A 461,373-nucleotide genomic window follows, 5' to 3' on the forward strand; every position below is an offset into this window, starting at 1 on the left:
ATTCTCAGTCAAGCTAAGGTGGATTGGCTTGCCTACGGCTCGGTGTTAGACAGTCAAAAAATCATTCGAGCGCACATAGATAAACGCATTCATGCATACCGCAGTGATTTTATTCGCGATTACCACTCCATCAGTGACGATGAGCTTTCGGAAAAAGTATGTAACGCCTTAGATGATTTCTTTTCAAAAAACGATGCCAGCAATGCCATAAGGCAATATTCCGCCAATCATTTATTAACCAATGAAGGCACCGCCAATCAATTTTTGTGGTTTATCACTCAAGGGGAAGTGGCGCTGTATAAACAAGACGAGCACGGCACCCGTCGCGAAGTGGTACGCCACGGGAAAGGAGGCATTATTGGCGGTATGTCATTTGTCACAGGAGAGCCGTCATTTTCCACGGCTATCACTTTAAGTGCAACACATGTCATTAAACTGGATAAAGAAACCTTCACCGAGGTCATGCATTCCAACACTAGCCTATTACCACTATTTACTAACCTATTGCTGCGCCATTTTAACCGGCGATTGCAACGCAGTATCGACACCAAACTGCAATTGCAACATACCTTTGAATCATTAGAAGCGGCGCAAACTCAACTGGTAGAAAACGAAAGAATGGTGCTATTAGGCCAACTCGTCGCAGGTGTAGCGCATGAGTTAAACAATCCCATTTCGGCTATTTTGCGCAGTTCAGATACCCTCATTGAGCAAATGAGCCAAGACACTGAGCAGTTTCATTCCATTAGCAAACAATTAGGTAAAGAGGTGCTAGACAGAGCCTTGCGTTCCAATCCCATACCCACTCGTCTATTACGAGAAAAAAGTAAAGCCATTGTTTATAAACTGTCCAATAAGCAACAAGCTAAAAGCGTGGTACAAATGGGCCTTGACCGTCATATCGATATACTAAGCCAGCAACCAAACCCAACACTACTATTGCAAGAACTCAATCACTACTACACCGCAGGAACAACCCTACGCTCTATTAATGTCTGCTCACAAAGAATTGCTGACATGGTAAAAAGTCTAAAGAGCTATGCTCGTTCCGATCAAGAGTCTATTCAGTTGGTGGATATCCACGAAGGCATTGAAGATACGCTGGTCATTTTTGAAAATCGCTTAAAACACATTCATGTGGAACGGGATTACCACGATCTTCCCCCTACATACTGCCGCCCTATTGCTCTGCAGCAAGTTTGGACAAACCTCGTCAGTAACGCCTTGGACGCCATAGACTTATCCAGTAACACCGTTAACGGGCAACTGACCATTCATACTCAACTTCTCGCAGATAGCCACGGCTTAGAGATCCGCTTTAAAGATAACGGTTGTGGCATTGAACCTCAGCAACTAGAACGCATTTTTGAACTCAACTACACCACCAAAAAACAAGGGGACTTTGGTCTGGGCATAGGACTGTCTATATGTCGCCAAATCGTCCACCAGCATAATGGCACTATTCGCGCTGATTCCGTTATTAATGACGGAACGCAGATGATCGTTCATTTACCTTTTTACCCCCACAGTCCACCAACAGCTTAAAAAAGAGGAAGCCCATGGATAAACTTTTTATTTTATGTGTCGATGATGAAAGAGATGTATTGGACAGCGTCATACGCGATCTCAGTGTTTTTTCTGAATTTTGTGATATTGAAGCGGCGGAATCGATCGCTGAGGCGCGCGAGGTCATCGGTGAGTATCAAGCCGAGAACACCCCTCTGGCGTTGATTTTATGTGACCACATCATGCCCGATGAAACTGGGGTCGAATACCTGATTGAGTTACATAACGAAGAATTAACGCGCAACAGCAAGAAAATCCTGCTCACCGGACAAGCGGATCTCAATGACACCATTCATGCCATTAACCACCATTGTCTTGATTTCTATATTGCTAAACCGTGGCAGAAAGCCACCCTTATTGAGGTAATCAAAACCCACTTAACTGGCTACGTTATTGAGTGTGAATCTCAACCTATGCAGTGGGCAAAGTTTTTGGACACCAACGCCATTTTGCAAGCAGTATCAGACAAACGCATTCAATTCGGTGAATAAACGCACAAAATAAACAAATTTACTAAAATTGACAGAAATTTAGCCGTTATAAGCCTCTGTTTTAGTGGAGGTAACCCGAGCGTTCCATTAATATAAAATAAAACCAAAGGCGGATCATTTAACTATGATGGTGGGAGTTCCCATTTAAGCCAAGGATTCACATATATATCAAGTAGGTTATCAAGAACTATGCGTAAATTAGCCTGTGCTACCCTCCTAGTAGCAGCGACTTTTTCTGGCACTACCTTTGCTGAAAGCCCAGCGGTAATGAGCAACTTTAACTACGACTTTATTGATGCTCGTATCGGTATGGCCCCCCTAACCTTCGGCGCAGGTGTGAGCAAATCTATCCACCCTAATGCACACTTCCTAGCTACCATCGACTCTGAATTTGAAGATGATTATAACCTTCGTGCTGGTTTAGGTTTCCACGCTCCTGCAACAAACTGGGCTGATATTACCGGCGCTATGTTGCTGCGTGTCGTGGACAATCACAAATACAACCATAATGTGGGAATGGAAGTGAATCTCGGTTGGCGTCAATGGTTAGGTCCACAATTTGAAGTGGGCGGTAACGTGGGTTATGTGACTATAGATAGCAACGACGACTGGATTGGTAGTGCTTATGGCCGCTTTCACGCAACAGAGCTGTTTTCAATTGGCTTAGAGGGTAAGCTGAACGATTTTTACGGTGATCAACTGATGCTCACCACACGTTTTGTCTTTTAATCTCAGTGAGACATCAACAAAATGGCGACCTAGGTCGCCATTTTATACCAATCACACTAACGTCGTTATTCTACAATCAAAAATTGTAACGCAGTTATCGAGTATTTTAACAAACTAAAATGACCCGTTATTTAGTACGATTGCCGACGTTTGAGTGCAAATCGGCTAAAAGCCTCGCGATTTAAACTGATTGGTTAAAGGATCGTATTGATAGCCCACATGAGCCAATTTATCCGCCAAACGGCTCACATCAATCTCATACATACTCGACAACTCTTCAATACTTTCGCATTCTAGGCGCAACTTTTCATTGATGATGCCAAGCAAGATATTACTATCCCAATGGGTCAAGTTACTCAGATCCATAAGCTACCTCTTCGTTAATCGTCAACAAGCACTCATATAAGATTAGATGTAAACCGTCAATTTGACAGTCAGCAAGGGCATATCCGCTCACATTTCCACTTAAAATAGTGGCAATAATAGATAACTCCCCAGCAGTGCCAATATACCGGCAAGCGCTATTTGCCATAATTGCACTGTACCATCACAAAACAGATGCCAACTCCATATCACCACCGCTAAAATCAAAGTGGGAAATGCATACACTATCACCCCAACCACCCACTCACTATTTGCCGACCAAGCCCAATAGGTTTGTAGCAATACAGCAATCACCACCATCATTAAAGAGATGATGCCCGTAACAGGAAGCAGGCGATGAAAGGCTTGTAAACGACTGCGCGCTCTGATCAACAGTAATTGGGCCAACACAGCCCCTAAAAACAGCAATAACGCGACACAAACGCTGAGCGACCCTACAATAAAGGGCGGCTTACTGCTCACAATAGCGGCCAGCCAAAACAACGTGGCGGATAAAGCGCATAGATACAATAAAAAGAGGGGCCCCCGATGGCGGGTTTTGCCTGTTTGTGTCTGTACGGAGAAATAGACCAATAAGCCTGCTGGGATCAGAAACGCAGGCAAGGCTCCTGCACTAATAAAAAATAAGCCAGCAATAATAGGCAGTTGCTGATGTAATCGCCCCCTTTGACCTGGGCAGATGTCCCCCTTTAGCAAAGCCGTAATAAGAACCAGCAAAGCGCCAATGGCCATGGGTAACAACAGATATTGCGATAATTGAGCGTAATTGTGCATAACATCGAAAATTAAAATGATTTTAGGGTCACAGTGTAACCCTAGGTTAAGGGATTACAATCCTGTGCCTACATTAAAGTAAAAAGCGTTATCGTGTTCACTAAACGCAAAGTCCATCCCCATATGTACGCCATAACGGCGAGCAATCAAATAACGAAATCCACTGCCATAAGCCCACTTCATCTGCTCAAACATAGTCGAAACGCCTTCATTGGCCTCCCCTATACCGCTGTTGCCTCCCACCCCACCAAACACAGAAATACTCCAGCGCGGTGTCCACTGCCACATAACTTGCGTTTGATAAGAACTGGTATAGTTCCCTTGATAACGGTTTACGGGGATGCCACGTAAATTAATGTCAGGATAGGCTAAAGGAGGAAGGCGGGATTCATCTGTGGTAAGGGCGTTATATTCCACCGCAAAAGCTAAGGTCCAACGTGGGGCAATAGGAAAATAGGCCGTACTGGACGCTAATAGGGTTTCATAGTCGTTATCACTGCCAATACCAGAGCGATACCATAGGTATTCTGCTTTAAAATCCCATCCCTGTGTGGGATAGAAAAAGCTGTTTTTTGCATCGTATTCTAGGTTAACGCCAAGCCCCGAACTCTTAGTGTTACCAAAACGATAGGTGTGCTCGGTTCCTAGGATATTATTCACCGTGACTTCACTATCAGAGTAGAACTGCTGAACCCCCAAAAACAGTGGCGTATTGGATATACGAAACTGCAATTTTTGCATTCCCCCTAGCCCTTTGGTTTCAATTTCAAAGCCTCGCTCTTTCAATGGCCCTTGATTATTCGACCAAGGGTAAAAATCCATGATAGCACGGCCTACACCAATGCCTCCCAAGTAGCGAATACTGTCTTGTTGCCACACTCTTCTATGACCCAGCAAGGCAAACCAACTGCCATTTTCCGTGCCACCACCACCGGCCACTGTCACGGCCGGAGGGATCAGCATTGCCCCTCCATCCACAGACTGCAACGCCAGTTTTCGCCGCGCTTCTTTTTGCTGCTCGGTTTCATGTAAGAACATCCCCATCACCCCAAAGCCATAACCTACTGCAGGTTCGGTGATAATGATGGGCACGGGCAAAAAGCCGTAGGCGTTTTCTGCCAGGTACTCTCCCATATCAAAAGCGCCATCTAAAGGGTCAGTAAACTGGCTGGCTTGCGCCATATTGCATATGAACGCTGAGAGTGTCATAACAAGAGCAATATTGCCGATGGGCTTTTTCATATTCGACCACTATTATATATATGAAATTAAAGGAGTATTACTTGAGTATATATAAAGTTTGGGCTTCTGCTAGCTAACATTAACACGAATCGCTATAATGCACCGCTTGCTCAAAAGAGGTCAAAAAATGCACAACGCCATAACCCCAATCCACCAACATAAAAAATACTGGGCCGAATGCTTCGGAACCGCGCCATTTTTGCCAACCAGTCGCAAAGAGATGGACGCATTAGGATGGGACAGTTGTGACATTATCATTATTACCGGCGACGCATACGTAGACCATCCAAGTTTCGGTATGGCCATTATTGGTCGTCTACTTGAAGCGCAAGGTTTTCGCGTGGGTATCATCCCCCAACCGCGCTGGGGGGATAAAAAAGATTTCATGAAATTGGGTCAACCCAATCTCTTTTTTGGTATCACTGCTGGCAATATGGACTCCATGATCAACCGCTACACGGCAGACAGAAAGTTACGTCATGACGATGCTTATACGCCCAATAATGAAGGGGGCAAACGTCCTGATCGCGCCACTTTAGTCTATTCTCAACGTTGTCGTGAAGCGTACAAACAGGCGCCTATTGTTCTCGGTGGTATTGAAGCGAGCTTACGACGCATTGCCCACTACGATTATTGGTCTGATAAAGTTCGTCGCTCAGTATTATTTGATGCAAAAGCGGATTTATTACTGTTTGGTAATGCGGAACGTGCCCTCATTGAAGTCGCGCACCGTCTCGCTAACGGCGAAGAGATCAGTCAGCTTACTCATATTCGTGGTACGGCGGTTAATCTTGCTCAAGCCCCAGAGTCCTTCAAGATCATTGACTCGTCACGTATTGAAAAACCCAATAAAGCCTTTGTGCCCACCAACCCCTATGAGGTGGAAAGCAATTGCACTGACAAATCCTCAGAACAGTCCGAAACCAAAGCAGAGCCAATAGTGATTCGCCCGAGTCGCCACGATTCAGAAACCACGGCGATTCGCATTCCTGCTTTTGAAAAACTGCACAATGATAGAATTTTGTATGCCCACGCCAGTCGCATCATGCACCTAGAAACCAACCCCCATTCTGGGCGCGCTTTGATTCAACGCCATGGTGATCGTGAACTGTGGGTCAACCAACCACCTATTCCATTAACCACCGAAGAGATGGACTATGTGTTTGGCCTGCCTTTTGCACGCGTGCCACACCCTATGTATGGCAAAGCCAAAATACCCGCCTACGATATGATCAAAACCTCGGTAAACATCATGCGTGGCTGCTTTGGCGGCTGTTCTTTTTGTTCTATTACCGAGCATGAAGGGCGTATCATTCAAAATCGCTCTCAAGAATCCATCTTAAATGAGTTAGAAGAGATCCGAGATAAAGTGCCTGGGTTTACCGGAACCATCTCCGACTTAGGTGGCCCTACCGCGAATATGTACCGTTTAGGGTGTAGCATCCCAAAAGCGGAAGCCACTTGCCGTCGCCCTTCTTGTGTTTTTCCCGGTATTTGTAATAAATTAAATACCGATCATAAGCACACCATAGATTTATATCGCGCAGCCAGAAAAGTTCCAGGGGTGAAGAAAATCATGATCGCTTCAGGGGTGCGCTATGATCTCGCCATTGAGTCTCCTGAATACGTCAAAGAATTAGTCACGCACCATGTTGGCGGCTACTTAAAAATAGCGCCAGAACATACCGAAAAAGGCCCATTAGATAAAATGATGAAGCCAGGTATGGGCGCTTATGACCGTTTCAAAGAGATGTTTGAAAAATACAGTCAACAAGCGGGTAAGAAACAGTATCTTATTCCTTACTTCATCTCAGCCCACCCTGGCACCGAAGATGAAGATATGATCAACCTAGCGTTGTGGCTAAAAGCCAATAAATATGAGTGCGATCAGGTGCAAAACTTCTATCCATCTCCTATGTGTAACGCAACGGCCATGTATTACTCTGAGACCAATCCATTAAAACGCGTTAAATATAAAAAACGTGAAGATGTGCCAGTGGCAAAAGGCGAGCGTCAACGCCGCTTACATAAAGCCTTATTGCGTTATCATGATCCCGCAAACTGGCCATTAATTCGTGAAGCCCTAATAAGCCTTGGCAAAAAGCATCTTATTGGTGATAAACCAAGCTGTTTAGTGCCTGAAGAAGATATCGAGGCGCAAACCCCAGCCCAACGACGTAAGTCTGGACGTCATGGTGCGCACCGCTTTGCGACTAAGCATACCGATAAACAACCGGATATTCGTAAGCCTAATCATCGAGGTAATGCAAAATCTGGCCAAGGAAGACCGGGACAGCCAAAACAAGGCGGTACTCATCAAGGGCAAGGAAAGAGCAACAGCGGTAACGGCAATAACACCGGCAATAATACTGGCTCGGCTAAAGGTCGCGGACAAAACAAGGCTAATGGCCATCAAGCACAGGCTGGAAAAAATAAGACCCGCCGCCGCTAAATACGGCTCGATACCGCTAAAAGCACATTAAAAATAAGGCCGTGATAACACGGCCTTATTGCTATCTGGGGTTTACCTTACTACTAAAGTTCGAACTCTCTATTGGGTTCAAAGCGATGTAAAAACGCGGGTAAAATCAGCAAGCTGAAACATAAAATAGCGCTTAACGCTATGGTCAACAAAAAGCCAATGGAGTGCATTCCTTGATGATCGGCCAACATTAATGAGCCAAACGTGGCTATGGTGGTTAAGCAACTGATCAACGTGGCTTTAGGTGTAGATGAAGAGAAAAAGCGTGTAATGGTTTGTTCACGACGAAAACGCTTCACAATATGAATGCCGTTATCTACTCCTAAACCAAAGATCAAAGGTATCACAATAATATTGGCCATATTCAGTGACTGACCAAACCAATGGGCAATAGCTAACGTGGTGGTAGTAGTAAGAATTAACGGAATAAATATAAACAAGATATCCAGCTTATATCGGACACTGAACAACAAAATAGCGGTGATGCCAATAATAGAAATCACGATTGCCGTATAAAACGCCTTAATGATGATCTGCCCCACTTGCTGTTCCGCTACGGCTCGGCCTGTTGCCAATGGTGCTATGTGTTGCACCGCATCAATAAACGCACTCACCTGACTCACATCACGCATATCACCGGACGGCGTAATTGATAACAGCCATTGACCTTGCTCACTTATGTATTTTTGACGAATTTGTGTCGGTAGCATGTCCACACTTGGCTCTGACACTGTAGTTTGGGAGGACAACTGCTGTAATGATGCTGCCTCAGCAAGTAAGTGTTGCTTTATCGCCCCTTCTGATATGGCCGTTTGCGGTGCGCCCGAGACCATCAATAAAGATTTATATTTGGCAAAAAATGCCACCCAGCTCATTCGCTCTTTTGCTTGAGAGTGAACCTTCATGCTGTCATTCAATTGTGCAACACGCTGTGAATAGGACACAGGTAAAAAAGAGTTCGCACTTAATGTAGACGCTACTTCTGGCTGTTGATTAAGCTGTTCTTCCCACTGTAATGCTTGCTCTCTATCTTTGGCCACCGCTAACAGTTGATAACTTGAGCCCAACTTATTGTCTTGCAACCACTGCAGTGTCTCAACGGATTCTGAATTTTTGTTCTTCAATACCAATGTAGAGAAATCAAACTGAAATTGCTGGGCACCGTAACCTGTGATCACCGCACCAAGTAGAGTCAGCGCAATAATTTTCTTGTGATGATGAATAATCATCTCACTTAGTTTTAAAGCCAATTTTGAACGCTTGGCATTGCTACGCTTAACTTTAGGGTAACCGAAGAATTGGAAAAATAGTGGGATCACTAAAAAGGTCGCCAATAAACCAAGGATCATTCCAGCGGCTGAAATAATTCCCAGCTCCCCCAGTCCATTATACGCCGTAGGGTAAAAACTTAAAAAACCAACCGCGGAAGACAAGGCGCACAAACCTAAAGGCGAAATACTGTGTTGCACAGAAAAGCTCAAACTGTCGTTATTATCGTGACCTTTTAAGCGCTGATCATAAATGTGCAAACTCAAATGCACCGCAAAATCGACCCCTAGCCCGATAAAAATCACCATAAAGACGATGGATATGGTATTAAAGGCTCCCACAAGTAATAACCCTGCGGCAAAGGTCCACACTAAACCAACCAGCACGGCAAGGTAACTTGCCGCTATGATCCTCAAAGAGCGTATTCCTATGGCTAATATTAAGATCAAACTGACTAACGACACCGTACCCGCTAAGGTAACGCTGTCATTAGCATCTTGAATTTCATCAAAATCTAAAGCGGTTTGTCCCGTCACACGAACCATAACATCCGCAGGCATACCCACACTGGAAATCACTTCACGAACGGCATTCATTATAGCTTTGTTGGGTTCTGCTTCAGAAAAGTCAGGCACCGCATGTAAGCTGATCACATAACCATTAGGCACGGAAGCCTCGTCCATTAGTATCCCCTGCCAATGGACATTATTATCATTTGCGGCCTGCGCTATGGGGGTCAGTAACGTATTCACATCCTGGGCTGAAAGATCCTCTGACGACAGTTTTTTATCTAGGGCCCCCAAGTAGCCATGCAGATCATGATTACGACTCAAGGTCATCATTTGTGGAAGGAGTAACGTCACCTTATGATCTAAGGCATCAAAGTCTTGTTGATTAAGAAAGCCTAACCCATATTGTTCAAACCAAGGCAATGTTGAGGGTGCAAACACTTCTTGAAAGATTTTCTGCTTTTTAAAGGCTTGTGCTAATTTTGCCGTGGCTTTTTTTGCTTGTGCTCCATCATTTGATGAAACCGCAATCACCACGTTACCCCTATCAGGAAATACCGATTCAACTGCATCTAAATTGTCACGCCATGACCCTTTTTGCTCAACCAAATCGTTCAGATCCGCATTCATTGAAAAATGCGTGACTCCATAATACCCAGCGACCAAAGTGACACTGAGTACCAGTAGCATAAGTGATTTGGGAAAACGGATAATAGTGTCAGTAAAACGTTGCACAATAAGTGTCTCTGAATAAGGGTTTTCTAAAGTAGGCAAATTATCGAACATGGCGCTGTTATAAGCAATGAATACACGCTTTAAAAGCGCATTGTTGTTTCACTCGGTCATAATTTCGTCATTTTTCCCCGCCACAATAACCTTTTGCTTACAGACCATAGCGCATTGAAAAGATTAAAACGTTATCAGTATGAACGCTATGCGGTATTGTGCCGACTCGCCTATCCGCGCATTTTTAAACAAACCGCCTTTGGCTTTGATGCCAACGGGCAACGCATTATCCGCAACGCTCAAGGAAAGGTGATGATTCGTATCCTGTGGAGCAAATCACGCCAAGAAGTGGTCATAGTGCTCAAAGGTTCACACAGTATAAAAGATTGGCTCATCAACTTATTGTGCTGGCAACGAAGTGCAACTCTCTTTGGCTTAGATTACTCAATTCATGCAGGCTTCCACTACCTTTTGCGCCAAGAAAGCCCGCCTTCACACAAACTTGATACCCTTGGACTGAGCGTTTTCGAACGTGTCTTGCATATCGTCACACCGCTACTTAATAACGGTATGCGTCTGGTCATCACAGGGCACTCATCTGGCGGGGCTTTAGGGTGCATTATTGGCGACCATATTGAAAGGCGTCACCCTAAGGCCATTAAACGAATAGTGACATTTGGCCAACCTGCTGTTGGGGGATGGACCTTTAAACAGCGTTACACTCTGCCCCACAAAACCTACCGAGTGTGTTGTGACCTCGATGTGGTGACCTTTATGCCACCACTGCCACTCTTGTATTGGCATGTGGGTAAAATATTGTGGTTATATAATGGCCGAATTTATGAAAACACCCCAACGTTTATTCGTTTAGGGCGCTCGTTTATCAGTTGGCTAATTCGACCATTCTCATATCATTTAATGAGTAAATACATTCGCAATAAAGATTTCTTTGATGATCATTAGCCTACTGCGCCGACAAATAGTGACAGTGTCACCAAGCATAATCACTCTATTCCGCCATTCACTCACAAAAGTGGGTCATAAAAGCGAATACTCATGCCAATGTTGTTATTTAACAAAACTGACTCAGAGCAAAACATAACGAATATTTTCCATTTTTACGGCACATGTTACGATATTTGTTACAAATAAATCTAACATGTCAATGTTTGCGATATTGTGCTCTAAAAATTAAGCATTTTGTGCGATGATCCTCTAGACAATTACATTTATCCTCTTATGCTATTAGACGTTGATTCATATTATAACAATACACAATAGTTCAGCAGATAATCATCGCGTTTAAGCCAACGCCCAATATTTAAAACACAATTAGGGAGAGGCTTTTTCTCCCAAATATATGGATATATTATGCAAAACACATTCATCGCCCGCTTGGCCAAGGGAAACCTGGTCATGCAAATCTTAATCGGTATCGTTGCCGGTGCCATCCTTGCGGTTGCCTCTCCTTCTACTGCTACAAGTGTCGGCCTATTAGGTAGCCTTTTTGTTGGCGCTCTTAAGGCTGTTGCACCCATTTTGGTCTTTATTTTGGTGGCCGCTTCCATTGCAAACCAAAAGAAAAACAAACATAGCTACATGCGTCCGATCGTCATCTTATATTTAATTGGTACCTTTTTAGCCGCGATCACAGCCGTATTACTTAGTTTTGCTTTCCCTACAACACTGACGTTAGTAGACAGTGCAACGGGCGCAACCCCCCCACAAGGTATTGCCGAAGTACTGCATACATTACTATTTAAAATTGTTGATAACCCAGTACATGCACTCATGAATGCGAACTATATTGGTATTCTTGCTTGGGGTATTGGTCTGGGTCTTGCGTTGCACCATGCCTCTGATACAACAAAAGCGGTATTTGAAGATCTAAGCCAAGGGGTCTCACAAATTGTTCGCTTTATTATTCGTCTTGCTCCATTTGGTATTTTCGGTCTAGTAGCAGCGACGTTTGCTACCACAGGCTTTAGTGCCCTACTTGGTTACGCAAACCTGCTTTTCGTTCTATTAAGCTCAATGGCGGTGATCGCTCTAGTCGTCAACCCTATTATTGTTTGGGTTAAAACAAAGCAAAATCCATACCCATTGGTTCTACAATGTTTACGTGAAAGTGGTGTTACAGCCTTCTTCACCCGTTCAAGTGCCGCTAACATTCCAGTAAACATGGCATTATGTGAAAAACTTAAACTGGACGAAGACACATACTCTGTATCGATTCCTTTAGGTGCAACTATTAACATGGGTGGCGCGGCAATTACCATCACTGTGTTAACACTTGCAGCTGTACATACACTAGGGATTCAAGTGGATTTCCTATCTGCTGTACTCCTGAGTTTAATTGCTGCCATCTCGGCATGTGGTGCTTCTGGTGTAGCCGGTGGCTCTCTACTACTTATCCCACTGGCTTGTAGCTTATTTGGTATTCCAAACGAAGTGGCTATGCAAGTGGTTGGTGTTGGCTTTATTATTGGTGTTCTACAAGATTCTGCAGAAACTGCCCTTAACAGTTCAACTGACGTAGTATTTACCGCAGCCGTTTGTCGCTCAGAACAAGCTAAAGCTGAGCAATAATTCCTTAGCTGAACCCCTCATTGTATTAGATAAAACCTCAAGCCTTGCTTGAGGTTTTTTTATTGCAATAGCCAATAATGAAAACTGAGCACCCAACCAATTCCAGCTTAATGAAAAGTCCTTCTTTTATTCTACGAATACAATCACTTACATTCCAACAATGTGCATATCGGCTATTTTTTGACAGTTGTTACCTATAATGGCGTACGGTATACCTATTTCTGTTCATATTAAAATTATTATAGACAGACACATTTATGACTACTAAAAACACCCTCTTAGGCCACCCTCGTGGTCTTTTTCTTTTATTCAGCACAGAATTATGGGAACGTTTCTCATACTACGCAATGCGCGCCATTCTTGTTTTATACCTCACTGATACCACAATAAATGGCGGATTAGGTTGGAGCACTAAAGACGCTCTGGATCTGTATGGCATTTATACTGGATTGGTCTACATCACCCCGCTGATTGGGGGGTTCATTGCCGATAACTATTTAGGTCAACGCAAATCAGTACTAATTGGTGGTGTACTGATGGCTCTCGGGCAATTTTCCCTTGCCTTACCAATGGGTACATTCGGCCTTGATGGACAAACCTCATTTTATCTAGGCTTAACCTTACTGATCATTGGTAACGGTTTATTTAAGCCAAACATTTCCACTATGGTTGGTGACCTTTATGCAGAAGGGGATCATCGTCGTGATGGTGCATTCACAATTTTCTATATGGGAATTAACCTCGGTGCACTACTTGCGGGTATCATTGCTGGTAGTGCCGCTAACGCTTATGGTTGGAATACCGGATTTCTTGTGGCCGGCATTGGCATGATGTTCAGTGTGATGTTGCAATTAACGCTTAGCCACTCTTGGTTAGGCGATATCGGTGTTGTCCCCGCAGCTAAAAAAGCCAATGCTAGCAACTTACACAAAAAAGCACCTCTCACTAAGCAAGAAGTGGACCGATTAAAGGTCATCTTGGTATTAGGCTTGTTTGTCATCGTATTTTGGGCAGGCTTTGAACAAGCGGGTGGTCTAATGAATATCTACACCCAACAATATACCGATCGTCTGATCGGCACCTTTGAAGTACCTGCTGCGTGGTTCCAATCCTTAAACCCACTATTTATTATGCTACTGGCCCCACTATTGGCCGCTGTGTGGGTAAAAATGGGTAAAAAAGAACCCACTTCGCCGGTTAAATTTGCCTTTGCTTTGTTCTTTTTAGCGGTGGGCTTTGTGTTCATGGTCGGTGCTGCGCTACAACAAGGTGGCGATATCGGCGTAAAAACCTCTATGGGTTGGCTAATTGGCGCTTATTTCTTCCATACTCTTGGTGAGCTATGCATTTCACCTATCGGTTTATCTATGGTAACAAAACTTGCCCCACTTCGTTTAGCATCACTACTCATGGGCGCATGGTTTGGTTTTAATGCCATTGCCAACTATGTCGCGGGCCTGATTGGTTCACATGTCGGTGACTTTGGCGCAGTGGCTATCTTTGGTGGTATTGCTATTGCTGCTGTCATTTGCGGTATTGTGTTGCTCTTTATGTCCAATACGTTAGTACGCTGGATGCATGGCGCTGAAAGTACATCAAACCGAGCTGCCGATCCTGTTGCAAGTACGCAACAAGCTAGCGCTTAATCAGCGTGATCATTAGGGGTCACTACTGTGACCCTTTTATCACTTTACTCATCAATGCCGCTTCCCCTCTCCATAAGCATCACCTTTTTGCGGTCACTCATTTGTTTTGCCAACCCCTTTAATTCATCTCCATTTCAATGTGCAAACACACAATTACTGCATAAATTTTTCTTTTTATTTACATGTACGCACTATTAGCCGATTTTCATGCCATTCACTTATAAGCAGTTATTTTGTTGTGAGATATTCGTCTTGGTTAAACTGGAAAATAGCACTAACATAGCGCACCTTGTTGATTTGACTGACCCTGTCAGGAAGTTTTAATACAATTATGAAACTGGATTCTAGCCCGATCACCCAACACACCTTTGGTGAACACACTTTTTATCTAAAGCGTGACGATCAGTTACATCAACATTTTTCTGGCAATAAAGCTCGCAAATTTATGAGTTTATTGCACAACGAATACCCCAGTATCAATACCTTAATTGGTTATGGCTCTGTGCAAGCAAACTCGTTATATTCACTGGCAGCACTGTGCAAAATCAAGAAATGGTCATTAGAATTTTATGTTCAGCGTATTCCTCAGTGGCTAAAAGAGAACCCTAGAGGCAATTATCGCGGTGCGTTAGAAATGGGTGCCAAGATCATTGAAGTAGACAGTGACGTACACCCAGAGCAATATATACAACAAATCAGACAACCGGATAGCCATTGCTTAGTGATCCCTGAAGGGGGTCGCTGTGAAATGGCCGAACAAGGCATTGCTGGCTTAGCCAGTGAAATCGTCAACTGGGCCAGTTTTCGTTCCCATCAACAATTAGCCATTGCGCTACCTTCAGGTACAGGTACAACCTCCTACTATTTGCAAAAGCACCTACAACAGCATGACATTCAAGTATTAACTTGCCCTTGTGTTGGCGGGTCACAATACCTACACAAACAGTGGCAAGAACTGGGTGGTGTGGCGCAACCTAGCGTCCTTCCTTGCGATTATAAGCACCATTTTGGGCACTTATATCATAACGAGTTTCTACTGTGGCAAAAACTGCACAAAAACACCAATGTCGAGTTCGATCTTTTGTATGACCCTTATATGTGGCACGCATTATTACCTTGGATGGAACAACATCAAGACACCAGCGTTTTATACATTCATCAAGGTGGATTGCTAGGTAACGAAACCATGTTGCCTCGATATCAACGTAAGTTTGAGCGATAACCTGCAACACCTCATGTGAGATACGTCGCATATTGACAACAATATAGTGACAGTTGCATACACAAATACCCCACATCTTTCTCAATTTGTTACATTTGCCCTGTTTATTACTCTTACTGCGTGGAGCGTACAGTGGCAACATCAATCAAACCCATTTCATTGGCCATTTTAGGGGGCATGTTGGTTATGGCAGGCCCTGCTATGGCCAGCACCATCCAACTTCGCATTATTGAGACGGCTGATATTCATACCAATTTAATGGATTATGACTATTACAAAGATGCCCCGTCGAAAAAAATAGGGTTAACCCGTACCGCAACCTTAGTAAAACAAGCTCGCGCTGAGGTGCATAACAGTGTGTTAGTGGACAATGGTGACTTGATTCAAGGTAGTCCTATGGGGGATTACATGGCATCTAAAGGCATCAAAATGGGGGAAGTGCACCCCGCTTACAAAGCGATGAACCTATTAGATTATGATGTGGCTAACATAGGTAATCACGAGTTCAACTACGGCCTTGAATTCCTCTTTGATAGCATCAAAGGTGCCACTTTCCCCTACATTAGTGCCAACGTGTTTGATAAGAAAACCGGCCAACCACTGTTTAAACCCTACCTAATCAAAGCGCATACTTTTACCGATACCAATGGTCAAGCACATAAGATCAATGTGGGTTACATTGGTTTTGTACCGCCACAAATCATGGTATGGGATAAGAAGAATCTGGAAGGGCGTGTAACTGCCGCAGACATTAAAGCCACGGCCGAACAACTAGTGCCACAAATGAAAAGTGAAGGGGCTGATATTATTGTGGCCATTCCACACTCCGGCATTTCCTCTGATCCATACAAACTTGGCGCGGAAAACTCCACCTATTATCTTACGCAGGTAGACGGCATTGATGCCATCGCCTTTGGTCACTCGCACGCTGTATTCCCTGGTAAAGGCTTTGATAACATTCAAGGTATTGATAACGATAAAGGCACCATTAATGGTGTTACCGCTGTCATGCCGGGACGCTGGGGAAGCCACGTGGGTATCATGGATTTGACCTTACAACAAACACAAGGCAAATGGGTGGTAAGTGAAGGCCAATCTGAAGCACGCCCTATTTATAACAACGCAAACAAGACCGCTATTGTACAAGCTGACGCGGCTATGGTGGCCTCTCTGGCAGAGGATCACAAGGCTACACGTGAGTTTGTGAATCAACCCATTGGCAAAGCCAATGACGTCATGTACAGCTTCTTAGCTCTGGTTCAAGATGATCCTACCGTGCAAATTGTCAACTTGGCTCAAAAAGACTATGTGGAACGCTTTATTCAAGGAGACCCCAACTTAGATGGCATTCCTGTACTGTCGGCCGCGGCCCCTTTTAAAGCCGGTGGTCGTAAAAACGATCCGACCAACTATACCGAAGTAGAATCAGGACAGCTGACCTTTCGCAATGCTGCAGACCTGTATTTATACCCAAATACCTTAGTCGCACTCAAAGTGACCGGCCATGAAGTTAAAGAGTGGCTAGAGTGCAGTGCTGGGCAATTTAATCAAATAGATGTTAATAGTACTCAGCCACAAGGATTGATCGATTGGGACAACTTTAGAACCTATAACTTTGATGTCATCGACGGTGTTGACTACCAAATTGATGTCACTCAACCTGCCAAATATGACGCCCGCTGTCAGGTAATCAACCCACAATCACAGCGAATTATTGGCCTCTCCTACCAAGGTAAAGCTATCCATATGAAGCAAGAATTCATCATTGCTACCAATAACTACCGAGCCTACAGTAACGCCTTCCCTGGCACTGGCCCAGAGTTTATTGCTTTTGATGCGCCTGATGAAAACCGCACCATTCTAGCGAGCTATATTTCGCAAGTGAGCAAAGAAAAAGGCCAAGTAACCCCAAGCGCTGATAACAACTGGCGCTTTGCACCTATCTCTTCCACCACCAAACTCGATATACGCTTTGAAACGTCACCTAGTGACAAAGCGGCGCAGTTTATTAAAGATAAAGGCCAATACCCAATGAAACAGGTCGGCAAAGACGACAGTGGTTTTGCGCTATATCAGATAGACTTGAGTCAATAGCATAATAGGCCGCACTTAGTTAGTGCGGCCTTATTTAATAGAAACATGGCCTGAAGAAATATGGCCACCCATTGTAAAAGGTAAGATGGTAGTAGCAACAAAATACAGCAAGTGGTCAATGTTACCCTGCCAAAACACACTTAAGGTTTAAGAAAAAATCGGTGACATGCCATAACTTGGGATGACAATAAGCAATACGCCTAGAGTAATCAAGAACAGCCCTGCCAGACATTTCATCAATGTAGGCAATACTATAGTGATTCCGGAGCGTGTTGACTTGACGTAGTATTGAATAAATTTTCGTCCCGTCACCGTCAAAAACGCAATGGTCGAGGTTGTTATTGCTGTACCTATCGCCATTAAAAATGCACCAATGACCCCAAGCCAATATAAGTGAGTCAGATTAGCAAAAAACAGCACCAAGATCGCCCCTGAGCAAGGTCTTAATCCTATACTAAGAATAATCATCAAATACTCTCTTGGCTTAGAAAGCGTGTTTAACTCAGACGCATTTGCCGAATGTTTGTGCCCGCACCCACAGTTGTCACCATGTTGATGGTGATGAGTCTTACTCGAAGTATACAGATGCTTTATTGCACTATAGATAAGTTGCAAACCGAGTAAAGCCACTAATACGCCGCTATAGGTGGCAAACTCTGAGACGGTGGTATTGAGCTTACGCATGGTTTGATGAAACACAAACACAAAAGTACTGACCAACGCCACGGCCACTAAAGCTTGCACTACCGCCGAACACATAGTGATAAAAATACCGGATTTAAGCCGTGTTTCATTGGTTGCTAAATAGGTGCTGACCACAACTTTACCGTGACCGGGACCCAGTGAATGCAAAATACCATATAAAAAACACACCGCTAAGATAACAAGGTGGGCACTATTATCGCCACTATAGAATTGCTCGGTAAGATAGTCTAATGACTCTTTTTGCCAATGAATACTGGTTAGCAAAATCACAGGCCACAAAAACCATAATGCCACAACAACAAGTAACAGTACGACAGCAATAATAAGCATGGGTTTAGACATGCTGACTTTAGAAGGTTGTGGCGCCTCAAGAGGCACTATTTTATTGATCTTCATTTTGGTCACTTTTCATTTAGGCAACTAAAGTTCAAAGTTTGAGTAAACACTTTACCTAATTGAGTATCAGGAGTTGCATCAACAGGAATCGACATCGCTTTGTTCACTTGCGCAGCGCTTGGGTGTGGCTCTACTAAAGAATGGGAACAGTAAGGCTTGAGCGCACTGGAAAATTGAATCTCATCGGCTGAATGCCAAGACATATCCACATAATAAGAAGGATCGAATATACGTAACACCAACTTTTCACCATGAAATGAATACGGCTTATCTAACAGAAGCGTAAAACTTAAAATAGCCTTGCCCTTTACTGTTTTTAATTTCGCATCCGTAACATCTTGATATGTAAATGACTGACTGCCCTTATCTAAATAAGTGAAGTCATGTGAAGGTCGCATATTATCAATAACAGAGCCTGCAATGTCTTGTAAGGTTTTTTGTTGATGCTGAGGAGACATGTCCTCACCATCAAACAAATACGCCGTCGTCATCCTATCAAACGTCCATTCCATTTTAAAACCATCAATGGTTGTGCTATTGCCAAGTATTTTCGTCTTAGTGTCTATCCAAGAATGAGGATGAGCCATTACTGACTGGCAAAAAAACAGCAGCAACAGGCTAAGCAATGTTGCGCGAAATGTGGGTTTGATAGAATGCATTACAGGCCGCCTACTTCATACTATTGGCAATAACAGTCACGTTGTGTTTAAAGGCTTTGGCATAAGTATTTGCTTCGCTATTTAAAGACAGCGCTTCCGGATAGAGTTCCCCGCCCTCTTTTGCGCCACTTGCTGCCGCCACTTGCTTCACTAAACGAGGATCCGCTTGATCTTCCATAAAGTAAACGTTAACTCCTTCCGTTTTGATCTGATTGATAAGCTCAGCAATATGTTGAGCACTGGCTTCAGATTCGGTGGAGTAACCTTGTGGTGCTAAAAAATCCACATTGTATTGTGCGCCAAAGTAACCAAACGCATCATGGCTGGTCAGTACTTTACGTTTTTCTCTTGGAATGGCTTTAAACGTTGCCACTGCCCAGTCATTAAGTTCAGACAATTGTTTGATGTATTGCTCGCCGTGCTGCTTAAAGTAAGCCGCATCTTCTGGATCGGCTTTAATCAAAGCATTCATTACGTTAGTTGCATACGTTACGCCATTAGCCATGCTGTTCCATGCGTGAGGGTCGATAATTTTCTCGCCATCATCAATCATGCTACGTGTTTGAATACCGTTAGAAGCCGTGACGACTTCATGTTTATAACCGGATGCTTTGACTAAACGGTCCATCCAACCTTCTAGGCCCAACCCACTAACAAAAACAACATCTGCTTTATTTAAAGTGACACTATCTTGTGGCGCAGGAGAAAATGAGTGTGGATCGCTACCAGCACCAATTAACGTAGTCACAGCAACATGCTCACCACCCACCTGCTGCACGATATCACCCAACACAGAAAAGCTCGCAACGGCATTGACTGTTCCGGCCATAGCCGCACTGCTTGTTGCAAGTGCCAAAGTTACGCCTGCAAGTTTTAATAATTTCATAAAGTGTTCCTAGTAAGTAATAACGCCATTTACTGTCGTAACATTCCCTTTTTGCTGCCACAGAAAATAGACAAGATAAAAATAAACATCGCCACCAAAATAATGGCCGGTCCCGCAGGAATAGATTGATACCACGACCAGCTCAAACCAAATATTGAGCTGATCATGCCAAATGCAATGGCTATCATCAGCATTTTGGGTAATCGGTCTGTCCAGCACCTGGCTGAAATGGCAGGTAACATCATCAAACCCACCGACATCAAAGTACCTAACACCTGAAAGCCCGCAATGAGATTGAGTACCACTAACCCCATAAACAAGGCGTGTATAAAAATAGAGTAACGACTTGAGTAAATAGAGAAAAAGCTAGAGTTAAAAGACTCATAGACAATAGCTCTATAGCAAATGGCTAAAATTAATAGCGTGATACTCACTACCACGCCAATAAATACCAAAGCACCATTGTCCACCGCCAGTAGTGAACCAAACAATAGATGCAACAGGTCAATACTGTTTTTACGATAGGAGACTAAAATCACCCCTAGTGCTAAGGAGCCAAGATAGAGCCCTGCAAAGGTTGAATCTTCGCTTAACTTGGTACGTTTGCTGATCCAACTGGACGTCAACGCCACAAATAGCCCTGCAAAAAAACCACCTACTCCCATATAAAACAGTGACATACCAGCAAAAAGGTAGCCAATCGCCACGCCAGGTAATACAGCGTGAGAAAGAGCGTCTCCAACTAAACTCATGCGACGTAATAACAAAAATATACCCAACGGAGGTAAGCTAAATGAGAGTACTACACAAGCAATCAGTGAGCGTCGCATAAAACCAAACTGACAAAATGCATCGAAAATATGTATAGACATAGTGTTAGTGTGATACCTGATTTAAATTGTTATTTTGCTCAAACACCGCCTGTCCATTATTCAAGCGTATAATGTGCGTAAAATAGTTTTCGACCATTGATATATCATGCAATACCGCAACAATGGTTTTTCCCTTGCGATGTAAGTCAATGATAAGCTTTAAAATAAGCATTTGAGTATCTTCATCAATACCGGCAAAAGGCTCATCCATCAGCATGACGGGAGCATCTTGCACCAATAAGCGCGCAAATAGCATGCGCTGAAATTGACCACCAGATAAGCGGTTGATACTGGTTTTTTTAAGGTCGGTAATCTCAACTTGTTGCAATGCCCAATCCACTCGTTGGATATCTTTTTTCGACAAGCGACCAAACAGGCTTTTTCGCGGCCAGCAGCCCATAGAAACCACTTCAAATACATTGATAGGAAAGTCCTGATCAATATTCGACTTTTGAGGCAACCATGCGATGTCTTTTTTTGCAACATGTGTCAGGCTCGTTGTGCCTGATATAGCAGGAATTAACCCACATAACGTGTTAAGTAGCGTTGATTTACCCACCCCATTCGGCCCTACAATTGCAGACAAAGAACCGAGCTTTATCTGACCTGATATGGGATGGCAAACCGCTTTATTCTGATAGCCAATAACTAATTCTGTAATATTAATCATGCTAAGGAGATGGCCCATTTAATCGCCGACCATAAAACGCAAAGCCCAACCGTGCTCACTAGCACTCGACTCAGCGAAGACATAACCAGCAAATAACGTTCGTCATTGGTGTTTTCAGTTGATTTGACATTCATTAAATGTGACACACTGCAAATATTCAGGTCAGACGTTATAACATAGCATTGCTGTTTTTAATATTATCCATGCAATAGCACTAAAAATCAGCATCAAACACCACTACGTAAGCAACTGTTAAATAAGAAAAAAATAATTTATATTTCATTTTCTGTATTTAATTTTGCTAATTTGAGCGCATTGACAGCCTCATTCAATGCTCTGCCGACTCTCTTCATAAATAAAACTCTGCTATTTCTGATTTATCACAACGCCTTTTATTTTATATAGGGGGATACTAGACAGACGAAGCAATCATAAAGGAATAATAGAATGACCCAATTAGTGGAACGCTTTCTGCGCTATGTGAGCATTGACACACAATCAGATGAACAACAAGAGCAATGCCCGAGCACATTAGGACAGTACCTATTAGCGCAGCAGTTAACACAAGAGCTTATGCAGTTAGAACTGCATAATGTCACTTTAGATGACAACGGCTACGTCACTGCAAAACTGCCTTCAAACGTTCACTATCACGTGCCGCCTATTGGCTTTATTGCTCATATGGATACCGCTCCGGATGCTTTGGGGAAAAACGTTAAACCTCAAGTCATCAAAAACTATCAAGGGGGAGACATTGTACTGGGTAGTTCTAATGAGGTGCTGTCCCCTGTTCAATACCCCGATCTTAATGCCCTACACGGGCACGATCTGATTACTACTGATGGTACAACGTTACTAGGGGCTGACAATAAAGCCGGTATTGCTGAAATCATCACCGCTATCGCCTATTTAAAAGAGAACCCGCAAATTCCCCATGGAGACATTTGCATTGCCTTTACTCCTGATGAAGAAATTGGTAGAGGGGCCGATCTATTTGATGTGCCAAAGTTTGCTGCACAATGGGCCTATACCGTAGATGGAGGACCTGTCGGTGAGCTTGAATATGAAAACTTTAATGCGGCCACTGCCACCATTATTTGCCATGGGGTGAACGTTCATCCGGGAACGGCAAAAAACAAAATGATAAATTCCATGAATATCGCGGCCAAGTTTCAGCGATTAATGCCTGAGCAAGAAACCCCTGAATGTACCGATGGTTATGAAGGTTTCTATCATTTAACCGCTATGAAATCTTCGGTGGCACGCACAGAATTGTCTTATATTCTTCGTGATTTTTCCCAGCAAGGATTGCAACAGCGTAAAGCATTTATGCAACAAGCTACCGAGCAACTTAACCAACAACTGCAACAAGGTCATGTGGAGTTATTGGTTCAGGATAGTTATGCAAATATGCGAGAAATGGTGGAGCCTCATCCGCACATTATAGAGCTAGCAAAACACGCTATGCTCGATTGTGGGATCAGTCCAGATATAAAGCCAATTCGCGGTGGCACTGATGGTGCGAGACTCTCTTTTATGGGATTACCCTGCCCAAATATTTTTACTGGCGGTTATAATTTCCACGGAATTCATGAGTTCATTTCCATCAATGGAATGCAACAAGCAGTGGCTGTATTGGTCAAACTGGCTGAAAATACCGCGTTAAATGCTCAAGTAAAATAATAGATACACGGGTGTGCCAAGCGCCTCAAGCTAGGCACACCAATGCGTAAGACAACCTCGACAAGTTGACTCAACGTCCTCACCTTCTCACCTGACGCAAAAAAAACACTCTTAAAAAATTATCAGCGTAAAACAGATTTAAAGTTGCTTTACTGCACAAAAAACGAACTTTTATAATGATGTGGCGCATACTGGCAAACATTTGTTACAAGTCTCATATAGACTGCAAATCAAACACATGTTAATTATTTACAGTATCTATCAATTATAAGAGAGAATGTTTATGTTTTCCGTGACGTTAATGCCCAGTGATTACAACTCACCGCTTTGTCCAATTTTAAAAAGTACCTTGTCTGAAAATCTTTATGATTACTTCGATGCGTCTTCAGTTGAATTTTGGGAAACCAATGAAGAGCAAATAATCTTTATTGATAAAGCAAAACAAGAGACTCAATGGGGCATCACAATTAATGCTGATAATCGAGTTGTATTAGAAGAGTTCCTTGCCAATATGGAAAGTCCGGTACCACTAAATGTACTTAAACCATAACGCCTCAAACCTATTCACCTAGCCAATAGGTTATATATCTATTGGCTATTTATTTGAATTATGATGTAAAACTCTTCGTCTTTATATTGCGCACTTTCAAAACAACATCAACAAAAAAATTTGCTATCATGGCACCTTGTCACTAAGGAATGTCCATGAACAGCACCACTCAATACTATAACCAAAATGCTCAACAATTTTTTGATTCCACTGTTGATGTTGAAATGCAATCCTTATATCAAACATTTCTTCCTTTACTGCCCCATAACGCGCGTATTTTAGATGCTGGTTGTGGCTCAGGTCGCGATAGCCAAGCCTTTTTACAACGCGGTTATTCTGTGGATGCCTTTGATGCAAGCTCTAAGTTGGTGACCTTAGCTCGCCAATTGACAGGTTGCGCTGTTTCGCAATCGACCTTTATGGATTTTACCGCCCAACCGAATAGCTATGATGGGATCTGGGCTTGTGCCTCACTGCTACACGTACCGGAAAGTGAACTGAAAGCCACTTTTATACATTTGAGTCAATTTTTAAAATCATCCGGCCTATTTTACTGCTCATTTAAGCTCGGCGAACAAGAGGTGGAACGAAACGGTCGCTTCTTTTGTGATCTCACCGCCCGTAAACTGCATCAAATGGTAAGCAGTACCCAAGTATTAACCGTGGCATCACACTGGGAAACAAGGGATGTGAGAGCGGGACGTGAAAATGAGAAATGGCTCAATGCAATATTAAAGAAGCGTGTTTAAATGCCTAATCACTCTCTTACCCTAAAAAATAACGTTCTTACCACAGGCGGACAAGACCGCTTACTAGAACAGCTGTTATTTGCCATTAATCACGCCACTGAAATTGATATTGCGGTGTCGTTTATTCAAAACTCTGGGCTGCAATTACTGCTTCCCGCAATCGAAGAAGCCATAGAACGTGCTAATGACAGCGCAAACTCTCTACACATTAGACTGTTGACTTCCGACTATTTAGGAATCACTGACCCCATCGCCCTGCGCTCTTTAATGGCCATTGCATCACCCAACACACAAGTCAGAGTCTTTGCCACAAAAGAAACGGGCTTTCATATGAAATCCTTCATCTTTGTTCGCAGTGATAAAGAAAACACATTTTATAGTGGCAGTGCCTTTGTCGGCTCGAACAATATTAGCCGTGCCGCATTGACTCACGCCCACGAATGGTGCCTGCGCTTTGATCATAAAGAACCTAAGCACTCCTTTGAGGCGCAGCAATTTCAACTCATTAGGCAAGAGTTTCATAAAATATTTCATCATCAAAATGCCATCCCTCTCAGCGATAGCTGGATAGATCAATATATTGCCCAAAGACAACCGACTTTAGCGCTGAATCTAGTGAGTGATATGGGACTAGAAGCCGATGAGGTGTATGTCCCTAACAGCGTTCAAATTGAGGCATTACAAGCCCTTGCGACAACAAGAGAGCAAGGTAATAGCAGAGGACTGGTGGTATTAGGCACGGGTATGGGGAAAACATGGTTATCTGCCTTTGACGCCATGCAAATGAAGGCTAAAAAAGTGTTATTTGTGGCTCATAGAGAAGAGATATTAACTCAAGCCCTCAATACTTACACCAAACTGTGGCCCAATCGCTGTGCAGGATATTTTAATCGCACAGAAAAATCCGCTGATAAAGAATTACTCTTTGCTTCCGTACAAACATTAGGCAAGCAACGACATTTGCAGCAGTTTGATCAACAGCATTTCGACTATATTGTGATTGATGAGTTTCATCACGCCAGTGCCAGCACCTACCAAAACATTCTTAATTACTTTGCCCCTAAATTTTTATTAGGACTCACCGCGACACCGGAGCGTACCGACCAAGCCGACATTCTCTCTTTATGTAATAACAACCTCATTTTTGAACGTAATCTAGTGCATGGTATTAATGATGGCCTGCTGGTGCCCTTCCATTATTACGGTATTTGGGATGATACACTCGACTATCAAGCCATCCCTTGGCGCAATGGCAAGTTTGACCCTAGCTCCCTAGAAGCGAAATTTGCCACCACCAAACGTGCTCATCACATATTCAAGCACTGGCTTGAACATCAACAAAGTCGCACTCTGGCATTTTGTGTCTCCATTACTCATGCAGACTATATGGCACAACAGTTTAATCACTACTTCTCTAACCACGGCTTTAAAGCGGTCGCCGTTCACAGCCAATCTCACCTACGACGCAATGAAGCATTGGCACAATTAAACCGTGGCGCGATACAGGTACTGTTCTGTGTGGATCTCTTTAACGAAGGCACTGACTTACCGGCCATTGATACTATTTTGATGATAAGGCCCACTCAATCCAACATCATCTTCTTGCAACAACTAGGGCGTGGATTGCGAGTTTCGGCCGATAAATCTCACCTTGTCGTATTGGACTTTTTAGGTAACCACCACTCCTTTTTAAAACGCAGTGATCTTTTCCAACTGCCTAATGCTGCTGAACGCAATACACAACAAGTTCAGGACAACCCGGCCCAATACTCGGCACTGCCAACCCTTGGTAAAGGGTGCTACGTTAATATTGCCCCGCAAGCCCTAGACTTTTGGCAAGGGTTACAACAACGCTTTCAACATACCGCCATTGATGAATTTCAATTACTGGAAGCACGCCTTGGCCATAGACCCACGGCCAGTGAGTTTTACCATGGGGGATACCAACTGAATAAAGTCAATAAACAGCATGGCAGTTGGTTTGATTTAGTCGCGCACTTCTCCGATGATCCCTCACTAAATCAGTGCATCAAAACCTACCAAGGGTTTTTATTAAAACATGTACAAATGACGTCAATGTCAAAGTGCTTTAAACCTATCTTACTAGAAGCGTTTCTTGAGCTAGATGGCTTTCATCGCCCGCCAACACTCATGGCACTGGCAGAAAAAAGCTGGCACATATTAAAGACCTATCCGACGCTGTTTGCCAATGAACTGTCGGACAATTTTCAGAATATCTCGCCTTCAACGACAAAGTGGATTAGCTATTGGAAAGGCAATCCTATTAAGGCGTTTACTAATAAAACCAAACAGGACGCCATCAGTGCCTTTTCTATCAAAGATGACTGTTTTGTGGCCAATCTTGACATTGCCACACAAGATATCGCACTGCTGCATAGCTTGGTTAAAGAGCTTGTCGATTATCGACTGGCTAAATACATCAAATCCCATTATTCTGACCAACCATAACCGATTAAGAACTGTATGTTACACATCTCAAACAGCGTCACCCTAGCCGACTGGGAAATTGAAATGACCGCGATTCGCGCTCAAGGTGCGGGTGGGCAGAATGTGAATAAAACCTCGTCAGCCATTCATTTACGTTTTGATATTCAGCGTTCTTCATTGCCTGCGGTCTACAAAGAGCGTCTACTGGCACTATCAGATAGCCGAATTACCAGCGATGGGGTCATAGTGATCAAAGCACAGGCGCACCGTACTCAAGATTTGAATAGACAAGATGCCTTACATCGTCTGCAAGCGTTGATAAAAACCGTGACGGTTGTACAAAAAAGACGTCGAGCGACTAAGCCAACCAAAGGGTCTCAAAGGCGACGAGTGGAAGCGAAAAAGAGGAAAGGACAAACTAAATCATTGCGAGGCCGAGTTGTATAACTGCGCCCCGCTCTGTTTCACTTCTATTAACGACGAGAACGCGATGGTGAAGATCGGCGCTCTTGGGCTTTACGTGCTTTAAACGCAGACGCAGCTTTTGCTTGAGAAGCCAAAATAGAATCAACGGTTAATTCCATTGGCTGTTTAGGTTCAATGCCATTAGCAAAGGTACGCATTCTTGGCGGCATCTGCTTTTCTTCTTCGGTTGGGCGTGGCATACGCTTAAAGCGAGAAAGATAAAACGCCTCTAGCTTTTCTCTCGCCCATTCACTTTTGCGCAAGTATTTCACACTGCTGGCAACAGAGGGGTTGGTATGAAAGCAGTTAAAACGCATGGCAGTATCGAGAATATCCCAGCCGTAATGGTCAACTAACTCTTTTACCATATCTTCCAGTTTTAAGCCGTGCAGCGGGTTGTTTTGTAATTCTTCTCTGTTGATACTCATTTGCGTTCACTGTCTGTATTTAAGGAAATCTATTTGCAGGGAGTATAGCAATGAGTGCCTGCAATAGGTACGATAAATCTAACGTCACCGGGTAATTTAACTCTTTATATCTTTTCGTATCCTGCTTTTATTAACAATGGCTGTGCTGTCTAAGGGGTTAAATTTGATACTTCTCTTTGTTCCCTATGTCAAAATGTAAAGGCATTTGCCATTTTTTGACACTGAGAATAGTAAAGATCCCGCCACTGATCCCCAATAAAATAGCCAATAATGTCGGCTCTTTCATCCACAGCATTAATACCGACAAGATCAGCAATAAGGGGACCGCTGTAAGCGCTTTTAGCTTAAAACAATAGGACTCTTTAAAAGCGATCCCTGAAAAGGTCACAAACAAAAATCCACTATAGAGCCATTGCAACTCAGGAAAGAGGATCAATAACACTAATCCTATCCAACTGGACCATGAAATAATGGCACGCACATGTTTGTCATAAACATGTAGGGTTGCCGCACACAACGCAGCGGCAATCGCCATTAAGAAGCGACCTCGCTCCCCCCAAGTGTCCGTGATATCTATATTGAATAAACACAATATATACACCAAGGAAAGGAGCAATAAGGCGACAGAAAATACCGTGATACCGAGGCGATAGGCCAACACACTCACCTTATCTAAACAATCTAACCTTTCTTCATGCTCTGGGTTGGCCATCGATTCAATCTTCTATTATCGGTTGCTGACTAAAAAATATATCGCCGTTTAACGCATTCACTGTGGCAATAAACAGGTGCTGGGCTGCGGACTCACGTTTAAACTGAAATTGAAATTGATCTATTAGGGTGAACATCGCTAAATCATCACTCTCTATGAGCTCATATCCCCCATCTTGATACAGGTCACTGTTGACCACGATATCATGAGCCACGCTACGAGCTTTATTTCGATTAAACCTAGGCTGTGTGGAGGCATTAGCTGGATAGTTTTGTCCATCGAATTTAAGTAGCCTTAACGTACCATCACTCCATACGGCTATGTTTTTCCAACCGTTAGTGTCGGTATGAGAAAGTAATATAGGGCGTTTCACTACACTCATGGAGCTCATCAATTGTTGCGAAGAGTCAAATAAGAAGGCACTACAACCTCCTGAACCACAAAAGTAAGGATCTTGCATTAATATCAGTAATTCATCTTCTGTATCGCCATTTAAATCGGCATAGGCATACAAAAAACCATAAGAGCGTTTCGTTAAGCCCGCCGGAGACAGTACTTGTTCAAACAGCACGGTTTGGATGGGATCGGTGGGCTCATCTACAGTGATGGGCGCAGATTCCGATACGGATTGGCAGCCAAAGAGCAAGGGGGTAAGCAGTAAGAACATACCAACATAACCCACTGTAATTGCAGTAACCTTTTGCGTAAACATAGCGATCTCCTCCCTTCTTTTACAAGCTAGGGCATATCACTTAATTGTTCAACGAAGCAGGTTATATCATACGGGTTTTATATAGAAGTAAATGGCAAAAAAGTGACTTACCGCACCTGCCAGTACAAAACAGTGCCAAATTGCATGGTTAAATGGGATGCGCTTACCCACATAGAAAATAACCCCAAAAGAGTAAAACCCACCGCCTATAGCAAGAAAAGTTAACGCTCCCATGGGCAAATTCATCGCCATTTGATAGACAATAATTAACGACAACCACCCCATGACTATGTAACTTATTAGTGAGAAACGCTTAAAGCGATACACAAACACCAACTTCATCACAATACCTAGTATGGCAATGCACCAAATCACGACCATTAAGCCTATGGCGAGTGGCGTACGCAAACCCACCAGCAAAAAAGGCGTATAACTGCCCGCAATAAGCAAATAGATAGCACTGTGATCAAATGTTTTTAGTAATCGCTTGGCCTTCTGATAAGGGACGGCGTGATACAAGGTGGAAGCCAAGAACAGTATGATCATACTGCTACCATAAATGGCCATACTCACAATGGTTAATGTATCTGCATTATGAGCAAACGCCTGATTCAACAGCATCACCAAGGCGGCGATGGCGAAGATCATACCCAGACCATGGGATAATGAGTTGGCTAATTCTTCATTTTTGCTATAAGCGTTTTTATCGGCGTTAGACATATCATTGACTTAGTTAGATGGCTTGTAATAAGTATGTCACGTTTTAGCGTACAACTGTACGCTAATTATTATTAAATAGCCGCTAAGCTCATTACCCCGCCCCATATCCCATTAATCAGCCCAACAAGACCGCTCTCTCCACACACAAAAAGCAGCACTAGATCAATGATTTAGCACTGCTTAATTCAAGAAAATGGCAACAGAAAATCATAAAGGATTATATGCATTCAGTTCCGCAATCTTTGTTTTCACCTGCTTATTTAATGGACAGTCATCCAGCCTATTTCTCAATATATTGATGATGAAACGCTAACCGCCGAACAGTCTAAATTAAGGCGTGTCTCACTTTTGCTGACAGCCACTCAGAGACCACTACCGTGACTAAAATAGAGCAGAAAATAACCGTCACTTGAGGCCAAGCCAGCACCGCCATAGACTCTTGGAGTTTCAAACCTATGCCCCCTGCCCCAACTAAACCCAATACGGTGGACTCGCGAATGTTGATATCCCAGCGAAATAAACTGGTGCCAATAAAACTCGGCAGGACTTGAGGCAACACGCCGTAATCTAATACTTGCAAAGGGGATGCCCCCGTTGCGCGAATGGCCGCAACTTGCGTTTTATTCACCTCTTCGATGGCCTCGTACATCAGTTTTGAAATAAAGCCAATGGAGCGCAGCGCAATGGCAATAATACCGGCCAGCAAACCTGGACCAAGGACCGCCACTAACAATAATGCCCAAATCAAGGAGTTAATAGAGCGACTGGCCGCAATAATAAATAACGCTACCGGTCTCACAAACACCACACTAGGTGTTGTATTATTTGCAGCTAAAAACGCCACAGGAAAAGCCAATACAATACCTAATAATGTGCCTAATGTGGCAATATTTAGGGTATCCCACAACGGTTGCCATAACTGTTCTAAATAGCTCCAACGTGGTGGCCACATGCGTGAACCAATATCCGCTATTTGATTGGGTGAATCAGTGACAAAATACCAAATGGTATCTTCATTCATCAACTGCCACGCAAAGACCACCAGCGCAATAAACGCCAGCCATAAAACCCAATGAGCTAAGGTCTGTTTTTCATCGTATCTACGCCAAACAACAGGCAAAGAATCTAAGTTGTTCATGATATCGTTACCTTACTGCACTTGTTTTCGAATAATGGTCGAGGTGTATTCACACACCATGACAATGGCGATAATGATCAATAAAATGGCGGCCGCTGAGCTATATTCGTAGCGATCCATCGCTGTATTGAGCGTGCCACCAATCCCCCCAGCACCGACGATACCTATCACCGCAGATTCACGGAAATTAATGTCTAAACGATACATAGATAAACCAATAAAGCGTGGCATCACTTGTGCCTGTACCGCATAGTTTACTTGCTGTAGCCAACTGGCGCCGGTGGCCTTCATCGCGGTAAAGGGCGCAGGATCTATCCCCTCTATTTCATCGGCAAAAAGCTTAGCTAAAAAACCAATAGTAGCAAACGTGAGTGTCACAAAACCGGCAAAGGTACCAAAGCCAAACAAGGCGACACATAAAATAGCAATGATAATTTCCTGAAAACTTCTCGCCACTGCAATAAAACTACGACAAAACAGATAGATAGGTTTTGGTGCAAGGTTTTTTGCCGCACCCAAACCAAAGGGAATGGATAGCAATACCCCTGCCACTGTAGAGGTCAGAGTCATGGTCAGGCTTTCCAGTAGACCTTTTGAAATATTATCCCAACGCCCAGAAAAATCAGGGTTAAAGAAGGCAACAATAAATCGCCATCCTCGTTCACTTCCTTCGTAAATACGCGCCCAATTGATCTCTACCGACTGCGTTGCCAAATATAGGTAGGCTATGGCCACTAATGTTAAACCCCAACGTAACCATCGACTTGAGATAAAGGGAGGCTTGTGCCAGGTAGTTGAATACGGCTTATTCATGCGAGCGCCTCAGTCAAGTGAACCGTCTCTGTTTCATTTTCTGTTGTGTGTTCGGTAGGCAAGTTCCAATCTTCTTGACCATAAATGTCAGTCAGGGCATGTTCATTAAGCTGGCTTGGCTTGCCATCAAACACCACCTCTCCCGCTTTCAAACCCACAATGCGTTGTACAAATTTTTTCGCCAGTTCTACATCGTGAATATTAATGATGGCTGGTAGTTGGTGCTCTTCACAAATTTCGCTGATCAAACGCATGATTTGACGTGCGGTACGAGGATCAAGCGCTGCCGTAGGCTCATCAATCAACAGCAATTTTGGTTTTTGCGCTAAAGCACGAGCAATACCGACACGTTGACGCTGCCCACCAGAAAGGGCATCCGCTCTTTTATTGGCGTGCTCTAACAAGCCAACACGGTCAAGTAACGCATAAGCCGCTTGTACGTCTTTGGCTGGATAACGACGAGTAAAACTGCGCCAAAAACCCACATAACCTAAACGGCCTGACAATACGTTTTCCATAACGGTTAAACGCTCAATAAGGGCATATTCTTGGAAGATCATTCCTATCTCACGGCGAGCTTGACGCAGATTCGATTTTGACAGTTTGACCAGATCCTTATCAGAAAATAGCACTTGCCCTTGAGTGGGCTCTGTCAGGCGATTAATACAACGAATCAAGGTAGATTTACCCGCGCCCGACGGCCCGATCAAACCCACAACTTCACCGGGTTCAACGGTAAAGCTGACATCAGTAAGTGCTTTATCCGATGCCGAATAATGCTTAGTTAAGCCCTTTAGAATGAGAGTAGACATAATTTCCATTTGCAGATAGTAGCGGTTCGTTTGAACCTGAGAACAAAATTCGGGCTAAATGCGCTCAATGTGCGCCTATTTAACCCGACATTGACAACAACAATGTGACAGGCAGTCTAGCTACAGGTGTAAGAAACCTTGTTAGCCGTATCAATAGTGCGAATAACTTGCCAGTGCTCTTGATACGTAATAGGAATAAATTGTGCTTCACCGTTACGACCAAACTCTTGTTCAAGCTTGGTTCCCTTCCAGTCAAAGGTGAAAAACGCTTGTTGGATCTTCTGTTGTAGTTCTGGCGCTAAGTTATGCGCTGTACCGTAAGAGGTGGTTGGAAAGGTTTGTGATTTATAAATAGAGGTTATTTGCTCTGGTTTAACGACATCACGCGCATACATACGGTTAAGCACCGAGTTGGCAATGGCGGCAGCGTCATAATCTTGGTGCGCTACACCGAGTATTGAATTGTCGTGTGCACCAGAAAATGCCGGTTTGAAATCGGCTTCCGGTTTCATGCCATATTCCGCAGCCAAAATAGCCGATGGCGCTTTAAAACCTGAATTCGACGTTTGCGAGGTAAAGGCTAGGTTCTTGCCTTTAAGATCGGCCACCGATGTGATCCCAGATTTCGGATGAGTAATAATTTCCATCTCATAGCCAAAAGAACCGTCTTCCCCTGCCATCATAGTAAATGGGGCAAAACCTGCGCAATTTACCGCAAGTGGCGTGGAACCGGTATTAAAACCTGCAATATGCAAACGGCCCGACCGCATTGCTTCAATTTGCGCCGCATTATTTTGCACTGGGAAGAAACGGACTTTTTTGCCCGTTGTCGTTTCAAGGTGCGCCAGGAACTCACTCCAAACATCGGCATAAACGGCGGGATCTTCTACCGGAGTATAAGCAAAGATAAGTGTTGAAGGGTCCGCCCATTCAGCTTGATTTAAAGGAACATCAGCAACTAGGTTGCCACTGCGATCTTGATAACGAGAGTCCATTGCTGAAACGGCTGCAGAGAACATGAGTGCAGTAACTACTGCAGTCTTAACTAACTTCATTATTTTTCCTAAACAGTGATTGAGTTCGGAAAGTAAGTTAGTCCAATTTGATGACAGTTAAGTTTAAACTTTATTAAAAAATTATGTACAGGTTAAGCTCTCTCCCACCTTAGTACATCTAGTAAAAAGTACATCCAGAGCCCTAACCTTTGTTTTCATATAAGGTGACTAAAGTAGATTAGTCTATCCTTTAACTAGCTTTCATATAAATACGGAACACACCTACATGAAAAAACCGTTACTCATTGCTGTTGTCATCGTCCTGGCAGGAATTTTTATCTGGAATAACAATAGTGCCTTAGCACAAGTCTGTTCTTCAGTGAGTGCTGTACAACACCAATTTCCCGTTAAATGCAGTAAAGCCCGCGCTCTTAACGTATTCGAATAAATTAACTAACCGATGCTCTACAAACGCTATTGCATCGGTTACATTTTTACTCCTTAACGTATATAAAGTATATTTACTCCCGAATTCAACTCCGAAGTGCGACATTCTTAATATTCAAGTAGCCTCCATCATTTCTCTAAAAATGACAGCAGGTTGCTTGAACCCTAAACACTTTTTTGGACGATAATTAATTCGTTGTTGCGCCCTTTCAATATCATCATCACTAACCGTTCTTAGATCTGTTCCTTTCTTTACGTACTGTCTCAACAGGCCGTTAGCATTTTCATTCGCTCCTCGTTCACAAGAGCTGTAAGGGTGTGCGAAGTACACGTCGGTTTCTAATGCCCGTGCTATTTCTTCATGACCTGCAAACTCACGACCATTATCTGCGGTAATAGTATGAACGAACGCTTTATAAGGCATCAGCATTGCTATGGTTGCGTTAGTCACGTCTTTTGCTGACTTAGAGGGCACTTTCTGTGTCAGATAAAAACGCGTTTGACGCTCTAAGAGAGTGACAATTGCCCCCGTTCCATGCTTGCCTAAGACCGTATCAATTTCCCAGTCACCAAAGCGTTCACGACTATCAACAATGTCAGGCCTTTCATCTATTGAAACTGCGTTTTTGATTGCAGGTGCTTTCTCTGTCTTGCCCCGTCGATACCGCTTATGGCCTTGGCGCAAGTGCTTAAATAGCTTTCCACCTTGTCGCTTATTACGAGCGACGAATCGGTAAATCCACTCATGGCTCACTTTAGCCCCTGCGCGGGTTAAGACATTAGATATTTGCTCTGGACTCCAATCGATAGACAACAGAACCTCAATAAAATCTATACGCGATTGAGGTACTTGATACTTACGGGCTTGCCGTCGTTTTTCTATTGATTGATGATGTGCTTTGTCTGGCCGATATTGTTCTTTCTTGCTACATCGTTTCAGCTCTCGATAAACGGTTGAGCGATGGCATTTAACTGTCTTAGCAATTTCAGATATTGAAATTCCCCGTTCCAAAAGGGCAGAAATTTGATATCTTCTTCCCTCGGTCAACTGCTGATAATTCATAGTAGTTCTGCTTGTTTCTTTGGCGAGAAGAGCGTACCACTTTCGGCAGTTGGCTTCCTCTTCTATGCCTTTCCATGAATGTCGCAGTTATTATCTGAAATCGGGCTTAACTACTATCTAATATAGTTAATCCCCCATAATCATCGTTTCATACAACCACGGATAAATTAGTAATACTTATTCAACCACTTCACCATTCCAAACTTTTAATATTTACAGGCCAAAAAATTAAACCATATTAGTCTTACTTATATTAAATAATATTTTAGTCGGGTTTTGTTTTCATTTTTCCTTTACTAAAATATTAATATAGCGCTCATTACATTTACCGCACGTTAAAATCGCAACGCAAACCCTTAAATAACAGTAACTTACATCCACTCATCGTATAGTGAACTTAGTTTTGCTAATAGCTTTATCTCATCATCTTTAATATTTGAGATATGTATTATAGTTATTAATAATATTATTGTATATGCTACAAGTATCGTACTTGATTCAGATTGTTGTTGGGTTCTGCAATGAATATTATTTGTCAGTTTACACTTGGAAAAAAATACGACCATTATGAGCGAAGTATCGAACAGTTATGGGCTCTAGACCCTTTTTGGCTTGAATACGATCTAGACTATATTCAATGGTTATTTCCGATAGATAACCCTAAGCTTGAGATTATACGAGCACCTATTGTTTGCCAAACAACTCGAGATTACTTTCAAATCAGTGACGTATTGCGTAGGAGACAATTGCATTCATTAAAGGTTATGCTCAATTTTTTTGGTATGGAGATGACAAACAACACGATTAAGCCCCTCGCATCTTTAAATATAAACGATCACCTTTGGTTACAAGCACAAGGGTATAACCATCAACGTATTAGACAAATTATCCGTAGCCTTGCCCTTCTTGGACAGGTAGAGCTCAGTTCTCTCTTTCAAATGGCGATGATTGACACCGCACGCAAACATGGCTGTGTACCAGAGTCAATACTGCAGTATTGGCAAACAGCGAGCCTCATCGAGATGGATTACTCTATAGCATTACCTGAGAGCTAAGATTTATCACCAGAAATACGTTTTGTTTTGCTTCTACTGCCACACTCTTCTTTGCTTCAAGTCCCCCCTATTCTCTCTCTATACAAAGCCTATGCCTTATGCGCTTTGGTGATCTGCTCAAATGTTGCAAAAGTAAACAGTAACTTTGCGATTTTACATTTTGAGTAATGCCCTTAAAACCGTTAATTTTTACAACGAAATAACAAAAATATAATTAAGGGTAATCACATGTTTAAAAACTTCTTTGCTAGCCTATCCAAGGTGGGTAAGGCATTAATGCTACCTATAGCATCAATGCCAGCCGCAGGTATTTTATTAGGTATTGGCTCCGCTAATTTTGCTTTCATTCCACCAATAGTGTCACAACTAATGGCTGAAGCAGGGGGTGCTGTATTTGGTAATTTACCACTCATCTTTGCATTAGGTGTCGCCATATCTTTTACTGACAACGATGGTGTGGGAGCCGTTGCTGCAGGTATTGGGTACTACGTATTAATTGCCACCTTAAAAGTCATGGCTGGCGTACTGGGCGTTGACCATATTGATATGGGGGTACTCGGGGGGATTATTTCCGGTGCTGTCGGCGCTTATATGTTCAACCGCTTCTATACTATTAAAATGCCCGCTTACTTAGGCTTTTTTGCCGGTAAACGGTTTGTCCCTATCATTACTTCATTTGCCATGTTATTGCTCGGTATTGTTCTGGCATTCATTTGGCAACCTATTGGCCTTGGTATCGATGCCTTTGGTCATTGGGCGACAGAGCAAAATCCTGTTATGGCTTTCTGGGCCTACGGCACTGCAGAGCGTGCATTGATCCCATTTGGATTACACCACGTCATTAATGTCATTATTCAATTACAAGCTGGAGACTTTACTAACGCAGCAGGTCAAGTGTTCCACGGTGAAATCCCACGCTTTTTTGCCGGTGATCCTAATGCGGGAAACCTAGCGGGAGGCTACTTATTTAAAATGTTCGGGCTACCTGCAGCCGCCATTGCTATTGGTCGCGCCGCGAAACCCGAGAACCGAGTGAAAGTGATGGGGATCATGATTTCTGCGGCACTCACCTCTTTTCTTACCGGAATTACCGAGCCTATTGAATTTGCGTTCTTATTTATATCACCGGCTCTTTATGTCATTCACGCTATCATGGCGGGTCTGGCCTACCCACTGTGTATACTGTTAGGGGTAAAACATGGCTATAGCTTCAGTGCTGGACTCATTGATTATTTAACCTTTTACGGAATCTCCACTAAAGGTTGGATGATCATCCCTCTCGGTTTGGCTTATGCGGCGGTGTACTACGCTGTATTTACAGCATTTATCAAGGGGTTCAACTTGAAAACACCTGGGCGTGAAGAAACCAAACAACGGGCCACGACGAGACTACAAGGCGATGAATTTACCAAAGCGCTAATAGAAGCATTTGGCGGTAAAGAAAACATTGTCTCAGCAGATGCCTGCATCACTCGTTTAAGAATGCAAGTGAATGACCAACAACAAGTGGATGATGCCAAACTCAAACAGTTAGGCGCCGCTGGCGTGTTGCGAGTAGGCACTGGGATCCAAGCTATCTTTGGTGGCAATAGCGACGTCTATAAAACGCAAATGCTAAACTACATGAAAAACCATTAACCACACATAGGTTACTATCACGAAGTGCTCTGACTAAGAGCACTTCTTTTTACTGCTACTTTTCTTATTACTTCACCACTATCCATAGCTCGAATACAAAATTTCTTTAATCACATCAGTTTGTTACATTAACTTTGTGATCGCCACTGCGCCCATAACAATAATTTAACCTCATTAATGATGCGGTTAACGATTTTGCAATGTACCCGTTTCAAATCCCTCTTACGCATGTAACCATTTCTTCACTATAAATAGTACCCCTGCTATAGCTCTATTAAAAACGTAACCGTAATAGAGCCAAATATAAACGGTTTATGAGGAACATGACTATGCATCGAAATGACAACATGCCACTCCCCAGTAACACTCGTGAGTGGCTTATAAACAAAAACAGTCTCATTATTCTGGCTGATATCGTTCTCTTTTTTGCTCTATACAAAGTACTACCGTTTGAACCGCAAGTGGTTCTAGGCATCTGTATTTTAACCTTCATTGCCGTTCTGTGGTTAACCGAGGCGTTGCATGTCACCGTCACGGCTATCTTAGTGCCCATTCTTGCGGTGGTGTTTGATATTTTCAATACACAAACAGCGATGAACAATTTTTCTAACCCGATTATTTTCCTCTTTTTAGGAGGATTTGCATTAGCTGCCGCCATGCATGTGCAAGGGTTAGATAAGGTCATCGCCGATAAAGTACTCATTTTAGCCAAAGGAAAAATGAGCACCGCGGTCTTCATGCTATTTGGTGTGACGGCCGGTTTATCCATGTGGATCAGCAACACGGCCACTGCAGCAATGATGCTTCCTATGGTGTTAGGTGTATTAAGTAAAGTGGATGCAGGTAAAGAACGTAACACCTATGTCTTTGTGTTATTGGGCGTCGCTTATAGCGCCAGTATTGGCGGCATCGCTACCGTTGTTGGCTCCCCACCCAACGCCATTGCAGCAGCTGCGGTGGATCTCACCTTTGTTGAGTGGATGGCGTTTGGTTTACCGGCCTCCATTATTTTGCTACCGATTGCTATTGCCACTTTATACTTTGCCCTTAAACCCAATTTACAAGGCACCTTTGAGATCAACCACAAACCTGTCGCCTGGGATAAAGGGAAAGTGGTGACCCTAGCCATTTTTGCGTTAACCGTATTTTGCTGGATTTTTAGTAAGCCTATCAATGCTATGCTCGGTGGCATATCAAGGTTTGATACTATCATTGCTCTCAGTGCAATAGTGCTGGTAAGTTTTGCTCGTGTTGTTCACTGGAAAGATATTGAAAAAACCGCAGACTGGGGTGTATTGATCCTGTTTGGTGGCGGGATCTGTCTTAGCAACGTACTAAAGACAACAGGCACCAGTGTCTTTTTAGCTAACTCTCTAAGTAACTTAGTGGCCGATTTTGGCTTAATCTTTATTATTGCTTCTATTGCGCTATTTGTTGTTTTCCTGACGGAGTTTGCTAGTAATACAGCCAGCGCTGCGCTGTTAATCCCCATTTTTGCCAGTGTTGCACAGGCGTTAGGTGTGCCACCGGTGATTTTATCGGTACTGATTGCCGTAGCCGCTTCGTGCGCCTTTATGCTACCTGTGGCCACACCTCCAAATGCCATCGTATTTGGTTCAGGGCATATTAAACAACAAGAGATGATGCGAGTGGGTATTCTTCTCAATATCGCCTGTATTATCGCATTAACCTTAATTGCCATGTTACTCTGGTAAGCGCCTCCCCTAAAAAAGAGACAACACTACGCACTCATGTTGTCTCTTTTTTCTCCATTTAGTTCCCTAGTTTCCACTCATTGCACACTCTTTACTTTCTTAGGTTTGCCTAAGTGTTTTTTACTTGTATTATCTTGCACATAAACACATTTCATATTCGAGCAGGATGCTCAAAATACTCATGTATAAAGCTAATTTTATCGGCACTTTTTATCTCTTTATTGCCTGTTGTGCCATTATCTCTTTTTCCCTTTCTGCCGCGACCCCTGTGGGCATGAAATATACGATCACACGCGCAGAAAACGCCAACAACAGTAAAAACAGCATGGCACTTCCCTATCTCTTTTCCTCTGAAACTATGGGCTTAAATGTCGGTGTCGGTGGTGTAATACAAGGGGTGGGACAAGAGCAATTGGTTCTCGGGGCAACAACATGGGCAGGAGCCGAAAGCTACGGCGTATCCGCTGGGCTATGGAACTATCGCCCGTGGTTTGCCAACCGCGCTTTTGTCTCCATTGCCGGCATGTACGCTTACTTCCCTGATCAACGAGCGTATACTAATGGACAACTGCCTTGGCCCAGTGACACCCCTCGTCCTGGTAGCTCCGGCTCTAGCCCCGATGATTTCATTCAAGGTGAAGGCTTCTCCAATTGGCTTGATATTAAAGTGGAATATGTTTTGCCTATTGGCTCGGCAAAAGACGACCCTACCGCCCATTATCATTTACGCAATGGCTTACTGGTCAATGGCCCAAGTAAAACTTATTGGAACCCATTACAAACGGGATCCACTGTGATATTAGCCCGCCAATTTAACCGATATCAATCTTATAAAGCCGCCAACGGTAATGAAAAGGATGGCGATCTCAGCGCGGTTGAGTTAGGCATTCAGTACGATAATACTGACTTTGCCCCCAACCCATCTATGGGCAGTCGGCAATACATCGGCTACACCTTTGAAGGCACCATTATTTCACCAGAAAATAGTTGGGACTTTGTTGAGTTGGATTTAAGTCAGTATTTATCCATTGGCGATAGCCAATGGGCAAGGCAGCGTATATTCGCCTTCAATTTTTGGACAGGGTACTCTCCATCTTGGTCTATCGCCTTTGATGACAATCAAAGCAGCACCCTAAATGCTCCCCCTTATAACGAAGGCGCTACACTGGGTGGCTATAATCGCATGCGCGGATACGACGTCAACCGATTTCATGACAAGGCCAGTTTGTATGCGGCGGCAGAGTATCGCTATACCTTACGTTATAATCCAATAAAAGACGTCTCTTGGTTGCAGTTTCTCAATATTGATTGGTTTCAGCTAGTGGCGTTTGCCGAGGCCGGTCAAGTGGCTCCAAGCTATGATATAGCCGAACTCACTTCAGACATGAAATTTGATGGCGGCTTCGCCGTGCGTGCACTAGCGGCAGGCTTGGTAGTACGTTTTGACTATGCGCTGTCCGAAGAAGGTCAGTATATGTGGTTTATGATCAATCAGCCTTTCTAAACGCAGACCAAGTCACCAATAACATAGGTAATAAGTAGATGAGCGTGGATATCATATCAAGATAGGTGTGGTAGCCTTGGTGATGCATGAGTTGCATGTAGGCCAATAGCGAAATCACAGCGATCACTTGCCCAAGACGTGGACCTTTAAGCGTAATATGCACAACAAACACCAATGCAATGGCCGTATGAGTACTGTAGTCTGCAGAAAATGACGGCCAAATAGAAAGCCATTCATCCATCATCATCGAGCCATACACTAAAGCGATGCAGAAAAGCTGCGCCTTAACACAGCAAATACGCAACTGAGGCGAGGCACTTATCAGTAAAAACACACTAGAGATTATCAACACAGGGGTATACAGATCGGCAATTAAGGCCCACTGTTGATAGGTTAACTCAAACAAGCGTGTCTCTCATTATTGTACTAGCTCAAGCTTAATGATTTTACTACGATCAAAAGTGACACGGTAACGTGATGTTCTTTCTTTTATTCCGCTAGGCTCGGTTTTCTTTTCATGAATTTTAATCTCAATCCTACCGCGACGAGAAATGCTAACCTTACGCGATTTATTGGACGTTGAATACACATACATATCTCTATTTTCACTAGGAAAACAACGCATTATCTGCCCAAGATCGATGGTGGTATTGGTTTTAATCTTTTTAAATCCGTTATATTCAAAGTTTTTTAAGTTAACGATCTCTTTGAAAAAAAGCGAAATATTCTCTCGATTAGCAATGGCCACTTTAGAGTTCGGTTGCGAATTGAACCATGTTTCTCCACTACCTAAATCGGTCTTTTTATCCGGCATGCTAAAGGTGGATACGACCCGTGGTTTTTTACGAATGATCTTTTCAAACACCCAAGATTTAATGCTTTCTTTAAACACATCTCGCACCACATACAAAGCGGCAAAGGCCAACACAAATTGCAAATCCGTGTCCAAACCCATAAGACGAAACTGAAAAATTACCACACTAAAACCTAACATAATCAAGCCTGTAGCAATAGCGAGGGATAAATAGCGTTCTTTTTCCCCTACTCGCTGACTGCGGCTATGCACCCTAAGTGGCAGTTCCAATAGTTTTTTTTGTAAATCCGTTTGGTTAAAGACACGCGTCAGTTTTTCTTGATCCTCAGCCTCAATACTCTTCACAGAGTAAATGCCTTCATACATTTGAGTAACGCGGTATTCATCTTCAGCCATTGACAATTGTGACAAGTAATCTCTAGCCGCCGTCGCCCCTTTGATGTTTTGTACATAAGCCGTTTGTCGCAGCAGATATTGCTCAAACTCATAAGATAAGATGGCATCTACTTTACGAAAACGTTCAAATTTTTGGTCATCTTCTAGTGAAAAGCGACGAAATGACGTTAAAATATTCGAATGGCCTTTCGCCTTTTCAATGATCTCTTCTACTGCTTGATCTTCTTTTTGTTGGCTGGTTTTAAAGGAACGAATTTCGTTAATAAAAAGATACGCAAACAAGCTGATAGAGGTTTTATAGGAGTCATAAGGAAGCTGTTCTTTCTCTAAAATTTTGATATACAACAGCATCAAGCTAATGCTTTTTCCTTTATGAAAGCGCCGGGTTTGAGTAAAGGAACTATCGAAGAAATCGCCTGCAGAAAACGTATCCCCAAGATCGATACTGCTTGGAATAACAAACTCAACTTTTGTTTCTACTTGCGAAGCGGCAGAGAGTGTTTGTTGCAGTTCAATACTCTTTTTAGCCGTTATCTTCAGATCTAACATTTATCCAAACATCCTTGTAACACATCCAATATAACGACACATTGTAACATTGTTCTGCGCACAAAGCGTATGCCCATGTTCAAGTTCTACCCTTTTGAAAGCGTTAGAAAAAGTAACTTAAACGCCTCATTTAAGCCAAAACATCACGCCATAAAGGGCGTGATAAGCAAGCCAAAGGCATTAACTATTGGTGTTACTGTATTGTGTTCTTAGGGTAATAAGCATAAGCCGTTAGTATGACTAACTATTGAAAGACAAGGGGCATCTCTATGGGTTCTATTAGAGCTTAATTAACCATTGTTTAGGGAAAAAGGAGCAATACTCTTTTCATATTCCGCGTCCTACTTATATTATAGCTTCTCTTTGTAACTTCAATTCTTGCTTCAGTTTGTAGTAAGTCAAACCGACCATTATCAGTAAGTGAGTATCACGTGCGTATTTTGTTGTTAACCCTATTGGCCATGATTGCTTTTGCCGCCAATTCTCTTCTGTCTCGCTTAGCACTTGTGGATGGCGCTATTTCTGCCGAACTATTTACTGTCATTCGTCTGGTTTCTGGAGCGACGACATTAACGCTTATTTTGCTGCTCACCCAAGGCCGCCGTGTTTTTTATTCACAGTGGAAAAGCGCATGTTACTCAGGCGTAAGCTTATTTTTGTATGCCTTACTTTTTTCCATTGCTTATACTCGGTTAACCACAGGTGCCGGTGCGTTAATTTTATTTGGCGCGGTGCAATTTTCCCTGTTAGGTGCGCACTTAATTCAAGGGTATCGCTTTCGCACACTCGAGTGGGTGGGGATAGGGATTTCGTGTTGTGGCTTTATAAGTCTAGTGGGTCCTTCCTCTTCCTTTTTATCTATCTGGCCGGTGCTATGCATGTTAATTTCAGGGTTGAGTTGGGCAAGCTTTACTTTATTAGCCAAACAGTCGCAATCTGCGCTTCCTGCCACCACTAAAGGGTTTATCATGGCTTCGCTGTTGTCACTAACGCTGATACCTTGGTTATTTGATAGTGGCTCATTCAATACAAAAGCGATGATGTACGCCATTCTATCTGGTGCAATAACTTCTGGTCTTGGCTATGTACTTTGGTATGCCGTAGTGCCAAAAATCAGTTTACTGAGTGCTTCTTTATCACAACTTCTCGTTCCGGCTATCGCTATGCTAATGGGCTGTGTCTTTTTACAAGAGGCACTAGATTTACACAGTATCACTAGCATGTTGCTTATTCTTGGGGGCATAGCACTGACCTTATATCAGCAACACGCTTCCCAAAGCCTTAAGGATTAAGGGTTAATTAATTTTCCCCACCGCCAGAACTGAACAAACAACCATCAGTTGCACCAATTTGGACAGTATTATGCCCGAAAATGTACAAAAATATTGACATGTGTCACATCTGTAATGATTATGTCATATATTGACAAGATAAATATCACACATGGACGTGACAATGAACAAAGCGGTATCCCCTCAATCAATCCCCTCTCAATTACAATCTCTAAGTCGCTCTTTAGGGCCTGGGATCATGGCGGCTGCGGCTGCGGTAGGTGGCTCTCATTTAGTGGCATCCACTAAAGCGGGCGCAATTTATGGATGGCAACTGGCCCTTTTAATTTTGCTAGTTAATCTATTTAAATACCCATTTTTTCGAGCAGGGGTGCAGTACACCATTGGCACGAAAACAAGTTTGGTCGAAGGTTACTCAAAGCTTGGCAAGCCGTATCTTATCGCATTTGCTGTATTGAGCATTATTTCTGCCGTGGTGAATACTGCGGCTCTACTGATGTTTAGTGCCAGTTTGCTCGCGTATTTTATTCCTGTCGATCTCTCTATGACAACGCTCTGCATCATCATATTGATCACCTGTTTGAGCATTTTACTCATAGGTCATTACAAAGCACTGGATGCACTGTCTAAAATAATCATGGCCGTACTCACCGTCACCACTTTGATTGCGGTGGCCATAGCTTTTAGTAACCCAGTTCAACCACAACCAGACTTTGTTGCTCCCTCTCCTTGGACACTCGCGGCCATAGGCTTTATTGTTGTCACTATGGGGTGGATGCCAGCGCCTATAGAAATTTCGAGCTTAACCTCTATGTGGTTAAAATCTCAGTGCCGTGATCAAAATGTGACGGCTAAATCAGCCCTATTTGATTTTAATGTCGGCTATATCAGTACCGCCATTCTCGCATTGGTCTTTGTTTCATTAGGGGCACTATTGATGTATGGCTCTGGGGTAGAATTACAAACTTCAGGGGTGGGGTTTTCACACCAATTAATTGGTTTGTATGCATCAACCATAGGTGAATGGTCTCGTTATTTAGTGGCGGTGATCGCTTTCTTCTGTATTTTTGGTAGTACCATTACCGTTATTGATGGCTACTCTCGTGTCATTACCGAGTCTCAGCGCTTATTACGTAAGAACCAAACCATTCACCCTATCACCAATCAAATTTGGATGGTTTGCGTAAGCTCGGCTGCATTATGCATTGTGGTGTTTCTTGCCAAAGCCTTGTTGCCTATGCTCAACTTTGCCATGGTACTTGCGTTTATCACTACCCCATTCTTTGCCTTATTGAACTTTATTTTGGTGACTCGAACTCCACTACCTAAAGAATTGTCTGTGGGCCCTAAACTAAAGGCACTATCCATTGTTGGCTTGATCTACTTATTTGGATTTCTTGCTTTATTTATTTGGTGGAAATGGTTCATGTAAGCGAAACATCACTACTTTAATACGCACAAAGGCAGCCTATTTGGCTGCCTTTGTGCGTATTGATTTCATAAAAGTTGTGCCAATCGTAGTCATTAACTGATCATTCTAGCTTGTTAACACACATGATAACGGCGTTGCAATTTTTGAATGTAGAACAATATTTATCAAAAATAGCGCCTTGTTCTCAAGTGTTTTTCCTGCGCTATTTCTGAGCACTTAATTACTGTGATTGGTATTAAATTCCCTTATGGTATTGGTGATTACTGGTTGGCGAGACTTGATTATAAATGGCAGAAACAGTCTCTCCATCAGCCATTTGACTCTTAATTGCGGCCAAAAACAGATCCACTAATTGTCTGTGGCTGACCTGTAATTGGGTCTGTGTTTGAATATCTCGAAGATCAATACATACATCAGTAAACAGCTGTGGGTAATCTTCTAGCACTTTGAGATTTAACACATTGTGTTCACTATAAATGCTGTTGTGACTGCCTTTGTGTTTTTGCACCACATATGGGTTATCTTTGAGGTTAATAATGGATGTGTGTTTTTCACAGCGTTTTAAACACCCTTTATTGATTTTGATCTTCTTACAGCCTGCCGTTTGCTGAAACAGACATTGGCGACTGGTTAACAAGGTATTTGGGTGATACACGCTATAGAATGTTCTAAAGCCTTGCCCTCGTTTAATATGACGAATTTGCTTTTTACTCAATTCATTCGAGATAAACGCACCACTGGCGGCAAACTCTTGCTGCAAACAATGCATCGCAAATGAGTTCGTTATATTCATTTGTGGCCCTGCAATCCAACTCAAGCCTAACTGTTGCGCTTGATAACCAATACCGGAGTTATTAGTCACTAATTCACTAGGACGAATATGCTCGAGAAACTGCACTGCTGCTGTAAAGTCTTCACCGATTAAGATCGCTGGGAAAGACGGCTTTAGATTTGGGTACTGTTCAAATAATGTCAGTAACTGGGCAAGCTCCGCTTTCATCCCCATCGGCATTTGATAATAAGTATCAAATTGGGGATCTAACGCCAAAGACACATGATCACGGTTAGAAATTAACACCGACAAACGTGCAATACTGTTTTCAGGATTGTGGTGGGTTAGCGTCTGTATACGAAGAGGTTCAATGCCCCCTTTCAAACTTGAGGTGCTAGATGATGAAGTCTCAATATCAAAATGGGCCGTTTGCTGCGCAACATGTTCAATGATCTGTGTTTTATCATCGTACAGCTTACTTTTGATCGCCTTAACTTGTTCTGTAGAAGTACAGCGATACACATTCGAGAAATGCGTTACTGCATTATCTCTTGGGTTATCAATGTACATATTTTTTCCAACGTTACCTTGTAAAAATCCGTTGGAAAAATCACGGTTAAACACGGTATACAGTTGCGTGGTATCTGTAGATAAACGTTTACCGTCGCAATACCTGTCTATTTGTTTGCGCCAATTATCCACCACAGTAAACACATAGTGAGATTTTTTAATCCTGCCTTCCACTTTAAGGGAATAGACACCCGCATCCACTAGCGCTTCAAGATCACCAAAGGCCGAGTTATCTTTGAGGTTAAGAGGGTAATTGTTGCCTGTTGTCGTTGTTTGATACTGCTCACGACAAGGTTGACTGCATCGACCTCGGTTACCTGATGCACCATTGCGCGCCGAACTGATGTAACACAAGCCTGAAAAACCAATACAATAAGAACCATGAACAAACACTTCCATTAGTACATTATGCTGATGACCAAAGTGAGCTAACGGTTTAATTTCAGTAATCGTCAACTCTCGGGAAAGATTAACTCTACTGACACCCATCTGCTTCAGAAAACGTATTTGTCCCTCATTATGGGTATTGAGTTGTGTAGAAGCGTGTACATCCAAATCAGGGAAATAGACTTTTAATAAGTACGCAAGCCCCATATCTTGCACAATAACACCGTCAATATCTGTGGTATTTAACTGGCTAAGCAAGCGTACAATAGCGGGAATTTCGCTTTCTAAGATAAGAACATTCAGCGTAAGAAAAATTTTACACTGCTGCTGATGGGCTAACTTAAGTACGCCATTTAGATTATCTAAAGTAAGGTTTGCTGCGCGATTACGGGCATTAAACCTATCTAAACCACAATAGATGGCATCTGCGCCCGCAGCAATGGCCGCTTTGATGGATTCAAGATCGCCACCTGGGGCTAAAAGCTCAAACTGTTCTCTTTTCACAATATCTTCCCGAGAAAAATAGGCGCACATCTTACGTGATAATTCGCAAAAAGTAACCTAGAGCGATGAATATACAACCAGTTATCGCCTAAGTATTGTGCTTACTAGCGCATATTTTATTTTGCCAAAGCCATGACAAACATGGCATCATAGCGCAAAGGGTTCATTTGTAATACAAAACAACAAGAGTGAGCCACCTTATTCATCTTTATTTCATTGTGGACGGTTATGGGACTTATTGATCAACTGGCTTTTTCTATCTCTGTAACAGGGCCTATCTGCTTAATATTAATTATGGGCGTGGTTTTGAAAAAAACCTCTATTATTAATGACTCATTTATAGAAAGTGCCTCTAATTTGGTTTTTAAAGTGACCTTACCAACGATGCTCTTTCTTAGCCTAGTAGAGGCCGATCATGACTTTGCCACCAGTGCATCTTTAGTTGGCTTTAGTATCGGTAGTAACTTACTCTTTTTTGCATTTTGCAGTGCATTGATCGCCATCATATTGAAAGGAAATAAAGACAACGGAGTGATTGTTCAAGGGGCTTTTCGTGCCAATACCGGCATTATCGCTCTAGCCTATGTTGCCAACATGTATGGCAATGAAGGTTTAGCTACAGCCGCTATCTATGTCGCCGCAACCACACTTTTGTATAATGTTCTAGCGGTTATCTCTTTAACTCCTAAAGGGGCACAAACCGGCGCTAGCGCTATAAAAACCATATTAAAAAGCATTACCAGTAATCCGCTTATTATCTCTATTATGGCCGGATTGCTGTATTCCTTTATCGGTTTACCTGTCCCTAAAATTGCCTCCGATGCCGGCCATTACTTTGCCAGTATGACTCTCCCCCTAGCACTGTTATGTACCGGAGGTTCGTTAGATTTACACTCCCTTAAACATGAAACATTACCAACATGGATAGCCACCGTACTTAAATTAGTCATCGCTCCCATCGTTAGTTGTTTACTTGCTTATGCCCTTGGCTTTCATGGTCCAGCATTGGGCATTATCTTCTTTATGACGGCCTCACCTACCGCTGCGGCAAGTTATGTCATGGCCCGCTCTATGGGGGGCAATTCAACCTTGGCGGCCAATATCATCGCCCTCACAACGATTGCATCTATCGTCACCACTACGGCAGGATTGGTTATTTTAAACAGCTTGAACCTGCTTTATTAAGCGGTATCCACATAGCATAAAGCCCATAATATATGGGCTTTATAGGTACAATCTAAATAGTTATTAGTGTTGCTGTTATAAATCGCAACTATGAATTATCACAACCACAGTTACAACACACACTAGGACGGTTCATCAAACCGCGCCATAACCAGATAACGCCCCACAACCCACCGGTAAAGATGGTCATAATTAAATGAAGCCAATGCATTGGGTGTGTGGTTTCATGGGTTGTGCCTTCACCGCAAGCTGGACAAAATTTAGTTACTAGTGCCACTATGACTCTCCAAAAACATAAACAATTAACAATAAGTACTTCTATATACTACATATACACCAAGTTGACGGTCTGCTTGTATATGCAACTAACGTTTGCTGCCATTTGTTTTTCGAATCCGTGATCAAAGTTACTAAACTTGAATTAAGCCTAATCTATTCCAACAATTTTCAGCATCACCAATGCGCAATCCCATAAACACTGCATATTTATTCCATTAATCGTACTAAATAACTGATCATTCTAGCTTGTTAAAATACTCGATAACTGCGTTAGAATTTTTGATTGTAGAATAACTACTTATCGAAAAATTCTGCCTTGTTTTCGAGCATTTTTCCTGCGCTATTTCTGAACACTTACTTAGTGTGCTTGGTATTAATGGTCTCCTTGCACGCTAGCCTTCATCTTGCTTTTCAAGTTTTGCATAAACACTTTAAAATGAGGCATAAAATCTAGAAATAATGGATGTTTTCTTTTTTGCATCATGACAGGTCCTAGCAATCGCAACGCCAACCCTAATCGAGTCGCTTCATCTGCTGGCAATTCACTGCCCTTTTTCAACACCTCGACTAAATGAAACAGATCTTCCCTATCTTGAAATTCAATTTGTAATGTTTTGCTCTCCTTTTGAGAATCGAACTCCTCAACAGTAATACGGTAGTGATGACCTTTTTTAGTTATCGGATTCATAGCTCACCTCTTAGAAACTCATAGAATAAAAATATCTATGCACAACGACACTCTATGCACTCAATATTTAGTTGATAAAGTCTACATTAGACTTGTTGGTTGTCTTTGTCAACCAATATTGTGCATGAAACATACAATCTGAGTCATTTACTCCCTTAATATTTAAGTGATGCACATTGAAGCATCACGATGAATATGAACTAACATTACTCTTCATTCGATGGTCTGTGTTAAGGTGCTTCCTCACTTTATCTCTGTGACCAATCCAACTAGGAATTATTTTGACTAATAACGATATTTTACGCCGCATTCGCTATACCTTTGATCTTAAAGACGCTGATATGATTGATATTTTTGCTGCAGCGGAACAAACAGTAACTCGTGCTCAAGTAAGCAACTGGCTGAAGAAAGAAGAGGATGAGGCATTTTGTAAAATCATCGACCAAGAATTGGCTGTATTTCTTAATGGCTTTATCAACACGAAACGAGGTAAACGTGAAGGGGCGCAACCTGAAGCGGAGTCACGTTTAACTAACAATATGATTTTTATGAAACTTCGTATTGCCCTAAATATGAAAGCAGAAGACATTCTCGATACATTGCAAACCGCGGATTTTAGATTGAGTAAGCATGAGTTAAGCGCCTTTTTCCGCAAACCAGACAATAAACATTATCGCGAGTGTAAAGACCAAATTCTGCGTAATTTTTTGATGGGTGTTCAACTGCAATTACGCCCTAATGATACGCACCAAGACTAAACTAAACTAAGAAAATGAGTCTAAGTCAGTAACTGAGCACAGTTTACGCCGAGAAACATGCTCAGTTACTCATATTAATACTCTCCCACTGTCATCGAAAATAAGATACCACTATGCCGTATTCCAACCTTGCTCTGTGTCCTGAACTCAGCACCTTACTGTTGTCTCACTTCAAAGCACCTACAGAGGTTCAATCTCTTGCCATCCCTGCTATTTTACAACAGCTAGATGTGCTGACTATTGCCCAAACAGGCAGTGGTAAAACCTTGGCTTACGGACTCGCTCTCCTTGAAAAAACACGCCTCAATCCATGCTCTACTCAGGCGATTGTTCTGGTCCCTACCCGAGAGTTGGCCCAGCAAGTGAGCGAAGCCATACAGCCTTTTGCAAATGCGGTGGACGTCTCGGTGTTAGCTTTGTGTGGTGGTAGCGACAAACAAGTACAAAAACAGCAGCTATTATTAAGCCCTGAGATCTTGGTGGCCACCCCTGGGCGGTTATTGGATTTACTGATGGATCAGGCAATAGATCTTCATCATTTACACTGCCTGATCTTAGATGAAGCAGACCGATTATTAGATATGGGCTTTTGGCCTGACATTCAAAAGATCACCGCTTTATTACCAAAAAAACACCAAACACTGATGTTCTCTGCCACTTTCTCCGCCGAACTCGAGGCCCAAGCATCCCAAATGCTTTACCAGCCAAAACGTATTCAAACCGCAGTCACCAATAGTGTCGTCGATGGCATTCAAGAAAACCTGTATCTGGTCAATAAAGGCAGTAAAGCAAATGTGCTTATAGCACAAATTAAACAACAGCAATGGTCTCAAGTGTTGGTGTTTATTAGCGCTAAAGATAATGCTGATGCTTTATGCAAAAAATTGACCAAAGCGGGAATTACTTGTGCAGCATTACATGGCAATAAGACACAGCAACAACGGCAACAAACATTAGAACAGTTCAAACAACATAATGTCACTGTGCTTATTGCAACCGATCTACTTGCGCGTGGTATTGATGTTCAGCAACTGCCTGTGGTGATTAACTTTGACCTTCCTCACAGTGCTGAGGTGTATGTGCACCGTGTTGGTCGCACGGCAAGAGCCGGTCAGCAAGGCTTAGCCATTTCATTAGTGTGTCACGGTGAAATCGAATCCCTAAGTGCCATCCGACAGTTAACACAAAGAGAGTTACCCCTGTACGAATTAGAGGCCTTTCCTGTTACTGACAAACCCTCTTCAGGTCAAAGTAAGCGCGCGCCACGAGACAAAAAAGCCAATCGTCGCACTCAAAATAAGAAAAGTGTGAAGCAGTTTAAGAGTAAGCGCTATCATTAAATAAAAAAACACCAAGCTAAAGCGCTTGGTGTTTTTGTTTTCACTTTATAACATTGCCATATTAGGCGAATCCGTGACTTCCTACGAAAAATACAATGAGATTAGCCCCGCGAGAATTGGTGCAAAGATTTCTCCTGCAGCACTGGCTTGTTTTCTTGTAACAAACGCATGCCTCGGGTCATTCGAATAAACCAAAATATAATCGCAATCGCTGAAATCACCCCACCGATAACAGGAATAAAGTGTGCCACTTCCTCTAACAGATTATTGCGGATCCAATAATCGTTAATGCCAATTAAGACACCATTTGAGGTCGCTATTGTCACAATCAGCACCACAAAGAAGCTCAAAAACAAAAAGAAATTTCTGATCAAGCTGTAATAATGCGAAATGATAACGTCACTATCTTCGTCTTTATCTAAACGGTATCCTGCATAAATAATGGCAATAACGCCAGAAAGCAAACAAGTAAACGGCGTTAAGAAGCTGCCAATATAAGCAAACCAAATACCTCGGTGATGTTTAGTCATGACTCACCTCATCCTTGTTACTGTTCTTTTTCATTGGCGTATCTTCCAGTTGATCTTTCACTTCTTCGTACCACAGATCGTGATGCTCCTTGGCCCAAGTCTCATCAACCTTACCGGTGACCATACCTTCCAATGCCCCTTCCATGCCGACTAAGCCGATATATATATGGAACACAAAACCACAGATTAAGATCAACGCAGAAATCATGTGTACTAAGTTGGCAATTTCCATATCACGACGAGTCTGATCAAAAATTGGGAAATCTAAAATAACCCCACTGGTCGCCACAACCACACCAAATACAATCAATAACCAATAAATGGCCTTTTCCCCACCATTGGAAAATCCTGCCGATGGATGAGACCCTTTGTGCTTACCAACCATGCCACCCATTTTCATAAACCACTGTACATCCGTTTTGGTAAAAATGGATTTACGCCACCATTTCACAAAAATGAAAATCAGTAGGATATAGAAAATCGGGCCTATGTAGTTATGGTACTGTTTTGCCGTGTAGATGACTAAACCCCATAACTCCGATGGAATATAAGGCTTCAAGAAGTGCTTACCGTACACTAACATTAGGCCGCTAAATGCTAAGGTTAAAAAAGTAAACGCCATCGTCCAATGAAGAGCTCTATCCATTCGACTCCAACGATTAAGCTTTCGACCTGTACGAGGTTTACTTAGCATTAATGGGCCCACTAAGAAGTAGGCAAGTACCACCATCATGATGCTACCAAAGATGGCCACCGCAGCGGCCGGTGACATCCATTTTTCTTTTAAAATGAACCAGGTTTGTCCAGGTACACTAATTAACACTCCGTGCTCAGCAGATGCTGAGGTAGTCGTACCCTCAACACCGCCCTTCACATCTCGCCAATAGTCTGCCCCAGCCAATTGAACCATTTCTTTTTGCGCTGTGTTATCGGCTTTTTGTTCAGCGTAACTAGGTGTACTCACCACCATAAGTACACTAGCCAATACCATTAACAGCAACAAGGTCCACTGTTTCGCTAACTGCATTCGATTGCTCCCCTTAGTTAGCTTTTCGTCGCATCAAATGCCAAGTCTTCGCCATCGCTCCAACCTGCACCTTTGGCACCACGTTCAACAACACGTTGACGGAAAATGTCAGAAACGATTTCCGCATCACCGGCCAACAGCGCTTTAGTGGAACAAAGCTCAGCGCACATAGGTAACTTGCCTTCAGCAATACGGTTTGAACCGTATTTAGCACGTTCTTCTGCAGAGCCGGTTTCTGTCTCTAGGCCACCAGCACAGAAGGTACACTTGTCCATCTTGCCTCTCTCACCAAAGGCCGAGGTGTGTGGAAATTGTGGCGCGCCAAACGGACAAGCAAATAAGCAATATCCGCAACCGATACATAGGTCTTTGTTATGTAGCACAATGCCTTCTTTGGTGTACTCAAAGCAATCTGCTGGACATACGGCTTTACAAGGTGCATCTGTACAGTGCATACAAGCCACAGAGATAGAGCTTTCCCCCGGCTCTCCGTCGTTTAGTGTCACCACGCGGCGACGTTGGATGCCCCACTCAAGAGCATCATCATTTTCGTTTTTACATGCAGTGACACAGCCGTTACATTCGATACAACGCTTGGTATCACATAGAAATTTCATTCTAGCCATAATTTATTTTCCTTACGCTTTTCGAATATTACACAGAGTGACTTTAGTTTCTTGCATCTGCGTTACCGGGTCATAACCATAGGTGGTTGCGGTGTTGGCCGCTTCACCAATAACATAAGGAACGGTTCCTTCAGGATAACGTTCGGTGAGATCTTCCCCTTGGAACTTGCCACCAAAGTGGAAAGGCATAAATGCAAGACCGGCACCCACACGTCGTGTCACCATCGCCTTAACATGCACGCGGCCTTTTTCAGCGCCTTCAACCCAAACCATGTCACCATCACTGATGCCAAGGTCATTAGCGTCTTTCGGGTTGATTTCAACAAACATTTCTCGCTGAAGCTCAGCCAACCATGGGCTAGAGCGGGTTTCTTCCCCCCCGCCTTCATATTCAACCAATCGGCCAGTTGTCAGAACAATGGGGTATTCTTTGGATTTATCCACATCCTGAATGCTCTTATACAAAGTTGGCAGGCGATAGATAGATTCACTGTCATCCCATGTAGGGTAATCTTTCACCAAGTCACGTCGTGGTGTATACAGTGGCTCTCTGTGTAACGGTACGCGATCTGGGAAGGTCCAAACCACTGCACGCGCTTTAGCGTTACCGTAAGGAATACAACCGTGTTTAATGGCAACACGCTGGATACCACCAGATAAGTCTGTTTTCCAGTTTTTGCCTTCTGCAGCCGCTTTTTCTTCTGCGGTCAAATCATCCCACCAGCCTAAGCTTTTTAATAGCTTGTCGCTAAATTCAGGGAAGCCATCTTGGATTTCACAGCCTTTAGAATAACTGTCTTCTGCCAGAAGGTTTTCTCCTTCAAACTCAACCCCAAAGCGAGCACGGAAGTTGCCTCCCCCTTCAGCCACAGACTTAGAAGTATCATATAAAATATGGCTACCTGGGTGACCCATTTCAGGGGTTCCCCAACATGGCCAAGGCAGTCCGTAGGTTTCACCGTTTACCGGTCCGCCTTCGGCTTCCAATGTGGTTTTATGGAAGGTGTGCCAGTTCTGTTGATGGTTTTTCAATCGCTCAGGGCTTTGTCCGGTATAACCGATTGTCCACATGCCCTTGTTAAATTCGCGAGTGATATCTTCAATCACTGGTTGGTTATTTTTCACTGCTACGTTTTTAAATAATTGATCGGCAAAGCCCAGCTTTTTGGTTAGCAGGTACATGATTTCATGATCAGGTTTTGATTCAAACAAAGGCTCAACCACTTGATCGCGCCACTGCAAGGAACGGTTAGATGCCGTTACTGAACCGTGTGTTTCAAATTGGGTTGTCGCAGGGAGTAAATACACACCATCAGTACGATCATTCATCACACCTGCCACTGTTGGGTATGGGTCAACAATGACCATCATATCGAGCTTTTGCATCGCTTTGCGCATCTCGGTACCACGGGTTTGAGAGTTCACCGCGTGTCCCCAATAGAACATGGCTCGGATGTTATCGTTTTGTTCAATATTGTCTTTATTTTCTAGCACACCATCGATCCAACGAGATACAGGGATCCCCATGTTGTTCATCGGCAGTTTGCCTCGGTATTTTGTTTGGTCGAAACGGCTTTCAATCCAGCTATAGTCGACATCCCACACTTTAGCCCAGTGTTTCCATGCCCCTGGTGCTAGCCCGTAATAACCCGGTAAGGTATGAGATAACACACCTAAATCTGTAGCGCCTTGCACATTATCGTGGCCACGAAAAATATTGGCACCGCCACCAGATTTACCCATATTTCCTAGTGCAAGCTCCAATACACAATAGGCGCGCGTGTTGTTGTTACCTGTGGTGTGCTGGGTTCCTCCCATACACCAAACGATACAACCGGGGCGATTGTCAGATAACATCTTGGCCGTTTTGTACATTTCTTCTTTTGAGGCACCCGTTACACGTTCAACATTGTCAGGGGTCCACTTCGCCACTTCTGTTCTGATTTCATCCATACCAAATACACGTTGGCGAATAAACTCTTGGTCTTCCCATTTGTTTTCAAAAATGTGCCATAACAAACCCCACACAAATGCCACATCCGTACCGGGACGCAACGCAATGTAGTGATCAGATTTAGCTGCTGTGCGAGTACGTCTTGGGTCAGCCACCACAATCTTACAGCTGTTCTTTTCTTTGGCGATCAGGATATGTTGCATGGCCACCGGATGAGCTTCAGCTGGGTTTGAACCAATAAACAGCATCGACTTACAGTTATGCATGTCATTAAATGAGTTAGTCATCGCCCCATAACCCCAAGTATTGGCAACACCAGATACTGTGGTTGAGTGACAAATACGGGCTTGATGATCGACGTTATTAGTGCCCCAAAGGGAGGCCATTTTTCTGAATGTATAAGCTTGTTCGTTATTGTGCTTCGCACTGCCTAACCAATAAACGGAGTCTGGACCGGACTCTTCGCGAATTTTTAGGGCTTGGTCACCAATTTCATTAATGGCTTCTTCCCAGCTGAGCTTCTTCCACTTGCCCCCTTCCAATTTCATTGGATATTTAAGGCGTTTTTCTCCACGGCCGTGCTCACGTAACGCGGCACCTTTTGCACAGTGGCCACCTAAATTAAACGGGTGGTCAAAGGCTGGCTCTTGCCCTGTCCAAACACCGTTTTGTACTTCAGCGTAAATACCACAACCCACAGAGCAGTGAGAGCATATGGTTCTTTTAACCTCAGTATTCCCTTGCGCTGTTGTCGTGTTTGCTTGCGCTTTTTTCATCATACCAGGGGCTAGCATACCAGCACCTACAACAGCACCACCGGCTGCAATTGATGAATTACGCATAAAGGTACGACGGGAAATACCAAACTTTTTATTCGGGCTAGAGGTGCTTTCAGAGCGCTTAGTCAGTTTCATAGTGTTGGGTTCCTAAAGTGAATCATAGTAGTCGCGGATATGCTTGGTTTCGCGATAACCTTTGTCATCCACCGATTGCTCGGTGTCAACTTTAACCGGGCTTGCCTGTGCTGTTGTTGCCACAGTACTCAGCATCGCTCCAGCGACTACACCACCACCTAGAGCTTTCATTGCTCTGCGACGATGATTATCAATATCTTTATTATTTTTCATGAATTCATCCTCAACCTAATCCACATCACTAGAACGAACAGCGATATGCTGCTCACTAAGTGCGACCTCTTCTAGCTCCATGAAAGAAGCGAAAAGAGAAGCGACAGTGATATAAAACTGTGCCGCACTTGCACCTTGAATTTGTGTCACTAAATTTTTATACCAGCTCGCAATATGACGATTAAAAAATACGCCCTGCTGATAAGCGTTTTCCTCGACCAACATCGCCATCACCTCACATAATGCGGCAATATGGTCTTCCGGTTCTTTAACGGTTTCGTTGCGCTCAAAGCCCAACGAGGCCAAATCTTGGCGCAATTCAATTAATGGTTTCTCCATTAACGCGCCACTGCGATGCCAAGAAGCAAATGGCATGACTTCGCCACGACCAATACCAATAAAGAGATTTTGATACTCGTCTTGTATCTGTTCTAAATTGGCACCTTTTGCTTGTTCACTCAGTGCGCTCCAATCTGCGCTCATCGCACTCGATTTATCATCGGTGTCTAAATTTGCTAACCACTGCATGAGTTGCCCATTGGGGGCTTGCCTAAATAAGGTGGCAAACAGCAAATAAATCTCAGCTCGTGGTGACTGTTGTACATCTTGATTCATGCTTACCCTTAATATTTTAGCTGTTTTGTAGGATCTTTCGCCATTTCTTGATAAATGTCTGCTACTCGGCAGTCCTCACACATAGCAATACGGCGTATAGCGGCATCATCTGAGAAGTGACTGTTGTCCTTTAATTTCGTTTGAAGCATAGAAATCATAGACTTAGGTGCAAACGGTTTTTGACAGGTTAAACACAGAGCGGGTTCATCTTTATTTATGGTCGCCACTGTGGTTCGCGAAGATCGATCCCAGTTCATTCTAGGTGTCAGATTCAAGGCATCTTCAGGACAGGCACCCTCACACAATCCGCACTGCACGCAGTCTTGTTCTATGAAGTTAAGCATAGGTGACTGACCTTCATTGTGTAATGCTGCGGTAGGACACACCGCCACACAGGCCATGCATAAGGTACATTTGTCCGTATCACATTCTACACTGCCATATGGCGCACCTTGAGGAAGGGCAACCTGTTGTTGCAATGGCACAAACGTGGTAGCCAATGCATCTAATGCTTGAAATAAACGAGCACGCTTATCCCCTTCCACCTCTCCTACAACAACCTGTAGTGGCTGTTCAAACAGTGTTGGCTTACTGCTACGAAGATCTTCTAAATACAAAACATCAATACAACCGGCATTAATTCCAAGCTGACGTAATAACGTTTGTGCTACGCTCACTTCTTCGTTTAGCACGCGAATGATGGTTGCTGGCATTCTTCTACTGGCGGCAAATAGCACCTGAGTCGCGCCATTGGCGAGAGCGGCAAACCAAGTATCAATACCCACCGAGGGCAATTCATTCACCACTATGGGAATGACGTTATCCGGTAGGACACGCAAGGCCATTAGGTTATAGGTTTCATGCTCGGCACTACAAAACAGCACAATGGGGTTCTCCCCCCCTTGCAGATGATAGTTCTTTAACGTGCGTTCAATATAACCTTGGGTTTCATTTGGGAAAGGCAAAGCGTATTCAATGGCGCCCGTTGGACAAGATGTGGCACAGGTACCCACCCCTTGGCAAAGAAAGGGGTTAATTTCTATCTTATAGCCAATTTCATCGCGCCCTTCACTGGTTAAGGCTCCAGCTGGACAAGATAAGATGCATCGTTCACACCCTTTGACTCCCCTTGAGCTGTGGGCACATTTGTCAGTATCCAAACGGAAAAACTTTGGTTTATCAAAGGTTCCCACTAAAGCATTAATTTCTTCCACAGCATCATCTAGACTTGGGTAGCCTCGTCCGACAGGAAAATACCCCACTGGAGGCACTTCCGTATTTATGTATGACTGGGCGCTAAAGTCGAGCACCACATCAAAGTGTGGCTGAGCAATGGCCACCGGAGCTAAGTCAATTTTAGATAAAGTGTCTTGTTGTGAAACCGTGAAAATAAACTGACCAAGATAACCACTAAGTTGTGCCGATGTGAAGTAATAGGCATCAACACTGGTGTCTACTTTATGCTTTGCCTCTAATGCAAAAGTCACCGAAGCCATCTGGGCAAACTGTAACTGCAGTTGTGCTAAGTTCTGTTCCGTGGCAATCACTAACAGTGCGCCTTGGCTTTCATAACTCACTGTGGGAGGAATAAGATTAGAGAGTTCTAAGGTATGGGTAAACGCATAGTTTCTCGCTTGCCCATTTAATGTTACAGATTGGGCTAAAAAATCCTTAAGCATTCGAATCCTATGGGTTAATAAATAAGTTTTTACTTATTATGTGAATGGTTTACGTAAGGATTGCAGATTTTTTGTTGAAGCATGTTAAATCCATAGGAATTTTGAGGCATTACGCACAAAAAAATGTTAACCGTGTGATTTTATGGATATTTTATCTATTCAATTGTCTATTTATACATCATTCCTCTTTATAAAAGCGCATTTCGCTATGTTGTGTTGTTTTCATGTCATCAAGATCATTTACAACTGGATGATTATCATTATCATTTGTAACTTTTGTTAAATCTTGCGTTATTGGGCCTTGTTCCAATGCACTTTGCCCGTCGCGAGCTTCATCCTGCTCACTGTTTTCAGCTAATGAACCCGCGGGATCACTCGTTACCACTGCAGTTTGTGGTGATTGTCCCTCATCGAGTTCATTCAATTGCTCCACTTTGTCACAGGTCCATTGACGTAATGTGTTAGTCACATCCGCAGACAGCGACTTTATTTGGCTAAAATCTTGATGATAATCGTTCAATTCATCTACTTCGCTAAACTCACCACTGAAAAACAGATTACGCAAGGCGCGTTTTTTAAGGGCCGGCGCTGCATCAGAAGCCAATAATGCGGACATAGCACTCCCTTGTTGCGACTCCTCATCATTGTCTAATGATTCAAGGGGCTCATCTTGCTCCGCTATTTTTTCATGCAAAGGCTCTTTTTTCGTATCCACAGGGTCACTACACTGTGTATCAGTGCAGGCCTCTGTACTGCCCTCTTTGACTCCTTGTGGGACAGTGGCATAATCCCTCTGGACATCAGAAGGGTCTAACTCTTCATCTTGAACGGGAACGGCATGTTTATGTAATAACCGTTCAAATAATCCACGACGACTCATACGGCCACTCCTTTCTCTAATTTATTGACTGGCACGCCCTGCCCCTTTACGTTTTTTACGCTTATGTTCAATCAACTCTCCATGGCGAGCAAGGTACGCCTCCATCCATGCATGCACTGCCAAGGGTAGATCCACCGATAACACCAGATAATCACCATCTAAATAACTGCCCGCAACGCTTTGCGAAACGGTCACTGACACCAGACTCAATTGTTCAATATCGTTTTCCAGTACCACGAATAATTTCGGGTTATGCGAATTGAGATTAAAACGATAATCGGTACGTTCATCTCTAAACAGTTGGATCTCAGCGTCCATCCCCACATCCGAGCTTACTGGCTGTAAATTAATCTGCTCAATGTGCCAATTATAGGTTTTCCATTTAGAATTCTGTGTTTCATGTAGAATAATCTGACATCGGATAGGCCAATTGTCTTCCGTTTTCATTGTTACCTCGCTAAGCTAACCTATTATTATAAATGAATATTTTACTCGACTTATTTCGAGTACAAGAGAAATATGTTTCCCTCAACCTTTCTCAAATGACTGCTTCTAGTATAGAAAAGGATTTTTTGATGCCTCAAACTCCCCATTTTATTGTGGCTGGTACAGCGCCTAAACAAACTCAAACCGTATCCGTGTTTGATGAGTACGGTGAGCCGCTTTCTAAAGACATTGCTTGTGAATGTCCGCTCACGGTTTTACTGAATTGGCGTGAGATTGTCACTTTAATGACCTTAGGATCTCACCCTGGCGCCTTAGTGTTGGGTTATTTGAAGAATCAAAGTTTCTTATCAGACCCTACCCAACTTGAATCTGTGTTGATAGATTGGGAGACAAACAGTGTGGCAGTGGTCACCAAAGAAAATACAGATTTCCTCGAAAAAGCCTTACAAAAGAAAACCGTCACCTCCGGTTGCGGCCAAGGAACAATGTATGGCAACGTAATGAAAAGCCTAGAAAATTATAAAGTACCACAAACCAATATCAAACAAAGTGCATTATATTCAACCTTAATGGCTCTAACTCATTACAACGACACCTATAAAAAAGCTGGAGCGGTGCATGGTTGTGCCATTTGCAAACCCGGCGAAGTGGTTTCATTTGTAGAAGATGTGGGGCGTCACAATGCGGTTGACACTCTGGCCGGTGAAATGTGGCTCAAGCAAGAGTCAGGGGCCGATAAAATTTTCTATACCACTGGCCGACTCACCTCAGAAATGGTGATTAAAGTGGCTCAAATGGGCATTCCAACTTTATTATCTCGCTCGGGGGTCACGCAAATGGGCTTAGAATTAGCACAACGTTTTGGGATTACCATTATTGCTCGAGCAAAAGGACTTCGTTTTCAAATTTATCACGGCGTTGAAAAAATTGAATTCGACGGCAAAAATGCCACCGATACAAATCAAGACATCATCAAGTAAGGATTAATTAGCCATGTTTAGTAAGGCTCTATCTTCATCAATTAAATACACTAAAACAGCACTATTGACGCTAACTGCGGCACTGTTGTTCACTGTACCCGCTCATGCCGACTCACACTCTTTGCGTATGGCCACCACCACCAGCACGTATCACTCAGGATTACTGGATTACTTACTGCCTACTTTCACTAAAGATACGGGATACGAAGTCCAGTTATTGGTCACAGGCTCTGGTAAAGCATTAAAAATGGGTGAAATGGGCGATGTGGATATTGTTCTCACTCACTCCCCAAAAGCGGAAAAAGCCTTCCTAGATGCCGGTTATGGTGTTGATGCTAAATCTGTCATGTATAACGATTTTGTCATTGTAGGCCCAAAAAACAACCCCGCTAAACTGCTAGAGAGTGACAGCGCAGCGCAAGCATTAACTAAAGTTGCACAACATAAATCAATCTTTATTTCTCGCGGTGATGACTCCGGTACTCACAAAAAAGAGTTGTCGTTGTGGGCCAAAAATCACACGCCACACAGTTGGTCTAACTACCGCTCTATTGGTCAAGGCATGGGTCCAACGCTGAATATGAGCTCTGAATTGCAAGGTTATACCCTAACCGACAGAGGCACATGGCTTGCTTATCAAGAGAAATTAGATCTGGCCATTTGGACACAAGGTGACCCTGCCCTATTTAATCAATATCAAATTATTCGTATTAACCCAAAACGTTACCCTGATTTAAACATTGAAGGGGCGAAAGTGCTCAGTCAATGGATGGTGAGTGACAAAGCCCAACACCTCATTGACCAGTTTCAAGTAAAAGGACAAAAGCTGTTCACTGCTGATGCGAAACCGTCAAAATAATGAATATAGGTGATACCAGTATTGAAGCGGTCAAACTGCTTCTTAACTTTGATCCTGCACTATGGAAGGTGGTTTCCATCTCCTTTAGTGTGTCATTACTGGCCCTGAGTTTGTCGTTATTGCCGGCCATTGCCATTGCTTTGGTTTTGGCCTACGCCCCCTTTCCTGGACGAAATATACTCACGTCTATCATTAATACATTGCAAGCGGTCCCTACTGTGGTGATTGGCTTGCTTTTGTATATGACCTTATCTCGCTCCGGTCCATTGGGGGATTGGCAATGGCTCTTTACACAAAAGGCAATGATTCTTGGACAGGTTCTGATTGCATTGCCTATTCTTATTTCTATGCTTCAAGCAGGATATCAAAGCGTTGATATGCGAAATGTGGAAACCTCCATCACACTTGGAAAATCCTATTTTCAAGTATTTAAAGCTTTGATGTGGGAAACACGTTTTGCACTGATAGCGGCCATTGTTACCGCATTTTCACGCATCGTCACCGAAGTGGGATGTTCTATGATGGTGGGAGGCAATATTCTCGGACACACAAGAAATATCCCTACCGCCATTGCCTTAGAAAGCCAACGCGGTGCTTTTTCTCAGGGGGTGGCATTAGGTATTGTTCTGCTACTGCTGGCACTAATACTGAACTTTGTCTTAACCTCTTTGCGTGGGCAAAGTCATATACGAGTCTAGAGGCGACAACCAATGACCATACAATTAAGAGCCCAAGATTTGTCGAAACGCTACGACAAACGCGTGCTTTTCTATATTCCTCACCTGCAGATAGGCCCAAGTGATGCCATTTATTTGAAAGGACAAAATGGTGTTGGCAAAACAACGCTTCTCAAAATTCTTGCCGGGCTCACCACACCGAGTAGTGGCATGATTAATGATACTGAAATCTCCACCTTTCAGCGTCTATTTAAACGTAAGCTATTTCGTGATGTGGTTTATTTGCATCAATCCCCTTATACCTTTGATGCCACTCTGATTGATAATATTCGCTATGCGCAGTCAGCCTCGGGTAAACAACGAGCTCATAACCGCAGTCAGGCCATTAATGCTTTAAGACTGGTGGGCCTTGAATCTTTAGCCGATGAGCATTGCTCTGTACTCTCAGGAGGAGAAAAACAGCGTCTTGCTATGGCCCGTGCTTGGGTTGCTAACCCTTCTATCCTGCTGCTAGACGAGCCCAGTGCATCTCTGGATACGGAATCCATTCAATGTATCGTCACCTTGGCTAAAGATTTGTTAGAAAGAGGCGCTAGTATCGTGATCACCAGCCACCAACAAAATGGGTTAACTGAGCTATGCGATACCCAATGGACCATAGAAAACCAAGGGCTTTACGTCACCCCACACCTTAGAGTGATCGACGAGGCCTCTAATCACAGTAAATCCACCCATTCGCATAATAAGTTAGGAAGCTAATATGAACTCTATCAGTTGGGTTGTTCTCGCAGGGGGGCAAGCCACTCGTATGCAAGGACAAGACAAAGGGCTAGTTGAACTTAACCAAAGGCCCCTCATTGAATACGTGCTCGATGTACTAACAGCGCACAGCGATTCCATTTATATCAATGCCAACCGCTCGCAACAACGCTATCAAGAGTACGCTCCTGTTATTGCAGATCAGTACCAAGGGTTTGTTGGACCCATGGGAGGTATCCATGCAGCACTCACTCACATTGATAGTGAATGGGTAGGTTTTGTGCCTTGTGATTGCCCGCAAATTTCCCCAATTTTTATCCAGCGTATGCAACAGGAAATCGGTGATGACGATGAGATTTTAGTGGCCCATGATGGTCAATTTATCCAACCCGTGTTTACGGTATTTCGTCGCCGCGTATTGGAGCGTCTACAACAATTTCTTGATGATGGCGAACGCAAAATCATCCTCTTTTATGACCGCTGCAATACGCGACAAATTGATTTTAGTGATACCCAAGACAGCTTCGTTAATCTCAATTCACCTCATGAATTACAACAGTTTAAGAAGTAACCTATGAAGACCATTTGTAATACGCCAATTTTGGGTTTTGCCGCATTTAGTGGTACTGGCAAAACAACACTTCTTGAACAACTCATCCCTAAACTAACCCAAGCGGGTTTAACCCTTGGGGTGCTAAAGCATGCCCACCATAATTTTGACATAGACCAACAAGGCAAAGACAGTTATCGCCTGCGCAAAGCTGGGGCAAGCCAAATGTTAATTAGCTCGCGCTACCGTCACGCCATGATCACAGAAACAGCGCATCAAGAAGCCGCCTTTGATGATTTGTTATTGCAATTTGACCACCAGCAACTTGACTTGATTTTAATCGAAGGATTTAAAAGCCAATCATTTCCTAAAATTGAGTTACGAAGGAAGGCATTAGACAACCCTTGGATGCACCCAACAGACAGCAACATTATTGCCGTTGCCTCAGACATTGATTTTGATTGCCCTTTACCCTCTTTTGACATCAACGATCTAGAGGCTATTGCTCAGTTCATTATTGATACCATTACTGGGCAAACAGCGCCAACCCCAGAGAGTGCCGTAGCCAGTTGCGATACTCTCTCTCCCGCCTTTCTTTCGGTAGAGCAAGGTATTGAACGCATACTCAATGAGGTGTCACCCATATCAGGTGTGCAGCAACGAGCAATAGAAGAGTCATTTAACTATGTATTAGCCAGCGATATTGTTTGTAATATGAATGTGCCACAATACGCCAATTCGGCTATGGATGGTTACGCTATCCGTGATGAGGATGTTCACTTGCCACGCTTTACTCTTGTTGGTGAAGTCATGGCGGGACAACGTTATCCTCAACCATTACAAGCGGGTGAAACCGTTAAGATAATGACAGGAGCACCGGTTCCTAGTAATGGTACAACGGTTATCATGCGAGAGCAGGCCGACACGATAATGGACGGCAACATCCCCTTTATCACCTTCAATAAGGCATCGATTAAAGCAAAGCAGAATGTTCGCTTGGCGGGTGAAGATTTGGCGATTGGACAAAATGTCTTTAATCAAGGGCGTATTATTGGGGCGGCTGAAATGGGTATGCTTGCCTCTTTAGGTATTGTTGATTGTTCTGTTAAGCCTAAATTAAAAGTCGCCATTTTCTCTACTGGCGATGAAGTTCAGCATCCCAGTGAGCCATTATCAGAAAACTGTATTTATGACTCTAATCGCTATGCTCTTATGGGGTTATTAAAGCCACTTAACTGCGAAGTCATCGATTTAGGTATCTTAGCCGACGACCATCTCGCTATAGAAAAAGCGGTATCTCAAGCAGCAGAGCAAGCGGATTTGATTCTAACCACAGGAGGCGTGTCTGTAGGCGATGCCGATTACATCAAGGATGTGCTGGACAAAAATGGCAATATCGACTTCTGGCGCATTAACATGCGCCCCGGTAGACCTCTTGCTTTTGGCACAATCGGCGATACTCCCTTCTTTGGCCTACCGGGTAATCCCGTAGCCACCATGGTTTCATTCATCAACTTTGTGCAACCTGCCATTCGCAAGATGCAAGGTGTCAACAATTGGACACTCAACAAACTGCAAGCCATAGCCAGTGAGCCATTACGCTCTCGTCATGGGCGAACAGAGTTTACTCGTGGCATCTATCAGGTGAATGAACAAGGGCAACTCGTCGTCGCTTCAACAGGTACACAAGGTTCTGGGATCTTACGCTCCATGAGTGAAGCCAACTGCCTCATTCTAATTGACCCTTTGTACGCAAAAGTCAAAGCCGGTGAATCCGTCACCATCATCCCCCTCCCTTAACACCCAATGCATTTGGATATAAACAAGGGCGCTAATAATGCGCCCTTTTTCATTATTGCCATCCCCTAGCAAGACATTCATTTATTCAAAAATACGTCATTTATTCAGAAAATAAGCGTTGTTGTTCATTCATTAAAATAAATTAATCTCTATTTATTAAGAGACCACTTTAATATAATTAATAACTTATTATTTATAAATGGTTTTTAATATTTCACTTTTGATAATTAAGTTCAATAAAAACCTATTTTTACCAGTTATTAATGTATGAAGTTTCAAAAATTTTCATTATATATTTTATATATTGATTTATATCACAAACATAATTTGAACATATGTTGTATGCTATTAAAAATAGCGTGAGAGGGAACTATCTTGCATAGTTATGATTCAACTTTACGATAACTCTTATTTACATAGTTTATCGTTTGTTGGTTTATAACTATTTAAGTTATCGCTAGTTAGATTTAATGAGTTTGTTCACTTTATAGTTAGTAGGGATTACTGATTCTATAACTACTCATAATATTCAACTGCCCGTATATAAATCTGAAAAACTATCCATTGCATTAAGAGGTGTTATTCACCGTCATATAGTGCTGGTTGTTGGCCAATCCCTCTCAATATGCACACCTTTTCATTTTTATTGAGATATCAAATTGAACAGATTAAATTTAGTGGTAAAAAAAGGAGTTTTATTTGCCCTACTTTCGCTAACTGCGACAACAACTTTGGCAAATGAAACGACGATAACAAATGCTCAAGACGCAGGCGCTGATTCTAACCAGACCTTCAAACCCGCGTTTACTGGTTATGTGGCGGGCACCTACGCCGATGATTGGTTAGACGATTATAGAGACGATCGTAGCTTCTCTATTGACCTCAAATTAGGTTATCAGTTCACACAAAATTTCAGTGCAGGCGTGATTACTGGGACTTACTATCTAGATACCGCTTACTGTTCGACACACACCAAAGATTACTGGTGCATGTCATCCACTTATTTGTACGCCAAATACAATAATCTTTACAGCTTCTTTGATGATTTCACTACTATTGGTGTGCAAGGTCGTGTCATTTTACCAACGACACGATACTCCCAAGACACTAACCTGTACTTTGGTTTAAAAGGTTATGTGCCAATTTCGTTTGATGTAAACCGTTTTATTGATGGTTTATCGTTATCTCTAACACCTTCAGTAACCAAGTACTTTAATGAGTACAAAGTTGCGGGTAGCCACAACTTAACTGAATACACTTTAACTTTATCTCTTGATACGACCTATCAAATTTCTGAGCAGTTTTACTTTACGCTAAGCTTGGCTGACTACAACTACATTACCTACCAAGGTTACTCCACCTACCCAACGATCAGCCATACTGAAGAGTTAGGCTATCAAGCTACCGACAATATTTACGTGGGCTTAGGTTACACCAACAGCGCTCAGTACTACGATCCGGAACATGGCCCGAGCAAAGTATCCGATCTGTTCGATGATAAAGACCCCCATTTTTACCTAACGACCTACTATATGTTCTAGGCAGTCAATACAACGTAAGGATATTACAAGACAACATAAGGACATCAAATTGCTAGGTTATTTTATTAAAAGACTGTTACTGATTATTCCTACCTTTTTAGGAATAACAGTACTGATCTTTTGTTTGACTCGTTTCGTTCCAGGTGGACCTGTAGAACGAATGATCTCACAAATGCAAATGAACGGGGGGGCAAAAACCGCCTCTCAAACCCTTTCAGAAAGTGAAATCAACGAGTTAAAAGCACTGTATGGAATGGATAAACCTGTCTATCTCGCGTATTCACATTGGTTAACCGACTTGGTTCATCTCAAGCTTGGCGTATCAACTCGTTACTATGATCCTGTTTGGAACATGATTAAAGAGCGTATGCCTGTATCTTTGTTTTACGGTGTGATTGCTTTGATTCTGAGCTACGGCATCGCAATTCCCCTTGGGATATACAAAGCGATCCACCACGGAAGCAAAGGTGACAATATCAGTTCCGTCATCATATTCATTGGTTATTCGATGCCAAACTATGTGCTCGGGGTGCTATTACTTTCCTTACTCGCCTTCTATTTTGATGTGTTACCTCTTGGGGGATTCACCAGTAATAACTTCGAGGAACTGACCTTTCTTGGCAAAGTACAAGATTTATTCTCTCATGCCATCTTACCGGTGATTTGTTACACCATTGCTGATGTGGCGATCTTAACTATGACAATGAAGAATAACTTGCTTGAAAATTTATCTGCCGATTACATCAAAACAGCGGTAAGCAAAGGATTGACTTACAAAGATTCGGTTTACAAACATGCGTTAAGAAACAGTTTAATTCCTATTGCGAGCCACTTTGGCTCTGTAATTAGTGTATTTCTTGCCGGCTCATTCTTAATTGAAGTGGTATTCAATATCGACGGTATTGGACTACTTGGCTACGAAGCGATTATTCAACGAGATTACCCTGTTGTAATGGGTATTTTATCTCTCTCAGCACTGCTGCTTATGCTCGGTAATATCATTTCTGATCTGTGTGTGGCAGCCGTTGATCCACGGGTTAAGTTTGGTAAATAATGTTTAAGTTTGATGAATTAACTAAAAAGAAAATGGCTCGCTTTTATTCAATTAAACGAGGCTACTTTTCTCTTATATTTTTAGTATTGCTAGTGGTCCTTTCGCTATTTTCAGAGGCACTGATCAACAGCAAAGCTTTGGTAGTGTCTTATCAAGGCCACCTCTACTTTCCAACGTACTCAAAAATACGTACTGGTGAAGATTTTGGTGAGCAATATGGTTACGAAGCGAACTATCGCCAATTACAAGCTAAGTTCGAAAAAGCCAATAATGGCAACTGGGTCATCATGCCTATCGTACCTTGGAACCCGCTAGAGCAAGATTATTCTAATGGTTTCCCACCCAGCGCACCTAATGGACATGCCCAGCACTATTTGGGCACTGATAACTCAGGAAGAGATGTTCTGGCACGCTTGGTGTACGGGTTTCGTATTGCCATTTTCTATGCCTTCATCACGCTTGCTATTTGTTACTTTATTGGCGTCATTGTCGGTAGTGCTATGGGGTACTTAGGGGGTAAATTTGACCTCATCATGCAACGTATTATCGAAGTTTGGTCCATGTTACCCATGCTGTACGTGATCATGATATTAGTGTCGATAATGAAGCCGAACTTTGCCTTGTTTGTCTTTATTAACGTTCTGTTTGGTTGGATTCCGATCACTTGGTACATGCGCTCTATTTCTTACAAGGAACGAGCACGTGAATACGTACTGGCCGCCAGAGCACAAGGGGCGAGCACATGGCGTATCATCACCAAGCACATCCTACCGAACACGCTAGTAATGATTGTGACTTTGGCGCCATTTACCATTGTTGCCAACATTTCAACGCTGACCGCCCTCGATTATTTAGGTTTAGGTTTAACACCTCCCACCCCTAGTTGGGGTGACTTATTGCAACAAGGAAAATCCAACCTTGATGCATGGTGGATCATGAGTTCCGTCGTGTTCTCCATTGTGGGCATTCTCACCATGATTACTTTCATTGGTGAAGCGATTCGTGAAGCATTCGATCCTAAAAAACAAACTAAGTACAGCTAATATCATGACTCTACATACACGAAAACTCTCCACGTTATTGGTTACGCTATTAGGTACATCACTATTAGTGCCTGTGTTCGCCAATGCAGCGTCAACGGCATCAGTCACAGAGGCGCAAGTGGCGACTCAACAGGCAAAACAAGCGCCACAGTTGCCTAAAGAGTTAAAATGGATCTCAAATCCTGATCTGCCCTTATTTGCCAGTGACAAAGCAAAACGTGGCGGCACGCTGAACTTATATATTCCATCATACCCATTAACTATGCGTACTATTGGTCCTGACTCAAATACGTCATTTCGTTCATATTTAATGGATAGCCACCCTGGATTGCTGGGGATTCATCCAAACACGCTACAGCCCTACCCTGAACTTGCGACACAGTGGGCATTTGGTAATGATGGCAAAACCATGTATTTCCGTTTAGACCCAAAAGCCACTTGGTCTGACGGTGTTCCTATCACCGCTGAAGACTATGCATTCCTATTTGAATACGTAAAAAACAAAAACGTTCACGCGCCGTTTTACAATAATTACTACAGCGAAAAAGTGGTTAACTTAACCGTCTACGACAAATACACCATTTCGTTAACGTCGTCTGATGCGTTACCAAAAGCGTTATTAATTGATCGTATTAACCTGCAACCAAAGCCAAAACATTTCTTCAAAAATGGGATTGGTAAAAACTACATCCGTGAGTACAACTGGAAGGCAGAACCCACGACCGGCGCTTACTACGTATCGGCACTTAAAAAAGGTCGTACTATCGAGATGTCGCACGTTAAAAATTGGTGGGGTTATCATAACCGCTACCTAAAAAATCGTTTTAACGTAGATAAAATTCGTTTCTCTGTTATTCGTGATCCGGATTTGGCTTTCCGTTACTTTGAGAAAGGCGAGCTAGACGCATTCAACATCAATTCACAGAAACTATGGTTTGATAAAACCAACTCTGAGCCTTTCCAAAAAGGGTACATTGTGAAATCCATGCTGAGCAATGAAGTCTCAGTAGGCGCTTCAGGACTATGGCTTAACATGGCAAATCCACTGCTTAAAAACAGTGAAGTTCGCGAAGGTATCGCATATGCCATCAACTTTGAATCTGTAATTAAGCATGTTCGTCATGGTGAAGCGACACGACAAAATGGTTTTGGTACACCAGTAGGTGCTTATGCCACGCCAAAAGATGTGGGGGTTAAGCCCTTCTCTCCTGTTGAAGCGAAAAAACACTTTGCAAAAGCCGGTTACAACACCTTAGGTTCTGATGGATTGTTGTACAACAAACAAGGCAACTCACTACAGGTAACGTTGACTTACCTAAGCGCGCGCAGCACCGCCGACGTTATTATCTTAAAAGAACAAGCTAAAAAAGCAGGTTTAGATCTTGAGCTTAAACTGGTTGATGGCTCAACGGGATTTAAATCCCTATTAGAGAAGAAATTCCAAATGGCTTATTTGTCTATGTCATCAGGTTTATACCCTGTATACCGACAATATTTCCATTCCAGCAATATCGTCCCTCAAACTAACAACTTTTTCAGCTTTGCTGACCCAAAAATGGACGAATTAATTGCCAAATTTGATCAGGCTTCTTCGGTGGCAGAGCAAGTGAAACAGTCGAACAAAATCCAACGTTTGATCATGGCATACAACTGCTTTATACCGGGCACAGTGTCGCAGTTCACTCGTGCGGCGCATTGGCGTTACGTTCGTCTACCAGACAATGTGGGTACAGCTCAATCTCGATTCTTATTCGACGAAAGTGCTCTTGATCTGGGTCTCATGTGGATTGATAGCGATTTAAAACAAGCCGTTCTACAAGCAAAACGGGAAGGCAAAACCTTCCCTAGAATGACGCATTTAAGCACTCAAGTCATCGGTCATTAAGGTCTATGTATGTCAAATAAAACATTACTGTCACTGCACAACGTGACCACTAAATTCAATACCGATGAAGGTGATATTACCGCATTAAGCGGCGTGGCATTTGATGTTATCAAAGGTCGCACCCTAGGTATTGTTGGTGAGTCTGGTTGTGGTAAAAGTATCACCGCAGCGTCAATCATGAATCTACTACCTCAACCTTATGGTCGAGTGACCGACGGTGAGATTCTCTTTGAGGGGCGCGATATCACCAAGCTTGACGAAGCAGAGCGTTGCAAACTTCGTGGTCACGATATTTCGATGATTTTTCAAGATCCAATGACGGCTTTAAACCCTGTAAAACGTGTCGGCAAACAAGTGGAAGAAGTGTATGAACTGCATAGCACCAAATACACCACAGATGCGACCCGCCGTCAGGCCACCCTTGAAATGTTCAAAAAAGTCGGTATTTCCGAGCCAGAAAAGCGTTTAGATGTTTACCCACATGAGTTGTCTGGTGGTATGCGTCAGCGTGTCATGATTGCTATGGCGCTAGCCTGTGAGCCAAAAGTATTAATTGCCGATGAACCAACGACGGCATTGGATGTGACCATCCAAGCACAAATTCTTGAGCTAATGAAACGCATGCAAGACGAGTTAGGAATGGCCATTTTGTTCATTACCCATGACTTAGGCGTAGTGGCTGAAATTTGCGATGACGTGGCGGTGATGTATGCCGGTCATATTGTCGAACAAGGGGATGTTTATCAGATTTTTAGTAAACCAACGCATCCTTATACTCAAGGGCTGCTGGCCTCAATGCCAACCGTTTCTTCTGTACCAAAAACGCAACTCAAAACGATTGAGGGTAGCGTACCGCAATTAAAAGAGATGCCCACTGGTTGTCGCTTTGTCAACCGTTGTACTAAAGCATTGGATCATTGTCATAGCACTAGACCTGAACCGGCACTGATTGAACCAGGGCATCTTGTCTCTTGTCTGGCTGTTAAAGAGGTTATGTAATGACTCAAACTACTCCTTTATTCCAAATTAAAGATTTGAAACAGCACTTTTTAGTCTCCAACAAACTGTTTCAACCAAAAAAATATGTCTATGCCGTGGATGGTGTCTCTTTTGATCTCTATCCCGGCCAAACCATTGGTCTTGTGGGCGAATCTGGGTGCGGTAAAAGCACTGTCGGACGTACATTACTGAAATTGTACGAGCCAACTGCAGGAAGCATCTTCTTTGAAGGGCGTGATATCACGAACTTAAACGCCAAACAGATGATGCCACTTCGTAAAGAAATGCAGATCATATTACAAGACCCTCTTGAGAGCCTAAACCAACGCCATACAGTCGGGGACATCATCAAAGAACCCTTCGAAATTCATGGCATAGGTACAGCAAAAGAGCGAGACCAATGGGTTTCAGAATTGTTAGTCAAAGTAGGATTGCGACCTAGTGCCGCTTCACGTTTCCCACACGAATTTTCTGGTGGTCAACGTCAACGCATTGGTATCGCAAGAGCAATAGCGCTAAATCCCAAACTCATCGTGTGTGATGAATCAGTTTCGGCTTTAGACGTTTCTGTTCAGGCGCAAATCGTAAACCTACTTCTTGACCTACAAAAAGAAATGAACATCGCATTGATTTTTATTGCGCATGATCTTTCTGTAGTCCGACATGTTTCGGACGTAATTGCCGTAATGTACTTAGGAAAGTTTGTTGAAATAGGGAATGCTAAAGATGTTTTTAATACTCCTAAACACCCTTACACCGAAGCACTGATTTCTGCCATTCCGCAACCCGATCCACGGGCCAAGAAAGACAGAATAATCCTCAATGGTGATATTCCTTCTCCCATGAATCCACCACAAGGATGTGCGTTTTCAACAAGGTGCCGTCTTGTTGAAAAAGGATGTTTTGAACATTCCCCTACCCTAAGTTGCGACGAGCACAAAGTAGCATGTCATTTAGTATAATAATTACCAGGATATAATCATGAATAAGAGCTTATTAGGTTGCAGTATTCTTGCTGCAACCATAGGACTTGTAGGCTGTGGACCCAAGGATGTGGCGTATGACAAGGTTGACCGCTCCCCCTATGAGTTGAAAGTTTCAGACCTCAACTCACTATCAGCGAAGACCTTTCTATACCGTCGTATGTTAGGCGAAACGCCACGTTACCTAACTGCCGTACTTGGTAAAGTGCCTAATAATGTCAAGCTAGTAAAACTACGTATGACTGAAAATGGAATTCAGATTGTACAGCTCGACACCGACAATGTGGGTGATGGACACAGTGGTCGCTTTGATACAGACAATAACTATCGCCCAATCCTGACGATTGGCGGTAAATATGTAGACTACAAATGTGCTGAAGACAGCTACGATAAATGTACTAACAAAGAACAAGTGGATTCAAGTGAGTCATTAACTTGGGACCAAAAACATTACTTCGTGCCTGATTTCTCTAATGTCAGCATTGCCGAACAAGATTATAACGACTTATTCTCTCTAAGTTGTGCGGTACAGCCCGTCAAATCTGTATTGGCAAATGTACCTACCGAGCAGTGGAAAGGCTACCTTCTTGATCTGAAAAATGGCGTCATCAACTTTGAGTTGAAATCCACTTATTCCGTTCCTAGCATTAGCTGTATCCCTAAATTTTCCACTGACTGGGATGTGGATAAGCTAAGCTTTGATACTACTGAATACTTCTCACTGATTGAGCGTGACAAGATCGTATCTAAAGACTACAAAGCGATCCCATACCAAGAAGATGACAAGAGTACCTTCGGCTTCTTTACCACTTCACATTCATACCGTGATAACGAATACCGTTCAGGTCAAGCGGGGTACAAACGCACTTACCTAAACCGTTACGATCCAAATAAAAAAGAAGTCAATTACTACTTATCGAACAATTTCTGGGATGAAGATAACGCCGTCTTCCTTGCCGCGGCTAAAGAAGCGGAAGCGATCATCAACACTCAAAACAGCATGTACCACACAGGGTTGCCACACATCAACTTCCTACAAGCTGAAAACAAACGCTACGGTGATTTACGTTATAGCTTCCTAAGACTATTTGACCAACCTCTAGACAATGGTTTATTGGGTATAGCAAACAGCAGTGACGACCCACTAACGGGCGAAATCATAAGCGGTGGCTTTAACCAATTTAGTGGTAACTTCCTTGGTAATGCCGCGTTCTCTTACGATATTTTCGTACGTGACTATAACCTTGGCCGTTTAAATCCAACTTCGGTAAAAGAAGCAACGGGTAAAACTTACCCTGAACCGACGCTACAACATACTAAAGTAGACGGCGTTACAGATTACAACCACGATATCAATACTGAGGCAAATGCCACAACAAGTGCACCTCAAGCTCCTGCTGATATTGCCAATGCGATTGATACTGCGGCTAAGCCTCATAACCAAGATGATTGGATTAAAGAAGCCGATGCAAGATTGACTGCGGCACTACAAAGTGGTGCAAATGCACTGCCAATGATGAAAGACACTATGACTCAAGTTGCTCAACAGCCACTCAAGTTTAGTGACTTGCAAGACCTATCAGAGAAAGTCAATGGTGACATTAGTCATATTCAGTCAAATCAAGACGTTATCGAACACGCGAACAATGTCCTTAAATTGTATAACGATCGTATGAGTTATAACTCTGAGCACAATATATTAACTGCTGACGCAATGAACCTTGGCGGTAATTATGGCGTGCTACCTAAAGGGGTTAAAGGTTATGCCATTGATTGGAAACTACCAGAACTTTGGGTTGACGGTGTTGTAGGCGGCAAACTTAAGCAACTAAAACAATTGCCTAAAGAGCTTCGTCACGACATGGTAGTTAAAACTGCGGCCGTTGGTTTTGTCGGTACGATTATCCATGAATTTGGTCACAGTATTGGTCTTCGCCATAACTTCAGCGGATCAATGGATTACAAACACTTCTACACAGAAGCTGCGATTGCTAAGCAAAAAGCCGCGTTGGCTAAGCTAGGTTATCCAAACGTCACCCTTTCAACATCAACCAGTACTCAAATGGAGTACATGAACGATATGTTTGGTATGGGTTTTGGTCCATACGATTTAGCGGCAATCCGCTTTGGCTACAGCCGTGAAATCCAAGACAACCGTGCCATTACTATTGATGATTGGGATAAGGCAGACTACTGGCACTCACTGAAAGATCTCGACCAAAAACGTCGTGATGAATGGACGCATGACATCAACAATGGTGAAACTCGTACAGGTTCTGTGAACTTATTAAGTAAACAACTGGACGGTAACGTTAGCGAACAAAATGACAATAATGGTTACAGTAACTTCTTTGGTTGGAAATACTGTACCGATGGTCATGTTGATTTAAACAGCGACTGTAACCGATTTGATATTGGCTTTAACTATGACCAAATCGCTCAGTACTATATTGAACGTTACCTAAACCTCTATAAACTACGCAACACTCGTTCAGATCGTGCTAGTTACTTCAATACTAACTACATCGGCTACATCGGCGCACGAAAAAGTGGCTTTTCGAGAATGCACGAATTCATCGAAGATGTTGGTGGACTTGAAAAACGTTTCAACGTCTATGATGGCTCATTAGATACTTGGTGTGCTGGCGATAGCTCTCACTGGTATTGTGATCGCGTCAATGCGAAAAACCGCGTCGCTAAGTTCTTGTTACAAGTAGTCAGCCAACCTGACGCTGTTGTTTTGATTAACTTCAAAAAAGATGATGGCAGCTATGTTTGGTCTGAACCTGGTGTATACGATCTTAGTTACCTACTGAGCAAATACAGCGATCTTGATCTATCAAGTTTAGATGACGCAGATAAACTGCAACCAGGACAAGTAATTAGTCAATACTCTGATGCACCTAAACTGCTTGACCTTATGGCTGTTAAGGCGGGTATCAAGGCGGAATATCAAGAAAAATTCTACCAGTATACTCCTGAGATTAAGTTTGTCGGTCGTAGTCTAAACAGTTCAAAAGCTACCGTGTCCGATCCTGAACACCCATATTCAAACGAAGTGGATAAACTGGGTATCTGGCCTGATCGCTTAATTGCAATGCAACAACTTGTTACTCGTCACTCCGGCCGTGATACAAATTCATTGACTCACCAGGCTATGGTTGACTTTGCGCCAATCAACCGATTGTTCAAAGGTATGCTATGTCGTATGGCTACATCTGACAGTGTTGGTGACTACAATACAGTGATGTCTGTCTTCAAAAATGATACCCGTACGGACCCTGAAGAACACTGTAATGAATTAGCGATTCAACAAATCAAAGATTCACATCCACAACTTCCAGCTGACTTTGACCTGACTACTATGGAAGGCTCAAGCACTCATTGGAAATGGGAAGGTATCTCAAGTGTTGATGATTTCTACCCTGCCTATGATGATGTGGTTAATCAAAACATCGAAGCGCTAGACCCATATGTCACTCGCTCCGTGATTGGTTTTGGCTTTGACCGTAATAACGGCGTAACTAAAGGTGAAACAAATCTGTTCCACGCTTTGCTTAACCAAGTGGCACTATATTCAACTGATAGTGATACTGACGGCAAAGATAATGCACGTCTATTGCGCGAATTTGTAGGCATTCATCTAGCAGCTGATTACGTACAAGGTAAAGATTATCTAATCAATGGTAAACATTACACCATTACAGATGAAAATATCTTGGCTCTTAGCTTATTGAATGACATGGACATAATGAACGATAAAATAGCAGCTTTGACGTCTTCATCATTGACAGCAGAGCAAATTCAACCATTTACGTCAGCCGCGCAAATGCGTATTGATCGTGATATAAAAGCGTTGAAACAACTTCCTGTTATTGAATAAACCTCGCTTATGTTTATAACAAAGTCGCCCTCGGGCGACTTTTTTTTCAACCAGGTAAACTTGCCGTTAATGGCGCATAAAATAATCAACACTGTGTTAGGCGACGATTTTGCACTTTGTCCCCTAAAAATAATCGTCTATTTTGATTGAGCGTTGCACAAATAAGTAGTGGTCTGTCATCAAATATCGTTCTTCCATCGTCACACCTTTACATTTTTCCTACTCATAAAATATAATACCAATCGTACTAAATAACTGATCATTCTAGCTTGTTAAAACACTCGATAACTGCGTTAGAATTTTTGATTGTAGAATAACTACTTATCGAAAAATTCTGCCTTGTTTTCGAGCATTTTTCCTGCGCTATTTCTGATCACTTACTTAGTGTGATTGGTATAACGCCCCAATATGCTCTAATCATTGCATAAAGCCACTGTTGCTATTCTTTGGAAAATACCAGCCACAACCAGAGCATTCTCAGAAATAACCAAAAGATCGTTGAGAACAAGGCGAATATTTTTAATCAGTCGTTACTGTACAATCAAAAATTGCAACGCTGTATCCAGGATTTAACTCGTTAGACTAAGCTGAGATTGAAAACACGTCTCGTGTATTTACAACCCTATCCACTGAGGGTCTGCTTTTATAATCCATGTCTAATGAGATATTTAGTGGCAGCTAGCCATCAGATTCAATACAATTCATCTATTATGCATTTATTAGTAAAACGTCTAAGGTAAAGCCCTTCCATGAGCATTGATCCACTTTTCAAGCAACTCAAACCTGCCTTATCTCAACAAGAGAGCAATGTTTCCCTACCAGAACGGTTTACCTTTCCATTTTATTACGAACCTCATCCCTTAGCGGTTGTTGCTTCTCAGCAATTGCAACAAACATTACAAAACACCCCAACTTACGACTCACTGTCCGCAGGCAAAATGTTTGGCGTTTTAGTGGTCCACAACCCTCAAGGTGAACTGGGCTTTCTTTGTGCTTTTTCTGGAAAGCTTAATGATTCAAACCAACATCCAGGCTTTGTTCCTCCTGTTTATGACATGCTTGATGACAACGGTTTTTTTAGACAAGAACTGGAAAAGGTCAATCAGATTTCTTTGCAGATAAAAGAGCTTGAATCTCACTACAATATTGATGTTTTGCAGGCACAATTGGCACAAATCCGCCAAGATGCCACGCAACAGATAACTCATCTTCAGACTGAAATTGCGACGAGTCGACAAGCTCGTAAACAGCAAAGAATACAAGCACAAACCACCCTATCACACAGTGAATTTACCGCGTTACAGGCACAACTGGCCAAACAAAGTGTTGCACAGAAAAATCAATTAAAATGGTTAAAAAAAGAGTGGGCAGATAAGCAGAGTTTACTACAAGAGCACATTTTGCAATTTGAAGCTGACCGCAGTAAATTTCAAAAAAATAGAGCGGTTTTATCCAATCAACTGCAGCACAAAATTTTTGCTCACTATTGCTTTTTAAATGCGAATGGAGAGCAACAAGATCTTAATGACATCTTTGCAAAAACAGCCTACAAAGTCCCTCCTGCAGGAGCCGGTGAATGTGCAGCCCCTAAGCTGTTGCAATACGCATACCAAAACCAATACAAGCCCATTGCCATGGCCGAGTTTTGGTGGGGACCATCACCAAAATCAGAAATTCGTAAGCACAAACAGTTTTACCCGTCTTGCATGAGCAAGTGCCACCCTATTTTGTCACACATGCTTCAAGGTCTGGCGGTTGATCCTAATCCACTACTGGAAAATCCAGCCAAGGATAAACCCCTACCTATAGTGTATGAAGATGAACACATTGTGGTCGTCAATAAACCCGAAGGTTTTCTATCTGTTCCTGGTCGGCATATTCAAGACTCGGCTTTTCATCGTCTAATAGACATGTACCCAAAGGCAGAAGGGCCTTTTGTGTTGCACCGTTTAGATATGGCAACCTCAGGTTTACTGGTATTTGCCTTGAGCAAACGGGCTAATAAGCATCTACAAAAACAATTTATCGCTCGCGAAGTTAAAAAACGCTATGTCGCCTTACTGGAAGGGAATTTATCGCAACTAACAGGGGAAATTAATATACCTTTATGTGGTGACCCCACGGATAGACCGCGACAAATGGTGTGCTATGAACAAGGAAAACCCTCCCTTACTCGTTATACATTAATAGAAAATATCAACGGTCAATCAAAACTCTTTTTATACCCAGAGACAGGACGAACCCATCAACTACGAGTTCACTGTGCCCATAAAGATGGATTAAATATGCCCATGGTCGGCGACAGTTTATATGGCAATAAAAGTGCCCGCTTATACCTACACGCACAACAATTAAGTTTCACCCACCCCATCACACAGCAATGGGTAACCTTTGAAACAGAAATCCCTTTTTAACCCGGCCACCCATCCTTAATCGGCTTTTAACCCGGCCCACCTTTAACCTGGCCACCCAGCATTAATTACACTATTTGACACTTTCAACTAAACTAGTAGTAGTAATCAATGTTGGATTCATACTATGGCGACGCCTCGAAGAAATCAGATTAGTATCGAAGATACCCCTTATTACCACTGCTGTAGTCGTGTCGTTCGGCGCGCATTTTTGTGTGGCTATGACTCTTATTCAGGGAAGAACTATGACCATCGACGTGAGTGGGTTACATCATTACTCATGAAACTCGAAGGCGTCTTTGCCATTGATATAGCCGCATTTGCCATCATGTCTAACCACCTGCACGTTGTTCTAAAAATTGATATTGATACTGTTAATGCTTGGACAGACTGTCAAGTCCTTGAACAGTGGCATAAATTATTTAAGGGAAATGACTTAACCCATCGATTTGTGCAAGGTGAATTACTTGAACCCCATAAAGTGAATCAATTAAAACACTCTATCGCTATCTATCGAAGTCGCCTATGTGACATTAGTTGGTTTATGCGTTGTCTTAACGAACCTATTGCAAGAAAAGCAAATCTGGAAGATAACTGCTCAGGGCGTTTTTGGGAAGGGCGCTTTAAATCTCAAGCATTGCTGGATGAAACGGCTCTTCTTACCTGTATGGCCTATGTCGATTTAAACCCTATTCGAGCAAATATGGCCGAAACGCCAGAGCAATCAGATCATACGAGTGTTCAGCTTCGTATTCAGAGTACACTAAAGGGAGAACAACCTGAATCACTGTTACCTTTTATGGAAAGTGAAAGACAAAATCACTCAGCCCACATTCCATTTTCATTGAATGACTACTTAAACTTAGTCGATGAAACAGGGCGAATTATTCGTCACGACCAACACGGAGCTATTAGTAAAAAAAGTGAAACACTACTGACTATGATGAATATTTCTCATGATAACTGGTTGAATCTTATTACTAAATTTGGTCAGTTGTTTCGCGGGCCAGTAGGCACATTAGAAGAACTCACTTGCTATTGCGAACACCTACAAAAGAGACGACGACACTTTTCGTCATGTTGCCAGCATTTAAAATCTGGCTAAATTAAACCAGCAACTTCAGACTATTATCTAGTTTCAACCCAGTGATGGGTGAGTACTGTTGCCCAAAATTTCATATTTGGCATTATATACCCTCTTCGTAACCCCGTTCCCAATAGATTTTGTCTATTTGAGTTACCATTAGCAAAAACTCAAACACGATAAAAGATTTTATAATGAACTGCGCTTTGTTGTTATTTTAAATTGGGTGGCCATATTTTAGAGCAATATTTTAGCTCATTAATGTGGTTACTTGGTGTTGGTATGCAAAGTGACTGACTATGCAACGTAATGTACCGTAGTCATATTTACTGTCAAAATGCTCAAATAAGGGTTTAAGTTTGTGCTCTGTTAGGATATTGAGTTGTTTGATCGCTAATTCACATTGCTCTAATTCAGTAGGTTCAATGTCGATCACTTGTGAGAGTGAGCATGAGCCTATCTCTATAGCAGAAGCTAAGTGACTCATTACAGTGTTAAGGGCGATACTTCGTTGTGTAGCCACTTGTTGTAGATTTTGACACTGCAAAAATAACTCAAGAGAAGCGTGCTCGGTAACACTCAGTGTGGGTTTGGGCTTAGGTAGTTGGCTCATCAAAGCGACAATCGCGTCTCCATATTTTGCAACTTTAGTTTCACCAAAACCCGATATATCCAATAACGCAGCTAAGCTATCAGGGCGTTTTAAGGCAATATCTGCCAAGCTAGAATCATGACATATAATATAAGCGGGAACGTTTTGCTCCTTGGCTAAACTGGCTCGTAGCTCGCGCAGCTTTTCAAACAACTCTGAGTCTTGAGCCGATAAAGCAGAGCTCTTCTTGGGGCTACTGCTTTTTTTCTTGGTACTTTTCCTCAGCTCTCTAAATTCAATGCTTTTCTCACCACGCAATACGGCGCGGCACTGTTCTGTTAATTTTAAATTGTTATACATTCCTTCAACAGTGAGGTAATTCATGGCAATTAATTGACGAAATACCCCCTTCCACTGCTCAGCAGTAAGCTCGGTCCCTATGCCAAAAGTAGATAATTTATCATGACCAAAACGCTTAATCTTGTCATCGGATTTACCTAGTAGAACATTCACTAAATAGGTCACACCAAATCTTTGTTCAGAACGATATACCGTTGATAATGCTTTTTGAGCCGCTTGCGTGCCATCCCATGTTTTTGGCGGAGTTAAACAGTTGTCACAATTACCACAAGGCTCTGTTAATGTTTCACCAAAATAGGACAATAAGGTTTGGCGACGACAAGAACTCAGCTCACAATAACCGAGTAATGCATTTAATTTTCCTACTTGAATTTGTTTGTATTGCTGGTTGCCATCGGAGTTTTCTAGCATCTGTTTTTGCATTACTAAGTCTTGCAGTCCATATGCCATCCATACATTGACTGGTGTACCGTCTCGCCCTGCACGCCCTGTTTCTTGATAATAGGACTCAATGCTTTTCGGCAAACTTAAATGAGCGACAAAACGTACATCCGGTTTATCAATTCCCATGCCAAAGGCTATCGTAGCGACAATAATGACGCCGTCTTCACGTAAAAAGCGTTGTTGATTTTGATTTTTTTGCTCAACCGACATACCCGCATGATAAGGTAAAGCAAGTCGCCCTTTATCAGATAACCACGCGGCTGTTTCTTCTACTTTTTTACGCGACAAACAGTAAACGATACCCGCATCTTGAGGGTGGTTTTGTTCAATAAAGTGCCACATTTCATTTTTTGCATTGGCTTTTTCACTCACATGATAGCGAATATTTGGCCGGTCAAAGCTATGCACAAACACCTTAGCATTAGCCAACTGCAGTTGATTAATGATCTCTTGCCTAGTTCGTTCATCTGCGGTTGCAGTTAATGCAATTCGAGGAACATTGGCAAATCGCTGTGGCAATATCGACAACTTTTGATACTCAGGGCGAAAATCATGGCCCCATTGGCTCACACAGTGCGCTTCATCGATGGCAAAAAGAGCAACATTTGCCTGGTCTAGCAAACTCAGTGTTCGCTCCATTAATAAGCGTTCAGGGGATACATATAGCAGTTGTATCTCCCCTCGCATTACTGCATCTTCCACTTCCAATTGCTCATACTGATCTTGAGTAGAATTTAAAAAAGCGCATGCCACTCCGACTTGCCTGAGGGCATCTACCTGATCTTTCATCAGAGCGATTAGTGGTGAAACTACAACACCTACTCCACTACGCACAATCGCAGGTATTTGATAACAAATAGACTTACCACCACCCGTTGGCATCAAGGTCAATACATCGCTACCAGAAACAATACTGTCTACGATGGCTTTTTGTTGATGACGAAAGTTATCATAGCCAAAGACATTTTTTAATACATCGAGTGGCTGGGGTTTATTAGTGTGAGAAAATGCGCTCAAGGGAGTGTCCAATAACAAATAAAAAGTAAAAAGTGACTAAAAAAGACCAACAATTAGCCTAAGGTAAGTATAACTGTTTCCCACGTTATTCCGATCTTTTCTGTCTTAGTTCTTGCAATCCTCCCCCATTATGCACATGAATATAACCTTCAGTTAATAATAATTTCTGTGCCTTTGCTGAACGATTGCCACTTCGGCAATACACCACGACATTATCGCTTGCATCAATAAATGATAAGTCGGCCTGCGCTAGTTGTGATATGGGTATATTCATTGCTTGGGTTAAATGTCCCGCAGCAAACTCCTGCGGAGTGCGCACATCAATAACCACTGCCCCAGAATCAATCCATTGCCATGCTTGCTCAGCTCGTTCACTAGCCATAGTTAAACATGGAATAAGAACAACCAGTAACCCTAGCCATTTCATCATATGTACCCTTTTATTTTGATAATGACGCTTTACTCGTTATCTATTATGCCACCAACCACAACCATCGGCGTTAGCGAGACAATAACTTACGACACAACTCGCACTTTGCCACTATCACACTCACAACCACTCTCTTTAAACGGCCACCCAAAGTTAATCACTATATTACCGCATGCAATTTAACAAAATTTAACCAGACACCCATTGTTATTCGCATACCTAATTATTTAGTGATAAAAACGGAAAAGTTACAACGGTGAGCCTATATATTGGGTGTCCAGTTAAACCCGCTCCTGTTAAACCCGATAACTTGGGTGTCCAGTTAAACCTACTGTTAAACCTTCCAGTTAAACCTTCCAGTTAAACCTTCCAGTTAAACCTCAGTTAAACCTCATTTAGCGGTTACTACTGCTATTGTTCGATGTCAGTTGCGGATTATGCGGTACTTCTTACCAACGATGAAATCTTCGTTTGTTTATACAATTAATTTGCATATTTAAGCGATATTGGTAATATGCTCGATTGTGAGATTTAAGGCGACTTTGCACAATGAGTATTCAATTTAATCAGGTTAATAAGTTCTACGGGGATACCCAGGTCCTGCACGATGTAAGTTTTCAGTGCGAAAAAGGGGATACGCTGGTTTTGCTTGGCCCAAGTGGTGCGGGTAAAAGCTCTTTATTGCGTATTTTAAACCTATTAGAAAATGCCAATTCTGGCACTATGTCCGTTACTGATATGTCTTTTGATTTTGCTAAAGGCGTCACTGAAAAGCACGGCTTAGAGCTTCGTAAAAAAGTTGGCATGGTATTTCAACAATACAACTTATGGCCTCATATGACGGTCATGGAAAACCTTATTGAAGCGCCTGTTCGTGTTGCCGGATTATCTAAAATTGCAGCCAAGCAAGAAGCTAAAAAGATTCTCGACATGTTGCAACTGTCAGACAAAATGGACGCATGGCCATTGCAGTTATCTGGAGGTCAACAACAACGAGTGGCCATCGCGCGCGCTTTGATGATGAAACCTGAAGTATTACTTTTTGACGAGCCTACTGCAGCCTTAGACCCAGAAATAACCTCTCAAGTCGCTAAGGTTATTAATGATCTTAGCCAAACAGGCATTACTCAAATTGTTGTAACTCACGAAGTGGATTTCGCCCGAAAAGTCGCCAGCCATGTTTTATATTTAGAACAAGGCAAGGTCGTCGAATACGGCTCCAATGACGTGTTTACCAATCCAAGCACACGCAATTTTGCAGACTACCTCAACCACTAATTTTTAAACCGAGCACTTACAATAAGTGTTCGGTATTCCATTTTGGAGATATTACAGATGAAAAAAATCCTTTTAGCATCATTAGTTGCTTTAACCTCCGCTCACGCGATGGCAGCACAACAAGAAATCAAATTCGCTATGGAAGCAACCTATGCGCCATTTGAATTCGTTGATGCTAACAACCAAATCCAAGGTTTTGATGTTGATCTTGCTAATGCTTTATGTCAACAAATTAAAGCGAAATGTACTTTCCATAATCAATCTTTTGACAGCTTGATTCCAGCACTTAAATTCAATCGCTACGATGCAGCAATCTCTGGTATCGATATTACTGCTGAGCGTCAAAAACAAGTGAGCTTTACCAACCCTTATTACGATAACTCAGCAGCATTTGTTGCCATTAAAGGAAAAGTTGACTCTCAAGCGGCACTTAAAGGCAAACGCGTAGGTGTACAAAATGGCTCTACACACCAAGCATACCTACTTGAGAAAATGGACGGCGTCACTGCTGTACCATACGCAAGCTACCAAGATGCATTCATCGATATGCAAAATGGTCGTATTGACTCAGTATTTGGTGATACTGCAGTTGTTGCTGAATGGTTCAAAACTAACGACAAGCTAAGCTACGTTGGCAAGCAAGTAACAAACAAACAGTACTTCGGTAATGGTTTCGGTATCGCTGTCAATAAAGACAACCAAGCGCTTGTTGACCAACTGAATGCGGCATTAAAAACCGTTAAAGAAAACGGCGAATACAAAGCCATCTTTGAAAAGTACTTTGGTAAGTAAGATGGAGTTAACGGGTTACTCCGCCTCTCTTGCACAAGCAAGTTGGATTACGGTCCAACTTGCTTTTGTTAGTTTATGTGTCGGCTTAGCATTAGCGGTTCTGTTTGCTTGTGGCGAAATGTCTCGTCACAAGTGGATGTCATGGCCAACAATATTGTTTGTCACCGTTGTTCGAGGGTTACCTGAACTGCTGGTTGTTCTGTTTATCTTCTTTGGTTCCACCCAAGTGATCTTTATGATCACGGGAAATTTTGTTGACATTAGTCCCTTTATTTCTGGTGTGATTGCCCTAGGACTTATCTTTGCTTCCTATGCATCTCAAACCATTCGTGGCGCATTAAAAGCAGTACCTAGCGGCCATATTGAAGCGGCTAAAGCTTTAGGGCTGAGTAAAAGCCGTACCTTTGTAAAAATCGTATTACCACAAGCCGTACGTCACGCGATGCCTGGCTTAATGAACCAATGGCTGGTTCTATTAAAAGATACTGCCCTAGTTTCTTTAATTGGTGTGACCGATCTTATGAAACAAGCGCAATTAACCTCTGCCAGCACTCACCAAGCCTTTACTTGGTATGCCACCGCTGCGGTTATTTATCTTGTGATCACTATCATTACGCAGAAGTTAGTTAAAATCATTGAGCGTCGCTTCTCCCTTCAAGAAGCCTCAGCAGGTTCGGAGACGACAGCATGACATTGCAACATTTTTATCAAATGCTCGACGGCTTAATGACCAGCTTACACCTCACATTTGTCTCACTACTTGTCGGGTGTATTTTGGCGCTATGTATGACACTCACCCTGATCTTACGTACCCCAATTTTGCACTGGTTAAGCCGTGGATTGATCACTCTATTCACCGGTACACCATTATTGGTTCAAATTTTCCTAATCTATTATGGACCGGGACAGTTTGAATCGATCCACAGCAGTTTCTTATGGCCATGGCTAAGTCAGCCGTGGTTTTGTGCCATGCTAGCTCTGGCTTTAAATACCGCAGCCTACAGTACCCAACTGTTTAAAGGGGCCTTTAATGCCATTCCTTCAGGGCAATGGCAAGCATGTCGAGCATTAGGCATGAATAATATGGCAAGCCTACGCGTATTATTACCGTTCGCCATTCGCCGTGCTATTCCTGCCTATTCCAATGAGGTGATATTGGTCTTTAAAGGCACTTCTCTTGCTAGCACCATAACCATTATGGATGTGATGGGCTACGCACAACGTATCAATGCACAAACCTATGACACCTTAACCGTGTTTGGTGTAGCCGGCGCTTTTTATCTCACAGTGAATGGCCTATTGACCATTTTATTGCGCCGATTAGAGCGTAAAGCATTAGCATTTGAGAATGTCCGTTGAGTATCATGACAAGGGCCAGTATTACGCTGGCCCTTTTTCTATGTTGATTTTATGATAAAAACAGCCCCACACCCGTCGATTAAACCATCAAGTGGCCATTCCATCCTCCGAGATATGACCTAAGCCTCTCCATAAAAATGCAATTATCGGTTAAAATAACCGGTATGTAATAAGTCTGAGAATACTAATGAGCACAAACAATAAACCTTGGATCAATGCTTATCCGAGCGACGTACCTGAATTTATAAACACTCAACAATATAAAAATATTAATGAGATGTTTGCCAAGACGTTTGACAAGTTTGCAGACAAAACCGCCTTCATTAACATGGGTCATTCACTGACTTACCGTGAGCTCAATGAAAAAAGTTCTGCCTTTGCAGCGTATCTGCAAGGGGAGCTAAATGCGAAAAAAGGGGATCGCATTGCGTTAATGATGCCTAACTTGTTGCAATACCCTATTACTATTCTCGGGGCCTTAAAGGCCGGCCTAGTGGTAGTGAATGTGAACCCCTTATACACACCTAGAGAGTTAGAGCATCAATTACGTGACTCTGGGGCGACCATTATTGTCGCTGTAACCAACTTTGGAGACAGCTTACAACAGGTGATCAGCCGTACTAGCCTAAAACACGTCATTCTAACCAGTATTGGCGACGCGCTAGCCCCTCATAAACGCACTTTAGTTAATTTTGTGGTGAAGTACGTCAAAAAAATGGTGCCGAGCTTTCACCTGCCCGGAGCTATCTCACTTAGACGAGCCTTAACCGAGGGGAAAAAATTAGATTTTAACCCCCCAGTGATAAGCCACGATGATTTGGCTTATTTACAATATACCGGTGGCACCACAGGCTTAGCGAAAGGGGCGATGCTCACGCACAAAAACATCATTGCAAATGTACTGCAAGTCTTCGGCCACTTTGGGCCACGCACCGCAAAAGAGAATGAATACGCCGTTACCCCCCTTCCCCTTTATCATATCTTTGCCAACTCGGTAAGCATGATGCTGATGATGTATATGGGGGGCACCAACCTCTTAATCACCAATCCTAGAGATCTAAAAACCTTTGTTAATGATTTAAGTAAATACCCATTTACCATGATTTTTGGTCTCAACACCCTATTTGCTGCGTTAAATAATAACGCCAAATTCAGAGATCTGGATTTCTCCCATGCGGAGTTCACCATTGCAGGCGGTATGGCGACGCAAAAACACATCGCCGATGAATGGCAACGTATTACCAGCATGCCCATTATTGAAGGGTACGGCTTAACCGAATGCTCCCCTGTTGTCGCCGGTGGCGTACATACTCAGCAAGAATACGTTCCAGCCGTTGGTGTACCATTGCCAAGCACAGAGCTAAGAATTGTCGATGAAAACGGACTCCCCCTTGGTATAAACGAAGTAGGTGAGATTCAAATTCGCGGTGAACAGGTCATGAAAGGGTACTGGAAGCAGCAAGCAGAAACCGATGCTGTACTTTCCGCAGATGGCTGGCTCAATTCTGGGGATATCGGTCGCATGGATGCCGATGGCATTTTCTATATCGAAGATAGAAAAAAAGACATGATTTTAGTATCTGGCTTTAATGTCTTCCCAACCGAAGTGGAAGAAGTGGCGACCTTACACCCAAAAATTCTCGAAGCGGCCGCCGTTGGTGTCGCCGATGACATTGCCGGTGAGCGAGTGAAACTGGTGGTGGTTACCCGTGGTCCTGTGACGGTAGATGACATTAAAAAACACTGTCGCCAGCACCTAACCGGTTATAAGATCCCTAAAGTGATCGAATTTAGAGACGAGTTACCAAAAACCAATGTAGGTAAGATCCTACGTCGCGAATTGCGTGACTAATTAATCGTCCCTCTTGGGCCTAACCAAAAATGGCTAGGCCCAACTTTCCCCCATTAACCTATCCCATTCCCTCCATCAGGAACGCATAGTTTTTCACCCCACACTCTTATATACTGCTCCCTCTTTCAAAGGGAACCCTATTATGGAAATGCTCATTGTTTCATCGGAACAACAAAAACGACTCATCATGCTTTTTATTGCTAAAAAAGCATCAATGTCTGATAAAGCTTTGCTGAATAATCTTAATGCTTATGAAGTGAAATCCTCCGTTTATGCGGCATTCAAACAAGCCCCAGATCTTCGCGTAGAACGTATTCTATTACCTGCCTTTGATGATAAAAATGCCAAACTGCTTGGCGGCGATTTTCTATATCGTTATTTATCAAAAGGGTATATCTGTTTAGGGAACTATACTGGCAAGCCTAAGCCTGATTTAACACCATGGGGAGTGCGCTCAGTTCGTATGCTTCCTAAAGTTGGCTTTGGTTTATAGCCACTTTAAACACATTTCGCCCCACATTTTGCCACAGTACAGGACACATAATGAGTGAGTTAACACCTCAACAAGAGCAAGCCATTGCCACCTTTAAAACCAATATGCATTTCCCAGGCGATGGGTACCATGCTTTGATTATTGAACTGTGTAAAACCTATCAGCTCCCCTTTCAAAAAGTCCGTAAGGCTCTGATGAGTAACCAAAAAGCGATAGAGAAGAACATTCGTCAACAATATGACCAACTCACAGAAGATGACCTAACACAACAGGCTTGGCTTAACCTAGTGCACGGGGAGCTAAAAGGGATGGCCACCCATAACAGTAGCTTAATGGCAACCTTGCAAGCCAATGCAAACTACATTCACGCCCTTAAGCAAATTAACAGCGGTATAAACACCGAACCGATGCGCGAACAAGTGTTGGAAGCGTTATTTTTGGCTTATGAAAAGGTGATGTTTAAACCTTTAGCCGCCATGTTGCACACCACGGCGCTGTATTGGAAGTTAATGCGCGCAGAGGAGATCCATGTCATGACTCAAGAGTATCGCGCATGGTTTAGTGACTACCCACAACATATGGAGGTGGCTGCGCACCTATTCACATTGCAGCAGCAGGTTCAATCGCTAACGCTCTAAAAGCAGAAAGGATAACCTTCGTCACGCATCACAGGTTATCCTTACTTTGTTCCCTTGTTACCTTATCGGTTATACGTTCATTGTGAGGGGTATACGGTGATACTCACAGAGGAGCAAGTGCTGTCATTGCACGCTTTAATTTGATGCGTACCAGATAATGACGCTGCCACGATATGATCCCCCACCACATTGCCATCTAAATACCAACGTGACGACACACTAGACGATTTTAAGGTCAATACCTGCCCCGGGTAAGGATAAATATGACTGCCATCTTGCGGTTGAATAATATCAATGAAATGCGTGGATTGACTGTGCTCTTTTTTCCAAGACAATAAGGCTTGAGGCCACTGATTAGCCTTAGATAAACGCTTATCACGACGTAAGGTTCTCGGTGTCACGCCGTCTATCGTCCACGCGACTCTTTTTTCAATACAGTCTTTGTTGGCAACCATAGCCGTTGCTAACCCGCTAGGCCAACAAATAGCTTGCTGAACCACTTGCGGTGGCTTAGTCACTGATTGTTGATCTTTAGGCAATAAGTCAAACACATCAAACAAAAAAGGGGCCGCCATTGTTGCTCCCGTTTGCCCTACATAGGGGGAGCCATCGGGTCTGCCAATCCAAACACCAACGGTATAGTCATTACTGGTACCAATAGCCCAAGCATCACGATAACCATAACTGGTGCCCGTTTTCCAAGCGATTTTACGCCCATATTTGGCTTGCGGTCTATCTGGTGGGCTTATGCCTTGCAGTATATGGCGAGTAATCCAAGCGCTTTCTGGGCTCAACAAACGTCCTTGCAAAATAGGATCTATCTGGCTTAATCTTGGTTTTATGGCCATACCTTGCCGACTTAATGCCGTATAGTACATAACCAATTCACGCAGCGTAGAGCCGCCACCACCTAACACTACCGTTAAATTTATATCCGCTAAACGTAGCGATGCCCCTAAGATCTGCATCTGCTTAACGAAATTTTCTACGCCAATTTTATCAAGAAGATACACGGCGGATATATTTTTTGAACGTTGCAGCGCTTCGCTGGCTGACACTTTCCCTTGCACATGTTTATCAAAGTTTTGCGGTTTATAACCGCCAAACGCCATAGGGATGTCCAGCAGCAAACTTTGCGAGTGTATCAAGCCGTCATCTAACGCCCTGCCATAGACAAACGGTTTTAAGGTTGAACCTGGTGAACGCACCGCTCTGGTCATATCCACATGACCAAAACTGCGCTTACTGTCCATATCCAGCGATCCCTTATAGGCCTTCACTTTACCCGTTTTATTCTCCACCACCATTACAGCCACCGACAAGGCTTGTGACAGTTCGCTAAATCTCTGATGAACAATAGCATTCACATTGTTTTGTAACTCACTATCTATGAAGGTGGTGATTGTGGAAGCGCTCGGATCTTGCATATCTTCATTATGTTGTTGGCGATGCTTTAACTCACGCGCCAATAGCGGCACTTGCCGTTTAATGGGCATGCGCCCTGCCGCCACTTTTTCCTGCTTAAGTAATTGGTACTCTTGCTCGGTCAACATCCCTTCAGTAATTAAACGTCTGAGCACCTTGTTGCGCGCCTGCAAGGCGGTTTTCGGGTGTCTATCAGGACGATACACACTAGGCCTTTGCGGGATCACGGTTAATAACGCAGCTTCAGAAATATTTAAGTTTTGGGCTGACTTACCAAAATAACGCTCACTGGCTGCCGCCACCCCTTCAATGTTTCCTCCCATAGGCACATGAGTAAGATACATATTCAAAATGTGTTGCTTGCTGTAGTGATGTTCTAATTGTAAAGCGCGAAAGATCTGCTCAAGCTTCCCCCAATAAGAGCGATCTATGGGATATAAGATACGCGCTACTTGCATAGTTAAAGTTGACCCACCAGAAACGATTTTTCCATAACGAAGGCGCTGATACGCAGCGCGAAATAGCGCGCCTATATCCACGCCCTTGTGCGTGTAAAAATCGTGGTCTTCATAGGCCAGCAGTGACTGCAGGTAGATTGAAGACACTTGATCCACTGTAACGGGCGTACGGAACGTGCCATTAGCATCGGCAAATTGACGTAACACTTCTCCTTGTGACGATAGTACATTCACTGCGTTACTTTTATGTATCTGTTGCGGCAAGGGGTATGCCCAATTAAGCGCATACCAACCGCCCACAGTCACAGCAAAGGCGCATACCATCGCTGTGACTGCAGTGATTATCCCTGTTTTGATCATTTGATGGTCACAGTCTCAGTAGAGCCTGGCTCATAAACAAAACGTTCTGGCGCGTACATATCCTCAATATACACATTAGGCACCTCTGACACCCCTTTGGTTTCTGCGCGCATCACATAATAAAATGTGTATTTTTTTCCCGCAGACATATTCAATGCGGCAACATAGCGGTCATTACGAAACTCTTCCATCTCCACGTCACTGGAATAGAAGTCTAACGACTCAAGTAGCTCTTTCGAGTCAGTAAAGTCTGGATTTTCTAGTACCAATCCCGCTGGCAGATAATCCACCAGCATCCCTTTGTCCACATTCTCATTCAAGCGTACACTCACACGAGCAACAATCGTTTGCCCTACCTGCCATTGGCCGCTGTTAATGGGTAACCCATTCTCATTAAAGTAGTCACGATCCACCTCTTTAAAGGCAATGGAACTACTGAGCATATCTGGATCAGCGTAGCCATCAATGGACTCAGTGACATAGATAGGCTGCGCGGTGTCGTTATTAAATGTATCCCCTAACTTCATGGTAAATGGCTGAGTGGCTTGTACCGAATAGCCATTTTGCGCAATGGTCACAGGATGTTGATTTAATGCTTGCAACTCAAACCCTGCTTTGGCTAAGGCGTACTTCTCTTGGGTACTAAAATAGCGACGACGATTTAGCCTGTTAAAAATCTCCTTGGCAGCTTCAATTCGCATATTGGATAACTGCGGATTAATCGGACCTAGTTGCTCCAATTCACTGACGATAGACACCAGTTTGCTGTACGACGATATGGCAGAGTCATAATAACTACCCACCACAATGTAGGGACTGTCATCCACAGCGGCAAAATAACGCTTGCTGGTACGCATATCACCTAATCGGTAAAACGTCGCCCCTAGATAGGCATTACTTAGACTGCTGTCGACGTTCAAGTTTTTTAAGTAGCTTTTCGCATCTGAGAACGACAATAGCCCTTCTCGGCTTAGAACATAACCCGCATAGGCCAAGTCATTCACATCCTTAGAGTTGTAGAGGTAATAGTGCAAGCGCTGAACCAATTTATCCAGCATGTCTTGATTAACAAGGTTCGGATGAGCGGCTTTCACATCAAATAAGAAGCTCGCCACATACGCCGTTAACCACTTTTCTTCATAGGAGTTGCGGCCCCATAGACCAAAGCCACCTTGGGCATTTTGATAGTACGAGAGGCGCATGACCGCTCGTTGCAACATATCCGTGTCATTAACCGTTTGGTTATGCTTAGCCGAAACAGAACGGCTTTGTAATACCTTTTCCTTTAGTGGCAACAGCGAACTGTCATCCAGTAACCATGGGTAAGCCGTACTGGTGGTTTGCTCAACACAACCGTAAGGATAACGGAACAAGCCTTGTACAAAAGCGGTGGGTTCTATTTCTGGCACTCGGCTAAACGAGATAGCGCTAATACCTTGATCTACAGGTAAAATGCCATTCCATTGTCCTTTACTCACTCGCATCACATCTCCGGAGCGTAACACTCGAGTGGATTTTTTACTCACGTATGGCGATGGCGTACGCACCGGCACACGCCAATTACGCTGCACGGTATAGTCCGCACTATCCACTGACAATTGCAATGTCGACATGGCGGTCGTGTTACCCACCTCTATAGGCACAGCAAAATGCCCCTTTTCTCCTGGAGAGAGCATCAACACTTTTTGCGGATCACCTTGTAGGGTAATGCCATTCTCAGCACTAAGTGACAGTGTGACTCGTTGTCTCTTTTTAGTTTGGTTTGATGCTTCTACCATCACCTGGCTTTGGCTATCTGTAGCAAAGAAACGCGGCACTGAAAGCTCAGCAACAATAGGAGCGCTAACCGTTACGTCTTGTGTGTTCTGGCCAAATTTATTGCCATCAAACACGGTAGCCACCATTTGTACTTCACCGTTATAGTCAGGCACATGCAGTTGCACTTCGGCCTCACCATTACTGTTTAATTTAACCGGAGGTAATACGGTATTGAAGGTTTTACTCTCCACTAAGTTGTCCATAGGTTTGCTGCTATTGAGGTCTTCATCACCACCATAACGATGACGAATGAACGACGACGGGCGTGATTTAAACTGTCTTGAGTATAAATCTACGATATCGGCACCGAAGCGTTTCTGCCCATAGAACCAATCAAACAGGTTAGGCACTTTATAACGGGACATATTAATGATGCCTTTATCCGCAACCGTTAATACCACATAACCATTGTTTATTGCTTGGTGCCCTTTCACTTTGACCTTAACGGTTTGAGTGGTAAAAGGTTGCAGTTTTTCCGGTGTCACTAGGCTCACATCTAAGTGGCGATGGCCTCGGTATAGCTTAATGGGTGCAACGGCTAAAGAGCGATGCACAAACGAGTTCTGTGAGTTCACTAACGTCCCCACCAGATACAAGTCGTATCGTTGTAAATCTTGCGGTATTTTAAGTCGAACCTGAGTTTTGCCTTTTAGATCCACGGTCGCGTGCTGGTAGGTTTTATCCCCTACTAATTCTAAAGTCACCAGTCCATCAATAGGCGATGAAAGATCAACGGTAATGTACTCCCCTGCTAGATAATTTTCTTTATCCAACTTCATAGCAAGTTGATCAGGTTTCACTGGAATTTGCTTGTTTTCTTCATCCCAACCCGCCTCAAAGTTATACACGGTTTTTTGTCCACTAGGGGCTATAGCAGTAATTCGATAGTCACCCCATCTCACTGGTATAGAGACCACATTACCCTGTTGTTTTAGATTTTTAACCGAGGATTTCACCACACGCCATTTGTTGTCTTGACGCAAATCCCAACCTGAGCTTTCATTAAACACCCAATAATAGCCACCCGTATTTCGTTCAACCCTAATAGTAACTTTATCTGATAGGGTTTTATCACCGGTTTCATTAAGTAGCAAAAGGGAGAACTTGGCATCGGTGTAATAACCAATGGCATCACTTGCCGGCTTAATACCCACAATAGATTGACCATTTGCAATAAGCACTTTTTTTACTCGGGTTGTCGTCGCGCCGCCGGTTTCAAACAATTGGTTATTGATGGTTAACATGGCTGGACCCTCTAACGCTTCTTTTTCAATAGGCGTCAGTGTTACGGTTCCGTGTCCTTGTTTGTCTAGATTCATCTCTACGGTTTCAGGGGCCTTACTCGATGAAATATAATGTTCCGTACCCACAAAATAGTTTTGATACTTACCTGGGAAGTGAGTAATAGATTGCAGAGTTGATCTTATGGTTAACTTATTACCATCTGCAGGTTGACCGTACAGATAACGCCCGTTCACATCCCCTGTTATAGCCTCTCCTGCTTGTGCTGATGCGGGCAGTGATAGCGTAAGATCCATACGCTCAGGTACAAACTCCGCCACATTAAAGTTAAAGGTGCCAATGGCTTGTTTCGCGGTTTTATTGGCTAAGATAGTGGCGCTCCACTTACCTAACTTGGCCGATGCTGGAATAGTAAAGTCAAAATTAAAGAAGCCCGCAATGGATTGTTTTACGGTACGTGACAGAGCCACTTTACCATCCGGTGTCACCACCTTAACAAACACGCTGTTCAGGGAACTGATATCCCCAGACTCTTTACGAACCAGCACGTTTAGTTTCACTTTCTCTGAAGGTTTAAACAAGTTGCGATTGGAGAAAACAAAGCCGTTTATCTTTTTATCAGGCAAACCCGCCACTTTAAAATCCGACAAATCCAGAGGCACTTCCTTCATAGGTAGCACGGCTAACCCATGCTGACTTTCGATGACAAACACATCATCTTCAGAGCGGTTTGAGTAATTCATTTGCACAAATCCGTTACTCACATGCCCAGTACCATGAATGCCATTTTTGCCTACAATGGTCACTTTTCCTTTTGCCAGTGGACGATTACTGGCAAGATCCACCGCTTGTAGTGACACTTTGTTGGCAAACACTTTTCCTTGTACCCCAATATCGGACAGCAGTACGTGGAAGATTTTAGGTCTTTCAAATGAGTTAGTTGGCTTTATGGCAAGGATGTACCAACCGTTACTGAGGTTATCTGGAAGGGTTAAATTGGATTCAACGGTTTCATTCTCCTTAACCGGAGGAAACTTAAAACTTAAATCGGTTTGATGGGTAAAGTTTTTTCTCAAACGCTGGGCTGTCCAGTTGCTCAACTGCTCAGAATAAAAGTAAGAGGAAAACAATTTTGGCATATTATCAACGCGATAAATAGAGACTAATGCTCCGCTGGCATTGACACTTTCAATAGGTATCGCGCGATCACCGGTCGCATTGATAAACGGTCCCTGCCCAATGATACGCACGGATGGTTGGGCTTCATAAATAGTAATGTATTCCACCTGGTCTAATAGACCGCGCTCAATACCATTTAATGACACCGCATACTCACCTACGCCATCTCGACCAATAGGTAAATATTGATAAGTGCGATCCGGCGATAAAATCCACGGAGTGCTGAGGCGTTTTTTATCTTTCACCACCGCAATATCTAATGCCTGATGAACGACGCCATCTAAACTGACCACCACACTGGTTTTTCCGTTTATTTTACCCTCAGTGACATCCGTTACCGACACAGCAAAAGCGCGTCCGGCAAAACAGACAATGCAAAAGAGGGTAAACAGGCGAATCATTCGCTTTACCGATGTTTCCATACATAATCCTTAATTAATACACTTATTTTATATTCATATGATAAATGATTTATTTGTGATTTAGGTGAACAATATGTCAATTAGAGGTGAGAATTTTTCAGGCTAGCCAGCCATTTCACAGATTTTCTGACACAAAGAGCTTCATTAGTAAGCCTTTGAGGTAACAGCAGTTTGTTAACACAATATAATTTTTGCTGTGTAGTCTGTTTGTTGCTTAAAATGACATCAGTGGTCTAAGGGAGCAACACAAGGCTTGCTCTAGAAAATGACCCTCTAGAGCATTAGCCCAAATAATGACTACCGGTAAAATAATGACTACCGGTAATACCGCTCACCGTAATATCATTGTCAAAAATAACGCCACAACAACGCTTGTCTTAACTATTATTTACTAGCAACGGTATACGTATCCCCTTGTAAATTCAGTTTCCCCGCCTCTTGTTGCTGGTTTAGCACCGCTTCTACGCGGCGTTTCATCCCTTGACTGGTGCTGGAAAATCCCAGTATTTCGGTGACACATTTCACCAGTTCATCCTGTGCAATAGAAAACGTATCTCGCACGGTTTCTCTAGCTGCCATGGCAATTTCTGTATCGGAAACAAAGTCAAACTTACGCTCATTACTAGGCAGTGATTTACGATTGCGCACTGTGGTTTCTGTCTTAGGATAAATGACAAAATCCCCATCAACACTCACTTTGCCCTGCAGCTGTAACTGAGCAATAGCACTGGCAATAGCGCGGTTAATTCTCGCCCCTGATCGCGTTGCGCCAATAGCGGAAAGCAAACGAATCGCCAAATGTTTAGTGTGCATCGGAGATTCAATAGTTAACACTGTCTCAATGTCTGCTGCTAGCACAGCCACAGGCGTTTCGGGAATGGTTTGTTCGGGAGTTAATGATAACTGCGCTACATCCATCACCGTATAGTTGGCGGCACTATGCACTTCGGCCACCTCGGCCACTTCCACTCGCTCAATTTTTGCTTTAGGCGCAGGTTTTGCGGCAGGTTTGGCAACGGGTGCATTTTCATCATAATTGGCATAAAAAGCTTTGGCCGACTTAAGAGCCTCATCCAAACGTTGCGTCGCTTTTTGACGGTTTCTAAACCAGTCGGTACTCCAAATGCGATGGAAACGCCATCCCAACCCTTCTAAGACCCCTTGACGGATTCTATCTCTGTCCCTAGCACTTTTGGAGCTATGATAGGTCGCACCATCACACTCTACCGCTAACATATAACGGCCCGGTTTGGCAGGATCACGAACGGCAATATCAATATAGAAACCGGCGCAACCCACTTGAGGTTGTACTTGATAACCCAAACTGCGAATGGTGGAAATGACTTCTTCTTCAAACGGAGAATCCGGCTCTTTGCCCGTTTCCGCTGGACGAACTAACTCTTTAGTTTCCGCATAGTGAAGGAAGTTTTTCAACGCACGAACCCCAAATGGTGTTTCACCTGTAGTAGGCATTTCGTCGGCTTTAAAGTTACAAAATACCTGCATGCTCATACGCGCACGAGAAATTAATACATTTAAGCGACGTTCACCGCCATCTGAGTTCACCGGACCAAAGCTCATTGGCAAACGCCCTTCTTGGGTTTTACCATAGCCAATACTAATAAAGATGGTGTCTCTTTCATCACCCTGAACATTTTCAAGATTCTTAACAAAGAAATCTTCCCCTTGTGCATGTTCGGCAAAGAAGTGTTCAAGATGTGGATTTTCTTTACGCAAGCGGTCCACTTCCAACAAAATCGTATCACGCTGAGCGGTACTAAAGGCCACGATTCCTAATGTCTGTTCCGGTGAGTGTGTCGCATGCTCCATCACCGCCTTCGCCACTTCCGATGCTTCCCCTACATTGACCCTTGCTCCACCACGATCGTATGTGGTGTGAGGCAAGTAGTTAAAACTCAACCCCTTGGCATGAGGGTTAATGCCTGAAGATGGGAATATCATCAATTTGTTGTCATAAAACTCTTGGTTAGAGACGGCAATGAGCGATTCATGGCGGCTACGATAGTGCCAACGTAACATGCGCTCTGGGGAGCCTGCGGCTAAAAACATCCCCAAAATACTTTCAATATCGGCGGTCATGCTCTCTTCGGCTTCTTCGTCATCGAGTGAGTACTGACGACCAAAGAAACTGGTGGGTGGCATCTGCTTAGTATCCCCTACCACTATCACTTGTTTACCGCGTAAGATCGCCCCCAATCCATCAGCCACTTTGACCTGTGAGGCTTCATCAAAGACCACCAGATCAAATTCAATCGTTGCAGGATCCAGATAGGTGGCAATGGACATGGGGCTCATCATAAATACGGGTTTGATTTGCTGAATAGCGCGTCCAGCTCGATTTAACAGACGTCGAATAGGTAAATGACGGCGTTTTTTATTAAATTCACGACGTAGCGTTTCCACCTCACCACGAGCACTTGGGTTTGGTAAACGGGAGAATAAATCATCCACCAGCTTTTCTTGCGCAAAACTGAACAGCTGTTTATCAATACTTTTAAATTGTGCAATGCACTGCTCATGTGCCACGCGATCAAACTCTTTAATGGCTTGCTCTTGTTCATACACTTCATTGACCAATTGTGAGTAATAAGCATATTGAAAGCCAAGACGCATCAGATCAGGTTGCGATTGCCAAGTATAAGCCAGCACACTCCACGCGTGTAAGTGTTGTTGGTTCAATCTCTCGCTTATACGGTTAAAGCGAACCAGTTCATAAAAGTTATCTAAGTCATTAATAAAACCAGTGATTTGTTGCCCTTTCGCACTGGCTATTTGCTGCATAAAGGCTTCGCTGTCCAATTGCAGATCGTCACATAGCCCTTGAACCATGCTATCGCGCTGTTCTAGCAATTCATTGATGCTAGCCAGTTGATCGGTGGTGACGGGAACATCAGAGGTATCAAAGAAGCGCGCCACACTGCTATCGATACTCTCATCCTCTATGGCTTTAGTGGCGTTATATACCCATTGCATCGGTTCCAATAATGCTGCCCAGTCGGTGCGTTCTTTACGGTAATTATCACCAATCACTTGAATGGCGGCCTGCGCCGACTCAATAAACTGACGCTGATTGGACTTTACTTGTAACAATGCATCGATAGACACAAGCCATTCATCCACATTGCCTGTTAATCCATCTTTACGTAACCCGGCAAAATTCGCTTTTAATTTTCTAAAATCGCCAGATAAAAAACGCCACCACTTTTTACCGGTAGTGGAGAACACGCCGCGTGTTTGGGTCCAATCGTAATCAAAGGCCGACTCCACAAACTCGCCCTGCAATTGCTGCATACTTTGTTGCAACTCAAGACCATGTTGGGCAAATTGCAAGATGCTGTCGCCGTTGCTTGCCCACTGAGATGATTCGGTACTTACCCCTTGTAAATTCGGCTTAGCCGCAATCACAGATAATGACTGTAGCGCCTTCATGGCATCGGCAAAAGACTCCACCGTCATATGTAACTCGGCACGTTTTGCCAAATGGGTAATGACGTCAACAATCTCCCCTTGCACCTTGGCCAGTGTTTCACCGCACTGTTTAGCATTGGTCAGCATGCTCGGTGACGCTTCTTGTAAACGAGTTGAGCTAAAGCTGTTTTCACATGGCGCGCCATGCACCGCTAAGTAGTCCACCAATTCCTGAATATTACCCAGCACTTCCTTAAACTGAGTATGGGACCAATCACTCACCGTTGCCGCAACCTCAGGTAGCTCAGATAAGTCAATGCCTTGATCGGTTAATGTCTGCTGAGCGTGCATTGAATGGCCCAATGCCACTTGATAACTGACACCACTCTCTTTGATGGGCGCATTCACGGCGCGGCTGTAGTCATCCAGTTGAGCGCGCAACGCCACCAACTTTTGTATGTCATCACTGTGCTGTGGAGTGATGGGCGCTTTTTGCAATAAGGCTTCCTCTAAGGAGCCCAATACCGCTTTCTTATTGGCTTTATTTGAGTGCAATTCAAGTACGAAATCACCAATATTACAGTTATCTAAACGCCTTTTTACCACATCCAATGCCGCCATTTTCTCAGCCACAAACAGCACTTTTTTGTCATCGGCTAAGGCTTGAGAAATAATATTGGTGATGGTTTGTGATTTACCGGTCCCAGGAGGCCCTTGAATCACCAAGTTAGTGCCGGCACGGGCGGCTAATACTGCCTCTGTTTGGCTGGAGTCGGAGTCTAATACTAGCTGAATCGCTTCCGCTTTATTGACATCCATCGGGGTGGCGTTTAAATGGTTTCTATCGGATTCAAAACCACCACCGTATAAGCTTTGCATGACATTATGTTGTGACGGCTTTTTACCTTCCGGCCAAACTTCATCAGATAAGTCTTGGTACATTTGAAACTTACCAAAAGAGAAGAAGCTTAAGGCCATTTTGTCTGCGACGACTTGCCAACGACGCTCTTTAGCGATGGCCTCACTCACTTGAGTGAAATAGTGCTCTAACGTGAAATCGTCTTGCTCACTGTCAAATTTTGGCAGTTCAATGGCAAAATCCATGCGTAATTTGGCAGCCAATGTGAGGTTGGTACCCAAATCCGCATCTGTGTAGCTCACTTTGAACGCATCCCCTGCCTCAACACGTACCAATTTTACCGGAATTAAGACTAATGGGGCGTAACGGGGTTTGTCTGAGTTATCATCTTCATACCATTTCAAAAACCCGGTGGCCACATACAGAATGTCGACCCCTTGCTCTTGAACATAGGTCATGGATTCAGCGTGAATTTTCAGTAGCCTTGAATCTAAATTCTGCGCAAACAATTGTGTTTGCAAAGCGGCGTCTTCAAACCTTTTATCACCGACCTTACCGTGTAGGTGATCGGTTAAAGCACTGAGTTGTAACGGCGTGTTATCGTCTTTTAGGTTTTCCGGTGCAGCTAAAAACTTCATGGTTCGATTTTTATTTACTAAAATATCAAACACTTGCGAAGACTTTTCATCAACTATTTCTAACACCTTCGAGCCTTTACCTAAACTGAGCAAGGTATTGCCACGTAGCCCCATATCCAGTAATTCTTGACGACTTTTTTCAAACACACTTTTGATTTTCATACTCGTACTTATTTTTAAATTATCTCTTATATTCAAGTAGTAATCCGAGACTCAATGAGAAACATGCTCTGGAATCACTCCCTTGATAGTATGCAATATACCTCACATTGAATAATGAAAGGCCCTGGCATCTTTACTTTTCATTTATTATTTTCAGTGGCATCTAAATATTCACATTTAGCCTACAGTTTTACTTCACCATCAATCACGAACTGTTACCACAAAGAGTATATAAGCCAATTAATTACTCATTGTTCACACTAATAAGCAGTTAAACTTATCTACCCTTACAGTATATTCGTGACATTGCATTTATTAAAAATAAAATTGATGCGAATCATAAATTAAATTCATGAACTAAAATGGCTCTGATTAACAAACCGCAAATAGGCAGTAGTGAATTTGAAATATTACTTTTCATATTTACAGATTGCTAAGGTGTTTAATTTACATAGATGATTGATGCCTTATTTATAAGTGATAGATGTGTTGTTGCCGATCGTTTTTTACCTGAGTAGGTTGATCCAGATCACAACTCTGCACAAGTTATCTATTATAGATTTGTTAGCAACGCGTGGGAGGGAACACGCTCTTTTGTTGTGGAACATTTAACGATTCTCCTTTTCAAATTAATACTTTCGTTAATGTTTATTTCACAAAGAGTAGTCGCAAGTTAAGTTTAGTGAATCTGTTCGCTTAAACTAAGCAAGGATTGCTAGGTTTATTAATTACTCAAGTTATACAACTGCCCACATATACATCTGCAGAATGAATGAATACTGTCGATTGCATATAGAGTGGTTTTTAACCTATATATAGTGCTATTGATTGCCATAAATCCCTCTCAATAAGTACAGATTATTTGACTTTTATTGAGATACCCAATTGAACAGATCAAATCGACTAATAAACACAGGGATGTTACTCGCCATCTTGTCGTTTTCAGCAACTCCTGCTTTGGCCAGCGAAACGGACAACAACGCATCCACTACCACACCACAAACTGAAACTAAACACACATTCAGTCCTCACATTACCGCTTATGTCGCCGCTACCTATTCTGATGACTGGGCGAGTGACTACCGTGATGACCGCAATGTTGAGTTTGACTTTAAACTTGGCTATCAGTTCACTCCCAAAATCAGTGCCGGCGTCATTACTGGGGTGTATTACTTAGATAACTCCTATTGCTCCACACACACTAAAGACTATTGGTGTATGACGACCACATACCTGTATGGCAGTTACAGCAACCTATACAGCATCGGTGATTTTACTACTTTTGGCTTGAAAGGCCGTTTCATTTTACCTACCACTCAATACGCTCGAGATACAAAACTTCAATACGGCATTGCAGGTTATGTACCTATCTCCTTTGATGTAGACCGTTATATCAGTGGTTTCGGTTTGGTGCTGCAACCCTCGCTGACCAAATATTCAAATACATACAAAACATCTGGCGGTCAAAATCTAACGGAATACACGTTAGGTCTTGATCTCTATGCAAGTTATCAATTCACCGATAAGTTTTCTTTCACTCTCTCGGTCAATGACAGGCATTACATCACCTATCAAGGTAACGCCCATTACCCAAGCCTTAGCCATTCTGAAGAGTTCGGTTACCAACCCACAAGCAGTTGGTATTTCGGACTGGGCTATACCAACAGTGCACAGTATTACAACCCTGACAGAGGGCCAAACCCTATAACAGGTCTCTTTGACGATAAAGACCCGCATTTTTATCTAAGCTCAAGCTTTGCCTTCTAGGTAAGCAATACCAATAAAGGAAATTACTTTGCTAGGTTATTTTATAAAAAGACTCTTACTTATTATCCCAACTTTTTTAGGGATTACGGTATTGATCTTTTGTTTAACTCGATTTGTTCCAGGTGGACCTGTTGAACGAATGATTTCACAAATGCAAATGAGTGGTGGAGCTAAAACGGCCTCTCAGTCGCTTTCTGAAAGTGAAATCAATGAGTTAAAGGCATTATACGGAATGGACAAACCCGTCTATATTGCTTACGCAGATTGGCTTAATGATTTGGTTCACCTCAATCTTGGGGTGTCCACTCGCTATTACGATCCTGTATGGGACATGATCAAAGAACGTATGCCAGTGTCACTATTTTATGGGGGTATCGCCCTTATTCTCAGTTATGGCATCGCCATTCCATTGGGGATATACAAAGCGATACACCATGGCAGTAAGGGCGACAACATCAGTTCTGTGATTATTTTCGTTGGCTACTCCATGCCTAACTATGTGCTCGGTGTGTTATTACTTTCACTGCTGGCCTTTTATTTCGATGTCTTACCCCTTGGGGGGTTCACCAGTAACAACTTTGATGAACTGAGCTTATTTGGTCAAATCAAAGACTTGTGCGTGCATGCTGTGTTACCAGTTATCTGTTACACCATCGCCGATGTCGCCATTCTTACCATGACAATGAAGAACAACTTGTTAGAAAACTTGTCTTCAGACTATGTGAAAACCGCGGTCAGCAAAGGTCTCACCTATAAAGACTCTGTTTATAAACACGCGTTACGAAATAGTTTAATCCCTATAGCCAGCTATTTTGGTTCGGTTATCAGCGTATTTCTATCAGGCTCTTTTCTCATTGAAGTTGTGTTCAATATCGACGGTATTGGCCAACTGGGCTATGAAGCCATTATTCAAAGGGATTACCCTGTTGTAATGGGTATTTTGTCTCTTTCTGCACTGCTATTGATGTTCGGCAACATTATTTCTGACATCTGTGTAGCAGCCGTTGACCCTCGAGTTAAGTTTGGTAAATAGATGTTTAATTTTGATGATCTAACAAAAAAGAAGATTGCGCGCTTTCGTTCAATTAAACGCGGCTATTTTTCCTTAATATTTCTAGTGCTACTGGTGGTGCTCTCTTTATTCTCAGAGGCATTAGTGAACAGCAAAGCGCTAGTGGTGTCTTATCAAGGTCACCTCTACTTCCCTACCTACTCAAAAATGAGAACCGGTGAAGACTTTGGGGAGCAGTATGGCTATGAAGCGGACTACCGCACCTTACAACAAAAATTTGCCAAACAGGATAACGGTGACTGGGTAATTATGCCTATCGTACCGTGGAACCCATTAGAGCAAGATTACTCAAACGGGTTTCCACCGACAGCACCTAACGCTCATGCGCAGCACTACTTAGGCACTGATAACTCAGGTCGGGATGTATTAGCCCGTTTGATTTACGGCTTCCGTATTGCCATTTTCTACGCCTTCATCACCTTAGGTATTTGTTACTTTATTGGGGTAATTGTAGGCAGTGCTATGGGCTACTTAGGCGGTAAGTTTGACCTCATAATGCAACGTATTATCGAAGTGTGGTCCATGTTGCCCATGCTGTATGTCATTATGATCTTGGTTTCTATAGTGAAACCGAACTTCGCCTTATTTGTGTTCATTAACGTACTGTTTGGCTGGATACCCATTACTTGGTATATGCGGTCCATCTCTTATAAAGAGCGCGCTAGAGAGTATGTCCTTGCGGCAAGAGCCCAAGGAGCCAGTAGCTGGCGCATCATTACCAAACATATTTTGCCTAATACCTTGGTAATGATCGTGACTTTGGCACCGTTTACCATAGTGGCCAATATTTCAACCTTGACTGCGCTGGATTATCTAGGGCTTGGCCTAACGCCCCCTACCCCAAGTTGGGGTGACTTGCTACAACAAGGCAAATCCAACCTTGATGCATGGTGGATTATGAGCTCTGTTGTGTTCTCCATCGTTGGTATTTTGACCATGATTACCTTTATTGGTGAAGCCATTCGTGAAGCCTTCGATCCTAAGAAACAAACTAAGTACAGCTAATAGAATGAATATAAATACTCTAAAAACATCAACGTTATTGGTTGCACTGCTTGGCGTAATGGCCGTTACGCCAAGTTACGCCAATACCGCAGCAACAGTCAGTCAAGAACAAACAGCGCCACAACTACCGAGTGACTTAACCTGGATTTCTAATCCAGATCTGCCACTATTTGCCAGTCCTGACGCAAAACGTGGCGGCACTTTGAATCTTTATTTAGCGTCTTATCCGTTAACCTTGCGTACCATTGGACCGGATTCAAACACGGCGTTCCGTTCATACTTAATGGACGGCCATCCAAGTCTTGTGGGTATTCACCCCAACACCTTGCAGCCTTACCCGGCTCTCGCAACTTCTTGGGCGTTTAGTAAAGACAATAAAACCGTTTATTTTCGCTTAGATCCACAAGCTAAATGGTCAGATGGTGTGCCAATTACCGCTGATGATTACGAATTTTTCTTCGACTATGTGTTTAATAAAAATGTGCACGCGCCGTTTTATAAGAACTACTTTACCCATAAAGTAACGGGCATCACAGTGTACGATAAATACACCATTGCTCTGCATTCAGCCGATGCCCTGCCCCATGCGCAGTTACTTGATCGTGTGGCTATGCAACCTAAGCCAAAACACTTTTTTAAAGATGGCATAGATAAAAACTATCTACGTACATTCAACTGGAAGGCCGAGCCTACCACCGGTGCATACTATGTATCAGCACTGAAAAAAGGCCGCTCTATTGAGCTATCACATGTGAAAGATTGGTGGGGATATCACAATCGCTATCTAAAAAATCGTTTCAATGTAGATAAAATCCGCTTTTCTATCATTCGTGACCCAGACCTTGCGTTTAAGTATTTTGAAAAAGGTGAATTGGACGTCTTTAATGTCAACTCACAGAAATTGTGGTTTGATAAAACAGACTCTGCCCCTTTCCGCAAAGGTTACATTGTAAAATCTATGCTCAATAATGAAATGTCTACGGGCGCTTCTGGCATTTGGTTAAACATGGTCAATCCATTGCTTAAAAATGATGAAGTGCGCGAAGGTATTGCTTACTCAATCAACTTCGATTCTGTTATTAAGCACGTCCGTCATGGAGAAGCCACTCGACAAAATGGTTTTGGCACTTTAGTGGGTAAGTACAAAACACCTAAAGATGTAGGTGTGAAACCTTTCTCTCCTGTAGAAGCGAAAAAGCACTTTGCTAAAGCGGGTTACTCTACTTTAGGCTCTGATGGTCTTTTATATAACAAGCAAGATCAGCCACTGCAAATGACCCTGACGTATCTCAGTGCCAGAAGCACCGCTGATGTTATTATTTTAAAAGAGCAGGCCAAAAAAGCAGGTTTAGACATTGAGCTTAAATTAGTAGATGGCTCTACTGGATTTAAATCCCTACTTGAGAAAAAATTCCAGTCCGCTTACTTTTCCATGTCTGCTGGATTTTATCCGGCCTATCGTCAGTACTTCCATTCAAGTAATGCCGTGCCTCAAACCAATAACTTCTTTAGTTTCTCCAATCCTAAAATGGATGAACTGATCACTAAGTTTGATAAAGCACCGACCATTGAACAACAGGTTTTATACTCCAATAAAATCCAACGCATGATCATGGACGCTAACTGTTTTATCCCTGGTACTTCATCGCAATTTACCCGTTCCGCTCACTGGCGTTATGTTCGTTTGCCAAAAAATGTGGGTACGGCACAAACTCGCTATTTGTTTGATGAAAGCGGTTTAGACCTTGGACTAATGTGGATTGATTCCAAAATGAAGAAACAGGTTCTACAGGCGAAGAGTGACGGTGATACCTTCCCTCGCATCACCCATTTAAGCACTCAATCAATCGGTCAATAAGGTCTTTAGATATGTCAAACAATGTATTGCTGTCTCTGAATAAAGTGACGACTAAGTTCACTACCGATGAAGGGGATATTACCGCGTTAAATGGCGTCACTTTTGATGTTATCGCGGGTCGCACTATCGGTATTGTGGGTGAGTCTGGTTGTGGTAAAAGCATTACCGCAGCCTCCATCATGAATCTATTGCCACAACCTTATGGCAATGTCACTGACGGCGAAATTATCTTTGAAGGCAGAGATATTACTAAGCTAAGCCAAGCGGAGCGTTGCGCATTACGTGGTAAGGATATCTCTATGATATTCCAAGATCCGATGACAGCGCTTAACCCTGTGGTACGTGTAGGCAAGCAAGTAGAAGAAGTCTATGAGTTGCACAGTAAAACCCTCACCACTGCAGAAGCACGCCGTCAAGCGGTACTGGACATGTTTACCAAAGTAGGGATTTCTGAACCTGAGAAACGTTTGGATGTGTACCCACACGAACTGTCTGGGGGCATGCGTCAACGGGTAATGATTGCCATGGCATTGGCTTGCGAGCCAAAAGTGTTAATTGCAGACGAACCCACAACGGCTTTAGACGTAACCATTCAAGCGCAAATTTTAGAGCTGATGAAACGCATGCAGCAACAGCTTGGTATGGCCATTGTCTTTATTACCCACGACCTTGGTGTGGTCGCAGAGATGTGTGACGATGTTGCGGTAATGTATGCAGGTAATATTGTTGAGCAAGGGGATGTGTTCCAAATCTTTGGACGCCCTACTCACCCTTATACTCAAGGGTTACTGGCTTCCATGCCGACCGTTACCTCAAAACCAAAAACTCAGCTCACCACTATCGAAGGCAGTGTTCCACAATTGAAAGACATGCCTGTTGGTTGTCGCTTTGTCAACCGCTGCACTAAAGCAATGGAGCATTGCAATACCACTAAACCAAGCTCAACCACCGTTGAGGCTGGCCACTTTGTTTCTTGTCTTGCTGTTAAAGAGGTTATGTAATGACACAAGCAACGCCTTTACTGCAAATTAAAGATCTAAAGCAGCACTTTTTAGTTTCTAATAAACTGTTTCAACCTAAAAAATATGTCTATGCCGTTAACGGTGTCTCCTTTGACCTCTATCCAGGACAAACCATTGGTCTTGTTGGAGAGTCAGGCTGCGGTAAAAGCACCGTAGGGCGGACGTTACTAAAATTGTACGAACCGACAGCGGGTAGCATTTTCTTTGAAGGCAAAGACATCACTAACCTCAGCGAAAAAGAGATGATCTCTTTGCGCAAAGAGATGCAAGTGATCTTGCAAGACCCCCTAGAAAGCCTTAATCAGCGCCATACTATTGGTGATATTCTAAAAGAACCCTTTGAGATCCACGGGGTTGGAACGGCACAAGAACGAGATCAATGGGTCGCGGAGTTATTAGTCAAAGTGGGGCTTCGTCCTGATTCGGCGTCTCGTTTCCCCCATGAGTTTTCTGGTGGTCAAAGACAACGTATTGGTATCGCACGCGCCATTGCCTTAAAACCTAAATTAATCGTCTGCGATGAATCTGTTTCCGCATTAGATGTTTCGGTACAAGCGCAAATAGTCAACTTACTGCTTGATCTGCAAAAAGAGATGAATATCGCACTGATATTTATTGCTCATGATCTGTCGGTAGTAAGGCATGTCTCAGATGTTATTGCCGTGATGTATCTCGGAAAATTCGTTGAAATTGGCAATGCGCAAGAGGTGTTTAACACGCCTAAGCACCCTTACACCGAAGCATTAATTTCAGCCATTCCTCAGCCTGATCCGCGAGCGAAGAAAGAGCGCATTATCCTGCAAGGTGATATTCCATCACCAATGAATCCACCACCGGGTTGTGCGTTTTCCACACGTTGCCGTTACGCCGAAGCTTCATGCTCTGAGCGTGCGCCAAGCTTGGATGGACAACAACATAAAGTGGCGTGCCATTTAGCCGATAAATAGCCCATCTCCCTCGTTATCTTGCCACAGCAAGATAATGAGCAGGACATCAGTCAAACAACTTCACAGAGAGAGTTTTTGTCACACACTTTTGCCTTATATGGCCCAAAAGTGTGTTGATTCACTCTCCCTGTTTTTTGCTAAACAGCGTATTTAATAGTGGCTATTCCCCCTACTGAATCCGAACGAGACCAAAAGCCATTGCTTTAAATAAGGTGGCTCAGTCTTATACAAAGTCGCCTTAAGGCAACTAACTTTTTACCCCATATGAGAGTTATTCAAAATGGAAAAAAAAATCATCGAGCTGAAAAAGCTTACTGAACTTAACGCAGTACCCGGCAACGAAGGTGAATGTCGCCGTTATATGGCTAAGCGATTCGAAGGTCTTGCGGATGAAGTCGTATTAGATAACCTAGGTAGCATCATAGGTCATAAAGTCGGTGATGAGCATGGCCCTCGTATTATGCTCGCAGGCCATATGGATGAAGTGGGCTTTATGGTCACTGAAATTGAAAAATCGGGTTTCGTTAAATTCACTCCATTGGGTGGTTGGTGGAGCCAAGTCATGCTTGCTCAACAACTGACTATCACAACGGGTAGTGGTGAGCACATCCACGGTGTGATTGGTAGCAAGCCACCACACATACTAAAACCTGCAGAGCGCACTAAACCTGTAGAAATCGATACTATGTTTATTGATGTGGGCGTGGCTTCTAAAGAAGAAGCGGAAGCTTTAGGCATCAAACCTGGTGATATGATCACCCCTTACATTGAGTTTCGTGAAATGGCAAACAAAGACTACCTTATGGGTAAAGCCTTTGATAACCGTATCGGTTGTGCCATTGCATTAGATGTCATGGATAACCTAAAAGGCGTGGCTCACCCTAACCAATTGTTCTCTGTTGGCACAGTACAAGAAGAGGTGGGCCTACGCGGCGCACGTACTGCATCAAACTTAGTACAGCCTGATATTGCAATTGCTGTCGATGTAGGTATCGCCGATGATACCCCTGGATGTGATAATAAAGGCGTAATGGGTAATGGGCCTCAATTAACATTAAAAGATGCGTCTATGGTTGGTCATAAAGGTTTGCGTGAATTGTGCGTAAGCATTTGTGAAGAATTGGATATTCCATTCCAATACCAAGTATTAAATGGCGGTGGCACTGATGCGGGTGCAATGCATGTTTCAGGTCATGGGGCGCCATCGATTTCAATTGGCATTCCATCTCGTTACATCCACTCTCATACTTCAATGATTCATAAGCAAGACTACAACAACACCACTAAGTTGATCACTGAACTGGTTAAACGTTTAGATGTGACTACTGTTAATTCACTATTGATGGATTAATCGCTGTTCTCGGCACCGAATTATCACTCCCAATAAATCCGTGATAATTCGTTGCCGTTTTCCCACCTGCTTTTACCATGCTTTTCATTTCGGAACACATACCTCAATCACATAATGAATGTAGGTTCATTACAATTCCGCAATCTTATTTATTGATTTGATTTCATCCACCTGTATTGCGCTAACATGGCTAAGCACAGTTTTCTTGCAGTATGACTGATACCCGTCATCGTAAGTGAAAGATCACAAATAGCGAAATAAAAACAACTGACAACATCGTTGACATTTTTTATCTGTAGTTCCCCTACAGCCAAATATTGCAACACAGTTATCCCATATGTTAATCCGCTAGGCTGATCCCTTACTTGCTAGATCCAGGGTTCAGTTGAACATGTTTTTACACTCTACTGCAGCCAAACTGCGAATGTAAATTTGACTCTTGGGTTCGACTTCTTTTCAACACAGTCAAGCCTTGGGTCGATTTGTTTTTATCTTGGCCAATTTTTTTGCTGGATATTCAAAGATTTAATAAAAGTTTGGTGTACGCAATACCACATGCAGGTGATGTTTTCCTTAACGCGAAACCGTTTCGCATAAAGTAGCTACGTTTTCAAATACTGTATATGGACATTAAATAAGTGGCGTAACGCTTACGACAAGTTTTAAATAGGAACAAATTATGAGAAAAAGTTTGCTGCATTGCAGCATATTGCTTGCTTCCGCTAGCCTTTTTGGCTGTGGGCCAGGTGATGAGCCGTATGACACGGTAGCGAAAGATCCTAACATGATCTCGAGTTCGGATATTGAGCAAAATGTAAAAGCGGATGATGGAACCTCCCATGCTCGTCGTTACCTCTTTTTACGTACCATCCGCAAAGCACCTCGCTATTTCGCTTCTATTGGTAGTAATCAATGGTACAACGATACCAAACTGGTCACTTTAAAGCGTTCTGAAAACGGCATTGAAGTTTTACAAGAAGATAAAGCCGCCATTGGTGAAGGCCAAGAATACTCTCCATTTGATAATGCAGAAAACCTTCGACCATTATTAACTATCAACGGCAGCTATATTGATTATAAATGTGCCACAGATAGCTACGATAAATGTACAAACCAAGAGCAAGTTAATAACGACGCCGATGTTGAGTGGGATCAGAAAAAATATTTTGTCCCTGACTTAAACAACCTTACTGTTAAAGATATTGGCTTCAACGATGTGTCCATGAATAGCTGTTTATCTAAAGTAGGTGCCCCTCGCGTTGTACATCGCACCGAACAAACAGCCAATGGCAAAACCGTATCTTGGAATGGTCACGAAATTGACCTGAAAAATGGGGTGATTAACTTAGAAATTGCTCAAGATTATCAGGCGAGCATGTCTGCAAGCTGTGAAAGCTTCTCTCCACAAGATTCTATCGACAATTATTCACTTACCGTTACCAGTTTTGTCTCTATTGTGGCTCTCGACTCACCACAAGAAAGTGATGACAATCAACCTGCAACGCTGGTTTCTAAAAACTACAAACCAATCCCGTATGCGCACCAAGAAAGTATTAAATACGGTTTCTTCGCAACGGACATCGAACATTTAGATACCTTTAACCGAGGCAACCGAGACGGTCAATTCCGTCAATATTTGCAACGTTGGAATCCAAAGAAAACCAAATTACACTACTATCTATCCAATGATTTCTATGAAGCAAAAAATGCACCTTATTTAGCGGCAGCAACGCAAAGTATTGCATTAATCAACGCAGAAAACTCGGTATTTAAGACTGGCGTTCCTCAAATCGAACTGGCTCCTGCTGGTAACCGTCAATCGGGTGATTTACGTTACACTATTATCGAACTGGCTGATGAACCGCTAGCCAATGGCTTATTAGGTTATGCTCCATCTGCAACCAACCCACTTACTGGGGAAATTGTTTCAGGTGTCGTAAACCAATATAGTGGTAACGCAATTAATGTTGTGCCTACTTACTGGCAAGAAATCCGCCGTGCGTTTAACCATGGTAAAATTTCTAAGTCACAATTGGACAGTAAAGTTAACCATACTGCTTCATACCTATCATCCTCGCATGCTATCACCACAAACCAAGCAAAAAATATCGTTAATCCTGTTACCGGCAGCAACAGTATGTATGGTAATAAACTCGATCATTTTGCGAAAATTCTTAGTGGTGGCTTTGAAACATTATCACCGTCTCAGGTTACCGATCTCGCCGAGCATAAAACAGATAATGACATCTATGAGCAACGCGAAAATGGTGAGACTGTATCGCTAGAAACACTGGCTAAACAGCAGCAAGATGAAATGTATAACCTTAGTCGCAACAATATGTTAAGCACTAAGGCGTTAACCAATACTATTTATGGCAATGGTGACTACCGTACCCTACCTCAAGGTGTCCACGAGCTTCCAGGGCAAAAAGCCAATAAATATCGTATTGATTGGAGTAAAGACAGTTATTTCACCGACGCAACTCATAAACGAATGAAAAACTTCGGTGATTTGAGCGTTGCAGATCAACAAGATCTTAAAGTGAAACTATCTGCTGCTATCTTTGCCAGCACCTTAACTCATGAAATGGGACACAGCCTAGGGCTTCGTCACAACTTTATGGGCAGTGTGGATGCGGAGAACTACAACTTTGATAGTACTCAAATCGCTAAGTTGAAAACTAAGCTCTCTTCTATGGGTTACCCAAATATTGAGCCTAATTCAAACTCAAGTAGTCGCATGGAATATAGCCTTGATGCGTACACCAGTGGCTATGGTCCATATGATATCGCAGCTCTTCGATTCGGTTACGCTCGCCAAATTCAGCTAACCAAAGATGGTAAAGCGATACTAAGTAGTGGCAAAAACACTGACTTAAGTGATGTTAGCATCGTTGATAACAACTATGTTTCACTGAAAAAACGTGATGAAGAACGCCGTGCTGAAATCGCCGATCTTCAGGGACGTGGTGAAGGTCAAGGTAAATATTCTCGAGGTGTTGCGGATAAGACTGTGTTAGGTCTCACTAAGACATTCAAATTCTGTACAGACGAAGATACCTACCTCGGCAATACTTGTAACCGATTTGATGCCGGCTTTACGAGTGCACAAATTACGCACAATAAAGCCTTTGACATTGATGACCGCTTTATTGAAACCAATACACGTAATGACCGTGAAAACTTCGGTATGTCTTACCTGACCTACTACACTCTTTATCGTTTAAGACAATTCGATGCATTGCATGCGTTCATTGATGATTCACATGACTTCGTGATGGGGTCCGGTGAAGATGGTTTATTATTAGAAAACCAAAAACTGTTCAATCACATTATCAATGAATGTAAAACGCAAGATCCAGTTACTGGGGAATATGATGTAAAAGATATTCCATTTACATTAAGTCAATATAACAATAACCTTAAAGCTGTGGGTATCATTTGTGACTGGATTGCAGGCACAGAAAACTCTCGTGACTACTTGCTACATACTGCAATGGCTCCATTAGGACGGTACATAACGTATAATTATGTCGTTCCACCGAGTTCTCTATTCTCTCAGAATTTACCGCTCAAAGTCGTTAAAGAAGAATATGTATCGAAAAATGGCCCTCTAAACTTAGCTCAAGGAGAAGTCCTACTCGATTCAGATAGCCATCAGCAGTTATTAAGAGATATGGCTCAGAATGCCATTGATGTTTTATCTCCTGGCGCTAGCTTGCTCGATGAGAAACAGAAGGTTACATTAACTGACGGTAGCGTCATTACCGGTAAGGTAACGTTAACGGGTCACCCATTAAATAGCTTACAAGCGGATAATGCGGATCCTAACCATGGCTATACCAGTGACCGTGATGTATTAGGCTCTTGGCCTGATAAACTACTTGCAGTAAGAGAGTTACTATCTCGTAGCACATCAAGATTAACCGATTTAAGTACCACTGGTGCATTGGCTGATGATGCTTTTGCTGGGGAAATCTTGAAACTAGGTTTATGTCGCCAAGCCTTAGCCGGTACGTATTCAATAACACAAACTTCAGATGAAAACTTACTGAATTGTTTGCCAGTTCTTAATGGTGACTTATTCAGTAACGGTAAATTCGCTGATGCAGATGCACAAACAGCGTTTTTGACCAATTACACTGCACAAAACATTGTGTACAATGCATTCTCAGATTGGGCTGATACTGATATAGAAACGTTACCAACGTATACTTATGCTGTTGCACAGTACTTTAATTTACCAATGAAAGGTAAAGTGAATATTCTAAGAGCAATGCTTAACCAGTTTGTATTGGGTTCAAGTACCAACAATACTGGGGTTAATTTACAATCGGTGACTAAATCGTATCGTGAATATGCCAGTGTTTACACTGAAGAGGCAAGCTATGCTTACCAAAAACCAATTGTCTTTGATTTCAATAATATGAGTGATATCCCAGCAATGAAAGCAAACCTAGATTTCTTGCTGGCTCGCGATCCTAAAGGTCAAGATATGATCGTTCGTATGATTGGCGCTAAAGAAGACTTTGTGGTAAAAGAAGACAACCGCCTAGCATTAGTTTTGATCAAGGCTTATATCAAGTCATTAGTTGATGCTAGTAATGCATCTAGTAACCCAACGCTACAGGCATCTCTTGATAAAAAAGTAGAGCGATTGGCTAATATCATTAACACATTACCAAGAACAGATGAATACGCAGAGCTTGACCGCACAGCGTATCTAGCGGATCTGTAACCCACTGGTATGAATTGACATGATGTACTCACCAGGGTGAGTTGTCATCCCTCAATACGTTATCTAAAATTAATAGCGACACCTTAGGGTGTCGCTATTTTATTATTGGAGCGCATTAGAACTTAATTCAAAGGGCTTTACTGTAGGTCGTTTAATAACTGGTTTTTAGGGGGATGCTTACTTATTTTATGATGATTATAAGTTGCGTGATTCATAGAGATGGTTTCAATTTTCGTAACTGAAGAACAAACTTGTATTTCTGCTCTTAAAACCGCTCTCTCTTGCTCTCGTAGCGCTGAGATACATCTTCAGATAAAGGGGAATCACTGTTTCAGCAAATGTTGATTTGCTCAAAGTTCTCAATAAATTCGTCCGTGCTATATGCCTTCCACCCGACCCTCTCTAAAGCCATTTTTTCATAGCTATCTAATACAACGGCCAAATTATGTAACGGCCACGCTAACTCCGCTATTATCTTTGATTGGGGACCATTGATAGAAAAACCTACTTTAGGCTTAGATAATCGTTGTTTTTTACACAGGTGAAGAACACCATGTACAGCAGGATCTGAAAATTCAAACAAGTCATGCCAACTATTACTACTGTTTAGAATACCTTGCTGATTACGAAGTTGAATAATCATTTGACGCTGTTCGTGAGTCACAAACATATGTTCATGAAAAGCTTCTTTACTATGGCAATCTATACATAGTGCAATTAAATTAGAGTCTAGATTATTACTTTTCACTCCATCTTTATGATGAGTATGTAGTAAATAACTCGTCCTAACACCACTTAAGTTGACGTTACACTTCTCACAGCAATACCCTTTCGTGTATTTATAATTTGAACTTATTCTAGGCCAATCAGATGTATATATATCACGTATGTCATCGGCTCTTTTAGTTGGTAAATGCTTAAAATGGGAGCTAAATGTTGAAAAGAACTCATCCATTGTAAAACGATTAAATATCGTTCTCTTTTCACCTCCCACTTGATAGCCCTGATAATTCAAATGAGCAAGGCAAACTTTACACACCTTAAGCCCTGCTTCACCTTCAATGTACTGCCCAGAATACTTATTAGACCCTGTGACAATGAATTGTTCAGAAGTATCATTAGTCACAACATAGCGATCAAAACGCCCTCGCTCGCGCATAATCTTCAATACTTTACAATCTGCCACATGATACTTTCTTCCCGTACTGCCATCTTCGATAGCACCAAGCACTGAAGAACCATGATCGCGAATATAAAGAAGAACTTGGCGACCTTTATAACTAAGTAAGCCCGCCGATGATTCCACTTCCTCAAGAGAGACTACAAGTCCCTCTGCAAGGTTGATATCTATTGGCTCTCTTGGCGATATTAGGACTGAGCTTGATGAAAACTCTCCAGCTTTACTTGGATTCATCAATGTCACAGCTTTAGTGAGTCTAGAAAGGTTAAATGTTAATTTCATCTATTGGCTAATTATTATGTAGTTCTAATTGCTTAGTACAAAGTGATGTTACATCAGTAACGTGAGGGTTTTCCATTGCACTTTCCATACACGACTCTAAATTATAATGACTTGGGTTCTCACTGTTAGCATCATCAGACAATATTCGACGAATTTGTTCTTCTGCATTAGTAATCACTCGAAAAGATACGCGCCTAGACTTGGCCGCATTTTCAGTACCATTATCATTTAATATCAGTTTAGATGATGAATAACCAACCGCAGCAATATTAGACTTAACCCACTGCCTTTGAGGATTGTCTAAGCTTTTTAATTCCATTATGTAATTTAAAACGACTCTCGTTCTAGATTGAGACAGAGCCATATTACGGAAATAAGCTTCATTTACAGAGGAGTCTCTATTCCAACCACTAGATGTATGCCCTTCAATACGTATTTCTTGAATTGAAAAATGATACTTGCGTAATGTTCTCAAATATCTTGGAATAAAATCATCTAAGATTGAACGAAACTTCCTTGTTAAGGTTGCATGTCCATTAGCAAACAATACTTCAGGAGAGTTAAAATTTAAACTGAGTGTATTTCGATCAATTTCAGCACCCCATGACTTTAAATCTTTCTGAAATTCTTTAACTAAAGCTTGATATATTGCTTCTTGAGTTTGTTCGTATGCTTTGGCAACATCTTTGATTTTATCTCTTTCTGACAATGCATGTTGCATCAATGACACGGAGATAAATAAGAACACCATCATTAGTCCAGCCATCAGATCTGAAACTGACATCCAGTGTTCACCACCCTCACCTTTACGCTTAGCTGTTCCAAAAATCTTATTCATTATTAAACACCTTGTCGCGCATGACTAATTACTTTAGCCATCTCATTAGTTAAATGAGTATAATCACGAGTAAACTGCTGGGTTACAGTAGCTAATTCACGCCCCATTAGCTCAATCACTCGATTGATCTCCTGTTGCATTTCTTCATCTAAATATTTTACTTGGCTACCAACAGCTGAACCTGTTTTACTAACTGTGTCCTTTATGACATGTTCAACTGAATCAAAAGTGCGTTGGATTTCTCGAGCCTGCAGTGCAAACACTTCTTGCAAAGAGCCTTCTAGTTTATTTTGCAAATTAGTAATAGCACTTAATGTCTCATCACGTATGGTTTGAGTATCTAATACCAGTTGTTGATTAGCATTTCGCAAAGTGTCACTTGTTACTTTCGCGTCATCCTTAATACCCGTCACTAAGGATCTCATGATATTATTTAAATCTTCTAAGCCATCCTTGAGTTCATCTCGTATTTTTTCAGCAGCACTAGTTACTTCGTTATTCATATTTTTCATGTTTGAAGTCGCTTCCGAAGCATTACTCTCGAATGCTTGAGATGCCTCAGCTAATTTGCCCCCAATACTGATAACCGATTGGTTGAGTTCCTTAGAAATTTCTTGCGCACCGGAAAATAGTGAGGTTTTAATTTCATCTGCACTTTCTATACTTACTTTATTAAAATCTTCAACAGACTGTTTTGATTGCTCAAGCATATTAGAGTAATGCGTCGAAGCAGCGTCTACAGAACTAGAAACTTGCTTCATAACCAAATCTAATTGACTTTGGATCTGAGGCATCGCTGCAATGGCTTTATCTCTCAATTCATTGAATGCTTTTAAACGCTCTTCTAAATCTGTAATTTGCCCATGATTTAACGACATGACTTCCTGTAATTTTTCCATTGATTGAGGTATAGACTCAGCTTTATCACTGATATGAGCAACGGATTCCTCTGTTTGACTGATAGCTTCAACTCCTAAGCGGTATTTATCTGCCATATCCTGTAATTGAATTCGATAATTATCCTGCCACTCTACTAATTTCTTTACTGAGTCATCTAAGCGTTTGAAATTTTCGCCAAACTGTTCAGTAAGGTGCTTATTAAAATCAACAATCACCTCCTTTAAAGCATTAATTACTTGCTCAGTAGCTGATTTTGAAAGAAGGTCACCAAAGTGCTGTAATTCAGCCCAAAGTTTATCTTGGAACTGATGAAAAGATTCACTTTGTTTATTCATTGAATCTAAAATTCTTTGATTGTCATCTTTATTATCAATACGTAAACGCTTAATTTGAGAGGCTAGTGATGAGTCCTCCTCTCCTTTAATTGCACCTACCAACTCTTTGGTCACTGATATGTTTTCTTGGAATAAATCGGATTGCTTACTGATGACTTGATAGATTTGCTCTGGACCTACATCTACTATCTCTTCATCATCTTGGCTAATATATCCAAGCCACGTCTTTAAAATTATGGACGAAAGCATACCGCATAGACTTGTGATAAAAGCTGTTTTTAAGCCTTCTAATAACAACGAAATAGAGTTATCAATATTATTTGGATCAAAATCCATCAATCCCACAACAATACCACTAAAGGTACCAAGAATGCCTAATGATGTAAGTAAATTAGGCGCATAATCAATAAAATCCCTTTGAATGTTATGATAAGAAAAATATATACTTATGACTAAGACACAGATTATAACTAATAAAAAAGCATCTGAAATTGTAGCAGCTGTAAAACTACTAATGAAATGGGCAAGTAATTCGGACATCCGTTCTCTCTATTATTTTATTATACTTGCCTATGCTGTTTATACTGCATTTTTGCAAGGTTTATCCAGTTTTAAGTTTAATAAATGTTTAATTTAATGTAAATTAGACAGTCTAACTCTAGTTTCAAAATATAAACGACCAAAAAAGATATTAAGTCTATTAATTTACGTTAGTAGTTAAATCATTCGCCAGCGTAATTTCCGTATTATCAGGTATTGAATCTTCATTATGAACATCACTTAAGTAAATATCAGCATACTCCCTCTTTACAGACATCCCCTTAATAAAATACCCTGTTAAAGTATCAGACAGTATTAATTTATTATGATTTCTAAATTTTACATTTAAATACCAACCACCATACGATCTCACTTTTATATCAATTACGAGACCATCCCCCCATAATCGATGATTTAATGTCATCCCATGCTCAACTTCAAAAACGTTATGCAACTCATGAGAATATTGTTTTAAACACTCTTGAAGTGAGTACTCAAGATGACACATATAATCCTATTCCTGTACTAAATCTGGTACTTGTTCTAAATCTTTGTCTCCAAGGGTATTAGAACCATTAATTTTTACACCATCACAATCTATATAAATTTTGCCATTTCGCCGTATTTGAGTGCACTCATCAGGGATCACTTTTACCTTTTTCTCGACAACTTTTTCAACAGGAACTTCAACGGGAACTTCAACACGTTTTTCAACAGGTACCTCAACGACTTTTTCAACTTTTTTAATCAATGGCTCTTCAGTGACCCAGCGGTATGCTCTATATAGCCCTAATGAAATGATGCCTATTAAAAACAATAACAGTACTAATTTGATGAGTGTATGCAGGATAAACATAATCGAATCTCTTTTCTGTTCATTCCTGCTTTTTCTCAGATTATATACATCAGATTTAGCTTGTTCATGTACAACACGAACTCTGGCTTCTTCTTGGGCTATCTGTGTTTTAATTTGCTGCTGCTTTAATCTACCCGTATCACCTGCATCAAGTGCACCAGATATATCCTTACCCTGAGCCTTTTCATTTGCAATCTCTGCTTCAATTTTTGCGGCCTCAAGTTGCTCTTTTAATACTTCAGTTTTATGTTTTAATTCCTCAATCTCAGCTTGCTGCTCTCTCTTTCGTTGATTCTTCAACCACTTCTTCCGGTTTAACTCTTGTAGTTTTCTGAGATCTAGACTCCGCATCGAGTAATTCCTCTAATTCATTAGCTGTAATGTTTTCTGGGATAGGTACAATTCGTTCATGTATGATAATTTGTGGCTCTTTTATAACCATTGGTTCACTTACCTTGTGAATCCTCTCTACGTACACTGGTACTTCCATTTCAACTGGAACTTCGACTATTTTCTCAATTTCGACTTCAACAATCTTTTCCACTTCAACAATACGCTCAACCTCTTTCTCAATCTCAACTTCGACTATTTTCTCTACTTCAACTATTCGTTCTATTTCTTTTTCAATTTCTATAGGCACCTCTATCGTAGTGGTTACCTGTAAGGTTTTATTACGTCTATGAGCCCAAACTCGTAAATATTTCAATAATTTAGTTAATAAAATTTTTCTTATTTCTATATTATATTTTTTATGATCTAAACGCTTTATTCTACGTTCGATATGCTCTTTGGTATTTAGTGAACTAAGTAGATTTAAAATAAAGTACACTGGATATATCAAGGCTGATAGGAAACTCACAAATGCACCAAAAGGATCGTCAAACTTAACACCAAACCAAGAACTTACTTTATTAACAATTGCAACATACATGTCCTTCTTCTGACTGTATGCACTTTTAGTTTCAGCATGTGCATGATTAGTTTGCGCTACTTTATTACGTAACTCAGACATCTGCTCCCTAGCCTTTATATTACTGCTTTCTAAGGTTCTTATATTGTTACTATTAGATTCTTTATTTTTTTGTGAAGTCTCTATTGCTCTATTTAACGCATCCAATTGCTTTGTGAAATTCTTGACGGCTGCTGAACAATCTGGATTTAATGAACAATCTTTAGCTGTTTTTCTTCTCTCGCTATCTTGAATATTTATCTTTGATAGTTGAGTAGAATCTTTATGTATTTGATCATCAATTTGTAAGTTTCGTTCTCTTAGAGAATTTATTTCTATCTGATTATCAGCAATATCGCGTTTTAAATCTTCTATTTGCTTCTCACGAGTTGCATTATTATTTTCAGCTGTTTTAACAATTTTTACATCTCCTGTTGCTAAATCATTCAGGTAACTATTGATACCAACATAGCTAATAAACCAAAATGACGGTACAAGAATGAACATTGCAAACTTTAATACCCAACTAGTTGTATACCAACCTTCTATTACCTTTGATGTCCACATTAAAACAGCTGCTTCAGTTACAAATAGAAGTACTGAAAATGGATTAATGGAATAGGCGTGATTTGGAAATAATATTCCATAACCAAGAACATTGAAGCCAACGATAAGAAAACCTAACAGTATAGTCATGAGATTTATCCCATGATATGTATTGAATTTTTTATTTATTTTTGTCATTTTATTCTTTCAACTTTCATAAAGTTACTAATGTTATCTTCCGTTAAAATTAACATCTGATCTCGACCATAATTATTCATAAAATCGTTATATAGTTCTTCATTACCACCGATATAATTCCAATATGGTTTATATATATTATATATGTGTCTTTTAAATTTTTCCGTATCAGCTTTATTAGGGTCATAAGGACGATGAAAACCTATTTCTGCACCTGACTGTATTTGTTTAAATACACCTGATGCGTATATAATTCCACAAGCTGAATAGCACTTCATATATTTATCGCTTGCAGCACCCCACTGATGCTCTTGCATATATGTACCAATTTTTATAGCTTCATTCATTAACCCACCAGGACTATGCATCATGATCCTATTTAAATTAATCCCTTTCTTATTATAATAGTTAATATAACGGAGGAATTTATCATATGTACCTTTTACTATCATTCCCTCACCATAAAGATAATAACCCTGAGAGTCTTCACCTAGCATAAAAATGATTTTAGTACTATTAGCTAACGGGTGACCTATTCTCTTTGGTGCCGTTATTGGTGGCATGGGTTCAGGTAATGGTGGCGCTATATGGTGTACTTTATTTTTTATTTTCTTATCTTTATTATCTTTATTATCTTTATTATCCAAACCATTATTCATTTTTGTATTTTTAAGTATGGATTTATGTTTCTTATCTTTTCCCTCGTGCTTATTACTCTTAGTTATAACATGATTTGATTTATTTTCAGAATGGCTGTCATTTTTAATTTTAGAGCTTAAATATGATTTTTCTTTATCAATTGTGTGACTATCACTTTTTTTATTTAGATCATGTGGCACTGTATTACTACAACTACACAATATCAGCAGAGCACTTAACACAATGTCATTTTTACTAAACACTTTAATTCCTAACATTTATAAAAACAATACAAACTCACACTCACATGAGTTACAAAAATCTTTTTACTTCCTTAACACATCAACACCATGTGATTGACTTTTTTCCTTTATAAATTTTGCTGACACCCAAGCACCAACACTAGGAATAAATAATATTAATGCAATATGAATAAATCGGTATTTAATCACATTTGAAAATACATACTCTATATAGTTAGAGTCCTTAAAGTACACGCGAATAATAATAGCAAGGGATAATACAGACATAAATTTACTTTCTGAGTTAACTAAAAACCCATAGTCTTTACACTGATAATACAACCATGGAATCATACTCATTATGACCATAAGATAGAATATTCTATCAAAAATGTGCACACTATTAACACGCTCGATTTCATCCATTTTACTACACCTAATCATAAGACCTATTTAATTTCAGACATAGGTTTCAACTTTATTCGAGTTTGCGCATAACAACATGACGCATATTAAATCTGAATAAAATCTGTTTATTGTATCCTCACCCGTATAATTAAATAGGAATAAAATTTTATTTTTGTTCACCTTTAGTTTCATATGCGTCATTAGACCTCTGAGTTCTATCAGAATCTAATTAAGGTCTACAATTATTCATGTGAGACAAATACAAAAAAGACGCCCCATGGACGTCTTAAATCGGCGTGTAGCTGTGTTGACTCGTTTACTTCTTAGTGCCTGCGGTTCTATTTTTCACCATTTTACGTAATCGAGCGTATCTCTCAGCAGAACCCTGGCTGGCATCAGAAGGGTTGTTCATTCGAGTTTTACGGTCTTTGAACGCAGGTTTACTGTGCATTTTCTGTAATAGTGCATCACGGTTTTTTGGCTCGTACCCTGGCTGCTCTACACGTCGAATCGTATGACCAATCAATGACTCTACTTGTTGCAACGTCAGTTCTTCTTCACGGCTTACAAAAGACACAGCGTGCCCTTTTTGTCCAGCTCGGCCTGTTCGACCAATACGGTGCACATAATCTTCCGCCAAGAATGGCATATCGAAATTCACTACGTGCGGCAGGTCTTTAATATCTAATCCGCGAGCGGCCACATCGGTGGCAATCATCACACGCGCCTTACCTTCTTTAAATTCGCTAAGTGCTCTACGACGGGCGCTTTGTGCTTTATCACCGTGACATAGTACCGCTTTAATGCCATCCAGTTTAAGCTCTTTCAATAACATGTTGGCCGTTTCTTTGTAGTTCACAAAGACCAGTACTTGCTGCCAGTTCTTTCGACCAATAAGCTCAGATAACATTTCATATTTTCTTTCTTGGTCTACTGGGTAAACAACATGCGCGATAGTATTGGCCGTCGCGTTTTCTTGAGCTACAGATACTCTTTTCGGTTGATTCAACATATCAGCCGCGAGTTTGTTCATTTGCGCAGAGAAGGTCGCAGAGAACAACATTGTTTGTGGCTTTGTTGTAACACCAGACATAATCGTTTCAATTGATGAAATAAAGCCCATGTCCAACATACGGTCTGCTTCATCGAAAACCAAGAACTCAAGGTTCTGTAGAGAAACACTTTTCTCATCCAAATGCTCTATTAAACGACCAGGTGTTGCCACTAAAATATCCACACCCTTGTTTAGCTTTTGCACCTGAGATGACATTTTTACGCCACCATAAATGGCAGCAACACTCAATGATGTGTACTTGATATAATCTGCAATACTTTGTGCAATCTGTGCCGCCAATTCACGAGTAGGAGCAAGAACCAGTGCGCGTGTTTGAAAATGGTTATTCACTTTCTGCTTATCTAATAACTGCTGAATAATTGGCAGAGCGAAAGCGGCAGTTTTACCTGTCCCTGTCTGAGCATTGGCTAAGATATCGTGCCCTTTGCGAGCAAGAGGGATCGCTTTTTGCTGAACAGGAGTAAGTTTTTCGTAGCCACACTCTGACAGCGCTTTGACAATTTCTGAAGAAAAATTCTGAGATGAAAATGACATAGTAGTGTTCCTAAAATTAAACGGCTACGACCACGCGAAGCATAACCAAAAATACGGTGGCAAATTGTAGAACAAACTGTAACGAAACGGCAGACTTTTTACCAAATCGTCGCCATAAGCTCGAAAATACCGCCGTTTAATGGCAACAAGCCCTTTAGCGGACATTTTTTCAGGATAAAAGCGCTGTTTAATTGCTTCCAATGACCAACAGTGTAATGGAATACACCTATTTTAGTGGATGGTTACAATATCCGAAAATCTGTGGCCACTTATCAAGTTCGTTATCACGCAGTCTATCCCACCATCTGAATATCACTTTCAACAACCCATCTTTCTGCGGCACTCACTTAAAAGCTGAAAGAACACCGACTTTCAACCATTGCCAAACTATCCGAGCTAACTCTTATTTATGAGATTCTTCATTATGTAATCTGTAGCCACTTTTGCACAATCAAACCTAATACCTTCTTCATCAAGTAAGGTAAAGTAGCCATCGCCTTGTATAAATATCTTTTGTAACGTCTCGTCCTTGGCCGGATAGCGCCAAATACTCAGCTCAATCCCATCAGTGACATTCTCTTTTTTTATTGTGCACTGCCGACTATCTAAAAGTGAAATCAGTTGGTTGTAATCGTGTACCTGCGTATCGCAATAGCCCAGCCCTATTTTCCAAAACGTATCAATTTTGCAAGGTTGACTGCCGCTCATTTGAATCTCTTGCACTACAGTTGTAATAGATGACCCTAACTGTGCACACTCTGCTTTAGATTGATGACTTTTATAGACGGCACTATGAAATAGATAGAGATAAACGCCTAATTCACGGTGTTTGCTTGCTATAGCCAGTTTAGATACATCATTCAGCATTAAATCAAAAAGGGCTTGTCTGCCTGGGATAGTACGGCTTAATGCAGAAGGGTCAAATTCAATTAAAAGATGTTCAACTTGCCTGATAATTTCTTGATTAAGATTACTATCTTCAATGAGTAAGTTTATCGTTGGCAATGTTTGAAACAGTTGGTGATTTATATCGCGCTCCCAAGATTGTTGTGGATTGTAATGACGCACATAACTCGCGGAAGGATTGAACCCATAACCATAGTCCCCTGTTTCACCTTGAATTGAGTCAATAACATCGATATTAACGTCAATCCAATCAATCTCTGGGGCCTGCTCAATATCTGGATACCAAGCTTCAAAAGACTCAATCAATGCCAGTTGCAATTTACGTCCATCACTATCAGGAACAGAGCGATGACTAACTAGATGCTGATAAACATTAATATGAAACAACTCAGGGTCTATACGGCCGATAAAGCTAGGATACCTTTCGCTGTAACAGTCCCATAAATCATCACAAAATTGTTGAGCTATCTGCTTTATATCCACCGGTTCTAACATTGTATATTCCCGCTACTTATTGTGATAATTTAATGAGCCTTTTTCTGACAATTTTCTAGGGATAATCCATCCGCTTACGAAACTACCAACAAAGTGGCCCTTTCCTTTATGTCATCGTGCCAAGCTAGTTTTTCTAACCAAGATGAAGGAAGTTGACTATAGCCATAAAACGCTCCTGCCAGTTGTCCATATATTGCAGCGGTAGTATCGGCGTCCTCACCCAAATTTGCCGCTAATAACGCGCCTTCCTTAAAGGTATTGCTATTAGCAAATGACCATAATGCAGCTTCAAGTGATTTAACGACAAAACCACTTCCTTTGATTTCCTCCCTTGTCTTGGTCAAAAACGATCCCTGCACTACTTGATGTAAATCATCGTGAATCGTGGTTTTACCCCAATACTGTGCTAGCTGTGTGAACAACTCACTTTTGCTTAATACCCTGCCAATATCATCGAATATTCTGTACATTAGCCAAGCCATAATTTGACAAGACTCAATGGCTCTTTGCTCTGCATGTGTGGTGATGGAGCTTAATTTTGCAGCTTTAAGCACATCTTCCTCTGTAGCATTTCGGAAAGAAGAATAAAATATCGGGATGGGTGCCAAACGCATCAAACTGCCATTACCGGCGCTCCATTCATCACTAGATCCGGCAACGGCTACATTTGTCGTTTCATACACACACAAGGCATCAGCGACGGTATTACCAATATCAAAACATTGTCCAGTCACCGAGTTTTCACCCAGTTTCCACCATGCGGTATAACGCTTCATTTGATCTTGTGCATTATGCTGACCCACTGCCAACAAACTGTCCGTCAGGCACAACATCATTGAGGTATCGTCCGTCCATTGACCCGGTTGCAAGTTAAATGGCCCGCCGCCGATGATATCTTCTAGCGGCGTATAAGTGTCTTTTTGGCGAAATTCCAATGTAGTACCTAATGCATCACCGAGCGCTAAGCCAATCATTGCTCCTTGCGCTCTATCTAGCATCCACTTTTTGTTATCTTTATTATTCGTTGAATGATTCAAATGAAACTCTCTTACTGGTTAATTAATGTGCATTTAATCTAATGCGCTTAGCTGATATCAGTGTCCCATTGTTATACATCCCATTATTTAATGGACCTGTGTGATGCATTAATTACACATTTTCAGCCTTTGACAAACGGAGTAAATTAAATCCGTTAAACCATCAATTGTGTGACAATCATAGTAACTACCAAATTCGTTTTCCCCAGCGATGAATGTGGCATCAGCGGCGCTGTCAACGAGGTTAATTCCTATGAGTTTTGAAAACTCACCCAACGCAAACATCATCCCAAGCAACATACCCCGGTCTTCTAGCCCTCCAGTAACATTGCCATCATCATCTTGACTACACAATATTCTGCCGTAAGTGACATCTTCAAATGATACCCCTAACTCCTTTGCCCAAGCTAGACGCTCTATATGGTCAACTAAGCAGCTTTGTTCATTGAATTTTTCTTTTGGCACCTCAAAATAGTAAGCAAATAGATCGACGAGAAAATGGCTGATCTGCTGACGAGTTGTCGAACCACTAAGGTGTATTATTGGGCATTTTTCTAATAACTCTGTTTCCTGCTCAGGAGTTAATGCATCAACATTCATCAGTGGTAATAAAGGCGATGTTGGGGCTATTTTTATGTATAACGTATTCTCTTCACACTTTTCGGTCTGAGTCATCTTCAAAGATACCTATTTTTAATTCATTATTATTTTTCAAGTACATCATCTATTTGTTGTTCGATACTTTGTCGCTGCTCTAATAACTGGATAAGATGATTGTATTTATTATCTAAATAGTGACTCTTTACTTGGCTAAGATCTGGAAGTTCGAGCTTTCTGAGATCACTTGGAAAAATCCTATAATGCGCAAGGCCATTGACTGAAAAATGTTTAAGAGTAAATTCCAATAATGTTTTTCCAACTTGAGAGGCTAAAAATAAGAATAATCTTTTACCATCCCAGTTACTGCCTTCCTTTGCTCGTAAAACGCTAAAAATCCCTTGGCAATAAATTTCCTGTTGCGGATAATCGGCTGGATAATAAGCAACTTTAATGTTTTCTCTATCGCCTCCCTTATACAATAAAATATCGCCTGGATTAACTAAGATACAAGAGTTTTGGCTTCTAACTTTTCGTTTAGATAATTCTATTTTTTGGGGTTCCACAATACCGAATGGGTTAATAGATTTAGGCAACAGTAGTCGAACATCCATTTCACCCTCTTCATTAACTAATCCGCTGTCGATTAGAGCATCTCGCTCCGGTCGCACTAACTCAAAGTATTGATTGCAGGGTAGCCATTTTGTATTTGGCTGAGAATAAGCCTGTTTTATGTGAGCTTTTAGCGTTGCTAGGTTGTGTTCAAAACCAATTTGATGCATTTGACTACGAAAGTGACGCTTTATAAGTGCATGCCAAGGACTACAAATATGGCTAATAAGCTCCTCATTGGTCGCAATGTCAACATTGGTTGTCGATAGCGGTTGGTTTTCGATAATATTGACGCACTCAATGAAATTATTCCAAATATTCAAAAGTTGCGCCGAATCATCATTGCCCATTAAACGTTCCATTTTGGATTGAATCTGTTTAACTTGAAACCGTAAATGATGGCGATATTCACCACCACTCACAGTCAAAGTCACCGTTCGTTGGTTTCTCACCGCTATTGTTGCGACTACATCAGACTCTGCGAGTGGATTTTGCAGAGTAAAATCATCCCAATTTTCAAGTGATTGCTTTAATTTAATTAGATTGTCAGGAGTGATGAAAATCTGCTGGTTTTGCTCTATGAAAAAGAGCCCACCTAACACGGTTAGTTGCGTCAAATTCATGGAGGTTGTCGATAAATCACGTTGCGTTAAAATTCCTAAATCAAAGAAATAACGCGATGTCACTGAAAGCGCTTCTAAAGCCGAATCTAACGTTAAGTGGCCCAGTTCCGTTTGCGTTGCAATAAAGTGATCACGCTGATCAAACCATTCTTTTGTTAAGCTCATGAACTTATCCCTCTTCCTAAATCATTTGACTCATCGCAACGTTCCCATATTGCCTGCGCAATCTTTTTCGCGCCATATTTTGATGGTTCAATAGGTGATACCGGAGCGTAGTCTAGCTGTTGATTACAAATAAATCGCAAGTCTAAAACAGGCAGTTTTCTGTTGGCGGCTTCTCGTAAAATCACTTCATTAAATAGACATAAAGCCACGCGTTCTGAATCAGGTAAATTAGGGATGCTGTCATAAATTGTGCATACCGTCAGGCACTCAAATTTGCTCTGTAGCTCATCAAGCATTTTTGTATAGCCTTGACGAAAATATTCACGAGCTTGATCCATAGACTCTAACGCATCAGCAACCGTTTTTGCTTGCGCTAATAGCAGTCCCGATGCGGTGTAACCTAATAAGTCGTTACCACCGCATGAAACAAAAGCATATTGTTTAGCAAATTGATCTTTTGGCTGAACTTTTTCTAGCTGGCCTGGGATATGCGCCATCACATGACCATCAACCGCTAACAGATCCACTTGAGTGGTGCACGATGTGTTATGTGGTTTACCAATTAAAGTCTCAAGCTGCTCTGAAACTGACTCACCTGATTGAACGTACGGTGCATTGTCAAAAATAGAGTCACCTAATAGAACAATTTGATTCGGTTGATATTGCGCTGCTTTCTCGTTTATTGTGTGTTTCATGGTTATGTACCTTTCTCGTTGTTGTGGCTCTACTTTATGCAAAAAATAACAACTGCATAAGTATCGAAAAATGGTACATGTAGCATTTTGGTACAGGCTATTCTTTCAACAAACCACGACCGATTAGCACAGCTCTAATCTCTGCCATATTTTTTATACTGATTTGACGATAATTTGACGGGTTACTTTGCTGGCAAAGACTTAACCCTAGGGATTCAATCAGATAATTTATCTGTGACAAACGACTGGCAATAACGAGCTCTTGATTGCTCATACCGTAGTCCTTTTCGATTAAGGATCGTTGATGTGCGTTCAGTTTTGGATCAGCTTGCAAAATAAGGTCAATGTCTGTGTTCCAATCACTGTCATTTTCTTTTGGATTAGGCGACCTACCTATGAGTTCAGGCTCTCCCACAAAGCGACTCAATACAAAGTCTCTATACGCTCTATTTTTTTCACAATAAGCACGAACGTGCCAGCGCAATGGCGTTTCAACTAATGAGTGCGGCGCGATGATACGAGACTCAACGTCTTCTGAGTTCATCGACAAGTATTCCACCTCCACGCGATCACCATTACTAATCGCCCGAACAATCGTCCTCATGATAATGGGATCAATAGCTCTAACTGGTGGCATTATAGAAGTCACTTCTCTAAAGCCGAGAGCCGAATGATTATTTTTTGACATTAGACGGTCATTAACCGCTAATAAATTAAGATATTCATCGACATGCCCTTTGGTAAATAAAGGTTGGAACGTTTTAGATGCAGTGTAACCGGCAAGTGGTAAGTCATATTCTAAATTGGTTGTAGAGTGCTCATTAATGTAACTATTAATCTCTCTAGAAGCCTGCTGGCGACCAATATCAAAACACTCACAAAGATGTCTGGTGGTTACCCTACCTTCCCAGTAGGCAATGATTTCGATGACTTGAAATCGAAGTAATGTTTTTTTGTTTATTGGTCTATCGGATGATGAACTATAAATTGGCATAAGTTATTGAAAGTATGATTGAAATTTCGCAAAATTTTACCATGTAGAAAAATTTGGTACTGAAACATAGGTCTGATTTTAGTTAAATTTCGCTTATTAAAAGGCCCATAAATTTCTACTAATAGGCTTATGATGATGACTTCTATATTCTATTCTGTAGTGGATGAATTGATTTGGCCACCTAACTAGATGTTTCGCAGTACTTCAGGTAACCTATAAAAAGCTAGATTAGCAATATAACTCAGAAATACCCTATTAGAATTTAAGTTGCTTTTTTACCATACATTAAGACAGATTATATTATCTGCTTATTCTAATTAGAGTAACGTCTAGTTAAATAAAGTCGTACTATTCCATGAGTGTACTCTTATTATCTCAACCCAGGGCAACCGCATGAGTGCCTAGTTTTTAGTCAGCGATCTAAATCCAGCATTAAGTACTGCCTCTAACTGTAATGATCCCGTTGGCGAGAGGACGTTAGAGACATTCTAGCTGTTTCTTGTAGCAAAGTAGATGGCGTAATATGATAAGCATTATACTATTGAATGTCGTATATTGAATCATATTAACTTGCCTCGAGGCTCCGGCTTTGGGGCTCCTTTTTTTAAACTCTTCCTCTTTTGATGGTATTTTATGCACGATAAAGCTCAAAGATTGCGTCAAGCGGTACATGCCGTATTAGAAGGTGACACATTGCATTCGCATCAGGTTTCAGCTGCAAGCAAAACATTTGAAGCCTTTCACGGTAACGTTAGAGCAGTTGTTACAGCCGCAGAAATGCAAGCTGGTAAATCTGGTATCGCCTTAGCTTTATGTTGCCTACAGCGTTTGAGTTTATCTGATAAAAATATCTGTGACCGTAAGCAGCTGAAAGATACCCTTTATCTCGTCACAATGCCCGATACAGCCCTAAAGGAACAAGCCGAAGATGATCTAAAACTTGCCAAGAACGTTATTGTTAGCAACTTCATCAACTTCGAAAAAGCTTTAGAGAATGAATTTAAAGGTAATCCTCCAAAGCTGATCATTATCGACGAATGTCATTATGGTTCAAATGTTGCTGCTGTTCGGTATAGCAAGGTATTTGACTACCTAGAAAGAGAGAATGACACCTGTAAAGTTGTCTTTATCTCCGCGACCCCTTTCGGTGCTCTATATGGTGCTGAAACCGAGTATCAAACTGCTATTGAATATCAGGCCGCTGCAGAGCATAACAACAACCAGAAATTATTAAATCAAGCAAAAGAAGCTGCTGAAAACGCAATTCGTGACTCCATCTTACGCAGAGACTTCAACACTCGCCTGGTTTTCCATAAAACGAGTGACGAATATTATGGTGTTCGAGAGATGCTCAAAAGCGGACGGGTTCATGGGCTAGATAAAGACAATAAAAACTTCCTAAATCAATCCGATGAACGAGATTCATTTGTTGAGCATTTCAAAAAGCATGAAGGTATGGGTTGGTCACTAGTCCGCGTACCTGCTGGCTTTGCAATGGAAGCTAAAGATTTTTTCATCTCGAACGGCATAGATAAAGAATCCGTTTATATTCTAGGTAACTCTTTAACAGGTGTTCCAGAAGACGAGCACTGTAGCATAGAGCAGTTTAAAAAGATCTTCGATGACGCTCAGCTTTTTGAAGACAAACTAATAGCTATAACTGTTGCTGGAGCTCGTGCAGGTATTAATTTCGGTTCAATGATGAAAAATGACCTAATCTCGACATGGGATAGCACTATTGCGAGTGTAGCTGCTGTAGTTCAGGCCAATATTGGACGAGCGTGTGGCTACCATGGCAACAACTCATCTATCCACTTTACAAATCTTAACGCTGCTGAAGCTTATGGCGGTATATTAGACCATCTCGAAAAAACATGCTCCGAACATGCAGCATCAGACTTCGAAGGCCTACGAGAATTCTTCGACGATATCTGTCAGGAGTATCATGTGAATGGCCTCGATGTCGGTCTAACAATAAAATACAAACGTCGTCGCCCTATTGGTGATGTGGAAACTTACAGTACGCAAGGATATACCGTGGTCCCTGCCAAACTGTTGGAAAACGACTACGACTTTGAAAAGCATACTAAAGATAAAGATGTTCTTCGAGCAATCCAAACTATTCGCGACGAATTCACTGCAAAAGGTGCCCCTAGCGTTAAAGGCAACCGTGCTATGCGTGGTAAAAAGAAAAACTGGATTAAAGCTCACTGGATCAATGGTGACAGTTACGACAACCCTGAAAAAGCTCGTGCTGACGGTACTCAGAAAGAGAAAACTCTGATGTATACAAAAATGCTAGATGACAATGAATATCTTGAGTTTAACAGAGTTGTCGCCCCCGGTTCCGGTGAACTATCAGAAAATAAGCTGGTTACTGCCGCGATATTTAGCATCTACAACATATCAAGACGTGATGTAAGCAAAAAGATAATGACTCAAGAAGATGTTTGGGAAATGTGTGATCACTTTGGCGTCGAGCGAGACGACACGTTATTTGTCGTTTATAAACGCGGCGAATACAATATAGAACGCTCAATAGCAAAGAAAGAACACAACGAACTACCCGAGAAAACGGGAGAACTGAGCGATGAGTCTCACTTCTCAGATACCACAGAATCAACATATTAGAAGAGAATCAAAGAACTATGGAAAACGCTAATAAACATAGAGAGTTGGTACAAAATTCGATGCAAGAGCTCACCTTTGCACACCAAAGAATTGCTGCCGACAAAGCGTTTTCCAAATTTCAAAATGGCTCTAGAGCAGTAGTTATCGCAGCAGAAATGCAGTCAGGAAAATCAGGAATTTCATTGGCGCTGAGTGGCCTACAAAGACTTTCATTGCCCGATGATAAAATATGCTCTCGCAAGTACCTTAAAGATACACTCTATCTCGTTACTATGGCTGACATAGCTCTCCAAGAGCAAGCTAAACAAGACCTGGCTGGAAGTAAAAATGTCATAGTTAGCAATTTCACAAATTTTGAACATTGCCTACGCGCTAGTTTCAAGCATCAGCCTCCCAAGTTAATTATTATCGATGAGTGCCATTATGGTTCAAGTAATAATAGTGTCCGATACGACGGCATATTTAATTATCTAGAGAAAGAAAATACAGATTGTAAAGTTGCATTTATTTCCGCCACTCCCTTTAGTGCTTTATATGCTGCAGGGGCTGACTCTATACTTCGTCACAGCTTTAATACATCTTTAGTGTTTCACAAAACAAGCAGCGACTACCACGGCATTCGTCAAATGCATCGCAATAACCAAATTATTAAACTCGATGAAGATTTCAGAGACTTTTGCGAAGAGTCCCTACTTCGCAGTCGGTTTATCAGGCAAATTCGGGAGCATTCGGGTAGCGGTTGGTCTTTGATTCGTGTCCCCTCTAGCCAAGCTAGATTGGCAAAAGACATTCTAGTAGCACAAGGCTTTGAAGCAGAACAGATTCATATAATTGGCCAAAAGCTGGTTGGCGTAGAAGATTCTGAGCTCTCTTCTATTGAAGACTTTAAGCGTGATTTTGAGGTGGCCCAGCTATTTGACGATAAGTTGATCGCAATTACTGTCGCTGGTTTTAGAGCTGGAGTGAACTTCGGTCAAGATATGAAACAAAGCCTCATCAACACATGGGATAGTACGATTGCTAACATTGCTGCGGTTGTTCAGGCTAACATTGGTCGTTCATGTGGCTATCACAACAATTCTACGGCAAAACACTACACCAACTTAGACGCTATAGGTGCTTATAGTGAGCTATTGGAGCATTTAGAGTCTCGAGATGAAAGTCAAGAATTTGAGGGTCTTCAGGACTTATTTGAACAAGTATGTGATAAATATAATGTTAGAGGTTTTGATAGAGGAATTGAAGTTTCACCGTTTAGACAAGTTAAAGAAACGAAAAAACTCGACGACACTAAAACCTACCTAACCAAAGGCTTTATCGTTGTACCAGGTAAGTTAGCAGAGCTTGACTTTGACTATAGTGCTTACACCCAAGATCCTGAGCTTCTTGAAGCGATAACTCTCATTCGCCAAGAATATCTTCAAGATGATGGGCCATATAGGAAGAAAGGTCGTGCAATGCGGGGCAACCACCAGAACTGGGTTAAAGCGCAATGGGTAAATGGCGCTACGTACGATGACAACACCGCAAGCTGTGCTAAATCCAGATCGATATCACTCACCTCTAAAATAAATAACGGTGAAGAGATCGAGTTCAATCAAATTGTTAATCCTGGTGGTGGTGAAAAAACCGAAGATAAGCGTGTTATGGCAAGTGTGTTCAGTATTTATAACCTTTCCGGTCAGATGGATGCATACAAACGTGCAATGGATGACGACGACATGCGGGAGATCTGCCGTATTTTTAACGTCGAAGAAGACAACACCCTAATCCTTATCTATCAGCGTGGCAATTTTTCACAAAGTTTGTCAGATCATAAAGCTCTTGCTGAAGATAAAGGGCAATATGGTCGTATTCGCCACAAAAGTGTGTTCTAGATACAACAAAGCCGCGTTGTTCGCGGCTTTGTTTAAAATACGCTAGTAGCTAACTGACTTAACAGTGGCAATTGTGCTGCTTGGCTTTCGCTATCATTGTTTTTTGCTCTTCAATAGTTTCTTTAACTACCTTGTCGAAGAACTTACGCTTTTCACCAGATTTAGCGTTACGCACAAATTCAGAGAAAGGGGTCGATTTTACCTTTTCACGTTTTTCAGTAAACATCCTGTCCTCCATATATTTATTAATTTAAGCCAACGATGGTTTTCAGATACTCGCGATTGTACTTTTTACGCAGAAGAGCGTCAATATCCGTCACATTAAAATGAGGTCTTTCGTTATTGCCGTCAATATTTTTCTCAATGAAAATAATATCAATTTGATCCTCGAAAAGCTTTTTCAGTTCACTGACTACTCTTTGTGATTCCATAAACTGATTTACAAATACCTCTTCAGGAACCCGCCTTCCTTCTACTATCTCTCGCGCCTTAACTAAGCACCATGCTTGCTCAGGTTCTTGATACACAAAAATAATCAGTATATAGCGATTACGTTTTAAAGAGCGCTGGATATTATCTTTAGCTTTTTCGAGACTAGAGAGCGTAGAATCCAATATAAAACTAACATCTCTCTTCAAAGCCCTATCATGGATCGCTTCTACTAATAATGTAGCAGGCCTTTGGAACAAAGGTGAGTTTATGCCATCATAATCTTCAAACTCTTTACGTAACTCGTCATTTTCTATATGAACAAGATCTACACCAGATTCACTTTTGAAGGTTTTGATCATGTTTCGAGCCGTTTCTGTTTTACCTGCCCCTGGAGAGCCAGCCATAAAAACCGACACCGCAGACTCTTCCTGAGGTAAATGATCGACCATCTCTCGAGCCAACTTCTTTTTCAGTTTTTTAGCTTCTTTAATCGCTTTCTGAGTAATCAGCTCTTCTTGAGATGACATAATTAAGCCTTATTAATATTTAACACAGGCGTCAAACATTCCTGCAATGACAGACCACCGTGATTATAGTGATCACCTGATACATAACCTGAAATACCAGGAGCCATCGCTATAGAAACATTCGGATTCCAGAACCAAGGTACGACTAAACCATCGTATTGAACATTGCTCTTCAATATCGCACAGCGACGTTGACGATTTGTCCCCAATGACTTGTGAATTTCACCTTTTGGTAAGCCATCTGGCACCCATAACCAGCCATGGTCTGTGACGATTTTGATTCGCTTCCAACCCGCGTCCAATAGACCTCGAATTCGTGCGACAACATCATCTAATACCTGCTCAATGTACTGGGGCATCTTTAACTGTTGCTTGTGACCTAAGTTATCTAGGTCTCCTGTTTGCACCCAGGCATAACCATTCTGTTCACCTGTTTCAAGGCCATCTAAGTACTGCCAGCCTCGTTCGGCAAGTAACTTCTTAAGGTAGTGACTACTAAAAGATGCTTGTGTACTCGCTAATGCTGGAATGAAATCATTGTTATCTTCTAAACCCGTTAGCAAGTCAGCCAACGGTGTTACCGCGGCTTTGGCTGTTGCTGTCAATGACGGAAGCGCAGACCATTGAGAAGTGAGATCGGTGTTTACACCAATGGCTGAAAGTTTGCTCTCCAATTGCTTCGCGGTATCGAAACGCAACCCATCAACAAAGAAAATCACTTGGCTACCAACAGAGTAGTTTGCTGATGTTTCTTTTAACTGTTTATCGCCAGGGTAACCATTCAATCGGACTTGATCTTGAAAGTTAAGCGCCACCCTTTCCAACCATGGCGTATAGATCACAGCTAGTACATCCGCAACCAACTGCTGATGGTGAATATCTTTCGCTTTTGCCATCGCACTCAGCACTGCGGCATCAGCCTGCCAGAAACGACTGGTATACAACTCAGCCATGCCCTCTGGCGAACCTGATGTAAATGGGATCTCTGTATGCTCAAGAACAATCGTAACTTGCTCTAAAATGTCTAACCAAGGAGAAAAGCCTAGCTGAGACCATATCCAATCTTGGCGTGATTGTTGGCTATTCCACAGTGTAGTGAACGTCTGCTTCAGGTTCTCACGATTACTGCCCGCTATTTGCTTAAATGCCTCTTCAATAGCAGATTCATCACGCAAGTTTTCGGATAAGTAATTTTGAGCGTCAAAAGCAAGTCCCGATGGTATTACTGTTTTTAGGCGGTCAACCAATGCAGAAAGATTGCTTGCTGTCTCTTCAAATCGCTCCCATACGCCTTGCCATACACCTTGAGCATCACAGAGCAACTCTAGAGCAAGTGCTATATTCGCTTCGTTCGGTTCAAAACCGTATCTTGACAAGCAGGACTGACTGAAAATACCCCACTTACTGCCTTGCCATTGTTCGAACTTTTCCGTTGGGTTATTAAGCCAACCTAGGATGTCTTTGATCGGATCATCCAAAACGATAGAATAAAAATCTTCAGCCTCTAACCTCTTGCCCTTCAACTTAGTTTCAGGCGTTTCCAACAGATCTGGCAATACTTGGATGATAGCTTCTTGAGTCTTTTTATCTTTTGCAAGGTCGAGTTCTAGACCTACTTTAGGATTAGTTAGGAACGAACCAACTGACCAGTCACGCCCTGCCGTGTTATACGCCCACCAGCAACCACGGTATTGTAGTTCAGCCAATGGTTGCAAATTCTCAGGGCATTGCTCAATAGCTCGTAAATCTTTTCGCCCAACACCAGGAAGATAAATGATTGGCGTTTTATCTTCAGGTAGTTCGCACTCTTCTAGTTTTGCAGCAATAGCACACTTAACCCAAATCGCTGGGCCTGTACGCTCTTCTGGCTTGTATTCACCGAGTTCAATTAGTTCAGGCAACTGCTGCTTGATGTATGGCATTGCGGATTGCCATTGGCAATCAATGTCTGTCCACAAAATGGCAGCAGGTGCTACTTGAACTGACTTATTAAAAGTTGCTGAGTTTCGCAACTGCTCGATTAAATAATTAACGACTAACATTAAAGCCTTTCTTTGTTCGAAATTGGTAACGGGTACATCTGCAAAATCTGTTGTACAAGCTCTTGCGTTCGATTATCGATCTGCTCGACCGACCACGAATCAGCTTTAGCAAGCTCAGCATTGAGGTACAAACCATTATTGTATCCCACAGGGCTGCCTTTCTTGTCCTGTCTATCTCGCTTTTCAATAAAGCTTTTGTTTCCAAGCGTACTGTTGTAGCCAGAAATAGTCAGATTACCGAGTTTATGAGCGTGTGTTTCCAAATACTGCTTCGCCAAAGCCTCATCACCTTGTGCGATCATATCGACCCAGCACTGAGGAATATTTTCTCCTTGCGGGAAGATATGCTCAATAGTCCAGACAAACTGCTTACCTTTAACAACCCACAAATTGCGCTCTGTCTCTCGTGTCATCCGACTCTGCTCTAGCGCACACAACACGTAACGACACACCGACTTATTGTCTGCGTATAAGTTGCCTGACAAATCACGTTTAAACGTTTCGTCATCAGCACTAACTCGACTTAAGCTCGTCGCCACCGCATCAACAATTTCATCCCCTTGAAGAGTTGGTATTACCCCAGTCAAATCCATAAAGATTCGAGTAAGATCGCGAGTGGCAGGTTTGTCGGTTGTATTACGTCTAACAAAGAAAGCAATCAATAACTTGGTGATATTTTCTAGGTGATCAAATGACAACCTTAGCTTTTCTTGCTTAGCAAAAAGCAGCATCAGAAGCAGATAAGAAGGCACCCCTTGAACACGTTCTAAATCTTCAAGCAAATAAGAAAGCCTTGGTTGCTCAGGAACCTGGTTATGGCAAATGATCTGTGCATACAGCTCAGAATGCTTAATCATCTTGGCAAGAAATGTCTCTGCATCATGTGAGATAAGCTTCTCATAGACTTGCATCAGGTTCGACTTAGTCGCAACAGGAACACTAACTATGTCTTTCAACTTAGGCTTAAACGCATTGTAGTATTGCCTAAAAAAGCGCTCCTGAACGCCATAATCATCACCGAGGTAACCTAATACCTTCGTCCAATTATTGAAATGCTTGTCGATTTGGCCTTCATCATCACTTTCAAGCTTAGCAAGTAGCTTGTTTTTAATAAGATCAATCGCGGTAAGTGGCACACCTCTATTGTTCAATGATTCAAACAATGTGTACGCATCAGCATGACTTGCCACCTCAATCTTGACTAAGGTTGCAGTATTCACTTTTTCTATTAGCGATGTTAGCGCTGACACTCTATCGCTTGATTCTTGGAGATATTCCTCAATTCGAGAGCTGAAATGTCGGAAAGCTCGAACAATTCTCCGATTACCCGCATTTGATGGGTAGTCGGCTTCTTTGAGTACGCCTGCTTGATTTAATACCCAGAAATAATCCTGCTGATTGCTATTTTGAACTTGCGGCACAATACGAGTCTGATCTGCATTGCTTTTCAAAATCAACTTGTGCTTCAAGTTATGAAGTTCGAGTTGTTGTTCAAATTCAAGTTCTACGTCAAGGTTCTTGAAGCATGAGTATATGGCTGCTTTAAGCAATGACAGAGTAGTCATTCTCTGTTGACCATCAACCAGCTCCAATGATTGTACGGCTAGGGCGTCGGTACTTTGGTTGATACAGATAATAGAACCCAAAAAGTAGCTTGGATCATTATCGAGCAAATCTTCAAATAATGTATCCCACTGCCATTTACCCCAGGTGTATTCACGCTGATACCTAGGAATAGCGTAGATGACTTTCTCATCTACGCTAAACAAGGCAGAAACCGCGTAGTTTTCTACCGACTTAATCATTCGCTTGTTCCCTAGCTGCTTTCTTTTCAGCAAGCGTTAGATGATGATCGTTAATACGACTACCCTCTTTCTCACCATAGACTGGGCCAAGATCAAACCATGGAGCGGAAGCTACGTCTGTACCTCGGTCTTTTTTCCAGTGGATGTTTGGCTTGCCACGAAGTACACCAGCGCCTTTTTTACCCACGTCTTTTGCTAGCATAAATGGGCGGATGTTGAGACGTACCCCATCATTCAAGTCTGGGTTCCAACCAATAGGTTGCTCTGCTAATGGTTTCCAGCGCACGAAGATATCCAAGCCTTTTTCTCCAGACAAAATAGCTTCAAGTTGAGTCTTTAAAATTTCAGCATGATTTAGGCGAATATCTGCACCATCTTTGTCGTCAGCTAGGTCGCGTTTCTGGGTACTGATCCAGTCATCTAGGTAAGTATAAATCAGGCGTTCAAGTCCTTTGTAATCAAGCTTATGGTAGTTAACAAGAGCTGAGAAGCCGTCTTTTAAGCCGTCCCAAACTTGCCAAATAAATGGACGGTGTTGGAACAGTTTAGAGTGTTGGTCAAAGAACTTGTCTCGCAACCAGCTTTCAAGATCTTTCGCTTTTACTGCTTTAAGTAGATTTTGTTCAACTGAACTTGTCCACTCGTTTCCGTAGGCTTTATGTAAGATTGCTTCTAAACGCTTAGCCGCTGTTTTCTCGCCACGCACTGCTGGAATACAAACAATACCGTCATCGTCAATCAAGCCAGCAAAGTCTTCTTTCTTCTTCATCACTTCGCGCATTTCTGGCGCAAGCTCCATTTCAGGATCAAGTTCGGCAGGCCATTGATAGCCAAGTAAACGAGCGACAGTAACTTGTAGCACAGTGTCATCTTCGCGCAGTTTAGTTACAGCCGTCGTTTTAGATTCTTCATCCCAAATAACTGATGCGCATGGGTGGCCGTGAAACACCCATTGAGTAGGATCATCTGAATAAGGTAAAGGAAGACCTTTTGGAAACTGTTGATTTGATACACTCACCCAATGTTCAATGTCAACCTGAAATCTTTCAAAGTATCCATTGTCAACACTTAATGATTGATTCATCTGTCTAACTGAATTCACCATTTCTTCAGACGAAGCAAATGCCCAAATAGCCGAGAGATGTTTTTCATCTTTTGGTATCAACGTAGGCACAAGGCTATGAAAATAATCACCTTGATACAAAGAGGGGTAAAGTGAAGCCACTCGATCTATAGATATACCTTTCTTCTTCCAAGCATCCTTACCTCTCAATGCACCTAATTTTAATAGACCATTGGTTACTTGCTTACTAATTAAGTTATCTCTACCAGAAAAGACGCCCTTACCTTGACATGAGCCTTGCATAAACTCCCACTGCGCAACTCTGTTACGATAATCTAACTCCCATATTGCTCGCTTTAACCTCAAGTCGTCACCAGAACTGAGTCCTTGATATGAGTTTAGATAGTCCCTCATATAACCTAGTTTCGAGCTAGCCTCTAACTGAATCATAGAATCTGGATTTTTCATTTGACCTAGTTGATTTACTTCTTGAATATTTACCTTGGGAAGCGCTACTTGTTTATCTATAGCTGCTGATTCTTTAGATACATCAACCCCCACAAATGAGTAAGAATTATTTGGCAAAGAATTAGTTAAAGTTAATAGCTGCACATTAAAATCCCACATAGGAGTTTGAAACCCTTTTGCACCCAAGCGACAAAGAAAATTCCAGCTGCTAAATTTAAGAAGTTTGTCTCTGAACGTTTTATATGTCGTCAAAAACAACCAGTTTTGAGGAATTACAACACTAACCACTCCAGATTTACTGGTTTGCTGGAGGCTACGCTCCAAGAATACTGTCGCTAAATCATTACTTGCTTCAAGGTAATATTTTTCGCAAAACTCTCTTAAAGTCTTACTTTGTTTACTACGACTCAAATAAGGTACATTTGTTACAACCCACTGATAATTCCCCGATAAGATCTCAGCAACTTTGACCAACCCTTGCGTAAAAACTTTTGCTTCGCGACTAGCTTCGGATTTATTTGGAATTGCTTGTTGAAAATATCTCCACGGCGTTAACTGGCTGTCTTTTAAAGCTTTAACTGGATCAATCAAACTCCCTAACGTAGGAGCATCTTTAAAAGTATCCTGCATCCAAGTAATAGCATCTGTTAATGCTTCATCACCTTTCGCTAAATCTTTCCACTCTTTTTGTGCTTCAGCAATCGACATACCTGAACAGGCTAATTGCAGCTCAGGTAACACACGGTAACCACCCGCATTTGGGTAACGCCACGCTTCTAAAGCCAGCGCAAATGCCGCCAGCTCTACACAGCGTTGATCAAGCTCAAGGCCATGAATGTTATCGCGCAGTACCGCATCAACCGCTTGCTTCTCTGACAATCCTTCAAGTTGCATACGCATAGGGACAAGCATTAGGAAAACAGCCACTAGGAAGTGACCAGAGCCACAACAAGGATCGAGTGTTTTTAGCTCCGACAAGTGCTCAGGCCATTTTTCAAACCCACCCGCTGCTGGTTTCCATGATTCTGCTTTTTGTTCGCTGTCGGCACTCTCTTCCTTAGTAAAACGAAGATACTCTAGAGGAACCCCAGGAATAGCCGCTAACTCACGAAGTTCTTGCTCATTGTTTGCGCGGATTAAATCATCTTGAGAAAGGCGTTTATTGGCCCACCAAGCCCCAAGCGCATTGTCGAGTAAGAAGCTCACCATGTAAGGTTCTGTAAATAGCTGGGTAACAGGGCTTAGTTCCTGTGCACCAATTTTCACACCTGACTTATTAACCTGATCTTTCTTCTTGGTTTGCCAGAACTGGTAACACCAACCTAAGCTGTCTTGCGCTTGGTAGGTTTGAGGATCTAGCTGAACAATCAGACTTTCTAACTCTTCCACGCGGTTCATCGATAGCTTGATATCGAATACAGGTGAGTCCACACGGAAAATCTGTGGCAGCATTTTTTGAGCTAAGCGACCTGCAAGTTCCCAACCGTCTTTACAATCAGGCTCTTCTTCTGCCAGCTCAAAACATTCATCTAGCGAGACTGGCGTGTACTCGTCATACATCAATAGGTCGTTTTGTTCTAGGTAACGAGCAAACAGCATACGATGCCAGTGCTCATAGGCCATTTCGTTGATTAGTCGCTCAGTTTTTTGCTTGCCATCTTTTAGTTTGTCGCCGAGCTGACGAGCATGGGCACGCAACTTATTACGCAGCGTACGTTCTTCTTCGCTTAAATAGCTTGGAGCTTGAGTCTCTGCCACACCCAAACGTTGTAGCGCTTCAAATACGGCTTTTTCTACAATATCACGGGCTTTAACAACCGTATCTTCTAACTTTTTACGCAGTATTTTATCTAATGCTTGTCTCATGATTGCTCTCTTGCTGCTTTCTTTTCTGCGAGAGTTAAATAATGATCGTTAATACGACTACCCTCTTTCTCACCATAGACTAGGCCAAGATCAAACCATGGAGCGGAAGCTACGTCTGTACCTCGGTCTTTTTTCCAGTGGATGTTTGGCTTGCCACGAAGTACACCAGCGCCTTTTTTACCCACGTCTTTTGCTAGCATAAATGGGCGGATGTTGAGACGTACCCCATCATTCAAGTCTGGGTTCCAACCAATAGGTTGCTCTGCTAATGGTTTCCAGCGCACGAAGATATCCAAGCCTTTTTCTCCAGACAAAATAGCTTCAAGTTGAGTCTTTAAAATTTCAGCATGATTTAGGCGAATATCTGCACCATCTTTGTCGTCAGCTAGGTCGCGTTTCTGGGTACTGATCCAGTCATCTAGGTAAGTATAAATCAGGCGTTCAAGTCCTTTGTAATCAAGCTTATGGTAGTTAACAAGAGCTGAGAAGCCGTCTTTTAAGCCGTCCCAAACTTGCCAAATAAATGGACGGTGTTGGAACAGTTTAGAGTGTTGGTCAAAGAACTTGTCTCGCAACCAGCTTTCTAGATCTTTCGCTTTTACTGCTTTAAGTAGGTTTTGTTCGACCGAGGTTGTCCACTCGTCACCGTAGGCTTTGTGTAAGATAGCTTCTAAACGCTTAGCTGCGGTTTTCTCACCGCGCACTGCTGGAATACAAACAATCCCGTCATCATCAATCAAGCCAGCAAAGTCTGCGTTCTTCTTCATCACTTCGCGCATTTCTGGCGCAAGTTCCATTTCAGGATTAAGTTCCGCAGGCCATTGGTAACCGAGTAAACGAGCGACAGCGACTTGAAGTGCAGTGTCATCTTGGCGCAGATAAGCTACAGCAGTCGTTTTAGAATCTTTATCCCAAATAACTGATGCGCATGGGTGACCATGAAAGATCCATTGAGTCAAATCGTTGCTATATGGTTTCGGTAATCCATTAGGATATAAATATTTAGCTATGTGCTCCCACTTAGACAACTCAAACCCAACTTTTAGCATCGTAGAATTGGTAACTTTCAACGCTTGATCGATTTCTCTAATTTGACGGGATAGCTCACCTGACTCGGCATAACACCAAAGCGCAGGTAATGCCTTAGAGTCATTAATAACCATCTGTGCGACATTTGTATCTGATGCTTCTCCTGTTCCAAGGGTTACTGGTAAATCTCCCATAGCACTGATGGTTATACATTTTTTCCCCCAAGCTTCTGTACCACGAATATACGCTGTACCCTCTACTTCAGCTTTATATTTAACATCAGACAAATTTAGAACTAGCTCGCGACCACCGAAATGAAGCGTCTGCTTAACTGTGCTTTGCCAGTGAACCCATCCGTTAGCGTTAACTTCACTAAAATTACGACCAAACCGAGGGAAATCAGCAGGTGAAATACCTTGGTAGCAACCAGCAGATTCCTCTAATAATTCGCCATACTCTTGTTTAAAGTTAATTCTACTATCTGGATTTTTAAGTTGATTTACTTGGATTCCAAATTCAGGATCACCATACCTCAAAGAATTACTTTTTTGCTGAACATATTTAAAATCTGACACATCTATGCTTGCAATAACATTTGTTTCCAATGGATGGCTTTTCCTCATCTGAAGTAATACGACTTGTACAACCTCACCTGAGATAGTTTCAAATGCCCCGCTCCCGAGTCGACAAACACTAATCCATGTATAATTTTCGAGTAAATATTTACGAAGGTGCTTATAGCTAGTGAGAAACAGCCAGTTTTGTGGCAATACAATACTTGATACTCCACCTGTTTTACTAAGCTCAAAGCTTTTCTCTAAAAATACCGTAGCTAAATCACTTTTTGAAAGTGGATAGTTATCTTCAATCTCTTGTTTTAGTACATCTGTATGTTTACTCTTGGAAAGGTAAGGCACATTTGTAATCACCCATTGGTACTTATCAACCAACAAACTAGCTGCCTTTAATAAACCTTGTGCAACACTTTTTGATTCAAAGTCAACATCCATTTGATTCGCAAGTCTATGCTGAAGAACCTCCCAAGGTTTTGATTTATCGTCACTTAATACTTTTAGAGGGTTAATTAAACTACCCAAAGTCGATGCATCTTTAAAGGTATCCTGCATCCATGCAATCGCATCGGTCAATGCTTCATCACCTTTCGCTAAATCTTTCCACTCTTTTTGTGCTTCAGTAATCGACATACCAGAACAAGCTAATTGAAGCTCTGGTAACACACGGTAGCCGCCTGCATTTGGATAACGCCATGCTTCTAAAGCCAATGCAAATGCCGCCAGCTCTACACAGCGTTGATCAAGCTCAAGGCCGTGAATATTATCGCGTAGTACCGCGTCAACCGCTTGCTTCTCAGACAGTCCTTCAAGTTGCATACGCATAGGTACAAGCATTAGGAAAACTGCCACTAGAAAGTGACCAGAACCACAGCAAGGATCGAGTGTTTTAAGCTCCGATAGATGCTCTGGCCATTTTTCAAACCCACCTGCTGCTGGTTTCCATTGAGTCGCCTCCTCTTCCTTAGAGAAGCGAAGATATTCTAAAGGAACCCCAGGAATAGCCGCTAACTCACGAAGCTCTTGCTCATTGTTTGCGCGGATTAAATCATCTTGAGAAAGGCGTTTATTGGCCCACCAAGCCCCAAGCGCATTGTCGAGTAAGAAGCTCACCATGTAAGGTTCTGTAAATAGCTGGGTAACAGGGCTTAGTTCCTGTGCACCAATTTTCACACCTGACTTATTAACCTGATCTTTCTTCTTAGTTTGCCAAAACTGGTAACACCACCCTAAGCTGTCTTGCGCTTGATAGGTTTGAGGGTCTAGTTGTGCAATCAGACTTTCTAACTCTTCAACTCGGTTCATCGACAGCTTGATATCGAAAACAGGCGAGTCCACACGGAAGATTTGTGGCAGCATTTTTTGTGCTAAGCGACCTGCAAGTTCCCAACCGTCTTTACAATCAGGCTCTTGTTCTGCCAGCTCAACACATTCGTCCAATGTGACTGGCGTGTGCTCGTCATACATCAGTAGGTCATTTTGCTCTAGGTAACGAGCAAACAGCATGCGATGCCAATGCTCATACGCCATCTCATTAGCCAAGCGCTCTGTCCCTTGCTTACCGTCTAGCAGGCGATCACCCAACTGTCGTGCATGGGCGCGTAATTTATTTCTTAATTTGCGTTGCTCTTCAGTCAGATAACTTGGCGCCTGACTTTCTGCTACGCCTAGGCGCTCTAGGACTTCATTAACGGCAGCCTCTACAATGTCACGGGCTTTAATTACTGTATCTTCAAGTTTTTTACGAAGTGTTTTATCTAGTGCTGTTCTCATAGTTCTATCTCGTAAAATGAATGCCCGCCAATAAAGGCGGGCAGTTTACTTAATTGTTAGTTAGTTTGGCATTACAGGGCCATTTGCCAGTTGGGCACGAAGTTTTTGCTCAGTATCTGCTAGCCATTTCTGCAAGTCTTGCTCAGACTCAATAATAGTCCGATCCAACTTTTGGTAACGAACCTTGGGTTTAAGCTCTTGAATGACGTCTTTGAGCATCCTTGTGAAGATACTTTGTAATGCAGATGTTTTATCATTCCACTGATTAAAACTAATCTCATCTAAGCTGTTAAATACTCCATCCGCATCACCTATATTGAGCTTTGGAAGTTCTAACAAGTTGTACTTATTCAGATAGCTCTCTTGTTTGTCTTTAGAAATAGACTCCCAAGTTTGATCACTTTGTAACTCGATAAGACAACTGCGGTGCTCTTTCTCAAACTTATCGTAATGTGCCGTGATAGCAGTGCGAAGTTCATCTATTGCTCTTTTAAATAGAGGTTCAATAGGGTTAGGTTCTTCTAGCAAACTTCGGTTTGCAACAATCGCTTTCATTTGTTCAGTTAACTGCGTATGGATAGACAAGTCTTTACAATAGCCCAAGGCTTCGTTGATCTTATGCCATTGCTTCAATCGCATATCAGATTTGTGCGCAAGGTCTTTCCACTGTTGAAAATCACTAATAAGCTGGTCTTTGTATTCATATGCTTTAAGCAATTGATCGTTACCCGCATACATCTCAAGCTCTGCTAGCAGTTTGGTCGATGGCGCCATAGGCAAGGGGGCACTCCCTCCTGCACTATTAGCAACTTGCTTAGCATTCAAAATTGCTAGGGGTAGTTTTACCGCCTCTTCTCCTGCTCCGCATGCCTCTTCTAATAAAGTATTAACGACACTTTTGATTTTTATTAATTGCACTTTTGATAAAGTGACACTTTCAGGTCTGAACTTTGATTTGGTGACCGCACTTCGCTCTAAACTTTTTGCATCGAGCACTTTTTCGTTAGTGTCTGATGCGCGCAGAACATTACCTGTAAGCATGGCATAAAGCGCACCATCGATTGTGTCGTTGCTCCAGCCATATGGGGCTTGTTTAAAGTTATCTCGAATATCTTTACCTGTTTTCATTGCGCCAATGAAACGATGTATCTCAGCACAAACAGGATGCTTAACCACTTCACCTGTATAGTTAATTTGCTCAAGAGCGTTAGGATCTGAGTGTTGACTTGCACTGTTAAATACCCTCGCCCATCCGCGATCATCCGCAAGCTTGAATTTAGGGAATAAACGTTTGCACGATATCTCTCCCGCCGCTTGTATCTGCTCAGTTAGTGAATCACCTTCAATTTGCTGACCTCCCGCTAACCTGACTTGAATTTGAGAGTAAATTTCACTCAAAATCTGCTTCTTGGTTCGCTCAGCTTCAGTGCGGCGCGTCTCCATAGCTTGAAGTGCATCTTTGCCTGCTTCGGTATTCGCTCTACCTCGAATATCTAGCGTATTCTCTGCCGCCTTAAAAGCAACGATGGCTTTTTGCAACTCGCTTTGATGTGTAGCCGGAACGTAAATAAAGATAGTAGCGCTATCTGGATCTGAGCCACGCGAATAATCATTGAATTGCTTCTCGGTTAGCACTGGTGCCCAAGCATAGATTTGTTGATTAGCCTCAGTTGGCAACTCCGAATCAAAACTAATTAGGATCGGGCGTGGTTCCTTAATCTCACCTTGTGTAATACGGGTTTGTAGAACTTGTTTTCTTACATGGCTCTGAATTTCTGAGCTTCGATATTTTTCTAGTATCTGAGGGTTACTTACCAAGTCACTTTCTTGGCGACGGAACTCATCATACCAAGCCTGGCTTTCGACGGTCTGCAAGCTGTATTCACGGCCTTGGGTTGTCTCACGAGACATGATCAAGTGTTCGTCTTCGAGCGCTTGCAACATTTTTGGAACGCGGACTCGCAGTTCATGCTTATCGTTCACTAAATCTTCTAGAAGCAAATCCGACAAACTGTCTACCGTTGCATAAATGCCATACTTCATCTCAGCCGGGAGTTTGCTAATCAGGAGAATTAGAGAGAGCAAACGGCCTTGCAGCTTATTGTCCGCGTCACTATTCACTTTACGACTGATGGTTTCGTAAATGTCTTTTGAGATCACACCTGTTTGTAGCAGGTTTGTTGAGATTTGTTGGTAAAGGAAATCAGCTGGAACCACATAACCTAAATCTTGTTCAGCGTTGGATTTTAACGCTTCATGAACAACACGAAGTTGGTTACGCAACTGTGAACCTGTTCCAGTGCGATCAAGTGCGGGTAATACGCGCTCCCAGAAGCGACGGCGAACGGGTAGTAATGGATAATCAGGTACCATCCACTGTTCGTCATCTTTATTGTGCTCAATAGTACTGCCACGCAAATGCCTGGAGATTTCACCCAGGTTGCCATCAACTACTGCTTTCACCGCAGGTTTGGCGGATTCTTTTTTCTGCAGTATAACTTTACGAATAACCGCATCTACATCAGTATCTTCTAACTGAACGGGAACTTGGAAACGTCCCATCAATCGTTGCAGGTTAGCCATTCCTGACAGTGCACTTTGACCAGTAGCGACAAACAAAAGCTTTGTTTTTAGCGCACCTGCGCCACTACAAGTTTCGACAACCTCTTGTACATCGAATGCTTTTTGTACATTGTCACCGATGTACTGCTGGACCTCATCCAGAACAACCAATGTTAAAGGCAGTTCACCGTTTTCTGAAATAGCGTCGACAATAGCTGAGACCATTTCGTCATTACTGACGTCATCTACTATTTTGTATTGCGCTCGCAAAGTTTCGCGTACATCTTTAAGATCTGAGCCAATACCGGGAACGGATTGCATTACAGCATCATGCATAATAGGTGATACGTGTAAATTTTTAAGCTCTTTCTCCCACTGCTTCCCTTTTCCTTCAATGAAGGTTTTCACGGCTTCAAATACGCCTTCAGATTTCAGCCACATTACAAATCTTGCTAGGTGATATTGCTCTGGAAGTCCTGCTGATTTGAAAATAATCCCCAATAATGCCATTCGCACCTTGTCACCCGCACCAGCGCCAAGCGTTCCTGACGCTGCATGTAGGCCACCATGGACTTCAGCCAGTGAGGTTAATTCGTCCAACTGACAAGAAATCCCATCAGGAAGATCCGCTATCGAACGAGCTTTAGCTCCCCCGTTTAGGGTCTGGTTTGTCCATAGAGTTCTTAGCATTTTAGCCAAATGGGATTTACCTGAACCAAAGAAGCCGCTAATCCACACGCCTGGCTGCTCACCACGTGATTTGAGTGCAGATAGATAGTTGAACAGGATACTATCCATACCTTTTTCATAAGCGCCATCACAGACAAAGGTGCGCAGTTCGTACTCCAGAGTATCTAGCGCGCCCTCTGAGAGATCATCTTTAACTTGTGCAACACCATTGTTTGCAAGACGGCTGTTTACCGGATCGTTGACAAATATTTCACGATTGAGCATTTGAATTCCTTATGACGTGGCTGAAATGGCGGTTGCGTGATATCCCCAACCATCTTTCGCATCTAAAAGTTGATAATTATTGTTCTGGACTTCGCCAGGGAAGAAAACGACTAAACGACCCGTGATACGATCTGCTAGGGCTTCTACAAGACCAGAAACCGAAGCAAAGCCAAATAAAGTCCCGCACCCTAATAAAGCGACTACACCATCTGGTGATTGAGACTCTTCTACTCTCTCTATGAGTTTATCGACGAGCTCGTCTGCAAAATCTTCGTACAGCGCTTTCAAATACTCAGGATCTTCAAAGTACGTTTCCTTATATTCATTAGTTGACATCCATTCTTCGAAACTGAGGGTAAGATCGTGCAAGCTCCATGGATGATTGCTCGCAGTTGTTGCCAGTTCAAAGTCTTCAACCCGCGCTCTGAGTTTTAGCTCGTCTTCCTTGTGGTACACCAAGAATATGGTTCTTTCTGCAGCCGAGACGGTAGTGGGCCAAGGTGTTGATACATGTTTTTCGTAGCTTCTTAAAAGCTTGGATATTCTATCTTGCATCATTCATTACCCGGCATTTCTATAGTGGGAAACGTTACTTCAACCACTTCACTCGCTTGCTTAAATTTAAGTAGCCCTCTCATAGAGGCTCGGTGGGCTAAGTCGTATAACTCTTCTTTGTCGTCTGAAAGCAACTGACACCAAAAACTGTCAAATAAACGTTGCCCACTTAAACCGTGGCAATGAGCTAGAAAAAGAGCAAACGCTACATTGACATAACTTATTTGTGGAGCCTCCCGAGATTTCTTAGAGGAATTAGATAAGTAACCTGCCTGTGACCAACTACTACTTAAATTCCGGACTAAAGACTCTAGTGTATTCTTACTAAACTTTTCGGGGTATGCTGCTGCCATGTGCTCTTCGAGATCACTTTTCACAAATGCCGCTCCAGGCCTCAAAATACAGATCATTGACGCTGAATTGTACAGATAAGGATCACGAGCTATGGCTAGCTGGAAAGCAAGCAAGTCTTGTGCTGATTCATCAAGCTCCCACCAACTGCGGAACACTTGAAATAGAAATACATCAGGAGACAAAGCATATAGGGTACTCAATGGCTTGAATGTATATTTACGCGAGTTTTCAGTTGGTTTTTGCAGCAAGTTAAAATCTTCAACATCACTTCGGTAGTCTTCATGAGTTGCTGATTCTGGGCGGCTAAACAGCAATGTCTTTAGCTCTTCTAGCATAATTGTACGAGCAGTATGTGCCCCGCTAGTCGTTTTATAGCGAAACCCTATAGAGTCCAGGTTTGATCGACTTTGCGTACTATTATCTTCCAACAAGCTTTTTACCTTTTCAATTAATATTCTATTTACAGGCACAAATTGTAATTTAATTTTCTGCAAACTAATATGATGTCATTACTCGTATGTGGCTGAAATCTCATCAAACAATCGGATATTTCAATCATTCGAGTGAAAGTTTAAACTTCAAAGTTCGATATCTGTTTTTGACATCGACATGCGGTTCAGTTTTACTCAAGATCTAAGCGGTCAAAGGCTACCATGTAAGAATGTGTCGCATTTGTTATAAATGGACAAAGTGCGCCTTATATATCAAGGGCTTAGAAACGCAAAAAGGTGTCCGAATGGACACCTTTTTACTTGAATGTGGCGGTGAGTGAGAGATTCGAACTCTCGATACGTTGCCGTATACACGCTTTCCAGGCGTGCTCCTTCAGCCACTCGGACAACTCACCGAATTTGTAGTGTTGACTGTGTGTGTCAACGAGGCGCTAATTTAATGATTTGTTGGCGGTTGGTCAAGTCTATTTGTAGGGTTTTTACTATGTTTTTGTTTGTTTGCGCAATTATTGTCTAGTTGGTAAGAAATTAAAGCATTTACTGTGATTTATCACAGCTTTTAGCTTGCTAGGCTTGTACAATGTGCAAAACCTTTTTATGGATAAACATTTTGGATTTAGCTCAGATTATTGCTCAACCAGAGCTGGAAGATCGCCTTCTTCCTTATCATCAAACACTTGGGTTTATTACGGCTCTTGCGGCCGCGCCCAATACTCTGGATCCTTCACAATGGATTGCTTACTTATGGGGCGGTGAAGAACAGGCGCCTTTTAGTGATGGGGAGCAGTTAGAGTCTTATTTAGAGGCGGTCATTGGTTCGTGGAATGCCACTCGCCCTGCTCTGTTTGAAGGCACTTGGCAATGGCCTGTTGAGTGTGACTTAAATGATCAAGAGATTGTGACTGAAGCCACTAAACAGTTTTGTGAAGGCTTGCTACAAGGGTGGCAGTTAGCTCAGGATGATTGGCAAACGCTGATGCCTGAAGAGAGTCAAGACAATGCCTTGCTAGGTGGTGTATTGCTTTCTATTAGTATGCTGTACGATCCTGAGACGTCTCTTGCTACCCTTTCTGAAGAAGGGATGAACGGTCTGGACCAGTTTGTCGAAATCTTTAACGCTGTGCCTATGATGTTATGTGGTTTAACCCAGCGCGGCGCAACATTGGCTGCTGATCAATAAACTGGCCTGCACCCACAAAAAAAGCCCTCGCTATGAATACAATAGCGAGGGCTTTTCTCATTTTATGCACGATAAAAAGCAATGTATAAAATTACGCGTTGCCTTTTACTTTTATGTTTAATTGCTCAGCAAAATCTAACATGCGATTGAGTGGAATGAGTGACTTAACTCGTACACTTTCATCGACAAATATCTCGTGCTCGGCTCCGCCTTCGGCTAATGCTGATTCAATGGCTTTAAGGCCGTTCATGGCCATCCACGGGCAATGAGCACAGCTGCGACAAGTGGCACCTGCACCGGCTGTTGGGGCTTCGATAAGCTCTTTTTCTGGCACTAACTGCTGCATCTTAAAGAAGATGCCTTTATCCGTTGCCACTATCAGTTTACTTTGCTTGAGTGTTTTTGCCGCTTTGATAAGTTGGCTGGTTGAGCCTACCGCATCGGCCAGTTCGACTACGCTTGCGGGTGATTCTGGATGCACCAAAATCGCCGCGTCTGGGTAGACTGCTTTCATGTCGCGAAGCGCCTTGGCGGAGAACTCATCGTGTACGACACACTCACCGTTCCAAAGTAGCATGTCAGCGCCTGTTTGATTGGCGATGTAAGAACCTAAATGACGGTCTGGGCCCCAGATAATGGGTGTGCCTTCTGCGTCTAGGTGCTCAACAATTTCTAATGCGATACTGGATGTCACAACCCAATCGGCGCGCGCTTTTACTGCCGCTGATGTGTTGGCGTAGACCACAACAGTATGGTCCGGGTGTTCATCGCAAAATTGACTAAATTCTTGTTCTGGACAACCGAGGTCAAGAGAACATTCGGCGGCTAATGTCGGCATTAAAATGGTTTTTTCTGGTGTCAGAATTTTGGCTGACTCCCCCATAAAACGTACCCCTGCAATGATCAATGTTTTTGCAGGATGACGATTACCGAACTTGGCCATTTCTAGGGAATCACCGACAAAACCACCGGTCTCTTCAGCTAAGGCTTGGATCTCAGGATCGGTGTAGTAATGGGCAATCAAAACCGCATCTTTTTGTTGTAGAAGGGTTTTTATGCTCCCCTTGTAAGCCTGTTTCTGCTCATCGCTCAGTGGTACAGGTTTAGGTGGGAATGGGTAAATTGTTGGTGCTGTTTCTAATATTTGGCTCATTGCAATACTCGGCAACTTCCTTTAACTTCGGGCATTGTACACTGCTTTGAGTGCGCTTGCCAAAAGCAAAAAGCTCAACCATTAGCTGGCGAGCTTTTCCATTACTTATGGTGATTATTTCAGCTTCTGCAGTTTTTCTTTTGCTAAGCTTGCAGATGCGCTGTTTGGGTACTCATCTACCGCCTGCTGAAAATATTTTTTCGCGGCTGGATTACTGTTATTTCGCACAGCAATATCCCCTAACTTCACTAACGCATCGGCGCGTTTGTTCGAGTCTTTGTAAGAGACCACTGTGGCAAATGCTTTAGCAGCTTCTACATCTTTCTTCTGCGTAAAATAGATCTGTCCTAGCCAGTAATTCGCATTCGCAGAAAAAACTGAGTCGGGGAAATCTTTTTTGAATTGCTCAAGAGCCACTGTCGCTGCATCGAAATCTTTCTTTTTCAAGACCAGAGCAACAGCACTGTCATACGCCTGTTGTTCGTCTTGATTTGAGGAATAGTGACCCGTAGTAGCTAGTGCGGTGTCTTGGGCGGGTGTTTTTTTAATGTTTGCAAGTTCTGAACGAATACGATCTAGCTCGATAAACAAGTCTTTTTGTCGTTCAACAAGCTGGTCTCTTTCGTGATTGCTTCTTTCTAGCTGACCACGTAACTCACTAAGATCCATCGACAATTCATCGACTTGTTGCTGCAAATTTGCTTGTACTCGATTACTGTTTTTTAGCAGACGTTCCAGTTTAGCTGTGTGCGCTTCAGGGGTCACTGTTGTAGGTTTTGAAGCTACAGTGCTACTTGAATTGAGATCAGATACTGGAGCGGGTGCGGCGAATGTAAAACTCGCCGCACTTGCTAGTAACGTAAACGCAACTACTCGCTTGTAGTTACTGTTCATGTTTACTTCCTAGAATTAGTAAACTAAAACTGCACGACGGTTTTTCGCGTACGCTTCTTCAGTTTGACCAAGTTGTAGAGGTTTCTCTTCACCATAACTTACGATAGTGATTTGGTCAGCTTGAACACCTGACGCTTGTAGGTAGTTAGATACTGCGTTAGCACGACGTTCGCCTAGAGCGATGTTGTATTCAGGCGTACCGCGTTCATCAGCGTGACCTTCGATAGACACTTTAACGTCTGGGTTTTCACTTAGGAATTTAGCGTGAGCCGATAGCATTTCTTCGTACTCAGAGCTGATGTTTGAGTTGTCGTAAGCAAAGTAAAGCGTTGTGTTTTCACGTAGTGCTTTTTCTGCTACTTCACGCTCTTCAGCAAGTTTTTGCTCTTCAGTCATAGGTGATACAACTGTAGTTTCTGATGACGCATCAGTTGTTGTTGTGCCACTGTTAGGATCAATTGGCGCTGTTTGAGATTGCTGGTTTGTTTGAGCATCAATCGGATCAGTTGCATCATCCGTAGAGCTACAAGCTGTAACAGCAAGAATAGGAAGTGCGATTAGCAGCCCTTTAAGTACTTTATTAAGTTGCATTATTAAATTTTCCTTATTGTATAAAAAGTAACGTTTTTACAAAAACGGAGACCAAGCAGGAGCTCTTACGCGCCCATTAGTAGTTGGTAGTCTGGCTTTAAACCGTCCATCGATAGAAACCATCGATAATACATTGTTTTTATTATACATCGAGCTGTATATCACCATTCCTCCATTTGGAGCTATGCTTGGAGACTCGTCGAGCAGTGTTTTAGTTAACACTTGCACAGCACCTGTCTCCAAATCCTGTTTTGCCAAGTTAAATCCTGACGATGACTGATTCACCATAATCATGAAGCGTCCGTCTGGAGTAATTTGACCACCCAAATTTTGGTTTCCTTGCCAAGTTAATCTCTTTGTTGCTCCACTTGCTAAATTTACTTGATAAATCTGAGGCTTACCACCCCTATCAGAAGTGAATATTAGAGATTTTCCATCTGGATTCCAAAACGGTTCGGTATTGTTAGCTCGGCCATGAGTCACTTGTTTGAGCTTTCTCGTCGCCAAATCCATAGTGTACACCTGCAAACTGCCCGTTTTTGACAAGACTAATGCCAAAGACTTACCGTCGGGAGAGAAAATAGGCGCACCATTATGGCGAGGGAACGAGGTGAGCTTCTCTCTCTTACCGGTGTAAATGTTCATTAAGAAGATTTCAGCATGACCACTTTGGAAGCTCACATAAGCTAACTGGCGGCCATCCGGTGACCATGAAGGGGACATTAATGGCTGTTTAGAACGCAAGACTAAGCGCTCGTTGTATCCATCGTAATCTGCAATTCTAAGTTGATAAGGGTATTTGTCTTTATCGCTGACGACCACATACGCAATGCGGGTTAAAAAGGCGCCGCGCTCCCCCGTCAGTTGTTTATACACTAGATCAGAAATGCGATGTGCGTATTCACGCAGACGAGGCCCAGGAACCGTAGCTTGTTTATTAAATAGAATATGATCTTTTGACAGCACTAACTGGCCACCTTGCAAAGACTTAGACTGCCCTTTAGTCAAGGCGCCGCGCACAACATCAATTAATTGATACTGAACTTTGTATTTGCCATTGCCCGCATCGGTGATAGTCCCTGTAAGCAAGGAATCCACCCCCATCGCTGTCCACGCCGAGTAATTCACATCCTTATCTTGGTAAGGGGTTTGTGGCATTTGACTGATGGCCACAGGACTAAACTTGCCACTGCGTTGTAAATCGGAAGCAATAACGGCCGACACATCATGAGGGAGTTTCCCCGGTCCATCCCATTTAAAAGGGACTATGCCGATTGGGCGAGCCGAGTTCACCCCTTCTGTAATGACAAGCTCTAGTGATGCATGAGCAAAAGTTACGCTCAAACTGCACATTATAACTAAACTAGTAAGTAATCGTTTAATCACCAGGTATTCCTTATTCAGGTGCAAAAGTTAAGTTAATATTTTTCAATTTTTCAATCACAGCTTTGTCTTTCGGTAGTGGGAAACTCGCCACTTTAGATACCGCCAATTTTGCCGCACGACAAAGAGCGTTATCTCCAGAAAGGGTTTTTATGTCACTGACAATAAAACTGGAACCTGTGCTGAGCAAACGTAAATTAACTCTGCAGTTTTTCCCTTTATACGAGTCCTCTACCAGCAACTCTCGTTGAATCATTTGTTTGTACACTTCGCCCATTCGTGACACTTCATCAGTAATGGCGCGATTGCGTGCGCTAGAGTTACTTTCAGCCTCAGCGGAAAGCCCAGAGAAAATATCGTTTAATGCGGCTTCTTTCTCTTTACGCTCTCGCTCTAATTGCGCTAAGCGAGCTTTCTCTTTTTTGGCCTTTTCTGCCGCTTCGGCGGCGGCCTTTTGCTCCGCTAGCTTTTGTTGCTCGGCTTTACGGGCTTTTTCAGCAGCTGCTTTGGCGGCTTTTTCTTTGGCAACACGATCTGCTTCGGCTTTAGCTGCTTTTTGCTTTGCCAACTGCGCCGCTTTTGCTTTTGCAGCTCGCTGTGCTTCCGCCTTGGCCGCTTTCGCTTTAGCGACTTTGGCCTGTTGCTCTTTTTCCTTTCTTTGCTGCTCTGCAACTTTGGCCCGTTGCTCTTCTTCTTTACGCTGTTTTTCTTTTAGCTTTCGGTGTTGCTCCGCTTGGCGCGCTTTCTTTTCTGCTTGCGCTTTTTGTTCCGCTAAGCGTCGAATACGTTGCTCTTCAGCCTTGCGATTTTTTTCAAGTTGCTCACTTTGCTCACGCAACTTACGAACGCGTTCTTTTTCTGCGTTAGCGGATGCTTGACGTTGCTCTCTTATTTGTTTCGCTTGCTGTTGAATTACATTGGGGTCAATGATCACCGCCTCAACCATTTTTGGCTTAGGCTGAGGTTTTGACATATTAAATTTAGTGCCCCAAATCAAAGCAATAACCAACACTAAATGGATGGCAAGTGATATGGCTAGCGATTTAATGAACTTCTTATCTTGTTTCATTGGCTATTGGACTCTATTCCTTGATGTCCGTTAACAGGCCAACCTTGGCAATACCTGCTTGACTTAATTCATCCAAAACCAACACTACATCCGCGTATGAAGTCGCAGCATCACCACCAACAGCCACGGGTGAGTCAGGAGATATCGCTCGCTCAGCTTTCACACGCACTATGACGTCTTCTAGACTCATTCCTCGTTGCATATCTTCATCGTTGACACTTAAGCCCAGTTCACCTTTTGCATTAATTTCAATGATAATGAAACTTGCTTGGCTATCTCCGGCCATTTCTGAAGCGGGCGTAGCACTGTGTGTTTTTGGTAATTCAACATCCACACCTTGGGTGATAAATGGCGAGGTCACCATAAAGATAATCAATAACACCAACATGACATCAATGTAAGGTACCACATTAATTTCCGCGGTGAGTTTGCGTTTTTTTGGTTGATAACCCGCCATTATTTAGTTCCTTTCACTCATCGCTTGACGGTGAAGAATGGCATGAAACTCTTCTGAGAAGGTGGCGTAAGAGTGTTCTAACTTACCTACTCGGTTACTCAATCGGTTGTAAAACATCACCGCTGGAATCGCGGCAAATAAGCCCATTGCCGTAGCAATCAAGGCTTCGGCAATACCCGGCGCTACCATTGCTAATGTTGCTTGTTTCACTTGGCCTAATGCGATAAAGGCATGCATGATCCCCCACACGGTACCAAACAAACCAATATAAGGACTGATTGAGCCGACAGTGGCCAAAAATGGCAAGTTGGTCTCAAGGTTATCCACTTCTTTAGCTACCGAGACACGCATAGCACGGCCGGTGCCTTCCATAATAAAATCGGGAGAACTGGCATTGGTGCGACGAAGGCGCGCAAACTCAGTAAAACCTGAATAAAAAATTTCTTCAATGCCGGTTAAACTTTCTTTACGAGCTTTTACTTCTTGATAAAGTTTTCCCAGATCTTTGCCTGACCAAAACTTATCTTCAAAACGTTCCGTATGAGCATACGCCCCTGAAATAACTTTACTGCGGCTAATAATCATGGCCCAAGAGGCCACCGACATTCCGACCAAAGTAAGCATTACCAACTGCACTAATAAGCTGGCGTGTAAAATAAGATCAATAAAATTGATATCTGCGGACACTTTACGATAACTCCGTGATCATGAAACTGGGTATGGCCTGAGGCCTCATTTTTGCGGTATGAATACATGCTACCTTAACCATAGCTTTGCACAATACTCTGCCGTCTAGATTGACTATCTCTTGACAAAAATCGAGAGAAGCACGCTTTAATTGAGAGATATGTGTGAGAACTGTCAGCTGTTGGTCGAGTTTTGCACCTTGCAAAAAATCGATGTCCATATGCCGAACCACAAAACCTAACTGCTGTTGCAATAACATCTCTTGGGAGACGCCAATACTTCTTAACATTTCAGTGCGCGCACGCTCAAAATAGTTAAGGTAGTTTGAATGATAAACAATACCGCCAGCGTCCGTATCTTCGTAATAAATACGTATTGGCCAACGAAACTGTTTTGTTTGGTCTTGTGACATTACCTAACACCCTGATCTCTTTGCTTGTAATATACACAATGTATCCCTTTATTATTTCTGTAACACGTTTTTTTTGATGTAAGCACCACTTTCTTACTCTAAGTGACTAAAATTTGACTCACATCGCAACATTTATTAACAAATTCAGGGTTATGCATAGCTAACAATTGCTTAATTATCCAAGTATAGGTCGAAAAAAGGCCGCAGTAGGATTACCACTGCGGCCTTATTAGATAAACGCCAGACTTAGTCTTGCTTATCTTGATCCATCATTTCTGTATGCTCAAGCCATAGAGCATTGATGATGCCGAAAGCACAAGCTAGCAACACACCTAATATCCAAGCAAAATACCACATATCTTGTCCCTTATTAGTAAAGTGAATTCTTGTTTTCTTCAATGAATTTATCATCTAAACGGCCAAACATTTTATAGTAAGACCAACTGGTGTAAGCCAAGATGATAGGCACCATGACAAAGGCCACGCCTGTCATAATATTCAGTGTTAGTTCACTGGATGTTGAATCCCACATAGTTAAGCTATGCGCAGGATTTAAGCTAGAAGGCATAACGAATGGGAACATCGCCAAGCCTGCGGTAAAGATAATGCCAGCACTGCCTACACTTGAGCAGAAAAAGGCAAAGCCACCCTTTTCAAAGCGAGAGGCAATCAATGCCAATAATGGCATAGCAACACCTAATGCAGGCGCTATCCAAAATGCTGGGTATTGGGCAAAGTTCTTTAACCAAGCACCGGTTTCCACGATGACGTCTTTATTTAGCGGGTTCGATGCCGCTGCGTGATCAATTTGGCTAGTGATCACATAACCGTCTAAACCTTTTACCCAGAAGCCACCCATCACAAACAGTATTGCGGTGGTTAAACCTGTGATCTGAGCGACTAGGCGAGCACGAGCATGCACGTCTGATGTGGTCTTCATTTGTAACCAAGTTGACCCTTGCAACACAATCATTGACAGGCTTACAAAACCACACAGTAAGGCAAATGGATTAAGCAGAGCAAAGAAACTGCCATGGTAACTTGGCATCATGAACTCGTTGAGCTGAAACGGCAGTCCTTGCAGTAAGTTACCAAATGCCACACCAAAAATAATAGGTGGAACGAAACCACTGATAGAAATACAAATATCCCAAGCGTTACGCCATTTTGGCTCTTCAATTTTTGAACGATAATCCAAACCTAGAGGGCGCAACCATAAGGCGGCCAAAGTTAAAATCATCGCAAAATAGAAACCAGAAAACGACGTGGCATACACAAGAGGCCAAGCGGCAAAGAGTGCGCCACCTGCCGTAATCAACCAAACTTGGTTACCATCCCAGTGCGGTGCAATGGTGTTGATCATTACACGGCGCTCGTTATCGGTTTTACCGATGACAGGTACTAGCGCACCTACCCCCATATCAAACCCATCAGTGACTGCAAAGCCGACAAATAATACGCCGATCAGTAGCCACCATATAAATCTTAAAACTTCGTAATCAAACATAATTACACTCCCTATTACGCTTCAACTTGGCGACCGATTTTTGCTTTCGCTTCATCGTCGTTATCTTGTTCAAAGTGGTAGCGACCGGTTTTTAGGCTACTTGGTCCTTTACGAGCAAATTTCACCATCAGGTATACTTCTGCAATCAAGAATACGGTATACAGTGCTAAAATTGCGGCCAGCGATGCCCATAGTTGTCCAATGGTCAATGCTGAGGCGGCCACATGCACCGGTAAAATTTCACCTACCGCCCATGGTTGTCGTCCAAACTCGGCCACGAACCAACCGGCTTCGATGGCAATCCATGGCAATGGGATACTCAATAGTGCGGCTTTAAGTAACCAAGGTTTCTGCTCGATTTTTTGACGACAGGTTTGTAGGAATGCCATGCCAAATACGAATAGCATTACAAATCCACATGCGACCATTAGGCGGAAAGACCAAAACAGAGGCCATACCGTTGGAATGGAATCGTCAGCGGCTGCTTGAATTTGCGTTTCGGTGGCATCCACCACTTTATCTGTATAACGCTTCAGTAGCAGGCCGTAACCCAGATCGTGTTTCACTTCATCAAATGCGGCAACATTGGCATCAGAGCGATCCCCTGAGCGCAGTTTCTCTAGCAGTTCATAAGCAAACATACCGTTACGAATACGATCTACATGTTCTTCACGAAGATCACGTAGGCCCGTAACTTGTGTGTCTGTAGAACGCGTAGCAACAATACCCATCACGTATGGGATTTTGATGGCGTAATCCGTTTCCATTGTTTCTTGGTTAGGGATACCAAATGCGGTAAATGCGGCAGGTGCTGGCTCGGTATGCCATTCGGCTTCAATAGCGGCAAGCTTCACTTTCTGTACATCACCTAACTCATAACCGGATTCGTCACCCAGTACGATAACAGAAAGGATCGCGGCCATACCAAACGAAGCGGCTATAGCAAATGAACGACGTGCGAAGGCTACATCACGACCTTTTAATAGGTAGTATGAACTGATACCTAAGACAAACATCGCGCCTGTTGTATAGCCTGATGCTACCGTGTGCACAAATTTAACTTGAGCCACAGGGTTAAAGATCACTTCAGAGAAGCTGACCATTTCCATACGCATGGTTTCAAAGTTAAATTCTGCACCAACGGGATGTTGCATCCAACCGTTTGCAATAAGAATCCACAATGCGGAGAAGTTTGAACCAAGAGCCACTAACCAAGTTACCGCCAAATGCTGGCGCTTGGACAGTCTGTCCCAGCCAAAGAAGAATAGACCAACAAATGTTGATTCTAAGAAGAAGGCGACCAAGGCTTCAATTGCCAGTGGTGCACCAAAAATATCACCCACGTAGTGCGAGTAGTAAGCCCAGTTTGTTCCGAATTGGAACTCCATGGTAAGGCCTGTTGCTACACCTAGGGCAAAGTTAATGCCAAATAGCTTACCCCAGAACTTAGTCATATCTTTATAAATCTGTTTGCCTGTCATCACGTAAACGGATTCCATAATGGCAAGTAAGAAAGCAAGACCTAAAGTTAGTGGTACAAACAGGAAGTGGTACATTGCTGTCAACGCGAATTGCAATCGCGACAGATCAACGACGTCTATCATAAGAACTCCTTGGGTGTCTTCCTCGACACTGGTTCAACCTAAAAGCGCAAAGTTAAAAATAAGTACAGGATGTTAAAAGTTGGTGATTTTTATTAATCTCACGATGCGTCGCGGTTAATCACTCGTTAAGTATCCTCTAATATACTCGGCAGGTATCTTATCGGTTTAAGCGCTTAGTTTCAAAGGCTTTATTTGAGAAAGTTTCCTTGATTTGAATCAAGAATAATGAATTGATATCGTTCTTATATTGAGCGGAATAGAAGTGAAATGTGACCAAAGTTAACTATATTTGGGCTTTATTGTCGTACAAATAAAAGGGCCATTACAGCCCCTTAACAATTCTTTAATTTTTTAGATCGAAGCCAAAATGCAAATAAGCACGATCTGTAACAATTCGACCCCGCGGAGTTCTTTGCAAATATCCTTGCTGGATCAAATAAGGCTCTAGGACATCTTCAATGGTGTCTTTTTCTTCACCTATGGCCGCCGCCATATTATCTAAGCCCACCGGACCACCATTAAATTTTTCAATAATGGCCAATAATAATTTTCTGTCCATATAATCAAAGCCCAGACTGTCGACATCGAGCATATCCAATGCTTTATCAGCAATATCTGAATTAATATGCCCATCCCCTTTCACTTCGGCATAATCTCGTACGCGTCTTAAAAGGCGGTTAGCAATACGTGGCGTTCCGCGAGCACGTCTAGCCACTTCTAATGCCCCCGCTTGTTCCATAGATAAATTGAGACAATCGGCACTGCGTTGCACTATGTGTTGTAAGTCTTCAACTTTGTAATACTCTAAACGCTGCGTGATACCAAAGCGATCACGCAGTGGTGAGGTCAGTGAACCTGCGCGGGTGGTGGCGCCAATTAAGGTAAAAGGAGGTAAGTCTATTTTGATAGAGCGCGCCGCAGGCCCTTCACCTATCATAATGTCCAGTTGGTAATCTTCCATTGCCGGATACAAGACTTCTTCTACCATTGGGCTAAGACGATGGATCTCATCAATAAACAGAACGTCATTTTCTTCGAGGTTGGTTAACAGCGCCGCTAAATCCCCCGCTTTTTCAAGCACAGGGCCTGATGTGGTGCGAATATTGACGCCCATTTCATTGGCCACAATATTTGCTAAAGTGGTCTTACCTAGCCCTGGTGGCCCAAAAATAAGCAGGTGGTCTAAGGCTTCGTTGCGCATTTGCGCAGCCTTAATAAAGATTTCCATCTGTCCACGAACATGGTCCTGACCGCGATAGTCTGCCAGCTTTTTCGGCCTTATGGCTCTATCTATGGCTTCTTCATCCTTAAAAATAGGATTATCAGGAGCGATCAGTCGGTCTGCTTCAATCATCAATTACACCATAGCTCTTAAGGCTTCTTTTATTAGCGATTCACTGCTCATACCAGGCTTGGCAATTTGCGAAATGGCTTTAGAGGCCATTGCGGGTTTGTACCCTAGAGCAAGTAACGCACTGACGGCTTCATCTATGGCACTTTCATCACTAGAAAGCCCATTATTAAGCGGCGCGGCATCGGTGGCTGGGGTAAATAAATCCCCTGCGCCCCAACCTTTTAAGCGGTCTTTCATTTCAACAACAAGACGTTCGGCGGTTTTTTTACCTACCCCCGGTAGTTTCACCAGTGTTGAAATGTCTTCGTTTTCCACACAACTAACAAACTGAGACGCCGTCATGCCAGACAAGATACCTAAACCCAGTTTTGGACCTACCCCATTGGCTTTAATCACTTCTCGAAAAAGTGCTCGCTCACTGACACTATTAAAACCATACAGCAACTGCGCATCCTCGCGGACGACAAAATGAGTATAGATAATGGCTTCTTGGCCTGTCTCTGGTAATTCATAGAAACAGCTCATTGGCATTTGTACTTCATAGCCAACACCAGCCACTTCAATGAGTAATTCTGGTGGCTGTTTTTCGATAAGGGTTCCACGTAGGCGTCCGATCACGGTTTTTGTTCCAATAGCTGATTGCAATGTTAGTGATAATAATAAATAACTGGACGGATAGCCAGTATTTCACCAAGGACAAGCCGCTTAACGAGACAAAGCGGAGAAAATGTAATCATTGCACAATCACAGGCCAGTTTGAGTGCTCGCTGTTATTAACGGTAACGCCCTCTGCGCGCTGATGTAGCCTTTCCTGCCAAGGCAATCAATGTTTTGTTGGTGTTGGCATGGCATATAGCGACCCCCAGAGCATCCGCTGCATCCGCTTGAGGTTTTGCTGGGAGTTTTAGCATTTGTTGCACCATATGCTGAACTTGCGCTTTGTCCGCCCCACCTGTGCCTACCACCGCTTGTTTAATTAATCGAGCGGCGTATTCGTGCACGGGGAGATCCGCATTAACTGCGGCCACAATGGCACTGCCTCTGGCTTGGCCTAGCTTTAATGCTGAATCGGCATTTTTCGACATAAACACTTGTTCAATGGCAAAAACCTCCGGCTGAAACTGCGTAATGATTTCACTGACTCCGGCGTAGATCTGCTTTAATCTACCAGGAAGCTCTTTTTCAGACATGCGAATACAGCCACTACCTAAATAGTGTAGGTGCCTGCCATTTTGTCGAATGACCCCGTAGCCGGTAATTCTCGACCCCGGATCAATACCTAAAATAATCGTCATTAATCTTGCTACCCCTTAAACAAAAACTCCCGCCATAATAGCGGGAGTTGATATCAATCACGACGGATGTTATTCACTGTCTTTTTTAGCCAGTTTAACCGCAATAGATAATTCTTCTAGTGACGCTGGATTAGCAAGGCTAGGAGCATCGGTCAACAAACAAGAAGCATTAGTGGTTTTAGGGAAGGCGATCACGTCGCGAATGTTCTCTGTACCACAAAGCAACATCACCAAGCGATCTAAACCAAAGGCAAGACCGGCGTGAGGTGGTGTACCGTATTTTAGAGCTTCAAGTAAGAAACCAAATTTCAGTTGTTGCTCTTTGGCATCAATACCCAAAATATCAAACACTGCTGCTTGCATTTCAGCATTATGAATACGAACTGAACCACCGCCCACTTCATAGCCATTGATAACCATATCGTAAGCGTTTGAATTTACTTTGGCAGGGTTCTCTTTAAGCTGTTGCGCTGTCACATCTAAAGGTGAAGTGAATGGATGGTGCATGGCGTGTAAGTTGCCTTCGCCATCTTCTTCAAACATTGGGAAGTCCACAACCCACAGTGGTTTCCAAGCGGCCAGATCGGTCAATTCAAGATCGTCACCCACTTTCAGGCGTAGTGCACCTAATGCTTCTGCCACAACGTTTGCTTTGTCTGCGCCAAATAAAATAATATCGCCTGTTTGTGCGTTAGTACGCTCAAGAATACCATTTATGATGTCGGCACTTAGGAATTTAGCCACTGGAGATTGAACGCCTTCTGCACCCGCTGCGCGATCGTTCACTTTCATCCATGCCAAACCTTTCGCACCGTAGATACCAACAAATTCAGCATAACCATCAATTTGTTTACGGCTTAATTTAGCACCACCAGGAACACAAAGTACCGCTACACGGCCTTTTTCATCATTTGCAGGGCCTGAGAATACTTTAAACTCAACTTCTTTTACGATGTCTGCAACATCAACAAGCTCTAGCGGGTTACGTAGATCGGGTTTATCTGAACCAAAGCGGCGAATGGCTTCGCTAAATGGCATAACAGGGAACTCACCAAGATCTACATTAAGTAACTCTAACCACATGTCGTGAACCATTTTTTCAGTGGTTGCACGTACTTGGTCAGCACTCATAAATGAGGTTTCGATATCGATTTGTGTAAATTCTGGTTGGCGGTCAGCACGCAAATCTTCATCACGGAAACATTTCACGATTTGGTAGTAACGGTCAAAACCAGACATCATCAACAATTGTTTAAATAGCTGTGGTGATTGTGGTAATGCGTAAAAACTGCCTTTATGTACACGGCTCGGTACTAGGTAATCACGAGCACCTTCTGGGGTCGCTTTCGTCAATACTGGCGTTTCAATGTCTAAGAAACCGTTGTCATCAAGGAAACGACGGACAAAGCTTGATGCTTTAGCACGTAATTTAATACGGTCGCTCATTTCAGGACGACGCAAGTCCAAGTAACGGTATTTAAGACGTTGTTCTTCAGAGTTCTTTTGATTGAAGTCCAGTGGTAAAACATCAGCACGGTTGATAATTTCAAGACCGGTGGCAATCAGTTCTACTTCACCCGTTGCCATATCTTTATTCACTTGGCTATCTGGGCGAACACGCACTTCACCCGTCAACTTGATGCAAAACTCATTACGCAGTTGGTTTGCCACTTCATATGCTTCGGCCATATCTGGGTCAACAACGACTTGAACGATACCTTCACGATCTCGCATGTCGATAAAAATAAGACCACCTAAATCACGGCGACGGTTTACCCAACCGCAAAGTTCTACAGTTTGTCCTGCTAGGGACTTGTTCAGTTGACCACAATAATGGCTACGCATATTGAATTTCCCGACTATTTTCTAATTACTAATAAGGTTCTATCGAGCGAATAAGATCTCGACGCAATTAACCGATATTTATACGCGCAAATAGCTTTAAAATCGACACTCAATGCAACTTTTTATGCGCTTTACGGTGGCTTTGCTCTGTTTTTGAGCAAGGGAAGCAAAAAATGGCGGGTTGAAGTGGAATTGAGCTGGATTAATGACAGTTCGCACGCTTTTCTCTAAACTTAGTTAAGTCATTACCTACACAGCAAGATCCCAATGAGCACAGATAACATTTTTTCCGCCCCAATTGAAAAAATTGGTGACTTTACTTTTGATGAGCGCGTGGCCGAAGTATTTCCCGATATGATTCAACGTTCCGTTCCCGGATACAGCAATATTATATCGGCCATTGGTATGCTCGCTGAGCGTTTTGCCACTGATGGGTCAAATCTGTACGACCTTGGTTGCTCGCTTGGTGCGGCTACATTATCTATGCGCCGCAATATCACCGCGAATAACTGCAACATCATTGCCGTGGATAACTCGGCTGCCATGGTGGAGCGCTGTAAATTGCACATTAACGCGTATAAAGCCAATACACCGGTGGATATTCGTGAAGCGGATATTAGACACATTGATATTAACAATGCCTCTGTGGTTGTTCTGAACTTTACTTTGCAATTTTTATCACCGGATGACAGACAAACCTTACTTGAAAAAATTTATGCCGGATTACAGCCCGGTGGCATCCTTATTTTATCCGAAAAGTTTATTTTTGATGACGCGAGCGCCCATCAACTGCTGATAGATCTGCATCATGACTTCAAGCGAGCTAATGGTTACAGCGAACTGGAAATTAGCCAAAAGCGCAGTGCCATTGAAAATGTAATGCTGCCCGATACTATCGATATTCACAAACAGCGATTTGCTGACATTGGATTTAGTAGCAGTGAAGTGTGGTTCCAATGTTTTAACTTTGGCTCCATGTTTGCCATTAAATAACTCAGACTATGGTTCTTGCACACTGAACTCCCCTGATATTGGCTGTATCCAGAAAATTATAAAACGGCATGTGCGTGAATACGCTTAAGCAAAAATACAATCCGCATTGCATTATGCAATTGCAAATTGCATAATGGTTATTTCCTATAATTATAAACCTTATATAACAAAGGTTTTAAGGCGTGATTACAAAGTTGGCATAGATACTGCATTAACTTTAGTGATCCTTTTAAGCCAAGGATCACCTAGCCAACTGACGTTGTTAGTGAACGAAGTTTTGTTCACAAGAATATAAGCCGATCGCACATTTTAGTGGTCGGCTTTTTTTTTGTCTATTCATTGCCACTATGGTTATATCAACCACAGTAATTAAGTGGACAGAAATAGTGCAGGAAAAACACTTAACAACAAGGCTATTTGTGATAAGTCGTTGTTCTACATTTATAAATTACAAGGCCGTTATCAAGTGTTTTAACACGTTGAATGATCCGTTAATTACTACGGTTATGGCTTTACCTTACCTGCCCTTTGTTACAGTTCGGTATATCAGTTTCAATATAACTTCATTACATAAAAAAAAAAACCGCCAAACTTTTTGACGGTTTCCTAGATTAAGATTTACTCATCACAGTAAGCAATAGCCTGAAATCGCATAACGCAACAGACATGATGTTAAGAGACCTCTATCGGTCCACCAAAAGAGGTCACCGGTGGTACCTCCCCCTTAAACTTCTCAATATCCACTAAACAAGTATTCGCTGAGGTGGCCTGGGCCAATTCAGAAGAAGGGATATCTTGGGTAAGGGTATTAGGATCGCCATAGGTATCAATTGCGCCAACTTTCTCATTGAGCGGGCCATACCAAGCCCCCTCTTCAATTCGAATCACGCCCTGAGGGTAATGATCACTGATCACTGCCCCTGCAAGCAACTGCCCTCGTTGATTGAAGACGCGGATAAGATCCCCCTCTTTAATCCCTTTTGCTTTGGCATCTTTTGGATTCAAATAACAAGGCTCTCTCCCCTGCACCGCATAGGTGGCGCGGAACTCTTCTGACTCACACATTTGTGAGTGAAGGCGCTTGTCTGGGTGACAAGATTGTAACCAGAACGGATGTTTATCTGAGCCAGGACCCCCGTGAGAGCGTTCCGATTTTTCAAACCACATTGGGTGCTCTTGACAATGTTCATAGCCATAGCGACCAATGGTGCGACTGGTGATCTCAATAAAGCCCGATGGCGTGCCCAAGGCGCTGATCTCGGGATCTTCCCGAAAATCCGCATGACGCGTCCAAGGTTTGCCTTTGCCAAAGTCCAAAAAGCCTTTTTCCCAAAACTCTTCAAACTCGGGTAATTTAAAGGAAGCGTTGGCCGCTTTACAATCATTGTAAAGGTGCTTAACCCACTCCATTTCCGACATTCCACGAGTGTAGTCTTTATCTCTGCCCCAGCGAGCGGTCAACTCTGTCATGATGTCAAAATCGGTTTTCGACTGGAACAGTGGGTCAACCAACTTGTGCATTGCCACTAAGCCTCGACCAGAATAGGCACCGTAACCATCAATATCATTACGTTCAAACTGGGTACATGCCGGTAGCACAATGTCTGAGAAGCGACAGGTGGCATTCCACGCAAAATCTATAGTCACTAAGGTTTGCAGGTTTTTAAACGCCGCTTTCATATTGTTGCGATCTTGATGGTGATGCCAAGGATTATTACCGCTGACCACCATCATTTTAAAGGCTGGTAATGTCACCTCTTTACCGTTGGCTTGGATCTTTTTACCTGGCTCTTTTAGGCAGTCAATCCAGCGCGCCACGGGAATGACACTGCTGTACTCTTTAAAATCGGTATTGGTGTACTTAGGTGACTGACCGGTATCAATGTTAAGTGGGTAGGACCCCGGTGCGCCAAAGCCCGTTGAAGGAACCCCAATACCAGAATAATGGTGACCATAGGACACACCACCACCGGGCAAGCCTATTTGACCTATCATAGCGGCCAATACAGCCCCCATCCAATAGGGTTGCTCACCGTGTTGTTGGCGCTGAATACACCAACCAAACAGAATTTGCGTTCTGCCACTCACCAACATACGAGCAAACTCACGGATTTTATCCGCGGGTACCCCACAAATTTCAGCGGCCCATTCGGGTGTTTTTTCTACTTTATCTTTGGATTCACCCATTAAATAAGGGACAAACTCTTTATAGCCTAAGCAGTACAGATCCATGAACTTTTTGTCATACAGTTCTTCTTTATGCAGGGTATGCGCGATACCCAGCATAAACGCCACATCTGTTTGAGGGTTCACATATAGGTGTTCATTGCCTAAATATTGCTGAGTTTTATTTTTAACTGGGTCTACAGAAATAACATTGATTTTTTTGCTGGCGACTTTCGCTTTTAATTGCTCTAAATACTCAAAGGACTCATGGGTTTCACACGTCCAACCTACTTGAAGGTTTTTAACAGGATCATTGGCCCATATAATGATGTTGTCACTGTTTTCTAAGATGAGCTCCCAAGAAGTACCTTGCGCATACACCTCAGTTGAACCCAACACATAAGGTAAAATAGTTTGTCCCGCCCCCGTTGAGTAATCCCCAACTTTTTTCACCGAATGTCCATGCAAGCCAATTGCGCGCTGCATATGGTTATTACAACTGTGCATTTGCCCTGTTTGACGCCATCCCGTTTGACCTGCATGTAATGCCCAAGGGCCGTAATCTTTTTGTACTCGCTCTAATTCACGATAGAAAAGATCAAGAGCTTCATCCCAAGTTACACGCACAAAACGGTTGTTACCTCGAGTTTCTGTGGAGTATTTATGTTTCTTTAACCAATCTAATCGCACCATAGGGTAACGCACACGTGAGGGACTATAGATAATCCCTTTGATCCCATTGAGCATCTCTGTAGGGTGCTTATCTACCTCTAACGGTTTAATTTCTTGCACCTTTCCTGCCCAAATTCGAGCTCTAAATGCCCCCCAGTGTGAGCCTGATGTTTTCCAAACCCCTTCGGCTTGTGCTGTGGCATTAGCGGAAGTTGAGACCAACAAACTAGGACCGATAACCGAGGCGGCGGCACCGGATGCCCCTAAACCTTTGAGAAAGCTTCTTCTTGATAATGACATTATTTCTCTCCGTGCCGAATTAGTGAGATTGGTCTGCAAAATCAGACGAGTGTTTTTGTAGGTACTTTAAGACCAAGGCTTCACTGTCTCTATCGAGATTAACGAAGGCTGACATACCATTAAACATACCGGGCCACGCATTGGCGGTAAAATGAGCCGGTGCTGGTTGGGTATGACATGTGGAACAGTTAACGGTATAAGACTCACCGGCCTTCTTCCAAATTGCCTCGTAGCCTTCAACTAATGCTTCTGGTTTCATCCACACTTTTGCTACGACTCGGCTCCACGGTAATCCCGTGAGTTCATCTTCTTTTTCTTCAAAGCTTTGTACTATGGCATCATTTTGCGCAGACTCTTTAAGTAGCGAGCCTACAGGGATGTTCATACCAAAATCTTCTTGGATCACACGACCAAACCCTTTGTCCTTACGCCAGCCAGAAATTTCCACTTGCAGCGCCGTTTTGGTCACTTTAAGCACTTTAATTTCTGATGCTGGATTCAGAAGTCCTGCCTCTACGGTCAGTTTTTCATCTTCATAAACCGGTAAGTGACGGACAGAGACATAAGAGGCATCTTTAGCGTAAGAGGTGGAGTGGGCGATCTGCTCTAATTCACCTATCATGCCACCGGAGGAGTCCATATTTTTCGGTAAGTTATGAGCGATACCTTTATGACAATCAAGACAGCTTTGATCGCGCTCTGCTGCATGTTTCATTTGGATGCGCGCCGTTGGAGACATGGCTTCAAAGTCCATTGAATCGTATTGGTGACAGTTTTTACATTCTAAAGACTTGTTGGCAGAAAAGCGGTTCCATTCATGGCGGGCTAATTCAAAGCGACGGGCTTCAAACTTCTCTGGAGTGCCTAAATCGCCAAAAATTTGTGCATACACTTCTTTTGACGCCTGCATTTTCCTAGCTATTTTTGCAGTCCATTCATGGGGAACATGACAATCTGGACATGTGGCTCGAACCCCTGCATGGTTTTTCCAATGCACTGTGGTTTGCAACTCTTCATAGACGTTATCACGCATAGTGTGACAGCTAATACAAAACTCCTCTGTATTGGCCGCTTCTAATGCCGTATTAAATCCGCCCCAAAAGATCACCCCAGCGGTAAAACCGCCTAAGGTAAGCACCCCTAAGCTGATGTGTTTAGCAGGGCGACTCATGGTCGTCCATAGTTTAACAATTAGTGACTTCATATTGGTCTCGCTCATCCTATCCAAGATTTAATCCAAGTCTAACCATGACTTCCAGGGGGACCCCAAACGAACATTTGCAGCATCCAAACGGTAAAGCCATACCCGCCCACAAACATGACGCTCAAAATAGGAAAAAGTACCACGGCTATAAATAAAAACGCTTTCCACTCCAAGGAGCGCTTTTCCTCTTCATGGATAGTATTGATCTCACTCATACACTCTGCCTTGCTGAACATTGCCCATCACTACGTAAACGCAGCAAACCGATAATAATAATTTAGACCATATCCCTGATCTATCTAGGGAGAATGATAAAATGTTGCGCAAAGTACGCTTTTTTTGCTCAATATTTCGCCATTATCGCTCTCTAAAATGTTGCCTTTTTGAGCGATATGAGCGATTTTCATTTGCTGTTTGCATGGCAATGCCAGTTGGGAGGTTATCCACAATTATTGTGGATAAAAAGTGTAAACACACTGCTTGTATGGGATAGCGAAGAGTCAATGGTTTTTTTGGTTTTTTTCACTTAATAATGATATTTGTCATATTTAATAATTTTGCCCCTAGAGAATGGTGAACAATTGAACGCTCATCTGATAGAGGTAACGTTTTTAACAGCTATTTGTTGATTCACTTGCATTCAAGTTCTAATGTGATTGAAAACTATAAAAAGGAAGCAGCATGAAATTTGACCAACTCATCGTCGATGAACTTAACCTACTTTTACAATTCAATATGGACAGCACAGCCACTGGTATCAAAGTTCACAGTGACGCTGCACAAAGTACTCAACTTGCGGTTAAGGCTTTATTTGAAAAAGGGCTATGCACCCTTAGTGATGGCGGTTACCTAACCAATGAGGGTATCGCTATTGCCGAACGTGCCGATAAAATATTGAGAGCACTTAGCCACTAATATGGCCTCGATATTAATAGTAGGTGCCGGTTGGCTTGGTCGTCCTTTAGCCAAACAACTGAGCACCTTAGGCCATCAAGTTTCTGTCACCAACTCTCAGCAAAATAGCGTTTTACTCAGCCAGCAATATGGACTGCAATCTAGCCTAATTCAGTTACCTTTAACGCACTCCACCACTTTTTCAGCACTCATAAACTCATTAAATATCGACATCGTGATCGGTTGTATTACCCCAGGTTTTCGACGCCAACAAACACCTGACTGGGATAGCTATGCCAATAATTGGCAACAAATTTGTGATGGGGCGGCACGCGGTGGCGCTAAAAAAATAATTATGGTTAGCTCAACAGCGGTCTACCCTTCCATAGCAAAAGAGATGGTTGAACAAGATGCTCACTTTAATTTAGCGAGGGAGGATGTTCACTTTTCTCAGAAAAGTATCGCTCTGCTAAAAGCCGAACAAGTGGTGATGGATTGCGGGATCAATTTTGCGATCATTCGCTGTAGTGGTTTAGTGGATGACAAGCGCCACCCATCTCGATTTGTCTCTCGTCTCAAGTCCATAAGTACTCAGGCACCCGCGAACATGTTACACAAACGCGATGCTATTGGCTTTATTACCCTCGCTTTAGATGCAGTGAATCATCAGGTGGTGAATGTATCGACACCCAACACTTGCGATAAAGCGACGTTTTATACCGCCGCATTAAAAGAAAGTAAGGTCACACCTGCATCTAGCGTCGCTTTGCCTACAATTGTGCATACACCAGATAAAAAAATAGACAGTTCATTGTCCCAGCAACTAGGGTATCAATACCTGTACCAACACAGCCTAGACTTATTGTAATACCATCGCAGTAATTAATTAGAATTTTTGATTGTAGAATAACGACTTATCGAAAAATTCCCTCCTTGATTTCGAGCACTTTTCCTACGCTATTTCTGAACACTGACTTGGTGTGATTGATATAACTGATCATTCTAGCTTGTTAAAACAAAAAACCAGCCGTGAGCAAATTAATGCTATGACTGGTTTTTTAATATAACGTCACAGAAATAGGGTCATAGGAGTGTGCCCTTTCGAGCACAGATCACCATTTATATCACCTCAGCTTCATCCATCGCTTGGCTATCTAAAGTGTTTTGTGCAAAGCCTCTCAAGCCCACCACATGTACATGCTCGTGATCTTTAAACACTTTACGCACTAACTTATAGGTGGTGCCTTTTTCTGGGCTGATGTTCTCAGGTGCAGCAATAAGTAACTGCATATTTAAACGGTCACACAGTTCAAATAAGGTCGCAATAGACTTCGCATCCAAGCGCGCAGCTTCATCTAAGAACAATAAGCGACATGGCACAATATCTTTGCTGCGCAAACGGCGGGACTCTTCCTCCCAGCTCTGTACCACCATCAATAGAATTGACTGACCAGTACCGATAGCCTCACCCGTTGAAAGAGCGCCAGATTCTGCTTGTAACCACCCTTCTGAGCCACGGTTAACTTCTACGCCCATAGCAAGGTAGTTGCGGTAATCCAGTAATTCTTCGCCCAAAATTTGCGGTGAGCGTTGCCCCATATCAATATGTGGATTCACCCGTTGGAACAGCTTCGCTATCGCTTCTGAGAAGGTAAGACGAGAGTTGTCGAACAATTGCTGATGGGCTTTGTCTGGGTTGGCCAAACTGTCTAGCAAGATTTGATGACTTTCACGAATTTCAACGTTAAGACGCACCCCATTCACCTGACCGAAATGAATATTCGATAAACCTTGGTTAAGGATACGAATACGATTTTGCTCACGCTGAATGGTCTTCTTAATGATACTAGAAACCGACTCAGAGCTGATTGCCAAACGATTCTCACGTTGGTTTAGCTCTTCGGTTAAACGGCCTAGCTCCACTTCCATCTCTTCGATAGCCTCTACAGGATCATCGGTGCGGATAATATCCTGACGAATTCGTTCACGCAGATATTGATACACCGCAATATAGAACAGTACTTTACGTTCAGGGTATGCGGTATCTTCTGATGCGCGCAGTGAATCACGTAAGGAGTCATCATTAGCAACCGCTAAACGAAGCGCACCTAAAGATTTATCTGACATAGAGCGAAGCTCACCCTCAGACAAATACGCCAACTCACGTTTGTGTAGGCGGCGTTCGACATCATGCAATCGCGCCAATTTAAGTACCGAGCACCAACCCGCTTTTGCTGTCACAACAAACGCACGCAGTTCTTTGTACTCTTTTTGTTGTTTTTTCAGAGCTTTGGTTGCACTGCGCAACTCCATTTCGGTTGCGGTAACTGTTTTTTGCATCTGTGCTTGAGTGCTACGAGAGGTCTCGATACGTTGATGCAACGCCTCTTTACGGCTGTGTGCTCGCTGTAAAATCCCCTCATCTAATATCACTCCGGCGTCATTCAGTTCCTGACGAAACTCTTGAACTGTCTCAGATTTGGTTTGATGAGAGCTTTTCAGTGTGGCCAATAACTGATTGTATTGTTGGAACTGTTGCTGAGCCTGTTTAAAGCTCACTCTGGCACGTTCTTTTTCTTGCTCTGCTGTGGTCAGTTTTAATTTAAGCTGTTCGCTTAACTCACTGCTTTTATCCAGCAATTGCACAGAATCGGCGTAAGCAAAGTGCGCTTTACGTCCTAATACATTCGATAGGGCGAAGGTTTTTTGTTTATTTAATTGCAACGCTTTATCTAACGCTTCATATTCCGCTTGCAAGGCATCAAATTGTTCAGGATCGGTGTCTAAAGCGCTGGCAATAGGCTCTAGTTGCTGCAAGATTTTACCAAAGCGGTCTAAATAGCGTTTACTTTCATTAAGCTGTTGCAGTTTTGTGGCCACTTCTTCGACCCGCTCAGCTAAGGTCTCATCGTCTACAAGATGCAGATATGGCGAGATCTTATCTAATGCGGCCAGGGCTTTCTTACCTTTAGCAAGTGCCTGTTTATGCTCGGTTTCTGCGGTTTGCAACTTAGAAAGCTGCTCTAAAAGCGTGTTACGTTGACTGCGAAGTGAGTGGATACTTTGCTCAGGATCGTCTTCAAAAGCAACTTGTGCATGATGGGCAACAAAATCATTAAAGGCTTGGTATAAACGCTGCGCTTTTTGCGCATCAAATGACGCTTTGGCGTAATCTTCAACGATCTGATCACGCTGTTCACGTAAGATCTCTAAACGAGATTCACGGGCGGCGCGACCAAATAATGGCACTTTAGGGAAACGAGAAAAACGCAGTTGCTGCTCGCTCACTTGAACGCACACCGCCCCTGCAAACTCTTCCACTTCAAACTGGCTGTCATCAAAGGCGTCCACATCCCCTTCAAGGATGTACACATCGTCTGGGCAGTCATCAAACTCCACCAAGCGCTCTTTGATTCCGCTCATATCAGACACCACAATGGCGTGACGGGCAGGACCATACATAGCACTGAAATACGGAGCATCTTCTAATGTGATGTCATCGTAAATCTCCGAAAGCAGAACGCCACCGACACTGTCAGCCAAAGCTTTAAGGCGAGCGTCATTCGCCCCCCCTGGGGCTGCAAGAGCTTCAATTTCTTTTTCAATGTCTGTGCGACGCAGTGCTAAAGCATCTTTATTGGAAAGTAACGACTTTTCTGTTTCCAGCACTTGTTGCATGGTGGCCATGACCGATTGCGCATCGGTTAGGGAGACCTCTGTTTGCTCACTGATCTGAGTTAACGCATCATTAGCTTTAATCCATTTTGGCGCAATGGACTCGAAACGTTGAATATCACTAACGATTTGCTTTTCATTGCGGCGCATTTCCATCAAGCTTTCACGGCCAGATTCTATACTTTGCTCTGCCGTTTCAATCACTTGTGATTGACGTTCGTACTCAACTTCTAAATCCGCTTCGTCCATGATCTGACTGGCAAATTGTTGCTGATACTCCGCCAGTTGTCCTTGCACGCTTTTTTGCTTGGTTAACGCTTTGCTCATCTCTTGTTGCTGAGACTGCCAGTGACTTAACTGTTGAACATCGTTATTGGCCGCCACCGCTTTAGCCAAGGCGCTCTTAGCAAAACGGGCTGCCTCACTGCGAGAGCAATCCGCATCTAATTGTTTCACCAAATCAAAGGCGCGATTAAACTGCTGAGCACTGGCCGAGTTAAGATCTAGCTTGTGTTTCAGTGACAATATATGCGCAGTTTGCGATTGCTGTTCTGTACCAAGTTGCGTAATCAGTGCAGGAATAGCATCCACACTGTCAATGTCTAAACCACATAGCTCACGTGTCTCTTGTAGCGCTTTTATGGCTTGTTGATATTGCAGAGCTCGAGTTTGCTGAACATCTAGCGCTTGTTGATAATCGGCAAGTTGCGATTTCAGACTATCCACTTCTTGTTCGGTTAATTCACTTTGCTCTTCGGCAGCCATTAACCGCTCTTGGGCTTCTTCCACCACCATGACTTGCTCTTCAAGGCGCTCACTCAGCTCAATCAAATCCTCTTCATAGCGAGCAATTTTTTGTTGCTGTTGCAAAGCACTTTGCACTAATTGCAAGTAATCGGATGCCGATTGATGATCTTGCTCTAGAGCCGAATATTCATCGACAATGGCGTTTAGCTGCTGCTGGGTGGTATTGAGTAGCGTATTGTTGTCTAAAATTTGCTGGCGATTATTAAATAGCTCCGCGCGCAATCCCAATGTCGCCTCTAACTTAGTGCGGCGTTGATTGGCGTGGCGCATGTAATCGGCAGCCACATAACTGGTGGACTCGGTAAGCAAGTGCTTAAACAAGTCTCTATCTGCTTGGGTATTTTTGATCGCTTCAAGGGTGATGCGGTTCTCGCGAAGCGCCGATTCCATATCTTGGAACGCTTTTTTCACGCCACCATTTTGTGGCAGTAAGTAGTCACGCAGTGAACGGGTAATGGTGCTGGAAATGCCCCCGTACAGCGACGCTTCAATCAGGCGATAGAACTTAGAGCGATCACTTGAGTTACGCAATTTTTTTGGCACCACGCCAAAATCAAACATTTGTGCATGGTAATCAGTAATCGAGTTAAACGCTTTAAATTGCGCTCCTTCAATTTGGGCAACGCGCTCTTTCACATCATTTAACTGACAAACTTTGGCTTGTGTTTCATTGATGGTTTCAATGAACAACTGCGCCGCTTTCATCGAGCTTGGCAGTCCTTGAATTAAGAAAGGTTTAATGTCCACTTTCTTATCGCGACCCGCGATTTGTTGTAATTTAACCGCAAACACTAAGCGTTGATTTCGTGAGTTAACCACTTCTAGTGCGGCATAACACACTCCAGGCTGTAGCTTGCCGTACAAGCCTTTATCGCGCGAGGCTTGTGAGCTACCCGCCTCAGTGGTGTTGCGAAAGTGCAATAAGCTTTGGTCTGGGATCAAGGTAGTAATAAATGCCGCCATTGTGGTGGATTTACCCGCACCGTTACCGCCCGATAACGTGGTGACAAGACCATCGATGTCAAAAGTACGTGCGAAAAAGCCGTTCCAGTTAACCATCGTCAGTGATTGATATTTACCTCTTTCAATCATGCTTGTTCCTCATTTTTGGATTCTTCCAGCAAGCTGCCTTGTTGCATATCTTCTGCCGGTACGGCTTCACCGTCTCTAATTAGGCGCATTTGCGCTTGTTGTACGTCATCGCCAACGCGAACATCCGCGCCAAAGCGAAATACTGCTTCACTGATACGAAACTTATCCCCTTCGCCAATGGGTAATAACATGCCCAGTCGTTTTAAACGGCGTAAAGAAGTACGCACTTTTTCATACAGTTTTTCTTTATCTAAATCCGTACCTGTGGCTTTATGGGTGACAAACTTCATCAGTGTGCTGTGATCCGCAATCGCCACCAGTTCGTCAAACATTTCTTGGTTGCTAAAAATACCTTCTTGGGCCAAACGTTCTGGGCTTAGGTATAAGAAACACAACACTTTACCCACCAGCATATCCAACTCAGAAAGAACACTGCGGCTGATTAATGTGGTGGAGCGAGGACGTAAGTAAAAGAAGCCTTCGGGGGCTTTCACTAACTCAGTGTTATATCGTTGATAAAACAGCATTAAGTCGGTTTCAAAATCGCACAACAGTGCATGGTTATCCATATCATCTTGTGTGATATGACGACCTGAGCGAAGCAAGCTATCTAACGCTGGAAACAGCGGATTGGCTATCGCTCGAACCAGATTATCTGGCATATACGTATCAGAATTTATTGATGACATTCGCTTGTACCTTTGCGCCATAGTCGTTAATTGATTGCCAGTCTGGCTGTATCGCTGCGTAGTCTTGCTCGGAGTAACCCAGTTTCACCGCTTGATCGACCACTAGTCGAGCCAAATCAAAATGGCTGCCTTTGGCGTGCTTAGCCAGATACTCTCTTAGCACGGCACCAAGATCGATTTTTGCCCCATGCTGTTTATGGCTTTGTAACATGGCTTTGACTTGTTCAGCCAACTCGTTGGTCACCTGTTGCATCTCTTGATATTCCACCTCAGGAGGTAGGACACCGAGCGCTTCATCGTTACTCAACACCATAGATTCATCTCTGAGATCGCGCAGGCGTTCCGCATCGGCAAAGGTTAATAACCAGCCATGAGAACCAAAATCTTTGATGGATTGACGCAGCCTTTGACTGAACGCTCTATTCTTATCCATATCGATTGCGGTACGGATGAACTTATGCACATGGCGGTCATAACCGATCCACAAATCAATGGACTGCTGTCCCCAGCTAATGATGCGATCCAGTTTAATTTGCAAACTAAACAGTACCGCATCGATATAATCCAGTTCGTCGTTGCCGTACACCAGTTGTTGTAAGGTCAATAGCTGAGATTGCAGTTCATCTCCCGCGGCCTGTAATGAGGATTGCAACTCAGTCAGTGTATTGGAGGTGGCCGACAGCAAGGTTTCACAGTGGTGAATCGCTTCGCGCCAATCTTGGTTTAGCAGCTCCGCAATTTCCGCCTTAACTTGATGTTGCTCTTCATCCATCACTCTTTGGTTGAGATCAATTTGATCAAAGATTTCAGCCACTGAGTATTTTAAGGAGCCGTAAACGTCTTTACGCCATCCTTCTATAGAAGGGGCTTTTTCAGCCGTTTCCACTACAGATGCCAGTTCCTTGCCCACTAAAATCAATTGAATGGACAGCTTCAGTTTAGAAAACTGACGGTGACGTAAATAATAATCGGTGATCCCTACCGCTAAAGGGGACAGACGATAAATACTATTCCCCTCTTGCCCTTCACTGGTAAAGCGGCTTAGCAGTCTTTGTGCGACTAAGCTATTGATGGCGTTGTTGGCTTTAAACGCATTTTGCGCGCCCGGTGTAACACCATTAAATTCTCGTTGTACAATGGCGAATGCGTCATGCAATTCGCCCTCGGCCAACTCCTCATCAAAGCGCTCTTGGCTTAACAAGGCTATCGCTACCAAAAAGCTTAAATGTTCGCTGTTTAAATTGAGGGAGAAATCGTGCTGTTTAACCCAGCCCACCAGCTCATCGACCGTGACCTGCTCGTTTTGTTGCCCTTCTTGGGAGACTTGATTCATTCAGTTCTCTACTGTTTCTTTTGAACCCAAACATGGATATACCTTCCTAATGAAAGGTAAGGTTCTGTTCTGCATAATTGCCGTTCAAGCTGCATGACATCTTGTTGGCTATAGTCACCCACATATTGGGTAAATCCGATATAGTCATTAAAGGCGCGTATTCCTGATTTTCCGCATATGGATAATCCTACGTCCTCTAGCCATTGATAGACATCATAAGGTAGCAAACCTTTTTGCGGCTGCAACTTAAAGCGTTTACGATACGGCATTCCTTGTAACACGTGCGGTATATTGCCACATATAACATTTTTCATCACCAATCCATGGTGGTTATAAAACATAATAGATGCCATGCCGCCTTGTGCCATATGGCTCATTAATGTTTGTAGCGCTTCTTTTGGAGAGGCTAACCATTCCATCACAGCATGAAATAATATCAAATCTACTGGCTGCTCAAGATGCTGATGAAGCTCTTGAATTGGTGCATGAATAAATTGATACTGAGCTAACAAGCCTTTACGGGCAATCTCTTGCTGAGCCAATAACAGCATTTCTTTTGACACATCACACAATATTATTTTGTGTCCAAGCTCGGCCAACTTTTGTGACATTTGAGCTAAACCTCCTCCTGCATCTAGTACAGTAAGAGGCTTTGTGTGACCATTTAGTTGGTAAAGAATTTGCTGTAAATCCTCCCAAACGATAGTCTGACGTATACTTCCCTTATCTGAGCCATAAATATTTTCGGCAAATTTGTGGGCAATATCGTCGAAATTACGATCTTGTATCACTTTTATTTAGGGTATGATGTTATTTAAGTGTGTTTCGTATTGTGTCACAAGGGCGTCAATAATAAAGGATAACGATCAATTTGCTTTATTGATTGACTAAAAAACAGTCCAAATTCATGCCTTTTTTCTCGTGACCCAATTTACACCCCACCTAACTTAGGAAATAGTTTACTCCAACATGTTTGCACTCAAAAAAATTGTTTCAGCCTTTCTTATGCCACTCCCTGCTATGCTACTTATTGGCTTTTTGGGCTTGGCATTAATTATGTTTACCCGAAAACATAAATCGGGTTGTATCTTTATTTTTATTTCTCTAGCTTCCATTTTTGCGATCTCTTTTCAGCCAATTTCTAGTGGATTATTAAAACCACTAGAAAGAAAATACAGTGCTTTTCTACCACCAACACAGAGCTTAGATTATGTTATGGTGCTCGGTAGTGGACATGTGGTTGACCCGCAAATTCCCCCCACCTCAGAATTGAGCCGTACAGCCATGATGCGTCTCAGTGAGGGGATTCGTGTGCTACGTATGTACCCGGGTGCGAAATTGATTTTATCCGGCTACTCGGGTGGCACAGAGATCAGTCAAGCAAGAATGATGGCGACGGTAGCGCTCGCTTTAGGGGTGGCGAAATCCGATATCATCTTACTCGAAACGGCGCAGGATACATGGCAAGAAGCCAGACAAGCAGCGAAATTTGTTGGTCAAAAAAGCATGGCATTAGTTACCTCTGCCAGCCATATGGAACGTGCATTACATGAATTTCATTCTGCAGGTTTACAGCCTCTGCCCGCTCCCACTAACTATTTAGCTCAATCCCACATTGTGCAGCCTTGGCAAAAATACACACCGCAAGCCCGTTACCTAGAACAAACCGAACGTTACTGGCACGAAACGATGGGGCAATGGTGGCAACGTTTGAGAAATTTAGCCAATGGTGAGTAATGCACTCACCTTTTGCTTCATTGCGCACATTTTAATTAATATTCATCTCACTCACATAGTAAAGATGACCTAAGCTACTATTCTTTATAGTAATTAAAATGAAATTGTGGTGCGTTTATGCAAGAAGTTAAGCAGTTCAACGAGCAACGAGCAGAGATCTACTGGTGGTTTTCCAGCCTTTTTTCTAAGGAACTAACAGAGCAAGATTTGCAGGCTTATCAATCTTCTGCTGTGCGTGGCTTTCTTGCCGGTTTAGGTGAGAATCCACAACTTAGTGAGGCGGTGGAGGCTTTAGTGGATGCCTTTGACCGACTACAACAGCGTGAAGATGCGCAATTAGAATTGTCCGCCGACTTTTGTAATCTGTTTCTCACCTCAGATAAATACGCCGCCTTACCTTATGCCTCTCTCTATCTTGAAGAAAACAAGCTACTTAACGGCAAGCCTGCACAAGACATGACGCAATTAATGTTAAATAAAGGCATTAAGGTAGATGGTCACTTCAATGAACCCGCTGATCATTTAGCCATTGAGTTGGATTTTCTAGGCAATCTTATTATTCGTTGTAATGCCCTAGAAAAAGAGTCGCATATGGAAGCGGCCCTGGCAGAGCAAAAAGCCTTAATTGAGCAACACCTCTTAACCTGGATACCCCAGTTTTCTGCTGACTGTAAACGCTATGATGAATTTGGTTTTTATGCGGCCGTATCCGTATTACTAGTGAATTTTTGCAAAATTGACTGCCACTATCTTGCTAATGAGACATAGATTCCAAATATATTCATAAATCCATTGTCAGTGGCCATATTTATGGCTAGACTCCCCCTCCGCGCAATCGTTTGCTGAGTGAAGGATCGCACAGTTTAATTTATGTTTATTGCATCCATCTTTTATTAACAAGGTAACGCATGGCAACCATCAAAGACGTCGCTAAACTTGCAGGGGTTTCTACCACCACAGTTTCTCACGTTATTAATAAAACACGCTTTGTGGCCGAAGCAACTCAGCAACGAGTGATGGAAGCCGTAAAAAACCTAAATTACGCCCCAAGTGCCGTTGCTCGTAGTCTAAAATGCAATAGCACACGAACTATTGGCATGTTAGTGACTCAATCCACTAACCCTTTCTTTGCCGAAGTGGTCGACGGCGTTGAAAGTTACTGTTACCGCCAAGGTTACACTCTTATTTTGTGTAATACCGGTGGGCTATACGAAAAGCAACGTGATTATATTCGTATGTTAGCGGAGAAGCGCGTCGACGGTATTTTAGTGATGTGTTCTGACTTAACCGAAGAGTTGCGTCAAATGCTCGACTCTCACCCTAACATCCCAAAAGTGGTTATGGACTGGGGACCGGAGTCTTCCTCGGCAGATAAAATCATTGATAACTCTGAAGAAGGGGGGTATTTAGCCACTAAATACTTAGTTAACAATGGTCACCATAAAATTGCCTGCCTGACTGGACAAGCTGAGAAACTGGCCTGTATTGAGCGCATTTCTGGCTACAAAAGAGCGTTAGCTGAAGCCAATATCCCATTTAATGAAAAACTCATTTTTGAAGGTAACTTTGAATGTGATACGGCTGTAGAAGCGGCCGATAAACTGGTAGCAATGTCTAAAGAAGAGCGTCCCACCTCTATTTTTTGCTTCAATGATATTATGGCGTTAGGCTTGATCAGTCGTCTAAGACAACACAATATCGACATTCCCGAAGATATTTCGGTCATTGGCTACGATAACATCGATCTTGCGGCTTACTTCTCACCACCATTAACCACCATACATCAGCCCAAACGCCGTGTGGGTAAAACCGCCTTTGAGATCCTGTTAGAGCGCATTAAAAATAAAGAGCATGAGCGTCGCATCTTTGAAATGCACCCAGAGCTAATTGAAAGAGCCAGTGTCAAAAACCTCAATAACGACTAGGCCAGCAAGGTAGCAAACCTCTTACGATCGGCAACCTCTTGGTTGTCGATTTTTTTTATTACTAAAAAGCGCTATAGGCCCACTTTTTTCCATCACAGTGAAAGTTTTAGTTTCGTCAACGTGTCTCTATACTTATTGCATAACAATAAGAGCTCACACATGAATAAGAAATTGATAATAGGACTAATTTTAGTCTGTGCCATCGTACTTTTGGCCGTCAACTTTGGCCAACACTTCACTTTAGAAAACGCTAAAGCGCAACAACTCGCCCTAAATAGCCACATAGCTGAACACTTCTTGTTATCCGCCACACTGTACTTTATCGGCTATGTGTTTATCACCGCTTTTTCCATCCCTGGAGCGGCCGTTGTCACTCTGCTTGGCGCGGCCTTATTTGGCTTTTGGAGTAGCTTATTGTTAGTGTCGTTTGCCAGCACAATTGGCGCAACTTTGGCGTTTTTAAGCAGTCGTTATTTGCTTCGAGACTGGGTGCAAGCGAAGTTTGGGTCAAAACTTGCGACCATCAATAACGGGGTAGAGAAAGATGGGGCCTTTTACCTCTTTTCTTTACGTCTTATCCCAGTATTTCCTTTTTTCTTAATCAATCTATTGATGGGGTTAACACCTATTTCTGTTGCCAAGTTCTATGTGGTCAGCCAATTAGGAATGTTAGCGGGTACTATGGTTTACCTCAACGCCGGTACGCAACTAGCCGAAATTGACAGCCTTTCCGGTATCGTATCCCCTACTGTGTTAGCCTCATTTGCGTTATTGGGTTTATTCCCGCTAATTGCGAAATGGGTCATGGCAAAACTGCGCCCACACAATAGTTCAACCACCGTATAATCCCCATCACCGTAATTCATAGATGATGCGGGCAATGACTTACGGTGAGCACAATGCCACCGTAGTCAATCATACCAAGTAAGTTGTCAGAAATAGCGTAGGAAAAATGCTCGAAAACAAAGCGGAATATTTCGATAAGTCGTTATTCTACTATCAAAAATTCTAACGCAGTTCTCGAGTATGTTAACAATCTAGAATGACCATTTATTGAGTACGATTGGTACCACTAGGATAGAAATAAAAATATTTATTGCGCAAAACCCACCGCAAGCTCATATCATGCGTGAGCTATTACTGAGTTATAATATTGAAACTGAGGTACGTGGCGAAGGAATGTTTGGTTTACAAGGAGAACTGCCTATGGACGATTCTACCTTGCCTTATCTATGGTTGCTTACGCCGCATCAGCACACACAAGCTAAAACCATTATTGCCGAGTTTGAACAACTGCATCAGCAAATCGCTTCGCAAAAATGGCGCTGTATCGAATGTGATGAGATTAATGAAGGTCAGTTTGCTCTTTGCTGGCAATGTGGCAGCAATAGACCAGAAGATTAAGCCAAAGCCTGAATAAATGAGATTGAACGCTGATTAAACTCTTGTGGTCTTTCCACATTGCACACATGGCCACAATCTGCAATTTCCACCAATTGGCTGTTTTTGTGCGCCAACACCATCTCTTTCACTGGTTTAATGAACATATAGTCTTTGTCGCCCATCAAATAAAGAGTGGGGATATTAAGCTCTTTATCTTTAAAATATTTCATTAACGGGTTCACGTCTGCCGCCAATTTAAACCAACGCTTAAATTCTTTCTGGCACAGCTTTCGAGCTTCGCGCACAAACATCAGTCGAGACTCTAATTGGCCTTTTTGTGGCATCACTATCCATGCAAATAAACGATAGAGCCACATATAAGGGATGATATTCTTACACAAATTGCCCAATTTCATTAAGATTTGTGAACGGGTATTAAACCGCGTCACCGCGCCACCTAACACCATGGAGTCCACGCGATCCGATGCCATTTCTGCCAATGTACGCACAATAATTGTCCCTAAAGACATGCCAACAAAGTGCGCTGACTTAATGCTTAAATGATCAAGCACATGCAAAATATCATTGGTCACTGATTCAAATGTGTAACGTTTACTAATAATATCCTTAAACAAGGTATTTGACTTGCCGTGCCCACGTAAATCAATGAGCAAAATATTGAAATGCTCTTTATACGCTTTTATCTGTTTAAACCAGATAGACGAACTGCCACCCGCCCCATGCACAAATACCACCCACTGTTTAGAGTCACTATGGCGGTAGGTTTTATGAAATAAAATTGGGTTGGATTGAGCCGTTGCAGTCATTAATAATACGTATCATAAATATATGTATGCAGATGATAACACAAATGCACGGAACTCAAATTGGACTCTACTCTCATTTTGTAACAAACGTTGATTTAGGGCTGTGAATGCTTTTGAAAGAACAAGGTTAAGCGGCCAAACTCAATCCCTAGCTTGCGAATGGAAGTGACATTAAATACATGCTCATTGTCTTGTCGATATAACCAGTCATCAAAATGCACCATCACGCTAGAATCCCCTCTTGGCAGAGCAAAATCATAACGCCAATGCAAGGCATTGCCCACTTCCCTTCCCTGTGCCACGCCCACTACATCGTCTGCGCGACCTTCATAAGAGCCATCCGCTAAGCGAGTAATGCGCCAAATACGCGTTGTATTTTCGCCATCGGCAAATACAAAATCTTCATGGAGGGTTAAGGTGTCTCCCTCTACCTGCCCATGTAACGCCACTTCAAAGCGTCGCGTTTGTTTTCCGCTGCGGTCTTGCACCATGCCCCATGCCGTTACATGACCTGAGAAGTAGCCGAACAAATCAAACTGTGGCGTCTGCTTTTGATACTCATTTAAATGGGCACCGCAGCCCACCAGCGTCACTATCGCCAGCAGGGCAAATAAAAAACCGCGCACTTTCCTGCCTAGTCTGTTCATTATTGCGCCATCCCTATTAATTGCTTTCTCTGTTTTGGATATTCTGTATTCGGTGACAGCCAAATAGCCAAAAACGCATCGTTTAGCGCTTCATCATCAATGTGACCACGCATTTCTGTGACGCCATCATTACGAATATAAATAAATGCTCCCCCCTGACCGTCGCTGATATACACCAACTGTTCGCCATTGGCCACATCTGGATAAATGCCCCCTAAACGTCGAGCCCACGGTTGCCATTGATCTTGCCCATAACCTAAGTGTTGCCATTGTTTTTTGGTTTCTTTTAATAAATGTTGTTTTGAAATGTCTCGCTCATAGGTAATGGATAACGCCAGTGGATGAGGGGTAATATCCACACCCACTTGATAGCGACCTTGTGGCGCACGCAACTCTGAAGTGTAAATATCAAAAAACAGCACGTTTAAATCGGCCTTACCTACGGTAGGCCATTGAGCCCACTGTTGCGTCTGTTGACCGATGGTGTTTGGCTGAGCCATAGAAGAAGTAGAGGTGAAAAAAGTACTGAGCATAACAACAGCGCTTCCAATAACAACATTAATCTGAATTTTGCTCATGATCCAATCCCTTACCTTGCTTTTGTAACACGTTTAGGGAGTAAATCATCGCAGTCAGTAAGCAAAACCATTCAACAAACACTATCACCAAGGTAATAACTGTTGAGTAGGGCCAATGTACCGCTGCAAACTTCAGTCCAGCATAATAACTGCCGGCGGCTCCCAACGCTCCTACTATACATACGATAAACTTAGGGAAATGGGTCAAAATGGTGCGCATTTGATAGGCATACCAAACAAAAATACCCCATAACAACAGCAACCACAGCGGCAACCATGGGGTTGGAAAAATAAATAACCCTGTGTATTGATTAAAGGAATCCAACACTATGCCACATAGCACAAAGCCCACCAGCCACCTAAGGTGAATGTCACGCTGCCAATAAGAAAACACCACGCTAGCTACAACCGCGATAACTAACCAAACTTGAGTGCTCTCTTGACCCAGCACAGCTAAAAACCACAACAGCTGAAACCACACTGATTTCACCAACAAGGGCTTATTCATCATCGGCCTATTGTGGGTTTCTAAATGTAAGGTGCACCGTGCTAATACGTTGGGCTAAAAAGCCGCCTTCACAATAACAAAGGTAATAGCGCCACATGCGCATAAATCGCTCATCATAGCCTAAAGTGGCAAGCTCTTTTTCTGCCTGATTAAAGCGATGTAACCACTCCCTTAGGGTGCGAGCGTAGTCCATGCCTATATCATGCAGATCGTGTAATACTAATTGGCTGTGCTGGGTGGTTTGTTGTAACAGATGAGTCACGGAAGGGAGAAATCCGCCAGGGAAAATGTACTTTTGGATAAAGTCGACACTGTTGCAGTAAGCGTCGAAACGCTGATCGGCAATAGTGATGGCCTGAATGGCCATAATAGCCCCTGGCTTCAATAGTCGTTGGCAGGTGGTGATGTATGAGGGCAGATACGCCTTCCCTACTGCCTCTATCATTTCAATAGAAACTAGCTTGTCGTATTGCCTTTCTAAGTCTCGATAGTCTTTCTTTAATAAGGTAATACGCTGCGAAAGCCCCGCCTGTTCTACTTTTTGTTTCGCATAGCTAAACTGTTCTTCGGAAATGGTGGTGGTGGTCACGCGGCAACCGTATGTTTGCGCCATATAGATGGCCATAGCGCCCCATCCAGTACCGATTTCTATTACATGATCTTCAGCCTTTAGCTGTAATTGTTGACACAATCGGTCCATTTTATTTATTTGTGCTTGCTCTAGTGTGTCGTCGTCTTGGTGATAGAGCGCGGCGGAATAAAGCATGTTACTGTCCAAAAAACGCGTGTATAACTGATTGCCTAAATCATAATGGGCACCAATATTTTTTTTCGAATTGGCGTGCGTGTTGCGGTTTAACCAATGCCCAGCTTTATACGCCCAGCGTTTAAGCACACTTTGCTTGCTACTCATGCCATCCAAAGTATTCAGATTACGGGCCATAAACTCCATCACCGCCGTCAAGTCACAACTTTCCCACATTCCGTCAATATAGGCTTCCCCTGCGGCGATACTTCCACCACTGAGCAGTCGCGTATAAAAATCTGGGTGCAGTATTTCAATACTGGCATGAAACGGGTGACGGCTAAGGCCAAACTCTTGTAACGAAACCTGACTATCAAATCGCTCTATGAGGGTAAGTGAGCCATAACTCACATTGTGCAGATAATTAAAAATTAAAGCACGAGCGGAGCGTTGCCAAGGTGAGAGCATCTTTTCAATGGCGGGATTGTTGTGCAGAACGCCCTGCTTTGCGATCAATAAGGACTTAGTGTTGTGCATAATGAAAAGCCTCCTGCTTTACCTATTATTTATGTTTCGCTGGGTGCGCGTATAGCGGCACTTTCTTTAACCATAACTTCAGCGCATGCCAGTAAATGCCTACTATCATTTTTACTGCCATTATTGGCGTAGAGATCAATTGTTTAATTAAATTTTTACTGGTAAATGGATAACCTTTCATCATCAATGTGGCATCAAACTCCTTTGTCTGCCGATGACACTCTAGATGAACCAGTAAACGGCGCGATAGTGGCTTGAGCTTCCAAACATACTGTTGCTGTAACGGGTTAAACGGTGACACATGAAATTGCTTCTCATGCTGCCAATTTTCACTGTTGATTCCCGGTTGCGCACTAATGGCATAGTAGTGACGTTCATTCCAAGGCGTGTTACTCACCTCCGCTAATAATGTGCGCCATTGCCCTTTGTCATCATAAACATAGTAGAAATTCACTGGACTAAAATAGAGACCTAAATACCTAAGGTGCACCACAGCCAAAACCTTGCCGCTATAACTCTCCCCTGTCAGTTGCAACACTTTGCGTTGCACCGCACTTTTAAGGCATCCCTCTCCCACGTAATCGGCGCGACGAAAGCGCGCCCAGTGCCACCACCTTTGGCCAAAGCCCCATACCGTTTGTTGCAGTGTTTCCATCTCATCCAGATCAATGCACGGCATAAATATGGGATAGTTCAGATCATGTTTCACGGGGGTAAAGCGGCGATGCCTTACCTCACCTAGCATCAGGGCACTCTTCATGCGGCGCCCTGTTGCGGCTTAGCTGCCTGTGGTTTAGCTGCCTGTGGTTTAGTTGCCCGTGGTTTCGTTGACAGTGGTTTAGTTGCAGACGATGATTGGGATTGGCTTAAGGTCTTTTTACTGACCTGAGTTAAATGAGAAGCAATAGGGTCACCGCAGGTTAACCCCTCAATGCCCTTCACCACATTCAGTGCACTGACCACGCCATCTTCGTGAAATCCATTTCTCCAATATGCGCCACAAAACCAGCTGTTGTTTTTCCCCTGTAATTCATGGGCACGTTGCTGCGCGGCTATCGACGGCAAGCTAAACACTGGATGATCATAAATAAAGGTCTTTAATACCTTTTGTTTATTGATATTAGCGCCATTGTTGAGGGAGACACAAAAGGTGTGCGGTGATCGAATATGTTGCAGGATATTCATGTTATATGTCAGCGTTGGCTGCTTGTGCTGTTGGTTGTGGCCCCCTTCAATGTAGTAATTCCAAGAAGCCCACGCTTTAGACCGTTTTGGTAGCCATTGTTCATCGGTATGTAAAATCACTTCATTGGCTTGATAGCGCATACAGCCAAGAATGTCATTCTCCACCGCGGTGCTTTCTTCTCCAAGGATCTTCAGTGCTTGGTCACTATGACAGGCAAAAATCACTTGGTCGAAGCTCTGCCACTCCCCGTTCACCTGCAACTTGATACCAGCTGAGGTCCTTTGCACTTTTTCAACGGCACTGCGTAACTGAATGTTATCGGCAAAGCCTCGGCATAAAGGCTCAATATAGGCACGCGATCCCCCTTCAATGACATACCATTGTGGCCTGTTTTTGATGTCTAATAAGCCGTGATTTAAAAAAAAGCGTAAGAAAAAAGTCAACGGGAAAGCGCGCATGTCTGCCAATGTGGATGACCAAATGGCAGCCCCCATGGGTAAGATGTAGTTTTCGCTAAAATAATCACTAAACTGGTGCTGCTGTAAAAATGTACCCAATGTTTGATCATTAACAGACTCGTCGGCCACTACGGTTTTTGCTAGCTTATTAAAGCGAATTATCTCTCTAATAAAGGCATAAAACTTAGGGTTAAACCAGTTTCGTTTTTGCGCAAATAAATGGCTCAGTCCGTGGCCATTGTATTCCAAACCATTACCATCATTGCGCACGCTAAAGCTCATTTGCGTCGCTCTGCCCTTAACCCCAATTTCATTCATCATCTGTATAAAATTAGGGTAGGTTCTGTCGTTATAGACAATAAACCCCGTATCCACACTGTAGGACACCCCTTCCACTACAACATCCACGGTAGCGGTATGCCCACCAATATAGTCGTTAGCTTCAAAAAGGGTGACATCATGTTGCTGGTGTAGACGATATGCGCAAGTTAAACCGGAAATACCTGTGCCAATAATTGCTATTTTCATCACTGTTTATCCTTAATCAGTTTTTTGGCCAAACCCTGCTGTATTGAGTAGGGTAAACTGCCCAAAAGCCTTAATATCCAAGTAAAGCGTTTCGGAAAATAAATGTGCGATTTGCCTAAACTTATGCCGTGCTTAATCGCCTTTGATGCCTCTTTTACTGTTACCATCATTGGCATTGGAAAATCATTTTTATCCGTTAATGGTGTTTTCACAAAGCCAGGAAAAACTGTGCTAACTTTAATCCCTTTGTGCGCCAAATCTATGGCCAGTGTGCGCGCTAAATAACTCACCGCCGCTTTAGAAGCGCCATAGGCCTCAGCTCTTGGTAAAGCCATCTCACTGGCGATAGAACCCACTATCACCAAATGATCTTTAGGGGCAAAATTCCCCTGAGCCCCTTCTATACAATTGGCTAATCCTACGACGTTAATGGCAAACACCCTTTGTATCAGCGACGCGTCCATCACCCCATTATTGAGATATTCGCAATCCCCAGCATTAAACAGCCAAGTTGTGGGCTTAGGATCAAGTTTGTCTAAGGCCACTTTACACGAGGCTAAATCGGTAATATCAAATTGCAAAGGCATCACGTTTTCACTCATAGTACTGAGCGTTTGCAATTGGGCTGCATTACGGCCACAGGCATACACTTGCCACCCCTCATTGGCATAGTCTCTCGCCAACTGTTCACCTATGCCGGAGGTGGCGCCGGTAATTAGAATCGTCTTCATGCTTGACCTAACCGTTTTTTGATAGCTCTAATCACGCTGCCCAATACCGGCAGGTGTTCATAGAGCATTTCACCCATATCAAAATAATCACGATGATGAATAATTTTGCCTCGGCGGAACTTAATATGACTGACCCCCTGCACGGCCACATCTTTACCACGGTTGAGCTTTGGGTGACGTAAATACATAGTCCAGATAATAAAGCCACTGTCGTCCACTTGATGTTGGCTTTTAATGTCAAAGCGGCAATCAATGACATTTTGGTACAAGGTATGAAAATATTGAGACAAGGCATCCCAACCATTGAGGGTGTGCGCCGAATCCTCAAATACCACGTCTTGATGGTAGATCTGAGCCAGATCTTGCAAGGTCTCTTTACTCAGTTTTTGGTATACGTCCGCGACGTTATCGATATCCATGATCCATTCCCTAATAGCTATGACAGACATTCCCTTCCTGCCGGGCTGATGCTAATCGTTATCCGTTTTCGATTGGCTCAATAACACCTTAATTGACTTAGAGCTGTACCAATTAAAATGTAGTGTATTTTTCTATTAACTACGTGATTTACAAAATAAAGGATCAAAAAAAAAGCTTGGTGAATACACCAAGCTTTTTAAAGGCAATACATTTTTGATTTAGAAATGTTGAGTATTTCGCAACGCATCAATGCGCTTATCCAGAGGAGGATGGGACATTAGCAACTCAGTTAATGAGCTTTTACCATTGATACCAAAGGCCATCATCGACCCTTCCAGTTGTGGCTCATGACTGGTTTTTAAACGCTCAAGAGCGGCAATCATTTTATGCTTACCCACCAATTGCGCCGCTCCCGCATCCGCATGGAATTCACGTTTACGGCTATACCACATAGTGATGAAGCTGGCGAGGAAGCCAAATACCAATTCCAGCACCATAGACACACCGAAGTACACCATCATGTTACTGCCCCCTTCACCCTCATCATTGTTATTATTTGCCACTATGTTGGCAATAAAACGAGATAGGAAGATAACAAAGGTATTCACCACACCTTGCATTAAGGTCATAGTGACCATGTCACCATTGGCAATATGGCTCACTTCATGCGCCAATACAGCTTCGGCTTCATCTTGAGTCATGTTATTGAGTAACCCAGTAGAAACAGCAACTAAAGAGTCGTTGCGCTTGGCCCCAGTGGCAAATGCGTTAATATCCGCTGAATCGTATACCGCCACTGTCGGCATACCAATACCCGCTTGCTGGGCCTGACGAGATACCGTTTCAATCAACCAATGCTCTGTTTGGTTACGCGGGCTTTCAATCACTTGACCACCCACAGAACGCAAGGCCATGCCTTTTGACATCATGAGTGAGATTAACGATCCACCAAAGCCAAATACGGCCGCGAGTACCAACAGACCAGACAAACTTCCCGATTGAATACCGGTAAAGGCATATACAAGGTTTAAAACGACACTCAATACTGCAATTACAGCAAGGTTAGTCAGTAAAAATAACGCTACGCGCTTCATTCAATCTCTCCAAAGTAAGAAGCTAAAACTATCAAAGTGAATAACAATCAAGATACTAGACACTGAGACGCGGTGTGGGTTCCCCAATTTATGTAACACCAATCGTACTAAATAACTGATCATTCTAGCTTGTTAAAATACTCGATAACTGCGTTAGAATTTTTGATTGTAGAATAACTACTTATCGAAAAATTCTGCCTTGTTTTCGAGCATTTTTCCTGCGCTATTTCTGAACACTTACTTAGTGTGATTGGTATAAATAAGGCTCTCAATTGTCTTTGCAATTTTTTGCACTGATATTGTATACATATGATCAGCCTAGGCAAACTCAACAGCAGTAACAAATTGCTACAAAATGAGAGCTCTGCTAGCAATTGGCATTTTTTTTATGGAAGATTCTTGCTTAAAATCAATGAATGAGTCTACATATTAACCAGCAAGATGAATAATTAACAGGATGTACATTATGGATGATGAAAGAAAACATGAAATGGCACTGGATATGCTTCGCTACCACCTAGGAATGAGCAAAGAAGAAGCACAGGCTGAATTGGGGATCCGCAACAGTGAACCCATTGAGCAGCAAGTCATTAAAACACAATCTCATATTAGCAGTAAAAACGCGCAATAATCATCATTGGATGATTAACGGCCAGGGCTAACCTGCCACAGCCACCGTCGCAGTTACTGCCTCTAATTGGCGTAACGCTAACTGAATTGAATTCACCGTTTAAGGATCTGAATCCGTCACATCCTTAAACGGTAATTTAAAATCCATTATACGAGGGCGTTGAGATTTATGTATTGACTTAAATCTTGCTCATTAATATTGCGCATATAGGGGATTTCACCAATTTTAGGCGCGTCTATTTTTGCCTCTAAAAAAGCCACAATATCTTTATAGTGTTCTTCAAAAGGATTGATACGATTGGCCACCCAACCGACAATATCTAATCCATCATGTTTAATCATTTCTTCGCTGAGTATGGCGTGATTTAAACAGCCTAATTTGATACCAACCACTAAAACAACTGGGATTTTTTCTGCTACTACCCACTCGGATAAATAGCGCTCAGCCGTGATAGGAACCCGCCATCCTCCAGCCCCTTCAACTAAGACCACATCGGCTTTCTCTTGATGTTGCAAAAGTTGCTCTGATAAGCGTTGTGTACAAACCTCTGTACCATCAATTCGCGCGGCAATATGGGGGGATGCCGGAGTCACTAGTGCCACCGGATTCACTTGAGAATAGGGTAATGACACACTGGCGGCTTTTTGCAAACACAAGGCATCGCTATTGGTTAAGCCTTGTTCTGTTTGCTCTGAACCTGCGGCAACGGGTTTATAGCCAATGGTGGAAAAGCCTTGCTGATTAAATGCTTGTAATAAAGCTTTTGAAACCACGGTTTTACCAACGTCCGTATCCGTCCCAGCGACAAAAAACGTTTTGTTCATTTCTTTATTAATCCTAGGCACACGCGATACGTTGCCGGTAATCTGAAGTTATTCGGATAAAGGTCTTGGTACGCCTGTTCGACCTTAAGAAGTGTGCTTCGTTTTGTGAGACCTTGACTGCGACCGCCAATTTGAGTCGCACCAATACCTTTAAGATCTTTCATCAGATTAAAAGCACTGTCGTACCAATAAGTCATTGGAATATACCTTACCTGATGCCTTTTGCACCTCGCTTGCGCCAACGCAATTTTTATCGAATTTTCACTAAGGAACTGCTTAACATGTTGATATTGATCAACACGAGCCCAAGCCTGTTTTAATTCAAACAACGAACCTTCGGCGAGAGTAGAAAATAATGCACGGCCACCAGGCTTTACCACTCGTTGTAACTCGGCTATGGGTACAGTTAACTCTTTGCACCATTGTAGCGCTAGGCTTGAAACGACATAGTCAAATTGGCTATCGGCAAAAGGAATGTGCTCTGCATCTCCTAAACAATAACTGGCGTGTTGCTGGCAACGTAAGCGCGCTTGAGTCAGCATTTGTTCTGACAAATCCAATGCCACAACCGTGGCGCCTCTAGCAATGAGTTGTTGGGTAAAATACCCCGTGCCACATCCCACATCCAGTATGTGACACTGGCTAAGGTTGCGGGGCAAATAGAGCAACATCTCCTCAACGACATCTCGTTGAAATTGAGCATGTTTGTCATAATCTATGGCCGCGCGACCAAACGCTTGAGCTATAGCGCGCTTCTCTGCGCTGATGTTGTCAACCTCAGAGCACGAAGTCATGATGCATCCTTAGCTGGGTTCATAAGTTCAAACTGCTCCAGTTTGTGCGCTAGCGTCAGCACGTGATGAGGCAGGTGAGATGCGGATAAGGTAATGCGAATTCTGGCTTTATCTTTGGCTACGGTAGGCGGGCGGATAGCCGTGGCCCATAGGCCCTGTTGACGCAAAAAGTCTGCCAATGCCATAGCGCGCGTTGAACTGCCCGCTAAATAGGGTTTAATGGCGGTCTGTGTATGCACAAAGCCTGGTAAATGGGCTACGGCTTGCGTGTACACGTCTTGTAAGTGAGCTAAATGCTGACGACGCCACTGTTGATTGCGGGCGAGGTGTACCGAATGTGTTACCGCCACGGCTTGTGCGGCAGGCATGGCGGTAGAATAGACAAAATGGCGTGCAAATTGGCGTAAATAGTGCGCGGTATTGCTATCACATAAAATGGCCGCCCCTTGTACACCCAATGCTTTACCAAAGGTCACCATCAATAGGTTCGGGGTAATGCCATGCACGCTACAACTGCCTTGTCCTTGCTCACCTAACACGCCAATACCATGAGCATCATCCACCATTAGCCATGACCCATGATGCTGACACAAAGTGGCGATGTCCCCCAAGGGAGCGCAGTCGCCATCCATACTAAATACCCCTTCTGTTACCACTAGGCTCGGCCCATGTTTTTGTAACAGCTGTTGCAAGCGCGCTGGGTTATTATGGGAAAAACGCTGCATTTTACCCGGACTTAACATTCCCGCTTCCATTAATGAGGCGTGATTGAGTTTGTCTTGTAATAAACAATCGTCTTTTTGCAGTAGAGTAAACAGCGCTGCTTGGTTGGCACTAAAACCGGAGTTAAACAACAGCGCTTGTTCAAAGCCTAACCAGTCACACAAAGTGTCTTGTAACCTTTGGTGGGCGTGCGTTTGTCCAGTCACCATAGGCGAGGCGGCACTGCCTGCACCGTATTGGTCAATGGCCGAAATCCACGCTTTCTTGAGGGCTTCATCATTGGCTAACCCCAAATAATCGTTACTTGAAAAGTTTATGTACTCTTGCTTTCCATCGTAAATTTTATGGGTATTGCCCCCCTTAATTGGGGTGACAGTACGAGTTAAGCCTTGTGCACTGCGTTGTTGCAGTGCCTGTTGCATACGTGACTCAAACCGTGGCATCGTAAAACAAATCGTCTTTCGTGGGCCTTGCCGCTACGCGCTCATTCACCTCATCAAGGAGTTCCATCTCTTGAATTTCGTCAGGCTTTTGACTGATCGCTACGGTATTGATGCCCAGTTTTTTAAATAGCTGCATATCGCTATCTTCATCTGGGTTTGGCGTGGTAAGAAGTTTGCATCCATAAAAAATGGAGTTCGCTCCAGCCATAAAGCACAGCGCCTGCATTTGCTCATTCATGCTTTCTCTACCCGCAGACAGGCGCACCGCCGACTGAGGCATAATAATACGTGCAATGGCAATTAACTTTATAAACTCAAACGGATCTACGTCTTCAACATCTTGTAAAGGCGTGCCTTTTACCTTTACCAACATATTGATAGGCACACTCTCTGGATGAACAGGTAAGTTGGCCAGTTCGACAAGTAACCCCGCTCTATCGGCTGAGCCTTCCCCTAAACCTATGATGCCACCAGAGCAGATTTTCATACCGGCCTCTCTAACATGAGATAAGGTATCTAAGCGGTCTTGATAGGTACGAGTGGTAATAATATTGCCATAGTATTCCGGTGAGGTATCCAAATTGTGGTTGTAATAATCCAAACCTGCACTAGACAACTCAGAGGCTTGCTCAGGGGTCAACATACCTAATGTCATACAGGTTTCTAAGCCTAGTGACTTCACCCCTTTGATCATATCGGTTAATAAAGGCATGTCTCGCGCTTTAGGATTTTTCCATGCTGCCCCCATGCAAAAGCGTGTGGAACCGGAGTTTTTTGCTTTTTCGGCCGCCTCTAACACGCGCTCCACTTCCATCAAACGCTCTTTATCCACATCGGTGCGATAGTGGGCACTTTGCGGACAGTATTTACAATCCTCGGGGCAAGCACCTGTTTTAATTGACAGAAGCGTACTCACTTGCACGTAATTATGTTGCTGAAATTGTCGATGAACGGTCTGAGCTTGAAAAAGCAAATCCATAAACGGGAGACTGAGTAATTGCTGGACCTCGTTAACTGTCCAATCGTGACGAACTTCCACACTGTTATCCTTTATTGACGGTTTGATGCTTGGCTAGTCTAACCGGACGGGATACACTGTCAACAAAACAAAGTGCACTTTGTTTACTAACGATTATTATTTATACAATTAGAGCGTTAACATGGATCTCAGCTTTGACAAACAACACCTTTGGCACCCCTACACTTCCACCATTACTCCACTCACCTGCTACCCCGTTACCCATGCTTCGGGAGTCACGTTAACCTTAGAAGGCGGGACTGAGTTGGTGGATGGCATGTCTTCTTGGTGGTCAGCCATCCATGGTTACTGTCACCCACAACTCAACGATGCAGCTCACCAACAAATTGAGCGCATGTCCCATGTCATGTTTGGTGGTATTACTCATGATCCGGCCATTGAGCTTGGTAAAAAACTGCTGGATTTAGTGCCAAGTAATCTACAGCATATTTTTCTCGCCGACTCAGGTTCGGTGGCAGTAGAAGTCAGCTTAAAAATGGCGTTGCAATATTGGCATGCTTTAGGGGAGTCTCGACCTAAGTTTGTTACTCTTCGCCATGGCTATCATGGGGACACGTTTGCCGCCATGTCAGTCACCGACCCTGATAACTCAATGCATTCGTTATATAAGGGTTTTTTACCAGAACATATCTTTGTGCCATCCCCGCAGTGTGGGTTTTATGATCCTTGGGATGAACAAGATATAAAACCTATGCTCGAGGCACTCGCTCTTCACCATCAAGATGTCGCGGCCATTATTTTAGAGCCTATAGTGCAAGGTGCCGGTGGGATGCGCCTATATCATCCCACCTATTTACAACGAGTTCGTGAGTTGTGTGACCACTACGGCATCCTGCTCATTGCCGATGAAATCGCCACAGGATTTGGACGTACCGGCAAAATGTTTGCCCTAGAACATGCGGCCATTGAACCGGATATTTTATGTGTGGGGAAAGCCTTAACGGGCGGTTATATGACGTTGTCTGCCACCTTAACTAGCGCCAAAGTCGCGCATACGGTGTGCCGTAGTGAAGCGGGATGCTTTATGCATGGCCCAACCTTTATGGGCAATCCACTGGCTTGTGCGGTGGCCAGTGCTAGCTTAACGCTGTTACAAACTGGAGCATGGCAACAGCAAGTTAAGGCCATAGAGTCTCAATTACAACAAGGTTTGGCTTCCCTAAAACGCTACCCTTTGGTCAAAGATATTCGAGTATTAGGGGCTATTGGCGTGGTAGAAACCACTCGAGCGGTCAATATGGAAAAGATACAGGCGCACTTTGTTAAACAAGGGGTTTGGATCCGTCCCTTTGGCAGACTGATTTACATCATGCCACCGTATATCATCGAACAACGCCAGCTAGAGCAACTGATCTGCGCCATAGACAGTGCCGTACAAAATGAACACCTTTTTAATGCCTAATTAGGTGTTTATCAATACGTTATTTAAGGGGTATTGGAGACAGATTATCCCCTTTTTTATTTGCCTATACCTATCGTAGTAATGGTATTAATCCTCACCCAAAGCGACGTAAATTTTTCCGACAATGGTTTCGGCAATCATAATGGCAAATACCACACCAAAAAACGCCACTATGCCGTTAAAAGGGCCACTAAAGGAAACCGCATCACCAAATACCAAGTCAATGGCCCCTAACATAACAAATTTCGAACCCACTAAAATAATGTAAGTACTGATACCTCGATACACTTTCGGCGCGGTACCCGGCTTTGATTTAAAATAGTTGGCCAGTTTATGTTCTAAGCCAATAGACAGCTTGAGTAATAACTGCAATAAGATGGCTGCACCCAGTGACACAATAAATGAGGATATATGCACATAATGCCAAAACTCATCCAACAAATTTAAAACCGTTAAATCCACCAAAATCGCCAGCGTATACCCTACAAATAACTTCTGTGGAGTACTAAAGTATTCTAAACCTGCCTTCTTCTCATCCATAAGAACCTCATTAAGTGAATTAATACCAATTAACCTTAGCAGTAAATGCCAGAATAGGTAGTAAACACCTGATAATTCACGTTTTTTAAACAAGGGGTAACGACGTTGAAATGTTAACGACATGGCAAACGTCTCGTCTGCTCGTTCTCGTGTTTTTGTCCTATTGTAAGCAAAAAAAAGGCCGGCTATGATAGCCGGCCTTCTTTAATAATAGATAATTAACCGATATGGGTTAATCCACCCATAAATGGTTGTAGCACTGTAGGGATCTCAATACGACCGTCTGCTTGCTGATTGTTTTCTAGAATGGCGACCATAGTACGGCCAACGGCCAAACCTGAACCGTTTAGCGTGTGTAATAGCTCTGGTTTTTTCTCACCTTGACGACGGAAACGTGCTTGCATGCGACGAGCTTGGAAATCACCTGTGTTAGAACAAGATGAAATTTCACGGTAGGTCTTCTGCGCAGGAACCCACACTTCAAGATCGTACGTTTTACGAGCGCCAAAGCCCATATCACCAGTACATAGCACAACCTTACGATAAGGTAATTCAAGTAGTTGCAGTACTTTCTCTGCATGGCCTGTCAGTTCTTCTAAGGCATTTTCAGAGTCTTCTGGGCGGGTGATTTGTACCAGTTCAACTTTGTCAAATTGGTGCATACGAATCAAACCACGAGTATCACGACCATAAGAACCCGCTTCTGAGCGGAAACACGGTGTGTGAGCAGTCATTTTAATTGGTAGATCGGCTTCATCAACAATCGTATCACGTACCATGTTTGTTACTGGCACTTCAGCGGTTGGGATCAAAGACAGTTTACGTGGCTCTTCGTCATTCACTTTTTCAGTTAATGGTTCTGTATGGAAGAGATCTTTACCAAATTTTGGTAACTGGCCTGTACCGAAAAGACTGTCAGAGTTCACCAAGTACGGTACGTACATTTCTGTATAACCGTGTTCATCTGTATGTAGGTTTAGCATGAACTGAGCGATAGCACGATGCAAACGAGCAAATTGCCCTTTCATCACGATAAAACGCGCACCGGTGATTTTAGTGGCACTGGCAAAGTCTAAACCACCAGCAAGTTCACCAAGATCAACATGATCTTTTACAACAAAATCGTATTGTTTCGGTGTACCCCAACGAGATACTTCTACGTTGTCGTTTTCATCTTTACCCGCTGGTACAGACTCATCCGGTAGGTTAGGTACTGATAGCGTAAGGTTTTCTAATTGAGATTGAACTTCAACCAGTTCAACTTTTTTTGCATCTAAATCAGAGCCTAAAGTACCAATTTGCTTTTTGATCTCTTCAGCGCCTTCTTTATCGCCAGCGGCCATTTTTTGGCCAATTTGCTTGGAGATAGAGTTACGCGTGGACTGCAAATTTTCCACTTCAACTTGAATGGCTTTACGCTTTTCTTCTAGTTGGCGAATGGTATCAACGTCTAAGGTAAAACCTCGACGGGCTAGTTTGGCTGCTGTTTCGTCGAGCTCGGTACGAAATAATTTAGAATCTAGCATTGCTAATCCTGCGTGTAGTTAACGATAACTCTCAAGGAGCTAAAAAATGGGAAAATATTAATCGAACAAAGATAACGAAAAACCACTACTTTTTGTAGCGCTTTCGTCGGCTTTTTTCATCTAATGAATGGAGATAGTTCAGCTTTTCAGCAATCTTGCCTTCTAAGCCGCGATTTTCAGGGAAATAATAACGAGTATCACTCAGTTCAGGAGGAAAATAACACTCTCCTGCTGCGTATGCGCCCGGTTCGTCATGGGCGTATCGATACTCTTCACCATAGCCTAAGTCTTGCATTAACTTAGTGGGGGCATTTCGCAAGTGATGAGGCACCTCTAGCTCTGACGTCTCATCGGCATCATGTAGCGCCTGTTTCCACGCTTTATAAACCGCGTTACTTTTCGGCGCGCAAGCAAGGTACACCACCGCTTGTGCTAGGGCACGCTCTCCTTCGGCAGGACCTATGCGGGTAAAACAGTCCCACGCATTAATGGCCACTTGCATGGCTCTAGGGTCAGCATTCCCTATGTCTTCAGAGGCAATGGCCAATAGGCGGCGGGCAATATATAAGGGATCGCATCCTGCTTTTATCATTCGCGCACTCCAATACAGCGCGCCATCAGGATTGGAGCCGCGTATGGATTTGTGCACTGCAGAGATGAGGTCGTACCAAATGTCCCCTTTATTATCAAAACGGGCCACTTTAGAACCGGCCACTTGTGCCAATAACGATAAACTGATCTGCTTAACGCCGTCTTGTTCTGGCGCCATATCAAACAATAATTCTAGATAGTTGAGCGCCATACGCGCATCACCACAGACTAATTCCGCTAAACGTTTATCACTTTCATCTAAAAAGCGAGCTTGTAACTTACCTAGCCCGCGCTCTTTATCTTGCAACGCTTGTTGGATAACCAATTCAATATCTGCACTGGTTAATGAGCTCAGTTTATACACTCGCGCTCGCGACAAGAGTGCGTTATTGAGTTCAAAGGAGGGGTTTTCCGTGGTTGCGCCAATAAACGTTACCGTGCCATCTTCAATATGAGGCAAAAAAGCGTCTTGTTGGCTTTTATTAAACCGATGCACTTCATCCACAAATAACAAGGTGCGATAGCCCGCCAGTTTATTATCACGGGCTTTTTCAATCGCAGCGCGGATGTCTTTAATCCCAGAGGTGACCGCAGACACGCGCTCCACTCTGGCATCAGCATAATGAGCGGCAACTTCGGCAAGGGTGGTTTTGCCAGTACCCGGAGGCCCCCACAGTATCATGGAGTGCAACGTGCCCGCTTGCAGGGCACGATACAAGGGCTTATCTGGCCCTAACACATGTTGCTGACCAATGTACTCTTGCAAGGTTGTAGGGCGCATTCTCGCGGCTAAAGGACGAAAGTCGTCACCGCTTGAAAAGTCAAACTGCATGTTACTCATGAAAATAACTTAGTTACGTTGATCGTCAACTTCAACCCCATTAGGGATGGTAAATACAAAGCGATTCTTAGCAGGAACCTCTGCGCGATAATGGTCAAAGGTAAACTGACTGCGTTGACCGTCTTGTTCTACCACATTAAAGCCGGCAATCTCTCCCGCTTTATTGATTTGTAACTGGAACTGCCCTTGGGTAGACGTTTTATCAGTAGGGGTTAAGGTAAAGTTATCCCCTTTTTGCATAACCTTGTATTTATCCCAATCGCTGGCTTTGTTACGAGTTAACAACACAAATGGTGTTTGCTGTGTGGCTTGCTCTTGCCAATAAATGCTCACTTGTTCGATAAATGGGCTGTAATACCATAACGTTTTACCATCGGAAACTAAGACATTCTCATCCGGCGCATTGGTTGTCCAACGGAACAAGCTAGGACGGGCAATTTCTACAGAACCTGCCCCTTCCATCACCACTTCATTGTCAGGGCTGATGACCTTTTGGCTAAACTGCGCCGTAAACCCATCGGTTTGCCCTAAACGTTTCACAAGCTCTTGCTGTGGATTAGCAAGCACAGAACCTGACACTAACAGTAAAATGCTGATTAATAATTTTCTCATAACTCTCTCTAAAGATTGGATCTTCAGATCCATTAAATGTCCTTGATTGGCGGTGGTGCAAGCACCTCGCGATTACCATTGTGTCCTGGAGCAGAAACGATGCCCTGAGCCTCTAGTTGCTCCACAATACGAGCCGCACGGTTGTAGCCAATTTTGAATCGGCGTTGTACACCAGAGACAGAACCACGACGAGTTTCAGTTACATGTTCCACCACTTGGTCAAACAGTGGATCAGTATCTTCTTCCATTTTCTCCCCTGGAAGCAAGGTTTCCGGTGACGGTTCACCTTTGGTTATTTCGTCTATGTATCTTGGTTTACCACGCGCCTTCCAGTCATTCACCACGGCATGCACATCATCATCGGAAGCAAACGCACCATGCACACGTATGGTATGGCTTGAGCCCGGTGGTAGATAGAGCATATCACCCATACCCAATAGCGATTCTGCGCCACCTTGGTCTAAAATGGTGCGCGAATCGGTTTTGGTGGATACGGTAAAGGCCACTCGTGTCGGGATATTGGCTTTAATCAAGCCGGTAATCACATCAACAGAAGGTCTTTGCGTCGCAAGAACTAAGTGAATACCTGCCGCACGCGCTTTTTGCGCAATACGTGCAATCAACTCTTCTACTTTTTTACCTACCACCATAATGAGGTCGGCAAATTCGTCAACCACCACTACTATAAACGGCAGTTTTTCTAGCAACGGCGCTTCTTGATCCATGCTGTCGCCCGGTTGCCACAATGGATCATAAATTGGGTGACCTGCTTCGGCCGCCATTTTCAGTTTTTCATTAAAGCCTTTTAAGTTACGCACGCCTAATGCTGACATCAGTTTGTAACGGCGTTCCATTTCGCCAACACACCAACGTAATGCGTTTGATGCATCTTTCATGTCAGTCACCACTTCCGATAATAGATGTGGGATACCTTCATAAATAGAAAGCTCTAACATTTTAGGGTCAATCATGATGAAACGAACGTCTTCAGGTGTTGATTTATACAATATACTCAAAATCATTACGTTCACCCCCACAGACTTACCAGAGCCTGTGGTACCTGCCACTAAAACATGCGGCATTTTCGCTAAGTCTGCCACCACGGCATCCCCTGCGATATCTTGACCGAGAACCACGGCCGTAGGTGAGGTATTTTCTAAAAATTGCGGGCTACTGATCACATCCGATAAAAATACCGTCTGACGCGTCATGTTAGGCAACTCTAAACCTACGTAAGGCTTGCCTGGTATCACTTCTACTACACGTACCGCCAATGCGGAAAGTGAGCGAGCTAAATCCATGGATAAGCTTGAGATTCTTGATACTTTGACCCCAGGCGCCAGATCAAGTTCAAAACGTGTGATGACAGGGCCGGGGAAAATGCCCATTACCGTGGCCTTGATTTTGTAATCCGCCAGTTTTGTTTCAACTAAGCGAGCAATGTTTTGTAGGGCTTCTCTATCAATGGTGTTTTCACGTTTTTCAGGGTGATACAGCAACTCAAGAGTTGGCATTGGGCTAGTAGGAACCGGTAAATCTTCGTCTTTACGCATCAAAAATGGATTTTGTGCAGCAGACTCTCTGGCTCTTGCGTCGGCAACTTGTTTTGCCAGTGCTTCCGCATCTGTTAGGGGTTGCTCAACCTCTTCTACTTCTACATCCTCTTCAAACACCTCTTCTACTGGGGCTTGTGCCACTACCACAGTAGGGGCACCCTCTGACGCCACTTCGGCGGAGCTGTGATCTAGGTATTGGTCATTGATGTCATCCATGGCAGCAAGGTTAACGTCATCAGCAGCGTGAGCCTCTGTCTGGGTAACGTCAGCATCCTTTGAGGTTGGCTCGTAAGACGCGGGCTCATTAACCTCAGCTTGGTTCACGGGCATATCATTAACATCAATCTCTTCAACCACATCCATTGCTTGTGCTTCATCGACGTCATCGAAGGTATGAGAGGTGATATTCGGCATGTGTTTATCGTCGTCGTCAATATCAAAGGCACTCACATCATCAATATGTGCATCGTGCATGTGAGCGCTATGGTCTGGTACATCAAGACTTTCTTGTGCTGGCGTGTCCTCATGATGCGTCTGAGCCGCGACGTTATGAGTCTGCTGATGGCTTTCTCGTTCACTAGGGTGTTCCTCCGATGGGGCAACACTTGCTGCACTTGCCGCACTTGATGCACTTGATGCACTTGAAAAGATAGGAGGTTGTCCATTGGATGAGGCTACTGTTGCAGGCTCATTGGAATGAGATGCCTTAGATTGGGTGGCTTGTTCTGTCGTCGCCACAGGTGCGCTATGATCTGCGTCGGTATGGACAGGAGCGACCACCTCACTGGTATCCGTTGGTTCAACGTAATCATTCACTAATTGAGCGTCACGCTCTAATTGTTCAATAGGGGCATGTAAATTATTGCCTCGATCAAAGGTGAATTCGTCTTCCTCGCTGCCTTCTGGCATATAAATTTTATACTGGCCGTCTTCTGCTGACGTCTCCCCTGCCTCAGTAGCACGGCTAGGGTCATCACTCAGTGGGGCTTCATCTAGCAATACATCTGGCGTGGTATCTGCGTAAACCAATTTTTGGTCATCAAGACGAGTAGGTTCAATCAATTGCGCTTTATCACCGCGGACAAAGTTTAAGCCTCCTCCCACAAACTTAAGCGTTCTTTGACCAATACTCTCTACGATAGACAGCCAAGAGATCCCTGTAAATAAGGTGAAAGATGCCCCCCAAATAAACAGAAACGCTAGAGTAGTGCCTAAAGCATTAAGGGTGGGCAAAGCAAGGCTAGTGATAACATCACCAACCACACCGCCAGATGAGAAATACCAAATATCGTCAAAGTTGAGATCCGCTAAACCACAGCTAGTGACGATTAATAGTGCGCCGCCCAACAGTCTTGTCGCCCAAAGCATAAGATCAATGGGTTCAGACTCTGTGCGTTTACGAAATACAATCCAAGAGAGCAATACTATGATAGCGGGCACAAAATAGGCCAACACACCGAAGGTGAATAACAAAGTATCCCCTACCCATGCGCCGACTAGACCACCCGCATTGGAGACATCGCCGCCCCAAGCAGTCTGTGACCACGATGGATCTGCAGGATTAAATGAGATAAGGGAAACCGCCATGAGGACGGCACATAATACTCCAATGATTAAACATCCCTCTCTCAAGCGCTGAACGCCAGAAAGATTAGGCTTAACTTTTTTCGGAGACGTGTGAACTACAGTTCGAACTTTTGGGTTTCTTTTCAACATATCCATTGCGTGTGGGTCTTGGTTGGATAAAAGACACGAGTGACGACTTGTCACCCGTGATTACCCTCATTTAAACACATGCAGAGGTAAAAACCCAAACAGAACCTCTGCCAATACGCAATTTAACTGGTCTTAATGACTAGGTTTGTACTTTGTTTAACCTCTTCCATAACAACATAGGTGCGCGTATCGTTCACACCCGGTAAACGCAGTAACGTATCACCTAACAGTTTGCGATATGCACCCATGTCCGACACGCGTGTCTTTAACAGGTAATCGAAATCGCCAGAGACTAAATGGCATTCTTGAATGTCATCCAATTTTTGTACCGCTGTGTTGAATTGTTCAAATACATCCGGTGCACCTCGATTTAGAGTGATCTCTACAAATACAAGTAAAGAAGCATCGAGATATTGTGGATTTAACTGCGCGGTATAACCCAGTATGTATCCTTGGCGTTCTAAACGTCGCACCCTTTCCAAACAGGGCGTCGGCGATAGCCCGACTCGTTTGGAAAGCTCAACGTTAGAGATACGACCATCTTTTTGCAGCTCACTGAGAATATTTCTGTCTATACGGTCCAGTTCCTTGGACGGCTTACTCACTTCAATCATGGTTTTACTCCACCTTTTAACTTCCTTGCAACAATATACACTACAACACCTACTAAAATTAGAACTAAATTTTACACAAACAACATTATACTAGTTAATAGCGCTTACATTCATAAGCCGCTCAGTAATTTTAACTAGCAACCAAGAGGAATCAGGATGATTATTGGTATACCTAAAGAGATCAAGAACCACGAATACCGAGTCGGTATGGTTCCTGGAAGCGTGAGAGAAGTGATCTCTCACGGACATCAAGTCATTGTTGAAACTCAAGCGGGTTCAGGCATTGGTTTCACTGATGATGACTATATCGCAGCAGGCGCATCCATTCTTCACTCCGCGAAGGAAATTTTTGCTCAAGCCGAGATGATCGTGAAGGTGAAAGAACCTCAAGCCATTGAACGAGCTATGCTTCGCAAAGGGCAAATATTGTTTACTTATTTACACTTAGCTCCTGATTTTCCACAAACTGAGGAACTAATCAATAGCAAAGCGGTATGCATTGCCTACGAAACCGTGACCGATCCCTTAAATCAGTTACCTCTTCTGGCGCCTATGTCTGAAGTTGCCGGCCGAATGTCTATTCAAGCAGGCGCACAAGCACTAGAAAAATCCAATCAGGGACGCGGGTTATTGTTAGGTGGCGTTCCGGGGGTAGAACCTGCCAAAGTAGTGATCATTGGCGGCGGTGTTGTTGGCTCCAATGCCGCTAGAATGGCTGTAGGAATGCGTGCGGATGTGACGATATTGGATCGCAACATTGAAACATTACGTCGTTTAGATGAAGAGTTCCAAGGGCGCGCAAAAGTGGTGTACTCCACAGAAGAAGTGCTCAATCGTCACGTATTAGAGGCCGATCTAGTGGTAGGTGCAGTACTGATCCCAGGGGCTGCGGCGCCAAAATTGGTGACCAAGAAGCACATTGAAATGATGAAACCTGGAGCGGCTATTGTGGATGTGGCTATAGACCAAGGTGGCTGTTTTGAAACCTCGCACCCCACCACGCACGCCGACCCCATTTACATTGTCGATGATGTAGTGCATTACTGCGTCGCCAATATGCCCGGTGCCGTGGCTCGAACCTCTACCTACGCACTCAATAACGCCACGTTGCCGTACATTTTGCAACTGGCCAATAAAGGCGTAAAAGCGGCGCTCACGGACGATGCCGGTTTCCTAAATGGTCTTAACGTCTTACAAGGCATGGTCACTTGTAAAGAAGTGGCCGAAAACTTTAACCTTGAGTATGTTGAGCCAAGCCAAGCATTGGACATAGTATTTGAGTAATAGTATTTGAATAATAGCGTTTAAAAAAGGTGAGCCTAGGTTCCAATACCAATAGCACTAAGTAAGTGATCAGAAATAGCGCAGGAAAAATGCTCGAAAACAAGGCAGAATTTTTCGATAAGTCATTATTCTACAATCAAAAATTCTAACGCAGTTATCAAGCATGTTAACAAGCTAGAATGGCCCGTTATTTAGTGCAATTGGTATCACACCTAGGCTCTGTTCTTTTGGCATGAATTAAGATATTTCTTGGGGTAATGGCTTTGCTACAAAACTCGTTTAGGGTGATCTGGTAACCGTGTTTAGCTAAAAACAATGATTTATCCAGAACTAACCACATTTCCAGAGCACGATGAAAAGCCATCTGCACTAAACTGAGCTTTTCCATTCGGGCAAATCGCAATTCACCTTGCAGGCGGTATTGCTCAAAATCACATTCGGGTAAAGTCAGTCCCTTACGTTGCGCCGCCCACAGGCAAAACTCCCGAAAACCTAATTGTAATTGCGACTTTTTAATACTAGGGATAGGTTGATACTGCTGTAAACCCAACTCGCCCCTTAACAACTCATCCAAGCCTAAACGAAAACTCATTTCTAATAATCGGTGTCTTTGAACCCTCTCTCCCCCGGTGACCGTTTCTTGTAAAGGGATACGTAATTCGGACTTAGACAAAATCAACGAAGACGCCTTGCCTTCATCGGATTGCGCTTGATAGTGTTCACCTTGAATGAGGTGATAACAACAAGGGGCAATAGAGAGCGCTGGCAACTGATAGTTCATGGCATGATGCATTAAAGCCACGTGCAAATCCCCACAGGCATGTAAAGCCACCGCATGTTGCTGATGATTGAAAACGGCCTTATGATCGCAATTAAACGCATCCCCTTCGATAAAAGTCACCGGCAACTGCTGTTTGTTCGCTTCGGCCTGCCCCTTTTCACAAAGCTCACTTTGCCATTCAAAGCTACGCACTGCTTGCTGAGATTGATCCGCTAATATTCGCCCTAAAAAGCCTTTACCTGCGCACCACTCTAACCACTGGGTACCACAATGCTGATGCAATACTTGCGCCCCCATAGCAGTGATTTGCGTCAGTTTTCTCCCCGGCACTCCCGTAGTAAGACGCGAGTTGAGTGTCACAGGCGGGACCTGAGTCTGTTTAAGACAAGAATGTTGGGCGAGATCCGCCAGTGATGGCAAGAAGGTGGTCAACGTCGAAGTGAGTGTTTGCACATTCTGCTTACACTGTTGCACTTGCTGCATTGACAGGCTTTCCAACCAATCCCCTAATTCAGTATTAGTGAAACGATGATCCTTACTGCCACTTTCATGGAAAGGTTCAAAACGCCAATAACGCTGATGTGCTAGTAGCAAACGGTCTATGTGTAAAAAAGCAGTGCGCATGATTCCCCCTAAAACGAACATTTTAGAGGGAAGCGTGACAATTAGGAATATCTAACGAATAGGAAGATCAATATCTTTGAACATTTCTTCTATTTCTTTATTATTTTTCAGAGAAATAGCCTGTTCAATCACCGGGCGAGTAAGGTGCGGGGCAAAGCGTTCCACAAAATCATACATGTAGCTACGTAAGAAGGTGCCGCGTTTGAAGCCAATACTGGTGGTACTAGAGCTGAAAATATGGCTGGCATCAATGGCCACCAAGTCTTTATCGTTATCTTTGTCAATCGCCATACTCGCAATCACGCCCACACCTATCCCCATGCGTACATAGGTTTTGATGACATCTGCATCGGTGGCAGTAAAGACGATGCGCGGGGTTAACCCAGCGTTATTGAAGGCGGTATCAAGCTCAGAGCGTCCCGTAAAACCAAACACATAAGTCACCAGTTGATAGGCGGCTAAATCTTCAATCGTCACATGAGATTTATTGGCTAAAGGATGATCTTTAGGCACCACAATAGAGCGATTCCAGTAATAACACGGCAACATGATGGCATCATGGTATAAATGCAATGCTTCTGTGGCTATGGCAAAGTTGGCTGTGCCTTTAGCAATGGCTTGCGACATCTGCGCGGGGGTGCCTTGGTGCATGTTTAAAGAGACTTTAGGGTATTTTGAGGTAAAGCCCTTTATTACATCAGGTAACGCATAACGAGCCTGTGTATGCGTTGTGGTAATGTTCAGTGTCCCCATATCCGGATGGGTATGCTCTGCGGCAACAGATTTGATGGATTCCACTCGTGATAGGATCTCACGAGAGATCGCCACGATTTCTTCCCCTGCTGGGGTCACTTGTGTTAAATGCTTACCGCTGCGTTGAAACACTTGCACGCCCAACTCATCTTCTAGTAATCGCACCTGTTTACTGATGCCCGGTTGGGATGTATAAAGTCGTTCAGCAGTAGCAGAAACATTTAAATTATGATTCACCACTTCTACAATATATTTTAGCTGCTGCAGCTTCATGCTTTGCCTCGTATTCCATCATATATAATGTTTAGTTATAACGCTTTTACATTATGTTGAAAAGCAGTTTCAGCGAATAAGGCCACTTCTTCATCCCTATAGACACCAGTGAGCAAATTCCTTAGGCTACGTGTTTGCAAAATTCACAACAGGTCTTGTCATGTATCAATCACTTCTTGCCCCTATTCATCAATTTCTCAATTGCACCACTCCCACACAGTGGATTGATGAAGCGAAAAAGCCCGAACGTCTACCTGTTGTACTTATTGACCACTTATTGTGTGAGTTAAAAGCGGGGCAGTCTGCCATGTTTTTAATTCGTAAATACGCGGCCAATAATCAAAGTAAACAGCAATTGCTGGATTGGTTTAAGCCTTACGAGGCGTTTGCTTATAAAGGCGAGGGTTGTCTTAATAGCCTAAAAGGAAAAAGTAACATCTCTAAAGGGATCATTGCGCAGTCCGAATCCCCTTATAGCCAAGAGTTAATCGATAAAATGGTGTTACTAATTAAAGAAGAGTTGCATCACTTTTATCAAGTATTAGAGATTATGCACAGCCGAGACATTGAGTATCAGCATGTACCGGCAGGTCGCTATGCAAAAGGCTTGCTCAAACATGTTCGTACTTATGAGCCACAAACCTTAATCGATAAATTGATCATTGGCGCATTTATTGAGGCGAGATCCTGTGAACGATTTGCCGCTTTAGCTCCCTATATGGATGACGATATTCAATCGTTTTATATTTCTTTATTGCGCTCTGAAGCCCGTCACTATCAAGATTACTTGAGTCTTGCTCAGCAAATAGCCGAGGAGGATATTAGTGATAGAGTGGACTATTTTGCTCAAGTTGAAGCGGAATTAATTTGCTCAGCAGACCATGAATTTAAATTTCATAGTGGTGTGCCAACCGGGGAAGCCATAATACCAAGCGTACTAAATAGCGGCTCATTCTAGCTTGTTAGAATTCTCGATAACTGGGTTAGAACTGGATAAATCATTGGGCTTACGGTGAGGTCAGTAAAAAAAATGGAATGCTTTCAAGCATTCCATTTTCCATCATCACCATTAAATTAACAGCAACTAAGCGAGCGTGGCATTAATTTGCTCAAGTACTTGAGCTGGGTTACTGGCTTGGGTGATAGGTCTGCCTATTACTAAGTAATCCGACCCTGCCTGTATGGCATCTACTGGGGTCATAATACGTTTTTGATCCCCTACATCCGCTCCTGCGGGGCGAATGCCTGGAGTGATTAATTTAAACGCTTTGCCTAAGTCCGACTTCAAAAAGTGCGCTTCTTGTGCCGAGCACACTACGCCGTCAAGACCGCTATTTTTCGTTAAGTTCGCTAAGCGTAAAACTTGCTCTTTAGGCTCAACATTTAAGCCGATACCCGCAAGATCCGCTTGTTCCATACTGGTTAATACCGTCACGCCGATAAGCAATGGGCGGTCTTTACCGTAAGGTTCTAGAATTTCACGTGACGCTGTCATCATGCGCTCACCACCACTGGCATGCACATTCACCATCCATACGCCCATTTCAGCTGCCGCACGTACCGCTTTAGAGCAGGTATTAGGGATATCGTGAAATTTAAGGTCTAAAAATACAGAGAAGCCCTTTTGATGAAGTTGTTTCACAAACTCAGGACCAAATAAAGTGAACATTTCTTTACCCACTTTAAGGCGGCAAGAAGCAGGGTCTATTCGGTCAACAAAGTTTAAAGCTTGAGTTTTGTTGTCATAATCTAGGGCAACAATCACTTTTTGATCCATCGAGGGTCTCCTAATTGGGGCTTGAGGTGTAAAGCGCGCTTATTCTACCTGCGTATGGGCAAGAATGTTAGAGTACAAAGGCATTTTATTCGCCATCTAAGCCACGAATGGGTTTGATGCTTCCCCAACTGCGACAAGATGGGCAGTGCCAATGTAAGGCATGAGTGGAGTAACCACATTTACGACAGCGGTGATGAGGTTTCACTTTTAGCTGTTCCCCTACCATAGATTGCAAAGTGGTTAAGCTCTCTTTAGCGCTCCCCTCTTCGGCTTCTGCCGTATGGTAGTCGATAAGGCGGTAAAAGCCCTTCATGGTTGGGTTTTTGATCAGTTGCTTAGTGAGCATGCTTTGTGCTGCGGCAGTGCCTTCATGGTGTGCCACGATTTGTGAAAGCATCAGTTCCACCGAGACCCCTGCCTGCTTATCAATGCACTTACGCAGAAACTCTAACAACTCGGCTTCTTGTCCAAGATGGTAATAGCAGTCGGCAATATTAGATAACACTTCGCTGATGTAATCCACATCCTGATCCAATACCGACTCTAGGTACTTAATGGCCTTGCTGTATTCTTCTGTTTCCATGTAGATGCGTCCAAGGGCAATATTGGCTCGCACACATTTACTGTCCTCTGACAGCGCTCTTTTATAATAATTAATCACCTTGGTACGCTTACCAAAGGCTTTTTCATTTAACGCTAATTCACACCAGTAATGGGATACACTCGTGCGCATTCTCTTGCGCCCCATTTTCACTAACATGGTGGCGTAGTAAATGGCTTTGTTCCACTCTTTAGTTTGCTGAAAAATGGAGACTAACTGGGTGAGTGCATCGTGCTTATGCTCTGGTTCATCCACCAGCTGTTCATAAATTTTCTCTGCGCGATCCAAAAAGCCTGACACCATATAATCTTTGGCCAACTGTTGCAGAGCAATGTTTTTTTGCTCAATGGTCAATTCGGTGCGAGAAATTAGGCTTTGATGGATTCGAATGGCTCTATCCACTTCACCTCTTGAACGAAACAAGTTACCCAAAGCTAAGTGAGTATCAATGGTTTCATCATCCACTTGTAATAGTTCAATAAAGTGGTCAACCGCCTGATCAGACTGATCGGAGAGAAGCAGGTTTAAGCCATGTACGTACTGGCGAGAAATTTGATTAGAGTGTCTCTGATTATCTTGGCGCGCACTTCGCTGCCCCATGTACCATCCATAGGCAGCTGCGATTGGCAAAAGTAGAAACAGTAACTCAAGCATTCAATAAATTACTTATTCGCATTCTTCACGGCAGGTACTGTATTTGACCCCTTATCCGCTGCGGGGGTCACAGAAACTTGAGGCGTTAATTTTTTCAACTTTCGGTTAAGTTTCCTTACTCGTAACTGAGACTTAAAATGCATAGTGCCAAAAATAACACCAGAGATAGCAAAGCCAATGACAAATATCATGCCGATCAATGTCGAAAGATGAAAGTCTCCCTCTGCAACTAAGTAGTTAAAGGTGACTACTTGTTGATTTTGCGCGCCTAAAGCCAAAGCGAAAAGAAACAGAACCAACACTAAAACGATCTTCAAAATTTTCACAAGGGCGACCCTTTTAAAATCAGTGTAATTACCTTGATTATGCAGTAATTCGACAATCTACACCATGTTAATTCAATAATTATCATTAGCTTACGTATTTAAAATCTAATTTTTTGATATTAGACCTCTCTCAGTAAGTCAGTGATTAGCAATCTTGAAGTAAAAACGGCGCACCACAAAGGAGAAAATCTTGATAAGTAGTGTATCTACAATCAAAAGTTTCATCTCTTTTGTTTCTAGCATGTTTTTATTTGTCTCGGCTAGGTTTTAAGCGTTAAGCTCCCCTTTAGTTCACCGCTCATACACTTAAATCAATAATGAAAAACGGCACTCCAAAGCCGAAGTGCCGTTTTCCATTTCCATCATTATAAGCTTTCGTTGACACGCTCTCTAAGTTCCTTCCCTGGTTTAAAGTGAGGAACAAATTTACCGTCCAGCTCTACTTGATCGCCAGTTTTAGGATTACGTCCTAAGCGGGGTTCTCGATAGTGAAGGGAAAAACTACCGAAACCTCTAATCTCAATTCGCTCTCCACTCTTTAGAGTATCGGCCATATGTTCAATAATTTCTTTTACAGCGTCTTCAATTTCTTTGGCAGATAAGTGTGTCTGCTCTGCACACAGCCTTTCAATCAATTCAGACTTAGTCATAGTTTCCCTCATTCACAAATCAAAAAAAGGGAGCCTTGTGGGCTCCCTCTTAGCGGTCAACTTTTAATTAAAAAAGTGATTATTCGCCTTTAGCAGCCTTGAATGCATCTGCCATAGCATTACCGAACGCGCCTTCTTCAGCTTTGTTCAGTGAAGCCATTGCTTCTTGCTCTTCAGCTTGATCTTTAGCTTTGATAGATAGGTTGATTACGCGGTTCTTACGGTCTACACCGGTGAACTTAGCTTCAACGCTATCGCCAACGCTTAGGATTAGAGACGCATCTTCGATACGGTCACGAGATACTTCAGAAGCACGGATGTAACCTTCAACGCCGTCTACAAGTTCAATTGTAGCACCTTTTGCGTCTACTGCAGATACAGTACCAGAAACTAGAGCACCTTTTTTGTTGTCAGCAACATAGTTGTTGAACGGGTCGTTTTCCATTTGCTTAACGCCAAGAGAAATACGCTCACGCTCTGCATCTACTGCAAGAACAACAGCTGAGATTTCGTCGCCTTTCTTGTATTCGCGTACTGCTTCTTCACCAGCAACGTTCCAAGAAATGTCAGATAGGTGAACTAGACCGTCAATGCCGCCTTCTAGACCGATGAAGATACCGAAGTCAGTGATAGACTTGATCTTACCAGTTACTTGGTCGCCTTTCGCTTGAATTTCAGCGAATGACTGCCAAGGGTTAGCTTTACATTGTTTTAGGCCTAGAGAGATACGACGACGTTCTTCGTCAATCTCAAGAACCATAACTTCAACTTCGTCGCCAACGTTCACAACTTTAGAAGGGTGGATGTTCTTGTTAGTCCAATCCATTTCAGAAACGTGTACTAGACCTTCAACGCCTTCTTCGATTTCTACGAAGCAGCCGTAATCAGTTAGGTTAGTAACGCGACCAGTCAGTTTGTGACCTTCTGGGTAACGCTTAGCGATAGCTACCCATGGATCTTCGCCAAGTTGTTTAAGACCTAGAGAAACACGAGTGCGCTCACGGTCAAACTTAAGAACTTTAACTAGGATCTCGTCACCAACGTTTACGATCTCAGAAGGGTGCTTAACGCGTTTCCAAGCCATGTCAGTGATGTGAAGTAGGCCGTCTACGCCGCCAAGGTCAACGAATGCACCGTAGTCAGTAAGGTTCTTAACGATACCTTTAACTTCAGTACCTTCTTGTAGAGTCTCAAGAAGTTCGTCACGCTCAACACTGTTTTCAGATTCGATAACAGCACGACGAGAAACAACAACGTTGTTGCGCTTCTGATCAAGCTTGATAACTTTGAACTCTAGCTCTTTGTTTTCTAGGTGAGCAGTGTCGCGGATAGGACGTACGTCTACTAGAGAACCAGGTAGGAAAGCACGGATACCGTTTAGTTCAACAGTGAAACCGCCTTTAACTTTACCGTTGATGATACCAACAACAGTTTCAGCTTCTTCGTAAGCTTTCTCAAGTACGATCCAAGCTTCGTGACGCTTAGCTTTCTCACGAGAAAGTTGAGTTTCACCGAAACCATCTTCAACAGCGTCAAGTGCTACGTCAACTTCAGCACCTACTTCAACTTCAAGTTCGCCAGCAGCGTTCTTGAATTGTTCTGCAGGGATAGCAGACTCAGACTTAAGGCCAGCATCAACAAGAACGAAACCGTTCTCGATAGCTACTACAGTACCTTTAACGATACTACCTTGTTGGAATTCAGTTTCATTTAGAAACTCTTCAAAGAGTTGAGCAAAAGATTCAGTCATTTATTAGATCTTCAATATTTAAACGTCCACGGGCATCCTGCCTCGAGGGGTTGATAAATTCGCCGGTCATCATCCTTGGGACCAACGTACCCTAGTGTCCTGACTTCCTAAAAGGAATGCATCAAGACAATTTAGATTCGATAAATTGTAAGGCTTGCTCTACCACTTCATCAATAGAAAGCTCTGTAGAATCAAGCACTAAAGCGTCATCCGCGGGACGTAAAGGTGCAACAGTTCGGTTGCGATCACGATAGTCACGTTCTTGGATCTCGCTTAAAAGGTGGTCAATACTAACCTCTAAGCCCTTACCTTGCAACTGATTAAAGCGTCTTTGAGCACGCTCTTGCGCACTTGCATCTAGGAAAATCTTTGCTACCGCGCCGGTGAATACAACTGTACCCATATCACGACCATCAGCCACCAGACCCGGTTCGGCTTGAAAGGCTCGTTGTCGACGTAATAACGCCTCACGAACGCGGGGTAAAGCAGCCACTTTAGAGGCGGCCATTCCCGTTTCTTCTTTTCTTAACTCACCGGATACATCTTCACCTTCTAAGATAACCTGTACTAAGTCGCCTTGAGCGATAAACTGTACATCTAAGTGAGTCGCCAGTGGTACCAATGCATCTTCTGATTCAAGGTCAACACCGTGGTGGATTGCTGCGAGAGCCAATACGCGATAAATCGCCCCTGAGTCCAGCAATTGGAAGCCTAGTTTTTCAGCCAACATCATACATAAAGTGCCCTTACCTGCCCCACTTGGGCCGTCTACGGTAATGACAGGAGAAAGAGAAGACATAGTTACTCCAGATGTTTTCTTTTTGTTATGGGTCTCTGCCCTATATGCGCCTCAAAGGACGCGGGGCATATTATAGAGGTAATTATCTAAGTTCGCGAGTCATTACAGAGAAGATTATGGCCATTTTCTGCCAATGTCTTCCCGCACTGTGATGGATGACAAATACCCTTACAAAAAGGTGTGACAATTGACATGAAACTGACAAATGCATTCTCAATCCGAGGAGAAAATCTGCCAAATTTTGAGCGATTTATAGTAAAAAACGATAATCTCTACCCATAAAAATGGGTGACAAATGTCACCCATTGAATCCTGGTAAAAAGATACCCTTAAAGAATCGGTCTTTGGCCGCGTTCTACCCATTTTAGCAACACGTCATCCGTTGCTTGTGCCGCCGCTTTACCAAACTTTTCTGATAGCTTTTTCTTTTGCACATAATGTACCGCTAATACGGTTTTATCTTTACATGCAGCCACCACCAAATCATCCGAGGTTTGTACTTCGTCTATCAAGCCTAACGCTAACGCTTGGGAGCCATACCAATGCTCACCAGTTGCAACACTGTCTAGATCTAAAGCAGGGCGACGTTCACGAATGAAGTCTTTGAACAGGTCGTGAGTTTCTTGTAACTCTTGCTTAAATTTGTCTCGCGCTTTGTCGGTGTTTTCACCAAACATAGTTAAGGTGCGTTTGTATTCACCCGCGGTCATTTGTTCAAATTCTATGTTGTTTTTCTTTAATAGCTTATTAAAGTTAGGAATTTGCGCAATCACACCGATGGATCCCACAATGGCAAACGGTGCCGATACAATTTTATCTGCTACACACGCCATCATATAACCGCCACTGGCCGCGACTTTATCTACGGCAATGGTCAGTGGGATATTCGCCGCTTTTATGCGATCAAGCTGAGACGCAGCCAAACCGTATCCATGCACCATGCCACCGCCAGACTCTAGGCGAACCAACACCTCATCCCCTTCACTGGCACAGGCTAAAATAGCCGTGATTTCTTGGCGAAGTTGCGTCACTTCTTTTGCATCAATACTGCCCACAAAATCTAATACAAAAAGATGTGGCTTACGTTGCGAATCTAACTCACCGGTTTTAGCCGCTTCTTTGATCTCTTTATTGCGCGCTTTGTGTTGCTCTTTACGCTGTTTCTTGGTCGCTTTATCACGAGCTTTGAGGAACGACTCATCATGCAAATGATGCTCCATTAACTCAATGTTATTCTCATGCAACTCAGAAAGATTAGTCACCTCAAGAGAGCCTTTAGCACCACCTTTAGATGAAGAGGATTTAGCAATCACTAAAATCGCAATAATAGCGACGACAAATGTAACAATTTTGGCCAAAAATAAGCCGTAGTTTAACAAAAATTCCAATGTCTTATCCCAGAAGATGAATATTGTTGTATTGTAACCCTCTATCCCTATTCAATAAAACAAAACCGCATTAAAAGGATTCAGATTGTGGATTACGCAGTTGCAACTGACGCATTAAAAGGCAAAACCATCCTAGTGACTGGCGCTGGAGACGGCATTGGCAAACAAGCAGCTCTATCTTATGCCCAACATGGTGCCACCGTTATCTTACTTGGCCGTACGGTCAATAAACTGGAAAACACCTATGATGACATCGTCAATGCTGGCTTTCCTGAACCCGCTATCATTCCATTAGATATGCAAGGGGCGACCAAGCAGCACTATATTGATATGGCGGAAACCATCGAAGGGCAATACGGGAAATTGGATGGCCTACTGCATAATGCGGGGGTTCTTGGCATGATCAGTCCCTTTGACCAAATTGAAGAAGACACCTTTGAGGAAGTGATGCAAATTAATGTCAAAGGACAATTTTTAATGACTCAAGCTTTGTTGCCTATCATTAAAAAAGCCCCACATGGTCGCATTGTGTTTACCTCCTCAACGGTAGGCCATATTGGACGGGCGTTATGGGGTAGCTACGCCATATCAAAGTTTGCCACCGAAGGCATGATGCAAGTATTGGCCGACGAATTAAGCAATACTCCGGTACGAGTGAATGCCATCAACCCAGGCGCAACTCGCACAGCCATGCGTGCCGGAGCCTACCCAGCCGAAGACTGCGATACATTAAAGACCCCTCTGCAAATCATGCCGCTCTATTTATACTTAATGAGTGATCAAGCCGAAGGCATCAGCGGGTTATGTATTGACGCTCAACCAAAATAACCCAATTAAGGATAAAGCCATGCGTACCATTTTAATCACCGGAGCTAACCGCGGTATCGGTTTTGGACTCACTGAGCATTATTTAAAAACGGGGGCAAACGTTATTGCTACCTACCGCGATGAAGCCAGTAGCGAGCCATTGATTGATTTAACCCAGCACTATGAAAACTTGCACATTAGACCATTAGATGTCACCGATTACACAGCGGTTAAACGTCTTGCTAATGAGTTTGAGCAGTTAGATCTGCTGATTAATAATGCTGGCTATTACGGCCCTAAAGGCGTCGCTTTTGGCAATGTCGATGTGCAAGAATGGCGTAAAGTATTAGAAGTGAATACTATCGCCCCTCTAAAGTTAGTCGAAGCCTTCTACCCTGCCCTTGAAAAAAGCAATGAAAAGCGCATCGCGATACTCTCATCAAAAGTGGGTAGCATGACAGAAAATACCTCTGGCGGTGGTTACCTCTATCGCTCATCAAAAGCCGGTATAAATTCTGTGATAAAAAGCCTACACAACGACTTAAACCCACAAGGCTTCACCGTACTCGCCCTTCACCCCGGCTGGGTCAAAACCCGCATGGGAGGAGCAAACGCCCTAATTGATGTCAATGAGTCGGTCAACGGCTTAGTTAATATCATTGAACATGCAAGCAAAGAGCAGTCCGGTGGGTTCTTTAATTATGATGGGCAAGAGATTGCTTGGTAATGTTTAATATTCAGCGCTATGCCTTCGGTTTTATTAATGAGTAATAGTGCTGAGGTGTTGACCTTTAATAGTTATGGGGAATGATGGTTATACTGACATCCCCATTGCGCTCTACAATGCCAGTTTGATATTAATCCTACGCCAATAACACATTCTCTTTTCACATCATCATTTCTTATATCTAACAACTAATATAACAATGATATCAAATACCCCAACAGCAAAAAGAAGCAATACATTTAGATGCCTCATTTTAGTGCAATCTAATTTGAATTCTTAGGTTTCACATTATTAAAATTAAAACCACGCTGTAGCATAAATTGCTAATGATAATTAAATATAGGGGTTCGTGTGTTCGTTGTAATTATCACATTCATAAATATAGTTTTAATTCACCACGGGTGGTCAATGCTCAGTGTTGTGAGCTTAGCGGTAGGCGTTAATGTGGCTTGTGCAATAGTGTTTGGCCCAGGTACGGCTAAAGGCATGTCTTTCATTTTTAACAAAAAGTTTTTTTGACCCACATACCTCTGGGGATGAAAAAAAACAAATAATCGCGTAAAACAGTTTAGAGCGGGATCTCTAAACTGTTTGCTATGGATAAGTTACATTTAGCAAAATAGATAGGAGTAATATCGCTAAAAAAACGGCACGCCGACTATTTCAGGCTTAAAAAACCCTCGGTGCTAACCACACCATCATTAAGTCTCAACGGAGTATGCTGCTGTGCATTACTGACTAAGCGAGCGTAGATTTCCTCGTTGTCACTAGGGACTTTAGGGAATAAAAATACCGCCTTGCCCACACCTGTCTCTCTGCAACCTATGTATGTAGGTATGCTATGGTCAAGCCATGTGACACTTTCCAGTTTCACGTTGCTTTCTGGTTTACAGGGTTGTTTAGTGAAAATACCCACCGAAACTATATGCCCTTGTGATGTTTGAGCAACCTGAAATATCGCCCTATCCCCATTATTAGTATGGAACTGAGTACCAACACTGCCATTAGGGGCGGTGCGCCATGCGGCATTTGAAGATAAAGAAAAAAGAGCAAGGGTTGTGGCTAAAACTATTTTTTTCATTGGTTTGGAAAAGGGATTAATTATTAGTTACTCATATATTAACGCAGACACTGAGCTTCACACATCACCTCATTTTGCAAAATAAACTATCACTTTCATGACGTTTATTCCTATTCGCCACAATGAAGCCATCAAGGATGATTTCACCACATCCACTATTGCGGCGCTCTACTTGGGATCCATAAAGATATACTGTTATTTACCACTACGCTTAGAATATGATTTTTTGCCACTGGCACGGCGCTTTTTATAGGCCGGTTTTTTCACTTCTGGTAGCGCACGTAATGAGTCGGGTATGGGGCCGGTTTTTGCGGTGTCCATTAACTGGGCCAGTTGGCGGTGCAGTTCGCTAATAAAAGGTTGGTAGGCCTGTTTTTTCTCGGCCATATCTTGCAGTTGTTTTTCCCAGTGGGCGGTAAGATCTGGATAGGTAGAAAGATCTGGTAAGGCCGCAATTAGTCCTTTACCTGCTGGGGTACTTAATACAGATTTGCCACTACGCACTAATAAGGCGCGTTTAAATAACGTATCTAAAATGCCGGCGCGTGTGGCCTCGGTGCCTATCCCATCAGTTTCTCTGAGGATTTTCTTTAATGAGCTGTCTTGTACAAAACGTCCAATGCCGGTCATAGCTTGCAATAATGTCCCCTCAGTAAAGTGTTTTGGCGGCTCGGTTTGCTTTTGTTTGATCTCACCTTCGCGGCAAGTTAATTGTTGTCCTTGCGCTAACGCTGGCACCTGCGGAGCTTGCTTATCTTTATCTGTGGCATCTTTACGTGCCGGGAATAACGCTTTCCAGCCGGGAACCAATAATTGTCGACCAGAGGCGGTAAATTTGCCCCCTTTAATATCGAATTCCAATTTAGATTCGGCGTATTGCGCTGACGGATAAAACTGCATGAGATATTGAGTTGCAATCAGCTGATAGACCTTTGCTTCTTGCGGCGGCAAGTTTGAGGCTTTTTTCGGTGTCGGAATGATGGCGTGGTGCGCATCAACCTTTTTATCATTCCACGCTTTAGAGCGCAGAGATAAATTGGCATTCGCCACCGCCTTACTTTGCTCAGGGGCATTGCTCAAAATAGCATCGCATACCGATTTTGCTTCATTGAAATGCTCTACGGGCAAATAGCGACAATCTGAGCGAGGGTAAGTTATCACTTTGTATTTTTCGTAAAGGGACTGACACAAATCTAAAACTTGCTGCGCACTCATAGAGTAACGTTTAGACGCATCAATTTGTAAGGCGCTCAAGGAATAAGGGAGCGGCGGAGCTTGCTTGGTGGTTTTTTGTTCTGATTTTGTAACGATAGCCGGCTGCCCTTGAATGCGCTGAGCAACATTTTCAACCAGTGCTTTGCTTAATACTCGACCATCTTCATCCAGCCACTTTTTGCATGCGTCACTAGGAATCCACTTAGCGCGAATATCAAAAGCACCGTTATGATCTGAATAAGGGATTAGCGCCTCAAGAGTGTAGTAATCTCGAGGCACAAAATTTTCGATTTCTAAATCGCGACGCACTACAAGCCCAAGAACTGGGGTTTGTACTCTGCCTACTGACAGTACGCCATTATATCCGGCTTTTTTACCCAGCAAAGTGTAAGCGCGAGACATGTTCATGCCGTATAACCAGTCTGCGCGAGAGCGCGCAAGGGCTGACACCGACAAAGGGACAAATTCGCGATTACTGCGCATGCTAGATAGGGAGCGTTTTACTGCAGATAAGTTTAAGTCGCTGATCAATAAGCGTTGCGCGGATTCTTTTTTGCTTTTGCTGACTTTGCAATAATCAAACACTTCATCCACCAGCAACTGCCCTTCTCTATCCGGGTCACCTGCATTAACAATTTGGCTTGATGATTTCAGCAGTTTTTTTACCACAGCAAGTTGCTTGGCCGCACTTTTACGAGGTCGTAGTTGCCACGCGTCTGGGATAATAGGAAGATCCGCCAGATCCCAGCGCTTATATTTAGGATCGTACACATCCGGTTCAACTTGTTCGAGCAAATGTCCAATACACCAAGTGACGATATCGCCATTACCGCACTCAATAAAGCCTTGCCCATTTTTATGTGGACGAGGAAGAGCGCTGGCAATAGCGCGCCCTAAACTGGGTTTTTCTGCTACAAAAAGTCGAGTCATAGTAAGCGTTTAACAAATATTTGGAAAAATAAATTACTGGATAAATATACATACCCAGCTATCTAAGTGCAACTATGGCCTGCGACCTTTATATCAAGAAGAGGTCAAACTCTTTATTAACGCTCACTATTATGGCTATAAGTACTCTACAAATTTATCGAGATCGCGCTGCGGGGTTGGCGCAGCTTGGCATTGCGCCGTACCAAGGTACAAAAAACCCACTATTTTATCTTGTTCTTGTAAGCCAAAGGCCCGTTCTACATGGCTATCAAACATCCAAGTCCCCGATCGCCAGAAGCCCTGAAACCCTTGCGCGACAGCCGCCATCTGCATCGCCTGCACAGCACAAGCGGCGGAAAGGTATTGCTCAAATTCAGGTACTTTAGGATGAGGCTTGGTTTTAGCGATCACAGTGATCACCATAGGCGCACGAAATGGCGCTTTTGCTAATTTATCAATGACCGCCTGTTCCGCGTCCGCTGACTGCGCCGCGGACACTAAAATATCCGCCAGTTTTTGTTGGCCCTCCCCTTCAGCCACCACAAACCGCCAAGGGGTTAAGCCTCCATGATCAGGGGCTCTAAGCCCTGCAGCCAAAATATTATTTAATACATCGCCACAAGGGGCCGGGTGAGACAATTTAGCAATAGAGCGACGGTTCAATAACAGGTCGAGTGCATCCATAGGTGTTCATTCCACTATCAATTTCAATATAAGAGAAGGCTTAATACAGCAACAACTTTCTATGGCACATGTGACTCAATGTGCCATCTATTCATATACCATCGTGAGTGTAACACCTCAATTGCACTAAATCTTAATGGCCACTTCAAATCCTTGACGAATCGCGCGAACAGCATCCAGCTCTCCCGCTTCATCGGCACCACCAATCACATGTAGATGCCCTGCTTTTTCACCCCATTTATCGGCAAACGGTCTTACCGATTCTTGCCCTGCGCACACCACGACACTGTCTACAGGCAAAATGTGATCCTCTCCTTGTGTGGCGATATGCAATCCAGACTCATCCCATTTTTGATAAGTGACGCCTGCCGTTAAATGCACGCCGCGTTTTTTTAATGTGGCTCTATGAACCCAACCTGTGGTTTTACCGGGCCCTTTACCTACCGTGCCTAACTTTCTTTGCAATAACCATACTTGGGTTTTAGCGTGGATCTCGGGGAACGGGTATAAGCCACCCGCATGTTGATACTCTTGGTCGATGCCCCATTCATGCATCCACTCTTGTAATGAGAAACGACTCGGCTCTGTAAGCATGGTCGCGACATCAATACCGACACCACCTGCGCCAATCACCGCCACTTTTGACCCTAAATGGCTTTTTTCGCGAATGACCGTTTGGTAATCATACACCTTGCTACTTTCCCCTAAACCGCTGATGTCAACGGTTCTCGGTTTCACGCCCGTCGCCATAATGACTTCATCGTAGTCCTCAAGCACTTGTTCTGTAGCCACCTGATTTAACTGTACATTCACCCCGTATTTATCTAATTGATTGGCAAAATAACGGATAGTTTCACGAAACTCCTCTTTGCCCGGGATCTGCATGGCTAATCTAAACTGGCCACCAATGCGGTCACTTTGTTCAATTAAATCCACTTTATGGCCCCGTTTTGCACAATATAGTGCTGCGCTCAACCCCGCAGGTCCTGCGCCTACCACCACAACTCGCTTACTCACTTGTGCAATCAAAATAGGGTATTGTGTTTCATAGCAAGCACGAGGATTGACCATACAACTGGCTCGCTTGCCTTTAAAGGCATTATCAAGACACGCTTGATTGCAGCCGATACATGTATTAATCAGATGCGGCTGGCTATTTTGCGCTTTAATCACAAACTCAGGATCGGCCAAAAACGGGCGCGCCATGGACACCATATCTGCCGCACCTTGCTCAATAATGTGTTCCGCTTGATCCGGCGTATTAATGCGATTGGTCGCCACTACAGGAATAGACACATGCGGCTTTATTTTATTGGTCACCCAAGTAAAGGCTCCCCGAGGCACAGAAGTGACTATGGTTGGAATGCGCGCTTCATGCCAGCCAATCCCCGTATTAATGATCGTCACACCGGCTCTTTCTAGCTCTTTTGCCAATAGGATAACGTCGTCTAATGTGCTGCCTTCTTCCACCAAATCGAGCATAGACAAGCGGAATATAATAATAAAATCCTCTCCTGCCGCCGCGCGTATGGCTTTAACTATTTGCAATGGAAAGCGCATCCGATTGTTGTAACAGCCTCCCCATTGGTCGTCTCTTTTGTTGGTTCGTTTACAGATAAATTGATTGATGAGATAGCCTTCCGATCCCATCACCTCAACCCCATCATAGCCAGCCAACTTAGCAAGGGCGGCGCTGTTGGCGTAGTCGTCAATGGTGCTTTTCACTTGTCGGTGTGACATTTCGCTAGGGGCAAATTTGGCTATGGGAGCTTTAGCTGGAGTGGAGCTTTGTGTGAGAGGGTGATAACCATAACGGCCAGCATGCAAAAGTTGTAAGGCAATTTTTCCATCATGTTTATGTACCGCGTCGGTGATCACTTGGTGAGCTTTAGCGTGTTTCGGTCGGCTAAACTGCGCCGCCGTAGGATAAAGACGTCCACGTAAATTTGGTGAGAACCCTCCCGTCACAATCAGACCCACGCCCCCTTTAGCGCGCTCTTCATAAAAGGTCGCTAACTGTTGCAAGCCCTTTGCACTGTCTTCAAGCCCTGTATGCATAGAGCCCATCAAAACGCGATTTTTTAATTGAGTAAAGCCAAGGTCAAGTGGCTGAAGAAGATTTGGATACATGGCATGCCCTATTGCTGATCACTTTCTGGTCAGACCACGATAAGGTAGCGCGATCAATATGGCAAATATATTTTTACATTTACGCAACAAATCCCCAGGTAAATCACAATCTCAGCGCCTTTCCTGCCAAGCAATGAATGAGATGTCTAATTTTTAAGCGCATTATGCCCTTATCACTCTGATTAGATTTAATTCTTTTACATGATTAGCTATGGGTTGTTTGTGATTAACGTCATTATCACTTAGCATTAAACATCATCCCTTAACTCTCTGATTGTGAAGGATCAGGCGGAGAATATAATGAAAACACTGTTTCGCTTCATTGGTAAGATAGCAAGAGGTATTTGGAAGGTCATCACCTTCACTCGTGTCGCACTTGCCAACTTGCTGTTTCTTGCAGCTCTCGTCTTTATTTATTTTACTGTGACTCAAGTTGACAGTAAATCCGATACCCCTGCTGTGGATCAAACAGCCAAAGCGCTCGTTCTTAACCTTTCTGGAAAAATCGTCGAAGACCGACGTGCCAGCAATCCTATGGATTCGTTAACGGGCTCTCTACTAGGAAAAGACACCCCTAAAGAGAACATGTTATACGACATTAGAAACACAATTCGTCATGCTGCCAGTGACGATAATGTGTCAGGCTTGGTCTTGAGCCTGAAAAAAATGCCGGAAACAAATCTCACTAAGCTGCGCTATATTGCTAAAGCATTAAACGAGTTTAAGGCAACAGGGAAACCTATCTATGCCATTGGCGATTTTTATAATCAGAGCCAATACTATCTTGCCAGCTATGCCGACAAAATTTATCTCTCTCCCGATGGCGGTGTCATGCTACGAGGTTACAGTTCTTACTCTATGTATTATAAAGAGTTACTGGACAATTTAGACGTTAGCACTCACGTATTCAAAGTGGGCACCTACAAATCAGCGGTAGAACCCTTCACCCGTAACAGCATGTCAGCCCCAGCTAAAGAAGCAGCCAGCGTTTGGCTAGGGCAACTGTGGGGCGCGTATGTGGATGATGTCGCGCACAATAGAAATATCGATAAAGCGCTGTTTAATCCAAGTATGGATGAGTTTATCAAAGCGTTTTCACAGGCGGATGGGAGCTTATCTCTGTTAGCCATGAAGCTAGGTATGGTAGATGAATTGGCCACTCGTCAACAAGCACAAGACGCTATGATTGATGCGTTTGGAGGAGATGAGAAGTCCGGCTTTAATTCTGTTGATTACTACACCTATAAAGATCAGCTTAGCCCTGAGCTAAACCAATCCGACAATCAAATTGCGGTTGTAGTCGCCAGTGGTGCCATTATGGATGGACCACAACAAGGCAACTCTGTAGGGGGTGACACTACGGCCAGTCTCATTCGTCAGGCGCGTTTAAACGACAAAGTGAAAGCGTTAGTACTGCGAGTGGATAGCCCAGGAGGCAGTGCATTTGCTTCGGAAGTCATTCGCAATGAAATTGTCGCCTTTAAACAAACCAATAGACCGGTTGTGGTGTCCATGTCGAGTCTTGCTGCCTCTGGCGGGTATTGGATCTCCATGTCTGCCGATGAAATCTTGGCTCAACCTACCACGCTTACCGGCTCTATCGGGATTTTCAGTATCGTCACTACCTTTGAAAAAGGGCTGAATAAATACGGCATTCATACCGATGGCCTCGGCACTTCTCCGTTCTCGGGCATCGGCGCGATGTCAGGGCTCAACGAGGGGGCAAAACGTGCCATGCAACTGGGCATTGAAAATGGCTACCGACGCTTTACAGGCTTAGTGGCCGTCAACCGAGACTTAGATGCAAAAGCTGTCGAAAAAATTGCTGAAGGGCGCGTTTGGACTGGGCAAGATGCCGTCAACAAAGGTTTAGTGGATTCCATTGGTGACTTTGATGATGCCATTGCTCGCGCAGCCACCTTGGCTAAGGTAGAGTCTTACTCTCTAAATTGGTTACAAAAACCGCTGACACCTGCTCAAAAATTCCTACAGGATTTCAGCAAGCATGTTTCGGTCTCCTTAGGGCTTGATGTCAATGCATGGCTACCGAGTGCCTTACAACCTATGGCATCACAAATGCAACAAGATCTCAGTATGATGCAAGAGTTTAACGACCCGAATGGGTACTACACCCTATGTTTACCGTGTCAGGTTGAATAACCTTATATACCTCATACCCATCACACTAAGTAAGTGATCAGAAATAGCGCAGGAGACATGCTCGAAAACAAGGAAGAACTTTTCGATAAGTAGTTATTCTACAATCAAAAATTCTGCCTTGTTATCGAGCATTTTAACCAGCTAGAATGACCCGTTATTTAGTACGATTTGTATTATTTAGCCCAGCTTTGCTGGGCTTTTTTATTTTAATCCATTCACTGTCGTATTGCGTGCCCTAAAAGATCCGTTATACTTCGCCTCAATCTGTCCGTCGTAGAAAAAGTCCTAGTTTTATGCCTCAGCACAACACACGTAAACACATCTATATCGCTTATACTGGCGGTACCATAGGTATGCAAAAATCAGCCAATGGCTATGTTCCGGTTGCGGGATTTATGGAGTCACAATTGGCCGCCATGCCTGAATTTCACCGTCCAGAAATGCCACAGTATACTATCCATGAATATGCGCCATTGATTGACTCATCGGATATGACCCCTTCTGACTGGCAACAGATCGCCAATGATATAAAAGCACATTACGATGATTATGACGGCTTTGTTATTTTGCATGGCACTGACACTATGGCTTATACCGCCTCTGCCTTGTCGTTTATGTTAGAAAACCTTGGCAAACCTGTCATTGTTACAGGATCGCAGATCCCGCTGGCAGAATTACGTTCTGACGGACAAGCCAATCTACTTAACGCACTGCACATTGCGGCCAACTACCCTATTAACGAAGTCACCTTGTTTTTCAATAACCAATTGATGCGAGGCAATCGAAGCACCAAATCTCATGCAGACGGATTTTCGGCCTTCACTTCTCCTAACCTGCCTCCTTTGCTAGAAGCGGGGATCCACATTCAACTCAGCCCACAAGCGCAAATAAATAAACAAGCTGACGGCGAATTTAAGGTACACACGATCACCCCACAACCTATTGGCGTGATCACTATGTACCCTGGTATTTCACATGAGGTGATTCGCAATACCCTAAGGCAACCCGTTAACGCCATGATTTTGCTCACTTTTGGGGTGGGTAATGCGCCACAAAACCCGCAATTGTTAGGCCACCTTAAAGAGGCATCTGAGCGCGGTGTGATTGTGGTCAATCTCACTCAATGTCTGGCTGGAAAGGTCAACATGGGGGGCTATGCCACAGGGTGTGCATTAGCAGGGGCAGGGGTGATCAGTGGCTACGATATGACTCATGAAGCGGCGCTGGCAAAACTGCACTTTTTATTGAGCCAAGGTCTGGAATACGAAGAAATTAAGCTAAGAATGCAACAGGTGCTACACGGAGAAATGAGCCTGTAGTCAACTAAAGTAAAGCTTTACTAAGCTGAACATCAATGCGTTTACTGCGTATGGATGTTCAGTGATTCCCCAATAGTCACTGTCGTGACTTAATCCACTTTTACCTTTGCTATCGTCTGTTCATTAGTAAATTGACGCTTCAGTTCACTCTTTGATTTAAAGCTGATTTCCCCGCCCACCGCTACCGTCATATGCTGCGCTTCAGTGTTGTGCTTACTTTGATACAGCATAACCGCTTGCTGACAAAATGCCCTTTGCTCATCGCTCACTGCGGTGCCTTCTGGCCAACGACCGGTTTCAACCACAAAGCTTAATCTTTGATATGCTTCAGGGGTAATAGTATCGATCATCTGTTGTAAACTAGGGTGACTTTGACTCATTGCCTTCCTCTAAATTAATTTCAATTGTAACAAAATAACGACAGATTTACGTTTTCTGTAGGTCGCTGTTATTAAAAATCAATGAAACTGAGTTCACGCAATAACGGACTCCAGTGCTTTTTGGGCCATCAGGAAACACATGTCCTAAATGGCTATCGCAGAAACCGCAACGAATTTCGACTCTTTGCATTCCTTGGCTGTTATCTTCCAAATAACGCAGCGCATCATGGGATACTGGCGCATCAAAACTGGGCCAACCACAACCGGAATCGTATTTGTTCTCGGATTTAAAAAGTAACGCCTGACAACACGTACATAGATAATCGCCCGTGTCCTTATTATGCAGTAAAGTCCCGCTATACGGGGCTTCTGTCCCTTGTTGCCTACAAACGCGAAAAGCCTCTTCAGACAATATGTTACGCCATTCTTGGTCTGATTTTTTATGATCGTTATCGTTCAAAACAAGTCCTGTTATATGCCTAATATTTTGTTAATAAATTTTGGCTTTGAATTACTTGCCAGTATGGATGTTGTAGCACATACTTCTTTCCACTTATGCAAGAGAGGTGAGATTTTTGTGCCAAATTTTCATTTTTGTTGCGTAACACACACTTATCAGACAAAAATAGGTCAAATAAGTACAATAAAGCGTCATCTGTAAGTCTTTCTGACATAAGACGGTATTTTTTTTTGACATTAAACAAAATAAACTTGATTATGTGTTGCAGAAGGAAACTGAGTTTTGTAGTTTTACTACCAGTTTATAATTAATCTTAATTAAGTTGTGGAGCAACATAATGACTATCAAAGTAGGTATTAACGGTTTTGGCCGTATCGGCCGTTTCGTATTTCGTGCAGCGCAAGAGCGTGCTGATATCCAAGTTGTAGGCATCAATGACCTTATCGACGTTGAATACATGGCTTACATGCTTAAATACGATTCAACTCACGGTCGCTTTAACGGCACTGTTGAAGTTAAAGACGGTAACCTAATCGTAAACGGTAACACTGTACGTGTAACTGCTGAGCGTAACCCTGAAGACCTAAAATGGAATGAAATTGATGTTGACGTTGTTGCTGAAGCAACAGGTCTATTCCTAACTGACGAAACTGCACGTAAGCACATCACTGCTGGCGCGAAGAAAGTTGTTCTTACTGGTCCTTCTAAAGACGCAACTCCAATGTTTGTTAACGGTGTAAACTTTGACACTTACGCGGGTCAAGACATCGTTTCTAACGCTTCTTGTACTACTAACTGTCTAGCACCTATCGCTAAAGTTCTTAACGACAAATTCGGTATCGAATCTGGTCTTATGACTACAGTTCACGCTACTACAGCAACTCAAAAAACTGTAGATGGTCCTTCTGCTAAAGACTGGCGTGGTGGTCGTGGTGCTTCTCAAAACATCATCCCATCATCAACTGGTGCTGCTAAAGCTGTAGGCGTTGTACTTCCTGAAGTAAACGGTCTTCTAACTGGTATGGCTTTCCGCGTACCAACGGCTAACGTTTCTGTAGTTGACCTAACAGTTAACCTAAAAACTAGCGCATCTTACGAAGCTATCTGTGCAGCAATGAAAGAAGCTTCTGAAGGCGAAATGGCTGGCGTTCTTGGTTACACTGAAGATGCAGTAGTTTCTCAAGACTTCATCGGCGAAACTCACACTTCAGTATTTGATGCTAAAGCAGGTGTTGCCCTAACTGACAAATTCGTTAAAGTTGTATCTTGGTACGACAACGAAATCGGTTACTCAAACAAAGTTCTTGACCTAATCACTCACATCTCTAAGTAAGTATTAGTTCAGTATTTTGCTTAAGGGCGGCTTTCGAGTCGCCTTTTTTTTGTCAATTTTTAGGGCAAAATTTTATACTTATCACACTAAGTAAGTGATCAGAAATAGCGCTGGAAAAACGCTCGAAAACAAGGCGGAATTTTGCGATAAGTCGTTATTCTACAATCAAAAATTGTAACGCAGTTATCGAGTATTTTAACAAGCTAGAATGACCTGTTATTTAGTACGATTAGTATGATAAAAGAGTAGCTCCCCTACTCAACAGAAAGTACGCCCTAGTTTTGTGAGAGCTCAATATGGATGTATATCAGTTACCCCCCGTTGCCGTCCTGTCTGACAGCGTTACCATAGCTCAACTTGATCAAATAAAAATTGTGCGCGTTATGCACGAAAAAGCCAATGCAGCCATTGCCCTGCATGGTGGCCATGTCATTTCATACCAACCTAATTCTCAAAACGATCTTATCTGGTTAAGCCAGCAAGCCATCTTTGACGGACACACGGCCATTCGTGGCGGGATCCCCATCTGCTGGCCTTGGTTCGGCCGTGTGGCTACCCCGGCCCATGGTTTTGCACGTAGCAGTGAATGGCAACTGGTGGAGCACAGAGACAGTGAGCAAGGCGTGATTATCCGCTTAGGGTTAACGGCAAACGAGCACACTCTCGCTATATGGCCACATCAGTTTGACGCCGTATTAGATATTGAAGTGAGCGAAGTGCTTAAAGTGACGTTGGATGTGACCAATACCGATACTGAAGCTTGGCGCTTTTCTGGGGCACTGCACTCCTACCTTAATATCTCCGATATTACCCGCGTACACACCATAGGCATGGGACCTGTCTATCTGGACAGTCTAAATGCGTCCAAGTTGACCCAAGGAGAAGAGGTACTAACTCTAACCGAATCCGTTGATCGCGTTTACACACAGCCAAAGCCTATCATTACCTTACAAGACCCAGGTTTACAGCGTGACCTTGTTATCGGCCTTGAAGGGGCGAACAGCGCCGTCATATGGAACCCATGGTCTCAAGGTGCGCAAGCTATGGGTGACATGCAAGATGATGGTTATAAAACCATGCTTTGCATCGAGGCTTGCCAGCATGCCTCTAGCATTGACAGTGGCACAGTGGTTGAGCCGCAGCAGCATTGCATCTTATCGACCACCATTGGTCATCAATAAGCTCACTATGTGACTCTAGATCTCTATGTAGAGTCACTTTTATCATTGTCTCTATCTACGATAGCGACTACTATCTGCATAACATTTTTCTATAGCAATTATTATGATCTACGCTTGTCCTCTTTGCTCTGAGCCGCTATCCCTTGAATCCCGTACATTTAAATGTCCGAACAATCACATGTTTGATATGGCCAAAGAAGGCTACGTCAATCTGCTGCCTGCTCACCACAAACATTCGAAAAATCCCGGTGACAGTAAAGAGATGATGCAATCGCGTCGACTATTTCTAGAGTCAGGCCATTATCAAAAACTGCAACAGCAGTTAGTGGCCACCGTAACGAAGAGCTTAGCGGATCGTGTTAAGCCAACGGTATTAGATATGGGGTGTGGTGAAGGTTATTACACTGCCGCCATGGCCGAAGCACTCCCTAGTGCCGAGGTTTACGGTTTAGATATTTCTAAAGTTGCCGTTCGTTACGCGGCCAAACGCTATAATAAAAGCCATTTAGATCATCATGCGCATTTTAGCGTCGCTTCAAATTATAAGTTACCTTTTGCCGACCACAGCTTAGATGCCATCATTAAAGTGTACGCGCCTTGCAAACCGCAAGAGTTACTCCGCAGCTTAAAGCCTGGCGGGGTGTTAATCACAGTAACGCCAGGGGCGCGACATTTATTTCAATTAAGAGAGCGCTTATACCAAGAAGTGCGTCTTCATGAAGAGTCCGCAGAACAGTTTGCAGGGCTAAAATTAAGCCATCAAACCAAACTGAACTATCCTATGGATCTGGAAAATGGCCTCGCTTTCGACCTATTACAAATGACGCCTTTTGCCTGGAAAGCATCGGCAGAATTTCAGCAGGAATTACAGCAAGCCCGTCACTTCTCCTGTGAAGCTGAATTTAATTTACAAGTTTACCAAGTTATTTAACAAAATCGTTCTATGGCAGGCTCAACCTGCCAATTCCCGCTTATTTTTGGCATCCCCAAACAATTCACAACATCAATACCATCAAACTTTCTTTGCAAAAAAGATAGTCACTAACGCATGTAACTTGCCGATAAAACGAAATTTAGCGTCATTATTATGCACTTTATCTACTATATTGCTTCACTTCTCTGTTGCTTGCCAGTCACACATGTAGAAATTGCTCTTCCTTACAAGGGCGCCATTGCTCACACATTTGACCCACTCAACAGGGAAGTTATATAGTTTACCGCCATAAAGACTAGTTACAATTAGTTACACTTTCACATGGCAGTCGTAAATATATGAATATGAGATGGAGTAATATGTATAGCAAAGGATTTACCCTCGTTTTATTAAGCACTCTGATGATGACAGGGTGTGGGCCAAAAGATGAGAAATATGACGAAGTAGCCAAAGACACCAACCAGGTGGCGACTTTTGATATAAATAATCTAAGTAAGACTAAATTCATTTACAGCCACACTATTTCTCAGCTCCCCTCCTATCTTAATAACTCACTTGCTTACGACATTAGACGCCATGCTTCTGTTGGGATCAATTTAGTTAAAGACGGTATTGAGTTACGTGAAATGCCACGTGATTTATACACGGCAGCCAATACACAGGATGTGAAAAATTGGCCATTAGTTCTATTCATTCCCGGCAGTTACATCGACTATAAATGTCAAGAAGACAGCTATGATAAATGTGTGAACAAAGAGGTCGTGAATTCAGACGCCGATGTGCAATGGTATGACAAACATTACTTCATCCCTGATTTTGCTAACATCCAACAATTCACTAAAGAAAAACAGGGCACCAGCGCTCTATTCGATACCTGTATGCAACAACAAGGTGGCGCTACTTTAGTTAAAGATGGTGACTGGAATGGCACAGAAATCGATTTAAAAAATGGCATCATCAACTTTGAATTGGCAAAAAGATACACATTAAGCGACAGCAACGCCTGCCAAGTGTTCTACCGAAATATCGCAGGCTCTGAATCTGGCACAGGTAATGCGGCCAATGGCTTCTCAACCCATGAATTCTACTCTATTGTGGCTAAGTCTAACTTAGATGCTAAAGAGTATACCCCTGTGCCTTATAGCCATGAGGATTTTGCTCGCTTTGGCTTCTTTGACAGTGAAATCGATAATCTTAGCTTCATTTCTGTGCGCAGTCGCAGTCAATTACAAAACGGTCATCGCTACCATGACTATCTCTATCGTTGGAATCCAAAACGAGAAGATATTACCTATTATTTAAGTAACAACTACTATTTGCCTGAAAATAAACCTTATTTAGATTCCGCTAAAAAAACCATTACTGCCATCAATATCGAACTGGCAGAGGCAAAAACAGGCGTACCAAAAATCATCTTGAAAAAACAAGGTGATAAAAGATTTGGTGATCTACGATATAGCTTCATCACACTTGATAATTTTGCTGATAACTACAACTACAGTGGCGCAACAGAATCCATTACCGATACACAAACGGGTGAAATTGTCAGCTCACGTATCGTAATGAATCTACCAATGTTCCGTTCTACTGGTGTGCAATCGCGCTATAAAGTAATAAGCGACACCTTTAAATTCTTAGATGGCCGTCTTGACGCCAGCCAGTTGAGCCAAGAACTCACTAGCGGCAAAGTGACCGACCATCCAGCCAATTCAATGACGGCCACATCAACCAATGCAAGCTATCATTCCTCTAGCGATCAAGACTCTTTAACTGAGACACAACGCAGTAATTTGGCAACATCAACTAAGTTTTATAATGCTCTGCACGGCTTAGAAATGTTTAACTCTGGCTCAAGCCAATTGTCGGCAACTCAGGCGACAGGTGCAGGTGTAGATGCGGCGACGTCTAACGTAAAACAATTAGTACCGCAATTACCGCCTCAACTAGCGACAGAAAAAAAACAGATCATTCCTAAGGATATACAAACCTTCTGGACTGATAACCTTGCGCCAATTTATGGCCCAACGTCCTCTGTATGGGACAATCCAGAATTATGGACAGGTGAACCTAGACACTCAGACATGCTTCCTTATGCTGAGCTTTCTGATGAAAACAAGAGCTTAATTCAAGAGATTACAGGGAACGGCTTTTATTCTGGTATTTTAACTCATGAACTAGGGCACTCTTTTGGTTTACGCCATAACTTCCGCTCTAGTGTTGACTTTGCCCATCACTTTACCAAGAAGTCACCATTTTATGCCTCAGTGCAGCCTAAAATTGATAAAGCACTGGGTGTATCCGGCGAAAAATCGATGCAGATCATCACCCATTACAGCTCGGTTATGGAATACATGCAGGATTCGTCTTTCTACAATCGTATTTATGGTGCCTACGATTTAGCCGCACTGCGTTTTGGCTATGCTCGAGAAATACAACCAGATACTTCGAATAACGATGTATTTGATGTGAACGCTCGCTGGCAGAGCGTTAAACCACACGACACCAGTATTTTGAGTGCATGGAAAAAAGAAATGGTCACTAACCCGTCACTGGGTGGTGGTGCTATTTCTGATTCCGAGCAGATGTACAACATGGAGTCTGTCCGTTATCAATTCTGTAGTGACTCTGACATAGAAACAGATTTTTATTGCAATAAGAGTGATATGGCATTGACGCAATCCAATGCGCCTACCGCACTAAAAAATATTGGTTGGGGATTAGTGGATGGTGTGTTCATCCCATTCATGTACAACAGTGTTGGTGGAAACGGATTATCCGATCTTTCTGCGTTAGGTAAGCTCTTCGATACCGGCGATTACTATACGGCGACCAGCTCCCTAATAAAGATCCGTCATAACATTGCCCGCGCCGCCAATGCAGCCGGTATTTATGATGCAGACGACTATCTAAGCGATACTAACTGTCCTTATAACCCTCAGTATTCCGCGCAAGGGTTAGAGCAGTGCGTACCACTACGAGCAAGTTTAGACGCCACATTACTGCGATCCCTTTCAATCATGGATATTAATGATATCGATGCACGAGTGACGATTTCGCAACGACCTGTACCAGGAGTGTCTACAAGCAGCACCCCTCTTTTAGTCACCGATGTGAATTTAAATGACATCTATAAAGCGGCGACTCAATTGCATATCCCGTACAATCAAGGGAAATCTAAATTCACTAGTTTCAATAGTTTATATACTAACTTCATGGATGAGCAGCATCAGTCGCTATTGTTCAAAGTACTGGTATTAAATAATCCAACGGTGATGCAATTACTACAAGATAAAGGCATTTCTGCCGATGAAGGTACGCTTGCAGTCAATGTCGTACCATCTGGCAACTCGTCGGTAGTAACACCGTTAAATGGTCTTAACTTCCCAAGTGACATTCAGCCTCAAAATGGCAATTTGTATAAAAAATTCGCTCCTGCTTGGCCGATGAAACTTGAGCTAATGAGAGACTTATTACGTTCATCAGATTTAGACCCTATGGATCACTTCTCTAATTATTCAATGGTGGATTATGACCATAAAATGGGGCGTGCTTTAGAAGTCTTTTTGTGTAACTCGGTAATGCATACCGATTACTCGGCTTACCATCTCAGTACGGTTAACAGCCCGTTAACCTACCCTATTGACGTACCTAGACTGCAAAATAACTGCCTGCAAAGCATTATGCAGCACAGTGACATTACCGATGAAGGGGATCTCTCTGGTTCTAAAGCACAAAATGAAGCACCGTATTTCCTAGCTGACAATGCTTCATTCTCGCTTGGATCGTATCTAGCCAATTACATGCGATATAACATCCTCAATAATTATGGCAATGATCCTGCGAATAAATATATTGAACCTGTCATCAAATCAGATTCAAACCAACATTTGTACAAGCATTTCGGCCTAGCCTTTTCTGACGCTTCAGAAGAAGGGATGACATTACGCATCAATTACCTTAAAGCACTTCTAAAACAGGTTGTATTGGCCACTGATGATGGTGTGCAAGGTGGCTATGGTCATAGCAGTGCATGGCGCGAATATGTGTCAGTGCATAAAGATGATGGTCTATATCAAGGCAAGCCACTGTACACATATGATGAAGCCACTCAGCAGTACGCGATGCTAACGGAATGGCGCACCTCAGAAGTGTACGATCCAGATACGGGTAAAAGTGTCTATATTGGCCCACAAAATATTCTCGCAACAAAACTGCGAAACCGTATTCAGGACTCCGTTGTTCAGCTATTTCTGATCAATAAGTCACTCGCAGCCGCTTCACAAGCTGCGGTAAATAACAATGCGCCAACGCAACAAAATACGCCGCAACTACCCAATGCGAACAGCCCTGTTAAGCAAAACGTTCCGCCTCTACCAACAGGTTCGGGTAACTCAGTGCAACAAAATGTTCCGCCTCAACCAGCAAGTGCGGGCAACTCAGTACCGCAAAATGTTCCGCCTCAAACAGCTGGGAACACTCTTACCCAGGCTCAACAACGAGCAATGAAAATGGAAAACCTTGAGTTGCAAATCAAACGTGATAAACATGTGCTGTTTGATCTTCTACCTGAGCTTGATTAAAGGAATATTATAATGAATAAGAATACCTACTTTGTATGCTTTCTTGGGCTTGGGCTGTTAAACGGTTGTGGTGGTGGTGAGTCCACCACTCATGAAGTAAAAGAAAGTGCGCATACTCAGCAATTATTTGCTGCTGTGCCAAGCAATGCTGAGTATCAAACACAAAGTTTAACCACTCGCACCAATAACACACTTTATACCGATGCGGGCCGTTTAGTGCGTTTTGAGCAGCAAGGACATCAGCTATCCTTGGTGGATATCTCTGGCATCAAAAATGGTGCCCTTCGACAAGAGGGCAATTCATTTCTCTATATTCCGCAAACCGCTGATGGGGAAACGAAATCTACAGACTCTTTTGTATATAGTGAGGATGGTGTTAACAAAACTGTCACTGTACAGATTAATGATGACCCAATGTATGCGCAACAGTGGCACCTGCATAATGTCGCGCAAACGGCTTATACCGATATGGATATTCCTGCCGATGGCGAGACCGACATCAATATGAAAAACGCCTTAGCTTCCAGCTATCTTGGACAAGGTGTGACCGTTGGCGTGGTGGATTATGGTGCGGATATTACCCACCCTGACCTAAACGTTGGTAAAGGTTCCCTCAATCTAGGTAGCCCTGTGCCTGCAGCCTCTCAAACTTCTATGCCTGTATTGAACGGGCATGGCACTGCCGTGGCTGGCATTATTGCTGAAAAAGGTTGGAATAATATAGGTGGTCGAGGGGTTGCTCCTGAGGCAAAAATCATCAGCTTTAATTTTCTGGACTCACCACAGAATGCATTAAATTTTGCCCGAAGCCATGGCTTTTCCAATACCACCGCTTCTGCCACTAATAATCTGAACAGCACCGACGATCTGAAAAAAGGGCTTGATAACCTTGCCCGTGTCTATAACGAAAGTTGGGGTACTACGGCTTTATGTACTAATGATACTGACTGGTACTGTTTAAATGAGAAAGCTTTCCTGAGTATTGCTCGTGAGGGGGCTCGTCATGGTTTTAAAGATAAAGGGATTATTTACCTAAAATCATCGGCAAATAATGAACAAGGTTTCGAGTTACACTCTGGATCGGCACAACCGGGATACTACCAACCTAGTGATAGTAAACTGACTGATTTCACTACATTTGACCCTCAGTTGGCACCTAATGTCATCAACCATGGCCTGCCTTTCATTGGGGGGATGCTGAGCTTTTACAAAAACTCACCTTATGTCACTGTCGTCAGTTCAGTCACCGCCCAAGGTAAACAAGCCAGTTATTCAGGCTCTGGTGCAAACGTATTTATTGCTGGCCTTGGTGGTGAAAGACCCTACCCTCGCATCATCACGACGGATGTTCAAGGTTGTAATGAAAGCATCGGCTTTGCTAATTTCACCACCCGAGATACCTTTGTAGATAGCTTTAACCAAGGGCTATACGCAGAGAATCAGAACTGTGATTACAATGCAGAAATGGATGGTACTTCTGCTGCTACGCCCGTTGTGGCAGGGGCTGTTGCCGATATATTATCCGTAAACCCAGATCTTTCATGGCGTGATATTCGCAATATCCTTGCGCACACCGCTAAGAAAGTCGATCCACAAAGTAAAGCGGTGACTCTTCCTCTTAAAGATGGTGAATTAACCGCACAATTGGGCTGGGTGACTAACGCTGCCGGTTTGCATTTCAACAATAAATACGGCTTTGGTCTGGTGGATATCGATAAAGCCATTGCAATGGCTAAAACTTACTCCCCTAAAACTTTAGGTTCTCTCGTTGAGTTTGCAAAAGTACGTTCAAAAGATATGGATAAAACCATTCCTGATGCCAGTGCAAAAGGTCTAAAAGAGCAAATTACTGTCTCTGATTCTGCCGTGGTTGAAACCGTTTCCTTATACGTCAATATTGAACATGAAAGACTCAATGATGTGCAAGTTGAGTTGATCTCACCGAAAGGTACTCATGCTATCGCATTAAACCCGTATAACGGCATTCCAAAACAAAACAGTAGCTTACCGCTAAGTTATACCTTTAATATCAATACCTTCTGGGGAGAACCTATGCAAGGTGAATGGACGCTTAGAGTCTTTGATGCTAATGACGGTACCTACTCTCAAAAAATGGGCAAGACCGGCGTCGATCTTAATCCAGATCTGATAAAAGCTGACAATAATAGCAAGCTAGGTGTTGTGCATGATTGGTCTATTCAAATCAATGGTCATAAAGGAGCATAAAATGAAATCAATATTTAAAGTTCTAGCATTGGCTGTGCTTTTTTCTGGGTCTGCTCAGGCTGCCTATCAGATAAAAACAGATCAAGGTTTTGTCACATCAAAGCACATATACAGTGGCGATATTATCCGAACCTCACCAACTAGCACACCCTATACAGCCAGTGGTGAGATTATTGTTACTGTAAAAAAACCAGCACTAAGCGAATTGTTAAATTCCGTTTCAAAACTGGGTGGACAACTGGTATTTTCGGTAGAAAAAGATGCGGATAACCAGTTAGTGGTGGTCAATGGTGGTATTAGTGACTTACTGGGGCTTTGTAATGCACTGAGTTCTATTGACGGTGTGACGCAAGCAGGTATAGCGCCAACATCGCAACTCACCGCTCAATAGCCAGCACTTTAAGTTAAAAACTGTCAAACGGATTCTCTCGAACTAAACTCAATGACTAAGCTTATAAAAAAGTAGGCTTAGTCAACCTAACTAGGCATGAGATGTCGCACCATGTTGCATCTGCGCTTTTTATTAGGTGGCTTTCCCCTTATGGATAGCGTTTAGGAGAGAATCCATGCCTTACTTTAACACCCCTTTACCTGTAATGATTGGTCTACTGTCGATGCCCACAGTCGCCATCGAAGCTCCCCTTCCTATCAACACCTTTTATGATTACCAGTTATACTCTCCTAGTAGCCAATACACGCCTTTAAACGCTCTTTCAGATGAACTGCTAAGTGCCGATGTTATTTTAGTGGGAGAATGGCATAGCCACTCAGCCATACATCGTTTTCAGTCGGATTTTTATCAAGCATTATTGAATGCCAATAGCCGTGTGACTTTATCCATGGAACAGTTTAGTCGTCCAGCCCAGCCGACAATCAATCGTTACCTCGAAGGGAAAATAGGGGAACTTGCCTTTATTGCTCATAGCAATGCATGGCCTAACTATACCAGCGATTACCGCTCCCTCGTAGAACAAGCTAAATCGGCAACCATGCCCGTCATTGCCGCCAATGCATCACGAGATATTGTACGCTGCATTAGTAAAGTCGGCGTTGACTACCTCAAAACACTGGATAACACACAACAACAGCATGTTGCTACCCACTTAGACACCTCTGACAGGCCATACAAAAAGCAATTTATGGAAACAATGCAAGGCATGGATAAAAACAGAGTCGAACATATGTATGCCGCACAGATAGCCTGGGATGAAACGATGGCCGAAAGTATCGCCATGCACATTCAACAGCACCCTTCTCATCAAGTCATGCATGTTGCTGGTAAATATCACGTAGCAAACGGTATGGGGATTGCGCATTCACTGCACAAACGCGCGCCTAAGCTCAAGATAGTATTAATCACTCCTGTCACTAAAGACTTTCAGGTACATGGCACATCCCCCTACCCTGAATACACCTTACTCGTCAGGTCGCTTCCGCCACAAGTGGTCAATAACAATGGCTCTTATGGATCTCACCCCTCTTACTCAGCCCATGATATTCACTGTAATTAATCAAGTGTTCATAAACACAATTTCACTCGTCATTATTTACATTTAAGATCAAAAAATCATTTAACCTCAAACTAAAGAGATTAAATGATTTATATTTTTATTATGACAGGGGTAGGCAGGGCAACCGCATGAGTGCCTAGTTTTTAGTCAGCGATCTAAATCCAGCATTAAGGACTGCCTCTAACATTGATGTATTCATCATACAGCGCTTCTGTTTTCCAACGATACTTAGCTTTGTTGGCTCTGAGCGCAACATGTTTAAACTGATATGTCTCAGGCACGATAAGTTTTCAGCGCCGTGCTCTTTGTATATTTGGCATTCATCTTCTTTCATCGTGACATCGAGCACCCAGTGCATAGATTCAATACCCCAGTGTCCCGCACAGCCGAAGCGGCTTGCTCTGCACTTAATTTCTTTGAACTGATGTAATATCGATATTCAAGGCCTACTGATTTACTTTTTTCATATCGAAAGCTCTCGATCATCACTATCGATTTAAGGTTTTCCAGCGAGTAAAGTTTCCGTTAAGTCGCGTACTATCAAGTACATAGCATTTTCTTGATTCAACTCGACCATAATTTCTCTCTAGTTCAATGCTCTCAGGTGAACTATAACGTTGCTCTGAAAGGCCGTTTCAACTGCTTTTCTAAGGGTGCTTTGATTGCTTTTAACCGCAAGTAAGTAATCACCGCCTTGCTGAATAATGGTCTTAGCAATCTCAGTTTGGCATGCCATTGCATCGATGGTAACTAAAGCCCCTTTAATATCAAGGAGCCTGATAAGTTCAGGGATCGCTGTAATTTCGTTACTTTTCTGCTCAGTTTTAAGTTGACCAAATACTAGGTTATTTGAAGATGAATAAGCACTGATCATATGTATTGTGCTTGATCTATCATCACGGTTGTACGAACCTCGAAGGGTTTTGCCGTCAATGGCAACCACTTGTCCATCAGTAAGAGTATGGACTGCCGCCATCTAGTTAATAAAGCATTCATGGAATGGCTCGATCTTAGAAATTATGCGGGCGATGGTGTCATCAGCAAGGATCCCATTGATAAGCATATCATTACGTTTAAACCAGTCATGATGTCCAAGAACATATTCACGAATATCAAACCAACCTTTAGCCCCACCAATTATGGCACACAGAGAACCAAACAGTACCTCAAATAGGCAATACGTAACCTTTGCACTTTGGCGTTTGTCAGTGACTGCGTGAAAGTGTTCTTTTAATTCGTCAATATGCATGTTCATTGGGTCTCTCGTTAAAAAGAGAGTATAAGATCACAGCTAAATGTGATCGTCAAATTGATCGCTTCAAGTGATTAAAAAACGTTTGCGATCTTACCCTGCTTAAAGGTGTGAAGATGACCTTTCAAAGGTTATTGTTGCTCTGATTCTGGCTCCTTTATAGATAACTTACATACACCAGATATTCCAGTCAGCGTGATTCCTATCCAGAATAAAACGGGGATAGACTCAAATTCGCAAAACCAACCATCATTATTCAGTAAACATTCAGGAAAAGTAATAAAAGGATTAGAATCAGTCCCCCCATAATTAAAATTCCACATAAGAAGAGAAAGAATTAGAGTTACTATGCCAATCCTAAGGAGGTTAGTGAATAGTTTTGTTATATCTAACATTTTATATTAAATCCCCATCAATAAGAACAGGTACCGATAATAGCACCCAAGTTTAAGTCTGTCACTAACCACTAGGTTCTATTGGCGTTATAGTAAATGAATGAATAAGCTATTCGACAAGATGAATATAAATTATAAATAAGTTGATTAACATATTTCATATAATTTCCTTGGAATATTTAACGTTATGTATCAATTAAATTTGGACACACTAAAATGAAACTTAACCAATATCTCAATAAAATATCACATGGCAATACGATCAACTTGGAATGCTTTCTCCCGATTTCAGATAATAACTGCGACATTCATGGAAAGGCATAGAAGAGGAAGCCAACTGCCGAAAGTGGTACGCTCTTCTCGCCAAAGAAACAAGCAGAACTACTATGAATTATCAGCAGTTGACCGAGGGAAGAAGATATCAAATTTCTGCCCTTTTGGAACGGGGAATTTCAATATCTGAAATTGCTAAGACAGTTAAATGCCATCGCTCAACCGTTTATCGAGAGCTGAAACGATGTAGCAAGAAAGAACAATATCGGCCAGACAAAGCACATCATCAATCAATAGAAAAACGACGGCAAGCCCGTAAGTATCAAGTACCTCAATCGCGTATAGATTTTATTGAGGTTCTGTTGTCTATCGATTGGAGTCCAGAGCAAATATCTAATGTCTTAACCCGCGCAGGGGCTAAAGTGAGCCATGAGTGGATTTACCGATTCGTCGCTCGTAATAAGCGACAAGGTGGAAAGCTATTTAAGCACTTGCGCCAAGGCCATAAGCGGTATCGACGGGGCAAGACAGAGAAAGCACCTGCAATCAAAAACGCAGTTTCAATAGATGAAAGGCCTGACATTGTTGATAGTCGTGAACGCTTTGGTGACTGGGAAATTGATACGGTCTTAGGCAAGCATGGAACGGGGGCAATTGTCACTCTCTTAGAGCGTCAAACGCGTTTTTATCTGACACAGAAAGTGCCCTCTAAGTCAGCAAAAGACGTGACTAACGCAACCATAGCAATGCTGATGCCTTATAAAGCGTTCGTTCATACTATTACCGCAGATAATGGTCGTGAGTTTGCAGGTCATGAAGAAATAGCACGGGCATTAGAAACCGACGTGTACTTCGCACACCCTTACAGCTCTTGTGAACGAGGAGCGAATGAAAATGCTAACGGCCTGTTGAGACAGTACGTAAAGAAAGGAACAGATCTAAGAACGGTTAGTGATGATGATATTGAAAGGGCGCAACAACGAATTAATTATCGTCCAAAAAAGTGTTTAGGGTTCAAGCAACCTGCTGTCATTTTTAGAGAAATGATGGAGGCTACTTGAATATTAAGAATGTCGCACTTCGGAGTTGAATTCGGGCATAAGCATGTAATTGGCATTTGGAATGTATCTTTGCAAATTTGAGGTGATAACCAGATTTCAATGCTATTGAAATCGCACATAAATGATTGGTTGTATATTATTTAATTCATGTGTTGATTATGTAATCTATATTATGCAGACGTGCTCATATTGTTTTATAAAGTCAGCTCTCTGTAACTCACTTTATAAGCTCTAAAAGTTAAATGAGATTGAATCATAATCTAGAAAAGTATCTTAAGGGGGAGAGAACTATTTGACGCCCCATTCATCAATTCAACTGCGTGAACAAATATGAAACGTCATGATTAAGCTGATTTTTACTCTATTTAGTCATCTAATCAAGCAACAACCTAGTTAGGTTCGGGTAAATTTTGAATGTGGTCTTCCCAATTAATCACATCGATTTCATACACTATTTTATTGCGTACGCTTTCCCCGGCAGCATGCATGGCCGATTTTGAACCGTGTATTAGCGGGTGCCAAGAAGGGAGAGGATGACCTTCCGATAATAAGCGGTAGGCACAAGTCTCTGGTAACCAGTTAAACTCATCAATTTTATCACGAGTCAGTTTTAAACAAGATTCGCCGGAATCAAAGCGGTGCTCATAGTCATTACAGCGGCATGTCTTACTGTTTAACAAACTGCAAGCAACGTTGGTGTAGTAAACTACGTCACTGTCTTCATCCATCAATTTATGTAGGCAACACTTACCACAGCCATCACAAAGCGCTTCCCATTCTTGTTCGCTCATTTGTTCTAGGGTTTTTGTTTGCCAAAATGGAGAAGTCATCATTTATTTACCGTCGTGAACTTGGAGGCGTTTTATACCTATTTGACGCCTAAAATACAAGCACAAACGACAATCAAGGACTTACAAGTATAGTTTTCACTGTTTGAGTAAAACATCTTTCAATCCTAGTAAATATGGCGATAATCCTCCCTTTAAATTATTGAGAACAACGGTATGGAATGTCGACTGTATTGCGGGGCGTGCTGTATTGCACCCAGTATCTCTAGTGGTTTCCCGCTACACCCACATGGGAAAAAAGCAGGTGAACGTTGTAAGCAACTCACCGATGACAATCTATGCAAGCTATTTGGCAAAAAAGAACGTCCTGATGTTTGCCATGATTTCAAAGCTGCAAAATGGGTTTGCGGTGAAGACTCCAAACAAGCTATTGAGATCCTTACAGAACTTGAATACATTACCGCCTGAATAAATATTCACGGAAACTTTGCCTATATGGCAAATAGCGTATATTTTTAGTTCAGAACTCAATCAGATTCAAAGGACGTTTTATGAATAAATACATGGCTGAGCTAATTGGCACATTTTGGTTAGTGCTAGGCGGTTGTGGTAGTGCTGTGTTAGCGGCTGGCATTCCGGATTTAGGTATTGGATACCTAGGTGTCGCTCTTGCATTCGGTTTAACAGTGGTGACTATGGCGTTTGCTATTGGTCATATCTCAGGTTGTCACCTAAACCCCGCAGTTACAATTGGGCTATGGGCAGGCGGTCGTCATGAAGCTAAAGAGGTTATCCCTTACATTGTTGCCCAAGTAATTGGTGGCATCATAGCGGGTGGCGTTTTATACATCATTGCCACTGGTAAAGCGGGCGCGGATATTGGTGGCTTCGCAACTAATGGTTATGGAGAGCACTCTCCGCACGGTTACAGCATGCTAGCGGCGCTAGTGACTGAAATCACCCTAACTGCGGTATTCTTGTTTGTGATTATGGGCGCAACCGATAAACGCGCTCCAGCAGGTTTTGCACCACTTGCCATCGGCCTTTGCTTAACCCTAATCCACCTTATCAGTATTCCGGTAACCAACACTTCTGTTAACCCTGCTCGTAGTACGGCGGTTGCAGTGTATGTGGGTGATTACGCACTGAGCCAATTATGGCTATTCTGGGTTGCCCCTATTATCGGCGGTATTATTGGTGCAATTGTGTATAAAGCTGTAGCTGAGAAAGAATAATTATTTAAGTCGCATAGAGATAAAAAAGGCCGTTTAGTCAAACACTAAACGGCCTTTTTATTGGTTTGGTATTACAGCTTATGTCGCCCTAATAAAGAGTGAGAGAGGGTTGTGCCATCCACTAACTCTAACTCACCGCCCACAGGCACTCCATGAGCGATTCGAGAGGCGCTCACTTGGTGGATATGACATAGCTCTGCAATATACTGTGCGGTGGCTTCCCCTTCGACGGTTGGGTTGGTCGCCAGTATCACTTCGCTAATACCGCCTTCTTGGAGGGTAAAGTCCAATTTATCCAAGCCAATGTCGCTAGGGCCAATGCCATCAAGGGGAGATAAGTGTCCCATCAATACAAAGTAGCGCCCTGAATACTGACCTGTCGCCTCTACCGCGGCAATATCAGCTGGACTTTCAACCACACAAATTTGTCCGGTTTGCTGTCTTTTTGGGTTGCTGCATATATTACAAATGTCGTTTTCGGTAAAGGTTCTGCATTCGCTACAGTGCCCTACTTCCGTCATTGCCTGACTGAGAGCATCCGCGAGTTTCACCCCACCACTTCGGTTTCGTTGCAATAAATGAAAGGCCATACGTTGTGCCGATTTGGGGCCAACCCCAGGTAGACATCGTAAGGCCTCCATCAATTGCTCCAGCATATTACTGGTACGCATTAAATTAAGTTCTGCGTCTTAGAAAGGCATTTTCATGCCTGGTGGTAATTGCATACCGCCAGTCACTGATGCCATTTTTTCTTTTTGCGCTTCTTCAACACGACGTGCGGCATCGTTAAATGCTGCTGCAATCAGATCTTCAAGCATTTCTTTGTCGTCTTCCATCAAGCTTTCGTCGATGTCAACGCGACGCACATTGTGGCTACCAGTGATAGTCACTTTCACAAGGCCCGCACCGGATTCACCGGTCACTTCCATTTGTGCGATTTCTTCTTGAACTTTAGCCATACGATCTTGCATTTGCTGGGCTTGCTTCATTAAGTTGCCCATACCGCCTTTTCCAAACATTTTGCATCTCTCTATGATATCGGTATTGTGTACTATAACTGTAAATGGGGCTCGATCTGACCCATTTCAACCCTAAATAGGACGAACACTTTCTTTATCGAGCTCCGCTGAAAAGCGAGCCTCAATAAATTGAATATGCGCATCGTTTTCTAAACTGTGGAACGCATTGTGTAACTTACTTTGATACAAGCTTTCACGCAATTCCAGAGGTGTTTGACCTTTCTCACTCACCTGAATATTAATTGAACGCTGTTGCTCCATTGAAGCGGACATCGCCTGTATCAGTTCATCCCGAGACTTTTCACTGTTTAAGTGTTTTTGGCTTGCCCTTAAATGCAAAGTGATACTGGTTTCATCTTCTTCATAGTGAGAGTTTAGCGCCAGTTGTTGCACAAGCTTGCCCACTTGCAAGGTATTAATCACCGCACTCCAATTATCAACCGCTACCGACTCTTGAAGTAACTTAGCCTGCATTTCAGGGGTTTTCTCATGCTGTAATGCTTTTTTCAATAATGCAGGCGTCACCGTTGCCGGTTTTTGTTGCACCGTTTCTTTTGCGGAAGCCTGCCACTGATAAGGCTGATTACGAGTATCTGCTTCTTGCTGCAACACTGACTTTGAAGGCGCTTTTGGCGGGTGCTGTTGAGTCACACGCTGTAAAACACTCTCTTTTTTATGACGTGTCGGTGTTGCATCACCCTTTTTTGCGCTGTCATCCTGCTGCGTTGATTTATTTTGGCGCTTAGAACGCAGTTGATGACGTAAACCCACCAAAGGATTATGACTTGCCTTGTTGGCTTGCACTGGCTCCTGATTAGGTGCCGTGTGAGTTTCGGGCTGAGAAGATAGCGAAGCGGTATGCTCTGCCACCGGTTGCGACGGTTCAGTATTGCCTATAGGCGCACTCACTGCGGGCTGTTGCAATACCTTTTTCACCTGTTGTACCGGCGATGGCTTATCTATTACTGGCGTGGCGTCCACTACCGGCAACGACTGCGGTGCGTTACTCACAGGCTCGCTTTGGGTAGAAATACGATTAGCGGATGCTAATTTTTGCGGAGTAAAAGCCAACATACGTAGCAAGGTCATTTCTGCCCCGGCACGCTCTGTGGGAGCTAAAGGTAATTCGTTGCGACCTTTGAGAGCAATTTGATAGTACAGTTGCACTTCTTGAGGCGCAATAACAGCCGCAAGATGTTCGATTCTTTCTTTATCTTGATGAGCAGGGTCCAGTGTTTCTGGAAGCGCTTGGAACATGGCAATGCGATGCAGTTGCATGGCCAACTCTTGCAATAAACCGTCCCAATCAACCCCATTTGTGGCTAACTGGTGCAAGGCGGCTAAAGTGGCAGAGGCTTGTCTATTGACCATGGCATCGATCAAATACAGGGCTTGTTCGCTATCTAATGTGCCGAGCATGCTTGCTACTTGCTCGGTCAACACAGAACCATTACCAAGGGCAATGGCTTGATCCGCCAAGCTTAATGCGTCACGCATACTGCCGTCTGCCGCATGGGCCAACATGCCTAGAGCTCGTTCTTCTCGGTTAATCTGCTCCTGCTCTAAAACATGGTCAAGCTGTTGATGTATGGCATCAACATTAATCGGTTTTAGATGAAATTGCAGACAACGTGACAAGATAGTGACGGGTAACTTTTGTGGATCGGTAGTGGCCAGCAAAAACTTCACGTATTCTGGGGGTTCTTCTAAGGTTTTCAACAAGGCATTAAAGCTGTGTTTTGACAGCATATGCACTTCATCGATTAAATAAACCTTGAATCGCCCTCTAGCAGGCTTGTATTGAACGTTATCTAAAAGATCCCGAGTATCCTCAACTTTAGTACGAGAAGCGGCATCGATTTCTAATAGATCAACAAAGCGACCTTGATCTATTTCAACGCAGCTCTGGCATTCTCCACAAGGGGTAGACGTAATGCCTGTTTCACAGTTCAATCCCTTTGCCAGTAAGCGACCAATGGTCGTTTTACCCACACCTCGAGTGCCACTGAATAGGTAGGCATGATGCAATCGGTTTTGATCAAGGGCATTTTCTAATGCGGTTAAAACATGCTCTTGCCCAACGACTTCTTTAAATCGTTTAGGACGCCACTTACGCGCTAATGCTAAATAACTCATTAATAATCCTGATAGAAGACAGCAGATTAATGCCCATCAAACTCACAAAGACTGAACACTTCGATGTCCATTTTTTGAATACGTTTATCACCGCCAAGCTCTGGCAGGTTAATCACAAAAGCGGCATGTTCAACCACACCACCCAATTGACGAATCAGTTTCGCTGTTGCTTCGATGGTTCCACCTGTTGCCAGTAGATCATCCACCATTAGCACTTTATCACCAGCAACAATGGCATCGGTATGGATCTCTAAAACGTCCGTACCGTATTCTAATTGATAGGATTGAGAGATGGTTTGACGAGGTAATTTACCCGGTTTACGTACCGGCACAAAACCCACGCCTAACTCTAACGCTAAGGGAGCACCAAATAAGAATCCACGAGCTTCTGTTCCGACAATTTTAGTAAAGCCCATATCTTTGTATTGCTCAATGAACATGTCAATGGTGGCTTTATAAGCGGTGGCATCTTCCATCAAGCTAGTGACATCTCGGAACAGAATACCCGGTTTTGGGTAATCTGAAATGCTTTTAATACTTGCTTTAACCAAAGATTGTTTTTCAATATTCATAATTATTCTTACTGTTAGGTTCAGAGCCTATCCGTAAAGTACCGTTAGTGGTTTACCGCTGTCAGGAGACGCTCAATGCCTTTACCTAGGGTAAAGAGGTAAGCTGGACTCATTGTCATTGACTTTCGGAATGGGTTTGATTGATATCAATTAATAGGTAAGTGTGTGCATGAATAATGACCACAACTCTTTCAAATTGACATAAGTGGATGACATGGTAGTAATATTATCAATTTTGAGCAAGTCACTCTTTGGAGTACCTCAAGTTTTCTCTGTTTAATTACTGTGTTGGCTCAGGTAATCGATAGAGCCAGGTCAGTAAAATCACCATCATAGTCCCTAATAAGCACTTCACCCACATCAGGGGCACCACTGTAATAGACAGAGCAAAGCTGAGCACGATAAACAGATAGGCTTTGCGTTTGACAGAATGATGCATGCCTCGATGCGTTTGCCAATGGTCAATAATGGGGCCAAATGTCGCGTTAGAACGTAGTTTTTGATTCAGTCGCGGAGAGCTTTTCATAAAACAAGCGCTGGCCAGTAACACAAAAGGCGTAGTAGGAAGCAAAGGCAACACAGCGCCAGCAATGCCCAATGCAAGGCATATTACTCCCGAGCACAACAAAACGACTCTTTTAAGGGAAGCGCCAACCGTGTCCACAGAACTGTTTACCGAATTATCCACTGATTTAGCACCACATAATTAACGAGTCAACCACATCATAGTTGGCAGAATATCCGAACTGAATAGAAAAAAACAGTCTCTTAGATTAACTGCGCCCTTCTATAACAATTTGCGCGCTCGCATGAGGCAAACCACTTAGTCGCAACGTATTTTTCCCACGGTTGTGTAAAGAAAAACACTGTACTTGCACTGTGTCCTGCGCACCTAAACTGGCACGCTCAACTAACGTTTGTTGAGAATCTGAATGACACCAAGCGCCATCAATACCAGCACTTAAAATATGACACTCTTGATTAGGGAAGTCTGCCAACCCAATAATGGCATTAATGGGTTCGCCACAATCGGCGTAACGTATACCTTTTTCAATGTTTTGCACTAGTTCCTGAATATGAAATGCCTGCCCTTCTTGGTGACGAATATAATCATTAAATAGAGCTCTCACCAATAAACTGGTGGGTACAGCGTATTGTTGCGGGGAGTTTGTATCCAAAACATAAAATAAAAATTGCCCGTTCATACTCCATGTATAATCGTAAACCAACGGCATAATATCGAGACTTTGTAGCACTCTAAAGTGACAGTGCCACACCCCTTGGCTAGTCTGTGGCTCGGGAATTAACGCTTGTAGCAGATCCCTTGAAATACTTGGGTGTTGGTGAAGATACTGTAAATGCCAATGAAGCTCTTGTTCTTCAGGTAATTTCCCTTGATGATCTAATTGAAACCATTGACTGGTAAAATCGCGCCCGCCTATTGCCGAATCTTTCGCTTCTTTTAATGTAGTGGCCACCGTTTTAAGCAAATGACTCGGATCAATAATGGGCTTAGTCACAAAATCTTTTATACCAAATTTTAAGGCTTTCGCCACCACGGACATTTTTTCCGTGCCGGAAATAACGATCATCGGCAAGGATGGGTATTGATGACTGACCTCTTCGACAAATTCAATCCCATTTAATAACGGCATTTCTATGTCACATATCACTAAATCTGGCACATGTTGCGAAAGATGCTGCAATCCTTCTAAACCATTTGCAGCTTCAAACACTTCATAATGTTGGCTTTCAAGCAACGAAGTGACAAGTTTTCTAAATACAGGGTCATCATCCAATATCAAAACATCGGATATTTGTTTACAATTCATCTGTCTGTCCAATAAGATACTTCCTTGGTGCACTTTATACTCTTTACGTCTTCGTTATTTGCTATAACATTAGATGTCAGAGGTAATAATAACAAAGATAAATCATTAATTTTAACGACAAACCATCAAAACTGATTGATAATAAACATCTAATCATCTGACTAATGGGCTAATCCCCCCATAATTGTGAGCGCATATCTAGATCATGAAAGATACAATGAAACTCGATGACCTCAATTTGTTCCGCCAAGTCGTGGAGCATGGAAGCTATACAGCAACATCTCGAGCTACTCGAATCCCGGTTGCTACTATTACTAGGCGTATTCAAGCATTAGAAGATGCAATTGATTTACGCTTGCTAAATAGGCATGCTCGCAAATTAACCCTAACAGAAGCAGGACAACGCTTTTACGAGCAATGTGGCCCTTTGTTAAAACAACTCTCAAGCTCTGCTGTTGAATTGGGTGAAGAATGTAGAGGTGCGGCGGGACGACTCAGAGTCTCTTCTCCAGCAAACTTGACCAAGCGCATGCTCATGCCTTTAATCGAAGGTTTCATGGATACTTATCCTGACATTCAAATCGATTTGAGCATGACCAACCGTGCTGATGAACTTGACCCTACAGAGTGGGATATGATCTTCCGTGTAGGCCCGCAACGTGATTCAAACCTCATTGCTAAAAAGCTCACTGAAGTGAAAGATATCTTAGTGACAAGCCCTGAGTACCTTAAGAACAACACATCGTCTCTCCAGCACGCAGAGGACCTTACAGGGCACTCTTTACTAAAAGGCCTACCTCTTACTTATTGGTCATTGGTCAATGTGCACGGTGAATCTGTGGTCAACAAAGAAAAAGGTCGATTAGAAGCCTCTGACTTAAATGTGGTTAGACACGCCTGCTCTGCTGGGGGTGGTATCGCATTAATCCCTGATGTAATGGTTAATCATCACATTGAATCGGGCGCATTAGTACAGGTATTACCTGAATGGACGGCCAACCCTCGAGATATCTTTATGTTGTATAACCATAAAGATCATATCCCAGAGAAAACACGTCTGTTTATTGATTACATTAGAGAATACTTTAACTAAGAGACTTCTCTTATCCATCAATAGCAATACCATTAACCGTGGTAATTAACTGATCATTCTAACTGGTTAAAATACTTGATAACGGCGTTGCAATTTTTGAATGTAGAACAACTACTTATCAAAAATTGCGCCTTGTTCTCAAGTGTTTTTCCTGCGCTATTTCTTGTCACTTACTTAGTGTGATTGGGATAATTTGATGGACATTGATTAAGCTAAAAAAATAAGGCCCAGCAAATGCTGGGCCTTATTTTTATATGACGATTATGGAGCAGGCTAATTAAGCCCCTTCATTATACAATTCAAGGTTTGCTAAATCCTGAGCAATGTTCTGCTCATTTTTTGCATCATCTGAACGCATTGAATCCAAGAAATCTAAATACTTTTGATCCACATCACCGGTAACGTATTGACCGCTAAACACCGATGTTTCAAACGTTTTAATATCTGGATTGCCTTCACCAACGGCGGCAACGAGATCTTCAATACTTTGGTACATAAGACCGTCAGCACCAATAAGCGTGGCGATTTCATCCGCCTCACGGCCGTGTGCAATTAATTCATTAGCACTTGGCATATCGATACCGTAAACATTCGGGAAGCGCACTTCAGGAGCGGCTGAAACGATGTACACTTTCTTCGCCCCAGAGTCTCTTGCCATTTCGATAATTTGCTCAGAGGTGGTACCACGAACAATTGAATCATCTACTAGTAAAACGTTCTTATCTTTAAATTCAGAACGAATAGCATTGAGTTTACGGCGTACAGACTTTTTACGTTGCTGTTGTCCTGGCATGATAAAGGTACGGCCAACGTAACGGTTTTTCACAAAACCTTGGCGGTAAGGCTTATCAATAATTTGGGCAATTTGTAGTGCGATATCACACGAGGTCTCAGGAATTGGGATCACGACGTCAATATCAAGATCGCCCCACTCACGTTTGATTTTTTCACCCAATTTATTACCCATTTCAACACGAGCACTGTAAACAGAAACCTTGTCGATAAATGAATCAGGGCGAGCAAAATAAACAAATTCAAAAATACACGGATTCAGTTGTGGATTTTCCGCACATTGCTGAGTGAACAGTTGACCATCACAAGTAACATAAACCGCTTCACCTGGAGCGACATCACGCATAAAGTCGAAACCTACCGCATCCAGTGCCACAGATTCTGATGCCACCATGTATTCTGTTGAACCTTCTACTTCACGCTTACCTAAGCACAAAGGGCGAATACCATTAGGGTCTCTGAATGCAACCATACCATGACCGATGATCATAGAAGCCACTGCATACGCACCACGAATAGTTTGGTGTACACGTTTTACCGCATCAAACACATCTTGCGCTGTGATGTTGAATGTTTTGGTCATATCAATGTTATGAGCCAGTACATTCAGCAATACTTCAGAGTCAGAAGTCGTATTTACATGACGACGATCTTTTTCAAATAATTTTTGACGAACTTCAGCCGCATTGGTTAGGTTACCATTGTGCGCAAGTGTAATGCCAAAAGGAGAGTTCACGTAGAACGGTTGAGCTTCTGATGCACTTGAGCTACCCGCGGTTGGGTAACGAACGTGGCCGATACCCACAGTGCCTTGTAGGCGTTGCATGTGTTTTACTTCAAACACATCCTTAACCAAACCGTTCGCTTTACGTAGACGAAAACGATTGCGATCTATGGTAACAATACCCGCCGCATCTTGCCCACGATGCTGCAAAACCGTAAGCGCATCATAAATCGATTGATTAACAGGAGTTGTGCCTACAATTCCAACAATACCACACATGTCTAAACCCTCAGTATTGGTCAGTTAAGCTTTTACCACGCCGGATAAAAAGCTAGACGTTTCTTTAAGATGTTCGAAAAACGGTGCGATCAGACGACTAAACTCTGGGATCAATTGTGATTGGCGCCACCAGTCAGAACTCGACAAGGTAGTGAAGGCATCCACAAAAAACAGCACAGCGGCAACGATTAATACGCCACGCAATGTGCCAAACACAATACCTAAAACACGGTCTGTACCTGACAAACCGGTTTTTTGCACTAACTGACCTATGGTGTAGTTTATCACTGCACCCACAATCAAAGTGACTACAAATAAAGCCGCTACTGCCGCTCCATTTCGGATCATGTCATCTTGGATATTCGTAAAGTAGACAGCCAGTCTTGAGTAATATTGGCTAGCGATAAAAAAGGCGCCAAACCATATCACTAAGGACAATGCTTCTTTTACGAAACCTCGAACCAAACTGATCAGCGCAGATAAGCCGATCACACCTAAAATAGTAAAATCTATCCAATTCATGAGCTTTACTTCCTCATGCTGGCGCGCATTCTAACAGAAAAATGCACGACGCAAACGTTTTCTTTATGGTTTTAGCGGCTTAAATGTCTGAATCTGGCCTTGTGCGCCAGAAAGTTTTTTCAATTTAGGCAACTGGGATTCTAATTTAGAACGGGAGACATCTGGGCCAACAATGACGCGATAAAAGTTGTTCGCTTTCACCACGCTAGCGCGATAACCTTTGTTACGCAGGTCTTTAGCCATTTTTTCCGCATTGTCACCACTTCTCAATGATACTAGCTGGATAATCCAGCCACTGTCTTGGTAGTGATTTCGCTCAACCACTTTCACCTCTTTCACCTTAACCACTTCAGGCTTATGTTGCGCTGTTGCGGTCTTTTTAGGTGCAGAATGATGAGTCGCGGTTTTATGCTCAGGTTTATGCTCCCCTTTATGTGACTCCTGCCCATGAGCGTGTTGCAAAACAGGCTTAGCCTTAATGGGCTCATCAATCACCTCTTGTACCGGTTCATCAGGTAAAGAGACCGCGTCATCCACAGGATCTTGGATCTTAAACGACTCTACCTCTGATTCGAGTTGCGGTTTAATTGGGATCGCAACAAATTCTTCTTTGTAGTGTAATTTCTCACCGTCCAGTATGTCGGGAAGCACAATCACCCCTACAGCAACCAACACTATAGTCCCCACTAAGCGACTCTGAAATTTACTTGCCATTGTTGCTCCTTGATTGCCAATGCGTCAGCACGGCTCCAACAGTAAAAAATGAACCCATCACGACGACAATATCATCCGCACTCGCCTCACTCAGCGCCTGCTCAAAGGCCAACACAGGATTGTCATAAGTGGCCGTACCTTTCGGTAAATATTGGCACAACTCTGTAGCCGAAGCCGCTCTAGGGCCTTCTAGTGACGCGGGATACCAATGTTCAGTGCATCCTGACAAGATGTTGAATGTTGCCGCCACATCTTTATCATGCAGCATTCCCACTACGGCGCGAATTTTTTGCTGAGGGAAACGCTGTTGCAACTGCTGCACTAAGTATTGCGCTGAATGTGGATTATGAGCCACATCTAAAATGATTGTCGGTTGCTGGGATAAATATTGCATTCTTCCCGCTAACTGCGCCCGTTTAAGGCCGTTAACTATGTTCATATCCGTCAAATTAAGATCAGACACACCCAATGCCATTAATGCTGTTGCTGCATTAGCTAAAGGCAGATTGGGTTTAGGTAAGTTTTTAACGTCAAAACTGCCTGATTGCCAATGCCATAAGTCACCGTCATCGATATAAGAATATTGATAACCCACTTGATATAGTGTGGCACCAATATCATCAGCATGAGCGGCCACGGTCATTGGCGCCTCTGGTTGCCCACAAATGGCTGGCTTTGCTGAGCGAAAAATACCGGCTTTTTCAAAACCGATCACATTAATATCGTCCCCTAACCAATCCACATGATCAATGGCCAAACTGGTAATGACACTGACGTCATGATCCACGATATTAGTGGCATCTAAACGACCGCCTAACCCCACTTCAAGTAACACCACATCAACGTTATGCACTTGAAACAGATGTAGCGCAGCAAGAGTGGCGTATTCAAAGAAGCTAAGGCTGATATCGCCGCGTAATACTTCGATGGCGTGAAAAGCCGCTACATGGTGCTCATCAGCAAGCTCTTGCCCGTTAATACGCACACGCTCGTTGTAACGAATTAAATGAGGAGAACTATACACACCGACACTGTATCCAGCATCAAGCAATATGGCTTCCATAATGGCACAGGTAGAACCCTTACCATTTGTCCCAGCAACCGTAATGACTTTAGGGGCAGGCTTAGTTAAACGAGGTTGTGATTTTTCAGCAACTAAAGAAATGCGCTCTAAACCTAAGTCGATTGCACTGGTATGAATGGATTGTAAATAATCAAGCCACACCGATAAGGATGATGTGGCTTGTGGGATATGTGTACTCATCTATCTATATAACGCTAAAACGGGCAGATAATGAATACTTTACTATTTTTCTGGCGCTACGGGTACTTCGTATTCAGCGTCTTTTGACTGTTTATGACCAGAAACATTCAAAGGTGATGGATTATTCGTCATTTTAGCGATTAAGCTACTCACACATTGACGCATTTCGCGGCGATCAACAATCATATCAATGGCGCCGTGCTCCAGTAAGAACTCACTGGTTTGGAAACCTTCTGGCAGATCTTCACGTACGGTTTGCTCAATAACACGACGTCCGGCAAAACCGATAACGGCACGCGGTTCACCAATGTTGATATCACCCAACATAGCAAAGCTTGCTGAAACACCACCCATAGTTGGATCCGTCATTACTGAGATAAAAGGTAAACCTTTTTTAGACAGACGCTCAAGTGCAGCACTGGTTTTGGCCATTTGCATAAGAGACATCAATGCCTCTTGCATACGTGCACCGCCACTGGCTGAGAAACACACCATGCCGCAGTTGTTTTCAATGGCCGCTTCAACAGCACGTACAAAACGCGCGCCTACTACCGATCCCATTGATCCGCCCATGAATTTAAATTCCATAGCACACGCCACTACCGGCATTCCATGTAACGCGCCCTTCATGACAATCAAAGCGTCTTTTTCGCCACTGCTTTTTTGATATGCAGTGATGCGGTCTTTATAGCGTTTGGTATCTTTAAATTTAAGTTTATCTTTAGGCTCTAGCTCAGCGCCAAGCTCTTCACGACCGTCAGCATCTAAAAAGCTATCTAGACGATTACGAGCAGATATACGCATATGGTGGTCACATTTAGGACACACTTCTAAATTACGTTGCAATTCGGCTTGATATAAAACTTGTCCACAAGAGGTACATTTAGTCCAAACCCCTTCTGGCACATTCGCCTTACGCGACGGTGAAATACTGCTTTTGTTGAAAATCTTCTCAATCCAACTCATGAAAAACCTTTTCATTAAGCTCTCGCCCACAGGCAAGAGGTTGATAATTTGCAAGGATTAAACCATAGATCCAACCAAGTGTAGATAAAAAACTGGTTGTACCTATCCCTTACTACCTAATTATTACAGCAAAATGACCTAACAGTGATAGAAAACTTGCTGTGCATCACAGATTTTCGGGCAGGAATAAGGGGCCCATAGGTAACTCTGGTATGCCAAATTCCTCAGGGTAGTCCACCCGAACTAAATACAAACCGTGTGCTTTCGCTGTTGCTCCAGCCAAATTACGATTTTTTTGTGCTAGTAGCCACGCCATCCACTCAACGGGTTGATCCCCACGACCCACTTCTAATAGGCTGCCCACAATATTACGCACCATGTGGTGTACAAACGCATTGGCTTTAATATCAACCACCACATAACTATTATGGCGAGTAACATTAATGTGCATCATATTGCGAAACGGGCTGTGCGACTGGCAATGAGCGGCTCGAAATGAAGTAAAGTCATTTTCACCAAGTAACGATTGGGCCGATTGATGCATTTTGTCTACATCGAGATCACCATGATAATGGCTCACCCCTTTCGCCAAAATAGCAGGGCGTAGTGAGTGATTGTAGATAACGTAACGGTAGCGTCTTGCTGTCGCTGAAAAGCGGGCATGAAATTCGTCGCTCACATCGACGGCCCAACGAACCGCCACATCTTTTGGCAAGTTGGCGTTAACGCCCATTTGCCATGCAACTAATTTACGCGAGGAGTCGGTGTCAAAATGAACAACTTGTCCAGTGCCATGCACCCCAGTATCTGTACGGCCAGCACATTGAACTGCCACTGGGTGATTGGCCACTATGGATAACGCTTTTTCTACACGTTCCTGAACAGAGTCAAAATCATTTTGTCGTTGCCAGCCAAAATATTTTTCTCCGTCGTATTCAATACCAAGGGCGATTCTCATCAGTCACAATCCAGTTAAAAATTAGGGCGGAAGTATAAACGAAGCGCCCCTTTGTCACAAATTATAACAATCACACTAAGTCAGTGATCAGAATATAGCGCAGAAAAAATGCTCGTAAACAAGCTAGAATGACCCGTTATTTAGTAGGATTGGTATTAAAAATCGATTGAATCAAGCAGTTGCTGTGCACGCACTTGTTGTTCTTCAGAGCCTTTAGAGAGCACAGCCACTAACAATTTACGAGCATGGCTCAAATCGTTCATTTGGATATAAACGGTGGCAAGATCCAACTGACTGGCGACCTCACCATCAATGTCTACGTCTTTTAAGTCCACAGGGCCTATCACGTCAGGAAACTCTTCTAGTCCAACACGTAAGTCTAACTCTTCTTCATCGGGATTGGTTGCAGGTTCTGCATCCGCTTCCGCTATCACTTGATCAATGGATTTATAGTTTCGAGCCTCTGGCTCTGGCTGTTGCTCACTTTCAATGGATGCCGTGGTCGGTGTCTTTGCTTCATCATGGTGAAGTGGTGCTGACTGAACCTGTTTAGCTGTTTGCTCTTGCTCTTGCTCTTGCTCTTGCTCTTGCTCTTGCTCCAACAGATCTTGAGCTTCTTTTTTAGCATCCGCCAGCGCTTCTTTTTCTCCGTATTCAGGGAGATCATCGACATTGACAACCGTTACTTCAGTTTCTGACTCTGACTCTGACTCTGATAAGATTTTATCCAACTCTTGGGCAAATTCTTTATCCAGAGGATTCACCGTTCCTTGCTGACTCGCCTCTACATCAGCAGGACCTTGGGCAACACTTGAAGTCGCATTTGCCACTGGCGTTATAGCAACAGGCTCAATATTTTCAATTTCAGGCTCATTGCTGTCTTTTTCTGTAGGAGGCTGATTAAGCACTTTCGGCGATGCAAATTCGTTGCTCATTTGAGGAACCGGTCTTACCGACAACATCATTTTTGCCAGCAGGAGCATAATCAAAGCGGTAACAGTGACGGACAACGCCACAATCAACCAAACATTAGTCAATAACATAGAGTCCAATGCACCGCTCGGTTCAATGGTCGATTGACTTTGCTCAATAAGAATTTTCTCTACATTGGCTCGGCGCTCCGCTTCCAGATCCAATTGGCCTTTCAGTTTAACTACATCGGTACGAATGTCCCCTAAAGCCGACAATAACTGTTGGTTATTGTGTTGCAGTGAACTGAACTTTTGTTGCGATGATTGCAATTGGTTTTGTAGAAAATCAATCTGTTTTTGCTGCACATCGATACTGGGATCTTGAGCAGTATCTTGAGAGGCGTCTTGAGAGGTCGTTTGTGCTTCATGGCTCTCCTTATCCCCCTGCTCTTTTGCCATTTTGGCAAGATAGCTAGGTTTTTGCGCATGAATTTTAAATAAACGTACCGCCTCAGCCACACTTTGTTTATCTATTTCAGCATCTGACGGAATAACCAGAGTACTTCCCGGTTTTAACAAATGTATGTTGCTGTCTTCAAATGCCGCTGTATTCCATTTATAAATGGCAAGAACCACTTTATAAACTGATTGCTGGTGACTACTTCTGATTTTTTTCCCTATGGACCACAGGGTTTCATCAATAGCGGTAGGGCCATAATGTCTCTGGCTGGTTAATTTATTTTGGACGCGATTAATGGCTGTGCCATCTAGGGCATCGGGCACGATATAGGTAGGAGCCACCTGTAATTGACCATTCGGCCCAACAAGACGGATATCTTCAGCGTGAGCGGTAACACTCAACAAGAGACAAGCAATAACAACAAAAGTACGACGATACAATTCCATTTGGGAGCGCAACTAGATTTACTTTAGCGATGAATACTCTTAATTTGCTAAACTTTCCAACAAAAGACAACTATAGGATGTCTATTTGAGCAAAAAATGTGGAGCGAATACCGCTAATGTCCAATCAAGGTCCTATGACGCCGACACGGAACAACAAAAACAAAAAAAGCCAGAGGTAAATTACTTCACATCTGACTTCTGAGATTGAAAAAATAAGCGAATTAGAAGTAATCGCGAATGAGTAATTCCGCAATTTGCACAGCGTTCGTTGCTGCGCCTTTACGCACATTGTCAGCAACAACCCACAAGTTTAGGCCGCTATGATGGCTAATATCGTTACGAATACGACCAATCATCACATGGTCTTTACCACCCGCATCACGTACTTGTGTTGGGAAATCTTCTCCTTGGAATACTTCAATGCCTTCTGTTTGCTCAAATAAATCAATGGCATGTTGTGCATCAATAGGAGCGCGAGTTTCAATATGTACCGCTTCTGCATGGCCATAAAAAACAGGAACACGCACACAAGTTGGGTTCACCATAATGGACGGATCATTGAAGATTTTTTGTGTTTCCCACACCATCTTCATCTCTTCTTTGGTGTAACCATTATCCATAAAGCTATCAATTTGCGGAATACAGTTAAACGCGATTTGCTGAGAAAAAGCGTCGGGTTCTGCTGGGCGACCGTTTAATAGCTTCGCCGTTTGACCCGCAAGTTCATCAATACCCGCTTTACCTGCTCCTGCCACTGACTGATAGGTTGACACGTTAATACGCTCAATCCCAACTTCATCATGAATAGGCTTTAACGCCACCAACATTTGAATGGTGGAGCAATTTGGGTTGGCAATGATGTTACGGTTACGAAACTCAGCAATCGCTTCAGGGTTCACTTCAGGAACCACTAAAGGAATATCGTAGTCATAGCGGAAGTGCGAGGTATTATCGATCACCACCACACCTTCATCTGCGGCCACAGGTGCCCAGCGCTCAGACAGTTCGCCTCCAGCTGAAAACAGCGCAATATGTACTTGAGACCAATCAAATTCTTCTACATTTTGTACTTCAATGGTCTTGCCATCAAAACGATAGGTTTTACCCTTGCTACGCTCACTGGCCAGTAAATGCAGATCACCTACAGGAAAATCTCTCTCTTTTAGGACTTCCAGAAGAGTTTCTCCGACCGCTCCGGTTGCACCTAAAATAGCCACATTAAATTTTTGACTCATTGACTTACCTCTACCTTAAAACCTAATTCTTGCAAGGGTTGCAAGTTACAAGACGCTGCACCTGTTAGCGTCACCGCACCATACTCTCGGCGGTCCCAATACTCTTTACGCATTTTGTCAAATGACCCTGCTTGGCCGATTTTACGACGAAACAGCGCATCATCTTTGCGCACATCATAAATCAATTGCGTTAGGTTGTGCAGTGTTGCTTCATCCCACTCAGTAGATAAATGCATTTGAGGCACGGGTGCTACAGGCAAAAGATCCGCAGCATTGGCAGATAAATCACTGTTAATGTGCTGACAAAATGAGTTGAAGATCATTGTCGTACCGCGCGCCTTACCTTCTAAACCATAGCCCGCGACATGTGGTGTGGCAAAAGCCAGCAAAGGCAGTAGTTCTAAATCAACCTGAGGTTCAAATTCAAACACGTCCAATACTGCGGTAAAACCATCCCCTTGTTGTAGGCGCAATTTTAACGCCTCGTTATCCACGACAGGGCCACGAGCAGCATTAATTAAAATTTGCTGTGAGGTCATCTGTTGCAAACGCCCTTCATCAATTAAGTGATGGGTTGGGTGCTCCCCTTGGCGAGTAATAGGAGTATGCAGAGAAATCACATCACTTTGCGCTAATAGCGTATCTAACGGAGTAAACTGACGAGAGTCCCCCTCCGCCTCTTTAAATGGGTCGTTAAGCAACACCTTAATGCCTATGGCTTGCAAACAGTGCGCTAAATAGCTGCCCACCTGTCCTGCGCCAACAATACCCACCGTTTTATCAAAAATGGAAAAACCTTGCTGTTGAGCGAGCACCATAAGTGATGAAATCACATACTCAGCCACACCCACTTTATTGCATCCAGGAGCATGAGTGTAGGCGACGCCTTTCTGTTGCAGTGCTTGCTGATCAAGGTGATCGTAGCCCGCCGTTGCCGTACCCACAAAGCGCAGTTTATTGGCTTTTGCCAAAAGCTGTTCATTCACTTTAGTGACAGAGCGAATCATTAATGCATCCACATCCACTAAATCATCTGCTGTGATGGTACGTCCAGATAACGCAACCACCTCACCCAATTGGCTAAATAGCGCTTTGGCGTAAGGCATATTTTCATCAATTACAATTTTCATTTGTATTACTTCATGCTCGTGTGTATGGCTACAGGATAATGATAAACAAAAGGCCCGACAAGCAAAGCTTGTCGGGCCTTTATAATATTTAGGGTTAAAAAATTACCCTTGGTACTTTTTAAACACTAATGTGGCGTTTGTACCACCAAAACCAAAGCTGTTTGACATCACAGTCGTCAACGGTTGATCGCGTTTTTCCGTCACGATATCAAGACCGGCTGCAGCTTCATCTAGGTTATCGATGTTGATGCTTGGTGCAACAAAACCGTGCTCTAGCATCAAGGCCGTGTAGATAGCTTCATGGACACCCGCGGCACCTAATGCGTGACCTGTCATCGCTTTCGTTGCAGAAATGGCAGGGCTGTTGCCCGCAAACACTTCTTGAATAGCGCCAAGCTCTTTCACATCACCGACTGGTGTTGACGTGCCGTGTGTGTTTACGTAATCCACAGAATCGACGTTTTGTAGAGCCATCTTCATACAACGAACCGCACCTTCACCTGATGGAGCCACCATATCGTGACCATCAGAGTTAGCACCGTAACCCACAAGTTCAGCGTAGATTTTCGCGCCGCGAGCTAGAGCGTGCTCTAACTCTTCAACAACCATCATGCCGCCGCCGCCAGAGATAACGAAACCGTCACGGTTTGCATCATAAGTACGAGAAGCGTGAGTTGGCTCATCGTTGTATTTTGTTGAAAGCGCGCCCATAGCATCAAACATCATCGACATGCTGTAGTCTAGTTCTTCACCGCCACCAGCAAAAACAACATCTTGTTTGCCCAGCTGGATAAGTTCCATTGCGTGGCCAATACAGTGTGCCGAAGTAGAACATGCAGAACTCATTGAGTAGTTAACACCTTTAATTTTAAAAGGCGTTGCAAGACAAGCTGAAACCGTTGAACCCATAGTACGGGTCACCATGTAAGGCCCCACACGTTTCACGCTTTTTTCTCTAAGAATATCCACTGCCGCCACTTGGTTTAGCGACGATGCGCCACCGGAGCCCGCAACAATACCAGTACGCTCATTGGAAACCTGCTCAGGAGCTAGGCCAGAATCTGCAATCGCTTGCTCCATAGAAATGAACGCATACGCCGCCGCATCACCCATGAAACGCATCTGTTTACGGTCAATATGTTCCGCAGGGTTGATCTTTAAACTACCCCAAACCTGTGAACGTAGCCCTTTTTCTTTAAATTGTTCTGAGGCTTCAATACCAGATTTGCCAGCTTTAAGAGACTCTAGTACTTCTTCGACGTTGTTACCGATACTGGAAACAATACCCATACCAGTGATCACGACTCGTTTCATGTGACATTCCTATAATTCAAATTTTCCGCTAGATAATAACCAGAAAGGCCGGATAAAGTGGTCAGCTTTCCTAGATATTTGTACAATCTCTATAGTTAACATCTCATTCTATGATCAATATGCCTAAAATTAAACATGCTCAGCTCGATTGGAACGACTCTGGTACCCCTGTATCCGAGCAATTCGATGATGTCTATTTTTCAAATAACGACGGCCTCGCAGAGACTCGCTATGTCTTTCTCACCCAAAACCATATCCCTGAAAGATGGCATAATTATGACCAGCGCCGTTTTGTTATTGCTGAAACGGGGTTTGGCACAGGTTTAAATTTTTTAGCCTTATGTAAAGAGTTCGCCCAATTTAGAGAGCAACACCCGCAGTCCCCTCTCACTGAACTTCATTTTATCAGCTTTGAAAAATTCCCAGTTACTTTAGCGGATTTGCAACAAGCCCACCTAGCGTGGCCAGAATTGGCACACTACGCTGCGGAGCTGCAACAGAACTACCCATTAGCTCTATCTGGATGTCAGCGCTTCTATGTGGCTGACGGTGCCATTACCGTGGATTTATGGCTGGGGGATATTAAAGATACCCTACCTCAAGTGCCTACCTACGCCGAAGGCATCGTCGATGCTTGGTTCTTAGATGGGTTTGCCCCAAGCAAAAACCCTGAAATGTGGAATCAAGACTTGTTTAACGGCATGGTAACACTGGCAAAACAGCACTGCACCGTAGCCACCTTCACCGCCGCCGGTTTTGTGCGACGAGGGCTCATTGAAGCGGGCTTTGACATGAAAAAAGTGAAAGGCTTTGCCCATAAACGAGAGATGATCGTCGGCACGCTGCGCGAGAAACAAGCCTATAGCAATATCTCCCCGTTATTTGACCGCCCCCCACTATGTGGCCATAACCTGCCTAACCATGACCAAGATGTCGCTATTATCGGTGGCGGGATCGCCAGTGCTTGCTTGGCGTACTCGCTGGTCAAAAAAGGCATTCACGTCACCTTGTATTGTAAAGATGATGCGTTAGCCTGCGGCGCTTCTGGCAATCAACAAGGGGCGCTATATCCCCTATTAAATGGCGAGCACAACACGGTATCGCAACTGTTTGCCAATGGCTTTGTTTATGCACGGCAGTTTTATTCGCACCTTGCCAATACTGTGCCCTTTGATCATCAATGGTGTGGCGTAACGCAACTGTTGTGGAAAATTGATGAGCACAAAAAACTAACTAAGATTGTCCAAGGACAGTTTCCCTGCGAGTTAGTCACTGCTCACAATGCACAGCAAACCCAAGCCGTCAGTGGCCTTGACTGCTCCTATGAGTCACTGTTTTATCCGCAAGGGGGTTGGTTGTCTCCACAGCAATGTACCCAAGGGATCATGCAATTATTAGCCAGTAGTGAACAACTTACTTTGAAATTGCACTGTGACGTGGCCGAAATAGGTAAAGTCACACAAGCGGCACACAAGCAACACCACTGGCAACTGACCACCTCACAAGGCACCTATACCCATCAAGCCGTAGTGATCGCCAATGGCCACAATTTTGACCAATTTAGCCAAGCGCAACGCATTCCGCTTGGTAAAGTAAAAGGCCAAGTGAGTCATATTCCAACCACACAGCAACTTGAAAAATTAAACACGGTACTGTGCTACGACGGCTACCTCACGCCTAAAAGCCCGCTAAATCAACACTGTATTGGGGCAAGTTACGATAGCCGTAACATCAATGTCGATTATGATGAGCAAGCGCAGTTGCAAAATGCGAAAAAACTGCAGCAATGTTTGCCTCAGCAACCATGGCCTGCGGAGGTGGATGTGAGTGACCATCAATCTCGGCAAGGTATCCGCAGCGTGTCCCGCGACCACCTGCCCTTTGCCGGTAATGTGGGTCAGTTTAACCAAATACTTGAGCAATACGCCCATTTGGCCGATCGCTACCCTCGTAATAAGCCAGAGCCAAGTAAGGTTAGCCAATACCGTAATCTCTACTGTTTCGTGGGACTGGGCTCAAGAGGGCTCACCTCTGCCCCTTTAGTGGCCGAAATTCTGGCTTCGCAAATGCTCGGCTATCCGATGCCGGCGTCCACTGAGCTCCTTGAGGCCTTACACCCGAGCCGGATGTGGGTACGAAAGCTCAGAAAAGGCCGACCTATTGAGAATACCAATCACACTAAGTAATTGGTATAACCATAATTGACCAATGTAAAAATGGGCTCAAATGAGCCCATTTTTTTGTGGTAAAGACCTATTTAAACTCGGCAACTAAATCACCCACCGCCTGTTGCAGCTGTTTTTTGAGCTCGATGCTCTGGCTATTGTCATGTTTAAAGTCATTGTTCTGCACATCAAATACATCATAAAAACTGGCAATGGATAACGAGGCTTTCAGCTGTGCGCCAAAATGTGGCGCGGAGGCCACCGCACTGGCAAGAACCGTTTTTGCCCCGCCAGGGCCTGGGGATGTGGCTAAATAGAGCGCAGGTTTATTTTGAAATACGTTACGCTCAATACGCGTTGCCCAATCAAATAAATTTTTATAGGCCGCCGTATAACTGCCATTGTGCTCAGCAAATGACACAATAATGGCATCGGCACGGCCAATCTTGGCTAATAATCGTTGAGCTGATTCACATTGGCCTAGGGTTTTTTCACTGTCTTCGCTAAATATTGCCGCTGGGAAATCGTTTAAATCTAATACCTCAACATCGCCACCGGCAACCTGATGCGCCGCATAGCTGGCTAATGTTTTATTGATAGAACTTGAGCTGGTGCTTGCGCCAAAGGCGATGATTTTCATAACTAAATGTCCTTATTGAGTCACGAGTACAAGCAATAGACTAGACAGCTTTAGATTCGCTGTCTAATAAAGCTTAAGCTAATGCTTGAGATAATGAGTCCCACATATCGGCCACAATAGCACGATCCGCTGGGGTTAATTCTGTTTGTGCATCACTGAGGCTTTGTTCTATTTTTTGCTTAAATAGAGCCACATCGGTGATCCCTTCATACTCACAATCTGCCGCGGCAAGAGAAATGTGACCACGTAAATAGCCACCAGCAAACAACTCATCATCCGATGCCGTAGCAACGGTTTGGTCAATGGTATCCAGCAATTGTTCTTCGAGTTGTAAAATCATGGTTTAAACTACCTTAAAGTCGTCCTGAGTAAGTGGAGGGACACTGTAAAAATCCCGCAGCGCATTAGAAAGCATCTTCACCCTAGTTGGCAAGCCTTTCTGTAAAATGTCGATAACTTCGTTGTAAACTTTTTTCGTGAACAGTCGTCTATCCGGTTCAAAGTCGCCATGTAGATTGTCACAACTCACCTGAAAACGAAAACCAGCACTTTGCGCCAAGATCCACTCATAGGCTTGGGGGCGGATTTCCACCACCTCAAATTGCGCCTGTGTGGCCGCATCACGCCCATCTGGCTCATACCAATAGCCAAAATCTTCTAGCAAACGTCGCTTAGGTCCCGCCACGCACCAATGGGCAATTTCATGTAGTCCTGAGGCATAAAAACCACGGGCAAAGATAATCCGGTGATGGTCAAACTCCTCATCGGCAGGCAGATAAATGGGCTCATCTCCTCCCAATATTAAGCGAGTATTGAATGTGTCGAAAAAGGTATTATCAAAGATGTTAATGAGATCTTGGTAGTCGTGCATGAGGGTACTGTCTATGTTGAAAAAGTGTGGGTTCTGGATTTCAGGAAAACGAGCGCCACCGCTAAGGTGGCGCTGAGGGTTATTGTTTAAATTGCAGGGGTTTCTGTCGTCACGCCGTGGTTTTGTCCTCGGTGACGTAACAAGTGGTCCAGCAACACAATCGCAAGCATAGCTTCAGCGATAGGCACTGCGCGGATCCCCACACAAGGATCGTGTCGACCCTTAGTGATCAGTTGCGTGGCTTCACCTTGACGGGTGATAGTGTTACCCGGCACAGTGATGCTTGAGGTGGGTTTAAGGGCAATATTGGCCACAATATCTTGGCCTGTTGAAATGCCACCTAAAATACCACCAGCATGGTTAGAAGCAAATCCTTGCGGGGTGAGTTCATCTCTGTGCTCACTGCCCTTTTGCGTAGCAACGTCAAAACCGTCACCAATTTCGACGCCTTTCACCGCATTAATGCTCATTAATGCATGGGCAATATCTGCATCGAGGCGATCAAAAATAGGCTCGCCTAGCCCTACAGGAACGCGTTTAGCCACCACCTGAAGTTTGGCGCCAACAGAATCACCATCTTTTTTAAGATCACGTATCAGCTGATCAAATTTATCTACGGCAGCCGCATCAGGAGAGAAAAAGGGATTATTTTCAATCTCAGAAAAATCCACCGTTTCAATGGTCACATCGCCCATTTGCGTCAAGTAGGCTTTAATTTCTACGCCAAATTCTTGCTCAAGGTATTTTTTCGCAACCGCCCCTGCGGCCACACGCATTGCGGTTTCACGAGCAGAAGAACGCCCGCCACCTCGGTAGTCACGCACACCGTATTTTTGATGATAGGTGTAATCCGCATGACCAGGACGGAACTTGTCTTTAATTTCTGAGTAATCTTTAGAACGTTGATCGGTGTTCTCAATCAATAAACCAATGGATGTGCCTGTGGTTTTTCCCTCAAAGACCCCGGATAAAATTTTCACTTCATCAGGTTCACGACGCGCCGTAGTATAACGAGATGTACCGGGACGACGACGATCCAAATCTTTTTGCAGATCGGCCTCTTGTAGGGCTAATCCAGGAGGGCATCCATCAATGATGCAACCTAATGCGATTCCGTGGCTTTCACCAAAGGTGGTGACGCGAAAATGCTGGCCTATGCTGTTTCCTGCCATTACTTCCTCATTGTAAGTCTGTTTTATACAAGCGAATACCTTTCATACTCGCTTTATCACACTCTATTGTAAAGTGCTTTGACAACAAAAAACGGCACCCTAATGGATGCCGTTATGCATTTCATTTTTCAATATCAATCAATATAGAGGGCGAATTCCGCCGCGCAATCGACCAATTGCTCACGAGTGAGCATGAAGACACCGTGTCCACCGTTAGCAAACTCTACCCATGTAAATGGGATATCTGGGTACTGTTCGATCATATGTACCATAGAGTTACCCACTTCACAGATAAGAATACCGTTTTCAGTGAGGTATTTAGGCGCATTGGCCAAAATACGACGCACCAATTTCAATCCATCAGTGCCAGCGGCTAAGCCCAATTCAGGTTCATGTTTGAACTCTTCAGGCAAGCTGTTCATATCTTCTTCATCCACATACGGTGGATTGGTTACGATAAGGTCGTATTTCTCTTGCACCAAATCACGGAAGAGATCGGAACGAATCGGTGTCACTTGCATTTCAAGACCATGATCTTGAATATTTTGCTCGGCAACTTCCAATGCATCACTAGAAATATCAATGGCATCCACTTCTGCATCAGGGAAAACATGACCACAAGCAATGGCAATACAACCACTGCCGGTACACAGATCCATAATGCGCGTTGGTGGCTCAACTAACCACGGCTGAAACTGGCTTTCAATTAATTCGGCAATCGGTGAACGAGGCACTAATACGCGTTCATCAACAAAAAACTCCATTCCGCAGAACCAAGCTTTATTGGTGATGTAAGCCGTTGGGGTACGCTCGTTAATACGTTGAATAACACGCTCCACCAAACGCAAACGTTCGCTATGGGTTAAACGTGAATTCAACACGTGTGATGGCACGTCTAGAGGTAGATAAATAGAAGGTAGGATTAATTGAACAGCCTCATCCCACGCATTATCTGTACCGTGGCCATAAAATAGGCCTGCTGCATTAAAGCGACTCACTGTCCAACGAATCATGTCTTGCAGTGTATGAAGTTCCGACACGGCTTCTTCTACAAAAATCTTATCCAAAAGTTTCTCCAAAAAGCGCTACAATACTGCCCTATCAACGATCGATTAGAACACTTATCCCATGAACAAACCAGACAAGCCAAACGATGATGACTTTGCTTTGTTTAAAGAAGCAGTACAAGGCGTTAAAAAGTTAGCACAGGATACCATAATCCAACCGCCAAAAAGAGAGACAAGACAAAAACAACAACAAAGGTTTAATCGAGAAGCCAAAGATAATGAATTTTTCTTCTCTGATGAGTTCGAACCGTTACTCAGTGAAGACGGGCCAACTCGCTATGCACGCAGTGATGTCTCTAAGTATGAAGTTAAACGCTTAAGGCGTGGCGTATATGTGCCTGACGTATTTTTAGACATGCACGGCATGACCCAACAAGAGGCGAAACGTGAATTAGGGGCAATGATAGCCCATTGCATTAAAGAAAATGTGCACTGTGCCAGTGTGATGCACGGTATTGGCAAGCATATTCTCAAGCAAAAAGTGCCCCTATGGCTTGCTCAGCATCCCGATGTGATGGCCTATCACCAAGCCCCGTTAGAATTTGGCGGTGCAGGAGCCCTGTTAATTTTATTATCTATCCCAGAGCGATAGTGATCTTTCTTTTTCTATTCCCGTAACAAGAGTCACTATCTAAATATTTAGATATCACACCACGAGGGATAGGTTATGTTCACACAGATCGTAAAAAGAAGCGTTGCATTACTTTGTATCATGGCGATGAGCGCCAGCGTTTATGCCGGTCACCATGGCATGAAAAAAGACATCATAGATACGGCCGCCAGTAATGAGGATTTTTCCACCTTAGTTACCGCCATCAAAGCGGCAGGTTTAGTGGATACGCTAAAAGGGGATGGCCCATTTACAGTGCTGGCTCCAACCAATGCGGCCTTTGCTAAATTACCCGCGGGCACTGTCGAATCACTGCTAAAGCCGGAAAACAAAGACAAGTTGGTGGCTATTTTAACCTACCACGTGATCCCAGCCAAAGCGATGGCCGCTGATGTGGTTAAGCTAAGTGAAGCCAGTACAGTGCAAGGTGGGAAAATAATGATTACCACTATGGATGGCAAAGTGATGATCAATAACGCCCAAGTCACTGCCACCGATATCAAGGCCTCCAACGGGGTTATCCACGTCATTGATACGGTACTTATGCCCAAGTAACCCGCGTAGAAAAGGAAATGGCGACCCAGTGAAGGTCGCCATTTTTTATTGTTCTTTCAATTCTTACGGCAAAATGGCGCAGAGCTTTATGGGGCAATATGCCACAGCAGTTCGCCATTGCCACTGGCAACATCAAACTCTATGGCAGCAAAGCCTGACGTTGGGAACATAGGGGCACTCATATCATTGACAAACTCTGCGGTCAGATACCCCACTAAAGGCAAGTGCGACACTAACAGTACCGATGTCACTTGCTGTGTTTCTATCAGGGCACACAGGTATTGATAGACATCATCCGACTGTCCATAAGGGGTAATATCCTCACACTGTTCCACTTTATCTGCAGAGAATTGCTGCTTGATGATCTGCCAAGTTTGTTGTGCACGAATGTAAGGGCTTACCAGTACCAAATCAAAATGAGAAATCCCTTGCTTTACTACCGCTTGAGCGACCTGTAATGACTGGGTTTCCCCTCGTTCGGTTAACGTACGCTCCGCATCACTTGATGCAAAGCTGCCCGCCTCTCCGTGGCGCATGATATATACGTTCATTTTCATCCTAAACTTATGACTGCCAATTCAAAGAGTACACCATAACTCCATGAGTTATCTCTGATTAAGCTAGCATTTCGATAAAAAATTAATTTTTAGGTTTGCTAGACGCCATTGCTCCGCCATACTTGACATACAAAACAATAGTTTATCTCGCTAGAAACAACCATTTCACTGCGTGTCACTGCAAGGAGAACGTTAAGTGCATCAAAGCCCGAATGATAAGAACCGCTACCGCCCCATTACTCTCGATAATCAATTAAAGGTTATGCTGGTTCAGGCTCCTCAAGCACAACGCGCTGCGGCCTCTCTTGCGGTAAAGGTAGGGCATTTTGACGACCCTAGTGATCGCGAAGGGTTAGCTCACTATTTAGAACACATGCTGTTTCTAGGTACTGAGTCCTATCCGCAGGTGGACGAGTTTCAAACCTTTATCAGTCAGCATGGTGGCAGCAACAATGCTTGGACGGGCACCGAGCACACCTGTTTTTTCTTTGATGTCTCCGCGCCATTTTTTGCGCCGGCTCTTGAGCGGTTTAGCCAGTTTTTCATCTCGCCACTCTTTAACCAAGAAGCGTTAGACAAAGAGCGTCAAGCGGTAAACTCTGAATACCAAATGAAAATCCACGACGATTCCCGTCGCTTCCACCAAGTACAAAAAGAGCTGGTCAATCCTCATCATCCTTTTGCCAAGTTTTCAGTAGGTAATGAACAGACGCTAAGTGACAGAGAAAGCTGCTCTATCCGTGATGAAATCATTCAATTTTATCAGCAGCACTATTCTGCCGATCTTATGACAGCGGTGCTAGTGAGCCCGCAATCGTTAGATGAATTAGAAACCTTGGCTCGCGATTTGTTTTCTGACATCAAAAATAACCAATTTGCCAACAAACAAATCCCTGTGCCTCTGCTTACAGAGCAACAACAGCAACTTTATGTGCAAATTGAACCGGAAAAAGAGGTGAGAAAACTCAATTTATCCTTCTCATTTCCCAATATGCAACCCTATTACGCCACCAAACCTTTGTCCTACTTTGCCCATCTGATTGGTTATGAAGGACCGGGGAGCTTAACTTTAGTATTAAAAAATAAAAACTGGATCACCTCATTGGCAGCCGGTGGAGGCATCAGTGGCAGTGATTTCCGCCAATTTAATATCAGTTGCTTGCTCACTCCCCTTGGACTTGAGCATATTGACGATATTATTGAGCTCGTTTTCTCCTACATGGATTTGGTCTTTAAACAAGGCATTGAAGAGTGGCGTTACCTTGAAAAACAAGCGGTTTTAGAATCGGCATTTCGTTTCCAAGAGTCGGTTAAACCCATGGATCTCGCCAGTTATTTAGTCATGAACATGCAGCATTTCCCCTTTGCAGAAGTGCTCTATGGTGACTATCGCATGAGTGACTTTGACCACGCTCTTATCGAAAGTTTTGTGCCTTATTTTTGTGTGGACAACCTGCGGGTTTGGGTCACAGCAAAAGGGCTAGAATACGACCAACAAGCAAAATGGTACTTCACCCCATACTCTGCGAAAAAAATCACCGCACAGCAACAACAGCGTTGGCGTCACCCTAAAGCGTGTGCGGAGTTTGCACTGCCTAGCAAAAACCCATTTATTTGTTACAACTTAGACCCTAAGCCCCTGCAAGGGTCACAAGCCTTACCTTCGCTCATTGAAGAGTTACCAGGGCTAAGGTTATGGCACCTACAAGAGCCTGACTTTAGAGTGCCTAAAGGGTCTTTGTATATTGCCATTGATAGCCCTAGCGCCGTGAACAACCCTCTTAATATTGTGAAGCTGCGTCTGTGTGTAGAACTGTTTATGGAATCGCTCTCTAGGCAGTCTTATCAGGCTGAAATTGCCGGTATGAGTTACAACGTCTACGCTCATCAAGGTGGGCTCACCCTAACCATTTCTGGTTTTAGTGAGAAGCAGCCACAGTTATTAAAAATGATTTTAGACAAATTTGCTCAGCGCCAATTTGAAGCACAACGTTTTGACACCATTAAAGGGCAAATGCTAAGAAAATGGCGAAACGCCAGCAAAGACAGACCCCTTTCACAGCTTTTTAATCAGCTTGCAGGACTGTTACAACCGAACAACCCTACCGCTGGTGTCCTTGCCGATGTTCTAGAGACGGTGAGCATAGATCAACTGCCTGAATTTGTATCGACCTTACTAGGCAAATTGCATGTAGAAATGTTTGTGTTTGGGGATTGGACCCAACAAGCGGCGCAACAAATAGCCGATGAGCTTAAAGAGGCTCTGCGTGTTGATAATCAACAATACAAAGAGTCGTTAAGACCTTTAGTGAAACTTGGAAACAATGGAACCTTTCAGCGAGAAGTACAATGCGATCAAGATGACTCCGCCGTAGTCGTCTACCACCAAGGCTGCGATTCAGAACCCATTTCCGTTGCCACTTTTACATTGGCTAACCACTTAATGTCCTCCGCTTTCTTTAATGAGATCCGCACCAAACAACAACTGGGCTATATGGTAGGTACCGGCAATATGCCATTAAACCGCATTCCCGGAATCGTACTGTATGTGCAATCTCCGGTGGCCGCGCCCATCGACCTTGTAGCCTCAATTGATGAGTTTCTTAACGCTTTTTATATGGTGTTGTTGGAGCTCACCGAAGCGCAATGGCAAAACAGTAAACAAGGTTTGCTCAATCAAATTATGTCTCCAGACAACAACCTACGCACCAAAGGGCAACGTTTGTGGGTGGCTATTGGCAATAAAGATCAGCAATTTAATAATCGCGAGCAAGTGGTGGAACACATTCAAACACTCACTCGGGCCGATATGATTCGTTTTGTGGTAGAGCAGTTAAAACCGCGAACCGCCAATCGCTTGGTGATGCACTCTCAAGGTCATCACCATCATGATGCCCCGCCCCTGAAACTGGGTAAAGAAATTGGCTCTATTAAAGAGTTCCAGCTGATGCCTAAAGACATAGAGTTAGGCTAACTCAGCCATAGGCACATCTAACCATGATGTGCCTATCCTCTTTCACCCTTGCCTTGGCGCATTGAGTATTATTTGCTACATTCGCGCCAAGTCCCTTTCGTTCACTTTTATAGTTTACCCACATGCCCAACCAACACATACTGAACAATATCGTTGACTTTGCTCACACCCTGCATCGAAGCGGATGCCCGCCTTATAAGATAGAAAAATTTACCCAGCATTACGCCAAGCAACGAGGGTTGGAAGTGATGGTGCAGGCCTTGCCGACCTCCATTAATTATCAGTTTCCCAATCACAATAACAAAGTCATTATGCAGCGTCTGCCTCCCGCCTCAATTGACCTTAGCTTACTGGCACAAACCATAGGCCGACTTAGACCCCCCCACTCAACCAAGCAACACACGCCATTTCGCTACCCTACTTGGGCGGTAGCCTTAGCCAACATGTCCATTCCCCCTGCCTACTTAATGCTCATTGGCAGCACCCTTGAAGCCATTGTTTGTTCAGTCTTTCTTGGCTTGATGATTTGGGGTTGCCAACAACTCCTAACAGGACGCCGCACCATAGCGGTTGAATTTATCGCCGCTTTACTGACCGGTGTCTGTGTCGCCGGTGTCAGTAGCCTTGGCCTTCCAATACCTATTTATGCTTTATGTATTGCCGCGATTGTCCTGTTTGTGCCCGGCCTCTCCATTGCCAATGCCCTAGAATGTTTGGCCTTTAATGATTTGGTTTCTGGTACCAGTCTGTTAGGCCAAAGTATGCTCACCTTAATTAAGTTGTTCATTGGTATTTTTATGGGGGTACACATTGGTGAGTCTCTATGGCAAATCAATGATTCCGTGCACTATATCAACGATGTCCCCACATTGATGCACATTGCGGGCCTACCTATCATCTCTGTTGCCATCGGTATTATTTTTAATGCTAAGCCGAGAGACATGTTACTGGGTATGCCCGTGGCAATCTTGGGAATGTGGGGACCATTTTACTTAGGCTTTGGCAGTGGTTGGATTGTCGGCACTTGGCTGACAACGGTCATCATTACCTTGTATGGCACTTGGATAGCTAAAAAGATGCATCTCACCGGCTCTATTTATATTTTACAAGGTATCATTATTTTAGTTCCGGGAAGTCGAGTGCTGGTCAGTGCCAGCCAATCCGTATTCGAGCACACCATTTTACCGATTCCTAGCATAGGATTGTCGGCGCTGTTTATGTTTGCCGCCATCATGGCCGGTCAAATTACCGCCTACTCTATCTACTCGCCAAAAATCGAGCACTAAGCCTGTGCAAACAAAAAGGCGCAACACCTTGTGCTGCGCCTTTTTTGCCCTTTTGTTTTTTCACGATAAAAGGGGTTAAGAGTAGAAGTTTGTCCCAGACTCGACTCTATCAACTAACCCTTGATAGGGTCTAAATCGCTCACCATAAGTCACTTCAAACTGCCTCATTTTATCCGTCAATTTGGCTAAGCCATAGGTATCCATAAACCTAAATGGGCCACCGCTAAACGGCGGGAATCCTATGCCAAAAATGGCCCCAATATCACCATCACGGGCGCTGGCAATGATGCCTTCATCTAAGCAACGTACCGCTTCATTGAGTAATGGGATCACACAGCGCAATGCAATGTCCTCCTCAGACAAACTGCGCGAAGGGCTCAGTTTTAATAAGCGGTAAACGGACTTATCCACCTTTTTCTCTTTGCCTTTATATTGATAAAAGCCTTTGCCTACTTTACGCCCTTTTCGGCCATCATTTAATAAGGTGTCAAACAGATCTGGGCCTTGGAATCTCTCCCCTAACTCACTGACTAATATGGGCATAATTTTCGCCCCAATATCCACCCCAACTTCATCTAATAACGTAATCGGACCCACTGGGAAACCAAAGTTGAGCAAGGCGTTGTCAATGTGCTCTATGTGTTGCTCGGCCATTAACACCTGCGCCGCTTCATTCATATACGGGGCAAGGATGCGATTCACATAAAACCCAGCGCTGTCTTTTACCACTATAGGGGTTTTACCTTGTTTACGAGCCAGTTCCACTACCGTCGCCACCGTTTCTGCGCAGGTTGTTTCATGGGGGATCACCTCTACTAATGGCATTTTTTCTGCGGGACTAAAGTAGTGTAAGCCAACAATGTTTTGCGGCCTTTGTGCCCCTGCGGCGATTTGATGGATAGGTAGCGATGAGGTGTTAGATGCAAAAATGGTGTTATCAGGGCATTGCTGCTCTATCTCTTGCACCATATTTTGTTTTAGAGAAAGATCTTCAAACACCGCTTCAATAACCACATCGGCCTTATTAAAGCCTAAGTAATCTGTGCCCCCTCGTAGTTGCGCCATTTTTCTTTGCACTTGCGCCTTTGATAGAATGCGACGTCTACGCTGCTTATTGAGTAAGGTATAGTTATAACTAAGGGCATTGAGTACCCCATCTTCACTGATATCTCGCAAATTGACTGCAAGCTTGGCTTTGGCTAACGATACATGAGCAATCCCTGCCCCCATTAAACCGCCACCTAATACGCCCACCTGCTCTACCGCCAGTGGCGTGGCATTAGCAAAGTGCTCTTTCTTCATTTCCGTAGTGGCAAAAAACAGGGAACGCAACGCCTTAGACTCTGAGGTCATAACCAAATGGCCAAACTCATACGCTTCTTTTTCTAACCCTTTAGTTAACCCTTTTTCTAAGCCAAACTGCATTACTTGTAAGATTTTATCCGCCGCAGGATAGTTGCCTCTGGTTTTTTGTCGCGTTTTCTTCGCCGCTTGCTCAAAAATCACTTTACGACTTAAACCTACACTGGCAATCAGCTTCTCTTTCACCGCGGTTTTACGCTTAGGTTTCGACTTATTGGCATAGGTCTTCGCCACTTCTAATAAAATGCTGTGCGCTACACTTGCGTCCACTAGACCCAGTTTTTTAGCCTTTTTAGCGCGCACTTGCTTACCGGTAAGAATTAAATCCAATGAGGGGAGCAAACCAATTAACCGTGGTAAACGTTGCGTGCCGCCAGAGCCTGGCAATAAACCTAATTGCACCTCTGGCAAACCCAAACGTGTCACATCTTCATCGCTACAGACGCGATAATCACAGGCAAGTGCCAACTCCAGTCCCCCACCTAAACAGGGGCCATGTATGGCCGCGACCACAGAAAAAGGCAAGGCGCTCAGTTGCGCAAACATCTGCTGACCCGTGCTCGCAAGCGCTGTGGCTTGCTCGGCGGTGGTGCACGCATCTAACATACGTACATCGGCACCCGCCACAAAGTTATCGGGCTTTAATGAATGGATGATAAGGCCGTTAATCTCAGACTGTTTATTTTCCAGTTGCGCTAAAATTTCGTTCATTTCATCAGCAAAAGCAGCTTGCAAGGTGTTCATTTTCTCACCTTGAACATCAATAGAAAGCCAAGCTAACTGTTGCTCATCTATGGTTAGGTTAAACGTCTTTGCTTCAGTCATTACTCCACCTCCAAGATCATTGCTGCGCCCAACCCACCGGCAGCACAGGCTGTGTTAAGGCCAAAGCCACCACCGCGACGCTTTAGCTCACGCAAGGTTTGCGTAATCATACGTGCTCCCGTTGCGGCAAAGGGGTGCCCGTAGGCAATAGAGCCTCCCAACACATTAAACTTATCCATATCGATTTCACCAATGGCTTTATCTCGGCCTAATTGCTGCTTGGCAAATGTATCACTGGCGAACATTTTTACATTTGACAATGCTTGGGCGGCAAAGGCTTCATGCATATCGATTAAGGTCAAATCATGTAAGGTGATACCAGCGCGATCAAGTGCCATAGGCGTTGCATAAGACGGCCCCATCAACATGTCTTTCTCCACCCCTGTGGCGGAAAAAGCGTAAGAGCGAATATAACCTAATATCTCTAAGCCAAGGGCTTTGGCTTTGCTTTCTGTCATCAGCATAATGGCGGCTGCGCCATCGGTAAGAGGGGTTGAGTTGGCGGCAGTCACCGAACCAAACTGACGGTCAAATGCGGGCCTTAATTTAGCGTAGCCTTCCAAGGTAGATTCAAAGCGAATGTTGTTGTCGGTATCGAGCCATTTTTTATACGGTTCAGGGTAGGCTGTCATCACCTCATCGCGGATCTTACCTTCATTCCAAGCGTTGGCGGCAAAAGCATGAGAGCGGTGAGCTAATGCGTCTTGATCTTGGCGAGAAATGCCATGGGTTTTGGCCATTTGCTCTGCCGTCTGCCCCATAGAAAGCCCTGTAGAGTACTCCGCTACGGCAGGTGGCACAGGCATCAGATCTTTCATTTTAAAACGGCGTGCAATACGCAGTTTTTGCGATAGCGAGCGAGCCTTACTCAGTGCCAGTAGATTGGCGGCCATGGATTTTGTGACCCCTATAGGCAAGACAGAGGACGAGTCGGCACCACCGGCAATGCCGACTTCAATATTTCCGGCAATAATTGACTCCACGACGTTTGCCGTAGACTGAAAACTGGTGGCACAAGCGCGAGTGACACTATAGGCGTCGGTATGAATATCCATCCCCGTACCCAAAACGATTTCTCTGGCGATATTTGGCGCGGCGGGCATTTGAATCACTTGGCCAAACACCACTTGCTCTATCAAAGACGGATCAATTTCAGTACGTGCCAGCATTTCACTGACGACCATTTTTCCCAAATCCAACGCCGACACATCTTTCAGTTCGGTACTTTGCCTAGCAAATGGCGTTCTTAGTCCTGCCACTACGGTCACCCGATCTCCCTGCCGGGTCGTTAGTTGCTGTAATCCCATTACACTTCCTTAATTAAGAGGTCAGACCTCATCATTGTAATCAAAATGTTAATGAAATCAAAACGGAAAGTAAGCAAAGTCGATCTATAACAGCAAATTGTGCCCGCTAAAGGGACAAAGACCTATTATCAAAAGGTCTCCGTGACCCTTGATATGCAACAGGCTTTACATTACTAATTAATATAGTAACAATGCACCCACGCCTCGAATGATCGTTTCACTAAGGAGGGCATGTGTCGATACTGCGGATTTTCGAAAAAAAAGCGAAATCTGGAAATAAAAGTTCGACCTCTCAGGTCAACTCTATTATGGATAAACAAAGAAAATATGAAGCACTGGTTCGTGCTTATCACCGCGACCTTTTTCGTTACGCATATTGGCTGTGTAAAGACCGCTCTATTGCAGAAGATCTGGTACAAGAAACCTGTTTACGCGCTTGGAAGGCATTAGATTCTCTGCAAGATGATAAAGCCGCTAAGTCATGGTTAATCACCATTTTAAGACGAGAAAATGCACGTCGCTTTGAGCGAAAGCAATTGGAGCTGGTTGATATTGATGAACCCGGCAACGAAGGCTATGCCAACGATGATGGTTTCCACCAAAGTGAGTGGTTACAAGCACAAATAATGCGTTTAGATATCGACTATCGTGAACCTCTATTTTTGCAAGTTGTCGCCGGTTTCAGTGGTGAAGAAATTAGCCAGATACTCGATTTAAACAAAAATACGGTGATGACCCGACTGTTTAGAGCAAGAAACCAACTCAAAGAGCAACTCGATTCATCGACTTCAAATACAGGGAGACAAAATGGATGATTTAGAATTTCGCCGCCGCATTATGTCAGACCCAAAGGCACGAGACGAAGCACTATTGCAGGCGATTGCAAAAGGCGATCACCATGCCAAATTTGCCGACGATGTGTTGAACCTTGACGCCCGAATCGAACAAGCAATGCGCGTTGAGGTGCCCGATAACCTAGCGGATAAAATTTTATTTAATCAAAGTAGCAAAAAAGAAGCCAATCCACCTAGCTTGTACAAACGCAGTTTTGCGATTGCCGCCTCAGTGGCATTTGCTATTGGGATCTTAGTGGGTAGCTTCAACCTATCCCCTAGCTTAGTACCAAGTGCACACGCCAGTTTGGCCGATACTGCCATACAACATGTGATTGCAGAACAACCCTTCACCTCGACCTTGGATGAGCAAGTTAAATCGAGCCAGATCAATACTAAGCTAACTCCTTTTTCTTACCAGTTTAGTGAGAGCTTTCCCTACCATGTCTACTATTTAAATCACTGTGGATTTGGTGATAGCAACGCTTTACACATGGTTTTCCAAGGGGAAAAAGACCGCGTCACCTTGTTTATTACCAATGTCAGTTCCGATCATTCATTGAACTTTAATGAACAAAAGATGTCTGGAACTGTAACCCCTATTGGCCAAGCCTCGATGATTTTAGTTGGCAGCGAAGATGAAGATATTAGCAAGATTGCGCAAAGGTTAACGAAAATAATCAAACCGGTCCAATAATGTAAAACCGGCTAAAGTTCAACCCCTTCTATTATATAAATGAGAAGGGGTTATCACTTTCTATCCATTTATTTCAGCAATGATTGACTTAGAGCAATAACTCTAAGTCCCCCTCTAAATTGCACCATTATTGGTATTTTTCTCTCAAAAATGAACATTTTTGTATTTTTTGCTAGTGGTCTGAGTTGTTAAAACTATATTTAGCTCTAGTATCAGCCGACTTTGAAATTCAAGACCCGTTGATACGCTAGGACTTTAGCGTAAAACATAAGGAAATAATTCATGAAAAAGACGCGTATTCTTAAACGCTCTCTACTTGCAGTTGCAGTGTTAGCTACGACTTCTCAGGTACACGCTGCCGGATTCCAACTTAATGCACAATCAGCGACAGGCATTGGCCGTGCATTTGCAGGTGACGCGGTAATCGCAGATAACGCCTCTTCTATGGCTCGTAACCCAGCGACAATGGCTCTTTTTGATAAAACTTCTTTATCTCTTGGTTTCGAAACTATTATTACTGATATTTCAGTTAAAAATGGCAGTGGTTCAACGGTGGTTGGTGGTAATACTATTGCTACTAATGATTATCAAGACTACGACGATGTAGGTGGCACAGCTGTTGCACCAAACATTCATTTGATCGTGCCAATCAACGATAGATTTGCTGTTGGTGTAAACGCTTATTCAAATTTTGGAACAAGCACTGACTTCTCTGGAAGCCAAGATTACTCTAACTCTCTCTATGGCGGCGAGACTGACATTAAGAGCTTTAACTTTGGCCTTTCCGGATCTTATCGCCTAACTGAGCAATGGAGCTTTGGTGCTGGTCTTGATGTTATTTATGGTCAAGGCACTTTCCGTCGCGGCGGCAACGAATTTCAACTTCCAATACAAACGGTTGACGTAGAAGACGCCGATGGTTGGGCTGTTGGCTTCAACCTTGGTACCGTATTTGAACTTGACCAAAATAACCGTTGGGGCTTGTCTTACCGCTACACACCAGACATCACTGTTAAAGATGATCGTGGCCAAGAAATTGATCTACCTCTACCAGATATGGCTGAGTTCTCAGGTTATCACCACATCAATAACACTGACTTTGCCGTGCACTACTCAGTGCAGTGGATCGGTTGGGGTGCATTTGATGAAATTGACTTCCATAACCTAAATGCTGGTTATGTCCAAGGTGAATATAATAAGCAATACCAATGGCAGGATGGATGGCACTTTGCTATCGGTGGTACTTGGTATGTCACTGACAAAGTTGAATTGCGTACCGGTTACATGCACGATACTAGTGCTCAAAACGACCTAACTTCTATATCTGTGCCTGATTCAGACCGTAACTGGTTATCTGCAGGTGCTAGCTACCACTTCACAGCAGATTCAACACTTGATTTTGGTATTACTTACCTAATCGGTGCAGATCAATCAGTAACTGAGTCAGCACCACTCGTTGACCCTGCTAGCGGACAAGTAATTGGAAGCCACAATATTTCTGCAACCACACGTGCAGACGCTATCCTAGTTGGCCTACAGTACAGTCAAAGCTTCTAGTTTAATTTAGAACTCAGGAAAATTAAAAAAGGTGTTGAACGGCAACGTTCAACACCTTTTTTTACAGTTGCAAGCTCTTAACTCCAGTGCCTAGAACGCAAACCCTAGCGTCCTATAACCAATTATCCCCACAACTGAACGCAATAATCTGGCTAATTTCATTGAAACTGCGCCCCGACTCTGCCTGCCAATGGCAAAACGCCTTGTTCGTCGCCGTGCGAGATTTTTTAGTGTCGCGTCCACCATCAATAATATGGTAACTGCGCAGGTAACCTTCCACATCGCCCGATAAGATAAAGGTATCGACGCCCATTTGTCGCAAGGCATAAGGCCCGGTATTGCCACCCAATCGACTGCCATTCTTTTTTAAATAGTCCCATAGCCCAGTGATATTATCGGCAGGCCAATGAGCGATCATGTTGCCAAAAGAGCCATGCTCTAATCTGGCATTCATGATCATTTCAGCATTTTTCTTAATGGTCATTACCTTGGCAAAGTGACGAATAATCTTTGGATCGGCGGCTTTCATCTCCCACTGCTCGTCCGAGAGCATCAGTAATAACTCAGGCTTAAACGCAAAAAAGTGCTGTTCAAAGTTGGGCCACTTGTTGCTCACCACTTTCCAAGACATGCCAGATTGAAACACTTTCAAACTGAAGATGGATAACCAGCGATCATCTGGGATCTGGCTGATCTCAGTGGCAGTAAAAGGCGGTGAGAGTAATAACTCAAGTTGCCCGTCGCCTCCTTTTCGCTGAGAAGCACGCCGGTAGATATCAGAAAATTTTTCAAGATGCATAACAAACCTAATCAATATGAAAAATGGCACTGGCTGGTAAAAAACCAAGCTCAATGCCATTGATGTCAATAACACAATACCAAATACGATAAACCGTTAAAAATCATCGTCCAGATAGTCATCCAGATAATCTTCTTGCTCTTCGTCCACCGCTTCGTTATCGGTAATTTGTGCTTTGTAGTCCCTACGTTGTAAAAACACGTCACGAGTTAACACGTAAGGATCTGGGGAGTTTTTAATCGCGCTTTCTTGAGCCACTAATGCAGAGCGGGTTTCCATGCCTTCAAAGAACCACTTCCCTAAGCTCGCCCAAACGTTAAGATAGGATAACGGCGGATAAAGGTCATCAGCAAAGTCCCCTGCTTCACGCAAAGTCCACGGACCATAAGCGGGAAACATAAAGTACCAACCGTTGCCCACACCCCATTTACCTAATACGTCACTAAAGGCACGATCATCTTGCTTAGCTATGCCCCCTTGAGCGGCCGCATCATATAAACCTGCCACACCAAAGGTGGTATTTATCCAAAAGCGATTTAAGTGAACTAAGGCCAGTGAGCCGTTACCCATCAAAGCATTGTTTATCACACTGGCTGGCTCATCTAGGTTGGCCAGAAAATTGCTGATACCGGTACGGATAAAACGGGGCGTATAGCCGGTATAGGTGAGCGAAACGGGACGCACTAAATAAGGGTCGAGGATTTCTGAGTTAAAATCCCACATGACGCGGTTAAAGCTGGCAAAAGGATCATTCGCTGTCGAAGGGGCGCTACTGGCACTCTGTTGCTGTGGATGAGAAGCACAGCCAGCCATTAATGTGACAAGTAGTAACCATATTCTATACATACAGGAAGTCCATCCCCTTATTCTTCGACAATCAATCAGGGTGTAGAGGCTACGCCACTACACCTGATTCGTCTAGTATTGACTATCTATAACTAAAGTTACATCGTCTCCCTTAGCCGTAATCGCACTTTCACCATACCAATCACCGCCTTTAGTGGCGACATTTCCATCAGTATCAATGCGAGCCCGTACAATAAACTGTTCTAAATTAGACAATTTATTGCCTTCTAGCATACTGTTGCCATCATCCATCATGATCATACGAGGAAAAGCCCCTAGATCATAACGAGCAGCAGCAATGGGCATTGCAGAGCCATCGGCTCCATGTACAGACACTATCAACACGCCTTGTGCAGGAAGCGTGACACGGCTATCAAGGGAGATATCAATCCGCACGACACCTTCAGCCATAGGTTGCGAAGTCCCCACTAACTTATCTCTAGCACTATTAATGCTACGTTCAAGCATTTCATAGCGACCATCTTCAGGGCCAATTAACTGCTGCATGGTGCGCCAATAACGAATGGCTCCTGCGTAGTCCGATTTTTCAAAAGCACTAAATGCCAATAGTGAGAACACTCTTAGATCCACATAGTCCTTACGCAGTAAATCGTGCAATAAGCGTTCCGCTTCTAAATGATCCACTTCATCATTTGATAGGGTCATGGCTTGTGCTAAGCCCAACTGCACATCGGCATTATCTGGCTCTAACTGTCTAGCACGCTTCATGGCGCCAATGGCTGTTGGGATATCACGATTGGCCAAACCTATGCGTCCTAATAATAGCCAACCCGTAGCATCATCGCTGTTTTTATGCAGGCTAGTTCTCAGGGCTAAGGTCAGGTCATCCATTTCATCATCCGTTAATGACTCACCATTGGCTCCCATTAGTTTTTGGCTCAGCGCCGGTAAGTTAGCACTGACTTCTTGCCAATGCTGTACTTTCTCTATAGCACCAAATTTAGCATAAAAGCCGTAGGATACTCCAAGCAACAACACCGCTGACACTATGGCCACCAATAGTGGAGAAGCCAGTGTGGTAGAAGCCAATTGTTGATTTTGCGGAATATCATCCAACAAGGCTTGTTTCAGATCGACGATCAGCTCGTCTTTATCCACCACTATGCCTTCATCATCTTCCACCGCTAACTCCGCCACTCGCTCTTTGAAGATGGCTTTGTTTAACTCATCACGGCGCTCGGCATCATTCACCGCTTGTTTTCTTATTAGTGGTATCACTATTAACGCTGCGGAAAACAGCACAATAATGAAGGTAGCTATCCAAAACAACGTCATTATTTGTTGTCTCCATCGTCGTTTTTAAGCAAGGCATCAAGGCGTTGCTGTTCTTCATCACTCAAGGTCTTGGTGTTAGATACCTTTGCAGGTTTACGTCGACTTCGGGTAAGGATAAAAGTGAAACCAATCACTACTACACACAAAGGGCCAAGCCATAAAATGGCCGTTGCGAGAGTAAAGGGAGGATTGTAGGTGACAAAGTTGCCATAACGAGCCACCATATAATCAATGATATCTTGCTTTGATTGCCCTTCCTTGGTCATTTCATAGACTTTTTGTCGAAGATCCAAAGCCAGTTCTGCATTGGAATCACCAATAGTATTGTTTTGGCACTTAGGGCAACGCAGGGTTTGATTTAACTCATGAAACTGCTGCTCTTGCTGCGGGGTATCAAACTCATGCACTTCTATTACAGCATAAGCTGATACGCTCACCATGATGGAAACGAAACCGGCTATTAACCACTTTTTCATGATTTCACCTCATCCAACATCTTCTGGTACATAGGACCTAGCTTTTCACTCCAGTTTTGTCCGTTAACGTCACCGACATGGCGATAACGAATCACACCTTGCGCATCAATTAAAAAGGTTTCTGGAGCGCCGTACACGCCAAGATCAAGTCCTAACATTCCTTTACCATCAAACAAACTCACCACATAAGGATTGCCCAGTTCTTGCAACCACTTAATGGCTTTGGCTCGGTCATCTTTATAATTCAAACCGATGATTTTCACCCCTTGTGCGGAGAGTTCATTTAAGTATTGATGCTCCGCATAACAGGTTGGGCACCATGTTGCCCAGACATTAAGCAGCAATGGTTGGCCTGTAAAAATAGCTTGGTCGTGCTGCAAGCCTGGGGTTTCTAAATCCTCAAGCGTAAATAGTGGCACTTTTTTGCCAATTAACACCGACTCCAACTTTGTGGGATCGTCACCGCCAGCATTTTTGTTGAGCTGAGTGGCAAATACCGCCGCCAACAGCAAAAACACCACCAGAGGGACAAATAATACTTTTCTATTCATTACGACTCCTTTTTCGCGGCTTTATTGCGAAAACGGTAACGACGGTCACTAATGGCAATTGCGCCACCCAGCGCCATCAATAAGCTGCCTGCCCAAATCCAGCGTACAAAAGGTTTATAGTAAATTCGTACTGCCCAAGAAATATCATCATCAAGTTTTTCACCTAGAGCGATATAGAGATCTCGCGTCACCCCAGCATCAATGGCGGCTTCAGTCATCATACTACGTGCCGTGGTATAGAAGCGTTTTTCTGCATGTAAGGTATTGATGTGCTTGCCATCTTTAGTGACATCAAAATCTGCAATGTAGCCATCATAGTTCGGGCCATCATTGTCTCTGAGTTGGTCAAAGTAGAAGTTATAACCTTCAATTTTGAAGCTTTCACCTGGTGCTAAACGCACATCACGTTCAATACTGTAGTTTTGCACCATAGCAATGCCGATCACTGATACCGCCAAACCAATATGAGCAAACATCATCGCCCAGTGGCTTCTTGGTAGGCGCGTAATGCCGATAGCAAAGCTATGACGGTGCGTGGCTCTTTGGTGTAGTTCATAACCATGCAAACAGATAATCCACAGCGCCATCACCCAACCAAGATAAGCTAGACCAGTAAAGCGCTCTGCAAGCAGGAATACGAAGCCGGCACCTAACAATAGCGACGCGACGCCACTGATTAACAATGGTTTTTTCAGCTTAGCTAGGGTATCGCGCTTCCAGCGCATCAAAGGACCAATGCCCAATAGGAAGGCGAACGGCACCATTAACCAAGTAAATAAAGTATTAAAGAACGGCGCACCAATGGACACCGAACCTAAACCGATTTGTTTATGAATAAGGGGTAATAAAGTGCCGACTAACACCACCACTAAAGCAGCAATGAGCAACACATTATTAGAAAGTAAGGCGTTTTCACGGGAAATTAAATCAAAATTACCCCGCACACGTACCGATGATCCCTTCAATGCAAACAGCAGTAATGAACCGCCAATGATAAAGACGAGGAAGGCGAGAATAAACATGCCTCGCGCTGGATCAGAGGCAAAAGAGTGTACCGACACTAAAATGCCAGAACGCACTAAGAAGGTGCCTAGCAAACTCAAAGAGAACGCCGAAATCGCTAACAATACGGTCCAAGCCTTAAAGGTGCCGCGTTTTTCTGTTACAGCTAATGAGTGCATTAACGCGGTGCCCGCAAGCCAAGGCATAAAGGAGGCATTTTCCACGGGATCCCAGAACCACCAACCGCCCCAGCCCAATTCATAATAAGCCCACCATGAACCAAGAGAAATACCGACGGTTAGGAATGACCAAGCGGCAATGGTCCAAGGACGAGACCAACGTGCCCATGCGGTATCTAGACGCCCGGTCATTAAGGAGGCAATAGCAAAAGAAAACGCCACCGAGAAGCCCACATACCCCATATACAACATAGGAGGATGTATGATGAGTCCGGGGTCTTGCAGTAATGGATTTAAATCACGACCATCGACAGGGAAATAGGGCAAGGTTCGATCAAAGGGATTGGATGTCACAATAATAAACAGCAAAAACCCGACCATAATGAGGCCCATGACCGCCAGCACTCTCGCCACAGACTCTTGAGGCATGCCTTTACTAAAGGTCGCCACCGCAACAGTCCAAGCTGCCTGAATCAATACCCATAATAAAAGGGAGCCTTCGTGCGCCCCCCACACCGCAGTAATGCGATAGTACCAAGGTAAATTACTGTTAGAGTTGTTAGCAACGTATTGCAGCGTAAAATCGTTGTGATAAAAAGACCAACACAAAATGTAAAACGATATCGCTAGCAGGATAAACATGCCCCAAGACAATGGTCTAGAGGTGTTCATTAATAAGGCGTTGTTTTTAGCCGCCCCCCACAAAGGGAGCACACTTAACAATACCGCCATCGCCAGCGAAACGATAAGGGCAAAATGGCCTAACTCAGCAATCATTGACCACTTCCTTGTTTTTGTTCTTGAGTATATTCAAGAGGCTCGTGAACCACTTCCATCGCTTCGGCAATTTCCGGTGGCATATATTCTTCATCGTGTTTAGCCAGTACTTCAAAGGCCGCCACAGTGTGACTGTCTGTTAACACACCTTGCGCCACAATCCCTTGTCCTTCACGAAACAGATCCGGCAAAATGCCATCATAGGTAACGGTAACCGCAGGGCCTACATCGGCCACATCAAACGACACTTGTAGAGACTCTGAATCACGAGAAACCGTACCAGCAACCACCATGCCGCCAATGCGCAATCGCTGGCCAATTTCCGGCTTTTCGCCATTCGCCTTGCCATTAACAATTTCTGTAGGTGTATAAAATAGATCCATGTTTTGATTCAAGGCGTACAGCATCAAACCAACGGTTGCCCCCAAACCCACCAACAGAGCGACAATTAAGCCCATCCTCTTTTTACGTCTAGGATTCATAGCGTGTTCTCCATATTTTTAGCCGCATCAATACGTGCTTGACGCGCCATTTTATTATTCACTTCTTTTAAAGCTGCTTTGTTTTCAAGGCAACTAACGAAAAAAATTAAACCCAAAGCGCCAAAAGTAATGATAAAGGCCGCCCATACATAGAAGGCATAGCCTCCCATTAACAAAAAATCAGAAAAGGAATCAAAATGCATACGTTACCTATTAATAAAAGTACGTTTAGCCAATTGTTGCACCCAAGGTCGATGACCCTCTTTTTGCAAAATTGCGGTTCTAAAACGAATGAGCGTGACGGCGCCTAAAAAGAAAGCAAAGCCAAAGATGTTCAGTAATAACGGCCACAACATATCGTTGGAAATAGACGGTTTAGCAAACTGAGTAATGGTGGCGCCTTGATGAAGGGTGTTCCACCACTCCACTGAGAAATGGATAATCGGTAAATTAATAACGCCAACCACAGCCAAAATACCGGCCGCTTTAGCCGCTGTTTTTTGGTCATCAAAGGCATGATATAAACCGATAACACCGAGATAAAGAAACAGCAATACCAATTCAGAGGTTAAGCGTGCATCCCAAACCCACCAAGTGCCCCACATAGGTTTACCCCAAATAGCCCCGGTTAACAGAGCAATAAAGGTAAATATCGCCCCTACAGGTGCCATGGCTAACGCGGCAATACTGGCCAAGCGCAACTGCCAAACTAGGCCGATAAATGCGGCAATAGCCATGGACATATAAGCGCCCATGGACCATATAGCAGACGGCACATGAATATAAATAATGCGGAAGCTGTCACCTTGTTGATAATCACTCGGGGCAAACGCAAGCCCCCATACTGTGCCTATCGCAAGGCAGCAGACAGCAAAGCCCACAAACCAAGGTTGCAGTTTTCCACACAAGTTATACGTTGCTTCAGGTTTTGCGTAAGGATGGAGCCACTTCCACATAGTTTTTACTCTCAGAAAAATTAAATTTAATTGACCGATACTCGCAACGCTGCACTCGTTGCGAAGGGAGTTAATGTTATCGAACCCAGCAAAATGGCGGCTAACACCGCGAGCTGACCGTTATAAGCCACGCCAAGGCCCGCAGCATCAATAGCGGACGTGGCAAAAATAAGTACTGGAATATAGAGCGGTAAGATCAATAAGCTAAGTAAAACACCGCCTTTTTGCAGCCCCACAGTCAGCGCTACCCCAATGGCACCGAGAAAGCTTAAAGTCGGTGTACCAAGTAATAACGTCATCAATACCGCAATCCACGACTGCCAATCCAAGCTCAGCAGTACCGCAAGTAAAGGGCTAATTAAGATAAGAGGCAGGCCGGTCAATATCCAATGGGCAATCACTTTGGCTATAACCACTAGTGGCAACGGCAACGGCATGAGCATCAGTTGTTCCAGTGCTCCATCTTGATAGTCATCGCGAAATAAGCGTTCAAGAGAGAGTAACGCCGCCAGCAATGCCGCCACCCACACAATGCCAGGAGCTATGCGCATCAATAGCTTAGGCTCAGGGCCAATGCCTAATGGGAATAGAGTAATGACTATGATGAAAAACCACAGAGGGTTAAAAATATCCGCTCGTCGCCTAAAGGCGATCAACAGTTCACGACGAATGATGGACCACATATGCATTAACATTATTGGCCTAGCCTTATTTTTCGTAGCTGACTGTTATCGGTAAACAAATCTTGGTGGGTGGTCAGAAGCACCATACCGCCGTGCTCAATATGCTGTAGGAATAACTGTTCGAGTACCTTAACCCCCTGCTTATCTATAGCAGTCAGTGGCTCATCAAGAATCCATAGTGGGTGCTTACTTAACCAAAGCCTCGCCAGTGCTACGCGACGTTGTTGCCCTGCAGATAATTGTGCCACGGGAATATCTTCCCGACCGGCTAAACCCACTTTAGTTAACGCTTGCCACACTTGCTCTTGAGTATATGACTGGTCACTGATTTGCAGATAGAAAGAGAGGTTTTCAAACGCACTTAGATCGCGTTTAATGCCCGTTTGATGGCCAAGAAATAGCAGGTCTTGATGAAAACTGTCTCGATCAGAGAAAATAGAATGATGCTTCCATTGCACATCACCACTTTCTTTATCCCCTAACCCAGCAATTATGCGTAATAAGGTGGTCTTACCCGTACCATTACGCCCTTCTATTTGCACCAGATCCCCCGCCCCTACAGTAAAGGAGAGCTTCTCAAATAGAATTCGTTCATCTCTAATTGCGGATAATTCTTTAACCTGCAGCATTGGCCCGTTCATCCATGAAAAAGTATTCAAATAGTATCACAAGCAATCAAGTGCATCACAGTACAAGCGAACAAGATATAAGCAATATCGATATTTTTAAGTAATTGACTCACAACGATTTGAAGCACATCAAACTTCTGAACCACCAGCAAAGTTTCTACGGCGTAACACTTGCTAATATTCAGATGCTAGTATTCAAGATCAACAAAGCCCAGAGACATCTGGGCTTTGTTAGTGAGTTTTAATTAAACTGACTACGGGTATGTCCCTTTACTAGGCACTCTCTAAGCAACGAGACACCACACTGCCCACCACTTTTCTTTGAATGGACTGGCTAAGCCAGTGACAGAAAGGGGCCGTTCGCGTATCAAGACACCAACTCAAAGCAATGCCCTTTTTCACTTTCGGCAACAAACGAGAATTGATGACTCGCAAATTGTCATATTGCGACAAAATGGCCAATGCATTTTGCGGTATGCAGGCAATGTTTGACCCTGACTCACACATTTTAAACAAGGTATGTATGTCATCTATGCGCCATACTGAAGCAATATCTGTGATGGCTTTTAACGACTCAGTTTCAAATTGAGGGGGGATCAAATAGCGATAAGAGCTCAATTCAAACAGTTGCTCTGCGGAGTTAATACGTGCCAATGCCCCTTCTTCAGCAATCCACACATTTTCCACAACGCCCACATGCTCAGTATGAAACTCTGATGAGGGTAAAAACGCATCATCACTGCCAATCACAATATCTAACTCTCTTGATAACAGTAACGCATTCAGAGATCGACTATCTCGATATGTAAGATGCACTTCTACAGAAGAGAACGTCACCTCAAACTGCTGAATCAAACGAGTGGTATTCTTTGGACACAACAGTGGATCAATACCAATATAAATACGCTGTTTCTGATTTGTTTTTAATTGCTCAGCATGAGTCACAAAACGGCTATATTGCGCTTTAACCAAGCGAGCTTGCTTGAGCAAAGCCTGCCCATTATCGTTCAGCGAAATAAAGCGCCCTTTTCGAGCAAATAACTCATAGTCTAAATCTATCTCAAGATTATGGATAAGTTGACTCACCGCCGACTGGCTTTTTCCTAACTTTTTTGCAGCAAGACTAAAGGAATTATTCTCTGCAGCTAATATGAATGCTTCAATTGCTTCAATCATTGTTTATTTAAAACCCAATTATCACGCCCATATAATGAACTAGAATAAGTAATAATTTTTAGTACCAGAAGTTCACTATCGAACATTTCTGGCTTGTATTTGGCTATCTATAGAGAACAGAGATGAATAAACCCACCCCATATGCAACTATACTCTTTAAGCGCCATTTATACATAGAAAATGTAATAATTCCATTCGAATAATGTTACACAAATCAGATATTTGAAACGTGTCGCAAAATATATGCGTGATGGGCGTGTTATTGGTTGTTAATACAGCAGTAGTTAATAGACCCTTGCTTAATCATGGTGCGGGCAATTATTCCCCAGCCAAAACTGTGGTCGCAATACACTTTCTTCATTATGTATGTAAAAATCATTTTTAATACGCTGTGATGCTTTATAGATAACAGACAACACCGACAATAGAGAAGCAATGATTAATAACCCTGTCACCCAACGCGGATAATCCACTGGCTTAACTAAGGGCGTTCTACCACAAAACCAACCCGTAAATAGGCAGGCTAACAACAAGCTCAAAGGAGAATCTAAAACACTGGAAACTAAGCTATATGCCAATCCTGTTAATAAACTTAAACCAATAACACGATAGCGATAACGTTTTTCTTGTATGACTTGTTTGAATAAAATCAGCCCAAGAGCCATATAACAAAGCGCCGGAATTACTCCCCAATTTAGTAATACATATATTACCGAGTTATGGGGCCTGATCTCTTGGGTTGATGTGCACACATAACCATCGCCACCCAAGCCAAAAAACCTCGACATTTCAATTCCGTAATACCACAGAGACCATCTATTTGCTGTATTATCCCTTAAATCAAGTAATGAGCGAGACCCCTCTCCATGCATGATATAGGTAGGCAAAGGGGACAAAAATATTACTGATATCAATAAGCCAATGGTAAGAGTAAATAAGGCTATTTTTATGATCTCATGACGGTTTTTTCTATCAATAAGAGCCCATAAAATAATCCCGCCTATAGAAGCTACAGCTAAACCTCGCGCATCTAATGCAAACATAACTGCAAAATTTAACACTGGAAACAGATAGCTAATCCTACTCTTTGAAACCAGCACCATATAGAGGCTAGGAATGACGAGCCAAACTTGTACTTGATTCAAAAACCGTGGATTAGCATAACTTAAAATAGTTCGGATTGTGGCACCATCACCCCAGAATGTGGCTACAGAGTAACCGATAAAAACAGAGAAAAAACCACATAATATAATTAAGCCAAACAGCTTAAAGCTCTTTAAGGATGGGCGCTCTAAAGAAAAACAAAGAGTAAAAAATAACAACCCAATAAAATAAAAGTAATGTACGACGCCCTTATTTGGGTAAAGTCCAAATAAATCAGCGATAAGTGCTAACACAAAGAACGTAGCAACTAAAGTCCTAACCCCAATACTTGCACTCATATACCTTTGAACTAAACGAATCCTTAACTCAGCCCAAAAAATGAGACTTAAGCAAACACCTATAACTAAGGCACATACAAACAAGCGTTTGGTATCGTAAAGCAAAACCGGCTTATCTGGTAGCAGGTACAAATTAAAACTAAATATTGCAATCACTAACAATATGAGAGAGCTAACTACCGGTGGATTATTTTTTCTTGATAGAGTCATAATTTTTCAGTATTGAAGAAATAAGCCGATAGAACTTACTCAGTCTATCGGCTCAATAGTTTTAGATTATCTAAAATAGAATCATAAAAATGATTAAGATGGATCGGAGATCTTTATCTCAACTCTGCGGTTAGCAGCTCGTCCCTGCTCAGTGGCATTATCTTGTATGGGGTGAGAAAAACTGGCCGAGTGGGTAGACAGTATCTCTTTGGTAATATGATTCTCAACCAAATACACTTTACTGGTTTTTGCACGATGCGCTGCTAGTTTTTTGTTGTACTCATCGCTGCCTATATTATCAGTATGACCAATCACATCTAACTTAGGCACCTCATTAAGGTCTTTTAAATGCTGAGCTAGCGCAGTTAAAGTAAGCTTTGACGTATCGGTTAAATCACTTTGATCAAAGTTAAAATAGACTCGAGCAACCACCCCATTTGAGTCAACTTGTAAAAGGTTATTGCTATTTAAATACTCAAAACACTCCGTTTCTAATGAGATAGGTGTGGTTTTTAATTTGGATTTCTGCTCATCATTTAATGACGGCTGAATTTGATAATGCTGTGCCCGGTTCCCTGCCACAGCATAAGCCTGCCCGATACTAACTGAATGCTTAATCACCATATTTTCGGTAGAGCACAATTGATCTATCTGGTTATTCACCGCTAAATCGACCGCTTGCACACTAAAGGCTGAAATACCGAGACCCCATACAGCAACGAATAATTTCATAGTCCCTCCTTACAACGTTTTATCATATAAACGAGATACGCCGTTGGTGGCGGCACCTTTTTGAATAAGCTCTTGGATCTTATCCAGTAGATCCTGACTATTGGTAACATCGATAATTTCATCAGCACAATTCTTAAAGCCTGTTTGTCCCGACGCGTTAAAATCAATACCTATAACACCGATATAAAGAGGGCTATCATGGCCATTAAAGTGTTCACGTATATTTCTACATAATCCGTGATCAACAAGGCTGGAAAATGTTTTAGTAAATGGACTTTCTTGACCATCACTTAAGATAAGTAACATCTGTGATCGTTCATTGTATTTTTCTAATTGTTCTTGATCTTCAAGTGTTGATTTACCTTCAGCTAAAATCTGGGCACCACGAATTAAGCCTTGATATACCGCAGTGCCGCCATTAGCTTCCATTTTGTTTATTTCTGGAGACTGGAGAGAAAGAGGGATAGTATAAAAAGACTCATCTCCACCACACATTCCCGCCGAGAACAAAGTCGTTCCTCTACTTGTTGCGTCTGGATGAAGGGATGCAATACTTGTTTTACTAATGTTCCAATTAGCTACAGTCGATGCATAATCTACATAGCTCGATGGATCAGGCCAATAGCCACTTTTAATGCCAGAATCATTGGCAGACTTTAAAAATATATCAGAAATAGCTTTGGCGTGACTCTGTTGATACCCCGACGGACAGTTTCTCTGATTGTTTTTACAAGAAGATAACTTTGAAGTACTTTGCGTGCCCCAAGATAGCCAATCGATATCTTGATAGTGAACTTTGCTGTTACCCGAACCATAGCTCGCATACTCAAGTTCAGTAACACAGCGACGCGTTCCGGCAATCGTCTCTTGCGTTCGCAGATTATAAGGGACAAAACCAATTCGATGAGCATAACCGGCGTTCGTTGCACTACTTGATAATAGATCAGCTGAAATAATCTCAACTTGTTCTTTCAGTACATCAAGTTTAGTGCCTTTGCCTTGTTTATCCCAAGAGTAGTTCATTGAGCCAGAAAAATCCGCCACAAAAACTAAATCCAAGTCAGATGGCAACATATAAGTTCTTGCCATTGCATCATTATTCACGGAACGAGCTTCAGTAGTCGCTGTATTTTCATTACCCAAAAAATTCATTTGGGCATCAAAGGTAGCATTAGCTTCTACTTCGTATTGCACGTAATAAAGAGTATTGCCATCAATCTCATCTTGTCCCTCTTTGCGAACTACGTTCACATCATTAATAGCAACATTAGGTAAATACTGCTCAAGATAATCTCGCGCCATCTTATCTGCATCCGCTTGATTTGAGCGGTTAGCTATTGCGACGGCAAGAGTAGCCGCTTCAGAAGCATCCGCCAAGCGATTTGACTCCTGAATTATTCGTCCCCCTTCAATCGCCAGTTGCGCCATACCCCCGATTGCAACCATGCTTAACGCGACGACAATAATCGCCACCCCTTTTTGTTTTTTTAAATATTTCATCTACACCTTCCTTGAGCTAACGACCTGGTAAAACGGATGAGCTAGTCACGTATCTCATACCTGGAAAATACTGTGAAGCCCCTTCCATCTTGATACAAATAGTGACCTGATAAATAGGGAACTCAACGCCGTCATCTCTTACTGGGCGCAGATGTTCTAAATGTTCAATAGTGGTTGATGGCTGGCATGTTGCACCGTCATCAAAGTTTTTAGTAAAAGACTGAATACCGTGGTCATTAAAGCCTTCAATGGTCACTCCGTAACCGTCTTGTTTCTCTAATCCTTGACGGTCTAATATATCGCTGGCGATATTGTTGAGTAGATTAAAATCAGCTTGCGAAACAGCATGTCGCCCTTCAAAAAATCGCGTGCGCTCTTTAGTCGCTGTAGCAATGGCATAACTCACCTGTCCTGACTGAGTTTTACCTGATAATAAGGCGGCCAAATCACCAATAAAGAACATCATGATGATTAAAATTGTCATGCCAAATGCTAGCTCTACAGTAAAAGCGCCTTTTTGATAATTAACTCTCTTCATCTTCCTCCCACCCCTCATGTTCTTGAATGGTTAAAATGCGTCGAGAGATAGTTGCGCTAGGAAGCACGGTTTCAAATACAACTGGACTGTAGTGGTAAGTCAATTGGTACATGACTAACGGGCAACGCTCGCACCCTTGTGCGGGAGATTGATCTTCTAATGTCAGTAAAGAGGTATAGGTATCAATTTCAAATGAAAAATCTTGGTAATCCAAAAATCCCAAACGATTCCAAAAGGAGTCATCGCTTGCAAAGACTTGGTCTAATCGGTCTTTATACGCCGTATTTAATGTCTGCCCGTCATAGATGCGAATTTTACGAGTACTTTCTGATAGCGTGGCATCGGTTAAATTTACAATATAGGCAAATCGTCCCATTTCAAATACTGCAAATAGTGCCAAAAATAGCGCAAATCCTCCCAGCGCAAACTCAATGGATACCACTCCTTTTTGTTTAATACGGCGAGTCAATTTCATCTACTTAATCACCTGTATAAAATACTCATGCTCAGCCAGTAATTGCTTATTTTTCTTAGCAAATAACTGCGCCTGACGATAAGAAGTAAAATCTCCCGTTAACAGACGATACCAAGTACCTGAACTGCCTAAATCTGCTGGACGAATGGTAATGGGCAATTGCGCCGTCAAAAGCGCATTTCTTTTTTCTAGAGCTTCAGGCATGTTGTCGTAAGCGCCTAATTGCAAATGATAACTTCGCGGCTGAGGTTCATTCTTTTGCGCATTTAACGGCGCATCAGCTTTAAAAAATGCTTCGGCACTTATAGGAGTCACCTCGACTTGTGTATCAAGGATATCGGGTACCAATTGAGTCTCTTTGTTGACAGTAAGCTCTGAGCCTACCGATTCTTTTGCTGGATCATTTAGCACTAAGACTTCAGCACCAGACTCATCTTGCACTTCAAGACTCTCTTCACCTTCAAGCTTCATTACACTCAACTTTAGATTCGCATTCACCTTGCTATTACTACTGTCTTGCTCATAAATAGGTAATAAAATGTCTACCGCAGATTGAAAGTCCCCTTGGTAGATATGCACCATTGCAATATTGTTTTTCACTGAAACTTCATCAAAACCACGTAAACGAGCCAAATTAAAACTATCAATCGCGGTTTCGTAATGCTTGGCCTGAGCAAGTGCAATACCTCGGCTCATATACAGATCCGCGCTATTTAAACCCAATACCATAGCGTGAGAATATTGCTCTATTGCCTCTTTATAATTGAAGTTTTTGGCTAATATTTTGCCTTTGATTAAATGTGCATCCGCAGTCGGTTTCGGCGAAAGGGTTAATACACGCTGAATATAAAAGTCTGCAGACTCAACATCTTCATTGGCCAAATAGGCTTCTGCCAATAGTTGTTGTGATAACCAGTCTTTATCATTATCAACCACTTTGGATTTATACAGTTCTATCAAGCCGGAATAGTTTTTACTTACCGTTAATTGTGATACTAACTGCTGCTCTGTTTGGCTAACTTGATTAGCACAACCTGTTATCAATAAAACTAAAACAAATATAACATTACGCATATTAATTACCTGACATCATACGAGTTATACCCGGAGCTAAAATTAAAATAATAATAGGGAACATAATAAATAAAATTAAAGGAGCGCTCATTTTTGCCGCTAATTTACCTATTTTTTCTTCCATCACTAATATTTGTTCATTGCGAAAATCTTCCGCTAAATCCGATAATACTGGAGCTACCGAGGTGCCATACTGAATATTTTGCGTTAATGTCAAAGTAAAACTTCGTACTTGTGGCGTTGGTACTCGCTTACTCAGATCCTTTAATGCTGTTTCCATACCTTTCACTTCTGCCGCATCCGATGTTTTACGAATTTGGTAACACAAATCTTTATCAAAGCTTTGTAGTTCTTCACCAAGATAACGAAACGCTCCTTCTAAAGTCATACCCGTTTGTACACACACTGACATCATGTCAATCATGTAAGGCAGCTGACGAGAATTTTTCTCTATAAGCTTTTTTTTACGCCAAGCTAAGTACATATCGGGGACTACAATTACAACGACAATGGCTCCCATAAAGCCCATCAACATTTCTTTCGGCTCATGTAGAAATAATAATATTGATATTACGGATAGGGCCAACAATGAAAATTTTATTGGTGTGTAGTAACGCAACAACTCACGATTATAAATACCTGCATCTTCAAACTTATCTCTAATGTCTCGTTGAGTTCCTTTTCCCATACCGCCTAATAGCTCATGAAAAAAACTGAAATTACTTTGTTTTTTCCCAGCTAAAAAAACCTTAATTTTATGTTGTTTGGCTTTGTGATTAAGATAACAGGTAATCCCTAGTGCAATTAACCCAGATGCCAATAAAAAAAATAGAATAATTAACATTATCGAATACTCTTAACTAGCCACCAAACAATAAACATACCTGTCCCTTCACTGATCAATAGATAATATAAAATCCAGCGCCCATCAGGATGAAACAATACAAACTCTAAATCTTTAGGATTAATCCAATTGAGTAGCAACATAAAACAAAATGGAATTGCCCCGACTATTTTGGCTGAAATACGCGCCTCAGAAGTCATTGCCATTTTTTTCTTTTCTAAATTTCGCGCTTCCACTAGCACACGGATTAACTTACTTAATACGCTTTTTAATTGACCACCACGCTCCATATTGGCGCGAATAGTGATCACAAAAAATAAAAATGGAGGATACGGAAATCGCTTACAAGAACGGTCAAAAATGGCTTGAGTAGATTCCCCTAAGCGCATGCGATCTGATATATCTTTAAACTCACGACCTACGTCGTTATCCGATACCTTAGCCACATAAGCAAAAGCGGCATTAATACTTTCACCGGCAGTTACCGCACTCATTAAAATATTGAGCGCATCAGGGAAGTCATTTTCAAAGGCTTTACGCCGCTTCTCAATGAGAAAACGTAAACCAAAAAACACACCTAACAAAGTTACCGCTAAGCTCACTTCGAGTTGAGAAAAACTCAACCAGCGTTGGTTAACAAATATTGATGCACCATTAATAACACCGATAAATACCATGATTTTAAGCATGGGAAATTTACCTAAAGAAGCTTGAATCACTCCCCATAAATTGGTTATTTTTTGAAGTAAACCCGATTTAGTGAGTCCTTTAATATCCACCGCATAACGTTGTTGGTTTGTAGTTTGTGCATTGTGCTGCAAAAAAACATATCTAGGGTCGGGCTTACGTTTTATGTAAACCAGCACGCCAATAAATAATGTAGCACTCAACAATAACCACATAGTCATACGCTTTGAGCTTCCATTTCAAAAGCAGCTTCAAGCTCTCGAGATAAGCCATATTCCGATGCTCGAATACTAATTTGTGATCGAGTTGGTAAACCCGACGTCACAAAATTACCGGAGATTTTATCCTTCGCCTGATCGGTGTCTTGCTCAAAGCGAAAAATCTCCTCCATCACAGGTGCCTCGCCTTCTAAACCATATATTTCCGTAATACTGGTCACTTTACGGCTACCATCTCGCAAGCGGTTCACCTGAATAATCAAATTCACTGCCGAAACTATGGTTCGACGTATAGCCGCTAGTGGCAGTGCTAGGTTGGCCATCATCACCATAGACTCAATACGAGACATGGCATCACGAGGGGTATTGGCGTGCAGTGTGGACATTGACCCATCGTGGCCAGTGTTCATTGCCTGTAGCATTTCAAACGCTTCCGCGCCGCGGCACTCACCCAAGATAATTCGTTCAGGTCGCATACGTAGAGCATTGATCACCAAGTCTCGCTGAGTGATAGCGCCTGACCCTTCGGTACTAGCAGGGCGAGTTTCTAAACGCACCACATGAGGCTGTTGAATCCTCAGCTCAGCGGCATCTTCAATGGTTAAGATTCGCTCATCGTTACCAATATATTGAGACAAAGCATTGAGCATGGTGGTTTTGCCCGAGCCTGTACCACCAGATATGATGATGTTTAAGCGACAGCGGGCTGCAATCATTAATACTCGCGCCATCGCTGGAGACATAGCGCCAAACCCAACCAACTCTCTTAAACCTAGTTTTTGCTCTTTAAACTTACGAATAGAGATGGCAACGCCGTCTAATGCAATAGGCGGAATCACCACGTTAACGCGGCTACCATCTTCTAAACGGGCATCACATAAAGGGCTAGACTCATCCACACGTCGCCCAACATTGTTGGCAATGCGCTTAGCAATTTCGATAAGTTGCTGGTGATTCATAAACGAAATATCTGCTTTTTGCGTTTTACCATTTCGTTCAATAAAAACTTCGTCCACCCCATTGACCATGATGTCAGAAATGGACTCATCTTCCATTAACTGCTGCAACGGGCCTAAACCTACCAGTTCATCCACTAAGTTTTTACTCAGCTCTGCCCGTGTCACAGCAGGGACAGGTGTAGGATAATTTTCACACAACTTGCCAATGGCGCGCTCTATTTGCCCATTCAGCTCTTGAGGGGTCATTTGATTGACCACACCGGCATCAATCACTTCAAAGATTTGTGCGCGAAACTGCTCGTATAACTCTTTAGTTAGGCTCATTTTTTAGCTCGCTTAAAAGAGAAATTAGTCAACAAACCTGTCTTCTTTTTCAGATTTTGACCATTAATGACCATAGCCAGTTGGGTAAAAGGGGCTTGCTTAGATTTTTCTAATGCATGCAATTTTTTTCCATCAATGAGCTGTTTAGACGCCGTTTTGAAAAAAGGAATGACCATATCCACCTTAACTTTTAAAAAACGTTCGACCTCTTCAACACTTAAGTTAAACGTCCCTTCAGGGCGATGATGATTGACCACAACCATGATCCTCGGTCTTACTAACTGAGGGATAACAACATCTTTTATTTTATCCAATAGGCGTTGGGTCGCCCTTATCCCACTAACCGAGGGTTCAGTGACCAACAGCAATACATCATTTTCAGCAACTAACGACTCAGCTTTAACAGGAAAATTCAATGATCCTGAATAATCGCTAACAATAAAATTTGCCTGACGGCCAAGCTTATCGCTGACCGTATTCGTATATTTTTCTAACTCCTCAATTTTGTCTTCGCCGGTAAAGCCCAAATAGAAAAAGTTATGTTCCACTTCGTTTAAATAACTGCTGGCAGATTCTTCATCCAATTTACTAGGTTCCACAGTAATACTGCTGATATCCACCTGCTCTAGCTCTTTCTTACTTAAAATAATATCAATATTGCTATGGCAGTAATGATGATCCACCAGCACGGTTCGGCTGCCTTTTTTGGCTAACAAGCAACACAATTCCGTAGTAATCACCGAATTGCCTATACCGCCTTTAGTGCCGACTACAGCAACCCGTTTTGCCTTCCGAAAATAACCGCTTTCATAACGCTTACGTTCATCGCGACTGGTTTGCTTTAAACACTCAATCAGCTCTAATTTATCCACCGGCCAAGGCAAATAATAAAAACCCATTTTCTCTAAGCGACGCAGTGTATGAATAGAGTCTGTTTGTCCTAATAAAATTACCGTTTTATTGTTGGGCAAGGTGGCATTAATCTGCTGAGCATCAACCTCAATATTTGTCGATTGAGTCATCTGTACCAACACAACGTCACCAAGCGCTTGTTGTTTACCGTTACTCGGTTGACCTTTAATGCAAGTGGGTATCTCTAACCCTTCAAAGTTATAGGCTTCTAATACGGCTTCTTTGCACTCGGCATCATTAAAAAACAGCGTTGCCCCACCACTTTGTTTAGGTGCACTTGTCTTTGGGCTAGATTTTTTCTTTTTATCAATATCGAGAGAAAGCTCTTCGGAGAGATCAAACATATTCGCCATTAATTTACTCTCGCCCCTGGGTTAACAAGTTGTATGGTGTGATTCGTTTTTACCGAGCAGCCTGCTTGTGGCATTGCTAAAGTGATCGTTACTGGCTTGCAATATTCAATCACTGATTGCCATTGAGATACGATTAGCACCACACTATCGCCCTTATCTAAAGCTTCGTTAGTAATCCAATCCGGACGAATCTTCATCTCTTTTAAGTGACCCACTAAGTCACTGGCTTGCTTTTCATAGACACTCGGGTATTGCACCGTAAAACGCGCTTTACGCAAATCAAACTGCTCAACTAATGAATTCACTTGCTGTAAATCAAACTGTTCACTTTGAGAGTGAAAGCTAAATTCAAATCGATGTTGCTCTTGATAAGCCACACTCTCTGAGCCTCGATTTTGTAAGGCATGATCGGCGCAACCACTAATCAATAAAATAGCCAATACGCTAGTAATAAATCTCATCATTGAGCAAACCCTCCACGATTAAGCAGTTCAATCAATTGAGCATCTTGTTGACGCTGTTCATCAAATTCATTACTCATGCCCATCCAGCGCGAAAAAGTATTGGTTTTATGGATACGAGGCAGAGTCAATTGTTCTGCTTTGGTAGGTTTAACCAAATTAACCGTGGCGATAATCACCACTTCTGTGGTTTTACGATTGGTGGTAGCTTTGCTAAACAGCGCACCAAATAAAGGAATATCACCTAGTAACGGAATCTTTTGTAGAGATTCGATATCTTCGCTGTTCATCAAACCGCCAATCATAAAAGTTTGTCCATCAGCGATTTCAATGGTTGTAGTGGCTTTACGGGTCGAAAGCTGAGGCACTTCAGCAGTGGTGGTTTTATAGATTTGGTCCACTACACTGACACTAGGTTGTACGCGCAGACGAATCTCTTGCTCATTGTGTACTTTGGCTGCAATATCTAGACCAATACCGTATTCTTTAAACGATATAGTGGTGCCGTTAGTATCGGAGGTAATCATTGGGATTTCACCACCGACTAAAAAAGATGCTTCTTGGCCAGAAAGTACCGTTAGATTAGGCTCTGCTAACACTTCACCCAAATTATCATTGGCAAGAGCGGTGATAGTAGCCGATAGATCAGTGGCGGTCATATCAGGGAAAGTGAACACACCCGGAGAACCACCTGATGTCCAATCTACACCAATAGTTTCACGAAACTCACTGCCGACAGCGGCAATAGTGGTACGCACATTCACCTGAAATGGGAAGCTAATTTGTAAGCCTTCAATGATCCCATCATAAGTATTATTACGATAAAATTCGGTTTGAGGATCGGCTACAAAAGGGCCCGGTAATGCTAACGGCGCATCAGAGGTCGGATAACGAGCAACAGGTTCTTTACCTAGCATGCTTGCCACTAGGGCATAGATACCATCGCGCTGCTTTTCAGTAAACACCGTACCATTGACTGCTATCTTTGCTCCCATAGGAACCACTTCAATATCTAAATCTGGATAGCGTTTAGTAATCTCACTACGCACTTGATTAAGGGGTTGCGTCACTTCCACCACCCTAGAAACCACCAAGCGGCCATCAATGTCATAGATCATTAAACGGGTTTTACCAATCGCACTGGCAAACACCACTATTTGGCGCTCATTAATGACTTTATAATCAGCAATGGTCGGCTGGCTCATAAATACCGTGCCTATTTGCTGCTTAGTGCGTACCGAACGCGCATCATTAAGCGGGATTAAATAAGCCTGAGCTTGTAAGGAGACAAAACACAGCACTAATGCCAATGAACGAAATAGTCTAACTAGCATTAGTACACCTCCGGATTGGTGGTTTGCGTTTCTGCGCCGCGTAATTCACGAATGCCTTGATAGTTTTCAATCACATCGCTCATATTGGCAGGGGTAATTTCACCACTCGTTTGTGAGCGATAAATTTCTAGATGCATGGTGCGCTGCGCTAAAGAGAGACGAGATACAAATTCAGGTTCGATTTCTATCACTACGGTTGTTTTAGAATCACCAGCCGCTGATACTCTTGGGCTTAAAGAGTTACTGCTCTGTGAGGTTTCTTCTTTCGGGTCAATAGGCTTTTGTTCAAACGCTAATACCTTTACATTTCGCTTGATAGTGCGAGCTTTTACGCCGCGAAATTGAGTGATACGAGCACCAGTATCAGCGAGATTAGTTAATGGTGAACTGACAGAAACGATGTCAATTCTATCTCCTGGACGGATATAATTATTGATTAGGTTAATCGTAGAGATAGGTAATGGGTAAAGGATCATCCCTTCAGAGGCAAGAAGATCGAGATAGCCAGCTTGCTCTGGAGCAATAAAAGTCTCAGGAAATACATATTGACCTGTAGGAATTTTTTGCTTGGCACGACTATCTTGCACTAAGCCAAGGTCGACATCACTATTTACTCCAAGAGTATTGGCTTCATGCTCTGGCAGCACCACCCGCTCAAGTTGATTAGTGGTAACTACATCACCACGTTCAATCACGTGTTTAGTGCGCCACAATACATATTTTATTTCTTTCTTTTCTTCTATTTGTGCTTGTACTTGCTTCTTAGCATTAGCTTCAGCACGCGCATTGACATTTTGCATTACCGCAAATAGGCCGAAAGCTACAAAAATAAAGGACAGTATGAAAATCAGACGAGAGTTCATGAATAAATAGTTAGCCCTTGTGAGAAATAAAGAGATAAGTGAGCACCAATAATAATTGCCACACTATAAGGTAGTCCTCTATCCATTCTATGTTTGAAAAACACTCTATATTTCAAATAATAAAACAATGATAAAAGCCCACCACACAGGAGAATTGATACGATCAAATCAATCACCTGATATGGAGGGAACAAAGGAGCAAGAACAATTAATAATTTACCATCACCTCCAGCCCAGAAATTCACAAAAAACAATAGTACAGATAAAGTCGACACTAATAATAAAACTAATATCTTATTAGTTAACATAAAATCTGAAATTGAAATAGTAATTATAAATGTTGCAATTAACACTATATTTCCAATTTGTCTTTTTGTTAAATCGTTCAACATGATAAATAAGCAAAATATTAAGAATAAATACTCCATTTTATATTATATGCTTACCCTTATACTTCAGGTTTTTCAACAGCTCCCGGGGCTTCTATACCCATTTCACTAGCAATATTTTCAAATGCTGCTTGTAGTGCTCCAACAAAGCCCTCACCATCCCCCCCAGTACCCGACATCGCAAATCCTAAACCAACAGCCAATGCCACGCCAATAACACCATACTCAATCGCAGTCACACCGCGTTCATCTTTAATAAAACGAGTCAGAAAAGCTTTAAACATGTTTAAGTTCCTTGTTAAATCATTGTGTTAGGGAATTCCCAAAAGTCAGTCTTAGAATAAAAGCTCAGCCCACCACACCCAAGAGACACTAAAACACCAAGTAAGGTCAAATAAACATAAACTTAACAATTTGCTAACCTGGCTATTTAAAACAAAAGTGAATACGTTAAAGTTAAGTGACTAACATCACAAAGTAATTGGCTAAACTAAAAATTTAACCTAACCCTGATAATCAAGTTTTTGCGACATTAATCCACATGATTAAATCTGTAATAAAGTTGTAAATTAAGGCGGTGAATTAAACACCATTTAAAGGGTGATTTTTATGCAGTTTGAATGGCAGTAGCAAGAGACTGGTATAAAGAAATTAGTGCTGAGACAAAACCTGTATTTTAATCCCCCCATAACAAAGGCAAGAGTAGTAGCAAGAGCAACACCCATCATTCCATATTCGATGGCTGTTACTCCTTTTTGATCGCTAATGAAGGCTTTAATTAATTTTCTCCTTTTAAAACTCAAAGTCTAAAAGATCTTAAAACTTTAAGTTCAGAAATAGATTATGACAAGAACCTATATATAAGCCGCACTTCTTATTAATACAATTTAGCTATTATTACTTAAAGCTTACGCAATAACATACGGCACGGCTTGATCAAATACCCTATTAATCTGTTGTTGCATCCAACAATGTGCGCCCTCTTTTTCATTGGCTTGATGACAATTTAAATAAGTTGTTAATCTGTTATCTACACACAATAGCGATAAATAGATGTATTTTTTGAAAAAAAAAGAGCTGTGCGACTGGCTCAGCTCTCAATGATTATCTTAGACAAATAGTAACGAAATAGTGGTTATCCCATTAAGTAGCCGACTTACCCAATCCTTTCATCAATACATCAAACATTAACCCAGCGAAGCCTTTGGCTATAGCTTCGTTGGACAGCAGTTTCATCGCCATATCGTTGTGAACGTCCATGCTTTCAATTACAGCATTATTGATGGAATTAGGGAACTCACCCAGCATCGCTTGCTCTTTAGTGTTGCTACGCAGCTGATCCATTACCGTGTCATTTTCAGAGATTTTTCCTGCAATGGTATTGGCGTAATTGAGCATATCATTTTCGGATAAACCATCTTCAATGAACAAGTCGTTCATTCTCTCAATGATCTCGTTTAGCAATTCAGTTTTTGGATCTTTAGGTACGGCACCAGAGCCTTCTTTTGCTGCTGGTAGGTAAGGTTTAGGCTCTTCACCAATCTTAACTCCTAGCTGTAAGTCTGCTTCACGTTGCTCGTGCAGTCGATAGTGGGTCATGACCACATCAGACAGGTCTACATCGTCTTCCACTAAGTCTAAACGTAGCAGTGGGTGAAGATGTTTAGCAAAGATGCTGAGTTTTTCCAGATCGTAGTCATCAAAATTAACGATCTGAGAAGTAAATTCATAGTAGCGATAGAATGAGATTAAGTCCTTTTTAAACACTTCCAGAATATCTCGTGCTTCTTTGGCGTGTTTAACACTGTTTTCTGCAAACTTGATCTTCTTATCCCGCTCTTTAGGTGAAGAGGTTTCGATTTTCGCCTTAGACAGTTCGGCTTGTGCCGTTTGAAGCACCTGAGTGGCTTCTTTATAGCGAACAGTGAAACGATCAACGGCAGGTTTACATAGATTGGCTAATTTGGCTTGGTTTGCTTGTTTGTTGTTATACGCATCAACAAACGCTTCTACTTCAAACCACTGGTAGACCCCAACCTTATCTAGCTTTTTCATCAGGTCATAAACGATGTTTGGATCCGATACGCCAGCCAATTCCGCGGTTTGGAAGTAAACCTTAAACTCTTCAAGAACTTCTTCTGGGTCATTCACAAAGTCGAGTACAAAGGTCTTGTCTTTGCCCTTACATGTTCGGTTTAGTCTTGATAGTGTCTGAATGCACTCAACACCTTTTAATGGCTTATCGACATACATAGCGACAAGCTTAGGCTGGTCAAATCCTGTCTGGAACTTATTAGCCACTAACATTACTTGATAATCCGCAGTATCAAATGCTTTACGCATATCTCTGCCTTTGAGATTAGGGTTCATATTATTTTCAGTGAAAGGCTGATCTGGAAAGTCGGGATCATTCACTTCACCAGAAAACGCCACCATTGCATTAACGTTGTTATAGCCTTTGTCTTGAACATATTTTTCAAAAGCCAGTTTGTAGCGCACCGCTTCTAAACGGCTACTGGTGACGACCATTGCTTTTGCTTCACCGCCGAGCAAGTGCTTCACTTTTTCGTTGAAGTGCTCAACAATGGTTTCGACTTTTTGAGCAATATTGTAAGGGTGTAAACGAACCCACTTCGCCATTTTTGAAGCGGCTTTTTTACTGTCTACTTCTTGATCTGAGGTTGGGTTATCGTGAGCCAATTGGTAAGCGACTCGATAACTGGTGTAATTCTGCAATACATCCAAAATAAACTCTTCTTCAATCGCTTGGCGCATTGAGTAAACGTGAAATGGCAGGGGTTTATTGGTATCACTTGCTGGTTCATTCACATCAGGTCTACGACCAAATAGCTCTAAGGTTTTAGCTTTTGGTGTAGCAGTAAATGCAAAGTAACTAATGTTATTTGAGCCTTTACGAGCTTCTAGCGATAAGCGCAATATGCCGTCGTGTCGAATTATAATTGAGATCTTTCTCCACACACCATAACTTTAGTGGTATTGACTCTGTCTCTAATCTCTTTGCAAATTCTGTATTTAATTCATCCCAGCTCATCAGTGATAACTCTTATTGTATGATTATATATAAAGGTGTTTTAGCCCGATTTCAGATAATAACTGCGACATTCATGGAAAGACATAGAGCAATAGCTAACTTAATTATTTGAAATAATCAATAACAAAAAAAATCTTGTAAATATGTTAATAGCTTTTTGCTTGTCACAAATAACGTTAGCAGGAACTAAAATAATACTACTGTTCATCTTTTTTCACCTTTTATTCTGGTTAACTAGCGCCGATAATGCAAAATTCCGTGATGAACATATTGATATAGGCATGTCTGCCTAAAGGACAAAAAATGAACAAATTAACAAGTTTCAAATTAATCGGATTGTCATTACTTGCTTCCACCTTTCTAGTTGGATGTGGAGGTTCTTCTGATGGTTCAGATTCTTTAACAGATGGAACTAAAACAACTCTAGACTTAACAGTTATACCAAATAATAAACAAACAACTATATCAAATAATAAAGAAACAACGGACGTAAATTCTAAACAAGGAACAGCCGACTTAGATACTGATAAAAACTCAAGTATCACAATATCAGTCAAGCACGTTGCTCACTTAAATAATCCCCCCTATCAACTCATGCAATCTAATAGTAAAAGTAGTTTTGACCTAGAATCTTTAACTAGCTCAGAAACGGTTCGAGGTAGCCTACTCAAAACAAGTTCTTCACTTACCTTTAAGTTTTCTTTACTTGATAGCTCACAACAGGCTCTTAGTGAATTAAGTGAATTAGGCACTGTTACTTCAAAAGGTGACGGAGTTGAGTATTACAAATCCACAGGTCGTTCATTATTTAACTTTTTCTCTAATTCATTGAAATTACCTAATTATTATTATGAATTATCTGATGTCCCGCTTTTCCCTGTTGAATGTGGAGCTGAAATTATCCATACGTTTGAAGCTAAAGATGAAAATGGTAATACGTTAGATTCTGTAGTAGTAAGAACGGTAAGCCAACCTATACAGTTACAAGCTGGCCCATCGTGTATAATATCTACTAACATGGGATTTAAAGACTCTAATGATCAAGTTTTAAGAACATCAAGTGTTAGTATCTCTATCTCAAGCTCAAATACTATCAACATGCTAGACATCGCATTAAATATATCCAACCCAACATTAGGTAAAGATAACTTCCAGTTTTATAGACCTTCAGATAAAGATGCTTATATTAAAGCACTTACAAGTAAGCCTGTAGTTTCTCAACCAGTGTTCCAACCTGCTGTTACTCCCACAAAAATAATTACTACAGATAATTCAATTTTAAACATATGCTATTCAATTAATGGTGCAACAATAACAGCAGCAGATGGACAGCATTTAGGCTCAATCGTAAATAAATTTAGTTCTGATTCAGTCTTAAATGAATTTGGTACTTACGGCGGAAAATACTCCCCCAATAGCATATGGAACTCATTTGGCACTTATGGTGGAAAGTTCTCACCGTATTCACCTTTCAATGAATATTCAACTCAACCACCAAAGTTAGTTAAAAATGGAAAGTTTATAGCGTACTTAACGAGCAATAAATATATAGGCTCTTCATGGGTTAACCCTAGTATGATTAAAGCTTGCTTTAATTAATAACTTTCAATATTAACCGCCTTCTAAGAAGGCGGTTTTACATTTATAGGGCCTTGTTAACCAAATAACTCTGAAAGTAGATCTCTCCCATTACTCATATTTACTATTGGGTATAGATATTGGTGAACGCCGCTGTAATGACTCAGTTTGAGCTATTTTGGTCTAATCGGTCTGAGATCTTCGGCAACAACTCGCAATTCTGATGCTAGATATATCAATTTAGAATTCATTAGGCCACTACCTTGGTAACACTTATGATGAGGGTTATGCGCAATCTGTATTGCATTTTAAAGCAGGTGTATATAACCAGTGCAATGTTGGTCCTGTTGGATGTAAAAATAATGGCATAGTCGCAGGCGATTATGCTAAAGCCAGTTTTTATAAACTGGACTTAGAACAATAATAAATACTTCGCAAATGTATGCCTTGCCCTGTTATTACTCATTATAGTAACAATAATCTGGAAGATCATACATTTTCATACACTAAGATTTAACAGATCCTCATTTATCCACTCCCTCCCCCGTATAAAGAAAAGAAAACATTTAGTTTCTCAGTCACAAAGTAAGCGATAAAGATTTGGCACAACAGAAAATGGTTACAATAGGACTAAAGTGTAAAGGCAGCCCAAAAGACAGGTGTAATCAAAGTCATTGAGTTTTAAGCAAACATATAGAAGTGGCGTCCCCTACAGGATTCGAACCTGTGTCTAAGACTTAGGAGGTCCTTGTTCTATCCAGCTGAACTAAGGGGACGTTGAGGATACTTTTAACATAGGTTTTGCTAGACGACAATCCTTGTGGGCGATGGTTGCTCTATTTTTATGCATATTTGCCACTTCAAGGTTGGTAAACAAAGAATCAAACTCATCATGCAAACGGGTTACTCTGGTTTTTACCCATCCATCATGGCGCACGGTTAACGCCCTTGGGCTGCGATGACGATTCATTGTTATCAACATCAAGCTAAAAAACTGCCTTAATACTCATTCTTATTAAATAATCGCCTATTTTGTGTATTATCATGGAGATTATGGGTATTTAGTCTTTCTTTTTTCTGTACAGATAGCTACATACTGTTTCATAATCAGCCTCTTTTTGCTATTCAGCCTCACTTTCAGGATATTAAATGGATACTATCTCAGCTGCTGTAATGCTTTTTCTAATTATGGATCCTATGGGGAATTTGCCCATTTTTACTTCCATGCTTAAGCATATTGATAAGAAACGACGTCGCATTGTGATTATTAGGGAACTATTAATCGCTCTAGTTGTGATGCTGTTATTCTTATTTGCTGGCGAAAAGATTTTAAGCTTTTTAGGACTGAACAATGAAGCGGTATCTATTTCTGGCGCTATCATCCTATTTTTGATCGCTTTAAAAATGATTTTTCCTCCTGAGGGTGGGCTGGGTGCAAGTTTAGGTGCCGGTGAAGAGCCTCTTATTGTCCCTCTTGCTATTCCTTTAATGGCTGGTCCATCTATTATTGCGGCATTAATTTTACTTGCTCACCAAGCACCAGAGCGTATGGGTGACTGGTCTATTGCTTTAGTGGGCGCTTGGGCGGCTTCTGCTGTTATTTTAATGTTCTCCGAAATATTTGAGCGCATAGTGGGGAAAAAAGGGCTGGAAGCACTGGAACGCTTGATGGGAATGCTATTACTTATGATTGCAGTACAAATGTTTTTAGATGGTATACAAAGTTACTTGACCTAATTTCACATCGTCTTTTCTTCTGAGATTGTTGCAAAACAAGTAAAAGTATTTTGTTAGTTTTGCACTTTTTAAACCTTGTTATGGCTGATAGTCTAAATCCAGTTATCAAATATCTTTAAGGGTTCCTCATGAGTTCAGCACTATTTCAACCAATTCAACTTGGCAAGCTCACGTTAAAAAACCGTATTGTAATGCCACCAATGACGCGCTCAAGAGCATCACAACCAGGTGATGTCGCCAACGATATGATGGCAACCTACTACGCTCAGCGTGCAGAAGCAGGCTTAATCGTTTCTGAAGGTACGCAAATATCCCCTATGGGCAAAGGGTATGCATGGACTCCCGGTATCTACAGTGCTGAACAAATTGCCGGCTGGAAAAAAGTCACCGATGCGGTACACGCCAAAGGCGGGGTTATGTTCGCTCAGTTATGGCATGTTGGTCGTGTTACTCACCCTGATAATATCAATGGTCATCAACCGGTATCCTCATCGGCTATTAAAGCTGAAAATGTAAAAGTATTTATTGATAATGGCACAGATGAACCGGGTTTTGTTGAGGTTGTTGAACCCCGTGAAATGACGGTAAGCGAAATTAAAGAGGTGGTGGCCGAGTTTCATCAAGCCGCACTCAATGCTATTGCTGCAGGATTTGATGGTATCGAACTGCACGCGGCCAATGGTTACCTAATTAACCAATTTATTGATTCTGAATCTAATAATCGCACCGATGAATATGGTGGCAGTTTACAAAACCGTCTGCGCTTTCTTGATGAAGTGGTTGCAACGCTGGTTGATGCTATTGGTGCAGAGCGCGTTGGTGTACGTCTTGCCCCTCTTACTACGCTCAATGGCACGGTAGATGCCAACCCTGAGCATACTTATACTGAAGCGGCAAAACTGCTCAATTCTCATAATATCGGTTATTTGCACATTGCCGAAGTCGATTGGGATGATGCCCCAGATACGCCGCGTGAATTTAAATTGGCGCTACGCGAGGCCTTTAAAAACACCCTAATTTACGCAGGCCGTTATAAAGCCGATAGCGGTGCCAACGCAATTGAAGAAGGACTGGCTGATATGATTGGCTTTGGTCGCCCATTTATTGCCAACCCTGATCTTCCTGAGCGCATTAAAACTGGCGCGCCACTTGCGCAGCATAACCCAGAGACGCTATTTGGCGGAGACGAAGCCGGCTTAACTGACTATCCAAGGTTTGAAGCGAGCAAATAATCTCACCTTATGGACACTGTATCGCCCTTCCTATTTATAGGAGGGGCTTTTTTATGGCATGAACTTAAATTCCTCTCTTTCTGTCTTGCTCAACTATAGCTATCATTATGTCTAACTTGCCATAAGCATAAGCCACTTTGACAACAGGAAGCGTAATGACTCAAGAACAGGATCGTCATCAACAGCGTCAACAAAAAATAAAAGAAAAGGTCGATGAAAGAGTCGCCCAAGCCACTGAAGAAAAGGGGCTATTACTGGTTATTACCGGTAATGGAAAAGGCAAAACCACCTCAGGTTTTGGCACCGTTGCTCGCGCGGTCGGCCATGGTCTGCAATGCGGTGTAGCGCAGTTTATTAAAGGCACTTGGGACAATGGTGAACGCAATTTACTAGAAAAACTGGGGGTTGCCTTTCATGTTATGTCCACCGGATTTACTTGGAATACACAAGATAAACAAGCCGATACCATAGCCGCGCAAGCCGTGTGGCAAGAGTGCCTAAAAATGCTTCAAGACCCTAATCTAGATGTAGTACTTTTGGACGAGTTAACCTATATGGTGAGCTACAACTATATAGAGTTAGACGAGGTATTAAACGCCTTGCAACAACGCCCCGCTCAGCAATCGGTGATTATTACCGGTCGTGGAGCGCACCGCTCTATTATTGAACTTGCTGATACGGTATCTGAAGTGCGCAACGTGAAACACGCCTTTGAAGCGGGGGTCAAGGCCCGCAAAGGGGTGGATTGGTAACCAGTACAATACCCGTAGTCATCTATCACTGCGGGTTAAACACTTGGTCAACATGTTGAGGGGGGACTTGTGGTGCCCTAACCTATCAACCCGCTTGCTTTATTGCCAAGTGTTTTGTGTGCGTTAGTGTAAACTCCAGTCTACCGCGGCCGCGGCATGGATGGCAGTGGTATCAAATATTGGCACTGTCGTGTGTGCTTGCTCTATCAATAATCCTATCTCCGTACAGCCTAAGATCACCCCTTGCGCCCCTTGCTGTTGCAAGCTGTCGATAACCTGTAAAAAGGTGTCTCTGGAGGTGGGTAATATTTTCCCCTGACACAGCTCATCATAAATAATACGATGTATTTCAGCCCGTTGCGGTTGGTTAGGAATAGACACTCGCACACCTTTATCCAGCAACCTCTGTTTATAAAAGTCTTGCTCCATGGTAAATGCCGTCCCTAACAGCGCCACATGTTCAATGCGCTGTTGCTGCAATTCCATTGCGGTGGCATCGGCGATATGCAGTAAAGGGACCGACACTACGGCTTCGATTTCCGGGGCAATTTTATGCATGGTATTAGTACAAATCATAATCGCCTCAGCCCCAGCCGTTTGCAGTGATAAGGCCGCACGGGACAACACCTTTGCCGCTTGTAGCCACTCACCTTGGGCTTGCATCTGCTCAATTTCAGCAAAGTTCACACTGTATAACACCAGTTTCGCCGAGTTGAGTCCCCCTAAGCGCTGCTTAACCCCTGCATTTATAAGTTGGTAATAGGTTTGAGTAGACTCCCAACTCATTCCGCCAATTAAGCCTAATGTTTTCATGCCTAACCTCAATTAAAATAGCTTCTTCAAGAGCGAATCGGTCATTTTCTTAACGTCTTCATCACCACCTTTATCACCAAACAATTTTTTCAGGCCACGCTCTGCTTCTTTTTTGGCTTTTTCTTCTAGCTTCTTCTTATTTCGTTCCAGCTCTTGCTGTTGTAATGCGGCTAAATCCAAACTGAATTGTGGGCTTGCCCAAGCGCCTTTAATGCGCAGTGGGATAGTCACATCGGTAAGATCATCAATGCTCTTTCCTCCTTGCCCTTCTAATGAGCCCACAACAGACGTTTTTGACAAAATATCCATGGTTTCATTTAGATAATTGGCATCACCACTGGCCTTAATTCGTAATAATGGCGACTGTACAGAAACATTCGATAGCGTAGCGACCCCTTTATTGAGCTTCACCGTGGCATCCATTGCACTAAAGTCGGTTTTCTTCGCTTGAGTTTCCGCAGGTACTTTCTCCCCCTTAAACTTGGCGTAATTGGTGCGAATGATCTGCGCCACATTAATTCCGTTGATGGCACCATCGGCAAATTTCACCACAACAGTGCCCGCTAAATGCTTTTTCAGTTCATCGGGAATTAAGCTCTTGCCGGTTAAGTCCAAGGTAATATTCCCTGTACCTTCAAGGGTATTATTATCCGCTACATCCACCAGCAAAGGCCCTACTTTGACATTATTCACCTTGGCATCAATATCATAGCGAGGCACGGCTTGTTGACCATTAAGCTGCGCTTTTGCCTTAATAGAGCCTTGATACAGATTGGCGGTTAATGTGCGCAAATTAAAGATACCGTCTTTAATGGCGATATCAGCAAAGGTATTTTGTAATTTAGCATTACTGGCCTGAAACTTATCAATGCGGATACTGCCGGCGACATCTAGCGTTTTTAGTACCGATAAATTTGGCTCTTGCGAAGCGGCCTTTTGCGCCGTGTTTGCAGAAGATGAAGCTGTGTTTGCCGAAGAAGACTCCGTGGCGTTGGGATCGGTATTCCCTGTCCACTGATCAAGGTTGATCATTGGGCTGTGTAATTTAAAACGTACTTTGGGGATAGCGCTTAATACGACACTGCTACTGCCATCCAGTTGCAAGTCGTTAAGTGACAATGTATTTAATAATAAAGATAAGGTGTTAGTGGTTAAATCAAAATCAATGTTGGATTTAAGATCAACCGCGATAGGGTTCTGCGGTAGGCTCTCTCCTGCCAGTTTCCCTTGAGCATTAAGCTGATTCACCTTCACCTTAGATAGGGCCTCATCCAGCAACACACTCCCCGTCATGGTCAATTGACTATCGAGTCCTGCGGCATGTCCATCCACTGCCATTTTAAATGAGCTCGGCTGGGCGAATTTAAAAGAAGAAACATCTAAGCTAAACGATTTTATTGCGATATCTTTGCCTGTTAAAGGCGTTTGCAAAGTAAAATCTTTAATGGCAAAGGTGGATAAGTCTCGCTCTAACAAGACTTGGGTTGCACTAGTAATATCAAATGCATTGCCCGCGGCCTCCCCTTTAGCCAGCAGTGATACCTTGGCCCAAGAGTCCAGTTTAAAAGTGTCTACGTTAAGCTTAAAGCTAGTAAGGTCTACATCTGGCTGGGAAAAGTGACCACTTAGTTCGATGTCTTTTACTTGATAATCGGTAAACTTGGCATCGGTTTTCGCGCTGGCTTTACCTGTGATGGCAAAGTTTTGCTGATTGTTCACCCCAGAAAAACTAAAGCTCAATGGCGTCCATTGATCAAATGCAAAATCCGCCACTTGCACATTGACCTTCTCTAACTTGGTGTACAACTTGGCTTGGTCATCTTTGATCTCTAACAAGGCATTATCAATATTAAGCCCCGCCACCGACACCGTCCAAGGTTGTGCCTCACCGTCTGTGGTTGTGGCTGTATCTGTTGCGGTTGAATTGGCATCATCTTTGGCTGTAGAGCTAGATTGCGATGCTGTTAATGCATCTAAGTTACTGGAACCATCGGCATGGGTTTCCATATAAAACTGAGCCCCAAGTAACGTCACATTGCCAATGCGCAACTCTTTACTCAGCAAAGGCAACACCGATATATCAAGGCCCACTTGGTCGACTTTTAGCATATTAGGTGCGCTAAAGCCCGCAGGGTTACTTAATGTACTTTTGCCTAAAGAAAAACCGATTGATGGGAAAAACTGCCAACTAATGTCCCCTTCTATCGTGAGGTCAAGGTGGGTCTGTTTTTTGGTTTGCTCAACGAGCAGTGGCTTAAACTGGTTGGGATCAACAAACACTAACAGTGCGACCACGGTTAGTACGATCAAAACAATTGGTGTGATGATAAATAGTGACAGCTTTTTCATCTTTTCTTCCCTGTAACCTAATGCTGTTGCGCTTTTCCTACCGGTAAACGCTAGATATAAAAAATGGCACATCCGTGCCATTTAATTCTTAACCATAATTTGTTACTTGTATGCAAACACAGAGTAATAAATTTAATAAATTGACGCTGTTATCATAAATTACTAAGAACGCAGCAATTTGGCAATATGCGCTTTCAACACATCAATGGCGATGCGGTTTTTACCCCCGCGAGGCACAATAATATCGGCGTATTGTTTTGACGGTTCAATAAACTGCATAAACATTGGACGCACTGTTTTTTGATACTGCTCCAACACCGACTCCATTGTACGTCCTCGTTCTTCTACATCACGCCTAACACGGCGTAATAAGCAGATATCTAAAGGCGTGTCCATAAAGATACTGGCGTGCATTAAGTTACGTAAACGAGGGTCGGTTAACAGTAAAATCCCTTCTAAGATAATCACCTTTTTCGGTGACATGGTAGTGGTATTTTGCGTGCGGGTATGCTCTGTATAGCTATACTCTGGAACTTCTACCGCATGGCCTTCAGCCAACTGTTGTAGATGCTCACACAACAGATCATGGTCAAGCGCTTTGGGGTGGTCATAATTGGTTTTTACGCGCTCTTCCATGCTCAAATGACTTTGATCGCGATAGTATCTGTCTTCCGTTATGACACCAATTTGCTCAGGTCCCACTTTTGCATGCAGTTCATTATAGATGGTATTGGCGATAAGGCTCTTGCCTGATGCGGATGCACCTGCAATACCGACGATGACACATTGATTACTTTGAGACATTTACAGTTCCTAACGAAAAACAGAATTTAAACACGCTAATTATAGAGACGGATGATCCTTGATACCAGTAATAAGGGGATAACAGCAACAGGTTGAGCATATATCAAACAGTTAGCATTTATTATCCACCTTATGGCATAAAATTATTCCACTTCAACAAAGCGAATACGTTCAGCTTGAGGTTTGCCATGCCAAAACAGGCGACTTACCACTTGATTCGCCAAATCCATATAACTTTGTGCCTGCTCTGCTGAATCTGGGTTGACTACCGATGGCCTGCCCTGGTCGATATCACGACGCACATTAAGGTGTAAAGGCAGTTGTCCTAAAAGGGCTATTCCCTTATCTGCGGCCAATTTCATCGCGCCGCCACTGCCAAAAATATCCTCGTGAGAGCCACAATTGCTACACACGTGATAACTCATATTTTCGATAATACCTAACACACCTACCTCGGCTTTTTCAAACATTGCGATACCCTTAATGGCATCTGCTAAGGCTAAGTCTTGCGGTGTTGTCACCACCAAAGCACTGGTCAATGGGATCTCTTGAGACAGAGTTAATTGCAAATCACCTGTGCCGGGAGGCATATCAATAATCAGGTAATCGAGTTCCGGCCATTGAGTCTCTTTTAACAACTGCATCAATGCCTTAGAAGCCATAGGTCCACGCCATACCGCTGCATCATCACTTGAGATTAAGTAGCCAATTGACTGGGTGTACACGCCATGAGCTTGTAACGGCTTCATCCATTTATTATCCACAATCTCAAGGGACTGCCCAACCGTCCCAAACATCATAGGAATGGAGGGACCATAAACGTCTGCATCTAGGACGGCCACTTTTGCCCCTTGTTTTTCCATGGCTAAAGCAAGGTTGGCGGTGGTGGTGGATTTACCTACCCCACCTTTTGCCGAGGTAACGGCAATGATATTTTTGATGGAAGTTAAGGTACTGGCCACCTTACTCTGCAATGGGCGTACCCGCGCAGAAACATAAAACGTATATTCTTCCCATGCCAGTGGCGCATCATGCTCTGAGATCCATTGCCCTAATGCTTGAGTTAATGCCTCTACGACAAAGGGGATTTCAACATCAATGGCTTTTTGTGCATGATCTAGGGTCACGATCCCTAAAGTCGAAGACCATTCGCTGATCAAAAGAGGGTGTTGAAACTGGTTTAACCAAGCGTGTAGATCGTTTATTTGATTATTCATTAATGCTTACCCTTTACTTATCTGAATACATCTTAGCGTTAATATGCGCGCAATTTAACAAGTTCTGCGTAATGACTACAAATAAACTACTTAAAATTTACAGGTTTGCACGCAAACTTGATCAATCCCCCCCCACGCAAAGGCAAACTGAGTGCGATTTATCCGCGAGATCCTTTTCGTTGCAGCTAGCTTACGGTAATATTAGCGCCAAGAAATTAATCCTATCTGCGAAAAGTTAAGTATGACTACTGAATTAAGAAAAATGCTCGTCACGTGTGCACTACCCTATGCCAATGGTTCTATCCATTTAGGTCATATGCTAGAGCACATTCAAGCTGACATCTGGGTGCGTTACCAACGTCTACGTGGCAACACAGTGAACTTTGTTTGTGCTGATGATGCGCACGGTACACCAATCATGCTTAAATCCCAGCAGATGGGGATCACTCCTGAAGAAATGATTGCCGCTGTAAGCGCTGAGCACCAAAAAGATTTTGCAGGCTTTGATATCAGTTTTGATAACTACCACAGCACCCACTGTGAAGAAAACCGCGAATTAGCCTCTAGTATTTATCTTCAACTTAAAAAGAGCGGGTTTATTTCAAGCCGTACCATTTCTCAGTTGTTTGACCCTGAAAAAGAAATGTTCTTACCTGACCGTTTCGTAAAAGGCACTTGCCCTAAGTGTAAGTCAGAAGATCAATACGGTGATAACTGTGATAACTGTGGTGAAACCTACAGCCCTACTGAGCTGATTAATCCAAAATCCGCAGTCTCTGGCGCCACTCCTGTGATGAAAGACTCTGAACACTTCTTCTTTGACCTGCCACAATTTGAAAGCATGTTAAAAGAGTGGACTCGTTCTGGCTCTTTACAAAACGAAACCGCGAATAAAATGCAAGAGTGGTTTGAATCTGGCTTGCAACAATGGGATATCTCGCGCGATGCCCCTTACTTTGGTTTTGAAATCCCAGGGGAGAAAAACAAATTCTTCTACGTGTGGCTTGATGCTCCTGTTGGCTATATGGCGTCATTTAAAAACCTATGTAACAAGCGTGACGATCTGGATTTTGACGAATATTGGAAAAAAGACAGCACGACGGAGCTTTACCACTTCATTGGTAAAGACATTGTGTACTTCCACAGCCTATTTTGGCCGGCGATGCTTGATGGTGCGGGTTACCGTAAGCCAAACAACATTTTTGTCCACGGCTATGTCACCGTCAATGGCGCTAAGATGTCTAAATCTAAAGGCACCTTCATTAAGGCAAGCACCTACCTTAATCACTTAGATCCAGAATGCCTACGTTACTACTATGCGGCAAAACTCAACAATCGCATTGATGATCTGGATTTGAACCTTGAAGACTTCACTCAACGCGTTAACTCTGATGTGGTGAACAAGATTGTTAACCTTGCTTCTCGTAACGCTGGCTTCATTACTAAGCGTTTTGCTGGCAAGCTCTCTGCGGACTTTGCAGAGCCTGAGCTTTATCAAGAATTTGCCGATGCAGCGCAACGCATTGCTTCTCTTTACGAAAGCCGTGAATTTAGTCGCGCCATTCGTGAGATCACCGCTCTTGCTGATAAAGCCAACCAATACGTAGATGAAAAAGCCCCTTGGGTCGTCGCTAAACAAGAAGGCCAAGATAAAGCACTGCAAGACATCTGCTCTGTTGGCATTAACTTGTTCCGCGTACTGATGACTTACTTGAAGCCAGTCATGCCTGAGCTTGCCGCTCGCACTGAAGCCTTCTTAAACCAAGAATTGACTTGGGATGGCGTACAAGCACCGCTAGTGGATCAAGAAATCAGCAAGTTCAAAGCGCTATTTAACCGTATTGATCCGAAAAAAGTGGACGCTATGGTTGAAGCATCAAAAGAAGATGCGGCAGCAGAAGTGGCAGCCAAAGAAAAAGCCGAGCAAGCTAAAAACGAAACTGAGCTAAGCAAAGAGCCGATTGCCGATGAAATCGAGTATGACGATTTTGCTAAAATTGACTTACGCATTGCCAAGATTGTTGAATGTGAGTCTGTGCCTAAAGCCAATAAATTACTAAGAATGGTACTGGATTTAGGCGGTGAAACTCGCCAAGTATTTGCAGGTATTAAATCCGCTTATGCGCCAGAAGACCTCATTGGCAAACACACTGTCATGGTGGCTAACCTAAAACCTCGTAAGATGAAGTTTGGTATGTCTGAAGGCATGGTATTAGCCGCAGGCCCTGGTGGTAAAGATCTTTGGATTCTAGAACCCCATGAAGGTGCTCAACCTGGCATGCGTGTCATGTAATCTATTCGCTAATTAAACACAGCCGGCTAGGTCATACTTGCCGGCTTTTTTATGCGCTAAATAAGTGCATACCCGCCCCAAATTCGTTCAACAATTCACTGCTATGCCCTGCTGGGTACGCACTCTGTCACTAAAAGGGGGTTGGCATAAAACCTGCTTACTATTGATTAAGCCCACAGTGAAAAAGGTCGCTTATGTTTATGGTCATCGCCACAAGTCTATGCGCATTAGCCGTACTGCTACTTTGTCTGCATTATGGCAAACAGAGCCAAGCCAACATTAATCGCTATCACTTAATTTGTGAACTACGAAGTGTTACTCAGCATCTGCGTGAGCATCGCCATTTAGTGCACACTCATCTAAGCTATGGAGGGGTGGCACACAGCCATATTTCTGATTTAGAAAGCAATATCAGCGAATCGCTGCAAGATTTAGTACATAGGAGCTTTATCAATGACCGTCCTATGTTTAGATTGCTCACCAAGCAAGTTCATACCCTAATGCAACAATGGCCCACCATGACACCTAGCAAAAGCCAAATGAGCCACGGCCGAGCAATTCGAGCTAGCTTATACCTCATTGATGAAATTGTGCTGACTTGGTTAATTGAAACGGAACAAGTAGAAGAAAGTGACACTTACTCTCGTCAATGGAGCTATGTGATTGATTCACTAGAAGCTTTAACACAGTTTAGAATGTTGCTAGACGATTCTTCGCAAAAATTATCTACCACGGGACAGAACGAGCTATTGCTAGTAAAAGCGCAATATTTATTACAAAAAATCAAACGCTTAAATCGAGTATCCCCATTAACTACCGCCACTCTTACCCTAGCGCAAACAGATCTTAGTGAGATAATTTCAGCGCAAAAGAAGATAAATCAATTACCGCCTCGCCAGCTTTACCAATTAACCAATGAAATATCTTTAGCTATATTTAAAGTCTATGACCAAATTCTGGTTGAGCTCTGTGAAAAATTATATCACCTTGAACCATGTATTGAGGCACAAGCTTAATATACTTTTATAAGGGATAAATTCTTTTATCCCTCAAGTAATTTCATTAATAATTTACCATCATATAATGCTTGTTTAATTAATGCTGCACCCGGCATAGTGGCATTTTTAATAAAACGGCATGGCACAACTTCTAAATCTTGACGATAAATAGGTAAACTTTGAGTTTGCACGCAACTCATTATTTCAGGAAAGATAATGCCTTTGGCAACATTAATATCACCACCGATAAGTACCTTCTCAGGATTAAACATATTCACGACTAAAGAGACGGCTGTACCTAATCGCTGACCTAATTGTTTAATGATATTTAACGCTAGAGGATCCCCTCTATTGGCCGCCATACAAATATTAATAACAGTAAGGTTATCAATATCTAACGAAGTATCTGCGCCCGCAAGGATACCCTGTTTTGCTTGATTGATTAAAGCATAAGAGCTAGTGACGGTTTGCAAGCACCCTCGGTTGCCACAATGACAAAGTTCGCCATTAGGATCGACTTGGATATGCCCCAGCTCTCCCACATTACCCAAGCGACCTTGCAGCACTTTATCTTCTAAAATAATGCCAGCGCCAATCCCGTTATGTACCGAAATAAGCACTGAATTTTTATTTTGTTGGGAGTTGCCAAACAGTTTTTCCGCCAATGCCCAAGCGCGAGTATCGTTGGCAATAAAGACTGGCAGCCCGGTTTCTCTATGTAATGCGGGGCCTAACTCTAAACGTTTAACGTCAAAATGAGGCATTTGTAACACCACGCCACTTTCTGAGTGGACAAGGCCAGGTAACGTAATGGCGATGCTGGTAACGCGCTCCAGTACCGTCGCCTTCTCTTCAAAAAAGGTGCCGATTTCTTTTAACAGACGAGCCAGCATGTCATCTTGATCTATTTCGTCAATATCTATGTACTTTTCGGCGATCGCTTCACCGCCAAGCTCATGCAAAGCGATAGTGAGATAGCCTCGCCCTAAGCGCAGGGAGAGAAATTGCCAACCTTGATTATTGGTTTGTAAACCCACCGCAGGTCTACCACGGCTGGTCACTTCTTGGACAACGGTTTCGTGTACCAAGTGCGCTTCGATTAATTCACGGGATATCTTGGTAATACTGGCCGGGGCTAAAGCGCTTAACTTGGAGAGGTCAATACGAGATATGGGGCCAAACTGATCGATAAGTTGATAGACCTTACCAGCATTAATCTGTTTGATATGATCAATATGACTTGGTTGTGCCGTATACATGATAATTACCCCCGGATCTAGAGACTCTATTTTTTTACAGCTCGAAGTAAATGTGAAGCGTTATGATGTTAAGGCGTGAGCCTGCTCACCGAATAATGTCAATTTTAGGAAGGTATTTGCGCTGATTTGATTTTTTGTGTGCTTTGATATTCTTCAATAAAACGATAACCTGAATTTAAGCCTTGTTGATAATCAAATAATAAGTCTTGTGGATTGCTCATTAATGACGAACTTTTTAATGGATGCTCTGGAATAATTTGCATAACAAAACAATCTTGTGGAGGACGCGCAACAAATTCTTGGGTTAAAGCATAGGTTTGATAGTGTACCATTAGCATATCGGCTAATCCCGCATCCAAACGATTACCTAATAAATGTGATAATCGATAAACATTATCAGCACCAAATAACCACCGACCCCCATTGAGTAAATCTAAGCTGGGTTTATTTTTATTTAAATGGCTTTGCATCACTCGTTCATCAATAAATTCCTCGATGGTTTTCTTCCCTTTATCTAATTGTTCATTACAAAAGTTTTGAATATTATCCATGGGATTTCGATACCAAACGGCTTTATCTGTGGTTGTTTGCTGTTGATCTTGTGCAAGGTTATTAAATACAGGATGCTCAGGAAGTTCTGTTCGTATCACAATAATACTGCGTGCTTCTTTACGCCACGCTTCTTGGATGGGTACTGATGCCGACACCCCTCCATCTACAAATTCCATACCATCAATGGAGATGGGTCTTGATACTAGGTTGGGTATGGCGCAAGTGGCTCGAATAACATCAAGCCAGTTTTTTTCTAGCATTGGCAGGTAGTCATCGTGAAAATTGTCAGTACGCGTCACCGCAGCAAACGCACTGCGCCCGTACAGCACCTTTTTCCCCATATCGATATCGAGTTTATAAGGTGGGCTGCAAATTTTATTCAAGGCCCAATCTAGGCCGATATAGTGTTTTTGCCGTACAAAGCTGAACAGATTAAAGAAACGGTCGTCAGTGGTAAGATCGAGCAGAAAGGATTTGCCCAACTCCGGTTGCCTACACAAGTAAGCACATAGGTTTAAAGCCCCGGCAGAAGTGCCATAAAACGTATCAAATGGATCAAAATTAGAATATAAAAAGGCGTCTAACACACCTGCGGTAAAAATGCCTCTTTGCCCTCCTCCTTGTGCAATCAGGGCACTTTTACCATTAATGTATTCAGCAAACACTGGCTGTTGATAGGCCGAGTCACTCCCCCAAATTAATCCACTATTGTCCATTCACCCACCAAAGGTACTAACTCAATATGGCTGTAAAACAAAAGCCAAATAATATTGCAAAGATAATAAACACTATCGTGATGGTCATTTTTAAATCCGTTGTCATGCTCTCACCTCGCCTTCTTGACCCTATCTGAATAGAAAATCAGCATCATTGATAAAATAAGTATTAGCATTCATGCATATCCAGCTCAAGATTTCACGAAAATTCGTGCAGAATTATGCTGTTACTATCACAATTACCCTTATAATGAGTGTATGTTTACTCCTACTCCCATAACGTGTTCTCGTTGCTATCGATAATAAGCAACAAGACCCACAAGGACAGACGAACCTATGAATAAAAAAGTATTATCCCTACTCCTTTTCGCATGCAGTTACTCCGTAGCCTCACACGCTGAGGTCTATATCACCCCAATGGTGGGCTATGGTATGGGCGGCTCTTTTGAAACAGATGCCAATCAAAAGTTTGATAGCGACAGTGCTATGAATTACAACTTAGCGGTGGAAACCAATATCGACCAAGGCCGATTAGGTTTGTTTTACTCTCAACAAGACTCATCCATTAAGGATCTCGACCGAGACATCAGCCTGCGCTATTTACAATTCCAAAGTGCGGTTTACTACCCCGTACATAGCAATGTAAATAGTTACCTTGGCTTAGGTGTCGGTGGTACGCAAGTTGACATTCAAGGGGCGAGTTCCGATTACAAGTTTTCACTAAGTGTGTACGGTGGGTTGGAGTACGAGATAACCGACAATTTTGCTCTACAAGGGCAGTTACGTTACTTAGGAACATTGGTGGACAGCGATTCTGTGACTCTGTGTAATTCAAATAGCTCAGGTCAAACCTGTAATCTTGCCTTTGCTGGCAGTTGGTTAAGCCAGTTACAAGCAAACGTTGGTTTTACGTTTAGCTTCTAGCACGTTACTATTTCGCCACATAATAGCAAAGAGCGAAGCGAGTTTAGGTTTTCGCTCTTATTTTTACATTTAGCGACATCTTCTATAAAAATTCTTATCTACCATTTTTATTTTGGCTTAATGGAAATATGCCAGATTAATACTTCAAAATAAGCGATTTGCACAGCAAATGTGCAAACTTTATTTCCAGTTATGGTTTTTATTTTATCTTGCCAGACCGAAAATCTCATTGTACCCTCCGTCTATCGCTCAGAATATTATACTAATTTTAGTCCCTGGGCACCGACAAACACAACACTTTTCACTATGCGATAAGAGATCATTCAGTTTTTAGTACTAGTTATGCACCGTTTGGCATGGCTAATATTTTAAATATTATACTTATTTCAGCGAAAGAGACTCCCAATCTCAACTAAGCTGTACTCTTATCCAGTCTCTACTACAAGGAGTAGTTATGAAACGAGAACAATGGGGTTCCCGTACCGGATTTATATTAGCCGCAGTAGGCTCAGCAATCGGTTTAGGTAACATATGGCGTTTCCCATATATGGCCTATGAAAACGGTGGTGGCGCATTCTTTATACCTTACATTTTTGCCATGTTAACCGCCGGTATTCCATTTATGATTATGGAATTCAAGCTGGGTCAAAAGTATCGTGGCTCCGCACCTGCAGCTCTTAAAGCTGTTAACTCAAAGTTTGAGTGGTTAGGCTGGTTCCAAGTGGGTATCGCTGCCTGTATTGCGGTTTACTATGTTGCCGTAATTGGTTGGTCTATTTCATATTTAAGCCTGTCGTTCAACCAAGGTTGGGGCACAGATACTAATACCTTCTTCTTTAAAGAGTTCCTGCACTTGGGTGATAACTCACCGTCTAACCTTGGCTCTATTCAGTGGAAAATTGCTGGCACTATGCTTCTTGCATGGGCTGTGACTTATTCTGCTATTGTTGGTGGTGTTAAATCGGGTATCGAACGTGCTGCAAAAATTATGATGCCAATACTATTCCTAATGGTATTGTTCTTAATTATTCGCATGATTTTCCTACCGGGTGCACTTAACGGTGTGAACTATCTATTTGAACCTGATTTTAGCAAGATTTTAGATCTTAAAGTTTGGGCTGCCGCTTACGGTCAAATCTTCTTTACCCTAAGTATCGGTTTTGCCATCATGCTGGCTTATTCTAGCTACTTGCCTGAAAAATCAGACATCAATAACAACGCCTTCATGACAGTATTGATTAACTGTGGTTTCTCAATCCTTGCTGGTATCATGATCTTCTCTGTTCTTGGCTTTATGGCACACGAACAAGGTAAAGAGTTAACTGACGTTGTTACAGCGGGTGTTGGTCTGGCATTTGTTACTTTGCCTGCGGCAATCAATGAATTGCCTGCACCGTACATTCTAGGTCCACTGCTGTTCCTTGCTTTAACCATTGCAGGTCTTAGCTCTCATATCTCTATCATTGAAGCCGTTACTTCTGCCATCATTGACAAATTTAAAATTAGCCGTAAAAAAGCAGCGACTTTAGTTTGTGGTATTGGTGCTGTTGTTTCTCTTTCTTTTGCGACTAATGGCGGTCTATTACTGCTTGATTTAGTGGATTACTTTACCAACCAAATTGGTATTGTGGTGAGCTGCTTCATTGAAGTATTACTGATTGTTTGGGTTGTAAAAACAGCGACCATTCGCAACTATGTCAACTCAGTATCTGATTTCAAAATTGGTGCTTGGTATGATTTCTGTCTGAAAATTGTAAGCCCGTTAATTCTTGCTATTACTCTTTTCAACACGTTGAAAACAACCCTAACAGAGGGTTACGGTGACTATGCACAGTCTGACCTTCTTACTTTAGGTTGGGGACTACTGGCTCTGCTTGCTGTCATCGGTATTGCTATTAACGTATTAAGCAAAAAGGAAGCATAATTATGACTACTAGCGCAATTATCATGATGGTTCTTGGCCTTGGGATTACTTGGGGTGGTGCGGCCATCTGTATCCGCAAAGCAATGAACAAGCAAAAGCAACAGTAACTATTATTGTTAGATAACAAAAAACCGAGCTTTTAAAGCTCGGTTTTTTTATGGGTAAACAACGATAAATAAACAACAATAGATTGTCCCTATTTCAGATCATTGATTAGAATCTATACGTCACACCAACACCTGCGCCAAATTTTAATTTCGCTTTATCATGCAATTGCCATTCAGGACTTACTTGGCCAAAAAGATTCCAGTTAGGGGCGAAGTTCCAGTCCAGCCCAAGAGGCACTCTTAAACCAAAGTCATCATCCCATTCATACCACGCACCCGCGCCAACATACCAATCAAAGGGGACGTCTTGCGAAAAGCTACCACGTGAAAAGTGATAATCAAATGCCATACCATCGTTACCGATAGTCAAATTATAGGTATCTTCAAATTTAATGACGGCACTCAGCCCTTGGTCAATAGCCATACCTACTTTCACATCGCCACTGTTAGTAGTGGCCGCTTTAGCCGCCCCCACATACGTCGCCAGACCCGCCACGACAGCTGTTGCTAATGCCAACTTCCCGATATTCACGTTTATTTCCTTGCTAATATATCACTGGGCACATACTAACCTGAATTCATATTGATTTGTCAGTATTTGGTTATGAGATTATAGAGAACTGCGTTTTGTTACACATTTTTTAAATTTATTCCATTCATCACACTAAGTAAGTGAGCAGAAATAGCGCAGGAAAAATGCTCGAAAACAAGGGAGAATGTTCCCGTAAGTCGTTATTCTACAATCAAACATTCTAACGCAGTTATCGAGTATTTTAACAAGCTAGAATGACCCATTATTTAGTACGATTGGTCTATCCATTAGCTTGTGACGAAACGCAAAAAGGAGGCATAGCCTCCTTTTTAAATTAAATTGAATAGGTAACCAATGAATTAGCCGTTATGGCGAATCCACTCATCCATATCCGTTTTAAGGTTATCGGATTTAGTACCAAAGATAGCTTGTACACCACCGGAAACCACAACCACTCCAGCAGCACCAAGATGTTTAAGTTTGTCTTGGTCAACCTCATCGGTATCAGCAACGGCCACCCTTAGGCGCGTAATACATGCGTCAAGGCCAGTAATGTTCTCTTTGCCACCAAACGCGGCGACGAGTTCGCCTGCTAATTCACTGCCAGTTACTACGCTTGCTTCTTCTTCAGTGTCATCTTCACGACCTGGAGTGTTCAAATTCATGCCGATAATCACTGCGCGGAAAACAAAGTAGTAAACGGCTGCATAAATCAGACCGACCACGACCATCAGTCCCATCTTCTGTGCGTTACCAGACAGAACCAAGAAGTCAATTAAACCGTGTGAGAATGAAGTACCGTGTACAAAGCCTAATGTATTAGACACAACATAAGCAGAACCCGCTAATAGCGCATGAATACCGTACAATACCGGTGCAACAAATAGGAACGAGAACTCAATCGGCTCTGTGATACCGGTCAAGAAAGACGTTAACGCAGCCGATAGCATAATACCCATCACTTTGGCGCGATTTTCCGGTTTAGCACAATGAGCCATAGCAATAGCGGCAGCAGGTAGGCCAAACATCTTGAACATGTAACCGCCCGCTAGCTGACCGAAGCCATTACCTGCAGCGCGTGTTGCGTCATCGGCCACTAAGTAACAGGTTAAGATACCGTGCTGGGTTTCACCAGCTGCATTGACACAGTTACCCGCTTCGAAGAAGAAAGGCACGTTCCATACGTGGTGTAAACCAAATGGAATCAAAGAACGCTCAACCACCCCATAAATACCAAAGGCCAATTGTGGGTTTTGATTAGCAGCCCAATGGGAGAACCAACCAATACCATCGCCAACTGGTGGCCAAATATAAGAAAGGAAAAAACCTAGGATAATAGCCGCAAAACCCGTAATGATAGGTACAGCGCGTTTACCCGCAAAGAAACCAAGATATTCTGGTAGTTGGATTCGATAAAAACGATTAAAGGACCATGCCGCAAGACCACCCACTAAGATGCCCCCTAGCACCCCAGTGTCAATTTTATCAACACCGCTTACATCAGCCATAACCGCCAGTGTCGCGGTCATGATGCCATAACCCACAATCGCAGCCAGACCCGCTACACCGTCATTATCGGTAAAGCCAAGTGCCACACCCACAGCAAACAGCAAAGCCATTTGACCAAATACAGAGCCACCCGCTTGTTCCATTAAATTGGAAACAACGTCTGGAATAAAGCTAAGATCGGCGGCACCGACACCCAGTAGAATACCTGCAACAGGAAGTACTGATACTGGTAGCATCAATGACTTACCTACTTTCTGCAAGTTAGCAAAAAGGTTCTTAAACATGTTTATGCTCCTGATAAATTATTAGAATTTTAGGGCCTATCGACTTACCCCCGTAGCCTGAATGATAGTACCCATTAAGAAATGTAACCTGTCCCGGCTATATTTTTCTTCTCTAAATATATATTTATGGCGCTTAACTGTCCCTATTGAGGAAAATCCAAGTTTAAAAAAGCAGTGATAGATCACATTTAACCGAACGCTAAATGTGGCGCACATTCATACTTAACCTGTTGATTTGCATTATCAAAAGTGTATTTTATGTGCGCTTTATAAGGGGTGAAAATATTACTCTCTACTTATTTTTTGTACAGAAAGTATCACCCTTGGCTCTGTGAGGTTGATTTTAAACACATTGCGTACTTACCAACATATTGAGTAATTACCGCTAGTTACCTACCAATTAATCACCATAGCAAGGCAAAAATAGCGAAAACTAATTTAGCGACTCAAAAAAAGTGTCGTAAAGTTTTCCGTTGTTTTACTGGCCACTTCCCCTAAAGAGATCTCTTTTAGCTGGGCGATATAACTCGCCACTTCAACAACATAAGCAGGCTGGTTCTCTTTACCTCGATGAGGCACTGGCGCTAAATACGGTGAGTCTGTTTCAATTAACAAACGGTCTAAAGGAAGGTGTTTAACCACTTCTTTCAATTCTGTTGCTTGGCGGAAAGTGACAATACCTGAGATTGAAATATAAAAACCAAGCTCCATGGCCGCCTCAGCAAAGGCTCTATCTTCAGTAAAGCAATGTATGACGCCACCACACTGTTGTACGCCGCCATTTCGTAAGATAGCTAACGTCTCTTCTCTTGCCATTCTTGTGTGTATAATCAAAGGCTTATTAACATCAACCGCCATTTGTACTTGTTGTTCAAAGCGCTCTATTTGTAGCTTTTTCGTCTCGGGCTTATAGTGAAAATCTAACCCCGTTTCCCCTACTGCCACCACTTTTTCATGCTGCACAAATTCATGCAGTTGTTGGTAGTTAAAATCACTTTCCACGTCCAGTGGATGCACGCCTGCTGAGGCATACACTTGCGGAAAAGGAGCGATAAGCTCCATCATTTTAGGGAAGGCGTCTAAGGTAACCCCTACCGACAATAATTGCTTAACATTCGCCTGTTCAGCTTTAGCAATCACCTCGGCAACACCTGTGTGTAAATCTTGATAATCCAATTTATCAAGATGACAATGAGAATCTACAAACATATAACACCTATAAAAAAGCGCGCATTGCGCACGCTTGGTAACTATTTTTTTGCTAGATATGCATTCTTTAGAAAGTCATCATAGCGTTTTTATCTCTATCAACCACTGGCTCAATAACAGTTCTTTATTAAGTCCGGTATGTTGCGTGAACTGCTCTATGAGCTTAGCTAAGCTCTGTGACATAGCAAAAGCGCCAGAGTAATCCACTGCAAGCTGCAAGCGTTGTAACCCTGAGTGACCCGTCACGGTTGGTAAGGCCACAAAATAGCTTTTTTGCAGTTCAATTAAGGCCAAAGAAAGCCATTTTAATTTACTTAATGTCTCCGTTGCACAAAGATCCACAAACACTTTAGGTAAGGCAAAGTCTTGCTCGATAAAATCGGCCAATGCACTCAATATTTTATCAAACTCTGCCCCCTGCCCTTGTTCGATAAAGGCTTTCAGTTTTAAAGGGGATCCTAAATAGAGTTGATGGTGCAAATCGGACACATCCGATACGCCGTTATTTTCTAGCCATGCTTGATACTCGGCCAACTCCGGTGCGCGAATATGCCAGTGCTGACAACGACTCTTAATGGTGGCAAGCAAACGGTGCGCTGAGTGACTTTTTAAGATAAACACGCATTGCTGCGGTGGACTCTCTAGGGTTTTTAGTAACGCATTCATGCCTTGCTCTGTCATTGCTTCGGCAGGTTCAATAACTATCACCCGCTGGCCACTTAGCTGAGATGATTCAAGGGCATAGCGATTTCCTTCCCTAATTTGATCCACTGAAATGCTAGCTTTACCCTCTACAGGGCTAATGGAATGTAAGTCTGGGTGGGTACCCGCCTCAAATAATGCGCAGCTGTGGCAAAATCCGCACGCTTCCACTTCACTACTACTGCATAACTGAACTTTAACCAGTTTGTTGATGATGGCTTCATCACCCAAACCTTCTGTGGCAGTAAATAGCAGTGCACTGGGTAATACGCCTTGTTGTAGGCTGGTATTGATTTTTTCCCAGCTATCTTGCAACCACGGATATTCAAAGCTGTTCATTACACATTCATTCCTAACCAGTGGCTGAGTGCAGAATCAATATCCTCAGCGACTTGGGCAATAGGTTGAGCGGCGTTAATGATCACAATTGAATCATCACTATTGGCTAGCTCTAAATAACGGTCTCTCGCTCTTTCAAAAAAGGAAATATCCATTTTTTCGATACGATCTAGCTCACCACGCCCCCGTGCACGCTCTAAACCTATGCGCGGGTCAATATCCATATATAACGTCAAATCCGGTTTAAAATCCCCTAAACTTATCTGCTTGAGGGCGCTCATGGTTTGTTTGGCAATTTGTCGGCCTCCACCTTGATAAGCCTGTGAAGAGAGATCATGACGATCCCCCACTACCCATTGCCCTTTGTGTAAGGCAGGTTTAATTACCGTTTCCACTAACTGCACACGCGCCCCGTACATTAACAGCAACTCTGTGGTGTCTTGTAAGGGCTCGTTACCGTGCTCCTCTTTTACTAAAGCACGCATTTTTTCCGCTAAAGGTGTGCCACCGGGCTCTCTTGTTGAGACTACCTCATCAATGCCAACCGTATTCAGCTTGGACATGATACTGGCGATAGCCGTGCTTTTACCGGCACCTTCTAAACCCTCAACGACAATAAATTTACCTAGTTTCATTTAATTACGTGCCCTTAATTTTTTGAGGTACTGTTGAACTGCACGGTTGTGGTCTCGTAGGTTTTTGGTAAAGACGTGTCCCCCATGACCACTGGCAACAAAGTATAAATATTTGGTCTGATCTGGGTTTACCGCGGCCGCAATGGCCGCCTCTCCGACCATAGCAATAGGCGTAGGCGTTAATCCGTACATGGTGTAGGTATTGTAAGGTGTAGGCGTTTGCAAATCTCGCTTGCGAATATTGCCTTGGTATTTATCACCCATACCATAAATTACCGTAGGGTCGGTTTGCAAACGCATACCAATTTTTAAGCGGTTAACAAAAACAGAAGCGACAATAGGGCGTTCTGTAGCCAGCGCTGTTTCCTTCTCGATAATGGAGGCCAGCGTTAACGCTTGATAGGCATCTTTTAATGGTAAGCCCTCTTGACGCTGATCCCAGTATCGATTGAGAACTTGGTTCAGTTGATGACTGGCACGCTTCATTATATCAAGATCGGTCATGCCCACAGTGTAGTGGTATGTTTCCGCCAGGAGTAAGCCTTCCAGTTTTTGTTTATCCAGCTGCAATGCTTGGGCAATTTCCGCCTCGGTCATCTCTTGGCTTACATGTTTTAGATGCGGGGCATTATTTAGCAAGGCTCGCCACTCTTTAAAGGTGCTGCCTTCTACAAACGTAATGCTAAATTGCACTTGCTGACCGTTCACCAAGTTAAGCAAGGCTTGTTGCAGTGTATGATCTGGGGTAATTTCAAATGTGCCCGCTTTTAGCTGAGTTAACTCAGGGTGAATTCGACGTAATAATCTTGAGAATTCATTAGACTCTAACCAACCGTTACTTTCAAAACGGTGCAGTAATGCGTTGAATGATGTGCCAGATTTGATCGTAACTAAAGTGGGTTCAGCGACGTTGAGTGGCTGTTTGACATAGGCTTCCACCTGATTCAAGGCATAAAATACGCCGGCTCCCGCTACTATGACGACCAATATACAAAGGGTGATGAATTTTTTAAGCACAGTTTATCCTCTCCTGAAAATCGCGTGCAATTATACCGACTGCAAAAGTTTTGTATTCTATTTTTATAATGGGAGCAATACCCAATAATGAATTGCACATGAACACTTCATCAGCATCCAAGATATCCTGCATAACAAAGTGACCATATTGAACCGTTAAGGAGCTTGCCTCGGCGGCGGCGATGACTAAACGGCGCATCACACCTGATACACCGCATAATTCAAGGCTCGGAGTATAGAGGGTGCCATCCTTGACCCAAAATAAGTTTGCCATACTGGTTTCGACCACATGATGGTTAAGGTCTAACACAATGCCATCACTATACCCTTGACGCTCAAGATCGGCTTTTATCAACACCTGTTCTAGTCGGTTATTATGCTTATGTCCGGCTAACAAGGGATTGAGCCCCAATCTAGGTTGTGCTACGCCAAGCTCAATGCCGTGTCGTTGCCAATCAGTATAATGGCTAGGGTAAGCAAAATTACTGATGGTCACCTGTGGTTCATCAGCGCCCAATGGGCTATAACCTCGTCCACCACTGCCACGACTAATATGCAGTTTTATTCCGCCATCACCTTGGGCATGGGCGGCGGTTTCCACCCAAAGTCGCACGTTATCCCAATTGGGGCAAGGGATATGCAGCAGTTGCAAACACGATTGCATGCGTTGTACATGCAAAGACCAATGTATTGCTTGGCCATCACAGGTTTTCATGGTGGTAAAGCCGCCATCACCATAGTTAAAGCTTCTATCGCTCGCTAAGATGGTGTCTTGTAGCTCTCCATTTATCCAATACATGCTCTTATCCCAAAGGTGACAGACAATAAAAAAGGCCAGAGTCAGTTTCCATTGAAACTGAGTCTGACCCAAACTATTTTATATCAATCTAAGTAACAACTGATCATGTTAATTGATTACAGCGGTTACTATGATTGTTATTGCTCACTATTTGTTCTATAGGGTCAACAACCACTAAATCTTTTTAAAGATCAACGAGCCGTTTGTACCACCAAAACCAAATGAGTTACATAGGGCGTATTCAATATCGACATCTTGCGCGACATTCGGTACCAAGTCGATACCAAGTTCTGCCGCACGCTCATCTATGTTATCTAGATTGATTGTTGGCGGAACTTTTTGATCACGTAAAGTCAGTGCGGTAATGATCGCTTCAACTGAGCCTGCAGCACCTAATAGGTGACCAATCATGGACTTAGTTGACGATACCTTAACCTGTGCAGCCCCTGCTTCACCAAGAGCGCGTTTAACGCCTTTTAGCTCTGCAACATCACCTGCTGGTGTTGATGTACCATGAGCATTGATATAACCAATTTGCTCACCGGTGACACCGGCATCACGCATAGCGGCTTCCATAGCCAATGCACCACCTGAACCGTCTTCACTTGGAGAGGTCATATGGTAAGCATCGCCACTCATACCGAAGCCAACAAGCTCACAGTAAATGTTGGCACCACGTGCTTTAGCTGATTCATACTCTTCAAGTACCATCATGCCAGCACCATCGCCTAATACAAAACCGTCACGATCCTTGTCCCATGGACGAGAAGCCGCTTGCGGGTTTTCATTATTAGTTGATAACGCTTTAGCCGCACCAAAGCCAGCAATACCCATTGGGGTGGAAGCTTTCTCTGAGCCACCGGCAACCATAGCATCTGCATCGCCGTAAGCAATCATACGAGCCGCATGGCCGATATTATGCAAACCTGTAGTACATGCTGTTGAGATAGCAATGTTAGGGCCGCGAAGACGGCGCATGATAGACAGGTTACCTGCAATCATATTAACGATAGTCGATGGAACAAAAAATGGACTCACACGACGTGGGCCTTTTGCGTTCATAGTATGAATACCGTTTTCAATTAGACCTAAGCCACCGATACCAGAACCAATTGCAACGCCTACGCGTGCGCAATTTTCGTCAGTGATTTCTAGGCCAGAATCATCTAGTGCTTGGATACCTGCTGCAATGCCGTACTGGATAAACAAATCCATTTTACGGGCATCTTTTTTAGACATGTACTCTTCGCAGTTAAAGTCTTTAATAAGACCTGCAAAGCGTGTTGAAAAATCGGTGGTGTCAAAATGTTCGATATTTGAAATACCGCTTTGACCTGATAGCAGGGCTTGCCAAGAAGATTCTACGGTGTTGCCGACCGGTGACAACATACCCATGCCAGTGACAACTACACGACGCTTGGACACGATTTTTACTCCGGGGTTAGATTAATTAGAGAAGATATACAACGATAAGGAAGCTGTAAAGAATCAGGCGGTCAAGACTGACCGCCTGAGAAGAGAATTACTGAGCGCTAGTTACGTAATCGATAGCAGCTTGAACAGTAGTGATTTTCTCTGCTTCTTCGTCAGGGATCTCTGTGTCAAATTCTTCTTCTAGAGCCATTACTAGCTCAACTGTGTCTAGAGAATCAGCACCTAGATCATCAACGAAAGAAGATTCGTTTTTAACTTCAGCTTCGTCAACACCTAGTTGTTCAACAATGATTTTTTTTACGCGTTCTTCAAGATTGCTCATTTTTTATTTCCTATACATAAGTCGCTGAATGCGATGTTTTGCGTAGTTTATTCAAAAGATAAAAAGTTGCAAGGTCATCCTTGCTGGTCAAACCACAATTTTGCTAGTTTAACCGATTTTAATGGCATTTTTGACTTATATCACATCAAAAAGTGCGCAAAATTAAACCATGTACATGCCGCCGTTGACATGCAATGTTTCGCCGGTGATGTAAGCCGCGTCGGGTGAGGCAAGAAACGCCACAGCCGCTGCAATCTCACTAGGGTCACCTAGACGACCCGCTGGCACTGAAGATAGCGTCGCAGCGCGTTGCTCATCATTCAATGCTTTTGTCATATCTGTTTCAATAAAGCCAGGTGCTACAGTATTGACTGTTACGCCGCGAGAAGCAACCTCACGAGCCATAGACTTTGTAAAACCAATTACGCCAGCTTTTGCTGCAGCGTAGTTAGTTTGGCCAGCATTACCCATAGTACCCACAACAGAGCCTACGTTAATGATTCGACCACAACGTTTCTTCATCATGCCACGTAGAACCGCTTTAGACAAACGGAAGATTGACGTTAAGTTAGTGTCCATAATATCAGTCCACTCGTCATCTTTCATACGCATCAGCAGGTTATCTCGTGTAATACCTGCATTATTCACTAAAATATCCAGAGCGCCAAACTCTTTAGTGATTTCTTTTAGTACCGATTCTATTGAGCTAGGATCTGTTACATTTAGTGCCATTCCCTTACCATTTTCGCCCAAGTATTCGCTAATGGCTGCTGCGCCATTATCACTGGTAGCCGTACCAATAACCGTTGCTCCGCGCGCCACTAAGGTTTCTGCGATAGAGCGACCAATGCCACGGCTCGCACCAGTAACTAGTGCTATTTTTCCTTCAAGGTTCATTCTTCGTGTTCTCCGTTAACAATCTTATTTGGCAGCTTCAAGAGACGCAGTATCATTAACGACCGCGGCTGTCAGGCTTTTCACAATACGTTTAGTTAAACCCGTTAACACTTTACCTGGGCCTAATTCATATAGCTTTTCAATGCCTTGCTCATGCATGCTTTGTACACCTTCTGTCCAGCGTACTGGGCAGTAAAGTTGGCGCACTAGTGCATCTTTAATTTTCGCAGGATCGGTTTCCGCAGCGACGTCAACATTATTGATCACAGGTAGTGATGGTGCGTTAAACTCAATGTCTTGCAATGCTTCGGCTAAACGGTCAGCCGCAGGCTTCATTAGTGCACAGTGTGACGGTACAGATACAGGTAAAGGTAATGCGCGTTTCGCACCCGCTTCTTTACACAAAGCACCCGCACGCTCAACCGCCGCTTTACTACCAGCAATCACAACTTGGCCTGGAGAGTTAAAGTTCACAGGAGATACTACTTCACCTTGCGCTGCGTCTTCACACGCTTTTGCAATCGCGTCATCAGCAAGACCGATGATAGCGTACATGGCACCCGTACCCGCAGGCACCGCTTCTTGCATTAGTTGACCGCGCAACTCAACAAGCTTGATCGCTTGTTTAAAGTCAATCACACCTGCGCACACAAGTGCAGAATATTCACCAAGACTATGACCTGCAACCAACTCTGGTGTCGCAAGGCCCTGTTCATTCCATACACGCCAAATGGCAACAGATGCAGCCAATAGTGCAGGTTGAGTACGATGAGTTTGATTAAGATCTTCGGCAGGTCCCTCTTGAGTCAATGCCCATAAGTCATAACCCAGCACCTCTGATGCTTCAGAAAAAGTGTGCTTTACAACATCAAATTGCTCACCAAGTTCAGCCAACATGCCAAGGCTTTGCGAGCCTTGACCTGGAAATACGATTGCAAATTTGCTCATAATTCGTCCTTTAAGCCTTGCTAAATATTGAAAAAGAAGTGCATAAGCACTTCTTTATTACCAAACATAATAAATTAACTGGGCATTTGCCGTGCGGAAAAACCGCTATTTATTACGGTTGGTTACGTTAATCTTTCGCGTTTTAGAATCTGACCAGTGCAGAGCCCCAAGTGAAACCGCCACCAAAAGCTTCTAACAACATCAGTTGTCCGCGTTTTATACGACCATCTCGAACGGCTTCGTCCAGCGCGGTAGGGACCGTTGCTGCAGACGTGTTGCCATGTCGGTCTAGGGTTACCACAACCTGATCCATCGGCATTGACAGTTTCTTAGCCGTTGCCGTGATAATGCGTAGGTTTGCTTGGTGTGGTACCAACCAGTCCAGATCTTCTTTGGCAAGGTTATTGGCTTTAAGAGTATCTGTCACTAAGCGAGAAAGTTGCGTAACGGCCACTTTAAATACTTCGTTACCCGTCATGTGTAGCCATTTGTCTACTTCACCACCACGGACTGGCATTTCAAGGCTCAATAATTCGCCATAACGGCCATCGGCACCAAGATGTGTCGATAAAATGCCTTGCTCTTCACTGGCTCCTAATACCACAGCGCCAGCGCCATCACCGAATAAGATAACGGTTGAACGGTCGATTTCATCCACTGATTTTGATAATGCATCAGCACCAATTACCAGAATGTTTTTACACATTCCTGAACGGATATGCTGGTCTGCGATAGACAGTGCATAAACAAACCCAGTACAAGCGGCAGCAATATCAAATGCCGCACAGCCAGGGATTTCAAGCATTCCTTGAATCTGACAAGCAGAAGAAGGGAAAGCATGACTGCCACTGGTGGTTGCAACGATAATAAGATCGATATCAGTTTTATCGATACCCGCCATTTCAATGGCGTTTTTTGCAGCAATATGACCCATATCGGCCACGGACTCATCCGGGGCGGTAATACGGCGTTCTTTGATACCTGTGCGAGCGACAATCCACTCGTCATCGGTATCTACCATTTTTTCTAGATCTGCATTGGTGCGCACCTGGGAAGGCAAATAGCTGCCTGTGCCTAATATTTTGCTATACATGAAGACTAATTTTGCCTCTCGAGTGAAACGGTTTCCAAACGGTCACTAATACGACTGGGTACCTGACGTTTGACCTCGTGAACTGCCTCTATGATTGCATTGATGATAGCAGTTTTATCCGCACTTCCGTGACTTTTAATGACAATGCCGCGCAATCCTAACAAACTTGCCCCGTTATACTGGTCGGGGTTCAGTTGTTTTAGGTCAGAAAACAGCTCAGAAAAGAGAATTTTTGATATCCAAGCTCTTAGCTTAGAAGATAGCATATGTTGTTTTAGCTTTTCTAGGAATAGGTTTGCCACCCCTTCCGAAGCTTTTAAACATACATTGCCGACAAATCCATCACATACCACTACATCGGCCTCATCATGTAACAATTGATGAGCTTCAATAAATCCAATGTAATTGATTGTTTGCACTTGCTGAAGCAATTCAGAGCATTGCTTCACTAGCTCGTTACCTTTTATCTCTTCAGTACCGACATTGAGGATGGCGACCCTTGGCGTGCGATGTAGGTGTTCTTCGGCTAACGCCGTACCCATCACCGCAAACTGAAATAATGTATTGGCATCAACAGACACATTGGCACCTAAATCCAATAGCCAGACTTTTTGTCCGCTACGGGTCGGCAGTGTCGACACTAAAGCTGGTCGCTCAATATTGGGCAACAGTTTAAGACGATAACGAGATAACCCCATTAACGCCCCAGTATTCCCTCCGCTCACACACGCTTGTGCGGTATGATCTTCAACGAGATCAATAGCTCGGCGCATAGACGTGCCTGCGCTGCGGCGCATAATAGAAGAGGGTTTATCGGTGTCAGCGATGACTTTATCGGTATGTTCGATGTAAATGCGGTCGTTGGGATAAAAACCCAATGAAGAGAGGTGTGGAATGAGAACAGATTCATCACCCACTAAAATAATGTTCAGCTCTGGGAAAATAGACAATGCCTGCACGGCGGCAGGCACTGTAACATGGGGACCGAAATCCCCACCCATTGCATCAAGTGCAACGGTAATCGTTCGCAAAAAGTAACCTTACTTGTTGATTACTTTTTTGCCACGGTAGAAACCTTCAGCAGTCACGTTGTGACGTAGGTGAGTTTCACCTGAAGTTGCGTCTACAGATAGTGCAGCTGTAGTTAGCGCATCGTGTGAACGACGCATGCCACGCATTGAACGTGATTTCTTGCTCTTTTGTACGGCCATTGACCCTACTCCTTTGTCTTTGCTTTTAAGCTTTTTAAAACTTCGAACGGGTTTGGTTTGTCTTCCTCAATTTCTTCAGGAATATCACCAAAAACCAAGTTATGTGTACTTACGCTACATTCAGACTCGTCGTGCATTGCTATTTGAGGCAAATTTAGAAGGAACTCGTCTTCAACTAACTGTATGAGATCGCATTCACCGTACTCGTTCAGATCTACCAAATCGTACTCTTCCGGGGCTTCCTCTTCGGTCTTTTCGCCCTTATTAGGGGTATAGACGAATTGGACTTCACATAAATGTGTGAAGTTCTCATTGCAGCGTTGACACTCTAAATCGACTTCGACGTTAGCTTTACCAGAGATAACGACCAATCGTTGTTCATCTAAGTCAAATGACAATGTGACTTCTGCGTTGCGTTTTACGCCTTCGACCGACTCGGCCAAGCGCTTGAGCAGACTGACTTGGATGATGCCATCATAGTCTAGTCGTTTCTGAGCTGCTTTACTCGGGTCAACCGTTCGCGGTATTTTTACCTTTTGCATAGGGCGCGAATATTATCTCTCTAATTAAATTTAGTCAAAGGAAAACAGAAAAAAGTTACTCAATTTTTGTACGTCGATTATTCTATAGCAATCTGTCCAAACCTGTAGCTGGAAATCATGAACGAATATCACCTTGTTTTAGCGTCGACATCACCCTACCGAGCTGAAATTCTGCGTAAATTATCACTTTCATTTACTCAAGTCAGTCCCAACTTTGACGAAACGGCCCTCGATAATGAAAAGCCGGAACAATTGGTGGCGAGATTAGCGGAAGGCAAAGCTAAAGCCTGCCCTCTTCCTCCCGGTAATCACCTCGTCATTGGATCTGACCAAGTTTGTGTTGTGAATGATCGTATTGTGGGTAAACCGCACACCACACAAGGGGCTATCGAGCAATTAACCGCACAAAGTGGTCAAACCATTACTTTTTATACCGGTCTTGCTTTATATAACAGCAAAGAAAAACGCACCCAAGTGACGGTGGATACGTTTAACGTTCACTTTAAAACCTTATCTGCGGCACAAATTCGTCGTTATGTTGCCATAGAACAACCGTTAAATTGTGCAGGTAGCTTCAAAAGTGAAGGACTCGGTATTGCATTGTTTCGTTCTCTAGAAGGTAAAGATCCAAACACATTGGTGGGTTTACCACTGATCGACCTTATTCAACTTTTAGACAACGAAGGTGTGGCTGTACTAGGTTAGCTTAAACGTAACCCTTCAACCGCACGGGTTAATTTATTTTCCATTGGCGCTGAAATGTCCATCAATTGTTCAGTGCCAGGGTGAGTAAATTTAATATTAGCCGCATGTAAGAACAAACGATTTAAACCCACTTTAGCAGTAAAGGCATCAAAACGACGATCACCATAACGGTCATCCCAAGCAATGGGATGGCCCACATACTGAGTGTGTACCCGAATTTGATGAGTACGCCCAGTAATAGGACTGGCTTGAACTAAGGTGGCGTTATTGAGTTTTTCTAGCACTTTAAAACGTGTTTCCGACAGCTTACCTTTAGGATTCACTCGTACAATGCTGTTCACTTCATTTTTAAGCAAAGGTGCCGTCACTTTTCGGATACTGCTTTTCCACTCGCCCATCACTAAAGCAAAATAATACTTTTGTACGGTTTTTTCACGAAATTGCGCTTGTAAATGACGCAACGCCGAACGTTTTTTGGCAATAAGCAAGATACCTGAAGTATCCCTGTCTATTCGATGCACCAACTCTAAAAACCGCGCCTGTGGTCGCAGTGCACGTAATGCTTCTATTGCTCCAAACTTTAAGCCACTGCCACCATGTACCGCCGTACCCGAGGGTTTATTAAGAATTAACAGATGATCATCTTCATACAAAATACACTCTTCTAGCTCTGACACTTTATTTAGCTTAGTGCTCAGTGCGGGTGTCTCTTCGCTAGCAGGCAGTGTTACAGGTGGAATTCTCACTGTATCGCCCGCTTGAAGTTTGTACTCCGCTTTGATGCGTTTTTTATTCACACGCACTTCCCCTTTACGGATAATGCGATACACCATGCTTTTGGGGATGGCTTTAAGTTGATTGCGCAAAAAGTTATCAATGCGCTGTCCTGCCATGTCGGAATCAATCTCAACAAACTGGACTTGGGTTCTAATTTCAGTCATTTATGTAGTCTACCATTGTAAAGTGTCGTAAAGCACATTTTTCTCCCTTTCTACAAATCACTAAAATCTATCTCCCCTTTCACGCATACTTATTTAAGAACCTGTGCACAACCTGACCCCGTCACAGTTTTGTCATTTTAAGTCACATTTATTAAATTCATAATAATCAACAGTTTAACGGATTTAATTTCCATTTTGTTGGATTTTTTCCTATCCTTTAACTGTTTGTTGATTGCTGTGTATTAGTGACACTGTTATAGTTCTTCAATCAATATGCGCCTTTGGTTATTTTTTACACTTTTCTCAGGTGCAAATTGACAATATATCAAAAGTTGATTGTTCATTTTTCGGTGCTGCGTAAGGCATAAGACATTGATAGTGAACAAACTTGTAGCGCAACTTTTACCTATCGATGCAGAGTTCGACTGCAAACTATTCGCAGATCATGTTTTTCTGAAGAGAAAAATGTGATGACTAAGCGCCCGCGAGCATCCCTTCCAGCCGAGAGGTTGCACCGAAAGACCATGGGATCAGGCGCCATTGATAGGGACTAATGCGACAATCGCAATTAAAATAATCAAAGAAAAACGACGAGATTTCGAATGAAAAGAATGTTAATTAACGCAACTCAAAAAGAAGAGTTGCGTGTCGCCCTCGTTGATGGACAGAAACTGTTTGATTTAGATATCGAAAGTCCTGGACACGAATCAAAGAAGGCGAATATCTACAAAGGACGTATCACTCGCATTGAGCCAAGCTTAGAAGCAGCATTTGTTGACTATGGCGCAGAACGACACGGATTCCTCCCTCTTAAAGAAGTGGCACGAGACTACTTCCCAGCAGGTTACACTTATCAAGGCCGTCCAAGCATCAAAGAAGTGCTTAAAGAAGGTCAAGAAGTAATTGTACAAGTTGAGAAAGAAGAACGTGGCAACAAGGGCGCAGCCCTAACAACCTTTATTTCTCTTGCAGGTAGCTACCTTGTATTGATGCCTAATAACCCTCGTGCTGGCGGTATTTCTCGCCGTATCGAAGGTGACGAGCGCACCCAACTTAAAGCAGCACTAAGCACTTTAGAATTGCCTCAAGGTATGGGCTTAATTGTACGTACTGCGGGTGTAGGCAAAAGCGCTGAAGAACTGGAATGGGATTTAAATGTACTCCTTAACCATTGGAATGCAGTAAAAGAAGCGGCAGACGCTAATCAAGCTCCGTTCCTTATTCACCAAGAAAGTAATGTTATTGTTCGTGCTATTCGTGACTATCTACGTCGCGATATTGGCGAGATCTTAATTGATAGCAATACTATCTTTGAGCGTGCTCAAGCGCACATCCAACTGGTGCGCCCTGACTTTGTTAGTCGTGTTAAAAAATACGATGGTGAAGTGCCACTATTTAGCCACTACCAAATTGAAAGCCAAATTGACTCTGCGTTCCAACGCGAAGTTCGCTTACCTTCTGGTGGCTCTGTTGTTATTGACCCAACAGAAGCATTAACTTCAATTGATATCAACTCTGCTCGCGCAACTAAGGGGAGTGATATTGAAGAAACGGCACTGAACACCAACTTAGAAGCGGCCGATGAAATTGCTCGTCAATTACGTTTGCGTGACTTGGGTGGTTTAGTGGTTATCGATTTCATCGATATGACACCTGTACGTCACCAACGCGAAGTCGAAAATCGCCTCCGTGAAGCGGCACGTTTAGACCGTGCTCGCATACAAATTGGCCGTATTTCTCGCTTTGGCCTGTTAGAAATGTCTCGCCAACGCTTGAGCCCGTCTCTTGCAGAAGCTAGCCATCATATTTGCCCTCGTTGTAGTGGTACCGGTGTGGTTCGTGACAATGAATCATTAGCACTTTCTGTATTACGTCTTATTGAAGAAGAAGCATTGAAGGACAACACAGCGCAAGTACTTGCGGTTGTGCCTGTGCCTATCGCTTCCTACCTACTCAATGAGAAACGTCGTAGCGTGAATCACATTGAACGTAGTCAAGACGTTAAAGTACTTATCGTACCTAACTCTGATATGGAAACCCCTCACTTTGAGGTGGTTCGCGTACGTGAAGGTGAAGAACAAAGCTTGCTGTCTTACTTGTTGCCGAAGAAACTGGACGCAATGAAAGAAGCAGAAGCTCGTGAAGCGGGTGAAGTAGTAGAAGTTGCACCAAAACGCATTGAAGAGCCTGCTCTACAAGGTTTTGCCTCTCCAACGCAATCCCCTGCCCCACAAGCAGCACCTGCAACGCCACCTGTAACCCCTGCACCTGCAGCACCGACAGGTCCAAGTTGGTTCTCTCGCATCATTTCAGCGATTGGCAGTTTCTTTAGCACCGAAGAAGTGAAAGAAGAAAAACCTGCGGTAGAAGAAAGCAAACCAAGACAGCCTCGCCGTGATCGTAACGACAACCGTCGTCGTAACAATCGCGATAACCGTCGTCGCAATAATCGTCCTAACCGCAACACAGCGGAACGTGATGAAAATGCCGAAGCGCCGCGTTCACCATCGACTCAACAGGATGCGCCTCGTAAAGAGAATAAGCGCAAGCCTCGTAAAGAGAGAAAAGCACCAACTAAGGTCGAAGAACAAGGTAAGCAACTTGCCCAGCAAGCTCAAAAAGAGCCGGAAGCAAAAATCGACAAAGACACGACTAAGACCAGCCAAGTTAAACAGCGCCGTCAACGTCGTCAGATGAAGAAACAAGTGCGTGTTAAAGATCAGCAGGCTGAAGCAAACCAACAAACAGCAAACAGTGAAGCAACTGTGGCTGCAAATGTAGCGACACAAGTGAAACCTGCAGCTGAGAAGCCGGCGAAGAAACAACAACCGAAAGGTAACGTTTCTACTGATGACAATGCGCCAGCAGAAAAGTCTGAGAAAAACGAAGGTTCACAACAACGCCGTAATCGTCGCTCTCCACGTCACTTACGTGCCAGTGGTCAACGCCGTCGTCGTGGTCGCGATCGCAGACCTAACCCATTCCGCCTACGTAAAGGTGGTGTTGCCTCTCCTGAGATGGCAATGGGTAAAGTGATGCCTAAATACGACTTGCCTAAGCCTAAGAAAAAAGCGCCTGTTGTTGAAAACAACGCAACTAACATTGTTAGTGGTGTAGCTTGCCCTGAAATGTCGATGGCTAAAGTCATCATCATGAAACCTGTGCAACAAACGCCTGTCGTTGAAACGACACCAGTGGCTATGGTTGAGCCTAAAGTCACTGAGACTAAAGTTGTAGAACAAGCGGTTGTTGAAACGACGGTTGTTGAAAAAGCAGCGGTTGAACAAGTGACTGTTGAAGCTACGCCAGTAAGTCCTGTTGTTGAACAAGCTGAATCTGAAGCACCAATTGTAGAACAAGCCGTTGAACCCGTTGCTGTTGTAGAAACCGTCTCTGCTGTAGAAACGCCAGTGGAAACAACGGTTGAAACTAGCCCTGTTGTTGCCCAGCAAGCAGAAGTGAAAGCTGAACCTGAAGTGACACAACCTGCCGCAACAGTGGTAGAAAGTGCACCTAAGGCGACCATGAGCTTTAAAGGCCATGCACAGTCTACAATGACCAGTGCTCCGGGCCCTCAACAACTACAAGAAATTTCAGTTAAGGCGGCAGCGTTACGTAGTGAACGTTTCCAAGGCCGAAGTGCTGGTAGTCAATCTGCGACCAATCAAGCGGGCGCATCAATGACCAAACCTAACTTCTAATTTGATATTTCAATGAATGGAAAGCCAGCCTCTAGGCTGGCTTTTTTTTATCTACAATTTGCCAATATCTATTCTGATTTCATACTAATCACAGTAAGCAAATGTTCGGAAATAGCGCAGGAAAAATGCTCGAAAATAAGGCAGTATTTTTCCATAAATCGCTATTCTACAATCAAAAATTCTAACGCAGTTATCGGGTATTCTAACCAGCTAGAATGAGCTGTTATTTAGTACGATTGGCATCATCATCTTATTGCACTTAGATCACATTTCCGTTACGATTCACTCACCAAAAGGCAACCAACAGCAAAAAAGTGTAACCCACTATAATATATCGATTATCAGACAATCCTTTAGCTAACCCTTTTGTCTGTGATATTACACTCACCTATTAGATGAAATTTCCCATGTTTGAATCTCCACAATTTTCAGCTCAAAGCATCAAAAATGATGTCTTATCCGGTTTAACCGTTGCACTGGCTTTAGTTCCTGAAGCCGTGGCTTTTGCCTTTGTTGCTGGCGTTGACCCTATGGTGGGTTTATATGCAGCCTTTATTGTTGGCCTCATTACCTCTATTTTTGGCGGTCGCCCGGGCATGATATCCGGTGCCACTGGAGCTATGGCGGTGGTTATGGTCAGCCTAGTGGCTACACATGGTGTGCAATACCTATTTGCTGCCATAATGCTTACCGGTGTTATTCAGGTATTGGCGGGGATATGTAAACTCGGCAAGTTCATCCGTATTGTGCCTCATCCGGTTATGATTGGTTTTGTTAACGGTTTGGCTATTGTTATTTTCTTAGCGCAACTCGGACAGTTCAAAGCCCCTGATATTGCTGGGGTCATGACTTGGTTACCCAATGATCAAATGGCGGTCATGCTTGGCTTAGTGGCATTGACCATGGCGATCATCTACTTTTTGCCTAAGCTCACCACGGCAATACCTTCTTCGTTAGTGGCCATAGTCACCGTTACCCTACTGGTGCAATTGCTGGGTTTAGATACCCGCACTGTAGTAGACTTTTTACGTGCTATGTCAGGGGATGCCAGCGCAACCTTGGCCGGATCGTTACCAAGCTTTGCTATTCCTCATGTGCCTTTCACTTTAGAAACATTAAAAATCATCCTACCCTATGCCATTATTTTAGCGGCTATTGGTTTAATTGAGTCACTACTGACATTAACCGTGCTTGACGAAATGACCAATACTCGTGGCAAAAGTAATCGCGAATGTGTGGGACAAGGTATTGCGAACCTAAGCTGTTCTGTTTTTGGCGCTATGGGCGGTTGCGCCATGATAGGCCAGTCCATGATCAACATTAACTCAGGCGGTCGCGGTCGCCTATCGGGTATCGTGGCCGCTATTGCCCTACTCATGTTTATTTTATTTGCCTCAGCACTTATAGAGATGATCCCTCTGGCCGCATTAGTTGGTGTTATGTTTATGGTGGTGATTGGTACATTTGAATGGGCGACCTTCAAACTTGCACGCCGAGTACCTAAGCAAGATTTCTTCGTTATCGTGTTAGTTACTGTTGTCACAGTATTAACAGACCTTGCCGTTGCAGTGGCCGTTGGTGTCATCGCATCTGCGCTCATGTTTGCTTGGCAACATGCGAAGCATATTTACGCCAGCAGTCAGCTAAATGATGAAGGCTCAAAAGTGTATTCTATTCACGGTCCTGTTTTCTTTGGCTCTGTGGCCAACTTCCTTGAGCTATTTGATGCTCAAAATGACCCTGATGATGTCATTGTCGATTTTGCTGACTCGCGCGTAACGGACCATTCCGCTATTGAAGCCATCGAAACACTGGCCGAACGCTACGCCTCCGTAGGAAAAACTCTTCATCTACGACACTTAAGCCAAGATTGTCGAGCCCTACTGGATAAAGCAGGCAGTTTAGTCGAGATCAACGTTAAGGAAGATCCTAGCTATAAGGTCGCCACTGACGTACTTGCAGGTTAATTCAACCAATAACGACTAACGCCTATCGGAGAGATCCTATAGGCGTTTTTTATATGTGATAGGAAAAGGTCTCTAAACCGAGTCTCTATTGTGAGTTTGGGGGGGAAGATGGCTTAACGTGTGCGGTACTGGAACACTATGAGAGTAAGGCACTTAACCCAATACTTGGCCTTTTAAGAGCTGAGGCTCCGTTTAATGGAGTACTTTAGAAACTGGCTTTTTATCGTACCTGTGAAGATAAAAATTCTGACACGCCTAAAGGGTGCCTCTTTGCGAACATGAAGGAGTTACATTTCAATTTAGGTGAAGCGACAGCAGAACAAATCCGTCGAACTTATGACAATGTCATAAAGGCATTTGAGCTATGGGGCAAAAGCAAGCCAAGCTCAGCAGTACATCCCTCTTATCTGACACTATGTATTGACAGAAGTAGAATGAGTATTCTACTCTATAGGTAGAACAAACATTCTACCTATGGATGATTATGCTTAGAGAACAAATTGCCGCTAGTCTTGAAGAGGCGTTCAGTAAATATGGTTTTGCTGAGCCGAGCGTTGCTCAACTAAAGACAGCGTGTAACGTCAGCCTGCGAACTCTATACAAACACTATCCATCCAAAGAAGCGATGATAGTCGGTGCGCTGGAGTATCGTCATCAAAGATACCTCACTTTTCTGCTTAACGAGTCACCTTCTCGTGGTGTTGAGTCTGTTTTGCATATTTTTAATAAACTTGAACAATGGATGAAGGAATATGCGCCACACGGCTGTCTGTCTATGAACGCTATGTCTGCCTTTCCCGAGAATCCACTTATCAGCAAGGCAGTTAAAGAACACAAAGAAGAAGTTCGCCAGTTCTTAGGCCAGCAAAGCCAGAGAGAAGAGCTTTCTACTGCTCTTTTTTTACTGCATGAAGGCGTATCAAGCGCATGGCCTGTACTGGGTCGAAACGCAGTAACATCAGCCCAAAAGGCGCTATTACAACTTTTAAAGGAAGATTAATGATGACCACTATTCCAAAGACCATGAAGGGCATTCAGCTTATCGGTCATGGTGGCCCAGAAATGCTCCAATACCGTGATGATATTCCAGTACAAACACCAACTTCAAATGAAGTGCTCATCCGCGTCTCTGCCGCTGGTGTTAACAATACCGACATCAACACCAGAACAGCATGGTACTCGAAAGACGATGGCAGTAGCTCGGATGCAAGTTGGTCTGGTAGTGCCATGGTTTTTCCTCGTATTCAAGGAGCAGATGTCTGTGGCACTATAGTTGCCGTGGGTGATAACGTCTGTGCAGAACGTATCGGGGAACGAGTTCTAATCGAACCTTGTCTTAGCGAAGCCAGCGGCCAGCCATTTAACTCACCTAAGTACTATGGCTCCGAATGTGATGGAGGATTTGCGGAATACACAGTGGTCACTGCCAAGCATGCCTATGCGGTGAATAGTCCTCTCTCCGACATTGAATTGGCTTCATTTCCTTGCTCTTATTCAACAGCAGAGAATATGCTTACCCGAGCGAACGTCACGTCACTGGATAGAGTGTTGATATCTGGTGCCTCTGGCGGTGTTGGCTCGGCAGCGATTCAGCTTGCCAAAGCGCGCGGAGCATATGTTATCGCTATTACCAGCCCTAGCAAAAATCAACAACTGCTGGAGCTAGGAGCAGACCAAGTCATATCGCGAGATACTGACTTAGTTGAAGTTCTAGGTGAAAACAGTATTGATGTCGTTATCGACCTAGTCGCAGGGAAGCAGTGGCCTCAGTTTTTACAATTGTTAAGACCAGGCAGCCGATACGCCGTGTCTGGTGCGATTGGCGGAGCTTTGGTTGAGTTGGATGTCAGAACGCTTTATTTAAAAGATTTAAGCTTTTTCGGCTGCACTGTGCTTGAGCCTGAAGTATTCCAAAACTTAGTTAACTGCATCGAGCAACGTAAAATTAAGCCAATCGTTGCGCAAACTTACCCACTGCAAGAGATAAATACGGCTCAAGACGTTTTCTTAAAAAAGAAGCACGTAGGCAAAATTGTCCTAAAAGTATCCGAACAATAACGACGAGTTAACAAAAAACAGTGAGTGCATAAATGGCTTTGTATTGAGTGTTCAGTTCAAGGCCCGCTCTTAACCAATCTCAAGGTTTTTACTCTGGTATGCAATCTAACCAAAAATTTGATACTCGCTTTTTCCTGAAGCCAACCATCGCAGTACCAGCCCCAAGTAGTAATCTCTGGTGATTTGCAATATCAGAAATTATCCGAACTTTGATTTTAGGTTCTGTCTCTAACTCAATTCTTATAGAGATAGTGTTTTTTGTTACTAAAGGAATCTAACAGGAACGATATTGCCAAACTCATTGATGCCCTAACGTGCGTTGCTGCAGCCATGTTGTGCCTAATGTAATTGTAAAATGCTGGTGAACTGATCAGCACATTTATTCAACGTCTCTTTAGGCTGCCCTGCGGCGGCTTGGACAGCAATGCCATTGCTTACCATTGTGATTAAATTAGCGAGTGATGCTTGGTATTCGCTATCTTGGCCAGTAAAGGATGCTTGCACAAATGAAAACGTTATTTGGTATATCCTTTCGCCTTGTATTTTCAAAAACTCTTTCACATCAGATGGAAACAGAGGGTTTTCAGTCTCACTTGTACTTTTAATCAGCAAGCAGCCTTTTGGGGTTTCTAAATTCACGAACAAATCGATTAGAGACTCAAAATAACGTTTAAGCCCTTGCATTCCGGTCGCGTCATTCGGAAACTGAATTCCCTCATAAACAGGCGAAATATAGTGCTCGATATAGTATTCGAGACAGGATTTGTAGAGCTTATCTTTACTCCCGAATGCAGCATAAAGACTCGACGTATTAATGTTCAGTGCCGTTGAGAGCTGCGCAACAGACGTCCCTCCATACCCTCGGCTCCAGAAAACACACATTGCTGTTTTTAGTGCTAATTCTTTATCGAATGCTCTTTTTCTACCCGCGCTCATTTGTGTCTCCTAAAACAACGACTAGCTTAGATAATTGACATTCTGTAGTGATCACTTCAGAATGTCAATTATGGAACGAACACTACAGAATGGGATAACTCGTGAATTCAAACTTCAATCTGAAAAATTTTATTATCGTCATGTTGCTAACCAGCATCTGGATTCATGTCGCTGAGGTGGCAAGAGCGATACTGGTCGCTTTTCCAATGATGAAAGAGTTCTATGCAGGCAAGATCGATATCGGGCCAATGGGAGTAAGTAACGCGCTTATATGGGGTTTATGGGACACCATGATGGCGAGTACATTAGTGTTCATATACTGGCTATGTTCTCAAGTTTTCGGTCAGAATTCGAAATCTATCTTCATATCAGCAACGGTAACAACTTTAGCGACTATAGGTGTGTTTTGGGTTGCTTCAGTTAATTCAGGTTTGGGAACTTGGGACATGGCATTAATCTTGATTCCAATATCTTGGGTAGAGATGTTAATCGCAGCTAAAATAGCTGAACGCTTATTCGCGCGGTATCACTAAAGGCTTATTGAAGAAGTGTAGTGGTTGAATGAACTTGGCCACTACATTAAAGATTTTGCAATACCTCGGCTAATCCGTTCACCGCTAATTTAGCGAAAGCGGTAGCTCATTGATGTCCAAATCCGTGCTGACGGGGTAGATCATCGTAACGCAGAAATGCCCCTTTCCGAGCTACTTCATTTACTCACTCATATCATGGATTTGAATATTTCCCTTATAAAATGTTATCCGAATGCTGATATTTATTGACCTATGTAGCACTATAACAAGTCAAGTGGCTTTTAATGCCTAAGTGCTTGATTAACAAAATTAAACTCAGGTACAGTGATTAGGTTTTGTGATTGTTAATCACGCTAGGTAGAAGTCTAGGTGGCGCTAGATACTGAGAGAAAATGGGAAATTTTATGCAAATCAGGGAAGTAAGAACAAGTGACGCTCAATCAGTTTTAAGTCTCATGTATCAACTAGACCGTGAGTCGAAATTTATGATGTTAGAAGAGGGTGAAAGAAACACCACTCTTGAGCAACAAGTAAAAATCCTAGAGTCATTTGGTGAAAGCAGTTCTAAGACTATGTTCGTGATTTCAGATGGGCAAGAGGTATATGGCTTTGCTGCTGGCATCGGAGATACCGCTAATCGAAATCGTCACTCGATGTATTGCGTCATGGGAACCAAGCAATCAGCTTCAGGGCGTGGCTATGGCAAGCAATTGCTGGAACACTTAGAAGCTTGGGCTTTAACTCATGATTTTACAAGGCTTGAGCTAACAGTCATGTGTCACAATGAAAGAGCATTTAACCTTTATAGCAAACATGGTTTTGAAGTTGAAGGAACCAAGCGGAACTCTTTGAAAGTTGACGGTCAGTATGTTGACGAATTCTATATGTCAAAACTGCTGCGAACCTAACGAGCATTTGAGGTTTCAAGATACTTATTCTAATGCACATAGACTGGGGCAAGGTTGAAAGGCTAGCTCTTTTTTGTCCAATTGCGAGTCACACCCTCAAAAATTTCAACATCAGCAGGGCGTCTTATACGAACTCGTCTTGAGCAACCCATTGATGTGTAAGTTCGGGTACGAGTTACTATATAAAGATATTAGCGATTATTTTTTATCCGCCACCAGCTCTTCGTTTTTTGCCAATTCTTCCATCACTACGGCATCATGGGTGCAAAAAGGTTGCATGTTCACGCTATGCAGGCTTTCATCAGCTTCATCTTCAATACATGTCTCTTTATTTAATTGGATTACGTGATGCCTTAACGCAATAAGAGCAATGAGGCCAAACACAATGTTGCCCACCGCCTGCCCGTACAACACCCCTAGCGCACCAAAATATGCTGCCCCCATATAGACAAATGGGATAGTGCCTATAGTGGCTTTGCCTACATTAAGAGCTGTCGAATAGAGCGGTTTGCCTAGGTTATTGAATGAGGTATTGGCGACAAATTGGCTGCCATTAAATAAAAAGGTGATAGCGACAAAAGTACAAAATGTTTGTACTAACAGATCCGCATCGCCTGTTAAATTAAAACCACTGACAATCGATGTGCGAAGTAGATACAAGATAAGGCTCACTACGACACAATATACGCTCACGACTATTAATGAATTTCGTAACGTTTCTTTCACTCTATCTACACGCCCTGCCCCATAGTTCTGGCCTATGATGGGCCCTACCGCCCCAGATAAAGCAAAAATGGCGGCAAACACCACTGGCGTTAAACGCCCAACAACAGCAAAACCTGCTACAAAGTTTTCCCCAAATTGAGCAATGGCACTGGTGACGATGGCATTTCCTACAGGGGTTGCGATATTGGTAAAAATGGCGGGTAATGCAATGGCAAAGATGGCTCGTTGGCTGGTAAGCCAATGACGCAAACGAAAGCGCCCTACCAGATCATGTTGCTTAATTAATGGGGTCAGTGAAAAGGCTAATACGGTAAATCGTGATAATACCGAAGCGAGCGCAGCACCTTCGACATTCCACATAAAGACAAAAATAAATATCGGGTCTAAAATGGCATTCACACCTCCGCCCCATAGGGTTGCCATCATAGAGCGTTTGGCATCTCCTGCTGCGCGAAGTGCCGCTCCTGCGGCCATACCCAGCGCCACTATGGGCGTACTCGGCAGTAATATATACATATAGTCTTTGGCGTGCTCAAAGGCCGCACCTTTCGCACCAATTAACTGCAATAACTCGGGGATATAATAGGTCATAACAGAGGTAATGACTGCGTTCACCAAAAACGCCGTCACTAGGATATTCATCACCAAATTCTTGGCTTTTTGTGCTCGCTTAGCCCCGAGTTCTTTTGATACTAACGCCCCCATAGCAATGGAAGTGCCTATAGAAATGGAGGTTGAAAAAAAGATCAGCGTTCCTGCAAAGCCCACGGCGGCGGCAAGTTCCACTTGCCCAAGCATACTAATGAACATCATATCCAGCAGATCGACGATAAATAATGACATTAAACCAATAGAACCGGCACCGGACATGGTTAATATGTGTTTCATTGTCGATCCTTCGACAAATTTAGCTTGCTGTGTTGCCACTGCTATTCCTTCTTAGTTTAATACCATTCGTACTAAATAACGGGTCATTCTAGCTTGTTCAAATACTCGATAACTGCGTTAGAATTTTTGCTCACTTACTTAGTGTGATTAGTTTAACGTCATCATGATGTGAGCATATTGCCGCCTCTCTAAGCCTACAAGCTATAAACTAGCGCAATAACTCCCAAGCAAGCACTAGCATAACTAGACCTACAATCCCCTCAAGTACCTTCCAAGTATGGGCCTTTTTGAAGTAAGGGGTTAATAATCTTGCGCCATAACCCAAACTAAAGAAAAACACCACAGAAGCCATGGCCGCACCAACTGCAAACCAATGTTTATTTTCCCCGTACTGGGTGGATACCGAACCTAGCAGTACCAAGGTATCAAGATACACATGCGGATTAAGCCAAGTAAACGCCAAACAAACCAGTAAGGTTTTTCTCAAAGAAGCAGGGGCGCTACCCATTGGATCTAAGGTGTGTTTATTATTAAAAGCCGACTTTAAGCTGCCAATGCCATAGACGATTAAAAACAGGGCTCCGGCATAGCGTGCCACCACTTCCACTTGGGGATGGGCGGTCACCACTATGGAAAAACCGGCCACTCCCGCCGAAATGAGTATCGCATCAGATAGGGCGCACACTAAGCAGACCCAAAACACATGTCTTCGCAGTAAGCCTTGCTTTATTACAAACGCATTTTGCGCTCCTATGGCTAAAATAAGAGAAAGGCCTATAGAGAACCCAGCAACAAAAGCAGACATATATGACTCCAGTAAATATATAACAGAGGGATAATTTATAAGTTGGAATAGACAAGGCCATGATGAACAGTAGGCCGATAAATGAAAAAAGAGCAAACTCAATAGATTGAGTTTGCTCTATATGCCCACAAGAAAAAAAGCAATGAGCGGTATTACTTCTTCCCTTGCTATGACCTAATAACTTCGATTTTTAGGGATAATCAAACTATTACGTCGAGATGATGAATGTCAATCTGGCGGAAGAGTGTCATTCATCCGGGCGATATACTCATTTAAACAGTCACGATTTAAATGAGTATTAGACTAAAAACTAGCTACAGTTCACGACCGAGGTCATGAGAAATAATAAGAGGGATGCAGCTAGCCTTCAGAATACTTTTGCTAGACTCGTTGCACTTACGCTCGTTTTGCTTTTAGTGCTTCGTCTACAGCTACAGCAAGTGCTACTGAAGCACCTACCATTGGGTTGTTACCCATACCGATGAAGCCCATCATTGCTACGTGAGCAGGTACAGAAGAGCTACCAGCGAACTGAGCATCAGCATGCATGCGACCCATAGTATCAGTCATACCGTAAGATGCAGGACCTGCAGCTACGTTATCAGGGTGAAGAGTACGACCTGTACCGCCACCTGATGCTACAGAGAAGTATGATTTACCTTCGCGGTTGCATTCTGATTTGTAGATACCAGCAACTGGGTGTTGGAAACGTGTAGGGTTAGTTGAGTTACCAGTGATACTAACATCAACACCAGCGCTACGCATGATAGCCACACCTTCACGTACATCATCAGCACCGTAACAATCAATTTCGCCACGAGGACCTTGAGAGAAACGACGACGTTCTACTTCTTTTAGCTCGCCAGTATCGTAATCAAATTGAGTTCTCACATAAGTGAAACCATTGATACGAGAGATAAGGTAAGCCGCATCTTTACCTAGACCATTAAGGATAACTTTTAATGGCGTAGTACGAGCTTTGTTTACGTTAAGTGCGATTTTGATTGCACCTTCTGCTGCTGCAAAAGATTCGTGACCAGCTAGGAATGCAAAACAGGTGCTTTTTTCGTCAAGAAGACGAGCGGCAAGTGCACCGTGACCGATACCAACTTGACGTTGATCAGCAACACTACCTGGTTTACAAGATGCTTGTAGACCTTTACCAATAGCATTAGCTGCTTCAATAGATGATTTGCTATCTGTGAATAGAGCGTAAGCTGTACCAACAGTGTAAGCATCAACCGCACTTTCAAAAGCGATAGGTTGAGTTTCCATTACTTGTTGACGAGTATCGATACCAAATTCTTTACAATAAGCAAATGCTTCTTCTAAAGAGTTCATGTTCATTTCTGCTAGTAGAGCTTGAGTTGCGTTGTTCATGAGTCAGTCCTCTTCGCTTATTGTTGACGTGGGTTGATAGTTTTAACAGCTTCATCGAAACGACCGTATTGACCGCTTGCTTGAGCCAATGCTGTTTCAGCATCAACACCAGCATCGATAGCTTTCATCAACTTGCCTAAGTTCATGTATTGGTAACCAATCACTTCGTCATTTTCGTCAAGGCCCATTTTAGTTACATAACCTTCAGCGATTTCCATGTAACGAACGCCTTTAGCTTTAGTTGAGTAGCTAGTGCCCACTTGGCTGCGAAGAGTTTGACCTAAGTCTTCTAGTGCTTCACCAACTTCTAGACCGCCATCTGAGAATGCTGATTGAGTACGACCGTAGGTAAATTGAAGGAAGATTTCACGCATTGCTACGTTAATCGCATCACACACTAAGTCAGTGTTCATCGCTTCAAGAATCGTTTTACCAGTAAGAATTTCTGATGCCATAGCTGCAGATTGAGTCATACCAGAGCAGCCGATAGTTTCGATTAGAACTTCTTCAATGATGCCTTCTTTAACGTTAAGAGTCAGTTTTGCAGCACCTTGTTGAGGCGCACAACCGCCCACACCGTGGCTTAAACCAGAGATAGCAATAACGTCTTTAGGGTTAATCATGCGGCCTTCTACTGGGATTGGAGAAGAAGCGTGTAGGTCACCGCGTTGAATTGGACACATTGATTGAATTTCGTTTGTGTAATGCATAGTGTTTTCCGCTCTAACAAATGAATTAAGTTCGAGAAAACAGTGTTGGGAATCATTGGGGCGAAATAATATAAAACACCCCACTAAACCGAGTGCCAACATAGGCACAAGTTACAATTATCCTAAGATAATCAACACTGCTTTCGATTTTAGTAGGAGTCATCAGCCAAGAGTTTGGCGGTTAAATAGGTGGAACTCCATCACCTGTTTGATTAGGTTAGGCTTATGCAAAAGGGAAGACAATGTATACCTACGCAACCTAACTTTACAGATATGGGATAAGATTCACACTAAAGTTTGCGATAGAACAAACAAATTCTTAAACTATATAAATATCAAATACCTAGTGACAAGAGTTAGGGCAAATCGTCATTTAAAGACAGGTCTCGCGCTCTTAGGGTAACGGTCACTAATCCATGATCACTGGCCATGCGGTCTATGGCATAGATGGGGTTAACCAAATGCGCATCTGCGACTTGGTAATCACTGACCTCATACAAACAAGCGGCACTATTGCGATCAAACTCTTCGGACAGCAACACATAGTCAAGAACACTGCCTTTGGCCCCATAATAATGAGTAGCAATAAACGGCGTCGCTTCCACCATTAAGGTTTTGGCGTCTTGTAAGGGGCTAGGTACGCCTTGAGCCTCTTCTATAAAACAACAAAATTCAGCGCTGTGCAAGGTTCGATTAAAGTCCCCTACCAATAATTGCGGATAACCCAACTGGCTTTTTCGTTGGGCTAAAAACGCACTCACAAAGCGTGCTTCTAAACCTCGTTGCATGGTTGAACGCCAACGCTCCACGGACATTAATGTATCGCTCCGTTGTGAAAGCTCCATTGGCCGTTGAGACTTAAAGTGCACCACCACCACATCTATTTTGCCTAAATAGGGAAGCTCTACTACCGCATGTATAGGTGTTCGGCTAAAAGCAAAATCCAATTCGTTAACGGCCTGAGACTCTCCTTGCACTGCTGTCACAGATAATAATGGGTAACGGGAAGCAATCCCCACCACGGGCTCGGAATGGATAAAATCGTCTTTGATAACAGGCGTATCCACACAGGCAAAGTAGTTATAGCCTAATGTTTTTAACTGTTGCTGCAATTCATCAGGGCTAAAGATTTCTTGAAAACCGATGATATCTGCATCACTGCGCTCTATTTGTCGTGACAACCACTGCTGTTTATCTTGCCACTGCTGCCTAGTATAAATATTTTCAAACTCATAATAGGCTCCTGGGGGGGCCAGATAATTAAATAGATTGAAGGTACTGATCTTAAATTGATGCGCTAACAAAAGGGTCACATCCCTATCTACGGCTATATGCTCGTGTCCAAGATAACTCAAGTTACTGGTTTCAGCGAGTTTCATGGAGTATCTTAAAGCAATATTTAGGCTCAAGGAGAACCCAATATGAAGTACGCCAAACTTGGCAATAGTGGACTTCAAGTATCACGTGTCTGTCTAGGCAGTATGACTTGGGGGGTGCAAAACACTCAGCAAGATGCGGATCAACAAATTCATTATGCCTTAGAACATGGGGTAAATTTCATCGATACCGCAGAAATGTATGCCATTCCTGCCACCCCTGATACCTATGGCAAAACAGAACAAATTATTGGTCACTGGATCTCAGCCAATGCCCATAAACGCCAAGATGTGATTATTGCGAGTAAAATTGCCGGTCCAGGTATGCACTGGGTCAGAGATGGACAACCCATCACAGGTGAAGCTGTGATTAAGTCAGTAGAGGACTCTCTCACCCGTTTGCAAACGGATTATATTGACCTCTACCAACTGCATTGGCCAAATCGAGTGTCTCCCCATTTTGGTAAGCAGTGGCCCAATACATTTACCTTTGATGAGGTGGATGTAAGCGCCCATCGCGCACAAATGCTGGAAATTTTGCAAGCCCTTAACGAATGTATTGTGGCAGGTAAAATTCGCCACTGTGGCTTGTCTGATGAAACCCCTTGGGGGATCAGCACTTATTTAGAGTTGGCGCAGAAGCACAGCTTGCCAAAAATGGTGTCAATCCAAAATGAGTTTAGCCTCCTTTGTCAAAAAGACTGGCCTTATCTTATTGAGCACTGTCACCACAATGATGTGGCTTACCTGCCATGGTCTCCTCTTGCCACTGGGTTGCTTACTGGTAAATACGCCAATAATGCACGCCCGCAAGGCACTCGCTGGAGTTTAATGCAACCTAAGAGCATTTATAGAAACACGGAGTTTTCCCAGAGTGCGGCGGCGCAATACTGCGAAATTGCCCAACAAATTGGCATCACTCCAGCGCAATTGGCACTGGCATGGTGTAACCAAGTACAAGGCGTCACCTCAACCATTATTGGTGCCACCCACTTACATCAGTTACAAGAAAATATCGCCGCTTTTGATATTGAGCTCGACGAGCAAACCTTGCAGCGCATCAATAAGGTCACCCAACAATTCCCGGCGCCTTATTAACTATTAATATCGAGTACTGGGCTTGGCCCAGTCTATAGACTTTATCGAGTACAACGTCATGAGTGTTCCATCTTTACAACAACCCACTATGCCAATGCCACCGGCAACACAAGCGCCACCAAGCTCTTCAAATCGGCTTATATTGACTATTTTGGCTATCGTATTAACGATTATCGCGCTGTTTAATTTAATAGATCAATACACCTTAGTTAAGCTTGATGACGCCATAGAGCAAGCGGCCATCGCTTTTGCTTCGGTGCGTAGTATTCACGCCATTATCTCGGTACTGCAAGGGACTGAAGTGAGCCTGCCAGTATTGACCTTTAGTGTAGGCGAAGTCCTATCACCGGCCACCGACATACTGCAATCCACATCGGGAGTATTAACCACTGCCCTCGCCTCACTGGGATTGCAACGTATTTTATTAGAAGTGTTTACTGCCAAATTGGTGAATATCACCATTGCCATAAGTGCTCTCGCCTACATAGGAACCCTATGGTATCAGCCAGTCACTAATTTGCGTCGCTACGCACAGCCGCTGTTTTTTATCCTTTGTTTCACTCGCTTTTTACTGGTCGGTACCTTACTGCTCAATAGCGTTGTTGATACCTTATTCCTCAATGAGCAAACCGAGCAAATCACCCAACAAACGGATTTAATTGCCACCGATTTTCACCAGTTACATCAAGAGTTGTTAAGTGAAAAAGGAGAGGATAATACCAACGATGATAGCTTTTTAGGCAGCGTGAAACAGGCTTTGCATACTGTCACCGATGGCTATAATGACGCCAAACAAGAAATACAGAAAAACCTCGAACAATTACAAAGTAAAACGGAAACTTTAGTGGTCAATCTGCTGACATTGATTGCCATGTTTGTGCTAAAAACCATTTTGATCCCCATCGGCTTTTTACTGTTACTTAAAAACCTATACTGGCGACTGATTAATCGACTGCCAACCATTTAACTATTAACACTGCTTGGGTCTATCCCTAGCAGTGTTAAACGTAAGTTAACCTGCAACATCAGAAGCCACAGCGACTTTGCTCGATTGCCTGCGCCAGCGGATGGGCATTAAAGGCACCACAATCATCGCAATCCCCATCACAGTTAATGCGTCTGGGATCTCATCAAACCACAAAATACCAAATAGGGTCACAAACACTAAACCGGAATATTCAGCCAGCGCAATTTGACTAGCCGGTGCTTTTTTATAAGCGATAACCACTAAAGCGTGATAATTCAATACAAATATATTAATTGCGGCAATCCAAAACAGGTGATGCCATTGAATGCTTGCCCAAGACGGTAAAGCTAATAATAATGCTCCGGGAATGGTCAGTACTGTCGTCCAAAATAAGGTCGATATTACCGACTGCGCTGGAGGAAGGCGCTTAATTAATATATTACCCACCGCCATTGCCAGTGCACTACCTAGGGCGATAATCGCAGCCCAATGAAAATGCTCTGGCCTTAATACCACTAGCACTCCGATAAAACCGATAGCGGTGGCCAATACCTTTTTGGTGGCCGGCCTCTCTTTTAAAAACAACATCGACAGCGGCAACATTAGCAAAGGGGCTACATAAAACATGGCATTGGCAGTCGCTAAAGTTAAATGGGTAATGGCAACCATAGCGCAACCACTGCCAATAAGAATGAACTGAGCGCGCCAAAAGTTGACTTTCCCACAACCGAGCATTCGCTGTTGTTTAGGCAGTTTTAACCACAAAGGGCCAATAATCAGTAAGCTCATCATTTGACGAATAAACACATACTGAAAAGTGGGCACTTCCCCATTGAGCACTTTCAAAGAGACGTCAGAGAGGGAGGCTAAGAAATTAGCTAAAACTAACAGTAGAATTGCCTGAGTAACCGTTTGAATGCGCATAGTGGCCTAAAAAAGAGTGATAAACAAAAGACGCGCGAAGATAGCAGTCTTTTGTCAAGAAAGCCAATTTGTATGACAAGTGTCGCGTATAGCAATCACAACAAAAGCCCCTTACTTTACCCATGGGCTATGATAAAGTGCGCGCATAGATAGCCATGAGACGAATCCTGAGTAGCGAACGCCCGATGAATAGCAAACGCCCCATAAAAAATAGCCAACAGACGCCAAAGAAACCCGTTAAAAGTGGTCTTCATCCTCGTAACAAACATCATGGTCGCTACAATATCGACGCGTTAGTTAAAGCGTTACCTGCACTGAAAAGCAAAATCATTCTTAACCCTAAGGGTGAAAAAACCATCAATTTTAGCGATGCTGATGCGGTGCTAACGCTTAATAAAGCCTTGTTAAGTCACCATTATCAAGTGCGTATTTGGGATATTCCTAAAGGTTATCTGTGCCCTCCGATCCCAGGACGTGCGGACTATGTGCATCGATTGGCCGATCTATTAAACAACACCGATGATGCAATAAATGTGTTGGATATTGGCACTGGAGCAAGCTGCATTTACCCCATTATTGGCGCAACGGACTATCAATGGCATTTTACCGCCAGTGATATTGATCCGGTATCCATTAAAGTGGCCAGCGAAATTGTCACTCACAATCCGCATCTAAGTGGCAAAATCACCCCAAGATTGCAAAAACGTGCTGACGCCATCTTTAAAGGCATCATCCAAGAGGGCGAGTATTACCATCTCACTATGTGTAACCCTCCATTTCATAAGTCACTGCAAGAAGCGCAACTGGGTAGCAAAAGAAAGAGCGAAAATTTGGCCAAAAACCGCACCAAACGAGGCTCAACAAAAATAAACCGCGCCTCTCCATCACAGGCGGACAAACCCACTAAGCTAAATTTTGGCGGGCAAAAAGCGGAATTATGGTGCCCGGGAGGGGAAGAAGCCTTTATTAAAAACATGGCGCGAGAAAGTGCCGACTTTAAACAGCAAGTAGGTTGGTTTAGCACTCTTATTTCCAAAAAAGAAAACGTTTCTCCCATGAAAAAAACACTGGCTCGTCTTAACGTCGCTGAAGTGAAAGTGGTGGAAATGTCTCAAGGGCAAAAAATCAGTCGCTTTATTGCTTGGCGTTTTAATTAGCCAAACAAGCTAGCCATGGTTATCCGCAAATTCGGCTTGGCATCGCACCCCTACCGATAACTCCTCTGCGTCATTATTGAGTGAAACGGTCACCGCAAACGTATTACTGGCGGCATCGATCACAGGGTCGATAATCGTGACTTTACCTTGATAAACGGTGTCTGCTCCTAACGGGGATAAGTTCACCGTTTGGTTCTTGACGATTTGTCCGTATAACTCAGCGGGTAACACCACTTCGGCATGGATGGGATTGAGGGTCGCGATACGCAAAAACGGTTGCTCATCGACAAACTCACCGGGATCTTTAATACGCTCGATAACCACCCCAGAAATAGGACTGCGAGTTTGTCTTTGACTCAATCGCACCTTCGCCTCTTTTAATTGAAAGGCCGCTAAGCGTTTCTCGGTGAGCATTTCATCTTGCTCGTTATCTGAAATAAGATTCTTGCGAAAAAGATCCGCATTGCGTTCCACTTTGCGATTGGCAAAATCCAACTTCGCCTTAACCGTATTTAACGCCGCGACTTCCAATGTCGAGTTCAGCTTCATGACGATTTGCCCTTTCTTCACCCGATCCCCACGGTTTACTCTGATCTCTTTGATAATACCTTGCACTTCGCTACTCAGTTCAACATCTGAGCTGGGCTCTAATAAACAACTCAATGGCGAAACCAAAGGCAAGTGATCTTGATTGGCTTGTGTTGTGTGGGCGACAAACAGCAGTGCACTTCCTAACATCCATGTTGTACAAATCTTCATTATTTACACCTAATTTTGCGAAAACGACATTACATCCTGTTGTTGTTCGTCATGTTTTAATAATTGCTTACGACCCTGTTGCTGTTGCTGTTCAAGTCGTTTTTGACAGCAACGAATGCAACTCAATAATAGTTTATTTTTCAAATATTTGGGCAGTGGTATTTTAACAATAAACCTCATTACTCTTGCCCAAGGCGGGGTGATGATCGGCTCTTCTAAACACAATATAAATTCCACGCTCCCCCTATCCCCTTGTCGAGCACAGCGCCCTTCTAATTGCCTATCCACTCGGGAAGAATCGTGCAAGCCTGTGACGATGACATGTAAGCCTCCGGCCGCTTCCACGGCACTATCCAACTTAATGTCGGTTCCCCTACCCGCCATACTGGTGGCTATGGTCACCTTACACGGCAGGCCGGCTTGTTCTATCACCGTAGCTTCCCCTTGGTCTTGCCGAGCATTGAGCACTTGATGTTCAATACCTAATTGGGTTAAGTGCTCTGATAATGCCTCGGAATCCTTTAGGGATTGTGTGCCGACCAAAATAGGTCGCTCACTGTGCTGTGCAAAGGTTTCAATGCGCGTAGCAATGGCATCCCATTTCTGCGTTTCGTTCATCAAGACACTCGGCTCATACTGCGTTCGCTGACTCGGCTTATGGGTAGGGACATCCACCACAGGCAACTCATACACTCGCCAAAACTCACTCTTTACTTCTTGAGCTGTCCCTGTCATTCCTGACAGGTGATGATATAAGCGAAAAAAGTGTTGGAAGCTAATACTGGCAAGCGTCACTCGCGGATCGCTGAGCTCACACCCTTCTTTTATCTCAATGAGTTGATGCAGGCCTTGCTGCCAAGTTCTATCAGGCATACGTCGTCCGGTATGCTCATCAATAATAATCACCTTCCCCTCATCCACTAGGTAATGCTTATCTCTGATAAAAAGGTGCTGGGCACTGAGGGCTTGCTTGACCAACTCCAAACGGCGAGTGCGGGCATGCCATAAAGCGCTCAGCGTTTTGCTTGCTTGTTCAATCCTTTCCTCACCCATAGGAGTAAACTCAATCTGCTTGGATGGGCTTTGAATTACAAAATCTTGTGGCTGGAGCAAGGTTTGTGCAATGGCAAAGGCCTGAGCATACATAGCTTGTTGCTCGGGATTAGGACTGCTGTCACCAGAGATCACTAGCGGGGTACTGGCTTCATCCATAAACACGCCATCAGCCTCATCGACCACAGCGAAATGCAGACCACGTAACATCAGATTTTGCAGGCTATCATGAGCAGAAGAAGGCAGTGTTCTCAGGGCGTGTCGGTGTAATGGGTCCGATAGTTGATTGAGTAGGATCCCATCTTTTAGGTAATCAAAAGCCAGTTCGTTATTGGTGCAATACACTATATCCTGCGCATACTGCTGTTTTCTCTCGGCTACGCTCAACCCTTGGATCACGACCCCGACACTGAGCCCTAACCTGTGGTAGACAGGCATCATTAGCTCTGCATCTCGCTGCGTCAGATAATCGTTCACTGTCACCACATGGGTAGGAATATGAGTAAGCGCGGCCGCAGCCACCGGCAAAGTAGCGGTTAGGGTTTTACCTTCTCCCGTTTGCATTTGTCCAATATTGCCGTGCAAAATAGCCAAGCCACCCATAAGCTGGCTATCAAAGTGCCACATGCCCAACTCTCGCCCTGCCACTTCACGAATCAGCGCAAACGCCTCTATTGTTAATGAGTTGCTTAGGCCATGGCGCAGCAGAGACTGCTTTACATCTGCGATTTTTGAATCCAGTTGTTGCTCGGAAAGCTGTCTATAGGGCAAATCGCGTTTTTTTATGGCCCACAACAGTGGCTTATACATCCACACCGTCGCCCGTAAAGGGCGAGTGCCATAAGCGGTTAATGTGCGCCACCAGCGCTCCATGCGCTTTTGCGTATCCACCACTCGTTGCGGACGCTCTAATACACTACTGGGTCGTCTTTGGGGGCGTTTATACATCAAACTGCCTCAACAATAACCGCCTCATTGAACGATACCAACGATAGGCGATGGGCTCAGCGTCATGCTCAAACAGAACATGTACCCTTTCATCAAAACGTTTAATGGGGGCATTGCTGCTGTCTAATTCCACGCGAAAATAGCTGTTGTAGCTTTGCATTTCCGACGTGCTGTTAGGATCAAGTGCAATGAGTCCACCGCCTTCGGTGGCTAATACCGAACTGGGCAGAGTATGTGTGGAAGAGGGGATCTGCCTGATTATCCCACTGGCGTAATGTTGATCCGGCTGTGAGGCAAGCGTGAGCGATACGGCACGAGTTTGCTGTCTCACTCTATCGATATCGTCTTCAGAAATCATCGCCGCCAAAGGTAAACTGGCAAAATCCACCACAAAACCGATCACTTCACCACGATTGTAGTAGCGCCCTTGTTGCAACTGCCTATTGGCAAACACAAAACGGCCTGCGCTGGGACTCATTACCTGTAAATGCTGCAGTTGACGAGTAACGTGTTGATACTCTTGTTTAAGATAATTTAATTCTTGCAATAAAATCTCTGACTCGGTGCGATTATTAATACTGGCCTCAAAACGCAATTTCGCTTCTTCAAATTGAGCCTTGAGCACTAACTCTCTGGCTTGCAACACAGGAGAATGAAGCTCAATTAACGCTTGTCCTTGAGTCACCGTATTGCCATCCTCCACCCTTATTTGCTCCACAAAACCATTACTTTGCGCGCGCACATAAGCATGCTGAGGAACATAAATCACCCCTTGAGCATAGGTTTTATATGGCACAGGCAAATAAAATAGCAACCAAGCAATACCGGCCAGCAGCCCAGCACTACCTAAATAGATATACACACTTTTTGTTCGCATAAGGGGATCTTGTCTTGGTTTTACAATGACTTTAATAACGGGAATGATCAAACTGCTCATCACTGACCAAATGGCCAATACAATACCGATAATGAAATACTTACTGGCAACAAATAATGAAATAGCCACCATGACAAACAATCTATAAACGTATGACACCACAGCATAAAACGCTAACCAGAATGATTCCGAGCGGCTGTAAGCATTCGTTCGCACCGCACTAATACGAAATAGATGTCGCTTCACTAAATAGCCAACTTGGGCATTGCCACGAGCGGCTAAATTAGGGATCTCAAGATAATCGGCCAGCACATAGTAAGCATCAAACCTCAGTAAGGGATTACCATTAAAAAGCAGGGTTGAAATACCGCCAATTAACATCATATTGTACGCTAGCGCTCGCACAATACCGGGTTCCACCAAGGCCCAAACAATCATGGCTAAGGCCGCAATTAACACCTCGGCCAATACGCCGATGGCTCCTACTATCATGCGCTGATATTTATTGCTAAAAGAAGAAGCAGCCGAGGCATCCACATAGGGTACAGGAATAAAAATAAGTAGCATCACCCCCATTTCATGCACTTCCCCTCCCCAACGTTTTACCGCCCAGCCATGCCCTAATTCATGGGCTAATTTAATGACAGGATAAACCAGCGCCATCAAAAACAGGTTTTCTAACCCTAACACTTGGTCACTTAAATTATGGGTTAATTCGGTCCAATGTAAGGCGGCTAATCCTGTAGCTATAACCACCACTACCAGCCAGCAAAAGGCTCCAATCTTGGACAGTAAGCATTGCGCCACCCATGTGCTAGCGGCGAGAAAGCGTTCGGGATCAATTAAAGGAATACGGACACTTAAAGGGGATTTTAACTGTTGCAGTAGTTTCTTGGTTTGCTCGCTCTCATGGCGCCGATGCAGGTGCTTAATGCTCGGCAGCACATTGGTTTGCACGACATTCGCTTTGTTTAGTTGTCCCACTAGATTAATCACTTCATCTTGGGTCGGTAGCTCTTCTTTTAACTGCTCACACGCCAACTCCCAAACCTGCTGTAAGGTGCGCTCGCCGTTCATCAAACCGATGAGTTGATACGCTTGAGGGGTAAAACGTTGAAATTGTCCGGTAACATGATCTTGCAACACGTACCACACTTTACCTCGGTACACATGGCGATGAATATCTGCGTGCTTGCGAATGCGAACCTTAAGATCTGACACTTTATACCATGATGGGCTAAACAAGGTTTGAGACATATGCCTACCCCCACCAAGACCATGCCTGAAGTCTCAACCACTCCATCATTTCTCGAGTCCAAATGTGCACTACAAGACGCTCATCAATGGCTACTTTTCCCACGCCCTCCATTCCGGGTTGCAGTTGCTCATTAATATCACTCAGTTGTGCTTCTACAATAAAGTAGCTCGCGCCATCTTTAGCCTCGGTAACAGGGGTGAGTTTGCTAATGGCAAATTCAAATCCTTTTTCCGGTAACGCGGAGAGATACAAGGTGCCTGATTGCCCCAGTTGAATATCAGAGATACGACTTTCTGGTACTTGCAACTTCACTCGGTAACTGTCTAAAGGGGCGACCTCCAATAACAGATCCCCTTTAGTAACCGCACTGCCCAAACGTTGGCTTAAATCGCCACTGACCACTAAGCCATCATAGGGGGCAACAAGACGTCCACGTTCAATTTGGCTTTCCACTAACGCTAATTGCACCTGCACTTGTTTCTCTTGTGCGCTTAATATATTTATCTTGGCTCTATCTCTCACCGCTAAGGCCTCTAGCCTTTGGCGCACCAATTTACTCTCTTCGCTCAGCCACTTTAAACGCTCTAAACGTAAGTCGCGATCATCCATTAAGATTAAGGATTCCCCGGCGATGACTTTATCTCCAGCGCGCACCATGGCTTGATTAATATACCCATCAAAAGGGGATACTATGGCCCGTTGTACAGCGCTTTCAATTTGCGCATCTGCAGACAGTTTATATTCACCTGTGGTGGTCGATAAAAAGTATCCCATTATCATTAAACTCATCACCAGCAACTTGCGCCCTAAATACTTTGGCCCTAACAGTCGCATTAACTGCCTCTTAGTACCGTCAGCGCACTTAACCAACAAAGAACGGTCGTTGATTCGCTTATCTTCTAATGTGGGGAGAATGAGACTCGCAATACTCTGGCATAACTCCGACTGTGCCACGCTCCATAACTGGTCAGGTTTTCCCTCCACCACTAAAGCGCCATAGGTTTCTCCGCGTAAAAACAGCGGTATGGACATGACACCAATATCCCCTTGGCTGGCCGACAAACTGGCATGCGCTTGAATAATGGCCTGCTGTTGCTGGAGAGATTCGGGGTAACGGATAATTTTCCCTTGGTCTAAACACTCATCCATCACCCGTTCAATTTGTCGAACGTGATTCATCTTTTTGCCGAACTGGGCACTGTGGGAGAGGTGTTTAAGGTGGGTTCGTTGTTTCTTATATTCACCTAAGCTGACTCGGTCACAATTGAGCAATACCGCAAGTTCCGTCACCATACGCACAGCAGAAGCGCCATAACTGGCCTCAGACAGTACCCGAGCTAAAATTTCAACTCGAGTAGCATAATCTTGTTGCTGTTGCTGGGCGCGCTCTGCCCGTAATTGATGCTCTACCGCCTCGATGCTGGCAGCGCTCCATTGCAAAAGCGTCAGAGATTGAGTCAACTGTGACTGTGACGTAGCGTGTATGGCAAAGGCGGAAAAGGCGATCAGTTGTGCTTGCTCATCCAGTACGGGAAACAATAAGCCAAACACTTCTCCCTTAATAAGATCATCAGCTGAATCTTGGCTCGTTAAGCGGCCCACTTGAGGTTGCGAGAGTTGTTTATGGCTGTCCGTTAAAGCGGTTAACTGAGAAAAAGAGGGGTGCTCTGGGTCAAGGCTTGCCACAGCAACAAGTTCATCGTCTATGGGCAGATAAACTACCGCTGACTGTACACCGGGTATCACCGTCCTATGTTGAGTTAGCCAGTGATGGTAATAATCATTTTGCGGGGAAGCGATGTCGGATAGTTCCTGCTCAGAATCTATGCCGAATTGTTGAACCATGTCGTACATCCTTGTAAACACAAAAGCGTAACCATATCCATATGGTTTGTGATTGCTCTACCGTCCACTCAGTCGTGAGCGGCATCCTCATACTCCATGAGAAAGCCGTGCCCGAAAGCACGGCCTTAATTTAAAGTTAGCCTTGGTTTGCCTAACTGTCTAGAAACAAACTAGAAACTAACCGCGACGCACGCCTTTCACCCATTTTGCATCATTATTTTTTGTGCCGTTTTTGCCATTCGACTTCGCCACCATCCAGCTTGCCGCTCCCGCTACACTGGCTACAGCCGCTTCAATATTAATGCTAGCATGAGCATGCTGCCCATGTTCCAGTTGATCTTGCTGTGGGACCCGTTGTTCAGTGGCTATTTCAGCTTCTACAACCTGCTTTGCGACGTCCTGCTCAGGGTTGGTTTTTTCAGTTACGGGCTGTTGTGGTGCGGCTTCTTGCGGTATAGCTTGTGGTACAGCCTCTTGTGGCGCTTGCTCTGGCGCAGTGTCAGCACCATTAACTGGCGCTACTGGCGCTGTTGCTCCACCCGAACCGGTTGGTAAAAATGCCGTCCCCATCTGAGCAAAGGCCAATTCCGCTTCTTCGGTAAAGGCGATCACCTCGTCGCTCTGTTGCGTCACTCTCTGTTTTGATATTTCGCGATACGCTGATTTCTCATACACATCGGCAGAATAACCACTAAATAAGCCCATTTGCAGGGCACGAATTAGGTCGAGTTGACCATTTGCCAGAGAAATAATGGATTCAGGTACGCTTTCCCCATCCACTTCCACAAAGGTAAATCGACCGTATTCACCGATTAAGACATCTTCACTAAAGTTAGCATCAAAGAAATCATTACCAAAATGCCCTTGCATTCGGTCTTGTCCGGCACCACCAATAAGGGTGTCATTTCCCCCAACAAATAGGTCTATGGCTTCAAAGATAATGGTGCCATCTTCGGCTCGGCTCACTCTTGAACCATCACCACCAAGCATGTCATCCCCAGCTCCGCCATTGATTTCATCCGCGCCATAACCACCGAAGATGATGTCACGATCATCCCCTCCCACCAGTAAGTCTGCGCCACCAATGCCAGTATTGCCCGTGGCTACGGTAATGTATCGTCCATCACTGTCATTAGTGATATAGCCATCATCACCAATAATGATGGTTTCCCCAGAGGCGTTGAACACCTCATCATTACCTACCCCAGCGATAGCATGGTCTTCACCACCCCCTAAGGTAATCACATCACCACCACCGGTTTCGTTGCTAGTGTCAGTAGTGGCGATAAGACGACGCACACCATCCACATAATCCACTTCACCGTTATCGCCGATGACAATATCATTATCATCACCTGTGGTAATGTGGTCGTTAGCATAACCCCCTAGCACCAGATTGACTCCGTTGCCGGCATTGATGGTATCCGATCCGCCCTGCTCAATGGCCGTGGTTTTCCCTTGAATCAATACCCCTTGGTCATCGAAGATAAATTGTCCGTTATCCCCTATGATGACATCTACGCCATTGGCGGTATTAATCACATCAGAGCCATTCCCCCCAATAACGAGGTTATCCCCTTCACCCAGAGAAACCGTGTCATCACCACCTCGCTCTTGTTCGGTGGTTCTAGCTAAGGTTAAAATACCGGCCGCGTTATAGATAAGCTGCCCATTATCGGCAAGCACTTGAGTGTTGCCTGAATCGGACACCACACTGTCACTGCCAAGACCGGAAATCACGCTATCATTGCCAGAGCCAAGATTAATGGTGTCTGAACCTGTTGTGCTTTCATCTCTGTCAAGGCTTTGCATCACGCGAATGACGCCATTGACCACATCAAGCTGACCGTTATCACCAATGACCGCATCTGCGCCACTGCCGGTGGTCACTTCATCATCTCCAATGCCCGCAATCACAAGATTGTGACCATTGCCTGCATTGATAACATCGTCACCACCAAGGCTTAACTGAATGGATTTGGCTTGTAGTAATACGCCTGCATTATCAAAGTTTAATTGGCCATTATCACCCACTAGCGTATCAGCGCCGTTAGACGTCAATATCGTGTCTGCGCCAAAACCGCCGATGACAAGGTTATCGCCAAGGCCCGCAATCACTTCATCATCACCACCTAGATTAGGCTGTGTGCTTAGAGCTTGGGTCAAAATGCCCTGTGCGTTGTAAGTGAGAATGCCGTTATCAGCCAGTACATGGGTGTCGCCAGAATCTGACTGCACACTGTCACTGCCAAGGCCGGCAATCACGCGGTCAAAACCTGTGCCCACTTGAATGGTGTCTGAGCCTGCGGTGGCATTATCCGTATCAGTGCTTTGCAGCACGCGAATCACGCCATCAATTAAATCAAGCTGACCGTTATCGCCAATGACCACATCTGCGCCACTGCCAGTCATCACATCATCATCACCAAAACCGGCAATCACACTGTTATCACCGTCACCCGCATCAATGCGGTCACCACCACCCTGCGCTAGTGCAATGGACTCTGCCTGAATCAGCACACCGGCATCATCAAAGCTCACTTGCGCATTGTCACCAAAGATAAGATCGTTACCACCAGCGGTCAGCAGAGTATCGGAACCAAAACCACCGATAATCAGATTATCACCCTCACCTAGGGTCACTTCATCATCACCACCAATATTGGTTTCGGTCGATATGGCATGGATTAAAATGCCGTGTTCGTTGTAGGTTAGGATACCGTTGTCAGCAAGCACTTGTGTGTTACCTGAATCGGACTGCACCGTATCGCTGACAAAGCTAATACTCATGCCAATACCATCAACCGTTTCAAAGTACTCTTCGATATAACTATCAAGACCGGCTATCACTCGGTCATCACCTGCACCGACTTTAATGGTATCGCCACCGGCTGTCGTGTTATCAGTATCACTGCTTTGAATGGTGCGAATTACGCCATCAATTAAATCAACCTGACCGTTATCGCCGATCACAGTATCGCGGCCGCTACCTGTGGTAATCGTATCTTGTCCCTTACCACCAATCACTAGATTGTCACCATCACCTAAGCTAACTGTGTCATTACCGCCTAGGGTTGAGTCTAGTGAGGTTGCGTTAACTAAAGTCCAGCTATCATCACTGTTCACGTCGTAAGTTAGAGTGCCGTTATCAGCAATAAGATGGGTATTACCTAATAAAGAGGTAATGGTGTCATTGCCAAGGCCGCCCAACACACTATCGTTGCCAGTACCAAGGTGGATTTCATCGTTACCAGACGCGTTTTCATCGCCTTGCTCTGTTTTCAAAATGATGGCGCTGTTACGCAGGTCAACTTCACCAAAGTCGCCCAACACCCAATCATTACCCGAGCCTGACTCTACATAGTCATTGCCCGCGCCAGCGAGGATAATATCATCATCAGCATCACCGTAAATGACATCATTACTGCCTTGCTCGGTATCAGAGGTATTAATGAAAGTCACTATGCCAGTATCAACTTGCACACTGCCCATATCACCTAAAATAATATCTTGGTCATCGCCAGTAATCGCGCTGCCTTCAGGGCCATTGCCGCCATACAGGTAATCACTGCCATTACCCCCTAGCAGGATGTCATTACCGCCATTACCCACTAGGGTATCGCTGCCACCATTAACAAATCCGCTGTTCGTCACTTCTGTAACATCAGCAAATGAAGTAGACAGAATACGGTTGGTATCGACCACTTGGTTAATGACGCCTTTATCTGCAATCACAATATCATCACCAATGCCGGCATCGATGCTGTCATTGCCCACTGTCAATACATCAGAGGTATCAAGGTTATCGTTTTCAAGATCGGCAATATTCACGACACTCAGAATCTGCGTGCTTAAATCTAATCGGGTTGAGACATCAATATTAAAGCCTGCATCACCATAGATATGATCGTCGCCCCCTAGGCCAAAGATCTGGTCATTACCTGAACCACCGGCAATATGGTCGCCATATTCACTGCCAATAATGGTGTCATTACCAGCACCGCCAAATAAAGTGACTGTGCCACCCGCGCCTGATGCATCGATAACATCATTACCTGGGTTGGTAAATTCACGAGCGCTGTCAGTTTTTTCATCTGATGTTGCGTTGTAGGCAAAGCCATTTTGTCCAGTATCACCAAACAAAATTAGCACGCCATCTTCATCACTGCCGGTCACACTTAGCGTGTCGCTACCGCCACCACCGTGGACCACCGTAATCACTTCAGCTGCAGTATCTTCTACCACAAGATTGTCATCACCTTGGCCTAAGAACAGTTCCACCACTTCAACATCAGCGTATTCAATGCCAACACCCATGCCTAAGCCCGTTAGGCTTGTGTCGCTCAATACACCACTGTCATTTTCTAAACTGCCGTCATTAAAGATGTTAAGTACATCCGTTTGCAGAACTTCACTTACCTCAATATTGTTGATTGGCAATTCAGTATCAATTTCTGTTGGCAACATGATGGCGACACTGAGTGCGCGAGCCTTACCTTCAGGCACACCACCCTCAATAATCAACTTGCCTTGAATACCGGTTAAGGTATGCGGTTGCAATGGTGGATTCTGCACAGGCTGTGCATCTTGTTCTTGATATTCATCATTCACAGAAAGAGTAATGGTAATTGGCTGATTCCAATTATCCGCATCAAAGGTGACGGTATTGTCATCAGCATTAAAGCGAGGATCTTCACTGCTAAATAAGGTCTGACCATCATTAAGTAAATTAATGGTCACCGCATCCGTTGGCGCTTTGCTCAGCACTAGGCTGTAGTCATCATCCTGATTTTGGCTAACCAGCGTTGAACCGTCTGTTTGGGTCACAATCACGGCGCCGCTGTCGTTATCAGTGACAAATAGAATCTGCTCAACATCATCTAATTGGTTGTAATCAGAATCCGCAACATTGCTGGTTGCGCTTAATTGAACACTGCCTTGATACAGATTTTCTACATCAGCATCATCCACTGCAGTCACGCTAAAGCTCTGCACCTGATCCCAATTACTGTGATCAAAAGTTAATTCGCTATCGCTAAGGGATAATTGACCACTTAAACCGCTACCAATAAGCTCAGCTAAAGAGACCGTGACCACTTCGCCAATCTCAGGCTGAGTGGATAGTCGCACATCAAACTGCGCCGCCGTGCCGCCCTCGGTGACTTGCTCATCACCTTGAGCCATCAAAATAATATCGGCTTGGTCATTGTCAAATACACGAACTTCAACATTAGCGATATCTAGGTTATCAAAGTCAGGATTGTCACTGCTGACGCTATGGCTGATGACGTATTCGCTCTCACCTTCCATCGCGCTGTCATCGATGGCTTTCACAAATATTTGCGTGCTATCTTGCCAGTTAACACCTGATTGGTAGGTCACGACTAATGATTCATAAAAGTTAATATTATCGATAGAAACCAGCACACTCGATGCCTGTCCATTGCTATTGTCTTTGTCGCTCGTAGAAGCGCGCGCCGCGGATACCGTTACATAAGCAAGGGTTGCCACATTCGGCTCGTCAACACTTAGAGATAACTCATAGCTATCTGTCATGCCATCTTCATCAACCAACAAGGATTGGTTACTGATCGCAATCGCGCCGTTCTCTTCGCTTGCAACATTAAGAGAGACACCATCAACAAAAATGCCGTTATAAGCGTCATCATCACTAAACACACTGTGGTTGATAAAACTGCTACGTCCTTCGACAGAATAAGAGACGATGGATTGAGTGACATCACTGGCCACGTTAAATACGTCTGCGCCAAGGCCGCCAATAATGGTGGTTTCAACATCGGCATTGGTACTCAACACATAGAAGGTATCATCCCCTTCTAGGCCATCAAGCTCGGCAAACTCAACTCCTTGATAGCTAATGTTAAGGCCAGCACCAAAGATGCCATCTTCGGTGATCATGAAGCTATCATCACCTTCTGTGCCCAACACGACCACTTTATCACTGCCTGCGCCGCCATCAATTTTCAGCGCCGCATTGATGCTGTACTCAATGGTATCTGCGCCATCACCACCAAACAGTTCAACATCGACACTGCTATTGGTTAAGCCACTATCGGCCAGCAAGAAGGCACGTACAACAAAGCTATCATCACCGGCTTCACCATAAAGCTTAGTCACCGCCTGATTTGAGTAGACTTTAATACTGTCTTCACCATCGCCACCATAAATAACCATAGGTAGGCTATTACCATTGCTTAAAAAGCCAAGGGTCGTTTCTGTGGTTTCAATTTCATCACCTGCGGCCACCATGCCAAGAGAGGCTTGACGATCACTACCAAATAGTTGACCTACTTGGAATGTATCATTACCCGCGCCGCCATCAAGAGTCACAATTGTGCCGGTATCGTCACTGTAGAAACTGTCTTCGCCATCTAAACCGTTGATGATAAGGCGGGCATTGATATTGCCGTCATAGTTAATGCGCTCAACCGCGTCGCTATAACCGCCATTGCCATCATCATTAATTGCCGCCACAAAATTGGCGCGAATTAAGAAGGTATCATCACTGGCAAGTCCATTGAGCGTTAATACATCCGCCCCGTCATTAGCCGCTCCAGAGTCTTGCACATCAATAACGTAATCTTTATCTGTGCCACTGCGGTTGATGATGTAGCTATCGGTACCACCTTCACCATCCAGCACTAACTGATCTTCACGAGTATTCAACTGGTTAATGGTAATCGCATCATCGCCACTGCCCAGATTAATAAAGGTATCACCGACAAGTGTTTGCGTATCCACCAGCACAGAATCATTGTCTGCACCCATGTTAACCACAATATTTTCAGCCTGTAACATGCCTTGAATAATCAAACTGTCTTGATCATCTGCGCCGTTAATATTGATGTCGCCAGCTGCGGTCATTGATCCTTGAAGATCAATAGTTGCACCTGATAGATCTTGATTACCAGTATCACCATCATCAACTTGAATATTAATGTTTAAGTCCGCATCCAGTACAGCACCTGATTGCAAGGTAAAGCCATCACCGGAGTTAATATTGATGTTGGCTGAGGTTTCAAGAGTCACGCCCGATGCAATGGTAATATCATCATTGTCAGAGTTATCGGTTGAGGTCAGATTAATGTCCTCGCCTGCCAGCATACTTTGCTCAACCGTTAATGGACTGCGGGTAATCATGTTGATTTCACCACCTGCGGCAAAACCATTGCTGATGCCATCAACCACACCACCCACACTCAGTGCGCCGGTATTTTCTATATAAGTACTGCCTGTGGTCGATTGACCTTGAATGTTACCCACCTGAGTCGATAGCGCTTTATCCGCACTACCAATATCCAGAGAAGCAAATAGGTAAGTCTTACCTGCAACAACGTTATCGCCACTGGCATTATCATTGAGAATACGACCGGCAGGTGCGGCGATAAAGGCTATCGCAGCAATGCCCGTTTCAATGCTATTTAAGTAAAGATCGCCACGAGTTTCTGTTAGATGGGTATTATTTGCACTTGAAACAGTCAGGTTTTCACCTTCAGTTGAACCTGAATCCACTTCAAGATCATTACCCACTTGGCCGACCGTATCAAAGCGCGCCGTTAGGGAAATGCTTGCCCCTACCACATCCGCAATTTCAGAGGCCTCGTCCACAACGCCATCTAAAATAGCCAGGTGCGCAATCAGTTCTACATCACCTTGAGTTGACTCAACATGGTCAACATCAAGGTTGCCGTCAGTTTCATTAAGGCGAATATCATTTAATGCCGATGCATTTAATACGCCACCGGTTAAGTTGATATCCAGTAAATTGCCCAGTACACCAATGCTTCCAGCATCTGCTGTAAGCACAATATCTTGAGCTCGAATATTCTCATATTCATGATCAAAGCTATCTAAAATAGACCCGTTCAGTGCTTGTAGATCGACCGTGCCACCACTTGAGTAAATGGTCGCAATATTTAAGTCGGAGTTAATTTCAGTAATATAAATATCTTGCTGCGCACGAGCAGTTAGGGTTGCATCATCTGCAAGGTCAATATTAAATCGATTGCTTGCACTACCAATAGCGCCAGAGCCTGCTTCAAGAATCAGCGTGCTAGTGGCAGAAACTGAAGCGACAGTGCCGGTTTCATCAGTTAACGATTGTTTTGACTTAATGCGTACGTTATCACCCGATATTGAGTCAATCATCATGGATTGCTCAGAGCCCAGATACACATTGCCACTTGCTGTCGCACTTATCGTGCCGGTAACCAAAACATCGATATCTTCACGCTGATCGATGACAATTTTAGTCACACTTGCCATGCGATAATCGGCTGCATTTAACGCAATAATCGAAGAAGCAATGCTTGGATCAACCTCTTCTAAATCGATGACCATTGCCGCAATGCGGTTTACTTGATAAACCTCTGAACCAATAGAGACAAAGCTATCTTGGACTAAACCTAAACTTTCCCATGTTTGATCTTGAGTATTAATCAAGGTGCTGAGATCCGGAGTACTGCTAATGGCGGCGACATCCATAATGACCGCAACTTCAACACTTAATGCCGTAGAGGTTAGCGTCATGGTATCGGCGGTAACCGCAGCAATTTCGTAGAAGCTGCCTTCATCATTGGCGTTACCACTGTCACCCGCAATGCGAATTTGCATGCCTGCAACAAAACCATCGGCAATCCAACTGCCTGATTCACGGACTAAAGAATCACCGCTATCAGATTCAACCACATCCACTTCAACGCTTTGTGCACGTTCACTTAGCAAGAAGTAAACATCATTTCGCTCAGCGGCGGCCAATTGCACACGCTCATCATCGCTATAGTCACCATCAAGGTCGATTTCCACCGAACCCACTGCGCTACCAATATCATCTTTGGTGATGATAGTAATGTTTCCACCAGCCGAAATATTGGCATCTTCAATAGAAGCTTGGGTATTGGTAATCGGTTTAAGCAAACTGCCGCTAATTAGGTTTGTTAGCTCATCTTCGGTCCAAACATGCACACTGCCTGTTAGCTCAGCGCGCTGCTCGTCACTGAGTTGATATTCATACTCTGAGTCATAATCATCTGCGCCATAACTGGCATGCAGAGCGTGATACTCAGCGGTGCGTTTGTTCACCAGTGTTTGAATTGCATCATCAACAAAGGTCTCAAGCTCAACATCCGTTAAGCCATCTTCCAAGCCAATCGTTTCATACACTTCACGATAGTATTCTTCTTCATCAGCACTTAACGCAACTTCTTCATCGGCGGTATAAACGCCATCAAATTGACCATTGCGGATATTCCAATAGGTGCTGTATTCCATTTCACGAGCGGTCACATACGCATCAATGACATTATCAATTTTATCTTGCGCGGTATCACTGCCTTCAATTAGACCCAGGTTCTGCCAAAGGCCGGTACTTAATTCTTCATAAGTACGCTCATCACGAGCGGTGGTATTGTTCGCATCCACCAGTGACCCTTGAGAGACGGTAATAGACACATCCCCTGAACTACTGCTGATCTCTTTGGCTAAGAAGTTGCCATCTAGCTCCGTTAAGTAGATATCATTGATGGCAATCACACTCACGCTATCGGTATTTAACTCGCCGCTATCAATTACCAAGGCTTGAGACGAGGTGCCTACGTGGGCTTCAGAATTGATCAATATGGTGCCACCACGCACAAGGCCAGTCTCACCCGATTGACCTTCTACGCCGCCAACAGCCGAAAGGTAAACTTGTCCACCGGTATCGGTTGCCAAACCATAACTGCTGGCCGAGGTGATGTTGTTGACCACCAATGGGCCATCCGTTTCCACAATGTTGATGCGACCGCCATAAGTGCGCGCCGTAATACCGCCATTGCCATCATTATTTAGGTTGGTGTTTAGAGCGGTAATTGAAGCATCAATACTGCCATCAACATTGGTTTGAGCAACGCCACCAATATTTGAGGCGATTAATTCGATATTGTTACCACCAACAGAACCTGTCGATTGGGTATAAATATCGGCATTAGTGGTTATGGTTGTGGTGCCTTGCGTATTACTAATAGCGCCTTGAACAATGACATCCCCACCTTGATTGGAAACAATATCAATTGATCCGGCTTCTTTACCAGTGAAGGTAATCGCCACGCCGTAATCCGCTTTAATCGAGTGCGTAGATTCATCACGAACCTTACTCTCGTTAACAAATTTAGCGTAATAGGTTTTCTTGCCCCACCAAGTACTCTTCGTCCACTTACGTACTAAAGAGGTTTCTGACGACAGCTCAATATGGTTGGTATCAAAGGTATAGTCATCATCAGAATCACTTGGTACATATTCAAAATAAGCACCTTCACCACGCAGTGTCGCAGGACCTAAAGGCTCAGGGTCGCCATCAAAGACCACATCATCAGGATCTTTAGCAAACGCATCTATACCTAGCCAAGACGAGGTTGCCTCTGTGGTATAGCGACGCTCAAATTGCTCTTGGCCCATAGTCCAAGAATAACGCCAGCCCGTTTTAGGGTCATAGGTCATATCATCAGATCCAGACGTTTCCACACCATTGGTGGTTACCGTTACGCCGTTTTCATCTTTGATATAAGTGGTTTCAAGAGGGTTGTCAGAAGTACCTTTCGCCTTATCTCTAATGATAAGCGTACCTTGACCGCGCTGTGATGCATCCAGTCCTAGAATTTTCACATCTAAGTCGGTGCTGTTCACCACGTCAATATCGGCGTAGCCACCAAGTAATTCAATTTCTGAATTAGTATTGGTATTTAAAATATGCCCTTCAAGCTCGATGTAACCACCGCTGACTCGCATATCTCCAACCACGATTTGATCGTTTGTGGCATCGTAAAATACTGAGAAATCTTCGCTATCGACATCTAGGCGAATGAGGCCAGTTGCGCCATCAGCGCGCAGTCCATCAATAGTATCTTCTAGGGATTCATCAATCTCTAAAGTGAAGCTTTCTTTACCACTTTGAATTTTGCCATTGATGTTAATGTATTCAGCTGTAATCGAGATATTGTCTGCATAGATACTCGGGCCGGTAATTTCACGTCCAACCAGATCATCAATCTCAGAATCTGACGCCTCACTAAGGCCATCATCACCAATTTCTTCATTCCATTTTGCGTATTCAGAACCATCAACTGAATAGACCGAACCCGGTGGCAGGCTAATAACGGTTGAGCCGCCAGTCATAATGACTTGTTCTTTTACATCAATATCAGCATAAATATTGATGTCGCCTTTACCTAAGGTAGTGGAATCTTCACCGCTTAAACTTTTCAGCTCTAAGCTACCGCTTCTATTGGTCACTTCACCATTTAAGGTAATTGAAGGCCAAGTTAATATCGCATTATTATCTGGTAGGCTAATGGCAAGCTCTGCTTGCGCTAAATCTAAATCTACATCGTTAATAATGCTGATAAGAGGCTCATCATCCACGCCCGTATCTTGACGCTCACCATTAAGATACACGCCACCATTTTCTTGCGGGATAGTGATATCGTTAACGACCAACGAGGCTAAGGTGTGATTAAGAATCGATACCGATGCATCACCAGGTGATAGCACGCTGCCGGTATCTTCAAACTCGCCAGAGCGAATATCAATGCGGCCCGCTTCGGCGTGAATATCATCAATTGTGATAACCGATGTTGAAAGTGAAACAGCAAAGTAATCACCGCTGGCACTGACATCCATTAAGCCTTTATCAAGTAGTTCGGCTTGCAGTCGAGTGATTTCAGATTTATAGAAGGCTTCGATATCGGTATCAGAATCTTCACCATCATTGAAAATAGACAGCTGTTCTTCTGCGTATTCAAGGTCTTCAAATAAGCTAGAGCTTAATGCTTCGATAGAGGTTGAGAAGCTAATACCATCGGTTTGCGTCACTTCATCAACCGTTCCATCGTCATTTAAGCTAATAAATTCGATGGATTGGTTTCGGCCAATACCGGTTTCAAGCGTACCGGCGTTATTGACGGTACCTGTGGTACCAATGGTCACTTCACCGCCAAGGTCGGCAGTGCCACCAAGCGCTGACGCCCAGTTAACCGTTTTGGTTTGTGCATCCATATCGGCATAACCAAAACGCTCAGCATGTAAATTCATTTGACGGGCAGTTTTGACATGCGCGCCAGAGGCAACGGTAATACTGTTGGTTTGTGATAGCGTGGCATACGCGCCGGCATCATCTACTGGAATGACGCTATCCGAGAAACTGTCTATTAGCGCATGAACTTTATAGTCATCACGATTAAAGTCCGTATCTGTACCTGCAGAAATATTCATATCACCATAAGCGGTAATATCTGCGCCCATATCAATGAGTACGGTATTGACTGGGGTAATATTGACTGTTGAATTAGTCACAGATACCGAAATTGCACCGCTCGAATCCGCTTCAACATTGCCCACAGCCGTACCTTGGCCGCGCGCTGATATTTGTACATCGCCTTCTGATTCTAAAATAGCATTTTGGCCAATTCGGACCTTGGCAAGGAGCTCATCATCACTGATTTTAACGGTTGCACCCGTGCCGGCTAATGCGCCAGTGGCATTAAGAACCACCTTATCAGTAATATCTAAATCGTTTAGCGCATTAAGGGCTATACCATCGCTGTCACCACTGCCCCAGGCCGTTAGACTTGCATCATCACCAACATCAATGGTGGTTGCCATATCCAGAACCGTTCGGCTATCTGCACCTGCCGCACTGGCAAGGCCAACCGCAACCACATCAATTCTTCCGTCTTGGTTTTTCTCGGCGCGGTTGATTGCATCAACATTGATATCCGATGCTGTGATAAGCAAATTATCACTGTTACTTGCTCCATCACCTAAGGTCACGGTGACATCGGCTGTCACATCATGATCAATTTCAGCGCCCGAACCTGATAACAACCCACCGGATGCCACGACCACTTTGGCATCAAATTGAGCAATATGTTCTGCTTTAATATCTAAGATGCCATCGCCAGACTCTTCACCTAAAATAATCGAAGATTCATCATCGACAGTGACTTGGGTATTACTGGTGGACGTGGTATCAGCGCCAACACCTGCGCCAGCTAACACGCCGCCACTACCGGCAACCGCCAGCACATAATTATTTTCTGTGGCTTTGGCAACGATACTCAGATCGCCCCCTTGATAGTCGGTATTAGACTGAGTAACTAGAGTATCGATATCGGTATTACTGTCGGCAAACACTACACCGGCGGAAATAAACCCAGCCGATATACCATACGCTTCTGAGGTTTGCTCAGCACTGGCAATGGCTTTAACGGTGCCGTCACCTGCCGCTTCAATATCAGAATCGGTCATACTAACGCCAATATCACCCGTCACGTCACTTTCAACAAATACCCCAGCGCCAGAAAAGCCCAGCCCTAATGAAACGGAAGCGGCGACACCGGTGGTAAATACATCATCGGTTGTTTTAGCCGTTAATGTGAAATCACCACTGCCCTGCAGATTTGAATTATCAATGTCACTATTAAGGTCAACATCAACAATATTGACCACGCGAGATGCGCCGATTGAAATGGCAATACCTGCCGGTGCAAATGCGCCAGCAATGGTAGCAGCTGCGGCCGTAGCATCTATATCGGAAGTGCTTGATGAAGTGACTGATATATCGGTTGCAGTTACTTGAGTGCTGTCTTGAATATAACTATCAAGGTCAGCATAGACTTCGTTTTCTACGCGCACAGCTGCGCCAGAAATTGCTGCGCCACCTGCACCGCCAACGACAGCCGCACTGCCTGAGCCTACGCCTGAGTTGATGGTCATATCTAACGTCGAATCAATTTCAAGCGCGCCAGAGGCGTACAGTTCACTGTTATCAACGTAGCTTGTTACTACAATGCGATCGCTGTCTGCGCCAATTTCATTCACCGCAACTGAACCGCCAAGAGACACCCCAAGACCACCCCCTGCACCGCCAGCACCCGCCACTGAAACAGCGGCCACTGTTGAGTTGATTTTCGAGGTGTTGTCCGCTTTGACATCGACATTGCCTACAGTGCTATCCGCCGATTCACCGAGGGCACTATTTGCAATGTAAGCCTGCGTTTCACCATAAATATAATTGACTGTTTCAGCGCCAGCGCCGCTAATCGCGACCCCGCCACCAACGCCGCCAGCCGCGGCAATAGAAGCTGCAACGGCCGTTGCATCAATGGTGTTATCAGTCGTTGCGGTCACGCTAATATCACCGCTACTTAGCTCGCCAACGTCAGTGATATAGCTTGATGTGTTGGCATCCACTGTATTTTCAGCCAGCGCCACACCAACACTTAAAGAAACGCCACCACCTGCGCCAAATGCGGCGGCTAATGAAGCGGCGCCAGCATCGGCTGTAATCTTACTGGTATTATCAGCATCTAAATCAACAGAACTACTGCTAATGATCTTGCTAGAAGCTGAACTATTATCGATATAGGTTTCTACGTCGGTATAGATATCATTGACAGTACTAACACCTGCACCTGCGCCCGATACACCACCACCGGCGCCACCAGAAATGGCCATACTACCTGCGCCAACCCCTGAGAATACCGTCATGTTTCCGTCAGCATCAAGGTTAAGCGCACCTGTGGTCGTAATACCACTGTTCTTCACATAAGAGCGCACCGCTTGACGGGAGCCGCTATTACCTATGTTATTACTGGCAAGCGCCGCGCCAATCGCGACACCAACACCACCACTCGCACCTGCCGCTGCGGAAACCGCAACCGCTGCTACCGTGGCATCAATATCAGAGGTATCGGAAGCTGTGAGGCTAACTTGGCTTGCGCTATCAATTTGCGAGCCTTCAATATAGGCCAGTGTTTCACCATTGATGCTATTGACTGCTTCTGCGCCCGCACCACTAATGGAAACTGCGCCGCCAGCGCCTGCAGCAAAAGAAGCGGTTGCCGCAACCGAGGTTGCATCAATATCATTGGTTGTTGAAGAAGAAACGCTGATCGCGCCACTGCTGTCTACTGAGCCTGCATTTAATAGATAAGAGGATGTATTCACATCAATGGTATTGTCAGCAATAGAAATACCAATGGTAAGTGTTCCAGCACCGCCAGCACCAGCTGCAATACCTAAAGAAGCCGAGCCTAGCTCCGCAGTAATGGTTGATTCACTGGTTGCACTGATTGAAATACTGTTAGCACTAATGGTTGCGCTAGCCGCGTTTAAATTATCGATATAGCTTGCAACTGCAGCATAAACATCATTGGTTGCCGAAACGCCAGAGCCTGCGCCCGCAAGACCGCCACCGGAGCCCCCTGCCACTGCCATACCGCCCGCGCCAACACCGGCAAAAATGGTCATATCACCACTTGCTGTCAGTGATAAATCACCGGAAGCATTAACACTTGAGTCTTGAATATACGAAGCAATAGAGAGCCTATCACCTGACGTGCCGATTTCATTTTCAGAAACTGATGCACCAATCGACACACCAATACCGCCTCCTGAACCGCCGCCACCAGCAACCGATACCGATGCCACCGTTGCGCTAATATCAGAGGTATTTTCTGCATCAAGCGTCACAGCGCCTGCATTTTCAACATCGACTCCATCAAGATAAGTCAGTGTTTCGCCATGAATCGAGTTAATGGAATTAGCACCCGCACCACTAATCGATAAACCGCCACTGGAACCAAACGCAACCCCTAGAGATGCAGCTACTGATAGAGAATCAATGGTGTTATCGGTTGAGGCATCAATATCTAATGCCCCAGTGCCTAAATCCACATCCGCGCCAGCAACATAAGCGCGAGTATTGTTGTCAATTTCATTGCGAGCTAATGCGACACCAATGGTAACGGCTGCTGCGCCACCCGAAGCAAAGCCTGCTGCAACTGATGCTGCAGCGGCGTCTGCGTCAATATCAGACACGTTACTGGCATTAAGGGTTAGCGACGCACCTTTTATGGTTTGATTGGCCGCAGAGCTGTTATCAATATAAGCATCAACGTTGGCATAAATCTCATTAAGGGCGCTGACGCCGGTACCAGATGCTGCGACACCAACACCACTGCCTCCTGCGGCAATGGCCATTGAGCCTGCGCCTACTCCTGCATCAATATCCAAATCAGCCGTTGAGGTAATGGTAATATTACCTGACGTATCGATATCGGAATCAATAACGCTCGCGATCACAGACAAACGATTGCCTGACGAGCCAATATTATTTTCAGTTTCTGCGGCGCCAATCGAGACACCCAATCCGCCATCAGTGCCGACAGCACCTGCCACAGAAACGGCAGCGATTTCAGCATTGACCTTAGAGGTATTGCTGGCATTAATTGAAATATCGCCAGAGCTGTATATTTGGCTGTTTGCGATGGAAGCTTTCGTTGAGCCGGCAATAGCATTGATGGCATTTGCACCTGCGCCTGTTGCAGAAATGGTGCCCGACCCCCAACCTAAAGCAAAAGAGGTCGCAACTGAAGTCGCGGTAATGGTCGCGTTAGACGTCGCAATCACACTGACACTGCCTGCTCGGTCATCACTTGCGCCAATATCAACGTTATCAATTAACGCAACCGTATCATTGTCGATATCGTTTTCAGCCAGTGCCACACCGATGCTTAAACTGACCGCGCCCGATGATGCAGAGAAAGTACCGGCAATGGATGCACCCACCACCGCACTGGTAATTGAACTAGTATCTTTCGCCTCAACAGAGATGGAACCCGCTTTGATAACATGGTCAGCTTCCACTGCGGTAATACCTGAAGTGGTATCAATCATCACTGAGTTTTCAGTGGATGCGCCAACGCCGCTTAACGCGCCAGCCACACCATCATTTGAATTGGCTAAAGCCACTGAGGCTGCAACAACAGCTGCAGTAATTTCTTGTTTGCTTTCAGCGTAAGTCTCTACCGCGCCAGCAATATCGACACTCGAATCGGTAATCGTGGCACTAATCGCATTCGCACTACCGCTGTCATCTCCAATGCGGTTTTGCGCTAAAGCGACTCCGATACCACCTGAGACCCCCGTACCTGTGGTCGCGCCAGCCCAGGCTATGGACGCCGAAATGACCGTAGCACTGATATCACCATCGGCATCAGCGCTAACATATAACCCCGTATCGGCCGATGATGGATCGTTCGTGGTAGTCAGCTGATCAATGGTACTGCCATCAACTTGAGCAATGGTGTCGCCATAGACTTCATTCTCTACAGAAGCGCCACTGCCCGATAAGGTAATCGTTGTTTCGCTGCCACTTTGTAAACCAATAGAAGGGGCAACCACCACACCAATAATATCGGTTTCGTTATGCGCTTTTACCTCCATTATTGAGGTATCTAAATCCTCACTTGGCAAAGTAATGGTGCTATCGAGTACTTTGGCGCGGGTATTCATGCGCACCGTGTTGTAGCTCACGGCAGCCGCCACTGACAAGCCTACTTTGGTATCGTAGTTTGGCGAGGTGTCTTTACTGACACCTGCGCCAATGGCAACCGATAAAATATCCGCTTCACTATTGGCTTGATGACGTACTTTACCGATGGTTACGTCCATATCCACATTGCTGATCAATGCATCAATGTCACTATCAATATTATTTTCGGAGTAAGTGACCGCTACGCTACCATTGCCTGCGTAAGCGACGCCTAGGGCAACGGCGTAAATTTCTGAGCTGTCTTTGGCTTCAATATCTACGGCCAAATTGTCGCTATCTTTACCACTGATTGTAGCGGAATCGATATCCACTAAAAAGGCATCAACATCATTAATGACATTGTTTACCGAGACATTACCGGTAATGGCAATGCTAGTGGTATTCGAGCTTTCTGGCGTATCGGCTACCCCTGAAAGAGCCGCCGATACCGATGCACTCACCACTGTTGTATTGTTGGTGGCATTAATGGATAGATTGCCTAAGGTCAGATTATTAACCCCCGAGATACCCGCATCAATATTTACGTCTACATCATTGCGTAAACCTATACCTGCTGCCGCCAAAGCAAACTTTTGCGCCTCTGAACTGGAATAAGCAATAGGGAAGGCAAATACACCCGAGTTATCAACGGCCTCTAGGGTTAACGCCTCTGCATTAAAGCTATTTAAGTTATAGATAGAAGCGGAAGTGGTGTGATCCACAATATTAAAGATAAAGGCACCCGACACTGAAATGCCGTATGAACTGTTGTTCGTTTTTGGTGTATCTCCGCCTGAAGGGGCAACTTTACCCGTTGCCCACGCGGCACTAATTGCAGAGCCAATAATAAATCCGTCACTGCTGGCCGCCACTTTCACGTCGCCGTTTACGTCAATATCACCGCTGCGACTTGCCGCATCCTGAGTGCCAATTTCGGCCTTGGTTACTTTGGTCACTATGTTGACAATAGAAGAGGCCCCCACCCCCACAGCGCCACCCGATGCACCCCCTCCAGCGATGGTAATAATATCCACACGGTTATCGGCAGTAACGGTTAAACGCTCAACATCACCCACATTAGAAATGCGCGTACCTACCAGCAAATCCACACCCGATTCAATACGAGCTTGGGTATTGGTATCTACAATATTGTTAATAAATAAACCGGATAGCCCTAAGGTACCTTTACCGTAACCGGCTGAATAACCAAGGTTAATGGCAAACACATTACTGTCGGCATCGAGTGTAAGATCGTCTGCGTACACCATAGCGCCATCTTCAATTATGGCCTGACTATTTAAGGTGACCGTATTGATATATACACTGACGCCCGCGCCGTTTAATGACTCTGATTGGCCCGATTTTTCATAGATAGTTTTAAGAATAGGAATGTTGGAGTTGGTCGCCGTTAACAGGCCAACATAATCCACTTGTTGATTGGTGGTATTGGAGGTGACCGAGATATCTCGCCCAGCAGAAGAGAGTCCACCTAAGAAGGAGTCTACTAAATCGTGGTACGCGGCTTCTGTTATCTCATCAAAGTTGTTTTCTAGCTGTGTTCTTTGGTTTATTTGCGCACCACCTAATACCTTGGCATTGGCGTTTTGTGACACATTGAGATAGCCAAAGTTAAGACCAATGGACACTTTTGCGCCTGCCGCTTCAGATTTAACTGTGTTATCAATGAGGTATAGATCAGAATCGCCACCTAATAATTGGCTTGGTAAACTGGTTACTTTATCCCCCAGCAACTCCCACTGCGTGACATCGCTAAAGTCTGTAGTAGAAAAGCGTAACGTCTGTTGTTCGTCACCAATATATTTATATACTGCCCCTAAATAGCCAATATCCGGTTGCTCTGATTCTGACGATTGTTGCCAGTCGTAATCTTTGTAGTGAAAGCCGATTAAATCATTAGGGTTAACTAGGTAGTCAGTGTCGATATCGCTAGGCTGAATATAATCAGGTTTCACGTATTTAAAGGTGGTGTCTGGGCTGATTAAACCGGTTAAATTTTCAGTTTGCGCATCTAAGGTTATTTTATCTAATACATCTAACTGGGTATTACCCTGTACTAATGCGCTGGCGTTATTATCCATATCCGCAATCATTACCGATACCGCGCCACCAAATGGCACTTGATTAAATTCACTCTTAGTACCGGTAGATCCTGAAAGCTGCGACATTTGTGACACAGTGCTTGAGGTTGATGAAACACTGGTTAACTGACGGCTTTCCACCTGCGCTGTTTGCTCAAGTGAGCCGCCTATTTGGATGTCACTGCTTTTATCTGCCAAACCAATCAAGGCGTTGGCATTATTAGTATCATCGGCATAGCCAAAGGCGATACCTAAGGTAAATTTGGTTGGTTTGAGTCGGTCTGACGGGGATATCCGTTTGGTAATAAAGTTGGGTAAAATGGTTTTAGCCGCAACGTTGGCCGCTTTTTGCTTATATTTATCTTTAAAATTATCCAAAATGCTGGGCACACGGTCGACAATAGCTTCAACCTCCGTCCCCCAAACACCATCTACTCGGCCTTGCTTGTGTTCCGCAGTCACATCCACATCACCGGCAATGATAATGTCTCCTGCTAACGTCGCATTGGTATCACCATGTTCAATGTGAACCGCGACACTGGCAGCCAGTTTCCCTTTTGCACCCGCATCACTTAATGCGCCAACATAAGTAAAGTCTGAAGTATAAGCGGAGACGTCCAGATCCCCTTCGCCTATGATCTGCGCTGTGTCTGAGACTAATGTGGTTGAGTCACTTTCCAAAATACCCACGGCGACACTGGCGGCAAACCCTTTAAAACCATAATAGGGTTCGGCTGCCACCTTCATGTAGTTCTCAACCTTAGAGGTGATCACTACATCCCCTTCAGCAATCACAGTTCCGTTCATTTCTACATTAGCATCAGAGCGAATACTGCCGATGGCTACGGAAAATAGTACCGCTAATGGCTCTGATTTCACGCGGGCTATGGAATGGGACTCAATAGTCACGTTATCGCCTTTAATCACGGCGTCTTCATCAATAGTGACTGTGGTATCCACTTGTGAACGAGAGTAACCAAAGAACAAAGCAAAATTTTCTAATTCGGCTTTGAAATCTTTAATGCTTAACTCGTCAGACTCTAATGAGTCACCACCGTAATTGACTGGGCTATCTGGGTTAGTTTCAGCAAATGCAACTAAGGTAACATCACGTCCTTCTATAGTGGCTGCGCCAATAGTCACGCTGGCACTGACATCATCAAAATTGTAGAAACCAACCCCTTTGATTTTGTTTCGGGAGTCTGACGCTATGATATTAATATCGCCATTTTGCCCAACAGCAAGCCCTTTGGCAGAAATACTCACGCCATCATCTATCTTGATATGACGGGCATAAAAACCAATATCACCAGCGCTATCACTCTGATCATCGGTGCTGACGTCAGCACTGACCGTAATGGTACCCCCCGCGTCAAACTTGACCGATTGCCCGGCAATAAACACATTGCTATCTATGGTCAGATCGCCACTGGACTCACTGACAAAGGTGAAGTTATCACCGTTAATGTCAGCTAATGCAAAATCACTGACTGAAAATACGTCGCTACCCCCATAAAAAACCACATCATTGCTCAGCGCAAGATCGGAGACCGTCACACTCACCACATCAACTCGAGAACCCACATCGAGCCTAAATTCATTTACCCCTAACCCCCCAGTTAAAGCCGCTGAGGTATCTGAGGCATCTAATGTTGCATCAATGGTGGCAGAAGATGCATCAATTACAGTAGCGCCACTTGTGGCAACGACTGTGACGTGTTCAATATCTTCTAGGGCGACACTTTTATCGGTTTGCGCAGCCCCTTTCCAAACGAGTGCGTCGTCAAATATGTCCACTTGAGTATGAGTTAGTGTGGTGGTGGTTGATAGTGAATCATCCCCCCCTAAACCTTGAACTTTACTGTCATCATCATCGATAACAAACAGATCCATGCCTTGGGAACCAATAAAGCTGTCTGCTCCTGCGTTACCACGTTGAGTCGTCAGTTGCAGTGAGGCCATTAAACCTAGGCTCACCCCAGTGACCATGTTATTGGCAACAGATACGCCATCTAGGCCCAATACCCTTAAAATAGAGTTATCATCACCGGACACACTTACCCCTGAAATACCGGTAATCGTCAGTTGTGTGGTGCCTTGATCAAACGAGGCGAACAGAGCGCCTGTTTCTCGATCATCGGCTACATTGATCATGGCAAGCAATTCTTCTAGCGTTTGTGCGGTTTGGGTATCGACTTCAACAACCGCACTATCATCATCTAACGTAAACAGTAACGAAAATTCGCTAAGATCAGCCCAACCATCAAGCAGGTTTATATTGGTGGTTTCTGATAAGCCAGAAAAGTCTGTGGCATCAAAGGTATCATTGCCATCGGCCCCTATCATTTCTGCACTTTCAAAGCCCAGCAAAGTAATCGTGGCAAGATCGGTCATTAAGCGGTCATTATCAAGATCAAAGCTGTGCGCAGTGCCTATGTTGTCACTCATATCTGCGGTTAATGTATCTTCCCCTTCTCCGCCAATAACCGTGTCATTAGACTCCCCTGTAATGGTTACAAAATCATTGCCATCCCCTGCGTCAATAATATTTGAGCCTTGCGCGCCACGGATAGTGTCACTGCCTGCTAGGGTGGAAATGGTGCTGTTGCCTAAAAACTCATGTAAGTCCACATCATCAGCGCTCACACTGCCTTCGAGCTCAATATAATCACTGCTATCAAAGGCAATTAAGGTATCTAATACTTGAGTCCCCACTTGCGATATAGTGGCTGTGGCATTGTTACTTGCGGTAATCGAATCAATGAAAGGCTGGCCAGAATACAGCCCTGAAAACTCAATGCTCCAACCATCACTTTGTTCGGTGACAATCAATTGACCATAGGCAAGATCTAATGCTTTTTCGATGGCGCGTGACACATCACGAGCGCCAGCATCCCAAGTAATTTCGTCGGTCACTAAGGTGTTTGAGTTTACTTCGATAGTGAGTGTATAGCCTGAACCACTGGTAATAGCGGGGAGAGAAAGTGCGATAATTTCATTCGCGCCATGAGAGAGATCCAGCGCGTAATTACCATTTTCAACCGTTATACTGGCGCGACCTGAAAATGACTCATCCACCGTATCAACACCAGCACCGGCGGTTAAGGTGTCAGCCCCTTCCAACCCAATAAGGGTATCCCCATATGCTGAGGCGTATAACGTATCCGCAAGCTCTGTGCCTTCAAGGGTAATATCATAATCACCTGCCAGCCTTGCATCTAAGGTGTAGCCAGTAATATCATCGTCATTAGATAGCGCTTTAACATAGATTGTTTCTACATCCGTTAAGGTATCTACCTCATCATCACTGACCTTGATGGTATTGCCATCAATAACGACATTGGCCGCTCTTACTGTGATGACTTCATCAGTGCCATCACCGCCATCTATGCTGTCATTTCCCGCGCCACCCACAAAAACATCTGCAGCTGAGCCCCCTAATAATGTGTCAGCACCGGCCCCCCCCATAAGGTGAACCTCTAACTCTGATTGGGAAAAATCAAAATAGTTATCGCCACTGCCACCTTCGGCAGCAAGGAGGGCGACATCGAAAATAGTTACGGTGTGATCTAAAGTATCTGTGAATGTTGCGCCATCCCAAGAGCCACCTTGATACACATAATCAATCTCCGCGTTTTCACTGTCTAGTTGAACACTCAGATCAATGCCAGCGCTGCCAGATTCTTTAAATAACACCGTGTCATAACCGCCAGAGCCATCAACACTATCGCCGAAACCAACCACAAAAATATTGTTGTTACTATCACCAACAAAGCTATCAGCATAGTCAGAACCAATCAGCGTGTTCATGCCTGTGACACTATCAAAACCTGTAACTTGTTCGTTTTCCAGATCAATGGTAACGCCTTGGCTATAATCACTATAATCCAGATAATCGCTACCACTCCCACCAAGTTCATCAAAACCCTTAAAGGTGATAGAGGTTGAGCTGGCTGAATCTAAAATGCCCCCAAGCTCGTCTTGCAATGTGGAAATAACGCCATCACCTTCAGCATCAATTTGCCAGTTGTAGCTGTTATTTACCGCGGCTAATACATGAATAGAGTCATCACTTTTGGTCGCTTCTATGTTTTCAGTATTTAAAAACTCAACGCTACCGTTATCCCCCAGATTACCCTCGTTATCGCCGTTTATTTGCCAATTGCTGGTGGTGACTGTACTGCCAACCGCGACGGTATCTGATCCATCCCCTCCATCAAATTGAACGAGAAAGTTACTTTCACCAAGTTCAAGAAAAGATTGGTCAACGGTAAATGTGTCATCTTCGTCTGTGCCAGTGACGGTGATAACACTGGCGGCGCCTACGCTATCTATCTTACGCTCGGCAAGTACCGCGCCATTATCTTGATTGTTAATCAGCTGGATATATTGCTCATTGGCGGCGTTTTCTATCACTTGTAAAGTGACATCATTAGCGCCGGCCACTAATGTGGCTAATGGATCAGCGGATAGCAAAAGCCTAGGTTCTAACTGCTCGATAGCAAATGTGTTGTTTTGCGCAGGCGTTAGCCCCCATTTCGAGGACTTAATGGCGGTATTTATCCCCGTCATCAAGCTCGATAATCTAAGGGGGTGAACGGCATTTCTTCCCTGCGTTGAAACGTTTAAATCGTCCAGTTGTTTATCCATAACTTTAACCTTCTAGGGTTCTGTGGCACCAGAACCCTTACACTAATTGTGGTTTTTTTAACCACCAAAAAGCAAAAATGCACAGCTCAAAGAGCTGTGCTATCCATTTTATTACTTGTTTTTGTTCTGCTAAATTGCAGACTGAGCTTAATGAACGCTACCATGCTCATCTGCTCGACTTTGTATTGGTTGTTCGCTCTGCAACATCTTATTGAGGTTTCGCAACGAGTGCAGATGCAAGTACACAAGCTCTAGCCCATCTGTGGCAAACAGCGCAGATAACGCCTCTTGGGGTAAGGCTTTTAACTTCTCTTTATTGATCACTTTAAAGCCTGTTAAAGTGCGTTCTTCGCCTGTAGGTAGAGTGAACTTCGCCCCCATATCTTCAAACAGATCAAGCTCGACCAGTTTGTTACAAAATGCTTGGGTGCGTTGGTAATGATTTTGGTAGTCTTGAAGAAAACTCAATACTTTTTCTAAGTACTGGGTTTGCTCACCATCAGAATCAAATAAGCGCTCACCTTTATCTTGCTGATTGCAACCCGCATAAGACTCATCAAGGCACAAGGTGAGTGTTTTCTCTTCGTCTGTGCTTGCAAAAACAAAGGGATAGCGTCTGACAAAAGCAGGAATATATTTCGCTACCCACTGCCCTTGATCGTTCACATATAAATTTTCGTCTTGCTTGATCCCCATAACAACCACGGGGAGCAACTGCTTTCCTTCTCCGGCAAATACAATAGAATAATCCTGAGCAGCATGTGGAAACTCCGCTGCCATCAAGGGCACTGAGTTGACCTTTTTCGCAAAGTCATAATTATTCTCAGCCTTAATCGACCAATTTTGATGGCGCTTCTTATTGACTGCTTCTACTTGTCCGTAAATCAATAGTTGTGTAGCCACGTTGAACTCCTTTTCCTATTTTAAATTGCTTCGCACGCAGTAAATTACGCCGAAACTATGTTGCCTCTAAAGCTTGCGCTTTAGACTTCAAATCAATATTTGGTTAACCGAGACAGTTCCAGATCTTCATTTAACACCTGTAAATCTGTAGACACTTCTTTTCCTTGTAGGGAACTATTCACTTGGTCTAAATCAAATTCAGTTAATGTGCCTACCGCACGTTTAAGACGTAAATTGTTGTACAAATAATCATAGCGGGCCGCAGAGTACTCGGTACGAGCAATGAAAAGATCCCGCACCGCATCAAGCACTGTAACCCCTGTTGTGACACCAGATTCAAAGGATTGCTCTTTAAATTCTACGGCCGACTCATACGCTTCTACTGATTTTTTCAGAGCTTCTACTTTACTAATGGAGCTGGTGACGCCAGTGAAAGCATCGCGAGTTTCTCGTGAGGTTTGTCGCCACGACTGCTCGAGTTCATTACGGGATTTTTCATACAAGCTTTCCGTTTCACGAACCCTTGAAGAGACCGAGCCACCCGCATAAATAGGCACTTTTAAACGAATCATTACATCAGCAGTTTCTAACTCACTGCCACCGCCAAACAATGAACCACGAGTCTCAGAGATGTTATAAGAAGCCACTAAATCCAGTTCAGGATAATGTCCCCCCTGCTGGCTGCGGATTTCTTCGCGAGCGGCCTCAAGGGCACTTTGTTTTGCTAAAATAGTAGGGTTATTTTTTTGAGCGTTTTCAATCCAGGTTTGAACTTGATACGGGTCGGGTTTAACTAAGCTCAGCTCGTCACCCAAAGTGGACAATGTGGCGGGAATGGTTCCGGTTAATTCATAAAGCCCTTGTAACGCATCTCGTAGGGAGTTACCAATTTCAATTTTACGTGCTTGCGCTTGTAGCAACCGCGCTTCTGAGTCCAACACATCGGTTCTTCTAGCGAGGCCATTAGCCGCTTGCGTCCCCACAAACTCATTCAACTCTTGAAGTGACTTCACTTCTGCATCAATGCCTAAATAAATATCGCGCTTCTTAAGTACGGTAAAATACGCTCTTGCCACTCGTAGCATTAGCTCTTGCCTTACATCTTCAAGCTCAGCTGCTACTCGTTTAACATCTTGTTCAGACTGAGAAAAAGCTGCCCAATTACTGAAACTATAGATAGACTGGGTTAAGGAAAGAGTTAAATCGTTGGTGGGGTAATCGGTAGAGCCGGTTTGATAAACCTGGTTATCCGCGCTGATGATTTTTTGATAAGTCTGGGTATGACTCAATTCAAGGTCCAATGTAGGAAGTAGAAAAGCAAGTGCTTGCTCATACACCTCTTTATCCGCATCATGCTGAGCAATACCTGCACGATATATGGGATCATATTGTAATGCTTGTTGATACACATCGAGCAAATTCTCCGCGCTGGCATTTGAGACCAAAGCCCCAAGCGTTAGCACGCTGAACAGTTTCCTAATCATTTTTTCATCCCTGCACTTAAAACGATCAAATCCATCAATCGAGTAAAAACATCACACCCAAGCACCCACTCGATAAGGCGGGCTTATACATTAACAACAAGTATACACATCATTTACAAAATGACACAACCAGCAACAATAATTATTCTCAAACACCAGCCACCCATTCTCAAATACTAGCCACCCACCTTATTTCCACCTTAATTTAGCCACCCATAACAAAACAACCACTCACCTTAATTTAGCCACCCATAACAAAACAACCATTTAAAGGCATCAACTCTCATGCCTTCAGGAATTCATCACCAGTGACGACAGTGGGCAGGAAAATACTCTTTAAATAGTTATAAATGTCGAGTTTTGATTGCTAAATCAAGAAATCGATTCCATAGAGAAAAACGAAATCACCCAATGCTTGATTGGGTATTATGAATGGCGTTTTATTTGTTAATAAAAAACTAACTTGCTAGGTGTTGGCAACACCAAGAAAAGTGCCGTCGTCGTTTTCCGAGGTGTTCACAATAACAAGTGAGTTCTTCCAGTGTCCCAACCGGACCACGAAACAACCGACCAAATTCAGTTGTTAATTTCAGCCAGTTATCACTTGGAATGTGCATTTTTGTTAGTAATTGAGAACTTTCCTCACTCATTAATCCACGTTTGCCATGACTAATAATACGTCCAGTTTCGGCTACTAACGTTAGATAATCTTTAAGAGAAAACGGGAGATTTTTGTTATTTGTATTGACTTCATTTCCACTAAAAGGCAATAAACTTTTCGGTTGCTCACCTTTTATAGCAGCCCTAATGCGAAGTTGAATACTCGTATGATCGGATTGCTCTGGAGTGTCGGTCATTTTTGCTCTAATAGGATTGAGATCGACGTAAGCCATGCACGTCAAAAGTGCAGTTTCATCTAATAAGGCTTGCGACTTAAATCGCCCCTCCCAAAAACGACCAGTACAGTTATCCTCTTGATTTGCTTGACGAGCAATGGGTTCATTTAAACAACGCATGAACCAACTAATATCACACAACCGGCTGCGATAAGTCGCAATGGTATGTTTTAATATCGATATTTCTGCAGGTGCCACTAGCTCACCTTTGACAAACCGATGAGTTAGATCATCCCCTTTAAATAGTTGATGCCATTGCTGCAAAACCTCGCTATCTGTCCAGTTATTGGCAGTGTCAATATCGATCCGCAATATCACATGCAAGTGATTAGACATAACGGCAAAAGCCGCTACATCGATGGCAAAAATAGCCTCTAATTTCATTAACAATGACTCAACCCAACCTCTTCTATGGTCATAATTTTTACCAGAAAATGAGTCATCACCGCATAAATACGCACGCCGAACCACGCGACTGCAACAGTGATAATAGGGTGTATCTTCAATACTAATTTGAGTGCGTCTAGGACGTGGCATAAGAATACTCCAGCATTGATGGCTTCCTAAAGTTTAGTCGATAGTTGAGATCGTGCTATTTGCTATGGATGGCAAATGTAATTGTGCATTACTGATTTGACTTAATCATGGATGTCTTAAATTAATCAATAGTTGAGATCGTGTTATTTGCTATGGATGGCAAATGTAATTGTGCATTACTGATTTGACTTAATCATGGGTGTCTTAAATTAATCATGGGTGGCCTGATTTAATAGGTGTATTGATATGCTATTGATTTCAATATGGAAAATTATTTCTTTTGTTTTTATCACACTAGATACGTTAATTTTTGTTGCAGGTGCAACATAAACACACTATGATTGCCGTCGTTAATTTGTTGCAGGTGAAACATTATGATGCATAAAGTATATCAATGGATATTGTCTTTTATTCTTGGGGTCAGTGTTATTTTTGCTGTGTTTTTAGTCGCGAGTGATAATCTTGCGCCTTTTACAACGCAAGCGCAGTTACATATTCCAACCAGTCGCATTGCTGCTGAAGTCTCAGCTTCCGTTGTAGAACTGGTTGTTAAAAATGAACAAGAAGTAAAAAAGGGGGATGTGTTAGTTAAACTTGATCCAACCCGTTACCAATTAGCATTGCAAGAAGCTAACGCTGCTCTCGTGCAAGCAAAGCAACGTTTACTAGCTAAAAAACAACAACTTAATGGTTCTCGGGCGGCCTTACTTCAGCGTAAGAAAGAGTATGAAAACGCGCAAAGGAAGCTAAATCGAAACCTGCAGTTATCCAAAAAACACCTGATTAGCCAAGAGATGCTAGATAACAGCCGTGCTGAATCGGTTGTGCGCCAACAAGCAGTAAAAGCCTCACAAGCTCAAATTGCACAACTACAAGCAGAGTTATTACAAAATAGTGACTCAGGTGCACTTGCCATTGCTCGAGCTAAAGTGTCTGAGGCTGAATTAAATCTAGCCAAAACCACCATACTCGCGCCAGTTGACGGAGTGATCAGTAACTTAAATTTAAACAAAGGGAGCTATGTTGGTGCGGGTAGTCCGATTTTATTTCTTGTTGATCGACAACGTGCATGGGTAAATGCAGACTTTAATGAGAAAGGGATGCATCACCTACAAACGGGTGCCCAAGTAAGGTTGGTATTTGATGCTTTACCCGGCCAAGTCTTCGATGGACAGGTGAACGGGCATGAACTAGCAATACATGATGCAAGCAGTGACAACAATGGTCTTGCACATGTAGTCAATGACGATCATTGGATTCGAGACCAACAAAAAGTACGTACACAAATTACTATGACCCGCATAGACCCGACCTTATTTTCAGGTTCCAAAGTGAGTGTTATGGTAAAACCTGAATCCACAATGTGGAGTGCTCTAGGAAGTGCCTGGATGGGGCTTTTATCAACAATCCGTTACTTGGTGTAGAGGTTGATAATGAACCACTCAACACGTGGCCCGATTAATTGGCCTGAAGTCATCTGGATTTCCTCTATTGTGTCACTGGGTATGTTGGCACAAATAGGGTTACAACTTGGCATTGCCGCCTACTTAGCTTTGTTCCCTGTTATGGCGGCAACAAAACTTAATGACTATTCATTATCCGGTATGCTTAAGGCTTTTTATCCTATTGTATTGGTGGCTTGTGCTGCATTATTAGTTAATCAACTTTTTTCGGCCCACCCTGCCGTTGTGTGGTGTATAAGCCTTTGGGTATTTGATCGCGCACGACGCTGGGCTGACTCCCCCAGCAAGTTAGGCTTTATTTTGATCCCGTTACTTAACTGGTTTTTAGTCACTATTTTTGCTCAACAAAGTCATTTTGTGATGATCGATTGGGTGCGAGATATGACAGTAAGCATGTTAACAACCATGGTTGTTGTTCGCTTTGTATGTTTATTTTTGTCACCACCAAAGTCAATGCCACCACCCAAAATGCCTAACTCACCAGTCACTTACCGTCAAAGACTGATTTTTGTTACCATGCTAGGCATAGGATTAGGTTTCTTAATGTTAGTGAATTTGGTTTCAGCGACCTTTTGCATGATGCCGGTCATCGTTGCCGCGGCACAAAGCCGTGAGGAACACTATCAAATGGTGATTCGGAACTGTCTTTTTGCACATGTGGGTGGCTGCGCATTAGTCATGATTTTTATCAGCTTGTTAGCTGGGCAACATATTCATAATTTAATTTATATTCTATGCCTTGGTGGCTTAATCACCCTTATTGCTGTCTGGATTAGCGGCAGTCGAGGTGGCACTCGAGGATTACACAGTGAAGCTATGTTAGGCACTATGCTGCCATTACAATTATACGTTTCTGCTACCGATCTTGGTCTGCAGAATATCTATTTTCGCGGAGAACTAATGTTTACGGTATTAGTAATATTAGTGATTTGCCAAGGGGTTATTTATGGATCATCCAATGCCAATATCAATCACCGGAATCAATAGCTTAGATACAAATCCAATGTTTTTAATGGGCTTGGTTTATAAGCAATTTCGCTGCAATGTTTCAACACAAATGAGTGCAATGAACATTACTTTAGAAATGTATGGCGCCCTACGTGTATTACATGAACAAGGGGAAATGACACAGCAGCAATTAGCTGATTATTTACTCAGAAACCGCTCTGTTACGAAACGGCTTGTTGATAATGGGATTAAATTTGGCTTAATTATCGCGAATAAAAGCGCAACAAATAAAAAAGTGAAACTACTGACGCTAACACCTGATGGTGAGCAGATGGTCAACCAATGCACACCTATCATCAATAACATTACTCAGCAATTTCAAGATAAACTTAGTAAATCTGAATCCAAGAAACTGGTAACGCTGTTATCCAAACTGATTAGCAGCGATCACTTCGTGGATTAGCCCTTAATTAAAAATAACAATAAATCACTGAGCTTAGCGTAAGGCTCAGACACTCAACGACACTTAGTCCCAGATGGCAACTCGAAGGTATACTTATAATCTATTGGTTTATTAAGATCTAATCTAGCAATGGTTTGCTCGGCTAAAAATTGGTATAAAAATTGGGTATCACAAACATTATTGTAAGTAGAACCCTCAGTAAGCAATTCTTGTCTGCGGTCATCCGCATTCCAGAAGTTGAGCTTATACGTCGTTATCGTATGTATGCCCGTTTTAGTAGAGCTACCGGTCACACCAAATTTTTTGTCTTTAGTTGTCGTACACTTAGTACCAGAGGCATTGCATTTAGTATGGGTTGTGCCTGTTTCAACCATGCCATAATCGTCAGAGGTATATTGATAGGTTTGTGATCTTTTATTTACACTAACAAAAGCTTCAACATCAACTTCCACGGCTTGTGATTTAACATCGCTCTCGGAAAACACATTCAAAAAACCACGCTTATGCAAAGCTTCAATGGTAGGTTTCACATAGTATTTAGATTGAATGTCAGACTTATCAGCCACTGCCACTACTATGTTTTCATTCATTGAATAATTAACATCAGGATCAACCATACTGTACTGGCTTGCGCTTATATAATTTGCACAACCAGATAAGATGACAGGTACTAGCCCAACCATAAGCCATTGTTTAATGTTCATAATGCCGTTTTCAAGTCAATTTTATGCGCATCATACGTCATAAATAACATGTAAATGTTGATGAAAAATCAATTTTTACAATGCACAGATTTAAAATACCCAAATGCCACTCAACATCAGTCTTTTCAAAGATGCCAGTGTCACGTCATATAGACATAACACCCTATCTATCTCTAATGGCCACCCTACCCTTAAAACTTCCACTTTATCAGCACGACTGCTAATCCCACTAAACACACTTGTTTCAGACTATTACAGACCATGGCCACCCATTGTAAATAACAAGATTACATATCAGAAATGAATGCATTACCTGTTAGCAAACAGGAAGTTAGGTTAAATCTGAAAATATACAAACTGGGTACTTTAATGTGGGTGTCCGGATAAATCCTCAAAATGAATGCATTACCTGTTAACAGACTGGAAGTTAGATTAAATCTGAAAATATACAAAACTGGGTACTTTAGTATGGGTGTCCATATAAATCGATATAAATCGTGCATATAAATCGTGATTAAAGTAGCTGAATTTGATTCGCTATAAACACAATTATTTACACTCCGTTCTACAAATGGGTCCATGAGGCATCACCAAGGCACGCGCTTACTTGACTACAAACGCCAAAAACGACAAAGGCCTGACAACTTGAAAAGCTGTCAGGCCTTATAGAATGTGGCGCGCCCTGTAGGATTCGAACCTACGACCACATCCTTAGAAGGGACGTGCTCTATCCAGCTGAGCTAAGGGCGCGCTATAGGGAAAGGATTATACGAGTTGAGAGGCGTGGGTCAACGAGTTTGTCTCACATTTTCTTCTAAGTGTTGAAAAAAAAGACAATGCTGTGATTTTTATGGATAAAACATCATAAGCAAACGTTTGCTTTGTAGCAAAAGTGTTTCTTTTCTGCGACAATGCGCGCAAATGTTGAACCGCATAAAATAGGGATCGTCATGACTGCTCAAAATATTGATGGGAAACTCATTTCTCAAACTGTTCGTTCTGAAGTTAAGGCTCGTGTTAAGGCTCGCACTGATGCGGGATTACGCGCTCCTGGCTTGGCTGTGGTGCTGGTTGGTCAAGACCCCGCTTCACAAGTCTATGTGGGCAGTAAACGCCGTGCCTGTGAGGAAGTCGGCTTTGTATCTAAGTCTTTTGACCTTCCCTCTTCCGCAACAGAACAAGAGCTATTAGCTCTGATTGATCAATTGAATGTTGATGATGAAGTGGATGGTATTTTGGTTCAACTTCCGCTACCTGCTGGTATTGATTCTACGGATATTCTTGAACGTATTATTCCGGAGAAAGATGTGGATGGCTTCCATCCTTACAATGTTGGTCGTCTGGCGCAACGCATGCCTAAGCTTCGTTCATGTACGCCTAAAGGTATCATTACACTGTTAGAACGTTACAACATCCCTACTCATGGCAAGCATGCCGTGATTGTGGGTGCATCTAATATTGTTGGTCGCCCGATGACATTAGAGTTGCTTCTTGCCGGTTGTACTACCACAACTTGTCATCGCTTTACCAAAGATCTGGAAAGCCATGTACGCCAAGCTGATGTGCTCGTGGTGGCGGTTGGTAAACCTAATTTTGTACCGGGACACTGGGTGAAAAAAGGCGCGGTTGTGATCGATGTAGGCATCAACCGTTTAGAGAGTGGCAAGCTTATTGGCGATGTGGAGTACGACGTAGCAAAACAAAATGCCAGCTTCATCACTCCAGTCCCTGGGGGCGTTGGACCTATGACGGTAGCTAGCTTAATTGAAAACACTCTGATTGCTTGTGAACGATACGGCAAGTAAGTTTCGTTTGAGCGAGGTTTTCCTCGCTCAATGTTTTACCCTACTTCAACTCATCCGCTAGCGTACTTACCGCCAACCCAAAGTAATACGAACGATTCCAGTCCATTAACACTTTATAGTTGTTATACACTAAGTACACTCTGCCGGAAGGGGAATCTGGCGCGATAAGCCAAGCATTAATTTCTTTATTTAATTTAGGCAGATCATACCCTTGCAGATCACGTACCCCTAGCTCTTGCCATTGGCTTAACGTTTTACCTTGCTCACTTTTTAAGCCAAATTGTGCGGCATCAATGGGGCGAGTTAAGGTGACTTGTCGCCCCCAAGTGTAATGATTATTCCAACCGGCCTGTTTTAAATAATTGGCCGCAGAGGCAAACACATCTTGTTCGTTATGCCAGATGTTTTTGCTGCCATCCCCATTGCCGTCCGCAGCATAGTTCAAAAAAGAGCTCGGCATAAACTGAGGCTGCCCCATTGCCCCAGCCCAAGAGCCTTTCATGTTTTTCGCACTAATATGACCTTGATCTAAGATGGTTAATGCCGCCATCAGTTCTTTACGAAAAAAGGCCTCTCGTCGCCCCTCATAAGCCATTGTGGATAAAGCATCAATGACACTGTAGCCTCCGGTTAATGCACCAAAGTTGCTTTCTACACCCCATAAGGCCACGATAAAGCGAGGTTGTACACCATACTCAGCCCCGATACGCTCTAGCTCTACTCTGTGTTTTTGATATTTTTGTCGAGCTTGCTTGATCTTCCACTGTGGCACTGCGCGAGGAATGTACTCATCTAAAGTAATTTTTTGCTCCGGTTGCGAGCGATCAGCGGACACGGCGCGAGGTTTAAACTGCACATTAGCAAAAGCCGTATTGATCGTTTTTACACTGATACCCCGATTGCTTGCTTCACTTTTAAAGGTGGTGACATATTCATCAAAACTCATCTCAGCCTCAGATGCTTGAATATTCACCGACAAAAAATAACTACTAGCCAACAGTATATGTCCAGCGGTCTTAGGCCACTTTAGTGCTGTTATCATTATTTCTCCATTTCCATTAAATTAACCGGTTGAGTCATTTTGTTGTTTTTTACGCTGTTTGTAGCTTTCTAGCTCATTTTCTACCGGTGGCGGAATTTGCAAAAAGAAGCCATCGTTTAATAACGACTCTTTTACTTTATCCACATCTACGGTTGCCAGAGAACGTTTAGCAAGATTGACCACCATTACCATGGTTGGCTTACCAAACATCTGCATCAATTGTTCTGGTACCGGAGAGAAATCATCTTTCTTGGTGATGTACAGATACATCCCCGGTTTTTTGTTACTTTTATATATTGCACAAATCATATACGACCTTGCTCTATCGAGTTCATATGAGACGTTAAAACTGTGAAAACGTCACTTTTAAAGTGTTTGGTTGATTTTGGGCCTAAAGCTAACATTTGACAACAAGTTACTTGTCGGCTGTCTCTATGATAGATAACATGACCTAATACTGTTTGATTATATGCCAAGGCTAAGTTAGATGTCTCAAACTCCAGATTTAAAAGGAAGCAGTTTTCCGCTTACTGTGCTTCATATGCATGAACACAGTACCGAATCTGCAATTTGTTACTTAGACGGGAAAGTTGCTAAAGCCCCCGCTTTTTTCAAATCCGCTCCATTGGTTATTAATCTCTCTCAGGCTAGCTCAGATCTCGATTTAACCCTCCTTAAACAAGGTATCATCAATGTCGGCATGGTACCCGTAGGAGTGACTGATTGTAACGATAAACAATTAGAAAAACGTGCTCGAGAAGCCGGTTTGGCGGTGATGACAGGAACCAACCGCCCAGATAAAGCCCCTGAGCCTATTATGCCGAGTAAAATTGTTCGTAATCCAGTTCGCTCTGGACAACAAATTTACGCGAAGAATTGCGATCTTATCATCCTCAACCATGTCAGTGCTGGGGCTGAAGTGATCGCCGACGGAAGTATTCATATTTATGGCACCTTGCGTGGACGAGCTCTCGCTGGAGCAAGTGGGCAAGCGGCCTCAATAATCTGCCATAACATGCAAGCAGAATTAGTTTCCATCGCTGGCAACTATTGGCTTGCAGAGCAAATAGAATCACACCATTGGGGAGAGCAAGTGATATTGAGTTTGACGGACCAAACCCTACACTGCGACCTTCTAAATATTAAATAAAGGATAAAATGATGGCACGTATTGTTGTTGTTACTTCAGGAAAAGGCGGCGTAGGAAAAACCACCTCCAGCGCTGCTATCGCATCGGGTCTTGCGCTAAAGGGCAAGAAAACCGCTGTTATCGACTTTGATATCGGTTTGCGAAATCTCGACCTAATTATGGGCTGTGAACGTCGCGTTGTTTATGATTTCGTTAACGTTATCAACGGTGAAGCCACGCTAAATCAAGCACTAATAAAAGATAAACGCACCGAAAACTTATTTATTCTTCCTGCCTCACAAACCCGTGATAAAGATGCCCTTTCCAAAGACGGCGTCCAGCAAGTATTAAATGATCTGGATGAGATGGGTTTTGACTTTGTTATTTGTGACTCTCCAGCCGGTATCGAGCAAGGGGCATTGATGGCCCTTTACTTTGCTGATGAAGCCATAGTCACCACTAACCCAGAAGTCTCTTCTGTTCGCGATTCAGACCGTATTTTAGGCATCCTTGACTCTAAGTCTCGACGTGCAGAACAAGGCCTTGAGCCTGTGCAAACACACCTATTGCTTACTCGCTACCACCCTGCCCGCGTCACCCAAGGGGAAATGCTCAGCGTTGATGATGTAGAAGAGATTTTGCACATTAACCTATTAGGTGTGATTCCTGAAAGCCAAGCGGTACTGAACGCATCTAACAAAGGTGTTCCTGTCATTTTTGATGACCAGTCTGATGCTGGTATGGCGTATCATGACACTGTTGAGCGTCTACTCGGGGAGCAAATTGAGTTTCGTTTCTTAACTGAACCGAAAAAAGGCATCTTTAAACGTCTATTTGGAGGTTAATGCTCTATGTCCCTACTAGAATTTTTTCGTCCCAAAAAGAAATCTACGGCTAATTTAGCAAAAGAGCGCTTACAAATTATTGTTGCAGAGCGTCGTAGCCATGATGATCCAGCCCCTTCTTATCTTCCTGAGTTGAAGGCTGATATCCTTAGAGTGATCAGTAAATATATTGAAGTGGACCCAGATATGGTGAATGTCTCTTTTGAACAAAAAGATGATGATATTTCCGTACTTGAGTTAAACGTTAAACTCCCAGAAGAAGAGTAGCGTTTTTCATTCAATGATAAAAAAGGCGATAAGTATCTTGTACTTATCGCCTTTTTGTTATGCTTTTAATTAAGACCAATCACACTAAGTAAGTGATCAGAAATAGCGCAGTTATCGAGTATTTTAACAAGCTAGAATAACCGGTTATTTAGTACGATGGGTATCACCTAGTTTTTTAAGCAGTTTATCCCCTAGCAAGGGCTTACGCCATCCTTGCATGAGATCAGGAGTAGACTGTGGATCTTGATTTTTACACCAAACCCAAGAGATCAATTGATTGATCTGCTTCTTAGACGCTAAAAATTCAGGTGCCAGATGCGATGCTTTCAATACCTTATTCATTTCGTCTTTTAAGGCTTTAAACGTTTGTTTGTAGTTAGGTAAATCGACTAAACGTTCAATTTTTTCTGGCCAATCCTCTTCTGCCGTACCCTGTGCGTTACGTACAATATTTGCAATGACCGCGCTATAGCGACGCACTGAACGCACATCACACTGCTGACGCTCCATTTCACGACTTGAGGTTAAGTTAAAGCGAGCAACAGTTAAGAGATCCGTTTCTTTAAACACAAAGTTAAGGGCTAAATCTTTACGTACTGCCGTTTCATAACGCCAAGTCGCCAGTGGTTTTAATACACTCAACTGCTTGGCTGATAGTTGCCATGCACCTTTGATATTAAGATACGCCATTTCAGGATCATGACGACGAATTCGTTTTGACACTTGGCGTTCCGACTCTTGCAGTGCATCCTGCCAGCAACCCGACTCTTGTAATAAGCCATGCAACTTGTCAAACATCGGCAATAGATAAAAAACATCGGCAGCCGCATAGTTAAGCTGTTTCTCGGTAAGGGGTCTGGCTAACCAATCGGTGCGCGATTCGCTCTTATCCAGTTCAACCGACAAGTATTCATTGACTAAACTGGCAAATCCGGTGGACAAGCCATGACCAATAAATGCCGCCATCACTTGCGTATCCACCATCGGCGTTGGCACGCTTTGAAAGTGGTGCTGGAAAACTTCTAGATCTTCACCACAGGCATGCAAAACTTTCAGCACCTTCTGATCTTGAAAAAGCTCAACGATTGGCGTGATATCGTCAATGACAGTGGTGTCAATCAGGCTAAGAAGTTCGCCATCATACATTTGCACTAAACCAAGCTGTGGGAAAAAAGTTCGGGTCCGGACAAATTCGGTATCCAACATGACCGCTTCTTTCTGTCGTGCCTGTGTGCACGCCTGTGCCAGAGTTTCAGTGTCTGTCACTATTTGATAATTCAAAATACTCTCTTTACCTTAATTAAAAATGCCCCTACTTTGCATTCGCTAACGCGCCTACTCAGTAAGGGCTTTTGCTCAATATCGGTGTGTCGAAGCCGATTTATCAGATTATGCTTTGCTACGTAATTCGCGACGCAAAATCTTACCTACGTTCGTCTTAGGAAGGTCATCCATAAACGCGACCACTTTAGGTATTTTATAACCTGTTAGGTGGACACGACAATGACTTATTAACTCTTCTTTTGTCAAAGACGGATCGCGTTTCACTACGCAAATCTTAACCACTTCACCTGATACTGGGTGCGGTTCACCAATGGCAGCCACTTCAAGCACCTTACCATGTAGTGCCACCACATCTTCAATTTCGTTTGGATACACATTGAAACCCGACACCAAAATCATGTCTTTCTTACGATCAACGATGTGCAAAAAGCCTTCATCATCAAACTTAACCACATCACCAGTGGAAAGCCATCCCTCTTGAGTAATCACTTCTCGAGTGGCTTCTGGGCGTTTCCAATATCCTTGCATCACCTGTGGGCCACGTACTTGTAGCTCTCCCACTTCGGTATTTGCTAGCACGTTGCCTTCATCATCCACTACGCGTACTTCTGTTGATGGCACAGGTAGACCAATGGAGCCATTGTAGTCAACCATATCGTGAGGGCAACCTGACACCAATGGTGCACATTCGGTTAAGCCATAACCTTCCAGTAAGAAAACTCCAGTGGTTTTTTTCCATTCATCGGCCACGGCTTTTTGCACGGCCATGCCACCACCGACAGCAAGATTTAACTTACTAAAGTCCAACTCATGGAAGTCTTCATTGTTGACTAAAGCATTGAATAAGGTATTTACCCCTGTAATTGCGGTAAACGGAGCCTTTTTCAGCTCTTTAACAAAGGTAGGAATGTCTCTAGGGTTAGTGATCAGTAAATTACTCGCACCTAATTCTAAGAATAAAAGACCATTCACTGTTAAAGCAAAAATATGGTACAGAGGCAAAGCGGTCACCACGAGCTCTTTACCCTCTACCAGTTTAGGCGCATACGCACCTTTGGCTTGCAGGACATTGGCAACCATATTACGGTGCGTCAACACCGCACCTTTCGCCACACCGGTTGTTCCCCCCGTGTATTGCAAAAAGGCAATATCTTCGCCACTCATAAACGGTTTCACATACTGTAAACGACGGCCTTTACGCAAGGCTTGTTTAAAGGAAATGGCTCCCGGAAGGTCATACTTTGGCACCATACCCTTCACATATTTCACCACAAAGTCCACCAGCGTGCCTTTGGCCGTCGGTAGCATTTGTCCCAGACTGGTCAATACCACGTTTTTCACCGAAGTATTATCCACCACTTGCTCTAGGGTATTGGCAAAATTAGATACGATAACGATGGTTTCTACTTCGGCATCATTAAGTTGATGCTCAAGTTCACGCGGGGTATAAAGGGGATTAACATTAACGGCGATACACCCTGCGCGTAGTATGCCAAACAATGCAATAGGGTATTGCAGTAAGTTAGGCATCATTAAGGCAACTCGGTCACCTTTTTTAAGTTTTAATTCGTTTTGCAAATAGGCGGCAAAAGCACGGCTTCTTTCTTCTAATTTACGATACGTCATCACCGAACCCATGTTGAGGAAGGCCGGTTGATCTGCAAATTTCTGAACACTGTTTTCAAACATCTCAATGAGAGATGGATAGCTGTCAGGGTCTATCACTTCTGGTACATCAGAAGGGTATCGAGAGAGCCAAGGTTTATTCACGTTTTTACTCCTGAAAAAATAGCCGTAGATCATATACAACTATCAGGTTGAATTTATTTGAGTTATTACGATTCTATTACAGAATAGTCGGGATTTTGAAACACATTTAAATCTAGCTCACAAAAGCTCATTAACTGCATGAAATTAACTCAATTATCGCTGTAGAAACAAGCAAAGCTTGCGATATATGACAATGGTGCCCCCCTGCAACGGTAAGCGTGTTACTTTTAGCGCGGCTACGCTCTGATAAATGGGCCATCCCTTTGTCTCCAATAATCAATAAATTAGAACTGGGTAATGCGTCTATTACCTGCTGTGCATGCTGTTCCGACATTCGGTAAAGGGAACTCGCTTTTAACTTAATATCATGACGCCACTGCCACCCCTTATCGGTGCGGTGACTGTCTCTCATCACTAAAGGAGTGACGGCTTCAGGGGGGAGATTATATCTGGCGGCGCGCAACGCCACCATCGCCTCGACACTGTTAAAGTAACGCGGTGGCTTATTTGCTAAACGATGCCGACTTTGCACCCCTTTTCTTAAGCGTTCAATGCTGTGACATTGGGCTTCTGATAGTGGGCCATAGCCTTCAATTTGGACAAGATGCTCCACATATTCAGGAAAGGCTGCGCAGTAACAACTGGCGATAAGCGCCCCCATGGAGTGGCCCACAATGGCTAACGGTTGCTCAGATTCAAGCTGTAAAATAACTTGATGCAACGTATCGATATAGTCATGAAATGGGTAATAACCACTGGTAGCATGAGAGCTTAATCCATGTCCTGGAAGATCAATGGCCAGCAGTTGAGCGTGTGGAAACTGCTCTTGCATCTGTTGCATAAGTGGGGTGAACGAGGCGGCATTATCTAGCCAGCCATGCACAAATAACACAGTGCAAACCGGTTGTGTAGGGGCTGTACTAAGGGCGGCTATCACTCCTTGTGTCAATGCAAAACGGCGTTCACTGAACATGTCTATTCAACGCTCTGCACAACATGTCCTTTGCTTGGCCCATAATGCACATTTCGGCAATATAACGAGCGACAAGGGAAACGAGTCATAGGCTGGTCTTGCACAATAATTTGCTCACGAATTTGCCATAAATGGTAGCCCGTGACCTGCAAAACTGGAAAGCGATAGTCGAACTCGCCAACCTTACCGGTTTCATTGCCATTCGGTTGCCCTAACACGGTAACTAAACGTCCCTCAGCAAAGGTTAACGGGTCAATAAATCCGTCCACATAAGCGATAAAGCGTCCTTGGGGTTCCACATTAATATCTGGTTTGCCATCTTTGCCAATAGGCAAGTTCACCAACTCAAGACGGGTTTTGTGCTGTAAGTTACTCACTTTCGCAATCACACCACCTAAGCGCACTTCCTGCACGGCATTCGGCTCACTATTAACCCATGTTTCATACTCAGTAACCAGTGGCTTTTTACTTGAGACCAGTGTCTCGGGCAAAGAGCTACAAGCGGTGAGTAGTGATGTAAATAGCAATGTCATTAACACTTTGTGCATACTGCCCTCCAGCGGACGCCAAGCTGCGTTCGGTTATTCTCGGCCGGGTAATTTTTTCCAAGCCACTTTATCACGCAAATACACCGGAGATGCTTGCTCCGCACTGATTTGATTACCGTGTACTAATTCATGTTGCGCCAAGACCACAATATCTTGAGATTCGGGATAAAGCACCCCGCTCTCGGTGCGTTGCAGTGGCAGTGGCAGTGATTTCAGTTCTTCGGCGTAGGCTTCCCAACCGGTACCCACTTGAGTCCAAATGCGCTCATCGTCCACCGTTTTATGGGCTAACTCCAAAGGAGGGATCACACACTCATTATCATCTGCATGCCATTCCCCTGAGGACTGACGACTAAAGCGTCCCCAATACACCTCACTCATACGTGCATCAATGGCGGCAGCAACATGTTGGGCCTGCGTAGTACGGTATGCACCTTGCGCCATGGCTTGCAGTGTTGATATGCCTAGCATAGGCAAGTCAGCACCAAAGGCCAGTCCTTGAGCAATACCGATACCAATACGCACGCCAGTGAAACTGCCCGGACCACGGCCAAAGGCTAAAGCGTCTAATTGGGTAAGCTTAACGCCCGCCTCTACTAACAATTCATCTACCATAGGTAAGATCTTGCTAGTATGGCCACGGGGGGCATATTCCCCTTTAGATAACACTTCTCCGTCCATCATGATGGCGGCAGAGCAAAACTCCGTTGAGGTATCGAGTGCTAATATTTTTGCTTTCATCGGTTTCTCTGTTATTCGTTGTGCATGTGAGTCTCAATGTTATTTGCTCATCGAAGACTGCAAAAAATGGATAATGGTTGAGACGCTGCGCGTACGCGGTATCGGTGGCAAGCTAGATAAAAACATTTTTCCATAGTCACGGGTGACTAAGCGATTATCGCAGATAATCAATGCCCCTTTATCACTTGTGTCCCTGATTAACCGCCCTACCCCTTGCTTCAGTGCAATGACGGCGTCGGGAAGTTGTACTTCATAAAACGGTTCACCCCCATTGAGTTTACAATCCTCAATGCGCGCTTTTAACAGCGGATCATCGGGAGGCGTAAACGGTAATTTGTCAATAATAACACAGCTTAACGCGTCACCTCTAACATCTATGCCTTCCCAAAATGCGCCCGTTGCCACCAGTAACGCATCTCCTAACTGAGTAAACTCTTTCAGCAACGCTTGTTTACTGCTCTCACCTTGCATTAATACCGGCAAATCCAGTCGCTGGCGAAAGCGCTCGGTGAGATCTTTCATCATAGAATGAGAAGTGCATAAGAAAAAGCAACGCCCTTTATTGGCCTCTATAACCGGGGTTAATATCGTCACTAAATGTTGTGCCATTTGTGCACTGTTCGGCTCAGGCAAATAGCGAGGTACGCATAACCTTGCTTGGGTTTGAAAATCAAAAGGGCTACTCAGAGCCAAGTTCTGTTGGTCTTTTAAGCCCAAGCGCGAGGTGAAGTGCTGAAAATCACCGGATACAGACAGCGTGGCTGAGGTAAAAATCCAACTGCCACCGTGCTCATCCATTTGTTGTTGGAATTTATTGGCTACCGACAGTGGCGTAATGTTAAGGGAGAAGTGACGAGGCGTACACTCAAACCAATAGGAGTACCCCATAATGGATGTATCACAGACGCGGGTTAAGCGGTTGTGAATTTGAGTGGTACGGTCAAAGGCCGTATCCAAAAGTTGACTGCGACCCAGCGCCATTTTTAGTACATCTCGACACAACTGTAGCGCGTCATTTAAGCGCTCTATTTCTCGTTGTAGATTAGGATTTTTTAAGGCATCGCGCCAATTGCCACGAAAGCCAGGTTCACCTAATGCTAGGCGCATTTGCGCAGCCGAACTGGTTAATTTCTCTGCCACTTTTTGCAATTGACGCATATCTTTTGCTTCAGTGCGGTAACCTATTTCAATATCTTTCGCTAAATCAGCAATGTGCTTAGAGCTCATTGATTGACCGAAATATTGGCTTGCAATATCCGGGATCTGATGTGCCTCATCAAAAATAAACACTTCTGCTTCAGGGAGCAGTTCACCAAATCCTGTTTCCTTAACGGCCATATCCGCCAAAAACAAATGATGATTCACCACCACAAGATCCGCTTGTAACGCTTTATTTCTGGCCTTAAACACAAAACATTCAGCAAAACTTGGGCAATCTTTGCCTAAACAGTTTTCATTGGTCGAGGTGATATCTGGAATCACTTTACTGTCTTCGGCTAAATCTTCGCACTCACCTAAATCACCACTTTGGGTAGACGAAGACCAAGAGCGCACTTTCACTAACTGGCTAAGCAGTTGCGGATCCGATGAGTGACTGTGGCTTTCTATTATTTGCCGACTCAACCTATCTAAGCACAAATAGTTCCCTCGCCCCTTTAACAGCGCAATACGCCCCATAAACCCAAGGGCCGCTTTCATTAACGGTAAGTCTCGATGAAACAGTTGTTCTTGCAGGTTTTTAGACCCAGTAGAGACAATGGTTTTTTTACCACTGAGCAGAGCAGGAGCAAGGTAAGCAAAAGTTTTTCCCGTACCTGTCCCCGCTTCTATCACCAATGGTTGCTGTTGTTGAATGGCGTGGTAGACACGCTCGGCCATCATGGTTTGCTCATCACGAGGCTGAAAGCCGGAAATGGTTTGACCCAATGCACCGTCGGCTGAGAACACGCTACTGATTTTCAAAAATTGCCCTTAGCATAGGTTTATAGGGAGAAAAATAATTATGTCAGCTTTTGTCACTGATACCAATGGCCGTCACGCAATGTGTGCATAAGCAAGGATGCTCGGCTATGTTCCGCGTTGCGAGATACATGCCAGCACAAACTCTCTAAGCACTTGAATTTGCAAGAAAGAGAATAATTAGATACTGTCTAAGCTCATCATTTTTCATCACTTATTAGTAACCAAAGAGTCATCATGGAAAGAAAGACCCTCCTCACCCATTGCTCAGACGAACCAGGCTTGATCGCCAAGATCACCAACATTTGTTATAAGCATCAACTGAACATCATTCATAATAATGAATTTGTAGACAATACCTGCAGCCACTTTTTTATGCGTACTGAGCTTGAAGGCAATTTTAATGACCGCGTGTTTATGGAAGACTTGCAGTTAGCTTTACCAAGCAACGCCGAAAAAAAACTGGTGGATTCTAGCAAGAAAAAAATCGTTGTTTTAGTCACTAAAGAATCGCACTGCTTAGGTGATATTCTGATGAAAACCTTTGATGGTAGTCTCAACGTTGAGATTACTGCCGTGGTCAGTAACTACGATGTGTTAAAGCCACTGGTTGATAAGTTCGATATCCCATTTCGTCATGTGAGCCATGAAGGCCTCAGTCGAGAAGATCATGAACGGCAAGTTCAACAAGCCATTGATAGCTTTGATGCTGACTATTTGGTTTTAGCAAAATACATGCGCATTTTGACCCCAAGCTTTGTGGAGCATTATCAAGATCGCATTATCAATATCCATCACAGCTTCTTGCCAGCCTTTATTGGTGCTAAGCCGTATTTACAAGCCTTTGAACGTGGCGTGAAAATTATTGGTGCTACCGCGCACTTCGTGACCAATGACTTAGATGAAGGCCCAATCATTAAGCAAGACGTTATTCCTGTGGATCACAACTTTAGCGCGCAAGATATGGCGCAAGCGGGCCGTGACGTAGAGAAAAATGTATTGAGTAAATCCCTTAACAAAGTGGTCAATGACCATGTATTTGTGTACGGCAACAAGACGGTCATTCTATAACAGAGATTGGGGGCTCCTAAGCCCCTTTGCCTTGCTCTGATTCAACAATGCGCTTTAAAGAGTGAGGATGCAGCTTGATGCACACACCCTCCTTTTTAAATGCAATCGTTGGGTTAGCAAGGCGCTCCCCCTCTCCCTTTGGGCTCGACAGTTTCATTTTGCAATCGCCACTTGGATTAAAACTCGGCAATCGTTGTAGCAAATCGTGTAAATACTCATCGGCCAACTCTTTGGCAGATGGAATCACAAATTCAATGTGCTCCCAGTCCTGCTTAGGATAGGTTTTCCCTGCAGCTGGGTACGGCAACTCCAAGCACTCAATAGACCAAGCCCCCACTTTAATGGGCGTGTTAAACGCCATCACCACTATTGGCCTGCCATTAATATTGGCTTCAGATAAGGTCGTTGCGTGCTCTAGCCAGGCTTGATGGGCCAAGACCGCTAAATCATAATCGTTAATGCGCAACGCAATATGGTCCGCTTGATACTGGGTAAGATCTAGCCCTAACTCCTGCCCTAACCGCTCTATGTGATAGGCAAACTCTTGCACGCGCTCTAGCATCTGCTGTGGATGAAGACCGGCAGCCAATAAAGGTTCCATTTTTCTGCTCTTTTGTCATTTATCGAGGTTTTGACAAAAGTTTACCGACTACGCCGAGTTTTGCTACTGAATAATTGACAAAGTGACAGGGTCGAATGCTTTTAGATTGGCCATTAACTTGTTATCATTACCCCCATTTTTGTGAACTACGGCACGAAAGCACTTATTTCGCTTTCTTGACACTCCTTGAATTGAAGGAATTGCGTGTGAATATCCAAGCACTTATCAACGACAAAGTATCTCAAGCATTAGAAGCAGCGGGCGCCCCAGCAGGCAGTCCAGCGGCCGTGCGTCAATCGGCAAAAGCTCAGTTTGGTGACTATCAAGCTAACGGCGTAATGGGCGTAGCAAAGCGACTAGGTACAAACCCTCGAGAATTTGCTCAAAAAGTGCTTGAGCACCTAGACCTTGACGGCATTGCGAGCAAAACCGAAATCGCCGGCCCTGGCTTTATCAATATTTTCCTTAGCGAAGACTTCCTAGCTAAATCAGCAAAAGAAGCACTGGCTGATCCTCGTCTTGGCGTCACCGCAGAAGCACCGACAACAATCGTAGCCGATTACTCTGCCCCTAACGTGGCTAAAGAGATGCACGTTGGCCACCTGCGCTCAACCATCATTGGTGACGCTGTGGTTCGTACTCTTGAGTTTTTAGGCCATAAAGTGATCCGCGCCAACCACATTGGTGATTGGGGTACTCAGTTTGGTATGCTCATTGCTAACCTAGAGCGTATTCAACAGCAAGACGGCGAAGTTTCTATGAAACTGTCCGATCTTGAAGGATTTTACCGCGAATCTAAAAAACTCTACGACGAAGACGAAGCGTTTGCAGTTAAAGCTCGTAGCTACGTAGTTAAATTGCAAAGTGGCGATGCGTTCTGCGTAGATATGTGGAAAAAGCTGGTGGATATCACCATGAAGCAAAACCAACTTAACTACGACCGTCTCAACGTGTCACTAACTCGTGATGATGTCATGGGTGAAAGCCAATATAACCATATGCTAGGAAACGTGGTTGCTGACCTAAAAGAAAAAGGCCTAGCTAAAGAAGATGACGGCGCGCAAGTGGTGTTCCTTGATGAATACAAAAACAAAGATGGCGACCCTATGGGTGTTATCGTGCAAAAACGCGATGGTGGCTTCCTATACACCACGACCGATATTGCGTGTGCTAAATACCGTTATGAAGAACTGGGGGCGGATCGCGTTCTTTACTTCATCGATTCACGTCAGCATCAGCATCTAATGCAAGCCTGGACTATTGTTCGTAAAGCCGGTTATGTACCAGAGGAGATCTCTCTTGAGCACCACGCCTTTGGTATGATGCTTGGTAAAGATGGTCGTCCATTTAAAACTCGCGCCGGTGGTACAGTTCGTCTTGTGGATCTTCTTGATGAAGCAGAAGAACGTGCACAAAAACTGATTGAGTCTAAAAACCCTGAACTTGCGGAAGATGAGAAAAAATCGATTGCGACAACCGTTGCAATGGCGGCGGTTAAATACGCCGATCTTTCCAAGCACCGCACAACCGATTATGTCTTTGATTGGGACAACATGCTGGCCTTTGAAGGTAATACTGCTCCATATATGCAATATGCCTACACTCGCGTGGCTTCTGTATTTGCTAAAGCGGGCGTATCTATGGATAACCTGCAAGGTGATATCATCATCACTGATGCAAAAGAAAAAGCCCTTGCTTCTAAACTCATGCAGTTTGAAGAAGCCGTTCAGTCTGTAGCGCGTGAAGGTCAACCACATATTATGTGTAGCTACTTGTTTGAACTTGCAGGTCAATTCTCTAGCTTCTATGAAGCGTGCCCAATTCTTGTGGCAGAAGAGGAAGCGGTAAAACAAAGCCGTCTACAATTGGCTGCGTTAACGGCAAAAACCATCAAGCAAGGCTTGTCTCTACTGGGTATTGAAACTCTAGAGCGCATGTAATAGCCGACTAAATCAGCCACGATATAGAGATGAAAAAGGATCTGACTGCAGATCCTTTTTTTTTGCGTTGCCTTCACCTATTGAGTGCTAAGCGCCCGTCACTTTTGAGCCTCGAACGACCTGATAAACCGCAATATTGTTATCGGCTAGGCGTTTTACCGCGTCAGGAATGCATTGAATTGGCATGGCTAACTCGTAACCAAACTCCAGATGCTTAATCGTATTTGCGTGCGTCTGCCCAACGAGCTGACTTAACACTTGCAGCGCGCTGCCTTGCCACTCACCGACTTCAAAATAGACCTTGTACAATGCTTCTGTGTAATCTTTTGGTGTACCGCAGGTCATGGCCTATCCTCTTTGTGTCGTTATCCATAAAAAAGGCATCTCATCCATAAAATGCAATTATTTTAACGGATCATTGTCTGGTAAGGCATTGTGCATCCATAGTGCCAAACGTTTTTTAATATTAGGACCGTCGAGTTTATCTTCTGGCAGTGGCGGAATTTGATTTACCTCCACTAAAAATAAATATACCGCTTGCACCTTTAGCGGCTGTGTTGCTGTAGGAAGCTCCAACCCTTGCAACTTTGCCAACTTAAAACCGACTTCTATGGCCTTTTTTACGAGCTTGTCTTCATTATGAATCTTTGCTGTTTTTGACATTATGCACTCATCCTTTGAATTGATTTATTACGAGTATATCAAACAACTACGACGATACAGATTGATTCTCAACACGTCGCGTTTGGTAAATAAGTTGTCCTAGTAATAAGACACCGGTCACACCAAGGCCAATGCCTATTCCCCCCCAAATCCCAGCCAAACCATAGCCTTTCATTAAAAACCAAGCGGCAGGCAAACCAAACAACCAATAGCCTATGGCGGTGATTACGGTAGGTAACATGACAATTTTCATGCCTCGTAACAGATTGATGGCTAACAACTGCCATGCATCTACGATAAAGCATAGGGCCACAATCCAGATCACCGAGGCCAATAAATCCGTTAAGTGATGCCCCCCCTCTTTGTCCAATTGGAACAAAGAGGCAATTATCTCTGGCCATAAAGCAAAGCACGATGCGACGACAATACTGAGCGAAGTCACTGCCACAAAGCTCTTCTTGGCCACCACCTTTATGTTGGCGTAGTTTCCAGCGCCATACTCTTTGCCCACTAAAATAGCCGATGCTTGGGCAAAGCCAAAGTTAATATTCCAAGTAAAAGACAGGCATTGCAATAGAATTTGATGCAAAGCCAATGAGGCAACGCCAATCATGCCCGCCAATAAGGTGCCCCCATAAATCAGTCCATGCTCCAATAACGCGGCCAGTGCGATGGGAGACCCCATAGACAGCAGTGGCAACATTAATTTTGCACTGTATTCTTGAGCGCTTTTCCATGGCGCAAAGCCTTGGTATTTAGGCTGACCAAATACCCAACGGGCATAAGCAAACAACATGACCCAAGCAGAAAATGCCGTGCCGTAACCTAAACCTGCGATGCCCCAGCCAAAATTAAACGCCAGCACATAACTGATCGGCACGTTAATAAACACGGTCATGACCGACATCAGCATCACAGAGCGAACATCACCAAAAGTACTGGTTAATCCTCTTAATACCAAAAGAAGTAAGGTCGGTAACATGCTCCATTTCAGCGCATCTAAATACCCCATGGCTATCTCAACTACCTGAGGGGACTGTTGTGCTTTGATTAATAACTGTGGAGCAAAAGAAAAACAAAAAGTCAGTAGTGCGCTGAGCAAAATAGACAGCATAACCGCACCTTTAATGGCAAAACGGATCTGCTGTTGGCCAAACTCAGGGCGAGCAATGCTTTGCCCATAAGCAATGGCAATGAGGTTCGCCACACAACCCACAATACTGCTGGCGATAAGAAAAACGAATGAATACACAGATGCCCCTAAGCCACCTGCGGCTAAAGAGGCCACACTAATATGCGACATCATCCACACATCGGTTAATACCAATGCCATTGCAATGAGTTGGGATAATGTCAGCGGTAAGGCTAATTTAAGAATGATTTTCATGATGACCTCTTTATATTCGTAGCCAAAGTACTGATAAGTGAGCTAGCATTCAATTAACATTTACGCCTTTTGGCATTACTTGAGATCATGTGACTGCAATGAAGATTTACCCCGACATTCCCTACTCCCATAACAGCTTAAAAACCTTTGAGTCTGTGGCGAGACATTTGAGCTTTACCTTGGCGGCCAACGAACTCAATGTGACGCAAAGTGCGGTCAGTCGCCAAGTGAAACAACTTGAGCAAAGTGTAGGGGTGAGCTTGATCGTAAGAAAACATCGCAGTATCGGTCTTACCAGTCAAGGGGGGGAGTTGCTTGCGGTATTACAAAAAAACTATCAAAGTCTGCAAGCGTTGATCCATTCTTGGCAAGCCGATACACAGCAGCGTATCGTGATAAAAGCCGCCCTTAGCTACGCCACCCGCTCACTGTTACCTAAAATACAGCAGCTGCAAGAACGTTACCCCGACTATGAAATCGTGGTCATTCCTACTATTGATGAACACGAATCTCTCAATTCAACGGACTATGACCTATTAATATTGACCTCAAGAGCCCCTCAGCAATTTCAGCACCGACCCGATGTATTGTTTTTACGTGATGAATATATGGCCCCGGTATGCTCCCAAGAGTTGTATGCTAAAGACTCTGAATTTACATCCTTACTAACCCTACCGCGCCTGCACCCTAGCCTTGACCATCATGACTGGAAAACTTGGCTATCCACTGCAGGTCACCAAGAAACCAGTAAAGTGCGCAATAGCACTTTCTTCACTTTGGACTTGGCTTTAAGTGCTTGCCTGTCAGGGCAAGGGGTTACCGTGACGGATCTGCTGTTGATTTTGCCTGAACTTGAGCGCGGTTATTTGGTGTGCCCTAATAACACGCAAATTCAGCCCAGTGCTTGGCAATATTTCTGCCATTGTCGTAGCGCTTCTGAGGTGGTCAGTGAGGTGCTGCAATGGATACAAGATGAAACTAAGCAAGAGATCGCTACCCTGCAAACCTTAAGTGAACGTTTTGGTTGGAACTGGAAAACAAATCATTCACACAACCAGCAACTTACCCATTAACTAGCAAGAAAAGTCACCAAAAAATTTTTCTAACCACTGTAAACAAAAAGATACGTAAGCCATAGCCCGTTTTACACAGCAATAATCGTATCTCTACAGGCTTAATTGTGGTCATAAAAACCACAATTAGACCATTAAGACAGCGATTAAATGCAACAATGAGATCTGCACCCGATAATCACACTTTTAAGGGTTCCAACTTTTATTACAAACTGGTTAACTTGCCACTACTGGTGTGTCAATTATGCATTTATATGTGTATAGAAATGTTTACAAACTCATTTAGACATCCCAATACATCAACAATATTTAGCTTGGAGTGATTGTGGCAACAGGAAATGCAGCGGCTACCCCCCGTGATAATTGGGGTTCAAAACTTGGCTTTGTCATGGCTGCCGCAGGTTCGGCTGTGGGCCTTGGCAATATTTGGAAATTCCCTTACACCGCCGGAGAAAATGGTGGCGGTGCATTTGTGCTTATCTATCTGGCCTTCGTTATCGTCATTGGTTTTAGTGTCATGTTAACCGAGTTTGCCATTGGTCGTCATACCTCGCGAGCGGCCGTGGGCTCCTTTAAGACCACAGATCGACGCTGGAGTTTTGTGGGGATCATTGGCGTACTCAGCGGACTATTAATCATGGGCTTCTACCCTGTGGTGGGTGGTTGGGCACTGGCATATATACCTAAAGTCGCAACCGGTTTACTGGATAACCCACAAGACATTGGTGAGAGCTTTGGCGGTTTCATATCCAACCCTACGCAACCTTTATTATGGATGGCGGCCTACTTCATTCTCAATATCGTTATTGTGAGTAAGGGGATTTCAGGTGGGATAGAAAAAGCTGGCAAAATTCTGATGCCATTGCTGTTTCTTATTCTAGTTGTGGTTGCCGTGAAAGGACTCTCTTTACCCGGAGCCAGTGCCGGTCTTGAATTCTTATTCAAGCCTGATTTCAGCAAAGTGGATAGCCACGTAGTACTGGCAGCGCTGGGCCAAGCGTTCTTCTCTCTTTCTTTAGGTATGGGCTGTATGATCACTTATGGTAGCTACCTGAAAAAGAAAGAAAACCTAGTTCAAACCACCGGTATGGTGGTGGGCATGGATACCGCCGTTGCACTACTGGCAGGTATTGCCATGTTCCCAGCTATGTTCGCATTCAATATGGAACCGGCGGCAGGCCCTGGTCTTGTATTTGTGGTTGTGCCGCAGCTATTTGCTGAAATGGGCCATATAGGTCTATTGTTTGCACTGATGTTCTTCATTGGTTTAACGGTAGCCGCACTCACCTCTTCGGTGTCTTTACTGGAAGTGGTCGTTTCTTATCTCATTGATGAAAAAGGGATGAAACGCGTCAATGCGGTACTTAGCGCCAGTGCGGTTATGGCCGTGATGTGTATCTTTGCTTCCCTATCTCTTGGTGGCATTGGTCCTAAGCTGTTTGATACGGGTGTGTTTGATATCTTTGATCTTCTCACTGACAAGGTATTCCTAGCGGTGGGCGGTATGCTCATCTGTATTTTTGCCGGTTGGCGTCTCAACCGTGTTGATCTAGAAAAAGAGATCACGAACAACGGTAAGATCGCTTTTCCATTATTTGGCCTTTGGTATAACCTTGTTAAGTACGTTATCCCAGTTGCGGTTGCAGTGGTGGCTTGTGCGGGCATTATTAGTGGCTTTGAAAGTGGTAAGGGAGCGATCATGGTGTTAGCCATTGCGATTATTGGTTGCAGCGCCCTTATTTCGAAAAAATTGTAATACTCATCATCTTCAGTAAATGATTAAAGAGACTCTGTTGAGTCTCTTTTTTTATGTAATAACGATCTAAAATTTGTTACTTTATAGGAACTTCAGGGCGGGGCGAAACTCCCCACCGGTGGTAAAAGCCTAGCTTGAGCCCACGAGCGCCTTAGTGTCTATTTATAAATAGTTTCTATTTATAAAACTAAGGGACAGCAGATCTGGTGTAAACCCAGAGCCGACGGTTATAGTCCGGATGAAAGAAGTAAACAATTGATTTTCATAGCTCAGCCCCCAACAGTGGTCCACCTTCCAGTGAGCCTTGCGCTGTTGCTTGCTCGCAACACTACGGCGGGAGTCTGCCTTGTCATGACTCTATTACGCAATGTGGTTAGCCTATCAATGATCTTGCCTCTTACGCTCTGTTCACGTTAATCACACCAAGCCCATCATAGATGGCGAACTTTGGTCTGAATTTGGAGATCCTCGTGGCAGGTATTTTTTTTGTTATGATCGCAGCTGGACTTTGGGCCGCTGACACTTTATTTCGTTATCCATTATTAGAAAACAATAGCACGCTGCAAATCGTGTTCTTTGAGCACATTGTATTAGTGGTGATCATTGCCCTTTTACAAATTGCCGTGCCCAAATGGCGCTTTGCGTATATTAAAGGCTCCCTTTTGCCTTTCATCATCATTGGGGTGTTTGGCTCTGCCATTGGTACTCTAGCCTTTACTAAAGCCTTCACTTTAATGAATCCTACCATAGTGATTTTGCTACAAAAATTGCAACCCATTGTAGCCATCTCTTTATCGGTTATTTTACTCAAAGAAAAACTGCAAAGGCATTTCCTGCTGTGGGCGAGCATTAGCTTGCTAGGGAGTTTGGTTATGATTGCCCCAGACATTGTTGCCCTCTTAGAGCAAGAATCTGTTTGGCATTACGACCCTAAATTGGTCACTATATTACTCGGCTATGGTTCGGCTTTGCTGGCCGTGATGGCATGGGGGGCTTCGACGGTATACGGACGAAAGCTTACTATGATGGGCTACAACAGCATGCAGATTATGTCAGGTCGTTTTACCTTGGCCTTATTTACCTTAGTGTTCGCTATGCTGGGTTATGGAGAGCAATTTACTCTGGCCGAAGGCAGTTTTAGCCATCTGCTTTATATGGTGATCTTATCAGGGCTGTTAGGCATGTTCATTTATTACAAAGGATTAGAAAGAATTCCAGCCCGCTATGGCACTATTGCTGAGTTATTTTTCCCAGTGTCTGCGGTAGCCATTAACTGGTTTGCCTTTGATGTGACCTTAACCATACAGCAGGTTATCGGGGCCATCTTTTTAGTGGGAGGGGCACTAATGATGAGTCGCGAGCCGAAACAAAGCATTGCAACGACACAGGACGATGGGAGTCCTCAGCAAGCCTAATACACTCATAAAAAAAGCTAGGCGACTGTAAACAGTAAACGCCTAGCTGACTGGAACCGAACAAAGGTAAATGATTACATCTGTACGTTTAAGCTTATGCCTTGGTTGAGAGCGTAACGAACGCCCTTATCTTTACCTTTAATGGTATCGTGCATTCGGGACACTTTGCCTTTTTTTATCCATACTTGAAACATGGCATCGACACCATCTTCAGACAGACCAAAATGATTAGCGAGTACGCTTCTGTCTGTGGTGCCATGCTGTTCAAGGTAGGCTTTCAGTTGCTGTAAAATCATCTTTCACCTTCTTTACGATTAGGCCACTGACTCATGCTCTTGCCAGCGGTCTCTATTACCTTTGCGCTTGAGGCCCATAAATGTGGCCAAAGACACCAGTGCAACCACCAATATCCAACAGGCACTGCTTACAGGGTGAGCGGTGAACGTCATCACTTGGTTGTATAGCACGGCGCTAAGGTAGGCAAGGCCCATGGTCCAAGCGGCAATAAAGCGAGCGTATTGGCTGCCAAACTCTCTTACATAAGCGCCCATTGCCGCCACACAAGGTGTATATAACAAGATAAACAATAGATAAGCAAAAGCGGCATGTCCGGAAACAAACTTGCTTTGTAAATTAGCAAATACAGATTGATCTACCTCTTGCTCATCCGCCACTGAAGCAGTGTCTGACAAGTCGCCGACTTCCATACCTAGTGGGTCACTAAAGCTTAGGCCACTTAAGTTTTCAGGAATCGACAATACAGCCTCTTCAAGACTGACAATAAGATCGAAAGTGGCATCCTCTTCTTCAGGAGTTGAGTAAAGGCTATTCAATGTACCGACTACCGCTTCTTTAGCGAAAATACCAGTCACAATACCTACCGTTGCTGGCCAGTTGTCTTTTTCGATGCCCATTGGCTCAAAGACTGGGGTAATGACCTGTGCTGCTTTAGACAATACCGAACTGTCACTGTCTTCATTACCAAAACTGCCGTCAGTACCTATAGAATTAAGGAAACTTAAAATAGTGACCACTAGCACAATGGTTTTACCTGCACCAAAGACAAAGCGTTTGAGTTTATGCCACGTTTTGATCATCACATTACGTAAACGAGGGATCTCATAGTCGGTCATTTCCATCACAAAGCTGTCATTGCTGCCAGGGTAAATCGTATGCTTTAGTACGATACCAGTGAATACCGCAGCTAAGATACCAATAATGTACAAGGCGAAAACCACATTCTGCCCAGCCGTTGGGAAAAAGGCCGCTGCAAACAGTGCATAAACAGGAAGACGTGCACCACAAGACATAAAGGGAGCCATTGATGCGGCTAAGCGACGCTCACGCTCTTGATCTAATGTGCGACTGGCCATAATCGCTGGCACATTACAGCCAAAACCTAATACCAATGGCACAAAGGCTTTACCTGGCAAACCAACCTTTTGCATCACTTTATCTAATACAAAAGCGGCTCGTGACATATAACCGGAACCTTCTAAAAGGGTCAGGAACAAGTACAAACCGGCAATAACAGGAATAAAGGTGGCAACGGTTTGAATACCGCCACCAATACCGTTAGCTAGCAGAGTGACTATCCATTGTGGCAAAAGGGGATCTAATAATGCATGAGTGCCGTCAACCAATAGTGCGCCAAAAGCAATATCAAAGAAATCGATAAAGGCACCGCCAATATTAATGGCAAACATAAACATTAGGTACATCACCCCAAAGAACAGTGGAATACCTACCCATTTATTAAGCACTACCGAGTCAATACGCTCACTCAAGCGACGTGTAATTTTGCCTTCAGTCACTCTAAAAGATTTGGTCAACTCATGTAAAAAAGTAAATTTTACATCGGCAATATGCAGATCAATATCCATATCCAATGTATGGCGAGCCTGCGCTGTCACATCTTTCACTTCTGGCGAAACGGTATTGAGCACCAGGGTGTCTCCTTCAAGACCGCGTATGGCAAGAGCTCTATTGCTCACCATATCGTTCGCATATTGGTCTTGAACTTGTGAGATAACCTGCTCAAATTCACTGCCGTAGTCCAGAGCTAAAGGAGTAACTTCAATGCCACTGGCCAACATTTTATGTAGGTCAGCCTTAAGCTGATTTACTTCATTAATGCGCGTCGCGGTCACAGCCATAACCGGGCAACCGAGTGCCTTAGCTAACCCTTTAATATTGACTTTCTGACCCATACGGTTCATCGAGTCCATTTTATTAAGGATGACCACCATAGGGCGCCCCAATTCACGCAACTGCAGCGTGACATATAAGCTTCGTTCTAAACAGGTAGCATCGATAACATTGATAATAACGTCAGCCGGAGTGGATAATACTGAACGCGAGGCAATGGTTTCGTCGAGACTGTTGCTGTCATTACCACTGTCTAAGGCATAAATACCCGGTAAATCAGTTAAGCTAAACTCTTCACCCGCTAATGTATAAGTACCGGTTTTCTTCTCTACAGTGACACCCGCCCAGTTACCTACCTTCTGGTTTGAACCAGTAAAGGCATTAAAAAGCGTCGTTTTACCGCTGTTAGGATTACCTACGGTGAGTATGGAATAGTCCACTATGCGACCTCTATTGAAATTTGTGCTGCAGTAGATTTACGAATAGCAACGCTGACATCACGTACTCGCACCTGTAATGGATCTCCCATTGGCGCTTTGCGTACTAATGTGACTGCTGTATTCGGTAGCAGTCCCATGACCATTAATTTTTTTCTAGTGGAACTATCCAATTGCTGTAAAGAGCGAATTGTTGCAGATTGTCCAACATTGAGTTCAGCGAGTTTCATAATCTAAATGCCAATTATTATCATTTACAAAGACCTTAACACATTTACTTACAGAAGAGTTGTTTTAAATCAAAAAAAACGCCCTTAGCAAAGGGCGCTTGTATTTAACACCAAATCTATCTAAAGAAATAAACTATTTAAGACAGGTCGCAAACTGAGTGGTCAAATCATTTAAGAAATCGAAATAAGCACCCGGTTTTTCTTCAATATCGGTGGCCAGTGGATCAAGCACCCCCCTCGATACATGACTACCACGAGTCACCGTATCCACCACCGCTGGCGTGTATTGTGGCTCACTAAAGACACACTTAACATCACCTTTTGCGAGGCGAGTTTTAATTTCAATGAGTGTTTTTGCCCCCGGTTTTCTTTCTGGACTCACCGTAAAGTGGCCTAAGTGATTTAGATTAAATGACTTTTCAAAATAGCCATAACCATCATGAAACACAAAATAGCCACTCTCTTGTACTGGCTTTAGTCGCTGGGTAATGTCAGCAGTGGTCACGGTTAGTTGACTCAAGAAGTGGTCTAAATTTTCTTTGTAGATTTTTTTGTTGTTTGGGTCTATCTCAGACAATTTGTTGGCAATGTGTGTCGCAACGCTGGCCACCTGCTGAGGGCCTAACCAAAAATGAGGATCAATGTTGCCATGATGGTGATGTCCATCGCCATCATGATGTCCCTGTGCAAAATGGTGAAGATCTAAGCCTTTAATATCGCTAATAGTGAGCAAATTGTGCTGATTACGCGTAGCGGATGACATAAAGCTTTCAAGATCGGGGCCAAACCAGATCACTAAGTCAGCTTGACGTATTTTTTTTATATCAGAAGGGCGCAAAGCATAATCATGAGGTGACATAGCCGCATCCAATAGGGATGATGACGATGCTGCCTTCATTGTTATCTCCTGAGTAATAAGGTGTATAGGCTTAATACTGCTGAGCACTTCTACTGCCTGTGCGCTGCTAATATAAGCAAAAGAAATCAAGCATAATAAGAGGCGTTTCATCAATTCGTTCCATTGCAATAGAGAAAGTTAGCTTTAGATGTTACTTTATAACACTGGTTTTTTGCAAATGGAGTTACCATTGCAAAATAGAAGTGTTAACACTCTGTGAGTGATAATGCGCTGCAACTCACCTTTACACGACAGGCCAATAACTATGACCCAACTCGTCACGCTACAAGATGTGACCGTTCAATTTGACCAAAGAAAGGTATTGGACAACATCACTCTTACCATTAATGAAGCTGAAATCACGACGTTAGTTGGCCCAAACGGCGCGGGCAAATCCACCTTAGTAAAAGTGATTTTAGGCTTGCACAAGCATTACACGGGAAAAGTGAGCAAGCTAAATAAATTGCGCATTGGTTATGTGCCACAAAAACTGCTACTCAATGAATCTTTACCTTTAACGGTAGACCGATTTTTACGATTAGCAGGGAAATACAGTCAACAAGAGCGTCAAGATGCCTTAGCTTTAGTTGGGGCTACGCACCTACTCCACTCTGATGTGCATAAATTATCGGGGGGTGAAAGCCAGCGTGTATTGATGTCGCGCGCACTGTTAATTCGACCACAGCTACTGGTGTTAGACGAGCCGGCTCAAGGGATGGATGTACAAGGACAAATTGAACTCTACAGTCTGATTGATACCCTACGTCACCGCTTTAATTGCGCGGTGTTTATGATCTCTCATGATCTGCACCTTGTAATGGCAAAAACAGACACGGTGATTTGTCTTCATCATCATATTTGTTGCTCTGGCGCGCCGGCCGCCATTTCCAGCCACCCAAGCTATTTACAAATGTTTGGTGAAGCCCCAGCGGCCAGCCTCGCTCTTTATCAGCATCAACACCAACATCACCATCACGACCTGTCAGGCACTCCCATAAGCGGTGACATGGACACTTGTCATAACCCAAAACATGGTCATCAACATCGCCACCAGCATGGACACACACATGATTGAATTTTTATTGCCGGCCATTTTAGCCGGTCTCGGTATTACTATGATTGCCGGCCCATTGGGATCATTTGTTGTGTGGCGAAAAATGGCCTATTTTGGTGACACACTCGCTCACGCCTCTCTAATGGGATTGGCTTTAGGCTTCCTATTGGACATTAATATCTACTTAGCCTTAGTGGTTTGCTGTTTGGCTCTTGCCATCATCTTAGCCACCTTACAAAGACAACAACTGGTGGCTACGGATACTTTATTAGGTATTTTAGCGCACAGCTCGCTCTCTCTTGGCTTAATTGCTGTCAGCTTTCTTGACAATGTGCGAGTGGATTTAATGGGCTATCTCTTTGGGGATTTGCTGGCGGTAAACACACAGGATGTATTGTTTATTTATGTAGGGGTGGCACTGGTGTTGCTATTACTGCTTGTATTCTGGCGCCCTTTACTCTCGAGTACTGTTAATGAGGAGTTAGCCGCCATTGAAGGGGTCAATATTTCTCTAATGAGACTGTTAATCATGTTGATGATAGGTCTGGTTATTGCGGTGGGTATGAAGTTTGTTGGCGCGCTCATTATCACCTCTTTGATGATAATTCCTGCTGCGACCGCTCGGCGCTTAGCCAATAGCCCAGAAAAAATGGCAATTATCGCCTCAGTGATCGGCGCAATATGTGTCTGCTCAGGTCTCGCTCTTTCTTGGTTTTATGATACTCCAGCTGGCCCTTCAGTGGTGGTCAGCGCGAGCTTTTTATTCTTGTTAGTACAATTAAAACCGCAAAACCGCTAACAATTCTATCGTAAAACAAAAAACCTCTAAATTTTCATTTAGAGGTTTTTTTAATGCATTTAGCTAAGTGCTAGAAGAGATTACCAACCGGTAATTTCACGTAGCCCTTGACCAATATCGGCCAAACTTTTCACCGTTTTTACCCCTGCAGCTTCCAGCGCTTGGAATTTATCTTCAGCGGTACCTTTACCACCAGAGATAATCGCACCGGCATGACCCATACGCTTACCTGGAGGCGCTGTTACACCAGCAATGTAAGAGACGACAGGTTTAGAAACATGCTCTTTAATGAAGGCAGCCGCTTCTTCTTCCGCTGTACCACCAATTTCACCAATCATCACAATCGCTTCAGTTTCTGAGTCAGCTTCAAACAGTTTTAAGATGTCGATGAAGTTTGAGCCAGGAATTGGGTCCCCACCGATACCCACACAGGTGGATTGGCCAAAGCCTTCGTCAGTGGTTTGCTTAACCGCTTCATAAGTTAAGGTACCAGAGCGAGACACTATGCCCACTTTGCCCTTCTTATGAATATTACCCGGCATGATACCAATCTTACACTCGTCAGGAGTAATCACCCCTGGGCAGTTAGGACCAATCATCACCACGCCAGCTTCGTCTAAACGCACTTTAACGTCCAGTAGATCCAGTGTTGGAATACCTTCGGTAATGGTGACGATTAACTTAATACCTGCATCAATGGCTTCTAGGATCGCGTCCTTACAAAACGGAGCAGGTACATAGATAACCGAAGCGGTCGCAGCGGTTGTTTCTACCGCTTCACGTACTGTATTAAATACCGGAAGACCAAGGTGAGTTTGACCGCCTTTACCCGGTGATACACCACCGACCATTTTGGTTCCGTAATCCAATGCTTGCTGTGAATGGAAAGTACCTTGACCGCCAGTGAAGCCTTGGCAAATAACTTTCGTATCTTTATTAATTAGTACAGACATTATTTGCCCTCCGCTGCAGCTACGACTTTTTCTGCAGCTTCTGTTAGAGAATTTGCCGCAATAATGTTTAGACCACTTTCAGCCAGTTTTTGTGAACCTAGAGGAGCATTGTTGCCTTCTAAGCGAACCACGACCGGCACCTTAACCCCCACTTCTTCAACAGCACCAATAATGCCATCTGCAATCAAATCACAACGTACAATGCCACCAAAGATGTTCACTAGTACCGCTTTCACATTGTCATCGGACAAAATGATCTTAAAGGCTTCTGTAACGCGCTCTTTGGTTGCGCCGCCGCCTACATCAAGGAAATTCGCTGGGTGGCCACCGTGCAAGTTCACAATATCCATGGTACCCATAGCAAGACCTGCGCCGTTAACCATGCAGCCGATGTTACCATCAAGAGCCACATAGTTGAGCTCCCACTTAGCGGCATTGGCTTCACGCTCATCTTCTTGAGAAGGATCGTGCATTTCACGCAGTTTTGGCTGACGGTACAGTGCGTTAGAGTCAATGTTGATTTTGCCATCAAGACAAAGCAAGTTACCCTCTAGCGTTTGCACTAGCGGGTTAATCTCAAGAAGCGCTAAATCGTATTCGGCAAACATGTTACCAAGACCCATAAAGATCTTCACAAACTGCTTATTTTGCTCTCCTTCAAGACCCAGCTTAAACGCCAGTTCACGACCTTGGTAAGTTTGAGGACCCACCAAAGGATCAATCGCCGCTTGATGAATCAACTCTGGTGTTTCTTCAGCAATTTTTTCAATATCTACGCCGCCTTCTGTGGAAGCCATAAATACGATGCGACGTGAAGCGCGGTCAACAACGGCACCTAAGTACAGTTCATTGGCAATGTTAGATGCCTCTTCAACCAAAATTTTCGTGACTGGCTGACCATTGGCGTCCGTTTGAAATGTGACTAGATTTTTACCTAACCACTTCTTGGCAAATTCTTTTACACCTTCTTTGGTGTCATGCAGTTCAACACCGCCTGCTTTACCGCGACCACCAGCGTGGACTTGACATTTAACCACTTTTTTCGCGGTGCTAATTCTGCCAGCAGCTTCAAACGCTTGTTGAGGCGTATCGCATGCATAGCCCTCTGGTACGGGTAGCCCATATTCAGCAAACAATTGCTTCGCTTGATATTCATGCAAATTCATTAGTATCTTCCATTTTGATTTTTAGATAACAGCCGCGCCATTAGCTAAATTATTTCCTCATGTTAAAGACCAAGCTTTAACAGGTATAGGGTGCGAGTAGAGCCTTGACCAAGGGTGCCTAGACACCCTTAATTTTCTAATTAAACATCCAATAGTAGACGTGCTGGATCTTCGAGTAACTCTTTGATGGTTACTAAGAAACCCACAGACTCACGACCATCAATCAAACGGTGATCATAAGAAAGAGCGAGATACATCATTGGTAGGATTTCAACCTTTCCATTTACCGCCATTGGGCGGTCTTGGATTTTATGCATGCCCAAAATTGCCGCTTGTGGCGGGTTGATAATAGGTGTCGACATCAAAGAGCCAAACACACCGCCATTAGTGATCGTAAAGTTGCCACCAATGAGTTCATCTACTGTTAGTTTTCCGTCACGACCTTTAATGGCCAGATCTTTTATGCCTTTTTCAATATCGGCAAAACCTAAAGTGTCGCAATCTTTCAGCACTGGGGTCACTAATCCGCGAGGGGTAGACACCGCCATACTGATGTCGAAATAGTTGTGATAAACGATATCTTCGCCATCAATAGATGCGTTCACTTCTGGGTAGCGCTTCAAGGCTTCGGTTACCGCTTTAACATAGAAAGACATGAAACCGAGACGCGTATCGTGGCGTTTTTCAAAAGAGTCTTTGTATTGTGCACGAAGGTCCATAATTGGCTTCATGTTGACTTCGTTAAATGTGGTCAACATGGCAGTGCTGTTTTTCGCTTCCAGTAGGCGGTTTGCCACTGTCTTGCGCAAGCGCGTCATAGGTACGCGTTTTTGACTGCGAGCGGTTGCTGGGACTTCTGGCTCTGCAACGGGTGCGGATGCCACTGGCGCCGCTTTGCTGGCGTTCGCTAGGTATGAATCCACATCTTCACGAGTAATGCGACCACCCACACCTGTGCCTTTCACATCTGACGGGCTCAAGCTGTGTTCTGCAAGTAGACGACGTACTGCAGGGCTAAGGGCTTCATTGTTCTCTTCTGTGAGTACCGCCTTATGACGTTTATCAGGAGAGGCTTGGGTCTCTTCTGTGCTGTCCTTAGTGGGTTCACCGGCTACGGCACCCAGTTTTATCTTAGCTAGAAGCTGCTTCGCCAGTACTGTCGTGCCTTCTTCTTCTACGATTTCTTCAAGTACACCCGCTTCAGGTGCAGGAACTTCAAGGACAACTTTATCAGTTTCAATATCCACTAATACGTCATCACGCTCTACTCTGTCACCTGGCTTTTTATGCCAAGTTGCAACGGTAGCATCAGCAACTGATTCAGGTAAATCAGGAACCAGAATTTCAATTGTCATGTGTTGGGCTTCCTTATTCTTCTAGTTCTTTATCAATTGTAAGAGCGTCATCGATTAACGCTTTCTGTTGTTTTAAGTGAACAGACATATAACCCACCGCTGGCGACGCAGACGCTGGACGCCCTGCATAACTTAAGGTTGTGTTAAATGGCGTTGCAGCTCGGAAATTGTGCTGGCTTGAGTACCAAGCCCCTTGGTTTTGTGGCTCTTCTTGGCACCAAATATAATCGGTGACTTGAGGATAAATAGAGATAACCTCACGCAGATCCGTTAATGGGAATGGGTAGAGTTGCTCTATTCGAACAATGGCCACATCATCAATTTCACGCTTACGTCGCTCCTCCAGAAGGTCGTAATACACCTTACCTGAGCAGAATACCACTCGGCGAACTTTCGATGGCTCGATCTGGTCAACTTCTGGGATACAAGCTTGGAATGTTCCTTCGGCTAAATCTTCTAATGACGACACACATAAAGGGTGGCGTAACAAAGATTTAGGGGTCATAACAATAAGCGGACGACGCATCGGACGCACCACTTGACGACGTAGCATGTGGTAAATCTGTGCTGGGGTCGATGGCACTACAACTTGCATATTTTGCTCAGCACACAGCTGTAAATAACGCTCTAAACGTGCCGATGAGTGCTCAGGTCCCTGCCCTTCATAACCATGAGGCAGTAACAGGGTAATACCACAAAGACGATTCCACTTTTGCTCACCCGATGAGATGAACTGATCGATCACCACCTGTGCACCGTTGGCAAAATCACCAAACTGCGCTTCCCAAATCGTTAAACCGCCGGGTTCGGCTGTGGTGTAACCGTATTCAAACGCCAGTACCGCTTCCTCGGATAATACCGAGTCAAACACTTGGAACGGCCCTTGTTTGTCATGGATATTGGCAAGAGGTACATACGTACTCGCATCACCTTGGTTATGCAAGACGGCGTGACGGTGGAAGAACGTCCCTCGACCCGAGTCCTGACCTGAGATACGAATACGTTTGCCGTCGTCGACTATCGTCGCGTAGGCCAGTGTTTCTGCCATGCCCCAGTCAATGGCTTTATCACCATCAACCATCCCTTGGCGATCGTTGTATAACTTATTAACCCGACTTTGCAATTGGTGGCTGTCTGGGTAACTACAAATTTTATTACCCAACTCTTTAAGGCGGGTGAGATCATATTGACTGTCCCACTCCATATCCCATTCATGGCCAATATAAGGAGACCAATCCACAGAATGAAGCGCCATCGGACGCCACTCTTTCACCACCACTTCACCATGGTCTAGAGCATCGCGATATTCATTGACAAGTTGTGTTGCGGTATCAATTCCTATCTCATCACGCTCCATCATCACATCGGCGTATAGCTTACGTGGGGTTGGGTGTTTTTTGATTTTTTGATACATCAATGGCTGAGTTGCATTGGGCTCATCCGCTTCATTGTGTCCATGACGGCGGTAACACACCAAGTCAATGACAACATCACGCTTAAAGGTGTTACGGTAATCTAGGGCAATACGGGTAACAAAAGCCACCGCTTCAGGATCATCGGCATTCACATGGAAAATCGGTGCCTGTACCATCTTAGCGATATCAGTACAGTACATTGTCGAGCGAGTATCTCTCGGGTTGGAAGTGGTAAAACCAATTTGGTTATTGACCACAATGCGTACCGTACCACCCACTTGGAAACCGCGAGCTTGAGACATATTAAAGGTCTCTTGCACTACCCCTTGTCCAGCGATAGCTGAATCACCGTGAATGGTGATGGGTAATACTTTAGATCCACTCTTATCGTCCAAACGGTCTTGCCTAGCGCGTACCGAACCAATAACAACAGGATTGACAATTTCTAGGTGCGACGGGTTAAACGCTAACGCTAAGTGCACATTACCACCAGGGGTGGCGAAATCGGCCGAGAAACCTTGGTGGTATTTCACATCACCGGTACCCCAAGTGTCATCATGCTTACCGGCAAATTCGTCAAATAAATCCTGAGGCTTTTTACCCAAGACATTGACCAGCATATTTAAACGACCACGGTGCGCCATGCCCACCACGACTTCGCGCATTCCACTACGACCTGCGTGACGAATCAGCTCTTTAGTCATAGGGATAAGGGCATCGCCCCCTTCTAGAGAGAAACGTTTTGCACCGGGAAACTTCGCACCAAGATAACGCTCAAGGCCTTCTGCCGCCGTCAGTTCATCTAAGTATCTAATTTTCTCTTCTAAAGAAAACTCAGGTTGGGATTGCACAGACTCAAGACGCTGCTGAATCCAACGTTTTTGCTCAGTGTTGGTCATATGCATATATTCTGCACCAACAGAGCCACAATAAGTTTTATTGAGAGCTTGATAGAGGTCTTTCAATTGCATGGTTTCTTGCGCAACAGCGAAAGAACCAACATTGAATGATTCGGTGAGGTCATCTTCTGTGAGGTTATGGAACGCAGGGTCCAGTTCAGGTTGAACCGGACGTTCCCATAAACCTAAGGGATCTAGATTTGCCGCTTGATGGCCTCTAAATCTATAGGCATTAATAAGTTGCAGAACTCTTACTTGTTTTGCATCGACATCAGGATCACTTACTTGGACACTATAATGCTTCGTCTCTTGTGCTAGTCGGCGAAAGTAGTCACGAACGCGCGTATGAGATTGCTCTCCTTGTTCTGACGCCTGCGCTGGCAGGTCATCAAAAACGCGCTTCCATTCTTCACTCACCAAGTCTGGGTCACTTAGATAAAGTTCGTAGAGTTCTTCTACGTACGTTGCATTGGCGCCAGCCAAGTGTGAAGACTCGAGCCATGCCTTCATCACACTGTTATGCATATATTCCCTTAACCTGTAGATTAATACGTTTTTCGTCGGTCTTTGCCGAACTTTTGTCCAACTTTACGCTGGCTATGACAGGCTTAACAGTAAACTCCGAAAAGCCCGTAATTTCAATGATCTAAACCGAACGATTGACTAACATTGTTTTAATATGGCCAATTGCTTTGGTTGGGTTTAACCCCTTAGGACATACACTGACACAGTTCATAATGCCATGACAACGGAAAACACTAAATGCATCGTCTAAACTGTTCAGTCTCTCATCAGTTGCGGTATCTCGGCTGTCAATAAGCCAGCGATAGGCAGCTAATAGCCCCGCAGGTCCGATGAATTTATCCGGATTCCACCAGAAAGAAGGACACGATGTGGTACAACACGCACACATAATGCACTCATATAAGCCATCAAGGTGTGCTCGCTCTTGTGGAGATTGTTGATGCTCTCTTGCCGGCGGTAATTCGCCATCAGAAATCAAAAATGGCTTCACTTTTGCATAGTTATCATAAAACTGAGTCATGTCGACAATCAAGTCTCGAACCACAGGTAAGCCTGGCAATGGACGAATAATCAGCGAATCCCCTTTCAAAGCAGAAAGTGGCGTGATGCATGCCAGTCCGTTTTTACCATTCATGTTTAGGCCATCACTGCCGCACACGCCCTCACGACAAGAGCGGCGGAAAGCAAGAGACGGGTCTTGTTCTTTAAGCAAGATAAGTGCATCTAGCACCATCATGTCAGAGCCTTCTTCCACCTCTAGGGTGTACTGCTTCATGTAAGGCTTACTGTCTACATCTGGGTTATAGCGATAGACAGAGAAATTGAGGTTCATATCTCGCTCCCTTAATAGGTTCTAGCTTTCGGTGGGAAAGCGTCACGGTGAACAGGTTCCATATTTACGCCACGCTTAGACATGGTTTCCGTCTCCGGGTTGTAGATTGAGTGACATAGCCACTGGGAATCATCACGGTCTGGATAGTCAAAGCGAGCATGTGCGCCACGGCTTTCTGTACGGTAGTTTGCTGCTACTGCGGTGGCTACCGCCGTTTCCATCAAGTTATCCAGCTCCAAACATTCAATACGCTGTGTATTAAACTCGGTAGACTTATCACTTAAATGGGCATCTTGTAGACGCTCACGGATCTGTTTCAGCTCTTCTAAGCCGGTTGCCATCGCTTCCCCTTCACGGAATACCGAGAAGCTGTTTTGCATACAGCTTTGCATGTCTTTACGAATTTGCGTTGGGTCTTCACCGCTAGTGCTGTTCTCCCAACGCATAGTGCGAGCAAGAGAAGCCTCTATATCCGATTCAGAAACAGGACGCGCTTCTGCTTGAGCAGCTAATGTTTCCCCAAGATGCAAACCGGTTGCTCGGCCAAAGACCACTAAGTCGAGTAGTGAGTTTCCGCCCAAGCGGTTGGCACCATGCACCGAAACCGAAGCGATTTCACCACAAGCAAATAGACCTTGCACCTCAACATCGTGTCCATTGCTATCAAGCTTAATCGCTTGACCAGACACTTGAGTAGGCACCCCTCCCATCATGTAGTGACACGTTGGAATGACCGGAATCGGCTCTTTCACTGGATCAACGTGGGCAAAGGTACGCGATAATTCACATATGCCCGGCAAACGCGACTCAAGTACATCTTTACCTAAGTGATCCATTTTCAGTTTAAGGTGAGGCCCCCAAGGACCATCACAACCGCGACCTTCACGAATTTCAATCATCATAGAACGAGCCACAACATCACGGCCAGCCAAGTCTTTGGCATTAGGGGCGTAACGCTCCATAAAGCGCTCACCATCTTTATTCAGAAGGTAGCCCCCCTCACCACGACACCCTTCCGTTACCAGTACACCTGCGCCTGCAATACCTGTTGGGTGGAACTGCCACATTTCCATATCTTGCATGGGGACACCTGCGCGCAGTGCCATGCCGACACCGTCACCGGTATTAATGTGCGCATTGGTTGTTGAGGAGTAGATACGACCTGCTCCCCCAGTGGCTAGGATGGTGGCCTTGGCTTTGAAGTAACACATCTCGCCAGTTTCCATGCAAATTGCCGTACACCCCATCACCACGCCATCTTGGTTTTTCACCATATCAAGGGCGTACCACTCACTAAAAATGGTGGTGTTATATTTGATGTTTTGTTGATAAAGGGTATGTAATAGAGCGTGACCTGTACGGTCAGCCGCAGCGGCAGTACGAGCGGCTTGCTCACCACCAAACTGTTTAGATTGACCGCCAAATGGGCGCTGATAAATAGAGCCATCATCGAAACGAGAAAACGGCAACCCCATTTTTTCTAATTCAATCACGGATTCTGGACCGTTTTTACACATGTACTCGATGGCATCTTGGTCACCAATATAATCGGACCCTTTTACCGTGTCGTACATGTGCCATTGCCAATCGTCTTTATGGGAGTTGCCTAGCGCGACTGTGATACCACCTTGCGCTGAAACGGTATGTGAACGAGTAGGAAATACTTTTGATAACAATGCGCAAGTTAAACCTTGCTCAGAAATTTGCAGTGCGGCACGCATACCGGCACCACCAGCGCCAATCACTACAGCGTCAAATTCGCGAACTGGAATGGTCATTTATGCCCCCCAAAGAACAAATAGGCCAGAGAAAAAATAACCAAATAGCACAGCAATAAGAAGTAATTGCAAGCTACCGCGCAACAGCGCCGGTTTAATGTAATCCGTTAATACTTGCCACAACCCAATCCATGCATGGATAAGAATGCACAGTAGAGCGATCATGGTAAATATTTTGGTGAACAGTCCACCAAAGAAGTGAGTCCACTCCATATAACTCACATCACCTGCAAGCAGTAAAAATCCGCACAGATAAATAGTGTATAGAGTTAAGATAATGGCCGTAGCACGAACCAGCAAAAAGTCATGAACGCCGTTACGCCCAAATGAAGAAACGTGATTTACCATACGATGACTCCCGCAACAATGGCTAATACGCCCGTTACAATGAATGAGATCTGCGCGCTTTTCGCGCCACTCTCTAGCTCTTCAAAGTAACCTAAGTCTTGGCAAAGGTGTCGAATACCGCCCACGATATGATAGAAAAGTGCGCTGAGTATTCCCCATAGAATAAATTTAACGAAGAAACCATCCACATAACTGGCAGCTTCCATAAACCCTTTGGGAGATGATAGAGAAAGAGAAAGTAACCAAAGCAAAATACCTACAGCGACAAAGGTGATAACACCAGATACCCTGTGTAGGATCGAAGCAATGGCAGTAATTGGGAAATGAATCGTTTGCAGATCCAAATTGACAGGTCTAGTTTTTTTGTTGTCCACAGTGTGCTCACTCAGCTCCTTTGAGCAGTTTAAATAGTAAACATCTAAGCTTTCTTAACAAAAACTCATCAAAGCTTACATTATTTAAGGTTACCCTTAATTATTTTGTTACTTTAATTGTTTATAACTTAATTTATTAATAGGAAGTGAAGAACACCTCACATAGATAAATCAACGATATAGCAATCATTCACCGCCACTATACTTTTGTTAACATACAGATACAATCGCATTAACAATTTTTGCTACATAGAACCACTTTTTGTCCATTTTGCGCATAAAAATCTAAACAAGTGCACACAAAAGGGTATATAAATTGACTTCTACACCGAACAGACGTAAAAGTTTGGTGCACCATTGAACCGAGATGGAAAATATATAACAAAGGAGAATGTTATGGCAGATAAGCAAGTGACTCTTACTATCGAGGGTCAAGAGCCCATTGAATTGCCGATTATGAAAGGAACAGACGGTCCAGATGTAATCGATGTTCGCACTTTGGGAAGCCAAGGGTACTTCACCTTTGACCCTGGTTTTCTTGCCACTGCTTCTTGCGAATCTCAAATTACTTACATTGATGGTGATGCGGGCATTCTATTGCACCGTGGCTACCCCATCGACGAATTAGCAAACAACGCTGATTATTTAGAGGTGTGTTATATCTTGCTCTACGGAGAAGCCCCAACACGCCAAGAATATGACCAGTTTAAGCAAATTGTTACTCGTCATACTATGGTTCATGAGCAAATCGCCAGCTTTTTCCACGGCTTCCGCCGAGATGCTCACCCAATGGCTGTCATGTGTGGTGTGGTCGGTGCTTTGGCCGCTTTCTACCATGACTCATTGGATATTAATAACGATAAACACCGCGAGATTGCGGCGTTTAGACTGTTATCAAAAATGCCAACACTAGCGGCCATGTGTTACAAATACACCATAGGCCAGCCTTTCATTTATCCACGTAATGACCTGACCTACGCTGAAAACTTCCTGCACATGATGTTTGCGAACCCGTGTGAAGAGTACGAAGTCAATCCTGTAGTGGCACGCGCTATGGATAAAATCTTTACCCTGCATGCGGATCATGAGCAAAATGCCTCAACGTCCACCGTGCGCCTTTCTGGTTCGTCTGGTGCTAACCCATTTGCTTGTATTGCGGCGGGTATTGCCTCTCTTTGGGGACCTGCGCACGGCGGTGCAAACGAAGCTTGTCTGCATATGTTGGAAGAAATCGGCAGTGTCGATAACATTGAAGAGTATGTAGCTCGAGCCAAAGACAAGGATGACCCATTCCGCTTAATGGGTTTTGGTCACCGTGTTTACAAAAACTACGACCCACGCGCCACTGTAATGCGTGAAGCGTGCCATGACGTACTTGACGAGCTTAATATCAACGATCCATTGCTTGATGTGGCTATGGAACTGGAACGCATTGCTTTGTCTGATGAGTACTTTGTTGAGAAGAAACTGTACCCGAATGTTGATTTCTACTCAGGTATTATTTTGAAAGCCATTGGCATTCCTGTTTCTATGTTTACCGTAATTTTTGCTATTTCTCGTACTGTAGGTTGGATTGCTCACTGGAGCGAAATGCACAACGATCCGCATAACCGTATCGGTCGTCCTCGCCAATTGTACACTGGCGAAACTAAGCGTGAATTTAAGCCTCTTCACGAACGTGAATAACGCCTAGTGTAGAGAGTCACAAAAAAGGCTTGAACCTAGGTTCAAGCCTTTTTCTATACTGGGTTGTTAATATCCACAAAAGTCACATCTAATCCATGCTCTGCCGCAAGCCATTCCCCTAGCGCCTTAATTCCATAACGCTCAGTGGCATGATGACCTGCGGAGAAATAATGGATATTTTGCTCACGAGCCACAAACGTGGTGCGTTCTGATATTTCCCCAGATATAAATGCATCCAATCCATGGTCTGCTGCAAGTTGAATGTAATCTTGACCGCCTCCTGTACACCAACCTACCGTTACAATTTTTTTGTCCTGTTGCTGCGGAGTAATGTGCAATGGCTCTCTTCGTAACACAGTGCTAATACGCTGTGCAAACTCAGCCCCGCTGATCTCCTGCTGTAAACGGCCGTACATAGCCACAGATTGAGCGTGGCCTTCTAAGCCACCTTCGACCTCAATATTCAGTAACTGCGCTAACTGAGCGTTATTACCTAGCTGTGGATGGATATCTAGTGGTAGGTGGTAACCGTATAAATTAATATCATTTTTGATCAAGGTGCGTATACGACGTCCTTTCATGCCCACTATTGGTTGTGGTTCACCTTTCCAAAAATAACCATGATGCACTAAGATGGCATCGGCATTCAACGCTACCGCCTGATCAATTAACGCTTGAGACGCCGTAACACCAGTGACGATTTTTTGGATGGTTTTAGCCCCTTCGATTTGCAAACCATTGGGGGCATAATCTTTAATAAGCTGTGGTGATAGCTTGTCATTAAGGATGGTTTGCAGTGTTAAATTATCCATTTTTAATTCCAAATATTTGAAAGTAACGCATAAATAGAGCAAGTTAAACAAACAAAGTGCTGTTCGTCTATATTGCAACTCGTCTACATATCAGAGACTGTTACCTATGCCCAATTATACTGTTGATGCTTCGATCCTAAATCAATTTAGCCAGTGGATTGCCACAACCCCTCCGTTATTTCATGGGGATGAGGTGATTATGGACGGCAACACTTTTCCCCATAGCACACAACAAATGCCGAATTATCGGGGCAACTCCCGTCTCGGGTTTATTTATCAACACGTATGCGAGCAATTAATAGAGCAGCAAACGCATCTCTCTCTACAAGCCACTGAGTTGCAGTTAAACCATGAAAAACGCACCATTGGCGAGCTGGATTTTATCTTATTTAACCATGCCAACCATAGGTTAGAACACTGGGAAGTGGCGATTAAGTTCTATTTATTACATGACAAACTATGGTATGGCCCTAATGCAAGTGATCGCTTAGATAAAAAACTTAACCATATGTTACACCGTCAATTGCAGCATAGTGCGAGTGATGTTTTTATCCAGCAATACCCACAATGGCAATACCTCTCCCCTCACTTGCTCATGCAAGGACGTCTGTATGTGAACCCTTTTGAAAGAGAGCCAATACCGAGCCACTGCCAACATAAGCAGATTAACCAAAGTCAAATATCTGGCTATTGGTGCTATCGGCATCAGATGAAGCGTATTTCGGAAAAATTGTTCTTATTAGATAAGTCTGAATGGGCCATTGGTCTGCAATATAAACGCCCACCATTGACCGATACTGATGAACACATTTTGCATTGCCAAAGTGAATCTGGCCGCTTTTGGTTTATAGTGGGTGATCAGTGGCCCAATAATGGCTAGTCAATAATTAAAACAGTGATTCCACTTTTCATTACCCAGCGAATGACTCTGCGATGATTTCATTAAATAACAATAACTTAGATTAAGTCGCCACATATAGAACAACCCGGCTTTATCCCTTCATCAATAACTGCCTATTGAAGCCCATACAACAGAGGCATACAGTCGTGCCACATCACAATCATGATGAGTTTTTCTGGGAAAAAATATGGCTCAATTGATAGAAGCATTTACCGTTTTTGGATTAGTAATCTTCGCCCCTCTTATTATTGTTACCCTAGTACAACGTCTACAAGACATGCGTACTAGTCGCCAACAATAAACAAGCACTATTACATTACTGCCAAGCAACGTTGTAAATAACACTACCGTAGTCAATCACGGATCGGCCTAACTGGTTAAAATACTTGATAACCCCGTTGATATTTTGCATGTAGAGTTACTCTTAATCTAAAGTATTCGCCTTGTTCTCAAGTGTTTTTCCTAGGTTATACCAATCACACTAAGTAAGTGATCAGAAATAGCGCAGGAAAAATGCTCGAAAACAAGGCAGAATTTTTCGATAAGTAGTTATTCTACAATCAAAAATTCTAACGCAGTTATCGAGTATTTTAACAAGCTAGAATGACCCGTTATTTAGTACTATTGGTATTACTGTGATTGATATAAAAAATCCCCACCGTGCACACACACTGTGGGGATTTATTTTTTTATTAATGACCCTAACAACCGCTAGTCATTAATCATGGTTTGCCTTGAATTATAAACCCGCGGCTTTAAACACTTGATTGACGATTTCTTGAGCTTCTGTCTCAATTTGTTTTAGATGCGCTGCACCTTTGAAGCTCTCACAGTAAATTTTGTAAATTTCTTCCGTACCCGATGGACGAGCGGCAAACCAGCCATTTTCCGTAGTCACTTTTAAGCCGCCAATGGCAGCGCCGTTACCAGGAGCGTGTGTCAAGCGAGCCGTGATGGCATCACCGGCTAACGTGTCAGCAGCCACCATCTCAGCAGACAGTTTCTTTAGAATATCCTTTTGTGGACCATTAGCTACCGCTTGAATGCGGTTATAGCTTGATTCACCATGTTTAGCGGCCAATTCATCATAATACTGCTGTGGGTTTTTCCCGGTTACTGCCGTGATTTCCGCCGCGAGTAAGCACAAGATAATGCCGTCTTTGTCTGTTGACCAAGGAGTACCATCTTTACGCAAGAAAGAAGCACCAGCACTTTCTTCACCACCAAAGCCAAACTTACCTTGGTACAATCCATCAACAAACCATTTAAAGCCAACAGGCACTTCACATAGCTCACGGCCTAGGTCTGCAACCACGCGGTCGATAATGGCACTAGATACTAATGTTTTACCTACGGCAACGTCGGCTCCCCACCCTTCTCGGTGACGATATAGATAATCAATGCATACCGCTAGGAAGTGGTTAGGGTTCATTAATCCAGACGGGGTAACAATACCGTGACGGTCATAATCTGGGTCATTACCAAACGCAAGATCGTAATCATCTTTTAGGGCCAATAAGCCCGCCATTGCGTAAGGTGATGAACAATCCATTCGTACCACGCCGTCTTTATCTAAAGACATAAACTGGAAGCTAGGATCGATGGCTTCACTTACTAAGGTTAAATTTAAATTGTAAAACTGTTGAATTTGACGCCAGTAATCAATGCCCGAACCACCTAGAGGGTCGACACCAATTTTTAGATTGGCTTTTTGTATCGCTTCCATATCAACCACATTGACCAGATCGGCAATGTAAGGGGCGACTAAATCTTTTTCGATGAATAACTCACTGGCTTTTGCATTGGCAATACCGATGCGTTTTACATCAACCAACCCTGCAGCAATAATGGCATTTGCGCGGTCTTCAATAGCTTGAGTAAGCTCACCTTCAGCTGGGCCACCGTGCACGGGGTTGTATTTAATACCACCATCTTGCGGTGGGTTATGCGAAGGGGTAATAACAATACCGTCCGCTTTTGCCTCATTGACTAGGTTGTGCGTTAAAATGGCATGGGAAATACCCGGCGTAGGAGTATAGCCTTGATCTTGTTGTGTAATGACTTGTACGCCATTGGCCACGAGTACATCAACTACAGTAGAAAATGCAGGCTCTGACAGAGCATGCGTATCTTTACCTACAAATAAAGGACCGTTCACGCCGTAGTTTGCGCGAACTTCAGCAACTGCTTGTGCAATAGCTAAAATGTGATTTTCGTTAAATGTTACCTTGTCAGCACTACCACGGTGACCTGAGGTGCCAAACGCCACCTTTTGATCGCCATTGCCTGCTTCTGGTTGAAGCAGATAGTAGTTAGCCACTAACTGAGGGATATTGTGTAAATCTTCTTGCTGAGCCTTTTGTCCAGCGCGAGGATGCATAGCCATTACGTTGTTCCTTTTTTATAGTTCTTTAAATATTAAAATACCCACATAACCGGAAGAAATTTATGTGGGTATTGTTCCTGTAGACTAGATAGAACGAGTTACGCGCTCTATCAACTCTACGGGGAACGACATTCTCCCCATCAACTGCTCAACCATCTGACGTTTACGGCTGGTGTTGTTGTTGGTAATCACCCAAAAAGGTGAACCTGGGATGGCTCTTGGTTTGGTCGTTTTGCCACTGGCCAAGAGCACAGCTTCGTTATCAGCAAAGTACACGCGCTTGCGCCCTTTCACTTGTGTTGCTTCAGCAAATCCATCTTTATCAATGCGATGCAGTGCCGATAGTACAAACATAAAGCGATCAATCGCCTTATCCAGAGCGGCAAATTCATCCGAAATCAACTCGCTACGAATTAACTTAATAGGATCAACAGACTGAGTAGGTTTGCCTACGATGATCGGTGTCGCCGCACCAGTAGGTGCTGTTGCTAAAGCTGCAGATGTAGATTCTATTTCTTGTTTAGCTATACCATCCACATCGAGCAAACGTCGTAGAATATCGGACGCACTCTCTCCAATTCGTTGGGTTCGGCTCGCGATAAATCTATATAGTTCTTCGTCAACTTCGATGGTTTTCATTCGCTTTTCACAATCTGATTAGTTTAAACTGCGTCAGATTATACCCAGTTATTGAACAAGTCTCTACGGAAAGAAAAGAGGAAATGGATAAAATGTCGAGCAAGTTACACTATAAGATCCAAGGTCAGGGTAAACCTATACTCTTGATCCATGGTTTATTTGGGAGTTTAGACAACCTTGGTTTGCTCGCCCGTGACCTGTGCCAAGACCATCAAGTCATCAGTGTTGACCTGCGAAATCATGGTCGCTCTGCACACTTTGATCAACACTCTTACACCGATCAAGCCCAAGATATCGTGCAGTTATTAGAACAGCTTGAGCTCAAAAATCTTATTGTCATCGGGCACTCTATGGGTGGAAAAGTGGCCATGATGTTGTCTTCACTTAATGCCGAACTCGTACAGCAATTAATTGTTATGGATATGGCTCCTGTGGCTTATGAGGTTGATCGTCATAGCAATGTGTTTGCCGGTATCCAAGAAGTCGCCCAACATAAGCCTACACTGCGCTCTCAAGCCATGACACTAATGGCAAAACATATCGAAATGGACGGTGTGCGACAGTTTTTGAGTAAATCCCTTTATAAAGAAGGGGAAGTGTTGCAGTGGCGCTTTAATCATCAAGCATTGCACCACCAATATTCGCAAATTATGACTTGGCAACCACTCGCCGCTAACCCTGTTTCTACCCTGTTCATCAAAGGGGCCAATTCTGATTATATTCAAGGGCAACACCAAGGGGCGATCATGGCTCAATTCCCCAATGCCAAAGCGCACATTATCGCCAATACTGGGCATTGGTTACATGCGGAAAAACCAGATATGGTATTGCGAGTCATTCGCAAGTTTATTGCACAAAAATGAAGTGGAAGGGTAAACAGACATAACTAGGTTATGTTATAGTTCCGCGATAAATACAGCATAAAGGGATGCTATGCTCTACGATTACATCAATCAAATTGAATCCATTGGGCTCGATTTGCTGTTTGCTTGCGTATTTTTACTCATCGGTCTCGCAATCAAAGACGTTCTAAAACAAGGCAATGTGCCTCCTTTTGGTCGTCGTATCGTATGGCTCGTGCTGTTTTTAGGCTGTGCTGGCTTTGTTACTAAGGGGATAATTCAACTCTCTTGGGAAGGCGCTGGTTTATAACCTAAATACAGACATTAACGCATCCAAACACATCTAATATAGGTATTGATTCTATGGCAAGTGTAGGTCTCTTCTTCGGCAGTGATACTGGTAATACAGAAGCTGTGGCAAAGATGATTCAAAAACAACTCAGTAAAAAACTGGTTCATGTTCAAGATATTGCAAAAAGCAGCAAAGAAGATATTGATAACTTCGACCTGTTGTTGCTTGGCATCCCTACTTGGTATTATGGCGAAGCTCAATGTGACTGGGATGATTTCTTCCCTGAACTTGAAGGCATCGATTTCAGCACCAAATTGGTGGCTATTTTCGGTTGTGGCGATCAAGAAGATTACGCTGAGTACTTCTGTGATGCTATGGGTACAGTGCGCGATATCGTTGAAGCGAAAGGCGGCACTATCGTAGGTTACTGGCCAACAGAAGGCTACGAATTTGAAGCGTCAAAAGCGCTTATCGATGATGACCAATTTGTTGGTCTATGCATTGATGAAGACCGTCAACCAGAACTCACTGACCAACGAGTGAATGCTTGGGTAAACCAAATTCATTCTGAAATGTGTTTATCTGAATTAGAAGATTGATCTTTCTCAATCTTCTTACAAAGGGGCGTCTCGCCCTTTTTTTTTACCTGCTATTCTAGTGGTCAGTGCATAATATTTACTGATACCATTAATCACACTAAGTAAGTGTTCAGAAATGGCGCAGAAAAAATGCTCGAAAACAAGGCGGAATTTTTCGATAAGCAGTTATTCTACAATCAAAAATTCTAACGCCGTTATCGAGTATTTTAACAAGCTATAATGACCCGTTATTTAGTACGATTGGTCTGACCACGATTGGCATTACAATGACGGCTATACGTGATTTGCTTCTGTTTTATAAGCAAAATAAATAGCCCTGATAAGTCCATGGTTTATTGTTGAAGATGCTTCCCATATAATGACCATTAGAGTAGAGCTCAGATTTTTATAGGAATATACATGCCAGATAACAACAAAGCTTTAAAAGAAGCAGGCTTGAAGGTCACTTTACCACGCTTGAAAATTTTAGAGCTTCTTCAACAACCCGGTTGTCAGCACATCAGTGCCGAAGAGCTGTATAAAAAATTAATCGATATCGGTGAAGAAATCGGCTTAGCCACAGTTTACCGTGTACTAAACCAATTTGATGACGCAGGTATTGTCACTCGCCACCACTTTGAAGGTGGAAAGTCTGTATTTGAATTATCCACTCAGCAGCACCACGATCACCTAGTTTGTCTTGATTGTGGCGTGGTCATTGAATTTAACGATGACGTCATTGAAGAGCGCCAGCACCAGATTGCCAAAAAATACAATATTAACCTGACTAACCATAGTTTGTACCTATATGGTCGCTGTGCCTCAGGTGACTGTAAAACAAACCCTAAAGCTCATGACTAACCCGTTGTGCTAAGGTAATCACCCCTTCTAAGGAGTGCTATGTCTTTCAGTAAAAATGGATTTACACTGATTGAACTAGTCGTTGTTATTATTATTCTCGCCGTGTTGGCCGTTGTTGCAGCACCACGATTTTTAACTATCAACGAAGACGCAAGAGAGGCAATGCTAAGAGGTATTGCCGCTGAATATCAAACTGCGGTCAATTTTTCCCACCAAAAGTGGGCCATTATTGGCGGTTCTAATCAAGCACTAAACAACTTGCCGGGTTACGCTGGGGGCGAGTTAGATATGAATGATGTGGGCTTTCCTTTAGGTATAGATAAAAACGAACCTATGGGAAGACCTTATAATATAGGGCAAGGCAACGCTGGATGCGTCAGCTTGTTCGATACTTTACTCGACTCCTCTTTAACGGCCACCAATACTGCCAACCAACGGGATTTTCACGATTTTTTCACCGCCAGAGAAGAAAACTTTGTGATTGAAGCGGGGGGGTTGGCCTATTCAAAATGCTATTACATCTACACTAAAGATGGCTATCGGCGTAACCCAAGTAGAGCTAAGCACGTTATTTGGTATGACTCTCGCACAGGTGATGTGTCCTACATTTTAAACAACTAGCCACGATACAATATTCGAAAAAAATGCCAGCAAAATCATTGCTGGCATTTTTTATTTATACACCTTGTTCTCTGTATAGGGTGTCACTAACCCCTATACAAAAAGCATTAACTGACTTTTGCCCAGGTATCACGTAGGCCAACAGTACGGTTAAATACCAAGTTATCAGAAGTACTATCTTTGCTGTCCACACAGAAATAACCTGTGCGTTCAAATTGATAGCCAGCATCTGCTTGTGCATTTACCAGACTAGGCTCAACAAATCCCTGTTTTGTTTCTAGGGACTCAGGGTTAATAACCGCTTTAAAGTCTTCAGCTACCGCTGGATTCGCTACGGTAAATAAACGGTCATATAAACGGACTTCAGCAGCAATGCCTTTATCTGCAGAAACCCAATGAATCACGCCTTTCACTTTACGGCCATCCGCTGGATTTTTACCTAAAGTCTCATCATCGTAAGTACAGAAGATAGTGGTGATATTGCCTTGCAGGTCTTTTTCAATGCGCTCAGCTTTAATCACATAACTACCACGTAAACGCACTTCTTTACCTAGCACCAAACGTTTGTATTTCTTGTTTGCTTCTTCACGAAAATCGTCTGCTTCAATCCAAATTTCACGAGTAAACGGCACTTCACGACTGCCCATTTCTGGCTTGTTTGGATGGTTTGCAACATTGAGTGTTTCTACTTGCTGCTCTGGGAAGTTTTCAATCACTACTTTAATCGGATCAAGAACCGCCATTGCACGAGGGGCGTTTTCGTTGAGATCATCACGCACACATGACTCTAGAGAGCCAAATTCAATCATGTTCTCTTGCTTAGTCACACCAATTCGTTGACAAAACTCACGAATAGACGCTGGTGTAAAGCCACGACGACGCAAGCCAGAGATAGTCGGCATACGTGGATCATCCCAACCATTAACCAATTGCTCAGACACTAGTTGGCTCAGTTTACGCTTAGACATCACAGTGTATTCAAGATTTAGGCGACTAAACTCGTACTGATGTGGTTGCGTTTCAATGGTAATGTTTTCCAACACCCAATCGTAAAGACGACGGTTATCTTGGAACTCTAATGTACAAAGTGAGTGCGTAATGCCTTCAAGGGCATCTGAAATACAATGAGTAAAGTCGTACATTGGGTAAATGCACCACTTATCACCGGTTTGATGATGATGAGCAAAACGAACACGGTATAGAACAGGATCGCGCATCACCATAAATGATGAGCTCATGTCGATCTTGGCGCGAAGACACGCTTGCCCTTCTTTAAAGCCACCGGCACGCATTTTTTCAAATAACGCTAAGTTTTCTTCTACTGTGCGAGTACGGTATGGACTTTCTTTACCAGGCGCAGTCAATGTTCCGCGATATTCACGAATCTCATCGGCTGTGAGTTCTTCAACATAGGCTAACCCTTTATTGATCAACTCAATAGCATAAGCGTGCAACTGATCAAAGTAGTTAGATGAATAACAAATATCACCAGACCAATCAAAACCTAACCATTGCACGTCGCTCTTAATTGAATCAACGTACTCGATGTCTTCTTTCTCAGGGTTGGTGTCATCAAAACGCAGGTTACACTGGCCCTGATAATCTTGAGCAATACCAAAGTTTAGACAGATCGATTTAGCGTGCCCGATATGCAGGTAGCCGTTTGGCTCTGGCGGGAAACGAGTATGCACGCTGTTATGTTTGCCATCCGCGATATCTTTATCGATGATTTGACGGATAAAATTCGATGGTCGAGCCTCAGCTTCACTCATCTATAACACCTCATGGTTCAAATTTAAAATTCTTCTATAACCGTACATTGTATTCGTCTAAGCAACTAAATCTAGATGTTTGTGTTATCAAAGGCAAAAAAAATGCCTCCCGAAGGAGGCACAAGGACGTTATTAGCAAATATTTCTTAAGATGGAAGCTCTGTTGTTGTTAGGTCTGTATCAATAGGCACGTTTTTCATCTCACCGGCGATGATTTCAGCCAGAGGACCTAAGATAACTTGAACGTTATTAGAACCCAGTTTGACGACGCCCATCGCACCAAGATCTTTCAATACTTTCTCACTAATGATGCTTGTGTCATTAAGAGTAAGACGTAGGCGGGTAATACATGCATCGATAGAGCTAATATTACTGTGACCACCGAGTGCTTTTAGGTACTGTTTTGCAAGCTCAGAAGTATTTTCAGAACCGGCAACTGCACTACTTTCATCATCTTCACGACCTGGTGTTTTAAGACCAAACTTAAGGATGACGGTACGGAACACCGCATAGTAAATACCGAAGAATGCAAAACCTTGCAGAATCAGCATATACCAGTCTTTCGCTAGCGGGTTACGACTCGACAACACCATATCCACAAGACCTGCTGAGAAACCAAAGCCTGCAATCCACTGCATTTGCGCAGCAATAAATACTGAGATGCCGGTAAGTACCGCATGCAGAACATACAGTCCCGGTGCTAGGAACATAAACGAGAACTCAAGAGGCTCAGTAACACCGGTAAAGAATGCAGCAAAGCCTGCTGCAATCATAATCGACGCCACTTTCGCTTTATTTTTAGACTTTGAAGTGTGGTACATCGCCAATGCAGCACCCGGCAAACCAAACATCATAATTGGGAAGAAGCCCGCTTGATACATACCCGTTACACCAACAGTGGCAGTACCTTCATCTAATGATTTTGCTCCCCCTAAGAAATTAGGGATATCATTAATGCCGGCAACATCAAACCAAAATACTGAGTTTAATGCGTGATGAAGCCCTACAGGAATCAGTAAACGGTTGAAGAAGGCGTAGATACCCGCACCCACTGACCCCATACCTTGGATAGATTCACCAAAATGAACCAGAGCGTCATAAATAGCCGGCCACACATACATCAAAACAAATGATACAGCGATGCCCGCTATGGAAGTTAAGATAGGCACTAGACGTTTACCAGAGAAAAACGCCAAAGCCTTATGCAGCTCTACTGTGCAAAAACGGTTGTATATTTCTGCTGATAAAATACCAACTAATATACCCACAAACTGGTTTTCAATTTTACCAAACGCTGGGGATACAGCATCGATGCCAATACCTTGGATTTGCGCCACAGCCCCTGGCGAAAGTAAGGTTGTCACAACAAACATCATGACCAGTGCGGCGAGAGCGGCAGCACCGTCTTTATCTTTAGACATGCCGTAAGCCACACCCACAGCAAATAGCCATGACATGTTATCAATTATGGCGGCCCCAGCTTTAATTAAGAAGCCAGCAAAGGCGCTGTTGCCCCCCCACCCTGTTGGGTCAATCCAATAACCAATCCCCATTAATATAGCGGCTGCTGGTAGCGTAGCAACCGGCACCATCAGTGCCTTACCTACCTTCTGAAAGTATCCAAGAATATTCACGTTAATTCTCCCCTGAGGAATTAGACAATAAGTTTAAAACTTTTTTTAAATAATTAATTTAGTCCTAATCATAGTAATGAGATAATTTTGCGTCGCAAATTAAAACCCCATAAAACGTGAGCAGTGTCATAGCAACAAGCGAAAAGGGGATGATATTGTTACCTCGATCATAAAACTTATTTCGATATTAAAATTAACTACCATTTCCAGTATACTCATAATGACTAAATAGAAATGTAAACAGACACTATCAACCACTTTCAACATAAGAGCAGCAAGTATGTATGCATTAACGAATTGCACCGTATTTACGGGAAGCGATACTCTTTATAACCACGCAGTTGTGGTCAATAACCAACAAATCAGCATGATTTGCCCAGAGCAACAACTGGACTCTGAGATGCAATGTATCGATTTGCAAGGAGCCAATCTTAGCCCTGGATTTATTGACCTGCAGTTAAACGGTTGTGGTGGTGTGATGTTCAATGACGAAATCTCAGCCGACACCATACACACTATGCATCAAGCTAACCTTAAATCGGGATGCATTAGTTTTTTACCCACTTTGATCACCTCCTCCGATGAAAGCATGCGTAACGCCATTGAAGCGCAACGACAGTTCCACCAGCAACATGAGCACCTGTCTTTAGGCTTACATTTAGAAGGGCCTTATCTCAACCTTGCTAGAAAAGGTATCCATACCGAGTCCTACATTCGCCAATCCGACAATGAAATGATTGATTTTATCTGTCAACATGCGCAATGGGTCACAAAAGTCACCTTAGCTCCGGAGCAAAATAAGCCTGAACATATACGACAATTAACCAATGCAGGTATTGTTGTATCCATAGGACATACAGCTGCTACTTATCAACAAGCTAGGGATAGTTTCAAAGAAGGCATCACCTTCGCCACTCACCTTTTTAATGCCATGACGCCAATGACAGGACGAGAGCCTGGTGTTGTGGGTGCCGTATTCGACACAAATGATGTGTACGCCGGCATTATTGTTGATGGTCATCATATTGACTACGCCAATGTCCGCATTGCGCACCGACTTAAGCAAGATAAACTCATACTGGTAACGGATGCCACTGCACCTGCCGGAGCAAATATGCAACAATTTAACTTTGTCGGCAAAACCGTTTATGTTCGAAATGGCAAATGCGTAGGTAAAGATGGTACATTAGGTGGTTCAGCGTTAACTATGATTGAAGCGGTAGAGAACTGCGTTAAACATGTAGGTATCTCACTGGATGAAGCACTGCGTATGGCGACGCTCTATCCAGCAAAAGCCATTGGCATGCAGCACAAACTGGGTCGCGTAAAATCAGGTATGATCGCAAACCTTACTATTTTCGATAACAATTTTAATGTACAAGGGACCGTAGTAAACGGCCAGTATATACAGGGATAATTATGACAGGCGGACAAATTGGCAACGTAGATTTAGTAAAGCAATTAAATAGTGCCGCTGTTTATCGACTCATTGACCAACAAGGGCCAATTTCTCGAATCAAAATATCAGAATTGAGCCATTTAGCACCGGCGAGTGTCACTAAAATCACTCGTCAGCTTTTAGAGCATAACTTAATTCAAGAAGTGGCTCATCAAGCTTCAACCGGTGGGCGACGCGCTATCTCTCTCACCACACAAGTGACGCAGTTTCACTCTATCGCTGTGCGAGTAGGAAGAGATTACATTCAATTATCCTTACACGATTTGAGTGGCGAGATACTGTCAAAATCTGAGTCGGCGATTCAATACAGTGACCAAGAGCAATTAATCCGCCAACTGATTGACAAAATTAAGCTGTTTAAAGCCAGTAATGAATTAATTGCGCACAATCTGATTGCTATTGGTGTCGTCCTGCCTGGGTTGGTCAACCCAGATGAGGGTGAAGTCCACTATATGCCCCACACTAAAATTGACCACCTACCTTTGGGACAAATATTATCTGAGCAGTTTAATATCGGCTGTTTTGTGGGTAATGATATTCGAGCTATGGCACTGGCTGAGCATTATTTTGGAGCGACCAAAGACAGCTTAGATTCCGTGTTGATTAGTGTCCATAGAGGGACAGGTGCGGGTATAATGGCCGATGGACACGTCTTTTTAGGCTCCAATCGCAATGTCGGCGAAATTGGCCACATTCAAGTAGATCCATTAGGTGAGCAATGTCAATGTGGCAATTTTGGTTGCCTAGAAACCATCGCCGCTAATCCTGCCATTTTAAAAGGTGTTCAAGCTCGCCTCGCGCGTGGTTACGATTCGACTTTAGCCGATGAAGCCAATATTACCATTCCAATCATCTGCAAGCATGCTCTTATGGGTGATGATTTAGCCACACAAAGTATTGTGCGTGTTGGGGTTCAGTTAGGAAAAGCCATTGCAATTGTAATAAACCTGTTCAACCCGCAAAAAATTGTTATCGCTGGTGATATCACGCAAGCAAAAGAGGTATTATTCCCCGCGATCCAAAGGAACGTGAATAGCCAATCTTTAACCGCTTTTCACAAGGATCTTCCTATTGTTTCATCTGACCTAGAGCAGTTCCCTACTATGGGGGCTTTTGCCATGATAAAACGAGCCATGTTAAATGGCGTATTGCTACAAAAATTAATGGACTCAACGCATTAATTCAATCATTGCTGTCTCGTAGCGGTTGAGTGAGCGTAGTCCCTCAACCCAATGAGACGGTAATAAATGGAAATCATGCTCATCTGCGGCGCTTTTTTGGCGGGGTTTATCGCCCAAAAGTGCAATTTGCCCCCTTTAGTGGGCTTTTTACTTGCAGGTTTTACACTGAATGCATTCGGCTTTGAAAGTAATTCAACCATCAACCACATCGCCGATCTTGGCGTCACCCTGCTTCTATTTACTATTGGCTTAAAGCTGGATGTAAAAATCTTACTGTCCAAAGAAATTTGGGGAGGAGCCACCTTACATAATCTTGCTTCTACCGCTTTTTTTAGTCTTTGCTTAATCGCTCTGCAAGTGATCGGCGTCAGTTTATTTGCCGACATGTCCATTGCACAATTAATTATCTTAGGTTTTGCGCTCTCCTTTTCTAGCACCGTTTTTGCCATTAAAGCCTTACAAGATAATGGAGAGTTAAACTCCACCTATGGTGGCATCGCCATTGGTATTTTGGTTATGCAGGACATCTTTGCGGTGGCCTTTCTCACCGTATCAACCGGGAAAGTTCCCGAATGGTATGCCCTCTTTTTGTTCGCGCTCCCTTTAGCTCGACCGGTTTTTTATAAAATATTAGATAAAGTGGGACACGGCGAGTTATTGGTACTTTGCGGTATCTTTTTTGCTTTAGTGGCGGGAGCAGGACTGTTTGAATTAGTGGGGGTTAAAGGCGATCTTGGCGCGCTAATACTTGGCATGCTACTGGCTGGGCACAAAAAAGCATCCGAACTGTCTAAGTCTTTATTTAATCTAAAAGAGATGTTGCTTGTTTGCTTCTTTCTCAATATTGGCCTTTCTGAACAACCGACCATGGCAGGCTTAATTCTGGCTCTGCTATTTATGTTGCTATTACCGGTAAAAGGCCTCCTCTATTACATTATCTTAGATCGCTTTAAGTTTCGTATTCGCACATCGCTACTCGCCTCTCTCACTTTATTTAACTTCAGCGAGTTTGGCTTAATCGTCGGTGGACTGGCCTATAAGCAAGGATGGATCTCTGGAGATATTATGGTTTCCATCGCATTGGCGGTGTCCATTTCTTTTATTATTGCTGCGCCCCTAAACCGCTTTAGTAATCGCATATATCGCTACAGTGCCGCTTGGCTAAAAGAACGCAGTGATTGCACAATTAATATTCGAGACCAATTTATCAGTGTCGGCCCAGCGCAAGTGATGGTGTTGGGTATGGGGCGTATTGGTACTGGTGCTTATGATGAACTCACTGCACGTCACGGTAATATTTGTCTCGGCATAGAGATACGCCAAGACACCACAGGCCAACATTTACAAGCGAGTCGCAATACCTTGTGTGGCGATGTCACAGACTCCGACTTTTGGGAACGTGTGCAACATATTGATCAAATAAAATTAGTGTTACTGGCGATCCCGAATAACCAAGGGAACCGCTTTGCGTTAGAGCAGTTAAGGCTAAGAGGTTATACAGGGAAAGTAGCTGCTATTGCTGAATACCCAGACCAAGTGGAGCAATTTATTGAGCTTGGTGCTGACGCAGCCTTTGATATCTATAGTGAAGCTGGAAGTGGCTTTGCTCGTCATGTGTGTGACACTTTATCACCTCAGTTTTATAATGAAAAAAATTGAAGATAAACTATTGAAAAATAAATTTGTATACAACCTAAGAATATCTGCTATTCCTCTACTAAGGTCATTGGGTATACTATTCTTAGGTTATCTTTTTCCTTACAGGTAGGACACGGTGCTAAAAAAACTCTCAGAAGCACAAAAGTCTAAATTTCTAACTGTTATAACTAAGCATAATCGTGAGCAATTACATACATGGTTGCCTATAGTCGCTTTATATCTATTCGGATTTGGTTTTATTATGCAAATGTGGATACCCAAAAGTGCATTACTCAACTCTCTTGAGGACATACAAGAGTTTCGGTTTTATCTCCTGTATACTGCGCCCATTTTTTGTTTGTTAACTTGGTTTATTATCGCCAGACTGCCCCTTAAAAATATCTACAACATACTGTGTTTGTTTTTAATCGCCTGTGTTTTGGCATTATTTCATGCAACCCTAATGAGTCACTCATTCACCTTAGCCCCAGTATC

Annotated in this window: 373 protein-coding genes, 3 tRNA genes, 5 pseudogenes and 2 riboswitches (2 of these 383 running past the window's edge); of the genes and pseudogenes, 136 read left to right on the plus strand and 245 right to left on the minus strand. The window is 43.5% G+C overall.

Annotation, left to right across the window (positions count from 1 at the left end):
* The 3 genes from OCU56_RS07250 to OCU56_RS07260 form a co-directional block, all read left to right on the plus strand.
* Nucleotides 1-1,545, plus strand: partial view of an ATP-binding protein gene (locus tag OCU56_RS07250; protein ID WP_261872565.1) — the 3' portion only. Its footprint begins 387 nt before the window's first position; 1,545 of the gene's 1,932 nt are visible here — the last part of the coding sequence; its start codon lies beyond the left edge, outside the window; its stop codon occupies nt 1,543-1,545.
* 14 nt (nt 1,546-1,559) lie between these two features.
* On the plus strand, nt 1,560-2,057 hold the full coding sequence (locus OCU56_RS07255) for a response regulator (RefSeq protein ID WP_261872566.1): 498 nt from the start codon (nt 1,560-1,562) through the stop codon (nt 2,055-2,057).
* 189 nt (nt 2,058-2,246) lie between these two features.
* A complete protein-coding gene (locus tag OCU56_RS07260) occupies nt 2,247-2,786 on the plus strand; it encodes a hypothetical protein (RefSeq protein ID WP_261872567.1) in 540 nt (179 codons plus the stop codon).
* 165 nt (nt 2,787-2,951) lie between these two features.
* On the opposite strand, the gene OCU56_RS07265 is transcribed toward OCU56_RS07260, so the two are convergent.
* From OCU56_RS07265 to OCU56_RS07275, 3 genes are all read right to left on the minus strand, one after another.
* Nucleotides 2,952-3,152 carry a DUF4250 domain-containing protein gene (locus OCU56_RS07265; RefSeq protein ID WP_261872568.1) on the minus strand — a complete coding sequence of 67 codons (201 nt, stop codon included), beginning with the start codon at nt 3,150-3,152 and terminating at the stop codon, nt 2,952-2,954.
* 99 nt (nt 3,153-3,251) lie between these two features.
* Nucleotides 3,252-3,944, minus strand: coding sequence for a hypothetical protein (locus OCU56_RS07270; protein WP_261872569.1), 693 nt, complete (start codon nt 3,942-3,944; stop codon nt 3,252-3,254).
* 54 nt (nt 3,945-3,998) lie between these two features.
* Entirely contained in the window at nt 3,999-5,186 is a 1,188-nt protein-coding gene (locus OCU56_RS07275; protein ID WP_261872570.1) for a BamA/TamA family outer membrane protein, read from the minus strand.
* 127 nt (nt 5,187-5,313) lie between these two features.
* Here OCU56_RS07275 and OCU56_RS07280 point away from each other — a divergent pair, with 127 nt between their 5' ends.
* Nucleotides 5,314-7,638, plus strand: coding sequence for a YgiQ family radical SAM protein (locus tag OCU56_RS07280; RefSeq protein ID WP_261872571.1), 2,325 nt, complete (start codon nt 5,314-5,316; stop codon nt 7,636-7,638).
* Between the two features lie 83 nt (nt 7,639-7,721).
* Here OCU56_RS07280 and OCU56_RS07285 read toward each other — a convergent pair whose 3' ends face one another.
* Nucleotides 7,722-10,232, minus strand: a complete 2,511-nt coding sequence (locus OCU56_RS07285; protein WP_261872572.1) for an MMPL family transporter — start codon at nt 10,230-10,232, stop codon at nt 7,722-7,724.
* Nucleotides 10,233-10,346: 114 nt separating this feature from the next.
* On the opposite strand from OCU56_RS07285, the gene OCU56_RS07290 reads away from it, so the two are divergent.
* From OCU56_RS07290 to cpdB, 5 genes are all read left to right on the plus strand, one after another.
* The gene (locus OCU56_RS07290; RefSeq protein WP_261872573.1) at nt 10,347-11,135 is read left to right on the plus strand and encodes a lipase family protein; all 789 of its coding nucleotides are present in this window, start codon (nt 10,347-10,349) and stop codon (nt 11,133-11,135) included.
* 408 nt (nt 11,136-11,543) lie between these two features.
* Complete coding sequence (sstT, locus tag OCU56_RS07295; RefSeq protein ID WP_261872574.1) at nt 11,544-12,761, plus strand: serine/threonine transporter SstT; 1,218 nt, start codon at nt 11,544-11,546, stop codon at nt 12,759-12,761.
* Nucleotides 12,762-13,018: 257 nt separating this feature from the next.
* Nucleotides 13,019-14,407: a peptide MFS transporter gene (locus tag OCU56_RS07300; RefSeq protein WP_261872575.1), complete on the plus strand. Its 1,389-nt coding sequence runs from the start codon at nt 13,019-13,021 to the stop codon at nt 14,405-14,407.
* Nucleotides 14,408-14,738: 331 nt separating this feature from the next.
* On the plus strand, nt 14,739-15,629 hold the full coding sequence (locus tag OCU56_RS07305) for a 1-aminocyclopropane-1-carboxylate deaminase/D-cysteine desulfhydrase (protein ID WP_261872576.1): 891 nt from the start codon (nt 14,739-14,741) through the stop codon (nt 15,627-15,629).
* 132 nt (nt 15,630-15,761) lie between these two features.
* Nucleotides 15,762-17,723, plus strand: a complete 1,962-nt coding sequence (gene cpdB / locus OCU56_RS07310; RefSeq protein ID WP_261872577.1) for a 2',3'-cyclic-nucleotide 2'-phosphodiesterase — start codon at nt 15,762-15,764, stop codon at nt 17,721-17,723.
* A gap of 147 nt (nt 17,724-17,870) precedes the next feature.
* On the opposite strand, the gene OCU56_RS07315 is transcribed toward cpdB, so the two are convergent.
* The 5 genes from OCU56_RS07315 to OCU56_RS07335 are packed head-to-tail and all read right to left on the minus strand — an operon-like array spanning nt 17,871 to nt 21,929.
* The gene (locus OCU56_RS07315; RefSeq protein ID WP_261872578.1) at nt 17,871-18,824 is read right to left on the minus strand and encodes a nickel/cobalt transporter; all 954 of its coding nucleotides are present in this window, start codon (nt 18,822-18,824) and stop codon (nt 17,871-17,873) included.
* Between the two features lie 5 nt (nt 18,825-18,829).
* Entirely contained in the window at nt 18,830-19,483 is a 654-nt protein-coding gene (locus OCU56_RS07320; RefSeq protein WP_261872579.1) for a DUF1007 family protein, read from the minus strand.
* 10 nt (nt 19,484-19,493) lie between these two features.
* Nucleotides 19,494-20,369, minus strand: coding sequence for a metal ABC transporter solute-binding protein, Zn/Mn family (locus OCU56_RS07325; RefSeq protein WP_261872580.1), 876 nt, complete (start codon nt 20,367-20,369; stop codon nt 19,494-19,496).
* 29 nt (nt 20,370-20,398) lie between these two features.
* Nucleotides 20,399-21,241: a metal ABC transporter permease gene (locus OCU56_RS07330; protein ID WP_261872581.1), complete on the minus strand. Its 843-nt coding sequence runs from the start codon at nt 21,239-21,241 to the stop codon at nt 20,399-20,401.
* Between the two features lie 4 nt (nt 21,242-21,245).
* The gene (locus tag OCU56_RS07335) at nt 21,246-21,929 is read right to left on the minus strand and encodes a metal ABC transporter ATP-binding protein (protein WP_261872582.1); all 684 of its coding nucleotides are present in this window, start codon (nt 21,927-21,929) and stop codon (nt 21,246-21,248) included.
* 429 nt (nt 21,930-22,358) lie between these two features.
* Here OCU56_RS07335 and pepT point away from each other — a divergent pair, with 429 nt between their 5' ends.
* The 5 genes from pepT to arfB all read left to right on the plus strand — a co-directional run bounded on the left by pepT (nt 22,359) and on the right by arfB (nt 27,788).
* On the plus strand, nt 22,359-23,594 hold the full coding sequence (gene pepT, locus OCU56_RS07340; protein WP_261872583.1) for a peptidase T: 1,236 nt from the start codon (nt 22,359-22,361) through the stop codon (nt 23,592-23,594).
* Nucleotides 23,595-23,871: 277 nt separating this feature from the next.
* A complete protein-coding gene (locus OCU56_RS07345; RefSeq protein WP_261872584.1) occupies nt 23,872-24,144 on the plus strand; it encodes a hypothetical protein in 273 nt (90 codons plus the stop codon).
* A gap of 155 nt (nt 24,145-24,299) precedes the next feature.
* Complete coding sequence (locus OCU56_RS07350) at nt 24,300-24,893, plus strand: class I SAM-dependent methyltransferase (protein WP_261872585.1); 594 nt, start codon at nt 24,300-24,302, stop codon at nt 24,891-24,893.
* Nucleotides 24,894-27,362 (plus strand): DEAD/DEAH box helicase family protein, encoded by a 2,469-nt coding sequence (locus OCU56_RS07355; RefSeq protein WP_261872586.1) that lies wholly within the window; start codon nt 24,894-24,896, stop codon nt 27,360-27,362. It abuts the gene before it with no gap.
* Between the two features lie 15 nt (nt 27,363-27,377).
* Nucleotides 27,378-27,788, plus strand: a complete 411-nt coding sequence (gene arfB, locus OCU56_RS07360) for an alternative ribosome rescue aminoacyl-tRNA hydrolase ArfB (RefSeq protein ID WP_261872587.1) — start codon at nt 27,378-27,380, stop codon at nt 27,786-27,788.
* Nucleotides 27,789-27,814: 26 nt separating this feature from the next.
* Here the strand turns inward: arfB and OCU56_RS07365 are convergent, their stop codons facing one another.
* The 9 genes from OCU56_RS07365 to OCU56_RS07405 all read right to left on the minus strand — a co-directional run bounded on the left by OCU56_RS07365 (nt 27,815) and on the right by OCU56_RS07405 (nt 35,646).
* On the minus strand, nt 27,815-28,234 hold the full coding sequence (locus tag OCU56_RS07365; RefSeq protein WP_261872588.1) for a VF530 family protein: 420 nt from the start codon (nt 28,232-28,234) through the stop codon (nt 27,815-27,817).
* A gap of 157 nt (nt 28,235-28,391) precedes the next feature.
* Nucleotides 28,392-28,946 carry a DUF2301 domain-containing membrane protein gene (locus OCU56_RS07370; RefSeq protein ID WP_261872589.1) on the minus strand — a complete coding sequence of 185 codons (555 nt, stop codon included), beginning with the start codon at nt 28,944-28,946 and terminating at the stop codon, nt 28,392-28,394.
* 4 nt (nt 28,947-28,950) lie between these two features.
* Nucleotides 28,951-29,658 (minus strand): hypothetical protein, encoded by a 708-nt coding sequence (locus tag OCU56_RS07375; protein WP_261872590.1) that lies wholly within the window; start codon nt 29,656-29,658, stop codon nt 28,951-28,953.
* A 66-nt stretch (nt 29,659-29,724) separates the two neighbouring features.
* Entirely contained in the window at nt 29,725-30,378 is a 654-nt protein-coding gene (gene trhA / locus OCU56_RS07380; RefSeq protein ID WP_261872591.1) for a PAQR family membrane homeostasis protein TrhA, read from the minus strand.
* A 325-nt stretch (nt 30,379-30,703) separates the two neighbouring features.
* A complete protein-coding gene (gene phnE / locus OCU56_RS07385; RefSeq protein ID WP_261872592.1) occupies nt 30,704-31,516 on the minus strand; it encodes a phosphonate ABC transporter, permease protein PhnE in 813 nt (270 codons plus the stop codon).
* 12 nt (nt 31,517-31,528) lie between these two features.
* A complete protein-coding gene (gene phnE, locus OCU56_RS07390; RefSeq protein WP_261872593.1) occupies nt 31,529-32,329 on the minus strand; it encodes a phosphonate ABC transporter, permease protein PhnE in 801 nt (266 codons plus the stop codon).
* Nucleotides 32,326-33,141 carry a phosphonate ABC transporter ATP-binding protein gene (phnC, locus tag OCU56_RS07395; RefSeq protein ID WP_261872594.1) on the minus strand — a complete coding sequence of 272 codons (816 nt, stop codon included), beginning with the start codon at nt 33,139-33,141 and terminating at the stop codon, nt 32,326-32,328. The genes phnE (OCU56_RS07390) and phnC overlap by 4 nt, the downstream gene beginning before the upstream one ends.
* Before the next feature lie 116 nt (nt 33,142-33,257).
* On the minus strand, nt 33,258-34,196 hold the full coding sequence (gene phnD, locus OCU56_RS07400) for a phosphate/phosphite/phosphonate ABC transporter substrate-binding protein (RefSeq protein WP_261872595.1): 939 nt from the start codon (nt 34,194-34,196) through the stop codon (nt 33,258-33,260).
* A 502-nt stretch (nt 34,197-34,698) separates the two neighbouring features.
* Nucleotides 34,699-35,646 carry an IS30 family transposase gene (locus tag OCU56_RS07405; protein ID WP_261872596.1) on the minus strand — a complete coding sequence of 316 codons (948 nt, stop codon included), beginning with the start codon at nt 35,644-35,646 and terminating at the stop codon, nt 34,699-34,701.
* Nucleotides 35,647-36,167: 521 nt separating this feature from the next.
* Here OCU56_RS07405 and OCU56_RS07410 point away from each other — a divergent pair.
* From OCU56_RS07410 to OCU56_RS07425, 4 genes are all read left to right on the plus strand, one after another.
* Nucleotides 36,168-36,701, plus strand: coding sequence for an opioid growth factor receptor-related protein (locus OCU56_RS07410; protein ID WP_261872597.1), 534 nt, complete (start codon nt 36,168-36,170; stop codon nt 36,699-36,701).
* A gap of 228 nt (nt 36,702-36,929) precedes the next feature.
* On the plus strand, nt 36,930-38,339 hold the full coding sequence (gene ptsG, locus OCU56_RS07415; protein ID WP_261872598.1) for a PTS glucose transporter subunit IIBC: 1,410 nt from the start codon (nt 36,930-36,932) through the stop codon (nt 38,337-38,339).
* A gap of 329 nt (nt 38,340-38,668) precedes the next feature.
* Nucleotides 38,669-40,054: an SLC13 family permease gene (locus tag OCU56_RS07420; protein WP_261874791.1), complete on the plus strand. Its 1,386-nt coding sequence runs from the start codon at nt 38,669-38,671 to the stop codon at nt 40,052-40,054.
* Between the two features lie 181 nt (nt 40,055-40,235).
* Nucleotides 40,236-41,558: a BamA/TamA family outer membrane protein gene (locus OCU56_RS07425; protein ID WP_261872599.1), complete on the plus strand. Its 1,323-nt coding sequence runs from the start codon at nt 40,236-40,238 to the stop codon at nt 41,556-41,558.
* Here OCU56_RS07425 and OCU56_RS07430 read toward each other — a convergent pair.
* On the minus strand, nt 41,542-41,964 hold the full coding sequence (locus OCU56_RS07430) for a hypothetical protein (RefSeq protein ID WP_261872600.1): 423 nt from the start codon (nt 41,962-41,964) through the stop codon (nt 41,542-41,544). The two genes, OCU56_RS07425 and OCU56_RS07430, sit on opposite strands and share 17 nt — an antisense overlap.
* Before the next feature lie 12 nt (nt 41,965-41,976).
* Entirely contained in the window at nt 41,977-43,317 is a 1,341-nt protein-coding gene (locus OCU56_RS07435; protein WP_261872601.1) for a hypothetical protein, read from the minus strand.
* Nucleotides 43,318-43,748: 431 nt separating this feature from the next.
* Here OCU56_RS07435 and OCU56_RS07440 point away from each other — a divergent pair, with 431 nt between their 5' ends.
* Both OCU56_RS07440 and OCU56_RS07445 read left to right on the plus strand, forming a co-directional pair.
* Nucleotides 43,749-44,609 carry a DMT family transporter gene (locus OCU56_RS07440; protein ID WP_261872602.1) on the plus strand — a complete coding sequence of 287 codons (861 nt, stop codon included), beginning with the start codon at nt 43,749-43,751 and terminating at the stop codon, nt 44,607-44,609.
* A gap of 163 nt (nt 44,610-44,772) precedes the next feature.
* A complete protein-coding gene (locus OCU56_RS07445) occupies nt 44,773-46,041 on the plus strand; it encodes an NRAMP family divalent metal transporter (RefSeq protein ID WP_261872603.1) in 1,269 nt (422 codons plus the stop codon).
* A gap of 235 nt (nt 46,042-46,276) precedes the next feature.
* Here the strand turns inward: OCU56_RS07445 and OCU56_RS07450 are convergent, their stop codons facing one another.
* The gene (locus OCU56_RS07450; RefSeq protein WP_449361858.1) at nt 46,277-48,304 is read right to left on the minus strand and encodes a U32 family peptidase; all 2,028 of its coding nucleotides are present in this window, start codon (nt 48,302-48,304) and stop codon (nt 46,277-46,279) included.
* 198 nt (nt 48,305-48,502) lie between these two features.
* Here OCU56_RS07450 and OCU56_RS07455 point away from each other — a divergent pair, with 198 nt between their 5' ends.
* The gene (locus OCU56_RS07455) at nt 48,503-49,459 is read left to right on the plus strand and encodes an AEC family transporter (RefSeq protein ID WP_261872605.1); all 957 of its coding nucleotides are present in this window, start codon (nt 48,503-48,505) and stop codon (nt 49,457-49,459) included.
* An 88-nt stretch (nt 49,460-49,547) separates the two neighbouring features.
* Here OCU56_RS07455 and OCU56_RS07460 read toward each other — a convergent pair whose 3' ends face one another.
* Nucleotides 49,548-49,736 (minus strand): hypothetical protein, encoded by a 189-nt coding sequence (locus OCU56_RS07460; protein WP_261872606.1) that lies wholly within the window; start codon nt 49,734-49,736, stop codon nt 49,548-49,550.
* A gap of 375 nt (nt 49,737-50,111) precedes the next feature.
* Nucleotides 50,112-50,426: a DUF3861 domain-containing protein gene (locus OCU56_RS07465; RefSeq protein ID WP_261872607.1), complete on the minus strand. Its 315-nt coding sequence runs from the start codon at nt 50,424-50,426 to the stop codon at nt 50,112-50,114.
* A gap of 281 nt (nt 50,427-50,707) precedes the next feature.
* Here OCU56_RS07465 and OCU56_RS07470 point away from each other — a divergent pair, with 281 nt between their 5' ends.
* Both OCU56_RS07470 and OCU56_RS07475 read left to right on the plus strand, forming a co-directional pair.
* Entirely contained in the window at nt 50,708-51,184 is a 477-nt protein-coding gene (locus tag OCU56_RS07470; RefSeq protein ID WP_261872608.1) for a YehS family protein, read from the plus strand.
* 113 nt (nt 51,185-51,297) lie between these two features.
* Nucleotides 51,298-52,524, plus strand: coding sequence for a DEAD/DEAH box helicase (locus tag OCU56_RS07475; protein ID WP_261872609.1), 1,227 nt, complete (start codon nt 51,298-51,300; stop codon nt 52,522-52,524).
* Nucleotides 52,525-52,625: 101 nt separating this feature from the next.
* On the opposite strand, the gene OCU56_RS07480 is transcribed toward OCU56_RS07475, so the two are convergent.
* The 9 genes from OCU56_RS07480 to OCU56_RS07520 all read right to left on the minus strand — a co-directional run bounded on the left by OCU56_RS07480 (nt 52,626) and on the right by OCU56_RS07520 (nt 61,409).
* A complete protein-coding gene (locus OCU56_RS07480; protein WP_261872610.1) occupies nt 52,626-53,054 on the minus strand; it encodes a hypothetical protein in 429 nt (142 codons plus the stop codon).
* A complete protein-coding gene (locus tag OCU56_RS07485; protein WP_261872611.1) occupies nt 53,047-54,081 on the minus strand; it encodes a formate dehydrogenase subunit gamma in 1,035 nt (344 codons plus the stop codon). Before OCU56_RS07485 ends, OCU56_RS07480 begins: the two co-directional genes overlap by 8 nt.
* A gap of 17 nt (nt 54,082-54,098) precedes the next feature.
* Nucleotides 54,099-54,707, minus strand: a complete 609-nt coding sequence (gene fdh3B, locus OCU56_RS07490; protein WP_261872612.1) for a formate dehydrogenase FDH3 subunit beta — start codon at nt 54,705-54,707, stop codon at nt 54,099-54,101.
* A 12-nt stretch (nt 54,708-54,719) separates the two neighbouring features.
* The gene (locus tag OCU56_RS07495) at nt 54,720-57,575 is read right to left on the minus strand and encodes a formate dehydrogenase subunit alpha (protein WP_261872613.1); all 2,856 of its coding nucleotides are present in this window, start codon (nt 57,573-57,575) and stop codon (nt 54,720-54,722) included.
* A gap of 12 nt (nt 57,576-57,587) precedes the next feature.
* Nucleotides 57,588-57,788 (minus strand): hypothetical protein, encoded by a 201-nt coding sequence (locus OCU56_RS07500; protein ID WP_261872614.1) that lies wholly within the window; start codon nt 57,786-57,788, stop codon nt 57,588-57,590.
* A gap of 15 nt (nt 57,789-57,803) precedes the next feature.
* Nucleotides 57,804-58,403 (minus strand): TorD/DmsD family molecular chaperone, encoded by a 600-nt coding sequence (locus tag OCU56_RS07505; RefSeq protein ID WP_261872615.1) that lies wholly within the window; start codon nt 58,401-58,403, stop codon nt 57,804-57,806.
* A gap of 8 nt (nt 58,404-58,411) precedes the next feature.
* Nucleotides 58,412-60,082 (minus strand): 4Fe-4S binding protein, encoded by a 1,671-nt coding sequence (locus tag OCU56_RS07510; RefSeq protein WP_261872616.1) that lies wholly within the window; start codon nt 60,080-60,082, stop codon nt 58,412-58,414.
* Nucleotides 60,083-60,260: 178 nt separating this feature from the next.
* On the minus strand, nt 60,261-60,962 hold the full coding sequence (locus tag OCU56_RS07515) for a DUF3306 domain-containing protein (RefSeq protein WP_261872617.1): 702 nt from the start codon (nt 60,960-60,962) through the stop codon (nt 60,261-60,263).
* A 21-nt stretch (nt 60,963-60,983) separates the two neighbouring features.
* Entirely contained in the window at nt 60,984-61,409 is a 426-nt protein-coding gene (locus OCU56_RS07520) for a DUF3305 domain-containing protein (protein WP_261872618.1), read from the minus strand.
* A gap of 128 nt (nt 61,410-61,537) precedes the next feature.
* Between OCU56_RS07520 and OCU56_RS07525 the strand changes: the two genes are divergently transcribed.
* The 15 genes from OCU56_RS07525 to OCU56_RS07595 all read left to right on the plus strand — a co-directional run bounded on the left by OCU56_RS07525 (nt 61,538) and on the right by OCU56_RS07595 (nt 81,938).
* Nucleotides 61,538-62,389 (plus strand): formate dehydrogenase accessory sulfurtransferase FdhD, encoded by an 852-nt coding sequence (locus OCU56_RS07525; RefSeq protein ID WP_261872619.1) that lies wholly within the window; start codon nt 61,538-61,540, stop codon nt 62,387-62,389.
* A gap of 13 nt (nt 62,390-62,402) precedes the next feature.
* Entirely contained in the window at nt 62,403-63,248 is an 846-nt protein-coding gene (locus OCU56_RS07530; protein WP_261872620.1) for a substrate-binding domain-containing protein, read from the plus strand.
* A complete protein-coding gene (locus tag OCU56_RS07535; protein WP_261872621.1) occupies nt 63,248-63,946 on the plus strand; it encodes an ABC transporter permease in 699 nt (232 codons plus the stop codon). Before OCU56_RS07530 ends, OCU56_RS07535 begins: the two co-directional genes overlap by 1 nt.
* A 12-nt stretch (nt 63,947-63,958) precedes the next feature.
* Nucleotides 63,959-64,684, plus strand: coding sequence for an ABC transporter ATP-binding protein (locus OCU56_RS07540; protein ID WP_261872622.1), 726 nt, complete (start codon nt 63,959-63,961; stop codon nt 64,682-64,684).
* A gap of 1 nt (nt 64,685) precedes the next feature.
* Nucleotides 64,686-65,255, plus strand: coding sequence for a molybdenum cofactor guanylyltransferase MobA (mobA, locus tag OCU56_RS07545; protein ID WP_261872623.1), 570 nt, complete (start codon nt 64,686-64,688; stop codon nt 65,253-65,255).
* 3 nt (nt 65,256-65,258) lie between these two features.
* Nucleotides 65,259-67,034 (plus strand): bifunctional molybdopterin-guanine dinucleotide biosynthesis adaptor protein MobB/molybdopterin molybdotransferase MoeA, encoded by a 1,776-nt coding sequence (locus OCU56_RS07550; RefSeq protein WP_261872624.1) that lies wholly within the window; start codon nt 65,259-65,261, stop codon nt 67,032-67,034.
* A 659-nt stretch (nt 67,035-67,693) separates the two neighbouring features.
* Complete coding sequence (locus tag OCU56_RS07555; RefSeq protein ID WP_261872625.1) at nt 67,694-68,575, plus strand: hypothetical protein; 882 nt, start codon at nt 67,694-67,696, stop codon at nt 68,573-68,575.
* A gap of 49 nt (nt 68,576-68,624) precedes the next feature.
* The gene (locus OCU56_RS07560) at nt 68,625-69,629 is read left to right on the plus strand and encodes an ABC transporter permease subunit (protein ID WP_261872626.1); all 1,005 of its coding nucleotides are present in this window, start codon (nt 68,625-68,627) and stop codon (nt 69,627-69,629) included.
* Complete coding sequence (locus OCU56_RS07565; RefSeq protein ID WP_261872627.1) at nt 69,629-70,672, plus strand: ABC transporter permease subunit; 1,044 nt, start codon at nt 69,629-69,631, stop codon at nt 70,670-70,672. The genes OCU56_RS07560 and OCU56_RS07565 overlap by 1 nt, the downstream gene beginning before the upstream one ends.
* A 4-nt stretch (nt 70,673-70,676) precedes the next feature.
* Nucleotides 70,677-72,557 carry an extracellular solute-binding protein gene (locus OCU56_RS07570; protein ID WP_261872628.1) on the plus strand — a complete coding sequence of 627 codons (1,881 nt, stop codon included), beginning with the start codon at nt 70,677-70,679 and terminating at the stop codon, nt 72,555-72,557.
* Nucleotides 72,558-72,566: 9 nt separating this feature from the next.
* Nucleotides 72,567-73,556, plus strand: coding sequence for an ABC transporter ATP-binding protein (locus OCU56_RS07575; RefSeq protein WP_261872629.1), 990 nt, complete (start codon nt 72,567-72,569; stop codon nt 73,554-73,556).
* Nucleotides 73,556-74,518, plus strand: a complete 963-nt coding sequence (locus OCU56_RS07580; protein ID WP_261872630.1) for an ABC transporter ATP-binding protein — start codon at nt 73,556-73,558, stop codon at nt 74,516-74,518. Before OCU56_RS07575 ends, OCU56_RS07580 begins: the two co-directional genes overlap by 1 nt.
* A gap of 19 nt (nt 74,519-74,537) precedes the next feature.
* Complete coding sequence (locus OCU56_RS07585) at nt 74,538-78,422, plus strand: zinc-dependent metalloprotease (RefSeq protein ID WP_261872631.1); 3,885 nt, start codon at nt 74,538-74,540, stop codon at nt 78,420-78,422.
* A gap of 749 nt (nt 78,423-79,171) precedes the next feature.
* A complete protein-coding gene (locus OCU56_RS07590; protein WP_261872632.1) occupies nt 79,172-80,836 on the plus strand; it encodes an RluA family pseudouridine synthase in 1,665 nt (554 codons plus the stop codon).
* A 124-nt stretch (nt 80,837-80,960) separates the two neighbouring features.
* Nucleotides 80,961-81,938 (plus strand): transposase, encoded by a 978-nt coding sequence (locus OCU56_RS07595; protein WP_261872633.1) that lies wholly within the window; start codon nt 80,961-80,963, stop codon nt 81,936-81,938.
* 229 nt (nt 81,939-82,167) lie between these two features.
* Here OCU56_RS07595 and recQ read toward each other — a convergent pair whose 3' ends face one another.
* Together recQ and OCU56_RS07605 are read right to left on the minus strand one after the other, a co-directional pair.
* Complete coding sequence (gene recQ / locus OCU56_RS07600; protein ID WP_261872634.1) at nt 82,168-84,330, minus strand: DNA helicase RecQ; 2,163 nt, start codon at nt 84,328-84,330, stop codon at nt 82,168-82,170.
* A gap of 85 nt (nt 84,331-84,415) precedes the next feature.
* Complete coding sequence (locus OCU56_RS07605; RefSeq protein WP_261872635.1) at nt 84,416-84,760, minus strand: rhodanese-like domain-containing protein; 345 nt, start codon at nt 84,758-84,760, stop codon at nt 84,416-84,418.
* A gap of 549 nt (nt 84,761-85,309) precedes the next feature.
* Here OCU56_RS07605 and artP point away from each other — a divergent pair.
* From artP to OCU56_RS07640, 7 genes are all read left to right on the plus strand, one after another.
* Nucleotides 85,310-86,038 (plus strand): arginine ABC transporter ATP-binding protein ArtP, encoded by a 729-nt coding sequence (gene artP, locus OCU56_RS07610; protein ID WP_261872636.1) that lies wholly within the window; start codon nt 85,310-85,312, stop codon nt 86,036-86,038.
* Nucleotides 86,039-86,095: 57 nt separating this feature from the next.
* On the plus strand, nt 86,096-86,830 hold the full coding sequence (locus OCU56_RS07615) for an arginine ABC transporter substrate-binding protein (protein ID WP_261872637.1): 735 nt from the start codon (nt 86,096-86,098) through the stop codon (nt 86,828-86,830).
* A gap of 1 nt (nt 86,831) precedes the next feature.
* Nucleotides 86,832-87,521, plus strand: a complete 690-nt coding sequence (gene artQ, locus OCU56_RS07620) for an arginine ABC transporter permease ArtQ (RefSeq protein WP_261872638.1) — start codon at nt 86,832-86,834, stop codon at nt 87,519-87,521.
* On the plus strand, nt 87,518-88,189 hold the full coding sequence (gene artM / locus OCU56_RS07625) for an arginine ABC transporter permease ArtM (RefSeq protein ID WP_261872639.1): 672 nt from the start codon (nt 87,518-87,520) through the stop codon (nt 88,187-88,189). Before artQ ends, artM begins: the two co-directional genes overlap by 4 nt.
* Before the next feature lie 187 nt (nt 88,190-88,376).
* Nucleotides 88,377-90,041 carry an AMP-binding protein gene (locus OCU56_RS07630; RefSeq protein ID WP_261872640.1) on the plus strand — a complete coding sequence of 555 codons (1,665 nt, stop codon included), beginning with the start codon at nt 88,377-88,379 and terminating at the stop codon, nt 90,039-90,041.
* A 142-nt stretch (nt 90,042-90,183) separates the two neighbouring features.
* On the plus strand, nt 90,184-90,534 hold the full coding sequence (locus tag OCU56_RS07635) for a hypothetical protein (protein ID WP_261872641.1): 351 nt from the start codon (nt 90,184-90,186) through the stop codon (nt 90,532-90,534).
* A gap of 50 nt (nt 90,535-90,584) precedes the next feature.
* Entirely contained in the window at nt 90,585-91,172 is a 588-nt protein-coding gene (locus OCU56_RS07640; protein WP_261872642.1) for a hypothetical protein, read from the plus strand.
* Between the two features lie 77 nt (nt 91,173-91,249).
* On the opposite strand, the gene pbpC is transcribed toward OCU56_RS07640, so the two are convergent.
* The 3 genes from pbpC to OCU56_RS07655 all read right to left on the minus strand — a co-directional run bounded on the left by pbpC (nt 91,250) and on the right by OCU56_RS07655 (nt 103,164).
* Nucleotides 91,250-93,415, minus strand: coding sequence for a penicillin-binding protein 1C (pbpC, locus tag OCU56_RS07645; protein WP_261872643.1), 2,166 nt, complete (start codon nt 93,413-93,415; stop codon nt 91,250-91,252).
* Nucleotides 93,412-98,076, minus strand: coding sequence for an alpha-2-macroglobulin family protein (locus tag OCU56_RS07650; RefSeq protein ID WP_261872644.1), 4,665 nt, complete (start codon nt 98,074-98,076; stop codon nt 93,412-93,414). Before OCU56_RS07650 ends, pbpC begins: the two co-directional genes overlap by 4 nt.
* A 384-nt stretch (nt 98,077-98,460) precedes the next feature.
* Nucleotides 98,461-103,164: a DUF3320 domain-containing protein gene (locus tag OCU56_RS07655; RefSeq protein WP_261872645.1), complete on the minus strand. Its 4,704-nt coding sequence runs from the start codon at nt 103,162-103,164 to the stop codon at nt 98,461-98,463.
* Between the two features lie 885 nt (nt 103,165-104,049).
* On the opposite strand from OCU56_RS07655, the gene OCU56_RS07660 reads away from it, so the two are divergent.
* The 8 genes from OCU56_RS07660 (at nt 104,050) to OCU56_RS07695 (ending at nt 116,924) form a co-directional block, all read left to right on the plus strand.
* Entirely contained in the window at nt 104,050-104,931 is an 882-nt protein-coding gene (locus tag OCU56_RS07660) for a hypothetical protein (RefSeq protein WP_261872646.1), read from the plus strand.
* Nucleotides 104,932-104,959: 28 nt separating this feature from the next.
* The gene (locus OCU56_RS07665) at nt 104,960-105,964 is read left to right on the plus strand and encodes an ABC transporter permease subunit (protein ID WP_261872647.1); all 1,005 of its coding nucleotides are present in this window, start codon (nt 104,960-104,962) and stop codon (nt 105,962-105,964) included.
* Entirely contained in the window at nt 105,965-107,008 is a 1,044-nt protein-coding gene (locus OCU56_RS07670) for an ABC transporter permease (RefSeq protein WP_261872648.1), read from the plus strand. It begins immediately after the preceding gene.
* Nucleotides 107,009-107,012: 4 nt separating this feature from the next.
* Nucleotides 107,013-108,866: an extracellular solute-binding protein gene (locus OCU56_RS07675; protein WP_261872649.1), complete on the plus strand. Its 1,854-nt coding sequence runs from the start codon at nt 107,013-107,015 to the stop codon at nt 108,864-108,866.
* A gap of 11 nt (nt 108,867-108,877) precedes the next feature.
* Nucleotides 108,878-109,867, plus strand: coding sequence for an ABC transporter ATP-binding protein (locus tag OCU56_RS07680; RefSeq protein WP_261872650.1), 990 nt, complete (start codon nt 108,878-108,880; stop codon nt 109,865-109,867).
* Nucleotides 109,867-110,835: an ABC transporter ATP-binding protein gene (locus OCU56_RS07685; RefSeq protein ID WP_261872651.1), complete on the plus strand. Its 969-nt coding sequence runs from the start codon at nt 109,867-109,869 to the stop codon at nt 110,833-110,835. Before OCU56_RS07680 ends, OCU56_RS07685 begins: the two co-directional genes overlap by 1 nt.
* Before the next feature lie 280 nt (nt 110,836-111,115).
* Nucleotides 111,116-112,186 (plus strand): M42 family metallopeptidase, encoded by a 1,071-nt coding sequence (locus tag OCU56_RS07690; RefSeq protein WP_261872652.1) that lies wholly within the window; start codon nt 111,116-111,118, stop codon nt 112,184-112,186.
* Between the two features lie 679 nt (nt 112,187-112,865).
* The gene (locus tag OCU56_RS07695) at nt 112,866-116,924 is read left to right on the plus strand and encodes a zinc-dependent metalloprotease (RefSeq protein ID WP_261872653.1); all 4,059 of its coding nucleotides are present in this window, start codon (nt 112,866-112,868) and stop codon (nt 116,922-116,924) included.
* A gap of 331 nt (nt 116,925-117,255) precedes the next feature.
* Here the strand turns inward: OCU56_RS07695 and OCU56_RS07700 are convergent, their stop codons facing one another.
* The 15 genes and pseudogenes from OCU56_RS07700 to OCU56_RS07770 form a co-directional block, all read right to left on the minus strand.
* Nucleotides 117,256-118,338, minus strand: a complete 1,083-nt coding sequence (locus tag OCU56_RS07700; RefSeq protein WP_261872654.1) for an HNH endonuclease — start codon at nt 118,336-118,338, stop codon at nt 117,256-117,258.
* 187 nt (nt 118,339-118,525) lie between these two features.
* Nucleotides 118,526-119,224, minus strand: a pseudogene (locus OCU56_RS07705) (OmpA family protein); the annotation flags it as partial.
* A gap of 2 nt (nt 119,225-119,226) precedes the next feature.
* On the minus strand, nt 119,227-120,999 hold the full coding sequence (locus tag OCU56_RS07710) for a hypothetical protein (protein ID WP_261872655.1): 1,773 nt from the start codon (nt 120,997-120,999) through the stop codon (nt 119,227-119,229).
* A gap of 160 nt (nt 121,000-121,159) precedes the next feature.
* Nucleotides 121,160-121,507: a hypothetical protein gene (locus OCU56_RS07715; protein WP_261872656.1), complete on the minus strand. Its 348-nt coding sequence runs from the start codon at nt 121,505-121,507 to the stop codon at nt 121,160-121,162.
* 6 nt (nt 121,508-121,513) lie between these two features.
* A complete protein-coding gene (locus OCU56_RS07720) occupies nt 121,514-122,155 on the minus strand; it encodes a hypothetical protein (protein ID WP_261872657.1) in 642 nt (213 codons plus the stop codon).
* A complete protein-coding gene (locus tag OCU56_RS07725; RefSeq protein ID WP_261872658.1) occupies nt 122,121-123,500 on the minus strand; it encodes a hypothetical protein in 1,380 nt (459 codons plus the stop codon). The genes OCU56_RS07720 and OCU56_RS07725 overlap by 35 nt, the downstream gene beginning before the upstream one ends.
* A 44-nt stretch (nt 123,501-123,544) precedes the next feature.
* On the minus strand, nt 123,545-124,450 hold the full coding sequence (locus tag OCU56_RS07730; protein ID WP_261872659.1) for a hypothetical protein: 906 nt from the start codon (nt 124,448-124,450) through the stop codon (nt 123,545-123,547).
* 63 nt (nt 124,451-124,513) lie between these two features.
* Nucleotides 124,514-124,855, minus strand: coding sequence for a hypothetical protein (locus OCU56_RS07735; RefSeq protein ID WP_261872660.1), 342 nt, complete (start codon nt 124,853-124,855; stop codon nt 124,514-124,516).
* A 298-nt stretch (nt 124,856-125,153) separates the two neighbouring features.
* Nucleotides 125,154-126,446, minus strand: a complete 1,293-nt coding sequence (locus OCU56_RS07740) for a DEAD/DEAH box helicase (protein ID WP_261872661.1) — start codon at nt 126,444-126,446, stop codon at nt 125,154-125,156.
* Nucleotides 126,447-126,842: 396 nt separating this feature from the next.
* The gene (locus OCU56_RS07745; protein WP_261872662.1) at nt 126,843-127,847 is read right to left on the minus strand and encodes a hypothetical protein; all 1,005 of its coding nucleotides are present in this window, start codon (nt 127,845-127,847) and stop codon (nt 126,843-126,845) included.
* A gap of 74 nt (nt 127,848-127,921) precedes the next feature.
* Nucleotides 127,922-128,884, minus strand: coding sequence for an ADP-ribosylglycohydrolase family protein (locus OCU56_RS07750; protein ID WP_261872663.1), 963 nt, complete (start codon nt 128,882-128,884; stop codon nt 127,922-127,924).
* Between the two features lie 108 nt (nt 128,885-128,992).
* Nucleotides 128,993-129,559: a hypothetical protein gene (locus tag OCU56_RS07755; protein WP_261872664.1), complete on the minus strand. Its 567-nt coding sequence runs from the start codon at nt 129,557-129,559 to the stop codon at nt 128,993-128,995.
* A 29-nt stretch (nt 129,560-129,588) separates the two neighbouring features.
* Complete coding sequence (locus tag OCU56_RS07760; RefSeq protein ID WP_261872665.1) at nt 129,589-130,881, minus strand: hypothetical protein; 1,293 nt, start codon at nt 130,879-130,881, stop codon at nt 129,589-129,591.
* Nucleotides 130,878-131,576 carry an SGNH/GDSL hydrolase family protein gene (locus OCU56_RS07765; RefSeq protein ID WP_261872666.1) on the minus strand — a complete coding sequence of 233 codons (699 nt, stop codon included), beginning with the start codon at nt 131,574-131,576 and terminating at the stop codon, nt 130,878-130,880. Before OCU56_RS07765 ends, OCU56_RS07760 begins: the two co-directional genes overlap by 4 nt.
* Nucleotides 131,577-131,673: 97 nt before the next feature.
* The gene (locus OCU56_RS07770; protein ID WP_261872667.1) at nt 131,674-132,570 is read right to left on the minus strand and encodes a WYL domain-containing protein; all 897 of its coding nucleotides are present in this window, start codon (nt 132,568-132,570) and stop codon (nt 131,674-131,676) included.
* Between the two features lie 633 nt (nt 132,571-133,203).
* Between OCU56_RS07770 and OCU56_RS07775 the strand changes: the two genes are divergently transcribed.
* Together OCU56_RS07775 and OCU56_RS07780 are read left to right on the plus strand one after the other, a co-directional pair.
* Entirely contained in the window at nt 133,204-135,201 is a 1,998-nt protein-coding gene (locus tag OCU56_RS07775) for a DEAD/DEAH box helicase family protein (protein ID WP_261872668.1), read from the plus strand.
* A gap of 59 nt (nt 135,202-135,260) precedes the next feature.
* Nucleotides 135,261-137,078 carry a DEAD/DEAH box helicase family protein gene (locus tag OCU56_RS07780; RefSeq protein ID WP_261872669.1) on the plus strand — a complete coding sequence of 606 codons (1,818 nt, stop codon included), beginning with the start codon at nt 135,261-135,263 and terminating at the stop codon, nt 137,076-137,078.
* Nucleotides 137,079-137,136: 58 nt separating this feature from the next.
* On the opposite strand, the gene OCU56_RS07785 is transcribed toward OCU56_RS07780, so the two are convergent.
* The 10 genes from OCU56_RS07785 to OCU56_RS07830 form a co-directional block, all read right to left on the minus strand.
* On the minus strand, nt 137,137-137,304 hold the full coding sequence (locus OCU56_RS07785) for a hypothetical protein (RefSeq protein ID WP_261872670.1): 168 nt from the start codon (nt 137,302-137,304) through the stop codon (nt 137,137-137,139).
* 19 nt (nt 137,305-137,323) lie between these two features.
* Nucleotides 137,324-138,037, minus strand: coding sequence for a zeta toxin family protein (locus OCU56_RS07790; protein WP_261872671.1), 714 nt, complete (start codon nt 138,035-138,037; stop codon nt 137,324-137,326).
* A gap of 2 nt (nt 138,038-138,039) precedes the next feature.
* On the minus strand, nt 138,040-140,079 hold the full coding sequence (gene pglZ, locus OCU56_RS07795) for a BREX-1 system phosphatase PglZ type B (RefSeq protein ID WP_261872672.1): 2,040 nt from the start codon (nt 140,077-140,079) through the stop codon (nt 138,040-138,042).
* Nucleotides 140,079-141,884, minus strand: a complete 1,806-nt coding sequence (locus OCU56_RS07800; RefSeq protein WP_261872673.1) for a DUF262 domain-containing protein — start codon at nt 141,882-141,884, stop codon at nt 140,079-140,081. The genes pglZ and OCU56_RS07800 overlap by 1 nt, the downstream gene beginning before the upstream one ends.
* Nucleotides 141,877-145,281 carry a BREX-1 system adenine-specific DNA-methyltransferase PglX gene (locus OCU56_RS07805; RefSeq protein ID WP_261872674.1) on the minus strand — a complete coding sequence of 1,135 codons (3,405 nt, stop codon included), beginning with the start codon at nt 145,279-145,281 and terminating at the stop codon, nt 141,877-141,879. Before OCU56_RS07805 ends, OCU56_RS07800 begins: the two co-directional genes overlap by 8 nt.
* The gene (locus OCU56_RS07810) at nt 145,278-148,655 is read right to left on the minus strand and encodes a BREX-1 system adenine-specific DNA-methyltransferase PglX (protein WP_261872675.1); all 3,378 of its coding nucleotides are present in this window, start codon (nt 148,653-148,655) and stop codon (nt 145,278-145,280) included. Before OCU56_RS07810 ends, OCU56_RS07805 begins: the two co-directional genes overlap by 4 nt.
* Nucleotides 148,656-148,715: 60 nt before the next feature.
* Nucleotides 148,716-152,171 carry a BREX system P-loop protein BrxC gene (gene brxC / locus OCU56_RS07815; RefSeq protein ID WP_261872676.1) on the minus strand — a complete coding sequence of 1,152 codons (3,456 nt, stop codon included), beginning with the start codon at nt 152,169-152,171 and terminating at the stop codon, nt 148,716-148,718.
* A gap of 9 nt (nt 152,172-152,180) precedes the next feature.
* Nucleotides 152,181-152,627 (minus strand): BREX protein BrxB domain-containing protein, encoded by a 447-nt coding sequence (locus OCU56_RS07820; protein WP_261874792.1) that lies wholly within the window; start codon nt 152,625-152,627, stop codon nt 152,181-152,183.
* 98 nt (nt 152,628-152,725) lie between these two features.
* The gene (locus OCU56_RS07825) at nt 152,726-153,415 is read right to left on the minus strand and encodes a hypothetical protein (RefSeq protein WP_261872677.1); all 690 of its coding nucleotides are present in this window, start codon (nt 153,413-153,415) and stop codon (nt 152,726-152,728) included.
* A gap of 424 nt (nt 153,416-153,839) precedes the next feature.
* A tRNA-Ser gene (locus tag OCU56_RS07830) sits at nt 153,840-153,927 on the minus strand.
* A gap of 185 nt (nt 153,928-154,112) precedes the next feature.
* Between OCU56_RS07830 and OCU56_RS07835 the strand changes: the two genes are divergently transcribed.
* A complete protein-coding gene (locus tag OCU56_RS07835) occupies nt 154,113-154,712 on the plus strand; it encodes a UPF0149 family protein (RefSeq protein ID WP_390904829.1) in 600 nt (199 codons plus the stop codon).
* Nucleotides 154,713-154,803: 91 nt separating this feature from the next.
* Here the strand turns inward: OCU56_RS07835 and nadA are convergent, their stop codons facing one another.
* From nadA to aspS, 15 genes are all read right to left on the minus strand, one after another.
* Complete coding sequence (gene nadA / locus OCU56_RS07840; protein WP_261872679.1) at nt 154,804-155,865, minus strand: quinolinate synthase NadA; 1,062 nt, start codon at nt 155,863-155,865, stop codon at nt 154,804-154,806.
* 114 nt (nt 155,866-155,979) lie between these two features.
* Nucleotides 155,980-156,759, minus strand: coding sequence for a tol-pal system protein YbgF (ybgF, locus tag OCU56_RS07845; protein WP_261872680.1), 780 nt, complete (start codon nt 156,757-156,759; stop codon nt 155,980-155,982).
* A 15-nt stretch (nt 156,760-156,774) separates the two neighbouring features.
* Nucleotides 156,775-157,350, minus strand: a complete 576-nt coding sequence (gene pal, locus OCU56_RS07850; protein ID WP_261872681.1) for a peptidoglycan-associated lipoprotein Pal — start codon at nt 157,348-157,350, stop codon at nt 156,775-156,777.
* Between the two features lie 36 nt (nt 157,351-157,386).
* Entirely contained in the window at nt 157,387-158,736 is a 1,350-nt protein-coding gene (gene tolB / locus OCU56_RS07855) for a Tol-Pal system beta propeller repeat protein TolB (protein ID WP_261872682.1), read from the minus strand.
* Between the two features lie 10 nt (nt 158,737-158,746).
* Nucleotides 158,747-159,802, minus strand: a complete 1,056-nt coding sequence (tolA, locus tag OCU56_RS07860; RefSeq protein WP_261872683.1) for a cell envelope integrity protein TolA — start codon at nt 159,800-159,802, stop codon at nt 158,747-158,749.
* Nucleotides 159,803-159,815: 13 nt separating this feature from the next.
* A complete protein-coding gene (gene tolR, locus OCU56_RS07865; protein ID WP_261872684.1) occupies nt 159,816-160,259 on the minus strand; it encodes a protein TolR in 444 nt (147 codons plus the stop codon).
* Between the two features lie 3 nt (nt 160,260-160,262).
* A complete protein-coding gene (tolQ, locus tag OCU56_RS07870; RefSeq protein WP_261872685.1) occupies nt 160,263-160,946 on the minus strand; it encodes a protein TolQ in 684 nt (227 codons plus the stop codon).
* Nucleotide 160,947: 1 nt separating this feature from the next.
* Nucleotides 160,948-161,358: a tol-pal system-associated acyl-CoA thioesterase gene (gene ybgC, locus OCU56_RS07875; RefSeq protein WP_261872686.1), complete on the minus strand. Its 411-nt coding sequence runs from the start codon at nt 161,356-161,358 to the stop codon at nt 160,948-160,950.
* Nucleotides 161,359-161,604: 246 nt separating this feature from the next.
* On the minus strand, nt 161,605-161,715 hold the full coding sequence (gene cydX / locus OCU56_RS07880; RefSeq protein ID WP_017027641.1) for a cytochrome bd-I oxidase subunit CydX: 111 nt from the start codon (nt 161,713-161,715) through the stop codon (nt 161,605-161,607).
* Between the two features lie 13 nt (nt 161,716-161,728).
* Nucleotides 161,729-162,865 (minus strand): cytochrome d ubiquinol oxidase subunit II, encoded by a 1,137-nt coding sequence (gene cydB / locus OCU56_RS07885; protein WP_261872687.1) that lies wholly within the window; start codon nt 162,863-162,865, stop codon nt 161,729-161,731.
* A 14-nt stretch (nt 162,866-162,879) separates the two neighbouring features.
* Entirely contained in the window at nt 162,880-164,469 is a 1,590-nt protein-coding gene (cydA, locus tag OCU56_RS07890) for a cytochrome ubiquinol oxidase subunit I (protein ID WP_261872688.1), read from the minus strand.
* Between the two features lie 343 nt (nt 164,470-164,812).
* Nucleotides 164,813-165,823 carry a Holliday junction branch migration DNA helicase RuvB gene (ruvB, locus tag OCU56_RS07895; protein WP_261872689.1) on the minus strand — a complete coding sequence of 337 codons (1,011 nt, stop codon included), beginning with the start codon at nt 165,821-165,823 and terminating at the stop codon, nt 164,813-164,815.
* Nucleotides 165,824-165,826: 3 nt separating this feature from the next.
* Nucleotides 165,827-166,441, minus strand: a complete 615-nt coding sequence (ruvA, locus tag OCU56_RS07900; RefSeq protein WP_261872690.1) for a Holliday junction branch migration protein RuvA — start codon at nt 166,439-166,441, stop codon at nt 165,827-165,829.
* A 155-nt stretch (nt 166,442-166,596) separates the two neighbouring features.
* The gene (gene ruvC, locus OCU56_RS07905; RefSeq protein WP_261872691.1) at nt 166,597-167,118 is read right to left on the minus strand and encodes a crossover junction endodeoxyribonuclease RuvC; all 522 of its coding nucleotides are present in this window, start codon (nt 167,116-167,118) and stop codon (nt 166,597-166,599) included.
* Between the two features lie 69 nt (nt 167,119-167,187).
* A complete protein-coding gene (gene aspS, locus OCU56_RS07910; protein WP_261872692.1) occupies nt 167,188-168,963 on the minus strand; it encodes an aspartate--tRNA ligase in 1,776 nt (591 codons plus the stop codon).
* A 267-nt stretch (nt 168,964-169,230) separates the two neighbouring features.
* On the opposite strand from aspS, the gene cmoA reads away from it, so the two are divergent.
* Entirely contained in the window at nt 169,231-169,956 is a 726-nt protein-coding gene (cmoA, locus tag OCU56_RS07915) for a carboxy-S-adenosyl-L-methionine synthase CmoA (RefSeq protein ID WP_261872693.1), read from the plus strand.
* A gap of 672 nt (nt 169,957-170,628) precedes the next feature.
* On the opposite strand, the gene torA is transcribed toward cmoA, so the two are convergent.
* Genes torA through torE form a run of 3 tightly spaced genes read right to left on the minus strand, consistent with a single transcriptional unit; the run spans nt 170,629 to nt 174,513 of the window.
* The gene (torA, locus tag OCU56_RS07920) at nt 170,629-173,094 is read right to left on the minus strand and encodes a trimethylamine-N-oxide reductase TorA (protein ID WP_261872694.1); all 2,466 of its coding nucleotides are present in this window, start codon (nt 173,092-173,094) and stop codon (nt 170,629-170,631) included.
* Nucleotides 173,095-173,113: 19 nt separating this feature from the next.
* Nucleotides 173,114-174,298: a pentaheme c-type cytochrome TorC gene (torC, locus tag OCU56_RS07925; protein WP_261872695.1), complete on the minus strand. Its 1,185-nt coding sequence runs from the start codon at nt 174,296-174,298 to the stop codon at nt 173,114-173,116.
* 38 nt (nt 174,299-174,336) lie between these two features.
* A complete protein-coding gene (gene torE, locus OCU56_RS07930) occupies nt 174,337-174,513 on the minus strand; it encodes a trimethylamine N-oxide reductase system protein TorE (RefSeq protein WP_261872696.1) in 177 nt (58 codons plus the stop codon).
* Nucleotides 174,514-174,979: 466 nt separating this feature from the next.
* Between torE and OCU56_RS07935 the strand changes: the two genes are divergently transcribed.
* On the plus strand, nt 174,980-175,213 hold the full coding sequence (locus tag OCU56_RS07935; protein ID WP_261872697.1) for a TIGR02647 family protein: 234 nt from the start codon (nt 174,980-174,982) through the stop codon (nt 175,211-175,213).
* A gap of 1 nt (nt 175,214) precedes the next feature.
* Entirely contained in the window at nt 175,215-176,060 is an 846-nt protein-coding gene (locus OCU56_RS07940; protein ID WP_261872698.1) for an NAD-dependent epimerase/dehydratase family protein, read from the plus strand.
* A gap of 251 nt (nt 176,061-176,311) precedes the next feature.
* On the opposite strand, the gene mukB is transcribed toward OCU56_RS07940, so the two are convergent.
* The 4 genes from mukB to cmoM are packed head-to-tail and all read right to left on the minus strand — an operon-like array spanning nt 176,312 to nt 183,579.
* Nucleotides 176,312-180,766 (minus strand): chromosome partition protein MukB, encoded by a 4,455-nt coding sequence (gene mukB / locus OCU56_RS07945; RefSeq protein ID WP_261872699.1) that lies wholly within the window; start codon nt 180,764-180,766, stop codon nt 176,312-176,314.
* Nucleotides 180,763-181,455, minus strand: a complete 693-nt coding sequence (gene mukE / locus OCU56_RS07950; protein WP_261872700.1) for a chromosome partition protein MukE — start codon at nt 181,453-181,455, stop codon at nt 180,763-180,765. The genes mukB and mukE overlap by 4 nt, the downstream gene beginning before the upstream one ends.
* The gene (gene mukF, locus OCU56_RS07955; RefSeq protein WP_261872701.1) at nt 181,436-182,788 is read right to left on the minus strand and encodes a chromosome partition protein MukF; all 1,353 of its coding nucleotides are present in this window, start codon (nt 182,786-182,788) and stop codon (nt 181,436-181,438) included. The genes mukE and mukF overlap by 20 nt, the downstream gene beginning before the upstream one ends.
* Before the next feature lie 8 nt (nt 182,789-182,796).
* Entirely contained in the window at nt 182,797-183,579 is a 783-nt protein-coding gene (gene cmoM, locus OCU56_RS07960) for a tRNA uridine 5-oxyacetic acid(34) methyltransferase CmoM (RefSeq protein ID WP_261872702.1), read from the minus strand.
* A gap of 178 nt (nt 183,580-183,757) precedes the next feature.
* On the opposite strand from cmoM, the gene elyC reads away from it, so the two are divergent.
* The 5 genes from elyC to OCU56_RS07985 all read left to right on the plus strand — a co-directional run bounded on the left by elyC (nt 183,758) and on the right by OCU56_RS07985 (nt 187,854).
* Nucleotides 183,758-184,525, plus strand: a complete 768-nt coding sequence (elyC, locus tag OCU56_RS07965) for an envelope biogenesis factor ElyC (RefSeq protein WP_261872703.1) — start codon at nt 183,758-183,760, stop codon at nt 184,523-184,525.
* A gap of 117 nt (nt 184,526-184,642) precedes the next feature.
* Nucleotides 184,643-185,293 (plus strand): molecular chaperone TorD, encoded by a 651-nt coding sequence (gene torD / locus OCU56_RS07970; protein ID WP_261872704.1) that lies wholly within the window; start codon nt 184,643-184,645, stop codon nt 185,291-185,293.
* A 140-nt stretch (nt 185,294-185,433) separates the two neighbouring features.
* Nucleotides 185,434-186,450, plus strand: a complete 1,017-nt coding sequence (gene purR, locus OCU56_RS07975) for an HTH-type transcriptional repressor PurR (RefSeq protein WP_261872705.1) — start codon at nt 185,434-185,436, stop codon at nt 186,448-186,450.
* 159 nt (nt 186,451-186,609) lie between these two features.
* Nucleotides 186,610-187,296, plus strand: coding sequence for a TVP38/TMEM64 family protein (locus tag OCU56_RS07980; protein ID WP_261872706.1), 687 nt, complete (start codon nt 186,610-186,612; stop codon nt 187,294-187,296).
* A 237-nt stretch (nt 187,297-187,533) separates the two neighbouring features.
* The gene (locus OCU56_RS07985) at nt 187,534-187,854 is read left to right on the plus strand and encodes a DUF2007 domain-containing protein (protein ID WP_261874793.1); all 321 of its coding nucleotides are present in this window, start codon (nt 187,534-187,536) and stop codon (nt 187,852-187,854) included.
* On the opposite strand, the gene OCU56_RS07990 is transcribed toward OCU56_RS07985, so the two are convergent.
* The 10 genes from OCU56_RS07990 to htpX all read right to left on the minus strand — a co-directional run bounded on the left by OCU56_RS07990 (nt 187,851) and on the right by htpX (nt 196,092).
* On the minus strand, nt 187,851-188,660 hold the full coding sequence (locus tag OCU56_RS07990; protein ID WP_261872707.1) for an alpha/beta fold hydrolase: 810 nt from the start codon (nt 188,658-188,660) through the stop codon (nt 187,851-187,853). The two genes, OCU56_RS07985 and OCU56_RS07990, sit on opposite strands and share 4 nt — an antisense overlap.
* A 95-nt stretch (nt 188,661-188,755) precedes the next feature.
* A complete protein-coding gene (locus tag OCU56_RS07995; protein WP_261872708.1) occupies nt 188,756-189,307 on the minus strand; it encodes a DUF3833 domain-containing protein in 552 nt (183 codons plus the stop codon).
* A complete protein-coding gene (locus OCU56_RS08000; protein WP_261872709.1) occupies nt 189,307-189,885 on the minus strand; it encodes a hypothetical protein in 579 nt (192 codons plus the stop codon). The genes OCU56_RS07995 and OCU56_RS08000 overlap by 1 nt, the downstream gene beginning before the upstream one ends.
* Nucleotides 189,866-190,366, minus strand: coding sequence for a DUF2878 domain-containing protein (locus OCU56_RS08005; protein ID WP_261872710.1), 501 nt, complete (start codon nt 190,364-190,366; stop codon nt 189,866-189,868). The genes OCU56_RS08000 and OCU56_RS08005 overlap by 20 nt, the downstream gene beginning before the upstream one ends.
* A gap of 34 nt (nt 190,367-190,400) precedes the next feature.
* Entirely contained in the window at nt 190,401-191,675 is a 1,275-nt protein-coding gene (locus tag OCU56_RS08010) for an SAM-dependent methyltransferase (protein WP_261872711.1), read from the minus strand.
* Nucleotides 191,676-191,700: 25 nt separating this feature from the next.
* Nucleotides 191,701-192,435: a DUF1365 domain-containing protein gene (locus tag OCU56_RS08015; protein ID WP_261872712.1), complete on the minus strand. Its 735-nt coding sequence runs from the start codon at nt 192,433-192,435 to the stop codon at nt 191,701-191,703.
* Entirely contained in the window at nt 192,432-193,847 is a 1,416-nt protein-coding gene (locus OCU56_RS08020; protein ID WP_261874794.1) for an NAD(P)/FAD-dependent oxidoreductase, read from the minus strand. The genes OCU56_RS08015 and OCU56_RS08020 overlap by 4 nt, the downstream gene beginning before the upstream one ends.
* On the minus strand, nt 193,847-194,578 hold the full coding sequence (locus tag OCU56_RS08025) for an SDR family NAD(P)-dependent oxidoreductase (protein ID WP_261872713.1): 732 nt from the start codon (nt 194,576-194,578) through the stop codon (nt 193,847-193,849). Before OCU56_RS08025 ends, OCU56_RS08020 begins: the two co-directional genes overlap by 1 nt.
* Nucleotides 194,575-194,997 carry a nuclear transport factor 2 family protein gene (locus OCU56_RS08030; protein WP_261872714.1) on the minus strand — a complete coding sequence of 141 codons (423 nt, stop codon included), beginning with the start codon at nt 194,995-194,997 and terminating at the stop codon, nt 194,575-194,577. Before OCU56_RS08030 ends, OCU56_RS08025 begins: the two co-directional genes overlap by 4 nt.
* A 219-nt stretch (nt 194,998-195,216) precedes the next feature.
* Nucleotides 195,217-196,092: a protease HtpX gene (gene htpX / locus OCU56_RS08035; protein WP_261872715.1), complete on the minus strand. Its 876-nt coding sequence runs from the start codon at nt 196,090-196,092 to the stop codon at nt 195,217-195,219.
* A 466-nt stretch (nt 196,093-196,558) separates the two neighbouring features.
* Here htpX and OCU56_RS08040 point away from each other — a divergent pair, with 466 nt between their 5' ends.
* On the plus strand, nt 196,559-196,723 hold the full coding sequence (locus OCU56_RS08040) for a hypothetical protein (protein WP_261872716.1): 165 nt from the start codon (nt 196,559-196,561) through the stop codon (nt 196,721-196,723).
* 146 nt (nt 196,724-196,869) lie between these two features.
* Here the strand turns inward: OCU56_RS08040 and bioD are convergent, their stop codons facing one another.
* Genes bioD through bioB form a run of 4 tightly spaced genes read right to left on the minus strand, consistent with a single transcriptional unit; the run spans nt 196,870 to nt 200,546 of the window.
* Complete coding sequence (gene bioD, locus OCU56_RS08045) at nt 196,870-197,547, minus strand: dethiobiotin synthase (RefSeq protein ID WP_261872717.1); 678 nt, start codon at nt 197,545-197,547, stop codon at nt 196,870-196,872.
* Nucleotides 197,544-198,341 (minus strand): malonyl-ACP O-methyltransferase BioC, encoded by a 798-nt coding sequence (gene bioC / locus OCU56_RS08050; RefSeq protein WP_261872718.1) that lies wholly within the window; start codon nt 198,339-198,341, stop codon nt 197,544-197,546. Before bioC ends, bioD begins: the two co-directional genes overlap by 4 nt.
* Complete coding sequence (locus OCU56_RS08055; protein ID WP_261872719.1) at nt 198,338-199,507, minus strand: 8-amino-7-oxononanoate synthase; 1,170 nt, start codon at nt 199,505-199,507, stop codon at nt 198,338-198,340. The genes bioC and OCU56_RS08055 overlap by 4 nt, the downstream gene beginning before the upstream one ends.
* Nucleotides 199,494-200,546, minus strand: a complete 1,053-nt coding sequence (bioB, locus tag OCU56_RS08060; RefSeq protein ID WP_261872720.1) for a biotin synthase BioB — start codon at nt 200,544-200,546, stop codon at nt 199,494-199,496. Before bioB ends, OCU56_RS08055 begins: the two co-directional genes overlap by 14 nt.
* 121 nt (nt 200,547-200,667) lie before the next feature.
* Between bioB and bioA the strand changes: the two genes are divergently transcribed.
* Entirely contained in the window at nt 200,668-201,948 is a 1,281-nt protein-coding gene (gene bioA / locus OCU56_RS08065) for an adenosylmethionine--8-amino-7-oxononanoate transaminase (RefSeq protein ID WP_261872721.1), read from the plus strand.
* Between the two features lie 87 nt (nt 201,949-202,035).
* Here bioA and OCU56_RS08070 read toward each other — a convergent pair whose 3' ends face one another.
* The 6 genes from OCU56_RS08070 to lrp all read right to left on the minus strand — a co-directional run bounded on the left by OCU56_RS08070 (nt 202,036) and on the right by lrp (nt 209,944).
* The gene (locus OCU56_RS08070) at nt 202,036-202,488 is read right to left on the minus strand and encodes a hypothetical protein (RefSeq protein WP_261874795.1); all 453 of its coding nucleotides are present in this window, start codon (nt 202,486-202,488) and stop codon (nt 202,036-202,038) included.
* A gap of 218 nt (nt 202,489-202,706) precedes the next feature.
* A complete protein-coding gene (serS, locus tag OCU56_RS08075; protein WP_261872722.1) occupies nt 202,707-204,014 on the minus strand; it encodes a serine--tRNA ligase in 1,308 nt (435 codons plus the stop codon).
* 85 nt (nt 204,015-204,099) lie between these two features.
* Nucleotides 204,100-205,446 carry a replication-associated recombination protein A gene (locus OCU56_RS08080; RefSeq protein WP_261872723.1) on the minus strand — a complete coding sequence of 449 codons (1,347 nt, stop codon included), beginning with the start codon at nt 205,444-205,446 and terminating at the stop codon, nt 204,100-204,102.
* A 9-nt stretch (nt 205,447-205,455) separates the two neighbouring features.
* Nucleotides 205,456-206,058, minus strand: a complete 603-nt coding sequence (gene lolA, locus OCU56_RS08085) for an outer membrane lipoprotein chaperone LolA (protein WP_261872724.1) — start codon at nt 206,056-206,058, stop codon at nt 205,456-205,458.
* Nucleotides 206,059-206,090: 32 nt separating this feature from the next.
* Nucleotides 206,091-209,330, minus strand: a complete 3,240-nt coding sequence (locus OCU56_RS08090) for a DNA translocase FtsK 4TM domain-containing protein (protein ID WP_261874796.1) — start codon at nt 209,328-209,330, stop codon at nt 206,091-206,093.
* Nucleotides 209,331-209,452: 122 nt separating this feature from the next.
* Nucleotides 209,453-209,944: a leucine-responsive transcriptional regulator Lrp gene (lrp, locus tag OCU56_RS08095; RefSeq protein ID WP_261872725.1), complete on the minus strand. Its 492-nt coding sequence runs from the start codon at nt 209,942-209,944 to the stop codon at nt 209,453-209,455.
* A 156-nt stretch (nt 209,945-210,100) separates the two neighbouring features.
* Between lrp and ald the strand changes: the two genes are divergently transcribed.
* Nucleotides 210,101-211,228 (plus strand): alanine dehydrogenase, encoded by a 1,128-nt coding sequence (gene ald / locus OCU56_RS08100; protein ID WP_261872726.1) that lies wholly within the window; start codon nt 210,101-210,103, stop codon nt 211,226-211,228.
* Nucleotides 211,229-211,415: 187 nt separating this feature from the next.
* Here ald and OCU56_RS08105 read toward each other — a convergent pair whose 3' ends face one another.
* Together OCU56_RS08105 and cysB are read right to left on the minus strand one after the other, a co-directional pair.
* Nucleotides 211,416-212,633 carry an SAM-dependent methyltransferase gene (locus OCU56_RS08105; protein WP_261872727.1) on the minus strand — a complete coding sequence of 406 codons (1,218 nt, stop codon included), beginning with the start codon at nt 212,631-212,633 and terminating at the stop codon, nt 211,416-211,418.
* Between the two features lie 51 nt (nt 212,634-212,684).
* On the minus strand, nt 212,685-213,659 hold the full coding sequence (gene cysB / locus OCU56_RS08110) for an HTH-type transcriptional regulator CysB (RefSeq protein ID WP_261872728.1): 975 nt from the start codon (nt 213,657-213,659) through the stop codon (nt 212,685-212,687).
* 160 nt (nt 213,660-213,819) lie between these two features.
* Between cysB and miaE the strand changes: the two genes are divergently transcribed.
* Nucleotides 213,820-214,617: a tRNA isopentenyl-2-thiomethyl-A-37 hydroxylase MiaE gene (miaE, locus tag OCU56_RS08115; RefSeq protein ID WP_261872729.1), complete on the plus strand. Its 798-nt coding sequence runs from the start codon at nt 213,820-213,822 to the stop codon at nt 214,615-214,617.
* Between the two features lie 126 nt (nt 214,618-214,743).
* Here miaE and pyrF read toward each other — a convergent pair whose 3' ends face one another.
* From pyrF to sohB, 7 genes are all read right to left on the minus strand, one after another.
* Nucleotides 214,744-215,436, minus strand: coding sequence for an orotidine-5'-phosphate decarboxylase (gene pyrF / locus OCU56_RS08120; protein WP_261872730.1), 693 nt, complete (start codon nt 215,434-215,436; stop codon nt 214,744-214,746).
* An 85-nt stretch (nt 215,437-215,521) separates the two neighbouring features.
* A complete protein-coding gene (lapB, locus tag OCU56_RS08125; protein WP_261872731.1) occupies nt 215,522-216,691 on the minus strand; it encodes a lipopolysaccharide assembly protein LapB in 1,170 nt (389 codons plus the stop codon).
* 8 nt (nt 216,692-216,699) lie between these two features.
* Nucleotides 216,700-217,017, minus strand: coding sequence for a LapA family protein (locus tag OCU56_RS08130; RefSeq protein WP_261872732.1), 318 nt, complete (start codon nt 217,015-217,017; stop codon nt 216,700-216,702).
* A gap of 365 nt (nt 217,018-217,382) precedes the next feature.
* Nucleotides 217,383-217,667 carry an integration host factor subunit beta gene (ihfB, locus tag OCU56_RS08135; protein ID WP_261872733.1) on the minus strand — a complete coding sequence of 95 codons (285 nt, stop codon included), beginning with the start codon at nt 217,665-217,667 and terminating at the stop codon, nt 217,383-217,385.
* Between the two features lie 79 nt (nt 217,668-217,746).
* Entirely contained in the window at nt 217,747-219,417 is a 1,671-nt protein-coding gene (gene rpsA, locus OCU56_RS08140) for a 30S ribosomal protein S1 (RefSeq protein ID WP_261872734.1), read from the minus strand.
* A gap of 121 nt (nt 219,418-219,538) precedes the next feature.
* On the minus strand, nt 219,539-220,216 hold the full coding sequence (gene cmk, locus OCU56_RS08145; protein ID WP_261872735.1) for a (d)CMP kinase: 678 nt from the start codon (nt 220,214-220,216) through the stop codon (nt 219,539-219,541).
* Between the two features lie 329 nt (nt 220,217-220,545).
* Nucleotides 220,546-221,604: a protease SohB gene (gene sohB, locus OCU56_RS08150; protein WP_261872736.1), complete on the minus strand. Its 1,059-nt coding sequence runs from the start codon at nt 221,602-221,604 to the stop codon at nt 220,546-220,548.
* An 87-nt stretch (nt 221,605-221,691) separates the two neighbouring features.
* Between sohB and OCU56_RS08155 the strand changes: the two genes are divergently transcribed.
* Both OCU56_RS08155 and OCU56_RS08160 read left to right on the plus strand, forming a co-directional pair.
* A complete protein-coding gene (locus tag OCU56_RS08155; protein ID WP_261872737.1) occupies nt 221,692-222,432 on the plus strand; it encodes a YciK family oxidoreductase in 741 nt (246 codons plus the stop codon).
* 19 nt (nt 222,433-222,451) lie between these two features.
* Complete coding sequence (locus OCU56_RS08160; RefSeq protein WP_261872738.1) at nt 222,452-223,138, plus strand: SDR family oxidoreductase; 687 nt, start codon at nt 222,452-222,454, stop codon at nt 223,136-223,138.
* 658 nt (nt 223,139-223,796) lie between these two features.
* Here OCU56_RS08160 and OCU56_RS08165 read toward each other — a convergent pair.
* The 4 genes from OCU56_RS08165 to OCU56_RS08180 all read right to left on the minus strand — a co-directional run bounded on the left by OCU56_RS08165 (nt 223,797) and on the right by OCU56_RS08180 (nt 229,178).
* Entirely contained in the window at nt 223,797-224,219 is a 423-nt protein-coding gene (locus OCU56_RS08165) for a hypothetical protein (RefSeq protein WP_261872739.1), read from the minus strand.
* A gap of 195 nt (nt 224,220-224,414) precedes the next feature.
* Nucleotides 224,415-226,364: a DNA topoisomerase III gene (locus tag OCU56_RS08170; RefSeq protein ID WP_261872740.1), complete on the minus strand. Its 1,950-nt coding sequence runs from the start codon at nt 226,362-226,364 to the stop codon at nt 224,415-224,417.
* 135 nt (nt 226,365-226,499) lie between these two features.
* Nucleotides 226,500-227,048: an NAD(P)H nitroreductase gene (locus tag OCU56_RS08175; RefSeq protein ID WP_261872741.1), complete on the minus strand. Its 549-nt coding sequence runs from the start codon at nt 227,046-227,048 to the stop codon at nt 226,500-226,502.
* Nucleotides 227,049-227,174: 126 nt separating this feature from the next.
* Entirely contained in the window at nt 227,175-229,178 is a 2,004-nt protein-coding gene (locus OCU56_RS08180; protein ID WP_261872742.1) for an NADPH-dependent 2,4-dienoyl-CoA reductase, read from the minus strand.
* Between the two features lie 300 nt (nt 229,179-229,478).
* Here OCU56_RS08180 and sppA point away from each other — a divergent pair, with 300 nt between their 5' ends.
* Nucleotides 229,479-231,338: a signal peptide peptidase SppA gene (sppA, locus tag OCU56_RS08185; protein WP_261872743.1), complete on the plus strand. Its 1,860-nt coding sequence runs from the start codon at nt 229,479-229,481 to the stop codon at nt 231,336-231,338.
* Nucleotides 231,339-231,631: 293 nt separating this feature from the next.
* The gene (gene ansA / locus OCU56_RS08190) at nt 231,632-232,657 is read left to right on the plus strand and encodes an asparaginase (RefSeq protein WP_261872744.1); all 1,026 of its coding nucleotides are present in this window, start codon (nt 231,632-231,634) and stop codon (nt 232,655-232,657) included.
* Between the two features lie 89 nt (nt 232,658-232,746).
* Here ansA and OCU56_RS08195 read toward each other — a convergent pair whose 3' ends face one another.
* Nucleotides 232,747-233,037 carry a YeaC family protein gene (locus OCU56_RS08195; protein ID WP_261872745.1) on the minus strand — a complete coding sequence of 97 codons (291 nt, stop codon included), beginning with the start codon at nt 233,035-233,037 and terminating at the stop codon, nt 232,747-232,749.
* Nucleotides 233,038-233,083: 46 nt separating this feature from the next.
* Nucleotides 233,084-233,497 (minus strand): peptide-methionine (R)-S-oxide reductase MsrB, encoded by a 414-nt coding sequence (gene msrB, locus OCU56_RS08200; protein ID WP_261872746.1) that lies wholly within the window; start codon nt 233,495-233,497, stop codon nt 233,084-233,086.
* 337 nt (nt 233,498-233,834) lie between these two features.
* Between msrB and gap the strand changes: the two genes are divergently transcribed.
* The 7 genes from gap to OCU56_RS08235 all read left to right on the plus strand — a co-directional run bounded on the left by gap (nt 233,835) and on the right by OCU56_RS08235 (nt 245,262).
* On the plus strand, nt 233,835-234,830 hold the full coding sequence (gene gap, locus OCU56_RS08205; RefSeq protein ID WP_261872747.1) for a type I glyceraldehyde-3-phosphate dehydrogenase: 996 nt from the start codon (nt 233,835-233,837) through the stop codon (nt 234,828-234,830).
* Between the two features lie 296 nt (nt 234,831-235,126).
* On the plus strand, nt 235,127-236,011 hold the full coding sequence (locus OCU56_RS08210; RefSeq protein WP_261872748.1) for a D-hexose-6-phosphate mutarotase: 885 nt from the start codon (nt 235,127-235,129) through the stop codon (nt 236,009-236,011).
* A 103-nt stretch (nt 236,012-236,114) separates the two neighbouring features.
* Nucleotides 236,115-236,942 (plus strand): 23S rRNA (guanine(745)-N(1))-methyltransferase, encoded by an 828-nt coding sequence (gene rlmA, locus OCU56_RS08215; RefSeq protein ID WP_261872749.1) that lies wholly within the window; start codon nt 236,115-236,117, stop codon nt 236,940-236,942.
* Nucleotides 236,943-237,304: 362 nt separating this feature from the next.
* A complete protein-coding gene (locus OCU56_RS08220; RefSeq protein WP_261872750.1) occupies nt 237,305-241,525 on the plus strand; it encodes a hypothetical protein in 4,221 nt (1,406 codons plus the stop codon).
* Nucleotides 241,526-241,537: 12 nt separating this feature from the next.
* Nucleotides 241,538-243,751: a S8 family serine peptidase gene (locus OCU56_RS08225; protein WP_261872751.1), complete on the plus strand. Its 2,214-nt coding sequence runs from the start codon at nt 241,538-241,540 to the stop codon at nt 243,749-243,751.
* Nucleotide 243,752: 1 nt separating this feature from the next.
* Entirely contained in the window at nt 243,753-244,142 is a 390-nt protein-coding gene (locus OCU56_RS08230) for a hypothetical protein (RefSeq protein ID WP_261872752.1), read from the plus strand.
* 175 nt (nt 244,143-244,317) lie between these two features.
* Nucleotides 244,318-245,262: a ChaN family lipoprotein gene (locus tag OCU56_RS08235; protein ID WP_261872753.1), complete on the plus strand. Its 945-nt coding sequence runs from the start codon at nt 244,318-244,320 to the stop codon at nt 245,260-245,262.
* Nucleotides 245,263-245,398: 136 nt separating this feature from the next.
* On the opposite strand, the pseudogene OCU56_RS08240 reads toward OCU56_RS08235, so the two are convergent.
* Nucleotides 245,399-246,511: pseudogene (locus OCU56_RS08240) on the minus strand (ISAs1 family transposase).
* A 784-nt stretch (nt 246,512-247,295) separates the two neighbouring features.
* On the opposite strand from OCU56_RS08240, the gene OCU56_RS08245 reads away from it, so the two are divergent.
* A complete protein-coding gene (locus OCU56_RS08245) occupies nt 247,296-248,243 on the plus strand; it encodes an IS30 family transposase (protein WP_261872596.1) in 948 nt (315 codons plus the stop codon).
* Between the two features lie 389 nt (nt 248,244-248,632).
* Here the strand turns inward: OCU56_RS08245 and OCU56_RS08250 are convergent, their stop codons facing one another.
* Nucleotides 248,633-249,073 carry a YcgN family cysteine cluster protein gene (locus tag OCU56_RS08250; protein WP_315973183.1) on the minus strand — a complete coding sequence of 147 codons (441 nt, stop codon included), beginning with the start codon at nt 249,071-249,073 and terminating at the stop codon, nt 248,633-248,635.
* 174 nt (nt 249,074-249,247) lie between these two features.
* On the opposite strand from OCU56_RS08250, the gene OCU56_RS08255 reads away from it, so the two are divergent.
* A complete protein-coding gene (locus OCU56_RS08255; RefSeq protein WP_261872755.1) occupies nt 249,248-249,499 on the plus strand; it encodes a YkgJ family cysteine cluster protein in 252 nt (83 codons plus the stop codon).
* 83 nt (nt 249,500-249,582) lie between these two features.
* The gene (gene aqpZ, locus OCU56_RS08260; RefSeq protein WP_261872756.1) at nt 249,583-250,266 is read left to right on the plus strand and encodes an aquaporin Z; all 684 of its coding nucleotides are present in this window, start codon (nt 249,583-249,585) and stop codon (nt 250,264-250,266) included.
* A gap of 71 nt (nt 250,267-250,337) precedes the next feature.
* On the opposite strand, the gene recR is transcribed toward aqpZ, so the two are convergent.
* From recR to OCU56_RS08290, 6 genes are all read right to left on the minus strand, one after another.
* Nucleotides 250,338-250,937, minus strand: a complete 600-nt coding sequence (recR, locus tag OCU56_RS08265) for a recombination mediator RecR (protein ID WP_261872757.1) — start codon at nt 250,935-250,937, stop codon at nt 250,338-250,340.
* Between the two features lie 18 nt (nt 250,938-250,955).
* Nucleotides 250,956-251,285 carry a YbaB/EbfC family nucleoid-associated protein gene (locus OCU56_RS08270; protein WP_261872758.1) on the minus strand — a complete coding sequence of 110 codons (330 nt, stop codon included), beginning with the start codon at nt 251,283-251,285 and terminating at the stop codon, nt 250,956-250,958.
* Nucleotides 251,286-251,357: 72 nt separating this feature from the next.
* Nucleotides 251,358-253,421, minus strand: coding sequence for a DNA polymerase III subunit gamma/tau (gene dnaX / locus OCU56_RS08275; RefSeq protein WP_261872759.1), 2,064 nt, complete (start codon nt 253,419-253,421; stop codon nt 251,358-251,360).
* A gap of 26 nt (nt 253,422-253,447) precedes the next feature.
* A complete protein-coding gene (apt, locus tag OCU56_RS08280) occupies nt 253,448-253,993 on the minus strand; it encodes an adenine phosphoribosyltransferase (protein WP_261872760.1) in 546 nt (181 codons plus the stop codon).
* 280 nt (nt 253,994-254,273) lie between these two features.
* The gene (locus tag OCU56_RS08285; protein ID WP_390904830.1) at nt 254,274-254,681 is read right to left on the minus strand and encodes a YbaN family protein; all 408 of its coding nucleotides are present in this window, start codon (nt 254,679-254,681) and stop codon (nt 254,274-254,276) included.
* Between the two features lie 85 nt (nt 254,682-254,766).
* Entirely contained in the window at nt 254,767-255,825 is a 1,059-nt protein-coding gene (locus OCU56_RS08290) for a response regulator (protein WP_261872761.1), read from the minus strand.
* Between the two features lie 217 nt (nt 255,826-256,042).
* Here OCU56_RS08290 and OCU56_RS08295 point away from each other — a divergent pair, with 217 nt between their 5' ends.
* Entirely contained in the window at nt 256,043-256,918 is an 876-nt protein-coding gene (locus tag OCU56_RS08295; protein WP_261872762.1) for a LysR family transcriptional regulator, read from the plus strand.
* A gap of 277 nt (nt 256,919-257,195) precedes the next feature.
* On the opposite strand, the gene purF is transcribed toward OCU56_RS08295, so the two are convergent.
* The 10 genes from purF to fabB all read right to left on the minus strand — a co-directional run bounded on the left by purF (nt 257,196) and on the right by fabB (nt 268,633).
* Entirely contained in the window at nt 257,196-258,713 is a 1,518-nt protein-coding gene (gene purF, locus OCU56_RS08300) for an amidophosphoribosyltransferase (RefSeq protein WP_261872763.1), read from the minus strand.
* Nucleotides 258,714-258,737: 24 nt separating this feature from the next.
* A complete protein-coding gene (locus OCU56_RS08305; protein ID WP_261872764.1) occupies nt 258,738-259,235 on the minus strand; it encodes a CvpA family protein in 498 nt (165 codons plus the stop codon).
* 63 nt (nt 259,236-259,298) lie between these two features.
* A complete protein-coding gene (locus OCU56_RS08310; RefSeq protein WP_261872765.1) occupies nt 259,299-259,949 on the minus strand; it encodes an SPOR domain-containing protein in 651 nt (216 codons plus the stop codon).
* Nucleotides 259,939-261,213 (minus strand): bifunctional tetrahydrofolate synthase/dihydrofolate synthase, encoded by a 1,275-nt coding sequence (folC, locus tag OCU56_RS08315; protein WP_261872766.1) that lies wholly within the window; start codon nt 261,211-261,213, stop codon nt 259,939-259,941. The genes OCU56_RS08310 and folC overlap by 11 nt, the downstream gene beginning before the upstream one ends.
* 42 nt (nt 261,214-261,255) lie before the next feature.
* Nucleotides 261,256-262,179, minus strand: coding sequence for an acetyl-CoA carboxylase, carboxyltransferase subunit beta (gene accD / locus OCU56_RS08320; RefSeq protein WP_261872767.1), 924 nt, complete (start codon nt 262,177-262,179; stop codon nt 261,256-261,258).
* A gap of 166 nt (nt 262,180-262,345) precedes the next feature.
* Nucleotides 262,346-263,137 carry a tRNA pseudouridine(38-40) synthase TruA gene (gene truA, locus OCU56_RS08325; protein WP_261872768.1) on the minus strand — a complete coding sequence of 264 codons (792 nt, stop codon included), beginning with the start codon at nt 263,135-263,137 and terminating at the stop codon, nt 262,346-262,348.
* Between the two features lie 155 nt (nt 263,138-263,292).
* Nucleotides 263,293-264,954 carry a FimV/HubP family polar landmark protein gene (locus OCU56_RS08330; protein WP_261872769.1) on the minus strand — a complete coding sequence of 554 codons (1,662 nt, stop codon included), beginning with the start codon at nt 264,952-264,954 and terminating at the stop codon, nt 263,293-263,295.
* A gap of 221 nt (nt 264,955-265,175) precedes the next feature.
* Complete coding sequence (locus tag OCU56_RS08335; protein ID WP_261872770.1) at nt 265,176-266,189, minus strand: aspartate-semialdehyde dehydrogenase; 1,014 nt, start codon at nt 266,187-266,189, stop codon at nt 265,176-265,178.
* The gene (locus OCU56_RS08340) at nt 266,186-267,319 is read right to left on the minus strand and encodes a 4-phosphoerythronate dehydrogenase (RefSeq protein WP_261872771.1); all 1,134 of its coding nucleotides are present in this window, start codon (nt 267,317-267,319) and stop codon (nt 266,186-266,188) included. The genes OCU56_RS08335 and OCU56_RS08340 overlap by 4 nt, the downstream gene beginning before the upstream one ends.
* Before the next feature lie 102 nt (nt 267,320-267,421).
* On the minus strand, nt 267,422-268,633 hold the full coding sequence (gene fabB, locus OCU56_RS08345; RefSeq protein ID WP_261872772.1) for a beta-ketoacyl-ACP synthase I: 1,212 nt from the start codon (nt 268,631-268,633) through the stop codon (nt 267,422-267,424).
* A gap of 119 nt (nt 268,634-268,752) precedes the next feature.
* On the opposite strand from fabB, the gene mnmC reads away from it, so the two are divergent.
* Nucleotides 268,753-270,819, plus strand: a complete 2,067-nt coding sequence (gene mnmC / locus OCU56_RS08350; RefSeq protein ID WP_261872773.1) for a bifunctional tRNA (5-methylaminomethyl-2-thiouridine)(34)-methyltransferase MnmD/FAD-dependent 5-carboxymethylaminomethyl-2-thiouridine(34) oxidoreductase MnmC — start codon at nt 268,753-268,755, stop codon at nt 270,817-270,819.
* Nucleotides 270,820-270,886: 67 nt separating this feature from the next.
* Here the strand turns inward: mnmC and OCU56_RS08355 are convergent, their stop codons facing one another.
* The 5 genes from OCU56_RS08355 to prmB all read right to left on the minus strand — a co-directional run bounded on the left by OCU56_RS08355 (nt 270,887) and on the right by prmB (nt 274,548).
* Nucleotides 270,887-271,438: an NADPH-dependent FMN reductase gene (locus tag OCU56_RS08355; RefSeq protein WP_261872774.1), complete on the minus strand. Its 552-nt coding sequence runs from the start codon at nt 271,436-271,438 to the stop codon at nt 270,887-270,889.
* A 73-nt stretch (nt 271,439-271,511) separates the two neighbouring features.
* Nucleotides 271,512-271,778 carry a YfcL family protein gene (locus OCU56_RS08360; RefSeq protein WP_261872775.1) on the minus strand — a complete coding sequence of 89 codons (267 nt, stop codon included), beginning with the start codon at nt 271,776-271,778 and terminating at the stop codon, nt 271,512-271,514.
* Nucleotides 271,779-271,781: 3 nt separating this feature from the next.
* Nucleotides 271,782-272,309 carry an elongation factor P hydroxylase gene (locus tag OCU56_RS08365; RefSeq protein ID WP_261872776.1) on the minus strand — a complete coding sequence of 176 codons (528 nt, stop codon included), beginning with the start codon at nt 272,307-272,309 and terminating at the stop codon, nt 271,782-271,784.
* An 86-nt stretch (nt 272,310-272,395) separates the two neighbouring features.
* Complete coding sequence (gene aroC / locus OCU56_RS08370) at nt 272,396-273,481, minus strand: chorismate synthase (RefSeq protein ID WP_261872777.1); 1,086 nt, start codon at nt 273,479-273,481, stop codon at nt 272,396-272,398.
* A 134-nt stretch (nt 273,482-273,615) separates the two neighbouring features.
* On the minus strand, nt 273,616-274,548 hold the full coding sequence (gene prmB / locus OCU56_RS08375) for a 50S ribosomal protein L3 N(5)-glutamine methyltransferase (protein WP_261872778.1): 933 nt from the start codon (nt 274,546-274,548) through the stop codon (nt 273,616-273,618).
* 61 nt (nt 274,549-274,609) lie between these two features.
* Here prmB and smrB point away from each other — a divergent pair, with 61 nt between their 5' ends.
* Both smrB and OCU56_RS08385 read left to right on the plus strand, forming a co-directional pair.
* Nucleotides 274,610-275,140, plus strand: coding sequence for an endonuclease SmrB (gene smrB, locus OCU56_RS08380; protein ID WP_261872779.1), 531 nt, complete (start codon nt 274,610-274,612; stop codon nt 275,138-275,140).
* Between the two features lie 120 nt (nt 275,141-275,260).
* On the plus strand, nt 275,261-275,713 hold the full coding sequence (locus OCU56_RS08385; protein WP_261874798.1) for a fasciclin domain-containing protein: 453 nt from the start codon (nt 275,261-275,263) through the stop codon (nt 275,711-275,713).
* Between the two features lie 86 nt (nt 275,714-275,799).
* Here the strand turns inward: OCU56_RS08385 and sixA are convergent, their stop codons facing one another.
* Nucleotides 275,800-276,264: a phosphohistidine phosphatase SixA gene (gene sixA, locus OCU56_RS08390; RefSeq protein ID WP_261872780.1), complete on the minus strand. Its 465-nt coding sequence runs from the start codon at nt 276,262-276,264 to the stop codon at nt 275,800-275,802.
* Between the two features lie 202 nt (nt 276,265-276,466).
* Here sixA and OCU56_RS08395 point away from each other — a divergent pair, with 202 nt between their 5' ends.
* Entirely contained in the window at nt 276,467-279,244 is a 2,778-nt protein-coding gene (locus OCU56_RS08395; RefSeq protein WP_261872781.1) for an insulinase family protein, read from the plus strand.
* Nucleotides 279,245-279,366: 122 nt separating this feature from the next.
* Nucleotides 279,367-280,530 (plus strand): threonine/serine exporter family protein, encoded by a 1,164-nt coding sequence (locus OCU56_RS08400; RefSeq protein WP_261872782.1) that lies wholly within the window; start codon nt 279,367-279,369, stop codon nt 280,528-280,530.
* A 75-nt stretch (nt 280,531-280,605) separates the two neighbouring features.
* Here the strand turns inward: OCU56_RS08400 and fadJ are convergent, their stop codons facing one another.
* Together fadJ and fadI are read right to left on the minus strand one after the other, a co-directional pair.
* On the minus strand, nt 280,606-282,717 hold the full coding sequence (gene fadJ, locus OCU56_RS08405) for a fatty acid oxidation complex subunit alpha FadJ (protein WP_261872783.1): 2,112 nt from the start codon (nt 282,715-282,717) through the stop codon (nt 280,606-280,608).
* Nucleotides 282,717-284,024 carry an acetyl-CoA C-acyltransferase FadI gene (gene fadI, locus OCU56_RS08410; RefSeq protein ID WP_261872784.1) on the minus strand — a complete coding sequence of 436 codons (1,308 nt, stop codon included), beginning with the start codon at nt 284,022-284,024 and terminating at the stop codon, nt 282,717-282,719. Before fadI ends, fadJ begins: the two co-directional genes overlap by 1 nt.
* A 233-nt stretch (nt 284,025-284,257) precedes the next feature.
* Between fadI and OCU56_RS08415 the strand changes: the two genes are divergently transcribed.
* The 3 genes from OCU56_RS08415 to OCU56_RS08425 all read left to right on the plus strand — a co-directional run bounded on the left by OCU56_RS08415 (nt 284,258) and on the right by OCU56_RS08425 (nt 287,111).
* Entirely contained in the window at nt 284,258-284,839 is a 582-nt protein-coding gene (locus tag OCU56_RS08415) for a sigma-70 family RNA polymerase sigma factor (protein ID WP_390904831.1), read from the plus strand.
* The gene (locus OCU56_RS08420) at nt 284,832-285,554 is read left to right on the plus strand and encodes a DUF3379 domain-containing protein (RefSeq protein WP_261872786.1); all 723 of its coding nucleotides are present in this window, start codon (nt 284,832-284,834) and stop codon (nt 285,552-285,554) included. Before OCU56_RS08415 ends, OCU56_RS08420 begins: the two co-directional genes overlap by 8 nt.
* Before the next feature lie 282 nt (nt 285,555-285,836).
* The gene (locus OCU56_RS08425) at nt 285,837-287,111 is read left to right on the plus strand and encodes an OmpP1/FadL family transporter (protein WP_261872787.1); all 1,275 of its coding nucleotides are present in this window, start codon (nt 285,837-285,839) and stop codon (nt 287,109-287,111) included.
* 112 nt (nt 287,112-287,223) lie between these two features.
* Here OCU56_RS08425 and OCU56_RS08430 read toward each other — a convergent pair whose 3' ends face one another.
* The 29 genes and pseudogenes from OCU56_RS08430 to OCU56_RS08565 all read right to left on the minus strand — a co-directional run.
* Nucleotides 287,224-287,910, minus strand: coding sequence for a DNA-3-methyladenine glycosylase I (locus tag OCU56_RS08430; RefSeq protein WP_261872788.1), 687 nt, complete (start codon nt 287,908-287,910; stop codon nt 287,224-287,226).
* Nucleotides 287,911-288,006: 96 nt separating this feature from the next.
* Nucleotides 288,007-288,756, minus strand: a complete 750-nt coding sequence (locus tag OCU56_RS08435; protein WP_261872789.1) for an MlaA family lipoprotein — start codon at nt 288,754-288,756, stop codon at nt 288,007-288,009.
* Nucleotides 288,757-288,828: 72 nt separating this feature from the next.
* On the minus strand, nt 288,829-290,052 hold the full coding sequence (gene ccmI / locus OCU56_RS08440) for a c-type cytochrome biogenesis protein CcmI (RefSeq protein WP_261872790.1): 1,224 nt from the start codon (nt 290,050-290,052) through the stop codon (nt 288,829-288,831).
* Entirely contained in the window at nt 290,052-290,528 is a 477-nt protein-coding gene (locus OCU56_RS08445; protein WP_261872791.1) for a cytochrome c-type biogenesis protein, read from the minus strand. The genes ccmI and OCU56_RS08445 overlap by 1 nt, the downstream gene beginning before the upstream one ends.
* The gene (locus OCU56_RS08450) at nt 290,525-291,079 is read right to left on the minus strand and encodes a DsbE family thiol:disulfide interchange protein (RefSeq protein WP_261872792.1); all 555 of its coding nucleotides are present in this window, start codon (nt 291,077-291,079) and stop codon (nt 290,525-290,527) included. Before OCU56_RS08450 ends, OCU56_RS08445 begins: the two co-directional genes overlap by 4 nt.
* Complete coding sequence (locus OCU56_RS08455) at nt 291,079-293,037, minus strand: heme lyase CcmF/NrfE family subunit (RefSeq protein WP_261872793.1); 1,959 nt, start codon at nt 293,035-293,037, stop codon at nt 291,079-291,081. The genes OCU56_RS08450 and OCU56_RS08455 overlap by 1 nt, the downstream gene beginning before the upstream one ends.
* A complete protein-coding gene (gene ccmE, locus OCU56_RS08460; protein WP_261872794.1) occupies nt 293,034-293,519 on the minus strand; it encodes a cytochrome c maturation protein CcmE in 486 nt (161 codons plus the stop codon). The genes OCU56_RS08455 and ccmE overlap by 4 nt, the downstream gene beginning before the upstream one ends.
* Nucleotides 293,516-293,722 (minus strand): heme exporter protein CcmD, encoded by a 207-nt coding sequence (gene ccmD / locus OCU56_RS08465; protein WP_261872795.1) that lies wholly within the window; start codon nt 293,720-293,722, stop codon nt 293,516-293,518. The genes ccmE and ccmD overlap by 4 nt, the downstream gene beginning before the upstream one ends.
* Before the next feature lie 3 nt (nt 293,723-293,725).
* Nucleotides 293,726-294,475 (minus strand): heme ABC transporter permease, encoded by a 750-nt coding sequence (locus OCU56_RS08470; protein ID WP_261872796.1) that lies wholly within the window; start codon nt 294,473-294,475, stop codon nt 293,726-293,728.
* Between the two features lie 26 nt (nt 294,476-294,501).
* Nucleotides 294,502-295,170, minus strand: a complete 669-nt coding sequence (gene ccmB / locus OCU56_RS08475) for a heme exporter protein CcmB (protein WP_261872797.1) — start codon at nt 295,168-295,170, stop codon at nt 294,502-294,504.
* Nucleotides 295,170-295,787 carry a cytochrome c biogenesis heme-transporting ATPase CcmA gene (gene ccmA, locus OCU56_RS08480; RefSeq protein WP_261872798.1) on the minus strand — a complete coding sequence of 206 codons (618 nt, stop codon included), beginning with the start codon at nt 295,785-295,787 and terminating at the stop codon, nt 295,170-295,172. The genes ccmB and ccmA overlap by 1 nt, the downstream gene beginning before the upstream one ends.
* Before the next feature lie 273 nt (nt 295,788-296,060).
* Nucleotides 296,061-296,963, minus strand: a complete 903-nt coding sequence (locus tag OCU56_RS08485) for a LysR family transcriptional regulator (RefSeq protein ID WP_261872799.1) — start codon at nt 296,961-296,963, stop codon at nt 296,061-296,063.
* Nucleotides 296,964-297,262: 299 nt separating this feature from the next.
* A complete protein-coding gene (locus tag OCU56_RS08490) occupies nt 297,263-298,615 on the minus strand; it encodes an O-antigen ligase family protein (protein WP_261872800.1) in 1,353 nt (450 codons plus the stop codon).
* Between the two features lie 93 nt (nt 298,616-298,708).
* Nucleotides 298,709-299,347 (minus strand): OmpA family protein, encoded by a 639-nt coding sequence (locus OCU56_RS08495; RefSeq protein WP_261872801.1) that lies wholly within the window; start codon nt 299,345-299,347, stop codon nt 298,709-298,711.
* 9 nt (nt 299,348-299,356) lie between these two features.
* A complete protein-coding gene (locus tag OCU56_RS08500; protein ID WP_261872802.1) occupies nt 299,357-300,847 on the minus strand; it encodes a TadE/TadG family type IV pilus assembly protein in 1,491 nt (496 codons plus the stop codon).
* A 16-nt stretch (nt 300,848-300,863) separates the two neighbouring features.
* On the minus strand, nt 300,864-301,385 hold the full coding sequence (tadF, locus tag OCU56_RS08505; RefSeq protein WP_261872803.1) for a tight adherence pilus pseudopilin TadF: 522 nt from the start codon (nt 301,383-301,385) through the stop codon (nt 300,864-300,866).
* On the minus strand, nt 301,372-301,860 hold the full coding sequence (locus OCU56_RS08510; protein WP_261872804.1) for a TadE/TadG family type IV pilus assembly protein: 489 nt from the start codon (nt 301,858-301,860) through the stop codon (nt 301,372-301,374). Before OCU56_RS08510 ends, tadF begins: the two co-directional genes overlap by 14 nt.
* Complete coding sequence (locus tag OCU56_RS08515; protein WP_261872805.1) at nt 301,861-302,934, minus strand: SPOR domain-containing protein; 1,074 nt, start codon at nt 302,932-302,934, stop codon at nt 301,861-301,863.
* 1 nt (nt 302,935) lies between these two features.
* Nucleotides 302,936-303,778: a type II secretion system F family protein gene (locus tag OCU56_RS08520; RefSeq protein ID WP_261872806.1), complete on the minus strand. Its 843-nt coding sequence runs from the start codon at nt 303,776-303,778 to the stop codon at nt 302,936-302,938.
* Complete coding sequence (locus OCU56_RS08525) at nt 303,778-304,686, minus strand: type II secretion system F family protein (protein ID WP_261872807.1); 909 nt, start codon at nt 304,684-304,686, stop codon at nt 303,778-303,780. The genes OCU56_RS08520 and OCU56_RS08525 overlap by 1 nt, the downstream gene beginning before the upstream one ends.
* Complete coding sequence (locus tag OCU56_RS08530) at nt 304,683-305,966, minus strand: CpaF family protein (RefSeq protein ID WP_261872808.1); 1,284 nt, start codon at nt 305,964-305,966, stop codon at nt 304,683-304,685. Before OCU56_RS08530 ends, OCU56_RS08525 begins: the two co-directional genes overlap by 4 nt.
* A complete protein-coding gene (locus tag OCU56_RS08535) occupies nt 305,963-307,231 on the minus strand; it encodes an AAA family ATPase (protein ID WP_261872809.1) in 1,269 nt (422 codons plus the stop codon). Before OCU56_RS08535 ends, OCU56_RS08530 begins: the two co-directional genes overlap by 4 nt.
* Nucleotides 307,231-307,695, minus strand: coding sequence for a hypothetical protein (locus OCU56_RS08540; RefSeq protein WP_261872810.1), 465 nt, complete (start codon nt 307,693-307,695; stop codon nt 307,231-307,233). The genes OCU56_RS08535 and OCU56_RS08540 overlap by 1 nt, the downstream gene beginning before the upstream one ends.
* A complete protein-coding gene (locus OCU56_RS08545) occupies nt 307,692-309,026 on the minus strand; it encodes a type II and III secretion system protein family protein (RefSeq protein ID WP_261872811.1) in 1,335 nt (444 codons plus the stop codon). Before OCU56_RS08545 ends, OCU56_RS08540 begins: the two co-directional genes overlap by 4 nt.
* Nucleotides 309,026-309,889, minus strand: coding sequence for an RcpC/CpaB family pilus assembly protein (locus tag OCU56_RS08550; protein ID WP_261872812.1), 864 nt, complete (start codon nt 309,887-309,889; stop codon nt 309,026-309,028). Before OCU56_RS08550 ends, OCU56_RS08545 begins: the two co-directional genes overlap by 1 nt.
* Nucleotides 309,886-310,317, minus strand: coding sequence for a prepilin peptidase (locus OCU56_RS08555; protein ID WP_390904832.1), 432 nt, complete (start codon nt 310,315-310,317; stop codon nt 309,886-309,888). Before OCU56_RS08555 ends, OCU56_RS08550 begins: the two co-directional genes overlap by 4 nt.
* Nucleotides 310,318-310,337: 20 nt before the next feature.
* Nucleotides 310,338-310,562, minus strand: a complete 225-nt coding sequence (locus OCU56_RS08560) for a Flp family type IVb pilin (RefSeq protein ID WP_261872814.1) — start codon at nt 310,560-310,562, stop codon at nt 310,338-310,340.
* A 309-nt stretch (nt 310,563-310,871) separates the two neighbouring features.
* Nucleotides 310,872-311,006: a hypothetical protein gene (locus tag OCU56_RS17515; protein WP_390904865.1), complete on the minus strand. Its 135-nt coding sequence runs from the start codon at nt 311,004-311,006 to the stop codon at nt 310,872-310,874.
* 415 nt (nt 311,007-311,421) lie between these two features.
* Nucleotides 311,422-313,224, minus strand: a pseudogene (locus OCU56_RS08565) (type I restriction enzyme subunit R domain-containing protein); the annotation flags it as partial.
* A 409-nt stretch (nt 313,225-313,633) separates the two neighbouring features.
* Between OCU56_RS08565 and OCU56_RS08570 the strand changes: the two are divergent.
* A complete protein-coding gene (locus OCU56_RS08570) occupies nt 313,634-314,929 on the plus strand; it encodes a hypothetical protein (RefSeq protein ID WP_261872816.1) in 1,296 nt (431 codons plus the stop codon).
* Nucleotides 314,930-315,194: 265 nt separating this feature from the next.
* Nucleotides 315,195-315,332: pseudogene (locus OCU56_RS08575) on the plus strand (polysaccharide lyase family 7 protein); the annotation flags it as partial.
* Nucleotides 315,333-315,608: 276 nt separating this feature from the next.
* Here the strand turns inward: OCU56_RS08575 and OCU56_RS08580 are convergent.
* Nucleotides 315,609-315,684: transfer RNA gene (locus OCU56_RS08580), tRNA-Arg, on the minus strand.
* Complete coding sequence (locus tag OCU56_RS08585) at nt 315,675-315,878, minus strand: hypothetical protein (RefSeq protein ID WP_261872817.1); 204 nt, start codon at nt 315,876-315,878, stop codon at nt 315,675-315,677. Before OCU56_RS08585 ends, OCU56_RS08580 begins: the two co-directional genes overlap by 10 nt.
* A 179-nt stretch (nt 315,879-316,057) precedes the next feature.
* Here OCU56_RS08585 and OCU56_RS08590 point away from each other — a divergent pair, with 179 nt between their 5' ends.
* The 3 genes from OCU56_RS08590 (at nt 316,058) to cobO (ending at nt 318,629) form a co-directional block, all read left to right on the plus strand.
* The gene (locus tag OCU56_RS08590) at nt 316,058-316,645 is read left to right on the plus strand and encodes a YhgN family NAAT transporter (RefSeq protein ID WP_261872818.1); all 588 of its coding nucleotides are present in this window, start codon (nt 316,058-316,060) and stop codon (nt 316,643-316,645) included.
* Nucleotides 316,646-316,773: 128 nt separating this feature from the next.
* Nucleotides 316,774-317,877 (plus strand): alkene reductase, encoded by a 1,104-nt coding sequence (locus OCU56_RS08595; RefSeq protein ID WP_261872819.1) that lies wholly within the window; start codon nt 316,774-316,776, stop codon nt 317,875-317,877.
* Between the two features lie 155 nt (nt 317,878-318,032).
* Nucleotides 318,033-318,629, plus strand: coding sequence for a cob(I)yrinic acid a,c-diamide adenosyltransferase (gene cobO, locus OCU56_RS08600; protein ID WP_261872820.1), 597 nt, complete (start codon nt 318,033-318,035; stop codon nt 318,627-318,629).
* Between the two features lie 123 nt (nt 318,630-318,752).
* Here the strand turns inward: cobO and OCU56_RS08605 are convergent, their stop codons facing one another.
* The 4 genes from OCU56_RS08605 to apbC all read right to left on the minus strand — a co-directional run bounded on the left by OCU56_RS08605 (nt 318,753) and on the right by apbC (nt 323,812).
* Complete coding sequence (locus OCU56_RS08605) at nt 318,753-319,442, minus strand: aspartate/glutamate racemase family protein (protein ID WP_261872821.1); 690 nt, start codon at nt 319,440-319,442, stop codon at nt 318,753-318,755.
* 12 nt (nt 319,443-319,454) lie between these two features.
* A complete protein-coding gene (locus tag OCU56_RS08610) occupies nt 319,455-321,791 on the minus strand; it encodes an AsmA family protein (RefSeq protein ID WP_261872822.1) in 2,337 nt (778 codons plus the stop codon).
* A gap of 162 nt (nt 321,792-321,953) precedes the next feature.
* A complete protein-coding gene (udk, locus tag OCU56_RS08615) occupies nt 321,954-322,595 on the minus strand; it encodes a uridine kinase (protein ID WP_261872823.1) in 642 nt (213 codons plus the stop codon).
* Nucleotides 322,596-322,738: 143 nt separating this feature from the next.
* On the minus strand, nt 322,739-323,812 hold the full coding sequence (gene apbC, locus OCU56_RS08620) for an iron-sulfur cluster carrier protein ApbC (RefSeq protein ID WP_261872824.1): 1,074 nt from the start codon (nt 323,810-323,812) through the stop codon (nt 322,739-322,741).
* Nucleotides 323,813-324,053: 241 nt separating this feature from the next.
* Here apbC and metG point away from each other — a divergent pair, with 241 nt between their 5' ends.
* Both metG and OCU56_RS08630 read left to right on the plus strand, forming a co-directional pair.
* Entirely contained in the window at nt 324,054-326,105 is a 2,052-nt protein-coding gene (gene metG / locus OCU56_RS08625) for a methionine--tRNA ligase (RefSeq protein ID WP_261872825.1), read from the plus strand.
* A gap of 194 nt (nt 326,106-326,299) precedes the next feature.
* The gene (locus OCU56_RS08630) at nt 326,300-327,121 is read left to right on the plus strand and encodes a hypothetical protein (protein WP_261872826.1); all 822 of its coding nucleotides are present in this window, start codon (nt 326,300-326,302) and stop codon (nt 327,119-327,121) included.
* A gap of 26 nt (nt 327,122-327,147) precedes the next feature.
* On the opposite strand, the gene mlc is transcribed toward OCU56_RS08630, so the two are convergent.
* Together mlc and OCU56_RS08640 are read right to left on the minus strand one after the other, a co-directional pair.
* Nucleotides 327,148-328,362 (minus strand): sugar metabolism global transcriptional regulator Mlc, encoded by a 1,215-nt coding sequence (gene mlc / locus OCU56_RS08635; protein ID WP_261872827.1) that lies wholly within the window; start codon nt 328,360-328,362, stop codon nt 327,148-327,150.
* 104 nt (nt 328,363-328,466) lie between these two features.
* Nucleotides 328,467-329,630 carry a patatin-like phospholipase family protein gene (locus OCU56_RS08640; protein WP_261872828.1) on the minus strand — a complete coding sequence of 388 codons (1,164 nt, stop codon included), beginning with the start codon at nt 329,628-329,630 and terminating at the stop codon, nt 328,467-328,469.
* Nucleotides 329,631-329,966: 336 nt separating this feature from the next.
* Between OCU56_RS08640 and OCU56_RS08645 the strand changes: the two genes are divergently transcribed.
* The 3 genes from OCU56_RS08645 (at nt 329,967) to OCU56_RS08655 (ending at nt 332,585) form a co-directional block, all read left to right on the plus strand.
* Nucleotides 329,967-330,554, plus strand: coding sequence for an outer membrane protein (locus tag OCU56_RS08645; protein WP_261872829.1), 588 nt, complete (start codon nt 329,967-329,969; stop codon nt 330,552-330,554).
* Between the two features lie 454 nt (nt 330,555-331,008).
* Nucleotides 331,009-332,478 carry a sodium-dependent transporter gene (locus OCU56_RS08650; RefSeq protein WP_261872830.1) on the plus strand — a complete coding sequence of 490 codons (1,470 nt, stop codon included), beginning with the start codon at nt 331,009-331,011 and terminating at the stop codon, nt 332,476-332,478.
* 2 nt (nt 332,479-332,480) lie between these two features.
* Complete coding sequence (locus tag OCU56_RS08655; protein WP_261872831.1) at nt 332,481-332,585, plus strand: methionine/alanine import family NSS transporter small subunit; 105 nt, start codon at nt 332,481-332,483, stop codon at nt 332,583-332,585.
* Nucleotides 332,586-332,691: 106 nt separating this feature from the next.
* On the opposite strand, the gene OCU56_RS08660 is transcribed toward OCU56_RS08655, so the two are convergent.
* The 15 genes from OCU56_RS08660 to yceD form a co-directional block, all read right to left on the minus strand.
* Nucleotides 332,692-333,117, minus strand: coding sequence for a hypothetical protein (locus OCU56_RS08660; protein WP_261872832.1), 426 nt, complete (start codon nt 333,115-333,117; stop codon nt 332,692-332,694).
* Between the two features lie 359 nt (nt 333,118-333,476).
* Nucleotides 333,477-334,910, minus strand: a complete 1,434-nt coding sequence (gene ptsG, locus OCU56_RS08665; protein ID WP_261872833.1) for a PTS glucose transporter subunit IIBC — start codon at nt 334,908-334,910, stop codon at nt 333,477-333,479.
* A gap of 438 nt (nt 334,911-335,348) precedes the next feature.
* Nucleotides 335,349-336,119, minus strand: coding sequence for a TatD family hydrolase (locus OCU56_RS08670; RefSeq protein ID WP_261872834.1), 771 nt, complete (start codon nt 336,117-336,119; stop codon nt 335,349-335,351).
* A 78-nt stretch (nt 336,120-336,197) separates the two neighbouring features.
* Nucleotides 336,198-337,160, minus strand: coding sequence for a DNA polymerase III subunit delta' (gene holB / locus OCU56_RS08675; protein ID WP_261872835.1), 963 nt, complete (start codon nt 337,158-337,160; stop codon nt 336,198-336,200).
* Complete coding sequence (tmk, locus tag OCU56_RS08680) at nt 337,160-337,795, minus strand: dTMP kinase (protein ID WP_261872836.1); 636 nt, start codon at nt 337,793-337,795, stop codon at nt 337,160-337,162. Before tmk ends, holB begins: the two co-directional genes overlap by 1 nt.
* Nucleotides 337,796-338,812 carry an endolytic transglycosylase MltG gene (mltG, locus tag OCU56_RS08685; protein WP_261872837.1) on the minus strand — a complete coding sequence of 339 codons (1,017 nt, stop codon included), beginning with the start codon at nt 338,810-338,812 and terminating at the stop codon, nt 337,796-337,798.
* Nucleotides 338,805-339,611, minus strand: coding sequence for an aminodeoxychorismate lyase (gene pabC, locus OCU56_RS08690; RefSeq protein WP_261872838.1), 807 nt, complete (start codon nt 339,609-339,611; stop codon nt 338,805-338,807). Before pabC ends, mltG begins: the two co-directional genes overlap by 8 nt.
* Before the next feature lie 174 nt (nt 339,612-339,785).
* Complete coding sequence (gene fabF / locus OCU56_RS08695) at nt 339,786-341,036, minus strand: beta-ketoacyl-ACP synthase II (protein WP_261872839.1); 1,251 nt, start codon at nt 341,034-341,036, stop codon at nt 339,786-339,788.
* 97 nt (nt 341,037-341,133) lie between these two features.
* Complete coding sequence (gene acpP / locus OCU56_RS08700) at nt 341,134-341,367, minus strand: acyl carrier protein (protein WP_261872840.1); 234 nt, start codon at nt 341,365-341,367, stop codon at nt 341,134-341,136.
* Between the two features lie 162 nt (nt 341,368-341,529).
* The gene (gene fabG, locus OCU56_RS08705; protein ID WP_261872841.1) at nt 341,530-342,264 is read right to left on the minus strand and encodes a 3-oxoacyl-ACP reductase FabG; all 735 of its coding nucleotides are present in this window, start codon (nt 342,262-342,264) and stop codon (nt 341,530-341,532) included.
* A gap of 24 nt (nt 342,265-342,288) precedes the next feature.
* Entirely contained in the window at nt 342,289-343,212 is a 924-nt protein-coding gene (gene fabD / locus OCU56_RS08710) for an ACP S-malonyltransferase (protein WP_261872842.1), read from the minus strand.
* A gap of 142 nt (nt 343,213-343,354) precedes the next feature.
* Nucleotides 343,355-344,305 (minus strand): beta-ketoacyl-ACP synthase III, encoded by a 951-nt coding sequence (locus OCU56_RS08715; protein WP_261872843.1) that lies wholly within the window; start codon nt 344,303-344,305, stop codon nt 343,355-343,357.
* Nucleotides 344,306-344,310: 5 nt separating this feature from the next.
* Entirely contained in the window at nt 344,311-345,336 is a 1,026-nt protein-coding gene (gene plsX / locus OCU56_RS08720) for a phosphate acyltransferase PlsX (protein WP_261872844.1), read from the minus strand.
* A 9-nt stretch (nt 345,337-345,345) separates the two neighbouring features.
* Nucleotides 345,346-345,516 carry a 50S ribosomal protein L32 gene (gene rpmF, locus OCU56_RS08725; RefSeq protein ID WP_004737376.1) on the minus strand — a complete coding sequence of 57 codons (171 nt, stop codon included), beginning with the start codon at nt 345,514-345,516 and terminating at the stop codon, nt 345,346-345,348.
* Nucleotides 345,517-345,521: 5 nt separating this feature from the next.
* Complete coding sequence (yceD, locus tag OCU56_RS08730) at nt 345,522-346,058, minus strand: 23S rRNA accumulation protein YceD (protein ID WP_261872845.1); 537 nt, start codon at nt 346,056-346,058, stop codon at nt 345,522-345,524.
* 117 nt (nt 346,059-346,175) lie between these two features.
* Between yceD and OCU56_RS08735 the strand changes: the two genes are divergently transcribed.
* The gene (locus tag OCU56_RS08735) at nt 346,176-346,763 is read left to right on the plus strand and encodes a Maf family protein (RefSeq protein ID WP_261872846.1); all 588 of its coding nucleotides are present in this window, start codon (nt 346,176-346,178) and stop codon (nt 346,761-346,763) included.
* On the opposite strand, the gene rluC is transcribed toward OCU56_RS08735, so the two are convergent.
* Complete coding sequence (gene rluC / locus OCU56_RS08740) at nt 346,760-347,704, minus strand: 23S rRNA pseudouridine(955/2504/2580) synthase RluC (RefSeq protein ID WP_261872847.1); 945 nt, start codon at nt 347,702-347,704, stop codon at nt 346,760-346,762. The two genes, OCU56_RS08735 and rluC, sit on opposite strands and share 4 nt — an antisense overlap.
* A 602-nt stretch (nt 347,705-348,306) precedes the next feature.
* On the opposite strand from rluC, the gene rne reads away from it, so the two are divergent.
* The 4 genes from rne (at nt 348,307) to OCU56_RS08760 (ending at nt 355,430) form a co-directional block, all read left to right on the plus strand.
* A complete protein-coding gene (rne, locus tag OCU56_RS08745; protein ID WP_261872848.1) occupies nt 348,307-351,405 on the plus strand; it encodes a ribonuclease E in 3,099 nt (1,032 codons plus the stop codon).
* Nucleotides 351,406-351,812: 407 nt separating this feature from the next.
* Complete coding sequence (locus tag OCU56_RS08750; protein WP_261872849.1) at nt 351,813-353,372, plus strand: SulP family inorganic anion transporter; 1,560 nt, start codon at nt 351,813-351,815, stop codon at nt 353,370-353,372.
* 484 nt (nt 353,373-353,856) lie between these two features.
* Nucleotides 353,857-354,372, plus strand: a complete 516-nt coding sequence (locus OCU56_RS08755; protein ID WP_261872850.1) for a TetR/AcrR family transcriptional regulator — start codon at nt 353,857-353,859, stop codon at nt 354,370-354,372.
* Nucleotides 354,372-355,430: an alcohol dehydrogenase family protein gene (locus OCU56_RS08760; protein WP_261872851.1), complete on the plus strand. Its 1,059-nt coding sequence runs from the start codon at nt 354,372-354,374 to the stop codon at nt 355,428-355,430. The genes OCU56_RS08755 and OCU56_RS08760 overlap by 1 nt, the downstream gene beginning before the upstream one ends.
* A gap of 339 nt (nt 355,431-355,769) precedes the next feature.
* On the opposite strand, the gene OCU56_RS08765 is transcribed toward OCU56_RS08760, so the two are convergent.
* Nucleotides 355,770-356,366 (minus strand): TetR/AcrR family transcriptional regulator, encoded by a 597-nt coding sequence (locus OCU56_RS08765; RefSeq protein ID WP_261872852.1) that lies wholly within the window; start codon nt 356,364-356,366, stop codon nt 355,770-355,772.
* Between the two features lie 101 nt (nt 356,367-356,467).
* Here OCU56_RS08765 and OCU56_RS08770 point away from each other — a divergent pair, with 101 nt between their 5' ends.
* Complete coding sequence (locus OCU56_RS08770; RefSeq protein ID WP_261872853.1) at nt 356,468-356,899, plus strand: hypothetical protein; 432 nt, start codon at nt 356,468-356,470, stop codon at nt 356,897-356,899.
* 404 nt (nt 356,900-357,303) lie between these two features.
* Entirely contained in the window at nt 357,304-357,807 is a 504-nt protein-coding gene (locus OCU56_RS08775) for a GNAT family N-acetyltransferase (RefSeq protein WP_261872854.1), read from the plus strand.
* Nucleotides 357,808-358,005: 198 nt separating this feature from the next.
* On the opposite strand, the gene OCU56_RS08780 is transcribed toward OCU56_RS08775, so the two are convergent.
* The 5 genes from OCU56_RS08780 to OCU56_RS08800 form a co-directional block, all read right to left on the minus strand.
* Nucleotides 358,006-359,460, minus strand: a complete 1,455-nt coding sequence (locus OCU56_RS08780; RefSeq protein ID WP_261872855.1) for an MATE family efflux transporter — start codon at nt 359,458-359,460, stop codon at nt 358,006-358,008.
* A gap of 169 nt (nt 359,461-359,629) precedes the next feature.
* A complete protein-coding gene (locus tag OCU56_RS08785) occupies nt 359,630-360,226 on the minus strand; it encodes a LysE/ArgO family amino acid transporter (RefSeq protein WP_261872856.1) in 597 nt (198 codons plus the stop codon).
* A gap of 396 nt (nt 360,227-360,622) precedes the next feature.
* A complete protein-coding gene (locus tag OCU56_RS08790) occupies nt 360,623-361,606 on the minus strand; it encodes a GGGtGRT protein (RefSeq protein WP_261872857.1) in 984 nt (327 codons plus the stop codon).
* 17 nt (nt 361,607-361,623) lie between these two features.
* Nucleotides 361,624-362,316: an iron-sulfur cluster assembly scaffold protein gene (locus tag OCU56_RS08795; RefSeq protein WP_261872858.1), complete on the minus strand. Its 693-nt coding sequence runs from the start codon at nt 362,314-362,316 to the stop codon at nt 361,624-361,626.
* A 146-nt stretch (nt 362,317-362,462) separates the two neighbouring features.
* A riboswitch (Fluoride riboswitch) is annotated at nt 362,463-362,530 on the minus strand.
* Between the two features lie 142 nt (nt 362,531-362,672).
* Entirely contained in the window at nt 362,673-363,695 is a 1,023-nt protein-coding gene (locus OCU56_RS08800; RefSeq protein ID WP_261872859.1) for an endonuclease/exonuclease/phosphatase family protein, read from the minus strand.
* Between the two features lie 42 nt (nt 363,696-363,737).
* Between OCU56_RS08800 and OCU56_RS08805 the strand changes: the two genes are divergently transcribed.
* Nucleotides 363,738-364,790 carry an aldo/keto reductase gene (locus tag OCU56_RS08805; RefSeq protein ID WP_261872860.1) on the plus strand — a complete coding sequence of 351 codons (1,053 nt, stop codon included), beginning with the start codon at nt 363,738-363,740 and terminating at the stop codon, nt 364,788-364,790.
* Between the two features lie 58 nt (nt 364,791-364,848).
* Nucleotides 364,849-365,757: a hypothetical protein gene (locus tag OCU56_RS08810; protein WP_261872861.1), complete on the plus strand. Its 909-nt coding sequence runs from the start codon at nt 364,849-364,851 to the stop codon at nt 365,755-365,757.
* A gap of 45 nt (nt 365,758-365,802) precedes the next feature.
* On the opposite strand, the gene OCU56_RS08815 is transcribed toward OCU56_RS08810, so the two are convergent.
* The gene (locus OCU56_RS08815) at nt 365,803-366,681 is read right to left on the minus strand and encodes a DMT family transporter (RefSeq protein WP_261872862.1); all 879 of its coding nucleotides are present in this window, start codon (nt 366,679-366,681) and stop codon (nt 365,803-365,805) included.
* A gap of 155 nt (nt 366,682-366,836) precedes the next feature.
* Here OCU56_RS08815 and rlmF point away from each other — a divergent pair, with 155 nt between their 5' ends.
* Complete coding sequence (gene rlmF / locus OCU56_RS08820) at nt 366,837-367,838, plus strand: 23S rRNA (adenine(1618)-N(6))-methyltransferase RlmF (protein ID WP_390904833.1); 1,002 nt, start codon at nt 366,837-366,839, stop codon at nt 367,836-367,838.
* 9 nt (nt 367,839-367,847) lie between these two features.
* Here the strand turns inward: rlmF and OCU56_RS08825 are convergent, their stop codons facing one another.
* The 8 genes from OCU56_RS08825 to OCU56_RS08860 form a co-directional block, all read right to left on the minus strand.
* Nucleotides 367,848-368,597, minus strand: coding sequence for an efflux RND transporter periplasmic adaptor subunit (locus OCU56_RS08825; RefSeq protein WP_261872864.1), 750 nt, complete (start codon nt 368,595-368,597; stop codon nt 367,848-367,850).
* Nucleotides 368,598-368,606: 9 nt separating this feature from the next.
* Entirely contained in the window at nt 368,607-370,598 is a 1,992-nt protein-coding gene (locus OCU56_RS08830; protein ID WP_261872865.1) for a preprotein translocase subunit SecA, read from the minus strand.
* Nucleotides 370,591-372,732 (minus strand): efflux RND transporter periplasmic adaptor subunit, encoded by a 2,142-nt coding sequence (locus OCU56_RS08835; RefSeq protein ID WP_261872866.1) that lies wholly within the window; start codon nt 372,730-372,732, stop codon nt 370,591-370,593. The genes OCU56_RS08830 and OCU56_RS08835 overlap by 8 nt, the downstream gene beginning before the upstream one ends.
* Nucleotides 372,733-372,736: 4 nt before the next feature.
* Nucleotides 372,737-374,578, minus strand: coding sequence for an HlyD family efflux transporter periplasmic adaptor subunit (locus OCU56_RS08840; protein WP_261872867.1), 1,842 nt, complete (start codon nt 374,576-374,578; stop codon nt 372,737-372,739).
* Between the two features lie 177 nt (nt 374,579-374,755).
* Nucleotides 374,756-398,698, minus strand: coding sequence for an LEPR-XLL domain-containing protein (locus OCU56_RS08845; protein WP_261872868.1), 23,943 nt, complete (start codon nt 398,696-398,698; stop codon nt 374,756-374,758).
* 147 nt (nt 398,699-398,845) lie between these two features.
* Complete coding sequence (locus OCU56_RS08850) at nt 398,846-399,601, minus strand: SapC family protein (RefSeq protein ID WP_261872869.1); 756 nt, start codon at nt 399,599-399,601, stop codon at nt 398,846-398,848.
* A gap of 92 nt (nt 399,602-399,693) precedes the next feature.
* On the minus strand, nt 399,694-401,085 hold the full coding sequence (locus OCU56_RS08855; RefSeq protein ID WP_261872870.1) for a TolC family outer membrane protein: 1,392 nt from the start codon (nt 401,083-401,085) through the stop codon (nt 399,694-399,696).
* 458 nt (nt 401,086-401,543) lie between these two features.
* Entirely contained in the window at nt 401,544-402,518 is a 975-nt protein-coding gene (locus OCU56_RS08860; RefSeq protein WP_261872871.1) for a transposase, read from the minus strand.
* A 374-nt stretch (nt 402,519-402,892) separates the two neighbouring features.
* On the opposite strand from OCU56_RS08860, the gene OCU56_RS08865 reads away from it, so the two are divergent.
* Genes OCU56_RS08865 through OCU56_RS08875 form a run of 3 tightly spaced genes read left to right on the plus strand, consistent with a single transcriptional unit; the run spans nt 402,893 to nt 405,392 of the window.
* The gene (locus OCU56_RS08865; protein WP_261872872.1) at nt 402,893-403,942 is read left to right on the plus strand and encodes an HlyD family secretion protein; all 1,050 of its coding nucleotides are present in this window, start codon (nt 402,893-402,895) and stop codon (nt 403,940-403,942) included.
* A gap of 9 nt (nt 403,943-403,951) precedes the next feature.
* The gene (locus OCU56_RS08870; RefSeq protein WP_261872873.1) at nt 403,952-404,968 is read left to right on the plus strand and encodes a DUF2955 domain-containing protein; all 1,017 of its coding nucleotides are present in this window, start codon (nt 403,952-403,954) and stop codon (nt 404,966-404,968) included.
* Nucleotides 404,940-405,392, plus strand: coding sequence for a MarR family winged helix-turn-helix transcriptional regulator (locus OCU56_RS08875; RefSeq protein ID WP_261872874.1), 453 nt, complete (start codon nt 404,940-404,942; stop codon nt 405,390-405,392). The genes OCU56_RS08870 and OCU56_RS08875 overlap by 29 nt, the downstream gene beginning before the upstream one ends.
* Before the next feature lie 53 nt (nt 405,393-405,445).
* On the opposite strand, the gene OCU56_RS08880 is transcribed toward OCU56_RS08875, so the two are convergent.
* Together OCU56_RS08880 and OCU56_RS08885 are read right to left on the minus strand one after the other, a co-directional pair.
* Nucleotides 405,446-406,096, minus strand: a complete 651-nt coding sequence (locus OCU56_RS08880) for a hypothetical protein (RefSeq protein ID WP_261872875.1) — start codon at nt 406,094-406,096, stop codon at nt 405,446-405,448.
* A gap of 673 nt (nt 406,097-406,769) precedes the next feature.
* A tRNA-Arg gene (locus OCU56_RS08885) sits at nt 406,770-406,846 on the minus strand.
* A 200-nt stretch (nt 406,847-407,046) separates the two neighbouring features.
* Here OCU56_RS08885 and folD point away from each other — a divergent pair.
* Nucleotides 407,047-407,901, plus strand: a complete 855-nt coding sequence (gene folD / locus OCU56_RS08890; protein WP_261872876.1) for a bifunctional methylenetetrahydrofolate dehydrogenase/methenyltetrahydrofolate cyclohydrolase FolD — start codon at nt 407,047-407,049, stop codon at nt 407,899-407,901.
* A 40-nt stretch (nt 407,902-407,941) separates the two neighbouring features.
* On the opposite strand, the gene OCU56_RS08895 is transcribed toward folD, so the two are convergent.
* Entirely contained in the window at nt 407,942-408,943 is a 1,002-nt protein-coding gene (locus OCU56_RS08895) for a lytic murein transglycosylase (protein WP_261872877.1), read from the minus strand.
* A 21-nt stretch (nt 408,944-408,964) separates the two neighbouring features.
* A complete protein-coding gene (locus OCU56_RS08900) occupies nt 408,965-409,252 on the minus strand; it encodes a YcgL domain-containing protein (RefSeq protein WP_261872878.1) in 288 nt (95 codons plus the stop codon).
* Nucleotides 409,253-409,430: 178 nt separating this feature from the next.
* On the opposite strand from OCU56_RS08900, the gene minC reads away from it, so the two are divergent.
* Genes minC through minE form a run of 3 tightly spaced genes read left to right on the plus strand, consistent with a single transcriptional unit; the run spans nt 409,431 to nt 411,184 of the window.
* Entirely contained in the window at nt 409,431-410,093 is a 663-nt protein-coding gene (gene minC, locus OCU56_RS08905; protein ID WP_261872879.1) for a septum site-determining protein MinC, read from the plus strand.
* 11 nt (nt 410,094-410,104) lie between these two features.
* Complete coding sequence (minD, locus tag OCU56_RS08910; RefSeq protein ID WP_261874799.1) at nt 410,105-410,917, plus strand: septum site-determining protein MinD; 813 nt, start codon at nt 410,105-410,107, stop codon at nt 410,915-410,917.
* Nucleotides 410,918-410,923: 6 nt separating this feature from the next.
* On the plus strand, nt 410,924-411,184 hold the full coding sequence (minE, locus tag OCU56_RS08915; protein ID WP_261872880.1) for a cell division topological specificity factor MinE: 261 nt from the start codon (nt 410,924-410,926) through the stop codon (nt 411,182-411,184).
* A 144-nt stretch (nt 411,185-411,328) separates the two neighbouring features.
* Here the strand turns inward: minE and rnd are convergent, their stop codons facing one another.
* The 6 genes from rnd to OCU56_RS08945 form a co-directional block, all read right to left on the minus strand.
* Complete coding sequence (rnd, locus tag OCU56_RS08920) at nt 411,329-412,465, minus strand: ribonuclease D (RefSeq protein WP_261872881.1); 1,137 nt, start codon at nt 412,463-412,465, stop codon at nt 411,329-411,331.
* Nucleotides 412,466-412,573: 108 nt separating this feature from the next.
* Nucleotides 412,574-414,238, minus strand: coding sequence for a long-chain-fatty-acid--CoA ligase FadD (gene fadD, locus OCU56_RS08925; protein WP_261872882.1), 1,665 nt, complete (start codon nt 414,236-414,238; stop codon nt 412,574-412,576).
* A 130-nt stretch (nt 414,239-414,368) separates the two neighbouring features.
* Nucleotides 414,369-415,211, minus strand: coding sequence for an alpha/beta fold hydrolase (locus OCU56_RS08930; protein ID WP_261872883.1), 843 nt, complete (start codon nt 415,209-415,211; stop codon nt 414,369-414,371).
* A gap of 2 nt (nt 415,212-415,213) precedes the next feature.
* Nucleotides 415,214-415,759 (minus strand): Slp family lipoprotein, encoded by a 546-nt coding sequence (locus tag OCU56_RS08935; RefSeq protein WP_261872884.1) that lies wholly within the window; start codon nt 415,757-415,759, stop codon nt 415,214-415,216.
* 33 nt (nt 415,760-415,792) lie between these two features.
* Nucleotides 415,793-416,500: a tRNA (adenosine(37)-N6)-threonylcarbamoyltransferase complex dimerization subunit type 1 TsaB gene (gene tsaB, locus OCU56_RS08940; RefSeq protein ID WP_261872885.1), complete on the minus strand. Its 708-nt coding sequence runs from the start codon at nt 416,498-416,500 to the stop codon at nt 415,793-415,795.
* Between the two features lie 39 nt (nt 416,501-416,539).
* Nucleotides 416,540-418,462 (minus strand): ATP-dependent DNA helicase, encoded by a 1,923-nt coding sequence (locus OCU56_RS08945; protein WP_261872886.1) that lies wholly within the window; start codon nt 418,460-418,462, stop codon nt 416,540-416,542.
* 234 nt (nt 418,463-418,696) lie between these two features.
* On the opposite strand from OCU56_RS08945, the gene purU reads away from it, so the two are divergent.
* Nucleotides 418,697-419,530 (plus strand): formyltetrahydrofolate deformylase, encoded by an 834-nt coding sequence (gene purU / locus OCU56_RS08950; RefSeq protein WP_261872887.1) that lies wholly within the window; start codon nt 418,697-418,699, stop codon nt 419,528-419,530.
* Nucleotides 419,531-419,546: 16 nt separating this feature from the next.
* Here the strand turns inward: purU and OCU56_RS08955 are convergent, their stop codons facing one another.
* Complete coding sequence (locus OCU56_RS08955) at nt 419,547-420,131, minus strand: VOC family protein (protein WP_261872888.1); 585 nt, start codon at nt 420,129-420,131, stop codon at nt 419,547-419,549.
* Between the two features lie 206 nt (nt 420,132-420,337).
* Here OCU56_RS08955 and argS point away from each other — a divergent pair, with 206 nt between their 5' ends.
* Entirely contained in the window at nt 420,338-422,071 is a 1,734-nt protein-coding gene (gene argS / locus OCU56_RS08960) for an arginine--tRNA ligase (protein ID WP_261872889.1), read from the plus strand.
* A gap of 87 nt (nt 422,072-422,158) precedes the next feature.
* On the opposite strand, the gene OCU56_RS08965 is transcribed toward argS, so the two are convergent.
* Genes OCU56_RS08965 through OCU56_RS08975 form a run of 3 tightly spaced genes read right to left on the minus strand, consistent with a single transcriptional unit; the run spans nt 422,159 to nt 424,121 of the window.
* Complete coding sequence (locus OCU56_RS08965) at nt 422,159-422,416, minus strand: hypothetical protein (protein WP_261872890.1); 258 nt, start codon at nt 422,414-422,416, stop codon at nt 422,159-422,161.
* 57 nt (nt 422,417-422,473) lie between these two features.
* The gene (locus OCU56_RS08970; protein WP_261872891.1) at nt 422,474-422,734 is read right to left on the minus strand and encodes a DUF5062 family protein; all 261 of its coding nucleotides are present in this window, start codon (nt 422,732-422,734) and stop codon (nt 422,474-422,476) included.
* A 46-nt stretch (nt 422,735-422,780) separates the two neighbouring features.
* A complete protein-coding gene (locus OCU56_RS08975; RefSeq protein WP_261872892.1) occupies nt 422,781-424,121 on the minus strand; it encodes an MATE family efflux transporter in 1,341 nt (446 codons plus the stop codon).
* A 98-nt stretch (nt 424,122-424,219) separates the two neighbouring features.
* Here OCU56_RS08975 and OCU56_RS08980 point away from each other — a divergent pair, with 98 nt between their 5' ends.
* The 3 genes from OCU56_RS08980 (at nt 424,220) to OCU56_RS08990 (ending at nt 428,365) form a co-directional block, all read left to right on the plus strand.
* Complete coding sequence (locus OCU56_RS08980) at nt 424,220-425,194, plus strand: LysR family transcriptional regulator (RefSeq protein WP_261872893.1); 975 nt, start codon at nt 424,220-424,222, stop codon at nt 425,192-425,194.
* A 325-nt stretch (nt 425,195-425,519) separates the two neighbouring features.
* Nucleotides 425,520-426,950, plus strand: coding sequence for a sodium-dependent transporter (locus tag OCU56_RS08985; protein ID WP_261872894.1), 1,431 nt, complete (start codon nt 425,520-425,522; stop codon nt 426,948-426,950).
* Between the two features lie 84 nt (nt 426,951-427,034).
* Nucleotides 427,035-427,204, plus strand: a riboswitch (FMN riboswitch).
* A gap of 216 nt (nt 427,205-427,420) precedes the next feature.
* Nucleotides 427,421-428,365 carry a DMT family transporter gene (locus OCU56_RS08990; protein ID WP_261872895.1) on the plus strand — a complete coding sequence of 315 codons (945 nt, stop codon included), beginning with the start codon at nt 427,421-427,423 and terminating at the stop codon, nt 428,363-428,365.
* 74 nt (nt 428,366-428,439) lie between these two features.
* On the opposite strand, the gene OCU56_RS08995 is transcribed toward OCU56_RS08990, so the two are convergent.
* The 4 genes from OCU56_RS08995 to znuA all read right to left on the minus strand — a co-directional run bounded on the left by OCU56_RS08995 (nt 428,440) and on the right by znuA (nt 432,189).
* Entirely contained in the window at nt 428,440-428,661 is a 222-nt protein-coding gene (locus OCU56_RS08995) for a FeoC-like transcriptional regulator (RefSeq protein WP_261872896.1), read from the minus strand.
* 18 nt (nt 428,662-428,679) lie between these two features.
* Nucleotides 428,680-430,953, minus strand: a complete 2,274-nt coding sequence (feoB, locus tag OCU56_RS09000; protein ID WP_261872897.1) for a Fe(2+) transporter permease subunit FeoB — start codon at nt 430,951-430,953, stop codon at nt 428,680-428,682.
* On the minus strand, nt 430,953-431,180 hold the full coding sequence (locus tag OCU56_RS09005; protein WP_261872898.1) for a FeoA family protein: 228 nt from the start codon (nt 431,178-431,180) through the stop codon (nt 430,953-430,955). The genes feoB and OCU56_RS09005 overlap by 1 nt, the downstream gene beginning before the upstream one ends.
* Before the next feature lie 133 nt (nt 431,181-431,313).
* Nucleotides 431,314-432,189 carry a zinc ABC transporter substrate-binding protein ZnuA gene (gene znuA, locus OCU56_RS09010; RefSeq protein WP_261872899.1) on the minus strand — a complete coding sequence of 292 codons (876 nt, stop codon included), beginning with the start codon at nt 432,187-432,189 and terminating at the stop codon, nt 431,314-431,316.
* Nucleotides 432,190-432,343: 154 nt separating this feature from the next.
* Between znuA and znuC the strand changes: the two genes are divergently transcribed.
* On the plus strand, nt 432,344-433,153 hold the full coding sequence (gene znuC / locus OCU56_RS09015) for a zinc ABC transporter ATP-binding protein ZnuC (RefSeq protein WP_261872900.1): 810 nt from the start codon (nt 432,344-432,346) through the stop codon (nt 433,151-433,153).
* Entirely contained in the window at nt 433,146-433,931 is a 786-nt protein-coding gene (gene znuB, locus OCU56_RS09020; protein WP_261872901.1) for a zinc ABC transporter permease subunit ZnuB, read from the plus strand. Before znuC ends, znuB begins: the two co-directional genes overlap by 8 nt.
* Nucleotides 433,932-434,011: 80 nt before the next feature.
* Here znuB and sucD read toward each other — a convergent pair whose 3' ends face one another.
* The 8 genes from sucD to sdhC all read right to left on the minus strand — a co-directional run bounded on the left by sucD (nt 434,012) and on the right by sdhC (nt 443,576).
* Nucleotides 434,012-434,884 (minus strand): succinate--CoA ligase subunit alpha, encoded by an 873-nt coding sequence (gene sucD / locus OCU56_RS09025; RefSeq protein ID WP_261872902.1) that lies wholly within the window; start codon nt 434,882-434,884, stop codon nt 434,012-434,014.
* Nucleotides 434,884-436,050, minus strand: a complete 1,167-nt coding sequence (gene sucC, locus OCU56_RS09030; RefSeq protein ID WP_261872903.1) for an ADP-forming succinate--CoA ligase subunit beta — start codon at nt 436,048-436,050, stop codon at nt 434,884-434,886. Before sucC ends, sucD begins: the two co-directional genes overlap by 1 nt.
* 140 nt (nt 436,051-436,190) lie before the next feature.
* On the minus strand, nt 436,191-437,405 hold the full coding sequence (gene odhB, locus OCU56_RS09035) for a 2-oxoglutarate dehydrogenase complex dihydrolipoyllysine-residue succinyltransferase (RefSeq protein WP_261872904.1): 1,215 nt from the start codon (nt 437,403-437,405) through the stop codon (nt 436,191-436,193).
* A gap of 13 nt (nt 437,406-437,418) precedes the next feature.
* A complete protein-coding gene (gene sucA, locus OCU56_RS09040; RefSeq protein ID WP_261872905.1) occupies nt 437,419-440,244 on the minus strand; it encodes a 2-oxoglutarate dehydrogenase E1 component in 2,826 nt (941 codons plus the stop codon).
* A gap of 121 nt (nt 440,245-440,365) precedes the next feature.
* Nucleotides 440,366-441,076, minus strand: a complete 711-nt coding sequence (locus OCU56_RS09045) for a succinate dehydrogenase iron-sulfur subunit (protein ID WP_261872906.1) — start codon at nt 441,074-441,076, stop codon at nt 440,366-440,368.
* 11 nt (nt 441,077-441,087) lie between these two features.
* Nucleotides 441,088-442,854 carry a succinate dehydrogenase flavoprotein subunit gene (gene sdhA, locus OCU56_RS09050; RefSeq protein WP_261872907.1) on the minus strand — a complete coding sequence of 589 codons (1,767 nt, stop codon included), beginning with the start codon at nt 442,852-442,854 and terminating at the stop codon, nt 441,088-441,090.
* A complete protein-coding gene (sdhD, locus tag OCU56_RS09055) occupies nt 442,855-443,202 on the minus strand; it encodes a succinate dehydrogenase, hydrophobic membrane anchor protein (protein WP_261872908.1) in 348 nt (115 codons plus the stop codon). It lies immediately after the preceding gene.
* Nucleotides 443,196-443,576 carry a succinate dehydrogenase cytochrome b556 subunit gene (sdhC, locus tag OCU56_RS09060; protein ID WP_390904834.1) on the minus strand — a complete coding sequence of 127 codons (381 nt, stop codon included), beginning with the start codon at nt 443,574-443,576 and terminating at the stop codon, nt 443,196-443,198. Before sdhC ends, sdhD begins: the two co-directional genes overlap by 7 nt.
* A 396-nt stretch (nt 443,577-443,972) precedes the next feature.
* Here sdhC and OCU56_RS09065 point away from each other — a divergent pair, with 396 nt between their 5' ends.
* Nucleotides 443,973-445,262 (plus strand): citrate synthase, encoded by a 1,290-nt coding sequence (locus tag OCU56_RS09065; RefSeq protein WP_261872909.1) that lies wholly within the window; start codon nt 443,973-443,975, stop codon nt 445,260-445,262.
* 53 nt (nt 445,263-445,315) lie between these two features.
* Here the strand turns inward: OCU56_RS09065 and OCU56_RS09070 are convergent, their stop codons facing one another.
* Nucleotides 445,316-446,074, minus strand: a complete 759-nt coding sequence (locus OCU56_RS09070; protein WP_261872910.1) for a Nif3-like dinuclear metal center hexameric protein — start codon at nt 446,072-446,074, stop codon at nt 445,316-445,318.
* A 106-nt stretch (nt 446,075-446,180) separates the two neighbouring features.
* Between OCU56_RS09070 and OCU56_RS09075 the strand changes: the two genes are divergently transcribed.
* Nucleotides 446,181-446,954, plus strand: coding sequence for a DUF1853 family protein (locus OCU56_RS09075; protein ID WP_261872911.1), 774 nt, complete (start codon nt 446,181-446,183; stop codon nt 446,952-446,954).
* A 760-nt stretch (nt 446,955-447,714) separates the two neighbouring features.
* Here the strand turns inward: OCU56_RS09075 and pgm are convergent.
* The 3 genes and pseudogenes from pgm to OCU56_RS17520 all read right to left on the minus strand — a co-directional run.
* Complete coding sequence (gene pgm, locus OCU56_RS09080; protein ID WP_261872912.1) at nt 447,715-449,361, minus strand: phosphoglucomutase (alpha-D-glucose-1,6-bisphosphate-dependent); 1,647 nt, start codon at nt 449,359-449,361, stop codon at nt 447,715-447,717.
* Nucleotides 449,362-449,445: 84 nt separating this feature from the next.
* Nucleotides 449,446-449,940, minus strand: coding sequence for a replication initiation regulator SeqA (locus tag OCU56_RS09085; RefSeq protein ID WP_390904866.1), 495 nt, complete (start codon nt 449,938-449,940; stop codon nt 449,446-449,448).
* Between the two features lie 3 nt (nt 449,941-449,943).
* Nucleotides 449,944-450,000: pseudogene (locus OCU56_RS17520) on the minus strand (replication initiation negative regulator SeqA); the annotation flags it as partial.
* A gap of 92 nt (nt 450,001-450,092) precedes the next feature.
* Here OCU56_RS17520 and OCU56_RS09090 point away from each other — a divergent pair.
* The 5 genes from OCU56_RS09090 (at nt 450,093) to OCU56_RS09110 (ending at nt 453,194) form a co-directional block, all read left to right on the plus strand.
* A complete protein-coding gene (locus OCU56_RS09090; RefSeq protein ID WP_261872914.1) occupies nt 450,093-450,863 on the plus strand; it encodes an alpha/beta fold hydrolase in 771 nt (256 codons plus the stop codon).
* A 70-nt stretch (nt 450,864-450,933) separates the two neighbouring features.
* Nucleotides 450,934-451,152 carry a DUF2788 domain-containing protein gene (locus OCU56_RS09095; RefSeq protein WP_261872915.1) on the plus strand — a complete coding sequence of 73 codons (219 nt, stop codon included), beginning with the start codon at nt 450,934-450,936 and terminating at the stop codon, nt 451,150-451,152.
* Nucleotides 451,153-451,205: 53 nt separating this feature from the next.
* A complete protein-coding gene (fldA, locus tag OCU56_RS09100; protein ID WP_261872916.1) occupies nt 451,206-451,733 on the plus strand; it encodes a flavodoxin FldA in 528 nt (175 codons plus the stop codon).
* Nucleotides 451,734-452,132: 399 nt separating this feature from the next.
* Nucleotides 452,133-452,573 (plus strand): ferric iron uptake transcriptional regulator, encoded by a 441-nt coding sequence (gene fur, locus OCU56_RS09105; RefSeq protein WP_261872917.1) that lies wholly within the window; start codon nt 452,133-452,135, stop codon nt 452,571-452,573.
* 39 nt (nt 452,574-452,612) lie between these two features.
* On the plus strand, nt 452,613-453,194 hold the full coding sequence (locus OCU56_RS09110) for a type II secretion system protein (RefSeq protein WP_261872918.1): 582 nt from the start codon (nt 452,613-452,615) through the stop codon (nt 453,192-453,194).
* Nucleotides 453,195-453,301: 107 nt separating this feature from the next.
* Here the strand turns inward: OCU56_RS09110 and glnS are convergent, their stop codons facing one another.
* Together glnS and nagE are read right to left on the minus strand one after the other, a co-directional pair.
* The gene (glnS, locus tag OCU56_RS09115) at nt 453,302-454,966 is read right to left on the minus strand and encodes a glutamine--tRNA ligase (RefSeq protein WP_261872919.1); all 1,665 of its coding nucleotides are present in this window, start codon (nt 454,964-454,966) and stop codon (nt 453,302-453,304) included.
* A gap of 146 nt (nt 454,967-455,112) precedes the next feature.
* The gene (gene nagE / locus OCU56_RS09120) at nt 455,113-456,600 is read right to left on the minus strand and encodes an N-acetylglucosamine-specific PTS transporter subunit IIBC (RefSeq protein WP_261872920.1); all 1,488 of its coding nucleotides are present in this window, start codon (nt 456,598-456,600) and stop codon (nt 455,113-455,115) included.
* A gap of 280 nt (nt 456,601-456,880) precedes the next feature.
* Here nagE and nagA point away from each other — a divergent pair, with 280 nt between their 5' ends.
* From nagA to OCU56_RS09140, 4 genes are all read left to right on the plus strand, one after another.
* The gene (gene nagA / locus OCU56_RS09125; protein ID WP_261872921.1) at nt 456,881-458,017 is read left to right on the plus strand and encodes an N-acetylglucosamine-6-phosphate deacetylase; all 1,137 of its coding nucleotides are present in this window, start codon (nt 456,881-456,883) and stop codon (nt 458,015-458,017) included.
* 2 nt (nt 458,018-458,019) lie between these two features.
* A complete protein-coding gene (nagC, locus tag OCU56_RS09130) occupies nt 458,020-459,240 on the plus strand; it encodes a DNA-binding transcriptional regulator NagC (RefSeq protein ID WP_261872922.1) in 1,221 nt (406 codons plus the stop codon).
* Nucleotides 459,241-459,306: 66 nt separating this feature from the next.
* On the plus strand, nt 459,307-460,899 hold the full coding sequence (locus tag OCU56_RS09135; RefSeq protein ID WP_261872923.1) for a cation:proton antiporter family protein: 1,593 nt from the start codon (nt 459,307-459,309) through the stop codon (nt 460,897-460,899).
* A 442-nt stretch (nt 460,900-461,341) separates the two neighbouring features.
* Nucleotides 461,342-461,373: the beginning of a GGDEF domain-containing protein gene (locus OCU56_RS09140; RefSeq protein WP_261872924.1), read on the plus strand. It continues 805 nt past the right edge of the window; only the first 32 of its 837 coding nucleotides appear in the window; it begins with the start codon at nt 461,342-461,344; the stop codon falls past the right edge of the window.

The organism is Vibrio rarus (assembly GCF_024347075.1).
Classification (GTDB): Bacteria; Pseudomonadota; Gammaproteobacteria; order Enterobacterales; family Vibrionaceae; genus Vibrio; species Vibrio rarus.

Coding starts and splice junctions, on each gene's coding strand:
- OCU56_RS08430 (WP_261872788.1), bottom strand. CDS start 287,910: ATGCATCTTGAAAAATTTTCTGATATCTACCGGCGTGCTTCTCAGCGA.
- bioC (WP_261872718.1), bottom strand. CDS start 198,341: ATGACTTCGTGCTCTGAGGTTGACAACATCAGCGCAGAGAAGCGCGCT.
- sucC (WP_261872903.1), bottom strand. CDS start 436,050: ATGAATTTGCATGAATATCAAGCGAAGCAATTGTTTGCTGAATATGGG.
- minD (WP_261874799.1), top strand. CDS start 410,105: ATGGCACGTATTGTTGTTGTTACTTCAGGAAAAGGCGGCGTAGGAAAA.
- OCU56_RS08650 (WP_261872830.1), top strand. CDS start 331,009: ATGAAACGAGAACAATGGGGTTCCCGTACCGGATTTATATTAGCCGCA.
- fabD (WP_261872842.1), bottom strand. CDS start 343,212: ATGAGCAAATTTGCAATCGTATTTCCAGGTCAAGGCTCGCAAAGCCTT.
- OCU56_RS08975 (WP_261872892.1), bottom strand. CDS start 424,121: ATGAAAATCATTCTTAAATTAGCCTTACCGCTGACATTATCCCAACTC.
- cmk (WP_261872735.1), bottom strand. CDS start 220,216: ATGTCTTCTCTTTCTCCTGTCATTACCGTAGACGGCCCAAGTGGGGCA.
- ald (WP_261872726.1), top strand. CDS start 210,101: ATGATTATTGGTATACCTAAAGAGATCAAGAACCACGAATACCGAGTC.
- OCU56_RS09135 (WP_261872923.1), top strand. CDS start 459,307: ATGGAAATCATGCTCATCTGCGGCGCTTTTTTGGCGGGGTTTATCGCC.
- OCU56_RS08290 (WP_261872761.1), bottom strand. CDS start 255,825: ATGAATTGTAAACAAATATCCGATGTTTTGATATTGGATGATGACCCT.
- OCU56_RS07465 (WP_261872607.1), bottom strand. CDS start 50,426: ATGAATCCGATAACTAAAAAAGGTCATCACTACCGTATTACTGTTGAG.
- truA (WP_261872768.1), bottom strand. CDS start 263,137: ATGAGAATCGCCCTTGGTATTGAATACGACGGAGAAAAATATTTTGGC.
- OCU56_RS08715 (WP_261872843.1), bottom strand. CDS start 344,305: ATGTATAGCAAAATATTAGGCACAGGCAGCTATTTGCCTTCCCAGGTG.
- apbC (WP_261872824.1), bottom strand. CDS start 323,812: ATGAATAATCAAATAAACGATCTACACGCTTGGTTAAACCAGTTTCAA.
- OCU56_RS17515 (WP_390904865.1), bottom strand. CDS start 311,006: ATGATGGGTGTTGCTCTTGCTACTACTCTTGCCTTTGTTATGGGGGGA.
- OCU56_RS08255 (WP_261872755.1), top strand. CDS start 249,248: ATGGAATGTCGACTGTATTGCGGGGCGTGCTGTATTGCACCCAGTATC.
- OCU56_RS07320 (WP_261872579.1), bottom strand. CDS start 19,483: ATGCATTCTATCAAACCCACATTTCGCGCAACATTGCTTAGCCTGTTG.
- OCU56_RS08810 (WP_261872861.1), top strand. CDS start 364,849: ATGAGTGTTCCATCTTTACAACAACCCACTATGCCAATGCCACCGGCA.
- OCU56_RS08510 (WP_261872804.1), bottom strand. CDS start 301,860: ATGAAATTGACTCGCCGTATTAAACAAAAAGGAGTGGTATCCATTGAG.
- OCU56_RS08245 (WP_261872596.1), top strand. CDS start 247,296: ATGAATTATCAGCAGTTGACCGAGGGAAGAAGATATCAAATTTCTGCC.
- torD (WP_261872704.1), top strand. CDS start 184,643: ATGCAAGAAGTTAAGCAGTTCAACGAGCAACGAGCAGAGATCTACTGG.
- OCU56_RS07370 (WP_261872589.1), bottom strand. CDS start 28,946: ATGGCCAACCCAGAGCATGAAGAAAGGTTAGATTGTTTAGATAAGGTG.
- OCU56_RS08520 (WP_261872806.1), bottom strand. CDS start 303,778: ATGTTAATTATTCTATTTTTTTTATTGGCATCTGGGTTAATTGCACTA.
- nagA (WP_261872921.1), top strand. CDS start 456,881: ATGTATGCATTAACGAATTGCACCGTATTTACGGGAAGCGATACTCTT.
- OCU56_RS08450 (WP_261872792.1), bottom strand. CDS start 291,079: ATGAATAGAAAAGTATTATTTGTCCCTCTGGTGGTGTTTTTGCTGTTG.
- OCU56_RS07255 (WP_261872566.1), top strand. CDS start 1,560: ATGGATAAACTTTTTATTTTATGTGTCGATGATGAAAGAGATGTATTG.
- ansA (WP_261872744.1), top strand. CDS start 231,632: ATGCCTCAGCACAACACACGTAAACACATCTATATCGCTTATACTGGC.
- OCU56_RS08080 (WP_261872723.1), bottom strand. CDS start 205,446: ATGAGTAACATGCAGTTTGACTTTTCAAGCGGTGACGACTTTCGTCCT.
- OCU56_RS08515 (WP_261872805.1), bottom strand. CDS start 302,934: ATGCGTAATGTTATATTTGTTTTAGTTTTATTGATAACAGGTTGTGCT.
- OCU56_RS08490 (WP_261872800.1), bottom strand. CDS start 298,615: ATGACTCTATCAAGAAAAAATAATCCACCGGTAGTTAGCTCTCTCATA.
- fur (WP_261872917.1), top strand. CDS start 452,133: ATGCCAGATAACAACAAAGCTTTAAAAGAAGCAGGCTTGAAGGTCACT.
- OCU56_RS08010 (WP_261872711.1), bottom strand. CDS start 191,675: ATGCACAACACTAAGTCCTTATTGATCGCAAAGCAGGGCGTTCTGCAC.
- accD (WP_261872767.1), bottom strand. CDS start 262,179: ATGAGTTGGATTGAGAAGATTTTCAACAAAAGCAGTATTTCACCGTCG.
- rlmA (WP_261872749.1), top strand. CDS start 236,115: ATGATCTACGCTTGTCCTCTTTGCTCTGAGCCGCTATCCCTTGAATCC.
- OCU56_RS08750 (WP_261872849.1), top strand. CDS start 351,813: ATGTTTGAATCTCCACAATTTTCAGCTCAAAGCATCAAAAATGATGTC.
- OCU56_RS08535 (WP_261872809.1), bottom strand. CDS start 307,231: ATGGCGAATATGTTTGATCTCTCCGAAGAGCTTTCTCTCGATATTGAT.
- OCU56_RS08500 (WP_261872802.1), bottom strand. CDS start 300,847: ATGAAATATTTAAAAAAACAAAAAGGGGTGGCGATTATTGTCGTCGCG.
- OCU56_RS08735 (WP_261872846.1), top strand. CDS start 346,176: ATGAACGAATATCACCTTGTTTTAGCGTCGACATCACCCTACCGAGCT.
- aroC (WP_261872777.1), bottom strand. CDS start 273,481: ATGGCAGGAAACAGCATAGGCCAGCATTTTCGCGTCACCACCTTTGGT.
- OCU56_RS08160 (WP_261872738.1), top strand. CDS start 222,452: ATGCGTACCATTTTAATCACCGGAGCTAACCGCGGTATCGGTTTTGGA.
- OCU56_RS09045 (WP_261872906.1), bottom strand. CDS start 441,076: ATGAACCTCAATTTCTCTGTCTATCGCTATAACCCAGATGTAGACAGT.
- OCU56_RS07735 (WP_261872660.1), bottom strand. CDS start 124,855: ATGGATGAAATCGAGCGTGTTAATAGTGTGCACATTTTTGATAGAATA.
- OCU56_RS08305 (WP_261872764.1), bottom strand. CDS start 259,235: ATGAATTGGATAGATTTTACTATTTTAGGTGTGATCGGCTTATCTGCG.
- OCU56_RS07485 (WP_261872611.1), bottom strand. CDS start 54,081: ATGCAGTTAGCGAAACAGTGGACCTTGTTGCTGTTAATGGTATTGGCT.
- yceD (WP_261872845.1), bottom strand. CDS start 346,058: ATGCAAAAGGTAAAAATACCGCGAACGGTTGACCCGAGTAAAGCAGCT.
- OCU56_RS07510 (WP_261872616.1), bottom strand. CDS start 60,082: ATGCTTAAGGATTTTTTAGCCCAATCTGTAACATTAAATGGGCAAGCG.
- purR (WP_261872705.1), top strand. CDS start 185,434: ATGGCAACCATCAAAGACGTCGCTAAACTTGCAGGGGTTTCTACCACC.
- OCU56_RS07405 (WP_261872596.1), bottom strand. CDS start 35,646: ATGAATTATCAGCAGTTGACCGAGGGAAGAAGATATCAAATTTCTGCC.
- OCU56_RS08425 (WP_261872787.1), top strand. CDS start 285,837: ATGAAAAAGACGCGTATTCTTAAACGCTCTCTACTTGCAGTTGCAGTG.
- OCU56_RS09090 (WP_261872914.1), top strand. CDS start 450,093: ATGTCGAGCAAGTTACACTATAAGATCCAAGGTCAGGGTAAACCTATA.
- OCU56_RS07995 (WP_261872708.1), bottom strand. CDS start 189,307: ATGAACAGACTAGGCAGGAAAGTGCGCGGTTTTTTATTTGCCCTGCTG.
- OCU56_RS08670 (WP_261872834.1), bottom strand. CDS start 336,119: ATGTTTGTAGATTCTCATTGTCATCTTGATAAATTGGATTATCAAGAT.
- OCU56_RS07760 (WP_261872665.1), bottom strand. CDS start 130,881: ATGAGCTTAACAAAAGAATGGTTTGATCAGCGTGATCACTTTATTGCA.
- OCU56_RS07980 (WP_261872706.1), top strand. CDS start 186,610: ATGAATAAGAAATTGATAATAGGACTAATTTTAGTCTGTGCCATCGTA.
- OCU56_RS07935 (WP_261872697.1), top strand. CDS start 174,980: ATGAAATTTGACCAACTCATCGTCGATGAACTTAACCTACTTTTACAA.
- recR (WP_261872757.1), bottom strand. CDS start 250,937: ATGCGTACCAGTAATATGCTGGAGCAATTGATGGAGGCCTTACGATGT.
- cydB (WP_261872687.1), bottom strand. CDS start 162,865: ATGTTTGATTACGAAGTTTTAAGATTTATATGGTGGCTACTGATCGGC.
- OCU56_RS07585 (WP_261872631.1), top strand. CDS start 74,538: ATGAATAAGAGCTTATTAGGTTGCAGTATTCTTGCTGCAACCATAGGA.
- OCU56_RS08610 (WP_261872822.1), bottom strand. CDS start 321,791: ATGAAAAAGCTGTCACTATTTATCATCACACCAATTGTTTTGATCGTA.
- OCU56_RS07695 (WP_261872653.1), top strand. CDS start 112,866: ATGAGAAAAAGTTTGCTGCATTGCAGCATATTGCTTGCTTCCGCTAGC.
- OCU56_RS08595 (WP_261872819.1), top strand. CDS start 316,774: ATGAGTTCAGCACTATTTCAACCAATTCAACTTGGCAAGCTCACGTTA.
- elyC (WP_261872703.1), top strand. CDS start 183,758: ATGTTTGCACTCAAAAAAATTGTTTCAGCCTTTCTTATGCCACTCCCT.
- OCU56_RS07435 (WP_261872601.1), bottom strand. CDS start 43,317: ATGTTAGATCTGAAGATAACGGCTAAAAAGAGTATTGAACTGCAACAA.
- OCU56_RS07770 (WP_261872667.1), bottom strand. CDS start 132,570: ATGCCAATTTATAGTTCATCATCCGATAGACCAATAAACAAAAAAACA.
- OCU56_RS08645 (WP_261872829.1), top strand. CDS start 329,967: ATGAATAAAAAAGTATTATCCCTACTCCTTTTCGCATGCAGTTACTCC.
- aqpZ (WP_261872756.1), top strand. CDS start 249,583: ATGAATAAATACATGGCTGAGCTAATTGGCACATTTTGGTTAGTGCTA.
- znuA (WP_261872899.1), bottom strand. CDS start 432,189: ATGAAACGCCTCTTATTATGCTTGATTTCTTTTGCTTATATTAGCAGC.
- OCU56_RS07355 (WP_261872586.1), top strand. CDS start 24,894: ATGCCTAATCACTCTCTTACCCTAAAAAATAACGTTCTTACCACAGGC.
- fadJ (WP_261872783.1), bottom strand. CDS start 282,717: ATGACTGAAGCAAAGACGTTTAACCTAACCATAGATGAGCAACAGTTA.
- OCU56_RS08980 (WP_261872893.1), top strand. CDS start 424,220: ATGAAGATTTACCCCGACATTCCCTACTCCCATAACAGCTTAAAAACC.
- OCU56_RS08865 (WP_261872872.1), top strand. CDS start 402,893: ATGATGCATAAAGTATATCAATGGATATTGTCTTTTATTCTTGGGGTC.
- torA (WP_261872694.1), bottom strand. CDS start 173,094: ATGTCATTATCAAGAAGAAGCTTTCTCAAAGGTTTAGGGGCATCCGGT.
- OCU56_RS07550 (WP_261872624.1), top strand. CDS start 65,259: ATGAAGACCATTTGTAATACGCCAATTTTGGGTTTTGCCGCATTTAGT.
- OCU56_RS08825 (WP_261872864.1), bottom strand. CDS start 368,597: ATGAAGATTTGTACAACATGGATGTTAGGAAGTGCACTGCTGTTTGTC.
- rluC (WP_261872847.1), bottom strand. CDS start 347,704: ATGACTGAAATTAGAACCCAAGTCCAGTTTGTTGAGATTGATTCCGAC.
- OCU56_RS07500 (WP_261872614.1), bottom strand. CDS start 57,788: ATGAAAAATAATAAAGATATTGATAATCATCGTCGCAGAGCAATGAAA.
- OCU56_RS07425 (WP_261872599.1), top strand. CDS start 40,236: ATGTATAAAGCTAATTTTATCGGCACTTTTTATCTCTTTATTGCCTGT.
- OCU56_RS08435 (WP_261872789.1), bottom strand. CDS start 288,756: ATGTATAGAATATGGTTACTACTTGTCACATTAATGGCTGGCTGTGCT.
- mnmC (WP_261872773.1), top strand. CDS start 268,753: ATGCCTAAAATTAAACATGCTCAGCTCGATTGGAACGACTCTGGTACC.
- OCU56_RS08585 (WP_261872817.1), bottom strand. CDS start 315,878: ATGAATCGTCATCGCAGCCCAAGGGCGTTAACCGTGCGCCATGATGGA.
- OCU56_RS08800 (WP_261872859.1), bottom strand. CDS start 363,695: ATGAAACTCGCTGAAACCAGTAACTTGAGTTATCTTGGACACGAGCAT.
- OCU56_RS08015 (WP_261872712.1), bottom strand. CDS start 192,435: ATGAAGAGTGCCCTGATGCTAGGTGAGGTAAGGCATCGCCGCTTTACC.
- ccmI (WP_261872790.1), bottom strand. CDS start 290,052: ATGACGTTGTTTTGGATAGCTACCTTCATTATTGTGCTGTTTTCCGCA.
- OCU56_RS07375 (WP_261872590.1), bottom strand. CDS start 29,658: ATGTTTACGCAAAAGGTTACTGCAATTACAGTGGGTTATGTTGGTATG.
- OCU56_RS08995 (WP_261872896.1), bottom strand. CDS start 428,661: ATGATTTTACAGCAACTGAAAGCCTACCTTGAACAGCATGGCACCACA.
- pyrF (WP_261872730.1), bottom strand. CDS start 215,436: ATGGATCAAAAAGTGATTGTTGCCCTAGATTATGACAACAAAACTCAA.
- OCU56_RS07520 (WP_261872618.1), bottom strand. CDS start 61,409: ATGAAAACGGAAGACAATTGGCCTATCCGATGTCAGATTATTCTACAT.
- OCU56_RS08545 (WP_261872811.1), bottom strand. CDS start 309,026: ATGCTAGTTAGACTATTTCGTTCATTGGCATTAGTGCTGTGTTTTGTC.
- mukF (WP_261872701.1), bottom strand. CDS start 182,788: ATGAATCAAGTCTCCCAAGAAGGGCAACAAAACGAGCAGGTCACGGTC.
- OCU56_RS07990 (WP_261872707.1), bottom strand. CDS start 188,660: ATGACTGCAACGGCTCAATCCAACCCAATTTTATTTCATAAAACCTAC.
- OCU56_RS09005 (WP_261872898.1), bottom strand. CDS start 431,180: ATGAAACTCGCTGAACTCAATGTTGGACAATCTGCAACAATTCGCTCT.
- cobO (WP_261872820.1), top strand. CDS start 318,033: ATGACTCAAGAACAGGATCGTCATCAACAGCGTCAACAAAAAATAAAA.
- OCU56_RS09070 (WP_261872910.1), bottom strand. CDS start 446,074: ATGGATAATTTAACACTGCAAACCATCCTTAATGACAAGCTATCACCA.
- OCU56_RS08030 (WP_261872714.1), bottom strand. CDS start 194,997: ATGGATATCGATAACGTCGCGGACGTATACCAAAAACTGAGTAAAGAG.
- OCU56_RS08655 (WP_261872831.1), top strand. CDS start 332,481: ATGACTACTAGCGCAATTATCATGATGGTTCTTGGCCTTGGGATTACT.
- OCU56_RS08495 (WP_261872801.1), bottom strand. CDS start 299,347: ATGAAATTATTCGTTGCTGTATGGGGTCTCGGTATTTCAGCCTTTAGT.
- OCU56_RS08310 (WP_261872765.1), bottom strand. CDS start 259,949: ATGGCAAGTAAATTTCAGAGTCGCTTAGTGGGGACTATAGTGTTGGTT.
- nadA (WP_261872679.1), bottom strand. CDS start 155,865: ATGAGCCAAATATTAGAAACAGCACCAACAATTTACCCATTCCCACCT.
- OCU56_RS09075 (WP_261872911.1), top strand. CDS start 446,181: ATGCCCAATTATACTGTTGATGCTTCGATCCTAAATCAATTTAGCCAG.
- OCU56_RS08330 (WP_261872769.1), bottom strand. CDS start 264,954: ATGGAATTGTATCGTCGTACTTTTGTTGTTATTGCTTGTCTCTTGTTG.
- OCU56_RS08630 (WP_261872826.1), top strand. CDS start 326,300: ATGTTTATGGTCATCGCCACAAGTCTATGCGCATTAGCCGTACTGCTA.
- OCU56_RS08485 (WP_261872799.1), bottom strand. CDS start 296,963: ATGATTGAAGCAATTGAAGCATTCATATTAGCTGCAGAGAATAATTCC.
- OCU56_RS07640 (WP_261872642.1), top strand. CDS start 90,585: ATGAGTGAGTTAACACCTCAACAAGAGCAAGCCATTGCCACCTTTAAA.
- acpP (WP_261872840.1), bottom strand. CDS start 341,367: ATGAGCAATCTTGAAGAACGCGTAAAAAAAATCATTGTTGAACAACTA.
- OCU56_RS07650 (WP_261872644.1), bottom strand. CDS start 98,076: ATGGAAACATCGGTAAAGCGAATGATTCGCCTGTTTACCCTCTTTTGC.
- OCU56_RS07710 (WP_261872655.1), bottom strand. CDS start 120,999: ATGTCCGAATTACTTGCCCATTTCATTAGTAGTTTTACAGCTGCTACA.
- OCU56_RS08640 (WP_261872828.1), bottom strand. CDS start 329,630: ATGGACAATAGTGGATTAATTTGGGGGAGTGACTCGGCCTATCAACAG.
- ccmB (WP_261872797.1), bottom strand. CDS start 295,170: ATGTTAATGCATATGTGGTCCATCATTCGTCGTGAACTGTTGATCGCC.
- OCU56_RS07715 (WP_261872656.1), bottom strand. CDS start 121,507: ATGTGTCATCTTGAGTACTCACTTCAAGAGTGTTTAAAACAATATTCT.
- mobA (WP_261872623.1), top strand. CDS start 64,686: ATGAACTCTATCAGTTGGGTTGTTCTCGCAGGGGGGCAAGCCACTCGT.
- OCU56_RS07800 (WP_261872673.1), bottom strand. CDS start 141,884: ATGATTAAGTCGGTAGAAAACTACGCGGTTTCTGCCTTGTTTAGCGTA.
- OCU56_RS08000 (WP_261872709.1), bottom strand. CDS start 189,885: ATGAGCAAAATTCAGATTAATGTTGTTATTGGAAGCGCTGTTGTTATG.
- ccmD (WP_261872795.1), bottom strand. CDS start 293,722: ATGCATTTTGATTCCTTTTCTGATTTTTTGTTAATGGGAGGCTATGCC.
- rlmF (WP_390904833.1), top strand. CDS start 366,837: ATGAGACGAATCCTGAGTAGCGAACGCCCGATGAATAGCAAACGCCCC.
- cydX (WP_017027641.1), bottom strand. CDS start 161,715: ATGTGGTATTTTGCTTGGATATTAGGTGTGTTGCTAGCTTGTGCTTTC.
- OCU56_RS07615 (WP_261872637.1), top strand. CDS start 86,096: ATGAAAAAAATCCTTTTAGCATCATTAGTTGCTTTAACCTCCGCTCAC.
- udk (WP_261872823.1), bottom strand. CDS start 322,595: ATGTCTCAAAGTAATCAATGTGTCATCGTCGGTATTGCAGGTGCATCC.
- bioA (WP_261872721.1), top strand. CDS start 200,668: ATGGATCTCAGCTTTGACAAACAACACCTTTGGCACCCCTACACTTCC.
- OCU56_RS08560 (WP_261872814.1), bottom strand. CDS start 310,562: ATGTTTAAAGCTTTTCTGACTCGTTTTATTAAAGATGAACGCGGTGTG.
- OCU56_RS07835 (WP_390904829.1), top strand. CDS start 154,113: ATGTGCAAAACCTTTTTATGGATAAACATTTTGGATTTAGCTCAGATT.
- purU (WP_261872887.1), top strand. CDS start 418,697: ATGGAAAGAAAGACCCTCCTCACCCATTGCTCAGACGAACCAGGCTTG.
- artQ (WP_261872638.1), top strand. CDS start 86,832: ATGGAGTTAACGGGTTACTCCGCCTCTCTTGCACAAGCAAGTTGGATT.
- OCU56_RS07580 (WP_261872630.1), top strand. CDS start 73,556: ATGACTCAAACTACTCCTTTATTCCAAATTAAAGATTTGAAACAGCAC.
- OCU56_RS08220 (WP_261872750.1), top strand. CDS start 237,305: ATGTATAGCAAAGGATTTACCCTCGTTTTATTAAGCACTCTGATGATG.
- OCU56_RS07745 (WP_261872662.1), bottom strand. CDS start 127,847: ATGTTAGAACCGGTGGATATAAAGCAGATAGCTCAACAATTTTGTGAT.
- rpmF (WP_004737376.1), bottom strand. CDS start 345,516: ATGGCCGTACAAAAGAGCAAGAAATCACGTTCAATGCGTGGCATGCGT.
- lapB (WP_261872731.1), bottom strand. CDS start 216,691: ATGCTTGAGTTACTGTTTCTACTTTTGCCAATCGCAGCTGCCTATGGA.
- sixA (WP_261872780.1), bottom strand. CDS start 276,264: ATGAACGTATATATCATGCGCCACGGAGAGGCGGGCAGCTTTGCATCA.
- ptsG (WP_261872598.1), top strand. CDS start 36,930: ATGTTTAAAAACTTCTTTGCTAGCCTATCCAAGGTGGGTAAGGCATTA.
- fdh3B (WP_261872612.1), bottom strand. CDS start 54,707: ATGGCTAGAATGAAATTTCTATGTGATACCAAGCGTTGTATCGAATGT.
- tmk (WP_261872836.1), bottom strand. CDS start 337,795: ATGAAACTAGGTAAATTTATTGTCGTTGAGGGTTTAGAAGGTGCCGGT.
- mlc (WP_261872827.1), bottom strand. CDS start 328,362: ATGTATACGGCACAACCAAGTCATATTGATCATATCAAACAGATTAAT.
- OCU56_RS08365 (WP_261872776.1), bottom strand. CDS start 272,309: ATGCACGACTACCAAGATCTCATTAACATCTTTGATAATACCTTTTTC.
- OCU56_RS07780 (WP_261872669.1), top strand. CDS start 135,261: ATGCAAGAGCTCACCTTTGCACACCAAAGAATTGCTGCCGACAAAGCG.
- pbpC (WP_261872643.1), bottom strand. CDS start 93,415: ATGATCAAAACAGGGATAATCACTGCAGTCACAGCGATGGTATGCGCC.
- OCU56_RS08385 (WP_261874798.1), top strand. CDS start 275,261: ATGGCGATGAGCGCCAGCGTTTATGCCGGTCACCATGGCATGAAAAAA.
- OCU56_RS07475 (WP_261872609.1), top strand. CDS start 51,298: ATGCCGTATTCCAACCTTGCTCTGTGTCCTGAACTCAGCACCTTACTG.
- OCU56_RS08525 (WP_261872807.1), bottom strand. CDS start 304,686: ATGACTATGTGGTTATTGTTGAGTGCTACATTATTTATTGGCGTGCTG.
- OCU56_RS08970 (WP_261872891.1), bottom strand. CDS start 422,734: ATGTCAAAAACAGCAAAGATTCATAATGAAGACAAGCTCGTAAAAAAG.
- torE (WP_261872696.1), bottom strand. CDS start 174,513: ATGAGTGAGATCAATACTATCCATGAAGAGGAAAAGCGCTCCTTGGAG.
- OCU56_RS08040 (WP_261872716.1), top strand. CDS start 196,559: ATGGATGATGAAAGAAAACATGAAATGGCACTGGATATGCTTCGCTAC.
- OCU56_RS08295 (WP_261872762.1), top strand. CDS start 256,043: ATGAAACTCGATGACCTCAATTTGTTCCGCCAAGTCGTGGAGCATGGA.
- OCU56_RS08765 (WP_261872852.1), bottom strand. CDS start 356,366: ATGAGCGCGGGTAGAAAAAGAGCATTCGATAAAGAATTAGCACTAAAA.
- OCU56_RS07755 (WP_261872664.1), bottom strand. CDS start 129,559: ATGACTCAGACCGAAAAGTGTGAAGAGAATACGTTATACATAAAAATA.
- folC (WP_261872766.1), bottom strand. CDS start 261,213: ATGAGTACACATATCCCACAAGCCACATCATCCTTATCGGTGTGGCTT.
- OCU56_RS08235 (WP_261872753.1), top strand. CDS start 244,318: ATGCCTTACTTTAACACCCCTTTACCTGTAATGATTGGTCTACTGTCG.
- OCU56_RS07300 (WP_261872575.1), top strand. CDS start 13,019: ATGACTACTAAAAACACCCTCTTAGGCCACCCTCGTGGTCTTTTTCTT.
- lrp (WP_261872725.1), bottom strand. CDS start 209,944: ATGATTGAAGTGAGTAAGCCGTCCAAGGAACTGGACCGTATAGACAGA.
- OCU56_RS07605 (WP_261872635.1), bottom strand. CDS start 84,760: ATGATGAAATGGCTAGGGTTACTGGTTGTTCTTATTCCATGTTTAACT.
- OCU56_RS07775 (WP_261872668.1), top strand. CDS start 133,204: ATGCACGATAAAGCTCAAAGATTGCGTCAAGCGGTACATGCCGTATTA.
- OCU56_RS07535 (WP_261872621.1), top strand. CDS start 63,248: ATGAATATAGGTGATACCAGTATTGAAGCGGTCAAACTGCTTCTTAAC.
- OCU56_RS07260 (WP_261872567.1), top strand. CDS start 2,247: ATGCGTAAATTAGCCTGTGCTACCCTCCTAGTAGCAGCGACTTTTTCT.
- arfB (WP_261872587.1), top strand. CDS start 27,378: ATGTTACACATCTCAAACAGCGTCACCCTAGCCGACTGGGAAATTGAA.
- sstT (WP_261872574.1), top strand. CDS start 11,544: ATGCAAAACACATTCATCGCCCGCTTGGCCAAGGGAAACCTGGTCATG.
- OCU56_RS09095 (WP_261872915.1), top strand. CDS start 450,934: ATGCTCTACGATTACATCAATCAAATTGAATCCATTGGGCTCGATTTG.
- OCU56_RS08605 (WP_261872821.1), bottom strand. CDS start 319,442: ATGAAAACATTAGGCTTAATTGGCGGAATGAGTTGGGAGTCTACTCAA.
- ptsG (WP_261872833.1), bottom strand. CDS start 334,910: ATGTTTAAGAACCTTTTTGCTAACTTGCAGAAAGTAGGTAAGTCATTG.
- OCU56_RS07765 (WP_261872666.1), bottom strand. CDS start 131,576: ATGAAACACACAATAAACGAGAAAGCAGCGCAATATCAACCGAATCAA.
- tolA (WP_261872683.1), bottom strand. CDS start 159,802: ATGAAACAAGATAAGAAGTTCATTAAATCGCTAGCCATATCACTTGCC.
- OCU56_RS08845 (WP_261872868.1), bottom strand. CDS start 398,698: ATGGATAAACAACTGGACGATTTAAACGTTTCAACGCAGGGAAGAAAT.
- OCU56_RS07805 (WP_261872674.1), bottom strand. CDS start 145,281: ATGAGACAAGCATTAGATAAAATACTGCGTAAAAAGTTAGAAGATACG.
- OCU56_RS07330 (WP_261872581.1), bottom strand. CDS start 21,241: ATGTCTATACATATTTTCGATGCATTTTGTCAGTTTGGTTTTATGCGA.
- OCU56_RS08165 (WP_261872739.1), bottom strand. CDS start 224,219: ATGAAAAAAATAGTTTTAGCCACAACCCTTGCTCTTTTTTCTTTATCT.
- OCU56_RS08775 (WP_261872854.1), top strand. CDS start 357,304: ATGCAAATCAGGGAAGTAAGAACAAGTGACGCTCAATCAGTTTTAAGT.
- purF (WP_261872763.1), bottom strand. CDS start 258,713: ATGTGTGGTATTGTTGGAATTGTAGGCACAACTCCTGTTAATCAATCG.
- OCU56_RS08180 (WP_261872742.1), bottom strand. CDS start 229,178: ATGTATCCAAATCTTCTTCAGCCACTTGACCTTGGCTTTACTCAATTA.
- OCU56_RS07285 (WP_261872572.1), bottom strand. CDS start 10,232: ATGTTCGATAATTTGCCTACTTTAGAAAACCCTTATTCAGAGACACTT.
- OCU56_RS07670 (WP_261872648.1), top strand. CDS start 105,965: ATGTTTAATTTTGATGATCTAACAAAAAAGAAGATTGCGCGCTTTCGT.
- pal (WP_261872681.1), bottom strand. CDS start 157,350: ATGCAACTTAATAAAGTACTTAAAGGGCTGCTAATCGCACTTCCTATT.
- OCU56_RS07785 (WP_261872670.1), bottom strand. CDS start 137,304: ATGTTTACTGAAAAACGTGAAAAGGTAAAATCGACCCCTTTCTCTGAA.
- htpX (WP_261872715.1), bottom strand. CDS start 196,092: ATGAAGCGCGTAGCGTTATTTTTACTGACTAACCTTGCTGTAATTGCA.
- metG (WP_261872825.1), top strand. CDS start 324,054: ATGACTACTGAATTAAGAAAAATGCTCGTCACGTGTGCACTACCCTAT.
- serS (WP_261872722.1), bottom strand. CDS start 204,014: ATGCTAGATTCTAAATTATTTCGTACCGAGCTCGACGAAACAGCAGCC.
- OCU56_RS08840 (WP_261872867.1), bottom strand. CDS start 374,578: ATGGTTCAACAATTCGGCATAGATTCTGAGCAGGAACTATCCGACATC.
- OCU56_RS07420 (WP_261874791.1), top strand. CDS start 38,669: ATGCATCGAAATGACAACATGCCACTCCCCAGTAACACTCGTGAGTGG.
- fabG (WP_261872841.1), bottom strand. CDS start 342,264: ATGAACCTTGAAGGAAAAATAGCACTAGTTACTGGTGCGAGCCGTGGC.
- OCU56_RS08170 (WP_261872740.1), bottom strand. CDS start 226,364: ATGACTCGACTTTTTGTAGCAGAAAAACCCAGTTTAGGGCGCGCTATT.
- tsaB (WP_261872885.1), bottom strand. CDS start 416,500: ATGAAAGCAAAAATATTAGCACTCGATACCTCAACGGAGTTTTGCTCT.
- OCU56_RS07315 (WP_261872578.1), bottom strand. CDS start 18,824: ATGAAGATCAATAAAATAGTGCCTCTTGAGGCGCCACAACCTTCTAAA.
- fldA (WP_261872916.1), top strand. CDS start 451,206: ATGGCAAGTGTAGGTCTCTTCTTCGGCAGTGATACTGGTAATACAGAA.
- folD (WP_261872876.1), top strand. CDS start 407,047: ATGACTGCTCAAAATATTGATGGGAAACTCATTTCTCAAACTGTTCGT.
- OCU56_RS08470 (WP_261872796.1), bottom strand. CDS start 294,475: ATGTGGAAGTGGCTCCATCCTTACGCAAAACCTGAAGCAACGTATAAC.
- OCU56_RS07700 (WP_261872654.1), bottom strand. CDS start 118,338: ATGAATCCAAGTAAAGCTGGAGAGTTTTCATCAAGCTCAGTCCTAATA.
- OCU56_RS08360 (WP_261872775.1), bottom strand. CDS start 271,778: ATGATTTTACAACTCGAAGAACAATTGCTGGATACCATTGACCAAACC.
- znuB (WP_261872901.1), top strand. CDS start 433,146: ATGATTGAATTTTTATTGCCGGCCATTTTAGCCGGTCTCGGTATTACT.
- OCU56_RS08790 (WP_261872857.1), bottom strand. CDS start 361,606: ATGAACAACGCAACTCAAGCTCTACTAGCAGAAATGAACATGAACTCT.
- ccmE (WP_261872794.1), bottom strand. CDS start 293,519: ATGAATCCTAGACGTAAAAAGAGGATGGGCTTAATTGTCGCTCTGTTG.
- OCU56_RS08195 (WP_261872745.1), bottom strand. CDS start 233,037: ATGAGTCAAAGTCACCCTAGTTTACAACAGATGATCGATACTATTACC.
- OCU56_RS08755 (WP_261872850.1), top strand. CDS start 353,857: ATGCTTAGAGAACAAATTGCCGCTAGTCTTGAAGAGGCGTTCAGTAAA.
- OCU56_RS07825 (WP_261872677.1), bottom strand. CDS start 153,415: ATGCTAGAAGAGCTAAAGACATTGCTGTTTAGCCGCCCAGAATCAGCA.
- bioD (WP_261872717.1), bottom strand. CDS start 197,547: ATGAACAAAACGTTTTTTGTCGCTGGGACGGATACGGACGTTGGTAAA.
- odhB (WP_261872904.1), bottom strand. CDS start 437,405: ATGACAATTGAAATTCTGGTTCCTGATTTACCTGAATCAGTTGCTGAT.
- cydA (WP_261872688.1), bottom strand. CDS start 164,469: ATGATAGACGTCGTTGATCTGTCGCGATTGCAATTCGCGTTGACAGCA.
- OCU56_RS08830 (WP_261872865.1), bottom strand. CDS start 370,598: ATGTATAAACGCCCCCAAAGACGACCCAGTAGTGTATTAGAGCGTCCG.
- trhA (WP_261872591.1), bottom strand. CDS start 30,378: ATGTCTAACGCCGATAAAAACGCTTATAGCAAAAATGAAGAATTAGCC.
- OCU56_RS07740 (WP_261872661.1), bottom strand. CDS start 126,446: ATGTCATTTTCATCTCAGAATTTTTCTTCAGAAATTGTCAAAGCGCTG.
- ruvC (WP_261872691.1), bottom strand. CDS start 167,118: ATGACGATTATTTTAGGTATTGATCCGGGGTCGAGAATTACCGGCTAC.
- sucD (WP_261872902.1), bottom strand. CDS start 434,884: ATGTCTGTACTAATTAATAAAGATACGAAAGTTATTTGCCAAGGCTTC.
- OCU56_RS08870 (WP_261872873.1), top strand. CDS start 403,952: ATGAACCACTCAACACGTGGCCCGATTAATTGGCCTGAAGTCATCTGG.
- OCU56_RS08340 (WP_261872771.1), bottom strand. CDS start 267,319: ATGAAAATTGTAATTGATGAAAATATGCCTTACGCCAAAGCGCTATTT.
- OCU56_RS07575 (WP_261872629.1), top strand. CDS start 72,567: ATGTCAAATAAAACATTACTGTCACTGCACAACGTGACCACTAAATTC.
- OCU56_RS08225 (WP_261872751.1), top strand. CDS start 241,538: ATGAATAAGAATACCTACTTTGTATGCTTTCTTGGGCTTGGGCTGTTA.
- OCU56_RS08805 (WP_261872860.1), top strand. CDS start 363,738: ATGAAGTACGCCAAACTTGGCAATAGTGGACTTCAAGTATCACGTGTC.
- OCU56_RS08210 (WP_261872748.1), top strand. CDS start 235,127: ATGGATGTATATCAGTTACCCCCCGTTGCCGTCCTGTCTGACAGCGTT.
- OCU56_RS08900 (WP_261872878.1), bottom strand. CDS start 409,252: ATGATTTGTGCAATATATAAAAGTAACAAAAAACCGGGGATGTATCTG.
- OCU56_RS08555 (WP_390904832.1), bottom strand. CDS start 310,317: ATGGAGTATTTATTCTTAATATTTTGCTTATTTATCATGTTGAACGAT.
- OCU56_RS08965 (WP_261872890.1), bottom strand. CDS start 422,416: ATGACCTGCGGTACACCAAAAGATTACACAGAAGCATTGTACAAGGTC.
- mukE (WP_261872700.1), bottom strand. CDS start 181,455: ATGTCATCAATAAATTCTGATACGTATATGCCAGATAATCTGGTTCGA.
- OCU56_RS07680 (WP_261872650.1), top strand. CDS start 108,878: ATGTCAAACAATGTATTGCTGTCTCTGAATAAAGTGACGACTAAGTTC.
- OCU56_RS08795 (WP_261872858.1), bottom strand. CDS start 362,316: ATGCATTACACAAACGAAATTCAATCAATGTGTCCAATTCAACGCGGT.
- OCU56_RS07350 (WP_261872585.1), top strand. CDS start 24,300: ATGAACAGCACCACTCAATACTATAACCAAAATGCTCAACAATTTTTT.
- artP (WP_261872636.1), top strand. CDS start 85,310: ATGAGTATTCAATTTAATCAGGTTAATAAGTTCTACGGGGATACCCAG.
- OCU56_RS08530 (WP_261872808.1), bottom strand. CDS start 305,966: ATGAGCCTAACTAAAGAGTTATACGAGCAGTTTCGCGCACAAATCTTT.
- OCU56_RS08855 (WP_261872870.1), bottom strand. CDS start 401,085: ATGATTAGGAAACTGTTCAGCGTGCTAACGCTTGGGGCTTTGGTCTCA.
- OCU56_RS08815 (WP_261872862.1), bottom strand. CDS start 366,681: ATGCGCATTCAAACGGTTACTCAGGCAATTCTACTGTTAGTTTTAGCT.
- ruvB (WP_261872689.1), bottom strand. CDS start 165,823: ATGATTGAAGCAGACCGACTGATCGCTCCTGATAATCCTATTTTTAAG.
- smrB (WP_261872779.1), top strand. CDS start 274,610: ATGAACAAACCAGACAAGCCAAACGATGATGACTTTGCTTTGTTTAAA.
- OCU56_RS08400 (WP_261872782.1), top strand. CDS start 279,367: ATGCCCAACCAACACATACTGAACAATATCGTTGACTTTGCTCACACC.
- OCU56_RS07275 (WP_261872570.1), bottom strand. CDS start 5,186: ATGAAAAAGCCCATCGGCAATATTGCTCTTGTTATGACACTCTCAGCG.
- OCU56_RS08540 (WP_261872810.1), bottom strand. CDS start 307,695: ATGATGAGATTTATTACTAGCGTATTGGCTATTTTATTGATTAGTGGT.
- OCU56_RS08570 (WP_261872816.1), top strand. CDS start 313,634: ATGAACAAATTAACAAGTTTCAAATTAATCGGATTGTCATTACTTGCT.
- OCU56_RS08355 (WP_261872774.1), bottom strand. CDS start 271,438: ATGAAAATCATCGCCTTTGGCGCAAGCACCAGCTCAAGTTCTATCAAT.
- aspS (WP_261872692.1), bottom strand. CDS start 168,963: ATGCGTAGCCATTATTGTGGTCAACTGAACAAGTCCCTAGCAGGACAA.
- OCU56_RS08455 (WP_261872793.1), bottom strand. CDS start 293,037: ATGATTGCTGAGTTAGGCCATTTTGCCCTTATCGTTTCGCTGGCGATG.
- OCU56_RS08070 (WP_261874795.1), bottom strand. CDS start 202,488: ATGGATGAGAAGAAGGCAGGTTTAGAATACTTTAGTACTCCACAGAAG.
- OCU56_RS07495 (WP_261872613.1), bottom strand. CDS start 57,575: ATGAAACTGACTAAGCGCTCTGAAAGCACCTCTAGCCCGAATAAAAAG.
- mukB (WP_261872699.1), bottom strand. CDS start 180,766: ATGATTGAAAGAGGTAAATATCAATCACTGACGATGGTTAACTGGAAC.
- sdhA (WP_261872907.1), bottom strand. CDS start 442,854: ATGACCATTCCAGTTCGCGAATTTGACGCTGTAGTGATTGGCGCTGGT.
- OCU56_RS07530 (WP_261872620.1), top strand. CDS start 62,403: ATGTTTAGTAAGGCTCTATCTTCATCAATTAAATACACTAAAACAGCA.
- OCU56_RS08025 (WP_261872713.1), bottom strand. CDS start 194,578: ATGAAGACGATTCTAATTACCGGCGCCACCTCCGGCATAGGTGAACAG.
- OCU56_RS08785 (WP_261872856.1), bottom strand. CDS start 360,226: ATGTCTGCTTTTGTTGCTGGGTTCTCTATAGGCCTTTCTCTTATTTTA.
- OCU56_RS07455 (WP_261872605.1), top strand. CDS start 48,503: ATGGGACTTATTGATCAACTGGCTTTTTCTATCTCTGTAACAGGGCCT.
- tolR (WP_261872684.1), bottom strand. CDS start 160,259: ATGGCGGGTTATCAACCAAAAAAACGCAAACTCACCGCGGAAATTAAT.
- OCU56_RS07790 (WP_261872671.1), bottom strand. CDS start 138,037: ATGTCATCTCAAGAAGAGCTGATTACTCAGAAAGCGATTAAAGAAGCT.
- OCU56_RS08550 (WP_261872812.1), bottom strand. CDS start 309,889: ATGAACTCTCGTCTGATTTTCATACTGTCCTTTATTTTTGTAGCTTTC.
- minC (WP_261872879.1), top strand. CDS start 409,431: ATGTCTCAAACTCCAGATTTAAAAGGAAGCAGTTTTCCGCTTACTGTG.
- OCU56_RS08590 (WP_261872818.1), top strand. CDS start 316,058: ATGGATACTATCTCAGCTGCTGTAATGCTTTTTCTAATTATGGATCCT.
- OCU56_RS08895 (WP_261872877.1), bottom strand. CDS start 408,943: ATGATAACAGCACTAAAGTGGCCTAAGACCGCTGGACATATACTGTTG.
- OCU56_RS07450 (WP_449361858.1), bottom strand. CDS start 48,304: ATGTGCGCCTATTTTTCTCGGGAAGATATTGTGAAAAGAGAACAGTTT.
- OCU56_RS07810 (WP_261872675.1), bottom strand. CDS start 148,655: ATGAGAACAGCACTAGATAAAACACTTCGTAAAAAACTTGAAGATACA.
- OCU56_RS07325 (WP_261872580.1), bottom strand. CDS start 20,369: ATGAAATTATTAAAACTTGCAGGCGTAACTTTGGCACTTGCAACAAGC.
- ihfB (WP_261872733.1), bottom strand. CDS start 217,667: ATGACTAAGTCTGAATTGATTGAAAGGCTGTGTGCAGAGCAGACACAC.
- tadF (WP_261872803.1), bottom strand. CDS start 301,385: ATGAAGAGAGTTAATTATCAAAAAGGCGCTTTTACTGTAGAGCTAGCA.
- OCU56_RS07515 (WP_261872617.1), bottom strand. CDS start 60,962: ATGAGTCGTCGTGGATTATTTGAACGGTTATTACATAAACATGCCGTT.
- OCU56_RS07335 (WP_261872582.1), bottom strand. CDS start 21,929: ATGGGCCATCTCCTTAGCATGATTAATATTACAGAATTAGTTATTGGC.
- miaE (WP_261872729.1), top strand. CDS start 213,820: ATGTATCAATCACTTCTTGCCCCTATTCATCAATTTCTCAATTGCACC.
- fadI (WP_261872784.1), bottom strand. CDS start 284,024: ATGGGATTACAGCAACTAACGACCCGGCAGGGAGATCGGGTGACCGTA.
- phnC (WP_261872594.1), bottom strand. CDS start 33,141: ATGTCTACTCTCATTCTAAAGGGCTTAACTAAGCATTATTCGGCATCG.
- OCU56_RS07445 (WP_261872603.1), top strand. CDS start 44,773: ATGAACAAAGCGGTATCCCCTCAATCAATCCCCTCTCAATTACAATCT.
- artM (WP_261872639.1), top strand. CDS start 87,518: ATGACATTGCAACATTTTTATCAAATGCTCGACGGCTTAATGACCAGC.
- OCU56_RS08445 (WP_261872791.1), bottom strand. CDS start 290,528: ATGAAAAAGTGGTTAATAGCCGGTTTCGTTTCCATCATGGTGAGCGTA.
- OCU56_RS07365 (WP_261872588.1), bottom strand. CDS start 28,234: ATGAGTATCAACAGAGAAGAATTACAAAACAACCCGCTGCACGGCTTA.
- holB (WP_261872835.1), bottom strand. CDS start 337,160: ATGAACAGCTTTGAATATCCGTGGTTGCAAGATAGCTGGGAAAAAATC.
- pepT (WP_261872583.1), top strand. CDS start 22,359: ATGACCCAATTAGTGGAACGCTTTCTGCGCTATGTGAGCATTGACACA.
- OCU56_RS07690 (WP_261872652.1), top strand. CDS start 111,116: ATGGAAAAAAAAATCATCGAGCTGAAAAAGCTTACTGAACTTAACGCA.
- sppA (WP_261872743.1), top strand. CDS start 229,479: ATGAAAACACTGTTTCGCTTCATTGGTAAGATAGCAAGAGGTATTTGG.
- OCU56_RS07305 (WP_261872576.1), top strand. CDS start 14,739: ATGAAACTGGATTCTAGCCCGATCACCCAACACACCTTTGGTGAACAC.
- OCU56_RS07270 (WP_261872569.1), bottom strand. CDS start 3,944: ATGCACAATTACGCTCAATTATCGCAATATCTGTTGTTACCCATGGCC.
- OCU56_RS07525 (WP_261872619.1), top strand. CDS start 61,538: ATGCCTCAAACTCCCCATTTTATTGTGGCTGGTACAGCGCCTAAACAA.
- pabC (WP_261872838.1), bottom strand. CDS start 339,611: ATGTATTGGATAAATGGAGAGCTACAAGACACCATCTTAGCGAGCGAT.
- dnaX (WP_261872759.1), bottom strand. CDS start 253,421: ATGAGTTATTTAGCATTAGCGCGTAAGTGGCGTCCTAAACGATTTAAA.
- OCU56_RS08860 (WP_261872871.1), bottom strand. CDS start 402,518: ATGCCACGTCCTAGACGCACTCAAATTAGTATTGAAGATACACCCTAT.
- nagC (WP_261872922.1), top strand. CDS start 458,020: ATGACAGGCGGACAAATTGGCAACGTAGATTTAGTAAAGCAATTAAAT.
- OCU56_RS07540 (WP_261872622.1), top strand. CDS start 63,959: ATGACCATACAATTAAGAGCCCAAGATTTGTCGAAACGCTACGACAAA.
- znuC (WP_261872900.1), top strand. CDS start 432,344: ATGACCCAACTCGTCACGCTACAAGATGTGACCGTTCAATTTGACCAA.
- OCU56_RS08175 (WP_261872741.1), bottom strand. CDS start 227,048: ATGGATGCACTCGACCTGTTATTGAACCGTCGCTCTATTGCTAAATTG.
- OCU56_RS07565 (WP_261872627.1), top strand. CDS start 69,629: ATGTTTAAGTTTGATGAATTAACTAAAAAGAAAATGGCTCGCTTTTAT.
- OCU56_RS08930 (WP_261872883.1), bottom strand. CDS start 415,211: ATGTTCAGTGAACGCCGTTTTGCATTGACACAAGGAGTGATAGCCGCC.
- OCU56_RS07725 (WP_261872658.1), bottom strand. CDS start 123,500: ATGACTATACTGTTAGGTTTTCTTATCGTTGGCTTCAATGTTCTTGGT.
- OCU56_RS07630 (WP_261872640.1), top strand. CDS start 88,377: ATGAGCACAAACAATAAACCTTGGATCAATGCTTATCCGAGCGACGTA.
- ybgC (WP_261872686.1), bottom strand. CDS start 161,358: ATGTCACAAGACCAAACAAAACAGTTTCGTTGGCCAATACGTATTTAT.
- OCU56_RS07655 (WP_261872645.1), bottom strand. CDS start 103,164: ATGAAAATCAAAAGTGTGTTTGAAAAAAGTCGTCAAGAATTACTGGAT.
- OCU56_RS08760 (WP_261872851.1), top strand. CDS start 354,372: ATGATGACCACTATTCCAAAGACCATGAAGGGCATTCAGCTTATCGGT.
- OCU56_RS08875 (WP_261872874.1), top strand. CDS start 404,940: ATGCCAATATCAATCACCGGAATCAATAGCTTAGATACAAATCCAATG.
- OCU56_RS08420 (WP_261872786.1), top strand. CDS start 284,832: ATGGATGATTTAGAATTTCGCCGCCGCATTATGTCAGACCCAAAGGCA.
- OCU56_RS07595 (WP_261872633.1), top strand. CDS start 80,961: ATGGCGACGCCTCGAAGAAATCAGATTAGTATCGAAGATACCCCTTAT.
- OCU56_RS09065 (WP_261872909.1), top strand. CDS start 443,973: ATGGCAGATAAGCAAGTGACTCTTACTATCGAGGGTCAAGAGCCCATT.
- gap (WP_261872747.1), top strand. CDS start 233,835: ATGACTATCAAAGTAGGTATTAACGGTTTTGGCCGTATCGGCCGTTTC.
- OCU56_RS08020 (WP_261874794.1), bottom strand. CDS start 193,847: ATGAAAATAGCAATTATTGGCACAGGTATTTCCGGTTTAACTTGCGCA.
- OCU56_RS07570 (WP_261872628.1), top strand. CDS start 70,677: ATGACTCTACATACACGAAAACTCTCCACGTTATTGGTTACGCTATTA.
- rpsA (WP_261872734.1), bottom strand. CDS start 219,417: ATGACTGAATCTTTTGCTCAACTCTTTGAAGAGTTTCTAAATGAAACT.
- OCU56_RS07265 (WP_261872568.1), bottom strand. CDS start 3,152: ATGGATCTGAGTAACTTGACCCATTGGGATAGTAATATCTTGCTTGGC.
- phnD (WP_261872595.1), bottom strand. CDS start 34,196: ATGAAGTTAGTTAAGACTGCAGTAGTTACTGCACTCATGTTCTCTGCA.
- OCU56_RS08935 (WP_261872884.1), bottom strand. CDS start 415,759: ATGCACAAAGTGTTAATGACATTGCTATTTACATCACTACTCACCGCT.
- pglZ (WP_261872672.1), bottom strand. CDS start 140,079: ATGTTAGTCGTTAATTATTTAATCGAGCAGTTGCGAAACTCAGCAACT.
- apt (WP_261872760.1), bottom strand. CDS start 253,993: ATGAATATTGAAAAACAATCTTTGGTTAAAGCAAGTATTAAAAGCATT.
- OCU56_RS07410 (WP_261872597.1), top strand. CDS start 36,168: ATGAATATTATTTGTCAGTTTACACTTGGAAAAAAATACGACCATTAT.
- OCU56_RS07345 (WP_261872584.1), top strand. CDS start 23,872: ATGTTTATGTTTTCCGTGACGTTAATGCCCAGTGATTACAACTCACCG.
- sdhD (WP_261872908.1), bottom strand. CDS start 443,202: ATGGTAAATCACGTTTCTTCATTTGGGCGTAACGGCGTTCATGACTTT.
- OCU56_RS08270 (WP_261872758.1), bottom strand. CDS start 251,285: ATGTTTGGAAAAGGCGGTATGGGCAACTTAATGAAGCAAGCCCAGCAA.
- glnS (WP_261872919.1), bottom strand. CDS start 454,966: ATGAGTGAAGCTGAGGCTCGACCATCGAATTTTATCCGTCAAATCATC.
- OCU56_RS07590 (WP_261872632.1), top strand. CDS start 79,172: ATGAGCATTGATCCACTTTTCAAGCAACTCAAACCTGCCTTATCTCAA.
- ccmA (WP_261872798.1), bottom strand. CDS start 295,787: ATGCTGCAGGTTAAAGAATTATCCGCAATTAGAGATGAACGAATTCTA.
- rne (WP_261872848.1), top strand. CDS start 348,307: ATGAAAAGAATGTTAATTAACGCAACTCAAAAAGAAGAGTTGCGTGTC.
- lolA (WP_261872724.1), bottom strand. CDS start 206,058: ATGAGAAAATTATTAATCAGCATTTTACTGTTAGTGTCAGGTTCTGTG.
- pgm (WP_261872912.1), bottom strand. CDS start 449,361: ATGGCTATGCATCCTCGCGCTGGACAAAAGGCTCAGCAAGAAGATTTA.
- OCU56_RS08835 (WP_261872866.1), bottom strand. CDS start 372,732: ATGTCTCAAACCTTGTTTAGCCCATCATGGTATAAAGTGTCAGATCTT.
- OCU56_RS07685 (WP_261872651.1), top strand. CDS start 109,867: ATGACACAAGCAACGCCTTTACTGCAAATTAAAGATCTAAAGCAGCAC.
- phnE (WP_261872593.1), bottom strand. CDS start 32,329: ATGAATAAGCCGTATTCAACTACCTGGCACAAGCCTCCCTTTATCTCA.
- OCU56_RS08880 (WP_261872875.1), bottom strand. CDS start 406,096: ATGAACATTAAACAATGGCTTATGGTTGGGCTAGTACCTGTCATCTTA.
- brxC (WP_261872676.1), bottom strand. CDS start 152,171: ATGCTCAATCGTGAAATATTTGTCAACGATCCGGTAAACAGCCGTCTT.
- OCU56_RS08055 (WP_261872719.1), bottom strand. CDS start 199,507: ATGCCACGGTTTGAGTCACGTATGCAACAGGCACTGCAACAACGCAGT.
- cysB (WP_261872728.1), bottom strand. CDS start 213,659: ATGAAGCTGCAGCAGCTAAAATATATTGTAGAAGTGGTGAATCATAAT.
- phnE (WP_261872592.1), bottom strand. CDS start 31,516: ATGAACAACTTAGATTCTTTGCCTGTTGTTTGGCGTAGATACGATGAA.
- ybgF (WP_261872680.1), bottom strand. CDS start 156,759: ATGAACAGTAACTACAAGCGAGTAGTTGCGTTTACGTTACTAGCAAGT.
- OCU56_RS08090 (WP_261874796.1), bottom strand. CDS start 209,330: ATGTTGAAAAGAAACCCAAAAGTTCGAACTGTAGTTCACACGTCTCCG.
- OCU56_RS08105 (WP_261872727.1), bottom strand. CDS start 212,633: ATGCGCACTGCTTTTTTACACATAGACCGTTTGCTACTAGCACATCAG.
- OCU56_RS08955 (WP_261872888.1), bottom strand. CDS start 420,131: ATGGAACCTTTATTGGCTGCCGGTCTTCATCCACAGCAGATGCTAGAG.
- OCU56_RS08335 (WP_261872770.1), bottom strand. CDS start 266,189: ATGAGTCAAAAATTTAATGTGGCTATTTTAGGTGCAACCGGAGCGGTC.
- sucA (WP_261872905.1), bottom strand. CDS start 440,244: ATGCATAACAGTGTGATGAAGGCATGGCTCGAGTCTTCACACTTGGCT.
- OCU56_RS07940 (WP_261872698.1), top strand. CDS start 175,215: ATGGCCTCGATATTAATAGTAGGTGCCGGTTGGCTTGGTCGTCCTTTA.
- fabB (WP_261872772.1), bottom strand. CDS start 268,633: ATGAAACGAGTCGTGATCACTGGTATGGGTATTGTTTCCAGTATCGGT.
- OCU56_RS07505 (WP_261872615.1), bottom strand. CDS start 58,403: ATGAATCAAGATGTACAACAGTCACCACGAGCTGAGATTTATTTGCTG.
- OCU56_RS09110 (WP_261872918.1), top strand. CDS start 452,613: ATGTCTTTCAGTAAAAATGGATTTACACTGATTGAACTAGTCGTTGTT.
- torC (WP_261872695.1), bottom strand. CDS start 174,298: ATGAAGTCACTAATTGTTAAACTATGGACGACCATGAGTCGCCCTGCT.
- OCU56_RS07635 (WP_261872641.1), top strand. CDS start 90,184: ATGGAAATGCTCATTGTTTCATCGGAACAACAAAAACGACTCATCATG.
- OCU56_RS07480 (WP_261872610.1), bottom strand. CDS start 53,054: ATGACTAAACATCACCGAGGTATTTGGTTTGCTTATATTGGCAGCTTC.
- OCU56_RS08230 (WP_261872752.1), top strand. CDS start 243,753: ATGAAATCAATATTTAAAGTTCTAGCATTGGCTGTGCTTTTTTCTGGG.
- OCU56_RS07675 (WP_261872649.1), top strand. CDS start 107,013: ATGAATATAAATACTCTAAAAACATCAACGTTATTGGTTGCACTGCTT.
- minE (WP_261872880.1), top strand. CDS start 410,924: ATGTCCCTACTAGAATTTTTTCGTCCCAAAAAGAAATCTACGGCTAAT.
- OCU56_RS08250 (WP_315973183.1), bottom strand. CDS start 249,073: ATGACTTCTCCATTTTGGCAAACAAAAACCCTAGAACAAATGAGCGAA.
- cmoA (WP_261872693.1), top strand. CDS start 169,231: ATGAGCACAGATAACATTTTTTCCGCCCCAATTGAAAAAATTGGTGAC.
- OCU56_RS07280 (WP_261872571.1), top strand. CDS start 5,314: ATGCACAACGCCATAACCCCAATCCACCAACATAAAAAATACTGGGCC.